We start from the raw sequence: 458,369 nt of genomic DNA on the forward strand, positions 1-458,369 counted from the left end.
CGATCCCAAGCGGCAGGCCGAGCAGCTTGCCGCAAAAGTGATCCTCCAGCCCGGCCCGGATGATTTCCTTGCCGTCGTAGAGATATTCCGGGCCGATGAAGCCAACCACGCTGTTGACCAGGAGGGGCGCAAAGGCGCGGGCCACCGCATAGGCGCGGGCCTCGCAGGTCTGCTGGTCGACGCCGTGATGGGCATTGGCCGATAGCGCCGAGCCCTGCCCGGTCTCGAAATACATCACGTTCTGCCCGACCGTGCCGCGCTTCTGCGACAGCCCGGCCTCTTGGGCCTCCTTGAGGAGCGCGAGGTCGACGCCAAAACTGCGGTTGGCGGCCTCGGTGCCGGCGACCGACTGGAACACGAGGTCGATCGGCGCCCCCTGCCCGATCAGCGACAATGTCGTGGTGACATGGGTCAGCACGCATCCTTGGGTCGGGATCTTGAGCCGCGCGATGACCTCGTCGAGCAGCCGCAGCAATTGGCCAATCACGGCCGGGTCGTCGCTCGCCGGGTTGATGCCGATGCAGGCATCGCCGGCGCCGAGCAGGATGCCGTCGAGGATGGAGGCGGTGATCCCTCTGGCGTCGTCGAAGGGATGGTTGGGCTGGAGCCGGGTGCTCATCCGGCCCTTCAGACCGATGGTGTTGCGGAAAGCGGTGGTGACCTCGCATTTCCGCGCCGCCAGGATCAAATCCTGGTTGCGCATCAGCTTCGACACCGCCGCCGCCATCTCCGGGGTGATGCCGCCGGCCAGCTTGCGTAGGATTTCGGGCGTCGCGGCGTCCGATAGCAGCCAGTCGCGAAAGGCGCCGACCGTCAGCGAAGCCACCGGCGCGAACGCCTTGGCGTCGTGGCTGTCGATAACGAGGCGGGTGACCTCGTCGGTCTCATAGGGGATGACGGCTTCCTGTAAGAACTGCCCGAGAGGGACGTCGGCCAGCACCATCCGCGCCGCGATCATCTGTTCGGCACTGGCGGCGGCGATCCCGGCCAGCCGGTCACCGGAGCGCGGCGGCGTCGCCTTGGCGAGCAGGTCGCGCAAATCCGGGAACGTGTACGTCGTGGCGTCGATGGTGTGGCGGTAGACCAAGGGTCTCTCCGGGGTTCGTCGGCCAAAGGCCGACTCCAGGGCAATCCCAAGACTATACCTTCAGATCAAGACGCTGAAATATCGACCTTTCTTTCGACCGAGGGCGAAGGAGGCCAAACCCGGCGTTAACGCCGCGTCCATCTTCATTCTGCATAGTTTTGCATTGATTTGTACGACTGCGCTCTCCGGCCGCTCCCGGCCATTCGGGCCCCTGAAACCATGAAAACCGACCAATCTGGGAATGCCGCCGGCCTCGCCGGCCGCTTCACGCTTGCCAACAAGCTCTACGCGATCTTCGCGCTGTTCGCGCTGCTCACGGCCGCGATCGCGATGCTGTCCGACTACAACAGCCGCCGCGGTGCCGAGCTGACCACCGCGATCGAGACCGCGAACGCCGCCGCGCTGAACGTTGAGCGGGTCAACTCGCTGGTCTATGCGGTCGTGATGGAATCACGCGGCGTCTACATGTCGACCGAACCGGCCGTGGTGAAGAAATACGGCGAGGGCCTGCTCAAGTTCAACGCCCAGATCCTCGACGTCGTGAAGCGCTGGGAGACCATCGTCAAGGCTGACGATGCCGAACAGTTCGCCACCTTCAAGAAGCGCATCGAGCAGTTCGTCGAGTTTCGCAAGGAGCTGGTGCGCCGCGGCGTCGAGATCAATGCGGCCGCGGGCCGCGAATGGGGCGACAACGACGCCAACCGCGCCGTGCGCTCGGCGCTGAACAAGGATCTCGAGGCGCTGTCCAAAGTCTATTCCGAGCGCGCGAGGCAAATCGCGCACGAGACCGAGACCAATCGCATCCTGTCCTTCGTCCTGACCTGCCTCGCCGGCGTGGCGCTCGCCCTCGTCGTGATCGGCATCGTCATCATCGCCCGCTCGATCGCACGCCCGCTCTCCGCCATCACCGCGACCATCAAGCAGGTCGCTGACGGCGCCGAGAACGTCGTGGTGCCCCACTCTGACCGCGCCGACGAGATCGGCGCACTGGCGCGCGCGATCCAGATCTTCCAGGACGCGATGGGGCGCAACCGCAACCTCGCCTCGCAGGTCTCGCAGGACTCCGCCGCGCGCGAGGAGCGCGCCCGCCACATCGAGCAATCCGTCGACGCGTTTCGCGAGGCGATCGGCGCGATCATGCGCGGCCTCGGCGACAACGCCTCCGTCATGCGCGAGACGGCGCAGACCATCACCCGCGTCACCGCGGACGCGAGCAGTCGCGCCGGCACGGCGGCGAACGCCACCGAACAGGCATCGCACAACGTCACGGCGGTGGCAGGCGCGGCCGAGGAGCTGTCTGCGTCGGTGGTGGAGATCGGCCGGCAGGTGCGGCAATCCGCCAGCGCGGTCGAGCAGACCGGGCAGCGCACCGAGAAATCGATTGCCGAGATCGAGAGCCTGGCGGCCGCCACGCAACGCATCGACGGCGTGCTCAGCCTGATCCAGGCGATCGCCGAGCAGACCAATCTGCTCGCGCTCAATGCCACCATCGAAGCGGCGCGCGCGGGCGATGCTGGCCGCGGCTTTGCCGTCGTCGCACACGAAGTGAAGGCGCTCGCGGGGCAGACCGCGAAAGCGACCGCCGACATCAGCGAAAACGTCTCGATGATCCAGTCCTCCACCCGCAACGCGGTCGACGCCGTCCGCGAGATCGGCGGCGCGGTGCGCGAGATCAACGACGTCACCTCGGCGATCGCCGGCGCCATCGGCCAGCAGGACGCCGCCACGCGCGAGATCTCGTCCAACGCGCAATCGGCTGCCCAAGGCAACGAGACCCTCGTCGCCAACATCAGCTCGCTCCGCGACGCCATCGGCGAGACCGATACTGCAGCCTCCTCGGTGCTGAGGGCTGCGAGCAGCGTGACCGAGACGGCGGAGACGCTGTCGCGCGAGGTGGAGAAGTTCTTCCAGAACCTGCGCGCAGGCGCGGCGGACGGCCGCATCGCCAAGGCCGGGTAGCCGCACGTCCATCGCCAACAGAGCCGGCGGTGGGGTCGCTCCATCAAAAACGCGAAAACAACCCCATGCACAGTAGCCGGGGACAGCGATTTCAATGGCTTGGCTACCGCCCCGTCTTCTGCGGATTTGACGAATCTACTTGCTCCGTCGGGCAAAACAGGAGCATGATGTCAATGTTGGAGCTTTCCGCGCTGGGCCGGCAGGATCTCGAAGCCGATCTTCACAGAGACCGCGCGATGCCTCTCTCCGCAATCCCATCTTCCAGGTCATGATCGCCAATCATGGCGAGTTCACCTGTCTTTCGGGCAGGGAATGCCTGCGAACAGAATGGCGGCAGCTGACGATATCTGTTCAGCCATGGAACCATTGGGTTCCCAGTCTATTGCCTCACTGACACATCACATTTGGGAGAAACACGATGAAATTTTTCACAGCCGCTCTGGCGGCCGCAGCAAGTACCCTTCTCGTGACCGCCGCTGCTGCAGCCCCGCTGTCTCCCACCCTGTCTGTCGCTCCGGACAGCAACATTCAGAACGTGCGCATGGTCTGCAACGAAGACGGTCGTTGCTGGCGTGAGCGCGGCGAACGCCGTGTCATCATCCGCGAAGGGCGCGATTCCTACGGATATGCGCCTCGCGAGCGCTACATCGAGCGGCGCGGCTATGAAGAGCGCAGCGGCATCGGCTTCCGCGCTCCCGGCGTGAGCGTCGGGATCGGCACCGACCGCTACTGAGATACGAATCCTGTGAATGCAAAAGCCGCGGAGCAATCCGCGGCTTTTTTGAACTCACTGGACGTCAACAAACTCGCCGCTTTTCCCGGCCTAGCGAGGAGCTGTGATCAGGCAGCCATTCAAAGCACGAACACCGGAAGAATTGATTTCGCTATTGAGCGCCGTGGCGATGGCCATTCTCGCCGCGATCATTGTCATGGTGCTGTATTATGGTCGCGAGATCATCATCCCCATAGCGCTGGCCGTCTTGCTCAGCTTCGTGCTGGCGCCCCTGGTTCGACTGGTTCAGCGTCTGCGCATTCCACGCAGTTTGGCTGTGGTGAGCGTGGTCGTGATCGCCTTCGCATTCATATTTGCGATGGGCAGTCTCCTTGCTACCCAACTCACGCAGCTGGCTGGCGATTTGCCGCGATATCAGTCCACAATAAGCGAGAAGATCCAATCCTTCCGTGAGACCACCGCTGGTCGAGGCACGCTCGAGCGGGCTTCGAGCATGTTGAAGGACCTCAGCAAAGAACTCGACAAGCCCAAGGAGGCCACGAATTCGTTGGGGACCATAGCAGCTCCGAAAGCGGCCGCGCCGAGGCCCGTTCCTGTGGAAGTGCTTCAGCCCGATCCCGGCGCGCTGGAGAGCTTGCAAACGCTGATTTCACCCTTGCTTCATCCGCTCGCAACGACCGGGATCATCGTCATATTCGTGATCTTCATTTTGCTTCAACGCGAGGATCTTCGTAATCGTCTGATCAGGCTGGCCGGTTCGGATGACCTGCAGCGCACCACGGCTGCCCTTGATGACGCGGCGAGCCGCCTCAGCCGGCTTTTCCTTATCCAGCTTCTCGTGAACGGCAGCTTCGGCATCGTCATCGGAATGGGTCTCTGGCTGATCGGCGTTCCAAGCGCGATCCTGTGGGGTATTCTGGCAGCAGTGCTGCGCTTCGTGCCCTACATCGGGGCGGTCATCGCCGCCGCCTTTCCTCTCGCTCTCGCGGTCGCGGTCGATCCAACCTGGACGATGCTGCTTTGGACGATCGCGCTGTTCGTGGTGGTGGAGCCCGTCGTCGGCCATGTGCTGGAGCCGATGGTCTATGGACACAGCACGGGACTGTCGCCGGTGGCCGTTGTGGCTTCTGCGACGTTCTGGACGGCGCTCTGGGGTCCGATCGGCCTCGTTCTGGCGACACCACTCACGGTGTGTCTCGTCGTACTGGGCCGCCATGTCGAGCGGCTGGAGTTCCTGGACGTCATGTTTGGAGACCGACCAGCACTCTCTCCGCCTGAGATATTCTATCAGCGGATGCTCGCCGGCGACCCGACAGAAGCATCTGCAAAAGCCGAGGAGTTCTTGAAGGAGCGATCTCTCAGCTCCTATTACGACGAAGTCGCCCTGCGAGGACTGCAACTGGCTCAAGCGGATGCCGAGCGCGGCGCTCTGGATCCCGACCGGCTGACCAAAATCAGGGATGCGGTCCAGGAATTTGCCAATAACATTTCGGAGCAGGATGAGCGTCCGCCGCCGAAGGTCGGCCCGACCACAGATGTCGAAGCTACATCTGCCATAGAGGGCGTGGCTGAGGACGCGCCTTATGAGAGTCTGCGGGTTCTGCGCAAGGAGGACTTGCCCACTGGATGGCAAGGCGAACATCCCGTCCTCTGTGTGGCCGGGCGAAATCCGATCGACGAAGCCGCTGCGATCATGCTGGCTCAACTGACCGGTGCGCATGGCTTGTCGGCACGAGTTGAAGCAGCGGAAGCGCTATCGACGGCGAATATCTTCCGGCTGGAGACCACCGGGGTCGCCATTGTCTGCCTCGTCTATATGGATGCAAGCAGCCCCGCCCACATGCGTTACTCGGTGCGACGCCTTCGCCGTAAATTGCCGAAGGCCACAATCATTCTGGGTTGCTGGATGAAGGACATCGACCCAGCGGCGCTGGAAAGCCTGCGGGAAGGTGCCAAGGCGGATCTGGCTGCTGCAACTCTGGGCGGGGCGCTTAAACTCTGCATAGAGGCGACGGGTGTGGACTCCCTTGGCACTGGAGCCGAAGGCCCGGCTTCGAAGATCACGGCCGCTTAGCAGTTTGTACGCTAGACATGGCTGATTTCAGCCAACGAGGCGCCAGGTCTCCACGCGTCAGGCGCGCTTCCCGCCGATCGAAACAAACGCCATGAGGCAGGGTTCGGGCAATGGGTTGCGCCAGCGATGGCGCGTTCCGTTTTGCACGATGCAATCACCCTGACGCAAATGGACCTTCTGGCCGTCGTCCAATTCCAGCGTCATCTCGCCGCGAACCACGACTCCGTAGTCTATTGTATCCGATGTGTGCATCCCTGGAGCGCCGCGCTCAAAATGATCTCCCATGCCGGGGATCTTGTCCGACATTTCTCTAAGCCCACTCTCGAACGTGACGCCAGGCGGCGGCTTCCAACCTTCAGGACGCTTCGGCGGATACGAGATCAATCGAAAGATGGTCCCCGCAGGCCCCGGAAACGCCTTCGTTCCTGCCGACATCGGATCCGGCTCCAGGCCAGTCAGTCCTGGCACTCCCTCAGTCATATACAGTTCATAGAAAGTCAGTCCTGGATTGGCATCGATTTCCACCAGCTTTGGAGTCACCTCAAAAGACTTCAACACCGACTTGCCGGCTTCATCGCGGCCGGTCAGTGCACGTCTTGGAGGTGGCAAATCACTGGAGTCTTTTGCTTCGGCGGGGTTTGACATCTCCCCCAACGCGCTGCCGGCGGCGAAGACGGACAGCGCCTGCAGCAGGTGTCGCCGACCCCCGCCTTCGAACTGTTCGGACGAAGGCTCCACCTTGTCCGAAGGAGGCTCCGCACGATCCAGCGATTTGTTCTTGTGCTTTTGCCACAAGGGCCAAGGGAAGCTGCTCATCTGCGTTCTCCGCGGTTGCGTGCAATCGCACACCGCTCCAGTGGCACTGCCTCGCAATGACATCGATACTGGCGAACATGCGTGGGCGTAGAACGCTGATAAAAACCGTCGGAAAAAAGCAAGTTGATGAGACCGCCGGAGCAACGGCTGCCCGCCCCACTTGCCTTTCCATTCTTTCAATCTAGACGCGCAGATTTCACTCCGCTATTCGGCTTTGGTCGAGCATGGAGATATGTCGGTTTTCCCAAACATCCGACCACCGTCGCGCCGGTGGGCAACGCCTCGCCGACCGCATGGAGAGCCATCGAAGCGTTTCGCCTATTGTGGAAGGGCCGTGCTGCGCGACCTCCTGGTGCGACGGTTCAGCCAACTGGTCCGGGGGTCCAATCGCCACCAGCAAGCGGCCGAACTTTGACATCGGGAATGACCCCGCGCTCCAGGCTCGGATCGAAATGGCGCATCGTCCGCTCATTGAAGTCGATGATGCGGCCGGGCCGTAGCGGTCCCACGTCATTTATCCTGACGATGACCTTCTTGCCGACGGCCTCGACGAGGGCGTATTTCGGCTTCGCGCCAAATTGGACCCCACCGAATTTCTTGCGCAAGCTCGTCTTGATGGCGGCCGACCAGACCGAGGGGTCATAGCGCTCGCCGGAAGCCGTCTTCGGGCCGCCCTCCTCTTTGCCTGGCTTGAACGGATTGTACATGGATGCCGCGCCAACGATCGTTTCCCCGGAAGCGGCGTTGTCGACAGCGCTTGAGTGAACCCCACCAGCTTCACATCGCGCAATAGAAACGGAAACGGCAAGTGCAATCACGGCGCCGCAGATTGCGGCGCTCGATCGGAACCCCATTATATCTCCTGTGATTTTCGATTGTTCGGTTCCGATGCCGCAAATCGTTTTGCGGATCGAGCCAACCCCTGGCTCCGGAACCGTTTGTAGGAACCTCAACAGTTCCAGCACGTGTTTTACTTGTCGCCGTCTAAGACAGACATTGCGTCAACAGCATGACGACGAGGGCGACAGTGAAATCGCGCGACGGCATGACTCTACGGCGCCACCAATCAGGCCAATCGATGCGCTCGCCTGCCTGACCGTGTTTTCATCCTTATCGGCGTTGGTTTTGGCAGAAGCGATCATTGCTGCGGCGGAGGCAGCCACCTAGCGTGAGAAGGCTTGCTTGCGCGATGTCGCAGAGAGAGAGTTTGCGATGTCCTTGCGCAGCGAGGCCCGCTGCTGAACGCGTTCCCGGACAACGAGCCGGCGCACAGAGTCCCGTCAGCTTGTTCACTCCGTCCGTGTCAGCGGACATGGGACAGAAATGCTGAGCTTGTCTTCCTTCACCCTGCCCGGCATCACGCAACTGCTCACAGCATCTAACAAGCCTTAACGAGCTATTGACCAGCTTCCGAGCCATGTTGCAGAGCCAGACGAAGGACTGCCCTGCTCCGCAGGCTCCGATCGCCTGAAGCCAGGAAGGTGTCCTATGCCGATGCCATACAATTCCGAGAACACCATCGACAGAAGCCGGCGCGCGCTTTTGAGCACGGCAGCGGTTGGAATTGCAGCGGTGATTTCCACGAGCGTGTTTCCGCTGCGTGGAGCGGCGGCCGCGGGCGAAAGCACAATTCGCCCCTTCCACATTGCCGTGCCGGAGGAGGACTTGGTGGAGCTTCGGCGGCGCGTGTTGGCGACGCGATGGCCCGATCGCGAGACTGTTTCCGATCACTCCCAAGGTATCCCGCTGGCGAAGCTCCAGTCCCTCCTCAACTATTGGGGGACGGCCTACGACTGGCGAAAGATCGAAGCGAAGATGAATCGACTTCCGCAGTTCATGACCAACATCGACGGCATCGACATCCACTTCATTCATGTCCGCTCCAAACATCCCAATGCCCTGCCTGTCGTCATAACCCATGGCTGGCCGGGATCGGTATTCGAGCAGCTCAAGCTGATCGATCCACTCACCGATCCAACGGCCCATGCGGGCCGGCCCGAGGACGCGTTCGACGTCGTGATCCCCTCGATGCCCGGCTATGGCTTCTCCGGCAAGCCGGTCGATACCGGTTGGGGTCCCGACCACACAGCGCGCATCTGGGCGGAACTGATGAAGCGCCTGGGCTACACCCACTATGTCGCGCAGGGCGGCGACTGGGGCTCGCCGGTCTCGAGTGCGATGGCACGGCTGGCGCCGGCAGGCTTGCTCGGCATCCATATCAACTTGCCGGCGATCGTCCCGCCCGATATCGCCGCGATCCTCGCGGCCGGCGGGCCTGCTCCGGCAGACCTCTCCGCCAAGGAACGCGCGGCGTTCGATGCATTCAGTGCGGCCGGCAAGATGGGCAACCGGTCCTACGCGCTGATGATGGGAACGAGGCCGCAAACGATCGGCTACGGCTTGACGGATTCTCCCGCGGGCCTGGCAGCCTGGATGCTCGGACATCCCGGCTTCTCGCATTGGAAGTTCGACGACACCGACTCCGAAAAATCCCGCGACGAGGTGCTGGACGACATCACGCTGTACTGGTTGACGAACAGCGCCACCTCCTCGGCGCGACTTTACTGGGAATATAGCGGGCGCAGTCCCGCCCTTGCAGGTCCGGAGAAGACTGCGGAGATCTCACTGCCGGTGGCCATCACGGTCTTCCCGGGCGAGAGCTATCAAGCCCCGGAGACGTGGGCCCGGCGCGCCTATCGCAACCTGACCTACTTCCACGAGGTCGACAAAGGCGGTCATTTTGCTGCCTGGGAGCAGCCGGCGCTTTTCTGCGCCGAGCTGCGCGCCGCATTCAGGCCCCTTCGGCCCGCACATCTGGTCCAGTGACGGTGGTCAAGGCGCCGCCGGCAAGGTGTTCATGCCGCCTTGCTTTGCGCGGGAAAGAAGAAATGGGGCCGTCAGTGATGGCGTTTGCTAGCCCATCACCCCGCCACGCTTGATCAGCTCCTTCCCCACCGCGGCCAGATGCACCTGATCCGGTCCGTCGCCGATGCGGATGAAGCGGGCGTAGACGTAAGCACGCGCCAGGAACGTGTCCTGCGAGACGCCGGCAGCGCCGTGGATCTGGATGGCGCGGTCGATAACGCGGGCGGCCATGCTGGGCACCACGATCTTGGCGGCCGCAATCAGGTCGCGCGCGATCTTGTTGCCCTCGCGGTCCATCCTGTCGGCGGCTTGCAGCGTCAAGAGCCGCGCCTGCGCGATCTCGCAGAATGAGTGCGCGATGTCCTCACGCACCGAGCCCTGTTCTGCGAGCGGCTTGCCGAAGGCCGTGCGGGAGACCGCGCGCTGACACATCAATTCGAGCGCGCGCTGGGCGCAGCCGATCAGCCGCATACAATGGTGGATACGGCCGGGGCCGAGCCTGCCTTGCGCGATCTCGAAGCCGCGGCCCTCGCCGAGCAGGATGTTCTCCGCGGGCACGCGAACGTTCTCGTAGACGATCTCGGGATGGCCGACCGGCGCGTCGTCATAGCCGTAGGTCAGCATGTCGCGGACGATGCGCACGCCAGGCGTCGCTCTCGGCACCAGGATCATGGATTGCTGGCGGTGGCGATCGGGATCGTCGGGCGCGGTCTTGCCCATCACGATCAGGATCTCGCAATCCTCGTTCATCGCGCCCGAGGTGAACCATTTGCGGCCGTTGATGACGTAGTCGCCGCCGTCGCGCCTGATCTCGCACTGGATGTTGGTGGCATCGCTGGAGGCAACCTGCGGCTCCGTCATCGAGAAGCCGGAGCGGATGCGCCCTTCCAGCAGTGGCTTCAGCCAGCGCTCCTGCTGCGCCGGCGTACCGTAATTGGCCAGCACCTCCATGTTGCCGACGTCGGGCGCCGAGCAATTGAACACCTCCGGCGCCCAGAGGATGCGGCCCATGATCTCCTTCACCGGCGCGTATTCGAGATTGGTCAAGCCAGTGTTGTTGGGATCCTGGCCGTGCTCGCCGGAGAGGAACAGGTTCCAAAGCCCCTGCTCGCGCGCCAGCCGCTTCAGGTCCTGAAGGATCTGCGGCGTCCTGTAGCGTGTCGCTTCCGGCTTCACCTGCTCGTAGTAGAGCTCCTCGACCGGCTCGACATGCGTCCGCATGAACCGGCGGACCCGCTCCTGCAGCTCCAGCGAACGTTCGGAGTGTTGAAAATCCATGGGGTCCTCCTGTTCCCTTCTCCCCTTGTGGCAGAAGGTGGCGCGAAGCGCCGGATGAGGGGTTGTATCCGCGAGTTCAAATGTAGAGACGACTCGCGGAGAGAGATACCCCTCACCCGGCTCGCCGCTTCGCGGCGATCCACCCTCTCCCGCAAGGGGAGAGGGTGCACTGTCTATGCTGCCGCTCGCGTGCCCCTCACGTGCCGCGCAGCAGCTCGCTGGCGACGATCCAGTCGTTGCCATTGAACTGGAGCATATAGCCGTCCTTGATCGGGCGGAAATCCTGCGGCGTGGTGTTGAGGGTGATGCCGGGCATCAGTAGCGATAGCGGCACGTTCTTCAAATTGGCCGCCTGCGCCATGATGTTCTCGCGCGTCAGATTGTCCTTGCACTGCTTCAGCAAGACCACCAATGCCTCGGCGACGGTGTAGCCGTAGAGACCCGCGACGTTGTTGACGTCGGCATTGGGCAGGCGCTTCTTCATGAAATCGATATAGGCCGTCATCGCCGGATCGTCCTTCGGCGCCTCGACGAACGGCTTGAGCGAGCCGAGCGAGAGCACGCCCTTGCCGGCATCGAGGCCGGCCGGGACCATCACGGTCGCCTTGTTGGCACAGCCCGAGGCGAGGAAGCGCGTCGCCTGCCAGCCGACCTCATGCGCTTTCCGAATCGCCTGGGCGCAGGCGCGCGGCGTCACCGAATAGATCATGAACACGTCGGCCTTGGTGTTGGCGAGCGTCAGCACCTGGGAATCGACGGTGGGGTCGGCGACCTCGAAGCTCGACGCCATCGCGATCGCCTTGTCGGCGTCGGCACCAAGCGCTTCCTTGACGCCGCGCAGGTATTCCTTGCCGGCGTCGTCGTTCTGATAGAGCACCGCGAAGCGCGCATTCGGGTTCTTGGCGCGGGCATAGGCGACGTCGATCGCGGCCTCGCTGGTGTAGTTCGGTGCCCATGGCAGCGCCATCGACCAGGGCATGTTGGCGGGATCGTTCCACTTCGAGGCCGAGCTGATCAGAAACAGCTGCGGCACCTTGTTGCTGTTGAGATATTTCGCGATCGCCGAGCTTGGCGCCGTGCCCATGGTCGCGAAGATGAAGGCGACGCCGTCACCCTCGACCAGCCGCCGCGCCGCTTCCATGGTCTTCGGCGGCGAGAAGGCGTCGTCGAGCGACAGGAGATTGAGCTTGCGGCCGTTGATCCCGCCCTTCTCATTGACCTCGTCGAAATAGGCCGAGATCACCCTGCCGGTGATACCGAGGGGCGAAGCGGGGCCGCTATAGGGCATGGTGTTGCCGATCTTGATCTCGGTGTCGCTGATGCCGGGACCGTAGGATTTCTGCGCGGAGACAGGCGTGGACAGGCAGGCAGCCAAGGCTGCAGCCAGGACCAAAGCGGCTTTCATGGTTTCTCCCCGGTGATGATCGCCGCGCGACTCGGAAGGCGCGCGGCGTGCTGCTTCTTGCCAGCACGTCAGATCAGCGGAGTTCCGCAAGGCGGTCTTGCGTCGAGTTGCTGATCAGCCGGTGCACAGCCGCCCTCGCGGGCAGCACCATTGACGCAAATCGAGACCGGATGCGCGCCTCAGCCGCGTGTCCGCTCCATCTCCAGCTCGGCCTTGAGATTGTCGAGATCCCTATAAATTGAAGCAACCGCAAGAACGCGGTCGCCCTTGCTATACTTCAGCAGGCAGTCCTTGCCGGAAATGCTACCGTCGATCGCGATGTCGTCGAAGCTCTCGGCGTGGCCGACATAGTTGATCGGCACGTCATAGTGCTGCGACCAGAAGAACGGCACGGCCTCGAAGCGCTCGCGCTTGCCGAGCATGTTGCGCGCCGCGGTCTGGCCCTGCCGCTCCGCCACCACCCAATGCTCGACGCGGATGGTTTGCCGCGAATGCGGATCGGGCCAGCGCGCGATGTCGCCGGCCGCGAAAATGCCGGATACGCTGGTCTCCAGATATTCGCTCACGCTGACGCCCCGATCGGCCGCAAGCCCCGCCTGCTCGGCAAGCGCAAGGCGCGGCTTGACGCCGATGCCGACCACGACCAGGTCGGCCTCGATCACGCCGCCGCTCTTCAACGTGGCGCGCGTGCCGTCCAGCTTTTCCACGGTGTCCTCGAGATGGAAGTTGACGCCGTTCTCCTCATGCAGCGCGCGCACGAAGTCGCCCATCTCGGGACCGAGCACCTTCTGCATCGGCCGTTCGTCCGGCGCGACCACGTGCACCTCGATCTTGCGTGCCCGCAAGGAGGCCGCGACTTCGAGGCCGATGAAGCTGGCGCCAATCACCAGCGCCCGCTTGGCGCTGCCCGCCGCCTTGATGATGGCGCGGCTGTCGGCGACCGAGCGCAGGGTGTAGACATGGGGCTGGTCGGCACCCGGAATCTGCAATCGGACCGGCTCGGCGCCGGTCGCGAGTAGCAGCCGGTCGAACGGCAGCCTGTCGCCGTTGCCCAGCGTCACGCTGCGCGTCTTCGCCTCGATCGCGGCAACATTCGTGTTGAGCCTGAGATCGATGCCGGCGTCCTGATAATAGTCCTCGCCTCGCAGCGGCAGCCAATCCTCCGGCGCGTTGCCCGCGAGGTAATCCTTGGAAAGATTGGGCCGGTCGACCGGCATCGCGCTGTCATTGCTGAGCATGGTGATGGCGCCGGCAAAGCCCTCGCGACGGAGCGTCTCCGCCGCCGCGAAACCCGCCGCGCCGCCACCGATGATGACGAATTTTTCCGGCGTTGGCGCCGTCCGGTGACACGCCGGAGGCTTCGGCATCTCGCGCTTGCGCTGGACGACGATCTTGTCCTGATCGCGCGAGACCTCCCACAACGCCAGCGCATTCAGCGCCGGCGGACGGGTCGCCTCGCCTGACCGCAAGGAGAAGCAGGCATGATGCCAGGGGCAGCGGATGGTGTCGCCCACTACCAGTCCTTCCGCGAGCGGACCGTGATAGTGGCTGCAGGTCGGCTCGATCGCGAAGATCTCGCTGCCGGCCTGCACCAGCAGGACGTCTTCCTCGCCGACATGGCCGAGCAATTTGCCGTCCTTGAACGCGGCGAGCGTCACGCCTCGGCTCAGGTCGGGCCCGCTTGGCTTCTTGTCTTCGGTCATGGCGTTGCCTCCTTGAGCCGTCGCGGATCAATCGTCCGAATTGGCCAGCCCCAGCAGTTCCTGGCGTGTCAACGCATTGTCGCGGAACACGCCGAGCATGCGGCTGGTGACGAGATCTGTCCCGGGCTTATGTGCGCCACGCGTGGTCATGCAGTGATGCGTCGCCTTGATGATGACCCCGACGCCTTCGGGCCTCAGCACGTCGTTGATCGTGTTGGCGATCTGCGCGGTCATCTTCTCCTGGATCTGAAGCCGCTTGGCGTAGATGTCGACGAGACGCGCGAGCTTGGAGATGCCGACGACGCGCCCTTGCGGGATATAAGCGACCCAGGCGCGGCCGACGATCGGTGCCATGTGGTGCTCGCAATGGCTTTCGAAGCGAACGCCGCGCAGGACGATCATCTCGTCATAGCCTTCGATCTCCTCAAAGGTCTTTTGCAGGATTTCGGTCGGATCCTGCGCATAGCCGGAGAAATACTCCTCGAAGGCGCGCGCGACCCGGTCCGGCGTATCGCGCAGACCGTCGCGCGCGGGATCGTCGCCGGCCCAGCGGATCATGGTCCGGATCGCCTGCTCGACCTCCGCCCTTTCAGGCCGCTCGCTCGGCGCCTGCGCGACCGCGACACGTTCCAGCCTGCGCGTTTGCGTCTTCATCGAAAACTCCCCTGCAACGAACCGCATACAGAAGGCGGCCCACAGCTTGGACGGCTGCGATCGGAAAAGGTTCCCGGAATCAGGAAAAATTGGAAGCTGTGAGAGCGGCAAGACAGCGGGACGAGAAATCCGGCGCTATGAGGCCGCTTTCCGCACGTCGAGCACGGCCTGGGCCCATTCGGCCGGCCGCTCCTGCGGCAAATTGTGGCCGGCCCCTGCAAAGACGCGCCGCTCGAAAAAGCCCTCGAATTTGCGTGCATGGTGCGCGGTGCCGGAATTGACGCCGTCGCTGTCGCCGTCGATCGCGATGGTCGACACCTGAACCGGCGGCTGGGCGGCGAGCTTCGCCTCGATCGCCGCATAGGCGGGGTCGCCCGCGACCAGCGCGTAACGATGACGGTAGGAGTGGATCACGACATCGACGAAATCAGGATTGTCGAACGAGATGGCGCTGGTCTCGAACGTCGCGTCGTCGAAGGCCCATCTCGGCGACCACATCAACCAGAGCTGGCGCGCAAAACCGCGCCGGTTGCGCTCCAGCGCACGGCGGCCGCGTTCGTTGTGGAAGAGATATTGATACCAGAGCGCCGCCTCCTCCGGTGGCGAAGCCGGCTCCATCGAGCGCGCGATGTTCTGGATGTTGTAGGAATTGCCCGAGACGAGCGCGATCACGCGCTCCGGATGCAGCACCGAGACCACGCAGGCTGCGCGCCCGCCCCAGTCGTAACCGCCGACGACCGCGCGCGCAATTCCAAGCGCATCCATGAAGGCCAGCAGATCGGCGCCCAGCGCCGCCTGCTCGCCGGAGCGCAACGTCGCAGCGGAGCGGAATCGCGTCGGCCCGTAGCCGCGCAGCCAGGGCACCAGCACCCGGGCGCCCGCTTGCGCCATGATCGGCGCGGTCTCGGCATAGGCGTTCACGTCGTAGGGAAAGCCGTGACCCATGATGCAGGGCCAGCCGTCCGGCGCGCCGTATTCGCGATAGGCGATGTCGAGGATCGGTGGTGACCGTTTTTTGTTGCATTAGAAAGCGGAGCTATTTTTGCGGCCCGGATAACGTGATGTCACGCTCGGCGCGGAACACGTTGCTGTAGAGGTTGGCGATCCACTGCCGACCGATCTCGGTCTTGTTGAGGTAACCGATCTCGGTCTGGATGTGCGGCGCGACGCTATTCCAATAGAACTGCGGATAGCGGTTCACGATGTCGGCCGGCGAATCGTAGCCGAGCTGGCGGTTGATGCCGACTTCCTCGAACTCGTAGTAGAGCGCATTGGCCTTGCGCAGATAATTGGGGTCGCCGAGCTGGCCGATGAAGTCGGCCGCGCGCAGGATCGAGGCCTCGTCGTCATAGTCCTGGCCTTCCCGGGCCGGAAACCGGGTGCCCTCGATGGCGCGGGCGATGCGCTCCGGATCGAGCCCCGGAATGTGTCGCAGCCGCCGCGAGACATAAAGCTTGGAACGGTCGACATGATACATCATCAGGCTTGCATCCGAGGCGCCGCGCGGCAGTGACACCTTGGTGCCGGCTGCATCGATGACGAAGCCATCGGTGTCATCCTCCTCGAACAGGCCGCGCACATAGCCGATGTCATGGGCCAGGCAGGCGATCAGGACATGGACATAGTCTTCCGCCGACAGATGGGCGTGAAGATATCGGCCGCTGAGGATGGAGTGACCCGCCAGCGTCACCAGCATCGTATGCTCGATATTGTGATAGAGCGCGTCGCTATTGCCGATGCATTCCATCGCCGTGCGGGTTGCGCTCTCGACGATGCGCGCAGAGGGCTCGTCGAACCGGCGACGCATGAACGAGCCCAGCAATTTTTCAAGGGAGTCCGCCGCCAGTTTCGGTAACGTCATCATGGATGCAGCCCCGTCTGTCGGTGGTTTTCCACGCCAATTCCCGACGTCTCATTCTCGTCCTCGAGCAGGCGCCAGCATAGCCCATCTTGGCCGACTGGCCAAACCCGGGGGCGCAAACTCGGAAATATGTTGCGGTTTGTGCCCCGCGATATCGCGGTTGCGGTGCAGACCCGCCACACCCGGGATGGGTGTCGCGGGCAGGACCCGCAATCATTCCACCAACAGCACGTCGACGGCGACGTCGAGCTTCTGCTTCGGCGAGCCGACGATGATGCCGTCGACCGGCGAAACGTCGGAGAAGTCGCGGCCGACTGCGAGCACGATATGGTCGCCAGCAACCATAAGATCGTTGGTCGGGTCGAAATCGACCCAGCCAAGCTCGTCCCCGCACCACAGCGACACCCAGGCATGGGTGGCGTCGGCGCCCTGCAGGGGCGGCTGGCCCGCCGGCGGAATGGTGCGCAAATATCCGCTGACATAGGCCGCGGGCAGGCCCAGCCCGCGCAAGCCCGCAATCATGACATGGGCAAAATCCTGACAGACGCCATGGCGCTTGACGAAGACCTCGTTGAGCGGCGTCGAGATCACCGTCGCCTTGGGGTCGTAGCGAAATTCGGTGCGGATGCGATGCATCAGATCGACCGCCCCGGCAAGGATGCCCGCGCCGGGCGCAAAGCTTTCCGCCGCATAGGCGCTGACCGGTCCCAGCACCGGCACTAGCGGGCTCGCAAAGACATAGCCGACCGGCGAGGACGGCCCGAGGCTCGTCGCCTCGAAGGCGATGTCGCGAATGTTCTCCCAGGCCGGGCTGACAGCGGCGCGCGCCGGCGGCTGGCGCGACACCTTCACGCGAGAGCGGGAATCGATGCGCAGGGTGCGATGCGCGGCGTCGATCACGACACTCTCGGTCAACGTGCCGAAGAAATCGCGCCGGACGCTACGCTCCGCAGGGCGCGGACGGATCTCGACCTTATGCGAAATCAGCTCCTGGCCATTGCCGCTCCTCGGCTCCAGCCGCAGCGTGCAGCGCGCGAAGCTAACCGGGCTCTCGTATTCGTAGGTGGTGACGTGACGGATATCGTAGATCACGCCAGCCCCGTCAGCTTTTCCGGCCGGCTCGCATTGGGACCGTGCGGGAAGTAGTGCTGCCCGACCGCCTCGGCGAGGCTGAGCAGATCCTGCTCCAGGGCGAACAGCGTCTTGACCTCGAGCTTTTCGGCCTGCGCGGTCGCGAGCATCGCCTGCAGCGCGACCGCAAGCCGCTGCGGCTTCTCGATCAGGCCGTGCTCCTTCAGGCTCGGCAGTGCGGCGATGTGTTCGTTCAGCGTCGTCACCTGGAACGCCACGGAACGCGGATTGTAATTGTCGAGCACGGCGAGGTCTCGCACCGGCGCCAGGATCGGCGCCAGCAGATAGCGCGAGCGGTAGGTGATTTGGCAATCCACCAGCGTCAGCAGGATATCGAGATCCTCGTCGCCGGCCTCGTCATAGGCAAACTGCCGGGCAAAGCGCGTGGTGTTGATGGCCCGCTCGGTGCGCCGACCGATATCGAGGAAGCGCCAGCCGGCGGCGCGGTTCATGTTCTCATGCGCAAGGCCGGCAAAGCTCGCGAGCTCCTGCAAGGTCAACTCGGCCGCGCTCAGCACGCTGTCGTCGTCCTCGACCTCGACGGCCAGCCGCTCGACCATCTCCGTGATGACTTGCCAGGCATCGGGCGACAGCCGCTCGCGCAAGGAGGTCGCCGTGCGCTGGGCCGCGCGGACCAGCGACAGTGCCGAGCCGAAACGCTCCGGGCTCTGCAGCGCTTCGGCAACGATGCGGCCGGGCGCCGCGCGCGAGGTCTGCGAGATCGCGCCCCAAGTCACCAGCAGGCGCTGGATACGTTCCGCCGATTGCAGCGAGGCCGCGGTGCCCTTGTTGGGCCCGCTCGGCGAGCCCAGCGCCCGCACCAGCCGCAGCGTCGCCTCGGCGCGTTCGAGATAGCGGCCGAGCCAGAACAGATTGTCGGCGGCGCGGCTCGGCAGCACGCCGGCGATACGGCGGATGCGCACCTTGTCGATCGCAGGCAGCAGCGTCGCGGTCGAGACCTGCTTGTCCGAGACCACCCAGACGTCGGCGGAGCGCGCGCCGTCGCCCATCGACACCGCGCGCGCATCCGGCTGCTCGGCGATCCGGCAGAAGCCGCCGGGCATGATGGCCCAGCCGTCCGGCGTCGCGGCTGCGAACACGCGCAGCACGAAGGGACGCGGCGTGATTTGCCCCTGTTCCCACACCGGCATGGTCGAGAGCCGCACCACCTCCTGGCCGACATAGTCCATGCCGCGCGCAGCGATGGCGTCGCTCAGGCGCCGGCGCCCGGCGGCGTCGAGTTCGCTCGCGAGCACCGGACCGTTGCTGTCGAAACCGGGAACGCCGCGCCGATACGCGCCTTCGATCGCGACCTCGTCGAGCCGCGACAACACTTCGTCGCGCGCCGAGCGCTGGCCGCACCACCAGGTCGCGATGTGCGGCATCTTCAGCTCTTCGCCGAGCAGCCGGCGGCTGAGCGCCGGCAGGAAGCCGAGCATCGCGCGCGCCTCGAGGACACCCGAGCCCGGCATGTTGGCGACGACGACGCCGTCCTTGCGCAGCACGTCGATCAGGCCGGGGACCCCCAGCCGTGACGAGGCATCGAGCTCGAGCGGATCGAGCGAATTGGAATCGACACGGCGCAGCAGCACGTCGAGGCGCTTGAGGCCTGCAACCGTGCGGATGTGGATATGATTGTCGCTGACGGCGAGATCGTCGCCCTCGACCAGCAGGAAGCCGAGATAGCGCGCCAACGTCGCGTGCTCGAAATAGGTCTCGCTGAAGCTGCCCGGCGTGAGCACGCCAATCCGCGGCTCGTCGCGGTCGGCGCGCGCCCGAAGACTGTCGCGAAACGCCTCGAAGAATGGTGCGACGCGCGGGACGTTCATCGACTTGTAGAGATCCGAGAAGGCGCGCGAAAGCACCAGGCGGTTCTCCAGCGCATAGCCCGCACCCGACGGCGCCTGCGTGCGATCGCCGAGCACCCACCAGCGTCCGTCGGGCCCGCGGCCGACATCGGCGGCATAGAGCGAGAGATAGCGCCCGCCCGGCGGCGGCACGCCGCAGGCGGGACGGAGATATTCGGGGCTCCCCGCGATCGCGGCCGCCGGCAGCGCGCCTTCGGCGACGAGGCGGCCCTCGCCATAGATGTCACGCAGCACGAGCTCGAGCAACTCGGCGCGCTGGGTGATGCCGTCGGACAGCTGCTTCCAGTCGGCCTCGTCAATCAGCAGCGGCAGATGGCTGATCGACCAGGGCCGGTCGGCGCTCTCGCCGGGCGCGCGATAGGTGACGCCGGCCTCGCGGAGATGACGGTCGGCCATGCCAAACCGCCGCTCAACCTCATCGGGCGCGAGCGCACCGAAGGCATCGAAGAAGCGGCTCCAGACCGCGCGGGGCTTGCCGTCCGGGCCGAGAAACTCGTCGGGGATGTCGGGCAGGCGCCTGTAGTCGCGGACCCATTGCGCGAAGCGGCGCTGGCCTTCGCGCTGGCCATCACGTTGACCTTGCGCCTGACCCGCCTTGTCGTCCTCTTCGGCTGCGCCCTCGGCCATGCGCCACTCCCTGCCCCGGCATCATACTCATTGCAGGAGCGGGGTCCGCAAGTCGAGGGTCAGCGGAAACTCATTTGTGCGTTCCTCGGGCGGCGGCTGCATCGGACCCGGCGTATGGCCATGGTCCTGGAAGCGCGCCAGCCGCCGCGCCTCGGCCTCGTAGGTGTTGACCGGCTTGGTGTCGTAGCTGCGGCCGCCGGGATGGGCGACATGATAGACGCAGCCACCGAGCGAGCGGCCGTTCCAGGTGTCGATGAGGTCGAAGGTCAGGGGCGCATGAACGGGAATGGTCGGGTGCAGGCCTGAGGCCGGCTGCCAGGCCTTGAAGCGGACGCCGGCCACGGCTTCACCAGAGCGGCCGGTGGCGGTCATCGGCAGGCGGCGGCCGTTGCAGGCGACGATATGGCGGCCCGCGACGAAGCCTTCCGCCTTGACCTGAAGCCGCTCGACCGACGAGTCGACATAGCGCACGGTGCCGCCGGCCGAGCCCTCCTCGCCGAGGACGTGCCAAGGCTCCAGCGCCTGCCGCAGCTCCAGCGTCACGCCGCCATGATGGATGCGGCCGAACGCGGGGAAGCGGAATTCGAGCTGGGCCAGATACCATTCAGGCTCGAACGGATAGCCGGACTGCTTCAACTCGGTGAGCACTTCGAGGAAATCCTCCCAGATGAAGTGCGGCAGCATGAAGCGGTCGTGCAGCGCGGTGCCCCATCGCACGAACTTGCCTTGTTGCGGCTCGCGCCAGAATTTTGCGATCAGCGCGCGGATCAGCAGCTGCTGCGCCAGCGACATGCGTGGATCCGGCGGCATTTCGAGCGCGCGGAATTCAACGAGACCGAGGCGGCCGGTCGTGCCGTCCGGTGAATAGAGCTTGTCGATGCAGATCTCGGCGCGATGGGTGTTGCCGGTGATGTCGACGAGGAGATGCCGGAACAAGCGATCTACCAGCCACAGCGGCGCCTGAGTGCCCGGCGGCGGCACGTGCGTGAGCGCGACCTCGAGCTCGTAAATGCTGTCGTGGCGGGCTTCGTCGATGCGCGGCGCCTGGCTGGTCGGGCCGATGAACAGGCCGGAGAAGAAATAGGACAGCGACGGATGCCGCTGCCAGTGCAGCACCAGGCTCTTCAACAGATCAGGCCGGCGCAGGAACGGCGAGTCCTGCGGGCTCGAGCCGCCGACCACGACGTGATTGCCGCCGCCGGTGCCGGTGTGGCGACCATCGACCAGGAAGCGATTGGCACCGAGGCGTGTCTTGCCGGCATCCTCATAGAGCCCGACGGTGATGTCGACCGCCTCGCGCCAGTTCTTTGCCGGCTGGACGTTGATCTCGATCACGCCGGGATCGGGCGTCACCTTGATCACGTCGACACGCGGATCGAATGGCGGCGGATAACCCTCGACATGGACCTGGAGCTGCATCTCCTCGGCAGTCGCTTCGAGCGCCGCGATCATCTCGAGATAATCCTCGATCTGCTCGACCGGCGGCATGAAGGCGCAGAGCACGCCGTCGCGGACCTCGACCGACATCGCGGTGCGGACGGGGACCGAGGTGTTGAGCTGTTCGGGCTCGAGCCGCTCCGGCGCGTCCGGACGCGCCGGAAGGCTGAACACCGGCAGCTTGCCGCGGGCCTCCATCGGATCCCGCTCGACGATGTAGGGATATTGATCGGGCGGGACATAGCCGAGCGAGTCCAGCGGCAAGCGCAGGCCGAGCGGCGAATCGCCCGGCATCAGGAACAGATGACTGCGCCGGAGCTGCCAGCGCTCGCTGCGCCAGCGTGGCGCCGCATTCCAGCGCTGCACCGGCAGCACGAAGCCGCGAGGGTTGTTGAGCCCCTGCTCGAACACCCGCGCCATCCGCGCGCGGGCCTCCGGATCGGATAATTTGGAATCGGAGGGATCGACGTTGACGGGAAGCTCAGATTCCTTCTGCAGCCAGTACGCGGTGTCCTCATAGGCTGGCATGATGTAGCCGGGATCGAGCCCGAGCCGCAGCGCCGTGCCCTCCACGAACGCCTGGACGTCCTTGGCCTGCGCCGACCGCGGATTTTCGATGCTGGCGATGAGGTCGGCATTCTTCCAGATCGGCACGCCGTCCTTGCGCCAGTACAGGCCAAACGCCCAACGCGGCAGGCTTTCGCCGGGATACCATTTGCCTTGCCCGAAGTGCAGCAGGCCGCCGGGTCCGAAACGCGCGCGCAGGCGGCGGATCAGATCGTCGGCGAGCCCGCGCTTGGTCGGGCCGACGGCGTCCGTGTTCCACTCGGCGCCTTCGAGATCATCGACGGAGACGAAGGTCGGCTCGCCGCCCATGGTCAGACGCACGTCCTGGGCCGCAAGATCGCCGTCGACCTGCTCGCCGAGATCGTTCAGCCGTATCCAGGATTCGTCGGAGAACGGCTTTGTGATGCGCGGCGCCTCGCGAATGCGCTTGACGCTCATGTCGAAGGCGAATTCGACCTCGGCGAAGCCTGCGCCGCCGGAGATCGGCGCCGCCGAGCGGTAGTGCGGCGTCGCGGCGACCGGGATGTGGCCCTCGCCCGCAAGCATGCCCGAGGTCGCGTCGAAGCCGATCCAGCCCGCGCCCGGCAGGTAGACCTCGGCCCAGGCGTGCAGATCGGTGAAATCGTTCTCGACCTCCGGCGGCCCCTCGATCGGATCGATGTCGGGACGGACCTGGATCAAATAGCCGGAGACGAAACGGGCGGCGAGACCGAGGCGACGGAAGGTCTGGATCAGAAGCCAGGCGGAGTCACGGCATGAGCCGGCCGCGGAGGAGAGCGTCTCCTCCGGCGTCTGCACGCCCGCCTCCATGCGGATGACGTAGCCGATCCTTTTCTGCAACTCCCTGTTGAGATCGACCAGGAAGTTGACGGTGTTCGGGGCTTCGTGCGGGATCGTATCGAGATATTTCGCGAACAGCCGATCGGGCTTGACGGTCTCGAGATAAGGCGCGAGTTCCGTCTTGAGATCTTGCGTATATTCGAACGGAAAGCTGTCGGCATAGGGCTCGACGAAGAAGTCGAACGGATTGACCGTGGTCATCTGCGCCGTGAAATCGACCTCGATCTTGAGCTCGGTCGTCTTCTCCGGAAAGACGTAACGGGCGATCCAATTGCCCAGCGGATCCTGCTGCCAGTTCACGAAATGATTGGCCGGAGTGACCTTGAGCGAATAACTCAGGATCGGCGTGCGGGTATGCGGCGCCGGCCGCAGACGGATGGTCTGCGGGCCGAGATCGATCGGACGGTCGTATTTGTAGTGCGTGACGTGGTGTAGTGCGACATAGATCGACACGGGGTGCGGTACTCCAGCAGCTTTTTTGAGCAGAACACCGCTGGTGACCTCGATCAAGCACTAACAACGGGCAGACCGTGCCTACGGCACGGGCTGCGCCTTTGCTACATCGTCGCGCCCAGTACCCAGGGCGCGAACTCGGCGCCGCCGAAATCAAAACTCTCGCTTTTGGTGGGCTGGCCCGACGCGGTCTTGAGGATGAGATCGAAAATGCGCTGGCCGCATTGCTGGACGCTCTCCTCGCCTTCGAGGATGGTGCCGCAATTGACGTCCATGTCCTCTTCCATGCGCTTGTACATGGGCGTGTTGGTGGCGAGCTTGATCGAGGGCGCCGGCTTGCAGCCGAACACGCTGCCACGGCCCGTGGTGAAGCAGACCAGATTGGCGCCGCCGGCGACCTGCCCGGTCGCGGCGACCGGATCGTAGCCGGGGGTGTCCATGAACACGAAACCCTTCTTGGTGATGGGTTCGGCGTAGCGCAGCACCTCGACGAGGTTGGTTGTGCCGGCCTTCGCCATCGCGCCGAGCGACTTCTCCAGAATGGTGGTGAGGCCGCCGGCCTTGTTGCCCGGGCTGGGATTGGCGTTCATCTCGGCGCCTTCGCGCGTCGTGTATTCGTCCCACCAGCGCATGAGATCGACCAGCTTCTCGCCGACCTCGCGGCTGACGGCGCGGCGCGTGAGCAAATGTTCGGCGCCATAGGTCTCCGGCGTCTCCGACAGGATCACGGTGCCGCCGTGACGTACGATGAGATCGCTGGCCGCACCCAGCGCCGGATTGGCGGAAACACCGGAATAGCCGTCCGAACCGCCGCATTGCAGCGCCACGGTCAATTCGCTCACCGGAACGGACTCGCGCTTGACCTTGTTGGACTCCGCGAGTGCCTCGCGTACGAAGGCAATTCCGGCTTCCACCGTCTTGCGGGTGCCGCCGACCTCCTGGATGTCCATCGCACGCAGACGTCCCGCGAGCTTCTGCTCCTCCATCAGGCCGCCGATCTGGTTCACCTCGCAGCCGAGGCCGAGCACGATCACATGAGAGAAGTTCACGTGCCGTGCATAACCGCCGAGCGTGCGGCGGAGCAGCGCTAAGGGCTCGTTCTGCGTCATGCCGCAGCCGGTCTTGTGGGTCAGCGCGACCACGCCGTCGACATTGGGGAAGTCGGCCAGCGGATTGTCGCCGGTGAACGGATTCTTCTTGAAGACGTCGGCGACGAGGCTTGCGACATGCGCGCTGCAATTCACCGAGGTGAGGATGCCGATGTAGTTGCGCGTGGCGACGCGGCCGTCCGGACGGCGGATGCCTTCGAAACTCGCCGGCAGATCGAAATTCGGCGTCGGCTTGACGTCGACGCAATAGGCATAGTCCTTGGCGAAATCGCCCATGCCGCAGTTCTGCACGTGCACGTGCTGGCCCGGCGCGATCGGCACCGTCGCAAAGCCGATGATCTGGCCGTAGCGTATCACCGGCTCGCCCAATGCGATCGGCTTGATCGCGACCTTGTGGCCGGAAGGAATGCGCTCGACCGTCGTCACGCCGTCGGCCACCAATGTTCCCGGCGGCAAGCTCGCGCGCGCGATCAGCACGCCATCATCGGGATGCAGGCGAATGACGGGGCTGATGGTCATGGGAGGTCTCCTTCAGACGAATAGTGAGTAGCGAGTGGCGAATGGAAAAGGGGAGCAGCTCATTCGCTACTCCCCATCGCCATTCGCGAGTTCTCAGGCCTTGCCGCCGGAATCCTTCCGGGTGGCGTTGACCTGCATCTTGGCGTAGGTCGTCATCAGGCCGACCTCGTTCGAGAGCGTCACCAGCTTGAAGCCCATGTTGATGGCGCGCGCGGCACCTTCGGCGCCGCTGCAATGGATGCCCGGATTGAGGCCGCGCTTGCCGCACTCCTTGATGATCTTCTCGTAGATCGCAAGGATCTCGGGCTCGGTGCGATCGAGCTTCGGTTCGAGGCCGTAGGAGAAGCCGAGGTCGGACGGGCCGATATAGACGCCGTCGATGCCTTCGACGTCGAAGATCGCTTCCATGTTCTCGACGGCGGTTTTGGTCTCCATCATCGGCAGCAGCACGATGTCGTCGTTGGCCGTCTTCTGGTAGGAGCCGGCGGTGCCGTACATGCCGGCGCGGATCGGGCCGTTGGAGCGGACGCCCTTCGGCGGGTACTTGGCATAGGAGACGAGGTTCCTGGCTTCCTGCGGCGTGTTGACCATCGGGCAGATCACGCCATAGGCGCCGCCATCGAGCACCTTGCCGATGATGCCGGGTTCGTTCCAGGGCACGCGGACCATCGGCGTGATCGGGTGCTTGTCCATCGCCTGGAAGCACTGCACCATCGACAGATAATCCTGCACGCCGTGCTGCATGTCGACGGTGACGCTGTCGAAGCCGCATTGCGCGATCATCTCGGCCGAGAAGCCGGAGGGAATCGCGAGCCACGCGTTGACCACGGCCTTGCCCGACTTCCAGATTTCCTTGACCTTGTTCGCCACGTTGCCTTCCTTCTTTGTTTTGGACCTTCGTCACCATGACGAGCGCCGCGACAGCACGATGCCGTTACTAGCGCGAACCCGACCGCCGCGCTACGCTCGCGATGACGCAAGGTTTCACTTGGCAAAGGCGGCGCAATCCGTCCCGGCGCGCCGATTTTTGCGCATCGGCTGCGGGGCACTTTGAGCGAAAAAATGCGGCGATGTCCATGATTGTTGCCGCGCGCTCGCGCATATCTGCTTTCACTCCTCGGCACTTGCCTCCTCGCCCGCGCCGAGCCCTGCGAGACTTTGTTCGAGCTCGCTGAGCATCTCCTGCAATTCGACGAGCTTGCGCGCGCCAAAGCGTCGCGTGATCTCGGCATAAATCGCTTCGGAGGACGGCGCGACGGAAGCCATCAGCTTCACGCCCTTTTCCGAGATCGAGACCATGCTGCGGCGCTGGTCCGCCTTGGCGGTCTTGCGCTCGATCAGATTGCGCGCCTCGAGATCACGCAGGATGCGCGACAGGCTCGGGCCGAGCAGGAACGCGGTGCGCGCGAGTTCCGTGACCTCGACCGTGTCAATCGCCGCGAGCGCGCGCAGGATGCGCCATTGCTGCTCGGTCAGGCCATGCGTGCGCAGCGAGGGACGGAATTGCCGCATCACCGCCTCGCGTGCCCGCAGCAACGACATCGGCAGCGAACGCGAGAAGTCGCGCATCGGCACCTGCCGCACGGCGGGCTCACTTCCGTTCGCAGGATCAGCCGGTCTCTTCGTCATGACGCCCTTTCAAGCCGCGAAACGTTTGCAGTGCAGCAAGCCAATTTGCGATTGACGCATTCACTTAACATGTTAAGTATCTTCCGGCACGACGATTTGTAAGATTACACATGGCGCTTTCAAACGACGATATCCGAGCTTGTGCGAACCGTCTGCACCACGCGGAAAAGACCCGTACGCAGATCCGGCAGCTCTCGCAGGACTTTCCCGACATCAGCATCGCTGACGCCTACGCGATTCAGAAGGCCTGGGTCGACGTCAAGGTCGCCGAGGGGCGCATCGTCCGGGGACACAAGATCGGCCTGACCTCGAAGGCGATGCAGAGCGCGCTTGGCATCAACGAGCCGGATTCCGGCGTATTGCTCGACGACATGTTCTTCGCCGATGGTGGCCTCGTCCCGACGGAGCGCTTCATCGCGACGCGCGTGGAAGCCGAGCTCGCCTTCGTCATGAGCAAGCGCCTCGCGGGCCCCGACTGCACGCTGTTCGACGTGCTCAACGCCACCGACTTCGTCGTGCCGGCGCTGGAGATTCTGGACACGCGGATCGAGCGCGTCGATCCCCAGACCAAGGCGACCCGAAAGATCTTCGACACCATTGCCGACAACGCTGCCAATGCCGGCATCGTGCTCGGCGGACGGCCGATCCGCCCGCTGGACGCGGACCTGCGCTGGATCGGCGCGCTCTGTTTCAAGAACGGCCAGCTGGAAGAGACCGGCCTTGCCGCCGGCGTGCTCAATCATCCCGCGACTGCAGTCGCCTGGCTCGCCAACAAGATCGCACCGCTCGGCCTTGCGCTTGAGCCCGGGCAAATCGTGCTCGCCGGCTCCTTCATCCGTCCGATCGAGACCCGCAAGGGCGACACAATTCAAGCCGATTATGGCGCCTACGGCTCGGTGAGCTGCTACTTCGCTTAGACGACCAAAAAGACAGGGAGTGAAACCGCGATGCCGCATTTCACGATCGAATATTCGGCCAATCTCGACGACCGCCTCGACATCGGCGCGGCGTGCGAGGTGGTGCGCAAGGCCGCGGTCGAGACCGGCATCTTCCCGCTCGGCGGCATCCGCGTCCGCGCCGTCAGATGCGAGCATTATGCGATTGCGGACGCGCGGCAGGATTACGGCTTTCTCGACATGGTGCTGCGCATCGGCGAAGGCCGCGATCTGCCAACCCGCAAGAAAGCCGGCGAACAAATCTTCCAGGCGCTCTCCCGCCATCTTGATCCCGTCTTCGCAAGCTCGAAATTCGCGCTCTCGTTCGACATGCAGATCAACGACAAGGATACGAGCTGGAAGCGCAACAACATCCACGACGCCCTGAAAGCGGAGGCCGCCTATGGATAAGCCCACGCCGAAAACCGACGTATTCCAGGCCAATCGCGACCGCATCGCACCGCTGCTGAAGACGCTGCGTGCCGACGGTATCGGCCACATGATCGACGGCAAGATCGTGCCGTCGATCTCCGGCGAGACGTTCGAGACGAAATCGCCGGTCGACGGCGCGACGCTGGCGAGCGTCGCCCGCGGCAATGCCGAGGATGTCGATCGCGCCGCCACCGCTGCCGCACTCGCCTTCAAATCCTGGCGCGACATGGGGCCGGCGATGCGGAAGAAGCTGCTGCATCGCGTGGCCGACGCCATCGAGGACAATGCCGAGGACATCGCGGTGCTCGAATGCATCGACACCGGCCAGGCCTATCGCTTCATGGCCAAGGCCGCGATCCGCGCCGCCGAGAATTTCCGCTTCTTCGCCGACAGATGCGGCGAGGCGCGCGACGGCCAGAACACACCGAGCGACGAGCATTGGAACGTCTCGACGCGCGTGCCGATCGGCCCGGTCGGCGTGATCACGCCGTGGAATACGCCGTTCATGCTCTCGACCTGGAAGATCGCCCCTGCCCTCGCGGCCGGCTGCACCGTCGTGCACAAGCCGGCGGAGTGGTCGCCGGTCACGGCGGCCATTCTTGCGAAGCTCGTCAAGGAAGCCGGCGTGCCCGACGGCGTGCTCAATACCGTACATGGCTTTGGCGAAGAGGCCGGCAAGGCATTGACCGAGCATCCCGCCATCAAGGCGATCGGCTTCGTCGGCGAAAGTTCGACGGGCTCGGCGATCATGGTTCAGGGCGCGCCGACCTTGAAGCGCGTGCATTTCGAACTCGGCGGCAAGAACCCGGTGATCGTGTTCGACGACGCCGATCTCGACCGCGCGCTCGATGCGGTCGTGTTCATGATCTACTCGCTCAACGGCGAGCGCTGCACGTCGTCGAGCCGCTTGCTGATCCAGGCCGGCATCGCCGAAAAATTCGTCGAAAAGCTGACCGCACGGGTGAAAGCGCTGAAGGTCGGCCATCCCCTCGATCCCGCCACCGAGATCGGGCCGCTGATCCACGAACGTCATCTCGCGAAGGTCTGCTCCTATTTCGACGTCGCACGCCAGGACGGCGCGACGATTGCCGTCGGCGGCAAGGCCTATGATGGCCCGGGCGGCGGATATTATGTCGAGCCGACCCTGGTGACCGGCGCACACGGCAAGATGCGCGTGGCGCAGGAAGAGGTGTTCGGCCCCTTCCTCACCGTGCTGCCCTTCAAGAACGAAGCAGACGCGATCGAGATCGCCAACGACATCCGCTACGGCCTGACCGGCTATGTCTGGACCAACGATGTCGGCCGCGCGTTGCGTGTCGCGGATGCGCTGGAAGCCGGCATGATCTGGCTGAACTCGGAAAACGTCCGCCATCTGCCGACGCCGTTCGGCGGCATGAAGGCCTCCGGCATCGGCCGCGACGGCGGCGATTACTCGTTCGATTTCTACATGGAAACCAAGCACGTCTCGCTGGCGCGGGGCACGCATAAGATTCAGAAGCTGGGAATCTAACGCCCGCGGTTCCTCGGCGCGCGGAGCGCCAACGAGGAATGGCTGGGTCTAGAGAGGGGAAACGCAATGCCCGTACCGCAACATATCTTCGAGCCGCCGTTCAACATCATCCGCTCCAGCCACGCCGTGCTGGACGTCACCGACCTGAAGCTCAGCCGCGAGTTCTATGAAAGCGTTGTCGGCCTGCATGTCGAGGACGCCGACGACAAGGTCGTCTACTTGCGCGCCGCCGAGGAGCATCAGCATCACTCGCTGGTGTTGCGCAAGGCGGCCGCGCCTGCCTGCAACCGCCTCGGCTTCAAGGTCGGCAACGACGGGGATCTCGACAAGGCTGCGAAGTTCCTGTCCGAGAACGGCCTTGGCTACGCCTTCGTCGATCAGCCGTTCCAGGGCCGCACGCTGCAGTTCACCGATCCGTTCGGCTTCCAGATCGAGCTATATGCGTCGATGGACCGGCGGCCGCATCTGCTGCGCCGCTACGACCTCTACAGGGGTTGCCATCCGCAGCGGCTCGACCATTTCAACGTGTTCGCCGCCGAGGTGCAGGACACCGTCGAATTCTATGCCCGGCTCGGCTTTCGCCTCACCGAATACGCCGAGGAGGACGGGCCGAACGGGCGCATAGCCGCGGCCTGGATGCATCGCAAGGGCAATGTCCACGATTTCGCCATCACCAACGGCAAGGGCCCGCGGCTGCACCACTTCGCCTACTGGACGCCGACGGCGATGAACATCATCCACCTCTGCGACGTCATGGCCTCGCAGGGCTTCGTGAAGAACATCGAGCGTGGCCCCGGGCGCCACGGCATCTCGAACGCATTCTTTCTCTACGTCCGCGACCCCGATGGACACCGTCTCGAGCTCTACACCAGCGACTATTTCACCGGCGATCACGACCACGAGCCGCTGCGCTGGTCGCTGCGCGATCCGCGCCGCCAGACATTGTGGGGCGCGCCGGCCCCGCGCTCGTGGTTCGAGCAGGGTTCGCCGTTCGCCGGGCAAGCCGTGCGCGAGCCGAAGTTCGTGGCCGACGTGCTGGTGGCGGATTAAGCAATGACACTCCCTCGCCTCGCCACCTATTCCGTCAAGGGTGCCGTCAGCTACGGCGCCGTCGTTGACGGCGGCATTGTCGATCTCTCCGCGCGCCACGCCAAGGACTATCCGACGCTGCGCGAGGTGATCGCGGCGGGAAAGCTCGCGAGCCTCGCCGAAGAGGCTGCCGGCCGCACGCCCGATCACACACTCGGCGACATCATCTGGCTGCCGCCGGTGCCCGCGCCGGAAAAGATCATCTGCATCGGCGTCAACTATCCCGACCGCAATGCCGAGTACAAGGACGGCCAGGACGCGCCGAAATATCCGAGCATGTTCATGCGCTCGCCGCGCTCCTTCGTCGGCCACGACACGCCGCTGGTGCGCCCGCGCGCCTCCGCGCAGCTCGACTATGAAGGCGAGATCGTGCTGGTGATCGGCAAGCAAGGCCGACACATTCCGGAAAGTTCGGCGCTCGATCACGTCGCCGCGCTGACGCTCTGCAATGAAGGCTCGGTGCGCGACTGGCTGCGCCATGCCAAGTTCAACGTCACGCAGGGCAAGAACTTCGATTCCAGCGGCAGCCTCGGCCCGTGGCTGGTGCCCTACACGCAGGAATCGCAGGTCGCCGACATCCGCCTCACCACGCACGTCAATGGCGAGCTGCGGCAGGACGACCGCACCAGCCGATTGATGTTTCCGTTCCGCTATCTCATCAGCTATATCTCGACCTTCGCGACGCTCGTTCCCGGCGATATCATCGTCACGGGCACGCCGACCGGCGCCGGGGCACGGTTCGATCCGCCGCGCTATTTGAAGCCTGGCGATGTCGTCGAGGTCGAAGCCGAGGGCATCGGAACCTTACGCAACGGCGTCGTCGACGAAGCCTGAACACCGATTGAAATGGAATAGTGCCATGACCACCCTCACCGGCGGCGAAGCAATCGTAAGCGGCCTCGTCGCCCACGGCGTCGACACCGTGTTCGGCCTGCCTGGCGCGCAGGTCTACGGCCTGTTCGACGCCTTCCACCAGGCGCAGCTCAAGGTGATCGGCGCGCGGCACGAGCAGGCCTGCGGCTACATGGCGTTCGGCTATGCGCGCTCCAGCGGCAGGCCCGGCGTGTTCAGCGTGGTGCCCGGCCCCGGCGTGCTCAACGCTAGCGCCGCGCTGCTCACCGCGTTCGGCTGCAACGAGCCGGTGCTATGCGTCACCGGCCAGGTGCCGATGCAGTTTCTGGGCAAGGGCCGCGGCCATCTGCATGAGATGCCGGACCAGCTCGCGACCTTGCGCACCTATGTGAAATGGGCGGATCGGATCGAATATCCCGGCAACGCGCCGACCACCGTCGCGCGCGCCTTCCAGGAGATGACGTCCGGACGGCGTGGCCCCGCTTCGGTCGAGATGCCCTGGGACGTCTTCACCCAGCGCGCCGACACCGCGGCTGCGCAAGTGCTGGAGCCGCTGCCCGCGCCGCAGCCCGACCCTGACATGATCAAGCAAGCGGCCGCGCTGATCAGGAACAGCAAGGCGCCGATGATCTTCGTCGGCAGCGGCGCGATCGAGGCGCGCGAGGAGATTCTCGAACTCGCCGAGATGATCGACGCCCCTGTCGTCGCCTTCCGCAGCGGCCGCGGCATCGTCTCCAACGCGCATGAGCTCGGCCTGACCATGGCGGCAGCTTACAAGCTGTGGCCGACAACCGATTTGATGATCGCAATCGGCACGCGCGCCGAGCTGCCGGCATCGGGTTTCCGCTGGCCGTATCAGCCGAAGGGGCTGAAATCCATTCGTGTCGACATCGATCCAGCCGAGATGCGCCGGCTTGCCTCCGATGTCGCTATCGTCGCCGACGCCAAAGCCGGCACGGCCGATCTCGTCACAGCCGTGACGAAGGCCGGCTATGCCAGGACCAGCGGCCGGCGGGGAGAGATCCGCGAGGCGACTGCGACGGCACAAGCCGAGATCCAGCGCATCCAGCCGCAGATGGCGTATCTCAACATCCTGCGCGAGGTGCTGCCGGCGAACGCGATCGTGACCGATGAATTGTCCCAGTTCGGCTTCGCCTCCTGGTACGGCTTCCCGATCTACGAGCCGCGCACTTTCATCACATCCGGCTATCAGGGCACGCTCGGCTCGGGCTTCCCGACCGCGCTCGGCGCCAAGGTCGCCAATCCCGAAAAGCCGGTGGTGGCGATCACCGGCGACGGCGGCTTCATGTTCGGCGTGCAGGAGCTCGCCACCGCCGTGCAGTTCAACATCGGCGTGGTGACGCTGGTGTTCAACAACAACGCCTATGGCAATGTCCGCCGCGACCAGCGCGAGCGCTTCGACGGCCGCGTGGTGGCCTCGGATCTGGTCAATCCGGATTTCGTCAAGCTTGCAGAGTCCTTTGGCGTCGCATCCGCGCGCGTCACCGCGCCTGACCAGTTCAAGGCGGCGATGGAGAAGGCGCTGGCCCATGGCGGGCCTTATCTGATCTCGGTGGAAGTGACGCGGGATTCGGAAGGCAGCCCGTGGGCGTTCATTCACCCGCCGAAGCCGTAAACGAAGCATCGTCGTTCCGGAACTCTTTCCTTCTCCCCTTGCGGAAGAAGGTGGATCGCTGACGCGCAGCGGCGGCGAGACGGATGAGGGGCTGTCTCCGCGGATGGAGACCCCTCATCCGCCTTCCCTTTCGGGAAGGCACCTTCTCCCACAAGGGGAGAAGGTGGACTCCATACAGCTCCACACAGCTCCACGCAACTCCGCTAACCGATTGTGATTGCTGATTTTATCTCTCCTGCGCTACAGTGGGCTCCATACTCCTGCACCCCCATTTTGGGGACATTTCGAGGGACACCATGGCCCGCCGCACCCGCTCTTCATTTCTGGAAAATCGTACTTCGCGCTTGAAGCTCGCGACGAGAAAGAAGCCTTACACGGCGCTGATCGCGCCCGGCATCTTTCTCGCTTATCGCCGCAACGCGAGCGTTGGCACATGGTCAGTGAAGTGCAACGGCTGGCTCAAGCGGTTCGGTCTCGCCGATGACCACGAGGAGGCCAACGGCGAGAGTATCATGACCTATTGGCAAGCGCTGGAGAGGGCCAAGACCTTGGCGCGTGCCGGCGAGACCAACACCGAGCAGCCCATCAGCGTTGCCGAAGCCGTGGACGCCTATGAAGCCGATCTCGAAACGCGCGGCGGGCGCAAGTACAACGCCACCCAGCTCCGCCTGCATCTGACCGACGCCTTGAAGAGCAAGGCGGTCGCACTGCTGACCGAGCGGGAGCTGCGCGACTGGCGCGCCGGCCTGGTGAAGGCCGGCCTGAAGCCCTCATCCGCCGATCGCATCGGGCGTTCGCTCAAGGCCGCGCTGGCGCTGGCTGCCAGGAACGATAAGCGCATCACCAATGCCGCCGCATGGAAGAATGGGCTCAGGAAGCTGCCCGACAGCGAGGTCGCTCGCAACGTGATCCTGCCCGATCAAACCGTGGCCGCGCTAGTTACCGGGTCGTATGATGAGGATCGTGGCTTCGGCTTGCTGATCGACGTTCTGGCCGAGACCGGCGCTCGTGAAAGTCAGGTGTTCAAGCTGGCGCCCGCCGATTTGCAAGACCATCTGGCCGAGCCGCGCTTGATGATCCCGACCAGCCGCAAGGGCAAGAACCGCAAGATCGAATATCGGCCGTTGCCGATCTCGACGCGGTTGGCGATGGCGCTGCGTAGGCAGGCTGCCGGCCGGGCGGCGCATGATCTTCTATTCGACAAGATGTGGAATTTGGCGACCCTCTTCAGCCCGGTGGTCGAACGTCTCGAACTCGGAACGGAGGTGACGCCCTATGCGCTGCGGCACAGCTCCATCGTCCGACAACTGCTGAAGGGCGTGCCGACCCGCGTGGTCGCCGCGCATCATGACACGTCGGTTGCAATGATCGAGAAGAACTACAGCCGCTACATCATCGGCGACCCGAGTGACGCTTTGACGCGCCCAACGTTGCTCGATTTTGAGAAACCGCTCAGCTTGGTACAAGCGGCCTAGGCTTCACTCGATCGTGAGCGCCATTAGCGCAACGGGCTGGCGCCGATCCTCGTTTAGCTCGCCGATGAGCTTTTCGACCCTGCGCCGGTCATTCCGACGCATTCCGAAGTGCTCGCTTCACGCATGGGCTCAGCCCGGCGGCTTACCCCGACCACAACCGGACGGAGGCATGCGCAGTGCTCAGAAGTACTAGCCGTAACGCCGAAACAGACATCTTTACTCAGCTCACGCAGGAGACATGGGAAGCCATCCAGGCAATTCGCCGCAAATGGCCCGGAGAGATCGACTGGTCAGAAGTTCGCAGGACAATAGAGGAAGCCGGCCGGGAGTTCTCAGAGATTGAGAACCTGAGAGAGCAAAGGAGGCGATCTGTAGAGTACAAAGCGGCTCTCGAAACTGCACAGCGAACCCTCGGCAGTCTGAAGGTAAAGCTGCTGCAACTGGAGAGCTTGTCGCCCTCGGGGAAGGACTTGGATGGATTACCTGATCCCGATCTCAAATTGCACGAGGCCCGGCTCGACCAACTAAGCGCTGAATATGAGAAATGGTCGACACCCTTCGGCGGCCGGAATAACCGAAATCGCGAGAGGCTGGAAAACAGGCTGCTGTCCATCTGGGAGGAGCAACTTCACGGGCGGCTCGGGTCCTCACTGAACAAGTTTGACGAACCGATCGGTCCATTGATCCGCTTCTTGAAGCTGACGCTCACCGCAATAACCGGAACGCGGCTCGGTCCACACGGCATCAGAAGCATTATCGACAAAGCAAAGAAACGGCGTCGGCGCGGCTCCTCCAAAGAACGGAAGCCAGTGGCGCGCCCATTGCGTCGCCAGGGTCAGAAGAACTGACGGTTCAAAACCCCACGTCACGTGCCCTCCATGACGCTCTACGGTCCTTCGTGCTGACACTGGAGGACAGTAGAAATGGCAGTCAAACTGAGCACCGCATCCGAGCGCGCGGCCTTCACCATCAAGGAGTTTTGCGAGGCCCATCGCATTTCAGAAGCGATGTATTTCAAGCTCTGCAAAGTCGGTCTCGGCCCGCGCGTGATGCGTGCCGGGCGCCGCGTGACGATCAGCATGGAGGCGGCCACCGATTGGCGTCGCGCGCGCGAGCATGCGTCCCAAGCGCCCGAAAACGCGGCGGCCTAGCCATAGAAAAGCGGCCCGCCACAGGCCGCTTCCCCATCATCGTCTCACGGATTTTTTGGGATATTTGTGATGAATACCATCGCGCTTGCGCACACGCAAGCATTGAAGCAGCAGCGTCAGGCAGCCGCCTACGTGGCCGTCGCGCTGAAGGTCATTCCGCTCGCCAAGAGTGCGGATGATCTCCGGACTTGGTGGAACGAGGAGCAGCAGCACAGGGGCGAATATGGTCTCACCGAGGCTCAAGCTGACATCCTGATCGGAGCCTGTAGGGAGCACGTCCGCAGACTCGGCGAAACGCGCGGCGTGCAGCCGTGAACGCGCACGCGCAAATCCTCAAGCCGAACATCGCGGCGATCACCGCGTTCTTGTACGCGCTGTTCGATCCGGCGTTCGTACATGCATTTCCTGATGCCTGGATCGAGATTGTCTGTATCTATCCGGACGGCCCGATCAAGTGGCGCTTCTTCTCGGCGCACAATGTGGAGCCGATCGTCGAGTACATCGTGAAGATGAACGAGCGCGGCCACAATTGCTACGTCGGCGCCGCCCTGCGTCACGGTGAGAAGCCGAAATCCGGGCGAGCGGGTAAGGCCCATTTTTGTGCTGCACGTTATTCCTGGGCCGACCTCGACCAGCCCGGCGACTACGAGCGTGCCGTCGAAATCTGCCGGCGTGAGGGACTCCTGCCCGGCGTCGTGGTGACAACCGGCACCATCCCGCACACTCGCGCTCAGGTGCATTTCCTGAACCGGGAGCCCCTCACCGAGCCCAAAGATGTCGAGGACGCCAACACCGCATTGTGTGAGCGCTTCGAGGGTGACGCAGTGCAGAACTGCGACCGCTTGGTGCGCGTCGGCGGTTCGATCAGCTTTCCTCCCGCGCACAAACAGGCGAAAGGCTATGTCCCCGAACTCACGACGGTGCAAATCAAGAGCGATATGCCTTCCTATTCGGTCGAGGCGTTGCGCGACTTGCAACCGGCGAAGCCGAAGTCGGCGGGCTCTGGCGCTCCCACCAACACCGGCGTGGCGAGACATGACTACTTCGATTCATTCGAACGCTATGCCAACGCGCAGATGCGGGAGGCTGGCCGCCTGACCGATGGCGACATGCAGGCCCTGCTTGAGAAGCACCAGAATGGCGGTGGGCAGGGCTGGCACAACGATTTGGTCGCCATCACTTGGGAACTCCTCGTGCGCGGATATGAGCCATTTGCCATTCAGATGGTCATCGGCAGCGCCTGCAAGAAGGGATTTGATGACCCCGATATCGGGAGGCTCGTCAATAAGAAGTGGGAGGAGTTCCAGGCGCAGAGGCGGGAGGCGGAGCGCAGCGAAGTCGAAGAACGCGTGGCAAAGGCGAAGGTGCCGAGCGCACTGGCGCTGGCCTACTACAACGAGCTGAGCGAGCTGCCGCCGAAGTCCTGGATCATGAAGTTCGTGCTGGCCCACGGCGAGACCTCGAATTGGTTCGGTCCGCCCGGCGTCGGCAAGTCGGTGCTGATGACCGATCTGGCATTCCATGTCGCATGGGGTTGCGATTGGCGCGGCTACCGCTCGAAGGAGCGCTGCGGCGTCGTCTACATTGCGCTGGAGCGCGGCGCGTTGGTCAAGCGTCGCCTGTCGGCCTATAAGCGCGAGTATGATGCACCCGATCTGCCGATTGCCGTCGCCTCCAACGTCATCGATCTGAAGAACAAGGGCTGCGTCAAGCTGATCGTCGACACGATCCGCGAGGCGGAAACCCGCTTCGGCTACAAGGTTGGTCTGATCGTGATCGATACGATCAGCAAGGGCATTGCTGCCGGCGGTGGCGACGAGGACAAGGCGAAGGAGGTGAACGTCGTGCTCGCCAACCTGCGCCGCGTCGAGGAGTTGACGACCGTCCACATCGCTTGCGTCGGTCACACCGGCAAGGACGAGGAGCGTGGGCATCGCGGCTCCAACGCGAATCTGGGCGACGTTGACTTGATGGTCCAGATCAGCGGCGGCGAAGGCGCGGTCAAGACTGCCACCGTCATCAAGATCAACGACGGCATGGAAGGCCCGCTCACGCACTACAAGATCGAAAGCGCGCTGCTCGGCACCGACGAGGACGGCGACGCCATCACGACCGCCATCATCTCCGACGATGCCGCCGAGGCCGCCCAAGAAGCCAAGGTCAAGAGGGGGCTGAGCGGTACCCAACGCCGCGCCATGGAGCTGCTGACCCGCTGCATCAATGACAGCGGGCGGCCGCCGCCGGCATCGCAGGAATTCCCCCGGAACGTCCGCGTCGTGGCGCTGGAGGAGTGGCACACCGCGTGTGAGCGCGGCGGGCTGTCATCGGCCGAGAAGAAGGAGGACCGCGATCGGGCTTTCCGGCGCGCCAAGGACGACCTGCAAACGTTCAATCGGACCGCCTGCCTCGACGGATTGGTCTGGCTGGTGCGCGATGATGGCTGAGCAGAGCGCGGACAGCGGACAAAAACGGACAATGTCCGGTCTTGTCTGCTTGTCCGTTTCCGGACGGACACGGACACACCCCTATAGGGGTGTCCGTCTGTCCGGAGGACCGTGGGGGTCGAGGGCAATTCGTTGGTCGCCGCGGCGCGGCCCGGCCGCATTGGCCGACCACATGGCAGCAAGCCGGGGAATTCTACGGTTACGCTGCTTTGAGCGTGGACCAACAGGAACAAGGAGGTTCGGACATGGAGCACTGACCTTATCTGCGGCGGACGTTAGGTCCGAGAAACAAGTCAACGCGTGAACATGAAACGGAGTCAAACAATGACTGAAATCCAAAGCGACCACTGCGCCACCGGCATCACCGAGCAGCCGGAGACGATCCTTGCGGGCCAGAAGCGCGCGCGCTCGTCTGCTGGGTCGATGCGTGCTGCCATCAAAGCTTGGCCGAAGCTCCGAGAGATCAAGAACGTGCTTCCGGAAATCTGTGGGATTGGGTTTCTTGCTTATGACACGGAGTTCGCCGAGGAAAGTGAACTGGACACGGTCTCGGCCTACTGGGAGTACCTGAAGCTCGCGGGTGAGGACTTCGGTGATCGGACGAACGAGCTGGAGCTTGCAATCAAAACGTTAACGGCGATCCTTGCAGCCAAGCCCAACGCCTAGCAGTCGAAGGCAGCACGTAGCGGCGCCCGCCGGTCCGACCGACCGGCGGGACAGAGACTAAAAGGTTCTTCCTACAAGGGGGCCATCGCCGATGAACTCGAAAAGACGCACAAGGAGCTGGACGCGAAACGCGAGCTGATCAAGGTGCAGCCCACGCTGGACGCCAAGCAACCGTATTCGCGGGCTGCGAATTTGAACGGCTGCGTGATCTGTACGGCCTCGCGCGGGGCGCAGCGGATCGAAAGCCGGTCGGGGGGGTATGTTCAAACATGGCCCAGCAAGGCCCCAGAACCGCACCGTCTGGTCCTTATGGGATGGGACGAAATTCCTAGGAGGGGGTTGCCATTTTGACGGCATTTAGTCCGGGAGGCCCACCGTGAAAACCAAGGCGAAGGCGCACCTTGCACCGACGGCCGCCGCCCAGCGCATGCGGGAACACCGCGCGCGGCAGGCGAGGGGCGCTACGCGAATTGCCATTGATCTCGACGGGGCCGACAAGGACTGGCTTCGCGGCCAAGGCACGCTGCTGGAATGGGACGAGGAAGATGCACGAGCACTCGGCAAGCTTTGAAGCTGGCACTGCGGAAACTGCACCGCAAGTTACAGCGTAACGAAGGTTGAGGTCGCGATCTGCTATTTGAAGGTCGACTTCGAAATAATGAGGAGACGACAATGGTCGTCAAGTTATCAGCGACGGACCTAGAAACTGGCCGCCGTTTGGTTGCCCGCAAGATGGGGCGTTCGGTGGTCCGCATTTTGCCGGAAGCCGATGATTTGGTTGCAATCAATCGGATAACCAAGCAAATCCGCGAACTGCTCTGGCGCCGCGATAATCCTGGCAACATGCGCGCGTGTCGCGCGCTGGTCCGCGAGCAAGCTCGGCTGTCGCTTGCGTATGAGCGACGCCATGGGAAGGCCCCCAACATCAAGCACGTGTAAATGACGAACGTCCCAACGCTCGAAGAGCGCCGTGCGATCGAAGCACAGGTTTCGCCCCAGCGGCGAGCCGAGATCGAAGGCCTCGTCAAATCGCTGGCCCCAGTGATCGGCGATTTCGTGCTGGCAGCAATCACGCCGTTGAAAGCGCGGCTCAACGAACTCGAGTCGCGCCCGACACTGCGGTACTTGGGCATTTGGGATGCATCGCGGACGTATCCGCCGGGATCCTTCGTCACGCATGCGGGTTCGCTTTGGCATACCGACGCGGAAAACACCGGCATTCGGCCGGGGGAAGGCGGCTTTTGGAAACTGGCAGTGAAGCGTGGCTCGAAATGAAAGTATTGGATCAAGCGAACGCCGAGTTGTGTCGCCATCGCGATCTTGCGCTCACCGCCTTGTCATTCGGCCTGCAATATTGACCCCCTAAGCCGGGGGATCGGCGTCCAAAATTGACCCCCTACAGGTTGGTCTGTTGCGCTGCCTGCTTCGTCATGAAGCAGGTGGTCGGGGATGCTGATCGTGGAGACAATCGCCCGGATACGGCGCGAGCACTTCATCAAGGGCAAGACGATCAAGGAGATCGCCCGTGACCTGAAGGTGTCGCGGAACACAGTCCGGAAGGTGCTGAGATCGGGAGAGACCTCATTCGAGTACGAGCGTGTTGTCCAGCCGCGGCCGAAGCTGGGACGATGGGCAGCAGAACTCGACGGGTTGTTGTCAGGGAACGCGGGCAAGTCCGCTCGCGAGCAACTGACATTGATCCGGATGTTCGAGGAGCTGCGTGAGCGCGGCTATGACGGCGGTTACGACGCCGTGCGGCGCTACGCCAGGCGATGGAGCAAGGAGCGCGGACAATCCACGGCCGCTGCCTACGTCCCGCTTAGCTTTGCGCCCGGAGAAGCTTACCAGTTTGACTGGAGCCACGAGGTCGTCCTGCTCAATGGCGTGACGGTGATGGTGAAGGCCGCCCATGTCCGGCTCTGCCACAGCCGGATGCTGTTCGTGCGTTGCTATCCGCGCGAGACACAGGAGATGGTGTTCGACGCCCACGACCGGGCGTTCGCCCTGTTCAAGGGCACCTGCGTGCGCGGCATCTACGACAACATGAAGACGGCGGTGGAGACGATCTTCGTCGGCAAAGGGCGTCTCTACAATCGCCGCTTCATGCAGATGTGCAGCCACTACCTGGTCGATCCGGTTGCCTGCACGCCAGCGTCGGGTTGGGAGAAGGGCCAGGTCGAGAACCAGGTTGGGCTTGTCCGGGAGCGCTTCTTCACGCCGCGGCTGCGGTTCAAAACCCTCGACGAGTTGAACGCGTGGCTGCTGGACAAGTGCATCGCCTACGCCAAGGCGCACCGGCATCCAGAACTGGCCGAACAGACGGTCTGGGAGGTGTTCGAAGCCGAGCGGCCGAAGCTCGTTCCCTATGCCGGCCGGTTCGACGGATTCCACGCGGTGCCGGCATCGGTCTCGACGACCTGTCTGGTGCGGTTCGACAACAATAAATACTCGGTCACGGCCAACGCTGTCGGGCGGCCTGTCGAGGTTCACGCCTACGCCGACCGCATTGTGATCCGTCAGGACGGACGCATCGTTGCCGAGCATGCTCGCTCGTTCGGCCGCGGCGAGACGACCTATGATCCCTGGCATTACGTGCCGGTACTGGCTCGCAAACCCGGTGCCTTGCGCAACGGCGCTCCCTTCAAGGACTGGGTGCTTCCGGCTGCGATCGAACGTGTGCGGCGTAAGCTTACCAGTGCCGACGATGGCAACCGGCAGATGGTCGATATCCTCAACGCGGTTCTGACCGACGGCTTGCCGGCCGTCGAAGCAGCCTGCGCCGAGGCGATCGCTCACGGCGTTCATTCCGCCGATGTCGTGCTCAACATCCTGGCCCGCCAGCGTGATCCTGCGCCGCCAGCCAACATTCTCACCCCGGCCGCACTGACATTGCGCCACGCCCCGATCGCCGACTGTGCCCGTTACGACAACCTCAGGAGAACCATCTGATGGAACGTACTCAACTCTTCGACCTCATGGGCGAGCTCAAACTCTACGGCATGAAGGCTGCCTTCGACGAGATCATGGCGACCGCTGTCAAACGCCAGCACGAACCCCAGCGCATTGTCGGCGACCTGCTCAACGCCGAGATCAACGAGAAGCAGGCCCGCTCGATTAAGTACCAGCTCACCATCGCCAAGCTGCCGCTGGCCAAGGATCTCGAGGACTTCCAGTTCGAAGGCACACCCATCAACCAGACGCTGGTCAATGATCTCGCCGGCGGCGGCTTCATCGCCCAGCAACGTAACGCCGTGCTGATCGGCGGTACCGGCACCGGCAAAACACATATGGCCATCGCAATCGCCAGAAGCTGCATCCGATCCGGTGCCCGCGGCCGCTTCTACAACGTGGTCGACCTCGTCAACCGTCTGGAGATCGAGACCCGCAATGGACGGCAAGGTCGGATTGCCGAGCATTTGACCCGGATGGACTTCATCGTCCTCGACGAACTCGGTTATCTACCGTTCGCCCAATCCGGCGGCCAGCTCCTGTTCCACCTCGTCAGCCGGCTCTACGAGCGCACGTCCATCGTCGTCACCACCAATCTCGCGTTCGGTGAATGGCCCAGCGTCTTCGGCGACGCCAAAATGACCACCGCGCTTCTAGATCGCCTGACCCACCATTGCGACATCGTCGAGACCGGCAACGACAGCTGGCGCTTCAAAAGCCGCGACGACGATCACGCAACCCGCGCTCGCACCGTCTCCGCAACCCCGACCAGCTCCGACGGTGCGAGCGCTACCGCCAAAACCCGCCGCTCGAAGGGGTCAAAATTGGACGCCGATACGGGGTCAAATTTGAACGCCGATTGACAGTGCCTCTATGGCCCGCGCGGAGTGTCACTCATACGACATTAAGGAAACATCACTCTGCGACTAGCAATTGGAAGCGACGTTCGTCCGCTTGTGGCCCGAAGGCGAAGGTAGCCGTCGTCTCGGGGCCTCGGCAGTCCGAGGCCAAACCGGCCATCGGTAAGGCGCGGGCAAATCGACGCGGACCGACGGATCGGCTTTGTTCCAACGCTCTCTTCCGACGAAAGTCGTAGAGGTGCTAGTTTAGGTTGTAACGTTAGGAAATTTGCAATCTATTCAACCTTAACTTGCGTCGGAATGCAATTCCTTCAAGGCGCGAAGAAACGTCCTTGAACGTGGCACTTCAACAATAACAACCCAATGCGGCGGCGCCGCGATTTGCCTGGAGGCTCGGTTGGCACTCCCAAATAAATACAATCCCGCACTAGATGGACTGCGGGCCTTGGCGATTGGCCTTGTCATTCTGGGGCACTGCCGCGTTCCCCTGTTCCGCCAAGGCTATTTTGGCGTCGATATATTCTTTATCCTTAGCGGCTTCCTGATTACCCGACTCCTTGTTGACGAATTAGACGCAACCGGACGAATCGCGCTGCGACGTTTTTATCTGCGCAGATTCCTTCGCCTCGCGCCGGCTCTCCTAGTATGCTTGAGCGCATATGTTCTGGTCGCCCCATGGCTTTGGCCGCAATATGAGGTCATCTCACACATCCGGGACGCGGGACTAGCAGCATTCTATCTGGCCGACTATTCGCAGGCCTTTTGGCATAGTCCGAACGTGCTCGTTCACATGTGGTCGCTTTCAGTTGAAGAGCACTTCTACCTTATCTGGCCGCTGGCAATCCTGGTGTTAGCTCGCATCGATCTCCGTTGGGGTCTGTACGGTCTCTTGGCGCTCTACCTGCTTGGCAGCGCGTGGCGCATCTTCGAGTATGAAAGTATGGGATGGGACGCTACCTATTATCGTTTTGATACGCGCTTCAGTGGGCTGGTGTGCGGCTCCATGCTGTCGATGTTCCTGCAAAACAAAGCGCCAATCTCGAAGAGCGCGGCCGATGCAGCGGGCGTCGGCGGGTGGACGGCGCTCGTTGTCTGTCTCACTATCGGCTACTGGGGCGCCCCCTGGTCCCTTGTCGTGATGACGCCTCTGGCTCATGTGGCCGGTCTCTGTTTGGTTATCTCAGCCTCAACACAAAGCTCCTGGGTCAACTCGATCTTGTCAGCGCCGCCCTTGGTCGGCATCGGTGTCATCTCTTACGGGATGTATCTCTGGCACTATCCCGCAGCTTTTTATCTTAGAGAGTTGATGCCCTGGTACCTGACCGCTCCAATCGTACTGGGCTTTTCAGTCATCGCGGCTGCGGGCAGTTACCTGAGCATTGAGCGACCGCTCAACCGATATCGCCGCAATCTCGGGGCTGATCACAACGCAAGCGCAGAAAGCGACGGTCGAGCGTCACAGCCGGCACTCGCTCCGGCGGCAACGTAGCTCTCCTATTCTCTTGTTCGGCTTACGCGCTATTGCGCAGGAACTCCTGACGTCGAGCACGCTGAGACCGTGGCGGCGAAGTCTGCCTGTGGCCCATCGCTGCCGTCCAAAGCGCGGCCGCTAACGTCCGCATTGGGGGTTACTGCCGTCATGCCTCTCGGAATTTGGGAAGGCAGCCGTGACCCAAAGCTGACCTCGCTCAAAAGCTGTAGGCCATTGACACAGCACGCTGCTTGGCTTAATGTTACTCACCGTAGCATTCGTGGTGAGGAGCAGTTGGCCCTCTCCAGCGATTTCGAGGTCGGATGGGCCAGGTTTGCGAACCGCGATTTTATCACTCTTGCAAGCGGCGCAGCGGTAGCTCCGATACCAGCGCCGGGAAAGTACTCTCGCGACGCTCTGTGCTGACCGGACTTGCGGCAACCTGCGTTGCGGCGTCGGCGAAATGGAGTTGGGCTGCTGAAATCGGTGGTGGTCCGTCCTTTTTCGCCGATGGCCCGGACGCCGAACTTTACGGCGCGGCCGAGAACTACCCGATCAAGGACCGATGGAGGATCTTCCAGCCCGGCAATCCGGCCTCGCCAAAATACCGCGTCGGCGCATTCAGTCATTACGATGAGATATTCCCGACACGCCACGTCGATCGCGCGGCCACATCCTGGCCATTCAAGCGAACGCCGGCGGATGTCAGCTACCACTACAAGGGAAACCGCGCTTCGCTTGCGGATTATCTGTCGCGCAATCCGGTGACGGGCCTGTTGATCGCTAAGGACGACCGGATTCTGGTTGAGTGCTATCAGTACGGCCGCACCGATCGAGACCGGCTGATATCGCAGTCGATGGCAAAATCTATCACTGGCATGCTGATAGGGATCGCGACCGCAGAAGGCGCGATCAAGTCGATCGACGATGCTGCGGAGACCTATGTTCCCGGCTTGAAAGGCACGGAATACGGTGCAACGCCGATCCGCGCGCTGCTGCACATGTCGTCTGGCGTGAAGTTCGGTGAAGAGAACGATGAAGCGAAAGGCAGCGGAGACGACCTCGATCGCCTGTGGGGCGACATGGTGCGCAAACACTGGTTTTCCCAAAAAGGCACCGTTGCCAGCATCGCGCAATTCAACCAACGGATCGCGCCGCCGGGGACGCGATTCCATTACGCCAGTATCGAGACGGACGTGCTTGGTCTCGTGCTGCATTACGCGACCGGTCAATCAATGTGCGGCTATCTCCAGGAAAAAGTTTGGCAGCCGATCGGCACGGAAGCGGATGCCAAATGGCTGATTGATGCGGAAGGCCGTGAGGTAGCGCACGGGTTCTTCAATGCGGTACTGCGCGATTACGCGCGGCTCGCCCGTCTGCTGGCCCACGACGGAGCGTGGGAAGGCAAACAGATAATACCTGCACAGTGGATGATTGATGCGACCACGGTGCTTGCCTCCGAGACGTATCTGGCAAAAGCCGAGGGAGGGTTCGGGTACGGCTATCAGGTCTACCTGTTTCCCGGCAGCAGACGGCAATTCGCGCTCTTGGGGCACCTCGGGCAGCGTATCCTCGTTGATCCGCCCTCGAAGCTGGTCATGGTGCAGACCGCCGTCGATGAAAAGTCCCCCGAAATCTGGCGTCTGTGGTCGGCCGTGGTCGCGCAGTTCGGGTGACGCCACCTTTTCTCCCAGGGGAAGAGAGGTCCTCCGCCCTCGACGTCGGAATAGAAAAGCCGAATGAGCTGCAAGGTCTGCTTCTGGCCCTTCGCTCCCGTTCAGGCGTGCCGCGACATGTCGGTTCTGAGCGGTAGACCGGAAGTTTGCAGCGGAGTGCTAGACTGACGCTTTTGACCCGCAGCAGTCGCTTGCGGTGCTCATTCACTTCGGATTTCAGCTCTTCGCCCATGCGGACACCCACGCCCAAATCATTGTTCGGTCGGCGGCAAACGCGAGCTGATCAAGGTGCAGCCCACGCTCGACGCCAAGCAACCGTATTCGCGGGCTGCGAATTTGAACGGCTGCGTGATCTGTACGGCCTCGCGCGGGGCGCAGCGGATCGAAAGCCAGTGACACCCCCGGGGGGGTGCACTCGAAACCGACCTGCAAAGCCCCGAGAACCGCACCGGCTGGTCCTTGTGCAATGGGATCAGATTCCTAGACGGGGGTTGCCCATTTTGACGGCATTTAGCCCGGAAGGTCCATCGTGAAAGACAAGGCCAAGGCGCACCTTGCACCGATGGCCGCCGCCCAGCGCATGCGGGATCACCGCGCGCGCCAAGCGATCGGCGCTACGCGAATTGCCATCGATCTCGACGGGGACGACGTGGATTGGCTTCGCAGCCAGGGCGTGCTGCTGGAATGGGATGAGGGAGATCGGAAAGAACTCTCAAAAGCTTTGAAGCTGGCGCTGCAGAAACTCCATCGGTTACGAAGCTCTCGCGACCTCCGATGGTCACGCCGCGTCGCAACGGAAACAGGCCAGTGCCGAACCCGTTCTTGTCAGCCATTGCGAGGTTCAATTGGCTTCTCAGCTTGGATGTGCAGGACGTAAAGCGTGTTCTGAAACTCGTCCGTCACTTCCATGCGCCAATCGCGCCTGGGTTTCAGCTTCCCGTCAGTGCCCTGAAGCATCTGCCCAGCCGTGACGGAGGCCTCCTTCCACCCGGCATGCTTGTCTGGACTGGCAGAATTGGACAACCGGATACCAGTTGATGAAGCCAGCGCACGCTCCGAGGTTGTCCCTAGACAGGGTTGGGGCTTCATGCCAAGCTGGAGGTTGTATTGAGAAGCTTTTTCCGAATTTCGGGGCTGCGGGAGGTATACGCAGATGTCCGCTCGATTTCTAAGTCAGTGGGCTTTCGCTATTTTCGCCACCGTTGGTGTGAGCACAGCTCTAGCTCAAGAGAGAGCCCCAGCAATTTCCGTGGGAGAAGAAGCGCGGGAAACTGTCCAGTTGAGGCCCGGCTTCCAACAGGAGTTAACGCTTCCGAACGGCGCAATAATTGGCAGCATACACGTCGGCGATCCGAACGTGGTTCACGCTACACCGGTCAGCGACCGGCGGTTCCTTATAACTGGCTTACCTCCTAAAGAAAACGGCAGTGCACCGGCTGCAGCCACAAGGGCAACGAACGTTCTGGTACTAGACAATGACAAGAAAGTGGTTGCAAAATTCGAGGTGGTCGTGGGCTACTTTCAGAACACGCATCTGGTCGAGATCCACAAGCGTATTGGAGGCAATAAAACTGCTGGAGGCGGCCAGACCGAGGTGCTGATGGGCGTTGAAAAATACCAATGCTCGCCCACCAAGTGCGATTTAGTTTTCCGAGATAAGGCTGAGTTACCCATTCAGTTTATTCAGCAAGATGTCCGACAACAGAACATCAATATCAATGGCGGGTCGCCCAACCAATGACGCTGGCGCGCACGACTTTGATGATATTCGCGGTATCTATTTCACACCCGGCGATGGCTGGTCAGTCCAAGGCGTATTTGGCAAAGCCGCCTTGTGAGGATGCTGAAAATGGTTTGCGCCCTGCGCGCGCGGATGAGTACTGCGATTATGTCAAAAGAATACCCCTCTGTGATGGAGACACAGCGGAGCGGTTGTTCCGTCAACCGCGTAATCCGGCTTACCTTATGCCAAAAGGGGGAAACCGTGGGGGAGATATGCCCACGAGACTGAGATGCTGGAAGGATGATTTTGGCGACGGCTAGAAACTTCCGAACTTGCGACTTCGTCGGGCGTGGCCCGACCAACTTCAATCAACAAGATGACTGCTATTCAACTGCTTCATTTGCAGCACATGCAGGCGGCTAATGGATTACCTTTGCGATGCTGCCACAGATTGTGAAGCTTCCCCGCCGTGAAAGCTTACAGTGTCTCCCGTGCCTGAGGGTCGACACGATCGTTCTGGGGTAAGCGCCTCGGGCGGCGAGAACTAATCCACACCCACGACCGGCAGTAGCTCGCCGCCGACTGATTGGGTCGATAATTTGCATCACGGGCAGAGCCGCATTTTTTGATGGCGGCATGCCTCGTCCTGCGCGCCATAGCACCACCCCTGCCGGTGGCCGCCCGGCGAGCTGCGCGAGATGGGGCCTAAGCGGTGTCGTGATCTGGTGCGCCGATTTCCGATGCGGCCATTGGATCGCGGTCAGCGCCGACACTTCGCCGGACGAGATGCGTCTATCCGACATCGAGGGACGCTTCGTCTGCTCGGCTTCCAGCTTGCGCGGCGCGGACGTTCGGCCGAATTTCAATGGGGCCGGCCTGGCGGTCGCCGTCATGGGATGTCGATAAAGACGGCCCCGGCCGTGGGGGCTTTTGAGGTGTGGAGGCCGGGGCCGCTGGAGGTGCTTAGACCTTGGAAGGCCAAGCGGCCTGAGCCTAGGAAAATTCGGCAAGCATCTCTGTTCGCTTCCGCACATTGGCTGTACGGTTCCACTCAGGGAACGGAGTAGCCGCAATCAAAGATATGCAGGCTCAGTCGGAAAAGCTCCGCGCGGATGCAGCCGAGTGCGCCCTCATCCGCGACCTGGCGACCGAATCCTAAAAAGCGAGAACTATTCACCCGGCTGGCGGATCATCTAAGCGTGCTCGCCGCTGAGGTCGAGCGTGCCGTGGCGGAAGGCATGAAAACCAAGAGATGAATGTCGGCTGGGGGCGGCCTTTCGACGAACCCATCGAGATTCCGGGCGGCGAGCTGGCGACCCTGCTGGACGCGGGCCGCTATATCGCCAAGCTGAGCCTGCGCGACGCCATCACCGAGGTCATGATAGACGCGCGCGTACATCCCAGGCCCAAGGGCGGATGCTCCGAAGGTTGACACATGAGGCGAGAGTCGAACCCGTGCCAAACAGATTGACGCCAAGTGAGAAGTGGGAGGCTGTTGGCCGCTACGCGGCCTTCTGCGCGCAAATCACGTCGCTGAATCTGCAGCTATGGGAATCAATTGTGGTCTACGCCGATACGTCCGAGGCCCATGCGCTGCTGCGCAGGTGGAAGGCCGCCGGTTTGTCGAAGTACGAACCTGATCCGCTGGTGGCGATTGCCGAAGCCGAGCAGCGACAGCGAGCGAGCCCATGATCTCTCGCTCTTCTTTGGCTGCCGGGCTAACTCAGTGAGAACTAGTCTTCTCAGCTATGTCCATGTAGGTGCGAAGGATGTGGTCTGCGAGTTGTTGCGGCGAGAACTCGCGACCGTTCGCATCGGTGCTGACCCATGCATGGTAGTCCTCCCGTATGAGTTGATACGAGAAACGCAGCGATTTCAGCTTCGCAGGCTTGTTCATAGAGCCATAGAATCCGGGCAAAGTCGGAAATCCCTTGAATACTTCGATGAGCAGATGAGCATCTTGAAGGGAATTTGAGTAATGAGGACGGAAACTGCAGATGGCATTGCACGGAGAAAGGCCGGTTAGAATCCGGTATTCCTGCGAACGCTTTGCAGTTATTGCGATGCCCGATTTCGTAATTTGCTCGGCGTGGTGTTCGATAGCGATTGACAAATCTTCGTAGGCCTGAACTGAACTCCGAACACCAATCTCGGTCGATTGAAAGCGCTCTTGCTTCTCCTTGAAGGCCCGTGCTCTGCGGAGACGGTCGGCGCGTTCTGCGACACTTTCTTCGTGGGGTTCGCTACCCCGCTCCGTAGCGCGTGCTTCCACAACTGCCGCTGCGGCCTCAACTCCCCAACGCGAGAGGCCAACATAGAGCCGGGTCTTCGGCAGCCACGGCGGCATTTTGGGACGATCTACCGTCGGGACGAAGATTACGAAGTCCCACCCATCATCCAGCGATCTATTCTTTATGGCGTCACGTTCGACGCGGGTCCAAGGCGTCTCGCCCCACTCTGGGCGATAGAGAACCACGACCAGCCGGGCGGTTTCGCCATAAACCTTGCTAAAGCTCTCTTGCCCATCCTTGCCGGCGATCTCTCTCTGACGTTCGCTGTAGATAAACGTCTTTAGCCGGGAGGCCAGCAGGTCGTTTAGTTGCGTAGCTACGCCTTCGTCGAGCGCGCAGAAACTGAAAGCAATGTCGTATTCGAACTGTTCGCTCATCAGCCCCATTCCAGCCAAAGAATCTTCAAACAAAGATGCTTCCGCTTTGCAATCCAAACAACCGAGATGTTCTCTTATGCCCGGAAAACTACTTCTGAACTGGCGGATGCGCGGTGGAGCGGTCGAGGGCGCGGAAGTGATTTTCGAAGAGTCGTCACCGCGCCCTCTTACCTTGCAACATCCCGATCACATCCGTGAGAAAATCTCGATAGACCAACTCCGGCAGTCGATTTTCACGAACAGCGTGTCCCAAGAACCAGAACGCAAATCCTAGCGCAAACGTCAGCGGCAGCACTCCGATGGGCTTTCCGCCTTCGTCAGCGGCCTGATCGCGAAACCAGCGCAAACGGTCATTTTCAAATCGGGTCAGCTCCGCGAGTGTTTCGTTACGACCATCTTCCGGCACGTGCGCCAACACCGCCTCAAGCACCACCACACTCAGATAAGCGGCAGCCTCAAGCTCGGTTTTCCCTGCTTTTCTACAATCGCCGGCTGCTCGCTTTAGGTTTGGAAAGGTTTTGAGCAGCGCTTTGAGTTCAGGAACAAACATCAGAATCGAATGGATGTTGACGATCACTTCGGTCCAATATTTGAAGCCGGTCCATCCAAACATCCTATGACCTCTTAAGGGTTGATCAGGCGCTCAACTCTCTTCGGCGTCATCATCATTATTTGCGATGAATGGGAACGCGGCTTGCCGACTTGCCGGAATAAATTCCAATACCTCCACAATTTTATATTCGTTTCGGTACTGGCTGGATGCCGTACGCTTTTCCGTCACCCGCAGTTTGACTCGCCACGTATCGCCTATTCTTACGTATCCGCGCGCACGCACCTGATCCGCTATGCTTGTCTCACTAATATCGGCAGAAACGGTCTTGCCGCCGTAGCGAAATCGCCAAACGTGCGACTCAGAATCAAAGTCGGGCCGCGTGACCTGCAGGTGGGCCACTACGGTCTGAGGCTCGAACGTCTCCTCATCCTTAGTTGCCAATTCCTCGCGGCCCTCCACGATTGCTATCGCATCCGCCTTGCTTATCGTTTCGCCCTTCATTGAACTTTCTGGATCGAACTGAAGCGTATCAATTCCGCTCCGCTTCAGGGGCGAGACAACTTTAGCTGCGTAATCGCGGATGATGGGGTCTTCCCCGAGTCTATAAACATTCCGGTTCACAATAACGGTGTTGCCATCGCCCTTGAACTTCACCGCAACCGTTCCTTGAGAATCTATTGTCGAGATCGTTGCTTCGTGATCGCGTACCTGCAGCACCGGAGAGACACTTTCGATCTCATTGCCTTTCCGTCGCGCGAGATATTTGAAAAGGCCGAAAACGGTTGGCGGCAGTCCTATTAGCCCTAGCCAACTGGCGATGCTCTGAGCATTCTTGAGGGTGTGCTCGTCGGTAAGAAGAGCCCCGATAGAACTGAGTATCGATTGAATCAGCTCCAGATTTATTTGGAAGCACTTATGCTCAAAGTCCGACTGTACGATGAGGTTGATCTTAGCGGCATCGCCGTTGAAGGTCGCGTTAGCCCGCTTTATTAGCTCTCCTAAGGCCAAGAGCGCGGGTGCAAGATCGGCGACGTCCATCCCGTGCTCGGATAGCGCAGGCCCGTCGTATCGTAGTTGAAATGTGACCTTTGACATGCACCACCCCCAGCTCAGCTCAATCTTTGATCATTGAACGGGCGTTTGTGCAACCGACTCCTTAGTCGTCAGCGGCTCGTGGTAACTCCGCCCGACGTTGCGACCCGCCCGCGCCATGGATCGCCGTTGTGTTGCCGCTGGTGGATTCGCCTATTCTTTGCGCGGCGCTACAGTCCGTTGCCCCGTACTAGTGGGAAGGCTTGCCCGACATCATGGCGGGTCTGGGTAGCAGTCACCTGTTGTGGGCCAGCCATTCTTCGTGGGCGTGGTGCTCTCGTGGCCGATCACCTTGCCTCGCGCGTCGTAGTTCGTCGCCGTGGCCTTGGCTGTCGGTCGCAGACCGGCCGAGCGTCGTAAGTCGTGCGCTGCTGCGCCGACGCTGCGCCGGTCGTCAGCGCCAACGTCAGGAGGGTGGGCAGGAGCTTGCGCAGAGGATTCGGCATACGCCAAAGATAGCAGAGCGCAGGTTTGTCGTTAGCCCGCACTCCGCCGACGTGCCGAGCTTACCTCCCCAATCGCAAGCGGATGTCCGCGAGCATGGCCCGCGCATAGGCCGCGTATGTGCGCGATTTCAGTTCGAGGTCGCTGCTGAGTCGATCCACAAGATCGCCCGACACCATGTCCGTGCAATCCAGACCAGCGTGCAGGCGCGCGAGATCGGTATCGAACAAGGTTCGTAGTTGACCTCGTGCTCGACCGTGGCCCGGCTTCCAGTTGAGGAATTCCTCAACAGCTTTGGTGAAGGTATCTCGGACATGACCGGGCGCGTGGCCATGTCGCAGGCGTGCATTGTGGACGTGCATGTTCAGTCTCCTCTGTGAAAAAAGGAGACCTTTGGTTAGGCCCCGATCACGCCCGCCTACCCGCAAGGTCTGAAGGTCTGCCTTGCCCTGCCTTACCGCGCCAAGGTGCAAGCACCAGCGAGTGGCCTAAGATCGGGTCGGCCCCTCAATCCTTTCAGTCTACGGCGCGCGCCAGCCTCGTCAATTTAGGTCAAAACGGACTACGACGACGGATGGTCTAGAAGCCCGGCGGGGACACAAGCGGCGGGGTGGGGCGTGATTTTTTTTCGCGGCGGCGCAGGCGAGGACTTCAGCGCCAGCCACACGGCTCCATAGAAATTCATATAATTTTCTCGGAGCTGGCCGTCACCGGATCGCGCGGCATGTCCATCGGCCGCATCAGGCGGGCCGAGGCTTCATCCCATGCCGAGCTGTGGGCGTGGAATTGCTGGCCGGCCGGCAGGCCGTGCAAGGCGGACGAAGCCGGAAGGCGGCGCCAGCCTGGACGACGCCAAGGCTCAGTTTCGGGAGGTGTGGCAAGGGATCAGGGCAAGGCTGACCGAGGCCGACATCGCAAGGGCGAAGGGATACGCCGAGCGCAGCGCCGAAGCGCAGGCGCGGTATCGGCGGAAGGGGAAATAGGCCCAAAGTGGCGATGTCTATTGAGAGGCCGCCAACTGAGGCGGCGTTAGTTCTTTGTGAGTGGCTTCGGCGGCCGCTCTGCCATCGCGTCCGCATCAACGGCCGGAAGCTCCTCAGTACAAGGAATTTGTTCCAGACATGAACTGCGGGGCTGACGCCGAGCTGAGGCCTTGGCTGGCAGCACGCTGTCAAGCGCGAGCCGCAAGCCATGAACTAAGAAGATGCCGTTTAGATCTTGGACGAATGAACAAGTTGTATCGGCAGGCAGTCCGGGCCGGGCTCACCGGAGGCGGATATCGCCACCGCAGGGGCGACGCCGCGCGCAGCGCCGAGGCGCAGGCCCGGTATCAGCGGAAGGGGGAAGTAGACCAAAGTGGCGATGTCTATTGAGAGGCCGCCCACTGAGGCGGCCTTACTCTTTGGTCTCGCGCCACATCTGTTCGCCACACTCGCATCTATAGATGCGCACGGTGCCGCCAGTTCGGGCGTTCAGGAACTTCTGTAGCAGGCTGGTGCTGGCCGCACAGCGTTCACACTTGATCTGATTGTCCACTGACGGGATGCATCTCGCGCCGACTGGAGGGACATGGCTCTCGCTCCGAACTTCAGGCGGGAGCGCGGTAACGTCTCTCTGTCACCGATGGGTACCAACGGAATCGCGCGGTGATAGAATAGCTATACGCCTACACTCCGGTTGCGGCTATAGGAACGCATCAAAGAAGGCCATTCTTTAAATCAAACTAGCCACTGAGGTCGGAACACAGGCCAACGCCCTACCGCCGCTACCGGCCGAAATAGGCCACCCGCCATTTCAAAACAGGCCGCTGAATCGAACAACGCCCCCAAGCTGAATGAATGCTTGGTGACGCTGCGCTAGTCCCGGAAAGTGCAATCCCCCGGTACTGAGTAAGTCGTGCGACGCACCAGCGAATACAATGGGCGGGTCGCAGAGGGATGATCCGCCGGGCGCGGCCAGCTCGGAACCCTGTGATGGGGACACCACACGGACACCGGCCGAGGTTTTCCTCATCGTTTCAACCGGTTAGGCTGTGCGCGAATCTCCCACAAGGGGAGAAGGAAGATCAGCGCGTCCTGCGGAACGTCAGATTGACCCGCTTGCGGCCGAGCAACGCATGCTCGCCGTCGGCGAGCGGCGCGACGCCGTGATAGGCCAGCCTGCTAGGGCCGCCCCAGGCCACGACGTCGCCATGCACCAAGCGGAAGCGGCGCGGCTTGTCGCTGCGTGCCAGGCCGCCGAACAGGAAGGTCGCAGGTAGCCCAAGTGAGACCGAGACGATCGGCGCCGAATAATCCAGCTCGTCCTTGTCCTGATGCAGCGACAGCCGCGTGCCAGGCTCATAGCGGTTGACGAGGCAGGCATCGGGCGCAAAGCCATTAAAGCCGCCCTGCTCCGCCGCGCGGCGGGCGAGATCGCGGAGCACGGGTGGCATCGCCGGCCACGGCGCCCCGGTCCGCGGGTCGATGGGATCATAGCGATAGCCGGTATGATCGGTGATCCAGCCGCGCTCGCCGCAATTGGTCATGGCGACCGACATCAGATGCCCGCCGGGCGTGGTCATGCGCCGGAACGGCGACTGCGCCACGATGGCGCGCACCGCATCGATCAACTCGCTTTCGATCGGCTTGACGAAGCCGCGCAGCAGCACGGCGCCGTCGGCGATCTTCTCGCGCGACGGCTGAGCTTCGGCGACATTATCGAACAAATCCCCCATCAGCGGCAGCGTTTATTTCGCATCGTGAAAGATCACACCCAGCGTGTAGCGCTGGCCAGAGCGAATCCGGCTGACGCCATGGCGGAGATTAACGCGGTAGGTGCCGCGTGTCCCCTGCACTGGACGATGATGCACAGCGAAGGCAACGGCGTCGCCCTGCGCGAGCGGAACCACTTCGGCGCGGGACTGCATGCGCGGGCGTTGCTCGGTCAGCACGAACTCGCCGCCGGTGAAATCGCGTCCCGGCTCGGACAAGAGGATCGCGACCTGGAGCGGGAACACGTGCTCGCCATAGAGATCCTGATGCAGGCAGTTGAAATCGCCGGCCTCATATTGCAACAGCAGCGGCGTCGGCCGCGTTTGGCCTGCCTCGTGGCATCGTTTCAGGAACGCGGCGTGAGTGGCGGGATAGCGAATGTCGATCCCCATCGCCTCGTTCCAGCGATTGGCGACGCCCTGGAGATGCGCGTAGAGCGCCGGGCGCAACTGCGCGATCAGATCGGGCAGCGGATAGGAGAAATATTTGTATTCGCCGCGGCCAAAGCCGTGGCGGCCCATGACGATACGGCTGCGGAAGTTGGTGTCGTCGGGATAGAGCGCGGCGACGGCGCGGCACTGCTCCGGCGTGAGCAGGCCCTTCAGGACGGCGGAGCCGTGGGTGTCGAGCTCGCCGGTGATTTGCGGCCAGTCGAGGGCATCGACATGGGCGGCAGTATCCGCTGACGGGGATTGAGGCGATTTGCGTGCTGTTGCTGTCATGGCTCTCTGACCTTCGCAGGACCGCCCCGTCCTCTACCACCCGATTTCCGTCTCTCTCCCCGTCATTGCGAGCGGAGCAAAGCAATCCAGAATTCCTCCGCGGAACCAGTCTGGATTGCTTTGTCGCAAGAGCTCCTCGCAATGACGAAGGAGAGACTTTAGCCCCGCACCGGCAGCGTCACCACGTCATAGCCGTGCTTGATCGTGCGCTTCAGCACGGGGTCCTCCAGCTCGAAATCGAAGCGATCGGCGGGACGGATGCCGCCCTTCGCCGCAAACGTACCGCCGAACATGGCGCAGCCGTCGGGGAATTTCCCACCGTCGAAGCCACGCGCGATGAGGTCGACGACCGGCAGCATCGCGTCGAGCGTGCCCTCCTGGTAGAGCACGCGCTCGCCCTTGATCGTGGCCCAGGAGCGCAGGATCATCCTGTCCCAATGGCCGATGACGTCCTCGAGCTCCCACACGGTGGATGCGATCGGCTTGTCGCACATCTGCTTGGACACCGTGACGTTGTAGGCTTCGACCTTGCGGTCGGTGTGGTCGGAACCGCAGCCGACGAAAATGCGACCCTGCCAGCCGATCAGCACGAACTCGACCTCGCCGGAGGAATCGCCGCCGGTGCATTCGATGCTGTCCTCCTGCGTCAGCCGCCGCGCCGAGGCACGGTAGTAGATCGGCGTCGAGGCCGGCGGCGCGATACCCATCTCCTGCAGCTCGGCAATGTGCTTGTCGCGCGCGACCGGATCGCGGCCGGTCCAGCCGGCGATGACCATCTGGTCGATCGCCAGCGTCAGCGGCGTGGTGGTGTCCTGGGCGTCAACGGTGAAGGTCAGGTCAAACACGAATTACGGCCTCCATGCCGGCAGCAAGCTCGAAGATACGGCGGTCCGATCCGCCCGCGCCCGCCAGCATCAGGCCGACGGGAATTTCGCCCTCGCGATGCGCCGGCAGCGAGATGGCGCAACCGTCGATCATGTTGATCAGGGTGCAATTGCGGAGCGCCCGCAGGTTTTCCCTGGTGAACTCCTTGTCGTCGGCGAGATCGGCGATTTTCGGCGGCGTGTTGGCGGTGGTCGGCAGCACCAGCGCGTCATAGGGCGCGATCCGCGCATTGACGCGGGCGATCAGCGAGCGGCGCTCGTGGAGAAGATCGATGTAGTCCGCCGCGCTCTGCGCCTCGCCGCGCATGATGCGCACGGAGACTCGGGGATCGTAGACGTCACCCTTGGATGTGAGGAGGTAGCGGTGCCAGGCGTAGCTTTCGGAAGCCGCAAAGCCGCCCTTGGCGTTCATCGGTCCGATGTCGTGGAATTCGGCCATCTCCATGCGCTCGATGATCGCGCCGTGATCGGCAAGGCTCTTGAGCGCACGCTCGAATGTCCCGGCCACAGCCGCGTCGAGGTCATCGAGCGCGATCGTGGTCGGCACCGCCAGCCGCATGCCCTTGACAGGTCGCGGCTTCAGCGGGCCGATCAGCTCGTTGGCGAGCACGGCATCGAGAATGGCACAGCAACTGACCGATCGTGCCAGCGGCCCGATGCTGTCGAGCGAGAACGACAGCGGCACAGCCCCGTCGAGCGGCACGCGCCGCTGCGTCGGCTTGTAGCCGACGATGCCGTTATAGGCCGCCGGAATCCGGCAGGAGCCGCCGGTGTCGGTGCCGAGCGCGCCATGCGCCATGCCGTCGAGCACGGAGACCGCGGCACCCGAGGACGAACCGCCGGGCACGTGGCCCTCGGCCCGGTTCCAGGCGCCCTTTGGCGTGCCGTAATGCGGATTGATGCCGATGCCGGAATAGGCGAACTCGGTCATGTTGGTGCGCCCGATCACGACGAAGCCGGCCTTGCGCAGCCGCGCTACCGTGGGGGCATCCTGCTCGGCCGGCGAGGAATCATCAAGCGCGCGGGAGCCGGCGCGCGTCACCTGGCCCTTGATGTCGAAGAGATCCTTGATCGAGACCGGGATACCGGCGTAGCGCGACGGCGCCGCCTTCACCTTGCGCAAACCGTCCATCGCATCCGCCGCCACAAGCGCGGCGTCCCTGTCCACATGGATGAAGGTACGCTGCCCCTCGCCGGCCGGATCGGCGATTTTGGCGATGCAAGCCTCGACCAGCTTGCGGGAGCTGGTGCGGCCGCTTTCGAGGTCTTCGGCGAGCTTCTTCAGTGTCGAAAAATCGGGCATGTCTGTCTCACGGAATATTTGCGCGCAATGTATAGCGCTGCCTCACTTCGACACAAGCATTGTGCGCATGATGGCATGCATGCGCATTGCTGGACCGTTGACGCGCCATGGTCGATTGTCGCATCAAGATCGCAACAGCCGGGCTTCGCTTGGCCTTGGGAGGACCTGCCGAGATGGCCGAACCGCATCGCGCGCGACCGAAACCGACGCCGGAGACCCAGCATTTCTGGGACGGCACCAAGGCGAGCGAGTTGCGCCTGCAGCGCTGCGACGCCTGTGCGCATGTCTATTTCCCGCCGCGCCCGTTCTGCCCGTCCTGCGCCTCGCGCAAGGTCAGCATCTTCAAGGCGAGCGGCAAGGGCTTTCTCTACAGCTACGTGATCAACCACCGTCCCGCCGCGCCCGGCTTCACGCCGCCTTACGCGATTGCGGTAGTCGAGCTCGAAGAGGGACCGCGGATGATGAGCAACATCATCGACTGCCCGCAGACGCCGGAGGCGCTCGAACTCGACATGAAGCTCGAGGTGGCCTTCGAGGCGCTCGACGACAAGATCACCCTTCCCGTATTCCGTCCGGCGAAGGGGTAAGCCCATGCGCAGCAATCAGGTTGCCGTCGTCGGCGCGGCCGAGACCACCGAGCTCGGTGTCATCCCCAACGCCTCGCAGCTCCAGCTTCACGCGGATGCGGCGCTCAATGCAATTGCCGATGCCGGGCTGAAGCTGTCCGACATCGATGGTTTCGCCACCGCCGTCGAAACGCCGCAGCAGGTCTGCCACTATCTCGGCATCAAGCCGACCTGGGTGGACGGCACCTCGGTCGGCGGCTGCTCCTTCATGCTGCACGTCCGCCATGCCGCCGCAGCGATCGAGGCCGGCCTGTGCAAGACGGTGCTGATCACCCATGCCGAGAGCGGCAAGTCGATGATCGGCAAGGCACCGCGCTCGATTCCTGCCGACAGCCTGCAAGGCCAGTTCGAGGCGCCGTTCGGTGTCTACGGCCCGCCCAGCATGTTCCCGATCCCCGTGCTTCGCTTCATGAAGACCTATGGCATCACGCACGAGCAGCTCGCCTCGGTCGCAGTGGTGCAGCGGGAGTGGGCGGCGAAGAATCCGCGCGCGATGATGAAGGATCCCATCACGGTCGCGGACGTCCTCAACTCGCGCATGATCGCCTATCCGTTCCGCCTGCTGCAATGCTGCCTCGTCACCGACGGCGGCGGCGCGCTGATCCTGACCTCGGCGGACCGTGCCAGGGATTTTCCGCGCAAGCCCGTCTACATCATGGGCACCGGCGAGAGCGTGGAGACGCCGATGGTCAGCCAGATGGAGACGTTCAACTCCTCGCGCGCGTTCAAGACCGCGGGGCCCCTCGCCTTCAAGGAGGCCGGCATCGCGCATAAGGACGTCGACCATCTCATGATCTACGACGCCTTTGCGCATCTGCCGCTGTTCGGCCTCGGCGACCTCGGCTTCATGCCGCACGAGGACACCGGAAAGTTCATCGCCGACGGCAACACGCGGCCCGGCGGCAAGCTGCCGCTCAACACCAATGGCGGCGGCCTGAGCTACATGCATTCGGGCATGTACGGCATGTACGCGCTCCAGGAGAGCGTGCGGCAGATGCGCGGTATCGCGCCGGCGCAGGTCGCCAACGCGAAGATTTCGGTGTGTCACGGCGTCGGCGGCATGTTCGCCGCGTCGGGCACGATCGTGTTTACGAACGAGAGGTAATCCACATGACGAAATCACTGCAAGACAAGGTCATCATCGTCACCGGCGCAGGCCGCGGCATCGGGCGCGAAATCGCGCTGCTCTGCGCCGGCGAGGGCGCCAAGGTCGTCGTCAACGATCCCGGCGTCGCCGCGGACGGCGCTGGCACCAGCGCCGCGCCCGCCGAGGAAGTGGTCGAGGAGATCAAGAAGCGCGGCGGCACCGCCGTCGCCAATTTCGAGTCGGTGGCCGAAGCCATCCCCGCCAGCAGGATCGTGAAGACCGCGACCGATCATTTCGGCCGGCTCGACGGCGTGGTCAACAATGCCGGCATCCTGCGCGACATGATCTTCCACAAGATGAGCGTGGAAGCGTTCGAGGCCGTCATCAAGGTGCATTTGATGGGCTCGTTCTACGTCAGCCACGCCGCGGCACGGATTTTCCGCGAGCAGGAGTCCGGCTCGTTCGTGCACTTCACCTCGACCTCCGGCCTGATCGGCAACTTTGGACAAGCCAATTACGCCGCCGCCAAGCTCGGCATCGTCGGCCTGTCGAAGTCTATTGCGCTCGACATGGGCCGCTTCAACGTTCGCTCCAACTGCGTCTCGCCGTTCGCCTGGACCCGCATGATCGGGACCATCCCGACCGAGACCGAAGCCGAGAAGGCGCGCGTCGAGAAGATCAAGCAGATGGGCCCGGAGAAGATCGCGCCGGTCTGCGCCTATCTGCTCTCCGATGCCGCCAAGGACGTGTCCGGGCAGATCTTCGGCGCGCGCATGAACGAGCTGTTCCTGTTCAGCCAGAACCGTCCGCTGCGCTCGGTGCACCGGAGCGAGGGCTGGACGCCGCAATCGATCGCGGAACACGGCATGCCGGCGCTGAAGGGATCATTCTACAAGCTCGACCGCTCCGCCGACATCTTCCCGTGGGATCCCGTGTAAGGATCCCGTCGAGCCGCACTTCCGGCATTCCTGCTCTGCGATCTCCGGCTGCCTTGTCCGGAGATCGCTCCGCTTTACGCCCGATTGCTGGCGGATCATTTCCTCCCAACTTTGGGAGGAAACCATGACAAGAATGCTGACCGACTCCGACGACACGACTGCAGGCAGCGGCCTCGCCCGCCGCACGCTCCTCAAGGGCGCCGCGACCGTTGCCGCATCCGCCCTGCTCGCCTCACGCGCGGACGCCCGCGACTTCGGCGCCAATGCCGAGCCGCAGCGCTATCCCGATCCTGACATCATTGCCATCGATCCCAAGCGCTTCAAGGCGAAGGTCGGCAACACCGCAATCAAGCGGCTCTATACCGGCTGCCTGTGGGCGGAAGGGCCAGCGTGGAATGCGCAAGGGCAATATCTGGTCTGGAGTGACATCCCCGCCAACCGGCAGCTGCGCTACCTCGATGACGACGGCCACATCTCCGAGCAGTTCCACAAGCCGTCGAACGAGGCCAACGGCAACTCGTTCGACACCGAGGGGCGCCAGCTCAGTGCCGAGCGCACCCGGCTCGTCCGCTACGAGCACGACGGTTCGGTGACGACCCTGGCCGAGCAGGCCGGCGGCAAGCCGCTCAACGGCCCCAACGACATGGTGGTGCATCCCAACGACAAGGCGATCTGGTTCACCGATCCCGGCTACGGCGCGATCAGTATCTACGAGGGCAAGCTTGCCAATACCGGCTCGCTGCAGCCCCATCAGAAGGAAGCGGTTTATCGCATTGATCCGCAGAGCGGCCAGGTCGCGAAGGTGGCCGACGAGCCGTTCAAGCCGAACGGCATCGCTTTTAGTCAGGACTACAAGAAGCTCTATGTCTGCGACACCGGCATCACGCATTATCCTGAAGCCAAGAACGTGGTGTGGTCGTACGACATCGATGGGGCGAAGCTTTCGAACCCGAAGAAGCTGATCGACATGACGCTCGACGGCAAATCAGGCTTCCCCGACGGCCTGCGCGTCGACACCGAAGGCAACATCTGGGTCGGCGCCGGCTGGGTCGGCCCCGGCTATGACGGCGTGCAGGTGTTCGCGCCAAACGACGGCGCGCGCATCGGGCAGATCCTGTTGCCCGAGACCTGCGCCAACGTCTGCTTCGGCGGCAAGAAGCGCAACCGCCTGTTCATGACCGCGAGCCAGTCGCTCTATGCGGTGTATGTGGAGACGCAGGGCGCGCATTTCTGTTGAGTGCAGCGAATGGTGAGTGGCGAATGGATTCCACTCGCCACTCACCATGTCTCTACCCCGTATTCCTCAATCCCGCCGAAATCCCGTTGATCGTCAGCTGAATCCCGCGCAGGACCTGCTCGTCCGGGTTCTGCGCGCGGTGCTCCTTCAGCAGCTCGACCTGCACGTGGTTCAGCGGGTCGAGATAGGGGAAGCGGTGGCGCACCGAGCGCTCCAGCAGCGGGTTGCCTTGCAGCAGGCGGTCCTGGCCCATGATGTCCAAGAGCGTCTCGATGCAGGAATGCCATTCGCGGCGGATGCGGCCGAATATCTTTTCCCGGAGCGCCTCGTCGGGCACGAGCTCGGCATAGCGCGACGCGATCGCGATCGAGCTTTTCGCCAGCACCATGTCCATGTTCGACAGCAGCATGCGGAAGAACGGCCATTCCTTGTAGAGCTCCTTGAGGAACGGCATGCCCTTGTCGGGATGCTCCGCGATCCATTGCTCGACGGCGCTGCCAAAGCCGTACCAACCGGGCAGCATCAGGCGGCATTGCGCCCAGGAGAACACCCAGGGGATCGCCCGCAAATCCTCGATCGCGCGGGTCTTCTTGCGCGAGGCCGGGCGGCTGCCGATGTTGAGCGTCGCGATCTCGTTGATGACGGTGGACGCCCAGAAATAATCGACGAAGCCGTCGGTCTCGTAGACGAGGCCGCGATAGGCCTTGAAGGCCAGGCTTGAAAGCTCGTCCATCGCGGTCAGATATTCGCGGCGCGGCGCGCTCTGGCGCGGATGCAACAGGCTCGCTTCCAGCGTCGCGGCTGCCAGGATCTCCAGATTGCTGCGGCCGACTTCGGCGTTGGAATATTTCGACGAGATGATCTCGCCCTGCTCGGTGATGCGGATCTGGCCGTTCACCGCGCCGCCGGGCTGGGCGATGATGGCATCGTAGCTCGGGCCGCCGCCGCGGCCGACCGAACCGCCGCGGCCATGGAACAGACGCAGGCGCACGCCGTGGCGCTCGAACACGTCGACGAGGCCGATCTCGGCCTTGTAGAGCTCCCAGCCCGAGGTGACGAAGCCGCCATCCTTGTTCGAGTCGGAATAGCCCAGCATGACCTCCTGCACGCTGCCGCGGCTGTCGACCAGCCGGCGGTAATCATGCAGCGAGAGCATGCGGTCCATGATGGTGGAAGACGCCTGCAGATCCTCGATGGTTTCGAACAGCGGCACGATGTTGATCGCGCTGCGCCCGGAGGGATGGACGAGACCGACCTCCTTCAGGAGCACCGCGACCTCGAGCATGTCGGACATGCCCTTGCACATCGAGATGATGCATTGGGGAATGGCGTCCGAGCCGAACTTCGCATGCGCTTCTGCTGCGGCATGGAAGACGTTGAGCTCGCCCATGGTCTCGTCGCTGTATTTGACGAATGGCGACACCAGCGAGCGCGTCGAGCGCAGCTCGTTGGTGAGCAGGGAGATGCGCGCGTCCTCGCCGAGCGCGAGATAGGACATGCCGGGGTTGGCGGCGTCCATCAGCTCGGCGATGGTGCGCTCGTGCACGGCCGAGTTCTGGCGGATGTCGAGCCGGGCCAGATGGAAGCCGAAGCAGTCCACCGCACGGCGCAGCAGCCGCAGCCGGCCGCGGGCGATGACGCCGGCGTTGTTGGAGATCAGAGAGCGGTGCAGCACGTCGAGATCGGCCTTGAGCTCCCCGACGCTGTCATACGGCGCGCCCTTGCCGACCGGCCGGCGCGTGATCTCGACCTGAAGCATTTCGGCCGTTGCAGTCAGGCGCGCATAGATGCCAGAGACCGCAAGACGATACGGCTCGCCGCTCCGGTGCGGCGAGGTATCGGGCGAGCGCTCCGCCAGCGTGCGCAGCTCCTCGGAGACGTCGGCGAGATGGGCCGCGATCGACAATTCCGAGCCGAGCACGTGCAGCTCATTCAGATAGAACTGCATCACCCGGCTCGACTGCAGCCGCAGCGTGCCGCGCATCACGTCGGCGGTGACGAAGGGATTGCCGTCGCGGTCGCCGCCGATCCAGCTGCCCATGCGCAGGAACGAGGCGAGCTCGCCGGCCGCCTGCTCGCCGCCCTCCTCCAGCCGGTCCTCCAGCGCGTTGACCAGCCGCGGCACCTCGCGGAGAAACGTGTAATCATAGAACGACAGGCCGTTGGCGACCTCGTCGAGCACGGTGAGCTTGGTCCGGCGCAGCAGATTGGTCTGCCACAGCGTCAGCACCTCGCGGCGGAGCTGCTCGTCGCTGGCGGCGGCCTCCTCCGCCGTCAGCGCGACGCGCTCGCGACGATCGAGCAGGCTAGCTACCTCCATCTCGCGGTCCATCGTGCTCTTGCGGCGGACCTCGGTCGGATGCGCCGTCAAAACCGGGCTGACCAGCGCGCTCTTGAAGAAGTTGCGCAGGGCATCGGCACCGATGCCCGCAGCCCTCGCATGGGCGAGCGTCTCGGCCAGCACGCCGGAGCCGCCGCCCTTGTTGGCGCGCATCTGGCGGATGTTGTTCTGGTCCTCGGCGATGTTGGCGAGGTGAGAGAAATAGCTGAAGGCGCGGACGATCCGCACCGTCTCGGAGGTCGACATGCTGTCGAGGATCTGCTCGAGCTCGTGGCGGGCGAGCCGGTCCTCGTCGCGGTGGAATCGGATCGAGGTCTGGCGGATGCGCTCGACCAGATCGAACAATTCCGGCCCCTCCTGGTCGCGCACCGTGTCGCCGAGAATGCGCCCGAGCAGGCGGATGTCGTCCCGCAGCCGCGCGTCCGCCTCCATCGCCTGGACGTCCTCGGGGCGGTTGGGGCGCTGATCGGCGGTGTCGGATGATATGGTCTGGAGGGACATTGGCTCGCTCCGCTGTTCGAGCTCGCTTGGCTGCCCGGCTCAGCCGAGTGTGCAAGTTTTTTGCCGCAGCGCAAGATGAAGTTGGGGGCGGCGCGGCAACATCACCGATCATGGGAGAAATGCGCCTTGCTGAACGGCGCGCGCACACGTCCGCGGTCTCGCGGCGCAGGGGCCCGAGTTTTGCTGTCCGTTTCGCCCTCATCGATAAGAAAGGGCGCAGGGAAGGCCGGGCGCCGGCTGGCACCCAGGGTCCGCACGCGAAAGACGCACGCGGGGGTGACCACAGGTGATGCCGGAACATCCCGGCCTTCCCTGCGCAATGGTTTACGGCTTATGGCGCGCTCTCCCCGGGGAGCGACGCACTATTGCCCCCGTCGCCTTGCAGATGATCGATGCGCGCACCCGGTCGGGCCGCACATCACCGCAAGCCTTGACGCACAGACCCCGGGCGTCAGGACCACACGCTTTTGCCGTCCGCGGACGTCCCTCCCCGGACATCCGGAAGCTCGCGCGTGCTCGCCCCCGAAGTCGAATAGAAAGGCTGTGACCGCGCCGGGTCGTTCGCGCGGATCGCGATGGCTCACAGGCGTAGCCCGCCCTGCCACCTCGTCACGCGCCGGCGCTGCCGCGTCCATCGCATTCCGGCTCACGTATCGTGACGATCGCGAAACGCCCTTTTTAGCGGGCCGGAATATCTTGCGGTTTACCCGAAGACGCAAATTCGGTCAATCAGAATATTGGAGAACCGATCGATTGACCTGCATGTGGCGGGTTTTGCCCGTCGGGCAACGCGAGGGATTGTGGGTCGGAAGCATTGAGCGGCCACCCGACTCCAATCTCGGGACAATAGTGACGCTTACCAGTGGTGATGGTGCCGCCAGCCATAGTGATGGCCTCGGCCTCTGCCCCAGCCGTAATGATGACCACGGCCGCCGCGATGACCCCACCCGTGGCCACCGCCATGTCCGTGGCCGCCCTTGACCTCGATGGTGTCAGTCTGAAACGCGCCCAGTGTGTCCGGCTTGGCAACGGGCATCGCCGAAGCAGAAGGTGTGGGTGTCAAAGCAACGGCCCCCGCCACAAAGCCCACCAAGCAAAGCCACTTCATGCAATCGCCTCCCGATAAGAATGAACCAAGGGCCAGCCGCGGCACATTGCGGCCGCGTTCGCTCCCGCTCGTCAACAATGAAGCCGGGAAAAAGTTGCAATGAAATGTGACGCATTGCGGAGGCGTAGGATATCCTACGAGTTTGCCTTAAGCCGGCACGATCACCTTGCCGATCGGCCAGAGCGCGATGCCGGCGAGCTTGAGGTGGGCCCAGGCGAAGGGAATGCCGATGATGGTGATCGCGAGGGCCACGGCGGTGAAGAGGTGGCCGAGCGCCAACCACCAGCCGGCGAGCACGAACCAGATGATGTTGCCGATCACCCCGAGCGGGCCGGTGCCGACATCCTCGACACCGGTGACCTCATAGCGGCTGACCGCCCGCGAGCCGAACGGCATCAGCGTGTAGACGGCGATATTGAACGCCGCCCGCGCCCAGGGCAGGCCGATGATGGTGACCGCCATGATGACCGCGGCGACCAGCCAGCCGAGCGCCATCCAGGCGCCGCCAATGAGAATCCAGAGCAGGTTGAGCAGGATGGAAACGGGAGCCATGGGATGATCCGAAGGTCGATGATCCCGTGAGTATAGCACGATGCGCGAGGTTGCGATCGATAAAGCCGCTCACGTATTCGCGTGCTCGTGTAGCCCGGATGAGCGAAGCGACATCCGTTTCTTACTGGTTGTTATCCCGGGTATCGCTTCGCTCACCCGGGCTACGCACCGCTAGATCTTCCGCCCCGCCTGCTCCCAATAGGGATCGCGCAGGCGCCGCTTGAAGATCTTGCCGGAGTCTTCGCGCGGCAGCCCGGTGCGGATCTCGATGTGCTTTGGGACCTTGTAGTCGGCAAGCGAGGCCTTCAGGCGGGTGCGGATTTCGGCGGCATCCAGCGTAACGCCGGCTTGCGGCTCGACCACCGCCATCAGCGCTTCGCCGAACTCGGCATCGGGGATGCCGAACACCGCGCAATCATGCACGCCGGGCACCGCGTGCAGCACGGACTCGATCTCGGCCGGATAGATGTTGACGCCGCCCGAGATCACCATGTCGCGCTTGCGGTCGCAGATGAAGACGTAGCCCTCTTCGTCGATATAGCCGACGTCGCCGGAGGTGATGAAGCCGGCGCGATCGATTTCGGCGCGCTTCTCCGGCTTGTTGTGGTAGGTGAAATCGGCCATCCCGGCCATGCGCGAGTAGAGCTCGCCGATCTCGCCTACACCCAGCACGCGTCCGTCCTCACCGATGAAGCGCAGCTCGGCGCCGGGCGAAATCCTGCCGACGGTGCCGGGCTTCCTCAGCGCGTCCTCGGAGGTCGCGAAGGTGACGGCGCTGGATTCGGTCGAGCCGTAGAATTCATAGATCACCGGCCCCCACCATTCGATCATGGCGCGCTTGACGTCCGCCGGACAGGGTGCTGCGGCGTGAATGATGTGGCGGAGCGAGGAGACGTCGTATTGCTTGCGCACCTCCTCCGGCAGCTTCATCAGGCGGATGAACATGGTCGGCACCATGAAGATGGTGTCGATCTTGTAGCGCTCGATCAGCTCGAGAAATTCCTCGGGCTCGAAGCGGGGCATCAGCACCAGTGCGCCGCCGAGTTTTCCCGCGCGAATGCCGAACGAGTTCGGCGCGGAGTGATAGAGCGGGCCCGGCAGGATCGTGCGGGCGCCGGGCTTGAGCCCGTAGATCATCGCGCGCATGCGCTCGCCGGCAGCCGCCTGCTCCGGCGTCGGCGCGTTGCGCCGTACGCCCTTGGGGTGGCCTGTCGTGCCCGAGGTGTAGATCATGTTCATGGGCTGCGGCACGACCGGGCCGTCATAGGGCTGGTGCTCTGCGAGCCAGGATTCGAAATCGATCGCGAAGGCCGGCGTCTTCAGATGATCGGGATCGATCTTGTAGCTGGACAGGATCTCCGGCGGCGGCGGAACGCTGAGCACGGTGACGCCTTGGGGTATCGCATCGCGCAAGGCATGCAGCATGTCGGCATGGCCGATCAGCACGGAGGTGCCGGTGTCGTTCAGGATGTAGTTGATCTCTTCGGGCTTGAAGTGCCAGTTGATCGGCACGCCGTAGGCGCCCAGCCGCATGGCGGCATAGGCGGCTTCGATGAAGGCGATGTCGTTGCGCATCAGCATGCAGACGCAATCGCCCTGCCTGACGCCGATCTGGCTGAGACCGCTCGCGATGCGGTCGGCACGATCAGCGACCTCGGCATGGGAGCGGCTGCGCCCGCCGGAGACGATGCCGAGGAAATTTGAGGTTTCGCTCATTGTTGTTTTTCTTTGTTGTTGAAGTTGCCCCTCATGGTGAGGAGGCGCAAGGCGCCGTCTCGAACCATGAGAGCCCGTGGCCCATCCCTCGAGACGCCGCTTCGCGGCTCCTCGGGATGAGGTCTGCGCTAATCCGCAAACTTCGGGGCGCGCTTCTCGAGATTGGCACGCACCGCCTCGGTCTGGTTCGCGCTGCCGATCAACTTCTGCTGCTCGACGGACTCGGCGAGTAGCGCGGGGCCCGGATCGACCGAGAGATTGTTGAGCATGCGTTTCGCGGCGCGGATCGCATCGGGGCTTTTTCCCGCGATCTCGCGCGCGACGTCGAGCGCGGCAGCGCGCGGGTCGTCGCAGATGCGCGTGGCGAGACCGTAAGCCATCGCCTCCTGCGCGGAGAAGATGCGGCCGGTGTAGGTGAGATCGCGCAAGATGTCGTCGCGCACGAGCGAAGCCAGGATCGGCGTGCCCGCCATGTCGGGCACCAGGCCCCATTTGATTTCCATCACCGACATTCGCGCATCGGGCGTGAGGAAGCGCATGTCGGCGCCGAGTGCGAGCTGGAAGCCGCCGCCGAAGGCGACGCCCTGGATCGCCGCGATCACGGGGACCGGAAGCTGGCGCCAGCCCCACACGGCCTGTTGCGCAAAATTCGCCTGGCCGTGCGTGCGTTTGGTGAGGTCGCGATTTTCGCCACCCGGAATTCCATTACCCCCCTTTTCCTTCATGGCGGCAAAACGCCCCATGTCGAGACCGGCACAGAAGGCGCGGCCCTCGCCGGACAGCACCACGACGCGCACGCCTTTTTCCTTCGAAAGCCGATCCGTTGCGGCCACAAGGGCCTCGAACATGGCCTGATCCAGCGCATTCATCTTGTCCGCGCGCACCAGCCGCACGTCGGCGACGCCTTCCGAGATCGAGATCGAGACGCGCTCTTCCATGGATGAATTCTCCCCTGGTTCCCGGCTGTTCTTGTTCGGTGCCGCTTTACAGGAAGCCGGCGGCCGGATTTAGTCAATCGATCAATTAACCGACAATCGCGACGGGGGAAACAGCCATGTTCAAGGAAAATCTTCTGGCGGGGCGGCGCATCCTCGTGACCGGCGGCGGCACCGGGCTCGGCAAGTCGATGGCGGCGTGCTTTCTCCAGCTCGGCGCGGAAGTGCACATCTGCGGCCGGCGCAAGATCGTCTGCGACGAGACCGCGACCGAGCTGATGGCCGAGCATGGCGGCCGCGTCACCAGCCACGGCGTCGACATCCGCAACGCGCTCGCGGTCGAGGAGATGATCGAGACCATCTTTCGCGACGGCCCCCTCACCGACCTCATCAACAACGCCGCCGGCAATTTCATCTCGCGCAGCGAGGAGCTGTCGCCGCGCGGCTTTGACGCCGTCGCCAACATCGTCATGCACGGCACGTTTTACGTGACGCAGGCGGTCGGCAAGCGCTGGATCGCGTTGAAGCAGCCCGGCAACGTCGTCTCGATCACCACGACCTGGGTGCGCAACGGATCGCCTTACGTGGTGCCGTCGGCGATGAGCAAGTCGGCGATCCATGCCATGACGATGTCGCTCGCGACCGAATGGGGCCGCTACGGCATCCGGCTGAACACCATCGCGCCGGGCGAGATCCCGACCGAGGGCATGAGCAAGCGCATCAAGCCCGGCGACGAAGCCGGCGCGCGCACCAAGGCGATGAACCCGATGGGCCGCGTCGGCACCATGGAGGAATTGCAGAACGTCGCCGTGTTCCTGATCTCCGGCGGCTGCGACTGGATCAGCGGCGAGACCATCGCCATGGACGGCGCCCAGGCGCTCGCGATGGGCGGCAATTTCTACCAGCTCCGCGACTGGAGCGACGACGACTGGAAAACCGCGCGCGAGAGCATCATGGCGCAGAATGAAAAGGACCGTGCGAAGCGGGGCTGAGGCTCTCTCCGTCGTCGTCCTGGCGAAAGCCAGGACCCATTATCACCGAATGTTCTTTGGCGAAGATTGGCCATGGCCAGTCTTCGCCAAATTGCGTCTTGTGGCTATGGGTCCTGGCTTTCGCCAAGACGACGACGCTGAAGCCATGGCGTACCCTCTCCCATCTTGTCTTCGCCCGCGGATGACGCCACACTCCGCGGCATAAGAACAAGACGTCACGGGAGAGACATGTCCACCACACAGCCATTGGCTGACCTCGCCGACATGGTGCGCGAGCGCGCCAAGAGCCGCGGCAATGCCATCGCCTTCGAGTTCGAAGGTCGTGTCACCAGCTTCGCCGAGTTCGACATCAAGACGAATCGCGTCGCCAATGCGCTGATCGCGATGGGTGTGAACAAGGGCGAGCGCATCGCCTATCTCGGCAAGAACAGTGACATCTATTTCGAGCTGCTGATGGGTGCCATGAAGGCCGGCGTGGTGATGGCGCCCGTGAACTGGCGGCTCGCGGGCCCCGAGGTCGCCTTCATCGTGAGCGACTGCAAAGCGCCGGTGTTGTTCGTGGGACCCGAGTTCATCACCCAGGTCCGCCAGATCAAGGACCAGTTGCCGGGCGTGCGCAGCGTCATCACCACCGAAGGCGGCGCGCCGGAATGGCAGGATTTTACAGCCTGGCGCGATGCACAGAGTGGCGATGATCCCAAGGTGCCGATCGACACTAAGGACATCGCGATCCAGCTCTATACCTCGGGTACGACAGGCAAGCCGAAGGGCGCGATGCTGTCGCATGCGAACTTCCTCAACCTGGTGCAAACAGGCAATGCCGAGGACAAGCCGGAGTGGAACCGATGGTCGACCGACGACGTGTCGCTGGTCGCGATGCCGATCTTCCATATCGGCGGCTCCGGCTGGGGCGTGATGGGGCTCTACCACGGCGCCCGCGGCGTGATCGCGCGCGAGTTCGATCCGACCAAGGTGCTGGATTTCTTCGAGCAGTCCGGCATCACAAAGCTGTTCATGGTGCCGGCGGCGATGCAGTTCGTGGTGCGGCAGCCGCGCGCGAGGACTGTCGATTTCTCCCGGTTGAAATACATGCTGTACGGCGCCTCGCCGATACCGGCGGCGCTGCTGAAGGAATGCATCGAGATCTTCAAATGCGGGTTCGTGCAAATGTACGGCATGACCGAGACCACCGGCACCATCGTCGCGCTGCCGCCGGAGGATCATATCGAGGGCTTGGAGCGGATGCGCTCGGCCGGCAAGGCGCTGCCGGGCGTCGAGATCGCGATCCTAGACGTTGACGGCAAGCCGCTGCCGCCGCGCGAGGTCGGCGAGATCGCGACGCGCTCGGGCTCCAACATGGCCGGCTACTGGAACCTGCCGGAAGCGACCGCCGCGACGCTGCGCGGCGACGGCTGGCTGCGCACGGGTGATGCCGGCTACATGGACGAAGACGGTTATCTCTACATCCACGACCGCATCAAGGACATGATCATCTCCGGGGGCGAAAACATCTACCCGGCCGAGGTCGAGAGCGCGCTGTGCGATCATCCCGACGTCGCGGAAGCTGCCGTGATCGGCATACCCGACGACAAATGGGGCGAGGCGGTGAAGGCCGTTGTGGTGATGAAGCCCGGGAAGCAGGCGACCGCCACCGACATCATCAACTTCACGCGCGAGCGCATCGCCGGCTTCAAGACGCCGAAGAGCGTGGAGTTTTTGCCGGCGCTGCCGCGCAATTCCTCAGGCAAGATTTTGCGACGGCAGTTGCGGGAGCCGTATTGGGCGGGGAAGGATAGAAGGGTGAATTAGCACCACTCCAGCCACATCGTCGTCCCGGCGAAGGCCGGGAGGTGGATTCACACTCGAAGTGCAACAGTTGAGAGGAGAAGGCCTCTGCCGGGGTTCTGAAGTCAAGGCATTTGCGCGGGGTGTTGTTGTAGGCGGCAATGGACTGACGGAAGCGCCTGGTTGGGAGCTTTTCGAGGTCGGTCTTTCGGGGGATGAAGCGGCGCAAGCGGCCGATGGCGTTCTCGATGCCGCCCTTTTGCCACGGCGCGTGCGGGTCGCAGAAGAAGGTCTTCATCAAGAGGCTCTGCAAGGAAAGGTGGGCGGCGAACTCGGTGCCGTTGTCGAAGGTGACGGTACGGCGCAGTGCCTCCGGTACGGCTTTGAACAGGCGTACGAGATGGCTAGCGATACCGGCGGCGAACTTGCGTTCGATGGGAACGGCGAGCAGCAGGCGCGAGGTTCGCTCGTGGACGGCCAGGATGGCCTGCCGGTATTTGGAGAACATCATCAGATCGGCTTCCCAGTGGCCCGGGACTTTGCGATCGGCGACCTCGGCAGGCCGTTCTGCCAGCGAAACACGGCCTTCGATGAAGCTTGCGGGGCTCCCGCCTCGTTTGCCGCGGTGGCCTCGCTTGCTCTTGCCTCGAGGCAGATAGCGCCGCCAGGTGAAGTCCGTCGTGCGTGTGATCTGGGCGTAGATGAAGCGGTAGATGCTCTCGCAGGAGATCACCCTACGGCCACGTTCCCGGGCCAGCCTGCCTGCGACCTGTTCGGGTGACCAACCGCGGCTCAAGCCTGCCAAGACCTCGCGGCGCAAGCTGGCGTCCCGCTCGAGGCGAGAGCCCTTCCAGCGCCGCGCCCGGGTCTGCTGCTGAGCATAGCTTGGCTTGTAGCCGACTTGCCTGCCACGGTTCCGCCTCAGCTCCCGAGAGATCGTTGATGGCGGCCGATCCAAAGCTGCCGCGATTTGCCCGACCGAGCCGCCATTGGCCGAAAGGCGGGCAATCTCGCATCGATCGTCAAGGGAGAGCTGTTTGTAAGTCCGCCCCATGGCAACACCTCCAGATGGAAGTGTTGCACTTCGTTTGTGAACTCAGGGGACCCATAGCCACAGGATTGGGTTTTGCGAAAACTCGGAGTTGCCGTCTCGCGCAACGACTTCTCCGTGGGGTAATGGGTCCCGGCCTTCGCCGGGACGACTCCGGGGAGAGACTGCGCGCAACAATCCCTCAATGCTTCCCCGGCCCCATATAGCCGAACAAAAATCCCGCTACCTTGCGGATCTGGATCTCCTCGCTGCCCTCGGTGATGCGATAGCGGCGGTGATGGCGGTAAATGTGCTCGAACGGCTTGTGGCGTGAATAGCCCATGCCGCCGTGAACCTGCATGGCGCGGTCGGCAGACTCGCAACACAGGCGGTTTGCCCAGTAGTTGCACATCGAGACGCGGTCGGAGAGCGTGCGCTCGATCTGCTCCTCGGTGAGCTTGTCCATTTCCCAGGCGGTCTTGCGGATCAACAGGCGCAGCATCTCGGCCTGCGTCGCAAGCTCGACCAGCGGGAATTGGATCGCCTGGTTCTCGGCCAGCGCCTTGCCGAACGGTTTTCGCTCGCGCGCATACTTCACGCTCTCGTTGATGCAGTAGACCGCTGCCCCCAACGAACTCGCTGCCTGCCGGATGCGGTTTTGATGGACAAAACATTGCGCCAGCGACAGGCCGCGACCGTCCTCGCCGAACAGCGCATCCTCCGGCACGAACACGTCCGTAAAGCTGACGCGGGGATGATCGGTCGGCATGTTGAAGGTCCACATATACTCTTCGATCTTCACGCCATGGCTCGTGGCCGGCACCAGGAAGCAGGTGATGCCGCGGGCATCGCCGTCATTGCCTGACGTGCGCGCGAACAGCGCGCAATGCGTGGCGACGTGCATGCCGGTCGTCCACATCTTCTCGCCGTTGATGATCCAGCCCTTGACGTTGTCACGGGTCGCGGGCACCGCGCGCGCTTCCATATGGGTGGCGTCGGAGCCGTGATTTGGCTCGGTCAGGCCGAAGGTGATGCGGTACTTGCCCTTGATCGAGCCGTCGATCATCGCCTTCTGGTCGTCGCGTCCGTAGCGATCGAGCATGGTGGCGACGGGGAAGTTGCCGACGATGGAATGCTCGTTCTGGAGGTCGTTGTGCAGGCCGAGCCCCTTGGCGGCAAAGTGCTCGCGGATGACCGCCATCCAGAGGTTGGAGCCATTCTTGCCGCCATATTGCTTCGGCACCGCAAAACGCAAATGACCGGCGGCGTCTGCGAGATCCTTGGCCTTGCGCAGCAGCGCCTCCCATTCGTGGCGCGGCAGGCCGCCATTCTCGAAATCGGTGCGCGTCCATTCGCGGCGGTGATCGAAGAAGCGGATGTTATCGTCGACCGCCTCCAGCGGCTTGATCTCGCGTTCGATGAAAAGGTCGAGCTCTGCGAGATAGGCGACGAGATCGGCAGGCAGCGAGAAATCCACGGCTCTCTCCCGGATGATTTTTTCGTTTGCGTTAAGGCGCTGGGCGCAGCTTTGCTTCGCACGATTAAGGTGAGAAGAGCGCCGCCAAGTCAAGCAATGGGAGGCGTGCCGGATGCGCAAGGCGCATTGCGCAATTCGATGGTGCTCCAGCGCGGAGGCGCGGTAGTATTCCGGCAATATTCCTTCACGAGAAACTGCGGGAGCGCGCGATGGAGCTGAAATTTTCCAAGGTGGAACGCAAGGGGCCGATCACGATCGTGACGCTGTCGCGGCCCGAGGTCTACAACGCGCTGCACACCGACGCGCATTTCGAGCTGCAAAAGGTATTTGACGATTTCTCCGCCGACCCCGAGCAATGGATCGCGGTCGTCACCGGTAGCGGCGATAAGGCGTTCTGCGCCGGCAACGATCTGAAGTGGCAGGCGGCCGGCGGCAAGCGCGGCTGGGACAAGGGCGGCTTTGCCGGCCTCACTGCGCGCTTCGACTGCGACAAGCCGATCATCGCCGCGGTCAACGGCGTCGCCATGGGCGGCGGTTTCGAGATCGCGCTCGCCTGCGACCTCATCATCGCCTCGGAGAACGCGACCTTCGCCCTGCCCGAGCCCCGCGTGGGGCTGGCCGCACTCGCCGGAGGGCTGCATCGGCTGCCGCGGCAGATCGGACTCAAGCGCGCCATGGGCATGATCCTCACCGCGCGCCATGTCAGCGCCAAGGAGGGTCTCGAACTCGGCTTCGTCAACGAGGTGGTGCCGCAGGGCGAGGCGCTCACGGCCGCGCTGCGCTGGGCCGAGATGATCACCAAGAATTCGCCGATGTCGATCCGCGCCTCGAAGCAGGCGATCCAGAAGGGCCTCGGCGTGTCGCTGGAGCAGGCGATCGAGGAGCAGCGGGACTATCCGGCGGTGAAGGCGATGGTGGCCTCGCAGGATTACATCGAGGGACCGAAGGCGTTTGCGGAGAAGCGGCCGCCGAAATGGGTGGGGAAGTAGGGCGGTCTCTCTCCGCCAGTCACGACTCCCAACACCACCGGTGTCATGCCCCGGCTTGACCGGGGCATCCAGTACGCCGCGGCTTCTCGGCTCAATCAATGCCGTCTCTGGAATACTGGATCGCCCGCCTTCGCGGGCGATGACAGCAGAGAGTGTAGTACCGCCTACCCGCCACGCGAGAGTTCGCGTTTGTACGACGCGTAATTCGGCTGATCCACCGCAAGCTTGTCCATGGTCGTCGCCCACAGATGCTCGGCAAGGCCCGGCGTTGCCAGATCGACCTCGCCCTTGGCGATGCGCTCGGCGAGTGCGCGGTTGAGATCGGTCACCGAGCCGTCGGTGCCGAGCAGAGCACGCAGCCGCTCCACCTCCGCGGCGTCGCTCCCCTCCTCCCGCGTCAACTGCCTTGTCACGAGATCGAGGATGTTGATGGCCACGCGCAGCTTGAAGGCCTGGTGGCCGGAGATCAGCGGCGCGATGTCGTTGCGGAGGAAATCGGCGACCGACTTCGTCAGCTCGATCGGGGTCGGCTCGTCCTGCATGGTCAACTCCCCCGCGGCGCCAGCAGCCGCAACAGATCGATCTCGGTCTCGGAAGCGCGACGGCCGATCATGGCGCGTTCCATCGAATGGTCCGGACTTTCGCGAAAGCGCTGCATCATGCCGCCGCACATGATGCCCCAGCGCAGCGTGCCCATCACTTCCCAGAATTTGACACGCGATGGATCGACCTTGCGCCCAGCCGCCTCATAGCCGGTAAACAGCTCCTGACGCGAGCCAAAGCCGCCGACCGGCTTGTCGATCTCGCCAAAGCGCCAGGAGTTGACGCAGACCCAGCCGAGATCCTCCATGGGATCGCCGAGATGGGCGAGCTCCCAGTCCAGCACCGCGCGCACGCCGTCGGCGCCAATGATGAGATTGCCGTTGCGGAAATCGCCATGCACCAGCGTCGTCTCGGCCGAAGGGCCCGGATCGTGGTCGCGGAGCCAGCGCAGCGCCAGCTCGAAGACGGGTTTGGGCCAGTCCAGGCTGCGATAATCGCGTTCGAACTCAGAGATCTCCTCCGTCGCGGACCGGCTGCGCAGCTCGGGCAATTTGTCCCGCGGCAGCCCGTGCAGCTTCGCGAGCACGCCGCCGATCTGCCGTGCGAGACGCGGCCGCGCCGCCGCAAACTCGTCGTCGCGCAGAATCTTGCGCGCGATGGTTTCGCCCTCGACCCGCTGCATGATGAAGCCGGTGCCGAGATCGTCGTCCGGCGTGAGCACATGCATCACGCGCGGCGACGGCACGCCGGCCTCATAGGCAAGCTGCATCAGCTGCGCTTCCGCGTCGAGACCTGCCGCGCGCGTCGGCGCCGCGCCATACCCCTTCGGCGAGCGGCGCAGGATCGCACCGATCGGCCCGTCGGGATGCACGATGTCGAAGCGCCAGGTCTCCTGGCTGGCGCCGCCGGACAGCTTGGCCGCGCCGGTCACGCCGGTCGCCCCCTCGCACCAGCGCGCAACGCTGCGGGAAAGCTCAGCCTCGATCATTTGCCCTTGAACTGCGCCGGACGCTTCTCCAGGAAGGCGCCAACACCTTCGCGGAAATCATCCGTGTCGCCGGCACGGAGCTGGCACTGAAATTCGAGATTGAGCTGATCCTCGAAGGAATTCTCCGGGCTGTCCCAGTACAGCTTGCGGATCAGCGACAGCGCGACCGTCGGGCCGCTGGCGAGGTCGCGCGCAAGCTTCATCGCCTCCTCCATCAGCACGCCGTCATCATAGACGCGATTCACAAGGCCCCATTCCAGCGCCTTATCGGGCGGGAGCCGCTCGCCCATCAACGACAATTCGATCGAGCGTGCCTTGCCGATCAGCCGCGGCAAGAGCCAGGTCGAGCCGCAATCCGGCACCAGACCGATGCGGCGGAACGCTTGCAGGAAATAGGACGAGCGCGCGCACAGGATCATGTCGCCGAGCAGCGCGAAGCTCATGCCGGCGCCGGCCGCCGGGCCGTTGACCGCGGTCACGATCGGGCAATGCAGATTGCGGATGCGGCGCAGGAAGGGATGGAAGCCGGTCTCGAGCGTCAGGCCGGCCTTGGTCTTCTTCGACTGGTTGTTGCGGCCCTGGAGATTCGCCCCGGTGCAGAACGCCCGCCCTGCGCCCGTCAGCACCACGCAGCGCACCTCGTCCTTCTTCTCCTCGATCGTGTCGAGCGCTTCTGAGAGACCGCCCAGCATGTCCACGGAGACCGCGTTCATCACCTCCTGATGGTCGAGCTTGAGGATCGCGACCGAACCATCGAGATCGAGCGTGACGTGTTTGAACTGCATGGTTTCCTCGTGAGTTGCGGCCTGCACCAGTTTCGCAGACCGGAATTGCTTTTGCCGGGGCGCATATTTGATTTTTGGCGCGGTCTTGTCCATGGTGATCGGAGCATAGCAAGCAATCTTGCGCGCAGCGGCTGATGCGCACGAAGCAAAAAACAGGAAACGCGCCATGAACCTTTTCGACCTTTCGGGACGCGTCGCCGTGATCACCGGCGGCAATGGCGGCATCGGGCTGGGCATCGCGCAGGCGCTCGCCGGCCAGGGCTGCAACGTCTCGATCTGGGGCCGGAATGCTGACAAGAACAAGGCCGCTGCCGCGAGCCTGGCCGGGCTATCAGGCAAGGTCGACACGCGGGTCTGCGACGTCACCGACCCGACCTCGGTCAACGCCGCGATGAAGGCCACGCTCGACACATTCGGCCGGGTCGACGGCTGCTTCGCCAATGCCGGCATCGGCGGCGGCGGCCGGCGCTCCTTTATCGAACGCACCGAGGAAGAATGGCGCACGATGTTTGCGACCAATCTCGACGGCGTGTTCCACGCGTTCCAGGCTGCCGCAAAACACATGACCGCGCGCGCCGAGGCCGGCGATCGCTTCGGCCGGCTGGTGGCGACTTCGAGCCTCGCCTCGATCTTCGGCACCGCGCGCAACGAGCACTATGCCGCGACCAAGGCCGCGATCAACGCGCTGGTGCGTGCGCTCGGCGTCGAGCTGGCGCGTCACGGCGTCACCGCGAACGCGATCCTGCCGGGCTGGATCAAGAGCGACATGACCTCGGGCCTGATGGCCAACGAGAAATTCGTCGCCAACGTGATGCCGCGAATTCCGGTGCGGCGCTTCGGCGAGGCCAGCGACTTCGGCGGCATCGCGGTGTATCTGATGAGCAAGGCCTCGTCGTACCACACGGCGGATACGTTCGTGATCGACGGCGGTTATACGGCGTTCTGATTCTCGTAGCCCGGATGGAGCGCAGCGCAATCCGGGACCGCCAAAAGCAAACAAGACCCGGATTACGCTTCGCTCCATCCGGGCTACAAATCATAATGAGGGGAACGGCAAATGTTTTCACACGTGATGATCGGCACCAACGACCTCGACAAGGCCAAGACGTTCTACGACAATTTGCTGTCCACGCTCGAGGTGCGGCCGGCGCGGGTCGACGGCCATCGCATCTTCTACATTACCAAGACCGGCGTGTTCTCGGTCACAAAGCCGATCAACGGCGAAGCGGCGACGCCTGCGAATGGCGGCACCATCGGCTTTGCCGCCAACTCGCCGGAACAGGTCAATGCATGGCATACGGCCGGCATCGCCGCCGGCGGCGTTCCTTGCGAAGATCCTCCTGGTATCCGTCAAGGCCCGGGCGTCAACCTCTATATTGCCTATTTGCGTGACCTCGACGGCAACAAGATCTGCGCGATGCACCGGATGGCAAGCTAGGCCGGCCGCAACCACCGCTGTCATGCCCCGGCTTGACCGGGGCATCCAGTACGCCGCAGCTTCTCGATAGATCACATACGCCTCGGAGTACTGGATCGCCCGATCAAGTCGGGCGATGACAGCGAGAATGCCGCCCATTCAAACAACATTTCAAACGTCCGCGATATTCCATCGCATGGCATGGCTCGCGTTGGAAAAAATGCGCGCTCGCACTTTGGCGACGCTGCGACTATTCTCCGGCGCAACGCGATCTCAGCGACCCCGGGAGGAACAATGACAAAACACACCTATATTCCCCGCACCACCAACTACACCCTCAATCCCGGCGACGAGCTCAACGACCTCAGGATGTCGGACCAGATCCGGCCGCTCTACGATCACGTCAGGAAGTTCATCCGCGACACCGTCGAGCCGATGTCGACCGAATTCGCCAAGGCCGGCGAAGGCAAAGAGGATCGCTGGAGCTTCACGCCGAAGCAGCTCGAGGTGCTGGAGAAGGCCAAGAACAAGGCCAAGCAGGAAGGCCTCTGGAACTTCTTCCTGCCCGACGACGAGACCGGCCAGGGCCTGAAGAATCTCGACTACGCCTATATCGCATCCGAGCTCGGCAAGAGCCCACTGGCATCGGAGAGCATGAACTGCTCGGCGCCTGATACCGGCAACATGGAGGTGCTGGAGCGCGTCGGCACCAAGGAGCAGAAGGAGAAGTGGCTGAAGCCGCTGATGAACGGCGAGATCCGCTCCGCCTATGTCATGACCGAGCCGAACGTCGCCTCCTCCGATGCCAAGAACATCTCGACCAGCGCCAAGCTCGTCGGCGACGAATGGGTCATCAACGGCGAGAAATATTACATCTCCGGCGTCGGCGATCCCCGCTGCAAGATCCTCATCGTAATGGTGAAGACCAATCCGGACGCGGCGCCGAGCAAGCAGCAGTCGCAGATTCTGGTGCCGCGCGACACGCCCGGCGTCGAGGTGCTCGGTCCCATGTACGTGTTCGGCCAGGACCACGCGCCGCGCGGCCACATGCACATGCGCTTCAACAACGTGCGCGTGCCCAAGGAGAACATTCTGCTCGGCGAAGGCCGCGGCTTCGAGATCTCGCAGCTTCGGCTAGGCCCGGGCCGCATCCATCACTGCATGCGCACTATCGGCAAGGCCGAGAAGGCGCTCGATTTGATGGTGCAGCGTGGCCTCACCCGCGAAGCCTTCGGCAAGAAGATCGCCCATCTCGGCGGCAATATGCAGATCATCGCGCAGGCGCGCTGCGAGATCGAGGCGATGCGGCTGATGGTGCTGAAGGCCGCCAAGGCCATGGACGTGCTCGGCAACAAGGAGGCCCGCGTCTGGGTCTCCATGGTTAAGGCCATGGTGCCAGAGCGCGCCTGCAAGATCATCGACCAGTCGATCCAGATGCACGGCGCCACCGGTATCTCGCACTGGACCCCGCTCGCCGAAATGTACCAGGACGTCCGCCATCTCCGTTTCGCGGACGGCCCGGACGAGGTGCATTGGATGGTGGTGGGACGCCACGAGCTGAGCATGGCGTGAGGTCCTTCTTCCCCCTCTCCCCACTTGCGGGGAGAAGGTTGGGATGAAGGACTACGACGCGGCCACCTCGCCGATCTTGTCCTGCGTCTTGGTCTCGAAATCGCTGGCGTCATGCCGCTCGTGAAGCTGGCTGGCGGGATCTCCGGAGACACGGTTGACCATGCGGCCGCGCTTGACGGCCGGGCGCTTGGCGATCTGGTCGGTCCAGCGCTGCACGTGCTTGTAGTCCTGCACGGACAGGAATTCGCCGGCGCCGTAGACCAGCCCCTTGGCGAGCGCGCCGTACCAGGGCCACACCGCCATGTCGGCGATGGTGTATTCGCTGCCGGCGAGATATTCGTTGTCGGCGAGCCGGCGGTCGAGCACGTCGAGCTGGCGCTTGGTTTCCATCGCGAAACGGTCGATGGCATATTCGATCTTGGTCGGCGCGTAAGCGTAGAAATGGCCGAAGCCGCCGCCGAGATAGGGCGCGCTGCCCATCTGCCAGAACAGCCACGACATCGCTTCAGTGCGGCTCTTGATGTCCTTCGGCAGGAAGGCGCCGAACTTTTCGGCGAGGTAGAACAGGATAGAGCCGGACTCGAACACCCGGATCGGCTCCGGGCCGGAGCGGTCCATCAGCGCCGGGATCTTGGAATTCGGATTGATGTCGACAAAGCCGCTGCCGAACTGGTCGCCGTTACCGATTCTGATCAGCCAAGCGTCGTATTCCGCGCCCTTGTGGCCGAGCGCCAGAAGCTCCTCCAGCATCACGGTGACCTTGACGCCGTTCGGCGTCGCCAGCGAATAGAGCTGGAAGGGATGCTTGCCGACCGGCAGCTCCTTGTCATGGGTGGGACCGGCGATCGGGCGGTTGATGCTGGCGAACTGTCCGCCGTTCTCCTTGTTCCAGGTCCAGACCTTGGGCGGCACGTAGGCGGGGGTGTCGGTCATGCGAGGGCTCCGGCAAAAAGATGCGTCTGCATTAATTAGCCCGCGGACGGCGGATGGCAAGCCCTGCCGGCCCTGCGTCCTGCGCGGGCTTCGCGACCGCGTCATGCGTCCGACGTTGCCGAGGACGGCCATCACGAGAAGCCGCATCTGTCGAGCCGGGCGTACGGCTTCGCGCAACACGGCGTGTGCACGCAAGATGCGCCGCCAAATCCGGATTGGCATAGCGCAAGACGATGGTCTAGCGTCGATGAGCCTTCGCTCAAGATTGCGACAACAGCAACGCGAGGCCGCCGGGAGAGAACGATGAAATCGCCGATCTGCGACATGCTGGGCATCGATTTCCCGCTGCTCGCCTTCAGCCATTGCCGCGATGTCGTCGCGGCTGTCAGCCGCGCCGGTGGGTTTGGCGTGTTAGGTGCGACCGTGCACACGCCGGATACGCTCGAACGCGAGCTGAGATGGATCGACAAGCACGTTGACGGCAAGCCTTACGGCGTCGACGTGCTGATCCCCGAAAACATCTCGACTGCGGGCGAGAAGGACGTCACCTGGAAGAGCCTTGAGGCGCGCGTGCCACAGGAGCACCGCAACTACACGCGCAATCTCCTGAAGAAATACGACATCGAACTCACGACCACCGAGGTCGCCGACAACCAGCCGCAGCCGTTCGATGGCAGGACCGCGCTGGAGCTGCTGGAGGTCTCGTTCAACCACCCGATCCGCCTGATCGCCAATGCGCTCGGCGTGCCGCCGAAGGCCATGATCGAGATGGGCAGGAAGCACGGCGTGCCGGTCGCGGCCCTGGTCGGCGCCAAGGAGCACGCGCTGCGCCAGGTCGCGGCCGGCGTCGATATCCTCGTGGTCCAGGGCACCGAAGCTGGCGGCCATTGCGGCGAGGTCTCGACCATGGTGCTGGTGCCCGAGGTGATCAAGGCGATCAAGAATATCCGCGACGTGCCGGTGCTGGCGGCCGGCGGCATCATGACGGGACGACAGATGGCGGCCTGCATGGCGATGGGTGCCGCGGGCGCCTGGACCGGCTCGGTGTGGCTTGCGACCGTCGAGTCCGAGACCACGGAGATCTTTCGCGAGAAGATGATCGCGGCATCGTCGCGCGATGCGGTGCGCTCTAAGGGCCGCACTGGAAAGCCGGCACGGCAACTTCGTTCGGTCTGGACCGACGCCTGGGACCGCGCAGCCGAGAGCCCCGGCGCATTGCCGATGCCGCTGCAAAGTATCGTCAGCCGCGACGCCTTCAACTCGATCGACCGCGCCGCGGCGGGCGGCAACGCCAAGGCGCGCGATCTCGTGAGTTACTTCGTCGGCCAGGGCGTCGGGCTGATCGACAGCGTGAAGTCGGCCGGTGCGGTGGTGCAGGAGTTCAAGGAAGAGTTTGCCGAAGCCGTCGAGCACATGAATGCGCTGGTGGCGGAGTGATTGCCACACACCGTCATTGCGAGCGCAGCGAAGCAATCCAGACTACCATCGCGGAAAGACCCTGATTGCTTCGCTACGCGCGCAATGACAAAAAACTGACATCGTGAATTGAAGCATGACAGATAAGAAGCATACCCCCGAAGACCGCATCCCCGTCATCGTCGGCGTCGGCGAGATCGTCGACCGTCCCAAGGAGGTCACCGATGGCCTCGAGCCGCTCGACCTGCTCGAACAGGCGCTGCGGCGCGCGGAAGCAGATGCCGGCGCAAAGCTGCTCGACGAGGTGCAATCGCTCGATATCGTCAACTTCCTGAGCTGGCGCTATCGCGATCCGGAGCAGCTGCTGGCGCAACGGCTCGGCATCACGCCTTCGCATTGCTATTACGGCCCGGTCGGCGGCGAGAGCCCGATCCGCTACATCCACGAGGCAGCAAAGCGCATTGCGCGCGGCGAATGCAGCGTCGCCGCGGTTTGCGGCGCGGAGGCACAGTCGACGGCGACCAAGGCGGAGCGCGCCGGGGCAAAGCTGCCATGGACCCCGTTCGCCCATGACGTCGAGGAGCCGAAGCGCGGCGCGGCGTTCCAGAAGCCGCTGGCCGTGAAGCTCGGCGTGTTCCGCCCCGTCACCGTCTATCCGTTCTACGAAGCGGCATCGTCCGCCCATTGGGGACAGACGCCGCGCGAGGCGATGGCAGAGTCGGGTACACTATGGTCACGCTATTCCGAGGCCGCCGCGCAGAATCCCAACGCCTGGCTGAAGCGGCGCTATACGCCTGACGAAATCACGACGCCCACCGCGGACAACCGTCTCATCGCGTGGCCTTACAACAAGCTCATGGTTGCCAACCCGAGCGTCAACATGGGCGGCGTGCTGCTGCTGACCAGCCTCGCCAAAGCGCGTGCGGCCGGCATCGCCGATGACAGACTGGTCTATCCGCTCGGCGGCGCCTCGGCCGAGGAGCCGCGCGACTATCTCTTGCGCGACCACTTTTACGAGAGCCATCCGCAGAACGCCGTTTTGAAGGCCGTGATGGATCTCGCCGGCGGTGACAGCAAGACGTTCGACGCGCTCGAGCTCTATAGCTGCTTTCCGTGCGTGCCCAAGATGGCGCGGCGGACGCTGGGTCTAGGTGCGGACGTGCAGCCGACCGTAACAGGCGGCCTCACCTTCTTCGGCGCGCCGCTCAACACTTACATGACCCATGCGGCCTGCGCGATGGTGCGGCGTGTGCGGGACGGCGCAAAGCTCGGCCTGCTCTACGGCCAGGGCGGCTTCGTCACCAAGCATCATGCGCTGGTGGTGTCGAAGGCGCCGCCGCGTGAAGCATTGGCACAGGAGACGAGCGTGCAGGCGGCGGCGGACAGCAACAAGCGCGCGGTGCCGGAGTTCGTCACGGATGTCTCAGGCAAGGGCAAGGTGGAGAGCTTTACGGTGCTCTACGGCCGCGGCGGCGAGGTCGAACATGGCGTGGTGATGCTGCGGACGGAAAACGATAGGCGCACGCTGGCGCGAATTCCCGCGAGCGATGCGGCAACGCTGGCGCATCTGCTCGACATGGATCGCACGCCGGTGGGTTCGCTCGGCGAGATCACGATGACGGTAGATGGCGTGCCGGAATGGAGGGTGGCGTAGCTCTCGTAGGGTGGGCAAAGGCGCTCTTGCGCCGTGCCCACCAATCTTTTTTAGGATCGCAGAGAGATGGTGGGCACGCTTCGCTTTGCCCACCCTACGAAACCGAGGCTACCCCTTCGGCGCCTGCTTCTCCGACGCCGTCGCGGGCTTGCCCTTGGCGCCGGCGCCGGTCACGCGGACCTGGTCGCCGTCGGAGAGGCCGTCCGGTGGTGCCGTGATGACGCGGTCATCCGCTGCAATTCCCGAGGCGAGCTCGATCTCCTTGCCAAGATCGCGGGCGATGGTCACGGGCTTGAACAGGACCTTGTCGTCCGGACCGACGGTTGCGACGCGCAGGCCGCTGCCGTTGAAGATCAGCGCACTGGCGGGAATGCTGAGCGGCGCGGCGTCGCGCTGCAGGCTGAGCTTCACGCTAGCATAGCCGCCGGGCATCAGCTCGCCTGAGGAATTGTCGAGACCGAGCTGCATGCGCGTCGTGCCGGAGGCGACGTCAACCGCCTGCGAGGAGGCCTCCACCGTCGCCTGGAAGGTCCGGTTCGGATACTCCGGCAGCACGATGGCGGCCTTGGCGCCGATCTTGATCGCGGGCACGTAGTTCTGGGGCACGTTGATGTAGACGCGCAGCTTGGTGATGTCGGAGACCACGAACATTGCCGGGCCCGAGCCGCCGCCTGAATTGATCAGCGCACCGACGTCGGTGTCGCGCGCCGTGACCACACCGTCAAACGGAGCGGTGATCTTCTTGTAACCGGCCAGCGCTTCGAGGCGCTCGACGTTGGCCTGGCCCGAGCGAACCGCCGCGTTCTTGTTGGAGAGATCGGCGGTACGCTCGTCGATCTCCTGCGCGGAGACGAAGTTGGAGGCGACCAGCGTCTTGCGGCGGTTGAGGGTGGCTTCCGACAGCCTGGCGCTGGACTGCTGGCTGGCGAGGTCGGCGCGGGCCTGAAGCAGTTGCTGGTCGAGGTCGGGCGCCTCGATCTCGGCGATCACCTGACCGGCCTTCACCCGCGCACCGATGTCAGCGCTCCAGCTTTTGAGATAGCCGGGAACACGGGCAAAGATCGGCGCGCGATAATAGGCTTCGAGACGGCCCGGCAAGTCGATGGTCGCATTGAGAGCCTTGGCATTAGGCAGCGTCACCGCGACGCTGGGAACAGCCTGATCATCGGTCCATGCCTTCAATTTGGAGCCCTGCTCCTCGCGGGCGCGGATGCCGGTGCCCACGACCAAGCCGGCCGCGATTAGCGCCACCACGCCGAAAATGCCCAGTTTCCGGTGCGACACCGGGGAGCGGGGTTCAGTGGGCGACATGCGGGGGCTCCAGGGAGGCGGCGCCTTTGGCGCCTTGCTTCTTGTGTACCATACTGAACACCACGGGAACGAACATCAGCGTGGCGAAGGTTGCAAAGATCAGGCCGCCGATCACGGCACGGCCGAGCGGCGCATTCTGCTCGCCGCCCTCGCCGAGCCCCAGCGCCATGGGCGCCATGCCGATGATCATGGCGAGCGCGGTCATCAGCACCGGGCGGAACCGGACGAAGCCGGCTTCGAGCGCCGCGGCGATGGGATCGCCGAGCTCTTCGTAGCGCTCGCGGGCGAACGAGATCACGAGCACGCTGTTGGCGGTGGCAACGCCCATGCACATGATCGCGCCGGTCAGCGCCGGCACCGACAGCGTCGTCTCGGTGGCGAACAGCATCCAGACGATGCCGGCGAGTGCTGCGGGCAACGCCGTGATGATCACGAAGGGATCGGACCAGGACTGGAAGTTCACGACGATCAGGAAATAGATCAGGACGACCGCGCCAAGCAGGCCGAACAACAAGCCGGTGAAGGCGCTGTTCATGGTCTGCACCTGGCCGAGCAGCACCACGGAAGAGCCTTTCGGCACCTCCTTGGCGGTGTCGGCGATCACCTGGCGGATGTCGGTCGCGACCGCACCGAGATCGCGGCCCGAGGTCGTGGCGAAGATCTGCACCATCGACTGGATGTCGTATTGCGAGACCACCGCGCTCGAAGTCGATCGCTTGATATCGGCGATGCCGCCGAGGATCGGCGACTGCGAATTGCCGGCCGCCGTGATCGGCAACGTCTGAAGCGCGCTGAGCGAATCCATCTGGTATTGCGGCGTCTGCATCACGATCGAATAGGATACGCCGTTGTCCGGATTGAGGTAGTAGGTCGGCGCCACCTGCGAGGAGCCGGCAAGGTTGACCACGAGACTGTTGGTGACGTCACGCTCGGTCAGCCCGACATACTGCGCGCGGGTGCGGTCGACATCGATATTGAAGGTCGGATTGTTCGGTGACTGCTGGATGCGCGCATCGGCGACGCCGGGAATCCTGCGAACCTTGGCCAGCAGATTGTTGGCATAAACGAAGTTGGCGCTGATATTGGCGCCGCGGATCTGCAGGTCGATCGGCGCCGGCGCGCCGAAGTTCAGGATCTGGCTGACGATGTCGGCCGGCAGGAAGGCAAAGCTGACGCCGGGGAACAGCCGCGGCAATTGCTCACGCAGCACGCGCACATGCTCTTCGGTCGGCTTGTGGCCTTCCTTCAGCTTGATCTGGATGTCGCCATCCTGCGGGCCGATCACGCCGGTGTTGTTGTAGGTCATGTTGATGCCGGAGATCGGCATGCCGATGTTGTCGGTCAGCGTTTCGATCTCACCCGGGATCAGCTTGCGGATCGCCTTCTGCACGTCGGCGAGCTGGTTCGCTGTCTCCTCGACGCGGGTGCCGACCTGGGTGCGGACGTGCATCAGGATGTTGCCGGCATCGACCGCGGGGAAGAAGTTGCGTCCGAGGAACGGGACCAGCGCGAAGGACGCGCTGACCACGCAGAGGAAGCCGATCACGAACACCGGACGGTGCGCGAGCGCGAGCCCGAGGAAATTGTGGTAGCCGCCGCGAATGCGCTCGAAGCGAGCCTCGAAACCGCGCTGGAACCAGACCAGTGGATTGCGCGACTTCGGCGGACCGTTCTCGTGATGGACATGCGCCTGCAATAAATAGTTCGCCATGGTCGGCACCAGCGTGCGCGACAGCAGGAACGACCAGATCATCGCGAACATCACCGCTTCCGCCATCGGCACGAACAGGAAGCGCGCCACGCCGGTGAGGAAGAACATCGGCACGAACACGATGCAGATGCAGAGCAGCGAGACGAAGGCCGGCGTCACGATCTGGTTGGCGCCGTCGAGGATCGACTGCTCGACCGACTTGCCCTGCTCCAGATGGTAGTTGATGTTCTCGATCGTGACCGTGGCATCGTCGACGAGGATGCCGACCGCGAGCGCCAGGCCGCCGAGCGTCATGATGTTCAGCGTCTCCCCGATCGCCGACAGCATGATGATGGCGCCGAGCACCGAGAGCGGGATCGAGACCGCAATGATCACAGTCGAGCGCCAGCTGCCGAGGAACAGCAGGATCATGACGCTGGTGAGCAGCGCCGCGATCACGCCCTCGAACGCGACGCCTTCGATGGCGCCGCGGACGAACACCGACTGATCGCCGATGAAGCCGATCTTGAGCGCGTCCGGCAGCTGGTCCTTGACGTCGATCACCTTCTGCTTGATGCCCGCGATGATGTCGAGCGTCGAGGTCGCGCCCGCCTTCAGCACCATCATCAGCACCGAGCGGTTGCCGTCGACATGGACGATGTTGGTCTGCGGCGGGTTGCCGTCCCTGACGGTCGCGACGTCGCGCACATAGACCATCGCGCCGTTGACGGTCTTGATCGGCAGATTGCCGAGCTCCTCGATCTTCAGCGGCGAGTTGTTGAGCTGGATGATATATTCGAACTGCCCGATCTTCTGGGTGCCGACCGGCGTGATCAGGTTCTGGGCCGCGAGCGCGTTGGCGACGTCCTGGCCGGACAGGCCGCGGGCCTGGAGCGCGGTCGGGTCGAGGTCGATCTGGACCTGGCGCTGCTTGCCGCCGAACGGGTACGGGATCGCGGCGCCGGGCACGGTGACCAACGGCGTACGGAGCTGGTTGATGCCGATATCGGCGAGGTTCTGCTCGGTGAGGCCATCGCCCGAGAGCGCCACCTGGACGATCGGCACGGTGGAGGCGGAGTAGTTCAGGATCAGAGGGGGCGTCGCGCCCGGCGGCATCTGCTTGATCAGCGTCTGCGAGATCGCGGTGACCTGCGCGTTGGCGGTGCGGATGTCGACGTTCGGCTGGAAGAAGATCTTGATGATGCCAAAGCCGTTATAGGAATTGGCGGTGATGTGCTCGATGTCGTTGACCGTTGTCGTCAGCGCGCGCTGGAACGGCGTGGTGATGCGGCCCGACATCTGATCGGGCGGCAGGCCGGTGTATTGCCAGACCACGCCGATCACAGGGATGCGGATGTCCGGGAAGATGTCGGTCGGCGTCCGCAGCGCCGCCAGCGGTCCGATGATCAGGAGCAGGAGCGCGAGCACGACAAACGTGTAGGGCCGGCTCAGGGCAATACGGACCAGAGCAATCATTCGTTGGGCAATTCCAGATCAGGGACAGGAAACACCGCCCCCGCGGGTTCCTCGGCTGATTTACCTGAAGACCGCCCGAATGGCCAACGGCACTGCGTCACGAGCGGTCAATTCCCTGCTATCGCACTGCGAAATAGCATTCCAGATATGCACCTCGCGCCGAAAGATGACGGGAGACAGCTTTCATGTGCGCAAAAAAAGCGGCGCCCAAAGGCGCCGCTTTCGAACAATGCCGTGATTTTCAGCTTACGCCGTGCGGACGCAGTTACGCCGCGCGAACGTTGGTCAGGAACTTGCTGACCTCGGTCTTGAGCCGGCCGGAGTCGTTGGAGAGTATCTGTGCCGCCGACAGCACCTGCGAGGAGGCCGTGCCGGTCTCGGTTGCGCCGCGCTGCACGTCGGTGATGTTGGAGGAGACCTGCTGGGTGCCCTGCGCCGCCTGCTGGACATTGCGGGCAATCTCCTGGGTTGCCGCGCCCTGCTCTTCCACGGCCGCGGCGATCGCCGACGAGATCTCCGACAGACGCTCGATGGTCGAGGAGATCTCCTTGATGGCGCCGACCGAGTCGTTGGTCGCCGCCTGGATGCCGGAGATCTGCTGGCCGATCTCACCGGTCGCCTTCGCGGTCTGCTCGGCGAGCGCCTTCACCTCGGAGGCGACGACCGCAAAGCCGCGGCCGGCTTCGCCGGCACGTGCGGCTTCGATGGTCGCGTTCAGCGCCAGAAGGTTGGTCTGGCCGGCGATGGTGTTGATGAGCTCGACGACGTCGCCGATGCGCGAGGCCGCCTTCGAGAGCTCGCTGACGCGTTCGGTGGTGGCGCGGGCCTGGCCGACGGCATCGCCCGCCATGCGCGCCGATTCCTGGACCTGGCGGCTGATCTCGCCGACGGACGAGGCCATCTCCTCGGTCGCCGAGGCCACCGACTGCACGTTGGTCGAGGCTTCCTCCGACGCTCCGGCAACGGTGGTCGCCAGCCGCTGGGAGCGGTCGGCGGTCGAGGTCAGCGTCGAGGCCGAGGCTTCCAGCTGGGTCGAGGCCGACGACACGGTCTGGACGATCTCGCCGATCATCGTTTCGAATTCGCGGGTAATGTTGTCGACGCGGCGGCCGCGCTCGATCTTGGCTTCGGCATCGGCGGCGGCAGCCTCGTCGGCGGCCTTTTTGGCGATCAGCGCTTCCTTGAAGATCTGGAGCACGTCGGCCATGGCGCCGATCTCCGTCTTCTCACCGCGATGAGGGACTTCGGCGGAAAGGTCGCCCTTGCCCAGCGCCTGCATCGGCTCGGTAATCGAGTTGATGCCGTTCGAGACGTCCTGGACCAGGTAGAAGCCAACGCCGGAGCCGACAAGGACGGCGGCGCCGAGAATGATCGCGACCAGCATGAAGGCATAATAGTAGCTGTTGGCGGCATCCTGCGCGGCCTGGTCGCCACCTTTGGTGTTGAGCTCGATGTCCTTGCGCAGGACCTCGTCGGCCTGAAGCCCGATCTTGTTGACCGTCTTGGTGTTCAGATCATGCGCCTCGTGCGGGACCTTGCCGGCCTCCTTGCGCGACAGCGCCATGACCTCCTGGGTCCCCTTCTTGTACTCCTCCCAGAGCTTCGACCATTCACCGTAGAGTGCCCGTTCTTCAGGCGAGGTGATCATGTCCTCGTAAGTTTTGCGGAATTTGGCATTGGCCTCGATCACGGTCGCGAGCGTCTTTTCCATCGCGAGCTTCTCGTCCAGCGTTTCCGACAGCATGTGCTCTCGAATGACGTTGCGGTAAGTGATCACGCCGGCACGCAGGTCGCCGAGCACGCGCACGCTGGGCATCCAGCTCGTGGTGATGTCGACGGTGTTGGCATTCATCGACCGCATCTTCATGACGGCGAGCAGGCCCATGCCGGCCATCGCGACCAGCAGGAACGCCACGACACTGATGATCTTGGCACGAATGGAAATGGTGGCGAGCATAGACGAGTCTCTTTGTGCTGGAGCGGTGGCGCGCCCGGAGTTTTACGAATCAACCAAAGGGAGCAGCACCGACATCCAACACCTAGAGCACTTGAGCAGATGTAAACACGACTCCGTACAACTACGAAAGCCCGAAACAAATGAACATGGCGCTAAAAATGCCCTGCGTTCAGCGCATGAGCCTAAGCGCGTCGGAGAAAAACTCCGCGCCGCCGAAATTTCCGGACTTCAAGGCGAGCAGCATGTCGCTTTTTTCAGCACCGACCGCGCGCAGCACCGGGACGCCCGCCGCAATCTCTACTCCGACGAGAAATCCCGGAATCTTCAATCGGTCGACCACGGCGCCGGATGTCTCCCCGCCGGCAACGACCAGTCGCTTGACGCCGGCCCGCACCAGACCTTCGGCAATGTCGGCCATCGCCTGCTCGATGGCGTGACCGGCCGCGTCGCGACCACGGCGCGCCTGGAGCGCGGCGACCTGATCCGGCGTCGAGCTCGATGCGATCAGGACCGGACCCTCCGCCAGTCGGGGCTTCGCCCAGGCCAGAGCGCGCTGGGCCTCGTCCTCGCCCGTAGTAATACGGTCCGGATCGAGATGCAGCACCGGCATGACGCGCTCGGCATTGGCGATCTGCTGGAGCGTCGCCTGCGAGCAGCTTCCGGCAAGGCACGCCGCCGGTCCTCCGACCGCTGCCCCCGCCTCGCTGGTCGCCGCGGTCGATGTGACCTTGCCTGTCGACACCAGCGCCCGCGCCAGCCCAAGACCCATGCCGGAAGCGCCGACCGACAGCCGATGCTGGGCAGCGACGAGGCCGATGGTTTCGAGGTCGCGATCGAAGACGGCATCGATGATCGCCGCGCCAATGCCCTTGCCGGCGAGTTCGGCCAGCCGCGTCCGCACGGCATCCGCGCCGCGCGTGACGGTGGCGAGATCGACCAGGCCGATTTGCGTCTTGCTCTGGCGCGTCAGCACACGCACCAGGTTGGAATCGTGCATCGGGTTGAGCGGATGGTCCTTCAGCGGGCTCTCGTTCAGCGGCACGGCGCCCACGAACAGATTGCCCTGGTAGACGGTGCGGCCGGTCTCCGGGAAAGCCGGCGTCACCAGCACGGCCGTCTCGCCGCAATCGGCGCGCAGCGCGTCCATCACCGGGCCGATATTGCCCGCATCGGTGGAATCGAAGGTCGAGCAGATCTTGAACAGCACGTGGCTTGCGCCGCGGCCGCGCAGCCATGTCTCGGCCGCGCGCGAGCGCGACACGGCAAGGTTGGCCTCGATCGAACGGCTCTTCAAGGACACCACGACGGCGTCGACCTCGGGCAGCGCGAGATCGTCCGCGGGCACGCCGATGGTCTGCACCGTGCGCAGGCCGGCGCGCGTCAGCGTGTTGGCGAGGTCGGAGGCGCCGGTGTAGTCGTCGGCAATGCAGCCAAGAGATATTTTCGCTGCAAATGTCACGGCTTCACTCCCGCATAAGGCCTGAACCAGGCGAGGCCGTCGGTGGTCTTGCCTCGCGGATTATATTCGCAGCCGACGAAGCCGGCATAACCGAGCCGGTCGAGTTCGTCGAACAGGAACGGATAGTTCAGCTCCTCGCCGTCAGGCTCGTTGCGCGAGGGAATGCTGGCGATCTGGATGTGACCGATCACCGGCATCATCTCGCGCAGCCGCATCGTAACGTCGCCATGGATGATCTGGCAGTGATAAATGTCGAACTGGAGTTTCAGGTTCGGAAGCCGCAGCTCCTGGATCAGGTCGCGCGCGAAGCCGAAATCATTGAGGAAATAGCCGGGCACGTTGCGCGCATTGATCGGCTCGAGCACGATGTCGATGCCGTGCGGCGCAAAGAACTCGGCGGCCCACGCCACTGATTTGTAGAACGCCTCGATCGCGACGCGCTCGCCACGGTTGGCGATGCCCGCCATCAAATGCAGCCGCTTGACGCCGGTCGCCTTGGCGTAGGGCAGCGCAGTTTCCAGGCTCGCCTTCAGCTCGGGGAATCGCGACGGGAGCGCCGCAAAGCCCTTCTCGCCGGCATTCCAGTCGCCCGGTGGCAGGTTGAACAGCGCCTGAGTCAAGCCGTTGCGCTTGAGCCGCTCGCCGACCGCCTCGGCCGAATGCTCATAGGGAAAGAGAAACTCGACTGCGGTGAAGCCGGCTGCGGCAGCGGCGTCGAAGCGATCGAGGAACGGCACCTCGGTGAACATCATCGAGAGATTGGCGGCAAAACGGGGCATCGGAATCCTCTTATCCTTTACTTGTCGCCGGGCAGTTTCACGCCGGTGACCCGCGCATACATCCGCGCCACCGACGCATCATCGTCGCGGCCCATGCCGGAGGCTGCCGTCATCAAGAACATCTGAAGTGCTGCGGCGGAGACCGGAACCGGGAATCTGGCACTGCGCGCCATATCCTGGATGATGCCGAGATCCTTGACGAAGATCTCGACCGCACTGCGCGGCGTGTAATCGCCGTCGAGCACGTGCGGCATGCGGTTCTCGAACATCCAGGAGTTTCCGGCGGACGCCGTGATCACCTCATAGACCTTGCGGATGTCGAGACCCTGCTTGGCCGCGAACGCGATCGCCTCGCTGGCAGCGGCGATATGCACGCCGGCGAGCAGCTGGTTGATCATCTTGAAGGCGGCGCCCTGGCCTGCGGCATCGCCAAGCTCGTAGAGCTTCGCGGCCATGGCATCGAGCGCGGGCCGCGCTTTCTCAAACGCAGCCGGACTGCCGGAGGCAAGGATCGTCAGCTCGCCCTGCGCTGCGCGCTGCGCCCCGCCGGAGATCGGTGCATCCAGATAGTGCTGGCCGGTCGCCTCCAGCTGCTTGGCGAGACGCCGAGCCACGTCGGGATCCATAGTCGCCGACGACAGGAAGACGCTGTCCTTCGCCATGGTTTCGGCGACGCCATCCTTGCCGAACAGGATCGTCTCGGTCTGCGCGGCATTGACGACGACGCTGACGACGATGTCGGCGCCCTTGGCAGCTTCGGCCGGCGTCTTGGCGCCGGCGCCGCCCTCCGTCACGAAGCGCGCGACCGCATCAGCCGAGACGTCGCAGCCGGTGACGACATGACCGGCGCGCTTCAGCGAGCTCGCCATGCCGAACCCCATCGAGCCGAGCCCGATGACGGCGATGCGCTGATTCTGTGACGTGGAGGCGGACATACAACTGATCCTTGCAACGTTTCCCGGACGGCCGCCTTTTGCGGCAGCTTGGCAACCGAATAACACGGCTTGGCCGCGCTGCCAAAGCGTGAGACAAACGGACATGACGGCCATGAGCAACGAGACATTGCTGCGCGAAGACATTTGCCGCTTCGGACGGTCCCTGTTCGAGCGTGGGCTGACGCCCGGCTCCTCCGGCAATATCAGCGCCAGGCTGGACGGCGGCGGCTGGCTGGTGACGCCGACCAATGCCTCGTTCGGCTTCCTCGATCCCGCAAAACTGTCGCGGCTGGACGATCAGGGCCGACTGGTTTCGGGCGATGCGCCGACCAAGGAAGTTCCGCTGCACAATGCACTCTACGCCACGCGCGGGAGCGCAAGGGCGATCGTGCATCTGCATTCCACCCATTCGGTCGCGCTGTCGATGCTGCCGGAGATTGACCCGCGCGCCGCGCTGCCGCCGATGACCGCTTATTATCTGATGAAATGCGGCGCCACCGCGCTCGTGCCTTATTACCGCCCTGGCGATCCCGCGGTCGCCGATGCGATCAGGGGTCTGGCGGGGGAATATTCGTCCGTGCTGCTCGCCAATCACGGTCCGGTCGTCGCGGGCGACACGCTGGAAGCAGCCGTGTTCGCAACCGAGGAGCTGGAAGAGACGGCGAAGCTGTACCTGCTGTTACGCGGGCTGAACCCACGGTATTTGTCGCCGGAGCAGGTGGCGGATCTGGTGAAGGTGTTCGGGGTGACACTTCCGGCGCACCGGCACGAGGAATGAGCCTCGTGCAGCCGCGGGCGAACTAACCCCCCCTACTCCGCTGTCATTCCCCGCGAAGGCGGGGAATCCAGTACGCCGCGGCTTCTCGGCTCAATCACAACGGCCTCTGGAATACTGGATCGCCCGCCTTTGCGGGCGATGACGCCGAGTGTGTTGCGCGAGTCGTGCCCAACGCTTCGCAACTACAGCCCCAAATACGCCTTGCGCACGTCCGGATTGCCCTTGATCTCGCTTGCGGCGCCCTGCATCAGCACGCGGCCGGTTTGCAGGATGTAGGCGCGGTCGGCGATCTCCAGGCACTCCGCCATGCGTTGCTCCACGATCAGCACGGTCATGCCGGCGTCGCGGATGCGCTTGACGGCCTGGAAGATCTCGTCGACCAGCTTCGGCATGATGCCCTGCGAGGGCTCGTCCAGCATCAACAGCCGCGGGCGCGTCATCAGCGCACGGCCGATCGCGAGCATCTGCTGCTCGCCGCCGCTTAGCGTCTCGGCGCGCTGCTCGAGGCGTTCGGAGAGGCGCGGAAATAGCTGGAACACGAGATCGAGCGGGCTCTCGCGGTCGGCCTCGCCGCGGTAGAGATAGCTGCCGAGGCGCAGATTGTCGCGCACGGAGAGGCGCGGAAACAAGCGGCGGTTCTCCGGCACATAGGCGATGCCGGTCGCCGTGATGTGGTGCTGCGCCATGCCGTCGAGGCGCTTGCCGTCGAACGTCACCGTGCCCGAGCGCGGGCGCTCGGCGCCGGCGATGGATTTCAGCAGCGTCGACTTGCCCGCGCCGTTGGCGCCGGCGACGCAGACGATCTCGCCCTTGGCGACTTCGATGCTGACCGCGAAGATCGCGACCAGGCCCTGATAGGCGGTCGTGACTTCACGCACCGACAGCATGACGATCTCCCAGATATGCGCTGATCACCTTGGGATCGCGGACGATTTCAGTGGGCTTGCCCTCGACCAGCACCTTGCCGAGGTCGAGCACGATGGCACGATCGACCAGCGGCATCACGATCTCCATGACGTGCTCGACCATCAGCACGGTGATGCCGGCGTCACGCACCTTGCGCACCAGCGCGACACCGGTCTGCGCCTCGGTCGGCGTAAGACCAGTGAGGACTTCGTCGAGCAGCAGCAGCTTTGGTTCAGTCGCAAGCGCGCGCGCGACTTCGAGGCGGCGCTTTTCGGCCGGCACGAGGTCGCTCGCGAGCACGTTGGCGCGCGCAGCAAGGCCGGTGAATTCGAGCACCTCATGCGCCTTGCGGCGTGCCTCGCGCATCACGGTGTTGCGCACCAGCGCACCGACGATGACGTTGTCGATCACCGTCATGGTCTCGAAGCTCTTGACGACCTGGAAGGTGCGCCCGATGCCGCGCTGGCAGCGCTCGGCGGCCGGCATGCTGGTGACATCCTCGCCGTCGAACCAGATCGAGCCTTGCGTCGGCGGCAGCACGCCGGCGATGAGATTGAACAGCGTCGACTTGCCGGCACCATTCGGGCCGATCAGGCCGACGATCTCGCCGCGACCCACAGAGATCGAGACGTCGCTGTTGGCGACGAGGCCGCCGAAACGCTGCCAGACGCCGCGGGTTTCAAGCAGCGGGGTCATCGCGTGGCTCCCTTCCGCTTCGCACGAGAGAACAGGCTCACCAGACCCTGCGGCAGGGCGAGCGAAATCAGCACGATCAGCGTGCCGTAGACAATGAGGTCGACGCCGCGGCCGGAGCCGCCGATATAGGAGCGCGTCAGCTCCGTCATCGGGATCAGGATGGCCGCCCCTAACACGGGTCCCCAGAGGGTGCCGATGCCGCCAAGCACGGCGGGCAACGCCATCAGCAGCGAGAACTGGAAGCCCATCACGCTTTCAGGATCGATATAGGCGAGAAACTGGGCATAGAAGGCGCCGCCGATGGCGACGAGGAAAGCGGAGACGGCGGCCGCGCCCATTTTGGAGTTGAACACGACGACACCGAGGCTCTCGGCCGCTTCCGCATTGTCCTTTACCGCGCGCCACCAGAAGCCCCATTTGGAGTCCTCCAGCCACCAGGTGACGAACCAGGCGAGGCTGCACAGCACCAGCGCGAAATAAAAGTAAGGCAGCTTGCTGCGCATGAACTGGAACTTCAGCCAGCTGTCGCCGCGCACCGGAATGGTGATTCCCATCGCAGCCCCCGCCCATTCCCAATTCTGGAACAACAGCAGCCCGATCTCGGCGATAACGATGGTCGCGATCACGAAGTAATGGCCGCGCAACCGAAAGAAGGGATAGCCGAGCCCCATCGCAATCGCGGCCGCGACCGCGCCGCCGGCGAGCATGCCGAACCATGGCAGCACGCCGAACTTGGTGAACAGGAGTTCGGTGGTGTAGGCGCCGATGCCGAAATAGAGCGCATGTCCCAGCGAGATCTGCCCGCAATAGCCAGAGAGAATGTTCCAGCTCTGCGACAGCGCCGCATACATCAAGGTCAGGATCAGGATGTTCTGGACGTAGACGTCCTTGATGAACAGCGGAGCGAGCGCCGCCAGGGCGGTCAGCACCGCGGCGATGATGAGGTCGCGGCGGCGCCGCGCGGCAAAATCCTTGTCCATCACATCGATCCGAACAGGCCACGCGGCCGGATGAAGACGACCAGCAGGTAGACGGCGTAGATGCCGACCGATTTCAGCGACGGCGGCAGCACCAGCGCGGTGGTGGCCTCGACGAGGCCCACGATGATCCCGCCGGCGAACGCGCCGAACACGCTGCCGAAGCCGCCGAGCGCGACCGTGACGTAGGCGATCAGCGCAAAGGACGCGCCGACGTCGGGATAGATATAGAAGAAGCTTGCCATGATCGCTCCGGCGAGGCCGACCAGCGCGGCACCAAGCCCCCAGCCGAGCGCGAACACGCGGTTCTTGTCGATGCCGACGAGGGCCACCGCGCCGGGATCTTCACGGGTGGCCTCCAGCGCGCGACCGAAATCGGTGCGATGGATGAAGAAGTAGAGGCCAGCAAAGGCCAGGATCGAAACCAGCGCACCCATGAGCTGCGGCTCCGGCAGGAAGACGCCGGCGATCGAGATCGTCTTGCCGCCGAGCCAGGACTGCGGAACGCTGCGATAGTCAGGCGTGAAGAAGAACTGCGCGAGGCCGCGCATCACGATGGCGAGGCCAAAGGTGGAGAAGATCTGCACCATGCCCGCGTTGGCCTTGGCCCGCATGGCGAAGCGCACGATCAACAGATAGACGACCGCTCCGAATACGAACAGCGCGGCGGCCACGAGCGGCGCCGACAGCAAGGGGTCGATGGCGAAGAACGTGAACAGGAAGAAGCTCACATACATCGCGATCATCAGGAACTCCCCGTGAGCGAAGTTCACGACGTCCATCAGGCCGAAGATCAGCGCGAGGCCGACGGCGATCAGTCCGTAGAGCAGGCCCATGAGGAGGCCGCTCGCGAGACTTTGGATAATGGTTTGGGCTGTCAAAAGTCTGTCCCCCGAACTACGTCCTCATCCTGAGGAGCGCGCACCGCGCGTCTCGAAGGATGGCCCAGCCCTCGTCCTTCGAGACGCGGGCTGCGCCCGCTCCTCAGGATGAGGGCGGGAGCTACGATCTGTGCTCCCGCTCGCCGTGTCTTACTTCATCGGCCAGATCGCCTCGGCGATCGCGGCCTGCGGCGGGAAGATGGTGACGAACTTGCCGCCGACATATTGCAGCAGCACCGGGTCGGCGTCGTTGTTCTGGCCCATCTCGTCGAACTTGACACGCTTCCAGGGCATGATGGTCTGCTCGCCCGGGATGTCGGTGGCGGCCAGCGCGTCGCGGATCTTCTCGCCGTCAGTCGACTTGGCGCGGCTGATGGCGTCGGCGAGGATGATCAGGCCCATGAACTGACGCGAGGTGAGGTCGTTGAAATCCTTGCCCGACCGCGTCTTGAACATCTCGTTGATCTTGCCAACCATCGGACGCTTCTGCGCGAGGTCGAGCGAGAAGGTGCCGCGCGAGATCACGCCTTCCAGCTTGTCGCCGACAGCGTCGTAGAGCGCCTTCTCGGAGAAACCGGCGTCCTGCGCCACGATCGCGTTCGGCTTGTAACCAAGCTCGCCCATGGTCTTCACCAGCAAGATGCCATCAGTGGTGTAGCTCGAGGGCATCAGCACGTCGGCGTTGGCGCTCTTGAGCTGCTGCACCTCGGCCGAGAGCGAGGGCGAGTTGGCGCGATACTTGATGTCGGAGACGATCTTGTAGCCGCGCTCGCCGGCGATCTTGGCCTGGGCGTTGCCGGAATCGGTGCCGAAGATGGTGTCCTCGTGGAACAGCGATAGCGTCTCGATCTTGGTGCCCTTCTTCTTCAAGGCATCGAAGAAGTCGAACATGGCGGCCGAGTACATCTCGTCATGCGGCGCGGCGCGGAAGTAATATTTCAGGCCACGGCGATGCAGGCTGGGCGAGGAGTTGTCGGCCGAGACGAACGGGATCTGGTAGCGCTCGCAGATCTGGCTGACGGTGACGGCGACCGCGCTCTGATAGGTGCCGATGATGGCGGAGACCTTCTCCTGCGTGATCAGGCGCTCGGCCTCGGCGCGGCCCTTCTGCGGATCGGCCTGGTGGTCGGCGAAAACGAGGCGGACCTTTGCGCCGCCGAGACCCGGCAGGCCCTCGCCCTTCGCCAGTGGCAGGTCGAAATCGGTGTCCTTGTTGATGACCTCGAGCGCGGTTTCATAGGCCTTCTGCGCGTCGACGCCCTGCTGTGCGCTGCCGCCGGAGAACGGATAGATCACGCCGATCACGACTTCCGAAGTCTGTGCGCGCGCTGCCAGCGGCACTAGCGCGGCCGTAGCGGTGGCTCCCAACAATACGTCGCGGCGAGTGATCGTCATGGCAAAGTCCCCTGTTACTGAATTTCAGCCGATCGAATGAAGCGATTGATGGATGCGGTAAAGCTCGAAGAAGCAGCAAACGCTGCCCACTAAATCACGGCCATGGTCCTGTTCTTGAGATCCGTCACCAGCATCAGGCCGGGCGAATGCGTGATCGCAAACGGCAGCTTGGCAGCGTTGATGACCGATTGCGGTGTCACGCCGCAGGCCCAGAACACCGGGATCTCGTCGTCGGCGACCGGCACCGGATCGCCGTAATCGGGCTTGGCGATGTCCTTGATGCCGATCAGGTGCGGATGGCCGAGATGCACGGGCGCGCCGTGCACGGCCGGATAGCGCGAGGTGATCTGCACCGCACGGATCGCATCCGCCGGCTTGAACGGACGCATCGACACCACCATGGGACCGGCAAAGGGACCGGACTCGCCGCAAGCGATGTTGGTGCGATACATCGGCACGCGCACATTGTGCTCGATGTGGCGGATCGGCATGCCCTCGTCGAGCAGCGCCTCTTCGAACGAGAACGAGCAGCCGAGCACGAAGGTCACGAGATCGTCGGGCCAGTATTTGGTGACATCGGTCGGCTCGTCCACGACTTCGCCGTCGCGCCAGACGCGATAGCGCGGCACGTCGGTGCGAATGTCGAGATCGGCGCCCAGCGCCGGGATGTGCGGACTGCCCACATCGGACATGCCGATGATCGGGCACGGCTTGGGATTGAGCTGGCAGAAGCGATGGAACGCCCCGGCATATTCCGCCGGCAAGATTGCCAGATTGCCCTGGACGAAGCCGGGGGCAACGCCGGCGGTGGAGGCGACCAGCCCCTCGCGGTAGGCAAGCCGCGCCTTGCGGCTCGGGAGCGTGTCGGGCGTTTCAGTTTGCTGCACTGCCACCAAAACAGTCATGGGATCGACCTGCCTATAAACTCGACAAAGACAAGCCAACACCACGCGTGCTATAAAGTCTAATCTTCCTTTCTAATCAATATCGATAAATTTCATTTATCGGACGGGAAAATCCTTCCAATGCTGGACTTCAGATCGATCGAGACGTTCCTTTGGGTTGTGAAGCTCGGCAGCTTTCGCGGCGCCGCAGCACGCCTCAACACGACTCAGCCGGCGATCTCCCAGCGCATCGCCCAGCTCGAGCGCGAGATGGGGGTGAAGCTCCTAAATCGCGACCACCGCGTGGCCTCGCCGACACCGAGCGGCCGACAGATGATGGTCTATGCGGAGAAGCTGATCGGCCTGCGCGCCGCGATGATCGCCGAGATCGGCGACCGCTCGGCGATGCGCGGCGTGATGCGACTCGGCGTCGCCGAAACCATCGTGCACACTTGGCTGCCGCGGCTGGTGAAGAGCATGAACGAGGTCTACCCAAACCTGTCGCTGGAGATCGAGGTCGACATCACGCCGAACCTGACCGCGCGCCTGCTTGCGCAGGAGATCGAGCTTGCCTTCGTCGTCGGTCCGCTCTCGGCCTCCGGGGTGCACAATCGCGTCCTCGCCGACTATCCGATCGGTTTTCTCGCCAGCCCCTCGCTCGGCCTCGGCGATGGACCGGTGACGCGGGCTGAGCTCGCGCGGTTTCCGATCATTACCTTCCCGCGGAAGACGCGTCCCTACGAGGTCGTGCGCGAAGTGTTCGACCGGCCGGAGCTGCCTCCGATCCGGCTGCACGCCTCCGCCTCGCTTGCGACCGTCATCCACATGGCGGTCGAGGGCCTCGGCATCGCCGTGATCCCCGACGCCATCGTCGAGAACGAGCTCGCAGACGGGCGGTTGCAACTGCTCGACACCGATCTCAAAATCGCGCCGCTGACATTCACCGCGAGCTGGCTCGCCTCGCCCGATGTCGTGGCGGTGGAGCGGGTCGCAGAGCTTGCATGTCAGATTGCGCAGAGCAGCCTCGCAGTTGACGCGCCCGCGCCGGCGCGTCATTGAAACAGGCGCCGGACAATTGAGAGACTGACCGCATGAGCCGAGCCGCCACCAATTTGCAAATCGATTCCGCCCGCCTCTGGGGCTCCATCCACGAGACCGCGCAGTTCGGCGCGACGGCCAAGGGCGGCGTGCGGCGGCTGACGCTGAGCGCGGAGGACAAGCTGGTACGCGACTGGTTCCGCAAGGCCTGCGAGGACGCCGGCTTGGAGGTGCACACCGATGCGCTCGGCTCGCAGTTCGGGCTGCGCAAGGGACGCGACATGTCGAAGCCGCCCGTCGGCATCGGCTCGCATCTCGACACGCAACCGACCGGCGGCAAGTATGACGGCATTCTGGGAACGCTCGGTGCGCTCGAAGTGATCCGCACGCTGAACGACGCCGGGATCGAAACCGAGGCGCCGATCTGCGTCGTCAACTGGACCAACGAAGAGGGTTCGCGCTTCGCTCCCGCGATGATGGCCTCCGCTGCCTATGTCGGCGACTTCACCACCGATGACATCTTGTCGCGCAAGGACGCTGATGGCACCACCGTCGGCCAGGCGCTCGATGGCATCGGTTATCGCGGCGACAAGCCGGTCGGGTTCCAGAAGCTCGGTTCCTTCGTCGAATTGCACATCGAGCAGGGCCCGATCCTGGAGGCCGAAGGCAAGACCATCGGCGTGGTCGATTCCGGCCAGGGCGTGCTTTGGTACGACGGCAAGATTTCCGGCTTCGAGAGCCATGCCGGATCGACGCCGATGCCGCTGCGGCGCGACGCGTTGGCGACGCTGTCCGAGATCGTGCTGGCGATGGAGGCCATTGCGAGGAAGTACGGGCCGAAGGCCGTCGGTACCATCGGCGAGGCCGTGATCGCAAACCCCTCGCGCAACGTCATTCCCGGCGAGATCGCCTTCACGATGGATTGCCGCAGTGCGGATGGCGCGATCATGGATGCGCTCGATCGCGATCTGCGCAGCGCGATTGCCGAGATCGCCGCACGCCGCAAGGTCGAGGTGAAGATCGACCTGGTCTGGCGCAAGCCGCCGACGCATTTCGATCCCAAATTGATTGCCGCAGTCGAGAACGCGGCGAAGACGCTCGGCTACTCCTCTCGCCGCATCACCTCCGGCGCCGGCCACGACGCCTGCAATCTCAACACAATCATGCCGGCCGCAATGGTGTTCGTGCCCTGCAAGGACGGCATCAGCCACAACGAGCTGGAAGACGCCACGCAGCCCGATTGCGCCGCGGGCACCAACGTCCTCATGCACACGGTGCTGGCGATCGCCGGCGTCGCATCCTGACCGGAGAGAACCATGCGCGGAGTTTTCGTCGACGCCAATGAAACTCTCGCCGTGATCATGGAGCGGCTGGAGCAGCCCGGCGATCCCAAGGTGCGGATCCACAGGGATCCCGACATCAAACCCGAACAATATCCTGAAATCCTCGACGGCGCCGAGATCGCGATCGTCGACCACACCGCGCTGCCTACCGACGTCGCAAAGAAGTGCACAGGGTTGAAGCATGTCGTGTTCCTCGGCACCGGCGCGCGCAGCTACATGAACCCGGAGGAGCTCGCTGAGCTCGGCATCTCCGTGCACCTGATCAAGGGCTATGGCGACACGGCGGTCGCGGAATGCGCGATCACGCTGATGTGGGCTTCGGCCCGCGTCATCGCGATGATGGACCGCGAGATGCGCGGCGGAAACTGGCTCCGCGAAGACGGCATGCAACTCACTGGCAAGACGCTCGGCCTGATCGGCTTCGGCGGTATTGCCGCGGAGGTCGCGCGCATTGCCTTGGGCAGCGGCATGAAGGTGATCGCCTGGAACCGCTCGCCGAAGAGCTATCCGGGCGTGGAATTCGCCGATCTCGACACGGTGTTGGCGAGAGCAGACGTCGTATCGCTGCATCTGCTGCTCAACGACGAGACGCGCGGCATGATCACCCGCGAGATGATCGCGAAGATGAAGCCGGGCGTCATCCTCATCAACACCGCCCGCGCCGCCGTCGTCGACGAGGCCGCCATGATCGATGCCCTGAAGTCGGGCCACATCCGCCATGCCGGCCTCGACGTGTTCAATATCGAGCCATTGCCCGGCGATCATCCGCTGACAAAACTGCCGAACGTGACGTTGTCGGCGCATTCGGCGTTCCGGACCCCGGAGGCGAGCGAGAACCTGATTGGCGCGGCATGGGAGCACTGCCGCCGGATCGTGAAGGAATAAGAGCAACAACAATGGCCGATTACCGCACCATCAAGGCACAGCCGCTCATCGAAGCTATCAGCGCCATCGTCAAGGCCGGCGGGTCTACGGACCGCGAGGCCGAGCTCGTGTCCACCAATCTGGTCGAGGCCAACCTCAAGGGACACGATTCGCACGGCGTCGGCATGATCCCGCGCTATGTCCAGAGCGTCACCACGGGCGGCCTCGCCGTGAACCAGCACGTCAAGGTCGTGCTCGACACCGGTCCGCTTCTCACCCTCGACGGGCTCACCGGCTACGGCCAAGTGATCGGCCATGAAGCGATGGAGCTGGCAGCCGAGCGCGCCAAGCGCAACGGCGTGTGTCTCGTCGGCCTCTCAAACTCGCACCATATCGGCCGCATCGGCCACTGGGCCGAGCAGTGCATCGACCATGGGCTGGTCTCGATCCACTTCGTCAACGTGATCTCGCGTCCCATCGTGGCGCCCTGGGGCGGCAGCGATGCGCGCCACGGCACCAACCCGTTCTGCGTCGGCATCCCGCGCGCGGGCAAGGACCCCATCGTGCTCGACTTCGCCACCAGCAGGATCGCGCAGGGCAAGACCCGCGTCGCCCACAACAAGGGCGTCGAGCTGGAGCCCGGCACGATCATCGACAATGAGGGCAAGCCGACCACCAACCCGCGCTACACCGTGATCCCGCCATACGGCGCCATCCTGCCGTTCGGCGAGCACAAGGGTTCAGGGCTCGCGCTGGTTTGCGAAATCCTCGGCGGCGCGCTCTCCGGCGGGCAGGTGGTCAAGGGTCCGTCCGATGGCAAGCACAACGTCCTCAACGGCATGCTCTCGATCATCATCGACCCCGGCAAGCTCGGCACCGCGGAGAATCTCGCGCGCGAAGTCGAGAGCTTCGTCGCCTGGCACACCGGCTCACCTCCGGCCCCAGGCGTCGACAAGGTGAAGATCGCGGGTGAGCCCGAGCGCGCGACGAAGAAGAAGCGGCTCGCGGAAGGCATCCCTGTCGATCCGACCACCTGGCAGGAGATTCTGGAGGCCGGAAAGAAGTTCGGGCTGGATCAGGCGGCGATCGAGAAGATCGCGGGGTAGTGAGGCGGAGCACGGTGCTCTTCCCTTCTCCCCTTGTGGGAGAAGGTGGCGCGAAGCGCCGGATGAGGGGTTCTGTCCGCGAAGGGAAATGCACAATTGAGAGGTCTGTCTCCGCGGAGACAACCCCTCACCCGTCTTCGATGCTTCGCATCGAAGCCACCCTCCCCCACAAGGGGGGAGGGAAAGCAGCGCTCTAATCCACCATATCCGCGACCGCCTTGCCGCAAGCCGTAGTGTCGGCATTGCCGCCGAGATCCTTGGTGCGGAGCGTGCGCTCTGCCAGCGTGCGCTCGATCGCATCGACGATCGACTTGCCGGCTTTCTTCTCGCCGAGATGCTCGAGCATCATCGCGCCGGACCAGATTGCGCCGATCGGATTGGCGATGCCCTGCCCCGCGATGTCGGGCGCCGAGCCGTGCACCGGCTCGAACACCGACGGGAAATTGCCGTCGGGGTTGATGTTGCCGGACGGCGCGATGCCGATGGTGCCGGTGCAGGCCGGGCCGAGATCCGACAGGATGTCACCGAACAAATTGGAGCCGACCACGACGTCGAACCAATCCGGATGCAGCACGAAGTTCGCGGTCAGGATGTCGATGTGATACTTGTCCCACTTCACGCTTGGATACTTCTTCGCCATCGCCTCCACGCGCTCGTCCCAATAGGGCATGGTGATGGAGATGCCGTTCGACTTGGTCGCCGAGGTCAGGTGCTTCTTCGGCCGCGACTGCGCGAGCTCGAATGCGAACTTCAGGATGCGATCGACGCCGATGCGGGTCATCACCGTCTGCTGCGTCACGAATTCACGGTCGGTGTCCGGGAACATGCGGCCGCCGACGGAGGAATATTCGCCTTCGGTGTTCTCGCGCACGACCCAGAAATCAATGTCGCCGGGCTTGCGGTTGGCCAGCGGCGACGGCACGCCCGGCATCAGCCGCACCGGGCGCAAATTCACATATTGGTCGAACTCGCGGCGGAATTTGATCAGTGAACCCCAGAGCGAGACGTGATCCGGAATCTTGGCCGGCCAGCCGACCGCGCCGAAATAGATCGCATCGTGCTTGCCGATCTGATCCTTCCAATCGTCCGGCATCATCTGGCCGTGCTTCTCGTAATAGTCCCACGACGAGAAGTCGAAATGATCGAAATGAAGGGACACGCCGTGCTTCTTCGCCGCGGTCTCCAGAACGCGCAGGCCCTCGGGCATCACTTCCTTGCCGATGCCGTCGCCGGGAATGACCGCGATCCGGTATTGTTTCTTGCTCATCGAGAACGTCCTTGATTGGTCCGGCAGCCGCCGTCTTTTTGACCGCACTGCAATGGACCAAACGCGACGGCAGTGCAACGCTGCACTGCAATGTTGACCATGGCGCGGCCGACCGCCTACTGATTGTATTCCCGTTCCTCTCCTGCGAGTAACTCCCATGGATCTGCACCTGCGTGGCAAGCGCGTCCTGATCACGGGCGCGTCCAAGGGTATCGGCGCAGCCGCCGCCGAGGCCTTTGCCGAGGAAGGCTGTCATCTCCTCCTCGCCGCCCGCAATGGCGATCAGCTCAAGGCTTTGGCCGAGCGCTTGCGCTCGGCGCACCAGATCGATGCCGCCACGAGCATTGTGGATTTGCGCAGGAGCGAGGATTTGACGCGGCTCGCCAAGGAAGCCGCCGACATCGACGTGCTCGTCAACAATGCCGGCGACATTCCCGCCGGCTCCATTGACAAGATCGACGAGGCCACCTGGCGGCACGCCTGGGAATTGAAAGTGTTCGGCTACATCAACCTCACGCGTATGATCTATGCGCAGATGAAGGCGAAGGGCGGCGGCGTGATCGTCAACGACATCGGCGCCGCCGGCGAGAAATTCGACGCCAACTACATCTGCGGCAGCGCCGGCAATGCCGCGCTGATGGCCTTCACCCGCGCGCTCGGGGGCAAGAGCCTCGCCGACAACATCCGTGTGGTCGGCATCAATCCCGGCCCGGTTGGCACTGACCGTCACGTCACCCTGCTGAAGATGCGGGCAAACCACCAGTTCGGCGACGAGAGCCGCTACAAGGAATTCCAGAAGAGCCTGCCGCTCGGCAGGCCTGCGCATGCGCGCGAGATCGGCGATCTCATGGCGTTCCTGGCGTCGGATCGCGCGGGCTATACGTCGGGGGTCATCTATACGGTGGATGGCGGAATCAGCGCAGGATGGGGTTAACTTTATCCTCGTCATTGCGAGCGCAGCGACTTGTCCGCCGAAGCTTTAGCGAAGGCGGAAGCGATCCAGGAATGTATCTGCGGCAAAAGTCTGGATTGTTTCGTCGCTTCGCTCCTCGGCAATGACGGAGCCTAAAACAAGCACAGGAGTAGAATAGTTGTCTCAGGACCTGATCCGCGAATCCGCTTGCGCCGTCGTCGACAAGCTGCGCTCCGGCGACGTCTCGCCGCTGGAGCTCTTGGATGTGCTGCAGAAGCGCATCACCGAAGTCGATGGCAAGGTCAACGCGCTGCCGACGCTGTGCTTCGATCGCGCGCGGGATAGCGCAAAGGCGCTGATGCGGAAGCCGGCCGGTGCGCGCGGATTGCTCGCAGGCCTGCCGGTGCCGATCAAGGATCTGACCGATGTTGCAGGTGTGCTGAACACTCAGGGCTCGCCGATCTTCAAGGACAACATCCCTGCGACGTCCGACATCCTGGTCGAAAATCTCGAGGCCAACGGCGCGGTCGTCTATGCCAAGTCGAACACGCCGGAATTCGGTGCGGGCGCCAACACCTTCAACGAGGTCTTCGGCGCAACCCTCAATCCCTGGGATACATCCAAATCGGCAGCCGGCTCGTCAGGCGGAGCGGCGGTGGCGCTCGCGACCGGCATGGCCTGGCTCGCGCAAGGCTCCGACATGGGCGGCAGTCTGCGCAGTCCGGCAGCTTTCTGCGGCGTCGTGGGCATGCGGCCGAGCATCGGCCGCGTCGCGCACACGCCGAAAGCGGCCATCGATCGCAACCTCGGCGTCGTCGGTCCGATGGCACGCAACGTCGAGGATCTCGCGCTGCTGCTCGACGCCATGAGCGGCGACTATGCCGCCGACCCGCTGTCGCTGCCGACGCCCTTGACGTCGTTTCTCTCGGCGGCGCAGTCAGGCAGCAAACCGAAGCGCATCGCCTATTCGGCGGATCTCGGCATCACACCGGTCGATCCCGAAGTCAAAGCGCTCACGCGGAAAGCGGCGGAACGCTTTGCCGAAGCCGGCGCCATCGTCGAGGAGGCGCATCCGGATTGGCGCGATGCGCATGAGTGCTTCCACGTGCTGCGCGCGTTCGACTTCGCGATCAGCAAGGCGCAGCTGCTGCGCACCAAGCGCGACCTGCTCAAGCCCGAGGTGATCTGGAACATCGAGGAAGGCCTCAAGCTCACGATCGAGCAGCTCGAACGCGCCGAGGCGCAGCGCGTCGGCATGACCGCGCGTGCGATCGAGTTCTTCAAGAGCTACGATCTGCTGCTGGTACCGACCACGATCGTGCCGCCCTTCCCGATCGAGCACCGTTATGTCGCCGAATGCGCCGGCAAGAAGTTCGACAATTACGTCGAGTGGCTCGGCATCGTCTATGCCATCACGCTCGCCTGCTGTCCCGCGCTGTCGTTGCCGTGCGGCTTCACCGCATCGGGACTTCCGGTCGGCCTGCAGGTCGTCGGGGCTCCGCGCGCGGATGCGCAGGTGATCGCCGGCGCGAAGACGCTGGAGGATATTTTGGGCGTGCGTGGCACGACGCCGATTGATCCGCGGGTGAAGAACTAGGTTCCCGCTCTCGTGCCCCGCACGCGGCGCAGCGCCTCTTCGGCGGTGCGCTGCAGAGCCGGGGCCCAAGTCTCCAGGACTTCCCGTGTATCCCTGGGTCCCGGCTCTGCGGTGCAGCGCTTTGCGCCGCACCTTGTCCGGAACACGCGCGGCCTTCACCTTCCGCTCGTCGCCTCCAGGCTCCGGCTATACCGCGACATCGCGAAGCAGAAGACAAAATAGATCACGGCGACGAAGATGTAGACTTCGACGGAGAATTGCTGCCACGCCGGATCGATGATCGCGGTCTTGGCCGTGGTGAGCAGGTCGAAGATACCGATGATCAGAACGAGGCTGGTGTCCTTGAAGAAGGCGATGAAGGTGTTGACCAGCGGCGGGATGACGTGACGGATCGCCTGCGGCAGGACGATCAGCCGGTTCTTGCGCCAGTAGGACAGGCCGAGCGCCTCGGCGGCCTCGTATTGCCCGCGGGGCACGGCCTGGAGGCCGCCGCGGATGACTTCGGCAAGATAGGCACCCGCGAACAGGATGATCGCGACCTGCGCGCGCAAGAGCTTGTCGATGTTGAATCCGTTCGGCATGAACAGCGGAAACATCACGCTCGCCATGAACAGCAGACTGACCAGCGGCACGCCGCGGATCAGCTCGACATAGAGCACGCTGAGCGAGCGGATCGCCGGCAGTTTTGAGCGCCGGCCTAGTGCGACGAGGATGCCGAGCGGGAAGCCGAAGGCCAGACCAAAGGTCGCCAGGATCAGCGTCACCGGCAAACCACCCCAACGGTCCTGCGAGACGAACGACAGACCGAGTATGCCACCCCACATCAGCATACTGATCAGCGCGAGCGCTCCGATCCAGAGATAGGCCAGTTCGCGCCGCCATAAGGCGCGGCGGCTGGAGAGATAGAACAGGGCGATGAACAGCAGCACCGCCAGTGCCGGCCGCCACTGCTCGTCGAACGGATAGGTGCCAAACAGGATGAAGCGGTATTTTTCGGGGATGATTGCCCAGCATGCACCGAGGCCGCGTACCGCGCGGCAGGCGCTGGAATCGTTCGCCGGGGTGACCCAGACCGCATTGGCGATACCCCATTGCACGAAGCTGAAGAGGCCCTTTGCAAGCACCGCCAGCAACACGACCGAGAGGATGCCGTTCGGGATCGACGAGAACAGATTGGTGCGCAGCCAGCGCAGCACCGGGTTACCAATCTGCGGGCGGCGGGCGGCGCGCGATGCTTCCGGAATGTCGGCGATCGCCGTCATGGTCAGCGCTCCACCAGCGCGATGCGCGAATTGTACCAGTTCATGAAAAAGCTGATGCCGAGGCTGATGGTGAGAAACACCGCCATGATCAAGGCAATGGCCTCGATCGCCTGCCCGGTCTGGTTCAATGTCGTGTTGGCGATCGAGACCACGTCCTGATAGCCGATCGCCACCGCGAGCGAAGAGTTCTTGGTCAGGTTGAGGTACTGGCTCGTCATTGGCGGCACGATGACGCGTAGCGCCTGTGGCAGGATGATCTGCCGCAGCATGAAGCTGCGGCGCAGTCCCAGCGCGTTGGCGGCATCCCACTGGCCGCGCGGCACCGACTGGATGCCGCTGCGCACAATCTCGGCGATGAAGGCCGAGGTGTAGGTGACGAGCGCGATCAGCAGCGCGAAATATTCCGGCGCAAGCGTCAGTCCGCCGACGAAGTTGAAGCCGCGCAACTCAGGCCATTCGATCGTCCAGGCCACGCCCAGCAGCACGGACACCGCCGCAGGCAGCACAACGAGCAAGCCGAGTGCAAAAGGCCAGGCCGGCCGCGGCTTGCCGTCGCGCATTTGCTGCGCGATGAGCCGCCGCCGGATCTCATAGAACACGACAAGTCCGAGCACTGCCGTGCCGAGCACCCAAAGCTGCGGCGTCCCGATGGGAATCGCCGGCAGGATCAACCCGCGATTGGACAGGAACACGCCCTCAATCGGCCGCCATGCCGCGCGCGCGGCCGGGAGCGCCTGCATCAGCACGTACCAGAACAGGAGCTGGAGCAGCAGCGGGATGTCGCGGAGCGTCTCGACATACACCGCGGCGAGCCGCGACAGCAGCCAATTGGCCGACAGCCGCGAGATGCCGATCACCGTGCCCAGGATCGTTGCAAGCACGATTCCGATCACGGCGACGCGCAGGGTATTGGCGATGCTGACGACAAAGGCCCAGAGATATGAGTCCCTCGGATTGTAGGCGAGCAGGCTGTCGGCGATGGGCATCCCGGCCTCACGGCCGAGGAAGGCAAAACCGGTCGTGATGCGGCGCACGGAGAGATTGGTGACCGTGTTGGACCAGAGGAACACGATGACCGCGACTACGATCCCCACCACCAGAACCTGCCAGAACAGGCCTTTCAGCTCGCGCTGCCCGAAGGCGCCGAAGAAGCGACGGCGCGGCGGCGGTCTCGGACCGTCTGACGTCACAGCACAAAAATCCTTCTCAAGACGGCGATTTCCGGCAGCGCACGTCAACTGTTGCACCAAACTCAGCTTCGTGCAACAAATGTTTCATGGCCGAGCCTGCGAAATCCTCGCCACTGAGCGAACTGCGCATTGCATTGCCATCGCTTCCGATGCGGTTGCAGGAGGTCGGGCGTTTCGTTGCAGCCAACGATTACGACGCCACCACGCGTTCGATGCGCGATCTCGCAGCGGTTGCCGGCGCCGATCCCGCCGCGTTCACGCGGCTTGCCAAGGCGATCGGCTATTCGGGTTGGGATGAATTGCGCGCGGCGTTGACGGAGGCGCGGCGGCCCTCGCAGCTAGCGCCTTTCTCCGGCCGCGCCAAGGGCCGCCGCCACGGCCCGAACGCCGATGTCGCGCTCATCACCGACAAGCTGGAGGCCGAGGCCGCCGGCCTTCCGCGCATCCCGGCCCGGCCGATCGCGGAGGCGGCGCGCGCACTCCACCACGCCAAGCGGATCTGGATCACCGGCTACCGAAGCTGCCGCAGCGTCGCGGAATTGCTGAACTACGAGCTCCGGCTGTTTCGTCCCGAACAGGTGCAGCTCGTCGGCGCGTCCGGCCCCGACGATCTCGATATGGGCGCGTTCCGGCCCGGCGAGGCCGTCATCGTCATCGGCTTCATGCCCTACACCCACGCGAGCGTCCGGGTCGCGCAGGCCGCCTATCGCGCCGGCGCGGCCCTGATCGCGATCGCCGATAGCCCATCGGCGCCGATGGCTGAAGGTGCCGACCACGTGCTGCTGTTCGAGGCGGCCTCCTCTCCCGGCTTTTTCCCGAGCCTCACCGGCGCCATCGCGATCGCGCAATCGCTCGCCGCCGTGACGTTTTCGCTCGGCGGCACGGCCGCGAAAAAGCGCCTGGAGAATACCGAGGCCCGGCTGGCCGCGGCTTCAACTTACGTATCAGAGAAAGGTTGACCCATGGCCGCCCGCACCAGCCGCGTGCTGCATCGCTCGCTGCGCGAAACGCCGCCCAAGGCAATCGGCGGCGAAGGCGTCTATCTCTTTGCCGAGGACGGACGCCGCGTGATCGACGCCTCCGGCGGCGCGGCGGTCTCTTGCCTCGGCCACCAGCATCCACGCGTGATCGCAGCGATCACGAAGCAGGCTTCGACCCTCGCTTATGCCCACACAGCCTTCTTCTCGTCGGAGCCGGCGGAGGCGCTTGCCGAGACGCTGGTCGGCCACGAGCCCGGTGGCCTCGCCTACGCCTATTTCGTCAGCGGCGGATCGGAAGCGATCGAGGCCAGCATCAAGCTCGCGCGGCAATTTTTCATCGAACGCGGCGAGCCGCAGCGGCAGCATTTCATCGCTCGGCGCCAGAGCTATCACGGCAACACGCTTGGCGCACTGGCCGCCGGCGGCAATGCCTGGCGGCGTGCGCCCTATGCGCCGCTGCTCTCCGACGCCTTCAGCCATGTGACCCCGGCCTTCGCCTATCACGAGAAGCACGATGGTGAATCGGACGCGCAGTTCGTGGCGCGGCTCGCCGCCGAACTCGAAGCCGAGTTTCAGCGGCTTGGCCCCGACACCGTCGCCGCGTTCCTCGCAGAGCCCGTCGTCGGCGCCACCGCAGGTGCCGTCACGGCGCCGGACGGCTACTTCAGGGCGGTGCGCGAGATCTGCGACCGACACGGCGCGCTGCTCATTCTCGACGAGGTCATGAGCGGCATGGGCCGCACCGGCACCACGCACGCCTGGGAGCAGGAAGGCGTGGCACCCGACATCCAGGCGATCGCCAAGGGTCTCGGCGGCGGCTACCAGCCGATCGGTGCAATGCTCGCGAGCGGCAGGATCATCGACACAATCCGCTCAGGTTCGGGCGCCTTCCTGCACGGCCACACGTATCTGGCGCACCCTCTCGCTTGCGCCGCCGCGCTCGCGGTGCAGGACGTGATCCGCGAGGACGGCCTGCTCGACCGGGTCAAGCAGCGCGGCAAGCAGCTCGAGCAGCGGCTCACCGAGCGCTTCGGCAATCACCGCCATATCGGCGACATCAGGGGCCGCGGCCTGTTCTGGGCGATCGAGCTCGTCGCCGATCGCGCCAGCCGAACCTCGTTTGATCCCGCGCTGAAGCTGAATCAGAAGATCAAGGCGGAGGCCTTCGCCAACGGCCTCGGCTGCTATCCCGGCGGCGGCACCGCAGACGGCATCCGTGGCGACCACGTGCTGCTGGCGCCGCCCTATATCACCTCCGCGGAGGAGATCGATCTGATCGTCGACAAGCTCGGCACGGCCGTCGACAGCGTATTGCGTCGTGTCAATCACTGAGGGGAGAAAAGCATGATGAGGAAAGTGGTTATCATAGCCGGCGTGCTCGCGGCGTCGACGGTGGTGGCGTCGGCGGCAACGCTCGACACGGTGAAGAGCCGCGGCACGCTGATATGCGGCGTCAGCGCCGGTTTCGCCGGCTTCTCCGCACCGGATTCGCAAGGCAACTACAAGGGTCTCGACGTCGATTATTGCCGCGCGCTCGCCGCCGGCGTGCTCGGCGATGCCATCAAGGTGCGTTACGTCTCGCTGACCGCGCAGAACCGCTTCACCGCGCTCCAGTCCGGCGAGATCGACGTGCTCTACCGCAACTCGACGCAGACCTATCTGCGCGGTGTCACGCTGGGCCTGCGGCAAGGTCCAATCAACTTCTACGACGGTCAGGGCTTTGTCGTGAAGAAAGACCTCGGCGTGAAGGAGATCAAGGACCTCAAGGGCGCCACCGTCTGCGTCGCGCAGGGTACCACGCATGAGGTCACGCTCGGCGATTACGGCCGCGCCAACGGCATCGATTGGAAGCCGTTGGTGTTCGACCGCGTCGACACCATGTACCAGACCTTCTTCGGCGGCCGCTGCGATGCCATGACCCAGGACGCTTCCGCGCTTGCTGGCGCCGTGACGACCGCGGCGCCGAACGCGGCCGACTACGTCGTGCTGCCGCAGACCATCAGCAAGGAGCCGCTCGGCCCCTTCACCCGCAATGGCGACGAGGTCTGGAGCGACATCATCACCTGGCTGCACTACGGCTTGATCGAGGCCGAAGAGCTCGGCGTCACACAGGGCAATGTCGATGAGATGGCGAAGTCGCAGACGCCCGCGATCCAACGCCTGCTCGGTGCCTCCGGCGATCTCGGCTCGCGGCTCGGGCTCGACAACAAATGGCTGGTCACGGCCATCAAGGCCACCGGCAATTACGGCGAGATCTACGAGCGCAATGTCGGCAAGGCGAGCCCGCTCAAGCTCGAGCGCGGCCTCAACGGTCTCTGGAGCAAAGGCGGCTTGATGTACGCGGTGCCGTTTAAGTAAACGTTTTGCGTGTCCCGGACGCGTTGCGTCCGGGGCTCGCGACCTTCCATCAGGTAACGTTCAATGACGAAGTCTCCTCGCATCGCGCTGATCCACGCCCTCAAGCATTCCATCGCCCCGATCGAAGCTGCGTTCGCGAAGGTGTGGCCGGAAGCGCGGCTGATGAACCTGCTCGACGACAGCCTGTCGTCGGATCTGGCGCGTGACGGCAAGCTCAACGATGCCATGACCGAACGCTTTCTTGCGCTCGGCCACTACGCCGCGGCGACAGGCGCGGACGCGATCCTGTTCACCTGCTCGGCCTTCGGTTCCTGCATCGAGGCGGTTGCGCGCGCACATGCGCCGATGCCGGTGCTCAAGCCGAACGAAGCCATGATCGAGCGCGCGATGACGATGGGCCGGCGGATCGGCCTGCTCTCGACCTTCCCGCCGACGCTGGCTTCGATGCCGCCGGAATTTCCGGCCTCCGTCCAGATCGTGCCGAAACTCGCCGAAGGCGCGCTGGCCGCGCTCGACCGTGGCGACCGCGCTACGCATGACCGGCTGATCGTGGAAGCCGCACGCGATTTGCGCGATTGCGACGTCGTCGCGCTCGCGCAGTTCAGCATCGCGGCAACCGCGCCTCTCGTGGCAGAAGCCACCGGCCGCCCTGTCGTGACCACGCCCGACAGCGCCGTCGAGAAGCTGATGAAGCTGTTGGCGGCGAGGGCTTAAGCGCCAGCCTGTTTCCGGCGCCGCGCGCCTTTGATCGCCGCCGCAAGCGCGGCCTTGGTTTCACTGACAAAATCCTCGACCAGGTCTTCGCGCGTGGCATGGGCCGCCTCGCCGGTGAACAGTCCCTGCTCAGCCAGCATCACCACGCCGTGCACCGCCGCCCAGATCTTGAGCGCCTGCCGCTCGCGCAGATAATCAACGGCCGGGGCTTCCAATGCGTCGACCACGAGCGCAAAGGTTTCGCGGGTCGCTTCGTGCAGCTCGCTGCCTTTCGCCGCACACGACACCGTGCGCGAGGCGAACATCAAGCGGTAGATGCCATTGCGGCGTAAGCCGAAATCCAGCGTCGCCTGCGCCAGCAGCGACAGCTTCGACCGCTTCGACGGCTTTGCCATCGCCGCCCGCAATATCCCGTTGAGCTGCCGGAACGCCTCCGCCGTCACCGCCGCAAGCAGCGCCTCGCGATCGGCGAAATGCCGGTAGGGCGCCGGCTGCGAAACACCCAGCTGCTTTGCCAGCGCCTTGATGCTGATCGCCTCCGTCCCGCCCTGCTCGGCTTCGCGCAGCGCGGCCTTGATCAAGGCGTCGCGGAGATCGCCGTGGTGGTAGGTATTCTCGGGCTTGCGGGCAAGTTGTGAACGCATGTTGCGCAGAGCCTATAAGTTTGCGCTTGACAGGGGAAGCCTGCCGCGAATGTAATAGCCTATAACTTGAACAAAAACTCAAATGGGAGCGCGCGCCGCCTTCGGGCCGGAGTGCACACCATCGAGGAAGCCGCCATGACAGAGCGACTGAGGGTTCACGTTGATCCCGACAAATGCCAGGGGCACGCGCGCTGCAAGGCGCTGGCGCCGGAGCTGTTCGAGCTGGACGAATACGGCAACGCCCACGAAGCCGGCGACGGCACGGTCCCGCCCGGCCTCGAAGACAAGGCCTGGCTCGCCAAGTCCAATTGCCCGGAAATCGCGATCGACGTGATCGAGGAGTAGCGCGCCCGCTTCTGCCCGCGTGCCTTCCGCGACCACGAGCCCCCAAGGGATTTCGAGGGATTTCGAGATGTCCGACATCAGCCAGCCCACCGCCCATCCGCCCGTGACCGACTGGGTCCATGATTTCGACCACACCGATCCGCAATGGACGGAAGATCCCTTCCCGATTTGGGACGAGCTGCGCGCCGCAAGCCCGGTCGTGCATACCGAACGCTTCCTCGGCTGCTACATGCCGACGACCTATGAGGCAGTGCGCGAGATCGCCAACGACAGCGAGCATTTCTCCTCACGTCGCATCATCGTCCGCGACGTTCGCCCGGAGATCACCAGCAGAAACTCCGCCCCGCCGATCACGTCCGATCCGCCGGTGCACAAGCCAGCCAAGCAATTGCTGCTGCCGCCGTTCACGCCGGACGCGATGAAGAAGCTGGAGCCGCGGGTGCGCGCGATCTGCAACGAGTTGATCGACGGTTTCATCACCGAAGGCCGACTGGACGCGGCAGAGCGCTACACCAAGCACATTCCGGTTCGCGCGATCGCACACATGCTCGGCATCCCCGAGACGGACAGCGATCTCTTCATCCGATGGATCCACATGATCCTGGAACTTGGCATCAAGGACGAAAACACGTTGCTCCAGGCGGTGCACGAGATGAGCGCCTATTTCAGCGCCCATATCGAAGCGCGCAAGAACAAGCCAACCGACGACCTCATCTCCTACCTGATGAATGCCAGGGACAAGGACGGCAATCCGCTCGAGGATTCGCATGTGCTGGGCTCGCTGCGCCTGCTCCTGATCGCCGGCATCGACACTACCTGGAGCGCGATCGGCTCCTCGCTCTGGCACCTTGCCCGGACGCCCGCCGACCGCGAGCGCCTGGTTGCCGAGCCCGAGCTGATCCCGACCGCGGTGGAGGAGCTGCTGCGCGCCTATTCGCCGGTGACGATGGCGCGCGAAGTGGTCAAGGAGACCACGATTTCGGGCTGCCCGGTTAAGGCAGGCAACATGGTGCTGCTGTCCTTCCCGGCCGCCAACCGGGATCCGAAAATGTTTCCGGATGCTGACAAGGTCGTAATTGACCGCCGCGAGAACCGCCACGCCGCCTTCGGCCTCGGCATCCACCGCTGCGTCGGCTCGAACCTTGCGCGCATGGAGATGCAGGTTGCGCTGGAGGAATGGCTGAAGCGCATTCCGGACTTCGCCCTCGATCCGGCAGGCACGGTGACCTGGTCCCAAGGAACCGTCAGAGGCCCCCGCCAGTTGCCATTTTTGCTTGGAAAGGCAATGTAGACCTCTCCAAACAGTGATACGGAGAGGCCGGACTTGCACCGCCACGAGTAGCCGATGGCCGAAGACAACGAGCCGCCCGACAGCAAGCTGACGCGCACCAAGGAAAAATGGGCGCGCGAGGGCCGCTTTTTGACAGGCAAGATCACGCGCCCGGAAGATCAGCGCCTGCCGCCCGGTCAGCATCTGACAAAGGACTGGCCGGTGCTCGATCTCGGAGTCGTACCGCCGATTTCGCGCGAGCACTGGCGGCTCGACGTCTACGGCGCGATCGAGAACCCCGTGTTCTGGACCTTTGCCGAGTTCGCCGCCCAGAAGCAGGCGCAGTTCATCTCCGACATCCACTGCGTCACCACCTGGTCGCGCTACGACAATGAGTGGGAGGGGCTCGCCACGCGCGAGCTGCTCGCGGCCTGCCAGCCGCACCCGGACGCGCGCTTCGTCGTGTTGCATTCCCATGATGGCTACACCACCAACCTCGCGCTGGACGACTTTGCCGCCGAGGACGCATTGCTCGCCCATAGCTGGTCCGGTGAGCCATTGTCGGCCGAACATGGCGGCCCGGTACGGCTGGTCGTGCCGCATCTGTATTTCTGGAAGAGCGCCAAATGGGTTCAGTCGATCGAATTCCTGACCGAGGACGCGCCGGGCTTCTGGGAAGTCCGTGGCTACCATAACCGCGGCGATCCCTGGGCAGAGCAACGCTATTCGGGCGACTAGGTTCAGCAAGGAACGGGGGAAACCCATGCCGACAGAGCGCTTTCAATTCACCGGCGAAGGCGGCCATCAGCTTTCGGCCGCGCTGGAGCTACCCGACGGCGAGCCCGGGGCCTTCGCGCTGTTCGCGCATTGCTTCACCTGCGGCAAGGACACGCTGGCCGCCAAACGCATCTCGGTCGCGCTGGCCGCCAAGGGCATCGCGGTGCTGCGCTTCGACTTCACCGGGCTCGGCTCCAGCGAGGGGGATTTTGCCAATTCGACGTTTTCCTCCAACGTTGCCGATCTCGTGCGCGCCGCCGATCATCTGCGTAGCGTCCGCAAGGCGCCGTCGATTCTGATCGGTCACAGCCTCGGCGGCGCCGCGATCCTTGCGGCAGCAGGACGAATCCCGGAAGCCAAGGCGGTTGTGACCATTGCGGCACCATCCGATCCCGCCCACGTCACCGGCCTTTTCAAAGAGCATCTCGGCGACATTCGCACGCAAGGTGAGGTCGAAGTCTCGCTTGCGGGACGCCCGTTCCGGATCAAGCGCGAATTCCTCGACGACGTCGCCGAGCACGAGCTGATGAAAGACGTCGCCGGCCTGCATAAGGCGCTGTTGGTGATGCATTCTCCGGTCGACGATACCGTCGGTATCGACAATGCGACGAAGCTCTTCGTCTCCGCCAGGCATCCCAAGAGCTTCGTCTCGCTCGACCATGCCGATCATCTCCTGACCAAGCCGGCCGACGCGCTCTATGCAGCCGACGTGATCGCGGCCTGGGCGAGCCGGTACATCGACGCGGCCAAACCTGCGAAGGCGATGGATCTCCCCGAGGCGCCGCGCCGGGTCGTGGTGCAGGAGACCCGCAAGAGCAAGTTCAACCAGACCATCTCCGTCGGTCCGCATCAGCTCGTCGCGGACGAGCCGGTCGCCGCCGGCGGCGAGGATGCCGGCCCTGGTCCTTACGATCTCCTGCTCGCTGGCCTCGGGGCCTGTACCTCGATGACCATGCGCCTCTATGCCAACCGCAAGTCGTTGCCGCTCGATCGTGTCACCGTCTCACTGAAGCATTCCAAGATCTATGCAAAAGACTGCGCGGAATGCGAGACGCGCGATGGCATGCTCGACCAGATCGAGCGCGACATCGCGATGGACGGCGCGCTCGATTCCGAGCAGCGCAAGAAATTGATGGAGATCGCCGACAAGTGCCCGGTGCACCGGACGCTGACGTCGGAAATCCGCATCGTGACCAAGGCCGAGGATTAGCGCGACTGCGCTAGAAGCACGACGCCATTGTTCGCACCGCCGCGGTGATCTCGCTCTCGCGCCAGGCCGCGAAGCCGAGCAGCAGGCCGTGGTCGCGCGGCCTGCCCAGTGCCAAGCCGGACAGGGCACGCGTTTCAACGCCCGCTTCGACCAGCCGCTTGACCGCCACCTGATCAGCGCGACCGCGCTTGAGACGCGCGACGAGCTGAATGCCACCGGGGGGCACTTCGGCAGAGAGCACATCGCCCAAATGGCGCTCCAATCCCTCCACGAGGTGATCGCGGCGGGCGTGATAGATCCGGCGCACCCGGCGCAGATGCGCCAGGAAATGCCCGTCGGCAATGAACTCGGCCAGCGCCTCCTGGATGTGGCTCGCGGCGATCAGTCCGATGTGCCGCTGTACGATCTCGAGAGTACCGACCATGGCCGGCGGTACGACGAGGTAGCCAAGCCGGATATCCGAGGTCATGACCTTGGAGAACGTGCCGACATAGAACACGCGGCCGTGGGCATCGAGTCCCTGCAAGGCCGGCACCGGCCGGCTATCATAGTGGAATTCGCCGTCGTAATCGTCCTCCACGATCCAGGTCTTGCCGGGCCTGCTCAGGCCAAGAAACTCCCTGCGGCGCGAGAGCGACATCAGGCGGCCGGTCGGGTGCTGATGCGACGGCGTCATGAAGATCAAGGTCGGGGCCGCCAAGCCACGAATCCGCTGCATGCCCTGCTCGTCCAAACTCATCCCGATCACGCGCGCACCGGATGCGCGGAAGGCGGCCGCGGCGCCGGGATAGCCGGGATCCTCGACCCAGACATCGTCGCCGGGGGTGATGACGGCGGCCGCGATCAAAGTCAGCGCAGCCTGCGCGCTCGGCAGAATCAGGATCTGATCCGCCGTCGCGCGCACGCCCCTGCTGGTCGCAAGATAATGCGCCAGTGCCTCGCGCAGGCGCGGCCGATTGACCGGTCCGAGCTCGCGCCTCGCCGCGCGCACAGCGCTGCGGCGCAGGCAGCGCGCCCAGACCTCGTTGGGAAACTCCCTGAAATCGCCATGTCCGGGACGCAAGGGTCTCGGTCGCGCCTGATAAGACATCGGCCAGTCGGTCTGCGTGAGGCTCGACGCCCAGGGCGAAAGCCGCGGCTTGCCAGGGCGTATGCGAGATGCGACGGCGCCAGCCTCTGTGACGCGCTCGCCGCCGTCGACCGCAACCATCGGACGGCGGCCGTGCGAGGCTTCGAGATATCCCTCGGCGGCGAGTTGCTCGAACGCATAGCTGACGGTGTTGCGCGAGACGCCGAGATCGCTCGCAAGCCCACGGCTCGACGGCAGCGTGCGGCCTTTGACGAGACGCCCGGTCGCGATCAAGCTTCGGAGCTGGCTCGTCAGTTGAGCCACCAGCCCCTCGTCGTCGGCCCGGTTCAGGTCGATCAGGGCGGAGATCATGCTGTCCGGAACTGGCACCCTATTCCTTTCCGATCTGGCACTGTTTCAGGTGCCAGACGAGATGCTATCCGCTGGACTGGACTGCTTCAAGGACCTCCGAAATGAACTCCCTATCCCCCCGCGCAGCCGTTGGCCTGTTTCTCATCGTCGTGCTGGCTTGGGGCATAAACTGGTCGGTGACGAAGCAACTCGTCCAATTCCTTCCACCACTGTGGGCTTCAGCGATCCGGAGTTGGATCGCGCTGGCTGGATTGTTCGTGATTCTCGGGCTCAGCAACAATCTGATGATTCCGGAGCGTCGCGACATCCCGGTGGTCCTGAGCGTTGCACTGCTGCACATGACCGTGTTCTCGGTCCTGGTTGCGGCCGGTGTGCGCTTCCTACCCGCGAGCAAGGCCGTTGTGCTCGGCTACACCACGCCACTCTGGGTCGCGATCGCCGCGCCGCTGCTCGGGAAGGACACTTTGACGGCGCCGAAGCTCGCCGGCGCGCTGCTGGGCCTGATCGGCCTGATCGTCATCCTGAACCCGGCCTCGATCGACTGGACCAACACCAATGTCGTGCTCGGCGCCGGCATGGTGATCCTGGCCGCGATCTCATGGGCCGCGAACATTATCTATATCCGCGCCCATCGCTGGATTGCCTCGCCGCTCCAGCTTCTGATCTGGCAAGTGCTCGTGGCAACCATCGTGCTATCGGTGAGCGCGACCATCGCGGATGGCCTGCCGCATGTGGAGTGGTCGTGGAGACTCGTTTTGCTGTTCCTGTATTCCGGGCTGATCGGGACGGTGCTCGCCTATTGGGCGATGTCGATGGTGAATAAGAGCATCTCGGCCCTGACGACCTCGCTCGGCACCACCGCAACGCCGCTCGTCGGCATCGCCAGCGCCGCGATCCTGCTGGGCGAGCCGATCGACATGAGTCTGGTGATAGCGGCCGCGCTGATCATCACCGGCATCGGGCTCGCAACGCTCGGCGATCGCCTGCTGCGTGGTCAGGCTACCGCGAAGGGCTGAACGCGCAGCATCCCGCGCAATCCCGCCGTCGTGCCGAGCAGGATGCCGGCGACGGCGACGAATGAGCCGAGCGCGAGCGTCGACACGCCGGTGAGCCCTTGGCCGATCGAACAGCCGAACGCCATCACGCCGCCGATGCCCATCAGTGCGGCGCCAGCCGCCGATCGCAGCATATGGCGTGGCGAGGAATAGCCTTCGAGATGGAAACGGCCCGTCGCAAGCGCGGTGACCAGACTGCCGGCGAAGACACCTGCAACCGTCGCGATGCCGAAATTCAGCGTCAGGCCCGTCGAGAGCATGGCATATTGCAGGCTGTCCGCGATCGGCGCGACGAAGGTAAGCGAGGTCACGGGGACGGGGTTGAAATCATCCGCGCCGAGATAGCCGGTGACGAACCAGCCGCCGGCGACGAGGAGACCGACGACGACACCGGCTGCAATCTGGCCGGGCGAACGTCGGAACGCTGGGTGCGCGAAAGCAAACAGGATCAGCGTGACGACAACGACAGCAGCAGCCATTGCGCGCGAAAGCGCTTCAGCCGGACCGAACATGGCGAACAATGACGGCAGCGAATTCACGTTGACCGTGGTTTGCGAGGCCTGGACCACGGCGATGCGCGCCGGCGCGATCAGGCCCTTGAGCGTCATCTGCGCGGCGATGGCGAGCACGACCACCACGACGAAGGAGCGGAGATTGCCACGACCGAGCAGCACCAGCGCGCGCGAACCGCAGCCGTTGGACAGTACCATGCCGTATCCGAACAGAAGTCCGCCGAGAAACAGCACCGGCGTCGAGAAGGACTGTTGCAGGTAAATCGACTTGCCGAGATTGACCATGCCGGTGCCGGCGAGGAACTGGCTCGCTGTGGTCGCAACCGCGATCGCCAGCGCATAGGTTCGGACCAACCGCCCATCCCCCTCCGACAACCAGCCGCGCATGCTGCTCATCAGGCAGAAGCCGCTGAGCAGGCCGACAGCGCCGTAGACCAGGCCGACGACGAGGCCGGCGAGGATGATGAGTTGGGGAGACGAATCCATGATCAAGGTTTCAGGATCACGCGATCCCGCGAGGAGCCTGCAACGGCGACATAGGCCTCCTTCGCGCGTTCGAGCGGATAGACGGCGTTCGCCTTGATCGGAAACGGTTTCAGGTGCCCGCTCGCGAAGCCCGGGCCGAGGTCACGCAGCACAGCGCCTGTCGCGATCGACGACAGGCCGAGCGTGTCGATGCCGACATAGGTGTGTTGCCCGCGGTAGAATTCGAGAATGTTGAACTGCACGATGCGGTCGATGGCGGCGATCAGGATCTGGCGGCCGCGAAGCGCGAGCGACTTGTGCGCCGCCTGGAAATAGGGATCGCCGACCGTGTTGAAGACGATGTCGGCGCCTTTGCCATCGGTCAACTCGCGCACGCGTGTGGCGACGTCGGTCGCGGAAGCGTCGATCACCTCGATGGATGCATTGGTGTGGCCCTCATAAGGTTCCGCCTTGCGCACCACGCCGATGATACGCGCGCCCTGCCAGGTCGCGATCTGCACCGCCGCCTGACCGACCTTGCCGTTGACGCCGAACACCAGCACCGTTTCCCCGGGCTTTGGAATACCGGCGCGGCGAAAACCCTCCATGGCGGTGACAAAGGGCACGCCGATGCCGGCGGCCTCCTCCCAGGACACGGTCTTCGGCTTCTCCACCACCGCGTCGGATTCAACGACGAGATGGCTGGCGTGAGTGCCGTCGCGGCGGATGCCGAGATCGCCGGAGGAGCCGAACACCTCGCGGCCCATCGTACCGGCCGGCCCGTCGATCACCACTCCGGCGTAATCGCGCCCCGGCGTGCGCGGGAAGATGGCATAGGCCATTAGCCCAGTCGCGGCCTTGACGTCGGACGGATTGACGGCGGCGGCCTTGACCTCGATCAGGAGATCGTTCGGACCGCGCGCGAGCGTATGAGGCTCGACGCGAGGTGCAATCCCAGCGGCGTTCTCGGCCTTGGCATTGAGGCGGACGCAGCGCGCCTCGACGGCTTTGGGATCGGCTGACGACATGGAAAAGATCCGCGATTTCTCGCGGGCCTTGTCGCCTTTGGGGGCGGTCAAGTCAATCCGTCAAGTCAATCCCGTCAACTCAATCCTTCGGCCGCTTGTCGTAGAGCCGCTTCGCCTTGCCGAGCGAGCGTTCCAGCGTCGCAGGCGCAACCACCCGCACGTTGGAACTGATCCCGATCGTGTTCTTGATATGGGTTGAGATCCGATCGGCATGGTCGAGGAGACCCCGGCCATCCCAACTCTCCGGCCGCGCCTCGGCAATGATGGTCAACTCGTCCATGCGTCCTTCCCGAGTCAATTCCAGAATGAAATGCCCGCCGCACCAGTCGGTGGCGAGCAGAACCTCCTCGATCTGGGTCGGGAACAGGTTGACGCCGCGCAGGATGATCATGTCGTCCGAGCGCCCCGTGACCTTCTCCATCCGCCGCATGCCCGGCCGCGCCGTGCCCGGCAGAAGCCGCGTCAGGTCGCGGGTGCGATAGCGGATCACCGGAAAGGCTTCCTTGGTGAGCGATGTAAACACCAGTTCGCCCTTCTCCCCGTCGGGCAGCACCGCACCGGTGTCGGGATCGATCACTTCGGGATAGAAATGATCCTCCCAGATATGCAGGCCGTCCTTGGTCTCGATGCATTCCTGCGCGACGCCGGGGCCGATCACCTCGGAGAGACCGTAGATGTCGGTCGCATCCATGTCGAAGGCATCTTCGATCTCGCCGCGCATCGCATTGGTCCACGGCTCCGCGCCGAAGATGCCGACCTTGAGCGAGCATTGGCGCGGATCGAGCTTCTGACGCTTGAACTCGTCGAGGATCGCCAGCATATAGCTCGGCGTCACCGTAATGATGTCGGGCCGAAAATCGTTGATGAGCTGCACCTGCCGCTCGGTCATGCCCCCGGAGATCGGCACCACAGTGCAGCCGAGTTTTTCGGCGCCGTAGTGCACGCCAAGCCCGCCTGTGAAAAGACCGTAGCCATAAGCATTGTGGATGATCATGCCGGTGCGGCCGCCCGCGGCGCGGATCGAGCGTGCCATCACGTCCGACCAGGTGTCGATGTCGCGTTGCGTATAGCCCACCACGATCGGCTTGCCCGTCGTGCCGGAGGACGCATGCACGCGCACCAGTTTCTCACGGGGCACGGCAAACATGTTGAAGGGATAATTGTCGCGCAGGTCCGTTTTTACGGTGAACGGAAATTTCGCAAGCTCCGAGAGCTCGCGAAAGTCGGACGGGTGCACGCCGGCCGCGTCGAAGGCCTTGCGATAGTGCGCGACGTTGTCGTAAGCGTGCTTCAGCGACCAGGCCAGCCGCTGCACCTGGAGTGCCATGATCTCGTCGCGCGATGCACGCTCGTGCGCATCCAGCTCGGCCTTATAGGTGTTGCCACCTTCCTTGAGCCTCGTCAGAGCCATCCTCGTTTCCCCGTATCATTGCTTTTCTTTATTGATCCTGCGCCGGCAGCCAGTTTCCGGGCATGACCCGCGAATGCCCGCGGAATTCGGCGATGACTGTATCGCCGGCGGTGACGCGCACGTCATAGATGCCGGAGCGGCCGCCACGCGTGACCTCGCGGGCCTTTGCGACGAGGCGATCGCCGAGCTTGCCTGGCTTGATGAAGGTGATCTGGCCCTGCGCCGCCACGACGCGGTCGTTGTGCGAGTTGCACGCGAAAGCGAAGGCGGAATCGGCCAGCGTGAAGATGAAGCCGCCATGGACGATGCGCTGACCGTTGACCATATCCGGCCGCACATTCATCGCCAGCGTCGCGAACCCCGGGCCGATCTCGACGATCTCCATGCCGAGTCCTTTGGAGGCATCGTCCTCCGCCCACATCGCATCGGCGCAGGCGCGGGCAATATCCTCGGGCGACAAGGCGGCTTTGACGTTCACGCGCTTCTCCCGTCCGATTGTTTGGACACGATGTTCTGCTGCCTGGCTAAAACTGTCAAACGTGGTCGTAGTCGACCACGACCCGCTCCGACGATGGCTTGGCCTGACAGGTCAGGACAAAGCCGGCCTTCAGCTCCCAGGGTTCCAGCGAGTAGTTGATGTCCATCGGCGCCTCGCCCTCCACCAGTTTGGCACGGCAGGTCGAGCACATGCCGCCCTTACAGGCGAAGGGCAGATCGACACCGGCGCGTAGCGCGGCATCGAGGATCGCCTCGTCCTCTGCCACCGGCACGTCGCGGCGCTTGCCGTCGATGATCAGCGACGCGATCGCTTTCGGCGGCGCGTCCGGCGCAACGATCTTCTTCGGCCGCGGCTTGCCACCGAACTCCGAGACAAACCGCTCGACATGGATACGCTCCTCCGCGATGCCGAGATCGCGACAGGTCGCCTCGATGTCCTCGCTCATGCCGGACGGACCGCAGATGAAGACGTGATCGACGCTTTCCGCCGGTACCAGCGAGCGCAGCAGCACCCTCACCTTGTCGCCGTCGAGCCGGCCGTGCAGGATCGGAATGTCCTGTTCCTCGCCCGAGATGACGTGGAAGATCGAGAGGCGGTCGATGAAGCGATCCTTGAGCTCTTCGAGCGCCTCGAGGAACATGATGTTGTCGGTCGTGCGATTGCCGTAGAACAGGAAGAAGCGGCTGTCGGCTTCGCGCGCGAGGACGCCCTTGACGATCGACAGGATCGGCGTGATGCCGGACCCAGCGGCAAAGCCGACATGGATGCGGCCGCCGCCGGCCGGCGGGATCACGCCGAAGCGTCCCGTGGGCGTCATCACGTCCAGCGCGTCGCCACACTTCAAATCGTCCGCTGCCCAGCTCGAAAACGCGCCTCCATCAACCTTCTTGACGGCGATCCGTATCTCGCCGTCGTCGGGGCCGGAGCAGATCGAATAGGAGCGGCGCACTTCCTCGCCATCCAGCATGGTGCGGAGTGTGAGGTATTGACCGGGCGTGAAAGCGTAGTCGGTCGCAAGCTCCGTCGGGATGGCGAATGTCAGCGATATGGCGTCCGACGCCTCGCGGCGGAGGTCGTTGACGGCCAGGCGATGAAAGCGTGGTGCGACTGCTGACATGGTCAATGACACTTGAAATAATCGAAGGGTTCGCGGCACGCCCTGCAGCGCCAGAGTGCCTTGCAGGAGGTGGAGCCGAATTCGGACAGCAGCTCGGTATTCGCCGAGCCGCATTGCGGGCACACAACGGCTTGCTCGCCGAACAGCGCGCGGCGTGAATTCGAGGCCTGCGGCGGTGCGATGCCGTAGGCATGAAGCTTCCGGCGGCCCTCTTCGCTCATCCAGTCGGTGGTCCAGGCCGGCGACAGCACGGTGCGGACCTTTGGACTGCGGAAACCGGCGCGCTCCAGCGCGACCTCGATTTCCAGCGCGATCATGTTCATGGCCGGACAGCCCGAATAGGTCGGGGTGATCGCGACCTCGACCTGATCGCCGTCGAGGACGACATCACGAAGCACGCCGAGATCGGCGATGGTCAAAACCGGGATTTCGGGATCGACCACGCTCGCCGCGGCATCCCAGGCCCGTCGGCGCAGGTCGCTATGGGGCTCCAGCACCGTCACCATGTCTGCCCCGGGAAGGTACGCTGTATCGATTGCAGCTCTGAGAGGAGATGGCCGAGATGCTCGCTGTGCCGGCCCACGCGGCCGCCCTGCTGCATCCAGTCGTTCTGCGGCAGCTTGAGCGTTGCTTCGCCGATCACATCCGAAAGTGTCGTCAGCCAACGACCCCGCAAGGTGCCTGGGTCTACGGCGATACCGGCATGGATCAAGGCGTGCTCGCCGTCGTCGACGGCAAACATCTCGCCGGTGAAAGCCCAGAGATGATCGATCGCAGCCTGCGCGCGGGCATGGCTCTCGTCGGTGCCGTCGCCGAGCCGGATCATCCACTCCGAGGAATGCCGCAAATGATAGGCACTCTCCTTCTCCGACTTCGCGGCAATCGCAGCGAGCGTCGTATCGCGCGAGGTCATCATGGCGCGCCAGTAGAGATCGGCGAAGGCGGAATAGAAGAACTGCCGCACCAGCGTCTGGGCAAAGTCGCCGTTCGGCTGCTCGAGGAGCAGCAGATTGCGATACTGCCTGACATCGCGAAGGTAGGCGAGCTTGTCTTCGTCGTTGTCCTTGCCTTCGGCTTTGGCTGCGTAGGTGTAGAGCTCGCGGGCCTGGCCGATGAGGTCGAGCGCGATGTTGGAGAGCGCCATGTCCTCTTCCATCATCGGCGCATGCCCGCACCATTCCGACAGGCGGTGGCCGAGGATCAGCGCGTCGTCGGCGCGGCGTAATGCGTAGAGCACCAGCGGTGTTTCGGAGACCTCGATGTTCGCCATCACATGTGTCCTACTTCCTCAGGCACCTCGTAAAACGTCGGGTGGCGGTAGATCTTTGATTCCGCCGGCTCGAACATCATGCCCTTCTCGGCGGGATCGCTTGCGGTGATCGCCGTCGACGGCACCACCCAGATCGAAAGGCCCTCACCGCGACGCGTGTAGATATCGCGGGCGGCTTGCAAGGCCATCGTGGCGTCGCTCGCATGCAGCGAGCCGACATGCTTGTGCGCGAGCCCGTTGCGGCTGCGAATGAAGACTTCCCACAGCGGCGTGTTCGGCGTGGCCATCGCGATCTCCCTACTCTGCCGCTTGTGCAGTTCGACGCTGCGCGCGCTTTGCGGCATTGCTAGCTGCCGCCTCGCGCACCCAGGCGCCCTCATCGTGCGCCTTGCGGCGTGCCGCGATGCGATCCCGGTTGCATGGGCCGTTGCCGGCGAGCACCTGCTTGAACTCGGTCCAGTCGATCTCGCTGTAGCGCCAGTGCCCGTCGGCGTCCTGAATCATGCCGGGATCGGGAATGGTCAGGCCGAGATATTGCGCCTGCGGCACGGTGGCGTCGACGAACTTCTGCCGCAGCTCGTCATTGGAGAAGCGCTTGATCTTCCACTTCGTCGAGGTGTCGCTGTGCTGGCTGGTGGCATCGGGCGGGCCGAACATCATCAGCACCGGCCACCACCACCTATTCAAGGCATCCTGCGCCATCGCCTTCTGCTCGTCCGAGCCACGGCACAGCGTCAGCATGATCTCGTAGCCCTGGCGCTGGTGGAACGACTCCTCCTTGCAGACGCGGATCATCGCGCGGGCATAGGGACCGTAGGAGCAGCGGCACAGCGGTATCTGGTTCATGATCGCGGCGCCATCGACCAGCCAGCCGATGGTGCCGATGTCGGCCCAGGTCAGCGTCGGATAATTGAAGATCGAGGAATATTTTGCCTTGCCCGCGAGCATGGCGTCGACCAGCTCTTCGCGCGAAGTGCCGAGCGTCTCGGCCGCGGCATAGAGGTAAAGCCCGTGGCCGCACTCGTCCTGCACCTTGGCGAGCAGCGCGGCCTTGCGGCGCAAGGACGGCGCGCGCGTGATCCAGTTGCCTTCGGGCAGCATGCCGACGATTTCGGAATGAGCGTGCTGGGAGATCTGGCGGGTCAGCGTCTTGCGATAAGCCGCAGGCATCCAGTCGTTCGGCTCGATGCGCTCCTCGGCATCGATGCGCGTCTGGAACTGCGCAGCCTTGGCCGCATCCTCGAGGCCGCGATCATCGGTCTCGGCCGTGTTCAGCGCCTGGGTATACATGCGCATCCTCCCATTTTATTGAGAGGCAATATATAACAAGAATAAGATCACGCAAGATATTTCTGTAACGTAACAATCAAGTCTCGAATCTCCTCTCCAGGAGTTTCCGCGCCAGCGGCAATGGCCCCTTTTCATTGGTCCCATGACCATCAAGCCATTGTTCCGATGGGACAAGCAGCGCGCGATAGATGTCGCCGCACAACGCACGGGCGGCCTTGCCTGGCCAGTTCGCCGGAAGCAGGCTTTCGGGCAGCAGCGGATCGCGCAGCACGACTCGGCGATAATGGTGGATCAGGAGGATGCGCGCCGTGAAGGCGTCGGCCTCGGACAAGTCGCTGCCGCGCGCGATCGCGGCGCGCAGCGGCTCGAACGTCTTCATGAACTTGAGATAGGCGTCCGCGGTGCGATCCAGCGGCCAGCTCGCACTGAGCAGCCGGCGACCACTGTCATCCTCGGCCGAGACCTCCAGACGGATGGCGCCCGCGGCCTCGCCGGGCACTGGCACGCCTGACGGGGCGACCCACACGCCCGGCAGCGGGCTGCCGAAGCCGGCATTGCGGAGCGCCTCGCGCGAGGCATCGCGATCCTCGCCATTGCCGATCAGAAGCAGCTCGAAGCGCCCGGTCCAGTCGGATGGCGGCGGATCGTAGATATGCCGCGTCGCGGCCTCGAATATCTGGCGGCCCTTGTCGGCCAAGCGGTAAAAACTATTGCGGCCGACCTTTTCGCGCGTCAGCCAGCCATCGGCAGCAAGCCGCGACATCGCGGTACGCACCACGCCGCTGTCGATGTCCAGGGTCTCGAAGAATTCCAGCAGCGTGCCGAGCCATACCGAACCGCCACGCGGCACGATGGCATCACCGAATACCGTGATGACGATAGAGCCGGTGCGCGACGGCTCGCGCTTGAGCTGATCGATGATGCGGGACAACGGATGCGCCATGCGCGAGGCATAGCGCGTTTGGTGCGGGCACGACAATGGACGGGTGCGACGCTCTTCTCCCTTGCCCCGTTCTTACGGAGAGAGGCAAAGAATTACCGATGCGGATCGGGATAGACCACGCTGCGCCAGCCGCTGCGGTCGAAGGGCCGCCAGCTGCCTTCCTTCTGCGCAAGGCGATCAGCCACCGCGAAGACGGCGGCGGGATGATGGCCCATGCCGCAATGGCTGCTCTCGATCTCGATGCTCTCGGTCTGCGCGCCCGTCTTCTCCATGCAGCCCTGCCAGGCGCAGACGCCGTCGGTGCGGCTGAAGATCGCCGTGGTCGGCACCGGCGGCGGAACGGCGAGATCGCCGCCGAACTGCGGGTCGACCTCGTTGGACTTCCGGCCGCTCGCCCATTCATAGACTCGCCAGGCATTGGTCGAATGCGGATCGCCGGCAAAGGGGCTGCCGAGCGTGATCACCTGGCGTACGCGGTCGGGCATCATCTTGGCGAGTTGGCGCGCATAGAGACCGCCGAGGCTCCAGCCGACCAGGCTGATCTTGCGGCCGTGCCTGTCGCTGAGCTCCTGAACCAGATCCACCATCGCGTGCTGCACGCCCTCGCGCAGGCCATAGTTGCGGCCCTGGCGCCAGCCGCTCACCGCATAGCCCTTGCCGGACAGAAAGGTGCGCAGTGCACGCGTGGACCCGTCGGAGGCCACGAGGCCCGGCAGAACCAGCACCGGATGCCCATCGCCGCGCGGCGCGAGGCTGAGCAGCGGCAGCGCGCCGAGGAAGGCGCCGAACTCGTGGATCGCTCGCCCTTCCAGGAACATCAGGGTGCGAGACGGCGGGCTCAGCGTCTGGGCAGTAGCGGTCATCCATGGTCCCCTTGGGAAAATTGCTGAAAAGGCCACCGGTTGTTTGCCGGCAAATGGGTATGGGATTCCAACACGCCGGCTTCTTGATCGTTCCGCAACGCAACATGAATCAGCTAGGCAGCGGGTTCCCGACATTCAAGCGGGAGACACCCCGGGCCACAATAGGCCCGCGCGTTAATGCTGACGTCCGTGACGCAAAAGTCACAACAATCGAAGCAGGAATTCTACGGAGTAAAGCGCAAGACCCGCCAGCCCGCCGATCAGCGAGCCGTTGAAGCGGATGTATTGCAGGTCGCGGCCAATGTTGATTTCGATCAGCGAAATCAGCTGCGCCATATCCCACGATTTGACCTGGTCGGAGATGAAGGTCGAGACGCCGCTCTTCTGGTCCGCGACGAAACTGCGCAGCACCGCGACCAGCCCCTTGTTGATCTCGCCGCGCAGCTCGGCATCGCCCGCAAGCGCTTCGCCCGCCGCGACACACATGCCCGCGAGATGATGCTGCAGCACCTGCGTCTCGCCGCTTGCACTACGTTCGATGAAGGACCGCGTATTGGCCCAGACGGTGCGGGCGAGATCGGCAAGCTCGGGACGCGCGAGCAGATCGCGCTTCAAGCCGTCGATGCGGTCGATATAGGCCTGGTCGGTGCCGAGCCGGTCGACGAAGCTCAGCACCATGCGATCGAACTCGCCGCGAAAAGGATGTTTGGGATCGCTGCGCACTTCATTGAAGAACGCGGTGGCGGAGGCCACGATCTTGTTCACCAGAAACTTGTCGGCGCGATAGAGCCTGAGCAAGGTTGGCAATTCCGCGCGCACCTTCTCGCGGATGATCGCCATCGTCTCGGTCTGGTTCAGCGTCTCGTGCATCACGCGCAGAAGATCGTCGAACAGGATCTGGTGCCGCCCTTCCGCGACGAAGCCGCGCAACGTGCCGGCCGCGAGCGGCGCCAGATCGACGGCCTGGAGCTGCGAGGACATGCGGCGGATGATGAAGGTCATCAGACCGGAGCTCTCGGTCGCGGAGACAGCCTCCGGCAGCAGGCGCAGCGCAAAGCGCGCGAGGTCATCGCTGCGCTTGCGATCGCGCAGCCAGTCGGCGACGAAGGAGCCGAAATCGATCTCCTTCAGCTTGGCCTCGACGGGAGCGGCCTCGAGGAAATGCACCTGGATGAACTCGCCGAGCTTGTCGGCGATACGGGCCTGGTTGCTCTGGATGATCGCGGTGTGTGGGATCGGCAGGCCGAGTGGACGCTTGAACAGCGCGACCACCGCATACCAGTCGGCGAGCCCGCCGATGGTCGCGGCTTCGGCGAAGGCCGCGATGAATCCGAACACGGGATGTACGGGCAGCAGCCATTTCGCAACGACGAACAGGACAAGCGTCGAGCCCAGCACCAGCGTCGCCAGCGCTTTCACGCGGCGCAATTCGGCTGCGCGTTCGGCGTCGCCGGGAGTGTCGAAAGAGAAGGCGCCTGATGGAGTCATCACAGCATCACCCTATCCGTCATTGCGAACGAAGCGAAGCAATCCAGAGTCTTTCCAAGGAGGCAGACTGGATTGCTTCGCTTCGCTCGCAATGACGGCTACGGCGGAATAACAAAAGGCCCGCCGAAGCGGGCCTCAAATTCAGTTTTTACTCAGGGGGCCGTATCAGGCGGTCTTGTTGTAGATCTTGGCAAAATTGTCCTGAGCGGACTTCGCACCGTTAGCGGCGAGCTTGCCGAAATAGTCGGTGGTCGCCTTGGCGCGCGAGACGAACGCTTCGCCGCGGGCGCGGAGCAGGCCGGACTGGATCTCGACAGCTTCGCTGAACGACTTGGCGGACGCGAGCTTGTCGATGCCCGCGAAGAATGCCTCGGCGTCCTCGTAGATCGCCTGCTGGATGTTGCGGCTGATCTTGCCGGCTTCGGTGACGGTCTCGGTCACCGCGTTTTCGACGGCGGCGGTCACGCGCTCAGAGCCAGCGAACACCTCGGCAGCACGGTCCTTGGCAGTGTTGGCGGACTTCTTGACGAACTCGCGGGCGGCCTCGGGAACTTCCAGGTTCTGGATGTTCTTGAACGCGTCCTTGAAGCCTTCGAAAGCGGTGTTGGTTTCGGTGGTCATTGGGGGTCTCTCCATCCTCATTGGTTGAGCTATGGGCTCACCCCGTCCGGTTTTGGCCCGGGGCACGGCTTATATGCCATAGTTAATGGTGCGATGCAATATCCATATTGCAGTGCGATATCACGAAACCGTGAATAGCCATGTTGAGAGGCATCTGGCGCCTCCCTGACCATCCGGGTTCCCGAACACCGTCCAGCGGTTCTCAATGCTGGACGGCGCCAAGCAGCCCATAGGCCTCCATCTGGGCCTGGACCTGCGCGATGTTGTGCCCGAGCACCACGATATCGTGGGTCTTGCCGTCGACGTCGCGAACATGGTCGCGCAGCAGTGCCTCGGCCTTGAAGCCAAGGCTCTCGAACAGCGTGATCGCCGCCTGCTGATCGACCGTCATTTGGACCGAGAGCTTCTCGAGGCCGGCCCCGAGCGCGAGGGCGAAGGTCTCCTGCGACAGCGTCCTTCCCACCCCCTTCCCGCGCACGTCGAGCGAAACCACCATTCGGATCTCGCCGACATGAGGCGACCAGGAGTGCGGATCGCGCACCAGCGTGCCGCAGCCGACGACCGTGCCGTCCCTGACCGCGAGCAGGCTCGTGATCGCGCCGCGCGCGATCTCCTTGACCCAGGCGGAGAGCACCTTCGGCTCACTGATGTTGCGCGGCAGGAACAACAGGTCGTGGGTCGGCAGGCCCTTGCCGAAGGCGAGCACCGCGGCTTCGTCCGCCGGGGACATCAGGCGGATCTCGATATCGCCCGCGTCCGTCTTCACATGGCGCGGATAGGAACGCTGCTCACTCATGTCGATCTCTTCCCCAGCCAGGAATCCAGTTTCGGCCACAGCCGCTTCACCGCATTGGCGCCGGCGACCAGCGAGACGTGACCGCCCTTCAGCATCACCTCCTCCTTGTCCTCCGATCCGATCTTGGCGATCAGGTGCTTTGCCGCCTCATACGGCACGATGTGGTCATGCTCGGCGACCGCATGCAGGAACGGCACCTTGATGTCCTCGAGCTTCGCCGCACGGCCGCCGACCGACATGGTGTCGTTGAACAGCTTGTTGTCCCACATCAGGTCCTTGGTGATGGTGCGGAAATATTCGCCGGCCAGCGGCAGCGTGTCGGTCGCCCAGCGGTCGAACATCCGGTAGGATTTGACGAACTCGTCGTTCCAGATGTTTTCCCAGAGCTGGATCTGGCTGACGGTGCGGGAGGCCGGGCGCAGCATCTCGAACGACGACAGGATCATCTCGGGCGGCACGTTGCCGACGCTGTCGACGAGGCGATCGACGTCGAAATAGCGACGGTCGGAGAAGTTCGAGAACAGCTTCATCTCGCGAAAGTCGATCGGCGTGGTGAAGCAGATCAAATTCTTCATCGGCCCATCCTTGTGGATCGAGCCGTAGAGCAGCGACAGCACGCCGCCGAAGCAATAGCCGATGACGGAGACGTCCTGTTCGCCGGAATCCTGCTGCACGCGGCGGATGCAGTCCGGGATGAAGTCGAGGACATAATCCTCCATGCGGAGGCTCTTCTCCTCCGGCCGTGGCGCGCTCCAGTCGAGCATGTAGACGTCGTAGCCGCGCTTCAACAGGAACTCGATGAAACTCTGGCCGGGCACGAGGTCGAGAATGTAACCGCGATTGGTGGTCGCCATCACGATCAAAATCGGAATTCGATAGATCTCGTCGGACATCGGTCGATAGTGGTAGAGGCTCATCGTGCCGCGTGAATGCAGCACGTCCTTCGGCGTCGACCCGAGCGTGGGGCCGGACGTCGAGAAATATTCGACGCCCTTGATGCTTCTCTGGATGGCGCGTTGCACCTCGGACTGGATGCGCTCCGGGATCCCTGCGAAGTCTAATCCGGCGGGTGCATTCATGTCTTCTCTCCGCCTTCAGACGGCGGGCGCTTGGTGCGCGGCGGGCGCAATGCAGTATCGGAGCCCTGAGAAATTCCGGAACTTGCCGCCATCTGGCTCAGCATCGACTTGATCTCACCGATCTGTCCTTCGATGGACTGTAGCCGTTCCGCAAGGCCGGTGACCTGGTCCCGGCTCGGCAGATTCATGGAGACCAGATATTTCTCCATGAGGTCGCCGAGCTGCTTCTGAGCACCTGCAGCAACGCCGCCGGCCCGGTTCACGGCTTGCGAAAACTCGGGCGACGACATGGCCTGATTGGCGAAGGAGTTGAACCCCTTCTCCATCTCGCCAACCATCTTCTGCCACATGGCAATGGGGTCGTTGCTTTTGTCGGTCATCGGCGTCCTCCTGAAAGCGAGAGCTTCGATGCCCTTCCTTTTTCGCCATACCACACCGTTGCGCGGTGCCGGTCAACCGGCAAGCAGCGGGTCCGGTGTCGCGGACGCGGCTTCATTGCGAGGGGAAACCGTGCGATACAGCATTAATCAAAAGCCGAGGGAACGCACCCGTGAACGCCTATCATCCGCCGCAAACCGTCCACGCCAACGGCATCGACATCTGTTACGAGACTTTCGGCAACGACAGTGCCGAGCCGCTGCTTCTGATCATGGGGTTAGGCGCCCAGATGATCCACTGGGACGATGCGTTCTGTGAGCAGCTCGCCGCGCACGGCTTTCGCGTCATCCGGTTCGACAATCGGGACATCGGCAAGTCGAGCCATCTCACAGGCGGCAAGCGTCTGACGCCGCTCGAGCTGTTGAAGCTCCGGTTTCTCAGGATTCCTGTGGCCGCAACCTACAAGCTGATCGACATGGCAAAAGACACTGTCGGGCTGATGGATGCGCTCGGCGTCAAGTCGGCGCACCTGGTCGGGGCGTCCATGGGCGGCATGATTGCGCAGGAAGTGACGTTGTCGTTTCCCGAGCGGGTGGCGCTCGCTCACCTCGATCATGTCGACGACCGGCAATCCGCGCCTGCCGCCCCCGACACGCGAGGCCGCCGCGATGCTGATGGCGCCGCCGCCGCGCAGCAAGGAGGAGTTCATCGTCCGCTACGGCCAGACCTGGAACGTGTTGCGGGCCGGGTCCTTCCCGGAGGAAGAGGCGCTCGATCCCGGTCGTGCCGAGCGCGTGTTCGCGCGCGGGCTCAATCCGGCCGGTGTCGGCCGGCAGCTCCGCGCGGTGCTCGCCTCGGGTAGCCGCAAGGAGCGGCTGCATGGCGTCAAGACGCCGACACTCGTCATCCACGGCACCGTCGATCCGCTGGTCCGCCCCGAGGGCGGCAGGGACACGGCAGAGTCAATTCCGGGGGCCAAGCTGCTGATGATCGACGGCATGGGCCACGCGCTGCCGATGCGGTTCTGGCCGGACATCATCGACGCCATCGCCAAGCACGCCCATGGCGCGGAGGTGCAGGCGGCGTAGATTGACCGACGCAGACAGTCTCCTCACGGTGACCATGTGAGCTGCCGGTTACTCTCTTAACGCGTGCCGGTGCGAAAGCTATACAGGCCTCCTTCAATCGCTGAGAACCTCAATCGCCAACAAAGAGGCCGCGGCCTCTCGGAGTTCACATGCATCTCATCGTCCGGTCGGCCGCAATCGTCGCTGCTTCAGTCCTCACGCTGTCCCTCGCCAGCGGCGCCGCGATGGCGGGTGGCGCGCAAGAAGAAGCCAATCGCAAAACTGTCCTTGCGTTCTACGAGAAGGGGCTCAACCAAAAGGACGCCGATGCAGCCCTCGCCTATGTCGGCGACCGCTACGTCCAGCACAATCCAAACGCGGCCGATGGTCCGGACGGATTCCGAAAGTTCATTGGCTTCCTGCGCGAGAAATTCCCGAACTCGCACAGCGAGATCAAGCGCAGCTTCGTGGATGGCGACTACGTCATCCTGCACGTTCACGCGGTTCGCGAGCCCGGCAGCAGGGGCAATGCGATCGTCGACATCTTCAAGCTGGAGAACGGCAAGGTTGTCGAACACTGGGACGTCGTGCAACCGATCCCGGAAAATCCGGCGAACAACAACACGATGTTCTGACGGATCGAACCGGTTGCTGGGCAGGCGGCCTAGCTCTTCCTCGCCAGCCAGATCACGTGACGTGCGCCACCGCCTCTTCCGGTGGCGCGGATATTGACTTCGTTGACTTCGAATCCGGCGCTCCCGAGCCGCTTTGTGAAGGCCGGGTTGGGCCCCGAGGACCAGACCGCGAGCACGCCGCCCGTCCGCAGCGCCGTCTTCGCCGCCTTCAACCCACTCGCATTGTAGAGCGCATCATTGCCCTTCCGGGTCAGCCCTTCCGGCCCGTTATCGACGTCGAGGAGGATGGCATCGAATGCCGACCGCTGCGCCCGGATGATTTCGCCAACGTCGGTTTCCCGGATGCTCACCCTGACGTCATCGAGACTGTCACCGAACACCTGCGCCATCGGACCCCGCGCCCAGGCGACCACCGCCGGCACGAGCTCGGAGACAACGATCTTCGCCTTGCTTCCGAGCACGGTCAGCGCCGCACGCAGCGTAAAACCCATGCCCAGGCCCCCGATGAGGACGACAGGTTTTGCGACCGTCTCGATCTGCTTCGCCGCGAGCGTGGCGAGCGCGGCCTCCGAGCCCGACAGGCGGTTGTTCATCAGCTCGTTGGTGCCGAGCTTGATTGAGAACTCCTTGCCTCGCCGCATCAGGCGAAGCTCTTCATCGGAGCCGGGGATTTTGGCGGTATCGATCTTTTCCCAGGGAATCATGCGAGAGCTTTAGCACGTCCGGCTGCCGGGTTATCCACCCGCCCATACGTCCAGAACATACCGGTTCTTTGCACCCATCTCCTCGATCCAGCGGGCAGCCGTGGCGGCATCGCTGCCGCTCTTCTCGCGATGGATCGCGACCAGCGCCGCCTTCACGTCGGGCTCCATCTTGCTGCCGTCGCCACAGACATAGACGATCGCGCCCTGCTCGATCAGCGGCCAGATCTTGTCCTTCTGCGCAGCGAGGACGTGCTGCACATAGGTCTTTGGCCCCTCCGCGCGCGAGAACGCCGTGAACAGCTCGGTGATGCCGCTCGCCGCCAGCGCCTTCAGCTCGTCCGCGTAGAGAAAATCCTGATCGGGATGACGGCAGCCGAAAAACAGCATGGCCGGACCGAGCGCGGCGCCCTTGACCTTGCGCGCGGCGCGCTCCTGGAGGAAGCCGCGGAACGGCGCCAGTCCCGTGCCCGGGCCGATCATGACGATCGGCACGGATGGATCGTCCGGGAGCCGGAAGCCGGCCTTGGTCTCACGCACGGTTGCATGGATCACGTCGCCCGCGCGTCGATTGGCGAGATAGTTCGAGCAGATACCCTTGTAGGTGCCGCGGCCGGAGGCGGCCGGTCCTTCAACCACGCCGACCGTGACGCTGCAACGAACCGGGTCGACCGACGGCGAAGACGAGATCGAGTAATAGCGCGGCGCCAGCAGCGAGAGCATTTCCAGATAGACGTGGAACGGCAATTCGCAGGCCGGATATTCGAGCAGCAGATCGAACACCGATTTTCGCCTGGCCAGAATCTCGCTGCGATAGCGCTCGAGTGTTTCGGCCTCCTCGCCAACGAAGGCCAGCAGTTTTGGTTTCGTGACCGGACAACGCGTATGCTCGGCCATGATCTGAATCTGCTTCCGTGTCGCCACTTGCTGGAGCTCGACGAACTCGCTGAGCAGGCGGCCCACTGACACGGCATCGCCGACCGGCAATTGCGCGCGGCGGCCTTCGGCGACCTGAAGCCTGATTTGGTCGGCCGGCAGGAAGCCGAAGCGACGGGCAACCGAATCCACCAGCGTCGGATCGTTGCGCGGGACCACACTCAGATGATCGCCGACGCGGTACGTGATGTTGGACGGCAGCTGCACCTCGATGTGGCGCGTCGAGCGCTCCGACGGATTGGAACCGGCCTTGTTCTGAAGCTCGTCATTGACCACCACCTTCATGGCCACCGCGCCGCCCTGGGCGACGATGGTGTTGACGGCGGTCACCGCGACCGGCTCGATCGCGTAGAGCGGATCATCCTCCGCGGTACGGGTGAAATTCCAGTCGATGCCGAATTCCTTGGTCGCGACCTGGGCGGCCGCCGGGAACCATTTCTGAAACTGGCCGTCGAGATCGCTGCGCGCATCGCCTTCGCCACGCGGATAGACCGCGCGCGCACCATGCGCCGATAATTGTTCATCGATGAAGCGCGGTACCGATTGATAGGTCGCGGCCCAGTCGCTGTTGCCGCAGCCGAACACGGCGTAGCGCACATCGGCAAACGCATCCTTCGGCAGCTCGTCGCCGAGCCATTTGACAAATTGTGTCGCATTGTCCGGCGGCGCGCCGTTATAGGAGGCGCAGATGATCAGGACGCCGCCCTCCCGCGGCAGCTTGCCGACGTAATCGTCGAGCGGCCCCAAATGCACGGCAAAGCCGTTGATCTCGGCAAGGTCGGCCATCCGCGTCGCCAGCTCTTCGGCGGTGCCGAGATTGGAGCCGTAAAGTACGAGCATCGGCGTGTTGTGGCCGGGACGCGCGGTGGGCTGGCGCGGTGCCTTCGGCGCCGACGACACCGCTACAGGTCCACCATAAGCGCCGCGCTCGCGATCGGCGCGCGGACGGACCTTGATCTTGAAGCCTTCCGGCTTCATCGTGAGCGTTTCCTTCAGATGCATCTGGTAGCGCTGGTGGTCGACCAGCTTGAAGCGCTGGAGGATCATGCCGAGCGCGAGCGCGGCCTCGTGCATGGCGAAGCCGCGGCCGATGCAGGCGCGCTGGCCGTTGCCGAACGGCTTCCAGGCATTGATCGGCCGTTTGGCTTCCGCCTCCCGGCTGAAATTCTCCGGATCGAACGCATCCGGGTTGGGACCCCAGACAGAGGGATCGCGATGCAGCGCGGTCACCAGGATGGTGGTGAACGTGCCCTTCCTGAGCTTGTACTTGCCGCCGCCGATAGCCTCGTCGTTCAGTGGGGAGATGCCATAGGCCGGCGCCGGCGGCCATAGCCGCAGCGCCTCCTTGAGGATCTGCGTGATGTAAGTGAGCTGCGTGACCTGTTGATAGGTCGGACGCACGTCGACATTGGGACCGAGGACGCGGTCGACCTCGTCATAGGCTTTTTTGAGAATGTCGGGGTGCTTGAGCAACGCATAGAGCGCGCAGGACAACAGGCCGCTGGTGGTCTCGTGGCCTGCGATCAGGAACGTGTTGATCTGGTAGCGGATGTTGACGTCGTCGAGCTGCTCGCCGGTCGAGCGATCGACGCCCGTCATCATCGCCGCAAGCATATCCTTCTTGTCGTCGGTCGCCTCGCCTCCCTTGCGGCGCTCCGCAATGATCTCGTCGACCATCCTGTTCATGAAGTCGACATCTTCAGCCATGGTCTTGCGCCGCTTCTGCATCCAGAGCTGCTCGAACGGCAGGCCGCGCGTCATCATGATGGTTTCGAGCGAGCGCACCAGCGACTCGACGAAGGGGTGGTAATCGCGCCGGTAGAACGAATTGAAGCGGTAGTCGAAGCCGCACAGGCCGATCGTATCCAGCGTCAGCGCCGTCATGTCGTGGACGACGTCGATCTCGTCGTCGGCGTTGAGCCGTTCCCATTTGCCCACGAGCTGCTCCGCGATGTCGACCATGCTCGGGTGATAGGACTGCATGGCGCGGTTGCCGAAAGGCTGGAGCAGGATGTTGTGCGCCTTGCTCCAGTTCGGCTCCCTGGTGTCGGCCGTGAACAAGCCGTCGCCGCCGACCGCGCGCACCCGCCGCAGGGCACCGCGCACCGTCTTGTCGAAACGCTTCTCGTCGGAGAGCTCGTCGACGAGATCGTGGCCGGAGACGACCACGATCGGCGAGCCCATCATGTCGAGCCAGAAGATCGGCCCCAGCTCCTTGGCAAGCCGGGTCAGATGCTGCACCGGTGCGGCCGAATCCAGCGACAGCATGTTGCCGACCACCGGCTTGGTCGGCGGCTGCGGGATCGGGTCCAGACGGTTCTTCGATGACATTAAAAGTGCTTCCCCTGCCTCGGTATTCAACGCCCTCGTTGCGAGCTAGCCAAACCGCCTTCTACGCCATTCGATCAGCTTGGCGCTGACTTCCTCCGGCTTCTCCTGCTGCGTCCAATGGCCGCTGTCGCGGACCAGATATTTTTCCAGATCGGGGATCAGCTTGTCCATGCCATCGGCGGAAGACGGCGGCAACACCGCGTCGTTCTCGGCCATGATCATCAGCGACGGCACGCGCACCGTATGATCGAGCCCTTCGGCGCGCATCCAGTTGCGGGACATATTGCGGTACCAGTTGATGCCGCCGGTGAAGCCCGTCCTGGTGAAATTGTCCACGAACACCTTTTTCTCTTCCGGCGACAGGATCGGCGTGCGAGGATCGTGCTTCGCATCGTAGCCCGCGATCATCTGCGGAAATGCCAGGTTCAGTCGCGGGGAGGCACCGACACCCGCGACGACTTCCTCCGCCGGAGCATCTGCCGGGCGCGCTACGGGCTTGCGCATGAAGGCATCGAAGGTCTGCTCGACGCGACTGCCAAAGATCTTGTCGGGCTCACGCGCGGGATCCTGGAACTGCACGATATACATCTTTTCGCCGAAGCGCGCGCGCAGGAGCTCGATCGGATCGGCCCAGGCGCGGTTGGTATGAGGCGTATTGATGCCGACCACGCCGGCGACCCGGTCGATGTGCCGGAGTGGCATCTGCCAGACGATAAAACCGCCCCAGTCATGGCCGACGAAGATCGCCTTGTCGATCTGAAGATGGTCGAGCAGGCCGATCAGATCGCCGGTCAGGTGCTCGATGTCGTAGTCCTCGACCGGCTCTGGCCGGTCGGTCGCGCCGTAGCCGCGCTGGTCCGGCGCGATCACGCGGATGCCGGCCTCGCTCAGCGCCTTGATCTGGTGGCGCCAGGAAAATGCGAGTTCGGGCCAGCCATGGCACAGCACCATCGGCGGCTTGTCTGTAACCGGGCCCGCCTCGTAATAGCCCATGCGGATTCCGTTCGTCTGTACGAACTTGAGCGGTGGCATTTCAATCATCGGAACATTCCTACTCAGCGGCGCCCTTGATGTCCGCCGCGGGCGAAGCATAGGCAGCCTCGAGCGCGGCGAATTCTTCCGGCAGCATGTCGCACATCACCTGCACGTGCGGAATGATGTTGGCGCCGACGATGAAGCCGAAATCGAGCTGGTCGCGATAGCTCTGCACGGTGATGTTGAGCGCCTGTCCGTGCGTCGAGATCGATACCGGGAAGATGTGCAACAGCTCCGCGCCCGCGGCGTAGAGCGTCTGCCGCGGCCCCGGCACGTTGGACACCGTAATGTTCGCAGCCGGCGGCAACACATTCGACAAGTCGGAGCGGCTGTAGAGCAGCGCCATGATCTGCACGACAATCGGCGCGCCCAGCATCGAGATATTGGAGATCTGCGGCATCAGAGCCCGCAGCGGATGCGACATCTCCTTGGACTTGGTCGATTGCGCGATAATGGCTTCCAGGCGTGCCTTGGGATCGTCGATGTTGGTTGCGATCGAGCAGATCATGCCGAACACCTGGTTGTTGGCGTCGGTGTTGCCCTCCTCGCGCAGCGAGATCGGTACGGCAGCGGTCAAGGACTTCGCCGGCAACGTTCCATGTTGCTGCAGGTAGCGCCGGACCACCCCGGAAGCGAGCGCCAGCACGACGTCGTTGAGTTTGCCGCCGGCCTGCTTGGCCAGCGCCTTGGATCGCGACAGCGAAATCGAGACACCGGCGAAGCTGCGCTCGGACGAGATCGATTTGTTGAGCATGGTCGGCGGCGAGACCATGCTGGCGAGGCTCTCGCGCGATTTTGGATCGGATATCTTGCCGAGCACGTCCGAGACGCTCTTGACCATGGTTGGGATGTTGCCGGCAAAGCGCACCGCACTCTCGATCTGGTACATCGCATTGTCGAACAGGATCGAACCGATATCGCTCTTGCCGGTGCGTGGCAGCTGCAGATTCTTCGCGGCCGCCGATGCATCGAGCGGCTGGGTGAAAAGCTGCTGGTAGGAATCGACCAGGTTCGCTGCGATGTCGCGCGGCTCCTGCCCGGGCTTCGCTCCCGCGGTCGGCGGATCGACCTTCCGCGGGATCGGCGAGATGTCGTAGATCATGTTGGTCAGCGCCGCACCGGCGCCGCCGTCGATGGCGGCATGATGCATCTTGGAATAGAGCCCGACCTCGTTGTCCTTCATGCCCTCGAACACGTAGAACTCCCAGAGCGGGCGGGCACGGTTCAAGAGCTTGGCGTGCATCCAGCCCACGATGCGTTCGAGCGTAGCGCGGTCGCGCGGCTGCGGCAGGCTGGCGCGGAAGATGTGACGGTCAATGTCGAACTGATCGTCCTCGATCCAGGAGGGATGATCGATATCGAGCGGCGCCTTCTCCAGCCGCGCTTTGAGGATCGGCGCGATGTGCAGGCGCGAGACGATCATCGCCTTGAAATCTTCGAAGAAGTCGCCCTTGTAGTCGTCCGGCAGACGAAAGATCGCCATGCTCCCGACATGCATCGGCATTTCCGGCGTTTCCAGATAGAGAAACGACGCGTCCAGCGACGACAGCTTCTTACCGTCAGCCATAGTTCCCTCCCGAGTATTTGACGGGCGCCTTAGGCGGCGCTTCTCGTCAGGCCGATACTGCCTGTTCCGGCGGGGCATATGCAATGGCAAACGGCCCTGCCCTGTCAAATGGCCAGAACTCTCCCTCCGGTTGCGCAAGGCGGTCCGCCACGGCCCACAGCGCCGCGGGATTCACCCCAAGCCCGATATGGCTCGCCAGGTGCACCTCGATGTTCTCGGCACGGTCGGAGGGACGCAGCAGGCAGGTCCGCCAGTTCACAATCCCGTCGGCGCGCGAATAGATCGACGTCGCCGGCACCGGAAGATCGCCGGCGATCGCCACGCGCAGCTCGGCGAAATCCTCGACACGCTCGCCGGACATCATCTCGTAGAGCCGCGTCGCATTGGTCGCCCGTATGTCATTGGCAAAAGGGCTGCCGAGCGTGATGGCATTGCGGACCATGTCGGGCGCCTGGAGCGCGAGATCGCGCGCATAGACGCCGCCGAGACTCCATCCGACCAGGCTGACCTTGCGGCCGCTCGCAGCATGGATTTCGGCTAGACGGGCGCGCAACGAATCCCGCATCCGTCCGAACCCGCCGAAATTTCGGCCCATCCGCCAGGCATGTGCCTCATAGCCAAGCTCGCTGAGATAGCGCCGCATCGGCGCCATCGAGAGATCGCTGGCGAGGAAGCCAGGCAGCGCCAGCACCGGATGGCCGTCGCCTTTTGGCGCCCGCATCAGGACCGGCGACAGCAGCAGGCTGGCGTTGAGTTCGAGCAACCCACGGGCTTCGGCGAGCAGCAAAGCAAGGCCCGGCGGACGAAGCCGGCCTGAGGTCTGCGGCCCGTCCGGACCGGGCGGCATTATTTCTTCTTATCGCCGCTGCGCGTGCCGCCGAGGCCGGCCATGGTGACGAACATGTCCTGAAATCGCTCGGCAAGCTTTGGATCGAAGGTGAACCAGCTCTGGATGAGCGATTCCGGCGAGACCTTGTCGATGTTGCTCAGAACCTGCTGCTGCAGCTTGTCCATGACCGCCGTCTGCATTGGTGCCAGGTCGGGCAATCCGATGAACTGACGGGCTTCGAGGGGGGTACAGTCGATTTCGATGTTAACTTTCATGTCCCCTCCAGATGAGATTCGAGCGGCCTACTGCAGTATCGCCGCGAGGCGGTGTACAACGCAAGCGACCTGAAGCCGGTGGCGGCGCTCCGGCTTCCCCGATCGGCGGATATGGTCAATCAAAATCGGCCGCGGCCGCGCCCGTCCTCCCGTCATGCCGGTCAGCATTGCCGCACAGCGGTGCAACTTGGCGCGTTCCTTGCTGGAATGGCGCTTGCACGGGTCGAGAACTCTGGGCAACATGGTTCGATCAGCCCCGCCGAACAATCAAAAATGACGGTGCGGGCGAGTGGAGAGGTCAAGAATGTCAGTCGGACGAAGTCTGTTTGCGGCGACGCTCGCCAGTATGCTTGCGTTGGCGGTCTCGCCGGCGTCGAGCCAGACGCTGCGCTACGCCAACCAGGGCGATCTCAAGTCGCTTGATCCGTATTCGCTGAACGAGTCCACCACGCACGCTCATCTCGGTCACGTCTATCAAGGCCTCACCGCGCGCGACAAGGACCTGAAGATCATCCCGGCGCTGGCTGAGAGCTGGGAGACACCGGAGCCGACCCGCTGGCGCTTCCATTTGCGCAAGGGCGTCAAATTTCATAACGGCGACCCCTTCACCGCCGACGACGTGCTGTTCTCCGCCGATCGCGTCCGCAACAAGAACTCGAACATGCAGACCCGGCTGGCGCCCAACGTCAAGGTCGTCAAGGTCGACGACTACACAGTCGATTTCGTCCTGCCCTCGCCCAATCCCATCCTAAATTCGTCGTGGGATGTCTGGTACATCATGGACAAGAAATGGGCTGAGGAGAACAAAGCGGTCGAGCCGACGCCGGTGTCCGCGACCTCTCCGAGCTATGCCTCGCTTCACGAGAACGGCACCGGTCCCTTCATCATCGAAAGCCATCAGCCCGGTGTGAAGACCGTGTTCAAGGCCAATCCCAACTACTGGGGCAAGATGGAAGGTAACCTGAAGGAGATTATCTTCACCCCGATCTCGTCCGATGCCACCCGCGTCGCCGCGCTGCTCTCGGGTGAAGTGGACGTGATCGAGCCGGTGCCGATCCAGGACATCTCCCGCGTCGATGCGAGCCCGAATGCCCAGGTGCTGAAGGCCCCTGAGTTGCGCACCATCTTCATCGGATTCGATCAGACGCGTGACGAGCTGCTCTACTCCAACATCAAGGGCAAGAACCCGTTCAAGGATGTCAAGGTCCGCGAAGCCTTCTACAAAGCCATCGACATCGAGCTGATCAAGACGCGGGTGATGCGCGGGCTGTCCACGCCCTCGGCGCTGATGATCGCTCCGGAATTGTTCGTGCTGTCCAAGGAGTTCACCCGGCCGAAGTTCGATCCAGATGGTGCCAAGAAGCTCCTGGCCGAGGCCGGGTACCCCGAAGGCTTCGAGGTCACCATGGATTGCCCGAACGATCGGTACGTCAACGACGCGGCGATCTGCCAGGCCGTCGTGGGCATGCTTGCCCGCATCGGCGTCAAGATCAATCTGCTGGCGCAGCCCAAGGCGCAATACTTCGCCAAGGTGTTGAAGCAGGGCGGCTATCAGACCTCGTTCTACATGCTGGGCTGGACGCCGAGCACGATGGACTCCCATAACGTGCTCTACGACATCATGGGCTGTCGCGACGATGCGAAATCATCGCGCGGCGAGGCCAATCTCGGCGGCTATTGCAACAAGGAATTCGACGCCATCACCGACAAGGTGCTGGTCGAAACCGAGACCACAAAGCGCAACCAGCTGATCAAGCAAGCGTATGAGATCAGCATCAAGGACTGGGCTTATATTCCGCTGCACCAGCAGGCGCTGGCCTGGGGCGTATCGAAAAAGGTCAACCTGCCGCAGCGCGCCGACAATCTGGTCATGTTCCACTGGGCGACCAAGAAGGAATAGCGTCAGTTGAACACAAGGTCCCGGCAGCGTCAGGCTACCGGGACCTTTCCTTTTTCGGCTGACAAAGACGTCGGCCAGACGCACACTCAAGGAAAGTGGAAGGCATGCTCGCTTTCACTCTTCGCCGGGCCGTTCAGGCCATCGGCGTCATGTTCGCCGTCGGCATCATCGCGTTCTCGATGTTCCGCTTCGCCGGCGACCCCATCAACCAGATCGTCTCGCTTGATACGCCGGCGGCCGAACGCGCCGCCGTGCGCAAGTCGCTGGGCCTCGATGATCCCGTGCCGGTGCAGTTCGTGCGCTATTTCGCCGATGCGGCGCAATTCAAGTTCGGCGTCTCCTATCAGTTCCGCCAGCCGGTCTCGACGCTGTTGATGGAGCGTATGCCGGCAACGCTGGAACTTGCGATCTGCGCGACCGTATTTGCAATGATCTCCGGCATCCTGATGGGCGTCTATTCGGCGCTCAGGCGCGACACCCTGCTCGCCAAATTATTCCAGGCGGTTTCGCTGATTGGCATCTCGCTGCCGACTTTCCTGATCGGCATCCTTCTGATCTACCTGTTCGCAGTGACGTTGGGCTGGTTGCCCTCGTTCGGCCGGGGCGAAGTCGTCAAGCTGGGTTGGTGGACCACGGGCCTGCTCACATTGTCGGGCCTGAAGGCGCTGATCATGCCCTCGATCACGCTCGGCCTGTTCCAGATGACCCTGATCATGCGGCTGGTGCGCGCGGAGATGCTGGAAGTGCTTCGGACAGATTATATCCGCTTTGCCCGCGCCCGCGGGCTGACAACCCGTGCCATTCATTTCGGCCACGCGCTGAAGAACACGCTGATTCCGGTGATCACGGTAGCCGGCCTGCAGTTTGGCTCGGTTATTGCATTTTCGATCATCACCGAAACCGTGTTCCAATGGCCCGGCATGGGACTTCTGTTCGTACAGGCCGTGCAAAACGTCGATATCCCGATTATGGCCGCCTACTTGCTGATGGTCTCACTGATTTTCGTCACCATCAATCTGGTGGTCGACATCCTCTACACCGTCGTCGATCCGCGCCTGCGCGCGACCGTCGGCCGCGCCACATAAGGCAGCCTGCATGTCCGAAGTGGTCGCCTCTCATCCCGACAAGCCGAGCACGCTGCCGACGCATGCCGCCCGCAGCTGGTTCAGTCGCGCACTCAACAGCGACATCTTCTATTCGTTTCGCCGATCCAAGCTGACCATGGTGGCGGCAGTCATTACCGTGCTGTTCTTCCTGCTCGCGATCTTTGCCTCCGCGCTCGCGGTGCAGGACCCGTTCGATCCGGCACAGCTCCAATTGATGAATTCCCGGATCTCACCGCTCTGGACCGCCGAGGGGCAGAGCCCGTTCCTGCTCGGCACCGACGAGCAGGGCCGCGACGTGTTCTCCGCCATTCTCTACGGGCTGCGCATCTCGCTCGCCGTCGGCGTGGCCGGCGTGATCTTCGCCGGCGCGCTCGGCATCGCGCTTGGCCTGGTCGCCGGCTATTTCGGGGGCGCGGTGGACGGCGTGATCATGCGGATCGCCGACGTGCAACTCACTTTTCCCGCCATCCTGATCGCGCTGCTGGTCAACGGCATCGCCAAATTGATCCTCGGCAACCGGCTGGATGCAACCAGCATGCTGGTGGTGCTGGTGATCTCGATTGGCCTGAGTTTCTGGGTCGGGTATGCCCGCACGGTGCGCGGTTCCGTGATGGTCGAGAAGAACAAGGATTACGTGGCGGCCGCGCAATTGATCGGCCTTCCCGCACCAAAGATCATGTTCCGCCATGTGCTGCCAAACACGATGGGTCCGATCCTGGTCATCGCCACGATCAACCTTGCGCTCGCCATCATCACCGAGGCAACGCTGTCCTTCCTTGGCGTCGGCCTGCCCGACACAATGCCCTCGCTCGGCACGTTGATCCGCATCGGCAACAACTACCTGTTCGCGGGCGAATGGTGGATCGTGGCCTTTCCTGGTATCGCGCTCGCTGCCTTGATCCTGTCGATCAACCTGCTCGGCGACTGGCTGCGCGACGCGCTCAACCCGAAGCTCCGATGAGCAACATTTCGATGGGCAAGACTCGGATGAGCAAGACTTGGATGAGCAAGACCTGGACAAGCATGATTCGGATGAGCAAAACCTGGATGAGAGCGTCTCGCTCATGACCGACCCCATCCTCTCCGTGCGTAATCTTCAGGTCGAGTTCGCCTCCCGCCGCGGCACGCTACGCGCCATCGATGGCGTCTCCTTCGACATCGCCAAGGGCGAGGTACTCGGCGTGGTCGGCGAATCCGGCGCCGGCAAGTCCGTGACGGGCTTGGCTGTGATCGGCCTGATCGATCCGCCGGGCCGCATCGCCGGCGGCGAGATTCGCCTTGCGGGCCTGCGCATCGACAATTTGCCGGCGGAGGAGCTGCGCCGTATCCGGGGAAAACGGATCGGCATGATCTTCCAGGACCCCCTCACCTCGCTCAATCCGCTCTACCGCGTCGGCGACCAGCTCATCGAGACGATCAGAACGCATCTGAACCTGTCCGAGACCGCCGCCCGCCGCCGAGCCATCGACCTGCTCGCCGAAGTTGGAATCCCGGCTCCGGAAAAGCGCATCGACGGCTATCCGCACGAATTCTCCGGCGGCATGCGCCAGCGCGTTGTGATTGCGCTCGCGATCTGCGCCGAACCGGAGCTGATCATCGCCGACGAGCCGACCACCGCGCTCGACGTTTCCGTGCAGGCGCAGATCATCTCGCTGATCAAGCGTCTCGGCCGCGATCATGGCACTGCGGTGATGCTGGTGACCCACGACATGGGCGTGATCGCCGAGACCTCCGACCGGGTCGCGGTGATGTATGCCGGCCGCGTCGCCGAGATCGGTCCGGTGCAGGACGTGGTCAGAAACCCGCTGCACCCCTACGCCAAGGGCCTGATGGGCGCGATCCCGACCCTTGCCGGCGACGACAAGCGTCTGGTGCAGATCCCCGGCTCCATGCCGCGCCTGTCGGCGATCCCGCGCGGCTGTTCGTTCAATCCGCGCTGCGCATTCGCATTCGACCGATGCCGCGTGGAGAGGCCGGAGCCGCTGCCGCGCGGCACGCAATCCGTCGCCTGCCATCTCTATGACGGCGTGCCGGCCGAGAGCGCGGCATGAGCACTCCCTTCGTCCAGGCCACGAATCTGCGCCGCGTCTTCGACGTCTCGAAACCCTGGCTCAACCGCATGCTCGAAGGCGGGCAGCTCGAATATCTCAAGGCCGTCGATGGCGTCACCTTCGATATCAGGAAGGGCGAGACCTTTGCACTGGTCGGCGAATCCGGCTCGGGCAAGACCACGGTGGCGCGGATGGTCGTCGGCTTGCTGCCGCCAAGCTCCGGCAACGTCTTGATCGACGGCATCTCAATGACCGATCCGCGGCAGGCCCAGGCGCGGCGGAAACTGCGCCGCCGCATCCAGATGATCTTTCAGGATCCCTATGCGAGCCTGAACCCACGCTTCCGAGTCGACGCCATCATCTCCGAGCCAATCCGCGCGTTCGACCTGATCGAGGGCGAGCGCGACATCCAGGCGCGGGTCGGAGAGCTTCTCACCCTCGTCGGGCTGCATCCCGACGACAGGTTGAAATTTCCGCACGAATTCTCGGGCGGCCAGCGCCAGCGCATCGCGATCGCGCGCGCGCTCGCCTCCGACGCCGAATTCATCGTCTGCGACGAGCCGACCTCCGCGCTTGACGTCTCCGTGCAGGCGCAGATCCTGAACCTGATGCGCGACCTCCAGGACAAGTTCGGCTTGACCTACATGTTCATCAGCCACAACCTCGCCGTCGTCCGCCACATGGCGAGCCGCGTCGGTGTGATGTATCTCGGCCGCATCGTCGAGATCGCGGAAGGGCGCGAGCTGTTTGCCCATCCGCGCATGCCCTATACCAAGATGCTGCTTGGCGCCGTGCCTGATCTTGCCATGAGCGGCCGCCAGCGCATCCCCGTGAAGGGCGAGATCCCGAACCCGATCAACCCGCCGTCCGGGTGCGCCTTTAATCCGCGCTGCCCGCTGGCGTTCGATCTCTGCCGCAGGGAAGCACCTGAATTGATCGACGGCGTCGCCTGCCACGCGGTCAACACCGCGCCGGTACCGGCGTGACGCGCGCGTGCCATGCAGCCTGCGCATTTGGCGGCGGCCTGGCCCTGTGATCAATTGCGCGCGCCGCAAATGAGGTAGTCCATGGCCAGCATCGTCAATCCCGATCCCTTCACGACACGCCCCGAGATCGAAGGCACCTTCGGGGTCGTTGCGACCACGCACTGGATCGCGACCGCTATCGGGATGGCCATTCTGGAAAAGGGCGGCAATGCCTTTGACGCCGGCGTCGCCACCGCTTTCACGCTCCAGGTGGTCGAGCCGCATCTGAACGGCCCCGGCGGCGACGTTCCGATCATCGTGCACGACGTGAAGCGCGGCCGCACCGAGGTGATCTGCGGCCAGGGCCCGGCACCGGCCCGCGCCACCATCGCGCATTACAAGAGCGAAGGCCTCGACATGGTGCCCGGCACCGGCCTGCTCGCGGCCTGCGTCCCCGGCACCTTCGAATCCTGGATGATGCTGCTCCGTGACTACGGCACGATGCGCGTGCGCGATGTGCTGGAGCCCGCGATCTCCTATGCGCGCGACGGCTATCCGCTGGTCGAGCGCGCCTGCGCCACGATCCAGACCGTCGAGCAATTATTCCGCACGCACTGGCCGACATCGGCCGCCGTCTATCTCCCGAACGGCGAAGTGCCAAAGCCCGGCACGCTCTTCACCAACAAGACACTTGCGGCGACCTATGCGCGAATCCTGAGCGAGGCCGAAAGCGGCGGCGGCGGCCGCGATGCCGAGATCGAGCGCGCACGCAAGGCTTGGTCGCAGGGCTTCGTCGCGGAAGCCATCGACAAATTCTGCCGGACGCAGGACGTGATGGACGTCAGCGGCTCGCCGCATCGCGGTGTGCTGTCGGCCGACGACATGGCGCGCTGGCAGCCGACGGTCGAGGCTCCGCTCACCTACGATTATGGCCGCTACACGGTCTGCAAGGCCGGGGTCTGGAGCCAGGGTCCCGTGACGCTGCAGCAACTCGCGCTGCTGAAGGGCTTTGCCCTCGATGGGCTCGATCCGACCGGACCGGAGTTCATCCATCTCCAGATCGAATGCGCAAAACTCGCCTTTGCCGATCGCGAAAAATTCTACGGCGACCCCAAGTTCAGCGAAATCCCGATCGCAACGCTGCTGTCAGATGCCTATAACGACGAACGTCGTAAGTTGGTTACCGAGAAAGCTTCGCTCGATCTCCGGCCCGGCACGGTCGAGGGCCTTGGCGGCGTGGTCAAGCTGCGCCGAGCTGAGGGCCAGCGCGAGGCCGTCGGCGCGCTCGGCGCCGGCGAGCCAACCGTGGGGCGCTTCGGCGAGGTGCGCGGCGACACCGTGCATTTCGACATCATTGACAAGGTCGGCAACATGGTGTCCTCGACGCCGTCGGGAGGCTGGCTGCAATCCTCGCCTGTCATTCCCGAGCTGGGTTTCTGCCTCGGCAGCCGCGCACAAATGTTCGATTTGGAGGAGAACCAACCGAGCTCGCTCGCGCCGGGCAAACGGCCCCGCACCACGCTGTCGCCGACCATGGCACTGCGCGACGGCGAGCCTTATCTCGCCTGGGGCTCGCCCGGCGGCGACCAGCAGGACCAGTGGATCACGCAGTTTTTCCTCCGACACGTCCACTGCAATCTCAATCTCCAGGAGTCGATCGACGCGCCGGCCTGGCATTCCGAGCATTTCCCGATCTCGTTCTGGCCCCGCACCGCGCGCCCCGGCGTGCTCGTGATCGAGAACCGCGTGCCGAAGGCGACGATCGAGAACCTGCGTGAGCGCGGACATATCGTCGAGGTCGGTCCGGACTGGTCCGAAGGCCGCCTCACCGCGGCCTCGCGCGTCGGTCCGCGCCGCCGCGCCGCCGCCAATCCGCGCGGCATGCAGGGCTACGCCGCAGGACGCTAAAGGCAGCACATGACCTGGTCGATCATCGCGCGCGATTCTGCTACCAGCCAGTTTGGCATCGCCGTTGCCACGCGCTTCTTCGCCGTCGGCGCGCGTGTCCCCTACATCGCGGCGGGCCTTGGCGCCATCGCGACGCAGGCTTTCGTCAATCCTTATTACGGTATCGACGGCGTCAAGCTGCTGCGTGAGGGCCTCAACGCGCACGACGTGCTGGCCGCCCTGCTCGCGACCGACGACGGCCGCGAGAGCCGCCAGATTCACATCATGGACGCCAGCGGCGCGATTGCCGCGCATACCGGGCGCGACTGCGTGGATTGGTGCGGGCACATTGCGGGCAGCGGTTTCTCGATCGCCGGCAACATGCTCGCGGGCGCCGACGTGCTCGACGAGACCGCAAAAACCTATATCGCCAATGACAGCCTGCCCTTCCCGCGCCGCCTGCTTGCCGCGCTGCGCGCGGGCGAGGCCGCTGGCGGCGACAAGCGCGGCAAGCAGTCCGCCGCGCTCCTGATCCACGGCGAGGAGGAATGGCCGGCGCTGGACCTGCGCGCCGACGATCATCCCGATCCGCTCGGCGAGCTCGAGCGGCTCGAGCGCGTCAGCCACGAACTCTGGGTCCACTTCCGCGTTTCCATGCCAACCCGGCAGAACCCTGCCGGCAACACCGATCGCAGCGTCATCGACGCCAGCATCGCCGCAGCGCGCGCAATACGCTCATGAACCCGAGCCCCCTCATCGAGATCAGCGATCTGCGCATTCATTTTCACGGCGACGACGGCCGCGTCACCCATGCGGTCGACAGCGTCGATCTCAGCGTCGCCAATGGCGCGACGCTCGGCCTCGTCGGCGAATCCGGCTGCGGCAAGAGCGTGACGTCGCTGGCGATCATGGGCCTGCTGCCGAAGCAGAGCGCGGAGATCTCCGGCGCGATCCGCTTCGACGGTTTCGACCTGCTTAAGACGTCGGACCAGACGTTGCGGGACCTCCGCGGCAACCGGCTCGCGATGATCTTTCAGGAGCCGATGACCTCGCTCAATCCGAGCTTCACCATCGGCGACCAGATCATCGAGACGATTTTGCGCCACCGCGGCGGTTCGCGCAGGAGTGCGCGCGAGCGGGCGATCGATCTGCTGCGTCGCGTCCACATCCCCTCGCCCGAGCGGCGGATCGACGAATATCCGCACAAGCTCTCCGGCGGCATGCGCCAGCGCGTCATGATCGCGATGGCGCTCGCCTGCGACCCGCGGCTGCTGATCGCGGACGAGCCGACCACCGCGCTCGATGTCACGCTGCAGGCGCAGATCCTGGAGCTGATGCGCGAATTGAAGGCGGCGAGCGGCGCTGCCATCATCCTGATCACCCACGATCTCGGCGTCGTCGCCGAAGTCTGCGACGAGGTCGCGGTGATGTATGCCGGCGAGATCGTCGAGCGCGCGCCGGTGGACGAGCTGTTCTCAGCGCCGCAGCATCCCTACACCGTCGGCCTGCTCGGCTCGATCCCGCGGCTTGACCATCGCGCCGACCAGCTCGCCACGATCGAGGGCATGGTCCCGAACATGATGCAGCCGCCCGCGGGATGCCGCTTCGCCGCACGCTGCCCCTTCGTGCTGGACGCCTGCACCAAGGCGCCGCCCCCGCTGCTCGAAGTCAGCCCCGGCCACCTCTCGCGCTGCCTGCGCGCCCCGCTCGAACGTCTGGTGTCGTGATGGCTCTGCTCGAGGTTCAGGGTCTGCTCAAGCATTTCGTCGCCGAGCGTTCGCTGTTCGGCCGGGCGCTGGCGCATGTCAAAGCCGTCGATGGCGTTTCCTTCTCGCTCGATGCCGGCAAGACGCTAGCGCTGGTCGGTGAATCCGGCTGCGGCAAATCCACCGTTAGCCGCCTGGTGCTGCGGCTGATCGAGCCGGATGCAGGCACGATCCGTTTCGAAGGCCGCGATCTGCTCTCGCTCGACGCCGGCGCACTGCGCGCCTTTCGCCGCGAGGCGCAGATCATCTTCCAGGACCCCTACGCCTCGCTCAATCCGCGCATGACCGTCGGCCAGATCCTGACCGAGCCGCTGGCGCTGCACAATCTGGTGCCGCCCGCCCGGCGGCGCGAACGCGTCGAGGAGATCCTGCGGCTGGTCGGGCTGGAGCCGCGGCTGGCGCGTCGTTACCCGCACGAGTTTTCCGGCGGCCAGCGCCAGCGTATCGCCATCGCCCGCGCGCTCGCGGTCGAGCCGAAACTGATCATCTGCGATGAGCCGGTCTCGGCGCTCGACGTCTCGATCCGCTCGCAGATCCTCAATCTGCTGCGCGAGCTGCAGGACCGGCTCGGGCTGGCCTACATTTTCGTCTCGCACGACCTCGCGGTGGTCAAGCACATCGCCGACCACGTGGCGGTGATGAATCTCGGCCAGATCGTCGAGACGGCGGCGGCGGACGCGCTGTTTGCCGCACCGCGTCATCCCTACAGCCGGGCTCTATTGTCCGCGATTCCCGTGCCTAAACCGCGGGCAAAGCGCAGCCGCATTGTGCTGCAGGGCGAAATCCCCAGCGCGCTCAATCCGCCGCCGGGATGCCGCTTCCACACCCGCTGCCCCTACGTGGTCGACCGTTGCCGCAACGAAATGCCTCAGCTCGTGCAGGATGGCATCGGACATGCAACGGCATGCCACCGAACGTCGGAACTGCCGTCGTCCGAGGCGATCGTCCCAACGGACGGCGGCTTCTCCCCGGTTCTCGAAAAATTGGTCGCCGCCTTCAGCGGCGGCCCGGAAGCAGTCCGCGGCAGCGGGGTTAGTTCATTGGGGACGAACCCGGCATAGCCGTAAAACAGAGGTTGAGAGCGATGAGTCCTATGCGTTTGGCACTCCTGGCGTCGGCATTGCTGACGTCGCTCGTAGGCGCGGCCCAAGCCCAGACCACACTTCGCATCGGCATCGCCGAGGATCCTGACATCCTCGATCCCAGCATCGGCCGCACCTATGTCGGCCGCATCGTGTTCTCCGCCTTCTGCGACAAGCTGTTCGACATCGACGAGAAGCTCAACATCGTGCCGCAGCTCGCGCTGTCGCATGAGACCTCGCCCGACGGCAAGGAGATGACTATCAAGCTCCGGCCCAACGTGAAATTCCACGACGGCGAGCCGCTCGACGCGGAAGCCGCAAAGTTCTCGATCGAGCGTCACATGACGCTGCCGACCTCGTTCCGCAAGTCCGAGCTCGCCAGCGTCGACCATGTCGAAATCGTAGACCCTCTGACCATCAAGCTGGTGCTTAAGACACCTTACTCCCCGCTGATCGCCCAGCTGACCGACCGCTCCGGCATGATGGTGTCGCCGAAGGCTGCCAAGGAGGCCGGCGACAAGTTCGGCCTGCATCCGGTCTGCGCCGGTCCCTACAAGTTCGTCGAGCGCGTGCAGCAGGACCGCATGGTCTTCGAAAAATTCGCCGACTATTGGAACAAGGACAACATCCATATCGACCGGGTGGTCTTCCTGCCTATCGTTGACGCCACGGTGCGCCTTGCCAACCTGAAGTCCGGCGGACTCGATCTGATCGAGCGCGTGCTCGCCACCGACATCAAGGACGTGCGTGCGGATTCGCGGCTCGTGCTGTCGACGGCACCGGAGCTCGGCTATTACGGCCTGACCGTCAATATCGGCAACGACAAAGCAAAGGGGCCGCTCAGCCAGTCGGCGAAAGTACGCCAAGCGCTCGATCTGTCGATCGATCGCGAAGCTCTCAACCAAGTTGTCTTTAACGGCGAGTTCACCCCAGGCAATCAATGGGTCAGCCCGACACATCCCTATTACCAGAAGGCGTTCCCGGTCCACGGCCGCGACGTCGCGAAGGCCAAGGCGCTGCTGAAGGAAGCGGGCATCACCTCGCCGGTGACCGTCGACTACATGATCCCCAAGGGCGCGGAGAACGAAGCGGTTGCCCAGGTGATCCAGTCGATGGCGGCGGAAGCGGGCTTCGACATCAAGATCCGCGCGGTCGAATTCGCGACCACCTTCAAGCAGGCCCAGGCCGGCGAGTTCCAGATCTTCCAGATCAACTGGAGCGGCCGCATCGATCCCGACGGCAACTCCTACATCTTCATGCGCAGCAAGGCACCGCAGAACGATGGCGTCTATTCGAACCCGGAAGCCGACAAGCTGATGGAAGACGGCCGGCTGACCGCCAAATTCGATGAGCGCAAGGCGATCTACGAAAAGCTGACCGGGATCGTGCTCAACGATTTGCCGATCATCTACATCTACCACCGCACGCTTCTGATTGCGCATACGACTAAACTCCAGGGCTATAAGCAGATGCCAGATGGCCTCGTGCGCGTGGTCGGGCTGAAGTTCAAGTGAGCGTGGCCTCGCCTGACACGCGGCCGGCGCCATGCTGAACTTCCTCGCCCGCCGCATCGCGCAGATCGTGCCGACACTGTTCTTCGTGTCGGTGCTGATCTTCTCGCTCCAGCAATTGTTGCCAGGTGATCCAGCGCTGGTGATGGCCGGTGAGGAGCGCGATCCCGCCGTGATCGAGCAGATCCGCCAGCAATACCGGCTCGATCAGCCGATCCCCGTGCAGTACGTTTATTGGCTCAAGGGCGTTCTATCAGGCAATTTCGGTGAATCGCTGCGCAACAAGATGCCGGTGCGCGAGCTGATCGCGCAGAAGCTGCCGGTGACGCTCCAGCTCGGCTCGATGGCAATGTTGATCGCGCTCTTGATCGGCATTCCCGCCGGCATCGTCTCCGCCGTGAAAAGGGGCACCGTCTGGGATTATGGTGCCAATTTGTTCGCGCTGTGGGGCATCTCGACGCCGAATTTCTGGCTCGGCATCATGCTGATCTTCCTGTTCTCGATCGAACTCGGCTGGCTGCCGGCGTCCGGCTACGTGCCGTTGACTGAGAACTGGCGCGCGAGCCTCGCCGCCACCATCATGCCGGCCTTCGTGCTCGGCAACGCAATTTCCGCGGTCCTAATGCGGCACACCCGGAGCGCCATGCTGCAGGTGCTGGAAAGCGACTATGTCCGCACCGCGCGCGCCAAGGGATTGTCCGAACGCTCGGTCATCCTCAAGCACGCCATGCGCAACGCACTCACGCCAATCATTACGCTCGGCGCGCTCGAGCTCGGCACGCTCTTGTCGGGCGCGGTTCTGACTGAGCAGATCTTCTCCATTCCGGGCTTCGGCAAACTGATCGTGGACGCCGTGTTCAACCGCGACTACGCGGTGGTACAGGGCGTCGTGCTGGTGACGGCGACGGTCTACATCACACTGAACCTGGTTGCCGATGTCGCCTACATCCTCGTCAATCCGCGGCTACGGGGCTAGACTCATGACTGATGCCGCCCTGCCCGCTGCTCCCATCGCGCAAGCTGACGAGCTGGACAGCCCGGCGCGTCGCGCCCGGCGGCGCCTGTTCAAACGCAAGGCCGCAGTGTTCGGACTTGTCATGATCAGTTTGTTCGTCGGCTTCGCGGCTCTCGCGCCGCTCGTCGTTCCCTACGATCCCATCGCGACGAGCTGGAGCCTGGTTCGCAAGCCGCCCACGGCGGCGCACTGGTTCGGCACCGACGAGCTCGGTCGCGACATCCTGAGCCGCGTCGTCTACGGCGCCCGCGCCTCGCTGCTCGCCGGCCTCACCTCGGTGGCGATCGCTCTGGGCGTCGGCGTTCCGCTCGGCCTGCTTGCCGGCTATCGCGGCGGCTTCGTCGATGCACTGATCAGCCGGATGACTGACGCGATGCTGGCCTGCCCATTCCTGATCCTGGCGATCGCACTCGCCGCATTCCTCGGTCCGAGCCTTGGCAACGCCATGATCGCGATCGGCATCTCGGCAACCCCGATTTTCATCCGCCTGACCCGCGGCCAGGTGCTGGTTGTCAAGGCTGAGGACTTTGTCGAGGCGGCGCGCGCGCTCGGCAATCCGCCGTGGCGGATCGCGTTCTCGCACATCCTGCCGAACATCCTGCCGGCACTGCTAGTGCAGGCGACGCTGTCGATTGCGGCCGCCATTATCGCCGAAGCCGCGCTGTCCTTCCTTGGCCTCGGCCAGCAGCCGCCGGCGCCATCCTGGGGCAGCATGCTCAACGCAGCGCAGCGCTTCCTGACCCAGGCGCCGTGGATGGCGATCTGGCCGGGGCTTGCGATCTTCCTCGTGGTGCTGTCGCTGAACCTGCTCGGCGACGGCCTGCGCGACGCGCTCGATCCACGCCAGCGCTAGATCACGACCTCGCGCATCACGCGGCGGCAATCCATCTCGTATTCGAGATCGACCACCGGCGGCCGGGCATAGTGCCAGGTCAGGCCGGACCGCAACGCCCCGCGGCGGACGAGTTCGTCGACCAGCGCGTGGTGGAAGTTGTGCACGGAATAGGCCTGCACGCCGGTCGTGTCCTTCCAGCCGAAGCCGAAGGCCGTCATCCTGTTCTCCATCTGGGACGTCGTCGTGAAGCGCACCTTCTCGCGAAGGCCTTCCGGGCTGAGGTCGCGGTAGCGCACGGTGCGCTCGACATAGGTCCCGCCGCCCTCGCGCGCCTCGGCGCCGCCGGAAATCACGAAGCTCGGCGTCTTCGAGCTTGTCGGCCGCGTGAAGGAGAACGCGTAGAACGACGGCTCGGCCGGTGGATCGATCTCTGGACAGACATTGCTGCGCGCCACCGGATTTGTGGTGCCGTCGAAGATGCCCCATTCGGACAACGTCTTCACATAGTGCAGGTTGAACGCGCGAAAACCTTCTTCGCTGAAGGCCGCGGGCGAGCGCAGTTCGCAAGCGCAGAAGGCCGTCAGCGGCCGCCCCGCCTCCTGGATATGCTTCGCGGCAAGCGCAAAGCCTTCTGCGAGCGGCACCAGCCGGTCGAAGCGGACGCGCTCGATCTCATAGCCATCGTCTGCGGCCGCACCGGCCGAATACTGGAATACGGACGGAATGAAACGGTAGTTGCCGGCGGAGAATTCACCAACCATGTCGGACTCCTATTCCAGTTGCATGCGAATGCCCTTGTCGCCGTTAAGCAGGCGCTTCAGGTGAAAGCCGGCCAGGGAATCGCCGGCATGCATGCCGACCAGCGCCGCGAAGGCAGGCATGGCGGCGGCATCACCGGCTTCCATCTTGGCAAAAGCTTCGGAATACAGCGCCGTTTCCGGCGCAGCGAATTGGGCCGGCGTCAGCGGCTCGAACGCGCGCAACGCTTCGCTGCGTCCGCGCAGCATCAGCTCCCCGACGGGACGACCTCGAAAATTCTCAGCCGCCTCGGCGATGCCGGCACTGACGCAAATCCGCGTGCCCAGATGCTTGTTCGCGGCTTCCAGTCGCGCCGCGATGTTGATGGAGTCGCCATACGCGGTGTAGTCGAAAAACCGGTTGCCGCCGAAATTTCCGACCAGTGCCGGCCCGGCGTGAATGCCGATGCGGGTGGTGCCGAAATTCACCCCTCTCGGCTTCCAGCGCGCGGAAAAATCCTCCGCCCAGGCGTCGAGCTCGTGCGCGCAGGCAACCGCACGCGTCGCATAATCGGGCTGATCTCCGGGCGCATTGAAGAGCACCTGGATTGCATCGCCGATGATCTTGGCAACCGTCCCCTCATGCGTGAAGACGATTTCGGTCATGCCGCCGACATATTCGTTGAGAAGCGCGCCCAGCGTCTCCGGCGGCGCACTCTCGACCAGCGAGGTGAAGCCCGTTATATCCGTGAAGATGGTCGCGATATCGCGCCACTGCACTTCGATTCCCTCGCTCTCACCGCCGGCCGCCAGACGCTTGGCGAGCTCGGGCGAGAAATGACGCGAGAGCGCGGCGTGAGCGCGCTCGGCTTCCGTCTGGCGGCGCCGCACCTCCCGCAGCATCTCGATATGGCGGATGGTCTTCTCGATCGTCATCTCCAGGTCGGCGAAATCGATCGGTTTGGTCAGAAAGTCGAACGCGCCGCGGTTCATCGCAGTGCGAATGTTGCTCATATCGCCATAGGCCGACAAGATGATGGTGGACTTCTTGTCGTCCGCTTCCTGGAGCTTCGCCAGCAGCGACAACCCATCCATCCTTGGCATGTTGATGTCGGAGACCACCATGTCGACATGCGGATTCTGCTCGAGCGATTGCAACGCCTCGACGCCGTCTCGCGCGAACATGATGGTCACCGACCCATCGCGAATCTGCTTGCGGAATTTTTGCAGGACCAACGCCTCGAGATCCGGCTCGTCGTCGACGAAGAGGATGGTCGCGGTCATGCGGCTTTCTCGAGCCTTGTGTCGATTTCCTGCCGCAGCAGCGCGAAATCGATCGGCTTGGTGAGGAGTGCGACCGCGCCGCGCTCGATCGCCTTCCGGCGCGTCTCGGCGTCGCCATAGGCGGTGATCATGATGACGGGAACGTCCGGATGCGCAAGACGCACCTTCGGCAGCATGTCGAGCCCGCTCATGCCGGGCATGTTGATGTCGGACAAAATCAGGATCAACGAGGGATCGCGCACCTCGGCGGCGAGCTTCAGCGCATCGGGTGCCGACGACGCGAATTCCATCTGGAAGCGGCCGGCGCGCAAATCGCGCCGAAACTGCTGCCGGAACAGCGCCTCGACGTCGGGCTCGTCATCGACGACCAGGATGTAAACGTTCAAGTCTTGCCTCCGGAAGTGCCGTCCGCCGCCATTACGCGCGGCAGGGTGATGATGAATTCGGTGAATACGCCTGGTGCGGTGTTCACGTCGATCGTGCCGCCGTGCTGTTTCACCACGATGTCATGGCTCATGGAAAGGCCGAGCCCGGTGCCCTCGCCAGCCGGCTTGGTGGTGAAGAAGGGATTGAACATCTTCTCCTTCACCTCGGACGGGATCCCGGTGCCGTTGTCGCGAATGCGGATTTCGACCCTGTCGCCGAGCGTTCTGGTTGCTGCGCGCAGGGTGGGCTCGAAGGCGTCTGCGGCGCTCTCCTTGCGCTGGGCAGTGGCGTAGAAGCCATTCGAGATCAGATTGAGGACGACTCGCGTAATTTCCTGCGGATAGATATCGACCATGCCTGCGGCGGGGTCGAAGCCGCGCTCTATCGTGACGTTGAAGCCAGGCTTCTCGGCTCGCGCGCCGTGATAGGCGAGGTTGAGGCTTTCCTCGACGATGGCATTGATGTCCGCCGGACGGCGCTCTCCGGAGCCCTCGCGCGAATGCAGGAGCATGTTCCTGACGATGGAATCGGCGCGCTTGCCGTGCTGCACCACCTTTTCGAGGTTGCTCCTGAGCATGCCAGTCAGCTCGTCGACCTCCGCCTTCGTCTTGCCGTCGAGCGAGGCCGCCTGCAGCGCCTCGTTGAGCTCGTCGATCAACTCGGTCGACACCGCCGAGAAATTGTTGACGAAATTGAGTGGGTTCTTGATCTCGTGCGCGATTCCCGCCGTGAGCTGGCCGAGCGACGCGAGCTTCTCGGTCTGGACCAGGCGGTCCTGCGCGGTGCGAAGATCGTCGAGGGATTGCGACAGCTCCGTCGTGCGCTTGCGCAATTCGTTCAGCAGTCGCGTATTCTCGATGGCGATGACGGCTTGCTTCGTGAAGTTCTCAACCAACGCGATTTGCTTGTCGGTGAACGGCCGGACCTCCTTGCGATAAACCGCGACGGTTCCGATCAGCTCGCTTTCCCTCATCATGGGCACGATTACGATCGTACGGGCGCCGGCGACGTCTGAGATTCCACGAATGGTCGGACCTCCGGCAAGATAGGCCGGAGTTTGTTGCACATCGTGAACGTGGACGACTTGACGTGTTCTGACGACCACGGCAAGCGCGCTCTCCGGATGGGGACGGATCGCCATATCTTTCCGCGAAGCCGCGAACGCAGGCGGCACATTGTAGTCCGCAGCAATTGTGAAATTCTCTCCATCCCACAAATTCATGACGCCGAAACTCGCGCCACAGACTCGTGTGGCATTCTCGAGCATCTTGTGGAACACCGGTGCGAGTTCGCCCGGAGACGAACTGATGACCTGCAACACTTCCGACGTCGCCGTCTGCTGCTCGAGCGACTCGGTCAACTCGGCGGTTCTCACCTCGACCTTCTTCTCCAGGTCCGCATAGGATTCCTGCAGGCGCTCGCCCATGTCATTGAACTGGTCCGCGAGCCCCTCCAGTTCGTCTCCGGTTCGGATCGAGATGCGCTGGGAGAAATCGCCACTGCCGATGCGCTCGGCACCGCTGCGCAGCGCCTGGATCGGCCCGACCATGCGGCGCGCGAGGAATATCCCGGCAAGCACCGCGAAGATCGACGCCGCGAGCAGCACGAATGCAAGCCGTTCCAACGCGGCATAGAGCGTCGCATAGGCCTCCTCGACCGGGAGCTCGACGAACATGGTCCAGTGCAGCGGCGCGATCGGGGCCGACGCGGTCAGCACCGTCTGTCCCTGGAGATTGCGCGCTTCGGAAAGCGGGTCGAACGCGGCGCTGCCTCCGGCAAGCGCGGCGCGCACCTGGGTGAGACCAGACATGTCGGTGTTGCGCAGGACCAGGCTGATATCGGGGTGCGCGATCAGGCGTCCCTCCGGACCCACCACGTAGGCGTGTCCGTGCTCGCCGACCTTGATCTGGGACACGACGTCCCAGATCAGCTTGAGATTGACCTCCGCGATACTGACGCCGGCATCCTTGCGCGACCCAGCCTGCGCCAGGGTCATATACGGCTCGGACTCCCTGCGGAAATAGACCGGACCGTAATAGACCTTGTGCGCGACCGCCTCGGTAAACTTCGGATCCTCCGACAGGTCGATCCCGCTGTCGGTCGCGTCCATGGCAAGCCGCGAGACCCGCAGCCGCTCCTTGCCGGTCGCATCGACCTGCGCGAGCTCGGTGACCGCAGGGACCTGGCGCAGCAGCCGCAGCGCATCGAAGCGGCGCTGCTCGAGCGAGCCCGCCGACCAGGGCAGCTGCGTGGTCCAGCCGAGCTGGCTCTCGATCTCCTTGACGAACTGACCGATCTTGGCAGCGGCCGCCTCGGCCTGTTCATGCTGAACCCGGATCAGCGCGGCCTTGTGCTCGCGATAATAAAAGACGACCTCGAACAGGCCGTTGGCCAGCAGCGCGATCGCGACGACGGCCACGAACAACGCGACATATTTGGTGAACAGCCGCGTCCTGATCCCCTGCCCCGGCATCGTACCGGACGCGACGCCATCCCCCGCGGCGCTCGGCAGCGTCCGTGCTTGCGGGGTGTCGGGATGGAGGGGAAGGCTCATCCCGCTGAACCTAGCAAGAAGACCGGACCTTGTCTCTCGCGAGCGCGGGAAAGCCTGATGGCAGCCGGGCCCCCGAGGCAAATAGAAAAGGGCGGCAGCGGATTGGCCGCTGCCGCCCTCGGGTTCGCTTTATCGGCGGCCTCAGGTCGGCCGCAGCGCCTTGGCGTTGAGGTCGAGGTCGTTGACCTGCTTGTTCCGCTCGGAATCGGCCGCCGCGCGATGGTCGGTCGCCAGCACCACGTAGACCGCCGGCAACACGAACAGCGTGAACAACGTGCCGATCGACATGCCGGCCACGACCACCAGACCGATCGAGAAGCGGCTGGCGGCCCCTGCGCCGGTCGCGGTCAGGAGCGGGATCAGGCCCGTCACCATCGCGGCCGTGGTCATGAGGATCGGCCGCAGACGAATACGGGCCGACATTTCGATGGCGGAGCGGCGATCGAGCCGCTCGTTGATCTGGAGCTCGTTGGCGAACTCCACCATCAGGATGCCGTGCTTGGTGATCAGGCCCACCAAGGTCAGCAGGCCGACCTGGGTGTAGATGTTCATGGTCGCCACGCCGAAGAACAGCGGGATCAGTGCGCCAACGATCGCCATTGGCACCGAGATCATGATGACCAGCGGATCGCGCAAGCTCTCGAACTGCGCCGCCAGTACCAGGAAGATGATGATCAGCGCGAAGCCGAAGGTGATCGCGAGCTGGTTGCCTTCCTGCACATACTGTCTGCTGTCAGCCAGATAAGCATGGCTGAAGCCTTGCGGCAGGTTTTTGGCCTCGCTCTCGAGGAAGTCGACCGCCGCACCGACGGTCACGCCGGGCATCGGCACGGCCGAGAAGGTCGCTGAATTGAGCTGATTGTAATGTGTCAGCGAATTCGGCTCGGTCTTGGTCTCGATCGACACAACCGTCGAGAGCGGAAGCTGCTGGCCGGTATTGGTGGTCACGTAGTAGCCGGCGAGCGATTCCGGCGAGAGCCGCTGGCCGCGCGGCACCTGCGGGATAACTTGATAGGAACGGCCCTCGAGGTTGAAGCGGTTGATGTAGTTGCCGCCGAGCAGCACCGCGAGCGTGCTGCCGAGGTTCTGCATGTTGACGCCGAGATCCTGCGCCTTGGTGCGGTTGATCGTCACCTTCACGTTCGGCTGGTTGTAGGCAAGATCACTGTCGGAGACGATGAACATTCCGCTCTTGCGGGCGGCGGCCTTCAGCTTCTCCATCTGTTCGTAGACAGTCTGGAAGCTGGCGGTGGAGTTGATCACCATCTGCACCGGGAGGCCGCCCGGACCGCCCGGCAGCGGCGGCAGGTTGAAAGCGAACGCCTGCACGCCCTCGATCTTGGAAAGCTCGGCTTGCACCAGCGACTTCAGCTGGATCGACGAGCGCTTGCGCTCCTCCCAGGGCTTGAGCAGCATGCCGGCGATACCGCCCTGCGGGCCGTTGATGCCGTTCAGCACGAAGCGCAGATCGGTCTCGGGGAATTTCTGGAATTCCTTGTCGAGCTTCTCGCCGTAAAAATCGACATAGTCGATATTGGCGTATTTCGGCGCCTTGGTCACCGCGAACACGATACCCTGGTCTTCCTCAGGCGCCAGCTCCTTCGACGTGTGCATGTAAAGGAAGCCGACGAGCCCGAGGATGGTCACCGCAAACAGGCCGGTGATGGCCTTGTAGTCGAGCGAGCGGTCGAGCCTGCGCCCGTACCACCGCGTCAGCGCGCCAAACACCTTGTTGACGAACTTGGCGAAGCGCCCCTCTTCCGTGTTCTTCAGCAGCACCGAGCACATCATCGGTGAGAGCGTCAGCGCGATCACGCCGGACACGATCACCGAGCCCGCAAGTGTGAAGGCGAATTCGCGGAACAGCGAGCCGGTCAGACCGCCGAGGAAACCGATCGGAGCGTACACGGCTGCGAGCGTGATGGTCATCGAGACGACGGGACCCACGATTTCGCGCGCGCCTTCCAGCGACGCCTGGACCGGCGTTTTCCCTTCCTCCAGATGACGATGGATGTTTTCCACCACGACGATGGCGTCGTCGACCACGAGGCCGATCGCCAGCACCATCGCGAGCAGGGTCAACAGGTTGAAGCTGAAGCCCAGCGCCAGCATCAGCGTGCAGACGCCGATCATCGACAACGGGATGGTGACAACGGGAATGATGACCGAACGGAACGACGCCAGGAACAGGAAGATCACCACGATCACGATGATCACGGCTTCACCCAGTGTCTTCTCGACCTCGTCGATCGAGGATTGGATGAACTTGGTCGAATCGTAGGCGACCTTCATCTTCATCGACGGTGGCAGATTGCGCTCCAGCTCGGGGAATAGCGCCCGCACGCCCTTGACCAGCGTCAGCGGGTTGCCCTGCGGCGTTGCCTGCACACCGATGAAGATGGCGTGCTCGCCGTTGAAGGCGACGCTCGCGTCCGTGCTTTGGGCCGCAAGTTCGACGGTGGCGATGTCCTCCATCCGCACGAAGCCGCCGTCCTTGGCCTTGACGATCATCTTCTTGAACTGGTTGACGTCGGTCAGGCCCGTATTGGTCGATACGTTCGAGACGATGAGATAACCCTTGGTCTGCCCCGCCGCTGACTGGAAGTTGTTGGCGGTGATCGCGGTCGCGACATCCGCAGGCGACACGTTGCGGCCGGCCATCTTGAGAGGATCAAGCCACAGCCGCATCGCAAAGGTCTGGCCGCCGAGAATGTCGGCGGAGGCGACGCCGTCGACGGTCGACAGCACCGGTTGCACAACGCGCGTCAGGTAGTCGGAGATCGCCGAGCCCGACAGCTCTTCGGACGAGAATCCGAGATACATCACGGCCGTGGTCTGGCCCGTGGTCTTGGTGACGATGGGATCGTTGGATTCCTTCGGAATCAGGTATTTGACCGAGTTCGTCTTGGCCAGAACTTCGGTCAGCGCCTGGTTCGGATCGAAGTTCAGCTTGATGTAGACCTGGATCGTCGAGGTGCCGAGCACCGAGGACGAGGTGATGTAATCAACACCTTCGGCGGAGGCGACCGCCTGCTCGATCGGCGTGGTGATGAAGCCCTGGATCAGGTCCGCGGACGCGCCCGGATAGACGGTCGTGATGTTGATGACCGTGTTCGACAGCTTCGGATATTGCCGGATCGGCAGCGTCGTCGCCGCGCGCAGGCCGATCAGCAGGATCAGCAGGCTGACGACGACCGACAGGACCGGGCGTTTGATGAAAATATCAGTAAAGCGCATCGCGGCGATCTCGATTTCTTTGACTTGCAAAGCGCATGACCCGGCCGTGCCGGATCATGCTGCAACGTGTACGATGTCAGTAGCGCGGCGGCTGCGCCGGGATCTGCGGAGCCGGGTCGGTCGAAATCGACACCGCCGCGCCCGATTGCAGCTTGAGCTGGCCGACGGCGACGACCTTGTCGCCCGGCTTCACGCCCTTGACGATTTCGACGCGGCCTTCGACCCGGTTGCCGGTCTGCACGAAAGTGCGCACCGCGCTCAGGCTGGTCTTGCCGTCGGCTTCCTTCTTCTCGGTGATCACGAACACCGAGTCGCCGTACAGCGTGTAGTCGACCGCCGTCTCCGGCACGGTGACTACGGCCGGCTTGTCCGGCAGCACCACCGTGGTGGTCACGAACATGCCGGGCTTCAGGATCTTCTCCGGATTAGCGATGGTCGCCTGCACGCGGATGTTACGGGTGTCGGTCGAGATCTGCGGCTCGATCGTGGTGATCTTGGCGTCGAAGGTGCGGCCGGGATAGGCGTCGACCTTCAGCCGGACCGGTTGACCGACCTTGAGGCTGCCCGAGTCCTTTTCCGTCACCGTGAAATTGGCCCACAGCTCCGACAGATCCGTCAGCGAAACGATGGCCGTGCCGGCGGTCAGATACTGGCCGACCTCGACCTTGCGGACGCCGAGATCGCCGGAGAACGGCGCGCGGACCAGCTTCTGCGAGATCAACGCTTCGGTCTTGGCGATACCCGCCTGCGCCTGATCGTACGCGGCCTGCGCGGTGTCGACGGTTGCCTGCGGCCCGAACTGGCGCGACGCCAGTTGCTTGGCGCGATCGAGCGACAGCTGTGCGACGGTGGCCTGCGCCTTGTAATTGGCGAGGTCGCCCTGCTCCGGCGCGTCGAACATCTGCACGAGCGGTGTGCCGGCCTCGACATGCGTGCCCGGCTCGAACTTGATCTCGGTGACACGGCCGTTGACGTCGGCGCTGACGTCGACCTGGTGCACGGCGGCGAGACCACCGACGGCGGTCAACAGGTTCGGCACCACCTCGGACTTCGCCTCGGCGGCGCTGACCGCGACCGGCGGCGGCTTGTTGTTGGCGAAGAACTGCTTGATCATCTGGCCGCGGAAATAATTGAACCAGACGAGGCCACCGACGAGCACGGCCAGAAGCGTGCCGACGACGATGAACCAGAGCACCGGCCGGACCGGACGCTTGGGAGCCTTGTTGTCGATCGGTTCGCCCGAAATCTTGTGTTCGGTCACGATGTTCATGTCATGCACTTTCTGCAATCGCCGTCTTGCCCGCACAACCGGCCTGATCGCGGCCCAAATGCGAAACAATTGCGGCGTCGTTAAGTCCGATACCCCTCAGGAGAAACTCACAGAGCTGCCGCTCGAGGTCGTTCGCCTTGCCGTAAGCGAGACACGGCGTGGCCGGCAGCCTGGTCAGCGCAGCCGTCATCACGGTGTGATGCGCAAACCAGAACAGGTTGAGCGGTTCGCCGTTGTATGGCCGCGCGTCCCCCGCGGCAACCGCACGCTCGAGCGAGGCGACGAAGGCCGCCCCGATCAGCGCCTCGATCTTGGCATATAGCAACCGGGCAAATTCGCCATCCTCCAAATGACTCGTGGTCATCAGTCGCAGGCGCTGGGCCTCTTCCTGGTCAGGGCCATCGGCGATGTGCATGAAATGCCCGACCATGCCGCGGATCACTTCGACCAACGTAGCGGTCGACGGCTCACGTTCGAGCAGCTCCATGAGCGCCGGGTCCGCCTCGCATTCATCGCTGAGAATTTCGGCGTAAAGCGCGGCCTTGGACGGGAAATGCTTGAACAGTAGCGCTTCGGAAATGGCAGCGGCGGCCGCCACGCTCTTGGTCGTGGTGCCGGTATAGCCGTGTCGGGCAAAGCAACGCTTTGCGGCGCCGAGGATCAATTGACGCCTCAGGTCGCTCGTCATACGCAATGAGCTCATGCTAGTGAGTAAGCACTCACCCACGCAAAAGTCAAGCCGAATGGTGCGATGCAACCTACAAGAATCGTCTCTTAGAGGTATCCCAAGTTCTAAATCGGGCGGAAGCCGAGGTCGCCGCGGATCCGGTTGAGAATGTAAGTCCCATCCCGGCTGGGCAAAATCCGCTCCAGATTGGCGCTGTCGATCTTCACATTGGCAAAGCGCGGCCCGACCGTGACGTCGTGGACGGCTTTGGCGAAGGCCTCCACCTCGGCCATGGTCGTCACAGACCGGCTATCCCCGATGCCGCAGGCCCGGGCGACGCCGACCAGGTCGGCGGCCGCGGCCGTGTGGCTGGTCTGACCGCCGGTCTCACCATAGGCCTCGTTGTCGAGCACCGCGATCGAGAGATTGGACGGCTTTTGCAGACCGATAGTGGCAAGGCTGCCCATGCCCATCAGCATCTCGCCGTCGCCGGTGATGACCAGCACCGGCAATTTTGGCTGCGCCAGAGCGAGGCCCAACCCGATCATCGCCGCCCCGCCCATGCCGCCCCAGAGGTAGAAATTGCGCGCATGATCGCCGGCCGCGCACATGTCGTTGGTGGAGGCGCCGAGGCCGCCGATCGCAACCACGTCCTTGCGGTCCGCGAGAAGCGTGGACACCACCTGACGGCGGTCGAGGAGATTGGCCTTGCTCATTTGGTGAAAACCTTGGCGCCGATCAGGCGCTGCGACAGCAGGACGGCGGTGGGTGTGAGCGCGTTATAGGCCTGCGCGGCCGCCGCCTCTAACACGGCCGGCACCTCGGCTGCGTTAGACGCCCGCAGCACCTTGACACCCGAGAGCTCGAACACGCCCTGCGTGGTCGATCCCATCGGCACCTGCCATGGATTGAACTCGCCCCACTCGCCACGCATCGTCACCAGCGTGAGGAAGGGAAAGCGCAGGATCGGGATCAGCGAGAGCATGTTAATGCAATTGCCGACCCCGCTCGACTGCATCAACAGCACGCCGCGCTGGCCCCCCGTCCAGGCGCCGGCGAGAAGCGCCACGCCCTCCTCCTCCGTCGTGAGCGGAATGCCGCGCATCGTGGACGATGCCAGCACGCGCTGGATCAGCTTTGAATGGCCGGCGTCGGGCACGTAGGGCACCTGCCGAACGTCGAAGCGTTGCAAGGTCGCGAAAATATCGTCGGGCCAATGAGTGCTGGACTCGGCGGCCGTGTCGGCAGCGTCAGCGCGGGCGTGCATTTTCCTGTCCGGTCGGCTTGCAAATCGCGGCTCGACTGTAGACGGTGAACCGAGCCGCTCAAAAGAGCGAATACAGCATATCGGACTCAACCGGCGAGTATGGCGGCATGAACGCAAGTGCGAATGAACTGGCGGCCAGTTTCGATCTGGAACAGCTGACGGCGGAATTCTACCACAATCCCTACCCGACCTATCGTGCACTGCGGGAGAACGAGCCGGTCAAGCGCCTGCGCAACGGCACCGTGTTCCTGACCCGCTATGACGACCTCGTTACGACCTACAAGAACACAAAATCGTTCAGCTCGGACAAGAAGCGCGAGTTCGCGCCGAAATACGGCGACACCCCGCTCTACGAGCACCACACCACGAGCCTCGTCTTCAACGATCCGCCGGCGCATACCCGCGTGCGGCGTCTGATCATGGGCGCGCTGTCGCCGCGCGCGATCGCGGGGATGGAGCCTGACATCATCAAGCTGGTCGACGGCTTGCTTGACGCCATTGCCGCCAAAGGTGATTGCGAGCTGATCGAGGACTTCGCCGCCTCGATCCCGATCGAGGTGATCGGCAATCTGCTTGACGTGCCCCATGACGAGCGCGCGCCGCTGCGCGACTGGTCGCTGGCGATCCTGGGCGCCCTCGAACCGGTGGTGTCGCCTGAAGTGGCTGCCCGCGGCAACAAGGCGGTGACGGACTTCCTCGCCTACCTCCGAACGCTGGTCGCGCGCCGGCGCGAAAGGCCCGGCACCCCCGAGCGCGACGTGCTGACGCGCCTGATACAGGGTGAAGACAACGGCGAGCGGCTGACCGAGAAGGAGCTGCTGCACAACTGCATCTTCCTGCTCAATGCCGGCCACGAGACCACCACCAACCTGATCGGCAACGGCCTCGTGGCGCTCGACCGGAACCCGGATCAGAAGCGGCGGCTGATCGACAATCCTGAGCTGATCAAGACTGCGGTCGAAGAGATGCTGCGCTACGAGAGCTCGAACCAGCTCGGCAACCGCATGACCACGGAGCGGGTCGAACTCGGCGGCGTCATGCTCGAAGCCGGCACATCCATCACGCTCTGTATCGGCGCTGCCAACCGTGACCCCGCACAGTTTCCGGACCCGGAGAGATTCGACATCGCGCGCACGCCGAACCGGCATCTCGCCTTCGCCACCGGCGCGCATCAATGCGCCGGCATGGCGCTGGCACGATTGGAAGGCGCCATCGCGGTCTCGCGCTTCTTGGCGCGCTTCCCGAACTATGCCGTGAGCGGACAGCCGGTCAGGGGCGGACGGGTGCGGTTCCGCGGCTTTTTGAGCGTGCCCTGCGCGATCGGCTGAGGCATCAAAACAAAAAATCGCGAAAACAACCCCATGCACAGTAGAAGGTTACCGGCGCGGGATGGGCCAGCGATTCCGCGCAACCATTTGACATCCCAGGCCATCGGCGCCGCCGCGCGCAACAATTGCCGGAAGGCCTAAACCACCGTCTTGTGCCGCGCGATGCAGGTTTGCAGCACCTCGTCCAACGGTTTACCCCACCAGTCGTTGGAGAAGATTTCGATCTCCGAATAGCCGGCAAAGCCCTGCGCTTCGACCGCTGCGCGCACCGATTTGATGTCGATCACGCCGTCGCCCATCATCCCGCGGTCGTTGAGAATGTCCCTGGTCGGCACCAGCCAGTCGCAGACATGGAAGGCGAGCAGGCGATCTCGGCCGGCGCGCGCGATCTGCCCCATCAGCTCCGGATCCCACCAGATGTGATAGACGTCCAGCGCGACGCCGAGCATGCCGCTGCGATCAGGGTCGAGCCGGTCGCAGATGTCGAGCGCCTGCTTCGTCGTGTTGACGCAGGCGCGGTCGGCCGCATAGGCCGGATGCAGCGGCTCGATCGCCAGCGGCAGCTTGGCCTGTTTGGCGTAGTCGAGCATTTCGGCGAGCGCTTCCTCGACCTGCGTCCGCGCGCCGGCGATGTCCTTCGACGCCTCGCTGCCCGGCCGCGAATATTGCGGCAGGCCGCCGACGACGAGCACGACGCAGGGGGCGCCCAGTGCCTTGGCTTCATCGACGCAGCGCCGGTTGTCGTCTCGCACCTCGCCGCGGCGCGCTGCGTCGGAGGTGAACATGCCGCCACGGCAATAGCCCGATAGGTCGAGACCGGCATCGCGCACCGCACGCGCGGCACGATCGAGGCCGACGGTTGCGACCTGGTCGCGCCAGGGGTCGATGGCGCGGATACCGTGCCTGGCACAGGCGTCGATGATCTCGACGAGATCACCCTGTTTCCGGATTGTCGCCGTGTTGAGCGACAGCCAACGATGGTCGGACGAGAAATCACGCATCAGGATTCGATTCCGTGCGTTGAGAGCACCGCCTGCATCCGCCGCGTCGCCAGCTCCGGATCGGCGAGCAGTCCGGCCTTGTCGGCCAGCCGGAACAGTTCGGCCAGATGCAGCGTCGAGCGCGTGCTCTCCTGCCCGCCGACCATGGTGAAGTGGTCCTGGTGGCCGTTGAGATAGGCCATGAAAACCACGCCGGTCTTGTAGAACCGCGTCGGCGCCTTGAAGATGTGCCGCGACAGCGGCACCGTCGGCCCCAGCACGTCGTGGAAGCCGGCTTCGTCACCCGCTGCCAGGCGCGACAAGGCGTAGGACGCCGCCGGCGCGATCGCGTCAAAAATGCCGAGCAGCGCGTGCGAAAAGCCTTCGACGTCGCCGGCGATCAGCTCCGCATAATTGAAATCGTCGCCCGTATACATCTTGATGCGCTTGTCGAGACGACGGCGCATGTCGATCTCGCGCTGCTTGTCGAGCAGCGATACCTTGACACCGTCGACCTTGGCGGCGTTGCCGTTGATGATGGCGACCGCAATATCCATCGCCTTGTCGAGATCGTTGGTGCCCCAATATCCCGTCAGCGCCGGATCGAACATGTCGCCGAGCCAGTGGATGATCACGGGCTCGCGAACCTGCGACAGCACGCGATCATAGACCTTTGCGTAATCGTCGGCATTACGGCCAAGCTTCGCCAGCGCGCGCGACGCCATCAAGATGATGCGGCCGCCGACCTTCTCGACCGCCGATGTCTGCTCCTCATAGGCGCGGATCACGTCGTCCATATTTCTGGCGTCCTCCACCGCGAGATGGTCGGTGCCCGCTCCGGAAAACACCAGCGCGTTGCGACGCTTGGCGGCAGACACCGAGCGCGTGATCAGCTCCAGCGAGGTCGGCCAGTCCAGCCCCATGCCGCGTTGCGCGGTGTCCATGGCTTCCGCAACGCCAAGCCCGAGGTCCCAGACGTGCTCGCGGAAGGCGATAGTCTTGTCCCAGTCGACAGCGGCGGAGAGCCACGGGTCGTTGTCGGCAAAGGGATCGGTCACGGTATGGACGGCCGAGAACGCGATGCGGCTCAGCGGCCCCTCGAGCTTTGCCGGAAACGTTCGCGAGGCCGCGAGCCGGTAGGTCTCGATCGAGCGATCGGCTTTCGGCAGCTTGAGCGACAGGGACGACGTTGACGGAACGGGCTTGGGCTGGACGGGCTTGTTCATTATTCCCTCCTCAGACCTTAATCGGCGCGACGTCGATCCAGCGCCGCTCCTTCCAGCTCTTCAGCGCGCATTCGGCGAGCTGCACGCCCTTGACGCCTTCGAGCAGCGTGAACTTGTAGGGCGCATCCTCGTAGACGTGGCGGATGAACATCTCCCACTGCTCCTTGAAGCCGTTGTCGTAGGTGACGTTGTCAGGCAGCTTCTGCCAGTCGCCGTAGAAATCGTGCAGCCGCTTCTCGTCGGGATTCCATACCGGCCGGGGCGTCGCCTGCCGCGCCTGGATCATGCAGTCGGAAAGGCCGGCGACGGCCGAGCCCAGCGTGCCGTCGACCTGGAAGGTGACGAGATCGTCGCGATAGACGCGCGTCACCCAGGACATGTTGATGTGGGCGATGGCGCCGCCCTTGAGCTGGAACGTGGCATAGGCGGAGTCGTCGGCGGTCGCCTTGTACTTCTTGCCCTGCTCGTCGAAACGCTCGGGGATGTCGGTGTTGCCGATGCAGCTCACGCTCTCGACCTCGCCAAAGAGATTGTCGAGCACGTAGCGCCAGTGGCAAACCATGTCGAGGATGATGCCGCCGCCGTCCTCGTCGCGGTAATTCCATGACGGCCGCTGCGCCTCCTGCCAGCCGCCTTCGAACACCCAATAGCCGAACTCGCCGCGCACCGAGAGGATGCGACCGAAGAAGCCGGAGTCGCGCAGGAAGGCGATCTTCTTCAGGCCGGGCAGGAACAGCTTGTCCTGCACCGTGCCGTGCTTGATGCCCTTGGAATTGGCGAGCTTGACGACCTCGAGCGCCGCCTCGAAGTTCGTCGCGATCGGCTTCTCGCAATAGACGTGCTTGCCGGCATTGATGGCCTGGGTCAGCAGCCCGGGGCGCGCCTGCGTGGTCGCGGCGTCGAAGAACATGGTGTCGTTCTTGTCGGCAAGGGCCGCATCGAGATCGGTGGTCCAGCGCGTGATGTTGTAGCGCTTGGCGAGCCCCTCGACCTTCTCGGCGCTGCGGCCGACCAGGATCGGGTCCGGCATCACGCGGTCGCCGTTCTTCAAGCGGACGCCGCCCTGCTCGCGGATCGCAACGATCGAGCGGATCAGATGCTGGTTGAGGCCCATGCGGCCGGTGACGCCGTTCATGATGAGGCCAAGGCGTTGGGTGGTCATACCGATTGCTCCTGCAGTGATTTGGGCTGTTCGAGCGGGCGTAGCGCCGACCAGTCCGGATGGACCGACGTCGCAAATCCCGTTGTGCGAAGCGATCCCGTCAGGAGATCGCCGTCGTGAATGGAGAGACGGACGCCCTGCCCCGCATCGGCGTAGAGATCGGGGTGCGCGGCGGCGAACGCCTGAGCCTCCGCGGCGGGCGTGTCACCGAAGCCGTCGACGTAGTGATGGCCGTTGCGTTCGGCATGGGTGATGCCGATGAAGGCGCCCAGCGCAAGGTCCTGCTGCACGGCGAGGCCGGCTTGGCAGGTGAGGTCCTCACCGGTCACGAAAAATCTTTCGCCGGCCGGGCTCCATTTCGCCGCGCGCGTCGCGTTGACGATGGACTTGTAAAGCCCTTTGCAGGATTTGGAGGAGATGCCGCAATAGCCGAGCGCCCGTGCCGCGGGAAACGCGTCGTAGGAATCGTCGGCTTCGTCGATGATGAAGCCGCGCGCAGCTAGCGAGCCGAGCGGCGACTGCCTCGTGACATCGCGCGGCATCGGCTGCTCGACATAGAGCAGCCTGGATGAAATCGATCGCAGCGCGGGATCATGGTCGAGCCGGTCGATCAGTGCCTGCAACGCCGCGAGATCGGCATATTGCTCGTTGGCATCGAGCGTCACCTTGTAGTCACGCTCCAGCGCATCGAGCTCCTTGCCAATGCGCGCCAGCCGCGCTGTATCGGCGATGGGGTCCCCCGACAGCTTCAGCTTGAAGTACCTTGCACCGGCATTTTTGCGGGTATCCGCAACCCCGCCATCGCCTTCAACAGTGTCATCGAGACCGACGGTATGCCTGATGGCAACGCGCGACAGCGGTTTCCGGCCAGATAGGAACGTCGTGAGATCCGTTGCTTTCAGGTCGGGCGAAAGCCGCGCATCGATGCCGGCGATGTTGCCGACCATGCCGTCGAAAAAATTGGTCTCGGCGGCGCGGAGCAGCGCATCGAGGATCGCTTTGTCGATTTCCGCGGGGCCGTAAGCCGCAGCAAGTGCCGGAATGTTCTTTTTCGCACAGGTCGCGACCTGGGCACCGATGCACGAGGCATGCAGATCGAATGCCGTGAGAAATCCGGTTCGCGCGAGATAAAGCCCCCGCGCGATCTCCAGCGAGCGGCGCAAATCATCCACGGTCTGCGCCGGCGACAGCTCCGGCCGCTTGTCGAACCATTTCGGCACCAGCAGCTCGGCGCTGGCTCCGATGGCACTTCCCCTGCCTTCAACCTCGATCTCGACCCGCACGAACAGCTGCGGTGTCGCATGGATGGTGATCGCGCCGAAGCGGAACGGCCGCGCGAAATGCACGGGGCGTTCGAAGAAGGTGATGTCTCGCAGCTTCAGGCGCGGCGCCATGGTTTAGTCCAGCGTCCCTTGCGAGAAAAAATGCTTGCGGATCCGCTGCACCAGCTCCGTGAAAACAGGATCGGCCATCACGTCGAGCGAACGGGGCCGCGGCAGCGGCACGTCGTAGATCGCGGCGACCGCGCCGGGCCGCTCGGTCATGACCAGTACGCGATCAGCGAGGAACACGGCTTCGGGGATCGAATGCGTGATCAGCAGCACCGTCTTCCTGGTTTCGCGCTGGATCCGCATCAGCTCGACATTCATGCGCTCGCGCGTCAGCGCATCAAGAGCGCCGAACGGCTCGTCCATCAGCATGATCCGGGGATCATGCACCAGGGCGCGGCAGATCGAGGCGCGCTGCTGCATGCCGCCGGAGAGCTGCCACGGCAGCTTCTTCTCGAAACCTTCGAGCCCAACCAGCTTCAACAGCGCCTTGGCGCGGTCGAGATATGTCTGCCGCGGCAGCCGCTTCATGTCGATCGGCAGCATCACGTTGGACAGGATGTTGCGCCATGGCAGCAGCAGCGCGTTCTGAAATACGATGCCGACATTGCCATGCGGCGCTGTCACTTTCTCGCCCTCGACCAGGATCTCGCCCGTCGTCGGCGGCAGCAATCCCGAGATCAGCTTGAGCAGCGTGGACTTGCCGCAGCCGGATGGGCCGACCACGACGAAGAACTCGCCGTCATTGATGTGGAAGTCGAGCGGCCGCAACGACGGCACATCGCCGTCGCGCGTCCGGTAGGTCTTCGACACGCCGGACAGCTTGATTCCCGACGCATCGCCGGCAGCCCGGTCGCTCACCAGTCTCAGATGCGCGGCCGGTTGCAGGGTTTCACTCATGGTTGTCGCAGGTTTCACGAGCCACTCTTCGGCAGATAGTCATTGGTATAGAACGCCTTCGGGTTCTCCTTGGCCTTGGCATCGAGCCCGCCATATTCGACCATCAGATTGACCGAGTCCGTCATGTTCTGGTCGGTGACCTGGAACGGCCGCTTGCTCTTGGTCTCGGGCGTCCGGTAGAGCGGAATGGTCAGCTCAAATCCTTGCGTCAGCGTGTCGATCTTGCCGCCCTTTGGGTTGGCATCGAGGATCGACTGCGCCGCGGCCTTCGGCTCCTTCTCGGCGGCCTCGACCGCCTTGGTCGTCGCCGACATGAAGCGGCGGACGAGGTCGGCATTGGCTTTCACATAATCAGTGTTGGCGATGATACCCGAGGAGACCATGTTGATGCCGTAGTCGGCGAACTTGATCGGATAGACGTCCTTGCCGGTGGCGTCCTTGATCTTCATGGACTGGTCCATGACATAGCCGAGCAAGAGATCAGCCTGGCCGTTGATGACCGCGTTGAGCTTGGTCTGGCCGTCGCCCGCCACCGTCTGGAAGTCGCTTTCCTTGAGGCCGGTCTTCTTCAGGAACAACGGCCAGATCTGGGTCATGGAATCGGCTGGCGTGATCGCCACCGTCTTGCCCTTGATATCCTCGGGCTTCCTGATGTTCTTGTCGACGAAACCCATCGCGGACATCGGGCTGGTCTGGAGCAGCACGCCGGTCGCGACCACCGGGGCGCCCTTGATCGCGGCGCGCATCATGGTGGGCACGTCGACATAGCCGAAATCGGCGGTCTTGGCGGCCACCGCCTGCGTGGTCGCAGCCGAGCCGCGGCCTTCCTGGATCTCGAGGTCGATGCCTTCGGCGGCGTAGATGCCCTTGGCCTTGCCGTAATAAAACGGCGCGTGCTCGCCATAGACGTACCAGTTGAGCATCAGCACGACCTTGTCGGCTGCTTGCGCCGGCATGGCTGCGAACACCATCAGCGCCGCCGAGACAGCTCCTATCCACCGCTTCATCGTCACTCTCCCTTATCGTTGTTGCGCCGGCCTTTGGCGGCCGTTCGTTGCTTTGGTTGCTGTTAAGAGGCGAAAATCACGTCCTCGCGCTGGCTGACATGCCAGGGAATGACCAGCTTCTCGATCCGGTCCACGATCCAGAACAGGATGACGCCGAGCAGCGCCAGGATCACGAGCGCTGCGAACATCGTGGGCAGGTCGAAGGTGCCGATCGAGCGCTGCATCACATAGCCGATGCCGGAATTGGAGCCGACGAACTCGCCGACGACGGCGCCGACCACGGCGAGCGTCACTGACACTTTGAGGCCGGAGAAGATCGCGGGCAGCGCATGCGGCAGGTTCACCGCGCAAAACACCTGGAAGCGGCTGCCCTGCATGGCGCGGGCGAGATCGACCATATCTGGATCGACCGATTTGAAGCCCTGCACGGCGGAGACCACCACCGGAAAGAAGCCGAGCAGGAACGCCGAAATCACTTTCGGAATGATGCCGAAGCCAAACCAGACTACGAACAGCGGCGCGATCGCGATCTTCGGCACGGATTGCGAGAACACCAGCAGCGGATAGACGTAGCTCTCCACCGTCTTGGAGCCCGCGATCAGCATCGCGATGGGGATGCCAAACAACGCCGAGAGCGCGAAACCGCAGACGGTGGCATAAGTCGTCGGCCAGGACTGGCGCAACAGTTCCGGCCAATCGGTGCGCAGCACCGCAATGACATCGCCCGGCGACGGGATCTGGTAGGCGGGAATCTTGAACAGCCGGATGGCGAGATCCCAGGCCACGACGATGAACACCAGGAACAAAAACGGCCGAATCCAGGCCGCATTCAGCATCTTGGACACCGCACTCTGCGGCTTCAGCTCAGCCACGTCTCACTCCCGCGCAGTCTTGTTCGTTGGGCGAGAAATTAACCCGTTGGGTAAATACTGTCCAGCGGTTTTCCTGCGACGTTTTGGGCGGGTTCCGGGTGGCTTGAGGGACGCGTCGGCAGCGCCACGTCTTCGGTGTCATTCCCCGCGAAGGCGGGGAATCCAGTACGCCGCGACCCGTCGGCTCAACCAAAACCGTCTCGGAGTACTGGATCGTCCGGTCAAGCCGGACGATGACGGCTGAGTTCGGAGAAGCGCCGATAATCCATCGAGCTGTAGCGAGTTACACCGCTAAACCGTCTGCGCCACCGCAGCGCGCGACTTCGGCGCCTTCGTCATAGCTAACAGTGCGGCCGACTGCCCCGTCAGCGCTGCCAGCACGAGGCCGACCATGTGGTCCAGCCGCTCGTCCTTGGCGTCCTTGGCCAGCAAATCGCGACCGAAGATCACGCTAAGCGTCGCCGAGTTCGACAGATAGAAGAAGCAGAGTCCCGCGATCGAGATGTAGAGCTGGACAGGATCGACCGCGACCTTGAAGTCGCCGCCGGACACACCGCGCCGCACCACGGTGCCGATCATCTCGACGAAGGGCGAGTGCATCGACTTCACCTTGGTCGATTTCTTGAGATGCTTTGCGCGCGCGAGATTCTCGGTCTGGAGCAGCGACAGGAATTCGGGATTGCGCAGGAAATAATTCCAGGTGAACTCAATCAGGCGGCGGATGGCCTCGGGCGGATCGAGATGTTCGAGATCGAGCCCGCGCTCCTCGCTGCGGATCTTGTCATAGGCGCCTTCGAGCACCGCGAGATAGAGCTCGTCCTTGTTGCCGACGTGATAATACAGCATCCGCTTGTTGGCGCCGGCGTTGGCCGCGATGCGGTCGACGCGCGCACCGGCAAGCCCGTGCGCCGAGAATTCCTGCTTGGCGGCTTCGAGAATGCGCAGCCGCATCCCCTCGGGATCGCGCTGCCATTTCAGAGTTCGCTTTGCCGCTGCTTTCGCCAAACCGGTTGCTCGCTGGGTGCTATCAGGATGCCGTGTAACACGCGCTCGGCCCGCCGCATAGTTTCGTCATTGCGAGCGTAGCGACCCAATCCAGACTGCCACCACGGAGGCAGTCTGGGTTGCTTCGTCGCAAGAGCTCCTCGCAATGACGAGGGGAGGACTGAACCTCAATCCACCGGCTTCGACGAGCGCTCCAGCAGGACCGTCTGGGTGCCGCAGGTGCCGGTCCGCACCGTCATCACCCGCGTGCCCGGCTTGCGGCCGTTGCGCACGTCGCTGACGTCGAGGCCGGCGGCAATCAGGCGGGCGCGCGTGGCGTCGATATCGGCCACCCGCCAGCTCAGGCCCCAGAGGCGGTCATGCAGGGAATCGCCGCCCGCAACGGGGCGGCGCACCACCTCGACGACGAGATCGCCGCAGCGGAAGAACATCAGCTGGCCCCAATCCTGGTGCGAGCGGTCAAGCGCCAGATCGAGCCCGAGCCGCGCGCCATAGAGCGCGGCGGCGCGATCGGAGTCTTCGGTCGTGATCACGACGTGGTCGAGCGCATCGATCGGCGCGATATCGGTCGCCGGCGAAAGCGGACGCTCATCAGCCAGTTCGAGGAAGAACATGCGCACGCCGCGCGTGAGCTCCGTGGCGGCGCGCGTCCGCTTCCAGTGCAGGACCGCACCGCTCTCCGCATCGCTGCTTTCGACCTCGGCGACCGGATCCGGCTTGAGCGCCACCCGCTCCAGCCGCCGGTGCATTTTTCTCATGTCCGCGACACGAAAGCACAGGCTGGCGAGCACGCCTTCCTGGTCATCGAGCAGCGCGCGCATGCGGTCGGCGGCCACGCTGAAGCCGTTCGGCGCCATCAATTCGATCGTCATGTTCGCAAGAGTGAACAACACCCGGTCGGCGCCCTCGCCCGAGTTCTGCCAGGCCGGCGCGCGCCCGAGCAGCGTCTGATAGGCCGCCTTGGCCGCACCGATATCCCTGACCAGTGCGACGACGTGATCGAGGCCGGTGATCATGCTTCCCCCTGTTGAGCGGCCCGGAACCGTGGACCGAGAGACGGCGTTTGTCCGGGCTTGGCATTACCCGGTGATGGTCGTATTCCGGCCGCATGCCGACCTCAAGCACTCCCAGCGGCGGTTTTGCGAATAATTTCAGCGGTCCCGCGACGGAACCGGTGTTACAGTAAGCACGCCGGCCGGGACCACAAAGCGCATCACGGACAAGCAATGCAGGCTCTCTTCATCGGACAGACCTATATCGACGTCGTCTTCATCACCGACCACATGCCGACCGGCGACGAGAAGCACGTGGCCTCCGACTACGCGGTTTCCTTCGGCGGCAATGCGGTGACCGCGGCGTTCTGCTGCGCCAAGCTCGGCATCGTGCCCGATCTGATCGCCACCGCGGCCAATGACTGGCTCGGCCGCATGTTCATGGACATGTGCGCGAAATATGCGATTTCGCTCCATGGGCGGAAGGTCAATCAGTCCTCGCTGTCCTTCATCATGCCCAAGGACGGCAAGCGCGCCATCGTCCGCTGCCGCGACGACGACCACATCCATCCCTTCCCGATGCTCAATCTCGGCGGCTGCCGCGCGCTGCATGTCGACGGCCATCAGCCCGATGCCGCGATCCACTACGCAAAAGTCTGCCGCGAGGCCGGCATCTTGACCTCGCTCGACGGTGGCGGCCTGCGCACCAACACGCATGAGCTATTGGAATTCATCGACGTCGCGATCGTCGCCGAGCGCCTGTGCGAGCAGATGGATCTCACGCCGGAAAAGATGCTGGACTATCTCAAGAGCCGCGGCTGCAAGATCGGCGGCATCACCATGGGCGAGAAGGGCCTGCTCTGGTACGACGAGACCGGAACGGTGCAGGTGATGCCGGCGATGCCGATTCCGCGCGAGCGCGTGATCGACACCAACGGCGCCGGCGACGTCTTCCATGGCGCCTATGTCTATTCCTATCTCGCCCATCCCGGCAAAAGCTGGCGCGAGCATTTCGATTTTGCCCGGGCAGCCTCGACCTTCAAGATCCAGCGTCTTGGCAACGAAGCTGGCCTGCCGACTCTTGTCGACATCGCCAAGGTCAGGCACGAGTTCGAGGTTAGGGTCTAGCGCTCGCAGGGGTCTCTCATGGGGCGCGTCTTCGTCGCCGGCAGCATCAACATGGATGTGGTGGCGACAGCCGATCGCCATCCCAGGGTCGGCGAGACCGTCGCCGGCAAGCAGGTGCTGTATTTTCCGGGCGGCAAGGGCGCCAACCAGGCGGTGGCGGCGTCGCGGCTTGGCGCGCGGACCACGCTGATCGGCCGGCTGGGCAAGGATTCGTTCGGCGGTGAGCTGAGGACGTTCCTCGGCGCGCAAGGCATCGATCTCGGCGCGATCCGAGAGACGGCCGAGGCGCACACAGGCACGGCCATCATCACGGTGGCGGAGGCCGACAACACCATCGTCGTCATTCCCGGCAGCAATGCGCTTGTCGGCGTCGATGACGTCGCGGCCGTCCCGCTAGCCAAGGGCGACGTCGCGGTCAGCCAATTCGAGATCCCGCTGCCGACGATCGCCGCGTTCTTCCGGCGGGCTCGCGACATTGGCGCCACGACGCTGCTCAATCCGGCTCCGGCACAAACCATGTCGAGCGAATTGCTCGCGCTGATCGACATCCTCGTGCTGAACGAGACCGAGCTCGGCCTCCTCGCCGGCGTGGAGTTGTCCGACAGTGACGAGGCCGCGCGCATCCTCGACGTCGCACGAAAACTTCAGGCGCGCGAGGACCAGACCATCTGCGTGACCCTCGGCAAGCGTGGCGTGCTGGCGCTCGCGGGACGCGAGGAGATTTCGGTGCAAGGCCGCGTGGTGAAGGCGGTCGACACCACGGGCGCAGGCGATTGTTTTGTGGGAGCACTCGCGGCGCAACTCGCCGACGGCGTCGACTTGCGCGCAGCACTCGCCTTCGCCAATGCCGCCGCCTCGATCTCCGTGCAGCGCATGGGCGCGGGGCCGTCGATGCCGACGGCCGCGGAAGTCGCCGCCGTCCTCAATGCGAACTGATCACGCCAGCGCGCCCTTCAGGTCGAAACTTTCGTCGGCGGCATGCTCCGGCGTGATCGAGCGATCCAGGCCGAACAGGCGGCGGCCGAACATGTGGTCGCCGGCACGGTTGATCGATTCGATGCCGAGCAGATTGTCGCCCTTGTAGCAGAACGCCGAGAATGCCTTCCTGGTGGGATCGCCGCGCAGGACGACGCGGTCGTAGCCGGTGGTGAGGCCCGCGATCTGGAGCTTGTCCTCGCCCTGGTCGCTCCAGAACCAGGGATGGCTGTCATAGGCCTTGCGGTCGCCGGTCAGCCGCGCCGCGAGGCAGCGCGCGTGATCGGTGGCATTCTGCACCGATTCCAGCCGCTGCGATCCGCCGAAGCGCGGGCTGTTGAACAGCGCGCAATCGCCGATCGCCGAGATATCAGGATCGGCCGTCGAGAGATATTCGTCGACGATGATCCCGGCCGCGACCGGCAGCCCCGCCTCCGCCGCAAGCTCGATGTTCGGCAGCACGCCGACGCCGACCACGACAAGATCCGCCGGCAAATGCCTTCCGTCGCTCAAGGAGACGCCGGTGACCTTGCCGTCCTCCGCCTCGATCGCGGTTGCTTGCACGCCGAGGTGGATGCGGATGCCGGCCTCGCGATGCCGCGCCTGAAAATACTCCGACACCTCAGCCGTCACCGCGCGCGCCATCACGCGCGGGGCGAGTTCGAGCACGTCGACCTCTAGCCCCTTGATGCGCGCGGTGGCCGCGAATTCGAGGCCGATGAAGCCGGCGCCGATCACCACGACCCGCGTCTTTGACGGCATGATCTGCCGCAGCGCCTCGCTGTCGTCGAGGATGCGCAGATATTTCACGTCGGGAAGGTTCGCATTGGGCAGATCGAGCAGCCGGTTGCGGGCGCCGGTCGCCAGCACGAGGTGGCCGTAGGGCAGCGTCCTGCCCGAGGCGAGCAGCACCTTGCGCCCCGCACGGTCGATCGACACGGCGCGGCCCGCGACCAGCTCGATGCTCTGGTCCTGGTAGAATTTCTCCGGCCGGAACATCAGGCTCTCCGGCCCGGCGGTCCCCTTGATGTAAGCCTTGGACAAAGGCGGCCGCTGATAGGGCAGATGCGCCTCGTCGTTGATCAGGCAGATAGCAGCGGAAAATCCCGCCTGACGCAGCGATGCCGCCACCTGGTAGCCGCCATGGCCGGCACCGATAATGACCACCGGACCGTCCGTCATTGGACAGCCCATTTCCGCAAGACACGAGCGTCACCCATGTCGTCTCCTCTCGCGCTGATTTTGGCTTGCTTGCCCAGGAGGAGCCGGCGCTCGTGTCCGTCCCTGACGAAGGCAGGTCCATTTGAACCTATCGTTCCGGCTTGCGCAAGGGCGCCTGCCGGGGATTGTCACCCCTCGCCTTCTGCGATTTAGTCGCACGAACGACCTCATGCCGGGGATTTCAAGATGCCAGCTCCCGTCTCCCAGCCCGACGATCCCGCCTTGCTGCGGATCGACGGGCCGATCGCGACCATCACGCTCAACCGGCCCGCCGCGTTCAACTCGATCAATCTGGCGATTGCACAACAGCTCGAACAGCTCGCGGCTTACATTGAGGGCGCCGACGACATCAGGGTCGTGGTCCTCGAAGGCGAAGGCCGCGCCTTCTCGGCTGGCGGCGATCTGCAGACGATCGGCGCCGCCGCCGAAGCGGGCACGGTGACGCCGGTCGTCGGCGAGCTGTTGAAGCACTATCACGCCTTCATCGAGATCCTCCGGCGCATGCCGAAGGTCTCGCTGTCCAGCGTGCACGGCTCGGCGGCCGGCGCCGGCATGGGCCTCGCCTTCGTCACCGATCTCTGCATCGCCGCCGAGGATGCCAAATTCACGCCGGCCTATGCCAAGATCGGCGTCTCGCCGGATGGCGGATCTACGGTCGGCATCGTCAACACGGTCGGCTCCCGCCGCGCGCTGCAGATTTTCCTGGCCGAGGATAATTTTACCGCGCAGCAGGCCCATGAATGGGGTCTGGTTGCGAAGCTCGTTCCCGCCGCCGAGTTGAAGGCGGCAACGCGAACCCTCGCCGAGCGGCTGGCGCAGAACCCGCTCGCCGCGATTGCCGGCACCAAGTCGCTGGTCTACCAGGCCGCCACGACCCCGGTGAAGCAGCAGCTCGACGCCGAGGAGCACAAGATCATCATGGCGATGAACACTGCGGAGTTTCGAACCGCCGTGAAGAAATTCACCAGCAAGAGCAAGTAGCGTTCACTCGAGCAGGCTTACTTGGGACAGATATAGCCCGTGCCCGCCGGCGACTTGAAGCATCCGACCGATTCCGGCAGCACTTTCTGCGGCAGCCACAGCACCACACTCGGGAAATAGATCGCAAACGCGATCGTCCCGAGGAACACCAGATAGATCGGCAAAGCGGCGCGTAGCGCCTTTGCGAAACTGACGCCGACGAATTTCGAGGCCATCAGCAGCACCAAGCCGTAAGGCGGCGTGATCAGGCCGAAGGCGAGCGTGGCGATCAGCACCACGCCCATATGCACGGCGTTGATGTCGCCGGCTTCCGTCAGTGTGTTGACCAGCGGCATGAAAATGATGATGGTCGGCACCGGTTCGATGAAATCGCCGACCACCGTGAACAGCAGTACCATCAGCAGCATGATCAGATGCGGATCGTTGCCGGCGAGCGAGGTGATGACTTCGGCGATGTAGCTTGCACCGCGCAAATAGGCAAGCATCCAGCCGAACGCATTGGCGGCGCCGATCGTGATCAGCGGCAGCGAGAAGATCAGGCCGGCGAGACAGAAATCGTACGGAATCTTCCTGATATGCCCGCGGTTGAGCGCTGGGATCACGACGACGACAATCCAGACCACGGCGACGACACCGGCTTCCGTCGGCGTGAACCAGCCGGTCAGGATGCCCCCCAACAGGATCACCGGAATCATCAGCGGCAGCGCCGCATCGCCGGCCGCGAACACCACCTGCCGCAGCGGCGCGCGCGGCTTGCGCAGGCCGGACGGGCCGAAGAAATAGCAATAGATCATCAACCCGAAGCCGATCATCAGGCCCGGCACGACGCCTGCCATGAACAGGCCGGCGATCGAGACATTGCCGACGGCGCCATAGACCACCGCGGTGATGCTCGGCGGCACCAGCGCCGCGATGGTCGATGCGGATGCGATGATCGCGGCGATGAAGGCGGGCTCGTAACCCTCGCGCTTCATCGGGCCGCCCAGAGCGCGGCTCATCACGGCGACGTCGGCGGTGGTCGAACCCGACATTTCCGAGAAGAACATGCTGAAGACCACCACGACCTGCGACAGGCCACCTCTGATGTGCCCCACCAGCGACACCGAGAGGTTGGCTATCCGGACCACCACATTGGCCGAGCTCATGAGCTCGCCGACTAGCAGGAAAAAGGGGATCGCCAGCAGCGCCTCGGAATCGACGCCGTCGAAGATTTTCTGGATGATTGCGGCGAGCGAGACGTCCGACAGCAGCGCGCCGATGAAGACACCGGCCATCAGCGAGAACGGCACGGGCACGCCGAGATAGCCGAACGACAGGAAGCAGACCGTCATCAACGCCAGAACAAGGGGTGCGCTCACGGCTGCGCCCTCATCTGCGCGTCGGTGATAACAGGCGCCCCGTCATCCTCTTCGGGCGGCTCGGGGTGGTCAAAGCCGTTGCGCAGACCGTTGACGAGCTGCTCGATGGTGAACAGGCCGATCAGCACGCCCGACAGAGGGATGATCGCGTAGAGCGAGGCGATCGGCGTGCCCGACGGCAGGCGGAAACTGCCGAAGCCGCGAAGATAGTTCTGATAGCCGTACACGATCAGGCCGAAGGCGACGCCGAGCACCACGATCCGGATGATGACTTCGACGATCAGACGCGGCGTGCCGTGCATCGCCTCGGAGATCGCGGTGAGATAGAGGTGGTCGTTGCGCCGGGTCGCAGCCGCGGTCCCGACGAAGATCGCATAGATGAACAGCGTCGAGGTCACTTCCTGGAGCCACAGCCAGGGATGGCCGATGGTGCGGGTGACGATGTCGGCGGTCACCGATAGCGAGAAGCCGAAGCAGAGCACGCCGCAGAGGATCATCAGCGCAAGCTCGAGCCAATCGAGCCCGCGCCATTTGAGGTGACGATGGCGTTCCACCAGCAGTTTGTCGGCGATGGTCATCACTATCCCCGTCGTCCCGGCGAAAGCCGCGACCCATACCCCCAGCTGCGTGTGGCCAAAGCAAGCTGGCGGCTATCCTGCCCCAAGCTCCGCCGCGGCGTATGGGTCCCGGCTTTCGCCGGGACGACGCGGAGGCAACGGTACGCGGCCTAGTTGATCGAGCGGATCAAATCCTTGATCTTCTCGGCGTGCGGGCCGAGCTCCTTGGCGAGCTTGTCGAGATAGGGATCGGCGGTCGCCGTGAAGGTCTTCTTGTCGACGTTGTCGACGATCTTCACGCCCATCTTCTTCAGCTTCTCTGCCGCGGTGCGTTCGAGGTCGAAGGCCTTCTGCGGCTCCTTGGAGCTGACCTCGTTCCCCGCCGCCTGGACCCATCCCTTCTGCTCGGCCGACAGGCTCTGCCAGAGCTTGTCCGAGATGAACACCAGCGCGTTGTTGGCCTCGTGCTCGGTGATGTTCAGGACCGGCGCGACCTCGTAGTGCTTGTTGACGAGGTAGACGTTGATGCTGTTCTCGGCGACGTCGACGACGCCGGTCTGCAGGCTCGTGTAGACGCTGCCGAACGGCATGTGCACCGTCTGGGCGCCGTAGGCCGGGAACATGGTGTCCTCGGTCGCAGTCGCTTGCACCCGGATCTTCAGGCTCTTGATGTCAGCGACATTGTGGATCTCCTTCTTGGAGTACATGTGGCGCACGCCCTGCGATCCGGTCGCGATCACATGCAGGCCTTGCGTGGTCTCGTCGATCATGGTCTTGAGCGCCTCGAACACTTTTGGATCGGCCAGACCCTTGACCACGTGGTTCTCGTCGCGGAACAGGAAGTGCAACGACATCACGCCCGCTTGCGGTGCGATCGTCGCGGTGTTGGCCGAGGAGATGATCGAGAACTCGACGTCGCCCGCCTTCACGAGCTGGAGCACCTGCGGCTCCTGCCCGAGCTGCGCGCCCGGATATTGATCGATGATCATGGTGCCTTTGCTCAATTCCTTGAGCTTCTCGGCAAAAAGGTCGCCCGCGATGGAATAGCCGGTGTTGCGCGGCTGGTCGTAGGCGAAGCGATAATGCTTCACCTCCTGCGCCGATGCGCCCGTGACGAACAAGATCGCGGCCGTCGCCGCCAGCCGATGTAAGAATCTTGGCATGGATCGTGCAATCATCGTTGCCCCCTGTTTTAACGCCCGCCGCTTTAGCGGTCTGGGCTACGCTTCCGGGTGGTTGGTCACCCACTCTTAGTTTTCTGCTCAGCCTTCTTCCCAGTCCTCTGCATGAAATCGAAGTCGCAGCCCTCGTCGGCCTGCATGATGGTCTCGTTGAACAGCCACGCATAGCCGCGCCGCGCCTCATCCGGCGCAGCCGCGGGCTTCAATGCCGTACGCCGCCGTTCCAGCTCGGTAGCATCCACCAGAAGCTCGATGCTGCGCTTGGCGACGTCGAGCCGGATCATGTCGCCGTTCTTCACCAGCGCCAGCGGGCCGCCGACGGCGGATTCCGGCGTGATGTGCAGCACGATGGTGCCGAATGCGGTGCCGCTCATGCGCGCATCCGAAATGCGCACCATATCCTTGGTCCCAGCGCGCGCGAGCTTCTTCGGGATCGGCAGATAGCCCGCCTCCGGCATGCCTGGCGCGCCCTTGGGACCGGCGTTGCGCAACACCAGCACGTCATCGGCCGTGACGTCGAGATCGGGATCGTCAACCCGCAGCGTCATATCCTCGACGGATTCGAACACCACCGCACGGCCCGTGTGTTGCAGCAGCTTTGGGCTCGCGGCGGATTGCTTGATGACCGCGCCGCGCGGCGCGAGATTACCGTGCAGCACGGCGAGGCCACCTTCCTTCTTGATCGGATTGTCGCGCGGACGGATCGCGTCCTGGCCGGGCACGTTTTCCGCGTTCGCCGCGATATCGCGCAGCGTCTGGCCGGTGATCGTCTTGGCATCGAGATCGATGAGATCGCCCAGCTGCGCCAGCAGTTTCGGCACGCCGCCGGCGTGATGGAAATGCTCCATATAGTGCTCGCCCGACGGCTTCAGATCGATCAGCACCGGCACCTCGCGGCCGATCTGGTCGAACACCCCGAGGTCGAGCCGGTGTGGCGAACGATGTGCCATCGCGGTCAAATGAATCAGGCCGTTGGTCGAGCCGCCGATCGCCTGCAGCACAACCTGCGCATTCTTGAAAGATGCCGGCGTCAGCAATTCGCTCGGCTTCGGCCCCTTGGTCTTGGCCATCTCGGCGGCCACCCTGCCGCTCGCCTCGGCAAGGCGAAAGCGCTCCGCATGCGGGGCGGGAATCGTCGCGCTCATCGGCAGCGACAGACCCATGGCCTCGATCATGCAGGCCATGGTGGAGGCCGTGCCCATCACCATGCAGGTGCCGACCGACGGCGCGAGGCGGCCATTGACCGCCTCGATCTCGACATCGTCCATTTCGCCGGCGCGATACTTGCCCCAGAGGCGACGGCAATCGGTGCAGGCACCCAGCACCTCGCCCTTGTGATGACCAACCACCATGGGGCCAACGGGGATGACCACCGTCGGCAGGTCGGCGCTGATTGCCGCCATCACCTGCGCAGGAAGAGTCTTGTCGCAGCCGCCGATGACGATCACCGAATCCATCGGCTGCGCGCGGATCATCTCCTCGGTGTCCATCGCCATCAGATTGCGCAGATACATCGAGGTCGGATGCGCAAAACTCTCCGCGATCGAGATCGTCGGGAACACGAACGGCATCGCGCCCGACAGCATCACGCCGCGCTTGGCGGCCTCGATGATCTGCGGGACGTTGCCGTGGCAGGGATTGTAGTCGCTATAGGTGTTGGTGATGCCGACAATCGGGCGCTCGAGCGCGTCGTCGGAATAGCCCATGGCCTTGATGAACGCCTTGCGCAGGAACAGCGAGAAGCCGGCATCGCCATAGCTCGTCAGCCCTTTGCGCAACCCACTCGTCATCATACCACTCCCGTCACAGGGTCATTGTCGTACAGCCTGCCCCTTGATTGTCAATAAGACAGACGTCAATCCTGCCATTTTCCGGATTGCGATACTGATAAACGACCGGATTATTGACAATCCGAGCCTTCCCTGCTCCACAGGGCGACCGGCCAAGCGCCGGGAGGCCGAGGGCATGTCCGACACTCACACAGCAGACGCCACGATGATCCGGCGCGACGATCCGGACGATATCGTCGCGCGGCTCGAGGAGGACATCATCTTCGGCCGACTCGCGCCAGGCGCGCGCCTCACGGAAGACGCGCTGATGTCGGCTTACGGCACCTCGCGCCACTTCGTTCGCCAGGCGCTTGTCGATGCGGAGCGCCGCGGCATCGTCCGCCGCGAGAAGAATGTCGGCGCCACCGTACGGTTCTATTCGGCCGAAGAGGTCCGGCAGATCTACGAGGTCCGGGAGATGCTGACCCGGCAGGCGGCGCTGATGATCCCCCTGCCCGCACAGCAAGGCCTGGTCGACGAGCTCTCTGCATTGCAGCGGCAATATTGCGCGAGAGCGGATTTGCAGGACCTGCGCGGTATCCACGAGGCCAACGACGCCTTCCACCTCGCGCTGTTCTCGGCCTGCGGCAATCCCTATCTGGTGCGCTCGCTGCAGGACTACATGAACCTGACCCTGCCGATGCGCGCCAAGAATCTCGCCGACAGCGACGGACTGGCACAATCGCGCCGCCAGCACGAGCTCATGATCGAGCTGTTGAAGGGCCGTGACAGCTGGGCGCTGGCGCAGCTCTGCGTCGATCATATGCAGTTCAGCAAGAAGGATTACCTGGCGCGGATTGGGGATGAGCGAGCCGAACAGGAGAGCCCGCGTTCATAGATGGGAGACGTTCGCTTCTCGCGGTGGTGCAGTTCACGCGGTAAGGGCGCGCTGGATTGCCCGCAATTGCAGGCCGCACGAGCCCATTCGGGCAATAACGCCCGCAATCCACAACTTCCGGGGAACCTATGGTCGGCTTGGTACTTGGTCTTGCACCAATCCCCCACCATAGGAGCTGCCATGATTTGCCGTTTAGTCGGAGCCGCCGCTGTTGCCGTCGCCGTCCTGCTTCCCGTAACGACCCAGGCCCAGGGCGTTCCCGGAGGCGTCGAACGCGGTGCGCGGGATGGTGAGCGAGCGGCAGGGCCTGTCGGTGCAGTTGTGGGTGGCGTCGTCGGCGGCGTCGTTGGCGGCGTGGCGGGAGTCCTTGGTGTCGATCAACGTCCTCGCTTTCACTCCTACGTCGTCGAACAGCGGCGGCCCTCATATCAGTACCGCGAGGATGTGAGAGTCGGAGCGGTTCTTCCGGAAGAGGGCGTGACCTATTACGAGGTGCCGCCCGAGTACGGCGCCCGTGAGTATCGTTACACGGTGGTGAACGGTCGCACGGTTCTGGTCGAACCGCGAACCCACCGGATCGTTGAGATCGTCGAATAACAACCAAGGGCCGTCTTTCGAGACGGCCCTTTCGTTTGCGCAGATCTGAATCCCTCAAGTCCCGGTTCAGTACCGCCTCAGCAGACCGCGATCCACGCTGGCATCGCCATAGTCGGCGCAGGCTCTCTTCGGGTTTCTGATCAGATCGGTCCGGACGCGCCTGAACGTTTTGCCGGCAGCGTCGGACACTTCGGGGCGGAATTTACCCGGATCGGAGCTCTCGCCATCGCGGGCCTTGATGGCTGCAGCATAGGCGTCGATCATCGCCATCGCGGCATCCGTGCTGCCGAGAAGTCGGGCGCCGAGCTGTACACTGCCGGCACCATTGACCTCGTAGCCGACACATCGTTGTTCGAGCACCGCGGATGCGGTGACGAGCTGGTCGAGAAACGTCGCCTCGGCGTCGCCGAGCATCGCGGCTCGCGCCGGTCCCGACATGAACAGCGTGAGCAGTACGGCGGCTGGCAATTCGATTTTCATTGTCCTGACTCGCGCTGCCGCCGTTGAGCCGTGATCGAGGCACCGATTGCCGAATTGCGGTCTCGCAAAATCGAGAGCCAGACGGCCAGAGCAACGTTGATCTGGATCAATGGCCGGAACGGCCAAAGCGAGGCTCAGGCCTTTGCGTCGCTCGCCCCGTGTGAATCGAGGCACCGCGCTGGGACGGACACTAAAACTGTTTGTCAAGCCATCGAAATTTCGCAGAGCCGGAAATAAATATGGGCCGGGCTCCGGCGCCACGTCGCGCGTCCTCCTCCACTCCCTCCCAAATGAAATGCCATGACCGAACAAACCCTGACGGAGCCGATCGCCGAGCGGCAAGCGCCATCCCGAGGCTTTTCGCGCTACCAGGCGATCCTCGTTGCGCTGCTGGCGCTGGTCCAGTTCACGATCATCATCGATTTCATGATCATGTCGCCGCTCGGCGCCATCATGATGCCGGCGCTCGATATTTCGGCCGCTCAGTTCGGCGTGGCGGTCTCGGCCTATGCGTTCAGCGCGGGGATTTCCGGTATCCTGGCGGCCGGCTTTGCCGACCGGTTTGATCGCAAGCGGCTGCTGTTGTTCTTCTACGCCGGCTTCACCCTTGGCACGATGCTGTGCGCGATCGCGCCCAACTATCATCTGTTGCTGCTGGGGCGGATCGTGACCGGCCTGTTCGGCGGCGTGATCGGCTCGGTCGTGCTCGCCATCGTCACCGATTTGTTCACGCTGCAATTGCGCGGCCGCGTCATGGGTTTCGTGCAAACCGCCTTCGCTGCAAGCCAGGTGCTGGGCATCCCGGCCGGTCTTTTCCTCGCCAACCAGTGGAACTGGCACGTCGCGTTCGGCGCGCTGGTCGGACTGTCGGTGATCGGGATGACCGCAGTGATGCTCCTGATGAAGCCGGTGAACGGCCATCTCGGGCTGAAGCAGGATCGAAATCCGTTCCGGCATCTGATCGCCACGGTCTCGCAGCCGCGTTATTGGATGGCGTTTTCGGTAACGACCCTGCTGGCGACCGGCGGCTACATGCTGATGCCGTTCGGCAGCGCCTACACCGTGCACAATCTCGGCATCGACATCGTGCATCTGCCGACGATCTATCTCGTCTCCGGCCTGTTCAGCATTGTCATCGGCCCGCTGGTGGGACGCGCGAGCGATGCCTTCGGCAAATACCCCACCTTCGTCTTCGGCAGCGCCATGTCCATCGTGATGGTGCTGATCTACACCCATCTCGGCGAGGTGAGCCTGACGGTCGCGATCCTGGTCAACGTCCTGATGTTCGTCGGCATCTTCTCCCGCATGATTCCTTCGCAGGCGTTGATTTCGGCAATCCCCGAGCCGGCGCAACGCGGCTCCTTCAGCGCGGTCGGCGCGTCGCTGCAACAGCTCTCCGGCGGGCTCGGCTCCGTGCTCGCCGCCGCACTCATCGCGCAGGACGCCGACGGTACGCTCCGGCATTTCGACCGGCTGGGATACGTCGTCGTGACGACGGCGGTGATTTCCCTGATCCTGATGTACTTTGTACAGAGGCCCATCGCGGTCCAGGCCGGCAAACGCGTTGTTTAGCGCGTCGATTCCGACGCCCTGGATTTGCGAATGCGCTCCTACCGCTTGGTCCAATCGATGATGCGACTTGTGTCGCCGTCGAACTCGTTGCTGCAGAACGCGCCGCCCTGATAGTGATCGCCGACCGGATCGGGCTTCAGCTTGGCCTGCTCGGCCATCGCATGTGCCACATGATCCTCGGAGCGCCCCGTCGGACGGTAACCGAACTCGTAGGCGCGGTGGTTGTCCCACCAGGCACGCTCGTTCAGGGACACGCCGTAGAAGATCTCGAAATGAATGTCGGGATGCTCGAGCCCGATCCGGCAGAGCTGCACCAGATCTTCCGGCTTCAGCCAGATCGAGATCCGGCGATGGTCCAGCGGCACGTCGCCGAAATTGCCAATGCGAAGGCAAGTCACCTTCAGGCCATGCTTGTCAGCATAGAGCGCGCCGACCGCTTCGCCGAATACCTTGCTGACGCCATAGCGGCCGTCGGGGCGCGGGGTCACGTCGGTGCCGATCTTGTGGTGGCGCGGATAGAATCCGATGGCATGGTTCGAGGAGGCGAACACCACGCGCTTGACGCCCTTGCGGTACGCGGCCTCGAACAAATTGTAGCCGCCGATGATGTTGGCCTGGAGGATGTCGTTCCAGGGACCTTCGACCGAATAGCCGCCGAAATGGATGATGCCGTCGACGCCCTCGCAGATCGCCTCGCACTGCGCCAGGTCAGAGAGGTCCGCAGCCTTGAATTGCTCGTTGGGGCCGAGATCGGCCGGCGCGCGGATGTCGCTGAGCAGCAGGTCCGGATAGATCGGCGGCAACAGTTTTCGCAGGCGCGTTCCGATCCCGCCCGAAGCTCCCGTCATCAAGATACGCGGCATGTCTTTCCTCGCCTTTGGCAACCAATTTGCGGTCACATGTCTCTAATGATAGCAGGATTGTCCAGAGGGAACGAAACGAGAGAACCGACATGAATGAGGCATCGTCCCATCCCCAGGAGCGGCCAGGCTGGCGGCCGGCGAGCTACTACCCCGATCCGGCGATAAAGGCACTCGATCCCCGCTTCGAAAAATACTGGCTGAAACTCTCGGCGGTGGAGCGGCTGACGACCGGCCTGCGCTGGGCCGAGGGTCCGGTGTGGTTCGGCGACGGGCGCTATCTCCTGTGCAGCGACATTCCGAACCAGCGCATCGTCAAATGGGAAGAGGAGACCGGTGCGGTCAGCGTGTTCCGCAAGCCCTCCAATTTCGCCAACGGCAACACCCGGGATCGCCAGGGTCGGCTCGTCACATGCGAGCATGGCGGGCGACGCGTCACCCGAACCGAATATGACGGCAGCATCACCGTGCTGATGGACTCGTTCGGCGGCAAGAAGCTCAACTCGCCGAACGACGTCGTGGTGAAGTCCGACGGCGCGGTTTGGTTCACCGATCCCACCTTCGGCCTGCTCGGCAATTACGAGGGCTACAAGGCCGAGCCCGAGATCGAGCCGAACGTCTACAGGTTCGATCCCACGACCGGCAAGGCGACCATCGTTGCCGAAGGCGTGCTCGGGCCCAACGGCCTGTGCTTCTCGCCGGACGAGAAAATCCTCTACGTCGTGGAATCACGCGGCGTGCCGAACCGGAAAATCCTCGCCTATGACGTCTCGCCTGACGGCACCACCATCTCCAACAAGCGCGTCCACATCGACGCCGGCCCGGGCACGCCGGACGGCATGCGCTGCGACATCGACGGCAATCTCTGGTGCGGCTGGGGCATGGGCGATCCCGAGCTCGACGGCGTCGTGGTGTTCGCGCCCGACGGCGTCATGATCGGCCGCATCGCGCTGCCCGAACGCTGCGCCAATCTCTGCTTCGGCGGCGTCAAGCGCAACCGCCTGTTCATGGCCGCGAGCCAGTCGATCTACGCGTTGTATGTGAACACGCAGGGCGCGGTCGGGGGATAGTCTTCCCAACTCTCTCCTCGTCATTGCGAGGAGCTCTTGCGACGAAGCAATCCAGACTGTCTCCGCAGAAAGATTTCTGGATTGCTTCGCTTCGCTCGCAATGACGAACAAACAAAAACGCCGGAGCAGTTGGCCGCTCCGGCGTCATGTTTACCCAGGCGCTAACGCCTACGCCGCGTTGAAGCCGGCGACGGCCTTCACTTCGAGGAAGTCCTCGAGGCCGTACTTGCCCCACTCGCGGCCGTTGCCGGACTGCTTGTAGCCGCCGAACGGCGCGGAGCGATCGTTGGGCACGCCCTGCAGATTGACGTTGCCGGCGCGGATCTGACGGCCGACGCGCTTGGCGTCCTCGACGGACGCGCCCGTGACGTAGCCCGCAAGCCCATAGGGCGTGTCGTTGGCGATGTGCACCGCCTCGGCTTCGTCCTTGGCGCCGATGATGGTCAACACCGGTCCGAAGATCTCTTCACGCGCAATCGTCATGTCGGGGGTGACGTCGGCGAAGATGGTCGGACGGACATAGAAGCCTTTGTTGACGCCCTCGGGCAGGCCCGGGCCGCCCGAGACGAGCGTTGCGCCCTCGTCGATGCCCTTCTTGATCAGGCCCTGGATCTTGTCCCACTGGCCGCGGTTGACCACGGGACCGATGGTGGTGCCTTCGGCGCGCGGATCGCCCGCCTTGGTCTTGTCGGCGACGGCCTTCGCGATCGCGGCGACTTCCTTCATCTTCGAGGCCGGCACGATCATGCGCGAGGGCGCGTTGCAGGACTGGCCGGAGTTGTTGAACATGTGCATCACGCCGCCGGTCACCGCCTTCGTGAGGTCGGCGCCTTCGAGGATGACGTTCGGCGACTTGCCGCCGAGCTCCTGGCTGACGCGCTTCACGGTCGGTGCCGCACGCTTGGCCACGTCGATGCCGGCGCGGGTCGAGCCGGTGAAGGAGATCATGTCGATATCGGGGTGCTCGCTCATGGCGGCGCCGACCTCGGGACCGAGACCGTTGACGAGGTTGAACACGCCCTTCGGCACGCCGGCTTCATGGAGGATTTCCGCGAAGATCAGCGCCGAGGTCGGGGTGAACTCCGATGGCTTCAGGATCATGGTGCAGCCGGCGGCGAGTGCGGGCGCGACCTTGCAGGCGATCTGGTTGAGCGGCCAGTTCCAGGGCGTGATCATGCCGACCACGCCGACCGGCTCGCGCAGCACCATGGCGGTGCCGACCGGTTCCTCGAAATGATAGTTCTTGAGCACGTCGAGCGTGGTCATGAGGTGGCCGAGGCCGGCGCCGGCCTGCAGCTTCTCCGCCATCGGCAGCGGCGCACCCATTTCGTCGGAGACGGCGGCGCCGATCTCCTTGAGACGGCCCTTGTAGATCTCGATGACCTTGGTGAGCAGCGCGACGCGCTCGTCACGGCTGGTCTGGGAGAACGTCACGAACGCGCGCTTGGCGGCGGCGACGGCTTTGTCAACGTCGGCCTTGGAGCCCAGCGCAACCTCGTACATCGCCTCTTCCGTCGCCGGATTGACCACGGCGGTGGACTTCTTGACGGCGGGATCGACCCAGGCGCCGTCGATGTAGAACTGCATGCGATTGACCATAGTGAACCTCTTCTTGGGGGCTTGGGGGGCGTTTCGGCAGGCATCCTTGCACGAAAGCGCCGGCAATTGAACCCGCCATGTGCGGGGCCAGCATTGCGGCGGACGGAGGTTATATGAGCCGATGGCGGAGGGGTGGCAAGGTCTCGATTGCCCTCGTCCTGGCCTAGTGCGCAATTGCGCACGGGGGCTAGGACGACGACGGAGAACTACACCGCCATCTTCCGATGCAACACCGGCGCGCCGGTGGTGAGGCTTTCGGCCGCATCGATGATGGCGTTGGCGTCGATGCCGTGGTGGCGGTAGAGGTCGGCGATGGTGCCGGTCTGGCCGAATTGCTCGACGCCGAGCGCCTCGACGCGATGGCCGCGGACGCTGCCGAGCCAGCCGAGCGCCGCCGGATGGCCGTCGATCACGGTCACGATGCCGCAGTCGCGCGGCAGCGGTGCTAGCAGTTTTTCGATGTGGCTGAGATGCTGCACGCCGCGCCGATCACGGCGCAATTTCCGTGCGGCGGTCCATCCCGCATGCAGACGATCTGCGGACGTGATCGCGAGCAGGCCGATGTCGCGCCGGCTCTCGCCGATGAAGCCGGTCGCTTCGATCGCTTCTGGCGCAACGGCGCCGGTATAGGCGATGACGGCTTCGGCATTGGGGCCCGGCTTGCGCAACCAATACGCGCCGTCGGTGATGCCCTGTGCGAGCTCGGGCGTCATGATCCGCTGCGCCTGCTCGATCGAGCGCGTCGAGAGCCGCAGATAGACCGAGCCGCCCTCACCCGGATCGCGCTGCATGTGATTGAAGCCCCACCCCATGATCACGGCGAGCTCGTCGACAAAGGCCGGCTCGAACGAGGCAAGGCCATCCTGCGCCATGCCGATCAAAGGGGTTGCGATCGACTGATGCGCGCCGCCTTCGGGCGCGAGCGTGATACCTGAGGGGGTCGCCGCCACCATGAAGCGCGCATCCTGGTAACAGGCATAGTTCAGCGCATCGAGACCGCGCTCGATGAAGGGATCGTAGAGCGTGCCGACCGGCAGCAGCCGCTCGCCGTTGATCTGGTGCGACAGGCCGAGCGCCGAGAGCATGATGAACAGGTTCATCTCGGCGATGCCGAGTTCGAGATGCTGGCCCTTGGGCGAGAAGTCCCAGTTGAAGGTGGATGGAATTTTCTCGCTGCGGAATAAGTCCGCCTTCTCGCCGAGCGCAAACAGGCCGCGCCGGTTCACCCACGGACCGAGATTGGTCGAGACGGTGACGTCAGGCGATGTCGTCACGATGCGCTTGGCGAGCTCGCTGTCGCCGCGCGCGATCTCGTTCAGCACCAGCCCAAAACCCTGCTGGGTCGACATCTGCGGCGCCGGCTTGAAGGCAAGCTGCGACGGCACCTCGATAACAGGCGCGGTGAGCCGGCGGCCGTCCTGGTTGAACGGCACGCCCGCGAGGAAGGCGTCGAGCTCGGCGGCACTTTGCGCGAGACCCTCGTATCTGTCCCATTCGTGTCCGGGCCGGATGTTCTGGCTGTCGCGATATTTCTCCATCTGCGCGACCGTCATCAGGCCGGCATGATTGTCCTTGTGGCCCTGGAACGGCAGGCCGACGCCCTTGATGGTGTAGGCGATGAAGCAGACCGGGCGATCGTGATCGATGGATTCAAAGGCGTCCAGCATGCTCGCCATGTCATGGCCGCCGAGGTTCGACATCAGCGCCAGTAGCTCGTCGTCGCTGCGCCTGTCGATCAGCTTGGTGATGGGGCCCTGATCGCCGATCTCGTCGTGCAAATGCTTGCGGAACGCCGCGCCGCCCTGAAAACACAATGCGGCGTAGAGTGCGTTCGGACAATTGTCGATCCAGCGCTTCAGCGCCTCGCCGCCAGCTTCCGCAAAGGCCTCGCGCATCAGCCGGCCGTATTTCACGATCACCACGTCCCAGCCGAAATTGCGGAACACGGTCTCGAACTTTTCCCAGAGACCTTCGCGGACGACGGCATCGAGCGACTGCCTGTTGTAGTCGACCACCCACCAGGTGTTGCGCAGGCCGTGCTTCCAGCCTTCCGCCAGCGCCTCGAAGATGTTGCCCTCGTCCATCTCGGCGTCGCCGACCAGCGCAATCATCCGCCCCTCGCGGCGATGCTTCATCCAGCCATGCGCCTTGACGTAGTCCTGCACCAGCGAGGCGAACAGCGTCTGCGCAACGCCGAGGCCGACCGAGCCGGTGGAGAAATCGACGTCGTCGACGTCCTTGGTGCGCGAGGGATAGGACTGCGCGCCCTTGAAGCCGCGAAAGTTCTCCAGCTTCTCGCGGCTCTGCCGGCCGAACAGATACTGGATGGCGTGGAACACCGGGCTCGCATGCGGCTTCACCGCGACGCGATCTTCGGGTTTCAGCACGTGGAAATACAGCGCCGACATGATGGTGGCGAGCGAGGCCGACGAGGCCTGATGTCCCCCGACTTTCAGGCCGTCCGCATTCGGGCGGATGTGGTTGGCGTGATGGATGGTCCATGACGACAGCCACAGCGCCTTGCGGGCCAGCGCGGTCAAGGTGTCGAGGCGGGCGGTATCAACGGGCATGGCAATGCTCCCGGAAAACAGGTGCCCGATGATACCCCTGCAGGAAGCGCCAAACTTCTCAATGTTTCGCGCAATACCAGCCAATATTGGGATAGCTTACCAATCAGCCGGCAAAAACGACAGGTTCATCCCAATGCCCGATCTCGACGCCATCGACCGCAAAATCCTCAGCTACCTCCAGAACGACAGCCGCCTGACCATGCAGGAACTGGCCGACAAGGTCGGGCTTTCGGTGTCGCCATGCCATCGCCGGGTCAAGCTGCTCGAGGAACGCGGCGTCATCTCGCGCTACATCGCGACCGTGGACCAGAAGGCGCTGGGGCTGCATGTCAGCGTCTTCATCTCGATCAAGCTGGCCCGGCAGAAGGAGGAGGACCTCAACCGCTTCGCGCGCGCGATCTCGAAATGGGACGAGGTGCTGGAATGCTATCTGATGACCGGCAATCGCGACTATCTCTTGCGCGTGGTCGCCGCCGACCTGGCCTCCTACGAGACTTTCCTGAAGACCAAGCTGACCCGGCTTGACGGCATCGCCTCGATCGAGTCCAGCTTTGCGCTCAGCCAGGTGAAATATTCGATCGCGCTGCCGGTGTAAGGCATCACCGCCACGGCTGCACGATGATCTTGGTGTGAGCCTCAGGATTGGCGAGATCGGCGAAAGCCTTTGCAACGCCGTCGATGCCGACTTCCGCCGTCACCATTGCCGCCGCATCCACCTGCCCCTCCGCGATCAGGCGCAGTGACGCCGCGAATTCGTCCGGCGTGTAGCCGAGCACATACTGGACGTTGAGCTCTTTCATGATGCCGAGCATGGGCTCGCTCCTGTCGGTCTCCATGCACACACCGACCACGACGATCCTCGCATCGCGCGGAGCGCCCTCGAACACCTGCTGCAAGAGACCGGGCACGCCAACGCATTCGAAGATGATCGCGGGTTTGAGCGCGGGCAGCAACGGCGGCCGCGCGGCCTTCTCCGCCTCCGACATCTGCGCATGCTCGGCCCAGGTCAGATAGGGCTGCGACACCCGTGGATCCACGACGACATCGGCGCCGAGCTTTGCCGCAAGCGCGCGCCGCGCCGGCGAATAGTCGGCGGCGACGATCGGATGCAGGCCCTTGAGCTTCAGCGCCGCAATCACCGCTAGCCCGACCGGGCCGCAGCCGATCACGAGCGGCACTTCGCCGCCTCGGATGTTGGCCTTGGCGACGGCGTGAACGCCGACCGCGAGCGGTTCGGTGAGCGCGGCATGCTCCGGCGCGAGACCGTTGGGCACCTCGAGCAGCAGCGCTTCGCTCAGCAGCATCGCCTCGGCATAGCCGCCAATATTGTCGTTGGAGTAACCGATGCCTTCGATGCCCTGCGGCGTTACGAGGGCTGGCAGCGAGCAGACGCGCGTGCACGACTTGAGCTTGCGCACGGTCCCCGGGCCGAAGTCGACGATCTCGCAGCAGAACTCGTGGCCGAACACGACGTCGCGGGCGAGATCCATCGGCTTGCGGCCGGTCTTTCGCGCCATCTCCACCATGCGGTGGGCGTGCTGGCGCGCGTGCAGATCGGAGCCGCAGATGCCGCAGGCGAGCGTCTTGACCAGCACCTGGCCGGGGCCGGGCTTCGGCTCGGCCATTCTGTCGACGACAATCTCACCGTTCCTGAAAATCGCAGCGCGCATCCGGCTCCTCCCGTCTTGTTGGAGCCGTCGATAGCACGAAGCGGACGCGCGATCTTGCGTCAGGGGTTCGGGGAACGCTCTTCCAGGATCAGGAGCTGGGCGCGGCGGATGCGCTCGCGATGGGCGATGTAGAGGCCGCTGGCGACGATGAAGGCCGCACCGGTGACGGTCCAGACATCAGGCACTTCGCCGAACAGGAAGAAGCCGAGGATGCTCACCCACAGCAACTGCGTGTAGGAGAACGGCGCCAGTACCGAGGCATCGCCGTAGCGATAGGCCAGCACGATGATCCACTGGCCGACGGTGGAGGCGACGCCGATCACGATACCAAGCCCGATCGCCGTCCAGGTCGGCGTGACCCAGACGAACGGTACCATCAGGGAGAGGATCGCAACGCCCGTCAGCGCCGAATAGGCCATCGTGGTGAGGACGGCTTCACGCCCGCTCATCATGCGCGTCAGGATCAGCGCCGCGGCCCAGCAGAACGCCGAGACGATCGGGAAGAAGGCGGCGGCGTGAAACGCGCTGGAGCCCGGGCGCAGGATGATCAGCACGCCGGTCAGGCCGATCGCGGTCGCGATCCAACGGCGCATGCCGACCTTCTCGCTCAGGAAGACGATCGAGAGCGCGGTGACGAACAGCGGCGAGACGAAGCCGGTCGCGGACGCTTCTGCGATCGGCAGGAAGCTCAGGCCGGTGATGAAGAACAGCGAAGAGCCGAGCAATGCCGCGCCGCGCATCAACTGCAGGCCGAGGCGCTCGGTGCGCATCGCATGGAGCGGCGAGCCCGGCAGCATCACCGGCGTGAACATCAGCGCAAACGTCACGAAGCGGATCCAGGTGATCTCGATCGACGGCAGGCTCGACGACAGATATTTCGCGGTAACATCGGAGCAGCCGAGAAAGATCGTCGACAGCAGCACCAGCGCGATGCCTTTGAACGGGTGATCGACGCGCGCCGGCGCCCGTCGCGCCTGCGGCTTCTTTTCCGGCATGGGCATGGGAATACTGTCGAGCCTTGCGGCTGCGGCGGGCGGCGGGGTCACGGCTGGAACCTAGGAATGCGAATCGGGAATGATCGTAAAAAACGATAATTGCGCCGCTTTCACAACTTCCGAAAACAGGATGCCGATATGCGCTCACGTCCGCGCACGTCAAGACTCCATTAATAACGGGCGTTTGTGCACTACAGCATGGGCAGGCCGCGCGGCTTCGGACCGCGCGGAAACGCCGCATCGAGCGCCGCGATCTCGTCTTTCGTCAGCACCAGATCGCCGGCCGCAGCATTGTCGCCGGCATGTTCCGCGGACGACGCCTTCGGGATCGCGAACACCGTAGTTGCACGGGTGAGGAAGCTCAGTGCGACCTGGCGCGGCGTCGCGCGACGCGCCTCCGCGATGCGCGCCAGCACCGCGCCGCCCTTGCTGTTGCTCGCAGGGAAATCATCGTGGCCGAATGGCGAATAGGCGACCACAGCGACACCATGCCGTTCGCACCACGGGATCACCGCGTGCTCGATCGCGCGTTCCTTCAGATGATAGAGCACCTGATTGCAGGCGATGCGGTGTTCGCCGGCGGCGTCGAGGATCTCGTCGAGATCATCGGCATCGAAATTGGAGACGCCCCAGGATTTGATCTTGCCGGCCTTCACCAGTTCCTCGAATGCGGCGACGGTGTCCTCCAGCGGATACGAGCCGCGCCAATGCAGCAGATAGCAGTCGAGCCGATCGGTTTTCAGCCGCTTCAGCGAGCGCTCACAGGCGGTGATGGTTCCGCGGCGCGAGGCGTTGCTCGGCAGCACCTTTGACACCAAGAAAACCTCGTCGCGTCGGCCCGCGATCGCATCCGCAATGACGAGTTCGGCATCGCCATACATCTCGGCGGTATCGATGTGGGTCATGCCGAGGTCGAGCCCGCGCTGAAGCGCCGCGATCGCGCGCTTGCGATCGCCATGGTCGAGATACCATGTGCCCTGCCCGATGACGGAGACGCTGGCACCCGTTTTGCCGAAGGGTTTCGTGTTCATCTTTGCTCCGATACCACTCGTTCGCTGAGGCAACCGCCGTCGCGCTCAAGAGTTCAATACGCCGATGTCAGCGACCAATACGCTACCGGTTGCGGACTCCGTGATGTAGAGCCGATCCTTCTTCGCGCCACCAATGGCGACATTGGTGCAATTCGGACCTGCACACGACTTGACCCGCGCAATCAATTCGCCGTTGGGCGCGAACACGAAGACATGGCCGAGTGAGGCGTGACCGACGAACAGGTGGCCCTTGGCATCCATTGTCATGCCATCAGGGCCGCTCGTGCCGAACAGCGAGCAGAAGCGGCCAACCTTCGACACGCTGCCGTCCTTCATGAACGGCAGCCGCCACACCGCGTTGTCGCGCGTCATTGCGACGAACAGCACGGTCTCGGTTGGATCGATCACCAGGCCATTCGGGCTGATACCAGTGTCGATCAGGCAATCGAGCCGGCCGCTTTGCGTCAGGCGATAGACGCGGCCGCTGGGGTCATGCAGGCCGGTCTGTCCCTGGTCGGTGAAATAGATGTCGCCGTTGGACGCGAGATGCAGATCGTTGCAGCCCCGGAAAGACTCCGAGTTGCGCGAGGTCAGCACCGGCGCAATGCGCCCTGCCCTGGCGTCGAACTCCACGATGCCGTGCCTGTAGTCGGCGACCAGGATGCGGCCGTCCGCCGCAATCTTCAGTCCGTTCGGCCAGCCCTCATATTCAATCGCCAGCGACCACTCACCGTCGGGCGCAATGCGGAAGATGCGGCCGAAGGGAATGTCGACGATGTAGAGATTGCCATCCTTGTCGAACGACGGCCCTTCGATGAAGGAATCCGTCGGCACACCGGGCCGGTTGGCATCGGCCCAATCGGTGCGCTCGCCCTTGCGGCGGAATTTGTCGGGCATGGCGGAAAAGAGTCTGGTCTCGATCAGGCGCGGCGGCGTTTCCAGGTACATCATTGTTGTTTTTGCGTGTTGAGGGCGAGAGCGCGGCACCATAGGGCACAATGAGGCGTGCGTCGATTGGGCCGAAGCATAGCGCCCCGCCCTCGCTGTCATTCCCCGCGAAAGCAGGGAATCCAGTACGCAGTGGCCTTAGCGCTTGATCACAGGCGTCTCGGCGTACTGGATCGCCCGGTCAAGCCGGGCGATGACGGCGGAGTATGCGCGACGACCGAGAAAGTCGCCCCTACCCCGCCGCGCCCGCGTGCTTGGCATGCTTCGCCGGCGCAATTTCGGTCGTCGCGATCAGGCGCTTCAGCTCGGGGATGCAGGAGCCGCAATTGGTGCCGGCCTTGAGCTTTGCGCCGATCTCGGCGGCTGTGCGCGCGCCTGCGGCGATGGTGTCGCAGATGGTGCCGCGGCCGACGCCGAAGCAGGCACAGACGACAGGACCGGTCGAAACCGCGCCCTCGCTCGACTTGCCGGACAGCAGCATGCGCCGCTGCTCATCGGTGACGTGGTCGGCCACGAACAGGCTCTTCACCACCTCCCAGTCCCCGGCATCATGCGCGGGGCCGACGAACAGGCAGGTTTCGATGCGGTCGCCGGCAAACGAGGCCGCGCGATAAACGCCGCCGCCGAGGTCGCGATAGTCGGCGACGTCCTCGCCGGCAACGCCACCGAGCCAGGCCGGCCAGCGCGACAGGTCCGCATTGTCGGCGAAGAGGTAGCCGAAGCCGCCGGTAACAGTGACGCGGGTCCACATCAGGTTCGGTGGCAGCTCCAGCTGCTTGCGCGACAACGCAAAGCCGCGGAAGACGTATTCATAAGGCACGATCGCGGCTGGTGTCGCCTTGGACTCCGGCTGCCCCGAAAACGGATCGGTGAACGGTGCGACCAGCGCCCCGACGCGACCGTGCGAGGCGTTCATCGCACTCCAGTGGATCGGCGCGAACAGCGTGCCGCGCTGCTGGTGGTCGCTGACGACGACCTTGAGGGTGCACTGGCCGTAGTCGGTGGTGATGCGGGCATAGCCGTCATGAACGACGTTGTATCTGCCGGCGTCATCGGGATGAATCTCGACGAACGGCTCGGGCAGATGCGCGCCGAGCCGCTGGCTGAGGCCCGTGCGCGTCATGGTGTGCCACTGGTCGCGGATGCGCCCGGTGTTGAGCCGCAGCGGCCGCGACGGCCCGGTCTCGCCGCGCAGCGCCGGCACCTCCGGCGCGACGAAGCGGCCCTTGCCGTCATTGGTGAAGAACCCGCCGGCCGCGAAGAAGCGCTCGCCGGGCGCCTGGCCTTCGCGCGCGGGCCACTGCACGGGCTTCAACGCGTCGAAGCCCTCGTCGGACAGCGAGGTCAGCGCGCCGATATCGAAGTCGCGGCTGCCATCGTTCTCGAACGCCGAGAGCGCGGCGTGCTCGCGAAAGATGTCGGCTGCGGATTTGTAATTAAAACTGTCGCCGAAGCCGAGGCGTTTTGCGGTTTCGCTCAGGATCCACCAGTCCGGCCGCGCCTCGCCGGGCGCCGGCAGGAACGAACGCTGGCGCGAGATCCGGCGCTCGGAATTGGTCACGGTGCCCGACTTCTCGCCCCAGGCGAGCGCGGGCAGCAGCACGTGCGGGCCAGCATCGACCGTGTCGTTGGAGAGCACGTTCTCGGAGACCACGAACAGCTCGAGCTTCTTCAGCGCCTCGCGCACGAAGTCCGCGTCGGGCAGCGACACTGCGGGGTTGGTGCCCATCACCCACAGCGCCTTAACCTCGCCGCGGTTGATGGCTTCGAACAGCTGCACCGCCTTCAACCCTTCATGGGTCGCGATACGCGGCGCCTTCCAGAACCGCCGCACGCGATCGATGTCCGGCGGCGTGAAGTTCATGTGTGCGGCGAGCTGGTTGGCGAGGCCGCCGACCTCGCGGCCGCCCATCGCGTTGGGCTGGCCGGTGAGCGAGAACGGCGAGGCACCGGGCTTGCCGATGCGCCCCGTGGCGAGATGGCAGTTCAGGATCGCGTTGACCTTGTCGGTGCCCTGCGCCGACTGATTGACACCCTGCGAGTACAGCGTGACGACGCGGGGCGTGTCACGGAACATCTTGAAGAAGGTGGCAACGTCCTGCTCGGAGAGGCCGGTCGCCAGTGCGGTCGCGGTGATGCTGCCGGCGATGCTGCGTGCGCGCGCCAGCGCGTCGTCAAAGCCCGACGTGTTTTGCCCGATGTAGTCCTGATCCAGGGCACCATTGTCGGCGAGGTGAACGAACAGGCCGGAGAACAACGCCGTGTCGGTGCCGGGCTTGAGGCCGAGGAACAGATCGACGTCGGTCGCGGTGTCGGTGCGGCGCGGATCGATCACGATCATGCGCGCGCCGCGCTCCTGCCGGTTCTTCAGCATGCGCTGGAACAGCACGGGATGGCACCAGGCGGCATTCGAGCCGACGAACACCAGAAGATCGGCCTGGTCGAGATCCTCGTAGCAGCCGGGCACGGTGTCGGCGCCGAAGGCGCGGCGGTGACCGGCGACCGATGACGACATGCAGAGCCGCGAATTGGTGTCGACGTTCGCAGTGCCGACAAAGCCCTTCATCAGCTTGTTGGCGACGTAATAGTCCTCGGTCAGCAGCTGGCCCGAGAGATAGAATGCGACCGCGTCGGCGCCGTCGCGCGCGACGATGTGCTGCATGCGGTGGGCGACGTGATCGAGCGCATCGCTCCAGGCGACGCGTTCGAGCACGCCCTTGCAGCGGATCATCGGATAGAGCAGCCGGCTTTCGAGCCCGACCGTCTCGCCGAGCGCCGAGCCCTTGGAGCACAGCCGGCCGAAATTGGCAGGATGATCGGGATCGCCCGCGATCGCCGCGCCGCCCTTGCCGTCTGGCGTCGCCAGCACGCCGCAGCCGACGCCGCAATACGGACAGGTCGTTTTGGTAGCGCGGAGCGTGGGATCGATCGCCGTCATATCGAGCCGCCTCAATCAAGCCGCTTTGGAGGGACGCGCGAGCGCGCGGCCGAACATCATGTCGGTGCGGATCGCCGCCACCTTGTCACGATTGCGGATCAGCTCGAGATACCAGAGCGCATCGACGGTATCGCCGATCAGCACCGCGCCGGTGAGCCGGCCGTCGGAGATGACGAGCTTCTTGTAGGTGCCGCGCCTGCGGTCTGACAGCACGAGGCTCTCGCTGCCCTCCCCGCCCATGAAGTCGCCCGCGGAGAATACGCTGACGCCCGACACCTTCAGATTGGTCGAGACCACGCTGCCCTGATAGGCCGCGGGACGGCCCGCGAGATGCCGCGCCAGCACGCGCGCCTGCTCGTAGGCGGGCTCGACGAGGCCGTAGCAGGTGCCGCGATGCTCGGCGCATTCGCCAAGCGCGTAGATATCGGGTGACACCGTCTGCATCTCGTCGTTGACGACGATGCCGCGGTTGACTGCGATGCCGGCGTCCTTTGCGAGCGCAATGTTGGGCCTGATGCCGGCGGCGAAGATCACCGCATCGGCCTCGATGCGGCTGCCGTCGGCAAGCTCGACCGCTTGGACATGACCTTCGCCGTGGATGCGCGCTGTGGATGCATTGAGCAGGATACGAATGCCCTTGCGCTCGACCAGTGTCTTGAGCAGGTCCGCGGCGGAGGCATCGAGCTGGCGCTCCATCAGCCGGTCCATCAGGTGCAGCAGCGTCACCGGCGCTCCGGCCTTGGCGAGGCCGTAGGCCGCTTCGAGTCCGAGCAGACCACCGCCGACCACGACGACGCGCTTCCTGGCGGCCGCGAGCGTCAGCAGCAGGTCGACGTCGCGGGTATCGCGAAAGGTGTGCACGCCGGCGAGATCGGCGCCGGGCACGTTGAGCCGTAGCGGCGTCGAGCCGACGGCGAGCACGAGCTTGGAATATTCCATGCTCTCTTCGCCTTCGATCTTGAGCTCGCGTCGGCCGGTGTCGACCTCGGTGACCCGATAGCCGTAGCGCACCGTGACACCGCGATGGCGCCACCAGTCGGCGGGTCGGAGCTCGATCTCGTGCGAGCCGGTCTCGCCGGCCAGCACGGAGGAGAGCAGAACACGGTTGTAAGCGAGCCGCGGCTCTTCGCCGATGACGGCGACCGCGTAGCGGCCGAGTGCGGTCTTGGCGAGCTCGTCGACCAGACGCGCGGCCGCCATACCGTTTCCGACAATGACCAGCGGTTCACTCACAACGCATCTCCTATTCAGCGGCCTGCGACTGTGCGCCGTAGGCCTCGGACATCATGTAGCCGGACAACACGCCGTAGGCGTCGGTCCAGGCGGTAGCGAGTTCGGGCGTCCAGGCCTCGCCAAGGCCCTTCTCCAGGGTCCACAGCAAGGTCGCGCCGACCACGGGGTAGTGCTCGGCCTTGGCGCCGTAGCCGACGTGACGCTTCGCAAGCGCGGAGGCCGCCGGAAGAATCGAGTCCAGATTCGACAGACCGCCGACGACGGCGGCGAGCATGCCCATCAGCTTCTTGCGCTGCTCGGTCATGTCCTCGGGGAACATCGCGCGCACGGATGGCGCCACCTCGAACAGGCGATCGTAGAACAGCACCGCGGCCTGCGCGGAAACCGGCGCGACCTTGGCAAAGCTCTGCTGCACGAGGGTGATCTGTTCCGGCGTCATGATGTTCTCCTGCCTGTTGGGTTTGCCTTGGTGCGCGCCATTGCGAACCAGGTTCATTGTCAAACTGTCGGGCAATGCTTCTCCCCGCGTATGGGGAGAAGCGAGATTCGTACCAAGTATTAGACACGCGCGCCGGCGAGGCTTGACGCGCCTTCGCCCTGCGGGCTGCGACGCAGATAGAACCACCAGGTCAGCGCGAGGCAGGAGGCGTAGAAGCCGAGATAGATCGCGAGCGCGAGCTGCGGCCCGCCGGTCAGCGCGATCGACTTGCCGAACCCGGTCGGGATCAGATAGCCGCCAACGGCGCCGACCGCGCCGATGAAGCCGACCGCAGCACCGCTCTCGATGCTCGCCGTCTTCAAGGCGACCGCGCGCTCCGCATCGCCCTTGCCGCGCACCCTGAACAAATTCTGCTCGCGGAAGATCGAGGGGATCATGCGGTAGGTCGAGCCGTTGCCGATGCCCGTCGTCACGAACAGGACCAGGAACATCGACAGAAAGCCGATGAAATCCTTGTGCCCGACGAAGTAGAGCACGCCGATCGTCGCGCCTGCCATCACGATGAAATTCCAGAACGTGATCACCGAGCCGCCGATCCTGTCGGCAAGCCAGCCGCCGAGCGGCCGCGACAGCGAGCCGACCAGCGGCCCCAGGAACGCGATCGCAATGGTGACTTGCGGGAACTGGGTCTTGATCAACAGCGGAAATGCAGCCGAGTAGCCGATGAAGGAGCCGAACGTGCCGATATAGAGATACGCCATGATCCAGGTGTGCTTGCGCCTGACCACGGCGAGCTGGTTCTTGATCGACGACTTGGCCGTGGTCAGGTTGTTCATGAAGAACACTGCGCCGAACACCGCGATCGCGATCGGCAGCACCCACATCAGGCCGGCGTTCTGGAGGAAGACGCCGTCGACGGGCGATGCCTGGAACAGGTTGATGACGGCGAGCGTCATCAGGATCGGGGTCAGGAGCTGCACGCTGGAGACGCCGATATTGCCGCCGGCCGCATTCAGTCCGAGCGCCCACCCCTTCATCCGGTCGGGGAAGAAGAACGAGATGTTCGTCATGCTGGAGGCAAAATTGCCGCCGCCGAGACCGGCGGTCGAGGCAATCAGCAGCATCAGCCAGAACGGCGTGTCGGGCTGGCCGACGAAATAGGCCAGCGAAAGCGTCGGAATGAGCAGGATCGCCGCGCTGAAGATGGTCCAGTTGCGCCCGCCGAAGGTCGTCACCGCGAAGGTGTAGGGAAAGCGCATCAACGCGCCGATCAGCCCGGGCACCGCGACGAGCTGGAACAGCTGGTCGGTGGTGTAGTGGAAGCCCGCCTGCGGCAGCTTGGTGGTGACGATGCTCCAGATCAGCCAGACCGAGAAGCCGATATGTTCGGCCACGATCGACCAGATCAGGTTGCGTCGCGCGATAGTCTTGCCAGTCGCATTCCAGAACGCCTCATCTTCGGGGCGCCAGTCTGAAATCCAGGTTGGATTCTTCGTCATTGAGTATCCCTTCTTGCCTCACCGCTGCGTCGTTGCAGGCTCAGCCTCCGGCCACGGAGGCGCGCGCCGAGGCCAAGCCCCGGTGGCGAGTTCACGATGCTGATTGATGATGTTGAGGGACGTCGTCGTTGGCGTCGCGGCCGGTGTTTCAATTTCCGTGCCAACTGCGCGCATTCCGGAAACGCAGGAAATTCAGGAGCTTGTTCGTCGTGCCCCAAATTCTTGCAGCACTATTTCGCACGCAAATTTTGCGATTCGCTCAATCCCTGTGCGCCGCACAAGGATTGAGCTTGATGATTCAAAATTAGGCGTTGCGTGAGCATCTGTTGGTGACGCGCCTACGCGGCTTCGACGAAGCGATGACGCTCATAGAGGAATTCGAGCACGCGCTGCCGGCACTTCAGGTAAGTGACGTTGGTCGCGAGTTCGAGCCGCTTGCGCGGCCGCGCCAGCGGCACCTCCAGCACCTCGCCGATGCGCGCGCTCGGCCCATTTGTCATCATGACGATGCGATCGGACAGCAGCACCGCCTCGTCGACGTCGTGGGTGATCATCAGAATGGTGTTGCCGAGCTTCTGATGCAGCGCCATCACCGAATCCTGCAAATGCGCGCGGGTCAGTGCGTCGAGCGCGCCGAAAGGCTCGTCGAGCAGCAATACTTTCGGCTCCATGGCAAGCGCGCGGGCAATGCCGACGCGTTGCTTCATGCCGCCGGAGATTTCCGAGGGCCGCTTGTCCTTGGCATGGGCCATCTGCACGAGGTTGAGATTGTGCATGACCCAGGCGTCGCGTTCGGAGCGCTTCTTGGTCTTGGCGAAGACCTTGTCGACGCCGAGCCGGACGTTCTCGTACACGGTCAGCCATGGCAACAGGCTGTGGTTCTGGAACACCACCGCGCGATCCGGTCCCGGCGAGTTCACCTCGCGGTTCTCGAGCAGCACGCCGCCCATGGTGGCGTTGGTCAGGCCTGCGATGATGTTGAGCAGGGTCGACTTGCCGCAACCGGAATGGCCGATGATCGAGACGTATTCGCCCTTGTCGATGGTGAGATTGATATCCTTCAGCACCTCCGTGGAGGCTGCGCCGCGGGTGAAAATCTTGTCGATATGGTCGAGCTTCAGATAAGCGGTCATGTGCTTCCCCTTTAATTCAGCGCGGTGCCGCGGGTGACGATCTTGCCGGCGCCCGCGATCAGGCGGTCGAGCACGAAGCCGATGATGCCGACATAGAACAGCGCCAGGATGATTTCGCTGATATGCGAGGAGTTCCAGGCGTCCCAGATGAAGAAGCCGATGCCGACGCCGCCGATCAGCATTTCCGCGGCGACGATCGCGAGCCATGACAGGCCGATGCCGATGCGAAGTCCCGTGAAGATGTAGGGCGCGGCGGCAGGGATCATGATCTTGGCAAAGAACTCGAGCGGGTTGAGCTGCACCACTGCGGCGACGTTGCGATAGTCCTGCGGAATGTTGCGGATGCCGACCGCGGTGTTGATGATGATCGGCCAGACCGAGGTAATGAAGATGACGAAGATCGCCGACGGCTGGCCGTCACGGAAGGCCGCGAGCGAAAGCGGCAGCCAGGCCAGCGGTGGGATCGTGCGCAAGACCTGGAACAGCGGATCGAGCCCGCGCATGGCCCAGACCGACTGGCCGACCAGGACGCCGAGCGCGATGCCGGCGATGGCGGAGAGCGAATAGCCGAGCGCGACGCGCTGGAGACTGGCGGAGAGATGCCAGAACAGACCCTTGTCGATGCCGCCATGGTCGAAGAACGGATCGAGGATCAGCTCCTTGGTGTCCTTGAAGACTTTTGACGGCGGCGGCAGCGCCGAGCCGGCGCGACGGCAGACCAGCTCCCATATCAGCATGAGCAACGCGACCACGACGAGCGGCGGGATGACGCGCACGGCGGTCTCCCGCGCCATCCGCGCGTAAGTCTCCGATCGCGGCGGCCGCTTCGGTGTCATCGCGACGACCGGCGCGGCAGCGCTCGCAGGCTTCGCGGTCTCAACCTCGATCTTCGTGGCGGGCATCTTCATCGCAATATCTCTCCGGCTGCAAAAGACGATGCGGCCGCCCGGAGGCGGCCGCTGGCTCCATCAGACTTCGACGCGCTTGATCGCGAGCGACTTCAGATAGGCAGCGGGATTTTCCGGATCGAACACCTTGCCGTCGAAGAAGGTCTCCTTGCCGCGCGACGTAGAGGCCGGGATCTCCGCACTTGCGACGCCGAGCGTCTTGGCCGCATCGCGCCACATGTCCTCGCGGTTGACCTTGGCGATCAGCGCCTTGGTGTCGAAATTCGCCTCGTACTTGCCCCAGCGGATGTCCTCCGTGAGGAACCAGAGGTCGTGGCTCTGGAACGGATAGGAGGCGAAGTCGCGCCAATACTTCATGATGTGCGGGGAGTTCTCGACCACCTTGCCCGGGATGCCGTAGTCGAACTTGCCAGCGGTGCGGTCGAGCACGTCTTCGACGGGGCAGTTCATCCACTGCCGCTTGCCCATGATGGCGGCAAGCTCGGCCTTGTTCTCGGCCTTGTCCGACCATTGCTGCGCTTCCATCACCGCCATCAGCAGCGCCTTCGAGGCCTTTGGATATTTATCGACGAAGGCGGCGCGCATGCCGAAGGATTTTTCCGGATGCTTGTTCCAGAGTTCGCCGGTGTTGATGGCGGTGTAGCCGATGTTCTGATGGATCAATTGCAGATTCCAGGGCTCGCCGACGCAGAAGCAATCCATGGTGCCGACCTTCATGTTGGCCACCATCTGCGGCGGCGGCACCACGATGGTCTCGATGTCCTTGTCGGGATCGATCCCGCCGGCGGCGAGCCAGTAACGGATCCAGAGGTCATGCGTGCCGCCGGGGAAGGTCATCGCGGCCTTCACGGCCTTGCCTGAGGCCTTCTTCTTCTCCAGCGCCGCCTTGAAGGGCGTGGCGTCGACGCCGAGCTTCAGGTCGGCATATTCGTTGGCGACGGAGATGCACTGGCTGTCGAGATTGAGCCGCGCCAGGATGTACATCGGCGTCGGCTGATTGTTCTGCGTCACCTTGCCGGCCGAGATCAGATACGGCATCGGGGTGAGGATGTGCGCACCGTCGATGCCGTTGCCTTCTGAGCCGAGCACGAGATTGTCCCGCGTGGTGCCCCAGGAGGCCTGCTTCTGCACGTCGGTGTCAGGCATGCCGTATTTGGCGAACAGGCCCTTGTCCTTGGCGACGAACAAGGGGCCGGCATCGCTCAGCGCGATGAAGCCGAGCTTGGCACCCTTGACCTCGGGGCCGGCGTCCTGCGCGAAGGCGCCAGCGGGGAAATTGAGTTTTACGGCGGCCAGGAGTGCGGCGGTCGAGCCGGCGGCCTTCAACAATTGACGGCGGCTGAGGCCAGTGTCCGACGGCCGGCGGGTGCGCTTGGTCATGGGCGATATCGTCCTTTGCGTCGTTGCAGAATGATTGCGTCAGTGCACACGAGCAGCCCATCCGGTCCGGCGACGCCTGAAGCTGCGCATGCGAACGCGAGGCGGGGAGACCCCCGTCTGGTGGCGTCGGCAATTCGGATGAGAAGTCTCGCGGGACGGCTTCAATGGCGTCGGGCTGGAACTATTCAAGCTTCGTGCCAAGCGCCACAACGTAGAAAATCTCGAAAGATCAATATGCTACAGGCAGCGCGCCAGTCTGTCGCAGGCCCGTTCCGCTCGCGAAATTTGCGGCTGCCCAATAATTGTGCGGCGCACAACAGTTGTGCAGCAGCCCAAGCAAAAGGCCGCATCAAGCGCAAAAGCCGGGGCAGCCAAAGCTCTACCAGATTGATGTTGCTTGCTTTTTATGAGCCCAGCACACGGCACGCAACTTGCTTCTCCATTTACGTCAATGAAGACTGCGGCTTTGCCGCATTGATGCAGGCGCTGGCGGCTGCATCCCGGAAGCTCAACTGCTTCGCGGCCCTCCTCGGCTCGGTCGTCGTGACGCAATCCCAAAGGCTTCCAACTCTCCATCGCCTCGTGCGCGGCAGGTCAGCCCGCACGGGCAGTGACGTTCAATCGCTCTCGCAGGAGGGCGAGATCTCTTTCTTAGGAAGCAAAAGGAACCATCGATGTCGTATCTCGCGCCTTCGGAATTCGTCACCAAGATGGTGGATGCGGGCGAGTCCAAAGTCTTCATGTCCACCCGGGATACCATCATCCGCGCCTACATGGCCGGCGCCATCCTGGCGCTCGCGGCATGGTTCGCCGTCACGATCAACGTGAACACGGGGCAGCCGCTGATCGGCGCGCTGCTGTTCCCGGTCGGCTTCGTCATGCTGTATCTGCTGGGCTTCGACCTCCTGACCGGCGTGTTCGTGCTCTCCCCGCTCGCGCTGATCGACAAGCGCCCCGGCGTCACCATCGGTGGCGTCTTGCGCAACTGGGGCCTCGTCTTCGTCGGCAACTTCGCCGGCGCCTTCACCGTGGCCTTCATGATGGCTTTCGTCACGACCTTCGGCTTCACGCAGGACCCCGATAAGATCGGCACCGCGATCGGCAATATCGGCGAAGGCCGAACGCTGGGCTACGCTGCGCATGGCGCGGCCGGCATGGCGACGCTGTTCCTGCGCGGCATGCTTTGCAACTGGATGGTCTCGACCGGCGTGGTCGGCGCCATGATCTCGACCTCGGTCCCCGGCAAGGTCATCGCGATGTGGATGCCGATCCTGGTGTTCTTCTACATGGTGTTCGAGCATTCCGTCGTGAACATGTTCCTGTTCCCGTCGGGCCTGATGCTGCACGCAAAATTCTCGATCATGGATTACCTGATCTGGAACGAGATCCCGACGGTGCTCGGCAACCTCGTCGGCGGCCTCGCCTTCACCGGCATGACCCTCTACGCCACGCACGTCATGACCAAGCCGAAGCGCCAGGCCGGCAAGGCCACGTCGCCCCGCGTCGCGGCCTGATACGTCTCGACAGGAGAGCCTCGCCCGATCAGGGTGAGGCTCCCCTTTGCCGGTGATGACGATGACTCGCGGACTTCAGATCTCGGTCGGCCAGCATTCCGACAAGGGTCGCAAGCCCATCAACCAGGATTTTCACGGCGTCCTCGTTCCGGACGAGCCGATGCTCAGCCTGAAGGGCATTGCAGCCGTCCTCGCCGACGGCATCTCCAGCAGCACGGTGAGCCAGATCGCCAGCGAGTCGGCGGTCAAGAGCTTCCTGATGGACTATTATTGCACGTCGGAATCCTGGACGGTGAAGACCTCCGCCCGCCGCGTGCTGGACGCGACCAATTCCTGGCTCCACGCGCAGACGCGCAAGAGCCAATATGCCTATGACCGTGACAAGGGTTATGTCTGCACGCTGAGCGCCATGGTCATCAAGGCGACCACCGCGCACATCTTCCACGTCGGCGACTGTCGCGTCTACCGCGTGGCCGGCAAGGCGCTCGAACAGCTGACCGACGATCACCGGATCATCGTGTCCTCGGAGCAGACCTATCTCGGCCGTGCGCTCGGGATCAATCCGCAGCTCGAGATCGACTACCAGAGTTTCGAGATCGAGACTGGCGACACGTTCCTGCTGGCGACCGACGGCGCCTATGAATTCGTCGACGCGCGTTTTGTCACGAGTGCGCTCAGCGACCATGCAGCCGAGCTCGACGGAGCGGCGAAGGCGATCGTCGAGGAAGCCTACCGGCGCGGCAGCGACGACAACATCACAGTCCAGATCCTCCGCATCGATGCGGTGCCGCAGCGCGAGCCGGCCGGCATCTTCAACCAGACCTCCCAGCTGCCGCTTCCCCCGCTGCCGGAGCCGCGGGCCGTCTTCGACGGCTACAAGATCGTCCGCGAAATCCACGCCAGCAGCCGCAGCCATATTTACCTTGCCGTCGACGCGGTGACCGAGGAGCCGGTCGCGCTCAAGCTGCCGTCGATCGATTTGCGCGACAATGCCGCCTACCTGAAGCGCTTCCTGATGGAGGAGTGGATCGCGCGCCGGATCGACAGCCCGCACGTGCTGAAGCCGCTGTCACAGTCGAAACGGCGCGGTTACCTCTACGTCGCGACCGAATTCGTCGAAGGTCAGACCTTGCGGCAATGGATGACGGACAATCCGCGCCCCGATCTCGAAACCGTGCGCGGACTGGTCGAGCAAATCGCCGCGGGCCTGCGCGCCTTCCACCGCATGGAAATGCTGCATCAGGACCTCAGGCCCGACAACATCCTGATCGACAAGACCGGCACCGCGAAGATCATCGACTTCGGATCGGTCAAGGTGGCAGGCGTCGCGGAAGCCGCCCCGCAGGACGAGACCGACGAAATTCTGGGAACGGTCCAGTACACGGCGCCGGAATATTTTCTTGGGCAAGGCGGCTCGCCGCGCTCCGACATGTTTTCGCTCGCCGTGATCTGTTACCAGATGCTGACGGGAAAGCTTCCCTATGGCACCCAAATCGCCAGGATCCGGCGCAAGGCGGACGTGCGGAGGCTCAAATACCGCCCGGCCGATGACGACAGCAACGTGCCCGCCTGGGTCGACGGCGCGCTCAGACGTGCGCTGCATCCGGATCCCTACAAGCGGCACGAGGATCTGTCCGAATTCGTCTTCGAGCTTCGCACACCCAATCCGGCCTATCTCGACACGCGGATCACGCCGCTCTTGGAGCGCAGCCCGCTGATGTTCTGGAAATTGACCACGGCGGCGCTCGCCTGCGTCGTCGTGGTCCTGCTTGCGATGTTGCACGCGCGCTGATCCGGGTGTCGCCACGCAAAGCATCACCACGTGATCAGCGGAGACCGATGCAGCCAGGTATCGGCGCGCACTTGATCCAGCACGAATGTCGCAACGTCTTCGCGCGCGATGCTACCGCCATGGAAGCCCGAAAGATCCGTCAGGGCCCGGACCGAGCCGCGGCCGGGCTTGTTGTTCAGGATCGAGGGGCGAACCAGGACCCAGTCCAGCCCGCTGTCTTTGACGATTGCTTCCTGCCGGTCCTTGTCGGTGTACACCTTCTTCAGGAGAAGCGGAAAGATCACATTGTCGGCGACAAAGCCGCCGTGCCCGGCACTGTCGCCGGCGCCCATTCCGGTGATGCAAACCAGCCGCGAGACCTGCTCGGCCTTCATCGCGCTCACGAGTGCGCGCGTCGCGGTCGAGAGAAGCGTCACCTCGCGGAACGGGCTTACCGGTGTACCCAGCGCACTGACCACGGCCTCACGGCCTTTGAGGGCTGCGCGCAGGGCTGTTTCATCGCGGGCGTCTCCGACGATGAGCTTCGCCCCCGTGATGTCACGTGCCTTCTCGGCGGAACGCACCAGCACGGTGACGTCGTAGCCTCGCGCCACCGCCTGGTTGACGATCAGGCGACCGGTGGCACCGGTCGCTCCAAGCACCAATATCTTCGTCGCACCTTGCGGATCCGCCGGAACAGTGGCGATTGAAGAGGTCATGATGGGAGTCCTCGTTGTCGTGATGGGGACGTGCCCATGCCGTCAGGCAGAGGCCGCGATTTCGGAGACGAAGTCGCGATAGGAGCGCAGGGGGCGGCCCAACAACGCGGTCAGACGCTCGACGTCGCCGGCTTCGGGGACCATTCCCTCGGTGAGGAAACGCTCGCTCATCAGCCGCATGTCGTAGGCCATCCAGCTCGGCATGAACTGCCGGAGATTCTTCTCGAAGCCGGCGGTATCGTCACCGGGATAGGCGACCGTGCGGCCCAGCACCTCCGACCAGACCGCGGCGGCTTTCGCGCCGGTCAGCGTATCAGGACCGACGAGATTGATGCGCGTGAGCGGAAGCGGTGATGCGGCGCGCTCACGACGGATGAGCTCGAGGGCCGCGATCTCGCCGATGTCGCGCGCATCGATCATCGCGAGCCCCTTGCTCCCGATCGGCATCGGATAGATGCCGTATCCGGTCACCACGTCCTTGATCGTGACGTCGTTGTTCATGAAGTACGCCGGGCGCAGGATGGTGGCGTTGAAGCCCATCTGCTCGATCATCCGCTCGACGCCGAACTTGCCGGCAAAGTGCGGGACGTTCACGTAACGATCGCTGTGGATCACCGAGAGGTACACGACCCGCTCGACGCCAGCCTCGCGGGCGACGTTGAGCGCGATCAGCGCTTGCGTGAATTCATCCGGCACCACTGCGTTGAGCAGGAACAGGGTCGAGACGCCCTTGAATGCGCTGGGGAGCGAGTCGACGTCGAGCAGGTCGCCCTGCACGACGGTGACGCCTGCCGGGAGGTTTGCCTTGGCTGGATCGCGGGCGAGAGCACGGACATCGGCGCCGCGCTTGACGAGCTGTTCGACGACGTGGCGGCCGATGGTGCCGGTTGCACCGGTAACGAGGATGGTCATGGGGATCACTCCGGGTTGGGTCAGAAGACACCCGGAAATTAGCGATCCACAAACGAACCGATAGCCGCTATATCTGGACAGACCGTCTCACTGGTGGAACGATGGACCTGCTCGCACTCGCCGATTTCAATCTTGTCGCCCGGCACGGCGGGTTCGGACGGGCCGCGCGGGCCGCCGGACGCCCGAAAGCCACCCTGTCCCGGCGGGTCGCCGAGCTGGAAGCCGCGCTTGACCTCCGCCTGTTCGAGCGTGGCGCGCGGGCCCTGAAACTCACGCAGGAAGGACGTGCCCTTTACGAGCGGACGGGAGCCTTGCTCACAGAGCTCGACGAGACGGCGACAGCGATCGCGTCGGGTGGGGACAGGCCGCGGGGGCGCTTGCGGATCAGCGCGCCTATGCTGTTCTCGCAGACTGCAATGGGAAACCTCGCGGCCGGGTTCGCGCTCAGATACCCGGAGGTCCGTCTTGAGGTCACGACGGAAGATCGCTCCGTCGACATGGTGGAGGAAGGGTATGACCTCGTCATCCGGGTCAATCCCGATCCAGATGACAGCCTTGTCGGACGAATTTTTCTGCGCGATCGGCTGGTGGTCGTGGCAAGCCCGGACCTGAAACGACCGAGGGAGGGTATCGCTGTGCCGGCTGTCATGCGCGGACCAAGCGACCAGCTGACAAGCTGGGCAGTGACGATGCCAGGCGGAAGATCGCGGATCGCGATTGATCCGGTCCTGCGCCTGTCATCGCTCGTCATGGTCCGCGACGCGGTCCGGGCCGGCGTCGGCGCCGCGCGCCTTCCGGTGTCACTGGTCAGTCACGACCTGACTGTCGGCACGCTGGTACATTGGGGCGACATCGACGGACCAGAGATCGCGTTGTGGACGCTCTATCCATCACGCCGGCTCCTGAGCGCGCGGGTATCCGCCTTCCTCGACTTCATGAAAGAAGCCTTTCCGATGGGGACGCCTGACGAGCTGGCAGCCTTTATCGGGAGATGAGGCGCGGCGCTCGCCGCTCGCGCCTCACGGTCAGGCCGGCTCCTCCGCCTTCATCCCTAGCGGCTTCGGCGCCATGCCGCCGCCGGGCTTGAGGTGGAATTCGTAGCTCATCAGGTGCCACTGCCCGTTGGCCTTGGTGCCGTCGGGCATCGCCGCATCGTTGCGCGGCTCGACCTTGGCGACGAGGTCGTCCTTCACGCCGAACACAACGTCGGAATCCAGATATTTGTCGCCGTCCATGAAGACGTGGGTGATCAGCGGCTCGTAGCCCTTGGCATTGACCAGGAAGTGCACATGCGCCGGGCGCATCGGGTGGCGGTTGGTCTGCACGATCATCTCGCCGACCGGCCCGTCGGTCGGGATCGGGTAGCTGCACGGCAAGATGGTGCGGAAGAAGAAGCGGCCGTCGCTGTCGGTGATGAAGCGCGCCCGCGCCGAGGCGCCGACCTCGTCATAGTTCGGCTTCTGCGAGTCGTAGAAGCCGTCATCGTCGGCATGCCAGACGTCGACGGGGACATTCGCGAGCGGCTTGCCCTTGAGATCGGTGACACGGCTCTGCACGAACATCCGTTCGCCGGTTTGATTGTTCGGAGAGATGTCGGTGCCGTGCGCCGTCACCTTGTGCTCGCCGACATAGAACGGCCCGAGCACGGTAGTCTGGGTGGCGCCCTCGCGCTCGCGGTGGTTGACCGCATCGACCAGCATGGAGACGCCGAGGACGTCGGACAGGAGGATGAATTCCTGCCGGGTGTCCGTGCATTTCTGGCCGGTGCGGGTCAGGAAATCGATGGCGTATTCCCACTCCTCGAAGGTGAGGCCGGTCTTGGTCACGTAATCGTGCAGCGACTTCACCAATTCCTGGAGCAGGAATTTCGCGCGGGGGTCGGGTGTCCGGTCAAAGCTCCGGACGACGGCTTCGGTGAGTTCGGTCTCGTTGAACTGGGTCATGGTGCGTTTGCCTGCGTTTTCTCATTGGCCCGTCGGGGATCTTTTGGGCTGCTTGGAGGCGTTCCAACGTGAAGCCTACACCAAACAGCCGGCCGGCGTTAAGCGCGACCGGGTTGGAATGAGACCGCCATATCGGCTATCAACGTCGGACAAAACTGCCCGGAGGAACTGATGCTCGCCCCCACCCCCGCCTCGCCCGAATCCGTGGGCATGTCCAAGGCCGCGCTCGACCGCGTCGATGCGCATCTGAAGAGCCGGTACATCGATGCCGGTCGCTTCCCGGGCACGCATCTCCTGGTCTATCGCCGTGGCAAGATCGCCCACAGTACGGTGCAGGGTTTTGCCGACGTCGAGCGCAAGCTGCCCGTCAAGGACGACACGATCTATCGCATCTATTCCATGACCAAGCCGCTCACCAGCGTCGCCTTCATGATGCTGGTCGAGCAAGGCCTCGTCGCGATCGATGAGCCGGTCGCCAAGTACATTCCGGAATGGAAGGATCTCGGTGTGTTCGTCGCCGGCACTGCGCCTTCCTTCCTGACCCGGCCGCCGTCGCGGCCGATGCTGATCGTCGACCTCCTGCGCCACACCTCCGGCCTCACCTACGGCTTCCAGCAGCGCTCGAACGTCGATGCCGCCTACCGCGCCGAAAAGATCGGCGAGGTCGAGAAATCCGGCACGCTCCAGACCATGATCGAGAGCCTTGCAAAAATCCCGCTGGAGTTCTCGCCGGGCGAGGCCTGGAATTACTCGGTTTCGACCGACGTGCTCGGCTACCTCATTGGCAAGATCTCCGGCATACCCTTCGAGCAGTTCCTGAAACAGCGCATTCTCGATCCACTCGGCATGACCGACACTGATTTCCACGTGCCGGCTTCCAAGGCCCACCGGTTCGCTGCCTGTTACTCGGCCGACCCGGGTGGCGGCATGACCTTCCATGCCGGCCAGCGCCGCGAGGGCCTGACGTTGCAGGATGATCCAACCAAGAGTTCGTTCCTCTCACCGCCGTCCCTGATTTCGGGCGGCGGCGGGCTGTGCTCGACGACGGCCGACTATCTCACCTTCTGCCGTGCGCTGCTCAATGGCGGCGAACTCGGCGGCGTCAGGTTGATCGGGCCGAAGACGCTGGCGCTTATGACGACCAACCACATTCCGGGTGGACGCTCGCTGCCGGAAGTGTCGCGCTCGCTGTTCGCGGAAGCCGCCTACAACGGCATCGGCTTCGGCCTCGGCTTCGCCGTGACGATGCGCCCGGCCGAGACGCTGGTCGCCGGCAGCCCCGGTGAATACAATTGGGGCGGCGCGGCCACGACTTCGTTCTGGATCGACCCGGCCGAAGAATTGATCACCATCTTCATGACGCAGGTGCTGCCGTCGAGCGCCTACCCGCTCCGGCGCGAGCTGCGCAGCATGGTCTACGCTGCGATCACCGAGAGCAATCTCTGAGAAAAATGCACCGATTCCGCGGCATCAGAGCCGCGGGATCAAGCCCCGCTCATTTCAACATCTCCGGCACGATCAGGCGCGGCAGGAACAGGGAAACGCTGGGCCAGATAATGAGCGCCGCCAGCACGAGCAGCATGGGGATCAGCATGATCACCGTGTCCTTAAGCGCATAGCGCAGCCGTACCCCGGCGATCGAGCAGGCGATCATCAAGCAGAGGCCATAAGGCGGCGTCACCAATCCGAAGGCGAGCGAGACGATCGAGATGATCGCAAACTGCACCGGATGAAGGTCGACCGATTTCGCCAGCGGTTCGAGAACGGTGCCGACGATGATGATCGCCGGAATGGCGTCGAGGAAGCAGCCCACCACCAGAAAGCAGAACGCGATGAAGAAGCCGGCCCCGATCGCGCCCATGCCCCAGGTCGAGACGTTAGCCAGCAGTTCCTGCGGAATCCTGTAATAGGCCAGCAGCCAGCCGAACGCGCTCGCGGTACCGACGCAGAACAGCGCCACGCCGGCAAGGCGCCCGGTATCGAGCAGCGCCTTGTAGAGTTCGCGCGCGCCGGTTTCACGGTAGAAGAACGTCGACAGCGCCACGGAATAGAGCACTGCGACGCAGGCGGATTCGGTCGCGGTGAACCACCCCAGCAGGATGCCGCCGACAATGATGAACGGCGTCATAAGCGCCGGTATCGAGCGCCAGATGGCGCAGCACATCTCCCTCCAGGTGTCCTTCGGATAGGTCGGATAGCCCCGGCGCACGGCATAGATATGCACTGTTGCCATCTGCGCGCCCGCGATTAGCAATCCCGGCACGATGCCTGCGAGGTACATCGCGGCGATCGAGGTCGAGATCAGTCCGCCCCACACGATCATCAGGATCGAGGGTGGGATGATGACGGCGAGCACGGCCGAGACCGCGGTGATGGCGATCGAGAACGAGAGGTCGTAGCCCTCCTTGGTCTGGGCATCGATGAATATCTTGGACTGGCTCGCCGCGTCCGCGGTGGAGGATCCGGAGATGCCGGCAAAGAACACCGACAGCACCACGTTGATCTGCGCCAGCGACCCCGGCCAGTGCCCGACCATCGAGCGGGACAGCGCGACCAGCCGGTCGGTGATGCCGCCGATGCTCATCAGATTGGCGGTGAGCAGGAAGAACGGGACCGCTAGCAGGATGAATGAATTGTAGGCGTTGAAGGTTTCCTGCGCGAGCGTCATCAGCGACAGATGCGGCTCGATCAGCAGGATCGGCACGCAGGCAAGGCCAAGCGCGAAGGCGACCGGGACGCGGATGATGAGCAGGCCAACGAAAGTACCGAACAGGACCATTGCGGCCTGCCCGGCAGAAAGAACATTGCCGCTCATTGATTTGCCCCAAACAAAATCCGCATCTCGTCGACGATCTGTTCACCGGCGAACACGATCCAGGTCACGCCGGAAATCGGCCAGGCGACGTGGATCAGCCAAAGCGGCAGATCGGCCAGCTCCGAAGTTCTGTTCCAGGCAAAGCGGGTGAACTCGATTCCGGCGGTTACGAACACCAGTGCCAGCGCCAGCACGCCGAGCCGCGCGAGAATCCGGACCATGGCTTCGCTTCGGCGTGACAGGTCAGGCCAGACGTCGACTTCAAAATGCTGCGACTCTCTGATGCCGACCATGGCGCCAATCATGATCGTCCAGATGAACATGAACCGCGCCATCTCCTCGGTCCAGATGTAGGACGGAATCAAAGGCGTGTAGCGCGAGATGATCTGCAACGTGACCGGAATGACCAGCATACCGACGGAGGCGGCGAGCAGGATTTCCAGCAGTTTTGCATAGGCCGCCGTTGCTCGGCGCCATGGCGACGGGTTCGGTGGCATCGATATTTCAGTCATCACGACTCCGGGGGATCACAATCACGCAATGGGGCAAGCCGTCTGGCTTGCCCCGACGTCCTGTCGCGTGGGCGGCGACAGTTTTCAGACGACGTTGATCTTCTCGAAAATGCCTTCCGCGCCAATTTCCTTGGCGTAGGTGGCCATCACGGGATCGGCGAGCTTCTTCATGGCGTCCCGTTCTTCGAAGGGAACGCGCTTGAGCTTCCCGGCCTTCTCCAGCGTGTCGAGCTTGACGACTTCTTCACTCGACTCCAGTTGTCGGCCGTAGTCGCCGGCCTCCTTGCCGGCCTTCATGATCGCGTCCTGCAACTCCTTCGGCAAGGTCTTTAGCGTCTTCACCGAGAAGCAGATCGGCCGGATCGACACGGCGTGTTGGGTCAGGTTGAGATGCGGAGCCACTTCGTAGAACTTCATCGCCTCGACGCCGGCCGCCTCGTTCTCGCCGGCCGCAATCACGCCGTTCTGGATCGCGTTGTAGATTTCGTTGTAGGCGATCACCGTCGGGCTCATGCCCACGGCCGCAAAGGTCTTCGACCAGATCGGCGCGCCCTGTACGCGCACCTTGAGTCCCCTAAGGTCGGCGAGAGTCTTGAGCGGCTTGTTGGCGAAGATATTGCGGATGCCACCGCCGGAATAGCCGATCAGAACGACCTCGGCCTTGGACGCGACTTCGTCGGCGATCGGCGCCAGGATATTGGCTTCGACGACCTTGTTCATGTGGTCGATGCCCTTGAACACGAAGGGCGCGTCGATGAACGGGGCCGCCTTGGCGAAGGTCGACATGTGAGCCGGCGAGACGATGCCGTAATCGACGGCTTTGCCCTGCGACATGTACTCGAAATATTGCTTTTCGAGGCCAAGCGAGGAATTCCTGTGCAGTGTGAAGTTGACGGGCTTGCCGTAGTACTTCTTGACCAGCTCTTCGAACCGGAGCAGGGCCCGGTTGAAGGCGTGGTCGTCGTTGAACTGGACCGCGCCGTTCAATGTGATCGGCGACTGTGCCCTGACGATTGACGGCATGCCCATCGCAGCCGCCGCAGTGGTCGCGCCGAGCCCAGCGAGAAATGATCTTCGCTTCATCGTCTCCCCTCCTTTTGATGCTCCGGCCCTGTCGCCGGGCCGTGAGCGCAGCCGGTATGCGGCTTGCGAGTGGGAAGCGTATGGAAAACCTCGGCGGGACGGAAGTCATTTCACGCGCGCGGGAGGCCCTCTTCGTCGCAGGGCCACCCCTTTCGCGAACTGCTGCACTGCAACTTGCGCTCCTGCCGGTGCGTGGCAGGCCGAGGGGAGCAGCCTCTCTTAGCAGACAGACGGCGTGCGGGCCCGTGCGCTGCACGCACAGACCCGCCTTCCACTGCCGCTTAGTGCATGTGGCCGATCAGATAGATGCCGCCGCCGATCACCAGCACGGCCGGCACGGCCCAGAGAATCAGAACTGGCATTTGTCATCCTCCTCAGTTGGACGTGCAGACCTTGACGGTCTTCATGCCGGCTTCAGCTTCGGTGCGCGATTTGTAGATCGCGCCCGATGGGCTGACGACGGTCATGGACGTGTCCGTCGGCTTCTTGTCGACGATTGTGCACTTCTTCGTCTTGACGTCCTGCACGACATAGAACTCGTCGGCCGCGAACGCCGGCAGGGATATTGCGGAAAGCATCAATGCTGCAGTTACTATCTTCAACTTCATTTGTAGTCCTCCTCCAGAGCCCGAGCCGTCAGCCCGGTCATCTACAAACGGGAAAAAGCGGCAATTAGTTCCCTGAGCCGGGAACGCTGTCCGCAATGAGGGGTTGTTGCGGCGCATGTTCAAACGAGGAGAACGAGATGAAGAAGTTGTTCCTGCTTTCCGCCGCGGCGGTCCTGATGTCGACCGGTGCTTTCGCGCAATCGACCGTCGTGACGACGACCGGGACGGGCCACGCGGCGGCCGTCCAGATCGAGCCGCAGTACCGAACCAAGATCAAATCCTACGTCACCGAGCATCGCATTCGCCCGGTGACCACGAAGGAAAAGATCGTTGTCGGTGCGGCGGTGCCGAGCGACGTCGAGCTTGAGGCCGTTCCCGCAGACTGGGGTCCGTCGCTGACGAAGTATCGCTACGTCTACTCCGGCGATCGCGTGATGCTCGTCGATCCCGGTACGCGCACGGTCGTTCAGGAAATTGATTGATCCAGGTGTAAGGGGGCCGCCTTGAGGCGGCCTCCCTCTCTGGGAGTTGACATTATGAAATCGCATCGAGAGGCCCGGATCGCCGGGCTCAGCCTGGCGGCCGTGTACGCCATGTGTCTCCTACTGACCGCAATCAGCATGAGCTGAGGCGCAGCCGCGGACCGCGCTGCAAAATCTTCTTCCTGGGCGGCGCGTCCGAACGCAAAAATTATTGGCGTAGCGCAAATCCCGCCCCTATGGTCTCCCAAAATCATAAATCCGGCGCTCCCCTGCGCTGGAACCGGGACGCCCGCGTTTGTCAAAGCTCACTTTGCCGGTCCGGCTCGCTCTTCTGGTGACGGGAACGATGTTGCCGCTGATCGTCTTCGCGGTCGGCATTGCCGTCTACAATTACAAACAGGACCGCAACGACGCGACCCGCCGCGTGCTGGAGAATGTGCGCAGCATGCGCCTCGTGCTGGACTCCGAGGTGCAGCGGATGACCGGCGGCCTGCAGGTGCTTGCACTGACGAATTCGCTGCGCAACGACGACTTCCAGAGCTTCCGCCGCATCGCGCTCGGCTTCGTCGACCAGTACGGCAAAGGCGGCCTCGTGCTGATCTCCGATCGCAAGGGCCGGCTGTTGTTTTCCTCCGCGACCGAGGACACCGCAAGCCTGCCGCCACGCGGTCATCTTGAGATCATCGAGAGGGTGTTTGCGACCAGGTCGCCGCAATATTCCGACCTGTTCACCGGCGCGATCAACGGCCGGCAGGTGCTTACGGTCGAGGTTCCGGTGCTCCGCGACGGCGAAGTGATCTACGACCTCTGCTTCAGCCCGCCGGTCAGCACCTTTCAGGACCTGGTGGAAAAGCAACGGCCCGACCGGGATTGGACGGTCTCCCTGCTCGACACCAAGGCTATCGTGTTCGCGCGCACGCCGAACCCTACGGAGATCTTTGGCAAACGGGCTACCGGCGCACTGTACGAGAGTATGTTGCGCACGCCGGAAGCCGCACTCTCGACGGTTTCGCTCGACGGCGTCGCGTTGTCCACCGTCTATACGAGGTCGCGGCTGACCGGCTGGACCATCGTGGCCGGCGTCGCCGAGAGCTCGCTAATCGCTCCGCTCTGGCGCAACATCGCGATCACCAGTTTTATCGGCGGCGTCCTGCTGCTGACCGGCCTGACCTTCGCGGTCCGGATGGCGACCACGATCGCGCGCGGCGAGATGCTGCACGATCTCCTGATCGACGAGCTCAACCATCGCGTCAAGAACACGCTCGCGTTGATGCAGGCGATCGCGGTGCAGACCTTCCGCAGCGCCAGCCGGGACGAGCGGGTAAAATTCGAGGGCCGGCTCGGCGCGCTGGCCGAGGCGCATAATTTGCTGAGCCAGGAGAAATGGGCGGGCTCCGAGCTGCGGGACGTGATCGCCCGCGCGCTCCAGCCGTTCCTGCTGAATAATCCGGAGCGCATCCGCATGGCCGGACCCGCGGTGCCGCTGTCGCCGCGGCTCGCCGTGGTGCTGTCGATGATCGTGCACGAGATCGCCACCAACGCGGCGAAATACGGCGCGCTATCCAACGAGACCGGCCGGGTGACGCTGGAGTGGCAGGTCGTCGCCGATGCGCCGAAGCCGCGGCTGCGCCTGATCTGGACCGAGATCGGCGGACCGCCGGTGACGGCGCCGGTGCAACGCGGCTTCGGCTCGCGCCTGATCGAGCGCAGCGCGCGCGACCAGCTCGGCGGCGAGGCAACGGTCGACTTCCTGCCCCGCGGCGTGGTCTGCACGGTGATTTGCGCGCTGGACGAGGCGCGATGAACGGAGGCCGGCAATGAAGATCACTAGGGTTCGCACGCACATTCTCGAAGCAAAGCTGTCGCAGCCCTTTGCCTATTCGCGCGCCTGGTACGACACGCGCACCGCAATGCTGGTCGAGATCGAGACTGACAATGGTCTTGTCGGATGGGGTGAATGCTACGGCCCGGCGCGCATCACGGCGGCAGTGGTGCAGAGTATCGCTCCGTGGCTGATCGGCGAGGATCCGTTGCGCACCGACGTGCTGTGGCAGATGGTCTATGCGCGCCTGCGGGATCACGGCCAGAAGGGCGTCGTGATCCAGGGGATGAGCGGCATCGACATCGCGCTATGGGACATCAAGGGCAAGCATTTCGGCCTACCCGTGCATCAGCTTCTCGGCGGCGGCGCGCGCAAGCAGGTTGCGGCCTATGCGACCGGTCTCTACCGGCGCAAGTCAGGCGATCCGCTGAACTATCTGGCGGAGGAAGCGGCGGGTTATGCCGCCGAAGGATTCCGCGCCGTGAAGCTGAAGGTCGGTTTCGGAATCGCGGAGGATGCCGCGGTCACCCGCGCGGTGCGCGAGGCGATCGGCCCCGATGTCGCGCTGATGGTCGATGCGAACCACGCCTATGACGCGGTCGCGGCGATCCGGCTCGGCCGCCTGATCGAGCGCCATGACATCGGATGGTTCGAGGAGCCGGTGCCGCCGGAGGACATCGCGGGCTATCGCGCGGTGAAATCCGCGCTTACGATTCCGGTCGCCGGCGGCGAGTGCGAATTCACGCGCTTCGGCTTCCGCGAGTTGTTCGTCTCGCACGCACTTGACATCGCCCAGCCCGACACCTGCGCGGCAGGTGGTCTCTCCGAATGCAAGAAGATCGCCGACATGAGCGAGGCGTTCGGCATCCGCTACAATCCGCATGTCTGGGGCACCGGGATCGCGATCGCCGCGTCGCTCCAGCTCCTCGCGGTGCTGCCCTCGCAAACGCCGACTTCGCTGTCACCGCTCGAGCCGATGCTGGAATTCGACCGCACTGAACATCCGATCCGGCAGGCGATTTTGCAGGAGCCGATCGAGCATGCGAGCGGCGTCGTGCGGGTGCCCGAGGGGCCGGGCCTCGGTATCGAGATCGACCGCGCCGCGCTAGCGCGCTTTGATGCGGAGGCCTAACCGATCGTCTGCAACGTCGGAAACGTCTCCAGCAGCCAGATGCTCACGTTCGAGACCGCGCCGGTGAGGAATCCAATACCGGTGATCACCATCAGGACGCCCATAGCGCGCTCGACATTGACGAGATGGCCCTTCATGCGCGCAAACAGGGTGGAAAACTGCTCGATCATCAGGGCAGCGATCAGGAAGGGAATGCCGAGCCCGGCCGAATAGACCGCGAGCAGGACGGCGCCCTTTGTCACCGTGGCTTCGGCCGCGGCGACCGAGAGGATCGCGGCAAGGATCGGGCCGATGCAGGGCGTCCAGCCAAAGGCAAAGGCCAGCCCCATCACATAAGCGCCCCAAAGGCCGACGGGCTTGGGCGCGGTCAAGCGTCCCTCGCGCATCAACAGGCCGATGCGCGTCAGGCCGAGGAAGTGCAGGCCCATGACGATGATGACGATGCCGGCGAGGATCGAGAGTTCGGCCGACCAGGCCCGGATCAGCGCCCCGATCAGCGAGGCGCTGGCGCCGAGCGCCACGAACACCGTGGAGAAGCCGAGCACGAACAGGAGTGCCGACATCATGATGGCGCGTTTGGAGGCGGATGCGGGCTCTTCGCTTTCGACATGCTCGATCGTCGCGCCCGTCAGATAGATCAGGTAGGGCGGGACCAGCGGCAGGACGCACGGGGAGAGGAAGCTGACGAGGCCGGCAATCAGCGCCGCCGGGATCGAAACATTTTGCATGATGCAGTCGGAACCATCTCTGGCGCCGATGCGGCGCGCGGGGAATGCGCGCGGCCCGGAGCCGAACCGGCTCTGGTGTAGCCGATGCCAGCGAATGCGCAACAGAGGCGCACAAAACCAGGGCTCCTCCCGATGCCGTCTGTGATCACAGATGCGGCACCGGGACACGCACAAATCTCGCCAAAAAGCGAAACTCGGCGGCGCGGCTACTTCACCACGCGGAGCAGCGGACGCCGGGGCTGGTCCTGCGTCTGCTTGGAAGGGGGCTGCGGTTCGCTCGTGGCCGTCCGCAGCATTTCGTCGCACAGTGCCTTGAGATCGGCACTGTCAATTCCTTTGAGCTTCATCCGCACGTCCAGGATGACAATGGACAGCAGCTCGGCCGACTCACGGCTATTGCTCTCGTTGAGCACCCTGCGGCACTCTTCGAGCGTTTCCAGCACCGACTGCAACTGTTCGTCTGAATGCGACACGGCGTTCTTTCCGCTAATTCGGCCTGTGAGACGTGGTTGTGACGACCCCTTTGGCCCCCATGGAGCGTCGAGGATAACACGAGGCCGCTACGCCCCCGAACATGATTTCAGTGTGTTTCTGCCTTGAAACCGCGGTTCCGGCGCGTATCGCGTCGCGCCGCCGGCCGTCGAAACGCTCAGTCGTAAAGCGCTCGATCGTAAAACGCTCGCTCGTAAAACGCCTGGCGTGCTGCAATTGATCCATCGTGGAAGGCACCTGCTCTCGCGCAAGGACGTTCATTGCGGACAATGCCGACAATCCCGCAGGCAAGTCACGGCTCACAACGGAACTCACGCCACACCCCCTCATACGGGCGATGGTTTGCCCGATTCCTAGCCCTTGTTCCTAGGCTTGGCAGCACCCGAATACCACCTGCGGCGTAGTAAGGATGACGTTCAAAACTCGTCGTTCCCCAACCCGCCGTGGTTGTGGTTTGCCCGAGATTCTGCCAGTTTAGCGACCCGAAGGGACTTGTATGCACTCCTTGGCGGAAAGGGGCGTTCCTCTGGAGGAACGCCCAAAGACAAACGTCAGCGGCCTCTCGGACTGGGATGCGGCGCGCATTTTCCTGGAAGTTGTCCGATGCGGAAGTTTCCGCTCGGCGGCCGAGCGCCTGTCGCTGTCGATCAACGCCGTTCGCCGCCGGATCGATGATTTCGAACGCCAGACCGGCACCACGTTGTTCACCCGCGACGTCCACGGCACCCGTCTGACCGACGAAGGCGCGCTGGTGGTCTCCGCCGTCGAGCAAATGGAGGCGGCTGCCTTCGACGTGCTGCGCACCAGCGATTCGACAGCGAACGCCCTGTCCGGCGAGGTCCGCGTCGCCGTCACCGAGGGACTTGGCACATTCTGGCTCGCCCCGCGACTGGTCGAATTCCAGCAGACCTATCCGAAGATCCTGGTCGATCTGCATTGCGCGATGCGTTCGGCCGACGTCTCCCGCCACGAGGCCGACGTCGCCATTCACCTGTCGCGGCCTTCGGCACTCGACGTCAAGCTGGTGCGGCTCGGCCGCATGCATCTGATGTTCTGGGCCTCCGAGAAATACATTTCAAAACATGGCGCGCCGCGCTCGGCGGCGGAGTTGATCAAGCACCGCCTGGTGCTGCAATTCGCGGACCAACTCGCCGCCAAGCAAACTTTCGAGAGCTTCTTCCCCGGCGTTCCGGAACGTGACCTTCTGGTCATGAAGACCAACGTCTCGAGCGCCAACTACTGGGCGGTCGCGAATGGCGCCGGAATCGGCGTGTTCCCGAGCTACGCCATTGCGCTTGGCGGGAAGTTGATTCCACTGGAGGTCGAGCTGAACAGACCGCTGGATATCTGGTTGTCCTACCATCCTGGTAGCGGCCGGATTCCGCGCGTACGGCACATGATTGACTGGCTGATCGAAGCCTTCAATCCGGCGCGTTTCCCGTGGTTTAAGGAAGAGTTCGTGCACCCGCATGAATTCAAGGACGAGTATATGGGCGAACCCCTGACCCAGCTCTTCGGGGGGTTTTCAACCGAAGACCGATGAGAAAAAAGATGAAGACAGCGGCGAAGAGAATGAAGCAGCGCAGTGCCGGCAAGCCGGACATTGAGCTGGGCAAGCGAATCCGTCTACGGCGCGTCGAGATGAAGGTCTCGCAGGCCGAGCTCGGCGAGAAGCTCGGCGTCAGTTTCCAGCAGGTCCAGAAGTACGAGAAGGGCGTCAATCGCGTCGGCGCGGCCCGGCTTCAGCAGATCGCCACCGCCCTCGATGTGCCCGTGACCTTCTTCTATGACGGCGACAACAAGGCGCGCGAAGTCGAGAGCCTGCTCTTCCTGGACTCGGCCTTCAGCCTCCGCCTGCTGCGCGCCTACAGCAAGATCAAGGACCAGACGGTGCAGCGTCAGCTCGTCTCGCTGATGGAATCGATCGCAGCGAACGAAGCCTGAGCCGATCGGCGTTCGTGCCTTTCCGCCCGATGTTCAATCCGCCGCGTCACGGGGCGCGGCTGGATTGAACGAGACCCGGACGAGATATATCCGGCCCGCGCTTGCGCGGACTTCTCGGGGCGGCATGACCGCCCCTTTTTGTTGACCATTTTTCCCGCCGTCGCCCGCGGTTTGCGCGAACCCATTCCTGCCCTGTCGCGACCCGATCCAGAGACCGCGTGCCTTGCGCATGGGGCTCGCGATGCGCCGTGCTTGAGGGAGCCGCAACCGGGAGACGCTAGCCTCCCGCCGATTTCTCGAATCAGCCCGACGAACCGGGAATTGCCGATGCGAGCGCCCGTCCGGGCCTCGCTCTCATAGGGAAGATGGGACACATGTCGAAGCGCCATGCGATAATCATTGCCGTCGGCATGCTTGCGAGCGCCTCTGCGCTTGCTCAGACCGAGACCATTGGACAGGCCGGGCCCAAGCCGGCGACTGCGGCTGGCACGGTGCCGGCCACCGCCAATCCGGCCCACGCAGCCGCACCGAAAACCGCCGCGCCGGCGGCCGCATCTACGGCGGAGAGCCGTTCGGCCGCAGCGCTCGCGCTGACGCATGAGCCGACCTATGACGAAGGCTCCGCCCAGCGCATCAAGGATGCGGCGCTGAGCTATTCCGATCTGGCCGTGCGCGGCGGCTGGCCGACGATCCCGGCAGACGCCAAATTCGCGCCCGGCGCCCAGGGCGCCAATGACGATCTCCTGCGCAAGCGGCTGATCGTCTCCGGCGATCTTTCCGCCGACAAGGCGAGCGGCGCCTTCGACCAGGATCTCGCCGACGCCGTGAAACGCTTCCAGGCCCGCCACGGCCTCGCGCCGACCGGAACGATGACGCCGCGCACGATCGCGGCGATGAACGTGCCGGTGCAGAACCGCATCCGGCAGCTCGAGGCTTCGCTGCAGCGGCTCGAGAACATGAATTTCGGCTTCGGCCAGCGCTATGTCGTGGTCAACATCCCCGCCGCCTTTGCCGAAGCGGTCGAGAACGACGTCGTGGTAAGGCGCTATCGCGTGATCGTCGGCAAGACCGAAAAGCCCTCGCCAACGCTCACCGCCCAGATCAGCAGCGTCGTCCTCAATCCCACTTGGACGGTGCCCTCCTCGATCGCCAAGACCGAGATCTCCGCGCATATGCGCAAGGATCCCACCTATCTGTCGCGCATGCACATGGAGGTGCTCGACGCTCACGACAATCCGATCGACCCGAATTCGGTTGACTGGTCGGGCACGCATACGCCGAATTTCACCGTGCGCCAGCACAACGGCACGTTCAACGCGCTCGGCGCGGTCAAGATCGACATGCCGAATTCCTATTCGGTCTACATGCACGACACCAACCAGCGCAATCTGTTCAGCGATGATTACCGCTTCGATTCCCACGGCTGCTCGCGCGTCGACAATGTGCGCGATCTCGCCGCCTGGCTGCTGAAGGACCAGCCGAAATGGAGCCGCGCCGCGATCGACGCGGAGATCGCCAGCGGCCAGCATCTCGACGTCGCCATGGCGAAGAAGGTGCCGGTGGCCTGGATCTACCTCACGGCGTGGATGACCAAGGACCAGACCGTCCAGTTCCGCAACGACGTCTATCACCAGGACGAGCAGTTGCTGGAGGCGACCGCCGAAGAGGCGGCCTTCTTCAGCAATGCCGGCAGCCACCCGCTGACCGCGCACATGACCAGATAGATCGCGCCATGCAATCGCGGCACAGGCGGCTGCAAAGCCAGGTCCGTTGTCGCGGTTGACCCTGGCCTCGCCCCGGCCGAACATTGCGCCTCGCCAACGAAAGCGCCCGCGATGTCCGACATGTCCAGCACGACCGAAATTCCCTACGCCGACGGCAAGATCCTCAAGCACACAGCCAGTGGCGTCGGCGTGATCACGTTCAACAATCCCGACAAGCGCAACGCGATGTCGCTGGAGATGTGGGAGGGATTTGGCGAGGCGCTGACCGCCTTACGCGATGACGCTGCCGTGCGCGTCGTGATCCTGCGCGGCGGCGGTGGCAAGGCATTCGTGTCGGGCGCCGACATCAGCCAGTTCGAGAAGACGCGCCATAACGCCGCCGCTTCCGAGGAATACGCAAAACGCAGCGCCGCCCAGCGCGCGCTGCTCGCCGATTATCCCAAGCCAACGATTGCCTGCATCCAGGGTTTTTGTCTCGGCGGCGGCATGCAGGTGGCGATGCTCGCCGACATCCGCATCGCCTCCCATGGCAGCCAGTTCGGCATTCCCGCGGCGAAGCTCGGCATCGCTTATGGCTATGACGGCTTGCGGCACTTGGTGTCGCTGGTTGGCCCGTCCTGGGCACGGCTCCTGATGTATACGGGCATGCGCATCGATGCGTCGGAAGCGCTGCGCATCGGGTTGGTCGAGCGCGTGCTTCCGGAGGATCAGCTCTGGGGCGAGACCATGGCCATCGCCGAGACGATCTCGCAAAATGCGCCGCTCGCGATCAAGGCCGCCAAGCTCACCATCGCGCAAGTGTTGAAGGACGAAAGCGCGCGCGACATGGACGCGATCAGGGCGGTCGGCACGGCCTGTATGGACAGCGTGGATTTTCGCGAGGGCCGGCAGGCCTTCATGGAGAAGCGCAAGAGTTCCAGGGACAGTGATTCCGTCGCCAGCGAGCAAAATGAAACAATCCAGAGTGCCTCTGCCTGCTTGGCTCTTCGCGATGACGGCGGGCAAACTGAACATGCATTCAGGAAGATTAAATTCCCACGGCCCCGCAACACCATAGCAACCAGCTGATTTGCTGGAAGTTCTCTCGCCATCAAACGAGGGAGATTGCGATGAAACTGAAATTTGCTGTTGTTGGTCTGGCTGCCCTGGGCGGCGCCGCTCTCGCATCAGGACAGGCACTCGCAGCGATGCCGAACGGCATTCCGCAGGCCGACCGTATCGCGAGCGGCCCGGCAGCCGACGTCGATCAGGTGCGCTGGGTCTGCAACCCCTGGGGTCGCTGCTTCTGGCGTCCGAATTATTACGGCGCCTACGGTTTTTACGGCGGCCCGCGACGCTTCTACGGCGGCCGTCCGTGGGGCTGGGGCGGCCACCGCCACTGGCGTCGCTGGTGAATTGCGAGGGGCCGCGAGGCCTCTCTTCCTTGACTACAGCGCCGCAAGCACCGCCTTCGTGATGTCGGCGGTTCCGTTGCGGCCACCAAATTCCATCGGCTTGAGACCGTCGGCATAGACCTTGTCCACCGCACGCTCGATGGTCTCGCCGGCCTCGGCCGCTCCTTCGACGCCGTGCTTGTCGGCGAGCCAGTCCAGCATCATTGCAGCCGACAGGATCATCCCGGTGGGATTGGCTTTGCCCTGCCCCATGATGTCGGGCGCGGTGCCGTGGCACGGCTGGAACACGGCGTATTTGTCGCCGATGTCGGCCGACGGCGCCATGCCGAGGCCGCCGATCAGGCTCGCGGTGATGTCGGAGACGATGTCGCCGAACATGTTCTCCATCACCATCACGTCGAAATCCCAGGGACGCTTCACCAGCATCGCCGAGCAGGCGTCGACATAGAGCCGGTCGGTCTTCACCTCCGGATGACGCTTGGCGATCTCGTCGAAGATGCCGCGGAAGAACGCAAAGGCCTTGAACACGTTCGCCTTGTCGACGCAGGCCAGCGCGCCGGGCTTGCCGCGCGCCTTGCGCCGCTCGGCGAGACGAAACGAGAACTCGAACAGGCGCTCGGACGTCTTGCGCGTGATCAGCATGGTCTCGCGCGCCTCCTCATGGGTGACGACGCCCTTGCCCATCGAGGCGAACAGGCCTTCGGTGGACTCCCTGATCACGACGAGATCGATGCCGCGCTGGTCGGCGCCGACGATCGGGCTCGGCACGCCCGGAATGAGCCGCGCCGGGCGCACACCGGCATAGAGATCGAAGATGAAGCGCAGCTCGATCTGCGGCGCGATCTCGGTGTTGTCAGGATAGCGCACCGACGGCAGGCCGCAGGCGCCGAGCAGGATCGCGTCCGCCTCCTCGCACAGCTTGATGGTGGTGTCCGGCATCGACTTGCCGGCGGCGAGATAATGATTGGCGCCCGCCGGCGCCTCGGTGAAGCGAAAGCTCAGGCCGGATTTCGTCTCGATCTTGCGCAGGACTTCGATGGCCGGCGCCATGACTTCGGGACCGATGCCGTCACCGGCAAGCACGGCAATGTGGAAGGCGTTATTTGCGGACATCGGTTTCCTACTCTCTCCAACGTCATGCCCGGGATCGTCCCGGGCATCCACGCCTCGATACCAACTCCATGGCAAGACGTGGATGGTCGGGTCAAGCCCGACCATGACGACAAACTAGCAGCGTTGGTTACGGCGTCAGCACCGTGCGGCCAACCACCGCGCCCTGCTGCAGTTGCACCAGCGCGTCGTTGGCCTTGGCGAGCGGCTGCCGCGTCACGGGGATCGGCGCTATGTTCTTCGCTCGCACGAGGTCGAGCAGCTCCTGCGTCTCGCGCAAATTGCCGACATAGCTGCCCTGGATCGTCACCGCCTTGATCGGAATCAGCGGCAGCGCCCAGGTCGCACCGCCGCCGAACAGGCCGACGAGGACGAGCTTGCCGCCCTTGGTCAGGCAGTCGAAGCCGAGTTGCGTGGTGGCGGCGTTTCCGACGAGATCGAGCACGGCGCGGATGGGACCACCGGCTTTCTTGGCAAGCTGCTCCAGCGCGTCGGGCGCCTTGGGATCGACGGTCGCGAGCGCGCCGGCTTGCTCCGCCGCTTCGCGTTTCTTCGCGTCGATGTCGACCATGATCGCGCCCTTGCCGCCCATCGCCTTCAGCAGCGACAGTGCCATCAGGCCAAGTCCGCCGGCGCCGAACATCACGATCGGCGTGTCGAAGTGCTGCTCGAGCTTCTTCAGCGCGCTGTAGGTCGTGACGCCCGAGCAGGCGTAGGGTGCAGCCGACGCGGGATCGAGGCCTTTGAGGTTGAGCAAATAGCGCGGATGCGGCACCAGCATGTGGTCGGAATAGCCGCCGTCGCAATAGACGCCGAGCGAGCGCGGCGTCAGGCACATGTTCTCGTCACCGGCGAGACAGGTCGCGCATTTGCCGCAACCGATCCAGGGATAGACCAACCCGACATCGCCGATCTTCACGTCGCCCTGGTCCGACGACTTCACGTCCGGGCCGAAGGCGAGCACCTCGCCGACCGTCTCGTGCCCCATGGTCAGCGGCAGGTTGATGCCGCGGTCCTTCAGCGAGAGCGGCTTGCGGCCGTGGCCGAGATCGTAGCCGCCTTCCCAAATGTGAAGGTCGCTATGGCAGACGCCGGCGGCCTTCACCTTGATCAGCACCTGCGTGCCGGACGGTTGCGGCGTGGCCTCGTCGAACTCCTGCAGCGGCGCCTTGAAATCGGCGACCTTGAAACTTTTCATTGGCGTCCTCTCGGATATTTTTGTTGTCGTCGCCACCATGGCATGGGCGGCAGGACGAGACAAACTCGGACCTGTCTAATTTAGGCTGACGGATGATGGCAAGCCGGCCACGCGCAACGCCGCATTGCTTGCCACAGCGTGGTATCCGTCAGACTTCCCGTGAGACTTGCCGTCAGCCTTGCCCTCAGCCTTGCACGGCTGTTTTGCCTGACGGAATTGGCGCATTGTCGGTGAGCCCGATCTCCGCGCGCAGTCCGTCCGTGTGCTCGCCAAGAACGGCTATCGTCTTGCCCGGTGTTGTATCAGCACCGGTCATCCGGAACGGCAGATTGAGGACCTGGAACGAGCCGCCTTCATCCTCGACAGACGAGAGCGCCTCTCGGTGCGCGAGCTGCGGATCGGCCAGTGCTTCGGACACAGTGCGGTAGGCCGAGGCCGGCACGCCGGCCGCACCTAACGCGACAAGACAGACATCGGTCGAGAGCTGCCGCGACCAGGCCTCTACACCGTCCATCAAGTCGGCCCAATGATCGCGACGCGCGGCGTAGGTGGAGAAGCGCGGATCGGAGATCCATTCGGGGCGGCCGATCACTCCCATCAGTCCCTGAAACGTCTTCTCGCTGGCAACCGTGATCATGACATAACCGCTCGCCGTCTCGGTCGGCCCGAACATCGGGCGCGGCGGCGGCTTCACGGTGAACTGCGAGTTCTGCAACTCGATCAATGTCAGCGTCAGCATCGATTCCAGCATGGAAACGTCGATATGCTGGCCGAGCCCAGTCAGGGTGCGCTGGTAGAGCGCCGACGCGATCGCGCCGAACCCGTAGGTGCCGGTGACGACGTCGGCATGGTAGATGCCGCAATAATCCGGGCGGCTGCGGCCGGGCTGATAGGCGAGATGCGCCATGTCGTAGCCCGAGGCTGCATGGATCACCGGCGCATAGGCCGGCAGCTCGGCCGACGGGCCGCTCTGGCCGTAGCCGGAGATCGAGCAGTAGATCAGCTTCGGGTTGACCGTGCGTATTCTGTCATAGTCGAGCCGCAGCCGATGCATCACGCCCGGGCGGAAGTTCTCGACCAGGATGTCGGCAGTCGCGGCCAGCCGGCGGACCGCCTCCTTGCCGTCCTCGGACTTGAGGTCGAGCACGACGCTCTTCTTGCCGACGTTGAGCTGGCCGAACACGGTGCTGCAGCCCTTGCGCAGCGGCGGCCGGGTCCGCATCGTCTCACCGCCGTCGGTCTCGATCTTGATGACCTCGGCGCCCATGTCGGCGAGCATCCGCGCACAATGGGGACCGGCGATGGTGGTCGAAAAATCCAGGACCCTGAGGCCGGCGAAGGCCTTTGTCGTGGTCCCCTCATGCTTATCTGATAGCTGCATGCCTGCTTGCGTCCTTGAGTCACTTAGGAACTTATCGAAGTTCTCTGTTGTTGGTGCGCCGACCCTAGAGGGCGGCGGCTGAGTAGGAAAGTCTTTACCGAACAGACACGTCTCGCGGGCGGGCTTGGGAATTCCAGGGCAACTGGACCCGTTCTTGCATAGCAGCAATCGGGCTCCGGCAGAGGGCAGCAGTTCTTGAGGGTCTTGTTCGTTACGACAGAAATGGACGACTTTGTCCGCGTCGGCGGACTTGGAGCCGTTTCCGCTGCACTCCCCCGAGCCCTTCGTCCTTTCGCCGACATCCGGGTCATGTTGCCCGGCTATCGCGACATCATCGAACAACTCACGCATATCCAGGTCGTTGGCCGCTGTCCGGCGTTCGCGGAGATGCCGGCCTGCTCGCTCGGCCGCGCCGCGACCAAGGACGGCCTGCCGGTCTATGTGCTGTTGTGCTCGCAACTCTACGACCGGCCCGGCAACCCCTATGGTGACGAGTCCGGGCGCGACTGGCCCGACAACGACATCCGTTTCGCGCGCTTTGCCTCGGCCGCCGCTGAGCTGGCGATGGGCACGTTGGACAAGGATTGGGCAGCAGACCTGATCCACGCCAATGACTGGCAGGCTTCGCTCGTGCCGGCCTACCTCGCCTGGCGCGGCTCCAAGCTGCCGTCGATCCTGACCATTCACAACCTCGCCTATCAGGGCCTCTTCCCGAAGGACTCGGTGCGGCGGATCGGCGCGCCGGAGAGCTCCTTCCACATCGACGGCGTCGAGTTCTACGACCAGCTCTCCTTCCTCAAGGCCGGGCTGGTCTACGCCTCGCATCTCACCACAGTCAGCGGCACCTATGCGCGGGAGATCACCACGGATGAATTCGGCTGCGGTCTCGAGGGCCTGCTTCGAGTCCGCTCCGACGCGGCCGAACTCACCGGCATCCTCAACGGCATCGACGAGAGCTGGGACCCGCGTTCCTGCGCCCAGCTTGCCCAGCAGTTCGGCGCCGGCGACTGGGTCGGCAAGAAGGCCAATGCGGATTACGTGCGCAAGCAGTTCGGGCTTGCGGTGTCGCGCGGCCCGATGTTCGGCATCGTCGCCCGGCTGGTGCACCAGAAGGGCATCGACCTCGTGCTGGCGGCGGCCGACGAGATCGTCGATGCCGGCGGGCAGATCGTGGTCACCGGCTCCGGCGAGCCGGCGCTCGAGCAGGCGCTAATCGACGCGCATCGCCGGCGGCCTGACGCGATCGGGGTCGTGATCGGCTTCAACGAGGCCCAGGCGCGCCGCATCTTCGCCGGTAGCGACTTCACATTGATGCCGTCACGCTTCGAGCCCTGCGGGCTCAGCCAGATGTACGCCCAGCGCTTCGGCTCGCTGCCGATCGGCCACCAGACCGGCGGCCTCGCCGAGACCATTACCGACGGCGAAACCGGCTTCCTGTTCTCAAAACCTTCGCATGAATCCTTCCTCGGCGGCGTCCGCCGTGCGTTCTCCGCCTTCATGGCGCAGGACCAGCTCGACACCATGCGTCGCAGTGCGATGGGACGGTCGTTCTCCTGGAGCATCCCGGCCGGCAGCTACAACGCGCTGTACCGGAAGCTGGCGGCGGTGTGAGGCCTGCGTGTCCTCGTCATTGCGAGCGTAGCGAAGCAATCCAGACTGTTTTCCGTGGCAGCAGCCTGGATTGCTTCGTCGCAAGAGCTCCTCGCAATGACGGTGGTTTGTGGCAACGGCGGAGGACTTCACCCCCTCCCGCGCACATCCATCTGCGACCGTCCGATCCAGGCACGGTTGAGGCACCGCGTCATCCAGTCGGGCTGCGGCTCTCCGCGCAGCCGCGCTTGCGCTTCCTGGTAGGGACCGACATAGCGCAGCCGGTCTGGCAACCTTGGATAGACCCGCCGTATCCATCGCAGCGCCTTCTCGGCGGATCTGGTGTCACGCTCGTCAAGCTCGAACCCGAATCCCACACGCAAGCTTTCCGGCAGCAGGCTCGCGGTGAGCGCGCGATACCAGCGCGGCGGACGCAACCACGGGCGCGCTCCACCAAAGATCTGCGCGGCGATATCGCGCGCGGCCGGGCTGACGGTCAGCGTATCCGACTGCGTCATTGCCGCGGTGTAGGCCGCAAAGCCGGACCAGTCCGCCGGCAGATCGTGCGCCGTCAACCCGAACAACGCACCGAACAACCGACTCTCGGCCCAGTAGCGTTCGCGTTCGTCCGCCGAGAGAGGCGGCAAGACCAGATCATGCGCCATCAGCGCGGTCTCGACCAGCGTGGCATGAACCCAGCGCAGCGACGGGATGTCGTTGGCACAGTAGCGCGAGCCTGCCGCGAACGGACCGACGGTCTCGGGCATCTCGCCGACGATCATGCTGTGGCGCCGGTGCAATTGCCGCGACGACAACAGCGCGCGGTCAAGCGAACCGAACACCATGGCAAAGACGATGTCGAAGGTGCGGTGAAATCGTCCGATCGGATCAGCGAGGGTTTTCGAATGCTCGGCGATGGCGGCGGCGACCCAGGGATGCGCGAGTTGAAGGAGCAGCGCCCGGCCGGCGCCGAGAAAGATCACGGCCTCGCGGTCGATTTGCCAGGTCACCGTGTCAGGGCCGAACACGCCGGCGACCGGTCCCGCCGCGTTGGCGCGGACGGTATCAAGGGCAGATTCAAGTTCGCTCCCGGACACCACCTGCAGGGACTTTCGATTGCGGACCAGGACCGACAATCCGCAAGGCATGTGGCAATTCGATGAAGGGGACGATCGCTTGCGGCCCTACTCCGCCGCCATCGGCATCTCGTCCATATGTTCGTGCAGCACCACGCTCGCGAGCGGATCGAACTCGCCAACCCACGGCCTTCGCTCAAGCACTGACTTTGTGTGCGAATAGCCGGCATCCCAGCGCCGCATGATGCCGGACGGACTGAAGTCGATATCCTTGGTGTGGCTCTCGCGGTCGAGCTGCGGCGCAAGCAGGCGCACGACATGCATCCTGGTCGGGCAGCCGTAGTCGATCAATTCCCTCACAGCCGGATTGCTGCGCTCGCTTTCAGGCAGTCGCGCGGCGAGCTGGCTAATGACGTGGCGCAGGCGATGGGTTTGCTGCTGGCGCGTGATCTGGCTCGCGATCCGGCTGGAATATTGCACATCCTTGTGCCGGTTCAGCACCTCCGCCATCGTGGTCGGCTCTGCGCCGGCGGGATTCCACAAATGCACGGCGAGGATCAGCGAATTTTTGCGTGGATTGTCGTCGAAGACGGCCTCGGTCGGCGTGTTCGACAGAATGCCGCCGTCCCAATAGAGCTCGCCGTCGATGCGTACCGCCGGAAACGCCGGCGGCAGCGCGCCCGAAGCCATGACATGCTTCACCGTCAGCTCGCCGTCGCGGCTGTCGAAATAGCGCATCTGGCTGCTGCGGACGTGAGCGGCGCCGACCGTCAACCGTGGCGCGCAGCGGTTGATCCGGCCGAAATCGACAAGCTCGAGCAGCGTCCGCTCCAGCGGCGCCGTCGAATAGAAGCCGGCGTGATCGGCTCCGAGCGGATAGGAATCGCCCGCATGCGCCAATGGATTGGGACGGAAGAAGCCGGGAATGCCGTGGGTCAAGGTCGACCAATAGGCGAGCTTTTCATTGAAGCCGGCAAACGGGGTGCGCAGATTCCAGACCGGATTCTGCTCCATCCGTTTCCAGAACTGCTTCAGGCGCAGCAGCCGCTGGTCAGGCGCGTTGCCCGCAATGAGCCACGCATTGATGGCGCCGATCGAGGTGCCGATGATCCAGTCCGGCTCGATGCCGGCCTCGTGCAGCGCCTGGTACACCCCGGCCTGATAGGATCCGAGTGCACCGCCGCCCTGAAGCACCAGCACCACCTGGCCGGGCAGATCCTTCGACACGCTGGTATCGCGCTTCACATCGTTCATATTCTGCTCCCTGAGAGCCCGTACCCTTGCCATGTTCGCTCCTAGCGATCCTATGTTACGCGCTCGCCTCAATGCGCGGTCCAGCCTCCGTCCACGGGCAACGCAATCCCGGTGATCGTGGCCGCTGCGTTGGTGGACAGAAATACGCTGAGCGCACCGAGCTCCTCGACGGTCGAGAAGCGCTTGTTCGGCTGTTGCGCCAGCAGCACGTCACGGATCGCCTGGTCACGCGAGATTCCATGCGCCTTGGCCTGCCCATCGATCTGCGCCTCGACCAGTGGCGTATAGACATAGCCGGGACAGATCGCGTTGCAGGTAATGCCCTCTTCTGCCGTCTCCAGCGCGGTCACCTTGGTGAGCCCGACGATGCCGTGCTTGGCGGCGACGTAGGCCGCCTTGAACGGCGAGGCGACCAGGCCGTGCGCGGAGGCGATGTTGATGATCCGCCCGAACCCGTTCTGTCGCATTGCGGGCAGCGCGAGCCGCGTGGTGTGGAAGGCCGACGACAGATTGATCGCGAGGATCTGGTCCCATTTCTCGACCGGAAACTGCTCCAGCGGCGCAACGTGCTGGATGCCGGCATTGTTGATCAGGATATCCAGGCGGCCGGCCTGCGCAACCGTCGCCGCGATCATTTCGGCGATCGAATTCGGTCTGGTCATGTCGGCCGGCGAAAACCTTGCCTTGACGCCGAACTCCGCCGCGATCTGCTCGCGCGTCCGGTCGAGCTCGGCCGCCACACCAAGGCCGTTCAGCACGATGTCGGCGCCGGCCGCGGCAAGTGCCCGCGCGATACCGAGGCCGATGCCACTGGTTGAGCCCGTGACCAGCGCAACCTTGCCCGCGAGCGCCCGGGAGGCGGACGTCTGCGGCTTGACGGACATATTCACGGGCAAACTCCTTTGACATGACGACTTGTGCTGAGCCGACTGTGAAGCATCGCCGGGTTTGACGGAAATGCCCGTTGGCTTCCGAAACCATGCCTGTGCGCTATTGCGGTCGGGATGTCATTCTCCGCGCCGATCGGCTAGCTTTCGGCTGATCTTGCCGGGAGCCGATCCATGGAAATGCACCAGGTCCGCTATTTCCTCGCGGTGGCGCAACTCTTGAACTTCACGCGTGCCGCCGAGGAATGCAACGTGACGCAGCCTTCGCTGACGCGCGCGATCAAGCAGCTCGAGGCCGAGCTCGGCGGCGATCTGTTTCGCCGCGAACGGCCCGCGGCGCAATTGACCGAGCTCGGCCAGCGCATGCATCCGCTGCTGAAGCAGTGTTTCGAAGCGGCCACCGGCGCCCGATCGCTGGCCTCCTCGTTCCGGAGCGGCGAGATCGGCGCGCTCCGCGTCGCGCTGACGCATGCGATCGACCTGTCGCTCCTCATTCCGCATCTCAACCAGATCAAGCGGCAGTTCAACCGGCTCGAATTCCGCTTCCTGCGCGGCTCGAGTCGTGAAGTGGCCGAGTTCCTGAAGAAGGGCGAGGCCGAGCTAGGGATTGCCGCGGACATCGACGAGGCCTGGGAGCGGCTCGATGTCTGGCCGCTGTTCACCGAGAGCTTCGAGCTCGTGGTCAGCGACGGACATCGCCTGGCCGGCCGCAGCAGCATCGCACTGGACGATCTGCGCGCGGAGCAGCTGCTGAGCCGGACGTTTTGCGAGCATTCCGCCCGTATCTCGGCGAGCCTGCGCGAGCACGGCATCGCGATCGAGCAGGGTCACGAAATCTCGAACGAGCGCGATTTGATCGAACTGGTCGAGGCCGACATCGGCGTCGCCATGCTGCCGCACACCTCGCCCGTTCCGGAGACGTTGACGCGCGCTGCGGTCGCCGGGCTGGACGCCCGTCGCACCGTCAGCCTCTACGGGGTGGCCGGCCGGCAGCGCACGGCGGTGGCCAATGCCGTTATGCGCATGTTGCGCGGTGCGGATTGGCGGGAGATTGCGGGGTAGCAGCCACGCTCGCTCCTCACTCTTTCAGGCCTCCCTGCTCGCGCCTTCCAACGCTTCAAGCAGATCATCGATCTCGATTCGCTTGCGGAAATCCGGATCGACGAAGCGGGCTTTCACGAGACCGTCGCGACCAACGACGAACGCGGCCGGGATCGGCAGCATCCAGCCATCATTGCCGTGGAATTTCGCCATGTCCTGATAGGACAACAGGTGCTGGATCTCGGCACCGAGCCAGATCGCGAGATTGAGCGACAACGCATAGCCGTTGTCGAGGTCGGTCAGGATCGGAAATGGGGCACCAGCTTCCGCCTTGAGCTGCTGGGTGTATTCCTGCGTCTCCGGCATGATCGCGACTATGCGCGCACCCATGGACTCGACGCGGTCCAGCGCCTGGACCACCGCGCGGACATTGAGCCGGCAATAGGGACACCAATGGCCGCGGAAAAACATCACGGCGACCGGGCCGCTCTCCAGCAGTGAGGACAGCGCGACGAGACGCCCGCTCTCGTCCGGCAACATGAACGGCGGCATCGACTCGCCCGGACGCGGCGCGGTCTCGCCGCCGCCGTTTCCATTCAATCTGGTCACCAGATTGTCGACTGCCTCGCCATAGGCCGGGAACACGTCGCGGCTGGCGTCGGCATAGGCGCGGAGTTGCTCGTTCAGCGTGCCATCCATGTCACGGCAGCGCTGGAAGGCGTGTTTAAGCCGCTCGGCATCGGCCGGCGAGAGAGAGGTCATCTTGCGCTCCAGCGTTCAGGGGACGAATATTAGGTGCCCGATCCGGCCGCCCGCAAGGGGCGGCCGTCATGCGCACGCGATCAGTTCACGTAGAAATTGCCGGTCGGGTCCAGCCGCCCCGAGGTGGAATACAGCGATCCGTTGTCCATGAAGAAGACGGTGTTGTCGGGGACTTTCTTGGCGTTCTTCATCATGGCCTCGTGGTTCTTCTCCGCCGGGGCCATGGCCATCGCCGACATCTTGCCGGGTCCGCCATACAGGTAGGCCATGCCGGCCTTGAAGTCCCATGTGGCTTCCGAGAAGGCCGATGTGGCGATGACCACGAACGCAGCCGTGGCAATCAAGGTCTTGGACAATTTCGTCATGAGATGTTCCTCCGGAGTGACGTGAACGCCCGCCAACCGGGCGCCCCACCATCGAACGCCAGTCGCTCGGGAAGCGGAAATGCCAATCCCCAATCGGTTCGATAGCGAGCGCCTATCGGGCCCGATAGCGCCGGTCTATCGCAGCGAGAGCGAAAGAGCATTTCAGAACGAGCGCCCTCTCGACGAAAGTCCCAACAGAGCCAGCGACCATTGCGGTTGCGGCCAACACAGGAGACGTCCCGATGTTCAAGCATCACACATTGTCGCGTGCGGTCTGGCCCGGCCTGGCCATCCTCGGCGTATTGACACTCTCGGCGCAGCCAGTCTCCGCCGGCGAATGCCCGGCCGACAAGATCAAGCCGAACGCGCAGCAGATGGTCGACTACAAGCCGGTCGGCGTCACCGACGTCACGCTCGGCGCCATCGACCTCGGCAAACAGCCGGCGCATATCGAAGGCCACGAGCTGCGCTTCCGCAAGCTGACCATCGAGCCCGGCGGCATCGTGCCCTGGCACAGCCATGACGACCGCCCTGCCCTGATCTTCGTGCAGCAAGGCGAGATCGTCGAACACGTTTCCAACTGCGTCGATCCGATCGTGCACAAGGCCGGCGACATCCGCCCGGAGGTGTCCGGCACCTCGCACTGGTGGAAGAACCTCGGCAAGGAAACGGTCATTCTCTATGTCGGCGACGTCCGCAAGGACCCGCACGACCACAACATGTAACGGGTGCGCGACCCCAGCGCACGCGTGACGGAATGTGGCGCCCGCGATCCCCATGCTGCCCCGCATGCGGGCGCCACATTCATCACAAGGGAGGCCTGCCATGACCGATCTTTCCGCGCCGATCAAACCAACCGCGATGACGATGGACGCGCATTCACCAGGTCTTGCGCTTCGCTCTCTCGTGATCGGCCTCACTGCCTTCCTGACGGTCGTCGATCTCTTCGCGACGCAGGCGATCCTGCCCTCGCTGACGCGCCGCTACGGCGTCACGCCGGCCGCGATGAGCCTGGCCGTCAACGCCAGCACGTTCGGCATGGCTGTCGCAGGCCTCGTCGTCGGCCTTCTCAGCCCGCACATCGACAGGCGGACCGGCATCCTGCTCAGCCTGACCCTGCTCGCGATTCCGACGAGCCTGCTGGCGACTGCGCCCAATCTTGCCGTCTTCACCGGCCTGCGGGTCGCGCAGGGCCTCTGCATGGCATCCGCCTTCGCGTTGACATTGGCTCATCTCGGCGAGCAATGCAGCGCAATGGATTCCGGCGGCGCCTTTGCCGCCTACATCACAGGAAACGTCGCCAGCAATCTCGTCGGCCGGCTGGTGTCGGCCGCGATCGCCGATAGCCTTGGCCTGGCATGGAATTTCTACTTCTTCGCGGCCCTCAATCTGGCCGGTGCCGCCCTGGTCTATTTCACCATTGCGCGCGTACAGCCGACGCGTGCAACGACGTCGACGGCATCGGCGTTTGCCGCGACGATCGCGCAGTGGCAGGATGCACGGCTGCGTGCCGCCTACGGCATCGGCTTCTGCATCCTGTTCGCATTCATCGGCACCTTCACATTCGTCAATTTCGTTCTGGTTCGACCACCGCTGTCGCTGGGCATGATGGACCTCGGCTTCGTTTACTTCGTCTTCCTGCCGTCGGTGGTCACCACGTTGCTGGCTGGCAAAGTGGCGTCGCGCCTCGGAACGCGTCCGACGATCTGGGGCTCGCTCGCCATCGCCGGGGTCGGCTTGCCGCTGATGTTGGTCCCGCACCTGGGCGCGGTCCTCGCCGGGATGGTTCTGGTCGGAAGCGGCACCTTTTCCGCGCAAGCGGCTGCGACAGGATTCGTCGGACAGGCTGCGGCTGTAAACCGCGGCATCGCCAGCGGCACCTATCTCGCCTGCTATTTCTGCGGTGGGCTCGTCGGCACCGCCGTCCTCGGCCGGCTGTTCGACGCGTATGGCTGGCATGCCTGCGTGGCCGGGGTGGGCCTGGCGCTCGCTGTCGCGGCCCTGCTGACGCTCGCCTTGAAGCGCTAGCGCTTGGCCGGCGCCTCCTGCGGCGGCTCGTCGTCGGCGATGGCGCGCCAGGCGGCGCCGTCGAGATCGTCGTACTGGCCGCTTCGAAGCGACCAAAGGAATGCGGCCAGACCGGCGAGACCGAGCATCAGCGCCAGCGGCACCAGGATGACCAGGATTTCCATCACACGATCTCCCGCGGGGCGCCGCGCGCACGCAGCGAATTCAGCATCACCAGGATCGACGATCCGCTCATGGCGGCAGCCGCGATCAGCGGCGTGACGACGCCGCTGATCGCGACCGGCACCGCGAGGAAATTGTAGCCGATCGCCAGCCAGAGATTCTGCCGCATCAGGTGCAGCGCCTTGCGCGAAGCATCGATGGCGGCGACAACCGGGGCCAGCGGCCGGCCGAGGAAGACGAGATCGGCGGTCGCTTGGCTCAAATGCGCGGCCGAGATCGGCGATATCGAGACATGGGCCGCCGCCAGCGAGGGCGCATCGTTCATGCCGTCGCCGACCATCAGGACCTTCATGCCCCGCTGCTTCAGGACCTCGATCCGCGCGATCTTGTCGGCCGGGGTCACGCCGGCTCGCCATTCGGAGATGCCCAGCGCATGGGCCGCCGCGATCACCGCCGGTTCACGGTCGCCGGAGAGAATCTCGATGCCGATATTGCGCGCCTTCAGCGCCGCGATCACAGCTTGCGCATCGGGGCGGAGGCCCTGGCGCACGGAGAGGATGAATTTTTCGCTGCCCTTGCTGAAACCGACGACCGAGGCTTCGGGATCCAGATTTGTCACGTCCGAGACCAGCGTCTCGGCGCCGCAGAAAGAAGGACGACCGAGGCGAACCTCGATGCCATCGACCACAGCACGCACGCCCTGGCCGGCCTCCTCGACCGCGCCGACGATCGGCGATCTGGCGTCAGAGGCCTGCGCGACCGCGGCGGCGACCGGATGATGGCTCGACAGCGCAAGCCGTCCGGCAAGCTCGAAGATATCAGCGGGAATATCGGCCGCATTCATCACTTCGAGATCGGGCAGCGTCAGCGTGCCGGTCTTGTCGAAGACGACGTGATCGGCTTCCGCGAGACGCTCGATGGCATCGCCGGAATTCAGCAGGACACCAGCCTTGAACATCGCGCCAGAGGCCACGGTCTGTACCGTCGGAATGGCGAGCCCGAGCGCGCAGGGACAGGTGATGATCAGCACCGCGACGCCGGTCACGATGGCATCATGCCAGCCGGCGCCCGCGATGACCCAGCCGAGGATGGTGACGAGCGCGGTGGCATGCACCACCGGCGCGTAGAGTCGCGAAGCGCGGTCTGCGAGCCGCATGTAGCGCGAGCGCGCCTGCAGCGCATTGTCGAGCAGCCGCGTGATCTCGGCGAGCAGCGTCGCCTCGGAGGCCGCCGAGACCCGCACCCGCAAGGTCCCCGAGATGTTCATCGATCCCGCATAGACCGGCGTGCCCTGCTCGGCCGTGACATAGAGCGTCTCGCCGGTGATCAGGCTCTGGTCGATCTCGGAACGGCCCTCGATCACAGTGCCGTCGACCGCGCAGCGCTCGCCGGGCCGCAGCAGCACGATGTCGCCGGGATAGATCGCGGCCACCGGCACTTGGGATATCTCGTCGGGCCCGACGAACTTGGCCGCGGTCTCCGCCTTAAGCGCGGCGAGATTGCCCGCGACCGCGCGGGTCCGCCGCCGCATGTTCTGGTCGAGGAAGCGACCGACCAGGAGGAAAGTGAGCAGCATGATCGCCGCGTCGAAATAGGCGTGCTCGGCGTGGTTGATGGTCTCGACCACGGACATGCCGAGCGCCAGCGTCACGCCGATCGAGATCGGCACGTCCATGTTGGTGGTCCTGGCCGACAGCGCGCGCCAGGCCGAGCGGAAGAACGGCTGGCCGGCATAGGCCGCCGCCGGCAGCGCGATCAGCGCCGACAGCCAGTGGAAGAAATCGCGCTGCTCCGGCAGCATGTCAGAGACGTTGCCGGACCACACCGGGATCGACAGCATCATCACGTTCATGGTGGCGAACGCGGCGACGCCGAGGCAACGCAGCAGGAAGCGCGATTCGGCGACCTCGGTCGCCTCCGCGCTCTCGGTCTCGTAAGGATAGGCCTTGTAGCCGAGCTCTTCGAGGCGATCGATGAAGCTGATAGGATCGAGCTTGCCCGCCTTCCATTCCAGCGCAACGCGCCGGTCGGTGAGGTTCACGCGCGCCAGCGTGACGTCGGGAATCGCGGACAGCCCGCGCTCGATCTTGGCCATACAGCCGGCGCAGTGCACGCCCTCGACCGCGAGATCGATGTGCTGGACGCCCTCGCCCGCAGTCCGGACGTAATGCGAAAAGTCCCGCGAGACGTGCATGGCAAAATCCTTCAGTTCAGGATCACGCGGTTGCGGGACATGAACACGCGCGTTCCCCGCGCCTCGCCCTCGATCACCAGGTCCCATTGGCCCGGCGCGACCGATGCGACATTGCCGCGATAGAGGCCGATGCCGGCCTCCGAGAGCTCGATGGCGAGATCGGCGCGCTTGTCGGTCGGCCGCTCCAGGCGGCCGCCGAATTTCAGTCCGGCGATCGGCTGGCCGCTCGCGTCGCGCACCTCGACCTGAAGCACGGCGCCGCCATCGGCGCGGCGCTCGACATGGGCGTTGACCTTCCATTTGCGCGCAGCCTGGTCCTGCGCCGCCGAGATCTCGCGGTCATAGGCGAGCCCAGCGGCATAGGGGCTGTCGACGTCCGTCCCTGGCAGCGTCGCGATCGCGAGCTTCATCATGGTCGCGTTGACGCCGATCACGACGCCGAAGAAGGCGACCAGCATCAGAAACACCTTGGTTCCGGTCAGCGGCTTGGTTGCCATGGCGAACTCCTGATCCTAGGGCGCGACGAAATTGTCGGTGGCGCTGGCGACTTCGCCGAGGCCGATATCGGTGACGTGAAAGTGAACCGGGATGGACTTTTCCGGATTGCCCTCCACCGGAGCGGTCACGAGCAGCCGCAGTTCGCTGGTGGAGTCGCGCGGAACCACGATCATCGGCCGGTCCGGCGTCACAGAATCGATTCCGATGACATGGATTGTCGCATTGACCGGGCCGCTCGCGTCGATCGCGATGACCCGGTCGTAACCGCTCTTGTTGAGCAGCCGCACCGTGTAGGCATTGCGGATCGAGCCGTCGCTGAGCCTGACCGCGACCGGGTTGCGGTCGTGCAGCACGTTGACGTCGAGCAGGCTGCGAGTCGCCAGCGTATAGATCATGATGCCGCCGACCGCCGCGATGATCGCGCTGTAGGCGACGGTGCGGGCCCGGACGATGCGGTAGATCGGCGCCTTGCCTTCCTGGCGGCGCTGGATGTTGACGTCGTTGTCATAGCCGATCAGCCGCTTCGGCCGGCCGATTTTCGTCATCACATTGTCGCAGGCATCAATGCAGAGCCCGCACTGGATGCATTCCATCTGCGGTCCGTTGCGGATGTCGATGCCGGTCGGGCAGACCGCCACGCACTGGTAGCAATCGACGCAATCACCAACCTGCTGCCCGAGCGCGCGCAGCTCGGCCGCCTTCTTCACCGACGTACGCTTCTCGCCGCGGTCGTAGCGGTAGGTGACGTTGAGCGCCCATTCATCGGTCAGCGCCGCCTGGATGCGCGGCCACGGGCACATATAGGTGCAGACCTGCTCGCGCATGTAGCCGGCGAGCAGATAGGTCGTCGCGGTGAGAATGCCGATCCAGACATAGGCGAGCATCGGCGCCTGGAACGTGACGAGTTCCTTGACCAGCGTCGGTGCGTCGTTGAAATAGAGCACCCAGGCGCCGCCGGTCCACCAGCCGATCAAGAGCCAGATCGAATGCTTGAGCACGATCTCGGAGATCCGCTCCAGCTTCATCGGGTCGGACGATTTGTCCTTCTTCATCCGCTCGCGCCGGTCACCCTCGATCAGACGCTCGACCGCATAGAACAGGTCGGTCCACACCGTCTGCGGACAGAGATAGCCGCACCAGATACGGCCGCCGACCGAGTTCATCAGGAATAGCGCCACCGCGGCGACGATCAGCAGGCCGGTGAAGTAGTAGACCTCCTGCGGCCACAGCTCGATGAAGAAGAAATAGAAGCGACTGTTGGGAAGATCGATCAGCACCGCTTGGCTGGGAGCGCCGAGTCCGCGGTTCCAGCGCACGAACGGCAGGAAGTAGTAGACGCCGAGGCAGAAGGCCATCAGGCCCCATTTGATCCGGCGGAAGGTGCCAGAGGTGCTCTGGGGATAGACTTTCTTCTGGGCCACATAGAGCGGCCCGTTGTCATCGTCTAATGGGAGCTCTTTTGGGTTCGCGGTCCTGTTCATCGCCTGCAGCTTTTCGAGAGGTGCGATAAAACCTACACCCGACGCCGCCGCGTCAGTTGATCCAGCGCAAGCGGGGGCTTTTTTTGTTCGCCTCCGCGTGTCCCGGATTGGCTATTTTCCGCCGCCCAGCGAGTGGACGTAAACTGCCATCGCCTTGATGGTGGCGGGATCGAGCCGCCCTTCCCAGGCCGGCATCACGCCCGCGCGGCCCTGGCTGATGGTCTCGATCAGCGTCGCCTCGTCCGAACCATAGAGCCAGATCTTATCGGTCAGGTTAGGGGCACCCATCTCCGGGTTGCCCTTGCCGCCGTCGCCATGGCAGGCGACGCAATTCTCCGCGAAGATCTTCTCGCCCTTGGCCGCGTCATAGCCCTTGCGGGTCGGAAGGCCCGACAGTGCCCGGACATAGTTGGCGGCCGTGACGATCTCATCCGGCTTCAGCACGCCGTCCTTGCCGAATGCGAGCATCTGGCCTTCATGCGTCTTGGCGTGGCCGGAACGTGCGCCGAACTGGATGGTCTGCATGATCTGGTCGAGCGAACCGCCCCACAGCCAGTCGTCGTCGTTCAGATTCGGATAGCCCTTGGCACCCGCGCCGCCTGAGCCGTGACATGGCGCGCAATTGTCGCCGAACACGGTCTTGCCCTTGGCGCGCGCGAGCGCCAGCAGCGCCGGGTCCTTCTCGATGTCGGCGAGCGAGGCCGCGCCCAGCGCAACCATCTTGGCTCCGCGGATCTTCTCGAGATTGGCGAGCTCGACCGCGACATCGGCGCGTGTCGAGTAGCCGAACAGGCCCGTGGTATTGCTGGAGATCAGCGGCCAGGCCGGATACACGATCCAGTAGCCGATCGACCAGACGATGGTGAGGTAGAAGCTGATCACCCACCAGCGCGGCAGCGGCGTGTTGAGCTCCTTGATGCCGTCCCATTCATGTCCGGTCGTGGACTTGCCGGTGACGGAATCGATGTCGCTATGATGATCGGTCATGGTCTCTCACTCCTCCCGCAACGGCAGGTGTGCTGCTTCGTCGAACGCAGCCTTGTTACGGGGCCATAATGCGTAGGCGATGATCGCGAGAAAGATCGCGACGAACACCGGCGTCCAGATCGTGGTCACGAGACCGGACGCGAGATTGTCGAGTGTCAGGATGGCTTTCATCGTGGGTGCCTTCTCAGCGAAGATTGGCTTTCTCGTTGTAGATCTTGAAATCGACCAGCGTGCCTAGCATCTGGAGATAGGCGATCAGCGCGTCCATCTCGGTCGGCGTGCCGGCCTTGCCGTCGAAGTTGCGCACCACGGCCTTGGCGTAGCGCTTGGTGAAAGCGTCGGAGTCGGCATTGTCAGGATCGGCCTGGGCCTTCATGTCGGCGCCCGCATTGGCGATCTGGTCGTCGGTGTAGGGCGTGCCGACGGTCCGCAGCGTGCGCATGTGGTCGGCGATCGTGTCCGGATCGACCTCGGTCTGGCTGAGGAACGGATAGCCTGGCATCACCGACTGCGGCACGATCGCGCGCGGATTGGCCAGATGGGTCACATGCCAGTCGTCGGAATATTTGGCGCCGACGCGGGCAAGGTCGGGACCGGTGCGCTTCGAGCCCCACTGGAACGGATGGTCGTACATGCTCTCGGCGGCCAACGAGAAATGTCCGTAGCGCTCGACCTCGTCGCGCAAGGGCCGGATCATCTGCGAATGGCAGAGATAGCAGCCCTCGCGGATGTAGACGTTGCGCCCGGCGAGCTCCAGCGGCGTATACGGCCTGATCCCGTCGACCGCCTCGATCGTGCTCTTGAGGTAGAACAGCGGGGTGATCTCGACGAGACCGCCGATCGCGATCACCAGCAGGATGCCGACGATGAGGATGATCGAGTTCTTTTCGAAGATTTGGTGGCGTGTCCAGAACGACATGGAAGACTCCTCATTCCGCCGGCTGAAGAGCGACGGGCATCTGGACTTCCTGTTCGCCGACGCGAACCGTCATCCAGAGATTATAGGCCATGATCAGCGCGCCGATCAGGAACAGCCCGCCGCCGGCGGCGCGGATGATGTAGAAGGGATGCATCGCCTCGACGGTCTCGATGAAGGAATATTCGAGGAAGCCGAGCGAGGTGTAGGCGCGCCACATCAGGCCCTGGAGGATGCCGGACACCCACATCGCCGAGATGTAGAGGACGATGCCAAGCGTCGCGATCCAGAAGTGCCAGTTAACGAGCTTGAGGCTGTAGAGGCCCTTCCGATTCCAGATCCAGGGCACGAGGCAGTAGAGCGCGCCGAAGGAGACGAAACCAACCCAGCCGAGCGCGCCGGAGTGCACGTGGCCGATGGTCCAGTCGGTGTAGTGGCTGAGCGAGTTGACCACCTTGATCGACATCATCGGGCCTTCGAAGGTCGACATGCCGTAGAAGGCGACGGAGACCACGAGCATGCGCAGCACGGGATCGGTGCGCAGCTTGTCCCAGGCGCCCGACAGCGTCATCAGGCCGTTGATCATGCCGCCCCAGGACGGCATCCACAGCATGATGGAGAAGGTCATGCCGAGCGTCTGGGTCCAGTCCGGCAGCGCCGTGTAGTGCAGATGGTGTGGGCCGGCCCAGATGTACAGGAAGATCAGCGCCCAGAAGTGGATGATCGAGAGACGGTAGGAATAGATCGGCCGCTCGGCCCGCTTCGGGATGAAGTAATACATGATGGCGAGGAAGCCGGCGGTCAGGAAGAAGCCGACCGCGTTGTGGCCGTACCACCACTGGAACATGGCATCCTGGATGCCGCCCCAGGCGATGTAGGATTTCGAGCCGAACACCGAGACCGGCAGCGCCGGGTTGTTGCCGAGATGCAAGACCGCGATCGTCACGATGAAGGCGAGATAGAACCAGTTCGCGACAAAGATGTGCGGCTCCTTGCGCTTGATGATCGTGGCAAGGAAGACCAGCAGATAGGTGACCCAGACGATGGTCAGCCACAGATCGGCGTACCATTCCGGCTCGGCATATTCCTTCGACTGGGTGACGCCGAGCAGATAGCCGGTGCCGGCGATCAGGATGAAGAAATTGTAGCCTACGACGACGAACCAGGGCGCGAGATCGCCTGCAAGGCGCACGCGGCAGCTCTTCTGGACGACGTAGAACGACGTCGCGATCAGGACGTTGCCGCCGAAGGCGAAGATCACTGCGGACGTGTGCAGCGGACGCAGGCGGCCGAAGCTGGTCCAGGGCAGATCGAAGTTCAGCGCCGGCCACGCCAGTTGCGAGGCGATGATGAGGCCGACGAGAAAGCCGGCAATGCCCCAGAACATCGCCATGACGGAGGAGAACTTGATCGGCCCCATGTTGTAGTTGGGCCGGCCGTTGATCTCCGCAGGCGGCAGCGCCGCCGGTCGGTCGAGGTAACGGTTGATGATGCAGAAGACCGCGGCCAGGCTCGCCGCCGCGCTCAGCGCGGCATGGAAGGCGAAGGGCGCATCGAGCGCCTTGGCCGAGGCAATCACGCAGAGGAAGGCGGTGACCGCGAACACGACAGCCAGGCCGCTTTCACCTGACGTCATGGACTTGGAGATGGAGGGCTGGCTCATGCGGACTCTCTCTGAAAGAACACAGGGCCAGAAACCACATTCGCCCTCGCGGGGAATTGATTGAAATCAAGCTATGTGGATTTCTGTTAATGTGAGACCGATGTAGATCGCAGAGCGATATCAGTCGCTTGGGCACCGCAGAGCATAAACGGGCAGCCCACCGCCTGCGTGACATGGCGGAGTCGAGAATTGCGAATCTGCAGCCGCCTCCTCAGTCGCGTGCCGTCGCCTTGAGCGCCGCGATGACGTCCTCGCGCGCGACGATTCCGATCAGCTTCTGCGCGCCGTCGAGCACCATGATGCTCCTGATGCGGTGCTCGACCATGATCTGGAGCACGCGCGTCAGCCGCGTGTCGGGGCTGACATAGATAAAGTCGGGCGTCATGACGTCGCCGATTTTGCGGGTCATCAGGTCGTGGTAGCGCGGCAGCATCTGGCTCGGCGTGAAGGCGAAGCACTTCAGGATGTCGAACTTGGTGACGATGCCGACGACCTGTCCGTCGTCCTCGACCGGATAGGAATTGAAATCATCGCGCTCGAACATCTCGCTCAGCGCGAGCAGGTCGAGGTCGCGCCTCACTGTCCTGACGTCCTGCGTCATGTAGCTTTCGACGGTCTGTTCAAGGAATCTGTACACGGCGCGTCCTCTTTGATTGGTCTTGTATCGCTCCAGCGTCAGTGCGACAGCAGCACGCAGCGGGCAGATTGAGTGACCAGATATTGGGTGACGCCGCCGAGGATCAGTTCGCGGAAGCGCGAATGACCGTAGGCACCGGCGACGATCATGCTGGCGCCGACGTCGCCGGCAATTTTCTCCAGTTGCCCGGCGACGGTTTCGTTCCGGGCCGCTTCGGAAACGCGCGTGATCGCGGTCACGCCGTGGCGGGCAAGCCACGCCGTCACGTCGGTCGCGCCAGCGACCGCGGCAGTGCGGTCGTCGTCACCTTCGGGAATTGCGAGGACGGTGACATCCCTGGCCTTGCGCAGTAATGGTAGCGCATCGGCGAGCGCCCGCCGCGCTTCCGGCGTATCCTTCCACGCCACCAGGACGCTGCGCAGATCGAGCCAGTTGACCCCGTCAGGCACGACCAGGATCGGTCGGCCGGCCTGCATCACCAGATCCTTTGGGCTCGCGAGCGCGAAGGCGTCGGAGAAGGCCGGGCTCTGCCCGCCAGCGACGACGATGTCGGCGCAACGTGCCTGAGCGAACGTAAAGCGCGCCGGGAAATCCATGGCGCTGCGCCATTCCACATGCCCGCCGCGATTCCTGATCGCGGCGCGGAATTGCGCCTCGAGCCTGCCCAGGCGTCGCTTGACCGAGGCTTCTCCCTCATCGATCAGTCCCTGCGCTGCGGCGCCATCGCTGAAGTAGAGCGGCGGGGCGAACTGCGCCGCAGCAACGCCGATGATCGACGCCTCAAATCGTTCGGCAAGCTCGCCCGCGACCTGAAGCCGCGCCTCGTTGGGCTGATCGAGCGCCAGGCTGACCATCACGGTCGCGTATGTCATCGGAGTCTCCGGGGCAATGAGCTTTGATCCGATCGTAAGCCCACCGCCGCCGGGGCAGGATGAGATAGATCAAAACCTTGGATCACCGCGACGGCCGGAAATCTGCCGATGGTATAAGACATCGGAACTTGCCTCTGGCCCCTCCTGGGGTACATTGCCAACGGTAACGCTGTGCGGTTCCCCGCATCAGAATGGGAGTGATCGTTTGGCGCCGACCCGCGTGATTCATCCGCAAGATGACGGCCGGGGCGAACATTTCCGCGTTCGAATCGAAGGATTTGGCGTCGGGACCTGGGACCTCGATCTCAAGACACTGGAGTTGGAGTGGTCGGAGACGGCCAGGATCCTGTTCGGAATCGAATCTGGCCAATCGGTGAGTTACGCGCTGTTCCTGTCCCAGCTGGAGCCGAACGACCGCGAGCGGATCGAGAGTGCGATCCGACACGTCTCCGAACGGGGCGGCAGCTTCGACGTGTCGTTCAGGGTCGCGGGGGCGTTGGGCAGAGCGCAGTGGATCCGTGCGCGCGCGGGGCTGATTCGGGACGACGCCGGCGCCGCCCGACATCTCAGCGGCATCTTTCTTGACGTCGATGAAGAGAAGCAGGTCGAGGAAACCCTGCGCACGCGCGAGAGTCACCTCCGCTCGATCCTCCAGACGATTCCAGACGCCATGATCGTCATCGACGGCCACGGCGTCATCCAGCTCTTCAGCGCGGCGGCCGAGCGCCTGTTCGGCTGGGCCGAGTCGGAGGCGATCGGCCAGAACGTCCGCATCCTGATGCCGGAGCCCGACAGCTCACGTCACGACGGCTACATCGCGCGCTACCGGACCACCAGCGACCCACACATCATCGGCATCGGCCGCATCGTGACCGGCAAGCGCCGCGACGGCACGACCTTTCCGATGCACCTGTCGATCGGCGAGATGCAGTCGGGCGGCGAGCCCTATTTCACCGGTTTCGTCCGCGATCTGACCGAGCATCAGAAAACCCAGGCGCGGCTCCAGGAACTGCAGTCCGAACTTGTCCACGTCTCGCGGCTGAGCGCGATGGGCGAAATGGCGTCCGCGCTCGCTCACGAGCTCAACCAGCCGCTGGCAGCGATCAGCAACTACATGAAGGGGTCGCGGCGGCTCCTCGCCGGAAGCCAGGATCCGAATACGCCGAAGATCGAGAGCGCGCTGGACCGCGCCGCCGAGCAGGCGCTGCGCGCCGGCCAGATCATCCGCCGCTTGCGCGACTTCGTCTCCCGCGGCGAATCGGAGAAAAGGGTCGAGAGCCTGTCCAAGCTGATCGAGGAGGCCGGCGCGCTCGGGCTCGCCGGCGCGCGCGAGCAGGACGTGCAGCTTCGGTTCAGCCTCAATCCAAATGCCGATCTCGTGCTCGCCGACCGGGTGCAAATCCAGCAGGTGCTGGTCAACCTCTTCCGCAACGCGCTGGAAGCGATGGCGAAGTCGCCACGGCGCGAGCTCGTCGTCACCAACACCCGCGCCGCCGACGACATGATCGAGATCGAGGTCTCCGACTCCGGCTCCGGCTTCCAGGACGACGTCATGCCAAACCTGTTTCAGACTTTCTTCACCACCAAAGACACCGGCATGGGCGTGGGACTGTCCATCAGCCGCTCGATCATCGAGGCTCACGGCGGCCGGATGTGGGCCGAGAGCAATGCATCGGGTGGGGCGACATTCCGCTTCACCTTGCCGGCAGCTGACGAGAACTGATCCATGACGACCAAGGGAACCATCTACGTCATTGACGACGACGAGGCGATGCGGGATTCGCTGAACTTCCTGCTGGATTCAGCCGGCTTCGGCGTCACACTGTTCGACAACGCGCAGAGTTTTCTCGATGCCCTGCCCGGCCTCGCCTTCGGCTGCGTCGTCTCCGACGTGCGGATGCCCGGCATCGATGGGATCGAGCTTCTGAAGCGCCTGAAGGCGCAGCGCAGCCGGTTTCCGATCCTGATCATGACCGGTCATGGCGACGTGCCGCTCGCGGTCGAGGCGATGAAGCTCGGTGCGATGGATTTCCTGGAAAAGCCGTTCGAGGATGACCGCCTCGTCGCCATGATCGAATCCGCGATCCGCGAGGGCGAGCCGGCCGCCAGGAACGAGGCCATGGGCCAGGACGTCGCCGCTCGCGTCGCGTCCCTGAGCCCCAGAGAACGACAGGTCATGGAGGGGCTGATCGCGGGCCTCTCCAACAAGCTGATCGCTCGCGAGTACGACATCAGCCCGCGCACCATCGAGGTCTACCGGGCCAACGTAATGACCAAGATGCAGGCCAACAGCCTGTCGGAGCTGGTCCGGCTAGCGATGCGCGCCGGAATGCTCAATGATTGAAGTCAACAGGAGTTGAGGCAAGTCAAAACCCTCCGCTCGCCCTGTGCTACCAGATCGGAATGATTGCGATCAGCTCCCATCCCGAGCGGCTCCAGATGTCGTCACCCGCAAAGCCAACTGTCTATGTGGTCGACGACGATGCCGCTGTGCTTGGCTCGCTGAGGTTTTTGCTGGAAACCGACGGTTTTGCCGTACGGACCTTCAGGAACGCCACGGCGCTGCTCAATGCGGCGCGCCCGTCCGGTGCAGACTGTTACGTGATCGACTACAAAATGCCTGACATTAACGGCATCGAGCTGGCCGGGCGACTGCGCCAGTCCGAGGGCGATACCCCCGTGATCCTGATCACCGGCTATCCCGACTCGAATATCTCGGCCCGGGCGGCGGCCGCGGGCGTGAATGAAGTGATTCTGAAGCCGCTTCTGGACGAAAACCTGGTCAAACGCATTCGCCACGCCATCCAGAACCGGGTCCATAGCTGACCTACGGGATTCTACGTAAGGCAATCTCCTTAAGATATCTCGCGAAATTTTCGAGGCACCCGATACCGCGTACCTAAGCGTCATCACAACGGAGATGGCGCAGATGCTGACCCAGACCTTCAACGCCCCGGCGATCAAGACCCAGATCGGCGGCAAGATCGCACCCGCCCATCCCGTCTCCGACCAGTTCGGTGCGATCGCCGGCCATGTCGGCCTCGTTGCCACCGAGTTCTCCTACCGCAAGGAAGAGGAAATCTATGGCGAGGACGAGTCGGCCGAGTATGTCTATCAGGTCGTCACCGGCGCCGTGCGCAGCTACAAGCTTCTCTCCGACGGCCGCCGCCAGATCGGCTCCTTCCACCTTCCCGGCGACGTGTTCGGGCTCGAATCCGGCACCACCCACCGCCTTGCTGCTGAAGCTATCATCGACACCACTGTGCGCCTCGTGAAGCGCGCGAGCCTCGAGAAGGCCGCAGCCACCGACGTCCAGGTCGCCCGCAAGCTTTGGGCGATGACCGCCGGTGAGCTTCGCCACGCCGAGGACCACATGCTGCTGCTGGGCCGCAAGACCGCGATGGAGCGCGTCGCAACCTTCCTGCTCGAAATGGACCGCCGCCTCGCGGTTGCAGGCATGATGGCGCTGCCGATGTGCCGCCGCGACATCGGCGACTATCTCGGTCTCACGCTCGAGACCGTCTCGCGCGCGCTGTCGCAGCTTCACGCCCAGGGCATTCTCGGCTTCTCCGGCGCCCGCCATATCGTGCTGCGCAACCGCGCACGCCTGCACAATCTCGACGCCTGATCTCCCCTCTCCCACCCCTCATGGCCGGCTGATTGATTCAGCCGGCCATTTCTTTTGCTGCGATCATGCCCTTGCGCCGCGTCTCCGGCATGACAAGCAGAATAAGCAGAAGTCCCGTCGCCGCGACGCCGGACAGTCCGGTGAACGCCATGGCATTGCCGAATTTATCGCTGACATAGCCGCCAAGCGCGGTGCTCAGCGACGCGCCGATGCCCATTGCCGTGCCGACAATGCCCTGCGCGAGGTTGAAATGGCCGCTGCCGAAGGCGACGTCGGCCACGATCAGCGGGATCATCACCGCGAACACCGCCGCTGTGAGGCCGTCGAACACCTGCACCAGCACCAGCAGATACGGATCGCGCACTGTCGCGAACAGCAGACCGCGAATCGTCAGCGCCGCGAATCCGATCAGCAGCAGCGGCCTGCGGCCCCATACTTGCGCCTTGCGCCCGACGCTCGGCGACAGCAGCGCCACGATCGCCTGCGGCACGACAATGCAAAAAGCGACGAGCACCGTCGCCCACTCGCTCGATCGCGCTGTCACCGCGCTTGCCATCAGCGGCATCATCGAGGCGTTCGCGAGCTGCAACAAGAGCACGCTGAGCGCAAAGACAATGAGCGGCCGCTGCCGGATCAGATGCCAGATATTGGTGTCGCCGCGATCCTCCGCCTCGCGCGGCATCTCGCCGTGACAGCGCGCGATGTCGACCTCATGCTCGCGGATGCGAGAGAGTGCGATCAAGGTGGGGATTGCGAGCAGAAAGGTGACCAGGAATACCGAGCGGCTCGACAGCAGATAGCCGGCCGTTCCCATCACCGCGGCCGCAACGCCGTTGCCAAGCGAAGCAAAGCGCGCGTTGCGGCCGAGACGCTCGCCGATCGCGAGCGGGCCGACCAGACCGAGGCTGATCGCCGCGATCGCCGGTCCGAGCACGCAGCTCGCAGCCGCGTGCAGGGTGGCCGCAGCCACCACCACGGGGAAGACTGGCATCGCCGCATAGGCGAGCGCGCAGCAGCCGATGGTGGCGATGGCGAGGCCTGCGACCAGCCGTTCGGATTTGGCGGCATCGATGATGGCGCCGCCTGGCATCTGGCCGATCAGGGCAACGATGCCGCCGATCGACAGCACGAGGCCGATCTCGACCTGGGTCCATTTCTGGGTCGTCAGATAAACTGCGATGAACGGCCCGAATCCGGTCTGCACGTCGGCGAGGAAGAAGATGAACCAGTCGAGGCCACGCAGGCTCTGGCGCGACGGCGCCGGAATGCCGGCAGGCGACGGCGCCGAGAATTTATCCTGCTCAACGCGGCCCTCGCGGTCTGCATCATTCGGCTTCCTCGACAACAGCACCGGCGGCCATCCCTCCCCGCGCCTCACTGAACGGCTTGCAGCGGCTGCAGGCTGCCGGACGCGCCGAGTACCACCATCGGCGTGTCCTCCTTGTATTCCGGCGCGGCTGCGACCTGTGCCTTGGTCAATTCCAGCGTGATGCTGTCCTTCTTGTTGGTGATCTTGCCGAATCGGAGCGCGTTCCAGTCCACCACGATCTTGCGGCTGCCGACGCCGAGGAAGCCGCCGAAATCGATCACGGCGGCGCGCACGTGCCCGCTCCGATCGACGATGACGTCGACGATGCGGCCCATGTCTTCGTTCGCCGCGCTGAGCACGTCACGGCCAAGCACACCGTGCGCATCGCTCGCGCCGATGATCGTGACCGACGGCGGTGGCGCGGCATTCTTTGGCGTGACGGGGACCGATGACGCCGGCGGCTGCGCCGTCGGCGGTGCATTCGCTTCCGTCGAGGGTGCGGGCGACTCCTCCGCGGCGCGTGACACGGCGAGAGTCGTTCCGCAGACGATCACGACGCCCAGAGCCAACCATCCGGCGGTACGCATGCACCCTCCTTCCGGCGCGCCGCTAGCGCGCCAGCACGATCGAGACCTGAATCTGGCCACGCGTGCGCAACACCTCCAGCGCCACGTCGTCGCCATGGCGGCTGACGCGCAGGTCCACGCTGGACTCGCCCAGACGCAGATCGCGCAAGATCACCTCGTGCAGGAACGCCGGCAGATGCGGATTGCGCAGCCGGATCTCGCCGCGCGCCACGTCGAACTCGATGCCCAGCGCCGCCTCCAATAGCGTGAACGCCGTTGCGCTGGCCCAGGCCTGCGGCGCGCAGGCGACCGGATAGAGCGTCGGGCCGCGCCGCTTTTCGCGCCGGAAACCGCAGAACAATTCGGGCAACCGGCGCAGGTCCATGTAGGTCGCGGCGTCGAACAATCCCTTGAAGACATGCGCGACCGAATGCTTGAGCCCATAACGCGCGAGCCCGAGCGCGATCAGCGCATTGTCGTGCGGCCAGATCGACCCGTCATGATAGGACATCGGATTGTAACGCACCTCGCCTTGCGCGACGGTGCGGATGCCCCAGCCCGAGAAGAAATGCGGCCGCATCAAATCGGCGGCGACGAGGCGCGCGCGGTCCTCGCGGATCATGCCGCTGAACAGGACCTGGCCGGCGTTGGAGGTCCGCACCTTGCAGGGCCGCTTCTTGCCGTCGAGCGCAAGCGCATAGGTACCGAGCTCCTCGCACCAGAACGCGGCCTCGAAACGCTCGGCCAGCGTCTTGGCCTCGGCCTCGAGCTTCTTGGCGAGATCAGGCTTGCCCAGGCGGAGCGCGCAGCGCGCGGCGAGCCGCTTGGCCGCAAAGACGTAACCTTGCACTTCGGCCAGCGCGAGATTGCCTTCCGCGAGCTGGCCATCAGCATGGAAGATCGCGTCGTAGGAATCCTTCCAGCCCTGGTTGGCGAGGCCCTTTTCCGTGGCGCGCTGATATTCGACGAAGCCGTCCTTGTCGGGATCACCGGGGCCGTCGATCCAGGCCAGCCCCGCCTCGATCGCCGGCCACAGCTCGGTCAATGTCGCCTCGTCGCCGGTGCGTTCGAAATAGCTTCCTGCCAGCAGGACGAACAAGGCCGTGGAATCGACGCTGCCGTAATATTGCGCGAACGGTACCTCCCGCAGCGCCGCCATCTCGCCGCCGCGCATCTCATGCAGGATCTTGCCCGGCGCGGCATCGGCGAGCGGGTCGACCGCCTTGGCTTGGAAATGGGCGAGCCGCCGCAGCACGCCCTTGGCGATTCGCGGATCGACCCACAGCATCTGCAACGCGGTGATCAGCCCGTCACGGCCGAACGTCGTCGAGTACCAGGGAATTCCTGCATAGGGATAGCGGCCCTGCGGCGTCTCCGTCATCAGCATGTTGAGGTCGGCCATGGCCTGGCACAGCACCTCGTTGAAGATGTTGTTGGAGGTCTCGATGCTGGCCGCCCCCATCGTCGATTGCCGCATCTCGCGGCGATGGGCGAGCAGGCTCCTGAAAAAGCGCGCCGGCTTCTCCGCGACCGGCCGGTTGCAGGACACGGCCACGAACAAGGATTTCGACTCATGCGGGTCGAGTTCGAGCTGCCAGGTCGCGGCATTCACCGACAACTTGGTTGGGCGCGGGTCGAAATGCAGGCCCGTGGTGCGCTCGGCGTCATCGAGACCGCGGTAATCGAACAGCACGTCGGTCGGTCCCAACAGCCGGCTCGAGCCGATGCCGCGGCGCGGGCGCCGTTCGCCGCGGACCTCGAACAGATCGGCGAAATCGTTGTCGAACAGCAGCGTCAGCGCAAAGCCGGCTGGGCGGTCGCCGTGGTTCTGCACGCCGATGCGCTGATACGCGGTGCCGCGCCACAGGAAGATCGTGCGCACGATGTGCAGCAGGTCCTTTTGCAGCACGAGGCTGCCCTGCCGGTAGATGTCCGGATTGGTGAGATCGACGGTCAGGGCTGAGTTGTCGTCGCGCAGGTTCGAGCCCAGCAGTAACGGCTGGAGATCGTCGAGCACGAGCTCGAGCCTCGCAAGGTAGCGCGTGTCGTGATGAAACAGGCCATCGGGCCCGCCGGCCGAAGCGCCGATGTCACCATGGCTGTCGAGCACGATAAAGGTGTCGTCGTGCTTGAGCGAACGCCGCGGCCGCGCTGACGGTCCCGTCATCGGAATATAGAAAGGCTGCTCCGCGACCTGGTCCACGGTCCGCGTCACAGAGACGAATTGGGTAACGGCTTCAGCCGACATCAGCAGCTCCCCTGCGCTTGTTTCGACACGCAACCGACTCGAACGCGACTATTGGTTTACGCGGCGGCTTGGGCGAGCCGGCTCATTTCCTGCGTGACCAGCTCACGATAGGGCCCGTGGCCCTGCATCAGACGCTCGGGCGACCCGTCCTCGATGATCTTACCACCCCTCAACACGACCACGCGATCGAAATTGCGCAGGGTCGCGAGGCGATGCGCGATCGCGATGACCGTCCGGCCGCGCATCAGCCGCGACAACGCCTCGCGGATCGCCTCCTCGGATTCGCTGTCGAGCGCGGCGGTCGCCTCGTCCAGCAGCAGGATCGGCGCGTCCTTCAGGAAGGCGCGCGCGATTGCGATGCGCTGGCGCTGGCCGCCGGACATCTTGACGCCGCGGTCGCCGACCATGGTGTCGAGACCACCAGGCAGACTCTCGACGAAATCGCAGCGCGCCGCAATGGCTGCGCGCAGCACCTCGTCGTCGGTCGCGTTCGGGCGACCATAGCGGATATTCTCGCGAATCGAGCGGTGGAACAAGGAAATGTCCTGCGGCACGACCGAGATGGCCTCGCGCAGGCTCAGCTGCGTCACCTTGGAAATGTCCTGGCCGTCGATGGTGATACTTCCCTCGTCGGTATCGTAGAAGCGCTGGAGCAGCGTGAACAGCGTCGACTTGCCGCCGCCGGACTGGCCGACCAGGCCGACCCGCTGGCCGGGTTGCAGCCGCAGGCTGAAGCGCTCGAAGATCTTTTCGCCGCCGGGATAGCCGAAGGTGACATTGTTGAACGCGATCGCGGCGCCGCTCTTCACCAGCGGCTCGGCCTCGGGGTGGTCGCGCAATTCATGCGGCACCAGCAATGTGGCGATCGCCTCGGTCAGCCGCGCAACGTGCTGGGTGACGTCGACCAGCGCCACCGCGAGATCGCGCGTCGCGTTCAGTATGGAGAGACCGAGGGTGCAGACCAGCACGACGTCGCCGGTCGTTGCCCTGCCATCCTGCCAGAGCATGATCGCCCATGCCATCAGGGCGATCGTGAGCACGACTGTGACGCCGGCATGGATAAGCCGCAGCTTCTCCAGATAGCGCAGGCTGCGGCCGCGCGCGGTGAGCTCCCGGTTCACGGTCGCGTCGAACCGCTCATGCTCGTGCCCGATGCCGCAGAAGGCGCGCACCAGCGGCATGTTGCTGATGACGTCGATCATCTCGCCGTCGACGACGGCGGCTTTGTCGGCGAAGTCGTCATGCAGCGGTTTCCCTGCGGCCGCAAGGCGGAACATCGCAAGCACCATGCCGCCGGCAATCACCATCAGGCCGAGTGCCATGTAAGGGCTGACGGTTCCAATCAGCGCGATGGCCGCAACTGTTGCGATGCACGGCGGCAACACATTCCAGACGAACATGTTTTCGACCGTGAACACCGCATTGGACGTCGCCGTGATGCGGCTCGTCAGCATGCCGGGCATCCGGTCGGAGAAGTAGCTCGGCGCGTGGCCGGTCAGATGACGAAATATGTCACGGCGTAAATCACCCGTGACACGGACGAAGGTGAAGCTGGCGGTCCAGCTCGCGATCCGCCAAAGGAAATTATCGGCGGCGATCAACGTCATGAGGAAAATGAATGCCAGCCATACGCTCCCACCATGCGAAGCGCCGGCCGACAAGCTGTCGACCAGGGATTTGACGCCATACTGAGTGCCTACTGAGCAGGCAACGGCCGCCACCACAGCGGTCAGGATCACGAGATGCGACGCGAGCCGACGCCGAAGATAGCGCAAAACAAAGGCAAACGGCCGGTGCGCATACCCAGAAAGATGATCCATGTGACTATTGACCCCGTCGTGATGATTCAAACTTTTGTTGTTAGCCGACTGAACATCGACCACTTCGCCTCGGTTCCCGGGCAACGCCATCACGACATGCGGATGCGGGCGTTCTGCGAAGATGTGATGGCAGCATCGCGACAGGCGTCCGACGTGTCGAATAAGTAACGTTCGGAAGGAGGAACTTCGCAAGTGCGGGAACGTTCCCTTGTCTGGCGTGCCGGTGCAGAACAGGCGGGGGCTTTCTACAATCATGATCGCACAGAGGAGATGGTGAGATGCGCATCGCGCAGGTAGCTCCGTTGACGGAGGCTGTTCCACCCAAGCTGTATGGCGGCACCGAGCGGGTGGTGCATTGGTTGACGGAAGAGCTGGTGGCCCTTGGGCACGACGTAACGCTGTTCGCCAGCGGCGATTCGCAGACCTCGGCGAAGCTGGACGCGTTATGGCCCCGGGCGCTCCGCCTCGACGGTTCCGTGCGCGATCCCAATGCGCTGCACATGGTGATGCTGGAGCGGGTGCGGCAGAAATGTGACGACGAGGAGTTCGACTTCCTCCACTTCCATCTCGATTATTATCCGTGGTCGCTGTTCTACCGGCAGCCGACACCGTTCCTGACCACGCTGCACGGCCGGCTCGACCTGCCGGAGCATCAACCGGTCTTCAACACCTTCTCGAAGGTCCCCGTCATCTCGATCTCGAACGCGCAGCGCCGGCCGGTGCCGCAGGCGAACTGGGTGAGGACGATCCACCACGGCCTGCCGGAGAACCTGCTGACGCCGAAGCCGGCGAAACAGGAATACCTCGCCGTGCTTGGCCGCATCGCACCGGAAAAGGGCGTCGACCGCGCCATCAAGATCGCGACGCATTGTGGCATTCCGCTCAAGATCGCCGCCAAGGTTGATCGTGCCGACCAGGATTACTATGACGAGCTGATCCGGCCGATGATCGAGAACAATCCGCTGGTGGAATTCATCGGCGAGATCAGCGATCACGAGAAGTCGGACTTTTTGAGCGGCGCGCTGGGCTTATTGCTCCCGATCGACTGGCCGGAGCCGTTTGGCCTGGTGATGATCGAGGCCATGGCTTGCGGAACGCCGGTCATCGCCTTCAACCGCGGCTCAGTGCCGGAGATCATCGACGAGGGCCTCACCGGCTTCGTCGTCGAGGACGTCCTCAGCGCGGCCGGCGTCGTCGGCCGCCTGCAGCAACTCGACCGCTCCGTCATTCGCAAGCAGTTCGAGACGCGTTTCACGGCGCGTCGCATGGCGCTGGATTATCTCGCGGCCTATCGCAGCCTCGGCGAGGAACAGGCGCCGCGGATCAAGCTGGTGAGCAGCGCGGAGTAGCCACTGTCATGCCCCGCGTAGGCGGGGCATCCAGTACGCCGCGGCAGCAGTTTGCTCACGCAACTCCCGCCGCGGAGTACTGGATCGTCCGGTCAAGCCGGATGATGACAGTAGGAACGCGGTGACGGCTGCCCTACCTCACCACGGCCCGCTTCGGCTCGACGATCTCGAACATGCGCGGGAATTCGTCCATCAGGCCCATCAGCTCGGCGAGGCGCATCGGGTTGCCGGCGAATTTGACCTTGCCGGCGGCCACGGCCTCCGGGAAGCTGGTCAGTTTTGCGATCACCTCGTCGAGCGTCGACCGCGCCAGCGTGAAGCTGGCATCGGCATTGTGCGCCTGCATGCCCTCTGTGTAAGTCAGCGCGCAGTTCTCCAGATTGAGCACGAAGGTTTCGCCGGTGTCGGAGAAGCTCCAGTTCAGCACGATGTGCTTTCCTTCCGCCTTTGGTCCGTTCAGGCGGATGCCGAGCACGTCCCAGAGCTGTGAGGTGCGCAGCGCCGCCAGCGTCTCGCGCGGCATCGGCGGGCGCGCCGGCACCTTCGGCATGCCCTGGCGCAATTCCTGCGCGCCGAACAGATAGGCATTGCGCCAGGTCGCGCTTTCAGCAGCGTAGCCGAGCTGCTCCAGCGTATCCGCAAGCAATGCACGCGCCGCCGCGTTGTCCGGCTGGGCAAAGACGAGATGGCCGAGCGCCTGCGCCACGAAGCGGAATTCGCCCTTGTCGAAATCGACACGCGCCCGCGCGAGGATGGCGTCGGCGCCGCCCATGTACTCGACGTATTTCTTGCCCGACTCAACCGGGGGCAAAGGATCGAGATTGACCGGATTGGCGTCGTACCAGCCCAGATATTTTTGATAGATCGCCTTCACATTGTGCCGGATGTGGCCGTAATAGCCGCGGCCGTGCCAGGCGCCCTCCAGGCTCTTGGGCAGCTGGATCGTTTCAGCGATCTCGGCCGCGGTGAGGCCGTGGTTCATCAGGCGGATGGTCTGGTCATGCGCGAATTTGTAGAGGTCGCGCTGCTGCCGGATCATCGTGCCGATGCGTTCGTGTCCCCACACCGGCCAGTGATGCTGGCCGCACATCGCCTCCGCCTTGCCATCCCAGAGCTGCAAGGCCTCGCCCAGATATTTCGACCAGGCCAGCGCGTCGCGCACGTCGGCGCCGCGGAACGGCAGCAGATTGTGGAAATTGTGGGTGCAGTTCTCGGCGAGGTTCAACAGCTTGTAGCGCGGGATGAAGAAATGCATCTCCGCCGGCGCTTCGCTGTTCGGCGCCATCTGGAATTCGAATTCAACGCCGTCGATCACGCGCCGGTCGCCGGTCGCCATGATCAGGTCGGTCGGCCGCAGCAGCGCCACCGAACCTGCCGCCATCGACTTGCCGAGGCCGCAATCGACCTGCCCGCGCGCGCCCTTGGCGAGGAGAGGCCCGAACTGGTACTGCGCCCGGCGCAGCATCGCAGGTCCCGCGATGATGTTCTCGGAGACGGCATGCTCCATGAACAAGTTCGGCGCGATGATCGGCACGCGGCCGGTCGCGAGTGCATCCTCCTCCAGCACGCCGCGCGCACCGCCCCAATGGTCGGTGTGGGTATGGGTGAAGATCACGGCCGCGACCGGTCGCTGGCCACGATGCTTGTAGTAGAGATCGAGCGCGGCGCGCGCCCCCTCGATCGAGGTCAGGGTGTCGATGACGATGACGCCGCTGTCGCCTTCGATCAGCGTCATGTTGGCGATGTCGAGCCCACGCACCTGGTAGATTCCGGGCACCACCTCGAATAGGCCGTGCTGCATGTTGAGCCGCGACTGCCGCCACAGGCTCGGATTGACCGTGGCCGGCGCCTGCTCGGCGGCGAGAAAGGCGTACGGCTCGAGGCTCCAAACCGTCCGCCCTTGCGGATTGGTGATCTCCGCGTTCTCGATCGTGCCGAGGAAGCCGCGCGCGGCGTCGTCGAAATCGCGCGTGTCGGAAAACGGCAGTGCACTCAGCTTCGCCGTTTGCTGCGCGATGACGCACGGCGTTGCGCCCTTCGGCTCGTTGCTGGACGTGTCCGTCATCTCGATCTCCTCCCCGCCTGTTGCGCGGCATCTAACCGCATCCCGCGGCCGATTGCCATGACGGGAGGACGCAGCAATGCGTAACCCCGCGCCCACAGGTGGAGAGAAGCAGCGTGTTCGCGGGCTACATGCCCAACAGTCTCGGCAGCCACAGCGACAGGCCGGGCCAATAGGTCACGACCACCAGGAATCCCAACATCGTCAGCAGCCATGGCCACACCGCGACCGTGAGCTCGGTGATACCCATCTTGGCGATGCCTGAGGCCACGTAGAGATTGAGGCCGACCGGCGGATGGCACAGCCCGACCTCCATGTTGACCGTCATCAGGATGCCGAAATGGATCGGATCGATGCCGAGCTTGATCGCAACCGGAAACAGGATCGGCGCCATGATCAGGATGATCGAGGATGGCTCCATCACGTTGCCGGCTAATAGCAGCAGGAGATTGACGACGAGGAGGAAGCCGATCCAGCCGAGGCCCTGGTCGATCATCCATTGCGCGAGCGCTTGCGGCACGTTCTCGTAAGTCATCAGGAACGAGAACAAGACGGCGTTGGTGATGATGTAGAGCAGCATCGCTGAAAGATTTGCCGACGACAGCAGCACCCGCGGCACGTCTCGCAGCTTCAGATCCTTGTAGATGAACACTGCGACGATGAAGGCGTACACCGCGCTGACGGCGGCAGCTTCGGTCGGTGTGAACAGGCCGCTGTAGATGCCACCGATCACGATCACGATCAGCAGGATACCCCAGATCGACTTGCGGAACGCATCGAAGCGTTCGTAGAGGGTTGCTTTCGGCATCCTCGGATAGTCGTTACGCCAGGCCCGGTAGAACGTCGTGGCGCCAAGCAGCATGGCGAGCACCATTCCCGGCACGATGCCGGCGATGAACAGCTTGCCGACGGAGGTGTTGGTGGAGACGGCAAACAGCACCATTGGAATCGACGGTGGAATGAGAATTCCCAGCGAGCCGGAGGTCGTGATCACGCCCGCCCCGAACTTCTTGGGAAATCCCTGCGCGACCATCGCGGGCAGGATCACCGATCCGATCGCCACCACGGTGGCCGGCGACGAGCCGGAAATCGCGGCGAACAGCGCGCAGGCGACCACGCCCGAGAGCGCAAGGCCTCCGTACCAATGGCCGACCAGCGAAGTCGCGAACGTGATCATCCGGCGCGCCACGCCGCCATGGGTCAGGAAGTTGCCGGCAAGGATGAAGAACGGGATCGCCATGATCTCGAAGCTCTCGATGCCGGTAAACAGCTTCAGCGCCACCGATTCCGTCCGTACGTCGGTCAACGTGAACATGAAGCTGAGCACGGTCAGGCCGAGCGCGATGGAGATCGGCATGCCCGTGAGCATCAACGACAGCAGAAGGCCGAAAACCACGGCGACACGCAGGCCCTGCGGCATCGTGATCACGTGCGCCGAATGGGCGAAGCACACGGCGACGATCAGGACCGGCAACAACATCAGGACCCAGCCGAGCGGGCTGCGTTCGTCGCGGACGACCTGACTGCGCGTGACCGGGGCCGGATGGACCGGGTCTATTTCGACGCCCTCGACGCCTGCCATGTCGTGATGCGGCAGTTCGCCGGTGCGATAGAACGACCAGGCGACCTGCAGGAAGCGGAAGCACATCAGCCCGGAGCCGAGCGGGATGGTGAGATACACCAGCCACATCGGTGCTTCCAAGTCGTTGGATTGCTGGCCGGTCTGCCACATCTGGCCGACGAACGCGGCCCCGAAATAGCACACGATGGCAGTGAAAAGGGCGCCGCACATCAGGCCGAACGTGATGACGCGGCGGCGCGATCCGCCGGGAAGGACATTGACCAGGACGTCGACGCCTACATGGATGCCGGTGCGCACCCCGTAGGCCGCACCGAACTTCGCCATCCAGATGAACATGTAAATGCAGAGTTCCTGCGCCCAGGACAAGTCGAGAGCGGCAAGCCAGACGAACGCCGCTCGCGCGGGCGCGGCCAGCAAGGACAGATTGCGCGCCTCCGCCCATTTGGCGATGTCGATCGACAGCCCGGCGCCATATCGGTGCAGCACGGCAACGAAGATGAGCAATGTCGCGGCCGCGATCATCGTCGCGATCAGCCATTCCTCGAGATGATCGAGCACACGATTCAATGCACGCAGCAACTTGGTCCCCTCAGCTTGGCTCATCATTCAAGAGCAACGGCCGGGAGTGCGATCACCCCCGACCGTTCATGGTTGTTCTTCCAGCGCGCCGGCGTCAGTTCATCTTGACGTCGAGTTCCTTGGCGAGGAGATCGAGCACCTCCTGCCCGACCCGCCCCTTTGCCCATTTGTAGGTCGGCTGCATCGCCTCCTGCCACGCCTTGCGATCGGCGTCAGTCAGATAATGCAGCGTGGTCTTGCCCGTCTTCTTGATCTCGGCCAGCGCATCCTCGTTTTCCTGACGCGCGATCGAATTGGTGTAGTCGGTCGCCTCGTTCATCGCCTTCTCGAGCTGGGCGCGGATATCGGGCGGCAGGCCGGACCAGAATTTCGAATTGACGATGACGGCATATTGCAGGTGCGCGTGATAGGACACCGTGATGTCCTTCTGCACCTCGTAGAACTTCTGAGTCAGGTAATTGGACGCGGTATTCTCGCAGCCGTCGACCACGCCCGTCTGCAAAGCCTGGTAGACTTCGGAAAACGCCATTATCTGAGGGATCGAACCCATGATACGGAGATATTGGTCGGCGACCTTCGATCCGGAGATGCGGAATTTGAGACCCTGGAAATCGGTCGGCTTTATCAGGGCACGGTTGGCGGAGAGCATGTGGAAGCCGTTGTCCCAATAAGCGAGCCCGGTGATGCCCTTGGTCTCGAGCTTATCGAACAGCCACTTGCCGATCGTGCCCTTCATCGCGTTGGAATAGGTTTGATCGTCCTTGAACAACCAAGGCAGGTCGAGCGCCTCGAACTCCTTGATACCGAGCGGTGCGAACTTCGCGGTCGAGGGGGCGAGCATGTGCACCGAGCCAAGCTGCAGCGCCTCGATCTCCTCCTTGTCCTTGTACAGCGTGGAGTTCGGGTAGATTTCGACCTTGACCTTGCCGTCGGTGTACTTCTCCGCAAGTTCCTTGAACTTCAGGGCGCCCTTGCCCTTGGGAGTATCGTTGGCGACGACGTGGCTGAATTTGATGACGATCGGGCTCTGGGCCTCGGCAACGGCGGGCCCCACGAGAACAGCTGCGGCGGCGACCGCAAGAAGCAGCTTGCGCATGAACGAACCTCCCAACAACCTCTAAAACCGGGTCTTTTTTGTTTTCCGATTTCAGTACTGACAGCAATCCGCCACCCGAACAACTAGACCTAAGCCCAATTTGCCGCAGCCAAGCAACCTTCAAGCTATCTTGGCCGCTGCTGAATGCGCAACCGGCACCTGCTGCCGCTCCCGGAAACGAGCGCTTATGTCGCATTGCGGCAGTGCGATCAGCCGTTGCGCTGGGCGACCATGAACAGACGCCGGAACGGAAACAGCGTCTGTCCCGCGGCGTTCTTCGGATAGGCTTTCGCGACCCGCATCCCATAGGCGGCTTCGAACGCGGCCTTCTCGTCGCCCTGCAAGATGTCGAGATAGCGCGTCAGCCAGGTCCCCTTGGTCCACTCCTTCACGGGATTCTCGCCTTCCAGCACCTGCAGATATTCGGTCTCCCAGATGTCGATATTGGCCGACATCGGAGCAAGAAGACCGTGATAATAGGCCGGCGCTTCGACCGGCGGCGGCGTGACGAGATGCTCGACCTTGGACCGCCAGGGACCGTTCAGCGCGGTCTCGCCGATCAGCACATGCGAGGGCGCCAGAAAGTTGCGCGGCATCTGCACAGCGAGCATTCCGCCGGGCGTCACCTTCTCCATGATCGACGGAAACAGGGCCGCATGATTGGGCAGCCAGTGCAGCGCGGCATTGGAGTAGACGACGTCATATTGCTTCGTCGGACGCCAGTGGCCGAGATCCTCGTGTGACCATTCCACGTCCGGCGCCGCCTTGCGGCCGGCGGCGACCATCTCGGCCGAACCCTCGACACCGGTCACCGTCGCGTCCGGCCAACGCTCCTTGATCAGCTTGGTGACGTTGCCGGCGCCGGCGCCGAGATCGGCAATCGCACGCGGACCAGAATCCGGGATCCGCATCAAGAGGTCGACGGCGGGCCGGAGCCGGTGGCCGGAGAATTTCAGATATTGCTGCGGATCCCAGACCATCGCTCGGCGCCTTTTCTTTTTCGTGTTCCCTTCAACGCGGCTCTTGGTTACCACTGCTCCTCCCGGTCGGGCAAATCAGGCTGACGGGGACAGGGCAGGAAAACGAACAGAAGAACGAACAGCCCAGCGACAAGCAGAAAAGCGAACAAGAGGGCGTGTCACCATGGATCTCGGGCTCAAATCGAAAACCGCCGTCGTCACCGGAGCGAGCGTCGGCATCGGCCGTGCCATCGCCAAGGGCTTGGCTGCCGAAGGCGTGCGCGTCGTCGGCGTGGCACGGCGCACCGACCTGCTCGCCGAGCTGGTAACGGAAGTCGGCTCCGGTCTGATCACGCCATTCGAGCAGGACGTGATGGCCAAGGACGCGGCCGAGAAGATTTCGGCGTTCGCGCTCAAAGAGCTCGGCCATGTCGACATCCTGATCAACAATGCCGGCGGAAGCCGCCCCCTCCCCGTCGATGCGCCTGACAGCCAATGGGACGAGGCGATCGCGCTGAATTTCACCAGCTACCGCCGCATCGCGCATGCGCTGCTGCCGCAGATGATCGAGCGCAAATGGGGCCGCATCGTCAACATCACCGGCAAGTCCGAGCCGGAAGGCCTCAACGCCGCGTTTGCCGCCAAAGCCGCCGTGCACGCCTGGGCCAAAGGCCTGTCGCGCGAGATCGGCGAGCACGGCATCACCATCAACTGCATCCCGCCCGGCCGCATCATGAGCGAACAGATCCGCCGCAACTACGCGCCTGATTATCGCGAGCGCTTCGCGGAAGAAGAGATCCCGGTCGGCTATTGGGGCGAGCCGGAAGACCTCGCCGCGCTCGCGGTGTTCCTGGCATCACCCGTGGCGCGCTACATCACGGGCACGGTGATCCCGGTGGATGGGGGGTTGCGGAGGTATCAGTTCTAGAACCGATTGGACTTCGTAGGATGGGTAGAGCGCAGCGAAACCCATCGACAGCATACGACGTGAACCTGATGGGTTTCGCAAGTGCTCTACCCATCCTACGGCCTACCGCCTTACTCATGCAGCAGCGTTTGCCAGTCCGGAGGCACCGCGCCGTCCGGTCCGGGCACCGGCTGATCCAACGGATGCGCGTGAGGACCTTGAAGCTTCGGGCCGGCGAAAGCCTCTCCCGTGCGATAGTCGTAAAACCATCGTTCGCCCGGCTCGAAGCTCGTGATGATCGGATGACCTGTCGCCGCGCTGTGTTTCGTTGCGTGCTGATTTGGTGACGCATCACAGCAGCCGATGTGACCGCATTCGACACATCTGCGAAGGTGAAACCACCACCCGCCCGCAGCCGAGCATTCCACGCACCCCGTTCCGCTTGGTTTGGCCGCGAGATTGATGCCACCCCTCTCAGACTTCATAGGTCAGCTCACTGAAATTGCCCGCAGCCACCACCGATGCATTCACGCCGCGATCTCCGCCACGATCGCATTTTGCCAGTGTTTTGCCCGACGGGTCAACGTCATGGCAGCGGCGAATGCCGCCGCTGCGCGGTTCGGAAATCCCTTATTAATCAAGGGGCCTTCTACTGTGCATGGGGTTGTTTTCGCGCTTTTTTGTTTTGAGCCCTTAAAAAAAACAAGGCCCCGCATAACCACTCACCCGGCCTGCAGGATTTCCGCAATCGCCGCCCCCCGCGGCGATCGTGCCGAGCTTTCCGCCGACATCGCGCGTTGCCCTGCCCTCGCCGATCGCTTTTGCCACCGCCGCCTCGATCGCACGTGCGGCTTCCTCGTAGCGCACCGCGCCGCTATTCTCGCCGTGCCATCCGAGCAGCAGGGCCGTGGATAGGATCAGCGAGACTGGATTGGCAACATCCTGTCCGGCTATGTCAGGCGCCGAGCCATGCGCGGCCTGCGCCATGGCGAAGCTGTCGCCGACATTGAGCGAGCCGCCGAGACCGAGGCTGCCGGAGAGTTCGGCGGTGAGATCGGACAGGATGTCGCCAAACATGTTGGTGGCGACGATGACGTCGAAGCGGTCGGGGTTGCGCACCACATGCGCCATCATGGCGTCGACGAGGATGTCGTCGACCTCAAGGCCGGGATAGGCCTTCGCCGCCTCGCGGCAGATCTCGAGGAACATGCCGTCACCGAGCTTGAGCACATTGGCCTTGTGCACGATGGTGAGATGCTTGCGCCGCTTCATCGCCAGCCGGCACGCCGCATGCGCGATGCGCTCGCAGCACAGGCGCGTGATCCGGCGCAGCGAGATCACGACGTCCGATGTGACCAGCATCTCGCCGTTGCCCTGCTCCATGTTGCGGTCGGCGTAAAGCCCTTCCGTATTTTCGCGCACCACGACGAGGTCGAAATCGCCCACCCGGCCGGACCGCCCCGCATAGGTGCGTGCGGGCCTGACATTGGCGTAGAGGTCGAGGTTCTTGCGAAAATATCGCGACGGGTTGATCTCGCCATGGGCCTCGTCCTTGAAGTCGAAGGTCGCGGTCGGCCCGAGGATCAGGCCGTCGGCGGCGCGGACGATGTCGAGCAGCTCGGGGCGCACCGTCGTGCCAAATTGTTTGAGGCTCGCATGCCCGACCGCGTGCTCCTCCAGCTGCAGATTGAGCTGGAAGCGTTCGGAGGCCGCGCGCAACACGCCTGATGTCGCGGCCGTGATCTCGGGCCCGATGCCGTCACCGGGCAAAACGACGATGTGCATGGCGGTCCCCTGACATTGCAGCAGTTCGCGCGATCATACGCCGGCGCGCAGGTTCATCGCCCAGCCTTCGCGCATACACAGCATGCAAGCATATGCCTGTGGAAGGCGGCCGCGCCGTAGTACATGCCGAGTCCCCTGGAGCCGGCCGCCGGAGCAACGCGCTAACGCAATGACAATCACGTTACCCGCCGGCGCGCGCGAGCCCGACCACACCATTTCCGACGGCCTTCCAGCCGCACAGCGGCGCTGGGCCATTGCCGCGATCTTCACCGCGCTGGCGATGGCGTCGCTCGACACCGCGATCGCCAACATCGCGCTGCCCGCCATTGCCGGCGACCTGCATGTGAGCCCGGAGCAATCGGTCTGGGTGGTCAACGTCTACCAGATCGCGCTGGTGGCGACGTTGCTGCCGTTGGGAGCACTCGGCGAGATCGTCGGGCACCAGCGCATCTATCTCGGCGGCCTGATCCTGTTCACCATCGCCTCGCTGTTCTGCGCGGTGGCCTGGTCGCTGGAGAGCCTGCTGGTTGCGCGCACGCTGCAAGGGTTAGGTGCGAGCGGCATCATGAGCGTCAACACGGCGCTGGTGCGCTTCGTCTATCCCGGCCGGATGCTCGGCCGCGGCTTCGGCCACAACGCGCTGGTGGTCGCGACCGCCTTCACCTTTGGTCCCTCGATCGCTTCCGCTATCCTCGCGCTCGGCCCGTGGCCATGGCTGTTCGCCGTCAACATCCCGTTCGGCCTGGTCGCGATCGGCATCGGCTTTGCGATGCTGCCGAAGACGCCGCGCGCCGATCACGGCTTCGATTTTCTCGGCGCGGCCCTGGCGTCGGCCTGTCTCGGGCTGTTCATCACGGGCATCGGCAGTGCCGCGCACAATCTCTCACCGATGGTCGTGGGCATCGAGCTGGTCACTGCCCTCGCGCTCGGCTTCATCCTGACGCGCCGCCACGCCGACCATCCGGCGCCGATGCTGCCGATCGACCTGTTCAGCCGGCCGATGTTCGCGCTGTCGGCGGCGACCGCGGTGTGCTCGTTCGCAGTGCAGGGCCTCGCCTTCGTCTCGCTGCCGTTCTATTTCGAGGACGTGCTGGGGCGTTCGCAGGTCGAGACCGGCTTCTTCATGACCCCATGGCCGCTGGTGGTCGGCATAATGGCGCCGATCGCCGGGCGCCTCTCCGACCGGCACGCGGTCGGACTGCTCGGCGGCATCGGGCTCGTGCTGCTCGGCCTCGGCACGGCGCTGCTGGCGATGCTGCCTGCCAATCCTGCGATTCCCGACATCATCTGGCGGATGGTGATCTGTGGCATGGGATTCGGCTTCTTCCAGGCGCCGAACATGAAAGCGGTGATGTCGAGCGCGCCGCCACATCGCAGCGGCAGCGCCTCCGGCATCGTCGCCACCGCGCGCCTGACGGGGCAGACGACAGGGGCGGCGCTGGCCGCGCTCTGCTTCTCGCTGGCCGGTCACGACGGCGCAGTCGTGGCATTGGCACTCGGCGCCGGCTTCGCCGTACTCGGCAGCGTGATGAGCTTTTTGCGGCTGGCGGTGGAGTAGACGGTCAAGCCAGATGTCGGGCCGCCGTCACCTCGACTGTCGCGGCCGGAATGACAGTCTCCTCGTCGAGCGCAGCGAGGCGCTCATCGATGGCAGCGATGACCTTGCGCGAGAACGGCCCGAGATGCGCATAGGCAGCGATCATCTGCACGGCGATCCGCGCCGATGTTGTGTCGCGCTTGGCGCAGTTCATGAAGGTCTGCCACAGCGGCCCGCGCGCCTCGGGAAGGGCTGTGACCACCTTGTGCACCGTTTCCATCGCGCCGATCCGGGCACGGATATCGCCTTCCGCGAGCTCCTGGCGCTGGCGAGAGCGGTCGAGCAGCGTCATCAGTCGGTCGATACGCCTTGCATAGGCGGCCGGGCTGTAGATGTGCTCCAGCACGCGCTTGTAGTCCGTCAGAATGTCGCGCAATGGACGCACCGGATCGAAGTTGATCCCGGCGGTGCACTGATCCGCGCCGATGGTCGGCGCCAGGTCGTGGCCCGGATGCAACCGGCCTTCGCGCTCCAGGCGGCGCGTCAGCTGCGTGTTCGGCAAGGCATAGAGCAGGCCGACCATGCTGACCGGGATCGCCGCCTCTTCGATGAAGTCGATCATGGCATCCGCCATCGAGAGCTTCTCATTGTCGAAGCCGACGATGAAACCCGCGGTGACGAGCATGCCCGCGGCGTAGATCTTGTGGATGCTCTCGGCGATGTTGCGCCGCGTGTTCTGCTTCTTCCGCATGGCGACCAGCGTCGCCGGATCCGGACTTTCGATACCGACGAAGATGGCGAAGAAATTCGCCTGGCCCATCAGGTTCAGGAGCTCGGGATCGTCGGCCAGATTGACCGAGGCCTCAGTCGACAATTCAAAGGGATAGCCGTGAGCACGTTGCCATTCGGCCAGCTGGGGCAGGAACAGCCGCAACGACTTCTTGTTGCCGATGAAATTGTCGTCGACGAAGTCGAGATGGCCGCGGTAGCCCATGGCATAGAGCCTGTCGAGCTCGACCAGCATTTGCTCGTTCGTCTTGGTTCGCGGCACCCGGCCATAGAGCTCGATGATATCGCAGAACTCGCAGGTGAACGGGCAGCCGCGGGAATACTGCACACCGAGATAAAGGTAGTCCTCGAACTTCAGCAGATCGAAGCGCGGAACCGGCGTCTTGGTGACGTCGGCCTGGAATTTCGGCGCAATGAAGACGCCGGAGCGTGCGCCACTGTCCCAGGCCGCGACGAATTCGTGGAGAACGCTTTCGGCCTCTCCGAGCACCTGGAAGTCGGCCCTCTCATAGATATGGGGGCTCGAGGTGGGATCGGGACCGCCCACGACCACCGGCTTGCCCGCGGCACGGCAAATTTCGATCAGGCGCAGCGTGTCGGCCTGCTGCGGCATCATTCCGCCGGTGAAGACGACGTCGGCCCAGGAAAGATCCTCGTCGCTGAAGGATTCCGTGTTGCAATCGATCAGCCGGACCGTCCAGCTCTCGGGCAGCATCGCGGCAACGGTGATCAGCCCCAAAGGGGCCGCGGGCCGCTTCACACCCAACACTTTGCAGGATTCGCCAAAGCTCCAGAAGGACTCTGCCGAGAACAGCGGATAGAGCATCAGGACTTTGCAAGGCTGCGGTACGTTCATGGAACCCCTTTTTGGCTGATTCCACTGTAGCAGAGCATTCTCGACTTGCACCCTGCCAAAAGGGACAAACTGTCGCTCTCGGTTCCGGGGGCGTCGGCGCGGAAGCCAGTAGACGTCGCTCCAAGCCGTGCCGCGGGCGCCCGGGGAAGGAATCCCCGCCGGTTACCCCTCGGACTATTGATTTGAACGTTTCCAATTTGCCGGACACATTGCGCCGCTGAGTCCAGTCGGTGGATTGGGCCAATCAGGGGACTGCGATGGCAAACCTAACAATCAACGGAAAAACCTTCACGCTCGACGTCGAGCCGGATACGCCCCTGCTCTGGGCGATCCGCGAGAATGCCGGCCTCACCGGCACCAAATATGGCTGCGGCATTGCACAATGCGGCGCCTGCACCGTTCACATCGACGGCGTCGCCACCCGCTCCTGCGGGGTTTCGGTCGGCGAAGCCGCAGGCAAGAAGATCACGACCATCGAAGGGCTCGCCTCCGGCAACGCGCTGCACAAGGTGCAGGAAGCCTGGATTGCCCAGGACGTTCCGCAATGCGGCTATTGCCAGAGCGGCATGATCATGGCGGTGGCGGCGCTGCTGAGCGAGAAGCCGAAGCCGACCGACGCCGACATCGACGAGGCCATCACCAATATCTGCCGCTGCGGCACCTTCCAGCAGGTGCGCGAAGCGATCCACACGATCGCAAGCGCGTAAGGAGCCGCCACATGAACAAGCATGTCTCTCCCAGGATGAACCGCCGTGCCTTCGTCATCGGCACCGCCGCGGTCGGCGCAGGTCTCGCAATCGGCCTCGATATCCCCTTCGGCGGTCCCGCCGTGGTCCGCGCGGCCGACGGCTCCCCGGAGATCGGCGCCTGGGTCGTGGTCAGGCCCGACGACACCGTCGTCATCCGCATCGCCCGCTCCGAAATGGGCCAAGGCTCCCTCACCGGCCTTGCCCAGCTCGTCGCCGAGGAACTCGAATGCGACTGGTCGAAGGTCTCGACCGAATATCCGACACCGGGCCAGAGCGTCGCCCGCAAGCGCGTCTGGGGCGATTTCTCGACCGGCGGCAGCCGCGGCATCCGCTCTTCGCAAGACTATGTCCGCAAGGGCGGTGCCACCGCACGCGTGATGCTGATCCAGGCCGCCGCCGAGGCGTGGAAAGTGCCGGCGTCCGAATGCACGGCCGCCAACAGCGTCATTACCCACACGCCGTCCGGCAAGACCACGACCTACGGCAAGGTCGCCGAGGCCGCGGCCAAGCTGACGCCGCCGGCCGAGGTCAAGCTGAAGGACCCCAAGGACTGGAAGCTGATCGGCAAGGGCGTGAAGCGGCTGGACACCGCCGAGAAGACCACCGGCACCATGGTCTACGGCATCGATGTCAAGCTGCCGGGCATGCTGAACGCCGCGATCAAGGATTGCCCGGTGTTCGGCGGCAAGCTGAAAAGCTATGACGAAGCCAAGATCACCGGCATGAAAGGCGTCAAGAAGGTCGTCAAGGTCGGCGACACCGCGGTCGCCGTCGTTGCCGACACCTGGTGGCACGCCAAGACCGCACTGGAGGCGCTGCCGATCGTCTGGGACGAGGGCGACAACGCCAAGGTCTCGAGCGAGTCGATCGCGAAATGGCTGACCGAGGGCCTCGATAACGGGCAGCCGGCCTATGTCGGCAACAAGAACGGCGACGCGAAGGCGGCGATTGCCGGTGCCGCCAAAAAAATCGAGGCCGTCTACAGCTATCCCTACCAGAACCACGCCACCATGGAGCCAATGAACGCCACGGCGCTCTACACGGCGGACAAATGCGAGGTCTGGTGCGGCACGCAGAATGGCGAGGCAGCCTTCGCGGCCACGTTGGAAGCGTCGGGCCTGCCGGCGGAGAAGTGCGACGTGCACAAGGTGATGCCGGGCGGCGGCTTCGGCCGGCGCGGCCAGACCGACTATGTCCGCCAGGCCGTCTTGATCGCCAAGGAGATGCCGGGCACGCCGATCAAGCTGTTGTGGTCGCGCGAAGAGGACATGGCGCACGGCAGATATCACCCGATCACCCAGTGCAAGATGACCGGCGCGTTCGATGCCGACAACAATCTGGTCGCGCTGCACTACCGCCTGTCCGGGCAATCGATCCTGTTCTCGCTCCGCCCCGAAGCGCTGCAGAACGGCATGGATCCGGCCGCATTCCAGGGCGTCGCCCAGTCCGGCGAAGCCGCGTTCGGTTACTCCGTGCCGAACCTCCTGGTCGAGCATGCGATGCGCAACCCGCACGTTCCGCCGGGCTTCTGGCGCGGCGTCAACGTCAATCACAACGCGATCTACATGGAATGCTTCATGGACGAGCTGGCCCAGGCCGCAGGCCAGGACCCGCTCGAATTCCGCCGCAAGCTGATGGGCAATCACCCCAAGCATCTGGCGGTGCTCAATGCCGTGGCCGAGAAGATCGGCTGGAGCACTCCGGCGCCACAGGGCATCTATCGCGGCATCGCGCAGGTGATGGGCTATGGCAGCTATGTCGCCGGCGCTGCCGAAATCTCGGTGACCGACGGCAACAAGATCAAGGTGCATCGCATCGTCGCCTCCACCGATCCCGGCTACGTCGTCAATCCGGCCCAGGTGGAGCGGCAGATCGCGGGGTCCTTCGTCTATGGCCTCTCCGCGCTGTTCTACGGCGGCTGCACCGTCAAGGACGGCAAGATCGAGCAGACCAACTTCGACACCTACAATTCGATGCGCATCAACGAGATGCCGAAGGTGGAGTCGGTGATGGTGCCGAGCGGCGGGTTCTGGGGCGGTGTCGGCGAGCCGACCATCGGCGTCGCGGCGCCGGCGGTGCTCAATGCGTACTTCGCGGCGACGGGCAAACGCATCCGTTCGGTGCCGCTGCGCGACCAGAACATCACCTTCGCCTGAGAAACGCCGCGGCGGCCGCAATCGCCGCCGCGGCACACTTTCCGGACAAGACTCATGAATGCGCCGGTGACACGGCGGGATGCCGTCCTCGGCATCGCCGCTGCGGCCACATCATTCGCCGCCCCTACGATCCTGCGCGCGCAATCGGCGGGCCGCGTCGTCGTGGTCGGCGGCGGCTTCGGTGGTGCGGCGTGCGCCCGCGCGCTGAAGCGCGCGCAGGCAAACTTGCAAGTCATCCTGATCGAACCCAGTACCGTCTTCACTTCCTGCCCGTTCAGCAACGAGGTGATCGCGGGTCTGCGCGAGATCGACGTGCAGCAGTTTGGCTATGACAAGGTCGCCGCCGAAGGCGTCACGGTGATCAGCCAAGCCGTAACCACAATCGAGCCGCAGCTGCGCAGCGTCGTGACGGCCGATGGCGTTGCGCTGCCCTATGATCGTCTCGTCCTCTCTCCCGGCATCGACTTCCATTTCGAGGCTCTGCCCGGCTACGACGACGCCACATCAGAAAAGATGCCGCATGCCTGGAAGGCCGGTGCGCAGACGCTATTGCTGCGTGGGCAGCTGGAGGCCATGCCGGACGGCGGCACTGTCGCCATTGCCATCCCCGCCAATCCCTCGCGCTGTCCGCCGGCGCCTTACGAGCGAGCCAGCCTGATCGCGCATTACCTGAAAACGACGAAGCCGCGCTCAAAGGTCTTGATTCTCGATGCCAAGGACACTTTCTCCCAGCAGCGGCTGTTCGAGAAGGCGTGGAAGGAGCTTTACGGGGACATGATCGAACGCATCGCTCTGTCGCAAGGCGGCCGCGTGACCTCGGTCGATCCTGCGACCAGGACCATCGTCACCGAATTCGGCAATTACACCCCCGACGTCGCCAACGTCATCCCGCCGCAGCGTGCCGGACGCATCGCTGAGGTCGCGGGCGCGGCGGATGCCACCGGCTGGTGCCCGATCGATCCCGTTACCTTCGAATCGAAACTTGTCCCGAACATCCACGTCATCGGCGATGCCTGCCTCGGCGGGGGCATTCCCAAATCGGCATCCGCGGCAAGCGCACAGGGCAAGGCCTGCGCTTCCGCGATCGTGAACCTCCTTGCCGGCCGCGCACCAGAAACGCCGCGACTGACAGGCGTGTGCTACAACATTGTCGCACCCGGCTACGGCTTTTCACTCGCGGGCAATTACCAGCCCAGGGGCGACATCTTCGCCGAGGTCGAGGGCGGAGCGACCAGCCCGGCCGATGCGCCGCGCGAATTGCGCGCCCGCGAGGCGACTGAAGCCGAGCGCTGGTTTCGAGCCATCACGGCGGACACCTTTGGCTAGAACATCGGTCCATATCGCAGCGCTGATCGCCGCCAGTTGCGCCTTCGCCTGCCATGCAGGGGCCGAGGAGCTCCGGCACTACAACGTCGCCGGCGACGGCATCGCGGAATCGCTCACCGGCGCGCCCGGCGATGCCGCGCGCGGGCGCGCGCTGGTGCTCGCGCGCACGACGACCTGCATCCTGTGCCATTCCGGCCCCTTCCCGGAGACCCGGTTCCAGGGCGACCTCGCGCCTGACCTCTCGGGTGCGGGGAACCGCTGGACGGTGAGCCAGTTGCGGCTTCGACTGGTCGATGCGGCGCGCTTCAACCCGAAGACCATCATGCCGTCCTATTATCGCACCGATCACCTCGTGCGGGTCGGGCGAAACTTCGTCGGCAAACCGATCTTGTCCGCCGCCGAGATCGAGGACATCGTGGCTTTCCTTGCAACGCTTCGGGACTAGGACTGTTCATGCCGACCACGCGACGACAATTCCTGAACCTTGCTGGAAGCGTGACGGTCGCCGGGACGCTCCCGATCGTCACGCTGCGGCCGCTCGAGGCGACACCGGCGATGCTCACCGCCGCGATCCGCAACGTCGTCGGCGAAGCACCTGTACGCTCCGGCAAGGTGAAGCTCGACATTCCGCCGCTGGTCGAGAACGGCAACACGGTGCCGCTGACCGTGAGCGTCGCGAGCCCGATGACGGCGGACGACTACGTCAAGAGCATCCACGTCTTCAACGAGAAGAACCCGCAGCCGAACATCGGCAACTTCCATCTCGGCCCCTCCTCCGGCCGCGCCCAGATCTCGACCCGGATTCGGCTCGCGGATACCCAGAAGGTGGTGGCGATCGCGCGTCTTTCCGACGACACGTTCTGGCAGGTCACGACGGAAATCGTCGTGACGCTGGCCGCCTGCACCGAGGAGATGAACTGATGGCCGCGCTCATCAACGTTCCCGCGAAAGCCAGACGCGGCGAAATCGTCGAGATCCGCACGTTGACCTCGCACATCATGGAAACCGGCTTCCGCCATACGGCGGACGGCGCGCTGGTGCCGCGCGACATCATCACGAGCTTCACGTGCCGCTACAACGGTACCGAGATTTTTCGCGCCGATCTCTTCCCCGCGATCGCGGCCAATCCCTATCTGTCGTTCTTCACGGTCGCGAAGGAGAGCGGCAAGTTCGAGTTCGAATGGATCGGCGACAACGGCTATTTGTCCAGCGCATCGGCGTCGATCACGGTCGAATGAGTTTTTGGCGCGCGATATCGGCCGCGGCGTTCCTCGCCACGGCCCCTGCCCTGCTCGCCGGCGAGATTCCGCCGGACGCGCGCCGCTCCGGCTATTCGTTCATGGGGCCCGACACCCGCGCGATGCAGGATGACGACACCTCAAATCCCGGCATGCTGTTCGTGCTCGACGGCGAGGCGTTGTGGACGAAGAAGACCGGCAGCGCCGACAAGGCCTGTGCGGATTGCCATGGCGATGCACGCGGCAGCATGAAAGGCGTCGCGGCGCGCTATCCGGCCTTCGACAAGGCGCTGGCGCGGCCCGTCACGCTCGACCAGCGCATCAATCTGTGCCGCAGCAATCATCAACAAGCACCGGCGCTCCCCTACGAAAGCCGCGACCTGCTGGCCCTGTCCGCCTTCGTCGCGCATCAATCGCGCGGCATCACGATCACGGCCGGCGACGATCCGCAATTGAAGCCATTCGTCGAGCAGGGCCGCGACCTCTTCATGCAGCGCGAAGGGCAGCTCAACCTTGCCTGCACCAATTGCCACGACGACAATTTCAACAACCGGCTTGCCGGCGCGCCGATCACGCAGGGACAGCCGACCGGCTATCCGCTTTATCGGCTGGAATGGCAGACGCTGGGATCGCTGGAGCGCCGGCTACGCAGTTGCATGACGGGTGTCCGCGCCCAGGCCTATGATTTCGGCGCGCCCGAGCTGGTCGCGCTCGAACTCTATCTGATGTCGCGAGCGCATGGCTTGCCGATGGAAACGCCGGCCGTGCGGCCCTGAATTCCACAGATTAGGACTAGGCAGACGCGCAACGGCCGCTAGTATCCGCCCAAATTGAGTCACAGGGAGGGACCTCAAGTGGTCAACCACAAAATCTCGCGTCGTACGCTATTGACCGGCACTGCCGCAGCTGGCGCGCTCAGCCTGACGGGATTGCCGGCGCGCGCCGAGGTGAACTGGAAGAAATACGCAGGGACCAAGCTCGAGGTGATCCTTGCCAAGGGCCCCCGCGGCGACAACCTGCAAAAATACGTCAAGGAGTTCACCGAACTCACCGGCATACAGGTCGAAGCGGAGCAGATTCCCGAGCAGCAGCAGCGCCAGAAGGTGGTGATCGAGTTCACCTCGGGCCGTCCGAGCTTCGACGTCGTCCATCTCAGCTACCACGTGCAGAAGCGGCAGTTCGAGAAGGCCGGCTGGCTCGCCGACTTGACGCCCTTCATGAAGGACCCGGCGCTGACCGCGCCCGATCTCGTCGAGAGCGACTTCTCGGCCGCGGGCCTGCAATATGCCAGGAACGACAAGGGCCAGATGCTGTCGCTGCCCTGGTCGGTCGATTATTTCATCCTCTATTACAACAAGGAGCTGTTCGAGAAGAAGGGCGTCGCCGTTCCCAAGACCCTCGACGAGATGGCTGCGGCCGCCGAGAAGCTCACCGATACCAAGGAAGGGATTTACGGCTTTGTCGGGCGCGGCTTGCGCAATGCCAACATGGCGATGTGGAGCAACTTCTTCCTCAATTATGGCGGGGAATTCCTCGACGCCAAGGGCAACATCCTGACCGATGGTCCGGAAGCGATTGCCGCGACCAAGCTGTATCAGACGCTCCTGACGAAATCGGCACCGCCCGGCGTCGCCGGCTTCAACTGGATGGAGTCGATGGCCTCGTTCACGCAAGGCCGATCCGCGATGTGGATCGACGGCGTCGGCTGGGCGCCACCGCTGGAGGATCCGGCCGCCTCGCGCGTTGTCGGCAAGGTCGGCTACACCGTCGTGCCCGCTGGCCCCAAGGGCCAATATTCCTCGACCTATGGCGACGGCATCGGCGTTGCCGCTGCGAGCAAGAACAAGGAAGCCGCCTATCTGCTCTGCCAATGGGTGGTCTCGAAAACCCAGGGCGCGCGGCTGCTGCAGGCCGGCGGCGGCGTGCCGTTCCGCAATTCGATCCTCGGCGATCCCGAGGTCCAGAAGGGCGTCAAGACCAAGGAATGGCTGCAATCGGTGATCGATTCCGGCAAGATCAGCAAGCTGGGCCTGCCCGTCGTGATTCCGGTCGCCGAATTCCGCGACATCGTCGGCGCCGCGGTCACTGCGACCTTGTCCGGCGCCGATCCTGCCGCCGAGCTGAAGAAGGCCAACGATCAGTACCGGCCGATCCTGGAGCGTAGCGAGAAGGCGTGAGTGCGTTGACACAATCGACTCCGGGCGCGGCACAGTCTGATGCCGCGCCGGAGAAGGAGTTGCGGCCGCCGTCCTACTGGCCGTTCGTGGTCCCGGCGCTGGTCGTCGTGATCGCGATCATCATCTTTCCGTGGGTCTTCACGATCTGGATGAGCCTGAACGAATGGAAGGTCGGCTCGTCGACCACCTTCGTTGGCTTGTCCAATTATCTGCGGTTGACGAGCGATCCCCGCTTCATTGAGGCCATCGGACATACACTGGTCTACACCGCACTCTCCGTGCTGCTGCCGCTCGTGCTCGGCACGTTTGCGGCCGTAGTGTTTCACCAGAAATTCCCTGGCCGCGGCTTTCTGCGCGGCGTCTTCATCATGCCGATGATGGCGACGCCGGTGGCGATCGCGCTGGTCTGGACCATGATGTTCCACCCGCAGCTCGGCGTACTGAACTATCTGCTGTCACTGGTCGGAATCCCCGCGCAGCTCTGGGTATTCCATCCCGCGACCGTCATTCCCTCGCTGGTGTTGGTCGAGACCTGGCAATGGACGCCGCTGGTCATGCTGATCGTGCTCGGCGGCCTGGCAGCGATCCCGACCGAGCCTTACGAAAGTGCACAGATCGACGGCGCCAGCATCTGGCAGGTGTTCCGCTTCATCACCCTGCCGCTGATCATGCCGTTCCTGTTCATCGCCGGCATGATCCGCATGATCGATGCCGTGAAGAGCTTCGACATCATTTTCGCGATCACGCAGGGCGGTCCGGGATCGGCGTCGGAGACGATCAACATCTATCTCTACAGCGTCGCCTTCTCCTATTACGACCTCGGCTACGGCTCGGCGATCGCGGTCGTGTTCTTCCTGCTGATCGTTCTGCTCGCGGCGGTGATGCTTTATGCGCGCCAGCGCATGCTGTGGACCGAGATCGCGAGCGGCACATGACGCCAAGGCAAATCATCGGCAAGATCGGCCTGTGGTTCTCGGTGTTCGTCATCGTATCGCCGGCGATCCTGTTCTTTCTCTGGATGCTGTCGCTGTCGCTCAAATTCGAGATCGACAACGCCGCCTACCCGCCGGTGTTCTTTCCCGAGCATGTCGCCTGGAAAAACTATGCCGACGTGCTCGCCTCCAACCGCTTTCTGACCTATTTCATCAACAGCCTGATCGTCACCGGCAGTGCGACGCTGCTTGCCCTGCTCGTCGGCGTTCCCGCCGGCTACGGCATCGCACGCATGGCCGCGCATAAATCCGCGATCGTGATCCTGATCGCCCGCATCACGCCGGGCCTGTCCTATCTGATCCCGCTGTTTCTCATGTTCCAGTGGCTGGGACTGCTCGGCACGCTGGTGCCGCAGATCATCATCCACCTCGTGGTCACGGTGCCGATCGTGATCTGGATTATGATCGGCTATTTCGAGACGACGCCAATGGAGCTGGAAGAAGCAGCCCTCATCGACGGCGCCACGCGCTGGCAGGTCTTCCGCCATGTCGCGCTGCCGATCGCCAAGCCTGGCATCGCGGTCGCTTTCATTCTCGCCGTGATCTTCTCCTGGAACAACTTTGTCTTTGGCATCGTGCTGGCCGGACGCGAGACCCGCACCCTTCCGGTCGCCGTCTACAACATGATCTCGTTCGACCAGTTGAGCTGGGGACCGCTCGCGGCCGCCGCGCTGATCGTCACGCTCCCGGTGCTGCTGCTCACGGTGTTCGCCCAGCGACAGATCGTCGCCGGGCTCACCGCTGGTGCCGTCAAGGGCGGGTAGCTACTCCGCCGGTGCCGCGTGCATGTCCGCGTGCGGCATGTAAGGCTCGCTCGCGCCGAGCCTGCTGGCCGCGAACAGACCGGCGGCCATCACGGCATAGGCGAACGCGACCGCGGGCGTGACGCCAAATCCGCCGCCGATGCCGACGGCTTCGCCGTGCATGAAGCCGAAGTAGGTCAGGACTGCACCAACCAGCGCGAATGCCGAGGCTTTCTCGAAGTCGCGCTCGATGATGAAGACGCCGATCGCACCCAGGATCAGGCCGCCGAGGATGGAGCCGCCGCCCATCACTTCGAGTCCGTGATAGAACACGCCCTGCTGAGGCAGTGCTGCGATCGCCGCAGCCTTGACCGCGTCGGCCTTGTCGGCGGCCATTCCGCCGACGGTCGCAGCCGCGTTCATGGTCGAGCCCAGCATGGTGTCGATCTGGAGCTTGGCCCAGGCGGCCAGATGCGGCGTCAGCGCCAGCACGATCGCGGGCGCGTGCTTGACCGGCGTGGTCTGGAACGCCTGCGCGCCGATCAGCATGCCGATATAGAGCAAGATTGGCGAGATCGCGACGACCGGGACCAGCGCCAGCAGCACCGAGATGATGCCGAACCAGGCCAGCACCACCACCATGATGCCGGTCGCAGCCGAGTAACCGATGCGGCCGCCCATCGCCTTCCAGCCGGGATGGCCGATATAGACGGCGTTGATGAAGGGATTGCCCATCAGGCAGCCAATCAGGCTGACGATTCCGTCGGCGGTGAGCACGCGCGTGGTCGGATATTCGTCGCCGGCGGCCTCCGCGCTCTCGACATTGTCCATGGCCTCGACGAGATCATAGATGCCGAACGGAATGGCGGTAACCAGAATGATTCCGAGGAATTCGAAACCGGAGAAGACGTAGCCTACCGCCGGGATCGGCACCGAGAAGCCGAAATTGGCAAAGGCATCACTGACGCCTTTGACGCTCAGTCCACCGAGACCGAGGCCGAACAGGTTCGAACCCCATGCGATGACCATGCCCACCGCGATCGCGACGAGACCGGCGGGAATGCCGCGCCAATATTTCACGCCACCGAACCAGCTCACCAGAATGATGGCGAAGCAGACCAGGCCGATCTGCGGCGTCATGTACATTTCGAGCGCCGGCCGCATCGAGATGAAGGTGACGGATACGCCGGCGAGCGTACCGAGCAGCGCCGCGCGCGGTGTGATTTTTCGAATGAACGGCGCGATGAAGCCGCCGATCATCAGGATGAAGCTCTGGAAGAACACCCAGACCAGGCCCGCCGACCAGCCCTTGAGCGGATCGCCGGTCTTGATCGTGATCGGCAGCATGATCACGAAGGTGACGATGAACATGTGCGGTACGCTGACGCCTGACGGTAACGCACAGACGTCGTTGCGGCCGGTCGTCTGTGCCAGACGATAAGCGAGGAACGCGTAGTAGAAGGTGGAAAGGCACATCATCAGCCCGAGTGCGGGAAGGATGCGGCCGAACACCAGTGAGTCGGGCATCTTCAACACGAAGCGCAACAGGCCTGTGAGCACCAGCATGTTGACGAGGATGTTGGTGCCGAAGCCGAAAAACGCGTTCCAGTCGCCCGGTGTCCATAGTGCTGGCTTGAACTCGGAGGTGCCGGCCGTCCCTGTCGTGCCTGTGCTCATCGTGATGCCCCTACGCTGATGTGGAAATCTTCATCGCCTCCAGAACCGCGGCTGAGCTTGCAACCCAGCCGAAGATGCCGCCCTGGGCCTTGATCATCTTCAAGCCCATCTCGTGAAATTCGGGGAAGTAGGATGCGCAGCCGTCCGAGATAACGATGCAGCGATAGCCGCGGTCATTGGCCTCGCGCACGGTGGTGTTGACGCACACCTCGGTGGTGACGCCGCACACCAGCAGATTCTCGATGCCGTATTTCTCCAGCACGTCGGTGAGCTCGGTGGCGTAGAACGCGCCCTTGCCGGGCTTGTCGATCACGATCTCGCTGTCGAGCGGATAGAGCTCCGGGATGATGTCGTGGCCCGCCTCGCCGCGAATGAGAATGCGGCCCATAGGACCGGGGTCCCCGATGCGAAGCGATGGCGCGCCGCGCTCGACTTTCGCCGGCGGCGCGTCGGAGAGATCGGGCAGATGGCCCTCGCGCGTGTGGATCACCAGCATGCCGGTCTCCCGCGCCGCCTTCAGCACCGCACCGATCGGCTTCACCGCGCGCGCGAGCTGGCTGACGTCGTTGCCGAGCGTCTCGCCGAAGCCGCCGGGCTCCATGAAGTCGCGCTGCATGTCGATGATGAGGAGCGCGGTAGCCGACCAGTCGAGCTTGACCGGCTCCGGTTCGGCGATGATGACACCCAATGTCGGCTTGGTTGAGTTCAACATGACTCAAGGCCCCCGCGAGAACTCTCGTTGCCCGGAGTTCTGCAAGCGCCGTGCCATTGTGTACAATGGCAATCGGGCGGACAGCGCGGGAAAATTTCCTGCGCCGTCAGAATGTTATGAGGAAAGCCGGGGTCTGCTTATTCGCTGTGCGGCGGCTTTTGCGACGTGCATTTGCCCAAAGGATGAGCGACAACGAAGCTCGCTTCTACCGGGCAGTATCTCCGTACAGCCGTCGATATTCTTCCTCATACGGCGCGTAAGAATCCTTCAGCGTCGCCATGTTCAGCAGCATGGTCGCCACCACCGAATTCGTCTTGTCGAACACGCGCGTCTTCACCCAGGCGCTCTCGGTGCGTCGGCTGCCGGAGAGCGCGACGACCTCGCGCTCGACTTCGTAGTCCTCGTCCACAAACAGCGGGCCCTTCACCAGCCTGATCTCCTGGTCGGCGAACAGGCCGACGGCCGGGCCCTTGGCCGGGAGAGGATCGTCCTTGGAGCGGTACTGGAACAGCACGCTCAGCATCTCCATCGGGATGATCGCCCTGCCCCACGGATTCGCAGAAGGATTGCCGGCGCCTGAATAATACGGCGAGGTCTCGGTGATGACGGCGAGCTTCTGCCGCAGCGAGAACGGATAAAGCTCGCCCATGATCTGGTCGAACGCCATCCGCACCGCCTGGCGCCGGCTCGTCTGCGCCACCTTCACGTCGCGCAGGATCACGGGATCAGTGAGCGGGTTGAGTTCGCCAAGACGCGCCTCCAGCGCGGTTGCGGCCTGCGGTTCTCCGACCGAGGCCGTGCCACGCAGCACCTCGGTGCCGTCACGTTTGACCATCTGGATCTGGCACTGGCTGGTGCCGGGCAGCGGCTTCGACAGGATCGCCTGCACCTCCTCGCCTTCGTAACAGACGCTGCGGTAATGCGCGGAGAGACAGCCGCTCTCGAACCAGACCTGTCCCCACAAACGCGCGCCGAGCGGAGCAAACTGGCTGAAATGGGTCGGGCCCTCGATGGTGCCGCCCTTGAAGCCGAGCTTCTGCGCGGTGGCGTCGTCGTGGATCGAGGCGTGCGCGTCGTAGGTTTGGGATTGCAGCATCTGACGCGGCTGACGCCACGGCCCGATCAGAGCGCCGTCGGTCTCCGTGATCTCGGTATCGAACACTTGTGCCGTCATGGTGTCCTCCGCAAGCAAGCCATGACTAGCAGGAGCGCCACGGATGCGGCCAGCGATATTGACTTCGCCTGTGCATGCCCTTGACTGTCACAATTCGCGTCGCGCAGCCGCTCCTCCCTCCCGCAGCGCAAACCCCAAGTCGAATAAGAGCCGACCAAGAGACGAGGACTTCCGAAATGACGCTGATGCAGGTCGAGCTGGACGACAAATACCGGCTCGAATCGAAGCGGATCTTCCTGTCCGGCACGCAGGCGCTGGTCCGGTTGCCCATGTTGCAGCGCGAACGCGATCGACTTCAGGGCCTCAACACCGGCGGCTTCATCTCGGGCTATCGGGGCTCCCCGCTCGGCATGTACGACCACGCGCTGTGGCGCGCGAAGTCATACCTCCAGCAGCACGACATTGCCTTCGTCCCCGGCCTTAATGAGGACCTAGCGGCGACCGCCGTCTGGGGCAGCCAGCAGGTCGGCCTGTTTCCCGGCGCCAAGGTCGATGGCGTGTTCGGCATCTGGTACGGCAAGGGGCCCGGCGTCGATCGCTCGGTTGACGCGCTCAAGCATGCGAATGCCGCCGGCACCTCGCTGAATGGCGGCGTACTCGCGCTTGCCGGCGACGACCATGGCTGCCAATCCTCGACACTGGCACACCAGAGCGAGCAGGTCTTCGCAGCGGCGCTGATCCCCGTGATCAACCCGGCGACGCTGCAGGATTATCTCGACCTCGGCCTTTACGGTTTTGCGCTGTCGCGCTTCTCCGGCTGCTGGGTCGGCTTCAAGGCGATCAGCGAAACCGTGGAGAGTTCGGCGTCGATCTACAGTGATCCCGAACGCATCCAGATTAAGCTCCCCGACGATTTCGAGATGCCGCCCGGCGGCCTCAACATCCGCTGGCCCGATCCGCCGCTGGACGCAGAGAGGCGCCTGTTCGGCCCGAAGATGGCGGCGGTGCAGGCCTTTGCGCGCGCCAACCAGCTCGACCGCATCGTGCTCGACTCCAGGCCGGCACGGCTCGGCATCGTCGCGACCGGTAAGGCTTATCTTGATCTGCGGCAGGCGCTGGCCGATCTGGGCATTTCCGACAAGGACGCGGAGGACCTTGGCCTGCGCATCTACAAGGTCGCGATGACCTGGCCGCTGGAAGAAAGCGGGGCCAAGCGCTTCGCCGAAGGGCTTCAGGACGTGCTGGTGGTCGAGGAGAAGCGCGGTTTCATCGAAGACCAGCTGATGCGCATCCTCTACAATATCGATGCGTCCAGGCGCCCAACCGTTACCGGGAAGCGCGACGAACGCGGCGCGCCGCTATTGCCGAGCGAGGGCGAGCTGACGCCGACCATCGTTGCATCCGCACTGGTGGCGCGGCTGCGCAAGCTCGGCCACCACAGCCCAGTGCTGGAGCAGCGCCTCGCCCGGCTCGAGGCCTTCGACACTCCTGTTCCGGCCTCCGGGCAAATCAAGCTCGCGCGCACGCCGTTCTTCTGCTCGGGTTGCCCGCACAACACCTCCACGCGCGTGCCCGAGGGAAGCCGAGCCATGGCCGGCATCGGTTGCCACGGCATGGCTCTGAGCATGCCGACGCGCCGCACCGATCTGATCTCGCATATGGGCGCCGAGGGCGTGAACTGGATAGGACAAGCGCCCTTCACGACCGAGCAGCACATTTTCCAGAATCTCGGCGACGGCACCTACACCCATTCCGGGCTGCTCGCCCTTCGCGCGGCATCGGCCGCCGGCATCAGCATCACCTACAAGATCCTCTACAACGACGCCGTCGCGATGACCGGCGGCCAGCCGGCCGAGGGCGGCTTCAACGTCGCCCAGATCGCGCATCAGGTCTGGGCCGAGGGCGTCAAGCGGCTCGCGATCGTCTCGGACGATCCGACCAAATACCCTGACACCAACTACTTCCCGCAAGGCGCGACCGTCCATCATCGCCGCGAGCTCGACGCCGTGCAGCGCGAGCTGCGCGACATCCAGGGTCTTACGGTCGTGATCTACGACCAGACCTGCGCCGCGGAAAAGCGCCGCCGCCGCAAGCGCGGGCTCTATCCGGATCCCGCCAAGCGCGCTTTCATCAACGAGCTCGTCTGCGAAGGTTGCGGCGATTGCTCGCAAGCGTCGAACTGCGTCTCGGTGCAGCCGCTGGAGACCGAGTTCGGCCGCAAGCGCCAGATCGACCAGTCGAACTGCAACAAGGACTTCTCCTGCGTCGAGGGTTTTTGCCCGAGCTTCGTCACCGTGCACGGCGGCACGCTCAAGCGGATCAAGACCTCGGCGGTGGATTCAGGCCAGTTGTTTGCCGACCTGCCGCTGCCACCCGCGCGTGAGCTGGACGCATCCTACAACATCCTCGTCACCGGCATCGGCGGCACCGGCGTCATCACCATCGGCGCGCTGCTCGGCATGGCCGCCCATGTCGACGGCCGCGGCTGCTCGGCGCTGGACTTCACCGGCCTGTCGCAGAAGAACGGCGCGGTGATGAGCCATGTGCGCATCGCCGCGAAGCCGGAAGACATCTCCGCGGTCCGGATCACGACGGGCGGCGCCGACGTCATCCTCGGCTGCGACATGATCGTCTCGGCCGGTCCCTCCGCGCTCAGTCGCGCCGAGCGCGGAACGACGAAAGCGTATATCAACGCCGACCTGCAGCCGACCGCGAGCTTCGTGCAAAACCCCGACCTCGATTTCGAGATGGGGACGATGCAGACCGTGCTGCGCGACGCCGTCGGCGACAAGAACCTCGACATCATCGATGCCACCGGCATTGCCTCGGCACTGATGGGCGATTCGATCGCGACAAATCCCTTCATGCTCGGCTTCGCCTTCCAGAAGGGCGCAATCCCGCTGTCGCTGGAAGCGCTGCTTCGCGCCATCGAGATCAACGGCGCCGCGATCGAAATGAACAAGCTCGCCTTCACCTGGGGACGCCTCGCCGCCCACGACATGTCGCGGGTGCGGAGCGTGCTGCAATTCAGGAGCCGAACCTCCGCGCCGACAAAGTCGCTCGACGACATCATCGCAACGCGCGCGGAGTTTTTGACCGGCTATCAGGACAGGGCCTACGCCGATCGCTACCTCGCCGCCGTCGCCAAGGTGCGCAAGGCGGAAGCAGCAACCTCGCCTGCTAGCACGGAGCTGACCGAGGCTGTCGCGAAAAACCTGTTCAAGCTGATGTCCTATAAGGACGAATACGAAGTCGCGCGGCTTTACACCGATGGCAGCTTCTCCAAGAAAGTCTCGGAGAAATTCGACGGCGACTTCAAGCTGAAGTTCTATCTGGCCCCGCCGATCTTCGCGCAGCGCGACAAGACGACGGGACACCTCCAGAAGAAGGAATTCGGCGGCTGGATGATTCACGCCTTCCGCCTCCTCGCCGGGCTGAAGTTCCTGCGTGGCGGCGCGTTCGACCCGTTCGGCCGCACCGAGGAGCGCCGCACCGAGCGGAAGCTGGTCGCGGATTATTTCGACATGATCGATCAGCGCATCGCCGGGCTGAAAGCGGAGCAGATCCCGCTGCTGACGAGGCTCGCGCGGCTGCCGGAGACGATCCGCGGCTTCGGGCATGTCAAGGAAGCCAACATCAAACTGGCGGCGGCGGAGAAGGCGCGGCTGGAAGCAGAACTGGAGAACAGCCGCTTTGCTGCGGCTGCGGAGTAGCGGAAGACTGGCGCTACATTCTCGGTGTCATCGCCCGCAAAGGCGGGCGATCCAGTACTCCGAGGCGGTTGTGATTAGTCCGATGGGCTGCGGCGTACTGGATGCCCCGCCTGCCGCCTACGCTAAAGCTTCGGCGCGCCCAGACTTCGACCTCGGCGAAGCCTTGGCGTAGCCGGGTCGCGGGGCATGACAGCGGTGGAAATGGCTAGACCAACGCTGTGGCCGCACTCGCCCCGGCCACACTCCCCTCCGCCAGATGCCTTCCTGCGATGTACCCGAACGTCAGTGCCGGTCCCAACGCGATCCCCGGCCCGGGACAATTGCCGTTCATGATCGAGCCCATGTCGTTGCCGCAGGCGTAGAGGCCCGCAACCGGCGTGCCGTCCTCGCGCAATACGCGCGCCTGGGCATCCACCTTCATGCCGATCGCCGTGCCGAGATCGGCCGGATAAATCCGCATCGCAAAGAACGGCGCGTAGAGGATGGGCGCGACGCAAGGGTTCGGCTTGTGGCTGATATCACCAAGGTGTCGCTGAGAGATGGTGCTGCCGCGACCGAACTCGGGATCGCGGCCGTCCTTCGCATCGGAATTGTAGTTTGCGATCGTCGCCGCGAGTATCGACGGCTTGATGCCGATCTTCGCTGCGACCTGCGCGATATCAGCGGCCTCGACCAACTCGCCGCTCGCCACATAGCGTCTGATATTGCGGGTGAACGGCTTGATGCGGCCTAGGCCGTAACTCCACAGGAACGGACCGTCGCAGATCAGATAGAACGGCCGGTCCGATTCGCCGTCACCGTCACGCAGCATCGCGAGCACGAACTCGTGGTAGGACAGCGCCTCGTTGGCGAAGCGCCGGCCGGCCGCATTGACCGCGATCACGCCGGGCTTGGCGCGGTCGGTCGCTGTATGCGGGAAAACACCACGGCTTCCATCGGCACGCCGGAACAGCGAGGCCGGCACCCAATAGGCCGGGCTCGTCGCATCCGTGTTGAGCGCTGCGCCGGTTACAGTCGCGAGGCGGAGCCCGTCACCCGTGGCGGACGGGTGGGTCGCCGAGATGAATCCGGCAGCGGGTGGGAAGAAGCGCTTGCGCAAGGTTGCGTCGTGCGAAAAGCCGCCGGTCGCCAGCACCACACCGCGCCGCGCGGCGATCAGGCGATCGCGCGAGCCATGACGGATAATTACCCCGCCGACCCGCTCGCCCTGCGTGGACAGGCCTTCGACGTCCGCACTGAAGAGGATCTCGACCTGCCGGGCCAGCAGCGAGGCATACAGCCGTGCGGCGAGTGCGTTGCCAAGCTGCAGCGTCGTGCCGCGCGGGCCGCGCAGCCGCTGCCACGCATGCTCCGAAACCAGCCGCGCCGCGCGAAGAGTCGAGCGCAGCGATCTTCCGGCCCGGTGCAAATGCGGGATGTCGAGGCGGTTGACCATCATCCCGCCGAACAGCGTGAACTCCGGCACCGGCGCGCGCAGCCGCGCGAATGCGGCCCCCAGCCGCGTGCCGTCGAAGACGACCGGCTCGAGCACGCGCCCGCCCGGCGTCGCGCCCAATCGCTCCGGATAATAGTCCGGACACGCTTCCACCGGCTGGAGCCGCACTTGCGTGTTGGCTTCGAGATAGGTGACCGCCTCCGGTCCGCGCGCGAGGAAAGCGGCGCGGAGGCCCGCATTGGCGGGCTCCGGCACTGTGCTCGACAAATATTGCACGGCGTCCGTTACGCTATCGGAGAGCCCCGCCTCTTCCATCTTGGCATTGGCGGGAATCCAGACCGTGCCATCGGACCACGCGGTGGCGCCGCCGACGAAAGCGGTCTTCTCGATCACCAACACGCGCAGGCCTTCGGCGGCGGCGACGGCCGCGGCCGTCATGCCACCGGCACCGGCGCCGACGACGATGACATCGTAGGTCTCATGCGCCGGCATCATGCGGCGGGGTTCCCGAAGCGAGGCATGACACCGTCATACCCCGCTTAGGCGCCCACACGCTAGCGGGCCGGCTTGCGCTCGACCGGGTCGATATCGATCGCCCGCAGACGGCCGAGCCGCAGGACGTCCATGGCGAGCCGCCGGCCGATCCGGTCGCGGTCGAGCACACGGATCAGATCGTCGACGCCGTTGATCTCGACGCCGTCGAGGCCGATGACGACATCGCCGGACAACAGGCCCGCCTTCGCCGCCGGCCCGTCCGGCTCGATCTGCGCCAGCAGCGCGCCCATCTTGTTCTCGACACCCGCCAGCAACGCGTGCCGCCGCGGGATCGGCGCGGTCTGGCCGGCCACGCCGATATAGGCGCGACGGACATAGCCGTGGCGGATGATCTCCGACAGCACGAATTGCGCGGTGTTGCTGGCGACCGCGAAGCAGATGCCTTGCGCGCCGTTAATGATGGCGGTGTTGATGCCGATCACCTCGGCATTCGACGATACCAGCGGGCCACCGGAATTGCCGGGGTTGAGCGCAGCGTCGGTCTGGATCACGTCCTCGATGGTGCGGCCACTGACCGAGCGGATCGAACGCCCGAGCGCCGAGACCACGCCGGCGGTGACGGTCGATTCAAAGCCGAGCGGATTGCCGATCGCGATCACGAGCTGGCCCCGCCGCAAGGTCTTGGAGTTGCCGAGCGCCGCATAGGGCAAGTCCCGCACGCCATTGGCGCGAAGCAGCGCAAGGTCAGTGTCGGGATCGACGCCGAGCACCCGGGCGTCGCCGACATGGCCCTCGACGTCGCGCAGCCGGATCTCCTTCGACGAGCCGACCACGTGGCTATTGGTGAGAACGAGCCCGTCCGGCGAGATCACGATGCCCGAGCCGAGCCCGCCGCGCTCGCGGCCGTTCGGCACCTTTGGCCCGGTCTCGACGCGCACGACGGCGGGACCAACGCGGTCGGTCACGTCGATCACGGCATTGGAATAGGCGTCCAGCAGGGCCCGGTCGTTGCCCGGGACAGCCGCTGTCGCTCGCGATGACGATCCGTCATCGGCAATGTCTGAAGTAAAATCCAGCATGGCAACAGTCCTTGAGGCTCACACAGATGGTGGCCTGCTCCGTGAGGCGCAAGGGATCCGTCCGGCGCGCAAGGCTGGACTGCCCAGGTGGCTAGGGCGCCCGTCGCAGCGTGCCGGCCCTTGCCTTGACCGGGTCGAGCAGCGACCAGTCGCCATCCGGCAGCACATGGCCCTTGGGAAAAGGTGCGCGCGGCTCGATCCCGAGCGAGCCCAGCACACGGTCGTCGCGGTAGTAGCATTGCAGCACCACACGGACGAGCGTCGCGGCAGCCGGGCCGCCATGCCTGCGAAACTCCTGCGCCACCGCATCGCGCCTGGCAGCATCGAGCTCGGCCAACGGTTGGCCAGCAAGCCGCGCCAGATGGTCGAGCGCCGCCACCACCAGTTTGCTGTCCCGTCCCAACGTCGCCAGCATGTCAGCCTGGATCGCGGGATCGTCGGCGCCGGGCACCTTGTACTCTTCGCTGGCGGGAACGATCATCGCGGCGATGGCTCGGAGGTCGTCGCGCTGGGCGCGTGTCAGTTGGTTGTCTGCGGACATGATGGCCTCAGTCGAAGAGATTGGCGAGGCGCTGCTTCATCTGGTCGGCGATGTAGAGCGCGAGGGCCTGGATGGTGGACGTTGGATTGACCCCGCCCGAGGTAACGAAGATGCTGCCGTCGACGATGAAGAGGTTTTTGACGTCGTGCGCGCGGCCCCATTCGTTGACTACGGAGCGGTCGGGGTCGGTGCCCATGCGTGCCGTGCCGAGCAGGTGCCAGCCGCCCCAGGAGATCGGCGAGTTGACGCAGATGTCGCTCGCCCCAGCGGTTTCGAGAATCTCCCGGCCCCGCGCCAGCGCATGCTCCATCATCTTCCGGCTGTTCTCGCTGATCGTGTAATTGATCTTCGGCGCGGGAATGCCGTGACCGTCCTTCAAGACCGGATCGAGCGTGACCTGGTTATGCTCCTCCGGCAGGTCCTCGCAGATCGCGGAAAACCCGATCCGGTGGCCGTTGAGCTTGCGGAAGACGCGGTGATGATCGGCGCCCCACGGCAGAATGCCCTTCTGCTCGCTGACGACAGCCTCGAACACCGGCCCCGCGCCGCGCACGAACTGAACGCCATAGCCGCGCACGAAGCCGCGCGACAGGTCCGTGTCATACCATTCCTTGCTCCACAGGCAGGTCGGCGGCGCGCGGTTGCTATCGGTCGGCTCCTTCACATAGCCGTAGATCTGCGCATAGGGATGGAACATCAGGTTCTTGCCGACGAGTCCGGACGAATTGGCAAGCCCGTTCGGAAAGCGGTTCGATGCCGAATTCAGCAGCAGCCGCGGCGTGCCGACTCCGTTGCAGGCGACGATAACGACATGCGCCGGCTGAAACTGCTCGACGCCGTCCTTGTCGTAATAGACCACGCCGGTGGCCATGCCGCTCTCGTCGGTGGTAATCTCGCGCACACGGCAGTGCGTACGCAGCTCGACACCGGCGCGGACCGCATGCGGCCAATAGGTGATGTCGGTCGAGGATTTGGCGCCTTGCGCGCAGGCCGGCGTGCAATGGCCGAGATTGATGCAGCGCGCGCGGCCCTCGTAGTCCATGGTCGCGACCGTCGTATCCGACGGCCACCAGTGCCAGCCAAGCTTGTTCATGGTCTTGCCGATGATCGCACCCGACAATCCCATCGGCTGTGGCGGCATCGGCGGATGCGTCAGCGGCGAGAGCGGGTCGCCCGACAGGCCAGACGTGCCCATCATCCGGTCGTTCTCTTCGAAGAACGGGGTCAGCGCGTCGTAATCGATCGGCCAGTCGTCGGCGACGCCGTCGAGCGTCCTCACCTTGAAATCGGAGGGATGCAGCCGCGGCCAGTGCGCGGTGTACATCACCGTCGAGCCACCGACCGCATTGTAGTTGACGACCTTGATCGGCGAATTGTCGTCGTTGATCGGATAGTCCTCGGGCCGGCCGCGGACGTTGGGGCTTGACGACCACTCGCCGTAGAATTTGGCCTCCCAGTCCCGGCCCGTGCTGGGATATTCCGCCGGGTTCATCCAGCCGCCCTGCTCCAGGCAGAGAATATGCATCTTGGTCTCGGCCAGCGACCATGCCACCGCCGCGCCTGAAGCGCCGGCGCCGATGATCAGGACGTCCACAGGGTCATTCATCACAAATTTTTCCTCCCTTCGCCGCTTCCCGGGCGATTCGGCCTCCGCTCCGCGAGGCCGGCGAACGATAGGATCAGAGCTGCGGCCGAGTAAAGCCACGAGGCCGGAATGTCGCACTTCGCGGGGCGCAGACCATTGGTATCGCCACATCCGGATGCTAGGAACAAGGCGCACGAGCCATCGATAGCGAGACCTTATGTCCTTCCGAAAATCCTTTGCCAACGCCCGCGCTTTTGCGTTCGTTTGCTTTCTCGCCCTGTCCGGATTTCTGGGCACCACCGGCCCCGGCTCCGCGTTGACGGCCACCGCGACGGTCCGCGACGGCAACGCCGTTCAGCTCGGCGACGTCACCTACCGCCTCGAGGGCATCGACGCACCCGAGCTGGATCAGGTCTGCATCGACGATCACGCCGATCCCTGGACCTGCGGGATCGAGGCCCGCGACCAGCTCGCCAAGCTGATTGGCAAGCGATCGGTGCGTTGCGACGATGTCGGACCGGAAAAGAGTTTTGGCAAGCGGCACCGCGCGATCTGCACGGCCGAAGGCGACAAGACCAGCTTGAACGAGCAGCTCGTCAAGCTGGGCTATGCCATCGCCCGCGAGCCGGTCAAGGCGAACGTCAAGTCGGCCGCGGCCGATGCGAAATCAACCTCGGCCGGAATTTGGAAGGGCTGCTTTGTTGCACCGCAAGAATTCCGCACCGGCAAGAAGGACGGCGCGCTCCTGGGCGCCGCCTGCCGCGCCGACCGCGACAAGGAGATTCGCGCGGTGTTGTTTCCCGAGGATCTGACGATGCCGCCGAGCTGTGGCATCAAGGGCAAGCTTGCGGTGCGCGCGCGCGTGACCGGCAATATCGGCATCTACCATTTACGGGGCTGCCCGAGCTACCCCGCGACCACCAAGCCGGACCGCTGGTTCTGCTCGGAGGACGACGCCCAGGCTGCGGGCTTCCGCAAGGCCTACAATTGCCGGCGGCCAAAATAGCGAAGCTCATCACGCAGCCGTGAGCGGCAGCCGAAGACAGTATTCATCCGGAATTGAACTCTATCGGGAGTTGCTGCATTTGTAAGCGTACGCGAGCGCTTTGCGCGAGCGTTTCTTTAGCGGCAATCCGGCTCCGGCCCGATTGCTTTGCTCGGGCGTTTCCTCCCTAGACTTGGGCCGCTTGTCACAACAAGCGGCTCTTCTTTTTTGCACAATGCGCTAGCGGCGCATCGGCATGATCTGATCCATGGCCGGCATGTTCGCGTTCAGATGCGCCATGATCCAGACGGTGCCACCGACCACCAGGAACACCACCAGCAGCCCGAAGGCGAGCGCCAGCACGTTGTTGGTATTATCGGGGCCGGTGGTGATGTGCAGGAAGAACACGAGATGCACGCCCATTTGCGCGATCGCCAGCACGATCAGCGCGACGGGAATCGAAGGCTGCCAGACCAGATCCGTGCCCGCGATGAAGAACGACGTCGCCGTCAGCAGCAACGCGAGAACAAGACCGACCACGTAGCCGAGGATGCGCGTCCCGACACTGTGTTGCTCCTCATCGCCCGGCGCAAGATCATGGCCGGCCGGCATATGCGTCTGATCGCTCATACGCCACTCCCAAGCAAATAGACGACGGAGAAAACTCCGACCCAGACAATGTCGAGCGCGTGCCAGAACAGCGCAAAGCACATCATCCGGCGCAGCACGTCGGCACGAAAACCCTTTGCGAAGACCTGGGCCATCATGGTGAGCAGCCACAATATGCCGGCGGAGACGTGGAGGCCATGGCAGCCGACGAGGGAGAAGAACGAGGTCAGGAAAGCGCTGCGCGATGGGCCATAGCCGCGGGCAACGAGATCAGCGAATTCGCGAAACTCAATGACCAGAAAGATGAGGCCGAGCAAACACGTCACGGCCATCCCGAGATAGAACCACAGCCGGTTGCGCACATCGGCCGCGATGCTCGCCATGCCACACGTGAAGCTTGACAGCAGCAGGCAGACCGTCTCGATCGCGACGTTTCGCGGCTCGAATATCTCCGAACCCTTCGGGCCGCCGGCGGTCTGGTCGGCCAGCACCGCGTAGGCCGCAAAGAAGCAGGAGAACATCACGATGTCGGAGAGCAGGAAGATCCAGAAGCCATAGGCGGTCACGATGCGCTTCGGCGCCGGCCCGGGATGCTCGATAACGAGGCCGATGTGATGGGGATCGGCGTGCGCTCGGCCGGCGGTCGCGGTCATTGACATCAGACTGTCCCCGCCATGCTGACGAGGCTGCGCCGCTCCTCGAGGTTGACGCGGTCTATCGCCGCGACCTCCTCGGCCGGAATGACGTATTCGTCATGGTCGCGCCAGGCGAACACGACGAATGTCGCGAACGCTCCGATACCGCCCAAAATCACCATCCACCAGATGTGCCAGATCAGCGCAAAGCCCATGACGGTGGCGAAGAACGCGCAGACGAACCCGGTCGGCGAGTTCCTGGGCATCTCGATGTCATGATACTCGGGCGCATCATGATCGAGCGATTGCTGCTTGGCATGAGCCTTCATGTCCCAATAGGCATCCTCGCCGCGCACATCGGGATTGAAAGCGAAGTTGAAAACGGGTGGCGGCGACGACGTCGCCCATTCCAGCGAGCGGCCGTCCCAGGGATCGCCAGTGCGGTCGCGCAGGGCCTCGCGGTTGCGGATGCTGACCACGAGCTGCACGATCTGGCAGATCACGCCGATCGTCAGCACGGCCATGCCGACCGCTGCAACCAGCATCCATGGCCGCCACGCCGCGACGTCATAGTGCTGCATGCGCCGCGTCATGCCCAGCATGCCGGCGACGTAGAGCGGGATGAAGGTGACGTAGAAGCCGAGGAAAGTGAACCAGAATGCGAGCTTGCCCCAGCGGTCGTTGAGGCGAAAGCCGAACGCCTTCGGGAACCAGTACTCGAAGCCGGCGAAGGCGCCGAACAGCACGCCGCCGATGATGACGTTGTGGAAGTGCGCGACCAGAAACATGCTGTTGTGGAGAATGAAATCGGCCGGCGGCACCGCGACCAGCACGCCCGTCAATCCGCCGATGATGAAGGTGACCATGAAGCCTATCGACCACAGCATCGGCGTCTCGAAGCGGATGCGTCCGCCATACATCGTGAACAGCCAGTTGTAGATCTTCACTCCCGTCGGTATCGCGATGATCATGCTGGCAATGCCGAAGATAGCGTTGACGTCGGGACCCGCTCCCATCGTGAAGAAGTGATGCAGCCAGACCATGAAGGAGATGACGCAGATCGCCATGGTCGCCAGCACCATCGAGCGATAGCCAAACAGCGCCTTGCCGGAGAAGGTCGAGACCACCTCGGAGAAGATGCCGAAGGCCGGCAGAACTAGGATGTAGACCTCGGGATGCCCCCAGGCCCAGATCAGGTTCATGAACATCATGACATTGCCGCCGGCCTCATTGGTAAAGAAGTGGAAGCCGAGATAGCGGTCGAGCAGCAGCATCGCGAGGGTGGCGGTCAAGATCGGGAAAGCCGCGACGATCAGGAGGTTCGAGGCCAGTGTGGTCCAGCAGAACATCGGCATGCGCAGATAGTTCATGCCTTTGGTGCGCAGCTTTAGCACCGTCGTCACGAGATTGATGCCGGCCACCAACGTGCCGACGCCGGAGATCTGCAGCGACCATGCGTAATAATCGACGCCGACGCCCGGCGAGTAGGACAGTTCCGACAGCGGCGGAAAGGCGAGCCAGCCGGTGCGGGCGAACTCGCCGATCACAAGCGAGAGATTGACCAGCAGCGCACCGGTCGCGGTCAGCCAGAAGCCGACCGAATTGAGCGTCGGGAAAGCGACATCTCGTACGCCAAGCTGGAGCGGCACGATGAGATTCATCAGTCCGATCACGAACGGCATCGCCACGAAAAAGATCATGATGGTGCCGTGCGCGGAGAATATCTGGTTGTAGTGCTCCGGCGGCAGATAGCCTTGCGACTGGTAGGCGACCGCCTGCTGAATCCGCATCATGATGGCGTCGCTGCCGCCGCGCAGCAGCATCACCGAGGCCAGCAGGATGTACATCACGCCGATCCGCTTGTGGTCGACGCTGGTGATCCACTCGTGCCAGAGATAGGGCAGATGCCCCTTCACCACGACCCAGGCCAGCACGCCGAGAATCCCGACCAACACCACGGCGCCTGCGATCAGCGGTATCGGCTGATCGAACGGAATGGCCGACCAATCGAGCTTACCGAGCATCATGGCCTCCACTGTGCGACCGGCCTGCTTCGGATGCGAGCTCCGGCCCCGGTCCCGGCGGAATGTGCTGGGTCGCGATCAGGTCGAACAGTCGGGGATCGTCGAGCCTGTAGCTTGGCCTGCCCTTTTCGACGCCCTGCTGCATCAGCTTCTTGTAGCTGTCCTCATTGAGGACAGCATCGCTCTTCGCCGTGGTCGCGACCCAGTCCGGAAAGGCGAGCGGCGAGACCACGTTGACGTCGATCATCATGTCCGGAAATCCGTCGCCGGAAAAATGCGCCGACAGTCCCTGCAGCTTGCCTTCGTTGTCGGCGCGTAGGTTCAGCTTCGTCACCATGCCGTTCATGGTGTAGATCATGCTGCCGAGCTGCGGGATGAAGAAGGTGTTCATCACGCTCGAGGACGTCAGCTGGAAATTCAGCTCGGCGCCTGCCGGCACCGTCAGCGTATTGACGGTGGCGATGCGCTGGTCCGGATAGATGAAGAGCCATTTCCAATCGAGCGAGACGGCCTGGATGCGAACCGGGCTGCCGGTGCCGGGCACGGGTGCCGCGGGATCGAGCTGGTGCGAGCCGATCCAGGCGACGCCGCCGAGCAGGATCACGGTGAGCGCGGGGATCGCCCACACCACCATCTCGACGCGCCCGGAATAGACGAAGTCGGGCTGAAACTTTGCTTTGGGATTCGAGGCGCGAAACCAGAACGCAAAGGCCAAAATCGCGAAAATGGTCGGCACCACGATCGCGAGCATGATGAAGACGGAATCGACCAGGATGGTGCTGTTGGCCGCAGCCACAGGCCCTTGTGGATCGAGCAGATTCATCGGCAGGCCAATGACGGTTGGAAAGCCCCGGGGCAGAGCCTAGCGCGGGAAAGGCTCCGCAACAAACGCGATTGCGTGAGATCGGTTCCTAACGGCGCGGTCGATCGTTCGCCCTTCTCGCGCGGCGGCATGCAATTCCATGCGATGTCAATGACATGAAAGCGGGAGCCGGCCCTTCTCGCCGCTCCGCGCGATTGCTAGACTGCACGAAAATATTTGGGATGAAACGACATGCAGGGGCCCGAGGACGATCCCGGTCTCGCCGGCAAGGTGGCGCTGGTCAGCGGCGGGGGTGCTGCGGGCGACGGCATAGGCAACGGCCGCGCCGCCGCACTTCTACTGGCTCGCGCCAGCGCCAAAGTGCTGGTGGCCGATCGCGACCTCAAGCTCGCCGAACGCACCGTGGAGATGATCGCAGCCGAAGGTGGCACGGCCGCGGCGCATGGCGGTGACGTCACCAGCGAGAGCGATTGCAAGACACTGGTCGAAGCCGCGCTCGACCGCTGGGGCCGGCTCGATTTCCTCGACAACAATGTCGGCATCGGGAGCCGCGGCAGCGTGGTCGACGAAGCGCCCGAGCAATATCGCCGCGTCATGCAGGTCAATGTCGAAAGCATGTTCCTGCTCTCCAAGCACGCGATCCCTGCGATGATCCGGACCGCGCAGGGCGGTGCGATCGTCAACATCTCCTCGATCTCGGCGCTGCGGCCACGCGGGCTCACGAGCTATACGACCTCGAAGGCCGCCATCATCGGTCTCACCCGCGCGATGGCGGTCGATCACGGCCGCGACAACATCCGCGTCAACTGCATCTGTCCCGGGCCGATGTACACGCCGATGGTCTATGCCCGCGGCATGAGTGAGCAGGCCCGCGCCCAGCGGGAAAAGGCATCCTTGCTGAAAACGGAAGGCACCGGCTGGGACGTCGGCCATGCCGTCAAATTCCTGCTCAGCAATTTTGCGCGCTACATCACCGGCCAGGTGCTGGTGGTCGACGGCGGCGTGACGCTACAAGCCGCCGAACGTGAATCACAAGAACACTGAAAGGAACATCAGGGATGGCTCGCCTGCCCTATCTCGAGGCCGACCAGGTCGCGCCCGAATATCGCGACATGCTCAAGCGCAACACCAATCTGCACAAGCTGCTGATCAATTCGCCGGATATGGCGCGCGCCTTCAACGGCATCGGCGGCTACATCCGCTTCAAGAGCAAGCTCGACCCGCGCCTGCGGGAGCTTGCAATCCTCCAGGTCGGCTGGATGGAGAAGTCGGAATACGAGTTCACTCATCACGTGAAGATCGGCAGAGAGTTCGGCGTCACCGATGATGACATCGCCGGCCTGATGGCTGAGACCGAGGGCAAGCCCTCGACGCTCGAGCCACAGGCCAAGGCGATCCTGAAAGGTGCCCGCGAGATGGTACGCGAACTCGCGATCTCGGATGTGACCTTTGCCGAGATCAAGCAGCATCTCTCGGACGAACATATGGTCGACCTCGTGCTGACCATCGCCTTCTATTGCGGCGTGGTGCGCGTGCTCGCCACCATGAAGATCGACAACGAGCCATATTACAAAGAGGTACTCCAGCAGTACCCGATTCCGGGAGTGAACTAACATGCGCTTGAAGGACAAGGTTGCGGTCGTTGTGGGCGCCGGGCAGAGCCCGGGCGAAGGCATGGGCAACGGCCGCGCCACGGCGCTGACCTTCGCGCGCGAGGGCGCCAAGGTGTTGTGCGTCGATCATCATCTGGAATCAGCCGAGGAAACCGCCGCCATGATCGCCGCGCAGCATGGCACGGCAGCGGCGTTCAGGGCCGACGTCACAAAGTCTGCCGACATCAAGGCAATGGTCGCGGAGGCACAGGCGCGCTGGGGCCGGATCGACGTGCTGCACAACAATGTGGGCGTCAGCCTGTCCGGCGGCGACGCCGAGCTGCTGCAAATCACCGAGGAGGCGTTCGACCGCGTCGTCGCGATCAATCTGAAGAGCTGCATTCTGGCGGCGAAAGAGGTGATCCCGATCATGCGCGCGCAAGGAAGCGGCGTGATCATCAACATCTCCTCGATGGCGGCGATCACCACCTACCCTTACGTCGCCTACAAGGCGACGAAATCGGCGATGATCGCCTTCACCGAACAGCTCGCCTACCAGAATGCGGAATACGGCATCCGCGCCAACGTCATCCTGCCGGGCCTGATGAACACGCCGATGGCCGTCGACACCCGGGCCCGCGAATGGCACAAGACCCGCGCCGAAGTCGAAGCCGAGCGCGACAGCAAGGTGCCGCTGCGCAAGAAGATGGGCACGGGGTGGGACGTCGCGAATGCCGCGCTGTTCCTGGCCTCGGACGAGGCGAATTTCATCACCGGTGTGACGTTGCCGGTGGATGGCGGAGCGAGTGTGAGACGGGGGTAGACATCCTAAGCACGCTGCTCTTCCTTCTCCCCTTGCGGGAGAAGGTGGCGCGAGGCGCCGGATGAGGGGTTTCTCTCCGCACACGCAGAGGAGTTCGCCGATAGAACCTCACTCGTCCCGCCGCTGCGCGGCGAGCCACCCTCTCCCGCAAGGGGCGAGGGTACACCTTCATCGCGGCACGCTTGTCACCCGCCAGATCGTCCCGTTGCCGTCCTCCGACACCAGCAGCGATCCGTCCTTCGCCACGGCAACACCGACGGGCCGCCCCCACACCTCGGTGTCGCTCACCACGAATCCCGTGACGAAATCCTCATACTCGCCGGTCGGCTTGCCGTCCTTCATCCGGATGCGGATCACCTTGTAGCCGGTGCGCTTCGACCGGTTCCACGAGCCGTGCTCGGCCGCGAAAGCATCGCCCTGATACTCTGACGGAAACTGCGTGCCCTGATAGAAGGTCATGCCCAGCGAGGCCGAGTGCGGCTGCACCAGCACATCGGGCACCGTCACCTTGCCCTTGAGGTCCGGCCGCGCTCCGGCGTGACGCGGGTCTTCGTTGCCGCCGATATAGAACCACGGCCAGCCGTAGAACGCGCCTTCCTTCACGCTGGTGACGTAGTCAGGCACGAGATCGTCGCCGAGCCCGTCGCGTTCGTTGGTCGAGCACCAGGGCAGCCCGGTCTGCGGCTGGATCGCAAGTCCGACGCAGTTGCGGATGCCGCTGGCGTAGATCTTCCGCTCCTTGCCCTCGGGGGTGAAGGCGAGCACGGTGGCGCGTTCGGTCTCGCTGGCCCAGGCCGCACCGAGCGGTTGCGCTTTCGACCAGGCTTCCACGCCACCCGGCGGCGTGCCCATGCCCTCGGCGACGTTGCTGACCGAGCCGACCGACACCAGCATGCGCTTGCTGTCGGGCGTGAAGACGACGTCGCGGGTGGAATGACCGCCGTCATGCGGCAGGCTCGCGACAATCGTCTCCGCCTTGCCACCCGCCTTGAGATCGCCGGCCTGATAGGGAAAGCGGACGACGCTGTCGGTGTTGGCGACGTAGACCCATTGCGGATTGTCGCCGTTCGGGAAGAAGGCGATGCCGAACGGCTGCCTCATTCCGGCAGCGAACACCTCGTTGGTCGCGGCCTTGCCGCCATCGCCGGCGCGCAACACGCGGATGTTGCCCGCGCGCGTCTCGGCGACGAAGACATCGCCGTTCGGCGCCACGCGCACGATGCGCGGGGCGCGCAGGCCCTCTGCGAACAGCTCGATCTTGAAGCCGGCCGGGACCTGAAGCGCCCCCTCCGGCGGGCGCGGCACCACGCGCGACGAACTCGCAACCGACCGCGTGGCGCCGGGCCTGACCAGATCCTGCGGCCGGATCAACCTGACCGTGCCGGGCTTGTCGGCCTGCCAATCGCCGTAGGCGTCCTTGCCTTGCAGCACCGCCTCAGCCTGTGCGCAGGTCGCGACCGCGGCCAGCCATCCCGCGGACATCGCCGCGAATGAAATCCTGTTCTTCAAATCGTTTCCTCCCGGCCTTCACGTATTGCGCTTCAACGCCGATCGACGCGCAAACGTTCTGCGACAGGTCAAATGCCTGCCGAATCCCACGTCAGCTCATGCCCGCACGATGTGCAACAGCCGCAGCCCATCGTACTGGAAAATACGGCTGATCGGTGCGACACATTGTAAGGGCGGGACCGCCGGTTGCGGTCATCAAGGCTGCGGCATTGGGGTCGCACCTGTTGGGGTGATCATGTGGGGATCCATCATATCGGAATGGGCGAGCCTGCTGCTCCGCTGGCTACACGTGGTCGCCGCGATCGCCTGGATCGGCAGTTCCTTCTATTTCATCGCCCTCGACCTCAGCCTTAGGCCCAGGCGCGATCTGCCGGACGGCGTGCAAGGCGAGGCCTGGCAGGTCCATGGCGGCGGCTTCTACCGGATCATGAAATATCTGGTCGCGCCCGCCCAGATGCCGGACGAGCTGACGTGGTTCAAATGGGAGGCCTACACCACTTGGCTGTCCGGCTTCGCGCTGATGGTGGTGGTGTATTATCTCGAGGCCGATTTGTTCCTGGTCGACAAGTCGATCCTCGATCTCACGCCATTCCAGGCCGGCCTGTTCAGCCTCTGCAGCCTCGCGCTGGCGTGGCTGCTCTATGAAGGCGCCTGCCGTACCGGGCTGGCGCAGCGCGAGCTGCCCTTCGCGATCGGCGGCTATCTGTTCCTGGTCGCGTTGACCTATGCTTTCACCCACGTGCTGAGCGGGCGCGGTGCCTTCAACCAGATCGGGGCGATCATCGGCACCATCATGGTTGCCAACGTCTTCGCGCTGATCATCCCGAACCAGAAGAAGATCGTAGCCGCCCTTCTCGCAGGGCAGGCGCCCGATCCGAAGCTCGGCAAGACCAGCAAGGAGCGCTCGGTCCACAACAACTATCTGACGCTGCCTGTCGTCGTGCTGATGATCAGCAACCACTATCCCCTGCTCTATGCCACCCGCTTCAACTGGATCATCGTCGCAATCATCCTGGCGCTCGGCCCCGTGATCCGCCATTTCTTCAACGAGCGGCACGCCGGGCGCAAATCGCCGTGGTGGGTGTGGGGCGTCGCAGCGGTCGGCGTGATCGCGATCCTGTTCCTCTCGGCGGCCGGCCCGCGCGAGGTCAAGACAAGCGCGCTGTCAGCGCAGCCGACGCTTGCCAATGTCGAGGAGATCGTGATGTCCCGCTGCAGCATGTGCCATGCCGCCGAACCGGTCTGGGCCGGCATCGTCACCGCGCCGAAGGGCATATTGCTGGACGCGCCCGAGCACATCCATCGCAACATCCGCCTGATCGGCCGCGTCGCCGCCTGGTCCAATGCAATGCCGCCGGGCAACATCACCGAAATGACCAGCGAGGAGCGCGCCATCCTCGCCGCCTATATCGAGCAGGCGCGCTGACGCCATCAAGTGTCAGATATCGCGCTTCACGGAATGAAATTTCCGCATGTCCCACCGATTTGAAAATGACTTGACCGCCTATCCGGCGTAGACAGGATTTGCGGCCGCCGACGGCGGTCCAGTCAGTTTGCACTCGGGGAAAGAACAGTGGCCCTCAAGAACGTCATCGGTATCGACCACGCCGTGGTCATGGTGCAGGACCTCGACAAAGCCGCCGAAAACTACCGGCAGCTCGGCTTCACCATCTCGCCGCGCGGCACCCACAGCGCACATATGGGCACCGGCAACTACACGATCATGTTCGACCCGGATTATATGGAGCTGCTCGGCGTGCTCGCGGCGACCGAGCACAACGCGCCGGCGCGTGCCTTCCTCGACCAGCGCGGCGAAGGCATCGAGCGCATCGCCTTCACAGCGGTCGATTCCACCGCCGGCGCGGAGGAAATCCGCGCGCGTGGCCTGGAGCCGATCGGCCCGACCGATTTCGAACGGCCCGTGACGCTGCCTGATGGCACGATCTCGGCGGCGAAATTCCGCACCTTCATGTGGCCGACCGCAGAAGCGCCCGGCGGCGTGCGCATTTTTGCCTGCCAGCACAAGACGCCAGAGACGGTGTGGATTCCCGAGCTGATGAAGCACGCCAATGCGGCCAAGCGGATCAAGCAGACATTGATCGCGACGCCCGAGCCCGCGAAGGAAGCCGCGGATCTGGGACAGCTGATCGACCGCGAGCCGAAGGCTGAAGCCGACGGCGCAGTGACCGTGCCCTCCGGTGGCGATCGTGCCGATTTCGTTTACTTGACGCTGGAGCAGCTCGGCAAACGTTATCCCGGCGTGCCGCTCGCGGGTCTTTCCGAACGCGGTGGCGCTGCCCTGGTGCTTGTCAGCGGCGATCTCGCTGCCACCGACAAGGCGCTTGGTTCGGCAGCCGTGCGCAGCGGACCTGCGATCTGCGTGCCGCCGGCCAAGGCGAACGGCACCCTGCTCGCCTTTGTTGCCGGCTGATTTGAACTAATTCTTCAACGAGCGTCTACAGGGCGGCCCCAGGCTTCGGGGCTACCCGCGCCTTCAGGGCCAAGCGCATGTTCAAAGAGAAATCGCCGATCGCCTATGACGCGCCGGCCGAACTGAAGAAGTGACCGTCGCTGAAGGGCCAGAGGCAAAAGGATCGAGGTCCGCCCTATCCCGTCTACAACGGCACGCTCGCCGACTGCGTCCGCGAGCTCATGGGCAAGCCATCAAGGGCATCTCGCTCTACGATATCATGACGAGGGCAAGCAGCGTTCGACCAGACCGTGCTGTCGCCCGGTGATGCCGCCGAAATCGCGATGCGCAAGGACTTTCCCAAAGACTAGTTCGAGGCGCGCCTACCGCCGGACTTCCGCCGCTGCTCGGACGAGGAGTCCGTCGGCGCATCCAGAAAGACCACCGGTGTGCCGCGCTTGACGTGCTCGCCCAGCGCGCGCACGTCCCAATTGGTCAACCTGACGCAGCCATGCGACGCGGACTTGCTGACCCTGTCGGGCTCCGCCGTTCCGTGGATGCCGTACCCCTGTGCGGACAAGCCGATCCAGTATGCTCCCACCGGATTGTTCGGGCCCGGCTGAACATCGAACGGCTGTTTCGATTTGACGCTTCTGAACTTGTAGTCAGGGTTGTAGTGATAAACCGGATTCTCGTGGGTGCTGGTGACCTTGAGCGTACCGCTCGGCGTCGGACGATCCGGACTTCCGATTGACGCGGGATAGAACGCGATCAGGGTGGCGCCCTGGTCGAATGCTTTCAGCGTCCCGTTCCTTTTGTCGACGTCGAGCCGCGCGATGTTCGGAAGCTCTCGCCGCGCCGGAACGTTTGCAACGACGATGGTCGCTCCCACCTTGTCGAAGGCCTTGTCCGGGTTGAGCGCCTTGAGCAGATCGGCGCTCATGTGGAATTTCTCGGCAAGCCCTTCGAGCGGGCTGGTGTAGCTCAGCGCCTTCAGCGGCTTCATGTCATCAAGCTTGCCGGGCAGCTCCTTCAGAAACGGGCCCTTCACATCCGCGTCCGTGATCTTGTATTCGACGAGGACGGCGCCTTCGCTCGCGGCGTTCAACTTGTCCCAAAGCTCGGGCGCGATCGTTTTATCCGATGCAACGCCGTTCTGCTCGGCGAATGCTTTCAGTGCCTTCTGCGCGTTCTCTCCGAGCTTGCCGTCGATCTCCCCGGGCGAGAACCGCGCACGGTCGAGCAGAATCTGAAGCTTCACGATCGCGGCGTTGAGCTTGTCGCTAGCAGGTTGCTTTGCGGGACGCGCAGCATCGTTTACCGCTGCCGCATCGAGATTGCCCGCAAGCGCCGAAGAGATCGCCGCCAGCGAAATCACCGCGCCAAGCATCCACCGCATCATCTCGCTCGTCCCCATTCGCCAACGCCCCCGCAAATTCGCGGAGCAAAGAGTTTCCGGCGGGAACACCGTAGTAACACCGTGGGAACCGACGAGACCGCAGCTTTGCCGCAATCGCTCGGTTAATAACTCCTTATCGCCGGCGCATCGCTGGCCGTTCACCCACAGTTCGAGGTTGCTCCAGCAATGCGATTTGTCGTCGCGGCGTGCGCCGCGTTCATGATTCTGATGTGCGACTTCGATCCGTCGGCGTCCCGCCAACCATCAGCTTTCGATCACGCCGTTCTTCAAAACACTCAGGCCTCGTCACTTGTTCCGGTGGTCGAGCTGTTCCTTGCAAGCGTGCAGGCCCTCGAGCTCGCCAATGCGCGTGCGGCCTATGAGGAGACCCCCGAGCCGCCGGATACGGTCGAACCCGTCGCGCAGGCGCCGGTTTCGCCGACGGAACGCTTCTGCCACGCGCTTCGCGGAGCTGCCGAAGCCAGCGGCATTCCCGTGCCGTTCTTCGCGCGTTTGATCTGGCAGGAGAGCCGCTTCAAGTCCAACGAGGTCAGCCAGGCCGGCGCGCAGGGCGTCGCGCAGTTCATGCCGGAAACGGCAGCGGAGGTCGGGCTAGATGATCCGTTCGATGCGATGAAGGCGCTGCCGGCATCGGCCAAGTTCCTGCGCAAGCTGCGCGACGATTTCGGCAATCTCGGCCTTGCCGCAGCCGCCTACAACGCAGGTCCCGGCCGAATCCAGAAATGGCTCGCCAAAGAGAGCGAGCTGCCGCGTGAGACACGCGACTATGTCCGCATCATCACCGGCACCAGGGCCGAGGACTGGACCGAACGCGCGGAAGCCCTCGCGATCCGGATCGACCTGCCGCGCGAAGCACCCTGCGAGGGCATCGGCAGCCTGTCCAAGACGAAGGACGTCGCCTGGGTTCCGGTGAACCTGACGCCCTCGGTCGCCACCATCATTCGCAAGGCCGAGCAACTGGCGGCGCGATTGACCGCCAGCCACGCACGCAAGCGGCTCGCGTCTCTGATCCGGAAGAACACCCACGGCAAGGCACGCAGCATGATCGCCGCGCGTGCGGCGGGAAAGAGCGCGAAGGCCCGCGCCATCCGTTTTGCAGCGCGCGAACGATCTTCGGGCTGATGCGCAAATCCGGAAGCCGCTCTATGGAGCGGCTTCCAGTGGCCGCGAACTAGTCGATCTCCTCGATGATGCGGCGTTCGCGGGGCTCGACGACATAGGTCCGCGTATCGCGGTGGATGTAGCGGTACTCGCGGAGGTCGGGCGCGTCCCGATAGACGGTGCTCGGGAATTCCTCGACCTCGACACTCTCGGGAACGCGGTCACCAACATGGATTTCGGACCGCGCGGTGCTGCCGGTGGTCTGTCGTTCGCTCCGTCCCTCGGTGCGGGTCTTCGCATGCTTGCGGATCACTTCGCGATCGCGATCCGAAAACTTGCTGGCGCTGCGCTCACGCGTGGTCGTCGTTGTCGCGGTGGATTGTCCCGAGTACGGCAGCACGGTTACGATCTTGTATGTCGCCGGATCGACCACGACGATTTCATCCTTCACCAGCGCAAAGCTGTAGCCGCGATATTGCGGCACGATCTCGACCACATCGGGTGGCAGCGTCGATAGCTGGACATCGCGCGGCACCACCGTGCCGACGTTGAGCGAGAAATTGACGCTGGTCAGCGGCCGCACGTTGAGATGCGAGATGGACGCGCTGATCTTGGTCTCCTGCTGCTTGTTGAGGTTGACGTCAGTGCGGGCGGCGGCCTGTGAATTGGCACCGGTCCGCTGGTCTTGCGCCTGATTGCTGCTCGGCGTGTTTGGCGATTGCTGGGCCTGGTTGGTACCAGATGAACCAGGCGCCTGCTGCGCCTGATTGGTATTGTTCGACGGAGGGTTGGAGCGATCCTGCGTCTGGTTCGAGTTCGCCGCCGGCGGATTGGCGCTCTGCTGCGAGGCGGGCTGGTTACCGGCCGCGTTGGAGTTTGCCGTACCACTGGGCGGCCGCGAGGACGTGTCCGCGCTGTTGGTGGCGTTGGTCCCGGAGCCGGAATTGGCCGATCCGGAAGACGGAGTGGTCGCCTGGGTATTCTGTGTCGACGCTCCGGGCGTTGATGATTGCTGCGGCTGCGATCGCGACTGCTGTGTTTGTGCCGCGCCAGACGGCGACGTGTTGGACGGAGCTGCGGAATTGGACTGGGATTGCGGCGTTTGCTCAGACTTGGTGTTGCTGCTTGGCGATTGCGCAAAGGCGGCGTTCGCCAGCACCAGCCCTAAGGCGGTCGTTGCCAACAGGCGGATCATGGTTCACTCCCTTGTTCGGTCAAAGCGTTAGCTATTAACCTGCGCTAAAAGCGTCTGTTCCACTTTTTCCCGGCCGAATGCGCCGCCTGAACGGAACCTGCGATGCCATCGAAAAGCGCCGGGATCATTGCCTATCGCAAACGTGGGGAGCTCGAGGTTCTGCTCGTTCATCCCGGAGGACCGTTCTGGCGCAACAAGGACCTCGGGGCATGGTCGATTCCGAAGGGCGAGTACGCAGACGAAGACGCAGAAACCGCCGCGCGACGGGAGTTTGCCGAGGAGCTTGGGCTTGAGCTGTCCACGCCGCTGACTTCGATTGGCCAGGTCAGGCAGCGCGGCGGCAAGATCGTCACCGCGTTCGCGGCCGAGTTCGACGTCGATTTGCGCAGCATTCGCAGCAACACATTCGAGATGGAATGGCCGCCACGCAGCGGCAAACGTCAGACCTTCCCGGAGGTCGATCGTGCCGAATGGTTCACGCTCGCAGCAGCGCACGAGAAGATCAACGCAGGACAGCGCCCGCTGCTCGAGCGGCTGGCTCAGGTGGCCGGCAGCACGCCAAGCAGACGCCCTACTCCGCCTTGATGTTCGCCGCCGCCACCACTTCGGCGAGTTCCTTGATCTCCTTCGCGATCTTGGCGGCGTAGTCGGCCGAACTCAGCACGCTGACGACGCCCTGCGTCTCCAGCCGCTCCCGTAACAGCGGATCGTTGGCTGCGGCGACGATCTCCCGGTGCAGCATCTCGAGCGTCGGCGCGGGGGTTGCCTTCGGCATGAAGAAGCCGACCCAGAACGAGATGTCGAAGCCGGGATAGCCGGCTTCCGCGACGGTCGGCACATCAGGCAACGCCGGCAGCCGCTCGGCGGAGGACACCGCGAGCGCGCGCAGCTTGCCGGCCTTCACCAGCGGCACGGCGGATAAGGGATCGAACACTGCCAGGACCTCCTGCGCGAGGATACCGACCTCGGACGCAGCACCACCGCGATAGGGCACGTGGATCATCTTGACGCCGGCCCTCTCGCTGAGCAGCTCCATGGCGAGATGGGCAAGGTTGCCGTTGCCGCCCGAGCCGTAGGCAAGCGCGCCGGGCGCAGCCTTTGCCGCGGCGACGAGATCGGCGACGGTGTTGATGTTGGCCGTCTTGGAATTCTCCGGATTGACCACCAGCACGAGCGGCGCCGACACGACGGTGGTGAGCGGCGCGAAGTCCTTTTCCGGGTCGTAGCGGATATCCTTGAACAGCGTCTTGTTGAGCGTGATGGTGGAGGAGTTGCAGGCCAGCATCGTGTAGCCGTCGCCTTCCGCACGCGCGACGCCTTCGGCCGCGATCATGCCGTTGGCGCCGGCGCGGTTCTCGACCACGAAAGCTTGTCCGAGCTTGTTGCTCAGCCGATCGGCGACGATGCGCGCGACGACGTCGACCGGGCCGCCCGCGCTGAAGCCGACCATGATCTTGACCGGCCGCACCGGATATTTTTGCGCGAAGGCCTCCGTCGTCACGCACAATCCGGCGACGATCGCCAGCAGGCGAAGCGTTCGTTGCATTCGTTCTCTCCCCAGAAGTTCTCGCCGCTTTTGCAGGTCGCGGCGCATTCGCGGATCATGATGAGCGGCCGCGCCGGATTTCGCAATCGCGTTTGCAGGCCGGCATTCCGTCGCGCGGCAGGTCGGAGCCGGTTCGAAACAAAAAACGCAAAAACAACCGCATGCACAGTAGCCGACGCTTGCGAGATCAAGGACTTGCACGAACGAGGATTTGCACGAACGAGGATTGCGCGCTTCGCAATCTTCGTTTGACACGTCGGGCAAAACACCGGCAGAATGCCATCATCGCAACAATCGTCAGCGTCCACGCCGCCCGACCACGGGGCGTCGCGCGGCGATTGCGCGTAAGCCCTTCATCAACATCCCGAAAACCCCACAGGCGCGCAAGCCGAGCGATCGATGTCGCGCGCAATGAGCCCGCGCGGGCAAAGGACACAGCACATGACGACATCTGCCAAACGCCACGGCACGCTGCCGGTTGCGGCAAACGATCGCAGCGGCCCCGACGCGAGCCCGCGGATCAAGCTCTACAAGCGGGGAATTGCGATCCTCCACGCGGACCCGCAAGCCGGCGAACGGCTGCTGGCCGAGGCGCTCGGCGCCGCTGACCGCGACGCGCTGCATGGTCTCCTCAAGCAATTGGTGAAGGCCAGCGTGACCGGACGCAAGCCCGATGAAGCCAATCTCGCCTTCATGATCTCGCTGGTGAAGAGCATCGCGCCGAAGGACTCGATCGAGGCGATGCTCGCAGTGCAAATGGCGTCCGTTCACGCGGCCACGATGCGCTCTGCCTGCCGCCTCGCCCTCACCGACGACGTTCCGCAGCAAGAGAGCCTCACCCGCGTGCTGACCCGGCTGGCCCGCACCTTCGCGAGCCAGATCGAGGCACTCAGCCGCCACCGCAACAACGGCGAGCGTGCGATCACGGTCCGGAACTTGTCGGTGCAGGATGGCGGCAGGGCGATCGTGGGCAACGTGACCCAGCACGCGAGCATGATCGTCGCGGAGCCGCACGCTGCGACAGTCGCAGGACTGGTCCCGCCGCGTGAGGCCGGCGCATGCGAACAGGCCGAATCCAGGCAAGGCAGCAATGCATGAGCGGCGACCAAATTCGCAAGACGCGTGCGATGTGGACGAGCCCGCGCTGTGGCGCCGAAACGCGAAACGGCACCACCTGCCGCGCGCCTGCAGTGCACGGCAAGTCTCGCTGCCGCATGCACGGCGGCGCACGGAGATCAGGCGCGCCGAAGGGAAATCAGAATGCGCGGACGCATGGCGAATTCACGGGTGATGCGGCCGCTGAACGAGCGCAGGATCGGGCCGTGCTGAATGATGCGTTGAAGCTCCTTGCGGAGCTGTCGCGAGTTGCCGAATAGGCCATAAAGGCGATGCACCGTAGATCGCAATCGTCGTTGACGAACGCGGTTGTGGAGACCCGCAACAGATGCCCTGCAGACTCATGCACCGTGGGTCATTTCCTTAAGTCTGTGAGGGCTTTGGTCGGCTACGCCGTCATGAGCGGACAAGCTCGGCGCCAGCTGAGAGGTCGGCTAAGGGCAGGCTAGGCCAAAGAAGCAGCTGCACTGACCTTTAGTTGAAGCGTTGTCGTATTTGAACCTTCGCTCGAATTTCCGGACTCACCTCAGTGGGGATGGGAATGAACTGTCCCATCACAGCATCGAGCGATCGTCAGCGGCAGTTGCAACGGATTTAGTTTCCGGGTTGCCAGCCTAAGCCGCACCAAGCCAGCGGATCGGCCGGCGAATATCGCGGAGGCAAACAGATGTTTCCAGCGAAACTTGCGGCATCGTTGCTGGGTTCAGCGTTGCTACTGACGCCGGTCCTTGCACGCGACGATGGCCGATACGACCACTCTCCGCTGAAGTCTTGGTTTGAAAGCTTGCAGAGCGAATTTGGAAAGTGCTGTACTGATGCCGACGGATACATAGTGTCCGATGCCGATTGGGAGTCCAGTCGGGGCCGTTACCGCGTCCTCATCGACGGCGAATGGGTGCTCGTACCTGACGGTGCGGTTGTCACAGAACCAAACCGCTTCGGCCGTACAATGGTCTGGAGGCATTACATAGACGGCCATCCGCGCGTCCGATGCTTCATGCCCGGATTCATGACTTGACCTCACTTTCAAGGTGCTCCGCTTCGGGTCATTCGCACCGATTTGCCCGCGTATTCTCGATGTCCGCTATGGCCCTAGCTGCCGGCGTGCCGGATATTTCGCCTTCAGGCCCACAAGCAGACCAACGACGATAGCGGCGGCGGGGTTAAAGCTCGAAACAGGCCCTAAGGCCGTCAAAAAGCCAGGAGCCGCATGAAAGGCCGTGCACGCTCATCCGGGTTTCCGACGACGCTTTCTTTGCTAGGCCACTAAGCCGCACGACGTCGGGAACTTGCGGTTGGTCGCTTTGATCCAAATCAACGGATTCCTGCCTCCGAGACCTAGCGTCAGACCCAGACCAGATCGTCGGAGAAAGAAGATGCTGAAGCACTTGCTGGCCATTCTTCTTTTGCTGGCTTTCCCCTCGGCAGTCCATTTCCCAGCCGCGGCAGATGACCGAACTGCGGGACAAGTAATCCAAGAGGAAATTTGGGCGCTGCCGTTTCCACTGCCGGTGCTTGCCTTCCTGGTACGGCCGGTCGGAGATGGTCCGTTTCCGCTAGTGGTTATGAACCATGGAATTTCGCTGGAAGCCAACCAGCGGACGATGTTTCCGGCGATCGAGTATCGTGACGCGGCACGTTGGTTTGCACGTCGCGGTTATGTGGTCATCTCGCCCGTCAGGTACGGGGCCAGCAGTCTCGATGATAAAGATCAGGGTCTCTACGGAGCCGTCTTTGCCCACGTCGGTAGCTGCGACAACCCAAACTTCCGTGGTCCCGGGCTCGCCATCGCCACTCTGAACGAGTGGGTCATCGACTACATGAGCAAGAAGAAGATGATCCAGCCGGGTAAGGTCATCGTCGTTGGCCAGTCGGGCGGCGGATGGGGCTCGATTGCTCTTGGGAGCCTAAACCCGTCATCAGTTCAGGCCATCATTACCTTTGCAGCGGGACGCGGAGGCCGAGTTGACGGCAAACCCAACAACAATTGTGCTCCCGACAAGCTCGTTGCCGCCACCAGCGAATTCGGCCGCACCGCACGCGTACCGATGCTTTGGATCTACGCGGAAAACGACAGCTACTTCGGTCCGGAATTGACGATGAGGATGCATCAGGCCTTTGTCGAAGCGGGCGGAAATGCCGATTATCGTATGCTCCCGTCCTTTGGGACCGACGGGCACTTCATGATCGATTTCGCCGACGCGGTGCCGATCTGGTCGCCCTTGGTATCGCAATTTCTGGAGAAGCATTCAGCGACCGCTCCGCCGCTTGGGCAGCCAGTCAACGGCCCTTCTGCCCAGCGGGAGCCTCCGTCGAAGCCGCCACGATTGCGGCTGCCTGAGAACATCCATTTCTCAACCTGGAAAAAGCTTTGTTTCGCCTCATCCGATCGAACCAACATATGCCGATCGACGTCAACCGCCACGGACGATCTCGATCAGATCGTGGCCCGTGTCGATCTGATCGAACGAGCTGACGGTCCCGCTCGCCTGCAGCTGTTCGTTCCGCAAGGGGCAAATCTGCAGCAGGGAGTCAAGGTGACGGTAGATCAAGGCAGTCCTGTCCAGGTTCCTTTCACCTGGTGTCTCACCAACATCTGCATCGCAGCACGTGGAATTGAACCAACGGTGGCGGCTCAAATGGAAGCCGGCCAACAGCTCAAACTCGAACTCACAGACCTTTACTCCTCTTCGGTGACGATAAAGTTGCCGCTGAGCCAGTTCGGGGCTGTTCACCAAGACCCGCCTGCCGAAACTTTCGATTTCAGCCTGACTGAAGAATGAATGGAGTTGGACCGCCTGACGGGGCTGACCGAAAGGAAGCTCGACTGTGAGTACGTCGGATATGCCTCTACGGAGCACGAGACAACGGATCCTCGCTCTTAACGGACTGAAAAAATTCTCCGGATCGACGATCAAGCAGTCAATCCGGCAGCGAATTGGAGCAATCGCTGTCGGACTGATCATCCTCATGCTCGTGACGTCGGTCCTATCGATCGCGATGGTCAGGCGAGTCGGCTACCTGCTTGATGAGCTCTCTGCACGTTACGCACCTATCAACGCCCCGTCTGACACGGATCAATACTCTATCGCTCGAACGAGGCCTCGGGCTCCGCCGCATGGTGATCGCGAAGATGCAGGAGCCGCCCGATGTGCTCGGATATAGAGCCCGCTTGGAGCTCTACAACGAGAAGGGAGCCGAGGTCGAAAGCGAAGCGCAAGCCGCGCGGACACTGATCAATTCGATCATTGAAAACACAAGTACACCATCGGACAACGCAGCCCTGGCGCGCATCGACAACCGGATTGAAAATCTGGACGATACTCGCCGCCAGCTGAAGCAGGAGACCAGAGAGCTACTTTCACACCTTGAGGCGAGAGACTTTCCAGCGGCGAGACGCAGCCTTGCGCGAGCAGACGCTGTTCGCGACGACTGGATGAGAAGGTCAGTGCTATTCGATTGAGTATGCTGACCGTCAGCGAGGGGGCTATCGCAAAAGTGAGGTCGGAACAGACCCGGGTGGCGCTGACCTCGGCCATCGTGACGCTGCTTGCCGCGATCGTCGATTGATCTTCGCCAATCTGGTCAGCGGCGGCATCATTCGCTCTGTCCGACTATTGCTTGAAGGTGCCCGCGCGGTGGAAGCGGGTCAGCTCGATCAATCAATCGATGTAAGGGCGACTGACGAAATCGGACAACTGGCTGCCGCCTTCAATCGAATGATTGTGCAATTGCGCAACAACCAACGCATCAAGGAAACATTCGGAAAATACATCGATCCGCGCGTCGTTGAAGGCTGATCGATCACCCAAATTTGACGGCCCCCGAAGGCCAGCGCCGGGTGATGACTGTGTTGTTCTGCGACTTGAAGGGCTTCACCAGCCTTAGCGAAGGCATGACCCCGCAAGGTCTCGTCAAGGTCATGAACCACTACCTTTCGGTCATGTCCGAACCAATCCGGAACAACCGAGGGATCATCGACAAGTATATCGGCGACAGCATCATGGCTTATTGAGCCCCACCTTTCGTCGATGAGGCCGATCATGCCCGACTTGCATGCCTCGCCTCCCTGGAAATGATCGAACGTATCGGAAAATTGCGCGAGGAGATTCCTGAGCTACTTGGCGTTCGCGCAACTCCAATGAAGCAATGCGATCTAAGGATCGGGATCGCGACCGGCGAGGCGCTGGTCGGCAGCATCGGCCGACGTGATGATGAGCTACACCGTCATGGGCGATGTGGTGAACCTCGCCTCGCGGCTGGAAGGCGCGAACAAGGTGTACGGCACCCGCAATCTCGTTTCCGAAAGAACTATTGCTGCCGTGGGCACTTCACTTGAGGCGCGGGAGATCGATCGCATTGTGGTGGCGGGTCAAACTCGTTTCGAGGCCGTTTCTGAAATCCTCGGAAGCCGAGCTGATGTCACGCCACAACAACTGGTCTTGCGGGACAAGTATCTGGAAGGGCTCTCGAACTATCGCAACCGGCGATGGGATGATGCGCTTGCTGCGTTCAATGCGTCGCTTGAAGCGATGCCCGACGACGGGCCTGCAAGGGCCCTAATCGAGCGCATCGGAAGCTTCAAAGCAGAACCGCCTCCGAACGACTGGGACGGGTCGTGGCACATCGAAAAATGAGCGCCGGGCTGATACGGCGGACGTCTCCAATGGGTCACAAGCGGTCCTCCACCGGCTGCGCGCGGCAGGTCAGCTACGGGACAGGACCCGACATGCGGGCCCGTGAGGGGCTCCTCGTCCTCGCGGCAGTCAACATGGGTCGGGTAAAAGCTCCCACTATTGTGGTGACATTTCCAGATTTTCGAGCGGAGCCGTGAGGCGGCAAGTGAGTCCGGTCGATTCATAGGACACCGCAACCGACCCTCTGAAGTCGTATTCCAGCGCCCCCGAAATGAGTTGCGAACCGAAGCCTTTATCGGTGGGCTCCGACACAGATGGACCGCCGAATTCTTGCCAGACGAAGACGAATTTTTGATCACCCGCCTGATCTTCGGTTGACCACACGATGGACACCCGGCCGCCTGTCACGCTCAGAGCGCCATACTTTACTGCATTGGTGGCGAGCTCGTGAACCGCTAAGGAAAGGGCGAGAGCCTGTTGCGATCTGAGAACAAGCGGAGGACCGGACGTCGTAATCCGGCCTTCGCCTGTTCTGTAAGGGCTCAGGGCCGTGTTGACGACATCTCGAAGTGGGGCAGCAGCCCAATTCGCCGCAGTCAGCAAGGCGTGTGCTCGTCCGAACGCGGCAAGTCGTGCCTTATACTTTTCAAGATCGGCGCGGCTCGATACGTCACGAAATGTTTGGCTGGCAACAGCACCAAGCACAGCAAAGGTGTTCTTGAACCGGTGCTTTAGCTCTTCGTTGATAAGCCTCAGGGCTTCCCTTGCCATGTGCTCGGAGGTGACGTCTTTACAGACAACGAGTACGCCGCCGACTTTATCTTCAAGGTCAATTGGACCGAAGCTGTACGTCCACCAGACATCCTCGCGCCGACCGTGGCGGGTTACAGGCACCAATTGATCCTCATGCCACGTCGCCCCCTTACCTGCCATGACGTATTCAATCTGGGGACCAATGATGTCCCATATTTCATCCCAGCATTCACGGCCGCCCGCGCCCAAGGCGCTCGGATGCCGCTCGGGACCCATCGTTTCGCGATACGCATCGTTATAGAACTGGATGAGGTCCGGTCCCCACCAAATGAACATCGGGTGGCGTGAGGTAAGAACGAGCCGCACCGTGACCCGAAGACTTTGCGGCCACGCTTCCGGCGAGCCGAGCGATGTTTTTGACCAGTCAAACGCTCTTGTGAGAGCGCCCATCTCGCCGCCCCCCGACAAGAAAAGGCTACCTGTGTCCCCGCCCATGCGCGCAACTCCTGACACGTTGCCCAAGCGTAAAGCCAAAATTCTCGGCAATGCAATGTCGATGGTTGGTCAAAGCGGTCCACGCCGGGCGCTGCGATAGATCAGTTTCGGGCCAGATGGGGGTGCCACTACACCGGGCGCGCCGGCGACATCGACCAGACCCTGGCGATGTCCGTTCCGGGTCAGTTTGCCCGCGTGTTCTCGATGTCGGCTGGCCCCCGCTCCGGTGTACCGCAGGCGATGGCGACCTTCGCCTTCGGGCCACAAGCGAACTTCAATCTGTTTGTCGTTTGATGACCTCTGCCAAGACAAATCGCTCTGTCGCTTGCAGAGCGTGGATGACTATCCGGCCGCGTGCGATGGCGAGGTGTTCCATCGCGCAAACAAAACGCCCCAGCGAAGCTGTCGAAGGCAAGCGAGGCAGAGAACGATGCCCGCACCGGCGATGATATCGATGAAATAGTGGCCGCCTACAGTAGGTGTTGCAGCAAGCATCAGCAAGTTCAAGACAAGGTATAGTGGGAAAAGCATCTTCACGCCTCGGCTGGCGTATATAAGTATTGTGGCCAGCGCAGCGTGGAACGAAGGAAATGTGATCAGACCATTCACGTGCGTCAACGAAATGCGTGTCATCTCGCCGCTTCGGAGTGCGTTGAAATCGATCAAATGATACGCGTCGACGCGTTCGACGACGCCAAAGTAGACCCATGCGCTCGCTGCCGGCAGTCTCCATGAGATCGGAAGAATCACGAGGAGCGATGTTACGAACAGCCAAACAAACTCTCGCATCCTTTCAAATCGCCCGCACGCACTCAGCCACACCAACAAGATGGCGACCTGCAGCATACAGCTGTGATACGCGACTGCGAGGACCGCTTTGATAATTGGTCTGACCTCAACCCACTCAAAGAAAGCCAGCCAATTCAGTCTCAGCAGGGTGTCGACGCCGGCCAGCTGGGAATCGACCAACGGAAACTTTGCCGTGATGGTTAGATAACTCAGGATCGCGCCCACGACCGTAAAGGCAATGATCTGAGCCAAAGCCGTGGCAAGCTCAGCGATACGCCGATCCGGCCTCAACCTCGTGTAAACAAAGGAGAGAAGAGCAGCAGCACAGAACGCAATCGCTTGCGTCGGATCGATAGCCATCGTCATCCCAGCGGCGCGAAGCCATATGAGGTCAACGGCTGCAACAATCGCAATTGCGATCCACAAGCGCAGAATTTCGCTGAACCGATAAGCATTGAGGACGGCAAAGACAAAGCCTTCATTTCGCATCACTCTGTCCATCTATCGCATCGTTTGGGATCCCTGACCCCTTCTGGAGCATCAATATCTGGTGCTCATCTAATGATTGTTTAATTTGGCTTATACAAATTCAGCGTGTTGGACTCGATGGGTTCCGCGCTGCTCATCAAATCTGACTACGCGTGTTCGCATTCATCGGCTGACCGTAGGCTCCGAGGGAGCTCACGTCCGCTTCGGGTCAAACTGCGACTCCGCTTTGCATGAGCGACGGTCCGGTCTAGCTCGCGAACGGACGTCACGATCGCTCGCGCGAAGGTCAGCCGCCGAGCCAACATATGACGCGCGTTGGCGCTCACGTGAGGATGCGATTTCGCCCTTGGCGGGCTCTGCCTGCTGTTTCAGCCTTTGCTTCCCCGGGCCAATATCAAGCAAAATGGATATGTGGGGCTACTTCGAAACGCGCAGCTTGGAAATGGATGTGCCGATCTGGGTGAAGGCGGCGTCGATTTCGCTGGGGTTGCTCAGCATGAAGAAGTTTGCCGAGCCGCTCGCACATTTGGGAAGCACGGGCGACACCCCGGTGCCGTCGTCGAGCTGGACCGTGTAGATGGTCGTGTTCTTGGCCTTGACGGCGGTGCACAGAGCCTCCATTCGCGTGTCGATCTTGCCGCGTTCAGTCGAGGACGAGGTCATGGACCCGTCGCCGTTCCACCGATTGACCGTGTTCTGGCCGTCGGTGAACAGGATGATCACGTGCTGGTACACGTTGTTGACGTCCTCGGCCGGCGCGTTCAGCGGCGCTTGCTGCAGCAGCGACAGCCAGCCCCAGTGCAGCCCGATGGTCTGATTGGTGCCGCCGTTCGCCGACATCGCGTCGATGGTGCTCTTGACGGTGCTGGCTGTGCTGGTCAGCGCCAGCAATTTGGCCGGGCAGTACGGGTCTTGGTCGGCGACAAATTGCGTTGTCAGCGCCGATGGCAATGCGTCGGAGACGTCGTAGCTCTGATCGCGGTCGGTCACACAGCCGTTCCAGTTCGAAGTTGAAGGCGAGCCTACGGAATGGCTCCAGGTGTAGCCATGCCCCTTGCACATCGCCATCGTGTACCAGGAGCTCCGTCCGCTGCTGCAATAGGAGTTGCTGGAGGAATCCTCCGACCTGGGGTCCCATAGATCCCAGCGCAGCCACGTGGCCGAGACCTTGTCGATGCCGACGTTGACGGCGCTCGCGAACGGAATCACGGAGAACATGACATCGCCCGGGGTCTTCGCCAGCGCCCCGAGCTTGTCGACAAGGTTCTTGGATGCGGTCTTCAGGTTGCTGATCTTGGTGCCCCCCATGGAACCGGTGTTGTCGAGCACCAGCGCGATGCGCAGCAGGTTGTTCCCCCAGGTCGAGGTCGAGCCGACGCTGAAGTCGAGGGTTGGAAAGCCGGCAATCTGCATGAACTGGCTCTTGATTTCGCCCGACGCCGCCATCGTCACCGTCGATCCCTTGCCGCTATTGTTGGCGGTGTAGGTGGCGGACGCCTTGACGTTCTGGCTGCCGGTGTGGGTATAGAGTGCGGCGAAGTAAGCGGCGCCAGCGGTCGGAACCTGGTCAGCCGTGATCTTCCCATCGGACAGGTTCTTGGCGACCATCAGCGCGGCCGAATCGAGCGCACCCTGCATCGCGGTGCGGGCGTGGGCGGCGCGGCTGTAGTCGATCGCAGCGCCGACGAATGACAAGACCGGCAACAAGGCGATGGCGAAGATGACGGCGATATTGCCGCGCTCGTCCCCGGGCTAGGCGACCCAACGTGGTGGCGGCGGAAGAAGGGCTCAAGGTCATCGGGAATCCTCTGCAACCTCCAATAGGCAGTGGACTCTAAAGTATACGTTAAGTTACGCGCGAAAATGCTGGCAAACCGCCTTCCGCATGCGCGGCGCCGCCAAGGAGACCCGGACCTCCTGCGGGTTCCGCAGGCCGCTTTGGTGATATGCGAACGGGGCCATCCTGCAGGGATCGCTGCCACATCTTCCGCTGGTGCCACGCGAGCCGACCAGCGCCGCATCCGGCGCCGGCCGCCTCTCGCCCGCTACTGCGACCGATCCGAGGTCCAGCCTTTGTACTCGCCGACATTGTCGCGCGTCACGAGTTTCGACGGCAGCAGCTCAACCGTGGACGCCGGCTTCTGGCCGTTGAGAATGCTGACGCCGACCTGCACGGCGCGGCGGGCCATGAAGAACGGGTCCTGCGAGGCGGAGGCCTGAATCTGCGTCGCCTGCGGGTCCTTGAGGGCCGCTTCGATGTCGGGGGCGCCGTCGACCGCGGTGATGACGATGCCGGTGCGCTGCTGCTGGCGCGCGGCGAGGTCGGTGCCGATCGCCTGCGGGTCGTTGATGGCGAAGATGGCGTCGATCTTGGCGAAGCGGGTCAGATAGCCCTGCGCCACCGTGAGGCCGCCTTCGCGCGAGCCCTTGCCGTCCTGGTCGCTGGACAGGACCTTGATGCCGGGATTCTTGCCGAGCACGTTCTTGCAGCCGACCACGCGATCGATCACCGCGGAGACCTGCGGGCCGTTCTCGATGATCACGTCGCCCTTGCCTCCCAGCTTGTCGACGATGTACTGGCAGGAGATCTCGCCGGCCTGGACGTTGTTGGTGGTCACCGTGGCGTCGGCGCCTTCGGCCGCGGTGTCGACGGCAACGACGACGATGCCGGCGGCCTGCGCCTTCTTGATCGCTGGTCCGATCGCCTTGGGATCGCCAGGGTTGAGCAGGATCAGGTCGACGCCGGCGGCGATGAAATTGTCGATCTGGGTGACCTGCTTGCCGAGATCATATTCGAAGCCCACCGTCGTGATCTTCACGTTGGGGTTGGTCTTCTTGGCCTCGAACTCGGCGCCCTTCGACAACGCGACGAAGAACGGATTGCCGAGCGAGCCCAGCGAAATGCCGATCGACTTAAGCTCCTTGGCGTAGGACGGCGCGGAGCTCAGGACGAGCGCCATCGCGGCGCCGGCAAGCGAGATCGACTTCAACATTGGCTTCCTCCCTGGTCTGTTTGAAGCTCCGGCGCGGCGACCAGTTGCCGTGACGGAATGAACATGACGGCGCGGTGCCGGCTGCATTTTCATGCTCCTTGTTTGAGCATGATCCTTTCGAAAAACCGCTTCGCACTTTTTTGGATCATGCTCTCAAGTCCGAGCCGAGCCCTGCAGCCGATAGCGGTCCAGCGCCACCGCGCCGATGATGACCAGACCCTTGATCACATATTGCCAGACGTCGGACACGCCGATCAGGATCAGGCCGTTCGACAGCACGGCAATGATCAGCGCGCCGACCAGCGTTCCCCAGATCGAGCCGATGCCGCCGACAAAGGAGGTGCCGCCCAGGATCACGGCGGTGATGGCGTCGAGTTCGTAGGACTGGCCGAGCTGCAGGCCATTGGCGGCGTAGAGGCGCGCTGCCTGCATCGCGCCGCCGAGGCCCGCGAGCAGGCCGGACACGCCATAGACGAAAATCAACACGGCCCAGACCTTGATGCCGGCGAGCCGCGCCGCGCTCTCATTGCCGCCGACCGCGTAGATGTGCACCCCGAGCACGGTGCGCTTGAGCACCAGCCACGACACCAGGATGACCAGCAACGCGATCACCCAGAGCCAGGGAATCGACAATACGCCGGGAATGAGGGTCAGAGCACCGTTGCCGATGAAGGCATAGGGGATCGACGGATTGAACACCGTGGTGTCGGCGCCGAGCAGGCGCGCCGCGCCGCGCACGGCGGTCAACGATCCCAGCGTGACGATGAAGGGCGGCAGGCGCAACAGCGCGATCAAGCCGCCGTTGAGAATGCCGAAGACGGTGCCGGTGAGCACCGCGGCCGGCAACCACAGCGCCCCGAGATCTGGAAATTTGGAGATGATCAGCCCGGCCATCGCCGCCGCCGCCAAGATGGAGCCGACCGACAGGTCGATGCCGCCGGTGAGGATGACGAAGGTCATGCCTGCGGCCAGCACGGTATTGACCGCGGACTGCTGCACCACGATGCCGATGTTCTGGCCGGTGAAGAAGCGGCCGTCCGACAGCACGTGAAAGCCGATGCACAAGAGCAGCAGCACCGGCAGCATGCCGACCGCGCGAATGATCATCCGCGTCCGCTGCCGCTTCGTCTCCTGCGCGGCGGCAAGACCGGGCGCGACGGGGACGGCTTTGGCGGGGGCGGTGTTGGCGGAAGCGCCGTTCTCAGGCATCGAGCTGCTCCGTTCCGGTGGCGAGGGCCATGATCTCCTCCTGATTGAGCGGCGATGTCGCGTCGCGCCGGATCTGCCCGGCGATATGTCCTGCACGCATCACGATGACGCGGTCGCAGATGCCGATGATCTCGGGCAGGTCGGACGAGATGACGAGAACCGCGGTGCCCGACTTCGCGAGATTGTCGATGATCGAATAGATCTCGGACTTGGCGCCGACGTCGACGCCGCGCGTCGGCTCGTCGAGGATCAGGATTTTCGGGCCGATCGCGAGCAGCCGCGACAGCAGCACTTTCTGCTGGTTGCCGCCCGAGAGCCCGCCAGCGGGAACACCGACATTCGCAGCGCGGATGCCGAGCCCCGCGAACGCGCGCTTGGCGCGGTCGCGGGCCTTGTCGCGATCGAGGATGCCGCCGAATTTCGCGTCGCGGCCGAGCACCGCGAGATTGATGTTGTCGAGACAGGACATGTCGAGGAACAGGCCGAGCGCCTTCCTGTCCTCGGTGAGATAGGCGATGCCGGCGTCCAGCGCCTCGCCGGGCGTGCGGATGGAGACCTCGCGCCCGTCGATCTCGACATGGCCGGAGATCATGGGCGCGGCGCCGATGATGAGGTGCGCAAGCTCGGTGCGGCCGGCGCCGACCAGGCCCGCGAGGCCGACCACCTCGCCCGCATGCACCGCCAGCGAACATCCCTTGACGCGCCTGCCGTCGGCGATGTCGACGGCCGCAAGCACGGGAGCTCCCGACCGCGCGTTGGGATCGTTCCTGGGATCATGCTCCTTCTTGTAGAAGGACGAGACGTCGCGTCCCACCATCATCCGGACGATGGTGTCGGCACGGATGTCTGCCTTGTCGAGCGAGCCGACCAGCGTGCCGTCGCGCAGCACCGTGACGCGGTCGCCGAGCGCATAGACCTCGTCCATGCGATGCGAGATGTAGATGATGGCGAGACCTTCGGCGCGCAGCTGGCGGATCAGCGCGAACAGCCTTTCGCTCTCACCGGCCGACAACGCGGTGGTCGGCTCGTCCATGATCAGGATCCTGGAGCGGGCGTGCAGCGCGCGCGCGATCTCGACCAGTTGGCGCTGGCCCATCGAAAGATTGGCGACCTGCGTCTGCGGCGTGAAATCCGCGCCGAGCCGCGCCAGGATCGGACCGACGCCGGCCTGCATCGCCTCGCGCGCCAGCAAGCCGCCGCGGGAGACCTCGCGACCGAGATAGATATTCTCCGCAACGCTCAGGTTGGGGGCGAGCGAGAGTTCCTGATAGATGATCGCGATGCCGGCTGCGCGGCCGCCGAGCGGACCGCTGATCTGCACGGGCTGGCCGTCGATGCGGATTTCGCTGCCCGGGTCCGGCCGGTAGGCGCCCGACAGGATCTTCATCAGGGTGGATTTGCCGGCGCCGTTCTCGCCCATCAAAGCGTGGATTTCGCCCGCGTAGACGGTGAGGTCGACGTCGCGCAGCGCCTTGATGCTGAAGAACGATTTAGAGACCCGGCGCATCTCGAGGATGGGCTCGCTCATCACACCTCCCCGATGCGCCGACGGCGGCATCGCAATCTCACCCGCGTCTCGTTGGTCCCTGGCGCGCGCGCAAGCATTAAACAAAAGGTTGTGGCGCAGGGCAATACCTCCGGCATACCGACCAACGGTCCGGCGCTGCTTTTATCTTTTGCAGACGGAACCGATCCCGCGCGTGATGCCTTTTCTTCGCCACATCATCGCGTATCGCGATCAGCGCCGCGGCCGGTACAGGCGGCGCCATTGCGGCAGCCGCTCGGCATAGGCCTGCGCAAGCGCGCCGTCGGGCTCGAAGGTCTCGACGCGCTGTGGCGCGGTGCAGACGGCGTCGATCGCCTCACCGGTGACGGCGAGGCGGCCAAGCCGCGCCGCACCGAACGCCGCGCCCGTCTCGCCGTCGGCAAAGCGATGCACCGGCACGTTCAGGACATTGGCCAGCACCGAAAGCCAGAACCGCGACCGTGAGCCGCCGCCGATGACATCCGCCTCCGCGATCACCAATCCGGTCTCGGCCAGCACGTCCCGGCAATCCGCAAGCGCGAAGGCGACGCCTTCGAGCACGGCTTGCACGATCGCGTCACGATCGGTGGCGTGACTGATCCCATCGAGCATGCCGCGCACGTCGGGGTCATCGTGCGGGGTGCGTTCGCCGGAGAGGTACGGCAGGAAGCTGACCGGCGACGGCGCCCGCGGGCGCAACCCGAGCGGCGCCAGCAGCTCAGTCTCAGGGATCCCCAACAGCCGCGCGATCCAGGCCAGGCACGATGCCGCCGAGAGGATCGCGCCGGCTTGAATCCACCTGTCGGGGACGGCGTGACAGAACGTGTGCACGACCCGCTCCGGATTGGCCGCGATCGTCTCGGTCGGCACCAGCAATGCGCCGGAGGTTCCGAGCGAAATGAAGGCTGCCCCGGGATTGATGGCGCCGATGCCGATGGCTCCCGCCGGATTGTCGCCGGCCCCGCCCGCGATCATCGGCCAGCGCTGCGCCAACTCGCTCCGCAGCCGTGCAGCCGGCGCGCAGCCCTCGACCAGACGGGGCATCTGCCGGCGCGATAGCGCGGTCGCGGCGAGTCCTTCATCCGACCAATCGCGGCTGCTAACATCGAGCCACAGCGAACCCGAGGCGTCCGAGACATCCTCGATCGCCTCGCCGGTCAGCACCAGGCGCAGATAGGCCTTTGGTTGCAGCACGAGTTTTGTCGCCGCGAAGATCTCCGGTTCGTGCCTGGCGACCCACAGCAATTTTGGCGCGGTGAATCCCGGCATCGCCTTGTTGCCTGTCGTGGTCCGCAAGGCGGGCCAGCGCCGCTCCAGCTCGGCGCATTCCGCAAAGGACCGTCCGTCATTCCAGAGAATGCAGGGCCGCAACGGCCTGTGGCTGGCGTCGAGCAGCGTCGCGCCGTGCATCTGGCCGGACAGGCCGATGCCCTCGACCTCGGCCAGCTCGCGCGCGTGATCCGCCTTCAGCGCGTCCAGCGTCGCGAACGTCGCCTCGATCCACTGTGCCGGGTCCTGCTCGCAATGGCCGGGACGCGGCGAGGAGACCGTCAGTGACCGGCTGCGGCTCGCCACCACGCGCTGCGCGTCGTCGACCAGAACGATTTTGACGGCGGAGGTGCCGAGGTCGATGCCGAGATACATGATGTCACTAGCCTTGCACGTTTAGGATCTTGCGCGTCCGTTGCCTTGTGCATCCACGACATTGCGGCCATGGCGGTCCCGATGTTGGCATGCACCCGTCAATCATGTAACCCCACCCGAAACCTTGCCGGGACGCAACGCCCATGACCACCGCCGCCACCCACGACGCGGGAGCCACCCGCGCGCTGATCTTTGCGCTGCTTGCGCTGGCCTGCGGGCACATGCTCTCGACCTTGCTGCGCACCATTCCGGCGGTCAGCCTCGACCTGATGGCGGCGGATTTCGGCATCGAACCGCAGGCGCTGGCGAGCCTCACCTCGGTCTACCCGTTCGCGTTTGCGGCCGCGCAGATCCCGGTCGGTGCGGCGATGGACCGCTTTGGCGTGCGGCCGGTGTCGCTGAGCCTGCTCGCGGGAACCGTGGTCGGCGCCATCGCGTCGGGGTTCGCAACGGGACCCGAAAGCTTCGCCATCGGGCAGGTGCTGCTGGGCATTGCCACCTCCGGCATGCTGATGTGCCCGATGACGTTGGCGGCCAAGCAATTGTCGGCCGCGCGCTTTGGGCTGTGGTCGGGCGCGATCCTCTCGATCGGCAATATCGGCATGCTGTTGTCGTCGAGTCCGCTCGCCTTCGTGGTCGACACTTACGGCTGGCGCGCCGGGTTCTGGATCTCGGCGCTCGGCGGCGTCGCCGTGGCGCTCGCGGTGTTCCTGCTGGTGCCGAGCCAGCCGGCCGAGCACAAGGACGAGTCCTCGCCGCTGTCGCAGATGATCGAGGTGCTCAGGCTCGGACTGTCGCGGCCCTTGCGCGGCCTGATCGCGCTGGCCCTGGTGTCGCTTGCGACCTCGCTGGTGCTGCGCGGCCTGTGGGGCGGACCGTGGCTGATGCAGGTCAAGGGATTGTCGCGGGTCGAGGCCGGCAACCAGCTCGGCGCGTTCACGCTGGCCATGATCGCAGGTCCGCTTGTCATCGGCATGATCGACCGCAGGCTGGGACGCCGCCGCGCGCTGGTGGCGGGAACGCACCTCGTCGGGGCATTGCTGCTGGCGCTGATGGCGTTAGGGGCCCCGCGCTATGCCATTTCCGTGTTGTCTGGTGTTGCGGTGATGCCGCCGCAATACGACCTCGTGCTGTTCGTGCTCATCGGGCTTGCCACTTCCGCACAGCCGCTGCTGTTCGGCATGTCGCGGCAGCTGGTCGACGCCCAAGTTGCGGGCAAGGCGCTCGCGGCGATCAACCTCGCCTTCTTCCTCGGCGCGGCGCTGATGCAATCGATCACCGGTGCGGTGGCGGCGTTTGCAGGGTTGCCGGCGGTGCTGCTTTTCATGGCAGCCATGCTTGGCATCGGCGCGCTGATCTTTTTGGTCTATACCTCGCCAAGACCGACGATAGAGTAGAGCCCTGCATCAAGGGGACATCTCATGCCTGTCGACACCAAAGCCGCCACCGACCGCCTCTTGCGCTTTCTCGCCGTCGAGGGCGTCACCGGACAGGAGGCCGCGATCGGGCGTGAGCTCACGGCTGCGCTGAAGGAGAGCGGCGTGCCGGCGAAAGCGATCCGGCTCGACGACGCCAATACCCGCATTCCGGTGCCGACCGAGACCGGCAACCTCATCGTCGACCTGCCCGGCCGCGGCGCGCTGCACAACCAGCCGCGCATCATGTTCATGACCCACATGGATACCGTGCCGCTATGCGCCGGCGCCAAGCCGAAAAAGTCGGGTCGCAAGATCGTCAATGATGCGAAGACCGCGCTCGGCGGCGACAATCGCTGCGGCTGCGGCGTGCTGGTGACGCTGGCGGCCGAGCTCGAAAAGCAGCAACTCGATCATCCGCCGATCACGCTGCTGTTCTGCGTGCGCGAGGAGAGCGGGCTCTATGGCGCGCGCCACGTCAAGCTGGACGAGTTCGGCTCGCCGGTGATGGCCTTCAACTATGACGGCGGCTCGGCCTCCAACGTCGTCATCGGCGCCGTGGGTGCCGACCGCTGGACCGTGGAAATCTTCGGCCGCGCCTCGCATGCCGGCGTCGCGCCGGAGCGCGGCATCTCCTCGACCATGATCCTCGCGCTTGCGCTCGCCGACGTGAAGGCCGGCGGCTGGTTCGGCAAGGTGGTCAAGCGCAAGCAGCAAGGCACCAGCAATGTCGGCCCCGTCACCGGCGGCGAGGGAAGGCCCGCGGGCGACGCCACCAACGTCGTCACCGACTACGTGCATGTGCGCGGCGAAAGCCGCAGCCACGACGGAAAGTTCTTCAAGGAGATCACGAAAGCCTACAAGGCCGCGTTCGAGAAGGCGGCCAAGAAAGTCACCAACGCGCAAGGCAAGTCCGGCAAGGTCAAGTTCAAGGCCGAGACCGACTATTTCCCGTTCCGCATGAAGGACAACCTTCCCGTCGTCAGACGCGCGGTGGAGGCCGTGTCCGCCGTCGGCGGCACCCCGAACGTGCGCACCGCCAATGGCGGCCTCGATGCCAACTGGATGGTCCGCCACGGCGTTCCGACCGTGACCTTCGGCGCCGGCCAGAACGAGGTGCACACGATCGACGAGTGGATCAATCTCGACGAATACGACCGCGCCTGCGCGCTGGCCGTGCAGCTCGCGACGATGCGGTGAGCTGCCTTGCATGGCGCGCGCTTGCCGGGCGGTGCGCGTCGGCCTAGCCTGCAAAGAAAACGCAGGGAGGCCGCATGCCGCGCATTTCGACCATCGAGACCGGATTCTACCGGATCCCCCTTCCCGTCACGCTGTCGGACTCGATGCATGGCGACATGGCGGCGTTCGAGCTGATCACCTGCCGCATCCGGGATGCCGATGGCGCCGAGGGCGTCGGCTACACTTACACGGTCGGACGCAATGGCGGCGCCGTCGCCGACATCCTCAAGCGCGAGATCCCGCCGCTCGTCGAAGGCCGCGAGGCCGATGATACCGAGGCGATCTGGCACCAGGTCTGGTGGGCACTGCATTATGGCGGGCGCGGCGGGCCGGCGGTGCTGGCGCTCTCGGCACTCGACATCGCGCTGTGGGATTTGAAGGCGCGGCGCGCGCAATTGCCGCTGTATCGATTGCTCGGCGGGTTCGACGCGCGCGTGCCGTGTTATGCGGGCGGCATCGATCTCGATCTCTCCGTCGAGGCACTGCTCGCGCAGACTGACGGCAATCTCAGCAAGGGCTTTCGCGCCATCAAGATGAAGGCCGGCCGCCCCGATCTCAAATCGGATGTGGCGCGGGTCGCGGCGATGCGACAGCATCTCGGTGACGGCTTTCCGTTGATGGTGGATGCCAACATGAAATGGACGGTCGAGGAAGCGATCCGCGCCGCCCGCGCGTTCCAACCGTATGACCTCACCTGGCTCGAGGAGCCGATCATTCCCGACGACGTCGCGGGCCACACTCGCATCATGCAGGCCGGCGGCGTGCCGATCGCGGCGGGCGAGAATTTGCGTTCGCTTTGGGAGTTCAAGAACTACATCGTCGCGGGCGCGGTGTCCTATCCCGAGCCTGACGTCACCAATTGCGGCGGCGTCTCCGCCTTCATGAAGATCGCGCGGCTGTCGGAGGCGTTCAACCTGCCCGTCACCAGCCATGGCGCGCATGACGTCACCGTGCACCTGCTCGCGGCCTGCCCGAACCGGTCGTATCTGGAGGCGCACGGTTTTGGGCTCGACAAATTTATCGAGCATCCACTGGTGCTGCAGGACGGGCTTGCGCTCGCGCCGGACCGTATCGGCCACGGCATCAGCTTCGATTGGGACGGGCTGGCGAAGCTGTCGGCGTAGACGGGAGCGCGTTGCTGCACGCGAGGCATTCGCTGAGGCTTGATGCAAGCTGCGGTTATTCGGCTATGGTGTCGACGCCGACACACAAGCCGAGAGATTCCCGCCTTGACCCCCGAGCTGCACCAGAAACTGACCGCGTGGCGCCGGCATTTGCATGCGCATCCCGAACTGTCCCTCCAGGAGAAAGTCACCGCGGCCTTCGTGCAGGACAAGCTCACCGAGCTCGGCATTTCCTTCGAGGCCAACATCGGCGGTCACGGCATCGTCGCGACCCTGACGCGCGGCCACGCCCAGGGCCGCGTCGGCCTGCGGGCCGACATGGATGCGCTGCCGATCACCGAAGATACGGGGCTAGCTTACGCTTCGCAAAACCCCGGTGTGATGCATGCCTGCGGCCATGACGGGCATACCGCTTCGCTGCTCGGCGCGGCCGCGCTGCTCGCCGCCGACACCAGCTGGAGCGGGACGGTCGATTTCATCTTCCAGCCGGCCGAGGAAGGTTATGGCGGCTCGCGCGCGATGGTCGCGGCCGGGCTGTTCGACCGCTTTCCGATGCAACGGGTGTTCGGCTTTCACAACTGGCCGGGGCTCGCCGCCGGCACCATCGCGGTCCATGACGGCGTCGTCATGGCCTCCGGCGGGCGCATCACCATCACCATCGATGGCCATGCCGGTCACGCCGGCATGCCGCATCTGACGCGCGATCCGGTGATGGCGGCCGGCCATTTGATCGTGGCGCTGCAATCGATCGTCTCGCGCAGCGTCGATCCGCTCGACACCGCCGTGCTCTCGCTCTGCACGCTCGAAGGCGGCACGGCACGCAACCAAATCGCCGGACGCGTCTCGATCGGCGGCACGCTGCGCTACCATCGCGATGCGGTGAAGGACACCGTTTTGGCGCGGATCGAACAGATCTGCGCCGGGATTGCCACGAGCTTCGGCGTCAAGGTCACGCCCGAGATCGTCATTGGCGTCGGCCTGGTCATCAACACGCCGGCAGAAGCGGATCTCGCGCGCCTCGCGGCGGACACGGTACGGGCCGAGTTGCGGCGCGACCTCGCGCCCAGCATGGCCGGCGAGGATTTTGCCCACTATCTCTCGCGGCGTCCGGGCGCCTTCGTCTGGATCGGCAATGGCGAATTGCGGGATGGCGCCGAGCTGCACGGCCCGCGCTATGATTTCAACGACGCGATCCTACCGGTGGCATCGAGCTGGATGGCGGAACTCGCCAAGGCGGCGCTGGCCTCGAACTAGGCCCGCTCACGAGATCTCGCGCGGCAACTTCCAGCCGGGCTTCGGCTCGAACGTCTCCTCGACCTGCGCGACGTGATAGCCGGCGGGCAGAAGGCGGCCGCCCTCCTCGTCCGCGACCGGTACGTCGGTTACCAGCCCCTCGATCAAGGCGGCTTCCCACACCTCCTTCTCCGTCGGAAAGGGATCGCCGATCTGCTTGTTGCCTTCGAACAGCGCGTACATCGGTTCCGGTCCTGCGTTGATCAAGCTCACGAGCAACGTATCGGCCGCACGGACGTTCCCATCCGGCAAATCGCAATGGATGGACACGTCGAACATGGCGCGCGTTCTGATCGGAACTTCCGGCTGGCATTACGCCTCCTGGCGAGGCCCGTTCTTTCCCAAGGGCGTGACGCTGAAGCAGCAGCTGAGCTACTACGCCGGACAGTTCGACACCACCGAGCTGAACGGGGTGTTCTACCGCACCCCGACGCCGGAGGCCGTCGAGGGTTGGCGGGAGCAGACCGGCCGCGATTTCGTCTTTGCCTGGAAGGCCTCGAAATTCATCACGCACTGGAAGCGCCTGTCGGATCGCTCGGTGAACAGCCTCGAACTGCTGGAGGATCGCATCTCACGGCTCGGCGGCAAGGCCGGCCCGATCCTGTTCCAGCTCCCGCCGCAATTCGAGGCCGACGCGGACCGCCTCGCCGGCTTCTTCAAGCTGTTGTCGCGGAAGCGGCGTTACAGTTTCGAATTCCGTCATCCGAGCTGGTATCAGCCGCGCATCTTGCGGATGCTGGCCGACGAGAACATCTCGCTGTGCCTGTCCGATCATCACGACGCGCCCGCGCCATGGAAGCGCACGGCGGATTTCGTCTATGTGCGCGGGCACGGGCCCAGCGGGCGCTATCACGGGCACTATACGAAACCCACGCTGGCGCAATGGGCGCGGCGCATCAAATCCTGGAAGCGGCAGGGCTGCGACGTCTACGTCTATTTCGACAACGACCAGAAGAGCGCGGCGCCGGCCGATGCACAGGCGTTGAAGCAATTGCTCAACGTGCGGCAAAGCGCGGCGATCACGACGGCAAGCCGCCGTGCAGGTGCCGTTGTTCACCGCTAGACGATGCCGCCTTGCCGGAGCGCCGCGATCGCGGCCTTGTCGTAGCCGAGCTCGGTCAGGATAAGATCGGTATGCTCGCCGAGCGTGGGCGGGCGCATCGCGATTTCGCCGGGCGTTTCCGACAGGCGGACGGCGGCGCGTGCCACCGGTGCGGGCTTCGGCAGACCTGGATAGTCGACGTCCTGCATGAATCCGGCGGCGCGGACGTGCGGATGATCCAGCGCCTGCTGCGGGCTCAGCACGGGGCCGGTCGGAATCATGGCCTTGCCCAGGGTGTCGACGGCTTCCTGCGTGGTGCGCTCGGCGCACCAGCGCGCCATGCGCTCGCTGATGACAGGGCCATTGTTGCCGCGGCTGATGTCGTCGGCAAAGCGCGGATCGTTCAGCCAGACCTCCTCCTCGCCCATCAGTTTCGCCCAGCGCTTGAACAGCGGATGCCCCGTGACCTGGCACAGCACCCAGCCGTCCCTGGTGCGGTAGATGTCGGCAGGCGCCGCGGTCTGGCCGAGATTGCCTGTCGGCACGCGATTGACGTTGATGACGGCCTGCTCGATCAGCGTCGCGTTGGTGAAGGACAAGGCGGTTGCGAGCAACGCGCCCTCGACGATCTGCCCGCGCCCGGATTTGCCGCGCTCGATCAGTGCGGCGAGCGTGCCGAACGCGCAATGTAGCGCGGTCCCGAAATCGACCCAGTTGACCGCGGCCCGGTAGGGTGGATCGCCGGCGCCCGTCATGTACACCGAGCCCGACATGACCTGGCCGACACCATCGAAGCCGACACGGTCGGACCATGGCCCCGGCCCGCCAAACGCGGTGGCCGTCGTCAGGATGATGTCCGGCTTGATCGCCTTGAGCGAATCGTAGTCGAGCTTCATCGCGCCCAAGGTCTGCGGCGGCAAATTGGCGACGACCACGTCCGCGGTCGCAATCAGGCGGCGCATCACCTCCTGTCCTTCCGGCTTCATCGGATCGAGCGTGAGGCACTTCTTGTTGCGGTTGACTTGAAGAAACAGCGCGCCTTCGCCAGTTTCGCCGACCGGCGCCACGAAACGATCCTCGCTGCCGTCGCGCTTCTCCACGCGAATGACCTCGGCGCCGAATTCGGCCAGCAAGGTCGCGCAATAGGGCCCCGCGATATAGCGCCCGAAATCAAGAACGCGGACGCCCGCCAGAACCCCTCCCATCGATCTCTTTCCTTTGTGCTTTTTGTCAGCTTACAGGGATTGGCATTTGCGGCAAGGTGGCAATGGACGCCATGCCCCACCCTCGAGATGTGATCGGCGAATCATTTCGACTGGCGGAAATTGTGCTCTAGTATGGACCTGTCCCTCCCCCATCAGAGCCCCGTCCATGCCGCAACAATTCGATCGATCCAAAGAAGATCTCGGCAACGCGATCCATTTCGAGCACGTCAACATCCAGGTCCCGGACCAGCGCCTCGCCACGCTGTTCTATGTCGCAGGTCTCGGGCTCACCCGGGATCCGTATCTGATGGTGTCCGACACCAACATGTGGATCAACGCCGGACGGAGCCAGTTTCATTTGCCGAGCGGCCGGCCGCAGGTGCTGCGCGGTCATGTCGGACTCGTCATCGCGGGCCGCGAGGCGCTGCTGGCGCGATTGGCGTCGGTCGCCAAAAAGCTCGAGGGCACCGCGTTCGCCTTCGCCGAGCATAACGACCATGTCGAGGCGATTTGTCCGTGGGGCAACCGCCTGCGCTGCTACGAGCCCGACGCCGCGCGCTTCGGCCGTGTCGCGCTCGGCGTTCCCTATGTCGAGTTCGACGTGCCGGTGGGATCGGCCGCTCGCATCTGCGCCTTCTACCCCGAGATCATGGGCATGCCATCCGAGTTACGGAACGGCGACGGTACGGTTGCCGCCGTGAAGACCGGCCGCGACCAGCATCTGTTGTTTCGCGAGACCGATCGGCCGCAAGGCGACTATGACGGCCACCATGTGCAGATGTACATCACCGATTTTTCCGGCCCTTACCGCAAGCTGCTGGCGCGCGATTTGATCTCGCGCGAGGACAATCAGTACCAGTACCGCTTCTGCGACATCGTCGATCTCGACAGCGGCAAGCCGCTGTTCACGGTCGAGCACGAGGTGCGCAGCGCCACCCACCCGATGTTCATGCGGCCGATGGTCAATCGCAATCCGGCGATCAACAACCGCAATTACGCGTTCGGTCACGATCAGGCGTCTTGGGCGATGGGACCGGATCAATACGAGGGATAGGTGATAACCAAGTCCCGGGCGGCTCCGCTGAGTGGAGCCGCCACACGTTGCGTGCGCTCCGGTGGGACGGGCATGCCCCACCTTTCGCATCAGACGGGTGAGCGTCCCGTCAGAAGTGGACCTCGGTGCGCATGCCAAGAACCACGGCGTTGTCGGTCTTCACGCCCGCCGCGTTATAGCCGCGCCCACCGGGATTGATGACATACTGAGCGTCGAACTTGAGGTTCAGCCAGCCGGTCGCCTGCCATCCGTACCAGACTTCAAGCGGCACTTCGTTGCCGCCGGCGTTCGGACTGAGGGCAGCCGTGTTCACGTGCGTCGTGCCGACCGCGAAGCCGACTTCGTCCTGGGGACGCCAGGAGAACGTTCCGGTATGCCTGAAGCCCAGGGCGATCTGGTAATCCTGGTACGAGGTCCGGTGATCGGCAACGGTCGTATTGAGGAAGGTGTACCAACCTACCGCACCGGGACCGTCAACGGTCAATCGTTGCAGGATCGATTCGTAGACACCGTAGCGGCCGCGTTGATCGCTGATATTTTGATCGGGCACACCACCGACGCCCGGGATGGTGCCGATAACACCCGGAAGGCCGCCATCAATGGACGAGGCGCTGTCGTACCAGCCGCCGAGTCTCCAGGTCCCGGTCAAGGGGCCCTTCGGCGTCCAGACCAACTCCACCGGCACCATCACGCCACTGGCGGGGTTCGAGGCGGGAATGCCGGGCAAGAAGTAGACGCCCGGGTCTGACGTCGTCAGGTAACCCGGATTGGCATCGTAGACACCGACCGACACCGTGAATTCCGGCGCGATCTTGTAGTGGACGACACCGGCCCACTGGCTCACCGGCCAATTGTAGATGTAGCCGCCCTGGATGTTGCCGGGCTGACCGCCGCAGAAGGTCAGGTTGATGAACTCGCACAGGCCGAAGAAGAAGTCGGAGCCGACCGGAAGACGGCCGCCCTTGAGTTCAAGGCTGTCATCGAAAAGCTTCTGCGAGTAATAGAGCTGCGTCAGGCGCAGAATATTGCCGCGGCCGAACACTTCGTTGGTCAGCTGCAGGGCGGGAATGTCCGCTTCGGTATTCAGATTCTTGCCGAAGCGGTCGACCAGCGTGAGACCGACGGTGCCGCCGGGAATGCCGGCGAGTTTTCCCATGTCCAGCTTCGCGCCGAACCACAACTGGCCGGCGTTGGCCGCGGTATTCCTGCTTCCGCCGGAGACATTGCCGACCGATTCGTTACCGAGCGTCAGGCCGACATCGATGCCCTGCTCCTTCAGCCTGGTCCTGCCGAGATCGCCGAACAGATACGGTCTCGTCCAGAAATCGTCAGCCGCATAAGGAACAGGCGCAGCTTTCGTCGAAAAGTCGGCCGCATACACTCCACCGCAAAACAGCGATGAGAAAGCAATCCCCACACCGCACACCCCTGCGGTGTTCATAAACCTGCGCAACATTTTACTCGTCCTCCCGCCGTCTCAGGCTTTACTTGTTTCGCCTCACGCCCCTGCCCAAAGCCCTCGAGCCTGGAACGCGCTCCCTCCCCCAGCGGCCGCCGACCAGGCAGCCTTGTGTCAACTGGAGCGTGGATCTGTCATGCCCGATCAACCGTTCTCGCCGGCAATGCATCCGCGGCGCGCGGTGACGTGCCCTGGACTTGCTCCGCCAATGTCGATTTCGGCGCAGTGCGGGCGACGCCGGCCAGTGCCAGCTTGCGCCGCCGTCGCGCCTGCAATTGCTGATCCGCCAACACGCCGATCAGAATGACCGTCCCCATCACCGCGAAGTTCAGCGAATTCGGGATGCCCAGGATATTCACCAGGTTCTGCAGCACCTGCAGCAGCGCCGTGCCCAGCACGATACCGAGAATGGACCCCTCGCCGCCGCGCAGGCTGCACCCGCCCAGCACGGCGGCAGCAATCGCGTAGAGCTCGTAGAAATTTCCGAAGGAGCTCGGCGACACCGAGTTCGTGTAGAACACGAACAAGACCGTCGAAACTCCGGCGAGTCCGCCGCTGATGATATAGGCGGTTGCGATCACGATATTGGTGTTGATGCCCGAGAAGCGTGCCGCCTCCTCGTTCTTGCCGACGGCATAAAGCCAGCGCCCGTAGACCGAGCGGTGCAGCAGCACGCCAAGGATCAGCGCAAGGATGATCAGGAGGATGAAGGTGTTCGGGATTCCCGCCAAATGGCCCGAGGCGATGTTGCTCAGTGTCGCCGCCTCGTCGCCGTAACCGAAGCCGCGGGTCGAATCGCTCGTGTAATAGCGGGCGGCGCCGCGATAGATCAGCAACCCACACAGCGTCACGATGAAGGGCTGCATCTTCAGGCGGGTGATCAGGAACCCCTGGATGCCGCCGAGCACCAGCCCGCCCAGCAGCACGGCCAGCAGTGCCAGGGGCCACGGCACCTGGTAGGTCGTCAGAAGATCCACGAACACGACGCCGAGCAGCGCAAACATCGAGCCGAGCGACAGGTCGATGCCGCCGGTGATGATCACGAGTCCCTCGCCGAGCGCGAACACACCGAAGAGGCCGATCAGATTGGCCATGTTCAAGAGGTTCACCAGCGACAGGAAGGCGGGATTGATCGCGCCGGTGATGGCGGCGATCACCACCAGCAGCAATGCCAGACCGAGCTCTTTCCTGATCATGGCGCGGCCGCTTCCGCGGTTTCCAGCGCCTGGCCCATGGCTAGCCGCAACACGTTGTATTCGCTGAACTGCTCCCGCTCGAGCACGCCGCTGACGCCGCCTTCATGCATGACCGCCACGCGGTCGGAGACGCCGATGACCTCCTCCATGTCCGAGGAGATCATCACGATCGCGACGCCCTGGTCGGCAAGCTCGCGCATCAACGCGTAGATCTCGCCCTTGGCGCCGACGTCGATGCCGCGGGTCGGCTCGTCGAAGAACATCACGCGCGGCTGCATGGACAGCCATTTGCCGAGCACGACCTTCTGCTGGTTGCCGCCGGAGAGCGTCACGGCCTCCATATCGATGCTTGGCGCCTTGATGGAGAGGCGCCTGACCTGCTCTTTAGCGACCTTGCGCTCGGCCGCGCCGCTGACCAGCCACATCCGCGCGTGATCCAATAGGCTCGCCAGCGTCATGTTCTCGCGGATCGGCAGCTCCAGCACGAGCCCGGATTTCTTGCGGTCCTCCGGCACCAGATAGATGCCTTGGCTGATCGCGTCGCGCGGCGATGCGACAGCGACCGGTGCGTTGTCGATCCTGATCTCGCCGCCCAGCAGCGGGTCAATGCCGAAGGCGGCGCGGGCAAGAGAAGTGCGGCCAGCGCCCACGAGCCCCGCCAGTCCCAGGATCTCGCCATGCCGCACGGAAAGATCAACCTGCCGGTCGGGAAAGGCCGATGTCACGGCGCCGACGATATCGCAGCCGCCCGGCCGCGGCGCCTGTTTCGGCGGGGTATGCAGCGCTTTGAGGTCGCGACCGATCATCAACCGGATCAGCGCGGCATGGCTTAGCTCGTTCCGCGCCAGCTCTCCCACGGTGCGACCGTCACGCAGCACCACGACGCGGTCAGCGCAGGTCATGATCTCTCCGAGCCGGTGAGAGATATAGATCACCGAAATGCCGTGCGCCTTCAGATCGGCAATCACCTCCAGCAGCCGTTCGGTCTCCGAGATCGTCAGGCTGGAGGTCGGCTCGTCCATGATGATCACGCGGGCGTCGATCGAGAGCGCCTTGGCGATCTCCACCATTTGCCGCTCGGCGATGGAGAGGTCTTCGACCAGCGTATCCGGCGCAAAATCGGCACCCAGCCGCTCCAGCAGCGGGGTCACCCGAGCACGCATCTCGGCATTGTCCACCAGCTTCAGCGGCCCGCCCATCAGCTTCTCGCGCCCGATGAACACGTTGGCTGCGACGTCGAGATTCTCGAACAAGTTCAGCTCCTGGTGCACGAAGGCGATGCCGGCCCGCGTCGCCTCGGTCACCGTGGTTCGGGCATACTCGCTGGTGCCGATGCGGATCACGCCTTCGCTCGGCGCGATCACGCCACCCAGCACGCGCATCAGCGTCGATTTGCCGGCGCCGTTCTCGCCGATCAAACCCAACACTTCGCCGCGATAGACGCGCAGATTGACGTCGTCGAGCGCCCTGACCCCGGGATAGGTCTTGCTGATCCCGCTGAGCTCCAGCAGTGTCTCTGCCATGTCTCCGCTTTCCTCCCGCCCAAAGCCCGGCCACCGCGGCGGCCGGGCCGTGAAGCACGCTGAAGTCACTTCTTCAGCAGCTCCTTCAGATGAGCGGTAAACTCCGCAACGTTGGACTTGCTGACCACCTGGGTCGGCACGATCAGCTTGCTGTCGGCCGGAATCCAGGACTTGTCGCCGTTCAGCGTCTTGATGATGTTGATGGCGGAGAGATACCCGAACTCGTACGGCTGCTGCACGACAGTGGACTCGATCGTCCCGTCGGATATTCCCCGCAGCGTGCGCTGATCTTCGTCGAAGCCGACTATTTTCACCTTGCCGGCCTTGCCAGCCGCCTTGACTGCGTCATAGATCAGCGGAGTCTCGTAGCTCCAGAGGCCGGACAAAAGCGCGATGTCGGGATATTTGACCAGCACGTTCTCCATGTTCGCCTTGGCCTTGGCGAAGTCCACCTGGTCGGTGAACACGTCGACCAGCTCGACCTTGGTGCCGGCGATCGCGTCCTTGATACCCTGCACCCGCTCGCGGGCGTTGTCCGCGTCCATCGTGCCGACGAACAGCGCGATCTTGCCGCCGTTCGGCAACGCCTTCTTGATCTCCTCGCCTGCCTGGCGCCCGGCCGCGACGTTGTCGGTGCCGATATAGGCGAGACGCTTGCTCTGCGGCGCGTCGCTATCCGTCGTGATCAACACGGTCTTGGCCGCAACCTTGTTGAGCTCTTCGGTTGCGTGCGGCGCATCGTCGACCGAGATGGAGATGCCGGCGACGCCGCGCACCAGCAGGTCATCCAGCTCGCGCCGCTGGCCCGCCGCCGTCGCTTCGTTCGTGACGATCAACTGGATGTCGTATTCCGGGTGCTCCTTCTGAGCCTTTTCGAGCCCCCGGCCGGCGATCGTCCAGAAATCGGCCGCGGCATTGGTGACCAGCGCGATGGTCTTTTTCTGCTGGGCCTGCGCCGCCCCCGTGGCGATGGCCAGCGCAGCTGCGGTCGCAAACAGCGACACCATTAGTTTTTTCAGCGATTCGTTCATGTACACCTCGCTTGGGTCACCCCGTTCAGGGGTTTCACAGCGCTTATGCGCTATCTTTTATTTACGTCGCGAACAAATGTCGCAGGGCAAACCAGCCGGATCAGGATGTACTTGCCCCTTCTTCAACTCTAAATAGTACAGACGGTACGATAATAGTAAATATGGCTGCTGAAAACCGAATCCGATTGTGCTTTTCCGGTCACACACGCATCCCATCCCTCAATTAAATTTACCTGATGAATTAAAGAGGCAGCATGGTTGACCAAATTGAGCCGTCCAGACGCGTGTCAAACACCGCCCGTGAATCCAACCGCGGCCGTCTCGTCGATGTCTTGCGACGCCAAGGGCCGCTGCCGCGCGTGGCGCTCGCCCGGAGTACAGGGCTGAGCTTCCCGGCCGTTTCCGGCCTGACGTCGCGGCTGATCGCAGAAGAGTTGCTCTGTGAGAGCGAGACGGCGGCAACGCCGTGGTCCGAGGACGGCGAGGAAGAAGATGCGGACGGGCTGAATGGCCGCCGCCGCGGCCGGCCGGCCGTGCTGCTGACCCTGAATCCGGAGTTCGGGCGCATCGCCGCGGTCTCCGTGCGCATGAACCTGATCGAGACGCTGATCGCGGATTTCCGGGGCTCCGGCGTCGCGCAGTCGCGACTTGCACTGTCGACGCGCGCGCTCGATGCAGGCGCGCTGCGCGATCTCGTGATTGCGCAGATCAATGCGCTGCTCGATGCGACGGCGACGCCGCGCCATCGGCTGTTGGGAATCGGGATTGCGCTGCAAGGCATCGTGAACGTCGACACCGGCACGACACTGTGGAGTCCCGCGCTGTCGATCACCGAAGTCGATCTGGCGACGCCGATACGTCAGGCGTTCGGCGTCGATGTCGTCATGGCGAACGACGCTGTCGCGGTCGCGCTCGCCCTCACGGCCGCCGAACCGGCATTGGCGCAAGGCCTCTCGGCCACGATCATGGTCGGTCACGGCATCGGGATGGGCGTCGTTGCCGATGGTGAAGCACGTTGGGGCGCCGGCAGCGAGATCGGCCATGTCAAGCTGGCGCCGGACGGGCCGCAATGCCGCTGCGGCCAGCGCGGCTGTATCGAGGCTTATCTTGCCGATTACGCGCTCTACCGCGACGCCCGCACCTTTCTCGATCTGCCGCCGGCGGACTCGCAGCAGCCATCGGAGGGACAGATGGCCCTGTTGCGCGAGCGCGCGCTGGGCGGCGATCCACGTCTCGAGCACCTATTCCTGCAGGCGGGTCGCGCGCTCGCCGAGGCGGTCGCAGCAACGATATCCGTGCTGCGGCCGCACCATGTCATCCTGGCGGGTCCAGGCCTGATGGCATTCGACATGATGCGCCACGCCTATGAGGAGCGGCTTGAGCAGGCGGTGTTGCCATGGCTGCTCAGGTCCACGGCGATCCATCTGCGTCCAAGCGAATCGGCGGTCATTGTCGAGGGCATGGTGCGACGGACGCTGCGGGTCGTGGACCAAAACCATATGGAAGCGACCGAGTAAGCGCCGAGAGCTAAGCGCTGGCTGGGGCGGGAGGGATCGAACCTCCGAATGGCGGAATCAAAACCTGCCCGATTATATAGTGATTTCAAGGCGCATTTGGAAAAAATGGTCGAAACACGCTCCAGTAATTTCAGTAGGTTGGCTAGTGTTTCCAAATGAAAAGGGGGCAGCTAGCGATCGATCGAGCAACGCAGCTGCCCTTCAGATTCGCTTAGTCATGGCGCGCGCTATCACGCATGCAAGCGCCTTGGCGTAAGCGTCTGAAGAACCCGATAAAGCGGCTCATTGAGAGACAGCCACAGCGGTAGAACAACCAATAACGTACCGGTCGCACCCTGGGCTTAACCAGCTGAAATTGGGCATTCGTCGCACGACATGGTGCCTCATTGCACTGTCTATGGTCCGCGTGGTCGGAACGTGCATTCGCGGGGCGAACCTTGGCATCTGTTGGTGCCCTATCTCCTGAAGCTATCCTCAGAACGGTTCACGGCGCGGCCTGGCGCCTTTTTCGTTCCGATTGATCCAATCTTCGGGTACCCTATTCTATCCGCGTCGGCGGAACTGCTGAAGTTGATAGATGGCTCCACGGAGAATGGAGATGGGCCGGCTCGATAAGCAGATGGATCCCTTCCACCCTGCCGCTCATCTGACTACGGAGGATCGCGTCCCCGAGGATCTAGAGCTTGAGCAAGTCGACACGGCGTCGTTAGTTGATCCGGCCCGAGAGGAAGCCGCCTCGTCGCCCGCGCATTTTGGGTCAGGCCGGTCGGCGGCAAGCGTAACGGGCTCTACCGACTGGATGCACCGAGCACGCCGCATCTGGCGGAGCCATCTCCAGCGCGAACAACTCCCCCGGACGGCCGGACGGTCGATGGGAAACTTTGAGCGGTGGTTGATCGCATTGCTGAGCGTCGGCTTTGTCGTGGGCTGCGTTTGCGCGATCATTGTCTTCATGCAGGCCAACGCGCGCAAATTGGAGATCGCAGCACTGCAACGTGACATCATCGCGCTCAAGCTACGCGTAGCCAGGCTCGATCAGATCGCAAGCACCAATGAGATACGTGAAAAAGCAAGCAGTGAAACATCCAAGCCGCCGTCGGAGACCCGTCCTGACCAGGCTCCGCTCATCCTATCACGTGAAGAGATTCAGCTTATCCGAGACTATATCAAGCCTGCACCAGTTGCAGGCTCCGCGACTGCGACGATCAAGGTCGGCGAACCCGTCGTGGGAGACACCGTTCCGTTTCCCTCTCCGATCACGGAGAAGGTGCGGAAACTGCTCGGCGCACGATTTACCGTTCGCAATGGCGTTGTTGTCATCGTCCGCAGCGGCAGCCGTCACGCTGATGCTGTGATTGGGCCAAATTGACGAGAACTGGCCGTGATCGCAGTATCCGGTCGATTGCTTATGGCTGGTTGTTTGGTGGTCTTTCAATGAACCGCCGGCTGCCATTGAGAAGCTCGAGGTTGTTGGCGATGACCGGATTACCTGGGTCGAGTGAATAGGCCTTCTCGAATTTCCGTCGCGCTGCATTCAGATTGCCGCGCAGCATGTACGAATATCCCTGGTCATTCAGAATCTGAACGGTTTCGCCTCCCAGCCGGATCGCTTGCGCATAGGCCTGATCGGCCAGATCGAAACGACGCAGCTTGTCGTAGCTCGCTGCGAGACCAATCCAGGCGGTGACGTCCTTGGGTGATTTCTCGACGGCGTCCTTGAAATAGCGCTGTGAGAGCCCGTAACTGCCGCGATTGTAATGCTCCAGCCCCAGCCGCACAGGCTCGTCCGACGGGTAGTACTTGACGTCGGTCGGCTCCTGCACCGGGTCCCCACCCGGTGGGTCTACGGGAGCCACGACGGCAGCCACCCTCGTGGTCTGGTCACATGCCGCAAGGCCTGGCGCCAGCCAGCAACAGGTCAGCAGTAGAATGGCACGTCGCATAATTTTTTGTCCCCCGCCCGGCCCAGCGGACTCACTGCACCGCACTCAATGTCCCGTCGCTGAACTCAACTACCAAAAGCCGCTACCTGCCCCCTGCCCCGCCGACTGGCACCGATATGCCCGACGATGCTCCCGCTCCCAATCCAGTTACGTTGACATTCTGCGTGACGGGCGGGCGCTGGCCCATTAGTTTCGTCGGATCACCGTTATCGGGAAGCTGATCCACCGGCTGTTGCTGGTTGCCGTAGCGCGTCACGGCCGAGCCCACACGTCGCGCGTCATACGCGATCCGGCGATCGCCCACGTATCGCGGCCATGGGTGGATGGTATGGGTCACGGCGTTGACCTGCTTGGCATCGCCGGCGGTCATCGTGATGCTGTTGGAACGCTGAAAGTAGCGGTCCACCTCGTCATGACCGGCGACGCCGTAACATCCCCCGAGCAGGATGGGCGCAAACAGAACCAGATGCCTGATCGTCATCTCGCGCGTCCTTTAGTTTAGAGTTTTGACGACCGTCTGATCGGCACTAGCGGCCGGGACGACGATGGGGGCCCGGACTTCAGGCGCGATGATGTGGCCATACGGTCCCTTCACTTCGCCTCCGGAATTGACGTAGTCATTGTAACGCTTGCGGACTTCCATCTGACCATTGAGGAAGAAATCGACGTCGTTGGCCGGCAGGCGGGAGTCGAGCGGCGAGGCCAATTGCTGACCGGGCGCCGCCGGCGCGACCAGGCGCGGCGTCACGATGATCACCAGATCGGTTTCTTCCTGCTGATAAGATTTGCTGCTGAACAGGCTTCCAATCACCGGCACCGAACCGATCCAAGGTAACTGCGAAACGTCCTGGCGATTGCGGGTCTGCAACAGGCCGGCGATGGCAAAGCTCTGGCCATCGCGCAACTCCACCGTGGTTCGCGCGTCGCGACGGGTCAGCGCAGGAACGGTCGTCCCCTGGATCGTCACCGCGTTGGCGAAATCAAGTTCGCTGACCGACGGCTCGACCCGAAGATTGATCACACCGCGCGAGAGCACAGTGGGGACGAAGGCGAGCTCAACACCGAACTTCTTGTAGTCGATCGTGATGGTGGGAAAGCCGTTTGTTGTCTGGGTCGGTATCGGTACCGGAAACTCACCGCCGGCAAGAAAGCGCGCGGCATCGCCGGACAGCGTGGTCAGATTTGGCTCCGCCAGCCGGCGTGCCAACCCCTTGGTTTCCAGCGCCGAGATCAATAGGTCCACCGAGCCGCCGCTGCTGGTTCTGACAATGCTGGTCAACAAGCTTCCGAACGGGGCCGGCGCGATGCCCCCCGCTGTACCGGCGAGCGTTCCCAGAGTTCCTAGTACCGGAAGGCTACCCGTCGGGGGAGCGCCGACATCCCCTCCCCCGGCACCGAGAGGACCGTTGGCGGTATTGATCCCACCAATCGGTGATCGACCGGCGGCGGTCACACGACCCAGCCCGGTGTTACCAACGTTCGTGCCGTTGGCATTGGCCGCATAAAGATTGACACCGAGGTTGCGGCCGGCTTCTCGGTTGACCTCGAGGAAGCGCACCTCGAGCATCACCTGTTGCGGGGCCGCGACGCTCATCGCGTTGACGACGACCCCCCCTTTCGCGACCGTGCTGGTGGCGATCGCCATGGCCCGCTCGGCCGTAACTGCGTCGGCCGCGACCCCGCTGAGCACCACCTGGCCCTCGGAAGCCGACACGCGGATACCTTGCCCGCCGGTGCTGGTCCGGATGTTCTGCTGCAGATTGCCGGTATCGATCACGACCTCGACGTCGAGAATCCCGATCTGCTTCATCGAGCTGTCGAACAGGATGACGTTGGTAGTGCCGGTCTGCTTGCCCTGCACGTAGATGAGGTGATCGCTCAGCGACTTCACGTCGACGATGTCAGACGAGCCCGCCACGATCGTCGCAAAGGCCGTGTCGACTTTGAAGGTACGTGACTTGTTGAGGACGAGCTTGACCCGCTGGACGTCGTTCATCTCGCTGACGATGACGCCGCCGGATGAGCCCCGCCGGTCTGCAGCCGCCGCGCGGTCAGCGAACCCAGACGAGGCGAGCGCCGCGCCCAGACCCATCACGCCGAAGGCGAGAAGCCTCCCGACCTTGTTACCCGAAACGCCATCGCCACTCATCCGAGTCCCCCACTGCGATCCACGAAGATTCCCGCAAATCTACGTGCTCGACGTCCTCAACATTTCCCCTCTGCGCACCACGTCGCAGAGCTTACAATCTGTCCCACTACAATTCGTTACTTCGTGTTTCCAAGATCATCCTCCCTGATGCAGGCAGCTTGCAAGACGAGATACTTACCGCACCGCCGCAAGCGGAAAGAAAACTCTTCAATGTTGCCAGCGCGCATCATTCCCACTGGCTGTGGGGAACTATCCCGCCGCACGAGTGCAATTGGCGCGCGCTTGCGTCGCGGCATTTGCTATCGAAGGACATTCGGTCGCACGCTCGGAGATTCGCTTGGCCGAGTGCAAATCCCTCTGGTGAAATTCCGCACCCGCGCGTTTGACCAAACTCGACCAACTTCTTAATCCCCGATCGAAAAGCGGACGCCCGAACGGCGTGGCCACGTAGCGCTGTCGGGCGAAACATGTCAGGCGTGCTGCCATATTCGCCCCTAGAAGGGAATCTGGTTGGAGGCGCTCGGCGCATTGAGCGCTGTGCCCCATATGGGCATCAGCATCGTAAACTTTGCTTGGGAAGCTGTAACACTCAAGCTGTTGCTGTTGGCCCCCACGGTCAGCGTTGGCGTCAGACCTCCGAAAAACAGGAAGGGAGCCGCGTTCTTCTTGGCGGCGGTGGACAGGGGATCCCCGGTGCAGCCGGCCGGCGACTGCGGCGGGCTTTGAAGCAAGGCAGGCGTATAGCAGCTGATCATGACCGCACGGGCGCCAGCACTCGCAAGCGTCCGCAAGGATTGCATCGTGATGGCATAGCGCCCAAGATCGAAGATGACGAACATCAATGTGAAAAGCGCCACGAACACCACGATGAATTCAAAGGGCGCGATACCGCGATTGTCGAGCTTTCTCATCATTGCACCAAAGCGACAACTTGGGTGTAAATGATGGTGGCCGGCGCACAGCCTTGCGTGCTGAGGTAGCCGCCACCGCTCATGTCGATCGTTTTGGCGATCACTTGCGAACAGGTCGTATTCGCACTTGAAGTCGTACCGGCCCAGCTAACGTCGACCTTGGGAAAGTAGGTAGCCCCGCCCAGGCTAACCTGGCCGCCGCCGTTTATAGTGACCTTGTTGCTGGTCTTGCTCGGGGCCTGATCATCAATCAGGACGCCATTTAGATCAGAGGAGAAGGTGTTAGTGGCAGGTGCGGATAGATCAGCCGTCCCCCCGTTGATGGTGAGCTGCGAGTCTCCGAGCAAGACGAGGGTTACGCCTGCGCCTTTCAGTTGTCCGCCGGTCATCTTTATATTTGCTTTGTAGAAGAAATATGTTCCCGGATCCAAAACGTACTTGTCGCCATTCTGCACCGTGAAATTGCCGTAAGCTCCAGTCCCGGCGCTATTGGGCGCGCAATGCTTCCACCCATCCGCCTGAAGGGTGCAGGGCATACTTGTATTGCCCGTCCTGCTGTTAAACGATGCGGTGTCCAGTTTGCTGAGCGGATTGCTAGCGTACGTCATGAAATAGTTGTGCGGCACGCTGACATTGCTGCAGCTGCCCGTGGGGGTGCAGCCACTTACACCATAAACTGCCCATCCCGAGCCGGTGAACGTTGGAGTGCTGGCAAGTTGAACACTGCTATCCGACATCAGCGCGCAGCCGGTTCCGTTGTTGCTGAGGTTGCCAGCAAGCTTGAGCGCGCCTGAGTCAGGTCCAAGCGCCAGGACGCAGGCCTTTGTCGGCTGCTGAACCATGGCAATCGCTTGGGCGGGGATGTTGACGGTTGTCAAACCCAGCACTGCCGCCAAGTACGCCGGTTGTTGCTGGCTGACCCTGGCGCGAACGGCATTGCCGGTGCCTGCAGGTGGCGTTGTGAACGCGCCCGCATTGTAATCGCCGATATCGATCTGCACGGCCCGCGAGGTTCTGGTCGGTAGGCTCGTCGGACAGTTTCTCCCCGGATAGCCGGTAGCGTCGTTGGGACTGTAGTTGCAAAACCCGTTCTGTGCCGCGAATTCCTTGCCGCGATAATCCACTGTCTGGGTTTCGCAGGCCGCGCCCGCCATCGTACATGAAAGCCGCAATGCGCCCGAATAGGCCGCCGAGTCCGCGGCGTTCTGCGCGTGCTGGCGGGTGACGTACCACGATCCGGCCTCGGCCCCGATCGCGACTACTCCGATGAGCGGCACGAGAGCGATGACTGTTGCTAATGCGGCGGAACCTCGTTGGGAACGGAGCAGATCACGCATGGAAACACCCTACTGGAAGCGTTCTGAGTGACGCAGCGTGTACGTGCAGGTGGTCGGACACAGCAGCGAACCCACAAAAGGCGGGCGTGCCCCAAGCGGGGCCAAAGTGACGGTTGTCGAAAATGTAATGTACTTTGGAGAAGCAAGATTGCTCGGCGAACAGGTGGCCCCTGCGTCGCCGCACAAAACCTGAAGGTTGCTGATCGCATGACCTGCGACTGTGGTCTGTAGCCCTGTCTTCCAGCTCACCGTGCCGTCAGGGGCGAGCGGATTAGCGTACTGCACATACTGCCCGAAGGAGCGCAATGCGCTCCATGCGGAGATAAACTGGAAGCCCGCAGCAGCCAGGTCGGCGAGCGGCACAAGCAGGAACGACGCCAAGAAAATGTAGACGATCATGGCCTCAAGCCCGACGGCGCCGCGTTGATCCACGATCAACGACTTCTTGTGGCTCATGAGTTGACCTCCACCGATACTCACCCTTCCGGTCTCCGACCGGAACAGCACTCACCAAACGTAAGGGACCACTCTCCAGCGCGATGCTTCGTAACCGGAATATTCCGGGCAGTTGCGACGAAGCAGGTCCTCTTCGTAATAAATGCGGCAAACCTGAACGCCGATATGCAAGACGAGCAAGGCCGCTGTCAGCGGCGTCGGGCTTCTCAGCACCACGCCCAACACGGCGATTTCCTCCGCAAGGTAGAGCGGGTGCTTGATCCACCGATACGGGCCCGTTTGCACCACGTTGCGCGCCTGTGGCACCAGACTGAACGACCTGCCAAGATGTCGGATGGTGACCAGCATCATGATCATGCCGATCAACACGCACGCGGTGGACGCCAGGTTTGGTAACGCCTTGTCGGTTTCGCCGAAGAAGGCGATCGTCCACGGCATGTAGGTACCGACGAACGCCGCTATCCTTGGCAGACGGCCGTTCGCTTGCGCCTTCGCCGGAGGCCGCGTGATGATCAACAGCGCCAGGAGCACGTAGAAGACAGCGAGGCAAACACTCGACAGGAGCGACGGCCAGGGATCATGAGCCGACGATCCGATCTTGATGGCGACGCCAAGCGCCAGCAACATGAACCACATGCCGCCGAACAGTTGCATCGTCCGATCGTAAGAGGAGGTTTTCGACAGGGCAATCGTGCTCATGGCTACTTACCGAAGCTGGCGAACGAACGCACGAGGTGCAGAATGGGACTTCCTCCCAAAATGACGAACATGGCTGGAAGCAGGAACAACACCATCGGAATAGTCAGCTTGGCGCCCAACTTGTGTGCTCTTTCTTCAAGCTTGGTAATACGTTCGCGCCGGAGGTCGACAGCGACACTCCGCAGAGCCTGGCCCACCGGCGTTCCGTATTGCAGGCTTTGGGCGACCATGAGTCCGAACCGGCGGAGCCCATCCGACGTAGATCCCAGTTTATCGAATGCGTCGCTGCGCCTTGGCAGGATTCGGAGATCATCAAGAAGGCCGCTCATGACCCGGGCTATAGCAGGATTGGTCTCATGCATTTCTTGCGCTACGCGTGCCAGCCCGCTTTCCAGGCCCATTCCCGATTCGCTGCACACAACCAGCAAATCGATCATATCCGGCGTGCCCAGTCGAATGGCGGCATCAAACCGCCGCTTCAGCACCGCCAGTATCAATCGCGGCGCTAAAATGCCGATCGCCACGCCAATAAGTGTGAAGACCAGCACATCCAGCAGTGCCTTCCCGAAAAGCTGAGCGACACACCCGGCGATGATCGGGCAGAGGGCCATGCTGACGGCTTTGACACCGATCCAGGTCGGCAAGGCTCGATGATGATTGAAACCTGATGATTGAAGGATGGTTCGTAGCTGATCCAGATTTTCCTCAGCATAGAAGCGACGATACCGCATGCCGAGTGACGAAAACCAACCGGTCACATCCTGGAAGGGGGCAGACTGGCCAGCAACGCCCATCACAGCGTTCGACACCCGGGCGTCCAATGTACGAACGTGTATTTCGCGGATAATCAACATGCAGGACGCAGTCCCAGCCACGACTGCGAGGGCCACCAGACTGAGACCAGAGGTCATAGTGCTGTTTCCCTTCTGACCATCCAACTTATCACCAGGGCTCCAACAAGCACCGAAACGACTGCGTAGACCAGCAGCTTGTTTCCGACCGGATCGGTGAACAACAGATCGACGGTTTGCGGATTGGCTGCGTATAGGACCCCACCTGCAATCAATGGCGAGACCGTCAGCGCTCGTGAGGAAAAGATCACCTCTCCCGCCAGTGCCTTGGCGCGAGCAGCCAGCGCAACACGTTGCCTGACAGTGTCTCCCAGGTTCTGCAAGGTCTCGGCCAGGCTGCCACCGGACTTCATCTGAACGGCAAGTGTCACCGCAAAGATCGCATACTCCGCCACCTGAGTTCGCCGATAGACAGCCTGGACAGCTTCCTCTGGAGGTCTACCCAGATTCACTTCGCTGCATACGATGGCAAACTGCCCAGCCGTTGGCTGCGGCATATCGCGCGCGAGGGCACGAAATGCCTCGTGCACAGGCAGGCCTGATCGCACGGTACTTGTCACCAGCTGGATCGCGTCAGGCAGCTGTCGAAAAAGCTGAAGAGCGAACCGACGTTTCTGCCATCCAAACAGGCCTCGTATCACAATAATGGCCGTGATTGCGGCGACGATGGACACGTAGACCAGGGAATATCCCAGCTGGCTGTTCGCATAAAGGATCGCTGCTGCTCCGAATGCACCGGCGAGCAGCACATAGGCCGGATGCAACACGTAGGGTATATCGGGATTGTAATTGGACAGCCGATTGAGAAACTGAGCCTGGGACCCGGTCTCCAAGCGGCGAATGGATGGTAGGTTAGCCGGATGCGACGTTGGCAGAGCAATCGCCAACTGGCGATTGATGCGTCTTTCCCGAGCGTCGAGCCACAACGAGATGGCTGCTGCACACATCGCGAGGGCCAGAACAGTGACGATCACGGACTCCAGCATCATACTTGCCTCATGGCCTCGGCCCAAGCACCATCTAGCCCGAAATAGACAAGACGGCTTTTGAACTTCGGAGTTGCAAGGTTGGACTTATAGCTGCCCGATATCCGCCCGTTCACATCCTCCTCTTGATACTCGAAGGCTGCGATGTCATTGGTGGTGATCACCTCCCCTTCAAGGCCGATCACCTCGCTGATCTGAATGATGCGGCGCTGTCCGTCCCGCATGCGTTCGACCTGCACAATGAGATCCAGCGCAGCGACGATCTGACTTCGAATGGCGCGCGACGGTAGATTGACCTGTCCCATCTGCACCATGTTTTCGATGCGGGTCAGGGCATCCCGGGTACTGTTCGCGTGTACCGTGGAGATCGAACCATCATGGCCGGTGTTCATCGCCTGCAGCATGTCGAATGCTTCGGCACTGCGCACCTCGCCAACGACGATCCGGTCGGGACGCATGCGCAGGGCATTCACCAGCAAATCGCGCTGTGTCACCTGCCCTGTGCCCTCGAGGCTGGGGGGCCGGGTCTCCAGGCTGATCACGTGCGGCTGCTGAAGCTGCAACTCCGCCGCGTCCTCGATCGTGACAATGCGTTCGGTGTGATCGATGAACTGGCTCATAGCGTTCAGGAGCGTCGTCTTGCCGGATCCGGTACCGCCGGAGACCAGAACATTGAGCCGCGAGCGGGCGGCGATCTCCAGCAAACGTCCGATGGCCGCGGTCATTGAGCCGTTTTCAATCAATCCGGCTATGTCCAAACGGCGGCTTGGAAATTTTCGGATGGAAATGCACGGACTATGGATCGCCAGCGGCGGGAGGATGATGTTGACCCGGCTGCCATCCAGCAGGCGACAATCGACCATCGGACTGGACTCGTCGACGCGCCGGCCAACCTGCGCGGCAATCTTCTGAGCGACGGAAGCAATGTGACCATTGTCCCGGAATCGCACCGCAACTCGTTCCAGCTTGCCGTTTCGCTCCACGTAGACATTACTCGGACCGTTCACCATGATATCGTTGATCGATTGGTCCAGTAGTAGCGGACGGAGCGGCCCGTAGCCCGTCATGTCGTCGGCAATTTCGTCTGCGAGCTGCAGCTGCTCACGGCCCGACAGCTCGAGCCGTTCCTGGTTGGCAATTTGATGGATGATCTCCTCAATCTGCCGCCGGAGAACTTCCCGCGAGACAGTTGCGGCCACCGATGGCTCGATCTGCTCAATTACCCGTTCGCGCAGCGAAGGCGGGATTATGGGTTGGTCGATCGGCGGTTCGTCGCGCCTTGGCGCGGGCGACGGCACGCTCGGTGCGGATACAGCCGTGCTGAGCGGCGGCAAAGGCAAGGCCATCGCAGATGCAGGGAGGCTTGTCGCCAATGAAGATATGTGAGCTGGTGTGTCGTCTTCACGCCTACCAAATTTTTTCATCGCAGATGTGCTGTGAGCACCCTCCTCCACCAGCCACTCCGCTCAGCAGCGACACCGCTGATCTCCCGTACGATCGGTGCCAGGTGGCGCCGCAATTTTCTGACGTGCTTCAGAGCTGGAATGCCCAGATTGAGCGCCTCGGTCATGCCCTTGCCGAGATCGGGAATGACGATGTCGGGCTCTGCACCCAACGCCTTGACGACCGCCGCCCTCGGCAGGCCCCCGGGACGACCGGCCCGGTTGAGCAAGGTAAAGACCCGGTCCTTGCCCGCGATGTTGATCACGGCGGCGCGTAGCGCATGGGCATTGCGAAGTCCGGTCACCTCGGATTCGAGCAGCACCATCACATGACGGGAAAGTTTAATCACGGGATAGATCGACGGCGGAAACGGGACGGGTACATCCACGACGATGTAGTTGAACCGTTGACGCAGCAGACCCAGCACGTGTCGTATGCCAGCTTCCGTAATTTCGAGCTGCGCATCGAGGTCCTCGTCGGCCGAGACCAAGCAAACCCTTTCGTTGACTTCGATTGCCGCGCGCTCGAGGAAGAGTGTGTCCGCCCGCATCGGATTTTCCAGAGCGATGCGCAGCCCCGGCCCGGGACGAACACCCAGCATCACGGCGGCCTCGCCGCCCTGCAAATGAAGATCAAGCAGCGCCACTTTGGCCTTGGTTGTCTCGGCGAGTTGCAGCGCCAGATTGATCGCGATGCTCGTGGCGCCGGCGCCGCCCTGCGCCCCGCAGATCGAGACCACGTGCCCGCCACGATCGATGTGGTTGGCTGCCACGTCGCCGAGCAGCTTGGGGCGCAGCTTGTCCAGCACCATATCGCGCGTGAGCGGCCGCGGCAGATACTCCGTCAAGCCGAGCTCCAGGAGCTCACGGTAGAAAGTAATCTCCCTGTTATCGCCGATCACGGCTACTCGGACATCGGGTGGACAGACGCCGGACAGCCTTTCCAGTTCAGTAAAAGGATCATCGATGCCACTGATGTCTGCCACCAGCGCAAACAGGTCGGTGTCGGTTTCAAGCATCCGTATGGCATTGCGGATCGTGCCGCGCCTGATCGAGAGGTTGGCGCCTTCGAGCCCCTTGCGCAACGCCGCAGCGCTGAGCTCATCATTTACGAAACCGACGATGCGGTTACGCGTGACGATTGAGGTCGATTCTTCAGGCGGAGTGGCTATGGCAATGTTCATCAGCGTTTCTCCGACAACCTGTTATCGTAACCCACCGCCGTTGCAGTCGGGCCTACGGCATCCGATGCACCGTCGCAGCTGACGAGAGCGTCTTCCACTTGCTTTCTGACCGTGTATTGCTTGACCTCACCGCCTGAATGAACGACTACTGCCGTTCTCTGTGCAGAAATTGCATACTGGCGGGCAAGTTCAGGCGACACATCACAGCTCGACATCGCGCCGGTGTCTGCCTTGTCCCACTGATCGACTGCTGCGCGTACGGCCAAGGAGAGCGTCCCGAGCTGCTTTGCGACGGTGACTTTCTTGACCTGGACCTGCGTAAGCTCCAGTGAAACAGTCTGCGTTTGCTTACCTGCCATCCCGCTAATGGGTCGCGCGCCCTGCACGATCTCCTGATCAATCGCGATGACTCGAACATTGCGCAGAACGGTTTCGCTCAGGGCGCGACGCGCGGTATCGACTTTCTCGAAAACCTGGGTCAACACGACGTCCACGTGATCGCCCGGCCTGATGAGGCCCGAGACACCGGCCTCCTCGTCAACCTTGATGCTGATGGCACGGCTGTCTGGCGCCAGGATACTGGCGAGGAAACCGCGGTCCCGCGGACGCAGGATATCCTGCAATGTAATGAGACTGCCCGCTTCGACGAAGTTGCGGATGAGTGAACCCGGAAGTCCGGACTTGGACTCGGGGGTTTCAAGGATAGCTCCCTGGGGAACGCGCTCCGGCGGCACCGCGCGCACGGCGAAATCCTCTTCGCGGGCCAACGTCCCCCTCGGCAACGGCCGTACCGCGATAAAGTATCCGGCCGTCGCCGGCGCCGCCGGCGCGAGGGTCGTCGCTGTCACCTGTACCGGGACCGGAGGCGTGGCCTTCGGCAGGTTCATGCTATAGGCAATCAGTCCGAACGCTGTGGTTGCAAGCAAAAGCACCACGATGATCGACAGACGCAGCGCGGATGACATTTCACGATCCTTTGCTCAGAATGGTCCAGATACCGCCACATGCGATAGCAACTCCGTAAGGCAGCGGGGCGTGTCGCAAATGGCGCCAACGCTCGATCGCGTAGATCCGCCGTACGAGCGACGATCCGGCGGGTGCCAACCTGGGATATGGCAGGTGGCGCATCATCAGATGCCCCAAGGCAAGAACGCCGCCGGCCAGCACGGTGACCGTTAGCAACTGCATCACGCCGCTCGGGGGGAGACCAACCGCCAGGGCAACCAACAGCTTGACATCGCCGCCACCAATTCCTCCGCGCGCGTATAGGACAAAAAGCAGCAGAAAGAGGATCGCGGCTGCGATCAGCGACACAGCGACTTGAATCGGGCTAGGCAATTGACCGGCGATCCCGAGGAGCGCCAGCGCGAGACAAATTTCGTTTCGGATCAGGCGCGTCGCAACGTCCATCGTTGCGACATAGAGCAACAACAGGATTTCCAGGATCGAGGCTGTGGGAGCAATCCAACTCATGAAATGCACGGTTCAAAAAAGGTGGAAGGCAAACTAGCGGGAGCACTCCTGCGGGAGGGGGGCAGCTTGCATTGCCCCCCTCTGGCGCCAAGATGGCCGTATCAACCAGCGATCGCGGTGGTGAAAGCGGTGGTGATTGCGGTGATCCCGGTCGTTAACGCCGCCCCGATCTGTCCACCGGCTCCGCCACCGAACACAGCACCCACTGCGCCAACGATGCAAACCGCGACGATGATGTACTCGAATGACACCACGCCATCCTGGTCCGTCCGCAGACGCTTCAACGCTTCCTTGGTCTCGATGTAATATTGCAACATTGGAAGAATCCCTTCTTTCAAGATGAATTTGCAGACACCTCGGCAACTTCCAGCGGCTGCGGATTATATCCGGCCGCCAGCGATAAACTATCCATTAAATGTTTATTAGCGTCAATATTTAATATATAATACCATCCTGAATTAACCGCCGCAAAACGCGCCGTCGTGACAATCCAAAAATCGATAAAACGTCGTAATACAAAGCCGATAGCCGGCCAACAATCGGAATCCTGGGCAGAGCGCTGGCTGAGAGTCATTAAAGAATCACCGGATTATTACGGGTGGCCGCCGGTATAATTTGATTATTCGGAAATTCGATATTTGTGCAAAGCCGATGAGCTGTCGGAGTGCATCCAACCCTTTCAATCCACTCGCATATGTCCGGCGGATGCAGCGACGACACCAGCGTGCATGGATCAAATTTCGCGAGGTCGGCCGGATGACCTAGCGCGCCGTCTGCAAGCCGTTGATATCACCCGTGCGGTAAGCGCTATGAATGCCTTGATGGCCTCGTGCCTCTCACACCGCACCTCCTCGGCCTCTGGCTTTTGCAGCGATTTGCGTCGTCCAGCGAAGTTGGCCTCCGGGACGAGGCCATTTGATCCTTCGTCGTCCGGCTCGGCGTCGCTACTGGATTGCCTCGTCCATCGGTTGCTTGACCGGTTACTTCTGCCGGAACGACTGATTGAATGACATCGCGAGCGGCCCGACGATGTAATCAAACGCGGTTCGCTGGACGGTCGGGATCATAACGGTCGCCGGCATGCCAGGGTACAGGCGAATGTTCGGCATGTCCGCCAACTCACTCTGATCAATCCGGACAAAGGCCGTGTAGTACGGCGCATTTGTCTTAGGATCAGTGAGGCGGTCAGCCGAAACCTGAATGACGTCGCCGTGAATGATCGGGACGATGCGCTGCTTGTAGGCAGTGAGATGGACTTCGGCGCGCATATTGGGATGTACGTCGCTGATGTCCTCCACCGCAACCTGGGCTTCGATGGTGAGTGCGTCCTCGGCCGGTACGATGTCGAGGATCTTGTCGCCGCGCTGGATGACGCTGCCGACGGCGAACACGGTCAATCCCACGACCCGGCCGGTATAGGGCGCCCGAATTTCCATGCGACCCAGGACCGACTTTGCACTCAACGCCTTCGGAATGACCTCGAGCAATCTGGCCTGCGTGTCACGCAAGTCCTTGGTGACATCTGTCATCCGATCATTGTCGAGTTGGGCGATCTGCTGCTCTTGCTCGGCGATGGCCTGTCGGGCCTTCGCGATACCGGCTTTTGTATCGGCGATCTGGCCTTCCAAACCGTACGCCGTCCGCTCCAGCTGGAGAATTCGCGGACGCGCAATCAGGCCCCGTTCGACCAACGGCGCAAGATCCTTTGCCTCGTTGCGGACCGAGTTGATCTGATCGGTGAAGGCCTTGACCTGTGCCTCGGCGCCCACAATCTGTGACCCAAGCTGGTTGATCTTCTCGCGAATGACGCTTCGTTGCCCGTCAAGCGATGCTCGCCGACTGTCGAACTGATTGAGCTGACCGGTCCATACGCTCTTAAAGTAGCGGTCATCAGAGCGCGCCCTCAAATCGGCCGGCATGGCCAGCTCGGATCCATGATCGAGCTCCGTCAGGAGCCGTACTTCCGTTGCACGAAGCACGGCATATTGTTGTGTGAGCACCTCATACTCGGCACGGACCTGCGTATCGTCCAGAACGATCAGGAGATCGCCTGCCAGCACCCGCTCCCCTTCTCGGACATGCAATTCCCTGACAATGCCGCCATCGAGGTGCTGAACGCTCTTGCGGTTGCCGTCGACCTTTACGATAGCATTTGCAACCACGGCGCCGTTGAGTGGTGCCGTCAGCGCCCAGGTGCCGAATCCGCCGAAAAAGATGGCGATGATCAGCCATCCCGCGAGTGCTACGCGACGAATCGAGTCGCTCGGTGCACCGCTCCTGAGTTGATCACTCGTCGAGCTCGGCGCTAATGCGCGTGGTTTCGACCAGCTTGTAAACTCCATCAGCGCCATGACCATGTCCTAACCCGTCGTCTCGCGGACCGTGTGGATCGGTACGGGCCTCGTCAGACGGGCCAGGATCTCGGCGCGCGGTCCGAACATCTCGACGACGCCTTCACGCAGCACCAGGATCTTGTCAGCCACGCCGATGGTGGCCGGCCGATGGGAGATAATCACCACCGTCGTGCCGCGCTTCTTGAGTTGAAGAATGCAATCGGCGAGCGCGGCGTCTCCTTCGGCGTCGAGATTGGAGCTCGGCTCGTCGAGCACGAGAAGGCTCGGATTGGCGAAGATGGCGCGGGCAAGACCAATACGCTGACGATAACCGCCCGAGAGTATGGCGCCGCCTTCTCCCACCTGCGTATCATAGCCATCCGGCAGGCGCAGGATCATCTCGTGCACGTCCGCCATCCGCGCCGCCAGAATCACCTCCCTGTCTTCGCCCTCCTGGAATCGGCTGATGTTGACGGCAACAGTGTCAGCAAACAGCTCAATATCCTGGGGGAGATAACCGATATGCTGGCCGAGTGACGTCTTGATCCAGCTCGAGACGTCCGCCCCGTCCAGTCGCACCGCGCCAGCAGATGGCGCAAGCACACCGACCAGATGACGCGAAAGCGTGGATTTCCCGGCGCCCGAAGGACCAATGATGCCTAGTACTTCGCCCGGCTCGATTGCGAACGATACCCCGCGCAGGATGGGCTTCGAACCAAACGGCGGCACATAGGAGAGCCCCTCGACCGAGAGTCGGCCCTGCGGGCGCGGCAGCGTCAAACCGACCTCCCGTTGGGGATCGGCTTTCAAGAGCTCGCGGATGCGCAGGAATGCTCCACGAGCAGATACAAGATTGCGCCAGGATCCAACGATCTGCTCTACCGGCTGCAGGGCTCTTCCGAGCAGAATGCTCGCGGCGAACATGGCGCCGACAGTTGCAAGTCGCTCGATCACGAGATAGGCGCCGAGACCAAGTATCATCGACTGCATGGCAAGCCGCAGAAAACGGATGATGCTCTGCATGGTGGCGGCGCGATCGCTCGCAGAGACCTGCCGTTCAAGCATGCGGGTGCGATCACGGGCCCAACGCCTCAGCAGCCCTTCGGTCATGCCCATTGCCCGCACCACTTCGGTATTGCGCAGGCTCATCTCTGTAAAGCTGTAGCTCCGGGAAGCCGCCTCGCCGGCCTCCGTCAACGGCAGCTTGACCCGCCACTCGTTAAACAGGGCCATAAGAATCAGCAGGATGGAGCAGCCCAATGCGAACGCCCCCAGGAACGGGTGCAGCACAAAAATCACGGCAATGTAGATCGGCGCCCAGGGCAGATCGAAGATCGCATGGATCCCCATGCCGGTGACGAACTGGCGGAAGGTGTCGAAATCGCGCAGCAGCTGGCTGCGCGCGCCGCCGGCGCCAGCGGAGCGATGAATGATCGCCGTCATCACGCGCGCCGCGATCGTCTGGTCGAGGCGAATGCTGGCGCGGGTCAGCACGCGGGCGCGTACGGCATCCAGCCCTGCCAGCGCCAGAAACGCCATCAACAGCGCGGTCGTGAGCATCAGCAGCGTGATCTCGCTGGCGCTTGAGATCACCCGGTCATAGACCTGCAGCATGTAGAGCGGCCCGGCCAGGTAAAGCAGATTGATCGCCAAGCTGAAGATCGCGGCAGTGACGAAATAGCCCCGGCAGCTTTGCAGCAAACGCCGGAGTTCGTCGGGTCTTTTGAACGGAGTACTCACACAGATCAGCGGAAAATCCGCCCCTCTTCAAAATCACACCGTAATCCAAAGTCGGGGCCGCAACATTGGCCCCGACCCATTTCCCCGCAGCGCATCAGGCCAGATGGTCGTGGTAGCTGATGAGCGTTCCCGTGTTCTTGTCTGCCTCGGTTTGGAAGCCCGCGGGGTCGTACTGGCCCAACAGGGTAATATTGGCGGTATGGACTCCGTCGGTCACCGACAGGGTTCCTCCAGCACCAGCCTGATTTGCGACATAGCTCGCGGTCGTGCCGGCCCCGAATGCCACATCGAGGAGATCCAGGTGGTCATCCCCGTTAAATCCGGACACGACCCCGCTAAAGTCGAAGGAGTCATGGAGCACGATTGTCCCGGTCGCTTGGGCATCAAGCGTGACATGCGCAGATGAGGCCGCTCCGAATTCGAGTGTGGCCGAACCGCTAATCTGAGCCGTTCCGTTACCGCTGACATTGCCATCGATTGTGACGTTGCCGCCATTGGCCCACAACACGCCGGTGTTGACGAGGTCGCTGTGGACCTCCAGTCCACCGGTTCCTGTTGCCTCGATCGTGCCGGTGTTGGTGACGGCGTTAGCTCCGGTATCGATGTCGAGCGCATTGGTGCCGGTGGCGATGATCGTGCCTTCGTTGACCAGCACCATCATCCCATCCCCGAGGTGGCCGGCACCGGAGATCGTGTTGTCCACGTTCGTCAGCGTAACGTCGGAAACCGTTCCGGTGATCACGTTCTCACTGCTGTCGGACAGGATGACCTGCCCGTGGCCCTGCAGCGTGATGCCGTGCTCGATCAGTTCGAGATCGGTCTCGCTTCCGCTCGAGTTCAACTCGATCGTGCCGGTATTGTCGATGATGCCGGAGAGCGGCAGGATTGCACCATCGGCGATCACCATGTGGCCGGCGTTTTCAGTGACCGGCGTTTGATCGAAGATGAAGTCGCTTGCCGTGAGCGACGAGGCATCGACCCCATGCAGCGTGATCGACTGCCCCTCTCCCGCTGAGATCACCGCGTTGCCGTTACTGTCATTGGCCGTGTGCGCCTGAATGTCGCCAAAGCCGGTGAACTCGGCATAACCGACCAGATCGATCTGGTCGTGCGCGGTGTCAAAATTGTAGATCGTATCCCGGCCAATCGGTTGAGCGAAAACGAGCAAGTCGTTGCCGCTCGAAGCGGTCAGGTTGTCGTCGCCCGAAATGGCGAAGATTGGTGAACCGGCCGCGTAAGCTTCAATATTGTCGAAAACAACCCTGGTTCCCGTGCTGCCGTCTGCCTCCGTCCACGTTTCGGCAACGTTCAGGACAACCGCACCCGCGAAGTCGGTGAGCGTGGTAACTGCTAGCGACCGGACATCATTTGTTTGCACCGTCCAGGTGCCGTTGCCTTCGTTCGTCCCCGCGTTCAAACTCCACCCCAACGGAACACCGCTGACTGTGACCGTTATCAGGTCGTTCAGGTCCGACGAGGGATCGGTCAGACCAAGGTTGATCTGCTCGCCGGCGATGCCGGCCGGAGCTACTCCCGTCGCAAAATCGGTGGCAGTCAATGACGTCACCCCTGCGAGGTGTATTTCCAGCAGGCTGGCGGTGCCGCCGTTGAGGGCGCCATTCGTGGCGTTACCGTAGACGATCGTCTGGTTGTTGGCAGTATCGACAAACCAGGCAAATGTATGGGCCGCAACTGAGCTCGTCGCCGTGGCCAACGACGTGCCGATCGATGTGATTGCAAGGCCCGAGGTGGCCGCGATTTTGTCAGACCCCGACGCAAAATCGGTGACAATATCGAAGCCGGCATGGTTTGAGTCGGTAACGGCCGTATACCTGAACGTATTGTTTCCGGTGCCGCCTGACAGAATATCAATGCCGGCCCCGCCGGTGAGCGTATCGTTTCCAGAACCGCCGAGAAGCAGATCGGAGCCGTTTCCGCCATTCAGGGTATCGTCGCCGCCGAGACCCACCACGATATCGTTGCCGTCGTTACCCGAGATTGTCTCACCGTTGGCAGTTCCAACCAGGGTATTATCCGAAGGATTGCCGGTTAACCCCGCAAGGAGATTGGGCAAGTCATCGGCGATCGCGGAATAGGTCGCAGCGCCACCTCCATTGAGTGCGAGCGCGAGATTTCCGTTTTCGAAAGCGGTGGCGCTCGCTTGCCAGCTCGAAGCTAAAAGGTCGAGAGTTCCTGTCGGAGAACCGTTAAAGTAGTTTTGTAACGCTCCTTCGAACGTTGCATTCGAGAGAACTTGCTCAAGCTGAGTGGAGGAGAACACCAGGGTGATGTCGTCTGCACCATTTCCACCGTTATAGGTGGTTGTCCCGTTGATGTGATTCCATGCTGTCACCAGAGTATCGCCGCCATTGCCCATCAAGACAGACCAATTGCCTGAAGGGGCCGGCGTATTTCCATCAAAAGTATTGTTGGCGAAATTGGCAATGTCAGTACCGTTTCCAAAATTGATCACGTGTCCACTGACGCTACCGGCCAACGTTATTGTGACGGTCACAGGATTGGAAGAGAGAGAGCCATCTGAAGTATGATAGGTGAACGAATCCGTGCCTAAGAAAGAGTCTGTCCGCGTGTAAGTAAATGAGCCATTGGGGTTAAGCGTCACCGTTCCGTGGGTCGGGTTGGTGTCTTTGACCGCAGTTATTGCACTGTCTGGATCAGAGTCGTTGGTGAGAACTCCTGGCGTTGTAACCGTCAAGATATTTCCGCCTGAAGTGTCGAGGATATATGCGTCATTCTGCGCCACCGGCGCGTCGTTGACCGGCGTCACCGCCACCGTCGAGGTCGCGATGTTGCTGGCGTGATTGGCGCCGGCCCCATCGTCCACCTGATAGCTGATGGTGCGGGTCGCACCCGAGGGGTTATCGCTTGAGCTCGAATACGTCACCGAACGTAGCGCCGCCTGGTAGTTCGCCACAGTCGCAGAACCGGTCAGCGTCAGCACGCCGGTCCCCGCATTGTAGCTGCCCGTGATGCCGTTCTGGTTGGTGAAGCCGAGCACATCCTGGCCTGAGGCGAAGTTGGTTGTGATCGATACTGTCGCCCCGGTCAGATTCGTGCTGTCGACATCCGACGCCGTCAGCACGGTGTCGATGGCCGTCGCCGCCTGGTTCTCGGTATAGGACAGCGTGCCACCATTAGCGTTCAACACCGGCGCGTCGTTGACCGGCGTCACGTTGATCGTGTCGGTCACGGCCACGCTGTTGGCGGCCCCGTCATTGGTGATGATGGTGACGGTGCGGGCCAGGCCCGACGGGTTGTCGCTGGTGTTGAAGTAGGTCACCGAGTCCAGCGCGGTCTGGTAGTTCGCGACGCTGGATGACCCGGTCAAAGTGAGCGTTCCGGTCGCTGCATTGAACGATCCGGTGATGCCGTTCTGGTTGGTAAAGCCCAGCACATCCTGGCCGTTGACGTAATTGCCGGTGATCTGCACCGTCGCCGAGACGAGATTGGCGTTGTCGACGTCTGACACCGTCAGCGCCGGGTCGATCGCGGTGGCGGCGTGGTTTTCCGTGTAGTTCAGCGTATGACCGGCAACCGCAACCGGCGTGTCGTTGGTGCCGGTCAGCGTGATCGTCAGCGTCGAGGGGGCGCTGGCGCCATGCTCGTCGGTGACCGTGTAATTCGCAACCACGACCTGCGTCGCGCCCTCGGCCAGGTGCTGGTAGGCCGCATTCGACGCCTCGAAGCTGTAGCTGCCGTCCGCGTTGATCGTCAGGCCGGCGACCGCGCTGGTCTGCGCATAGGTCAGCGTCGCGCCGTCATCCACGTCGCTGTCGTTGGTCGCCACAGAGCCCGTGATGGTGCTGTCTTCCAGACCGCTGTTGGTGTCGGCAACCGCAACCGGCGTGTCGTTGGTGCCGGTCAGCGTGATCGTCAGCGTCGAGGGGGCGCTGGCGCCATGCTCGTCGGTGACCGTGTAATTCGCAACCACGACCTGCGTCGCGCCCTCGGCCAGGTGCTGGTAGGCCGCATTCGACGCCTCGAAGCTGTAGCTGCCGTCCGCGTTGATCGTCAGGCCGGCGACCGCGCTGGTCTGCGCATAGGTCAGCGTCGCGCCGTCATCCACGTCGCTGTCGTTGGTCGCCACAGAGCCCGTGATGGTGCTGTCTTCCAGACCGCTGTTGGTGTCGGCAACCGCAACCGGCGTGTCGTTGGTGCCGGTCAGCGTGATCGTCAGCGTCGAGGGGGCGCTGGCGCCATGCTCGTCGGTGACCGTGTAATTCGCAACCACGACCTGCGTCGCGCCCTCGGCCAGGTGCTGGTAGGCCGCATTCGACGCCTCGAAGCTGTAGCTGCCGTCCGCGTTGATCGTCAGGCCGGCGACCGCGCTGGTCTGCGCATAGGTCAGCGTCGCGCCGTCATCCACGTCGCTGTCGTTGGTCGCCACAGAGCCCGTGATGGTGCTGTCTTCCAGACCGCTGTTGGTGTCGGCAACCGCAACCGGCGTGTCGTTGGTGCCGGTCAGCGTGATCGTCAGCGTCGAGGGGGCGCTGGCGCCATGCTCGTCGGTGACCGTGTAATTCGCAACCACGACCTGCGTCGCGCCCTCGGCCAGGTGCTGGTAGGCCGCATTCGACGCCTCGAAGCTGTAGCTGCCGTCCGCGTTGATCGTCAGGCCGGCGACCGCGCTGGTCTGCGCATAGGTCAGCGTCGCGCCGTCATCCACGTCGCTGTCGTTGGTCGCCACAGAGCCCGTGATGGTGCTGTCTTCCAGACCGCTGTTGGTGTCGGCAACCGCAACCGGCGTGTCGTTGGTGCCGGTCAGCGTGATCGTCACGGTCTGGGTGGCCGTTGAGCCATGACCATCATTGACAGTAACGACAAAGCTCTCGGTCACGCTCTGGCCCGCAGCGAGGTGCTGCGCGGCCACGTTGTCAAGGTTGTAGTGCCACTGCACCGACCCGTTGGCGGCATTTGCCGCCTCGCTCACCGGACCAAGCGAGAAGGTGCCGAGCGCAGTCGTGTTGGCTGGCGCAACGACGAATGTGGCGGTATGCCCGTCGCTTAGATCCACGTCAGTGAAGCTGACCGTGCCGGCTGCGGTCAGAGAATCCGACGGGTCCGGCGTCGCCGGGGCATCCTCGACCACTGTGCCGGCCTGAACACCAGAGGTGACGCTAACGACGTCATTCGCACCAGCTATGGTGATGGCGACGTCCTGAGTGACCGTCGAGCCTTGGCCGTCGCTCACTGTCACGGCGTAGTGCTCGACCACGCTCTGGCCCGCAGCGAGGTATTGCGCGGCCGCGTTGTTCAAGTTGTAGTGCCACTGCACCGAGCCGCTAGCAGTGTTGGCGCCCTCGCTCACCGTATCAAGCGAGAAGGTGCCGAGCGCGGAGGTGTTGGCTGGCGCGGCGACAAACGTCGCGGTATGCCCGTCGCTCAGATCCACGTCGGTAAAGCTGATGGTGCCGGCCGTCGTCAGGGAATCCGACGGATCCGGAGTCGCCGGGGCGTCCTCCACCACCGAGCCGCTCTGGACACCCGAGGTGATCGACACGATGTCGTTGGTGCCGGTGGTCGTGACCGTCACCGTCTGGGTGGCTGTCGAGCCGTGGCCATCATTGATCGTCACCACGAAGCTCTCGGTCACGCTCTGGCCCTCGGCGAGGTACTGCGCAGCCGCGCTGTTCAAGGCGTAGTGCCACTGCACCGACCCGTTGGCAGCATTGGCCGCCTCGCTCACCGGATCGAGCGAGAACGTGCCGAGCGCGGTAGTGTTGCCGGCCCCGGCGACAAACGTCGCGGTATGCCCATCGCTCAGATCTACGTCGTTAAAGCTGATGCTCCCGGCCGTAGCCAGGGAATCCGACAGACTTGGCGTCGACGGGGCGTCCTCCACCACCGCGCCGCTCTGGACACCCGAGGTGATCGACACGATGTCGTTGGTGCCGGTGATCGTGACCGTCACCGTCTGGGTGGCTGTCGAGCCGTGACCATCATTGATCGTCACCACGAAACTCTCGGCGACGGTTTGGCCTGCAGCGAGGTACTGCGCAGCCGCGTTGTTCAAATTGTAGTGCCACTGCACCGCGCCGTTGGCGGCATTGGGCGCCTCGTTGACAGGGTCGAGCGAGAAAGTGCCGAGTGAAGTGGTGTTAGAAGAAGCTGCTGCGAACGAGGCCGAATGCGTGTCGTTGAGATCGGCGTCGTTGAAACTGATAGTGCCGGCCGCGCTCTGCGAATCCGAGAAATCGGGTGTGGCATTCGCGTCTTCGACCACCGAGCCGCTCTGCGGACTCGATGTGATGAAGACCGAGTCGTTTGCCCCATTGAACTGGAGTGTCACGGTCGCCCAACTGAGCGTGCCATTGCCCAGCTGGATCGCGTAGGTGAACGTGTCAGTCAGCGTTTGCCCGGTCGCCAACGCCTGAAGCTGAACGTTGATGTCGCCCTTGTCGTAATGAACGGTGCCGTCCGCTTCGATCCAGATGCGTGCACCGAGGGCGCTGCGGTCACCGGTTGCGGCCATTCCGGCGGCATCGCTGCTGTACGCTACATCTTTGACCAGTAAGTCCGCTGGTGCGTAGTTTTTGGTGGACGCGGAGGAGCTCATTCCATCGTCCAGGGAGAACAGCGTCTTGGCCGCGCCCCCAAGATCATTTGCCAGCACGTTCAAGATGAGAATGTTGCTGGCGTCTTCCGCAAACGAGAAAATGTCCGTGTTGGCTTGCGGAGTATTGCCGAACGAAACTGTGCTGCCGCCGCCCGTTGCCTGCGTCGCCATAGCTTAAATCCTCTGGATGATGCGCCGTCCGCATTCGCGGACCGGCACAAATTGCACAATGGCGCGGGGATGATCGGCGAGCGAATGTCGTGTGCACGGTCGAGCGCCCGACAGCTGCCATGTTTGCAAACCGCAAACTTGGCTGGATCGAAAAATCGAAAATTGACGGAGAAGAATTCGAAATTTCCCGCGCCCGAGTGAACATTGCTACAAAATGCGTGCACGTCATTCGCAACCTCGCCTGCCAATGCAGAGCAGAGAGCGTCGCCGCAAAATCAATTCACGCAAATTGGTAGCGCTCGCTCGAACGGCGATAGGTCCGCCGACCGCAGCTCCATCAACTGCTGCCAAGTTACGCGAAAGATCTAGCGGTATCCCCCTTGCCCATCGTGGCCAGTGCTTGGCCGCCACGTTTGGCAATTATTGATTTTGCAATATTCGCCACTTCAGAAGCGACCACCGTGGCCAAGAAGCGTCACGATCATCCACTCCCCGATTAAATCGAGCCTATTTTAAATTAAAGCGCCAGTCTATTTATTTATTTATACGCCGCATTTAATGATTAATGCATGAAAATCAAGAAGAAGGAGGCTCTTGCGCCACTCCTTGCGAGGCGACCCCGGAATTTTACGGCTTTTACCCTGATGCACTCCGTCCGCGAGATGGTCATTGCTTCGCGTAGATCGACAGTCGCAGGGAGCCAACTGGAGCCAAACTCAGCCCTATCTGCGAAGACGAGGCATGAAAGCAACAGCCTCGCAATGCGTCGCGCGTGATTATTAACTTACGCACCCGACGCGCTCCAGGTCCGCCCGCCGTGACGCGGCGAATTTGGCTTTCGGCGAATTTGGCTTTCAATGTGATGCTGGTCATCCTCATGGAGGGCGGCAGCCGTCATTGTCGCCGGGGGCCCACGTTCCAGAGTGTGAGACCATCGCGGGACTCAAGGGTGGCGCGCTCCTAGAGCGAGGCGCGTAGCCAGACCGCTGACGCAACCCAACTGCTGGGTTATCGCTCGGTAGCCGACGCACGTGCCCTGGAGGGCGGCGAGGAGTCCTCGGCTGGGATTTCTGACATTGCGATGCTCGCGCATGAAGCTTCGCATCTCGTGCTGCCGTCCCGTGCAGTCTCGTTCGCTTTACCGCGCAGCGGGGGTCGGCGAGCAAGCATTCGAAATCCATGTGAAGCTTAAACCGAAAGCAGTTCCCGGTCGGCTTACAAATGGAACCAAATTGACTACCATTAAATGAGAAATTTGATTATGTCATATAATCATGATGACTCCATCGCAAAAACGAAAAATATGTTGGGGGAAAACATGGGAGGTTGAAATGGAAGCTGCCCGCCGCCTGCGTGCAATGGCGCTGCGTTGCCGACAGACTGCCGCACTCCAACCTGAGAGAAGCTGGAAACTGCTTGCAGAGGCAGAGTACTGGGAGCATCTGGCGGCTGCGGCCTTAGCTCATTGAGCTTCGGTGGAGTATTCTTTATCTTTCGCTTTTCGTCGACTTCTTACTTCAAATCATTTTCTGAGGCATGTGATGTCGAGTACGCGTCAGATTTTTTCTAGTGCTGTTCTGAATGAACGGCACCAGGCGCTTCTGGAGGAGCTTAGAGAGGTGGAGAAGCTTCGAAGTAAGCTCCGACATGTAGAAGCAAGAACAAGAAGAAAGCGTACCAAAGCGAGCGGCAGAGCAAGAGCCGTTTAGAGACGGCCGGGACCGCAGTAGCGAGCCCCGGTGACGACGTCGCTGCGACATGTCGGCAACCAGCCAGGCCGGGGTGCCTCACAATGCTCGAACTAACTCGGCGGCGAGACCGGCCGTCGATTCAGGATCGCGCGTTAGCTCCGACCTTCATTCGACGTTGCACTTCGGAACACAGCAACGAGTCGATCGCCTTGCCAAAGCTCAACGTCGTGCTCGTCATGCATTTGCTCGGCTCGGCGTCTCGCCGCCTGCTCGTCAATGCAGTCGAGCTTTGCAGCGCAGATCAGTTGCCGGCTGCCGTCCACCACGAACACCTTGTACCGCATAATGCAGTCCGATCCCAAAGGCGACCGTCATCGTACTCGAATGTCCGTCTAAGCCGGTGCCAAACTAGGCGTGGCGCACGGAATCTTTGTACGTGTGGCAGTTCGGCTATACCGGCTCGTGGAATCCATTGATTGCGCGGCGGATGTACCTCGCATCTAAGCTAACGTAATCTCCACGCATGCCGAAGCGTGCGGCTCGAGCTCAAGAGCGAGAGGCCACCAAGCGTCATCAGCAGTACACCGAACCAGGCCGTCCAGCTGCGCGCTTCGCCGTGCGCCTCTGCAGTGCGCGCGCCCAGCGGCATATCTTGAGGTGCGTCGGCGAGAAGCTGCCCAACGTCGACTTGGCCCGGCACGGAGTGTTCGGAGGTGATCTGGTTGGGAAGATCGACAATGGGGGCCGCCGACCCCGTGCCGAGATTGGAAGCGGCATCAGCTACCTTCATTTCGGGTACAGGCGGCTGAGATTGCTCGGGCGGTGCGGAGCGCAGCACCTCCGCGCGCGCATCAACGACCGCGCTCCACCTCGTCCCGTTCTCGTCCAAACTGGCGCTGCGGTCTTTGGCCATGCGAGCCCGAATGGGCTTCTTCACCGTCGCGATGCCCTCGGCCAGGAACCAGCATTTGCGGCGACCGTCCATTCGGTAGACCCAATGCTGTCCACCAGTGGTCGAGGTACCGGGACGCGGCACGCATTCGGCTTGCGGCGGAGAGGTTACCGTGGGTTGGGGCGTAGCAGTATTGAAGAAGTCGGCAAGAGGGTTGGCAGACGCAGGCGCCGCCGATAAACCTCCGACAAGCACCAAACTGGCGAAGTATAATCGCAAATGACCGGACATCGAAAACTCCCGGGTGCGCCCCACCCCCGCTCGAACCTTAGCGGCGACAACGGCTCCCATGCGGCTTAAATCGGGCGGCGCGATGAATTAATTAATTGTACTCTTGGCTACCTGATTAATATGCCGGTCACGAGGCAGCGCGATTCATCGAGCCGTCCGCGCCGCCGTCCGGTCGATCGCCATCTTTGCGCTCGTCCCCGAGCACGAAAGCGCAACTGGCCTAGGGTGAGTTTGTGGAGGTCACGAGACGTGGCTACCCCGCGCGGCGATTTAAATACTCCGCCACGATATTACCACTGTCGCGCCTTTCTCCCTGCTACCTCTCGTATTAAATGTGGATTGCATGATCAATATTTAACTGAGGGCTTGTCTGCTCCCGGATTCCCGACTTGTCTGCCTGGGCCTTCTGCCCAAGATTAGGGATGGAGCCATGAACACCGCGCATTTCAATTCGCTCTCCGTTGACGAGCTCTGGATATTTCACCAAGAGGTCGCCGCCAAACTCACTCAGAAAATGTTGGTGCAAAAAGCACATTTGGAGGAACGGCTCCACAGGATTGGACTGGCCAACGAGGCCACGCGGTTCAATCGCGAGCGCCGTCCATACCCGCCCGTTCGTCCCAAATATCGCAATCCGAAGAACCCGGCGGAGACATGGTCGGGTCGCGGCAGGCTGCCTCGATGGCTGCGGCCGCAGCTTCGAGGCGGCCGAAAATTGGACGATTTCCTAATCGATCGGGCTTCAGCCGAAAAGCGGCAGACAAGTTGAGCGCGCGTTGCGGCATTTTGGGATGGAAATGCTGGCGCCGGCTGTTCCCCCTTGGGCTCTGAGCTCCTCACATCATCGTTGAAGCGCGGGTCATAACCATGCTTCGAGGCATGGCCATAGCGAGAGCGCTGGGCTGATGGTCTCGCTGAATCGCTCGGGGGGCCCGCGGCGCAGTGAGGACATCGACGAGAATCTCAAGCACGCGATGGCCATGTCTAGTTGTCGTGCCCGCTGAAGTGCCGCCTAACCGCATTCCACGCTCGAAGGACTGGAAGGATGAGCACGATGAAAAGAACCCTGATTGCAACCGGCCTCATTGCGCGCTGCAGGAGTGGTGGGTCGTGATCGTCCAAGCGACCGGCCGTCGTGTTAATCGTCACCGGAGATGGAATTCCTGCTCGCCGAGTAGGTGCCGGTCTGCGCGAGGGCAGGACAACTACAACAAACAGAACGTTCACCAGTAGCCATATTCCCACAATGAGAAGAAAAGTACGCACGAGAACGACCATCGTTGATCTAAATCTGCCGAGCTTACTCCTGCCTCATACCCGGCACGCAACCGGCAACACTGCGTTCGCGGACGGAGCCGCTTCAGCGCAGCCGGCACATTTTCGCATCTCCCCGAGGCCGTTGGGCCCCGAGCGCTTTGCGAGCGTCCGGGATCGCTCGCAGCCTAGTCCGGCGCAACACTCGCGTCTGTGCGCTTTCGAACATTCATGCCCCTTCAGGTATGCTAGTTCTATGCATCATCCGGCGAGAGCCGGACAGGGATGGCTCATCGGCCAAGACGGCCGTCCTCAGCCCGCAATCCCTGAACAGCGGCTGGGTCATGCAGCGGGGCCAAATATCGCAGAACGATGAGCGGCGAATTTGGCGGTCCGCATAGAACCAGTATCGAGTTTCGGCAGTTGACTCCGGGTGGATCCGAACCAGCAAACTGATTTGTTCGGGCCAAGGATAAGTTTAAGCTAAGCCGGCACACATGAAGGACCTCCGACGACGTTTGGAAAAGGTCCGCGCTGACGCCAGAGAGTTTATGCTGATGAGCCAGCAAGCGACGGACATAGAAAAGCGCGAGCTGTTTAAGCGCTTGGCGGATGAACTCGCCTTCGAGGCTCTCGAGCTTGAGCTAATCGTCAAGAAAAATGAGCGAGCTAATCCGTGCGACCAGCACGAGGTCGTGGAGTTTAAGCCGCCCTCTCAGCGAGCGCGTGGCTGATGCGGAAGAGGTCAAGCCGGCTAGATCGGCGTGACAACGGAACTTTGCGCATGGCTCCGCCAGCGAACGCTGCTCCGCCTTCGCCGCATCGCATTGCGGTTGGGAGGGGCCCAATCCGGAAGCGGTGATGTCATTGTACGCCGCCAGCAGTTCATCCATATGGTCCTTCCGTCGATTTCGAAGAACAGCGGGGTTTCAGGCAAGGCGCCGAGGCTACGGAAGTGGTCGACTATTTCTCGGTGAACCTCGATCGCAGCCCACGGACCCACCCGTAAATTTCCCAAGTGTTCGAAACGAGGCGCGCTGGTTAACTGGTACGGGTGAGCACCGCACCATGAAAACGCCGAAGCCAAAGCAATGGACCGACCGCGAGGTCCAGCAATTGTCGAAGCTGGCACGGACGGGCGCTGGCGTATCGAAGATTGCAGCCGAGCTGGGCCGTCACGCAGGATCAGTGATGCGAATGGCGCGAACGATAGGGGTATTGTTGAAGAAGTAGCCGTCGAGGAAGCTCGCGCATGCCCCGCCCGAAGGAGCGCAGCACGGCTGACCTACAGGCCGGAACCACGACTAATGTCCCGCACAAGCCTGAGCGCGGCGCCAGTATTTCTACCGTAGAAGAGCGTCTGATCGAGCTGCGAAAGAATGGTCAGCCCAAATAGCGTGATGGCAATGCCTCTAAACATTGTCGTGGACCACGGTGCAGTGCAAGTTCAAACGGCCCCGGCCGCAGGTTGGGAGGAACAGCCGGGGCCGGTATTCCCATTCCATGTGCCGCAATCGGCGGTAATCGGCACGCACCTAGCAAGCCAGATAAAAGCTAACGAATTGTTTCGTAAGTCCCGAATTCGGAGCGAAGCGCTGCTTTGGTGTTGCAACGGCAACGTGCTTCGCAACCAACATAGCGCGAGCGCCGCCCGTACTTGTACGGAGGTTGAACCAAACCTCTTGCCGTTGCGTGTCGTCCATATTCAACGTCTACTTCAGATTGATTTTGTGACGATCCGATTTTTCAGACGAGGCCGGTCCATGAGCGTCAAAGCCATGATGGCGACTATCCTCAAGAACCACCTGACATCGCGCGGAGTGCATTCGCTGACGCATTCGGACTGCGCGGAGATCGTGGAGCACTTGATCGAAAAGCTCACTGAGCTTGAGCTTAGTTTAGCGCGAGAAGTAGCCAACAACCAGAAACTGCAGTAGCACGAAGCATGATGAGCAATCGAGACTGACAGCGGCGTGATTGCTGATCCGTTCCGCTGCCCGATGGCCGCAGTCTGAACACGCTGCACGTCGCCACGACCGACGACGCTCTCGGCGCGCGAGAATGATGCGCCGGAATGGTGCCCCTAACGACATTGATGCTGTTTGTGGCACTATCGGCGCAGGTCGCGCCCATGGGCGAGAGACCGTCTCGATTAACCCGACCGAGATGTGTAGAGCGCCGACAGCGACCCAACTCACGACTAGGTGAGTAGGCCATGTGCTTACAAGGCAGAGGCCCCAGGAGTGCCTGAGGCGGACCTCTTCCCTCATCAACTAATCGTCGTCCCGGTCGTGAGGATGGTGTTCGAGGTGGTGCTCATGGTGATGGTGCTCTGCCCCACCTCCGTTCACACCTTTTGCCCCAGACGCAGCGATGGCGTTTGACGTGAGTGAGGTCGATAGAAGCAAGGTCATGGCGGGCGGCGTTACGGCCGCAAATCTACCGCAGGTCCTCAAAAATTCACGTCGATCGTCATCTTCTGTCGAGGCATGACATCCACGTCACGAACGTCTTCGGACCGACAGAGGCACCACATTATTTTCAGTTATCCGAATTTAATTCGTTAAATGTATTTAATCGATCATGCAATGCAACGAAGGCAGCTTAATATTCGGGGTTGGGTGAATCCGAACGTGTACCTCCTCAGCGGCGGTGGCGCTCTTGAGTATGTCCAGAGCAGTGATCCGTCGGGAACGGATGGGAGTATCGTCCTAATTAAATGGACAGCTTCTTGATGTTGTTGTAATTTTCTCGGGTTTCAGCTTCGGAACTGATGTTTTGGAGCAACTCATGCCGGAGTATCGAGCCTACATTCTTGGATCGGACGGCCACATACAGCTTCGCCTTGAACTTGATTGCGTCGACGAACCAACGGCGAGCGAACGAGCCAAGCAGCTCGTTAACGGCCAAGTCGTCGAGCTTTGGGAAGGCGCGCGCAAAATCGCGACATATAGGCCAGAAGAGTAAGGTCGCCGACTCTGGCGCGCTGGACCAACCCACATTTCGATTGCCGCGACGAGGATCTTGCTCATAGGGGCATAAGCGCACACTGCGCGTCATTCGTGGTCGCCGTTGCTTCGGGGGCAATCGTCTCCCGGCGCGAGTAATCATTCGCCTCTGTGCGTGCTTGAGGCTCTGTTCTTTCATTTGCACAAGCGACGTTGCATTCTTGGAAATGGGACGACAGCTCAAGCTCAGCCAAGTGCTCCCAGTATTCTGCTTCCGCGAGGAGCTTCCATTTATTCACGCCATTGTACGCTGCTTGTTGACGACACAGCGAACCCATCGCGCGTAAGCGTCGCACCTTCTCCACTGCGGACCCCCTTCGGCTTGTTTTTGACAAACCTGTTATTTCTGAGTGTCAGAGTTAAAGTCTCGCAGATTGAAATGACAAGCCCGGTGTTTGACTGGTTTTATGACAGCGCAATAGTCTGACTTTTGCCGCTAGCGTGCATCCGGTTGAAACATTGACTAGATCGATAAACCCCGCTCTTCCGACTGCCCGCAATCCCCCTCGCGGAGGCGCTTAGGAAGGTGGCGGCTCCAGTCCGATGACTGGAGCCTTTTGTCCGCCATCCATCAAAGCAGGTGAGCAGTCCCAGCGCTGAGTGCAATGTCGAGTGTCAGCGCCAGAGCGTCGTCCGCCTGTGCTCTGCGCAGGCATGCAATAAGGTTCGCACCAGCAGCAGTGAACTTTTGAGCGATCCTTCTTCGATTATGGTTAGCTTTTCATCACTCCGACGTTTGATCCTTACTTTGTCTCGCCGCATTGGACCACGAACCTGCTCGACGACCGATGCCAATTGATCAACACAACCCCCGCTATTGCGCGAGCCTCGGAGGGCTATCAGTTACTGCAACTTGGACACTAAGAGCCCGACACACGCAACGAGCGTTGCCGTACTCAGGGTCAAGAGCTGCTCGGTGTGGGCTTGCAGATAGCGGTTAGCAACCAGCTGATTCAGTTGGTTTCGAAGCCCCTCAGATCGAATTTGCTGGAATGCCAGTTCGCAGAGCGCTCACACCATCTAATGGGACGTAAGCTCTGACAGATTACGACAGGCGCAAGCAGGAGCCTTTAAACGTTTATGGACGTGGATCGATCTGGAAGATGATCGACATGGACCGGACCGAGCGCTTCTTTGCCGGAATGACTGTCGTGGTCACGATCTGCCTCTGCGCCGCGTTTACGATGTGGATGCTCGTTTGAGCCGCCACTCATGCTGCCAACGGAGGCGCCCTATTTCGGTGGCTGCCATCTTGGCAAGGTCAGCCACTCGGTTACTGAGACGTGATTTCGTTCTGCCGGACCTTCCTAAGCAGACTGTCTCGTTTGTGTCCTGGCGGAAATGACCGGACTTCATCACGTAGCTGTTGAGCTTCTAGGTCAAGCCGAGCCCCACACTTCCGAGATCGCCGCGGCGTTTGCCGCGTCCCGGGAACCGGACCCTATGGTATTACCCATGCGCATTTCGCAATTGTGCAGCGGCGCGCTGGGACCTAACTCCTCAATCACCCTGAGAGACAACAATTCGCCTCCGAGCGCGTGTGGTTGGAGTTTTTGAGATTGAGAGCTTCCGCAGCTGAATTGGACTTCGGGGCGCGAGGCGTAGGCGGATTCAAACAAAGTTCGAGTTGGCCGCCCCATGACGCTCGAAATGCGATGCGGCGATCGTTAGAGGAGGCCGCAGTGACGCTTCCCGCCGAAATTGGTAACCGACTCTGGCAGCACTACCGGCGGCGGACCTCGATCTGCTGGCGCCCGAGCTAGAGATGGTAGCGCTCGATCGGGATGCGGTCGTCTCGCAGGCGGGTGACCAGACCGAGCACGTCCTCTTTCCTCATAGTGGCGCCATTTCTGTGATGATCGACATGGCCAACGGACAGACGGTCGCCAGCGCCGCAATAGGGCGCGAGGGAGCAGTAGGCACTGTTTCCGTGCTGGGGCTGTCCCCTTCGGCCGTTACCGCCGCCGTTCGTGCCGCGGGCATCGCCTCGCGAATCCCCGCATCGGACAAGGCGCACGTTTTGTCATTAGACGTTGGCAGTCGGTTGGGCCTATTTAGAGGTCCAAGGTCAGCTTTTTCGACTTTGCACCCGAATAGCAAATCATGATCGTCTTGTTTGTCTCTTGTTCCTGCTTGCTCAGAAACTGCTCGCGGTGATCCGGCATGCCTTCGATCACGCGTGTCTCGCAGGTTCCGCAGCCACCTTCCACAAGCGAAATTCCTGAATCGATCAGTGCATCCAGGAATCGACTTCCCGGGCTCAACGGCAACCGTACGATATCGAAACATAACGGCCGTGCCCATCTTCCAACCCAAGATCGCGCGAACCATCGGTTTGCTTCAGCGACGCGGAGCCATCTATCCACGGCCGCACGGGTTTCTCGCGACAGATTGATTTCGAAATGGCCTGGAGAAATATGAGATACCGCTCCACATGTCGGGCGAACTGAACTCACGGGCCAACTCAGCCAGCCGTCAAAGCCCCGACCTTGAGCCAGAAGGTGTTCTGCGGATTCCGACGCGTGTGCCATCACGGCCGGAAACACTTTTGCATTGGCGGACGCTGGTCGTGACGAGCGCCAAGACCCGATGCGACGAGAGCAACTTCATGAGTAGAATCCGAGAACGGCCTTTGTCTCGAGATATTCTTCCAAACCCCTCTAGGCCGTACTCCCGGCCGTTGCCGGAACGCTTGTATCCACCGAAAGGTGCGTTCGGGTCCCAGTCAGGATAGTTCACATGGACCTGACCAGACCGGATCTCTCCGGCTACGGCCCGCACCGTTTCCATATCCGTGCCCTGCACGTGGGCGCCGAGGCCGTAGACAGTGTCGTTGGCGATCTCGATCGCCTCCTCCACTGTGTTGTAGGAAATGATGGACAGCACGGCGAATTCCGCACCAATGCATTATTTCGACTGCTTGTCCGATTGTTCGCTGTAGTACCCTATCCTACGATGAGGGCGTAACAGACCACCCCAAGTAGCCTCGGCGGTATATACTGAGATGAAAGCCACGGAGATAGGCCACTATGGTCGATGTAATGCACGACGCCGTTTAGTTTGATTCGGGAACGAGCATCAGAAGCTCCATTTCCAAACGCGTTCAAAAAATTCGGCGGCATCAGAGCTGCTTACATAACGAACTCAGCAGCTTAAGCGCTGGCTGGGGCGGGAGGGATCGAACCTCCGAATGGCGGAATCAAAATCCGCTGCCTTACCACTTGGCTACGCCCCATCAGGCCCTCGGGAAACGGCGGCGACAGGAGCGTCCGCGGATTCCCTCGAGTGGTGCCGGTCTATAGGGAGAGGCGCGGCATTTCAACCGCCCGGAGGGGCAAAATACCACAGGCGCCGGTGGCGCCGCGCCATGCCTTACAGGAGCGCTACGCCAGCCCGTTGCCGACGGGCGTTCCGCCACCCTCCTGACAGTTGAGACCTCCCCCGTTTCATGGGAATACGGCGCCAAGAACTGTCCACGGGAGTGAGCCATGACCTACCGCGCGCCGATCTCTGACATGCTGCTGTCGCTCAACCACGGCGCCGGCCTGAAAGCTGCCATGGAGGCCGGCCATTACGGCGATTTCGACGGCGATATCGTGAGCGCCGTGCTGGAGGAAGCCGGCAAGTTCGCAACCGACGTGCTGGCGCCGCTCAACAAAGTCGGCGACGAGCACGGCATCAAGCTCAGCGACGGCAAGGTCACGACCGCGCCGGGCTGGCCGGATGCCTACAAGCGCTGGACCGAGGGCGGCTGGAACGCGGTCTCCGGCCCCGAGGATTTCGGCGGCCAGGGCCTGCCGCTCGCGATCAACGCCGCCTGCAGCGAGATCTGGAGCGCCGCCAACGTCGCCTTCGGCCTCTGCCCGCTGCTGACGGCGTCGGCGATGGAGGCGCTGGACGCGCATGGCAGCGACGAGCTGAAGAAAATCTATCTCGAGAAGCTCGTCTCCGGCGAATGGACCGGCACGATGCAGCTGACCGAGCCGCAGGCCGGCTCCGATGTCGGCGCGTTGCGCACCCGCGCCGAGAAGCAGGCCGACGGCACCTATCGCATCAAGGGGACGAAGATCTTCATCACCTACGGCGAGCACGACATGACCGACAACATCGTGCATTTCGTGCTGGCGCGCCTGCCGGACGCGCCCGCAGGGACCAAGGGGATATCGCTGTTCCTCGTGCCGAAATTCATGGTCAACGAAGACGGCTCGCTGGGTGCGCGCAACGACATCTTTGCCTCCGGCGTCGAGCACAAGCTCGGCATGCATGCCTCCCCCACCTGCACCATGACCATGGGCGATCATGGCGGCGCGATCGGCTTCCTGGTCGGCGAAGAGAACCAGGGCATGCGCTGCATGTTCACGATGATGAACCAGGCCCGCCTCGGCGTCGGCCTCGAAGGCGTCGGTGTTGCCGACCGTGCCTATCAGCAGGCATTGTCGTACGCACAAGAGCGCAAGCAGGGCCGCGCCCTCGGCAACAAGGGTGACGGTTCCGATGCGATCTTCGTGCATCCCGACGTCAAGCGCATGCTGATGCGGATGCGGGCGCAGACCGCTGCGGCGCGCACCATCTGCTATGCGACCGCGGTGGCGATCGACGTCTCGACGCGTGCCAGGGATCCGAAGGTCCGCGCCGACGCTGCCGCGCGTGCGGCATTGCTGACGCCGATGGCCAAGGGCTATTCGACCGACATCGGCAACGAGGTCGCCTATCTCGGCGTGCAGGTGCATGGCGGCATGGGCTTCATCGAGGAGACCGGCGCGGCGCAGCACTATCGCGATGCCCGCATCACCGCGATCTACGAGGGCACCAACGGCATCCAGGCCATCGACCTCGTCACGCGAAAGCTCGCGGCCAACGGCGGCGCGTCGGTGTGGGCGCTGCTCGACGAACTCTCCGCAATCGTGAAGCAGGTCGAAGCCTCCAACGATCCCGCCTTCGGCACCACGGGCGTGAAATTGCGTGAGGCACTGGAGTCGCTGACGCGCACCAGCAAATGGCTGCTGGAGCGGCTTCCTTCCGCGCCGAACGAGGCGCTGGCCGGCGCGACGCCGTATCTGCAACAGTTCGGCGCCACGCTCGGCGGCTGCATGCTGGCGTCTGAAGCGCTCGCCGCGAAATCCGACGGCATCGCGGACGCCGGGCGCTACGTCTCGCTGGCGCGCTTCTTCGCCGAGAACATCGCCGTGCAGGCCGGCGCGCTCGAGCGCACCGTGACGGAGAGTGCGGAGTCGGTCGCGGCAGCGGATGCGGTGCTGTTGGGGTAGCTGGGACGCGTAGCCCGGATGGAGCGCAGCGCAATCCGGGGCCATCATTGCTGGTGACACGAATTCCGGATTGCGCTGCGCTCCATCCGGGCTACGAAGCCGCAAGCTTCGTACGTCGCCCCGGCCGCCATAGTACGACGCTCGCCGCCACCACGTCGAGCACCACGCACATCGCAAACGCGCTCGTGCAGTCGCCGGTTACGCTGCGCACGAGACCGACGATGCCGGGGCCGAAGGCGCTGACGATGCCGCTGATCGAGGTGCCCAGCCCCATCGCAGCGGCGAAGGCGCTCGCGCCGATCTCCCGCTGGATGATCAAGGGCGGAAACGTGATCATGTTGCCGATCGAGAAACCGTAGACGGCGCAGCACACGAGCAGCACGGTCGGATTCGTGCTTTGCAGAAGCACGAACAGCGCCGCCGCCTGGCTCGTCATCGATGCCGCGCAGGCGAGCCGCGGATCGAGCCGGTCCACGAACAGGCCGAGCGAGAGGCGCCCGACCACCGCCATCGCCGCCATGACGGTGACGGCAAGGCCCGCACTGGCGCGGCCGATCAGCGGTTCGAGGAACGTCACCTGATGGATGATGAATCCCATCTGCGCCAGCAGCGCGACCGCGATCGGCAGCACCATGGTCCAGAACGCCGCGTTGGCGAGCAGCGTCTTGCGTGAGTGAACCGAAGGCAAGGCAGTGCCGCCAGTGGATGAATTCCCACCCGACGTCGGCGGCATTTCGGTTCGCCACCCGGTGAAGATGACCACCACCGGCAGCACCAGCACCACCATCGCCAGCGTGGCCGCCAGCATCGCGGAACGAAAGCCGATGCTGCCGCTCAGCGACAGCAGCAGCGGCACGAGCACGATGCCCCCGCAGGTCGCGCCGTTGTAGGCGAGGCTGAGCGCGAGCCCGCGGCGCCGTTCGAACCAGGAGTTCAGCACGGTCGCGATCACCACCGTGCCCATGCCGGTCCAGCCGACCGACATCAGCGCATAAGCGAGATAGAGCTGCCACGGCGTCTGCAGCAGCGCCAGCAGCACCGTCGAAGCGCCGAGCGCCGACAGGCCGCACAGGATCAGCGACCGCAGCCCGATGCGGGCGAGCAGATCGTCGGTGAAGATGACGAGGACGGCAGTCAGGAGAAAGGAGAAGGTGCTGGCCGCGGAGACCAGCGTGCCCGGCCAGCCATGGGCGCGCTGCAGTTCCGCGAGATAGACGCCCTGACCGTACAGGCCGAAGCCGAACATGAAGAAAGCCATCAGGAAGCAGGCCAGCACGACGCGCCAGCCGCGATAGTGCAGCGAGGATTCGTCAACACGAGTGGCGGCAATCATCAATCGGGCAATCGGCCAAATGGAACGGCGCGAGGCGATCGTGCACCACAACCAATGGTTTTTCAATCGAAAATGGCGGTTGATCATTGCAACGCGGAACACGGCGGCGAGCGTGATGCGCCCGTCTCGGGCGAATTCGGTCTCCAAAAGGTCGCGCTAGCGCATTGGCACGCCTGCAAGATGATGTAGGCTGACGTTTCGCGAGTCTAGCAATGTCAGTATCGCGGCGACCGCAGGGGCCCCTCATGCCGAATGGCAATATCGTCGTCAGCGAAGAGCGCGGAACGCGCGTGATCACCCTGCGCCGCCCGAGCAAGAAGAACGCGATCACGCAGGACATGTATCGGGAGATGAGCCGCGCGATCGACACCGCGCAGAACAATCCCGACATCCGCTGCATGATCATCACCGGGGGCTCCGGCGTGTTCACCGCCGGCGACGACATCGACGATTTCATGCACGCCGACACGTCGCGCCCCGAGACGCTGTCCGACGGCGCCAAGTTTCTCTATTCGCTAGCTCTCAACGCCAAGCCGGTGATCGCGGCCGTGGACGGCGCGTCGATCGGCATGGGCACCGTGATGCTGTTCCATTGCGACTATGTGCTGGCCTCGAACGCGGCGACCTTCTCCGCGCCCTACATCCATCTCGGGCTCGTGCCGGTCGGCGCGTCCAGCCTCTTGATGCCGAACACGATGGGCTACCAGCGCGCCTTCGCCATGCTGGTGATGGGACGGACTTTTACGGCCGCGGAAGCGCATGCCGCCGGCTTCGTCAACACCGTGGTCTCGCCGGGTCATACCGAGGTCGAGGCACGCAAGGTGGCGCGCGACATCTGCCGGCTTCCCGCCGAAGCGGTCGCGATCTCGCGCAAACTGCTCCGCGTCGCATCCGAGGAGCTCACCCGCCGCATCGATCAGGAGGCCCATCTGTTCGGCGAGCGGCTGAAGTCGGAAGAAGCCACCGCCGCGTTCAACGCGTTTATGAACAGGAAGAAGCGGTAGGCTGTCTTCCCTCTCCCATGGCGGGAGAGCCTGGCTCGCCGCAAAGCGGCGAGACGGGTGACGGGTTCTATCCGCGAGTCGAACTCACATTTGAATTTGCGGAGACCCCCCCTCATCCGGCGCTTCGCGACACCTTCTCGAGACGGGGAGAAGGAAGAAAGCTTCGTGAAATCTTCGTGCGGAACGACTAGTCTGGTTTCATGCAACATGTTCTCCGGCTGACCGTCTTCTCGCTCGCGCTCGCCGCCCTGCCCGCGTCCGCCCAAACCGCCGCACCCGTCGAGCTGCGCATCCTGGCGATCAACGATTTCCACGGCAATCTGCGCCCGCCGCCGGGCGGCATCCGGATCAGCGATCCCGAGGACAAGGCCAGGAAGGTGATGGTGGCGGCCGGCGGTGCCGAATACATGGCGACGCTGGTGAAGCAGCTGCGCGAGGGCCACAAGAACACGATCTTCGTCGCCGCCGGCGACCTGATCGGCGCGAGCCCGTTCCTGTCGGCGATGTTCCACGACGAACCTTCGATCGAGTCGCTCTCGATGATGGGGCTCGCGATCAGCTCGGTCGGCAATCACGAATTCGACGAAGGCAAGACCGAGCTCCTGCGGATGCAGAACGGGGGCTGTCATCCCGTCGACGGCTGTCAGGGGCCGCATTCCTTTACGGGCGCCAGATTCCGCTATCTAGCGGCGTCCACCATCGAGACGGCGACGGGCAAGAGCGTGCTGCCGCCTTACGAGATCAGGGAATTCGAAGGCATCCCCATCGCCTTCATCGGGCTGACCTTGAAGGACACCGCGGGCATCGTCTCGCCATCGGGCATCACCGGCCTCGAATTCCGCGACGAAGCCGAAACGGTGAACGCGCTGGTGCCGCAGCTGAAAGCGGGTGGGGTCGAGGCGATCGTAGTGCTGATCCACCAGGGCGGCGAGCCGGCCGGCGACTACAATGAATGCCCTGCTATCACGGGGCCGATCGTCGACATCGTGAAAAAAATCGATCGCGCCGTCGACCTCGTCGTCAGTGGCCACACCCATCGTGCTTATGTCTGCGATATTGACGGGCGGCTCGTCACCAGCGGCGACAAATACGGTACTCTGGTCACCGCGATCGACCTCAAGCTCGATCCGGCAACGCGCGACATCGTCAGCGCTAGGGCCGAGAACGTCCTCGTCGCCAATGCCTCGCTGCCTAGGGATCCCGAGCAGACCGCATTGATCGACGCTTACGACAGGCTTTCGGCGCCGATCGCCAATCGCCCGGCTGGATCGGTGACGCAGACGCTGTCACGCGTGCCGAACGAGGCCGGCGAAAGCCCGCTCGGTGACGTCATTGCGGACGCGCAGCTGGCCGCGACCAGGGACGCCAAGGACGGCAGCGCCGTCATCGCGCTCACCAATCCCGGCGGCATCCGCACCGACATCGTGCCAAAGGAGAACGGCGCGATCACCTTCGGCGACGTTTTCGCCAGCCAGCCGTTCCGCAACCGGCTCGTCACCATGACGCTCACGGGCAGCCAGCTCAAGGACATGCTGGAGCAGCAATGGCTCGATCCGAAGCGGCCGCGGATTCTCCAGGTCTCGAACGGGTTCAGTTACGCCTGGGATGCGGCGAAGCCATACGGCGAGCGCGTGATCAACGAGAAGATGACGCTCAATGGCAGGCTGATCGAAGCCGGAAGCGGCTACCGCGTCACCCTCAACGATTACCTCGCAGTCGGGGGCGACGGGTTTACGGTCGCCAAACAAGGCACGGGGCCGCAATATGGCGGCTACGACGCTGACGCGCTGTTCGCGTTCTTCCGGGCGCACGGACCGATCGGACCGCTGCCGCTGAGCCGCATCCTGCGCGTGAATTGATCCGGATCAAACAGGCCGCTCCGGGACACCCTTTGCCATTCCCGGGGGAACGCATAGATTGGGTTTTGCATTTGCGTTTTGGCGCCGGATGCGCCAAGCGACGTCGAGAGCCCGCATCCCATGAGGCCGACTGATGAGTACGCTTCTCCTCTCCCACAAGGCCTGCCTCGACCACGTCACGCCGCCGGGACACCCTGAAAGGCCGGACCGCCTGCGCGCGGTGGAGGAAGCGCTGTCGCATGAGCGCTTCCAGTTCCTGGTGCGCGACCAGGCGCCGGAGGGCGATCTCGACCTCGTCACGCTCTGCCACAACGAGCACTACGTCACGGAGCTGCGCCACATCGCGCCGACCAGCGGACAGGTCTATATCGATGGCGACACCTCGATGTCGCCTGGCACGTGGGAAGCGGTGATGCGCGGCGTCGGCGGCGCGGTCGCGGCGACCGAAGCGGTGATGGCGGGCGAGCATCGCAACGCCTTCGTCGCGGTGCGCCCGCCCGGCCACCACGCCGAGATCGGCAAGCCGATGGGTTTCTGCTTCTTCGACAACGTCGCCATCGCCGCGCGCCACGCGCAGCGTAAATACGGCATCAAGCGCGCGGCCATCGTCGATTTCGACGTGCATCACGGCAACGGCACGCAGGATATTTTCTGGTCGGACCCGACCGTGATGTACTGCTCGACGCACCAGATGCCGCTGTTTCCGGGCACCGGTGCCAAGAGCGAGCGCGGCGACCACGACACCATCGTCAACGCACCGCTCGCCTCCGAGGACGGCGGGCCGGAATTCCGCATCGCGTTCGAGAATCTGATCCTGCCGCAGCTCGAAAAATTCAGCCCGGAGCTGCTCGTCATCTCTGCCGGCTTCGACGCGCATTATCGCGATCCGCTGGCGTCGCTGAATTTGCGCGCGGAGGATTATGCCTGGGTGACGCGTAAGTTGATGGACCTCGCTGACAAGACCGCCGGAGGGCGCGTTGTTTCTGTGCTCGAGGGCGGCTACGACCTGCAAGGACTGAAAGAATCTGTTACGGCGCATGTCGGCGCCCTGATGGGCGCCTGACACACCCGCCACATTGCGCCCGCAAAACTTTGCTTTCTCCGACGTGAAGCGAATCGGGCAATCGGAAACTTATATGGCCGAAAATACCCAAATCGACATCTCCAGGCTGACCTTCGAACGCGCCATCGAGGAGCTCGAAACGATCGTGAAACGGCTCGAGGACGGCAAGGTGCCGCTCGAGGAATCCGTGACGATCTACGAGCGCGGCGAGGCCCTGAAGCGCCGCTGCGAGGAGTTGCTGCGCCAGGCCGAGGCGCGCGTCGACAAGATCACCACCGATGCCAGCGGCCAGGCGACCGGCACCGCGCCGCTCGACGTCCAGTAAGGGCCGCCTTCAAAGCCGCCTATCTCACGCAGCGCGCACCGGCAATTTTTCATGATCGCACGCCGCCGTCGGCGTTGCTGCTGCTTGATTCCAGGGAACCGGCGCTCCGGAGATTATGGAACCTCCCTCAGAGCGCCCCTCGTCCTCCTGAATCCGGCCTAAAAATAGCTTCCCCACGCGAAAAACCTTGCCGAGGAACCGGGCTAGCTTGGAACCCTTCCGATGGCGCCAGGATTAACCACTCTGGCCCGCGGGTTGCAGGTGCATGCCCGTAATCGGGCCCAGCGGGTTGGCTTTGGCCCAAGCTTTGGTGTAAAGCTGCGCGGAGTGTGGCTTTTTGTAAGCCTTGCGTGGGCACTGATTACCGACGACAAGCGCTTCAAACTGCTGATGAATTGGCTGGGATGGACGAAGCCGATCTAAGTGACAGGGATCACAGAGACTGAACCGGAGAGCACTTAAGCTCACCTAAGCTTGAAGACGGGGCTTTGCCCCATGCAGGTGGCTCCGACGGTTTAAGGACTCGCGCTGCGCCGATATTGAGCAAACCCATCGCGCGCCGGAACGATCTTCCGGCGCTGACAAATTGGAAATCGCCGTGAACGCATATAGTAAAACGCCGCTTCTCGACACCATCCGGACGCCGGACGACCTGCGCAAACTCAAGGTCGAGCAGGTTCGCCAGGTCGCCGACGAGCTGCGTCAGGAGACCATCGATGCCGTCTCGGTGACCGGCGGTCACTTCGGCGCAGGCCTTGGTGTGGTCGAGCTCACCACTGCAATCCATTACGTCTTCGACACCCCGCGCGACCGGCTGATCTGGGACGTCGGCCACCAGGCCTATCCGCACAAGATCCTCACCGGCCGGCGCGATCGCATCCGCACGCTGCGCACCGGCGGCGGCCTGTCCGGCTTCACCAAGCGCAGCGAGAGCGATTACGATCCGTTCGGCGCCGCGCATTCCTCGACCTCGATCTCCGCCGGCCTCGGCATGGCGGTCGCGCGCGACCTCTCCGGCGGCAAGAACAACGTTATCGCCGTCATCGGTGACGGCGCGATGTCGGCGGGCATGGCCTATGAGGCCATGAACAATGCGGGGGCGATGAACTCGCGCCTGATCGTCATCCTCAACGACAACGACATGTCGATCGCGCCGCCGGTCGGCGCGATGAGCGCCTATCTGTCGCGGCTTTACTCGGGCAAGACCTATCGCACGCTGCGCGATGTGGCCAAGCAGATCAACCAGCGCCTGCCCAAGATCCTCGCCAACCGAGCCAACCGCGTCGAGGAATATTCCCGCGGCTTCATGATGGATGGCGGCACGCTGTTCGAGGAGCTCGGCTTCTATTACGTGGGCCCGATCGACGGCCACAACCTCGACCATCTCCTGCCGGTGCTGAAGAACGTGCGCGACATGGAGACCGGCCCGATCCTGCTCCACGTCGTGACGCAGAAGGGCAAGGGCTACGGCCCGGCGGAAGCCTCCGCCGACAAGTACCACGCGGTCGTCAAGTTCGACGTCGCGACCGGCACCCAGGCCAAGTCCAAGCCGAACGCGCCGGCCTATCAGAACGTATTCGGCCAGAGCCTCGTCAAGGAAGCGGAGAAGGACGACAAGATCGTCGCCATCACCGCGGCCATGCCTTCCGGCACCGGCGTCGACATCTTCAACAAGGCGTTCCCGGACCGCACCTTCGACGTCGGCATCGCCGAGCAGCACGCAGTGACGTTCGCCGCCGGTCTCGCCACCGAGGGCTACAAGCCGTTCTGCGCGATCTACTCGACGTTCCTGCAGCGCGGCTACGACCAGATCGTGCATGACGTCGCGATCCAGAGCCTGCCGGTTCGCTTCGCCATCGACCGCGCCGGCCTCGTCGGCGCCGACGGCGCCACCCATGCCGGTTCGTTCGACAACGCCTATCTCGGTTGTCTGCCGAACATGGTGATCATGGCCGCGTCCGATGAAGCCGAGCTGGTGCACATGGTTGCAACCCAGGTCGCGATCAATGATCGTCCGAGCTCGCTGCGCTATCCGCGCGGCGAAGGCCGAGGCATCGAGATGCCCGAAGTCGGCATTCCGCTCGAGATCGGCAAGGGCCGCATCGTCCGCCAGGGCAGCAAGATCGCCCTGCTCTCCTTCGGCACGCGCCTCGCCGAATGCGAGAAGGCCGCCGACGAGCTTGCAGCCCACGGCCTTTCGACCACGATCGCTGATGCGCGCTTCATGAAACCGCTGGACACCGAGCTCGTGCTCAAGCTCGCGCGCGACCACGAGATCCTGATCACGATCGAGGAAGGCTCGGTCGGCGGTTTCGGCTCGCATGTCGCGCAATATCTGACCGATCAGGGCGCGCTCGACAGCGGCCTGGTGCGGTTCCGCACCATGGTGCTGCCCGACGTGTTCCAGGACCACGACACCCCGGCGGCGATGTACGGTCGTGCCGGTCTCGACGCCAAGGGCATCGTCGCCAAGGTGTTCGAGGCGCTCGGCAAGGACGTCAAGGCCGAGACGGTCAAGCTCGCCTGATAGCGAGCTTCGACCTTCCGCGAAGCAGCTGTGATGAAAATCTATCTGGCAGGCCCCGACGTGTTCCTGCCAGATGCGGTCGAGATCGGCCGGCACAAAGTCGCGGTCTGTGCCGCGCACGGCGTCACCGGCCTCTATCCCCTCGACAACGAAATCGACCTCGCCGCGCCCGACGCCTCGCGGCAGATCTTTTGCGGCAACGAGGCGATGATGGACGCGGCCGATGCGATCATCGCCAACCTCACGCCGTTCCGCGGCGCCGGCGCCGATCCCGGCACCGTCTACGAGCTCGGCTACATGGCCGGCCGCCGCAAGTTCTGCCTCGCCTATTCCAATGACGGTGCCGCCTATGCCGACCGTGTCAGTCGCTTCATGGACGTGACGTCCGAAGACGGACGGCTGGTCGACGCGCAGGGGCTGACGGTCGAGGATTTTGGCCTCGTCGACAATCTCATGATGATCCACGCGCTGGAGCTGCATGGCTGCCCGCTGGTGACGCCGGCGCAGATGCCGATCGACGTCTGGCACGATCTGGCCGCGTTCGAGGCTTGCGTCCGGATGGCGGCCGCGCGATTGATCGCTACATAAGCGCCTCAGGCGTCTTCGGAGAGATGATGTCCCCTGCCCGCAAGCGCGCGGATGTTCTGCTGGTCGAGCGCGGCCTGTTCGAGAGCCGGGCGCGGGCGCGCGCGGCGATCGAGGCCGGGCTCGTCACCGCCGACGACAAGCAGGTCGCAAAGCCGTCGGAGACCATCGCCGAGGACGCCGTGATCCAGGCCGAGCCCGCGCACCCCTACGTCTCCCGCGGCGGCGTCAAGCTCGCCGGCGCGCTGGAGCGCTACCCGATCGAGATCGAGGACCATGTCTGCCTCGACGTCGGCGCCTCCACCGGCGGATTCACCGAGGTACTGCTGGCGAATGGCGCGAGCCTCGTCTTTGCCCTCGATGTCGGCACCAGCCAGTTGCATCCCTCGCTGCGCGGTCACGCCAAGATCGTGTCGATGGAAGAGACCGACATCCGCGCCTATGACGGCAAGCGCCTGCCGGCGCGGCCCGATGTCGTCGTGATCGACGTCAGCTTCATCTCGCTCAAGACGGTGCTGCCCATCGCGCTGTCGCTGGCCGCCGCGCCGATGAGCCTGCTGGCGCTGATCAAGCCGCAATTCGAGGCGGACCGGAAGCACAACAAGAAGGGCATCGTCCGCGACGCCGCCGTGCACCGCGAGATCTGCGACGACATCGCCGCCTTTGCTGCCTCGCTCGGCTGCACCGATATCGAGGTGTTCCCGTCGACGATCACCGGCGGCGACGGCAACATCGAATTCTTCCTGGGCGCGCGCCGTGGTTGAGCGCGTGACGATCGATCACGTCGGCCATCGCGGCGACGGCGTCTCGCTCGACGCTGGCGATGCCATCTATGTGCCCTACACGCTCGGCGGCGAGACCGTCGAAGTCGATCATGTCGTCGGTAATCATCCCGACCGCCGCAAGCTGCTGGTAGTGGACGTCGCCAGTCCCGAGCGCGTCGCGCCGTTCTGTCCGCATTTCGGCGTCTGCGGCGGCTGCGCGATCCAGCACTGGGCGACTGAACCGTATCACGCCTGGAAGCGCGGCATCGTGGTCGAGACCCTGGCCCAGGCCGGCATCGACTGCGAGGTGACGCCGCTGGTCGACGCTCACGGCGCGGGGCGCAGGCGCATCACGCTGCACGGCCGGTTCGGCACCCATGACATCCTCAAGGTCGGCTTTTCGGCTGCCAGCGCGCACGACGTCATCCCGATTGATCGCTGCCCGATCCTCGATCCCGGGCTCGAGGGTGCACTCGATGCCGGTTGGGCGCTCGCCGAGCTGCTGACGTCCAAAATGCCGGTGACGAAACCGCTGGACATCCAGGTCACCGCGACCGCCAACGGTCTCGATGTCGACGTGCGCGGCTCCGGCCCGCTGCCCACGTCGCTCGTGACGGCGCTGTCGCGCGTCGCCGAGCAGCACCGCCTGGCGCGGCTGACACGGCACGGCGAACTGGTGCTGCAACGCCTGCCACCGACCCTGCAGATGGGCCGCGCCGAGGTGACGCTGCCGCCGGGCTCATTCCTGCAGGCGACCGTCGCCGGCGAAGAGACGCTCGCGTCGCTGGTCGCCGAGCGCATCGGCAAGGCGAAGAACGTTCTCGATCTCTTCTGCGGCGTTGGTCCGTTCGCGTTGCGACTCGCCGAGAAGGCCCGCGTCACTGCCCATGACAACGACGCCGGCGCCATTACGGCGCTCGCAAAGGCCGCGCGCACGCCGGGTCTCAAGCCGATCAAGGCCGAGCCGCGCGATCTGTTTCGCCGTCCCCTGGTGGCACCGGAGCTGCGCGATTTCGACGCCATCGTGTTCGACCCGCCGCGCCAGGGCGCGCAGGCGCAGGCCTTGAAGCTCGCCGCGAGCAAGGTGCCTGTGGTGGTCGCGGTCTCCTGCAACGTCGCGACCTTTGCCCGCGACGCGCGGCTGCTGATCGATGGCGGGTACAAGATCGACGTAGTCGTGCCGGTGGATCAGTTCCGCCACACGCCGCATGTCGAGCTCGTTGCGAAGTTCACGCGCTAGTTAGCGTCGAAGGCCACTCAACGCCGGCGACTCGCCGGGCAGCATGTTCGATCTGAGATCGCTGTCCATGCGGCCCGAGTCCTGCTGGGTGAACCCGGCCCCAAACGACAGGCTGAGGTTGGAGGTCGGCTTGAACTCGACACCCGCAAATGCGCCGTAGCCGGGCGAGGCGCTGGAGGTGAGCGGCGCAAGCGAGCTGCCAATGCCGCCGCCGTATTTCAGGGTGTCGAACCCGGCAAAGAACGTGACGGGCATGCCGCCCGCGGTCTTGGTGTTGTAGCCGAACTGCGTGCTGTCGTAGGAGAGCGCGCTGAAATTGCCGCTCAGTCCGGCCGGGCTGAGGCCGCTCCAATTGAGATTGCCATGCTGGCTGCCGACAAAGAAGCCGTTCGAATTGCTGCGGCCGCTTGCGTCGCCGCCATTGAAGCTCGGGAAAATGCCGTAGCTATCGGCGCTCTGGCCGGCAACACCGCCGAATCCAAAAGGTCCGCCGGGGATCCAATATTGCAGGGGTGCGGCTTGCGCATGAGCCGGCGCTTCGCCGAGGCAGAGCAGGGCAAGAAAAACCGCGAGACCGCAAGAGGGTGTAAGCCTGAACATTCAAATAACCGTCGAAAAGCTTGCGAATTATACCCACCAGACATCATGAATGCCAGCATAGCGACACCATTCTTCCCTGAGTTCCGGGATCACGTTTTTCTGCCAATTTGAACTTCCCCCATGCCAGATTGACCCACCTAAGGGGGCGCGTCAGCACGGAGGCTGTCATGGAGGTCAATTCCGACAAGTTGAATGCCTTTATGGGCAAGATGGTGACCGAATTCGGGGCGGCGATGAATGCGTCGCTGGTCCTGCTCGGGGACAAGCTCGGTCTCTACCGTACCCTTGCCGCCAAGGGACCGATGAACTCGTCCGAGCTCGCAAGCGCCACCGGGACGGCGGAGCGCTACGTCCGCGAATGGCTCGCGAGTCAGGCGGCGTCCGGCTACATCGAATACGATTCCGCTTCGGCAAAATTCTCGATGCTACCGGAGCAGGCGATGGCGCTTGCCGATGAGGACAGTCCGGTGTTCCTCGGCGCGTTCGGCAATGTCATTGCCTCGGCGTTTCTCGACGAGCCGAAGATCTCGGACGCATTCAAATCCGGCAAGGGCGTCGGCTGGAACCGGCGCAGCGAGTGCCTGTTCTGCGGCACCGCCCGCTTCTTCCGGACCGGGTACATGCATCATCTGGTGCAGGAATGGTTGCCCGCGCTCGACGGCGTCGTGGACAAGCTGAAGCGCGGCGCCAAGGTCGCCGATGTCGGCTGCGGGCACGGCGTCTCGACACGGCTGATGGCGGAAGCCTTCCCGAACTCCCGCTTCTACGGCTTCGACTATCACGAGGGTTCGATCGAGGCCGCGCGAAAGGCGGCCACCGAAGCCGGATTGGGCGACCGGGTCAGCTTCGCTGTTCATTCCGCCAAGACCTATCCGGCCGAGGGCTATGATCTCGTCTGCTTCTTCGATTGCCTGCATGACATGGGCGATCCCGTCGGCGCCATCGGCCACGTGCGCGAGACCATGGCAAAGGACGGCACCTGCATGCTGGTCGAGCCGTTCGCAGGCGACCGCCTCGAGGACAATCTCAACCCGGTCGGGCGGGTCTATTATGCGGCGTCGACCATGATCTGCACGCCGGCCTCGCTCGACCAGGAGGTGGGCCTCGCACTGGGCGCGCAAGCGGGCGAGGCAAGGCTGCGCAAGGTCGCGCGAGAGGGCGGACTGACGCGCTTCCGCCGCGCCGCTGAAACGCCCTTCAATCTGATTCTGGAGGCGCGGATCTGATCTTCCGATTCCGGCGCGTGGCCGCGGCATATGCCATGCCGATGCTGCAGCCACGCCCGGCGCCGACACCCTCCCTCGCTCGCGCTGCAACGTAAGCTGGCGATCGGACAAGGCGACGCGAGTCCGTCATGACGGGAGGACGACGAAGCCGCTCTCCATGAATTTGCGATGGCGCTGAATGGGGGCCGTGGATCATCGGAGGTGCCTGGCTGTCCGTTGGCGGACAAAGGGTCGATCTGCTCTATCGCAACGCCGACGCTGTGTCGTCATGGAATCCTGTCGGGCCGGCATCATCACCATGGACTACCAGCCCGGCCATCCACACGGCTTCTGCTCGGCGATCTGGATGGGCGAGATCGCCTATTGCCAACCACTGCGCGATCAGCAAGACCTGATCAACCGGTTGAAATCGATCGCGCTGCCCTACCTGCAACCGTTGCGGGATGCCCTGATCCGGCGCTTCCAGTGGGAAATCCTCTTCGGCATCGAGAATGCGGAGCTTGCGGCCGCACGTAACGAGCAGACCCATATCGCCGGATGCGTCTACCGGTCGCTGGCCTGCGTTGCGCAGATCGTGTTCGCACTGAACGAGCGCTATCTCATCAACGAGAAGGGTGCGCTATGGAAGCAGCGCGGTTACCGCTGACAATTCCGCATCTGGACGAGCAGGCGACGGAGATCTGGCGACTGATCGGCAATGGCGCTTTGGCGACCGCCTGCGACGTCTTGCGTCAGATCGACCGGCAATTGAAGGCGCTGACGCGGTCCAGCGAGCAGCAGCCGTGATCTGCTACGCCGTCCTGTCCACCGAGGACGATGTATCCGACGGCGGATATTTGGTCACGGGCACCACGAAGGACTTGTTGCGGACCTGGTAGATGATCTTGCCATTCTGCCCGTCGTCGGTCGCAATCTGCGCCTGGCCGAACATGATGACGTTCTTGTAGACGGTGCCGGTGCCCTGACGGGTGACGCCATCTGTGGTGACGCTGACCTGCGCTTCGTTGCCGTTGACAGCGAGCACCCTGAAGCTCGCGCTCTTGCCATTGTCACTGGAATAGCCGCCCCAGCTTCCCATCAGGCGGCTGTCGGAGGCCGGCGGCGCCTGCTTCTCGAGAGTCGCGGTCTGCTTGCCCGCGCCTGCAGATGACAACAGCACCAGACTCTTGCCGTCCTTGGTGCCGACCGTGACCGTGCCGAAGGTGAGAAGCGAACCGGCGACCTCGCCAAAGCCGCGCTCGGTGCGCCCGTTATGGGTGTACTCGACTTGCGCCCGGGCCCCGCGGATGTTCACGACCTTGAAGCTGACGGGCTGGTTGTTGCCAGCCCAATTGCCCTTCCACTCACCGAGCAGGGAGCTCTGGTGATACACTCGCTCGAGAGCGGGAGAAATCTGGCTGGTGCTCGAGGTGACGATGGCCATTGGGTTGCTCGGCGGATGTGTCTGACAGGCCCGCTTCTTTCGCGCCCCGACAGCAACGTCAGAACCTTATCCGGAAACAAATGAAAGCAGCCGATTAGGGCCACGCAACGGTAAACGCATGGTTAAAATTCCATCGCCGGCAAATAGGGCAAAAGGTCTCGTCCGGTGGCCGCGCTCAGCGACCCCAGCGGTCCGACCAGATCTTCTCGCCGATCATGCAGTTCACACGCGGCTCCTTGTCCTTCTCCGCAACCCGCATCACGGGACGCTCCGGCATACGGCCCGCAACCTCCATCAAGAGCTTGGTGCGGATGGCTTCCTTGAACTTATCGCGGTCCTTGATCGTGATGACGAAGGAACCGGGGCCGCCGATGACGCAATCCTCATAGTAGAAATCGAGATTGTCGATATCCATAGTCGAGTAGGAGGGTTCCTTGACCATGATCGGCAGGCCGTTGATGACGATACCCTTCTCGATCGCTGCGTCGCGCGCAATCGTGACCGGAGTGCCATTGTTGTTGGGACCGTCGCCGGAAATGTCGATCACGCGGCGCAAGCCCCGATAGGGATCCTCGTCGAACAGCGGCATCGCGAAACTGATCGCGCCGGAGATCGAGGTGCGCGAGGCACGCCGGATCGGCGTCTTCAGGATTTCGGCGGCGACGGCATCGGCGGTCTCCGGTCCGTCGACCAGCCGCCACGGAATGATGATCTTCTGGTCGGTCGAAGCGGCCCACTCGAAATAGGTCACCGCGATCCGGCCGTTCGGGCCCAGCTTCAGCGCCTGCAGGAATTCCTTCGACTGGATCGCCTGCGCATAGCCTTCACGCTGGACCGCGAGCTCGTCCATGTCCATGGAGTAGGAGACGTCGACGGCGAGGATCAGTTCGACATCGACCGTCTGCGCGTCTCTGTCGGCTGCTTGCCGCTGCGGCTGATTTTTGAGTAGCGCCAGTCTGGGCGACTCAAACTTGGGTCCTGGTGCCGCGATGCCCGCGACGTCCCCTCCGGCGAACATGCCGGTCACCAGCACAGCCCCGATCGAGAACAGCAAGCGCATCGCAGCCTCCCGTCGTATGACCTGATGGTGACATGCAATCGCCTTGCCGCAAAGTCCGAAGATCGCTCGCGCTTCACATTCCGGTTAGGCATTTGCCAGTTAGGCATTTGCAGGCGGAATTGCGAAGCAGTACGCAAAGCGGCCGCGATGTTGCCGCGCTCGCGCCGCTGGACTGCGCGATCGCTGGCGCCGGCATGCCGTCATGTGCGGTCCGCTCCCGGACTGACGGGCCACTGGACAGCGCACCTCGCCCACTTGTCCGGCGCGATTTCCATGTTAGGCTGGCCGGACAGATGGGGATGGAGTCCCCCGACAACCGCCCGGCGGCCTGTGACCGTAGTGGGCTGATGACTCCTGCTTGAGGAGAGGCAATTTCTAGGCCTCTGCCTTCGGCGGGAGCATGGACAAACCCGCCGCCGGCGGGTTTTTTGTTGCCTGGATGAAGGCCGAGGAGAGGTCAAGCAGAGGCCGAGGAGAAGTCCTGGACGTGATGACGACAACACCGAATGCTGCGCGTGCGGGGCTGCCCAGGGGGATCTGGGTGCTCGGTTTCGTCTCGATGCTGATGGACGTCTCTTCCGAGATGATCCACGCGCTGCTGCCGGTCTATCTCGTCACCGTGCTCGGCGCCTCCACGCTCACCGTCGGCTTCATCGAGGGCATTGCCGAGGCGACCGCCTCGATCACGAAGATCTTCTCCGGCGCGTTGTCCGACTGGCTCGGTCGGCGCAAATTGCTCGCTGCGCTCGGCTACGGGCTGGCCGCGCTGACAAAACCGCTGTTCCCGCTTGCCCCCAGCGTCGAATGGCTGGTTGCCGCGCGCTTCATCGATCGCGTCGGCAAGGGCATTCGCGGCGCGCCGCGCGATGCGCTGATCGCCGATATAGCACCTATCGGTCTGCGCGGCGCGAGCTTCGGCCTGCGGCAGTCGCTCGACACCATCGGTGCGTTCGTCGGGCCGCTGATGGCGATCGGCCTGATGTGGTGGACGGCGGACAATTTTACGATGGTGTTCTGGGTGGCCGTGCTGCCGGGCTTCCTGTCGTTCGGACTGATCGCGTTCGCGGTGAGCGAGCCGGAGCCGGACCCCGGCCGGGAGCCGTCAAGGAATCCGCTGAATACCGCTGCGATGCGCCAGCTCGGGTCCGTGTACTGGCGCGTGGTCGCGGTTGGCGTCGTGTTCACGCTGGCACGTTTCAGCGAGGCCTTCCTGATCCTGCGTGCGCAGAATATCGGGCTCAATGCGATGTGGGTGCCGGCCGTGCTGGTGCTGATGAACATCGTCTATGCGTTGTCGGCCTATCCGGCCGGCGCGCTCTCGGACCGGATCAACCGCACCGGCCTGCTCGCGCTCGGCCTCGTCTTCCTCGCCGGCGCCGATCTCGCGCTCGCGCTGCTGCCAAACCTTGGCGGCCTCGCCCTCGGCGTCGTGCTGTGGGGACTGCATATGGGATTGACGCAAGGCCTGCTCTCGGCCCTCGTCGCCGACGCAGCGCCACCGAGCTTGCGCGGCACCGCGTTCGGCTATTTCAACCTGTTCACCGGCCTTGCCTTGCTGGCCGCAAGCGTGATCGCCGGCGCCTTGTGGGATGCCTATGGTCCGGCCGGCACGTTCCTGGCGGGGCTCGGCTTCGCGCTGGTCGCGCTCATGGGACTATTTGCCGTCGGCAACGGGCTGGCAACGGAGGAGAAACGATGACGGGGGGCTGTTCGCCGTGCTGAGCGGAGTGCTTGCGATTATGATCGGCAGCGTGCTGGGCGGCTGTGCGCGCTATTTCATCTCCGGCGCGATCGCGCGGCGGCTGGGCGAGACGTTTCCGTGGGGCACCGTGACCGTCAACGTCACCGGCGCCTTCCTGATCGGCATTTTTGGCGCATTGGCGACCCATCCCGGCTCGGTCTTCGCCGCGCCCGATCCATGGCTGTTCGCGGTCACCGGCTTTCTTGGCTGCTACACCACGGTGTCCTCGTTCAGCCTGCAAACGCTGACGCTGGCGCGCAACGGCGAGGCGATGCACGCGCTCGGGAATCTCGCGGTCTCGGTCGTGCTCTGCCTCGCGGCCGTCAGTTGCGGCTTCCTCCTCGCGGACACTCTGGGAGGCTAGAGGCAGATGAAGTCCCCCTCCTCTGCCGATCGCTGGCGCACCGCGACGCTCTATGCCTGGATTGCCGCCGGCAGCATGGTCGGCGGGCTAACGCGCTATCTGGTCGGGCTCGCGCTCGACACCGGCTCCGGCTTCCCGGTCGCGACGCTGTTCATCAACGCCACCGGCTCACTAATCATCGGCTTCTACGCGACGCTGACCGGGCCCGACGGCCGCCTGCTGGCGCGGCCCGAGCACCGGCAGTTCGTCATGACCGGGTTCTGCGGCGGCTACACGACCTTTTCAACCTTCAGCCTGGAGACCTTCCGCCTGTTCCACGGCGGCATGAAATATACGGCGCTCGCCTATATCGCGGCATCCGTCATCTGCTGGCTGGTGTCGGTATGGGCAGGCCATATGATAGCCAGCGGCACCAACCGCTTGCGAAGGAGCTGACCATGCAAATCCTTAATCAGGCAGTTTCGCTCCGGATCTTCCTTGGCGAGAACGACCAATTCGACGGCAAGCCGCTCTATGAAGCGATCGTGATGACGGCGCGCGAGCGGCATCTGGCCGGCGCCACCGTGCTGCGCGGCCCGATGGGCTTCGGCAAGTCCAGCCGGCTCCACACTTCCAAGATTCTGCGGCTCTCGGAAGACTTGCCGTTGCTGATCGAGATCGTCGACAGCGAGGACAACATCAATGCATTCCTGCCCATCCTGGATGGCATGATGTCGAGCGGCCTGATCACCTTGGAGAAGGTGCAGGTCCTGCAATATGGTGAGAAGGCCGCGCGCTGAGCGCGCCGGCAGGAACCCGAGCCCGCCATATCCGGGAGGCGGAATGAACGATACCGTTGCCAAACCGAAAACCAGGACGAAGACCAAGGTCGAGCGGCCGAAGCTGCATAAGGTCATCCTGATCAACGACGACTTTACGCCCCGCGAATTCGTCACGATGATCCTCAAGGCCGAGTTCCGCATGACCGAGGATCAGGCCTACAAGGTGATGATCACCGCCCACAAGCTCGGCGCCTGCGTGGTCGCGGTCTTCACCAAGGACGTCGCCGAGACCAAGGCTACCCGCGCAACGGATGCCGGCCGCACCAAGGGCTATCCCCTGCTGTTCACCACGGAGCCGGAGGAATAGTGCACCGGTCCGGCTTTGGTGCTTTTGCGCCCGCTTTCGATTTCGGCGCCGAATCTGCTCTGCCGAATAGTGTATCTATTGGCTGTCAACAGGCGCATGCTGAGCCATCACCGGCTCATCACGGCATCCATCGGTGACTGAGAGAGTCTTTGCGCTCCCGCCCAATGCGGAGCGTCCTATGCAAGACACCACCAAGCGCACCATCCCTCTGAGCAATCGCATTGCCCAATTGGCAGCCGAGGCTCGCCGTCGCGCAGAGATTGCCCCGCCCGGCGTTCAGCGGGAATCGCTGCTCAAGGCGGCGCGATTGAGTGAAACGGCCTCGCACATTCATGATTGGATAAGCCTGCCTGGCCCCAAAACCCCGAGGTAATGGCAAGCAAACCTTGTCGACCGCCTGTTCACGTCGAGCGACGATCCGGGCCAAGGGCGGCATCCGCCTTCAAATCGCACTTCAAATATAAGTTGTATGAAATGAACTATATTTCATCTTGGTTGTTATAACAGCGTCCCCAAACGAAACGGGGCGGTCAACAGCCAAAGCAGCCCAAATGATGAAATCTCTTGTCGCGTTCGCGATGTTCGCGCTCCTCGGAGTGTCCGTAATGGTGCTGCCCGGTTTTGCTCCGCAAGTAAAAGCGCGCGAAACCGTTGCTTTGGCGAAGGCGGACCGGCTGGCGAGCCTTCCGGTGGCGCGGAATTGCCTGGGCCAGGTCTGGCCGGACTTCGAAGCATCGTGTCTGCGCCGGGGTGAATCCGATGTCAGGGTTCATGAAGCTCGTTTGGTGACGGCTCGCCGCTAGACCAACCATCGCAAAGCGCCGGCCGAGCTTGTCGGATGATCCAGGAAAGTGTCGTGCACAGATGTCAACGCCCCCAACCTCCTTGCCGAACGTTCTCGTCGTCGAAGACGAGATGATCCTGCGCATGCGCGCGGTCGATATCGTAGAGGATGCAGGCTTCTGCCCTGTGGAGGCCGTCAACGCCGACGAAGCCATCTCGATCCTCGAGTCGCGGTCGGACATCTCGCTTCTGTTCAGCGACATCCAGATGCCCGGGACCATGGACGGCCTGAAGCTGGCCCACGCGGTGCACGATCGCTGGCCTGCCATCAAGATCGTACTGGTCTCCGGTCAGGTAAAGCCGTCTGAAACCGAAACGCCGGCGGACAGCCGCTTCTTTCGCAAGCCGCTCGCCGTCGACGAAATGATCTCGCAGTTGCAGACGATGATCGGAGCGGGCGCGCTAAAAATCCTTCCGACCACAACGACGGATCCCGGGGAAAACCTTGGGGTTGCTCGATCGCCACAGGAATCGGTTCTGGTGGCGGAGAACGACAATCTGCGCCTGTTGCTGGAACAGGCCGACACCGACGCCAAGGTCCTGCTCGCTCAAGCCGGCATCGAAGCCCACGAACGCGAGGCGGCCGACAAGTTGCAAAAGCTCATCCTCGGAGAGCTGCATCATCGCATCAAGAATACGCTTGCGACGGTGAGCGCAATCGCAGCCCAGAGCTTCCGGGCCGCAATCAATCTCGAGCAAGGCCAAAAAGCCATGGATGGCCGCTTGCTGGCGTTGGGGCGCGCCCACGACCTGTTGATACAGGTCAGCTGGTCCAATGCGAGCCTCACTCATACCCTGAGCGGCGCCACCGATCCCTATGACGGTCAGGGAGGTCGACGATTCCATTTCAATGGGCCGGATCTCCGGATCACATCCGGTGCCGTGATAGCGCTCGCGATGACGTTCAACGAGCTCTGCACCAACACGACGAAGTTCGGCGCACTGTCCAGTTCCTCCGGACATGTCGAGATCGCATGGACGGTGGACGAGATCGAGCAAAGGCTGCGCCTGAAGTGGAGCGAAAGCGGCGGCCCCGTGGTGGCGCCGCCGACACGACGGAGCTACGGCACCCGGATGATCGAGTCGCTCGGCCAGCAACTGAACGGACAGGTGCGGCTGGCCTACGAACCGTCCGGATTTGTCTATCAGCTGGATGTACCGCTGAAGTCGGTGATGGCGTCGAACGCCTGAATTCTGCTCACCAGGCTGACGGCGGCGGACATCCGAGGATGACCTCAGGCCATCACCACCGGCGTCTCCTCCGTCAGCCCGTACACGCGCTGCGCCTTGGAAAAGCCCGCGATCGGGAATTCGCCGAGCTCGTGCCAGTCGTGGCGGCAGACATTGGCGAAGCCTTCTGAGGCCACGACGGTCCGCCCCAGGCGACCCGTGATCTTCTCCAGCCGCGCAGCAAGATTGACCGCGGGGCCAATGCAGGTGAAGTCGAGGCGGTTGCCGCCGCCAATATTGCCGTAGAGGATGTTGCCGACGTGGAGCGCCACGCCGAAGCGGAAGCGCTCGACGACGTCGCCGACAGGATACGCGAGCGCCTCGACACTGGCGCGAGATTCGCGCGCTGCCTCCAGCACCCGCGTGCAGACATGCGCGGCATCGCCGACATATTCGTCGATCGGGAATACCGCGAGCAGGCCGTCGCCCATGAATTTCAGCACCTCGCCGCCATGGCCGCGGATCGCGGCAACCTGGCAGTCGAAATAATGGTTGAGGATCTCGACCACGGTCTCGGCCGGCAGCCGGTCCGACAGTGCCGTGAAGCCGCGCAGATCGGAGAGCCAGATCGCAGCCTGCATGGTGTCGTTGTGGCCGCGGCGGATCTGACCGCCAAGGATGCGCGCGCCGGCACGATTGCCGACATAGGTGTCGAGCAGCATCTCGGCGGTGCGGCGCAGGCTGATGATCTCGGTGATGCGCGCGAGCGGCTTGACGATGGTGTGAATCGCCGCGATGTGTTCATCGGTGAAGCCGCCTGGATGGCGCGTTGTCCAGCTCGTCGCGTGGACCGAGCCGTCGAGAAACTGCATTGGCGTCGCGACGTAGTCGGTTACGCCTTCGGCACGCATATCGTCGAAAAAAGGGAAATGCTTGCTGCCGGGATCGTCCATGCGTCCCCGCACCTCAAGTCCCTGCTCGAACACGACCCGCAGCGGACTTCTGGCGAATTCCGGCGTCTCCAGGATCTCGAAATCGACCGTGCCGATCTCGACCTCCTCGCCTTCCCGCCAGATGAAGTTGCGACCGAAAATTTCGGGATGCAGCGTGCGGATGAAGATGCCGAACCGCCATAGCGGCAGACCGGCTGCAACCATCCGTTCGCAGGCTTCGGCCGTCATCTCGGCCGGGGCCTTCGACGACCAGGCGCCGTCGATCAGCCAGTTGGTGATACGTTGGAGCTCGGAGCTTTCCATGCGCGCATTTGCGGACGAAGTTGTGGGATCGTCAAGCTGCGCGGTGGACTAGTGGCGCGATACAAGCGCCCTGCGGAACGCTAGCGCCCGACCTGGCCGCGGTCGCGCAGGAAATGATCCGCCAACACGCAGGCCATCATGGCTTCGCCGACGGGGACGGCGCGGATGCCGACGCAGGGATCGTGGCGGCCCTTGGTCATGATCTCGGTGTCGGCGCCGTTGCGATCGACGGTGAGACGCGGCTGCAGGATCGACGAGGTCGGCTTGACGGCGAAACGCACCACCACCGGCTGCCCCGTGGAGATGCCGCCCAGCACGCCACCAGCGTGGTTGGACAGAAAACGCGTGCCGTCATTGCCCGTGCGCATCTCGTCGGCATTCTCTTCCCCGGTGAGTTCGGCCGCGCCGAAGCCGGCGCCGATCTCGACGCCCTTCACCGCATTGATGCTCATCATTGCGGCGGCGAGCTCGGCATCGAGCTTGGCGTAGATCGGGGCGCCAAGGCCAGCCGGCACACCTTCGGCGACGACCTCGATCACCGCGCCGATCGAGGAGCCGCTCTTGCGGATGCCGTCGAGATAGGTCTCGAAGAACGCGGCCTTGTCCTTGTCCGGACAGAAGAACGGGTTTTTCGCGATCTCGTCCCAGTCCCATTTCGCGCGGTCGATCTTGTGTGGCCCCATCTGCACCAGCGCGCCGCGCACCTTCACATCGGGCAGCACCTTTCGAGCGATCGCGCCGGCGGCGACGCGCGTCGCGGTCTCGCGCGCCGAGGAGCGGCCGCCGCCGCGATAGTCGCGCAGGCCGTACTTCGCTTCATAGGTAAAGTCAGCGTGGCCAGGCCGAAACTTGTCCTTGATCTCGGAATAGTCTTTTGAGCGCTGGTCGGTGTTCTCGATCAGGAGCCCGATCGGCGTGCCCGTCGTCACCTGCACGCCGGTCTCCGGATGCGCCATCACGCCGGAGAGGATCTTGACCTGGTCCGGCTCCTGACGCTGGGTCGTGAAGCGCGACTGGCCGGGTCGGCGGCGATCAAGATCACCCTGGATGTCGGCCTCGACGAGCGGGATCATGGGCGGGCAGCCGTCGACCACGCAGCCGATCGCCACCCCATGGCTCTCGCCGAAGGTCGTGACGCGGAACATGTGGCCGAAGGTGTTGAAGGACATCCGTATCTAGCTCGTAAGTCAGTGCTGACTTAACTCGCCCTGAAATTGGGGTCAAATGCCTACACGGTCGTCATGGCCGGGCTTGTCCCGCCATCCACGTTCTTGGCCCACAAGCGCAAAAGGGCGCCCCGGGCATGACGGCGCAGGACGCGCAAGCGAACCGGCTTAACTAAACTTCTCCAACCGCCCGTCGCGGAACACGTAGACGGCGCCCTGCTCGATATAAAGTTCGGCGGCGCTCGCCGGCGTCTCCAGGCCGAGTGAAACCATCAGGGCCCGGCAGGTCCCACCATGGGCGACCGCGACGGTGTCGGTCCGGAGTTGGTCGTACCAAGCGCGCACGCGGACCTGCACATCGGCGTAGGTCTCTCCGCCCGCGGGGCCCACCGTCCATTTGTCGGCGAGGCGCCGGGCGTAGATGTCGGGATCGGAGGCCTCGCTCTCGGCCAGCGTCAGTCCCTCCCAGGTGCCGTAGCCGATCTCACGCAGGCGATCGTCGAGCGTATAGCCCGCAGTCGGCAGTTCGAGCTTGCTCCGCGCCAGTTCCATGGTCTCTCGTGCGCGGCCAAGCGGACTCGACACGTAGGGTAATGCGGCCTTGTCGCGGCCCTCGCGCTTGAAGAGATCGGCGAGAATGCCGCCGGCCTGCACCGCCTGACCGCGACCGCGTGCGTTCAGCGGAATGTCCTTGATGCCCTGAAGCCTCCCGAGCGCATTCCACTCGGTCTCGCCGTGGCGAAGGTAATAAATCGTGGGCACAGGCATTGCTGGGTGAAAAGTTAGTCCTTCCCGCCGAACGAAATGTCCGGCGCTTCCGGGCGCTTCATGCCGAGCACGTGATAGCCGGAATCGACGTGGTGCACCTCGCCGGTGACGCCGCGCGAGAGGTCGGAGAGGAAATACAGAGCGCTGCCGCCGACGTCTTCCGTGGAGACGTTGCGCCGCAGCGGTGCGTTGGCCTCGTTCCACTTCAGGATATATCTGAAATCGCCGATACCGGACGCCGCGAGGGTCTTGATCGGCCCCGCGGAGATCGCGTTGACGCGGATATTCTTCTCACCGAGATCGACGGCGAGATAACGCACGCTCGCTTCGAGCGCCGCTTTCGCGACGCCCATGACGTTGTAATGCGGCATCCACTTCTCGGCGCCGTAATAGCTGAGCGTGATGAGCGAGCCACCGTCGGTCATCAGCTTCTCGGCGCGCTGCGCCACCGCCGTGAACGAATAGCAGGAGATCAGCAGGGATTTCGAAAAATTCTCCTGCGTGGTGTCGACGTAGCGGCCGTCGAGTTGCTCGCCATAGGCGATCGCATGCACCAGAAAGTCGATCTTGCCCCACTTCTCCTTCAGCACCGCGAAGGCCGCATCGATGGTCGCAGCATCGGTGACGTCGCAATGGCCGAGCACGAGCCCGCCGATCTCGGCGGCGAGCGGCTCGACGCGCTTCTTCAGCGCATCGCCCTGATAGGTGAAGGCAAGCTCCGCGCCGGCCGCGTGGCATGCCTTGGCAATGCCCCAGGCGATCGAGCGGTTGTTGGCAACGCCGAGGACCACGCCCCGCTTGCCCTGCATCAGACCTGAATTCTGCGCCATTTTGCTAACGTCCCGTCGAGCTCCCGGTGAGGTTTGGAGGTACACCAGCCCTCCGTTGCGGTACAGTCCTAATACGCGGCGTTAACGCTGTTTCAAGCGCCGGAATAGCCGTTCCGCTCGGGTGTTATGATCGTTGTGGCGCTCGCGCCGACATCAGGACGTCAAGACCGCAATGAGTGCGTTTCGCCAGAGTGTTGAAGCCATGATCCCGGCGTTGCGCCGCTACGCCCGCGCGCTCACGCGCGAGGCGGATGCGGCCGACGATCTGGTGCAGGATACGCTGGTGCGGGCGCTGCGTTCGGAGCGTCTGTTCCTCGGAGGCGACGTCAGGAGCTGGCTCTATACGATCCTGACCAACCTCAACAAGAACCGGCGGCGTTCGCTGGCACGACGGCCGCAATTCATGCAGCTGACGGAGAACAACCCGGATGCCAGCGGGACCGAAGCCGAAGGGCGCGATATCGAGAGGGCGCTGGCGACGCTCGTCGAGGAGCAACGCTCGGTGCTGCTCCTGGTGATGCTGGAGGGCATGAGCTACCGCGAGGTCGCCGACATCCAGGGCGTGCCGATCGGCACCGTGATGTCGCGCCTGGCACGCGCCCGCGCCCACGTCAAAGCCTCGCTGGAGGGCGAGCGCCCGGCGCTCAGGCGGGTGAAATGATGGCAGGATTGATGCATCGCGCCGGTCGTTTCTCCTGCATGGCGCGGGAAGCGGCGCAGTTGAACCACGAAGAACATTTTGGGCCGCAGAGCCAGAGACGATCGATATGAACGACCGCAAGATCCCAGTGACCGAGGACGAACTGCACGCCTATGTTGACGGCGAGCTGCCGGCCGAGCGCCGCGCCGATGTCGAGGCCTGGCTTGCCGCGCAGCCCGAGGATGGCGAGCGCGTGCAGTCCTGGCGCGCCATGGCCGAGATGCTGCACGCCCGCTACGATTCCGTCGCCCAGGAGCCGGTGCCGGCGCGGCTCGAGCTCGAACGGCTGGAGCGCCGCCCGCGGCACTGGCTCTATGGCGCCGCCGCGGCTGTGCTGGTGGCCTTCATGGCCGGCGGCACCGCCGGCTGGCTGGCGCACGGTGCCGCCAACGCGCCCTCGACTTTCCAGAGCTTTACGACCGACGCACTCGACGCCCACCGCCTCTATGTCGTCGAGGTTCGCCATCCCGTCGAGGTCGGCGGCAACGAGCGCGACCACCTCCAGGCCTGGCTGACCAGACGCTGCGGCTGGACCGTGTTTGCTCCGAACCTGGAGGCGAGTGGACTAAAGCTCGTCGGCGGCCGGCTCTTGCCGGGGCCGAACGGCCCGGCGTCGTTCCTGATGTATGAGGGCGCCTCGGGCGAGCGGTACACGATCTACACCGCCAAGACCGAGAATGGCGCGACGCAGATGCGGTATGCCAGAACGGACAAGGACGGGGCGCTGTTCTGGTCGGAGCGCGGCGTCGGCTACGTCGTCAGCGGTGGCGGCGACCGGGACCGGCTGACCAAAGTGGCGCAGGCGGTCTACGACCAAGCAGAGAAAAGCGGCACCTAGACAACCACGCAAACGCGGTGCCTCGATTCCGACATTGAAAATTTGGAATGAAGACATCGGCGCGTCTCATTATCGCACCGGATGATCACGCGAAAATGAGCAGCGTTCGATCCGCCGATCGACGCGGGCGGCCTCGATTGGGGTTTTTGGTACCGCGCTGGTCCCCCTCTCGAGGCCGCACCTTTTTATCGGCTGCCCCGCCGGACAGCCGACACGTCGAGCACGTGAGCCAAGAAGGGCTACCACGCCTCGGGCATATGATGAGCATCATCTCGATGCACGACGCTCTCAGTCTTTAGGAGAACCCCTCACACTTTCCGGATCACACTTAGCCAAGCCCGCTACGTGGATTGTAGGGGCGCTGCTCCCGCCACTTTTCCATCAATGCTTCAAGCTCGGCGTCGTTCCCGTCCGGTAGCATAATCCTGACGGTGACGAAGAGATCCCCGGTTCCACCAGTTTTTGGCAATCCTTTGCCCTTGAGGCGGAAGGTCCGGCCGCTGGAGGTGTTTTGCGGAACCGAAAGCTCCACGGCATTGCCGAGGGTGGGCACGCGGACCTTGCCGCCAAGCACCGCCTCGTAGAGCGTGACCGGCAGGTCGATCCTGAGATCGGCGCCCTCGATCTTGAAGAACGGATGCTGCGCGATGCCGATCGTGATCAGGAGATCGCCCGGCGGATGGCCCTGAGCGCTCTCGCCCTGCCCCCGCAACCGGATCTGCTGGCCTTCGGTCACGCCGGCCGGAATCTTGACGTTGAGCTCCTTGCCGTTCGGCAGCCGGACGCGCTTCTCGCCGCCCTTCACCGCCTCCTCCAGCGAGACGGTCATGGCGACATTGACGTCGAGATCGAGCCCGATCCCGCCGGTGTCGAATTCGAACTGGGCACCGCCGCCGGCCCCTGGGCGCGGACGCGGCCCTCCTCCGAACATGCTGTTGAGGATGTCCTCGAACGCGCCGCCGCCCGGACCAGGGCCCGCGCCGCCACCGCGGAACGTATAGCTCTCGAACCCGCCGGGACCCGCGCGCCCGCGCGGCCCACCGCCGCCGCCCGGAAAACCCTGGAAGCGCGGCTTGCCGTCGGCGTCGATCTCGCCGCGGTCGAATTGCTTGCGCTTGTCCTCGTCGCCGAGGATCTCATTGGCCGTATTGAGCTCAGCGAAGCGCTCGGCCGCCTTCGGGTCGTTCTTGTTGCTGTCGGGATGGTGCTTCTTGGCAAGCTTGCGATAGGCGCTCTTGATCGCGGCAGCGTTGGCGCTCCGCGGCACCCCCAAGACCTCATAGGGGTCGCGCATCCGTCACGTCTCCTTCAAGAAATCGAATTGTTCAAAGGGCTCCCCGCCCCAACTGAGCCTCATGTGGGGGGCGAGTGGTATTTTTGCAACTAGCCTGGTGAAGCGATTCCTAGCTCCGCCACGGCTTTAGCGTATGAATCTCCCAACTGCCACGGCTGCTTTGGCAGCCCGCGCCCTGGAGCCAGCTTTCGGTGCTGCCATTGACGTAGCTCGCCAGGAAGTCGCGGCACTTGCGGCCGTCCTCGGCGGCATAGGATTGCGCGATCGGCGTGACCGAACCGCGCGCCCCGGTTTCCGGATTCTCCCAATGCTGGCTGGAATCCTTATCGTTCTTGCTGAGCACGTCGGAGGCGGCGTTGCGGGCGAAGGCGAGATCGGTCTCTGTCGGTGCCGCCACCCTGGCCGGCATTGCGATCGAGCCGGTAAGGTCGCTGTCATCGGCCTTGGCGTAGGCACTCTTGTCGTTGCGGGAAAAGCTGCAACCGCCGGTGCCGAGTCCGATCAGAATGATCGTCATGACGAAGCCGAACGGCCGGATCGCCGATAGGCCAACGCGTCCCCATACCCTATATAGGGCGGTAGCAGACAACAACGCGTTTTGGACCGCAGGACGCAACTCGGACCCCAGACATGACCGACACGACCTCGATGAAACACCAGACACCCTTAACATCCGGTGATTTCACCGCCGCCGACGAGCCGTTTGCGCTGTTCGAGGCCTGGCTGAACGAAGCCATCAAGAGCGAGCCGAACGATCCGAACGCCATGGCGCTCGCGACCGTCGATCCCGACGGCCTGCCGGACGTGCGCATGGTGCTGATGAAGGGCTTCGATACCGATGGTTTCGTCTTCTACAGCCACATCGCCAGCCAGAAGGGCCGCGAACTCGCCGCAAATCCTAAGGCGGCGTTACTTTTTCACTGGAAGTCGCTGCGCCGTCAGGTCCGCATCCGCGGCAACGTGACGCCGGTGACCGAGGCCGAAGCCGACGCCTATTTCGCCACCCGTCCCAAGCAGGCGCAGATCGGCGCCTGGGCGAGCAAGCAGTCGCAGGAGCTCGAGAGCCGCTTCGCTTTCGAGCAGGCGATCGCCAAGGTCGCCGCCAAGCACATGATCGGCAAGGTGCCGCGTCCGCCGGGCTGGAGCGGCTGGCGTATAACACCGTCGCGTATCGAGTTCTGGCACGACCGCCCGTTCCGCCTGCACGACCGCATTGAATTTCGCCGTGACGCGGCCGGCCAGAAATGGTCCAAGACGCGAATGTATCCCTAGAATTTTGTTCGAGAATGATCCCTTCGGAAAACCGCTGCACAGTTTGCGCTAACGCGGCCCTCCGGGTCCGGATCATGCTCCAGCCTGAAAGATGTCCATGCCGCAGTCGTCCAATGCGCCGCGCCGTACGCTGCTCCTGACCGGGGCGAGCCGCGGCATCGGCCATGCCACCGTGATCCGTTTCTCCTCGGCCGGCTGGCGCGTGATCACCTGCTCGCGGCATCCGTTCCCGGAGGATTGTCCCTGGGACGCGGGCCCTGAGGACCATATCCAGGTCGACCTCGCCACCCCCGCAGATACCACGCGCGCGATCTCCGACATCCGCGACCGTCTCGAAGGCGGCATGCTGCATGCGCTGGTCAACAACGCCGCGATCTCGCCGAAGGGGGCCGGCGGCTCCAGGCTCGGCTCGATCGACACCGACCTCGACACCTGGACGCACGTGTTCAATGTCAACTTCTTCGCGCCGATCATGATGGCGCGCGGGCTGATCGAGGAATTGAAGGCGGCCAAGGGCTCTGTCGTGAACGTCACCTCGATCGCGGGCTCGCGCGTGCATCCCTTCGCGGGCGCGGCCTACGCCACCTCGAAGGCCGCGCTGGCGTCCCTGACGCGCGAAATGGCCTCCGACTTCGGCCGCGTCGGCGTGCGCGTCAACGCGATCGCGCCGGGCGAGATCGACACCTCGATCCTGTCGCCGGGCACCGAGAAGATCGTCGACCAGCAGATCCCGATGCACCGGCTCGGCACACCGGACGAGGTCGCCAAGATCATCTACGTGCTGTGCACGGACACCAGTTCTTACGTCAACGGCGCCGAGATCCACATCAACGGCGGCCAGCACGTGTAGGCTACCGCGTCATTGCAAGCGCAAGCGAAGCAATCCAGACTGCCTCGGTGAGGACAGTCTGGATTGCCTCGTCGCTTCAGTGCAAAATTGCTTCGCAATTTTGTCGCGAGCTCCTCGCAATGATGATGTTGGAAATTACGCCGGAGAAGCAAGGCGATCCAGACAACGCCGCCGCAAGACCTGGATCGCCCTTAGCTTTCCGTTCCTCAATCGAGTCGAATCCGACGTGACCTCTCGCGTGGCTGCGGAGCGGCCGTGCTGATTGCAGTCGAGCAATCGTCGTCGTTCTCGCCGTCGAGCAGCGGAGCACCACAGTGCCGGCACATGCGCGCCGACATCGACGACGCCTTGCCGCTCGTCGCGACGTGGCGATAGCTCGCCAGATCGATGACGTTGGGGGGCGTCGTTATGTGTTTTTCAACCATGGCTGTTCCTCGCGGCTTACCTGCTCCTTATCGCAGACAAGTTTCGCGCAAACGTTCAGCCCACCGCTCAAATTTTACCGGAGGAATTGGGGCGGCGAGCACACATCGCCGTGCGGCCGCAATCCCGCTCTATTCTGCGACACCAGACACTGTGTCTCTGCGTCCGGCGTAAGGTCTCGGTCACTATTACAGCCACTTCTTCCACTTGAAGATCCAGTACGGAACGATCGCCGCAATCAGCATCAGCACCAGCGCGAACGGATAACCGTGCACCCATTCGAGTTCCGGCATCGACTTGAAGTTCATGCCGTAGATCGAGGCGATCAGCGTCGGCGGCATCAGGACAACCGCCATGACCGAAAACAGCTTGATGATGTTGTTCTGCTCGAGATTGACGACGCCGAGCATGGCGTCGAGCACAAAGGTGATCTTGCTGGAGAGATAGGAGGCATGATCGGTCAGCGAGACGACGTCACGCTGCATGGTCTTGAGCTGCTCGCGCATGTCCTTCGACCATTTCACGCCCTCCACCACCGCGGAAAGGAAGGCGACGACGCGGCCGATCGAGACCAGGCTCTCGCGAACCTTGGAGGTCAGATCGCCCTTGCGGCCGATCGAGATCAGGATTTGCGAATATTGCTTGGCGTGACCGTGGCGCTCGCTCTCCGGCTCGAAAATGTCATGGGAGACCTGATCGATCTCGGCGCCGCAGCGCTCCAGGATGTCGGCGCAGCGGTCGATCACGGCATCGAGCAGCTCCATCAGCACCATCTCGCCGGTGATGGCCGGTGTGCAGGAACGGGCCAGCTTGGCCTCGACCAGCGCAAAGGGCTTGGGCTGGTCATAGCGCACCGTTACCAGGCGGTGGTCGCCCAGAATGAACGTGACCGCCGTGGTCCTCGGCATATCGGTATCGGATTGGCACATCAGCGTCGCGGTCATGTAGCGCGCGCCGTTCTCCATATAGAGGCGGCTCGAGATCTCGATCTCCTGCATGTCCTCCCGGGTCGGGATTGCGATCCCCGAGAGCTTCTCGACGGCTTTGTCCTCGGCCGCGGTGGGGTTGACCAGGTCGATCCAGACCGCATGCTCCGGGACTGCTGCGAGATCCTCGATGACGGCCTTCTTGAGGGAGGACTCGAAGGGAACGAACACAGAAAACATGCACAACTCCAGCAGGGGCCTGCGACAGACTGACAGCGCTTAGCGCGATTCTGACAAGTTGATGATGACAAGCACATTAACGAGCGTTTGCATTTGTGGCGACGGCATGGCCCAACTGTGGCACGGAATCGACACATACGACCGTTTTGCCCAAAAACCGGCTCTGGCCCGCAAAACTTGCGGCAGAAAAGCCACAGGTAAGGTCTTGCAGCGCGGGAGAAGCGTCGTGAGGCTGGAATTGTGGCAGATTTCAACGATAATGGGGCCAACGGAATCGTGGAATTGGGCTTACTCAAGCTCCACGAAGCTTGTTGTTGTCGATTGGAACCAAATCATGTCGTCGCTGAAAGTTACGCTGGGTATTTTGGCCGCTGGCCTGATGCTGTCGGGCTGCATGCAGGCCACGCATTTTGAAGCGACCGACACCAAGGCCTTCAAGCCGAAGGACAAGGAACTCCTTGCCAAGGTTCGGTACGAGAACACCCCGGTCGCAGAGCCGTTCCGCCGCGCCATCGTTGAGTACCACCGCAAGGAATCGCCGGGCTCGATCGTGGTCGATTCCGACAACCATTACCTCTACTACGTTCTGGATGGCGGCAAGGCGATCCGCTACGGCATCACCGTCGGTGAAGAAGCCATGGCTTGGTCGGGCATCGCCAAGGTGGGCAGCAAGACCGAGTGGCCGGCCTGGCACCCCACCCCCGGCGAAATTTCGCGCCTGGGCGTGCCCACCTTCGTCGCCCCCGGTCCGGACAATCCAATGGGCTCCCGCGCGATGTATCTCTACTCGGGCGGCAAGGACACATTGTTCCGCATTCACGGCACCAACCAGCCGGAATATATCGGCGCGTCGATCTCGTCGGGCTGCATCCGCCTGACCAACGAGGACGCGATCGACCTCTATGATCGCGTCAAGGTCGGCACCCTCGTTGTGGTGCTCGAGCCCAAGCATGGCGACTCGCCCTACAATTCACGGCTTGCGCTCGGCGGCAGCCAAACTGGCCAGGCGGGCAGCTACTGATCAGGTACCTGATCTCTGACATTCAAAAGCGCCGGTCTCACCGGCGCTTTTTTGTTGCCGGCTTGTGCGGCCGGGCTTTGTGGCCGTCGGCCGCCGGCTTGTCCGCAGAGGCAGCCGATGTCTCCGCCGCCTCGTCGTCAATTCCTTGCTTCGTCTCGGGCTTGGCCTCGGGCTTCGCTTCGGGTTTGGCCGCGACCTCACGCGGCGGCGCCTCCTCGGGCCGTTCCGCCGGCAGCAGCGGGGCAACCTGCGGCAGCGGATCCCAGACGTTCCACTGGCAGATCCGGTAGTCGTTGCGCCGCTGCGCGAGATCGAGATGGATATGGTCCTCGTGGTACCAATCCGAGCCGGGGCCGAGCACGGTCGAAAAGCGCGAGCAGACCGAATGCAGCACGCGCTCGCGCACCTCGCGCGGCATGGTGCGGTCGGTCAGGCCGATCGACTGCCCGTTAGCGAGCTTGATGGCGCGCACATCGATCGCATTGGCCTTGCCGTGCTCGGACAGCATGGCGCCGACGACGCGGTTGCGGCCGCGACACTCGAAGCTGTCGAAATTGTCGAGATCGCTGATGGTCGAGCCGAGGCTCGCGGCCAGCGGCACCACGTCCTTGCGCACCCAATCGGCGATTGCGGATGCCATGGTGCAGCGGAGGATCGCCGCCGGCTTGACCGCCACCTTGCGCTTGTCCGGCAGCACGATGGCCTCGAGCCGCACCAGATCCTCGCCGCCACAGGCGCCGGGGCCGCGGATATCCGGGATCGAAGGCGCGATCGCGATCTCCTCGGTCAGCGCGAGGCGGCACGCCGAGGCCTGCTTCTCGGGCGGCGGCGCCGCCTCGGCGGGCTTGGTGGCGCCTGGTTTGTCCGCGGAAGGCTTTTCCGCGGAAGGCTTGCCGCCGGTCTCCGCAGGAGCCTCGTCCGATGCCTTAGCCGACCCCTTGGGGGCCTCCTCGGGGCGAGGTTTTGGGAGCGGGATCCTGCCAGAGATATTGGCAGAATGAACCGTGGCGCGCGGCCGTGGTGCAGCAATACCAAAGATGTCCAGCGGGGACCCATATTTGCGCGCCTCTGCCCGATCCGCGAGCCCGAGCGCGACGGTAACCATTGCCGCGCCGACGGACATATAGCCGCGACAAGACCATTTGCGGCGAAAGGCGGGCAGGCTAAAACTCATGACAATTCTTTGGCCCAACGCTGAGAGCGACAATCCGCCCAGCGGCTTCTCGGAGGAACGACGGAATGCTTGGTTTGATGCAAGACTGGCCCCTGCTCTGCCACAGGATCATCGAACACGCCGCCAAGATTCATGGCAAGCAGGAGGTCGTGACGCGCTCGGTCGAGGGACCGATCCATCGCACCACCTATGCCGATATCCACAAGCGCGCGCTCAAGGTCTCGCAGATGCTGGAGCGCGACGGCATCAAGCTCGGCGACCGTGTCGCAACGATCGCCTGGAACACCTGGCGCCATCTTGAGGTCTGGTACGGCATCATGGGGATCGGCGCCATCTGCCATACCGTCAATCCCCGCCTTTTCCCCGAGCAGATCGCCTGGATCATCAACCATGCGCAGGACCGCATCGTGATGACCGACATCACGTTCGTTCCGGTCCTGGAGAAGATCGCCGACAAGCTGACAAGCGTGGAACGCTACGTCGTGCTCACCGACAAGGCGCACATGCCGCAGACGACGCTGAAGAACGTGGTCGCCTACGAGGACTGGATCGCGGAGGCCGACGGCAAGTTTAAATGGAAGGACTTTGACGAGAACACGGCGGCCGCGATGTGCTACACATCGGGCACCACCGGCGATCCCAAAGGCGTGCTGTATTCGCATCGCTCCAACGTGCTGCACGCGATGATGGCCAACAATGTCGACGCGCTCGGTACCAGCGCCTCCGAGACCATGCTCCCCGTGGTGCCGCTCTTCCACGCCAACAGCTGGGGCATCGCCTTCTCCGCACCCTCGCAGGGCACCAAGCTCGTGATGCCGGGCGCCAAGCTCGACGGCGCCTCGGTCTATGAGCTGCTCTCGACCGAGAGGGTGACGCATACCGCCGGCGTGCCCACGGTTTGGCTGATGCTGCTCCAGCACATGACCGCCAACAATCTGAAGCTGCCGGACCTGAAGATGGTGATCTGCGGCGGCTCGGCGATGCCGCGCTCGATGATCAAGGCCTTCCTCGACATGGGCTCGAACGTCCGCCACGCCTGGGGCATGACCGAGATGAGCCCGATCGGCAGCGTCGCGGCGCTGAAGCCGCCGTTCCAGAATGCGATCGGCGAGGCGCGGCTCGACGTGCTCCAGATGCAGGGCTACGCGCCCTTCGCCGTCGAGATGAAGATCACCGACGATGCGGGCAAGGAGCTGCCGTGGGATGGCACGACCTTCGGCCGCCTCAAGGTCGCCGGCCCGGCCGTCGCCAAGGCCTATTACCGGGTCGACACTGATATTCTCGACGAGGACGGCTTCTTCGACACCGGAGACGTCGCGACCATCGACGAAGCCGGCTACATGCGGATCACCGACCGCTCCAAGGACGTGATCAAGTCCGGCGGCGAGTGGATCTCCTCGATCGAGCTGGAAAACCTCGCCGTCGGCCATCCCGCCGTGGCGGAAGCCGCCGTGATCGGCGTGTTCCATCCCAAATGGGACGAGCGTCCGCTGCTGATCGTGCAGCTCAAGCAGGGCCAGCAGGCCAGCCGCGAGGACATCCTGAAGTTCATGGATGGCAAGATCGCCAAATGGTGGATGCCCGACGACGTTGCCTTTGTCGACGGCATACCCCACACGGCGACGGGCAAGATCCTGAAGACCGCGCTGCGCGATCAGTTTAGGGAATACCGCTTCCCGAACGCGGCGGCGTAGGCCATCTCGGACGTCGTGCCCGGGCTTCGTCCCGCCTGCGGGGTCAAAGCCCCTTCGGCGCGGCGACGGCCCGGACATCCGCGTCCTCATGGCAAAAAGACGTGAATGGCCGGTCAAGCCCGGCCATGACGATGCAGCCTTCTGCGGAACTCTTGAATTTGCCCGCCGGCCGTGGTCTCAACGGCCCATCGTCGTGCCAGATCGGCCGGCACCGTCCCCAAGATCCCGGCAGAGCTGACCCGATGGCCCGCAGGTTTTCCGCTCCCTACCAGTCGGAGCCCGTGTCCAGCCTCGCGAGCTGGGCGCGCAATCTGGCCGTGTTCGCCCTGGTAGCGGTGGTGGTCTCGATCATCATCGTCCGGTTCGGCTTCCTGGAGATGAAGCCGGCGCTCGCGACCTTCTTCGGCGGGCTCGGGATTGCCGCGCTCTCGATCCTGTTCGGGCTCGCCGGCTTCGCCGCGATCTGGCAGAACGGCTCGCGCGGCATGGCGCGCATCCTGCTTGCGTTCCTGATCGACGGCGCGATCCTCGCCTATCCCGCTTATCTCGGCCTGCAATACCGCAAGCTGCCGGCGATCCACGACATCACCACCGACCCGATCGACCCGCCGCGCTTCGACGCGCTGGCCCGCCTGCGCACCGGCGATGGTGCCAATACCGCTGTGTATGCCGGCCTCTATTCGGCCGAGCAGCAGCGTCAATTCTATCCCGATATCGAGCCGATCGAGCTCGAGATTTCAGTCGACCGCGCCTATGCGATCGCGCTTCAGCTGGTCAACAAGCGCAAATGGTTGATCATCGACGAGCGCGCGCCGCAGCCCCCGCGCCGCATCGGCCGCATCGAGGCGGTGGCGCGCTCACCGATCATGGGTTTCCGCGAGGACATCGCCATCCGGGTCGTGCCCGACGGCGAGGATTCCCGCGTCGATATCCGCTCCGCCTCGCGCTATTTCGAGAGCGACCTCGGCAGCAACGCCGCACGCGTGAAGAAATTCATCGACGATCTCAACACCGCCGCCGATGCCGACGCACTCAAACCGGTGAAGAAGACGCCGGTGGCGCCGCCGAAGGCGCCGGCAAAGACGGTGAAGAAGTGACGGAAGGCTAAGCGTTCGCCATCCGATAGGTCCCGCCGATCACGGGATCGCCGTCCGTCGCCACCACGCCGCGGGCGACCAGGTCTTCCAGATGCGCCAGCACGGAATAGCCCGCCGCGGTGGTGAGCCTCGGATCGATGCCGATATAGATCGCCCGGACCATGGTCGGGATGTCGGTCTCGCCCTTCGCAAGGCGGTGCAGGATGGAGGCCTCGCGCGCCTTGCGGTGACGGATCAGGAAGCGCACGAAGCGCGGGCCTTCTGGAATTTCGGGGCCGTGACCGGAGAAATACACATCCTCCTCGCGCGCGGCGAGACGATCCAGCGATTCCATGTAGTCGATCATCGAGCCGTCGGGCGGGGCCACAATCGAGGTCGACCATCCCATCACGTGATCGCCGACGAAGTTGAATTTTCGCTCGGGCCAGGCAAAAGCGAGGTGGTTGGCGGTATGGCCGGGTGTCGCCACGGCCTCGAGCCGCCAGCCATCTCCTTCGACCACGTCGCCATGGCCGATCCTGATATCGGGCGCGAAGTCGCGGTCGGCGCCGGATTCCGGGTTGTGCTTCTCGCTCTCGAAGCGCGGGCGCGAGGCGCGGTGCGGGCCTTCGGCGTAAACTGGCGCGCCGGTCGACCGCTTGATCCGCGCGGTGTTCGGCGAATGGTCGCGGTGGGTGTGGGTGACGAAGATATGGCTCACCGTCTCGCCGCTGACGGCATCGAGCAGCGCCGCCGCATGCGCCTCGTCGTCCGGACCGGGATCGATGATCGCGACGTTGCCCCGGCCCACGATGTAGCTGACCGTGCCGGTGAAAGTGAACGGACTCGGATTGTTACAGAGCACGCGCCGCACGCCGGGGCGGACTTCCTCGACGATGCCGGGCTTCAGCGGAAAGTCGCGGTTGAACGGGACGTCGTCGTTGTCGGACATGGCTTGCTCGTACCTTGCTGACTTCGTCATGCCCGGCCTCGTGCCGGGCATCCACGTTCTTCGCGTGGTCTAAGACGTGGATGGCCGGGACAAGCCCGGCCATGACGCGATTGGAGAGTTCAGTCGCATTCCACACTGGGGCGGTTTGCTCAGAAAAACGCCTGAATGCCCGTGATCGCGCGGCCCAGGATCAGGGCGTGGACGTCGTGGGTGCCCTCGTAGGTGTTGACGGTCTCGAGGTTATGGACGTGGCGCATCACGTGATACTCGATCGAGATGCCGTTGCCGCCGTGCATGTCGCGCGCGACGCGGGCGATGTCGAGCGCCTTGCCGCAATTGTTGCGCTTCATGATCGAGATCATCTCGGGAGCGAACTTGCCCTCGTCCATCAGGCGACCGACGCGCAGCGAGCCCTGAAGGCCCAGCGCGATCTCGGTCTGCATGTCCGCGAGCTTCTTCTGCACGAGCTGGGTCGCGGCGAGCGGCTTGCCGAACTGCTTGCGGTCGAGCGTATACTGGCGGGCGCGGTGCATGCAGTCCTCGGCCGCGCCGAGCACACCCCAGGAAATGCCGTAGCGGGCGCGGTTGAGGCAGCCGAACGGGCCTTTCAGGCCGGAGACGTTGGGCAGCAGCGCGTCTTCCGGAACCACGACACCGTCCATCACGACCTCGCCGGTGATGGAGGCGCGAAGCGACAGCTTGCCGCCGATCTTCGGTGCCGACAGGCCCTTCATGCCCTTCTCCAGCACGAAGCCGCGGATCTGGTTGTCGTGCGCGGCCGACTTGGCCCAGACCACGAACACGTCGGCGATCGGCGCGTTCGAGATCCACATCTTGCTGCCGGTCAGGCGATAGCCGTCCGACACCTTCTCGGCGCGCGTTTTCATGCCGGCCGGATCGGAGCCGGCATCAGGCTCGGTCAGCCCGAAGCAGCCGACCCACTCGCCGCTGGCGAGCTTCGGCAGGTACTTCTTGCGCTGGTTCTCGTCGCCATAGGCGTAGATCGGATACATCACCAGCGAGGACTGCACCGAGTTCATCGAGCGGTAGCCGGAATCGACCCGCTCGATCTCGCGCGCGACCAGACCATAGGCGACATAGCCTGCATTGGCACAGCCATATTCCTCCGGCAACGTGATGCCGATCAGGCCGAGTTCGCCCATCTCGTTGAAGATCTCGCGATCCGTCTTCTCTTCGAGATAGGCCTTGGCGACGCGCGGCAGCAGCTTGTCCTGGGCGTAGGCGCGCGCGGTGTCGCGCACCATGCGCTCGTCTTCGGTGAGCTGCTCGTCGAGCAGGAACGGATCGTCCCACTGGAAAGAAGCCGAAGCCGGCTTGTCCTTGGCCTGAGGGCGCGCGGTCATGAAACGTCCTTTCGTCTGGTTCCGTCAAAATTTGCCCGACAAAGTAAAGCGCCGCGGCAACAAGTGCAATTGCGTTGCAGATGTACGGGTCTGCGTGATTCCCGGGGACCCGCGAGGCGCGCCTCGGGGGATGCGCTTCGCGCACCCCTGGATAACAGCGCTAGCTTTCGAGTAGCTCGTTGGCGACGATCTCGATGCCGAAGCCCGAAAGGCCCTTGTAGTCGTGCACCGAGGAGGTGAGATGCCGGATCGAGGTGACGCCGAGATCGCGCAGGATCTGTGCACCGACGCCGACTTCGCGCCACTGGCGGTTGCGGTCGGCCTCGGTCGCGCTCTCATCGGGCAGCGGCGCCACAGGGACACCGGCCGCACCGTCGCGCAGATAGACCAGAACGCCACGGCCCGATTTCTTGAAGTGCTCGAGCACCGCCGCCATGCGCTTGTGGCCGGTGAAGATGTCCTTGACGATGTTCGGCTTGTGAAAGCGTGTCAGGACGTTCTTGCCGTCGCCGACGCCGTTGTAGACGAAGGCGACATGGGCGATGGAATCGAACGGCGAGCGGTAGGCATAGCCCTGCAGCGGCCCGATCGGGCTCTCGGTGACGAAGGTCGAGACCCGCTCGATCAGTTTCTCGCGCACCTGGCGGTAGGCGATCATGTCGGCGATGGTGACGTGCTTGAGCTTGTGCTGGGCGGCGAAGCGGGCGACCTGCTCGCCCTTCATCACGCTGCCGTCGTCGTTCATCAACTCGCTGATGACGCCGACCGGCGGCAGGCCGGAGAGCTTGCACAGGTCGACCGCGGCCTCGGTATGGCCGGAGCGCAGCAGCACGCCGCCGTCCTTGGCGATCAGCGGGAAGATGTGACCGGGACGGGCGAAGTCGTTGGCGCCGGCATTGGGATTGGACAGCGCGCGGCAGCACGAGGCGCGCTCCTCGGCCGAGATGCCGGTGCCGCCGTCGGGCTTGTAGTCGATCGAGACCGTGAATGCGGTGGTGTGCGCTGAGTCGTTGTGGGCCACCATCGGATCGAGCCGCAGGCGGCGCGCATCTTCGCTGGTGATCGGGGCGCAAACGATGCCGGAGGTGTGGCGGATGATGAACGCCATCTTCTCGGCGGTGCAGAACGAGGCGGCGACGATCAGATCGCCCTCGCCCTCGCGGTCTTCGTCGTCGGTGACGACCACGAGCTCACCCCGGGCAAAGGCCTGCAAGACTTCCTGGACGTTATCCGGCATTTCCCAATCTCTATCGGTTATGGCCCGGAGGCTTAGCCGGACTTGAGCCGGGGCGCTAGTGTCCCCGGCGCAACCGCATATGCCGGACCGCAGCCCTGCCCGACGGGCGGCTCGCGTCGGGCCTAAGCCCGGTGAGAAGCCGGCCGGGAGCGGTCAGGGCAGCACTTCGCGCCGCTCGCCGAGCCGCTGATCGAGCTCGGCCCGCTTGTCGGCCAACAGGCCGGCCTGGGCGGCCTCGATCACCGTGAACAGCTCATGGGCGTCGCTGAGCCGGGTCACGGTGACATAGCTGGCGCCAGCCGCGTAGAGTTCGTCTACATCCGACAACAGATCGGCCGTGGCAATGATCATGGCGGTCGGGTTGAGGGTGCGGACGTGGCGGACCAGCTTCTCGTTGCTGGCACCCTTCAGAAGCGCATCCGGGACGCTGAGGATGATCATCTCGGATTTGCCGACGCCGGCATGGAGCAGCGTGTCGGCGCTGCTGATATCGCCGTAGATCACGTGCAGGCCGCGCGACAGCAGCGTCTGGTACACATTGGGATTGAAGTCGATCACGGTGATCTGCTCGAGCAGCACCGGTGCCTGCCGCTCGATCTCGGCCAGCAGCGCGCTCGCCGCACGGAAAAAGCCGAGGATGACGATGCGGCGCGCCTCGCCATGGCCCTCGTGTCCTTCCTCGCCGTGGCCATTGCCGTGGTCGAGATCGCGCAGGCCGATCCGCTTCAGGGGACCGATCGCCCAGCGGGTGATCTCGTCGCTGCGGGTCATCACGAATGTCGAGAGCACCGCCAGCACCACGAAGGCGAAGGAGGCCGCGTTCGCCGTCTGGGCTGCGATGTGGTGGTCGGCGACGCCGGTCTGGATCACCACCAGCGAGAACTCGGAGATCTGCGCGAGATTCAGGGCCGGCAACAGGCTGGCTCGCAGGCCCTGCCTCATCAGATAGAGCGGGACGAAGGTGGTCACGAGGCGGCTCACCACCGTGAACGCCGCGATCATCAGGGCAAGTCCGATCACGGAGAGGCCGGGCACGGGAATGGTCATGCCGAGCGCGACGAAGAACAGCGTGATGAAGAAATCGCGAAGCGTGGTGACCTTGGCCGTGACATCGAGCGCATAGGGAAAGGTCGAGAGCGAGACGCCGGCGATCAGGGCGCCCATCTCGCGCGACAGCGACAGCCGCTCGGCGGTCTCGGCGACCAGGAAGCACCAGGCGAGCGCGCCGAGCAGGATCAACTCGGGGCGGCGGGCGATCTGGTGAAACAGGCGCGGCAGCACGTAGCGGCTCACCAGCAGTGCCGCGGCGACCAGCACTGCGACCCGCCCGATCGAGAGCAGGATCACGCTGATTTCCAGATTGGCAAGGCTCGGCTGCACCGCCAGAAACAGGATGGCGAAGATGTCCTGGAGCACCAGCACGCCGAGGGTGATGCGGCCGGGCAGCGTGTCGAGCTCGCGCTTCTCGTAGAGCACCTTGACGATGATGACGGTGCTCGACAGCGCGCAGGCGACACAGAGGTAAACCGCATCGAACTGTCCGCCCCCGAGCGACAGGCCGATGCCGACGAAGAACAGCACCCCGAGCAGGCAGCCGCCGAGGAGCTGGCCGCCCGCCGCGAACAGGATGACCTTTCCCGCCCGCACGATCTTCTTCAGGTCGATCTCCAGGCCGATCATGAACAGCATGAAGATCAGGCCAAGCTCGGAGATGACGCTGATCGATTCCTGCGACTTGACCCAGCCGGCGCCAAATGGACCAATGCAGAAGCCGGCGATAAGATAGGCCAGGATCAGCGGTTGCCTGGAGAAGTGGGCAAGCAGGCCCAGCATCCAGGCAAACAGGATACAGAGAGTGATGTCGCGAATGAGCTCGTGCATGCCAGATTGGTCCGTTTTGCCGCACCCTAGTGATCGAGTGCGTTGCGGCAAGCGAGCAATTCGTCACATGCGGATGGGGCTCGCCATTGCACTGCTGCTATGCCCCCTCGCCTGCTCCGTGCCCGCAGCCGCTCAATCCAAGGTGAATATCGAACAAAACTTTGCAGATTCCCTCACCGCACTGCCGAAAGAAGAACTCGCCGTCGCCGGCGGGTTCTACGTGCCCGCCTATTCCAGTGTCGCGATGAGCCAGGGCAAGCTGCGCGTCGACTTCTCGGTGACCCTGAGCGTGCACAACGCCTCCGAGACGCAAGCACTGGTTGTCAAACGCATCGCCTATTTCGACACCGCAGGCAAGCAGGTCGAGAGCTATCTGAAGGCGCCCGTCGCGTTGAAGCCCCTCGCCACCGTCTCAATCTTCATTCCGACCGACGACGTACGCGGCGGGACCGGAGCCAATTTCCTGGTCGATTGGGCCGCAGCAAGCGAGATCGCCGAGCCTGCTGTCGAGGCCTTGATGGTTGGCGGCGTCGCCAATGCGCATTACGCTTTCATCAGCCAGGGCCGTCCGACCCGGACGGCCGGCAAGAACTAAGGCCGTCTGTCCGCCGGATGCGGGCAAAAGAAATAGGCATGGCCGACGCAACGCCGGCCGGCTCAAAAAGAAAACAACGAGGAACGCTCCCATGACGTCCAGCTTCGATTTTGCGCCCCTGTTTCCCGCAGGGCTGCCGGCCCCCTCTGCGCGCTGGACGGGCCTCGCCAAATACAGTTTTGTCGGCGGCAACAACGACTCCGAGCAGGTGCCGCTCGATGATCTGATCGAGGCGGCCAATCTGGCTCTGCAACGCGAAGGCCGCTCGCTCGCCACTTACGGGCTGGCACATGGTCCCCAGGGCTATCTGCCCTTGCGCGAATTCCTGGTGGCAAAACTCAAGCGCGATGCCGGCATCAACTGCACGGTCGACGATCTCCTGATCGTGTCCGGCTCGCTGCAGGCGCTCGACCTCGTCAACGCCACGCTGCTGACGCGCGGCGACACCGTGATCTTCGAGCAGGATAGCTATCAGGGCTCGCTGACCCGCCTGGCACGGCTCGGAGTCAACGTGATTGGCATTCCCCTCGACAACGACGGCATGCGCATGGACGTGCTGGCCACGACGCTGGCCGACCTCAAGGGCCGCGGCATCCGTCCGAAATACATCTACACCATTCCGACCGTGCAGAACCCGACCGGCAGCATCATGCCGGAGGGCCGCCGCACCGAGCTGTTGCGGCTGTCGGCAGACTACGGCGTGCCTGTTTTCGAGGACGATTGCTATGCCGATCTGGTCTGGTCGGGACAGCGGCCGCCGGCGATCCATGCGATGAGCCCGAACGGCGGCGTGATCCATATCGGCTCGTTCTCCAAGTCGATCGCGCCGGCGCTGCGCGTGGGCTTCATCGTCGCGCCCTGGGATGTGATGTCGCGGATGCTGGCGCTGAAGACGGACGCCGGCTCAGGCGCGCTGGAGCAGATGGTGCTCGCTGCCTATTGCAAGCCGCATTTTTCGACCCACGTGCCGGCACTGACGAAGGCGCTACGGACCAAGCTTGATACGCTGATGGAGGCCGTCAACGAGCAGTTCGGGACGGCCGCCGAGTTCGAGGAGCCCAAGGGCGGGATCTTCCTGTGGGTGAAGCTGCCCGATCAGGTGGATACGCTGAAGCTGTATCAGGCCGCGCTTGCCGCCGGCGTATCGATCAATCCGGGGCCGGAATGGTCGACTGACAAAAACCACTCCAGATCGCGACTGCGGCTGTGCTTTGCGAGCCCCTCGCATCAGCAGATCCGCGAGGGCGTGGCCGTGCTGGCCGAGGTCTGCCGCAAGGAGTTCGGCGTGCCGGCCCGCAGTGCCAATGTGGAGAATCGAGCTTGAGCCTTCAGACGATCTGGGGCTGGCTGCCGTGGATCGCGGAGGCCAGCCGCAGCAGCAGCACAATCGAGACGTTGCCCTTTCCGGCCTCGATCTGGGCGATGTAGCGCTCGGATATCCCGGAGCGGCGGGCGAGCTCCCGCCGCGACAGGACGCAGCGCATGCGCGAGGACTTCAAGCGGTCGCCCAGCTCGGCCAGAAACGCGCTCTCGGAATAAGGCGGCACGGCGCAGCTCCCCGGCAGCACCTCGCCTGCGAAATCCCTGACTTGATTCAGCATCGGTTTATCCAATTTCCCTTCGGGAGCGCCATCCTACCGGGGAAACGGGCTGCCTCATTGACGCGGATCAAATTCGCGCGCGAATGGCGGTCAGCGTGGACGATGGCGCGCGGGATGCTACACTTCGGAATTCTTTGCAGGTGGGGCCTTTCAGGACATGAGACGTTGTTTGTGCCGCTCTATCGCGGCAGCAGTGCTGTGGGTTGCGTTCACGCCCGCGGCCGGTGCCGATTCGCTTGCGGCGACCGTCGAGCAATGGGGCCTGCTCGGCTCATGGGCGGTCGATTGCGCCGGCCGGCCCGACCGCGAGAAGGGCGCGCTCTTGACTTACGAGATCCGGAAGGACGGAAGGGTGATGTACCGGCGCAATTTCGGCGAGGCCAAGGACGAAAACGAAGTGGTATCGGCGATGGTCAACGCCGACGGCCTGCTCAATGTGATGGTGTACTTCCCCTTGCTGCAGCAGACGCGCGAGTTCGGTCTGCTACTCTCGAAGCAAGGCAGCTTGCGCGCAATCTACAATCGCAGTGAGCGCGGCGAGTACACGATCAGGGACGGCAAATACGTCGCGACCGGCGCGCCAACACCTTCACAACAGCGCTGCGATTAACCCACCTGAACAGGCGTTCAGAAATCTCCTGCGATTCCTCCGGAACGTTCCCGCGAATGCGCCGTTTAGATTTGCATTCCATTGGAGGAGGACATCATGAAGAAGATTGGTTATGTGCTTGCCGCTGTCGGCGCGCTCGCGGTTGCAATGCCGACGCTCGCCAGCGCGGAGACGGTAGTGATCAAGCGCGGTGGTCATCATCACGGCATGTATGGCGCCCGCGCCGAATACGGCATGCATCGCGATCACGGCTGGCATCGCGGCTGGCGCCATCGCGACCGCGTCGTCGTGATCAAGCGTGGTCACCGTCATCATTGGGACTAATGCGCAACGCAATATGGAAATGGCCCTTCACGGGGCCATTTTCTTTGCGTGCCTTCTTCCTTCTCCCCTTGTGGGAGAAGGTGGCGCGAAGCGCCGGATGAGGGGTATCCCTCGGCGAATTCAAACTGACAAATGTGCGCGCGGAGAGAGACCCCGCACCCGTCTCGCCGCTGCGCGGCGAGCCACCCTCTCCCACAAGGGGAGAGGGTCCGGCGGTGCGGCCCAGCGTCGACTCTCAGTCCCATGCCGGTGCGAAGCCGGGATTGACGCAGCGCCTGTCCTTCGGCAGCGCGGCGATCTTGTTGCGGTCGGCATCGTCGAGCGTGATCTTCAGCGCGTCGAGATTGGCCTGCTGGCTCTCTCGGCGCGAGGCTTTCGGGATCGCGGCCACACCGTCCTGGTCCAGCAGCCATTTCAGCGCGACCTGCGCCGCATGCATTATGCTTGGCGCCGATCTCGGCCAGCACCTCATCTGACGCGATGCGTCCCTGCGCCAGCGGGCAATAGGCGACCAGCGGGATCGACTTGGCGTTGAGATAGGCCAGCACCTTCGATTGATCGAGCAGGGCGTGGTATTCGATCTGATTGCATGCGATCGGCGCCTTGATGTCCTCGACCGCGATCTTCAGCAGCGCCGTGGTGAAGTTGGCGACCCCGATCGCCCGCGTCCGCCCCTCCTGCTTCAGCGTCATCAAGGTCTCGAACACAGCACCCCAGTTCGCCGCCTTGGACGGCCAGTGCACGAGATAGAGGTCGACATGGTCAAGCCTGAGCTTGGTCAGGCTGGCGTCGAAAGAGCGGCGGATGGCGTCGGGGCTGAGGTTCTCGTGCCAGACTTTCGTCGTGACGTGCAGCTCGCCCCGCGGCAGCCGGGCCGCGGCGAGCGCCGCGCCGATCGGTTCTTCGTTGCCGTACATCTCGGCGGTATCGATATGGCGATAGCCGATCGACAGTGCGCTCTCGACCGCCGCGCGGCAGGTATCGCCCTGCATGCGGAAGGTCCCGAGGCCGAGCTTGGGCATGCTGATGCCCTGTGTCTTGAGATTATCCATGAACAAGTTCCTGACATCGTTCGGCCCGCCGGAGGCCAGCAGCGATGCTGCGTGAGCAGACTCTTCGGGGATGGAAAAGAGGTGGCGGGAGCGGACAGCATAGTGCGGCAGACGCACGGCGGCCAATCAAGATCGGGTTAGGTGCTTCCTCACCGTCCCCCGGCTTACGGTTTCTTGACCGCGGGCCTACGGTTTTGCAACGTGCCGGATGACGGCTCGGAGCTGACCTAGTGCTTCCAGTTGCAGATGCCGCCGCTGCGGCACGGCCAGGTCTGGATCCGGGTGTCCATCGCCTGCGCGTCGAGCGGATTGCCGTGGCGATGCGCGAGCTTGGTGCGTGCCGCGCCGCGTGGCTGCGCGGGCTTGACGTGCGCGACCTTCGGCTCCGACACGCGCACGCGTTCGGCGGCGACCTTCTTCGGCACGTCGACCGGCTCGGCGCGCGCCTGCGCCTCGTTGCCACCGCGCGCCTCCAGCGCGACAGGCGCGAACCGGGTTTCGGGCCCGAGCCGCTTGGGCGACAATACCGCCTTCGAAAGATCGAGGCCGAGATAGTCGTCGGGCTTGTAGTCGTCAGCGCGCGCGACGCCGCCCCATGCGAGCACGAGGGCAACGGCCATTGCAAAAGGAGCGCTCTTCAGAATCACGGACGCCTCCTGAAATTGATTGTTAAGAGGTAATTTACCTCTATTTAGGAGGCGTCGCGCGCAATTCCAGCGGTCAGCTGCCGCCGTGGTTAAGAAGTTTGGCGGTGTCAGGCGACCTTTCGCGGTGCACCCGTCTCTTCAAGAAACCCCATTAGACGGGTACGGATGATGGTTTCCGCCTCAGCCATGATCCTGTCGACGAGTTCCTTGCAGGTGGGGATGTCGTGGATGAGGCCTGCGACCATTCCGCAGCTCCAGGCGCCGGCGTCCATCTGCCCGTCCAGCATGATCCTGGGATAGACGCCCGCGACCTGGTCGTGGATGTCGTCGATCTTCAGCTTGTCGCCCTTCTCGCGTTCAATCTCGAGCAGGCGGTCGACATTGGCGTTCTTCAGCACGCGCTCGGTGTTGCGCAGGCTCCGCATGATGAGGCGGGTGTCGCGTTCGGTCGCCGCGACCAGCGCGTTCTTGACGTTCTGATGCACCGGGGCTTCCTTGGTCGCGATGAAGCGCGTGCCCATGTTCATGCCGGCCGCCCCCAGCGACAGCGCCGCGACGAGGCTGCGGCCGTCCGCCATGCCGCCGGATGCGACGAACGGAATCTTCAATTCCTCCGCCGCGCGCGGCAGCAGAATCATGTTGGGAATGTCGTCCTCGCCGGGATGGCCGCCGCACTCAAAGCCGTCGACGCTGACCGCGTCGCATCCGATGCGCTCGGCTTTCAAGGAGTGGCGCACCGAGGTGCATTTGTGGATGACCGTGATCCCGGCGGCCTTCAGCGCCGGCATGTAGGCTTCCGGGCTGCGGCCGGCGGTCTCCACGGACTTGATGCCGCCTTCGACGATGGCGGCGATGTATTCCGGATAAGGCGGCGCGGCGAAGGTCGGCAGGAAAGTGAGGTTCACGCCGAACGGCTTGTCGGTCATATCGCGGCAGCGTGCGATCTCTTTTGCCAGCAGCTCCGGCGTCTTCTGCGTGAGACCGGTGATGATGCCGAGTCCGCCGGCATTGGAGACGGCAGCCGCCAGCTCGGCAAAGCCGACGAAATGCATGCCGCCCTGGATGATGGGGTGCTCGATGCCGAACAGTTCGGTGATCGCGGTCTTCACTTAAATTACCTCCCGGGCTTTTGCTTGACGTTCGCGCCAGTCTAGCCGGACTTTTGCGCCGCGGTCATCCTTTCTCTCTCGCCATTTCTCTCAGAACGGCCGTAGGCTCAATGCCCCCGCGCGGGAGCGCCCAGCTTGATCGGGCGCAGCGCCGCGGCGGTCGGGATCATCAGCACCGCGATGATCGCGAGCGTCCAGAACACGTCGATATAAGCGAGCAAATCGACCTGCTGCTGCAAGGTGCGCCCAACCCAGGCGACCGCCTGCGAGGCTGCATCACTCGCGTTCGAGCCCTGAGCCTGGAAGAAGCGGGTCATCATCTCGATGGTCTGCTGATAGCCGAGGTCCGATGGCGCGGCGTGCTCGATCAGGCGGCTCTGGTGGAATTGCTGGCGCTGCGCCAGAATTGTCTGCGCCAGCGCGACGCCCATGGAGCCGCCGATATTGCGGGCGACGTTGATCAGCGCCGACGCCTGGTTGGTCTTGTCGGGCGGCACACCGTCATAGGACGCGGTCGTGACCGGCAGGAACAGGAAAGGAAGACCGAGCGCGAGGAAGATCCGCGACATCGCGGCATAGCCGTAGGTGATATCGCCGGTAAGGCCCGTGAGATGCCACATCGAGAAGGCGACGATGGCGGCACCGAACATGATGAGATATTTCGGCTGCACGCTGCTGACGAGGCGGCCGACCACTGGCATCAGCACCAGGGTCGCGACGCCGCCGGGCGACAAAGCGAGACCGGCCAGCATGGCGGTGTAGTTCAAATCGCTCTGGAGCAGTTGCGGCAAAAGCTGTGTCGTCGAGATCAGCACCGCGCCGGTCGCAAGCATGACCAGGAAGCAGGCGGCGAACTGGCGACGGCCCAGCAGGCGGAGATCGACGATGGGATCCTCCCGCGTCAGCTCCCACGGGATCAGCGCAAGCAGTGACATGGCCGAAAGTACCGCGAAGAACACGATCATGTTCGAGCCGAACCAGTCGTTGCGCTGGCCCTCGTCCAGCACGTATTCGAGCGAGCCGAGCCCGATCGCGACCAGCAGGAAGCCGACATAGTCGACGCGCAGGCCCTTGCTCAGCAGCTTCTCCCTCTCCTCCTCCGCGCCCGAGGGCTCCTTGACCAGCGTGCCGACCAGGAACAGCGACAGCAATCCCATGGGGACGTTGATCAGAAACACCCAGTGCCAGGTGTAGGTGTCGGTGATCCAGCCGCCGAGCGTCGGACCGACCACGGGCGCGACCACGACCGCGACGCCATAGATCGCGAACGCCTGGCCGCGCTTGTGCGGCGGGAAGGAGTCGGCGAGGATCGCCTGCTCGCTGGTCGCCATGCCGCCGCCACCAAGGCCCTGAAGGATTCGGAACAGCACCAGCGCCTGCAGATTCCAGGCGAAGCCGCACAAAAGCGAGGAGACCGTGAAGATCGCAACGCACATCATGTAGAAGCGCTTGCGGCCGATCACGGTCGACAGCCAGCCCGAGATCGACAGCACGATGGCGTTGGCGACGAGATAGCTGGTGATGACGTAGGTGCTCTCGTCGATGCCGACGGCAAGCCCACCGGCGATGTGGCGCAAGGCAACGTTGGCAATGGTGGTGTCGAGCACCTCCATGAAGGTCGCGATCGAGACGACGAACGCGATGAGATAGGGATTATGACCGCCCGCCGCCGAGCGCTCCGGCGACCAGCCGCCCGCGGATGCACTGCCCTGCGCCGTGTCGGTCATCGCACCCTGGTCCAGGGCACGACCGACATGCCGGGACCAACGGGCAGATCGGCCGGCCAGCTGTCGACCACGATCTTCACCGGCACGCGCTGCACCACCTTGACGTAATTTCCGGTGGCGTTCTCCGCCGGCAACAGGCTGAACGCGGTGCCGGAGCCCGGCTGCACGGAGTCGACATGGCCGGTGAGCTTGCGCGCGGGATAGGCATCGATGCGGATCTCGACCGGCTGACCCGGCCGCATGTCGTTGAGCTGCGTCTCCTTGTAGTTGGCGACGATCCAGACCTCGTCAGGCACGAACATCATCAGGCTCTGTCCGGCTGTCACGAAAGTGCCCTTGGCGCCGCTGAGCTTGACGACGCGGCCGGACTGCGCCGCAACCACGCTGGTATATTGCAGGTTCAGCTTGGCCTGATCGAGCTGCGCCTGCGACTGCTGGAGCTGCGCCCGGGCGCCCTCGAGCTGCGCCTGCAGCGTCTTGATGCCGACCTGCGCGGCCGTCACAGCGGTCTTCGCGCGTTCCGTGTTGGCCTGCTGCGCCTGAAGATCGGAGCGGGTCTGCTGCTGGCGCTGCACGGTGCCGGCGCCCTTCTCGACCAGATCCTGGGCGCGCGCGAATTCTTCCTGCGAGAACTGAAGCTGGGCCTGGGCCTGTTCGAGCTGCGCCTCCGCCTGCTTGATCTGCTCCTGCTGGGAGACGATCTGCGCCTCGACATTGGCGATGTTCGCCCTGGCGACCGCGACCTGCGCATTGGCCTGATCGATGGCGATGCGATAGTCGCGCTCGTCGATCTTGGCGAGAAGGTCCCCGGCTTTGACATGCTGGTTGTCCGTCACGGGTATGTCGGTCACGTAGCCGCCAACCTTGGAGGCCACGGAAAAGCTGCGCGCGGCGACGAAGGCATCGTCGGTGGATTCATAGTGGCGCACCTGGAGCCAATAGAGCACTCCGCCGATAAGGGCCGCGAGCAAGACGATGGTGCCAACGCTTGCCAGCAACCAATGCTCGCGAATCCGCTCTCGCAGCGACGGCGCCTTGGCCGGCTTCGAGTCCGTGGCGTCACGGGCCTGATCAGGAGATATCTTCGGAGCTTCCTTCGCCCTCTGCGGCTGCTCCGCGGACGGTCCACGCTCCCGTGTTTGAGCATCCACGGTGAACACCTTTCTCGGGGATCAAACTGGCGGCAGAGCCGCCAAGGCCGGCACACGCGCCGCGAGCCCAACTGCAACTCCTGATCATGGTTCCGCTTGTTGCGAGCACCATCGCGTTCGTGAACGCCTGCCCAAAAAGCGAGCGCGGCACAGTGCATGCCGCGCTCGCCTCGATATCTCATGGGAAGCGCACCCGGTCTCAGTGCGTCTTCGTCGCGTGCCATTTCTCGAGATCGGGTTTCACCTCGTCCGATTCCTGCTCCTTTTCCGGAGTGCCCTTCCAGGGCTTGTCCGTCTGCTTGTGCGAACCCCAGTCGCTCTGCTGCCGGGGATCGTCGTTAGGCCATTCCTTGCTCATCGAGCTTCCTTTCGTTGGAAACGCTTACGCGAAGGGGACACCGTAATAGGAGTTGATCCCGCGAACCGCGGCGTCATCACCCCAGTTCCAATCACTCCGTTCGCCGTATTTGGGCGCGCCTTCCAGTTCCTTGGTGGTGATGCCGGTGACGTAACCGCCGAGCTCCGTGTCGTATTTCAGCGACTGCCACGGCAGCGGATAGTGGTCGTTGCCGAGGCCCAGAAATCCGCCGAAGCCGAGCACGGCGTAGGACACCTTGCCGCTGATCTTGTCGATCATCACGCGTTCGATCGAGCCGATTTTGTTGCGATCGGCACCGTAGACCGATGTTCCCTCGACCTTGTCGCTGCCGATCAACCGACCCATCTCGTTTTGGTCCAGTTCACCCTGATTCAACATCTCAATTCTCCACTCAGCCAGTTGTGGAGACAACCCGAAGAGGTGCGCGATCGTTCCGGCATGTTCCGTCAGACTTGAGGAACATCGCCGGAAACGGGTGGTTCTCTCAACTTCAAATCCCGGAAACCAAATACCGGAAAACGAAGGGCCGCCCTTGATGTCCCAGACCGTCTCCGACTTCATCGTTCAACGTCTGCATCAATGGGGCGTGCGCCACCTCTTTGGCTATCCTGGCGATGGCATCAACGGCGTGTTCGGAGCCCTTCAGCGTGCTGAGGGCAAGATCGGCTTTGTTCAGACCCGGCATGAGGAGATGGCCGCTTTCATGGCGAGCGCCTATGCGAAGTTCTCTGGCCAACTCGGGGTCTGTATCGCAACTTCGGGCCCCGGCGCCTCGCATCTGATCACCGGGCTCTACGATGCCCTGCTGGATCACCAGCCCGTGCTCGCGATCGTCGGCCAGCAGGCACGCAATGCGCTGGGCGGGCAATATCAGCAGGAACTCGATCTCGTCTCGATGTTCAAGGATGTGGCTGGCGCCTACGTCATGCAGGCCTCCTCGCCGGCGCAGATCCGGCATCTGATCGATCGATCGATCCGGATCGCGCTGGCCCGGCGGACGCCAACGGTGATCATCCTGCCCAACGATATCCAGGAGGAGCCCTACGAGGACCCGCCGCGCGCTCACGGCACTCTGCACTCCGGCATTGGCTATAGCGCTCCAAGCATCAAGCCTCGTGACGCTGACCTCGACCGTGCCGCCGAGGTGCTCAATGCCGGCAAGAAGGTCGCGATGCTCATCGGCGCCGGCGCGCTCCACGCCACCGAGGAGGTGATCGCGGTCGCCGACCGCTTGTCCGCCGGCTGCGCCAAGGCGCTGCTCGGCAAGGCGGCGCTCCCCGACGATCTGCCGTGGGTCACCGGCTCGATCGGCCTGCTCGGCACCGAACCCAGCTACAACATGATGATGGAATGCGACACACTGCTGATGGTCGGCTCCGCCTTTCCCTATGCCGAATTCCTGCCGAAGGAAGGCGCGGCGCGCGGCGTGCAGATCGACATCGACGCCAGCATGATGTCGATCCGCTTTCCCATGGAGGTCGGCCTCGTCGGCGATGCCGCCGAGACGCTGCGCGCCCTGCTGCCGCGACTGAAACCCAAGAGCGATGGCGCCTGGCGCCAGGGTATCCAGGACGACGTCGCGAAATGGTGGAAGACGCTCGATGATCGGGCACATCAGCCCGCAGCACCGGTCAATCCGCAGCTCGTCGCCTGGGAGCTGTCTCCGCGCCTGCCCGACCGCGCCATCGTCACCAGCGATTCCGGCTCCTGCGCCAACTGGTTCGCGCGCGACCTGAAGATGCGCCGCGGCATGACGGCCTCGCTCTCAGGCGGGCTCGCCTCGATGGGTGCCGCGGTGCCCTATGCGCTCGCCGCGAAATACGCCCATTCCGACCGCCCGGTGATCGCACTCGTCGGCGACGGCGCGATGCAGATGAACAACATGGCCGAGCTGATCACCGCCGCCAAGTATTGGCGCGACTGGAAGGATCCGCGCTTCATCGTCTGCGTCTTCAACAATGAAGACCTCAACCAGGTGACCTGGGAGCAGCGCGTCATCAACGGCGATCCGAAATTCGAGGCATCGCAGCGCATACCAAACGTGTCCTATTCGCGCTTTGCCGAACTGATCGGCCTCTCCGGCATCTATGTCGACAGCCCGCGGCTGCTGGGCTCGGCCTGGGAGCAGGCGCTGGCGAGCGAGATGCCGGTGGTGCTGGAGGTGAAGACCGATCCCGAAGTGCCGCCGCTGCCGCCGCACATCACCTTGCAGCAGGCCAAGAACTTCTCGCTTGCGCTGCTGAAGGGCGATCCCAACGAGAGCGGAGTGATCAAGGGGGCGGCGCGGCAGGTGCTGGAAAAGATCCTACCTGGAAACGAATGAGGTGAAGCATGAGCGATTTCCGCGATATCCAGCACGGCGTCAACGATCCCGTGGATGGCCTCGACGTGAAGCGGCAGATCAACGACAACCGGACGCCGCATGAACGGGCACAACGCCATGCAGACGTGCGTGCCGAGGCCACTGCCACGCCGAGCGAGCCATTTCTGCCCGAACGGCTTCGGCGCAAGCCTACCGATCCAATCAACCCGCGGAGCGGGCGGAGACCGACGGATTAGCCGTTAGGAACTCCGGCCGCTGCAGTGTGTTGGTGGGCGCAACGTCGCGCGGCGAGAGGCTGCGCGCCCATTCGGAGGGATCGGACCATGAAACGAATGATTATCGCAGCTGCTTGCGTGCTGCTCGCAGGCCCCGCACTCGCCCAGTCGCTCGGCGAGAAAACCGGCGTCAACTCGGCGCTCGGCGTCGCGCCCGCCACCGCCGACTTCGTCAAGGAAGTCGCCATCAGCGATATGTTCGAGCTCGAGTCGAGCAAGCTTGCCGAGCAGAAAGGCAACGCGCAGGAGAAGACCTTTGCGCAACAGATGGTGACCGACCACACCAAGACCAGCAGCGAACTTAAGGGCCTTGTCAGCGGCGGCAAGGTGCAGGCGACGCTGCCGACAGCACTCGACAGCTCGCATCAGAGCAAACTCGACAAGCTCAAGAGCGCGAATGGCAAGGACTTCAGTTCGGATTACAATTCGTACCAGGTCAGCGCCCATGAGGACGCGGTCTCGCTGTTCGAGCGTTACGCCAAGGGCGGCGACAATTCCGACCTGAAGGATTGGGCCGGCAAGACGCTGCCGGCGCTCAAGCACCATCTCGACATGGCCAAGGAGCTCGGCAAGGCGCCGAGCGTCGGTCAGACCAAGTAAACATCTTACGAGGACGCCGGCCCTACCGGCGTCCTCTCGTTTTGCAACGATGCCTGTCTCCGCGCAGTGAGATCGAAGATCGCGGAGATCGTCATGACACATCACGACAAGACTTCAGTATCCCGCCGGCACGTCGTCCAAGCGGCGAGCGCAACGCTCGCTGCTGCTTCGCTGGCCTCTTCGACAGCGGAGGCATGACGCCGCTCGGCCGTTCCGGCCAGCCCGCCGAACTGGCCTCGATTTATGTGCAGCGTGCCGCGGCCGACGCGAGCAATGCGACCGGCTAGGTGTATGGGTCCGCTGGTGGATCGGGACAGCCGTAGTCGGCGCGGCAGACTTATGCCACGAGGCAGAGCCCAGGAACCTTCTTTGTCTCCGGGCTTTACAAAACTGTCATGAAGGACATCACGCTTGCAGACCGATGGCATTAGTAGAGGTTAAACCTAGCCGGATCGACACCGCGATCGCGGATACGATCGCTGATCACACCAATTCAGGCATCGAGCACACGGCGCAGACATTGACCTGGGCTGCCGACGAGCACGTGCTGCTCGCGCTGGCCGCGGCAGGGTGGCTCTACACTCATATTTGGCAGCCCCAACAGCGCCCCGTTGCAAATCACGTTCTGGCCGTGTCGCTGGCGACTGCCGTCCTCCCGCATGTCCTGAAATCCATATTCGATCAGACCAGGCCAGACCGGCTGACCATACGCGGACACCGACATGGAGTACCCATCTCAGGACAGGCGCGCGACGCCTTCCCGTCCGGTCACGCGGTCCATATGGGCGCACTTGCCTCGGCGGCGGGCCTGCTGCCAAAAACGCCGCGTCGGTTGGTGCGTGCGATTGCGGTCGCACTTTCGCTGACACGGATTGCGGTACTCGCGCATTGGGCAAGCGACGTCGTCGCAGGCTTTGCGCTGGGCGCGGCCGTAGAGAGACTCTTGCGGCCATGGACACTGACGCAATCGTTGCGCAAGCAGCTCACTTGGCGGAAACGGCCATGACCGAATATGTCGTGCGCTTCATCGCCGGTGGCATCATCGTCTCCGCTTTTGCGATCTTGGGCGATATGCTCAAACCCAAAAGCTTTGCGGGGTTGCTCGGCGCAGCACCGTCAGTTGCACTGGCGACGCTCGGCATCGCCGTCGTCCAGCACGGCCCGCAATACGCCGCGGCAGAAAGCTGGACGATGATCTATGGCGCGGTCGCGCTCGGCTGCTACAGCGTCGTCGTCTGCCATCTGCTGATCAGATACTGTGTGTCCGCGCTGCCGGCGACCGTCCTTGCTGGTATCGTGTGGCTTGCGGTCGCCTTCGGCCTGCTCGCCGGCTTTGGAGGTGCGGCCTGATGCCGGTCAAGCTGTCGCTCTCCGCGCTGAAGCAGACGCGCTGGTACGAATACGGCATTCGTTTCCTGCTCGGTGGCCTGGCGACCGTGCTCACGGGGGTTCTGGGAGCGCGCTTCGGTGTTTCCGTCGGCGGACTTTTCCTTGCGCTTCCCGCCATCTTCTGCGCGAGCGCAACGCTGGTCGAAAGCCATGAACGCCGCACCAAGGAGAAGGCCGGCCTCAGCGGCACGCGCCGCGGACAAGAGGCCGCCGGGCTCGACGCGGCTGGTGCCGCCTGGGGAAGCATCGGTCTCCTGGCATTCGCCGCCGTCTTTCATGTTACCGTGGCCGCAAGCGTTCCGGGCGCTTTCGCCGCCGCGTTGATAGCTTGGGCCGTGGTTTCGGTATTGGCCTGGGGGCTCAGGCGCAAGCTGCGCATCGTCTCCCGCAAACCGCACCGGTCAGCCCATTCGCCATCAGCAAAGGGTTCTCCCCTTACGAAGCGTTAGCCCGCCTTGGCATGCATTGACGGCTGCAATCTCGGCGGTTGAAGGCCCGGGCTGTTGGCCCAGCGCTCGACCTGCTCGATGACCTTCTGGTGGCTGGGGCGCACCGGCCTGGGTGCTTCGCTCTCTTCGACATGTGTGCGGGGCAATCTGACTTCGTTCGTCATGACGTCTCTCCCATTTGCCGGGAGTATACACCTGTCAAAGGATCCTTGCATCACATAAATTATTGATTTCATTATATTTTCTGGCTAACTTGGCGTCATAGCCGCATCTTGTGGAACCGCGGCCGAATGAGTTCGTTGAGTAAACTACTCAACTTGCTCATTTTGGGTGATTGATCATGAACGACCTTCGCGCCGAGCGGCTCCAGGTCATGCTGTCACCGGAAGAACTGGCCGCGGTGGACGACTTCCGGTTCAAACATCGCATGCCGACGCGAGCCGCGGCCGTGCGCGAGCTCCTGAAGCTCGGACTGGCCACCGCCGCAGTCGATGCAGGGGCGAATGTCAAATCGAGCAGGTTCGGAGTTTTCGGGCGCGGCCCGGACGGCCATACGCAACCGCATCCCGAGCGCGGCTCCGAGGATTAGTCCAGCCTGATGCTCAAGCAAACGGCCCCGGCACGGGGTGCCAGGGCCGTCCTTGGAGATTACTTCCGGATCACCGGGGGCATGACAACCGGAAGCAATCCCTCGACTCTTCGCGTGCGAATTCGTTCCTGAAGGAATTAGCCGCTCGGCGCGTCGCCGGAATCATCGGGCGCCATGCCGGAACCGGGCGTCTTGCTGTTGTCGTTCAGCTTGGGATCGCGCGTGGCCTCACGAGAGGGCGAGCCCTTTGGCTCCGACTTGTGCACGGTCTGCGCACGCTGCTTGTCCCGCGGCTGCTGTTCACCGCGCTGATCTCTGATGATGCCTTGGTCGGAATGGGCCATGATAGCTCTCGCCTCTTTGCTGTCTCGAAGCGCTTACGCGCCGGAGCGTCGAAGGTTCCGACCCGCGAGATCAGACTGCTAACTGTGCGCTGAGTGCACCGGGGTCGATGCATTTTCGTGATGCACCTGCCGCACTGTCGTCACGGTGGCGAACGCGACCGACACGCCAAAGGCGAGGATGAGCGAAAGAAGAGCCAGACGTGGAGCCATTGCAAAAACCTCCTGAAATAGGAAATCAACGCGATCGACTGTTACGAATGATCCTGCTTGTTGTCCGTGCGCAGTCTCACACGCAGATCCACGAACACGACAGAATTACGCATCCTGCTTTTGAGGCCTGCGCGTTGGAACGGGCGGCACCTCGCCGTCGAGCCAATCCTGCTCGTCGGCAAGTGCCGTCCACGCATTCGCCATGCGCAGAAAACGATTGTGTGCCGGCTGTGCTTCGGCCCTCTCGGCGAGCTGGAGGCAGTTGTCGGCGTTATCCCTGAAGATCTCGGACTGTTTCATCAACATGAATTGGGGACGGAACCGACGCGTCGCAACCGCCCTTACCGGATCGTAACATCTGCGGAACTTTCGACCGCCGTCCGCCATTGGACGTCCATGCGGATTCTTCTCGCGATGGTTTTGGCGTTCATCAGCACTGCACCGCTTGCCGACAGCACCGGAGAGCGACGGCCGACCGGCAGCACGCCGACCGCAACCGAGACCATCAGCGACCTCTACACTTTCAGCCGCTTTCAGCAGGGCTTGCTGGAGAGCACCGACCTGAAGGGCAATGCCGAGGTCAAGAACCTCGCCGCCCTGCGCGCCGAAGAAGCAGCCCGGCGCGACAAGGCCCTGAAACAGATTCAGGAGACGATCGGCACCGAACCGCGCGTCGCCAAGACGACCTCGGCGAGCGCGAGCCTGGTCGAGCCCGAAACTTCGGACGGACCGACTTTCGTCAGAAGCTTCTATGCCGCGCAGATTCCCGAGTATGAATCGGTGATCGACCTGCTCGAGCGCTATCTGAAGGCGCCCGACAATGCCGCGCTTGCAACATTCGCGCGCGAGCAGCTCCCACTGTTGCGCTCACAGGTCAAAGAAGCCGAGCGCACCATGGCAGACAAGTAGCCGTTTATTTATTGTTCGGACGACTTTGCTGGCTCTCCGGCCGCACGGTGCGGTCGCTCTCCGGCATCCGGTCCCGGCCGGCATCCCCATTGTCATCCTTGCCGCCCGAAGTCGAGGTGCCGCTACCGCTGGGATTGGACCGGGTCGACGCACCCGTAGTTGGTGTGTCCGCGCGTGGGGTGGCGGAGCTTGCGGCGGGGTCGCCGGTCACCGCACCACGGCCGCTGGGCGCGCCGCCTTGTGCGAACGCCGATCCAGCCAACAACATCACGGTGCCGATCACGGCAAATCCTGCTTTCATGTGCGCTCTCCCTGTATTCGAGGCTAACAGCAGGACCAGCGGTCAGTTCCGGAAGCGATGACCGAGGCCCGAACGGGCCCCCAAGGTGTCTTCCCTCGGCAGAAATCAGGAACCCAATGGAACCATTCCGAGGTATCGCTATTATGTTAATCGGGCTGAGCAAAGCAGGTTCCACGTCCTGGCGCCGTAACGTTGGCGCTTGATTTCGAATTTGGCTGACGCTCTATTTTGATAATCCGCGTCTTGCCTGGGAATCGGCTGACGCCTGCGGGGGACAAATTATGAGCGACCTCGATCCCGGATCTGCATCACGTTCCGGTCGTCGCGTTCCAAAGCCAAAAACCAACGGCATGTCGGAGCCCGATTCCCGGGCAGAATTGCTGCTCGCCCTGCAGGCCATGCGCAACGGCGATTTCTCCGTGCGCATGAGCGGCGACTATCTCGGCATCGACGGCAAGCTCGCCGACACTTTCAACGACATCATCGCCGCCAATCAGCGCATGGCGCAGCAGCTCGAACTGGTCGGCCAGGTGGTGGGCCGCGAGGGCAAGACCCGCCAGCGCGTGAAGTTTGGGCTGGCCTCCGGCTCCTGGGCCGACATGGAAGGCTCGGTCAATACGCTGATCGACGATTTGCTGTGGCCGACGCGCGAGGTGACGCGCGCGGTCGCAGCCGTGGCGCAGGGCGACCTGCTCCAGACCGTCAAGCTCGACGTCGATGGACGCCCCCTGCGCGGCGAATTCCTGCAGTCGGCGACCATCGTCAACACCATGATCAAGCAGCTCGGCGTGTTCACCTCCGAGGTGACGCGCGTGGCGCGCGAGGTCGGCACCGAAGGCAAGCTCGGCGGCCAGGCCCAGGTGCCTGAGGTGACCGGCGTCTGGAAGGATCTGACCGAGAGCGTCAACTCGATGGCGAACAACCTGACCAACCAGGTTCGCAACATCGCCGAGGTGACGATCGCAGTTGCGAACGGCGACCTCTCGAAGAAGATCACGGTCGACGTCCGCGGCGAGATCCTTCAGCTCAAGGAAGCCATCAACACGATGGTGGACCAGCTCCGCTCCTTTGCGTCGGAAGTGACGCGCGTGGCGCGCGAGGTCGGCACCGACGGCAAGCTTGGCGGCCAAGCCATCGTGCCAGGCGTCGCCGGCACCTGGAAGGATCTCACCGACAGCGTCAACGCGATGTGCGGCAATCTCACCGCACAGGTGCGCAACATCGCCAACGTCACCACCGCCGTGGCCCGCGGCGACCTGTCGCGCAAGATCACGGTGGACGTGCGCGGCGAAATCCTGGAGCTGAAGGACACCATCAACACCATGGTGGACCAGCTCAACTCGTTCGCCTCGGAAGTGACGCGCGTCGCGCGCGAGGTCGGCACCGAAGGCAAGCTCGGCGGCCAGGCCCAGGTGCCGGGCGTCGCCGGTACCTGGAAGGACCTCACCGACAACGTCAACTTCATGGCGTCGAACCTCACCGCGCAGGTCCGCAACATCGCCGACGTTGCCACCGCCATCGCGAGCGGCGACCTCTCCAAGAAGATCACGGTGAACGTCTCGGGCGAAATCCTTCAGTTGAAGGAAACGCTCAACACGATGGTCGACCAGCTCAACGCCTTCGCCGGCGAAGTCACGCGCGTCGCGCGCGAGGTCGGCACCGAGGGCCGGCTCGGCGGCCAGGCCAACGTGCTCGGCGTCGCCGGCACCTGGAAGGACTTGACCGAGAGCGTCAACTCGATGGCCTCGAACCTCACCGCGCAGGTCCGTAACATCGCCGAGGTGACGACCGCGGTCGCGGGCGGCGATTTGTCGAAAAAGATCACCGTCGATGTCCGCGGCGAGATCCTCGAGCTGAAAGACACCATCAACACCATGGTGGACCAGCTCAACGCCTTTGCCGGCGAAGTCACGCGCGTTGCCCGCGAGGTCGGCACCGAAGGCAAACTCGGCGGCCAGGCCCAGGTGCGCGGCGTCGCCGGCACCTGGAAGGATCTCACCGACAGCGTCAACTCGATGGCCTCGAACCTGACCGGCCAGGTCCGCAACATCGCCGAAGTCGCGACCGCGGTGGCCAAGGGCGATTTGTCGAAGAAGATTACCGTCAACGTGTCAGGCGAAATCCTTCAGCTGAAGGAAACGCTCAACACCATGGTGGACCAGCTCAACGCCTTCGCCGGCGAAGTCACGCGCGTCGCGCGCGAAGTCGGCACCGAAGGCAAGCTCGGCGGCCAGGCCGAAGTCCCCGGCGTCGCCGGCACCTGGAAGGACCTCACCGACAGCGTCAACTCGATGGCGGGCAACCTCACCGCCCAGGTCCGCAACATCGCCGAAGTTGCGACCGCGATCGCCGGCGGCGACTTGTCGCGCAAGATCACCGTGGACGTGCGCGGCGAGATCCTTCAGCTCAAGGACACGCTGAACACGATGGTCGACCAGCTCAACCGCTTCGCGGGCGAGGTGACGCGCGTGGCGCGCGAGGTCGGCACTGAAGGTCGGCTCGGCGGCCAGGCCAACGTGCCCGGCGTCGCCGGCACCTGGAAAGACCTCACCGACAGCGTCAACTCGATGGCGGGCAACCTCACCGCCCAGGTCCGCAATATCGCCGAAGTCACCACTGCCGTGGCGCGCGGCGACCTCTCGCGCAAGATCACCGTCGACGTCCGTGGCGAGATTTTGGAGCTGAAGAATACCATCAACACCATGGTGGACCAGCTCAACGGCTTTGCCGGTGAAGTGACGCGCGTCGCGCGCGAAGTCGGCACCGAAGGCAAGCTCGGCGGCCAGGCCGAGGTGCCCGGCGTTGCCGGCACCTGGAAGGATCTCACCGACAACGTCAACTTCATGGCCTCGAACCTCACGGCGCAGGTCCGCAACATCGCCGAGGTCGCGACCGCGATCGCCGGCGGCGACCTGTCGAAGAAGATCACGGTGGACGTGCGCGGCGAAATTCTGCTGCTCAAGGACACCTTGAACACCATGGTCGAGCAGCTCCGCTCCTTCGCCGCCGAAGTGACGCGCGTCGCGCGCGAGGTCGGCACCGAGGGCCGGCTCGGCGGCCAGGCCGTCGTGCCCGGCGTCGGCGGCACCTGGAAGGACCTCACCGACAACGTCAACCTGCTGGCCGCGAACCTCACCACCCAGGTCCGCAACATCGCCGAAGTCACCACCGCCGTCGCGCGCGGCGATCTGTCGCGCAAGATCACCGTCGACGTGAAGGGCGAAATTCTCGAGCTCAAGAACACCATCAACACCATGGTGGACCAGCTCAATGCCTTCGCCGGCGAAGTGACGCGCGTTGCCCGCGAGGTCGGCACCGAAGGCGAACTCGGCGGCCAGGCCCAGGTGCCCGGCGTCGCCGGCACCTGGAAGGATCTCACCGACACGGTCAACTTCATGGCGGCGAACCTGACCGAGCAGGTCCGCGGCATCGTCAAGGTGGTGACCGCGGTCGCCAACGGCGATCTCAAGCAGAACCTCACCGTGAAATCGAAAGGCGAGGTCGCGGCGCTCGCCGACACCATCAACAACATGACCGAGACGCTCGCGACTTTCGCCGACCAGGTGACGTCGGTGGCGCGCGAGGTCGGCGTCGAGGGCAGGCTCGGTGGTCAGGCCGACGTGCCTGGCGCCGCGGGCACCTGGAAGGACCTCACCGGCAACGTCAATTTGCTGGCAGCCAACCTCACCTCGCAGGTGCGCGCGATTGCGGAAGTGGCGACCGCCGTGACCAAGGGCGACCTGACGCGGTCGATCCAGGTCGACGCCCGCGGCGAGGTCGCAGAGCTGAAAGACAACATCAACACGATGATCACGAACCTCCGTCTCACGACGGACGTGAACACCGAGCAGGATTGGCTGAAGACCAATCTGGCGAAATTCACCAACATGCTTCAGGGCCAGCGCGACCTCACCACCGTCGGTCGCCTGCTGCTGACCGAATTGTCGCCGCTGGTGAATGCGCATACCGGCGTGATCTACCAGGTCGAGAATGAAGAGAATCCGCGGCTCCTGCTGCTTGCCTCCTATGCCGGCGACGGCGTCTATCCGTATCCGCGCGTGCTGCCATTCGGCGACGGCCTGATCGGCCAATGCGCGCTCGACCGGCGCCCGCGCGTGATTGCGGACATTCCGGCCGACGTGGTGCCGATCAATTCGGCGCTGCTTCGCGTCGCGCCGAAGAACCTCGTGGTGCTGCCGGTGCTGTTCGAAGGCCAGGTCAAGGCGGTCATCGAGCTCGCCTCGCTCACCTCCTTCACCACCTCGCAGATGACCTTCCTGGAGCAGCTTACGGACTCGATCGGCATTGTGCTCAACTCGATCGAGGCGACGATGCAGACCGAGGGCCTGCTCAAGCAGTCGCAGCAGCTCGCCGGCGAGCTCCAGACCCAGCAGCGCGAATTGCAGCAGACCAACGACCAGCTCGAACAGAAGGCGCAGCAGCTCGCCGAGCGCAACGTCGAAGTCGAGCGCAAGAACCAGGAGATCGAGCAGGCCCGGCGCGCACTGGAGGAAAAGGCGACCGAGCTCGCACTGACCTCGAAGTACAAGTCCGAATTCCTGGCCAATATGAGCCACGAGCTGCGCACGCCGCTGAACTCGATCCTGATCCTCGGCCAGCAGCTCACCGACAATCCGGACGGCAATCTTACCGGCAAGCAGGTCGAATTCGCCCGCACCATCCATGGCGCCGGCACCGACCTGCTCAATCTCATCAGCGACATTCTCGATCTTTCCAAGATCGAGTCCGGTACGGTGACGGTCGACGCCGAGGAAATCCTGACCGCGAATCTGCTCGAGACGGTCGGGCGGCCGTTCCGTCACGAGGCGGAGAACCGCAATTTGTCGTTCAAGATCGACGTCGATCCGAATCTTGCGCGCAGCCTCGTCACCGATTCCAAGCGCCTGCAGCAGGTTTTGAAGAACCTGCTCTCCAACGCCTTCAAGTTCACCGCCGAGGGCGAAGTGCGCCTGAAGGTCGCCGCCGCGGTCGGCGGCTGGGGCACGGATCATCCCGTGCTGAACTCGGCGCCGGCCGTGATCGCATTCGAAGTGTCCGATACCGGCATCGGCATTCCGCTGGAGAAGCAGAAGCTGATCTTCGAGGCGTTCCAGCAAGCGGATGCCGGCACCAGTCGCAAATATGGCGGTACCGGCCTCGGCCTTGCGATCAGCCGCGAACTCGCAAGCCTGCTCGGCGGCGAGATCCACCTGCGCAGCTTGCCGGGCAAGGGCTCGTGCTTCACGCTTTACCTGCCGCTGAAATATTCCGGCCCGACGCTCGCGCCCCGCGCAACGCCCCAACAGAGCCAGCCGCCGGCGCTGCAGCCCGCGACAGCCGAACCGCAGCGCGTGATCGAGCAGCTTCCCGACGACCGGCTCAACCTCGAACCCGGCGATAGCATCCTCCTGATCGTCGAGGACGACCCGCACTACGCGCGCGTGTTGGTCGACCTCGCCCGCGACAAGGGATTCAAGGTGCTGGTCGCGGCCCGCGGCGCGGAGGCGCTGGAGCTTGCAAAGCAGTACCAGCCGAGGGCTGTCTCGCTCGACGTATTCCTGCCGGATATGCTCGGCTGGACCGTGTTGAGCCAGCTCAAGCACAATCCGCTGACCCGCCACATCCCCGTGCAGATCATCACGCTCGACGAGGACCGCCAGCATGCGCTGGCGCGCGGCGCCTTCTCCTTCGTCAACAAGCCGACGACGACCGAGGGTGTCTCGGCCGCGCTGACCCAGATCAAGGAATATGCGCGACCGCGGCGCAAGCGGCTGCTCATTGTCGAGGACAACGAGGCCGAGCAGCTCTCGATCCGCGAGCTCCTGCATCACGACGACATCGAGATCGTGACGACCGGCACCGGTGCCGACGCGCTCTCGATGCTGCGTGAGAACCCCTGTGATTGCGTCGTGCTCGACCTGCGCCTGCCCGACATGACCGGCTTCGAGGTGCTGGACCAGATCCGCAATGACGAGGCGCTCTCGAACGTTCCGGTGGTCGTCTTCACCGGCCGCGAGCTGTCGGCCGAGGAAGATGCGGAGCTCCACACCATGGCGCGGAGCATCGTGGTCAAGGGCGTGGAATCGCCGGAGCGCCTGCTCGACGAGACCGCGCTGTTCCTGCACCGCGTGATCACGGAGTTGCCGATCGAGAAGCAGCGCATGCTCGAGAAGCTGAACAGTTCCGACGAAGACCTGATCGGCAAGACCGCCCTGCTCGTCGACGACGACGCCCGCAACATCTTTGCGCTGTCGAGCGTGCTGGAGCGGCGCGGCATGAAGGTGCTGACGGCCACGACTGGCAACGAGGCGGTGGCCCTGGTCGAATCCAACCCGGAGATCGCCATCGTGCTGATGGACATCATGATGCCGCAGATGGATGGCTATCAGACCATCGGCGTCATTCGTGAAAACCCCACCTTCGCCCGTCTTCCGATCATCGCGTTGACGGCCAAGGCCATGAAGGGCGACCGCGAGAAATGCCTCGAGGCCGGCGCGTCCGACTATCTCGCCAAACCCGTCAACACCGATCAATTGCTGCTTGCAATCCGCATGTGGCTGCACCGCTGAGTTGGATGCCCGTATGGACCACGAAAAGGTCAACATCCTCCTCGTCGACGACCAGCCGGCCAAGCTGCTCGCCTATGAGGTGATCCTGAAGGATCTCGGCCAGAACCTCGTGATCGCCTCGTCCGGTCGCGAGGCTCTGGAGGTGCTGCTCAAGACCGAGATCGCGGTGATCCTGGTCGACGTCTGCATGCCCGAGCTCGACGGCTTCGAGCTCGCCGCGATGATCCGCGAGCACCCGCGCTTCCAGAAGACCGCGATGATCTTCATCTCGGCCATTCAAGTCAGCGACATCGACCGCCTGCGCGGCTACGAGATGGGCGCCGTCGACTACGTCCCGGTGCCGGTCGTGCCGGAGGTGCTGCGCGCCAAGGTCAAGGTGTTTGCAGAGCTCTATCGCAAGACGCGCGAGCTCGAACGGCTGAATCAGGACCTCGAGGACCGCGTGCGTGCACGCACCGCCGAGCTTGAGAATTCCACAGCAAAGCTGCGCGAGAGCGAAGAGCGGCGCAGCATGGCGATCGCCGCCGGCAAGATGGGCTCCTGGGACTGGGACTGGATCACCGGCGACTGGATGTGGGACGAGGGACAATACCGCATCTTTGGTGTTGGCCCGGAGAGCTTCGAGGTGAATCCGGCCAACGTTCAGGCGCTGTTGCATCCGGATGACGTCGATCAGTTGCGCAAGGCGATCGCCGAATTCAACAAGGGCACGCGCTCCTATGAAACGGAGTTCCGCATCGTGCGGCCCGACGGCGATGTGCGCTGGTGTGTCGGCACGGCCGCCGCCACGGTTGACGATAGCGGTCGGGTCATGCGCGTCAGCGGCGTGACGGTGGACATCACCGAACGCAAGCGCGCCGAGGAACGGCAGACTCTCCTGGCGCGGGAAGTCGATCATCGCGCCAAGAATGCGCTGGCGCTGGCGCAATCGATCGTGCGCCTCACCCGCGCCGACGAGGTCAAAGCCTATGTCAGCGCCGTCGAGGGACGCATCAATGCACTGGCGCGCGTGCACACGATCCTGTCGCTATCGAGCTGGCAGGGCGCCGAACTCTCGAAGCTGATCGACGAGGAGCTTGCGCCCTATTCCCTCGGCGGCCAGATCAAATTGGCGGGGTCGGAAGTTCAGTTGCTGCCGGCAACCGCCCAGACGCTGGCGCTGGCGCTGCATGAGCTTTTCACCAACTCGGCGAAATATGGCGCGCTCTCGACGCGGAAGGGACGGCTCGCAATCGGCTGGCAGGTCGAGGACGAGCTGCTCACGCTGACCTGGGAGGAATCCGGCGGCCCGCTCGTCATGACGCCGAAATCCCGCGGCTTTGGTACGCGGAGCCTGCTTGCGAGCGTCGAGTCCCAGCTCGGCGGGCAGGCGCGATTCGATTGGCGCGCCGAGGGTCTGCTGTGCCGGCTCGAGGTGCCGTTGGTCCGCAAGACTGCCGCGACGACCGCGCCCGGCAACTTCGAAGCCGCCAGCTCCGCCGAATTGCAGCGCGCTTCCGGCTAACCGGAGGCCGCACTCTTCCTGCGCTGCGTCGTTTGCGGCTCGCGCGCGACCCGTCCTTCGAGCCAGGCTTCTGTTTGGGCGAGATCGCGCAGAGCCTTGGCATAGCGGCACGCCGCGCTTCGCTCCGCGCCGCGGGGCAGCTTGCGCGCTTTGCGGAGGATGTCCGCAGCGGCATTACGATAAGCCAGAGAGCGATAGAGAAAGACCACCTTACCCATATCGAATGTTCCCGTGTTGCGCGGTCATTCTCGCCCACCCGGCATGAACGTCGGATGAAGCGGACGATGACAATTCCTTCATGCGGGTGGAACCGGCGCGTGTCGCAGGCGTTGCATGCGAGATTGGGATAGAGTTCCATGCGCGCGAAGAAGTCGTCTGACCTGATCTCTCCCAGCGGGCTCGTCAAGCTGATGACGCACGCGATGATGGGCGCAGCCTTGGGACTCGCTTTCAGCCTCTTGCTCGTGCTGTCCAATCCCGGCGTCGCCAATTTGCTGAGTCACGGCGGAAGGCAGGCCGTTGTCGTTTTCGCCCTCACCTTGGTGACGACGTTCGCGATCGGCGCGACACTGACCGGCGTCGTTTTCATCCTGGCCGAGGACAAGCAATCTTGAACTATGCGTGCTTTACCGGAATTCTTTGTTCGGAACTCCTGCGACGAATGGCAGTTGGCTGCCTGCGTCAATTCAACTCAGGGAGTTCCCGCAGATGAAGACCACCAAGCTCGCTCTTGCCGTGATGTTGGCAACCGGCCTCGCCGCTGCACCGTTCGCCGTGCAGGCCAAGTCGCACAAGGCAAAACACGGATCATCGATGTCATCGTCGCAGACCACCACGGGCGCCAACACCAAGTCCTCCAAGGGTGCTGATCCCTCCGGTCAGGGCGGCTCCGGCCCCGGCTCCGACCAGGGCGGCACCATGACGAACAACAAAGCCGGCATGAGCAACACCAAGTAGGCGTTCGTCGAAAACACGAAGGCCCCGCGATCGCGGGGCCTCTTGCTTTGGTATTCGAACAGACTTCTCTCGGGCCGCTTCGTCAACATGCGGTATCGACGAGCCCCGCACCTCGCGTTGCGCGTAGGCTTCAGCTACGATGGCTGCCCAGGATGTCAGGATGAACGCCTGCAGGATCTGACTTCACCAGATGGTCGAGTCGTGCGCGCTTGCGCGCGATCAAGAGCTGGGCCGCGGCGTCGTCGAGCCCCTCGCGTTGCAGCTGCCGGATGGCAGAGCCCAGTTCGAGAATCTCGGCGCGCAGCTTTAGAATCCGGTATGCATCCGGATCTTCCTCCACCATGCGCTCCCAAGGCTCTCAGCGGCGCGCGATCACGCGCAGAGGACTACCTGATGTCTTCGCGGAACGAAGGCGCATCCTATCGCGGACATTCGGCAGGACATCGCCGCCACCTGCAGCCTTCCATTCGCCGATCAGCAGATTGATTTTCCGGCGCAGATCCATCTGCGCCAGGGCCTTCTCCGTGCAGTCCCGATCGCGCTCGACAAGCTCGCGTACGGCCGCCTCGACATCGGCCATTTCCAGCCTCAAGGCGCTGATTTTACGTCGAATTTCATTAATTTTGTTGTCCATGACTTGTTAGAACAAAATAAGAACATATAGTCAAGTCACGATTTCAGAAGGGAGAAGCGACATGCAGGTTCAAGGTAAATACGATGCCAAGTCTTTCCTCACCGAGCAGATGACGCGGGCGCAGGGCCTCCGGCTGAAACGGCTGAGCGAAGAGGCGTATCAGCCCGCGCAATACGCGCGGGATCTGTCCTCCAGCGAGGCAGCACGGCGCATTCAGGTGCTGGAAGCGGAGATCGAGCTGGCGGATTCGTTCTAGGCTAGGTCGCCCATCCGGAACGTTGCTTGCGCTTTCGGAACCATGCCTGTCCCGGATTGTTTTCCCAGGCCAAGGGAGAACATGCATGGCACGCAAGGCAAAGAAGCGCCGCTACTCGCGCAGCTCCGGCAGCGATGTCGAAGGCGAGATGAAGCGCTACAAGAAGGGGACCGCGAAAAGCGGACCGGGCGGTCGAGGCGGACGCGTGAAGAGCCGCAAGCAGGCAATCGCGATCGGCCTGTCGAAAGCGCGCAAGAAGGGCAAGAAGGTCCCGAAGAAGGCCGCGAAACGAAAGACGTCCAAGAAGACGTCAAAGAAGACATCTCGGAAAACATCCAAGAAGACTTCGAGAAAGAGTTCGAAGAAGACGTCGAAGCGCAAATCCTCCAAACGGTCGCGCTGACCTCAGTCAGATCATGCTGCCCGGCATGAAGCAGCGGATCGAAACGCCGAACGCGGTCTTCACCGGCCACACCATGGTGCGGCCGGCCCGGTTCGGCTCGGTGATCACGGCTTCGTCCGGTACCTCGACCCACTCGCCGTCGAGCCGCACGCGGTAATGTCCATTGTGCGAGTCCCAATCGGGATCGGCGACCGCAAACCCATCCGCATCCGAGCAGCACGGACCGAGATGGCTGCGCAGGCCGTCGAACCACGGCTTGAGAGGTGAGTCCGCGTAGCGGCCGTCGTCGCGCCCGAGAGCGTTTCCACCCCATAGCACGAGTGGCGCTACCAACGGCGCCACAAGCAGCGCACTTCTCAGCGAGAGCTTCAATCGATCCATGTCGGCACCGATCAAATACGAATTGCCGGCCGGCTCAGCGGCGGCAAGTTCGAAGTTCCACGCTTGCAATCGTCGGCGGCTTCATTGCCGCCGAGTCCGTACGAGATCCGCAATTGTGATGAGCGAACACGGCTTTTTCGGACGAAACCGGGTCATCCTCCCTGCCGTTAACGAGAATGTTATCGGCGATGTGCGGAAATCCTGAAGGCGAACGGGAAAGGCGGCCCGAAGGCCGCCTTTTTGGAGTTGCGCCGATCGACGTTCGCCTTATGCGAGCGGCACCGCCACGAACCGGGTCGTCTGCGCGCTTCTGACCTGCAGCAGCACGCTGCGCTTGCCGGACGATTTCGCTTGCGCCAGCTCCGAACGGACATCGCCGATATTGGCGACGGCCTTGCCGCCCACGTTGAGGATGACGTCGCCGGTCTGGATGCCGCGTTGCGCGGCCGGGCCTTGCGGATCGACTTCAGTGACGACGACGCCCTTCTGGCCGGCGCCCTGCACGTCGCCGGCCGGAGCCAGGCTGAGCCCGAGACGCGGCGGCATGCCGGCATCTGGCTGAGACTTGCCCTCGTCGGCTCTAGCCTGCCGCTCGTTCGGCAACTCGCCAAGCGCCAGTGTCACCGTCTTGCTGTCGCCTTTGTGGACGACATCGAGCTTCACGGACGTGCCCGGCGCCAGGGTGGCGATGGTGCGGGCGAGATCGCGGGAATCCTTGATCGCGGTGCCATTGACGGCGGTGATGACGTCGCCCGCCTCGATGCCCGCCTTCGCCGCCGGGCTGCCGTCCTGCGGATTGTCAACGATCGCACCGCGCGCCTCCTTGAGGCCGAGACTGTCGGCGATATCCGACGTCACCGGCTGCACCTGCACGCCGAGCCAGCCGCGTGTGACCGCGCCCTTGTCCTTCAACTGTGCGACGACGAGCTTTGCGGTCGAAGCCGGAATGTCGAAGCCGATGCCGACCGAGCCGCCGGAGGGCGAGAAGATCGCGGTGTTCACGCCGATCACGTTGCCGTTCATGTCGAAGGCCGGCCCGCCGGAATTGCCCTTGTTGATCGGCGCGTCGATCTGGATGAAGTCGTCATAGGGACCATTACCGATGTCGCGGCCGCTGGCCGAGACGATGCCGGCGGTCACGGTGCCGCCGAGGCCGAAGGGATTGCCGACCGCGACCACCCAGTCGCCGATACGCGGCTTCTGGTCGGAGAATTTGACGAACGGAAAATCCTTCTTGCCCTCGACCTTGATCAGCGCGAGATCCGTCTTCGGATCGGTGCCGACCACTTTCGCGCTGTAGATGGTGCCGTCGTCCATCGTCACTTGCACCGATTCGGCGTGATCGACGACGTGGTTGTTGGTCACGGCATAGCCGTCGGCGGAGATGAAGAAGCCGGAGCCCTCACCCGTGATCATCTGGCGGCGCTGGCGCGGCATGCCCTCCATGCCACCCGGGCCGCGGAAGCCGAATTGCCGCGAGAACTGGTCGAACGGCGTCGCCTCGTCCGAATCCATCCGGTTCTGTTGCAGCATCGCGCTCTTATCATTGTCCTGGTCGATCCTGACCCGCACCGAAATGACGGCGGGTTTGACCTTGCTGACGAGGTCGCCGAAGCCCGGCGGTGTCGCGGCGGTCTCCGCGGCCTGGGCGGGCGCAATGAAGGAGGTCGCGCTGAACGGCGAAGAGCCGGGAGCAGTCGCCAGCACGGCCACGCCAAGCGCGGCCACGGTGCCGAGCAGCGCGAGCCGGCGCGGCCTCAGGACCTTGCGGGACGTTGTGGTGTCGGAATTGACGTGATCGCTCATGTCGATATGTCCATGTTGGGTAAGTCGCCTTGCACCCAACATGGTGGTCGCCACCTTACAGCGTCCCGTCCACGCGATTAAATCTTGGCAAAGTAGCCGGGCCGGCGATACGGCCAAAGGTCAAGGCTGCACGTTTGATGCAGCTCAACGCGGGCCATGCGCACCGTGGAAGACTGCGGCCACCGGATGATGTCCATCGGAGGCACGTCATGTACAAAGACATTCTCGTCCACATCCCCACCGAGCGGCCGATCCGCCCGGTGATCGACGGCTCGATCTCGCTCGCAGCGGGCCTCAACGCCCATCTCGATGCAGTCGCGGTTGGCTATGTGGCAACCAGTGCGGCCTATATCATGGAGGGCGGCGCTGCGGTGGCGGCGGTGTTCGAGATGGAGCGCGAGAGTGCAGTGGAGCGGGCCGAGGCGGCGCTCGCGGTATTCAAGAGCAAAGCGATGAACGCCGGCATTTCCTACACATGCCACCCACTCGGGGCGATGCCGGGGGATGCGGTCGGCTTGCTCGGCGAGATGGCGCGGCTGCACGATCTCAGCATCGTGCTCCAGCCGGATCCGGCGCAAGGCTCACTCGACAACGATGTGCCCGGCGAGATCCTGTTCCAGGCGGGTGGCCCGGTGCTTTTCCTGCCCTACACCTTCCATGGAGCGTTCAAGGCGAAACGGATCGGCATCTGCTGGGATGGCAGCCGCCTCGCCGCGCGCGCTATGCGCGACGCCGCACCATTCCTGGCCCGCGCCGAGGAGATCGTGATCATTGCGATCAACGAAACAGATATGGTTCCCGAGGAAGTCTCGACGCGCAATCTGGCAAGGCATCTCGGCCGGCGCGGACTGTCGACCCGCACGGTCAACCTGTCGGCCCCGCGCTCTGACATTCAGCCGACCATGCTGTCGCTGGCAGCCGATGAGAACCTGGATGTTCTGATCATGGGCGGCTACGGCCATTCGCGTTTGCA

General features: G+C 63.5%; 413 protein-coding genes, 1 tRNA gene, 8 pseudogenes and 1 riboswitch (2 of these 423 cut by a window edge). Of the genes and pseudogenes, 187 read left to right on the top strand and 235 right to left on the bottom strand.

Annotated elements, in window-relative coordinates; genetic code table 11:
• Positions 1 to 1,087 carry the 5' portion of an ethanolamine ammonia-lyase subunit EutB gene (locus IVB54_RS26670; RefSeq protein WP_247363438.1) on the bottom strand. 296 nt of this gene lie to the left of the window's left edge, so 1,087 of the gene's 1,383 nt are visible here — the first part of the coding sequence; the start codon lies at positions 1,085 to 1,087; the stop codon falls past the left edge of the window.
• A gap of 219 nt (positions 1,088 to 1,306) precedes the next feature.
• Here IVB54_RS26670 and IVB54_RS26675 point away from each other — a divergent pair, with 219 nt between their 5' ends.
• The 3 genes from IVB54_RS26675 (at position 1,307) to IVB54_RS26685 (ending at position 5,853) form a co-directional block, all read left to right on the top strand.
• A complete protein-coding gene (locus tag IVB54_RS26675; protein WP_018456930.1) occupies positions 1,307 to 3,046 on the top strand; it encodes a HAMP domain-containing methyl-accepting chemotaxis protein in 1,740 nt (579 codons plus the stop codon).
• Positions 3,047 to 3,464: 418 nt separating this feature from the next.
• Positions 3,465 to 3,779 carry a hypothetical protein gene (locus IVB54_RS26680; protein WP_018456931.1) on the top strand — a complete coding sequence of 105 codons (315 nt, stop codon included), beginning with the start codon at positions 3,465 to 3,467 and terminating at the stop codon, positions 3,777 to 3,779.
• Between the two features lie 103 nt (positions 3,780 to 3,882).
• Positions 3,883 to 5,853 carry an AI-2E family transporter gene (locus tag IVB54_RS26685; RefSeq protein WP_026233267.1) on the top strand — a complete coding sequence of 657 codons (1,971 nt, stop codon included), beginning with the start codon at positions 3,883 to 3,885 and terminating at the stop codon, positions 5,851 to 5,853.
• Positions 5,854 to 5,910: 57 nt separating this feature from the next.
• Here IVB54_RS26685 and IVB54_RS26690 read toward each other — a convergent pair whose 3' ends face one another.
• Together IVB54_RS26690 and IVB54_RS26695 are read right to left on the bottom strand one after the other, a co-directional pair.
• Positions 5,911 to 6,669 (bottom strand): cupin domain-containing protein, encoded by a 759-nt coding sequence (locus IVB54_RS26690; protein ID WP_018456933.1) that lies wholly within the window; start codon positions 6,667 to 6,669, stop codon positions 5,911 to 5,913.
• A 362-nt stretch (positions 6,670 to 7,031) separates the two neighbouring features.
• Positions 7,032 to 7,523, bottom strand: coding sequence for a septal ring lytic transglycosylase RlpA family protein (locus IVB54_RS26695; RefSeq protein WP_085352210.1), 492 nt, complete (start codon positions 7,521 to 7,523; stop codon positions 7,032 to 7,034).
• A gap of 634 nt (positions 7,524 to 8,157) precedes the next feature.
• On the opposite strand from IVB54_RS26695, the gene IVB54_RS26700 reads away from it, so the two are divergent.
• Positions 8,158 to 9,495: an epoxide hydrolase family protein gene (locus tag IVB54_RS26700; RefSeq protein WP_247776508.1), complete on the top strand. Its 1,338-nt coding sequence runs from the start codon at positions 8,158 to 8,160 to the stop codon at positions 9,493 to 9,495.
• Between the two features lie 87 nt (positions 9,496 to 9,582).
• On the opposite strand, the gene IVB54_RS26705 is transcribed toward IVB54_RS26700, so the two are convergent.
• From IVB54_RS26705 to hpaR, 12 genes and pseudogenes are all read right to left on the bottom strand, one after another.
• Entirely contained in the window at positions 9,583 to 10,812 is a 1,230-nt protein-coding gene (locus IVB54_RS26705; protein WP_018456937.1) for an acyl-CoA dehydrogenase family protein, read from the bottom strand.
• Between the two features lie 196 nt (positions 10,813 to 11,008).
• Positions 11,009 to 12,217, bottom strand: a complete 1,209-nt coding sequence (locus IVB54_RS26710) for an ABC transporter substrate-binding protein (RefSeq protein ID WP_018456938.1) — start codon at positions 12,215 to 12,217, stop codon at positions 11,009 to 11,011.
• Positions 12,218 to 12,396: 179 nt separating this feature from the next.
• Positions 12,397 to 13,920, bottom strand: a complete 1,524-nt coding sequence (locus IVB54_RS26715) for an FAD-dependent oxidoreductase (protein ID WP_204510659.1) — start codon at positions 13,918 to 13,920, stop codon at positions 12,397 to 12,399.
• Positions 13,921 to 13,947: 27 nt separating this feature from the next.
• On the bottom strand, positions 13,948 to 14,574 hold the full coding sequence (gene folE / locus IVB54_RS26720; RefSeq protein WP_018456940.1) for a GTP cyclohydrolase I FolE: 627 nt from the start codon (positions 14,572 to 14,574) through the stop codon (positions 13,948 to 13,950).
• A gap of 135 nt (positions 14,575 to 14,709) precedes the next feature.
• A pseudogene (locus tag IVB54_RS26725) lies at positions 14,710 to 15,598 on the bottom strand (alpha/beta hydrolase).
• A 12-nt stretch (positions 15,599 to 15,610) separates the two neighbouring features.
• The gene (locus IVB54_RS26730) at positions 15,611 to 16,438 is read right to left on the bottom strand and encodes a metal-dependent phosphohydrolase (protein WP_026233269.1); all 828 of its coding nucleotides are present in this window, start codon (positions 16,436 to 16,438) and stop codon (positions 15,611 to 15,613) included.
• A gap of 210 nt (positions 16,439 to 16,648) precedes the next feature.
• Positions 16,649 to 17,527: a transglutaminase family protein gene (locus IVB54_RS26735; RefSeq protein WP_247363444.1), complete on the bottom strand. Its 879-nt coding sequence runs from the start codon at positions 17,525 to 17,527 to the stop codon at positions 16,649 to 16,651.
• Positions 17,524 to 20,061 (bottom strand): circularly permuted type 2 ATP-grasp protein, encoded by a 2,538-nt coding sequence (locus IVB54_RS26740; protein WP_085352205.1) that lies wholly within the window; start codon positions 20,059 to 20,061, stop codon positions 17,524 to 17,526. Before IVB54_RS26740 ends, IVB54_RS26735 begins: the two co-directional genes overlap by 4 nt.
• A gap of 27 nt (positions 20,062 to 20,088) precedes the next feature.
• Positions 20,089 to 23,358, bottom strand: a complete 3,270-nt coding sequence (locus tag IVB54_RS26745) for a transglutaminase family protein (protein ID WP_247363445.1) — start codon at positions 23,356 to 23,358, stop codon at positions 20,089 to 20,091.
• 104 nt (positions 23,359 to 23,462) lie between these two features.
• Positions 23,463 to 24,986, bottom strand: a complete 1,524-nt coding sequence (locus IVB54_RS26750; RefSeq protein ID WP_018456946.1) for an altronate dehydratase family protein — start codon at positions 24,984 to 24,986, stop codon at positions 23,463 to 23,465.
• Between the two features lie 93 nt (positions 24,987 to 25,079).
• Positions 25,080 to 25,856 carry an aldolase/citrate lyase family protein gene (locus tag IVB54_RS26755; RefSeq protein ID WP_018456947.1) on the bottom strand — a complete coding sequence of 259 codons (777 nt, stop codon included), beginning with the start codon at positions 25,854 to 25,856 and terminating at the stop codon, positions 25,080 to 25,082.
• Between the two features lie 240 nt (positions 25,857 to 26,096).
• Entirely contained in the window at positions 26,097 to 26,615 is a 519-nt protein-coding gene (hpaR, locus tag IVB54_RS26760; protein ID WP_018456948.1) for a homoprotocatechuate degradation operon regulator HpaR, read from the bottom strand.
• Positions 26,616 to 26,725: 110 nt separating this feature from the next.
• On the opposite strand from hpaR, the gene hpaH reads away from it, so the two are divergent.
• From hpaH to IVB54_RS26875, 23 genes and pseudogenes are all read left to right on the top strand, one after another.
• Positions 26,726 to 27,532, top strand: a complete 807-nt coding sequence (gene hpaH / locus IVB54_RS26765; RefSeq protein WP_018456949.1) for a 2-oxo-hept-4-ene-1,7-dioate hydratase — start codon at positions 26,726 to 26,728, stop codon at positions 27,530 to 27,532.
• A gap of 30 nt (positions 27,533 to 27,562) precedes the next feature.
• Entirely contained in the window at positions 27,563 to 27,961 is a 399-nt protein-coding gene (locus IVB54_RS26770) for a 5-carboxymethyl-2-hydroxymuconate Delta-isomerase (protein WP_247363446.1), read from the top strand.
• Positions 27,954 to 29,492, top strand: a complete 1,539-nt coding sequence (hpaE, locus tag IVB54_RS26775; RefSeq protein ID WP_247363447.1) for a 5-carboxymethyl-2-hydroxymuconate semialdehyde dehydrogenase — start codon at positions 27,954 to 27,956, stop codon at positions 29,490 to 29,492. Before IVB54_RS26770 ends, hpaE begins: the two co-directional genes overlap by 8 nt.
• 66 nt (positions 29,493 to 29,558) lie before the next feature.
• Positions 29,559 to 30,542, top strand: coding sequence for a 3,4-dihydroxyphenylacetate 2,3-dioxygenase (hpaD, locus tag IVB54_RS26780; RefSeq protein WP_018456952.1), 984 nt, complete (start codon positions 29,559 to 29,561; stop codon positions 30,540 to 30,542).
• Positions 30,543 to 30,545: 3 nt separating this feature from the next.
• Positions 30,546 to 31,415 carry a fumarylacetoacetate hydrolase family protein gene (locus tag IVB54_RS26785; protein ID WP_247363448.1) on the top strand — a complete coding sequence of 290 codons (870 nt, stop codon included), beginning with the start codon at positions 30,546 to 30,548 and terminating at the stop codon, positions 31,413 to 31,415.
• A 25-nt stretch (positions 31,416 to 31,440) separates the two neighbouring features.
• A complete protein-coding gene (locus IVB54_RS26790) occupies positions 31,441 to 33,069 on the top strand; it encodes a thiamine pyrophosphate-dependent enzyme (RefSeq protein ID WP_247363449.1) in 1,629 nt (542 codons plus the stop codon).
• Between the two features lie 296 nt (positions 33,070 to 33,365).
• Entirely contained in the window at positions 33,366 to 34,544 is a 1,179-nt protein-coding gene (locus IVB54_RS26795; protein ID WP_247776509.1) for a tyrosine-type recombinase/integrase, read from the top strand.
• Positions 34,545 to 34,720: 176 nt separating this feature from the next.
• Positions 34,721 to 35,392, top strand: coding sequence for a hypothetical protein (locus tag IVB54_RS26800; protein ID WP_247776510.1), 672 nt, complete (start codon positions 34,721 to 34,723; stop codon positions 35,390 to 35,392).
• Between the two features lie 75 nt (positions 35,393 to 35,467).
• A complete protein-coding gene (locus IVB54_RS26805) occupies positions 35,468 to 35,695 on the top strand; it encodes a hypothetical protein (RefSeq protein WP_247776511.1) in 228 nt (75 codons plus the stop codon).
• A gap of 69 nt (positions 35,696 to 35,764) precedes the next feature.
• Positions 35,765 to 36,010 (top strand): hypothetical protein, encoded by a 246-nt coding sequence (locus IVB54_RS26810; protein ID WP_247776512.1) that lies wholly within the window; start codon positions 35,765 to 35,767, stop codon positions 36,008 to 36,010.
• Positions 36,007 to 38,139 carry an AAA family ATPase gene (locus tag IVB54_RS26815; protein WP_247776513.1) on the top strand — a complete coding sequence of 711 codons (2,133 nt, stop codon included), beginning with the start codon at positions 36,007 to 36,009 and terminating at the stop codon, positions 38,137 to 38,139. The genes IVB54_RS26810 and IVB54_RS26815 overlap by 4 nt, the downstream gene beginning before the upstream one ends.
• Before the next feature lie 324 nt (positions 38,140 to 38,463).
• Positions 38,464 to 38,805, top strand: coding sequence for a hypothetical protein (locus IVB54_RS26820; protein ID WP_247298164.1), 342 nt, complete (start codon positions 38,464 to 38,466; stop codon positions 38,803 to 38,805).
• A 376-nt stretch (positions 38,806 to 39,181) separates the two neighbouring features.
• Positions 39,182 to 39,376 carry a hypothetical protein gene (locus tag IVB54_RS26825; protein WP_247776514.1) on the top strand — a complete coding sequence of 65 codons (195 nt, stop codon included), beginning with the start codon at positions 39,182 to 39,184 and terminating at the stop codon, positions 39,374 to 39,376.
• A 101-nt stretch (positions 39,377 to 39,477) separates the two neighbouring features.
• Positions 39,478 to 39,744, top strand: a complete 267-nt coding sequence (locus tag IVB54_RS26830) for a hypothetical protein (protein WP_247336604.1) — start codon at positions 39,478 to 39,480, stop codon at positions 39,742 to 39,744.
• On the top strand, positions 39,745 to 40,080 hold the full coding sequence (locus IVB54_RS26835; protein ID WP_247776515.1) for a hypothetical protein: 336 nt from the start codon (positions 39,745 to 39,747) through the stop codon (positions 40,078 to 40,080).
• A 174-nt stretch (positions 40,081 to 40,254) separates the two neighbouring features.
• Positions 40,255 to 41,745: pseudogene (istA, locus tag IVB54_RS26840) on the top strand (IS21 family transposase); the annotation flags it as partial.
• Positions 41,746 to 41,753: 8 nt separating this feature from the next.
• Positions 41,754 to 42,617 carry an IS21-like element helper ATPase IstB gene (gene istB, locus IVB54_RS26845; RefSeq protein WP_346658833.1) on the top strand — a complete coding sequence of 288 codons (864 nt, stop codon included), beginning with the start codon at positions 41,754 to 41,756 and terminating at the stop codon, positions 42,615 to 42,617.
• 394 nt (positions 42,618 to 43,011) lie between these two features.
• On the top strand, positions 43,012 to 44,103 hold the full coding sequence (locus IVB54_RS26850; RefSeq protein ID WP_256465291.1) for an acyltransferase: 1,092 nt from the start codon (positions 43,012 to 43,014) through the stop codon (positions 44,101 to 44,103).
• A 401-nt stretch (positions 44,104 to 44,504) separates the two neighbouring features.
• Positions 44,505 to 45,761: a serine hydrolase gene (locus tag IVB54_RS26855; RefSeq protein WP_247336617.1), complete on the top strand. Its 1,257-nt coding sequence runs from the start codon at positions 44,505 to 44,507 to the stop codon at positions 45,759 to 45,761.
• 529 nt (positions 45,762 to 46,290) lie between these two features.
• Positions 46,291 to 46,638, top strand: a complete 348-nt coding sequence (locus IVB54_RS26860) for a hypothetical protein (RefSeq protein WP_247776517.1) — start codon at positions 46,291 to 46,293, stop codon at positions 46,636 to 46,638.
• A gap of 276 nt (positions 46,639 to 46,914) precedes the next feature.
• Positions 46,915 to 47,502: a pilus assembly protein N-terminal domain-containing protein gene (locus IVB54_RS26865; protein WP_247776518.1), complete on the top strand. Its 588-nt coding sequence runs from the start codon at positions 46,915 to 46,917 to the stop codon at positions 47,500 to 47,502.
• A 1,234-nt stretch (positions 47,503 to 48,736) separates the two neighbouring features.
• Positions 48,737 to 48,916: a hypothetical protein gene (locus IVB54_RS26870; RefSeq protein ID WP_247776519.1), complete on the top strand. Its 180-nt coding sequence runs from the start codon at positions 48,737 to 48,739 to the stop codon at positions 48,914 to 48,916.
• A 23-nt stretch (positions 48,917 to 48,939) separates the two neighbouring features.
• Positions 48,940 to 49,176 carry a hypothetical protein gene (locus IVB54_RS26875; RefSeq protein WP_247776520.1) on the top strand — a complete coding sequence of 79 codons (237 nt, stop codon included), beginning with the start codon at positions 48,940 to 48,942 and terminating at the stop codon, positions 49,174 to 49,176.
• A gap of 31 nt (positions 49,177 to 49,207) precedes the next feature.
• Here the strand turns inward: IVB54_RS26875 and IVB54_RS26880 are convergent, their stop codons facing one another.
• The 8 genes from IVB54_RS26880 to IVB54_RS26915 form a co-directional block, all read right to left on the bottom strand.
• On the bottom strand, positions 49,208 to 50,185 hold the full coding sequence (locus tag IVB54_RS26880; RefSeq protein ID WP_247776521.1) for a hypothetical protein: 978 nt from the start codon (positions 50,183 to 50,185) through the stop codon (positions 49,208 to 49,210).
• A 121-nt stretch (positions 50,186 to 50,306) separates the two neighbouring features.
• On the bottom strand, positions 50,307 to 50,765 hold the full coding sequence (locus IVB54_RS26885) for a hypothetical protein (RefSeq protein WP_247776522.1): 459 nt from the start codon (positions 50,763 to 50,765) through the stop codon (positions 50,307 to 50,309).
• Positions 50,766 to 50,795: 30 nt separating this feature from the next.
• On the bottom strand, positions 50,796 to 51,743 hold the full coding sequence (locus IVB54_RS26890; protein ID WP_247776523.1) for a hypothetical protein: 948 nt from the start codon (positions 51,741 to 51,743) through the stop codon (positions 50,796 to 50,798).
• A 560-nt stretch (positions 51,744 to 52,303) separates the two neighbouring features.
• Complete coding sequence (locus tag IVB54_RS26895) at positions 52,304 to 52,603, bottom strand: hypothetical protein (RefSeq protein WP_247776524.1); 300 nt, start codon at positions 52,601 to 52,603, stop codon at positions 52,304 to 52,306.
• Positions 52,604 to 54,306: 1,703 nt separating this feature from the next.
• Positions 54,307 to 54,960 (bottom strand): DNA oxidative demethylase AlkB, encoded by a 654-nt coding sequence (gene alkB / locus IVB54_RS26900; RefSeq protein WP_198959272.1) that lies wholly within the window; start codon positions 54,958 to 54,960, stop codon positions 54,307 to 54,309.
• Between the two features lie 9 nt (positions 54,961 to 54,969).
• Positions 54,970 to 55,716: a 2OG-Fe(II) oxygenase gene (locus IVB54_RS26905; protein ID WP_085352195.1), complete on the bottom strand. Its 747-nt coding sequence runs from the start codon at positions 55,714 to 55,716 to the stop codon at positions 54,970 to 54,972.
• 158 nt (positions 55,717 to 55,874) lie between these two features.
• On the bottom strand, positions 55,875 to 56,561 hold the full coding sequence (locus IVB54_RS26910; protein ID WP_085352194.1) for a DUF2848 domain-containing protein: 687 nt from the start codon (positions 56,559 to 56,561) through the stop codon (positions 55,875 to 55,877).
• A complete protein-coding gene (locus tag IVB54_RS26915) occupies positions 56,554 to 57,903 on the bottom strand; it encodes an amidase (protein ID WP_085352193.1) in 1,350 nt (449 codons plus the stop codon). Before IVB54_RS26915 ends, IVB54_RS26910 begins: the two co-directional genes overlap by 8 nt.
• Positions 57,904 to 58,076: 173 nt before the next feature.
• Here IVB54_RS26915 and IVB54_RS26920 point away from each other — a divergent pair, with 173 nt between their 5' ends.
• From IVB54_RS26920 to IVB54_RS26935, 4 genes are all read left to right on the top strand, one after another.
• Entirely contained in the window at positions 58,077 to 58,490 is a 414-nt protein-coding gene (locus IVB54_RS26920) for an OB-fold domain-containing protein (protein ID WP_085352230.1), read from the top strand.
• A gap of 4 nt (positions 58,491 to 58,494) precedes the next feature.
• Complete coding sequence (locus tag IVB54_RS26925; protein ID WP_085352192.1) at positions 58,495 to 59,634, top strand: thiolase; 1,140 nt, start codon at positions 58,495 to 58,497, stop codon at positions 59,632 to 59,634.
• A 5-nt stretch (positions 59,635 to 59,639) separates the two neighbouring features.
• Complete coding sequence (locus IVB54_RS26930; RefSeq protein ID WP_085352191.1) at positions 59,640 to 60,554, top strand: SDR family oxidoreductase; 915 nt, start codon at positions 59,640 to 59,642, stop codon at positions 60,552 to 60,554.
• Between the two features lie 124 nt (positions 60,555 to 60,678).
• Positions 60,679 to 61,791: an SMP-30/gluconolactonase/LRE family protein gene (locus tag IVB54_RS26935; protein WP_026233273.1), complete on the top strand. Its 1,113-nt coding sequence runs from the start codon at positions 60,679 to 60,681 to the stop codon at positions 61,789 to 61,791.
• 52 nt (positions 61,792 to 61,843) lie between these two features.
• Here the strand turns inward: IVB54_RS26935 and ppc are convergent, their stop codons facing one another.
• The 4 genes from ppc to IVB54_RS26955 form a co-directional block, all read right to left on the bottom strand.
• Positions 61,844 to 64,633, bottom strand: a complete 2,790-nt coding sequence (gene ppc, locus IVB54_RS26940) for a phosphoenolpyruvate carboxylase (protein ID WP_247363450.1) — start codon at positions 64,631 to 64,633, stop codon at positions 61,844 to 61,846.
• 1,255 nt (positions 64,634 to 65,888) lie between these two features.
• The gene (locus IVB54_RS26945; protein ID WP_018456965.1) at positions 65,889 to 66,293 is read right to left on the bottom strand and encodes a YccF domain-containing protein; all 405 of its coding nucleotides are present in this window, start codon (positions 66,291 to 66,293) and stop codon (positions 65,889 to 65,891) included.
• Positions 66,294 to 66,464: 171 nt separating this feature from the next.
• Positions 66,465 to 68,009, bottom strand: a complete 1,545-nt coding sequence (locus IVB54_RS26950; protein ID WP_247363451.1) for an acyl-CoA synthetase — start codon at positions 68,007 to 68,009, stop codon at positions 66,465 to 66,467.
• A gap of 128 nt (positions 68,010 to 68,137) precedes the next feature.
• Positions 68,138 to 68,947: a crotonase/enoyl-CoA hydratase family protein gene (locus IVB54_RS26955; protein ID WP_018456967.1), complete on the bottom strand. Its 810-nt coding sequence runs from the start codon at positions 68,945 to 68,947 to the stop codon at positions 68,138 to 68,140.
• A 116-nt stretch (positions 68,948 to 69,063) separates the two neighbouring features.
• Between IVB54_RS26955 and IVB54_RS26960 the strand changes: the two genes are divergently transcribed.
• Positions 69,064 to 69,936: an SDR family oxidoreductase gene (locus IVB54_RS26960; RefSeq protein WP_247363452.1), complete on the top strand. Its 873-nt coding sequence runs from the start codon at positions 69,064 to 69,066 to the stop codon at positions 69,934 to 69,936.
• Between the two features lie 228 nt (positions 69,937 to 70,164).
• On the top strand, positions 70,165 to 71,745 hold the full coding sequence (locus IVB54_RS26965) for a fatty acid--CoA ligase (protein WP_247371169.1): 1,581 nt from the start codon (positions 70,165 to 70,167) through the stop codon (positions 71,743 to 71,745).
• Here IVB54_RS26965 and IVB54_RS26970 read toward each other — a convergent pair.
• Positions 71,627 to 72,775 (bottom strand): IS30 family transposase, encoded by a 1,149-nt coding sequence (locus tag IVB54_RS26970; RefSeq protein ID WP_247363454.1) that lies wholly within the window; start codon positions 72,773 to 72,775, stop codon positions 71,627 to 71,629. The genes IVB54_RS26965 and IVB54_RS26970 overlap by 119 nt on opposite strands.
• 178 nt (positions 72,776 to 72,953) lie before the next feature.
• Positions 72,954 to 74,228 carry an acyl-CoA dehydrogenase family protein gene (locus IVB54_RS26975; protein ID WP_247363455.1) on the bottom strand — a complete coding sequence of 425 codons (1,275 nt, stop codon included), beginning with the start codon at positions 74,226 to 74,228 and terminating at the stop codon, positions 72,954 to 72,956.
• A gap of 209 nt (positions 74,229 to 74,437) precedes the next feature.
• Between IVB54_RS26975 and IVB54_RS26980 the strand changes: the two genes are divergently transcribed.
• Positions 74,438 to 75,217, top strand: a complete 780-nt coding sequence (locus tag IVB54_RS26980) for an enoyl-CoA hydratase-related protein (RefSeq protein ID WP_247363456.1) — start codon at positions 74,438 to 74,440, stop codon at positions 75,215 to 75,217.
• A gap of 164 nt (positions 75,218 to 75,381) precedes the next feature.
• Here the strand turns inward: IVB54_RS26980 and IVB54_RS26985 are convergent, their stop codons facing one another.
• Genes IVB54_RS26985 through IVB54_RS26995 form a run of 3 tightly spaced genes read right to left on the bottom strand, consistent with a single transcriptional unit; the run spans position 75,382 to position 77,533 of the window.
• Positions 75,382 to 75,759, bottom strand: a complete 378-nt coding sequence (locus IVB54_RS26985) for a DUF6285 domain-containing protein (RefSeq protein ID WP_247363457.1) — start codon at positions 75,757 to 75,759, stop codon at positions 75,382 to 75,384.
• A gap of 2 nt (positions 75,760 to 75,761) precedes the next feature.
• The gene (locus IVB54_RS26990) at positions 75,762 to 76,748 is read right to left on the bottom strand and encodes a phosphotransferase family protein (RefSeq protein WP_247363458.1); all 987 of its coding nucleotides are present in this window, start codon (positions 76,746 to 76,748) and stop codon (positions 75,762 to 75,764) included.
• Positions 76,745 to 77,533, bottom strand: coding sequence for an enoyl-CoA hydratase/isomerase (locus IVB54_RS26995; protein WP_247363459.1), 789 nt, complete (start codon positions 77,531 to 77,533; stop codon positions 76,745 to 76,747). Before IVB54_RS26995 ends, IVB54_RS26990 begins: the two co-directional genes overlap by 4 nt.
• Before the next feature lie 166 nt (positions 77,534 to 77,699).
• On the opposite strand from IVB54_RS26995, the gene IVB54_RS27000 reads away from it, so the two are divergent.
• The 3 genes from IVB54_RS27000 (at position 77,700) to IVB54_RS27010 (ending at position 80,522) form a co-directional block, all read left to right on the top strand.
• Positions 77,700 to 78,479, top strand: a complete 780-nt coding sequence (locus IVB54_RS27000) for an SDR family oxidoreductase (protein ID WP_204510639.1) — start codon at positions 77,700 to 77,702, stop codon at positions 78,477 to 78,479.
• Between the two features lie 111 nt (positions 78,480 to 78,590).
• Complete coding sequence (locus IVB54_RS27005; RefSeq protein ID WP_247363460.1) at positions 78,591 to 78,971, top strand: VOC family protein; 381 nt, start codon at positions 78,591 to 78,593, stop codon at positions 78,969 to 78,971.
• A 273-nt stretch (positions 78,972 to 79,244) separates the two neighbouring features.
• Positions 79,245 to 80,522, top strand: a complete 1,278-nt coding sequence (locus tag IVB54_RS27010) for an acyl-CoA dehydrogenase family protein (protein ID WP_247363461.1) — start codon at positions 79,245 to 79,247, stop codon at positions 80,520 to 80,522.
• A 51-nt stretch (positions 80,523 to 80,573) separates the two neighbouring features.
• Here the strand turns inward: IVB54_RS27010 and yghU are convergent, their stop codons facing one another.
• A complete protein-coding gene (gene yghU, locus IVB54_RS27015; protein ID WP_085362319.1) occupies positions 80,574 to 81,455 on the bottom strand; it encodes a glutathione-dependent disulfide-bond oxidoreductase in 882 nt (293 codons plus the stop codon).
• 303 nt (positions 81,456 to 81,758) lie between these two features.
• Between yghU and IVB54_RS27020 the strand changes: the two genes are divergently transcribed.
• Together IVB54_RS27020 and IVB54_RS27025 are read left to right on the top strand one after the other, a co-directional pair.
• Positions 81,759 to 82,892: a nitronate monooxygenase gene (locus tag IVB54_RS27020; protein ID WP_018456978.1), complete on the top strand. Its 1,134-nt coding sequence runs from the start codon at positions 81,759 to 81,761 to the stop codon at positions 82,890 to 82,892.
• Positions 82,893 to 83,007: 115 nt separating this feature from the next.
• Complete coding sequence (locus IVB54_RS27025) at positions 83,008 to 84,525, top strand: acetyl-CoA acetyltransferase (RefSeq protein WP_247776525.1); 1,518 nt, start codon at positions 83,008 to 83,010, stop codon at positions 84,523 to 84,525.
• A gap of 108 nt (positions 84,526 to 84,633) precedes the next feature.
• On the opposite strand, the gene IVB54_RS27030 is transcribed toward IVB54_RS27025, so the two are convergent.
• The 6 genes from IVB54_RS27030 to ltnD all read right to left on the bottom strand — a co-directional run bounded on the left by IVB54_RS27030 (position 84,634) and on the right by ltnD (position 94,132).
• Positions 84,634 to 85,836 (bottom strand): efflux RND transporter periplasmic adaptor subunit, encoded by a 1,203-nt coding sequence (locus tag IVB54_RS27030; protein WP_247363463.1) that lies wholly within the window; start codon positions 85,834 to 85,836, stop codon positions 84,634 to 84,636.
• The gene (locus IVB54_RS27035) at positions 85,823 to 89,002 is read right to left on the bottom strand and encodes an efflux RND transporter permease subunit (RefSeq protein ID WP_247375564.1); all 3,180 of its coding nucleotides are present in this window, start codon (positions 89,000 to 89,002) and stop codon (positions 85,823 to 85,825) included. Before IVB54_RS27035 ends, IVB54_RS27030 begins: the two co-directional genes overlap by 14 nt.
• 265 nt (positions 89,003 to 89,267) lie before the next feature.
• Entirely contained in the window at positions 89,268 to 90,959 is a 1,692-nt protein-coding gene (locus tag IVB54_RS27040) for a methyl-accepting chemotaxis protein (RefSeq protein WP_247363465.1), read from the bottom strand.
• A gap of 169 nt (positions 90,960 to 91,128) precedes the next feature.
• Positions 91,129 to 92,418 (bottom strand): 3-oxo-tetronate kinase, encoded by a 1,290-nt coding sequence (otnK, locus tag IVB54_RS27045; protein WP_247363466.1) that lies wholly within the window; start codon positions 92,416 to 92,418, stop codon positions 91,129 to 91,131.
• On the bottom strand, positions 92,415 to 93,197 hold the full coding sequence (gene otnI / locus IVB54_RS27050) for a 2-oxo-tetronate isomerase (protein ID WP_085352176.1): 783 nt from the start codon (positions 93,195 to 93,197) through the stop codon (positions 92,415 to 92,417). The genes otnK and otnI overlap by 4 nt, the downstream gene beginning before the upstream one ends.
• Positions 93,198 to 93,214: 17 nt before the next feature.
• Entirely contained in the window at positions 93,215 to 94,132 is a 918-nt protein-coding gene (gene ltnD, locus IVB54_RS27055) for an L-threonate dehydrogenase (protein WP_247363467.1), read from the bottom strand.
• A 103-nt stretch (positions 94,133 to 94,235) separates the two neighbouring features.
• Between ltnD and IVB54_RS27060 the strand changes: the two genes are divergently transcribed.
• Positions 94,236 to 94,910, top strand: a complete 675-nt coding sequence (locus IVB54_RS27060; RefSeq protein ID WP_247363468.1) for an aldolase — start codon at positions 94,236 to 94,238, stop codon at positions 94,908 to 94,910.
• 182 nt (positions 94,911 to 95,092) lie between these two features.
• On the opposite strand, the gene IVB54_RS27065 is transcribed toward IVB54_RS27060, so the two are convergent.
• The 6 genes from IVB54_RS27065 to IVB54_RS27090 all read right to left on the bottom strand — a co-directional run bounded on the left by IVB54_RS27065 (position 95,093) and on the right by IVB54_RS27090 (position 100,670).
• On the bottom strand, positions 95,093 to 95,797 hold the full coding sequence (locus tag IVB54_RS27065; RefSeq protein ID WP_018456987.1) for an ABC transporter ATP-binding protein: 705 nt from the start codon (positions 95,795 to 95,797) through the stop codon (positions 95,093 to 95,095).
• Positions 95,781 to 96,512: an ABC transporter ATP-binding protein gene (locus IVB54_RS27070; protein WP_018456988.1), complete on the bottom strand. Its 732-nt coding sequence runs from the start codon at positions 96,510 to 96,512 to the stop codon at positions 95,781 to 95,783. Before IVB54_RS27070 ends, IVB54_RS27065 begins: the two co-directional genes overlap by 17 nt.
• A complete protein-coding gene (locus IVB54_RS27075) occupies positions 96,509 to 97,492 on the bottom strand; it encodes a branched-chain amino acid ABC transporter permease (RefSeq protein WP_018456989.1) in 984 nt (327 codons plus the stop codon). Before IVB54_RS27075 ends, IVB54_RS27070 begins: the two co-directional genes overlap by 4 nt.
• Positions 97,492 to 98,370: a branched-chain amino acid ABC transporter permease gene (locus tag IVB54_RS27080; RefSeq protein ID WP_026233279.1), complete on the bottom strand. Its 879-nt coding sequence runs from the start codon at positions 98,368 to 98,370 to the stop codon at positions 97,492 to 97,494. The genes IVB54_RS27075 and IVB54_RS27080 overlap by 1 nt, the downstream gene beginning before the upstream one ends.
• A gap of 150 nt (positions 98,371 to 98,520) precedes the next feature.
• A complete protein-coding gene (locus tag IVB54_RS27085) occupies positions 98,521 to 99,765 on the bottom strand; it encodes an ABC transporter substrate-binding protein (RefSeq protein ID WP_018456991.1) in 1,245 nt (414 codons plus the stop codon).
• Positions 99,766 to 99,854: 89 nt separating this feature from the next.
• On the bottom strand, positions 99,855 to 100,670 hold the full coding sequence (locus IVB54_RS27090) for a putative hydro-lyase (protein ID WP_247363469.1): 816 nt from the start codon (positions 100,668 to 100,670) through the stop codon (positions 99,855 to 99,857).
• Between the two features lie 120 nt (positions 100,671 to 100,790).
• Between IVB54_RS27090 and IVB54_RS27095 the strand changes: the two genes are divergently transcribed.
• From IVB54_RS27095 to IVB54_RS27110, 4 genes are read left to right on the top strand one after another with little or no spacing between them, the layout of a single operon-like run.
• Entirely contained in the window at positions 100,791 to 101,708 is a 918-nt protein-coding gene (locus IVB54_RS27095) for a LysR family transcriptional regulator (protein ID WP_018456993.1), read from the top strand.
• A gap of 32 nt (positions 101,709 to 101,740) precedes the next feature.
• Complete coding sequence (locus tag IVB54_RS27100) at positions 101,741 to 102,991, top strand: Zn-dependent hydrolase (RefSeq protein ID WP_018456994.1); 1,251 nt, start codon at positions 101,741 to 101,743, stop codon at positions 102,989 to 102,991.
• Positions 102,992 to 103,003: 12 nt separating this feature from the next.
• Positions 103,004 to 103,915 carry an NAD(P)-dependent oxidoreductase gene (locus IVB54_RS27105; RefSeq protein WP_018456995.1) on the top strand — a complete coding sequence of 304 codons (912 nt, stop codon included), beginning with the start codon at positions 103,004 to 103,006 and terminating at the stop codon, positions 103,913 to 103,915.
• Between the two features lie 11 nt (positions 103,916 to 103,926).
• Positions 103,927 to 105,000, top strand: a complete 1,074-nt coding sequence (locus tag IVB54_RS27110; RefSeq protein WP_018456996.1) for a malate/lactate/ureidoglycolate dehydrogenase — start codon at positions 103,927 to 103,929, stop codon at positions 104,998 to 105,000.
• 193 nt (positions 105,001 to 105,193) lie between these two features.
• On the opposite strand, the gene IVB54_RS27115 is transcribed toward IVB54_RS27110, so the two are convergent.
• Positions 105,194 to 106,267, bottom strand: coding sequence for a tartrate dehydrogenase (locus tag IVB54_RS27115; protein ID WP_085362309.1), 1,074 nt, complete (start codon positions 106,265 to 106,267; stop codon positions 105,194 to 105,196).
• 157 nt (positions 106,268 to 106,424) lie between these two features.
• Between IVB54_RS27115 and IVB54_RS27120 the strand changes: the two genes are divergently transcribed.
• Both IVB54_RS27120 and IVB54_RS27125 read left to right on the top strand, forming a co-directional pair.
• Positions 106,425 to 107,201, top strand: coding sequence for an SDR family oxidoreductase (locus IVB54_RS27120; RefSeq protein WP_018456998.1), 777 nt, complete (start codon positions 106,425 to 106,427; stop codon positions 107,199 to 107,201).
• 157 nt (positions 107,202 to 107,358) lie between these two features.
• Entirely contained in the window at positions 107,359 to 108,777 is a 1,419-nt protein-coding gene (locus IVB54_RS27125; protein WP_085385873.1) for an amidase family protein, read from the top strand.
• A gap of 155 nt (positions 108,778 to 108,932) precedes the next feature.
• Here the strand turns inward: IVB54_RS27125 and IVB54_RS27130 are convergent, their stop codons facing one another.
• Complete coding sequence (locus IVB54_RS27130; RefSeq protein ID WP_247363470.1) at positions 108,933 to 110,039, bottom strand: amino acid ABC transporter permease; 1,107 nt, start codon at positions 110,037 to 110,039, stop codon at positions 108,933 to 108,935.
• Between the two features lie 2 nt (positions 110,040 to 110,041).
• Positions 110,042 to 111,229: an ABC transporter permease subunit gene (locus IVB54_RS27135; RefSeq protein ID WP_247776526.1), complete on the bottom strand. Its 1,188-nt coding sequence runs from the start codon at positions 111,227 to 111,229 to the stop codon at positions 110,042 to 110,044.
• An 86-nt stretch (positions 111,230 to 111,315) separates the two neighbouring features.
• On the opposite strand from IVB54_RS27135, the gene IVB54_RS27140 reads away from it, so the two are divergent.
• The 4 genes from IVB54_RS27140 (at position 111,316) to IVB54_RS27155 (ending at position 115,281) form a co-directional block, all read left to right on the top strand.
• Complete coding sequence (locus tag IVB54_RS27140) at positions 111,316 to 112,188, top strand: SIS domain-containing protein (protein ID WP_204510624.1); 873 nt, start codon at positions 111,316 to 111,318, stop codon at positions 112,186 to 112,188.
• A gap of 3 nt (positions 112,189 to 112,191) precedes the next feature.
• On the top strand, positions 112,192 to 113,541 hold the full coding sequence (locus tag IVB54_RS27145) for an aspartate aminotransferase family protein (protein WP_247363472.1): 1,350 nt from the start codon (positions 112,192 to 112,194) through the stop codon (positions 113,539 to 113,541).
• A gap of 12 nt (positions 113,542 to 113,553) precedes the next feature.
• On the top strand, positions 113,554 to 114,567 hold the full coding sequence (locus IVB54_RS27150; RefSeq protein ID WP_247368203.1) for an amino acid ABC transporter substrate-binding protein: 1,014 nt from the start codon (positions 113,554 to 113,556) through the stop codon (positions 114,565 to 114,567).
• Positions 114,568 to 114,630: 63 nt separating this feature from the next.
• Positions 114,631 to 115,281: an aspartate/glutamate racemase family protein gene (locus tag IVB54_RS27155; protein ID WP_018457005.1), complete on the top strand. Its 651-nt coding sequence runs from the start codon at positions 114,631 to 114,633 to the stop codon at positions 115,279 to 115,281.
• On the opposite strand, the gene IVB54_RS27160 is transcribed toward IVB54_RS27155, so the two are convergent.
• Positions 115,278 to 115,925, bottom strand: coding sequence for a TetR/AcrR family transcriptional regulator (locus IVB54_RS27160; protein WP_018457006.1), 648 nt, complete (start codon positions 115,923 to 115,925; stop codon positions 115,278 to 115,280). The two genes, IVB54_RS27155 and IVB54_RS27160, sit on opposite strands and share 4 nt — an antisense overlap.
• A 135-nt stretch (positions 115,926 to 116,060) precedes the next feature.
• On the opposite strand from IVB54_RS27160, the gene IVB54_RS27165 reads away from it, so the two are divergent.
• The 4 genes from IVB54_RS27165 (at position 116,061) to IVB54_RS27180 (ending at position 119,527) form a co-directional block, all read left to right on the top strand.
• Positions 116,061 to 116,270 (top strand): ferredoxin, encoded by a 210-nt coding sequence (locus IVB54_RS27165; protein ID WP_007607931.1) that lies wholly within the window; start codon positions 116,061 to 116,063, stop codon positions 116,268 to 116,270.
• A 67-nt stretch (positions 116,271 to 116,337) separates the two neighbouring features.
• The gene (locus IVB54_RS27170) at positions 116,338 to 117,561 is read left to right on the top strand and encodes a cytochrome P450 (protein ID WP_018457008.1); all 1,224 of its coding nucleotides are present in this window, start codon (positions 116,338 to 116,340) and stop codon (positions 117,559 to 117,561) included.
• Between the two features lie 54 nt (positions 117,562 to 117,615).
• The gene (locus IVB54_RS27175; protein WP_247363474.1) at positions 117,616 to 118,278 is read left to right on the top strand and encodes a sulfite oxidase-like oxidoreductase; all 663 of its coding nucleotides are present in this window, start codon (positions 117,616 to 117,618) and stop codon (positions 118,276 to 118,278) included.
• Positions 118,279 to 118,303: 25 nt separating this feature from the next.
• Positions 118,304 to 119,527: a bifunctional alpha/beta hydrolase/OsmC family protein gene (locus IVB54_RS27180; protein WP_247368208.1), complete on the top strand. Its 1,224-nt coding sequence runs from the start codon at positions 118,304 to 118,306 to the stop codon at positions 119,525 to 119,527.
• A gap of 10 nt (positions 119,528 to 119,537) precedes the next feature.
• On the opposite strand, the gene IVB54_RS27185 is transcribed toward IVB54_RS27180, so the two are convergent.
• The gene (locus IVB54_RS27185; protein ID WP_247777522.1) at positions 119,538 to 120,968 is read right to left on the bottom strand and encodes a PLP-dependent aminotransferase family protein; all 1,431 of its coding nucleotides are present in this window, start codon (positions 120,966 to 120,968) and stop codon (positions 119,538 to 119,540) included.
• A gap of 101 nt (positions 120,969 to 121,069) precedes the next feature.
• On the opposite strand from IVB54_RS27185, the gene IVB54_RS27190 reads away from it, so the two are divergent.
• Positions 121,070 to 121,984, top strand: coding sequence for a DMT family transporter (locus IVB54_RS27190; protein ID WP_247363476.1), 915 nt, complete (start codon positions 121,070 to 121,072; stop codon positions 121,982 to 121,984).
• Here IVB54_RS27190 and IVB54_RS27195 read toward each other — a convergent pair.
• From IVB54_RS27195 to IVB54_RS27270, 16 genes are all read right to left on the bottom strand, one after another.
• Complete coding sequence (locus IVB54_RS27195; RefSeq protein ID WP_247363477.1) at positions 121,963 to 123,021, bottom strand: YeeE/YedE family protein; 1,059 nt, start codon at positions 123,019 to 123,021, stop codon at positions 121,963 to 121,965. The genes IVB54_RS27190 and IVB54_RS27195 overlap by 22 nt on opposite strands.
• Before the next feature lie 2 nt (positions 123,022 to 123,023).
• Complete coding sequence (locus IVB54_RS27200) at positions 123,024 to 124,028, bottom strand: zinc-binding alcohol dehydrogenase family protein (protein ID WP_247363478.1); 1,005 nt, start codon at positions 124,026 to 124,028, stop codon at positions 123,024 to 123,026.
• A gap of 79 nt (positions 124,029 to 124,107) precedes the next feature.
• Positions 124,108 to 125,439: a phenylacetate--CoA ligase PaaK gene (gene paaK, locus IVB54_RS27205; RefSeq protein ID WP_247363479.1), complete on the bottom strand. Its 1,332-nt coding sequence runs from the start codon at positions 125,437 to 125,439 to the stop codon at positions 124,108 to 124,110.
• A gap of 28 nt (positions 125,440 to 125,467) precedes the next feature.
• Positions 125,468 to 125,917, bottom strand: a complete 450-nt coding sequence (paaI, locus tag IVB54_RS27210) for a hydroxyphenylacetyl-CoA thioesterase PaaI (RefSeq protein WP_247363480.1) — start codon at positions 125,915 to 125,917, stop codon at positions 125,468 to 125,470.
• Positions 125,918 to 125,972: 55 nt separating this feature from the next.
• Positions 125,973 to 127,055, bottom strand: a complete 1,083-nt coding sequence (gene paaE / locus IVB54_RS27215; protein WP_085352162.1) for a 1,2-phenylacetyl-CoA epoxidase subunit PaaE — start codon at positions 127,053 to 127,055, stop codon at positions 125,973 to 125,975.
• Positions 127,056 to 127,057: 2 nt separating this feature from the next.
• Positions 127,058 to 127,561: a 1,2-phenylacetyl-CoA epoxidase subunit PaaD gene (gene paaD, locus IVB54_RS27220; RefSeq protein WP_018457018.1), complete on the bottom strand. Its 504-nt coding sequence runs from the start codon at positions 127,559 to 127,561 to the stop codon at positions 127,058 to 127,060.
• Positions 127,555 to 128,325 carry a 1,2-phenylacetyl-CoA epoxidase subunit PaaC gene (gene paaC / locus IVB54_RS27225; protein ID WP_085352161.1) on the bottom strand — a complete coding sequence of 257 codons (771 nt, stop codon included), beginning with the start codon at positions 128,323 to 128,325 and terminating at the stop codon, positions 127,555 to 127,557. The genes paaD and paaC overlap by 7 nt, the downstream gene beginning before the upstream one ends.
• Positions 128,325 to 128,612 carry a 1,2-phenylacetyl-CoA epoxidase subunit PaaB gene (gene paaB, locus IVB54_RS27230; protein WP_008136594.1) on the bottom strand — a complete coding sequence of 96 codons (288 nt, stop codon included), beginning with the start codon at positions 128,610 to 128,612 and terminating at the stop codon, positions 128,325 to 128,327. Before paaB ends, paaC begins: the two co-directional genes overlap by 1 nt.
• A 10-nt stretch (positions 128,613 to 128,622) precedes the next feature.
• Entirely contained in the window at positions 128,623 to 129,615 is a 993-nt protein-coding gene (gene paaA / locus IVB54_RS27235) for a 1,2-phenylacetyl-CoA epoxidase subunit PaaA (RefSeq protein ID WP_166520826.1), read from the bottom strand.
• A gap of 76 nt (positions 129,616 to 129,691) precedes the next feature.
• Entirely contained in the window at positions 129,692 to 130,558 is an 867-nt protein-coding gene (gene paaX, locus IVB54_RS27240) for a phenylacetic acid degradation operon negative regulatory protein PaaX (protein WP_247363481.1), read from the bottom strand.
• A gap of 92 nt (positions 130,559 to 130,650) precedes the next feature.
• Entirely contained in the window at positions 130,651 to 131,421 is a 771-nt protein-coding gene (locus IVB54_RS27245; protein WP_018457022.1) for an alpha/beta hydrolase, read from the bottom strand.
• Between the two features lie 201 nt (positions 131,422 to 131,622).
• Positions 131,623 to 132,909 (bottom strand): DUF445 domain-containing protein, encoded by a 1,287-nt coding sequence (locus IVB54_RS27250; RefSeq protein ID WP_018457023.1) that lies wholly within the window; start codon positions 132,907 to 132,909, stop codon positions 131,623 to 131,625.
• Between the two features lie 165 nt (positions 132,910 to 133,074).
• On the bottom strand, positions 133,075 to 133,530 hold the full coding sequence (locus tag IVB54_RS27255) for a phasin (RefSeq protein ID WP_247776527.1): 456 nt from the start codon (positions 133,528 to 133,530) through the stop codon (positions 133,075 to 133,077).
• 202 nt (positions 133,531 to 133,732) lie between these two features.
• Positions 133,733 to 134,326 (bottom strand): GNAT family N-acetyltransferase, encoded by a 594-nt coding sequence (locus IVB54_RS27260; RefSeq protein ID WP_166517674.1) that lies wholly within the window; start codon positions 134,324 to 134,326, stop codon positions 133,733 to 133,735.
• The gene (locus IVB54_RS27265) at positions 134,323 to 135,405 is read right to left on the bottom strand and encodes an alpha/beta fold hydrolase (protein WP_026233284.1); all 1,083 of its coding nucleotides are present in this window, start codon (positions 135,403 to 135,405) and stop codon (positions 134,323 to 134,325) included. Before IVB54_RS27265 ends, IVB54_RS27260 begins: the two co-directional genes overlap by 4 nt.
• Positions 135,402 to 135,785, bottom strand: coding sequence for a hypothetical protein (locus IVB54_RS27270; RefSeq protein WP_018457027.1), 384 nt, complete (start codon positions 135,783 to 135,785; stop codon positions 135,402 to 135,404). The genes IVB54_RS27265 and IVB54_RS27270 overlap by 4 nt, the downstream gene beginning before the upstream one ends.
• Before the next feature lie 170 nt (positions 135,786 to 135,955).
• Between IVB54_RS27270 and IVB54_RS27275 the strand changes: the two are divergent.
• Positions 135,956 to 136,871 (top strand): annotated as a pseudogene (locus IVB54_RS27275) (alpha/beta hydrolase).
• A gap of 149 nt (positions 136,872 to 137,020) precedes the next feature.
• Complete coding sequence (locus IVB54_RS27280) at positions 137,021 to 137,485, top strand: nuclear transport factor 2 family protein (RefSeq protein ID WP_204510611.1); 465 nt, start codon at positions 137,021 to 137,023, stop codon at positions 137,483 to 137,485.
• A 29-nt stretch (positions 137,486 to 137,514) separates the two neighbouring features.
• Here IVB54_RS27280 and IVB54_RS27285 read toward each other — a convergent pair whose 3' ends face one another.
• The 6 genes from IVB54_RS27285 to IVB54_RS27310 are packed head-to-tail and all read right to left on the bottom strand — an operon-like array spanning position 137,515 to position 145,159.
• Positions 137,515 to 138,189 (bottom strand): spermidine synthase, encoded by a 675-nt coding sequence (locus IVB54_RS27285; RefSeq protein ID WP_204510610.1) that lies wholly within the window; start codon positions 138,187 to 138,189, stop codon positions 137,515 to 137,517.
• Positions 138,190 to 138,219: 30 nt separating this feature from the next.
• Positions 138,220 to 141,453, bottom strand: a complete 3,234-nt coding sequence (locus tag IVB54_RS27290; protein WP_247363482.1) for a cytochrome P450 — start codon at positions 141,451 to 141,453, stop codon at positions 138,220 to 138,222.
• Positions 141,454 to 141,498: 45 nt separating this feature from the next.
• Positions 141,499 to 142,494 (bottom strand): alpha/beta hydrolase, encoded by a 996-nt coding sequence (locus IVB54_RS27295; RefSeq protein ID WP_085385882.1) that lies wholly within the window; start codon positions 142,492 to 142,494, stop codon positions 141,499 to 141,501.
• Between the two features lie 10 nt (positions 142,495 to 142,504).
• Positions 142,505 to 144,055 (bottom strand): wax ester/triacylglycerol synthase family O-acyltransferase, encoded by a 1,551-nt coding sequence (locus IVB54_RS27300; protein ID WP_085352151.1) that lies wholly within the window; start codon positions 144,053 to 144,055, stop codon positions 142,505 to 142,507.
• A 46-nt stretch (positions 144,056 to 144,101) separates the two neighbouring features.
• Positions 144,102 to 144,902 (bottom strand): alpha/beta hydrolase, encoded by an 801-nt coding sequence (locus IVB54_RS27305; protein WP_018457034.1) that lies wholly within the window; start codon positions 144,900 to 144,902, stop codon positions 144,102 to 144,104.
• Entirely contained in the window at positions 144,902 to 145,159 is a 258-nt protein-coding gene (locus IVB54_RS27310; protein ID WP_007593837.1) for a DUF6489 family protein, read from the bottom strand. The genes IVB54_RS27305 and IVB54_RS27310 overlap by 1 nt, the downstream gene beginning before the upstream one ends.
• A 304-nt stretch (positions 145,160 to 145,463) precedes the next feature.
• On the opposite strand from IVB54_RS27310, the gene IVB54_RS27315 reads away from it, so the two are divergent.
• The 12 genes from IVB54_RS27315 to IVB54_RS27370 all read left to right on the top strand — a co-directional run bounded on the left by IVB54_RS27315 (position 145,464) and on the right by IVB54_RS27370 (position 159,295).
• Positions 145,464 to 147,059, top strand: a complete 1,596-nt coding sequence (locus IVB54_RS27315; protein ID WP_085362291.1) for an ABC transporter substrate-binding protein — start codon at positions 145,464 to 145,466, stop codon at positions 147,057 to 147,059.
• A gap of 104 nt (positions 147,060 to 147,163) precedes the next feature.
• Complete coding sequence (locus IVB54_RS27320) at positions 147,164 to 148,144, top strand: ABC transporter permease (protein ID WP_085362290.1); 981 nt, start codon at positions 147,164 to 147,166, stop codon at positions 148,142 to 148,144.
• A 10-nt stretch (positions 148,145 to 148,154) separates the two neighbouring features.
• Positions 148,155 to 149,126: an ABC transporter permease gene (locus tag IVB54_RS27325; RefSeq protein ID WP_247363483.1), complete on the top strand. Its 972-nt coding sequence runs from the start codon at positions 148,155 to 148,157 to the stop codon at positions 149,124 to 149,126.
• 103 nt (positions 149,127 to 149,229) lie between these two features.
• Positions 149,230 to 150,216 (top strand): ABC transporter ATP-binding protein, encoded by a 987-nt coding sequence (locus IVB54_RS27330; protein WP_247363484.1) that lies wholly within the window; start codon positions 149,230 to 149,232, stop codon positions 150,214 to 150,216.
• Positions 150,213 to 151,202 carry an oligopeptide/dipeptide ABC transporter ATP-binding protein gene (locus tag IVB54_RS27335; RefSeq protein ID WP_247363485.1) on the top strand — a complete coding sequence of 330 codons (990 nt, stop codon included), beginning with the start codon at positions 150,213 to 150,215 and terminating at the stop codon, positions 151,200 to 151,202. Before IVB54_RS27330 ends, IVB54_RS27335 begins: the two co-directional genes overlap by 4 nt.
• Before the next feature lie 81 nt (positions 151,203 to 151,283).
• Entirely contained in the window at positions 151,284 to 153,089 is a 1,806-nt protein-coding gene (locus IVB54_RS27340; RefSeq protein WP_085352149.1) for a gamma-glutamyltransferase family protein, read from the top strand.
• Positions 153,090 to 153,098: 9 nt separating this feature from the next.
• Positions 153,099 to 153,809, top strand: coding sequence for a DUF1028 domain-containing protein (locus IVB54_RS27345; protein WP_018457040.1), 711 nt, complete (start codon positions 153,099 to 153,101; stop codon positions 153,807 to 153,809).
• On the top strand, positions 153,806 to 154,795 hold the full coding sequence (locus IVB54_RS27350) for an ABC transporter ATP-binding protein (protein WP_018457041.1): 990 nt from the start codon (positions 153,806 to 153,808) through the stop codon (positions 154,793 to 154,795). The genes IVB54_RS27345 and IVB54_RS27350 overlap by 4 nt, the downstream gene beginning before the upstream one ends.
• Positions 154,795 to 155,895, top strand: coding sequence for a dipeptide ABC transporter ATP-binding protein (locus IVB54_RS27355; RefSeq protein ID WP_018457042.1), 1,101 nt, complete (start codon positions 154,795 to 154,797; stop codon positions 155,893 to 155,895). The genes IVB54_RS27350 and IVB54_RS27355 overlap by 1 nt, the downstream gene beginning before the upstream one ends.
• 23 nt (positions 155,896 to 155,918) lie before the next feature.
• Positions 155,919 to 157,430 carry an ABC transporter substrate-binding protein gene (locus IVB54_RS27360; protein WP_026233287.1) on the top strand — a complete coding sequence of 504 codons (1,512 nt, stop codon included), beginning with the start codon at positions 155,919 to 155,921 and terminating at the stop codon, positions 157,428 to 157,430.
• A gap of 31 nt (positions 157,431 to 157,461) precedes the next feature.
• On the top strand, positions 157,462 to 158,403 hold the full coding sequence (locus IVB54_RS27365) for an ABC transporter permease (RefSeq protein ID WP_018457044.1): 942 nt from the start codon (positions 157,462 to 157,464) through the stop codon (positions 158,401 to 158,403).
• Between the two features lie 4 nt (positions 158,404 to 158,407).
• Positions 158,408 to 159,295, top strand: coding sequence for an ABC transporter permease (locus tag IVB54_RS27370; protein ID WP_247363486.1), 888 nt, complete (start codon positions 158,408 to 158,410; stop codon positions 159,293 to 159,295).
• Here the strand turns inward: IVB54_RS27370 and IVB54_RS27375 are convergent.
• The 9 genes from IVB54_RS27375 to IVB54_RS27415 form a co-directional block, all read right to left on the bottom strand.
• Positions 159,292 to 160,038, bottom strand: coding sequence for a hypothetical protein (locus IVB54_RS27375; RefSeq protein ID WP_247363487.1), 747 nt, complete (start codon positions 160,036 to 160,038; stop codon positions 159,292 to 159,294). The genes IVB54_RS27370 and IVB54_RS27375 overlap by 4 nt on opposite strands.
• A 9-nt stretch (positions 160,039 to 160,047) precedes the next feature.
• Positions 160,048 to 161,298, bottom strand: coding sequence for an adenylate/guanylate cyclase domain-containing protein (locus IVB54_RS27380; protein WP_018457047.1), 1,251 nt, complete (start codon positions 161,296 to 161,298; stop codon positions 160,048 to 160,050).
• On the bottom strand, positions 161,295 to 161,684 hold the full coding sequence (locus IVB54_RS27385; protein WP_018457048.1) for a response regulator: 390 nt from the start codon (positions 161,682 to 161,684) through the stop codon (positions 161,295 to 161,297). The genes IVB54_RS27380 and IVB54_RS27385 overlap by 4 nt, the downstream gene beginning before the upstream one ends.
• Positions 161,681 to 164,278 carry an ATP-binding protein gene (locus IVB54_RS27390; RefSeq protein ID WP_026233288.1) on the bottom strand — a complete coding sequence of 866 codons (2,598 nt, stop codon included), beginning with the start codon at positions 164,276 to 164,278 and terminating at the stop codon, positions 161,681 to 161,683. The genes IVB54_RS27385 and IVB54_RS27390 overlap by 4 nt, the downstream gene beginning before the upstream one ends.
• Positions 164,279 to 164,419: 141 nt before the next feature.
• Positions 164,420 to 167,515 carry a MexW/MexI family multidrug efflux RND transporter permease subunit gene (locus IVB54_RS27395; protein ID WP_026233289.1) on the bottom strand — a complete coding sequence of 1,032 codons (3,096 nt, stop codon included), beginning with the start codon at positions 167,513 to 167,515 and terminating at the stop codon, positions 164,420 to 164,422.
• 76 nt (positions 167,516 to 167,591) lie between these two features.
• The gene (locus tag IVB54_RS27400; RefSeq protein ID WP_018457051.1) at positions 167,592 to 168,785 is read right to left on the bottom strand and encodes an efflux RND transporter periplasmic adaptor subunit; all 1,194 of its coding nucleotides are present in this window, start codon (positions 168,783 to 168,785) and stop codon (positions 167,592 to 167,594) included.
• Between the two features lies 1 nt (position 168,786).
• The gene (locus IVB54_RS27405; protein WP_083926457.1) at positions 168,787 to 169,488 is read right to left on the bottom strand and encodes a TetR/AcrR family transcriptional regulator; all 702 of its coding nucleotides are present in this window, start codon (positions 169,486 to 169,488) and stop codon (positions 168,787 to 168,789) included.
• An 89-nt stretch (positions 169,489 to 169,577) separates the two neighbouring features.
• Complete coding sequence (locus IVB54_RS27410) at positions 169,578 to 170,168, bottom strand: thiamine pyrophosphate-dependent enzyme (RefSeq protein ID WP_018457053.1); 591 nt, start codon at positions 170,166 to 170,168, stop codon at positions 169,578 to 169,580.
• Positions 170,165 to 170,719, bottom strand: coding sequence for a sulfopyruvate decarboxylase (locus tag IVB54_RS27415; protein WP_018457054.1), 555 nt, complete (start codon positions 170,717 to 170,719; stop codon positions 170,165 to 170,167). Before IVB54_RS27415 ends, IVB54_RS27410 begins: the two co-directional genes overlap by 4 nt.
• 107 nt (positions 170,720 to 170,826) lie before the next feature.
• On the opposite strand from IVB54_RS27415, the gene IVB54_RS27420 reads away from it, so the two are divergent.
• Complete coding sequence (locus IVB54_RS27420; RefSeq protein WP_018457055.1) at positions 170,827 to 172,047, top strand: cytochrome P450; 1,221 nt, start codon at positions 170,827 to 170,829, stop codon at positions 172,045 to 172,047.
• 137 nt (positions 172,048 to 172,184) lie between these two features.
• Here the strand turns inward: IVB54_RS27420 and IVB54_RS27425 are convergent, their stop codons facing one another.
• The 9 genes from IVB54_RS27425 to IVB54_RS27465 form a co-directional block, all read right to left on the bottom strand.
• Positions 172,185 to 173,048, bottom strand: a complete 864-nt coding sequence (locus IVB54_RS27425; RefSeq protein WP_018457056.1) for a sugar phosphate isomerase/epimerase family protein — start codon at positions 173,046 to 173,048, stop codon at positions 172,185 to 172,187.
• Positions 173,048 to 174,253, bottom strand: a complete 1,206-nt coding sequence (locus IVB54_RS27430; RefSeq protein ID WP_018457057.1) for a dihydrodipicolinate synthase family protein — start codon at positions 174,251 to 174,253, stop codon at positions 173,048 to 173,050. The genes IVB54_RS27425 and IVB54_RS27430 overlap by 1 nt, the downstream gene beginning before the upstream one ends.
• A gap of 10 nt (positions 174,254 to 174,263) precedes the next feature.
• Positions 174,264 to 175,415 (bottom strand): Gfo/Idh/MocA family oxidoreductase, encoded by a 1,152-nt coding sequence (locus IVB54_RS27435; RefSeq protein ID WP_018457058.1) that lies wholly within the window; start codon positions 175,413 to 175,415, stop codon positions 174,264 to 174,266.
• Positions 175,412 to 176,809 (bottom strand): hypothetical protein, encoded by a 1,398-nt coding sequence (locus tag IVB54_RS27440; RefSeq protein ID WP_085352141.1) that lies wholly within the window; start codon positions 176,807 to 176,809, stop codon positions 175,412 to 175,414. The genes IVB54_RS27435 and IVB54_RS27440 overlap by 4 nt, the downstream gene beginning before the upstream one ends.
• 3 nt (positions 176,810 to 176,812) lie before the next feature.
• Positions 176,813 to 177,661 (bottom strand): ABC transporter ATP-binding protein, encoded by an 849-nt coding sequence (locus IVB54_RS27445; RefSeq protein WP_026233290.1) that lies wholly within the window; start codon positions 177,659 to 177,661, stop codon positions 176,813 to 176,815.
• Positions 177,658 to 178,650: an ABC transporter substrate-binding protein gene (locus IVB54_RS27450; protein WP_026233291.1), complete on the bottom strand. Its 993-nt coding sequence runs from the start codon at positions 178,648 to 178,650 to the stop codon at positions 177,658 to 177,660. The genes IVB54_RS27445 and IVB54_RS27450 overlap by 4 nt, the downstream gene beginning before the upstream one ends.
• A 62-nt stretch (positions 178,651 to 178,712) precedes the next feature.
• Positions 178,713 to 179,522, bottom strand: a complete 810-nt coding sequence (locus tag IVB54_RS27455; protein WP_007593901.1) for an ABC transporter permease — start codon at positions 179,520 to 179,522, stop codon at positions 178,713 to 178,715.
• Positions 179,523 to 179,813: 291 nt separating this feature from the next.
• Positions 179,814 to 180,473: a TetR/AcrR family transcriptional regulator gene (locus IVB54_RS27460; protein WP_018457063.1), complete on the bottom strand. Its 660-nt coding sequence runs from the start codon at positions 180,471 to 180,473 to the stop codon at positions 179,814 to 179,816.
• Between the two features lie 221 nt (positions 180,474 to 180,694).
• Entirely contained in the window at positions 180,695 to 181,543 is an 849-nt protein-coding gene (locus tag IVB54_RS27465) for a VOC family protein (protein WP_018457064.1), read from the bottom strand.
• Between the two features lie 210 nt (positions 181,544 to 181,753).
• Between IVB54_RS27465 and IVB54_RS27470 the strand changes: the two genes are divergently transcribed.
• The gene (locus IVB54_RS27470) at positions 181,754 to 182,647 is read left to right on the top strand and encodes a sugar kinase (protein WP_007593904.1); all 894 of its coding nucleotides are present in this window, start codon (positions 181,754 to 181,756) and stop codon (positions 182,645 to 182,647) included.
• A gap of 18 nt (positions 182,648 to 182,665) precedes the next feature.
• On the top strand, positions 182,666 to 183,583 hold the full coding sequence (locus IVB54_RS27475) for a ribokinase (protein WP_018457065.1): 918 nt from the start codon (positions 182,666 to 182,668) through the stop codon (positions 183,581 to 183,583).
• On the opposite strand, the gene IVB54_RS27480 is transcribed toward IVB54_RS27475, so the two are convergent.
• Positions 183,584 to 184,804 (bottom strand): FAD-dependent oxidoreductase, encoded by a 1,221-nt coding sequence (locus tag IVB54_RS27480; protein ID WP_247375567.1) that lies wholly within the window; start codon positions 184,802 to 184,804, stop codon positions 183,584 to 183,586.
• A gap of 225 nt (positions 184,805 to 185,029) precedes the next feature.
• Here IVB54_RS27480 and IVB54_RS27485 point away from each other — a divergent pair, with 225 nt between their 5' ends.
• Complete coding sequence (locus tag IVB54_RS27485; protein WP_018457067.1) at positions 185,030 to 185,824, top strand: enoyl-CoA hydratase/isomerase family protein; 795 nt, start codon at positions 185,030 to 185,032, stop codon at positions 185,822 to 185,824.
• Between the two features lie 17 nt (positions 185,825 to 185,841).
• Here IVB54_RS27485 and IVB54_RS27490 read toward each other — a convergent pair whose 3' ends face one another.
• The 4 genes from IVB54_RS27490 to IVB54_RS27505 all read right to left on the bottom strand — a co-directional run bounded on the left by IVB54_RS27490 (position 185,842) and on the right by IVB54_RS27505 (position 190,710).
• On the bottom strand, positions 185,842 to 187,182 hold the full coding sequence (locus IVB54_RS27490) for a TRAP transporter large permease (RefSeq protein WP_026233292.1): 1,341 nt from the start codon (positions 187,180 to 187,182) through the stop codon (positions 185,842 to 185,844).
• Positions 187,179 to 187,760, bottom strand: coding sequence for a TRAP transporter small permease (locus IVB54_RS27495; RefSeq protein WP_018457069.1), 582 nt, complete (start codon positions 187,758 to 187,760; stop codon positions 187,179 to 187,181). The genes IVB54_RS27490 and IVB54_RS27495 overlap by 4 nt, the downstream gene beginning before the upstream one ends.
• 149 nt (positions 187,761 to 187,909) lie before the next feature.
• Entirely contained in the window at positions 187,910 to 188,917 is a 1,008-nt protein-coding gene (locus tag IVB54_RS27500; protein ID WP_026233293.1) for a TRAP transporter substrate-binding protein, read from the bottom strand.
• 62 nt (positions 188,918 to 188,979) lie between these two features.
• Positions 188,980 to 190,710: an IlvD/Edd family dehydratase gene (locus IVB54_RS27505; protein ID WP_247363489.1), complete on the bottom strand. Its 1,731-nt coding sequence runs from the start codon at positions 190,708 to 190,710 to the stop codon at positions 188,980 to 188,982.
• Positions 190,711 to 190,885: 175 nt separating this feature from the next.
• On the opposite strand from IVB54_RS27505, the gene IVB54_RS27510 reads away from it, so the two are divergent.
• Together IVB54_RS27510 and IVB54_RS27515 are read left to right on the top strand one after the other, a co-directional pair.
• A complete protein-coding gene (locus IVB54_RS27510; RefSeq protein ID WP_247363490.1) occupies positions 190,886 to 191,587 on the top strand; it encodes a GntR family transcriptional regulator in 702 nt (233 codons plus the stop codon).
• A 180-nt stretch (positions 191,588 to 191,767) separates the two neighbouring features.
• Complete coding sequence (locus IVB54_RS27515) at positions 191,768 to 192,184, top strand: DUF1236 domain-containing protein (protein ID WP_026233295.1); 417 nt, start codon at positions 191,768 to 191,770, stop codon at positions 192,182 to 192,184.
• A 66-nt stretch (positions 192,185 to 192,250) separates the two neighbouring features.
• Here the strand turns inward: IVB54_RS27515 and IVB54_RS27520 are convergent, their stop codons facing one another.
• The gene (locus IVB54_RS27520; RefSeq protein ID WP_018457074.1) at positions 192,251 to 192,664 is read right to left on the bottom strand and encodes a hypothetical protein; all 414 of its coding nucleotides are present in this window, start codon (positions 192,662 to 192,664) and stop codon (positions 192,251 to 192,253) included.
• Positions 192,665 to 192,964: 300 nt separating this feature from the next.
• Here IVB54_RS27520 and IVB54_RS27525 point away from each other — a divergent pair, with 300 nt between their 5' ends.
• On the top strand, positions 192,965 to 194,236 hold the full coding sequence (locus IVB54_RS27525; RefSeq protein WP_018457075.1) for an MFS transporter: 1,272 nt from the start codon (positions 192,965 to 192,967) through the stop codon (positions 194,234 to 194,236).
• A gap of 38 nt (positions 194,237 to 194,274) precedes the next feature.
• Here the strand turns inward: IVB54_RS27525 and IVB54_RS27530 are convergent, their stop codons facing one another.
• A complete protein-coding gene (locus tag IVB54_RS27530) occupies positions 194,275 to 195,099 on the bottom strand; it encodes an NAD(P)-dependent oxidoreductase (RefSeq protein WP_247776528.1) in 825 nt (274 codons plus the stop codon).
• Positions 195,100 to 195,188: 89 nt separating this feature from the next.
• Here IVB54_RS27530 and IVB54_RS27535 point away from each other — a divergent pair, with 89 nt between their 5' ends.
• A complete protein-coding gene (locus IVB54_RS27535) occupies positions 195,189 to 196,166 on the top strand; it encodes an SMP-30/gluconolactonase/LRE family protein (RefSeq protein WP_018457077.1) in 978 nt (325 codons plus the stop codon).
• A 168-nt stretch (positions 196,167 to 196,334) separates the two neighbouring features.
• Here IVB54_RS27535 and IVB54_RS27540 read toward each other — a convergent pair whose 3' ends face one another.
• Both IVB54_RS27540 and IVB54_RS27545 read right to left on the bottom strand, forming a co-directional pair.
• Positions 196,335 to 197,765 (bottom strand): aldehyde dehydrogenase family protein, encoded by a 1,431-nt coding sequence (locus IVB54_RS27540; protein ID WP_018457078.1) that lies wholly within the window; start codon positions 197,763 to 197,765, stop codon positions 196,335 to 196,337.
• 206 nt (positions 197,766 to 197,971) lie between these two features.
• Entirely contained in the window at positions 197,972 to 200,335 is a 2,364-nt protein-coding gene (locus IVB54_RS27545; RefSeq protein ID WP_247363491.1) for a transketolase, read from the bottom strand.
• Between the two features lie 133 nt (positions 200,336 to 200,468).
• Between IVB54_RS27545 and IVB54_RS27550 the strand changes: the two genes are divergently transcribed.
• The gene (locus IVB54_RS27550; RefSeq protein WP_018457080.1) at positions 200,469 to 200,930 is read left to right on the top strand and encodes an Lrp/AsnC family transcriptional regulator; all 462 of its coding nucleotides are present in this window, start codon (positions 200,469 to 200,471) and stop codon (positions 200,928 to 200,930) included.
• 4 nt (positions 200,931 to 200,934) lie between these two features.
• Here IVB54_RS27550 and IVB54_RS27555 read toward each other — a convergent pair whose 3' ends face one another.
• The 11 genes from IVB54_RS27555 to IVB54_RS27605 form a co-directional block, all read right to left on the bottom strand.
• Complete coding sequence (locus tag IVB54_RS27555; protein WP_026233296.1) at positions 200,935 to 202,005, bottom strand: zinc-binding dehydrogenase; 1,071 nt, start codon at positions 202,003 to 202,005, stop codon at positions 200,935 to 200,937.
• Positions 202,006 to 202,064: 59 nt separating this feature from the next.
• Positions 202,065 to 203,006 carry a DMT family transporter gene (locus IVB54_RS27560; RefSeq protein WP_018457082.1) on the bottom strand — a complete coding sequence of 314 codons (942 nt, stop codon included), beginning with the start codon at positions 203,004 to 203,006 and terminating at the stop codon, positions 202,065 to 202,067.
• A gap of 185 nt (positions 203,007 to 203,191) precedes the next feature.
• Positions 203,192 to 204,031: an aldo/keto reductase gene (locus tag IVB54_RS27565; RefSeq protein WP_018457083.1), complete on the bottom strand. Its 840-nt coding sequence runs from the start codon at positions 204,029 to 204,031 to the stop codon at positions 203,192 to 203,194.
• A 45-nt stretch (positions 204,032 to 204,076) separates the two neighbouring features.
• Positions 204,077 to 204,979 (bottom strand): SMP-30/gluconolactonase/LRE family protein, encoded by a 903-nt coding sequence (locus IVB54_RS27570; RefSeq protein ID WP_247777523.1) that lies wholly within the window; start codon positions 204,977 to 204,979, stop codon positions 204,077 to 204,079.
• A gap of 232 nt (positions 204,980 to 205,211) precedes the next feature.
• Positions 205,212 to 207,917 (bottom strand): nitrate reductase, encoded by a 2,706-nt coding sequence (locus tag IVB54_RS27575; RefSeq protein ID WP_018457086.1) that lies wholly within the window; start codon positions 207,915 to 207,917, stop codon positions 205,212 to 205,214.
• A 15-nt stretch (positions 207,918 to 207,932) separates the two neighbouring features.
• Complete coding sequence (locus tag IVB54_RS27580; RefSeq protein WP_256465301.1) at positions 207,933 to 209,150, bottom strand: FAD-dependent oxidoreductase; 1,218 nt, start codon at positions 209,148 to 209,150, stop codon at positions 207,933 to 207,935.
• A gap of 10 nt (positions 209,151 to 209,160) precedes the next feature.
• On the bottom strand, positions 209,161 to 209,589 hold the full coding sequence (locus IVB54_RS27585; protein WP_247776529.1) for a globin family protein: 429 nt from the start codon (positions 209,587 to 209,589) through the stop codon (positions 209,161 to 209,163).
• 119 nt (positions 209,590 to 209,708) lie between these two features.
• Complete coding sequence (locus IVB54_RS27590) at positions 209,709 to 211,088, bottom strand: MFS transporter (protein WP_018457089.1); 1,380 nt, start codon at positions 211,086 to 211,088, stop codon at positions 209,709 to 209,711.
• A 338-nt stretch (positions 211,089 to 211,426) separates the two neighbouring features.
• The gene (locus tag IVB54_RS27595; RefSeq protein ID WP_247363492.1) at positions 211,427 to 212,221 is read right to left on the bottom strand and encodes an ABC transporter ATP-binding protein; all 795 of its coding nucleotides are present in this window, start codon (positions 212,219 to 212,221) and stop codon (positions 211,427 to 211,429) included.
• Between the two features lie 11 nt (positions 212,222 to 212,232).
• Complete coding sequence (ntrB, locus tag IVB54_RS27600; protein ID WP_018457091.1) at positions 212,233 to 213,129, bottom strand: nitrate ABC transporter permease; 897 nt, start codon at positions 213,127 to 213,129, stop codon at positions 212,233 to 212,235.
• A gap of 60 nt (positions 213,130 to 213,189) precedes the next feature.
• The gene (locus tag IVB54_RS27605) at positions 213,190 to 214,509 is read right to left on the bottom strand and encodes a CmpA/NrtA family ABC transporter substrate-binding protein (protein WP_085352121.1); all 1,320 of its coding nucleotides are present in this window, start codon (positions 214,507 to 214,509) and stop codon (positions 213,190 to 213,192) included.
• Between the two features lie 674 nt (positions 214,510 to 215,183).
• On the opposite strand from IVB54_RS27605, the gene IVB54_RS27610 reads away from it, so the two are divergent.
• Both IVB54_RS27610 and IVB54_RS27615 read left to right on the top strand, forming a co-directional pair.
• The gene (locus tag IVB54_RS27610; protein ID WP_018457093.1) at positions 215,184 to 216,023 is read left to right on the top strand and encodes a formate/nitrite transporter family protein; all 840 of its coding nucleotides are present in this window, start codon (positions 215,184 to 215,186) and stop codon (positions 216,021 to 216,023) included.
• Positions 216,024 to 216,078: 55 nt separating this feature from the next.
• A complete protein-coding gene (locus tag IVB54_RS27615) occupies positions 216,079 to 217,815 on the top strand; it encodes a bifunctional protein-serine/threonine kinase/phosphatase (RefSeq protein WP_247363493.1) in 1,737 nt (578 codons plus the stop codon).
• Positions 217,816 to 217,838: 23 nt separating this feature from the next.
• Here IVB54_RS27615 and IVB54_RS27620 read toward each other — a convergent pair whose 3' ends face one another.
• The gene (locus IVB54_RS27620; protein WP_247300278.1) at positions 217,839 to 218,513 is read right to left on the bottom strand and encodes an SDR family oxidoreductase; all 675 of its coding nucleotides are present in this window, start codon (positions 218,511 to 218,513) and stop codon (positions 217,839 to 217,841) included.
• 42 nt (positions 218,514 to 218,555) lie between these two features.
• Entirely contained in the window at positions 218,556 to 219,425 is an 870-nt protein-coding gene (locus IVB54_RS27625; protein ID WP_247300280.1) for an NmrA/HSCARG family protein, read from the bottom strand.
• Positions 219,426 to 219,526: 101 nt separating this feature from the next.
• Here IVB54_RS27625 and IVB54_RS27630 point away from each other — a divergent pair, with 101 nt between their 5' ends.
• Positions 219,527 to 220,420 carry a LysR family transcriptional regulator gene (locus tag IVB54_RS27630; protein WP_247300283.1) on the top strand — a complete coding sequence of 298 codons (894 nt, stop codon included), beginning with the start codon at positions 219,527 to 219,529 and terminating at the stop codon, positions 220,418 to 220,420.
• Positions 220,421 to 220,450: 30 nt separating this feature from the next.
• Here the strand turns inward: IVB54_RS27630 and IVB54_RS27635 are convergent, their stop codons facing one another.
• Positions 220,451 to 221,368 (bottom strand): intradiol ring-cleavage dioxygenase, encoded by a 918-nt coding sequence (locus IVB54_RS27635; RefSeq protein WP_247300285.1) that lies wholly within the window; start codon positions 221,366 to 221,368, stop codon positions 220,451 to 220,453.
• A 171-nt stretch (positions 221,369 to 221,539) separates the two neighbouring features.
• Here IVB54_RS27635 and IVB54_RS27640 point away from each other — a divergent pair, with 171 nt between their 5' ends.
• Complete coding sequence (locus tag IVB54_RS27640) at positions 221,540 to 222,814, top strand: serine hydrolase domain-containing protein (RefSeq protein WP_085352118.1); 1,275 nt, start codon at positions 221,540 to 221,542, stop codon at positions 222,812 to 222,814.
• A gap of 49 nt (positions 222,815 to 222,863) precedes the next feature.
• On the opposite strand, the gene IVB54_RS27645 is transcribed toward IVB54_RS27640, so the two are convergent.
• From IVB54_RS27645 to IVB54_RS27660, 4 genes are all read right to left on the bottom strand, one after another.
• Positions 222,864 to 224,183: a TRAP transporter large permease gene (locus tag IVB54_RS27645; protein ID WP_018457100.1), complete on the bottom strand. Its 1,320-nt coding sequence runs from the start codon at positions 224,181 to 224,183 to the stop codon at positions 222,864 to 222,866.
• Complete coding sequence (locus IVB54_RS27650) at positions 224,180 to 224,695, bottom strand: TRAP transporter small permease (RefSeq protein WP_026233300.1); 516 nt, start codon at positions 224,693 to 224,695, stop codon at positions 224,180 to 224,182. The genes IVB54_RS27645 and IVB54_RS27650 overlap by 4 nt, the downstream gene beginning before the upstream one ends.
• Before the next feature lie 84 nt (positions 224,696 to 224,779).
• Positions 224,780 to 225,778, bottom strand: a complete 999-nt coding sequence (locus tag IVB54_RS27655; RefSeq protein WP_018457102.1) for a TRAP transporter substrate-binding protein — start codon at positions 225,776 to 225,778, stop codon at positions 224,780 to 224,782.
• A gap of 374 nt (positions 225,779 to 226,152) precedes the next feature.
• A complete protein-coding gene (locus IVB54_RS27660; protein WP_026233301.1) occupies positions 226,153 to 226,386 on the bottom strand; it encodes a hypothetical protein in 234 nt (77 codons plus the stop codon).
• A 137-nt stretch (positions 226,387 to 226,523) separates the two neighbouring features.
• Between IVB54_RS27660 and IVB54_RS27665 the strand changes: the two genes are divergently transcribed.
• The 3 genes from IVB54_RS27665 to IVB54_RS27675 all read left to right on the top strand — a co-directional run bounded on the left by IVB54_RS27665 (position 226,524) and on the right by IVB54_RS27675 (position 229,822).
• Positions 226,524 to 226,868, top strand: coding sequence for a DUF1236 domain-containing protein (locus IVB54_RS27665; RefSeq protein ID WP_018457104.1), 345 nt, complete (start codon positions 226,524 to 226,526; stop codon positions 226,866 to 226,868).
• A gap of 346 nt (positions 226,869 to 227,214) precedes the next feature.
• The gene (locus IVB54_RS27670; RefSeq protein WP_039799959.1) at positions 227,215 to 228,672 is read left to right on the top strand and encodes a sensor histidine kinase; all 1,458 of its coding nucleotides are present in this window, start codon (positions 227,215 to 227,217) and stop codon (positions 228,670 to 228,672) included.
• Positions 228,673 to 228,685: 13 nt separating this feature from the next.
• Complete coding sequence (locus IVB54_RS27675) at positions 228,686 to 229,822, top strand: mandelate racemase/muconate lactonizing enzyme family protein (RefSeq protein ID WP_247375570.1); 1,137 nt, start codon at positions 228,686 to 228,688, stop codon at positions 229,820 to 229,822.
• On the opposite strand, the gene IVB54_RS27680 is transcribed toward IVB54_RS27675, so the two are convergent.
• Together IVB54_RS27680 and IVB54_RS27685 are read right to left on the bottom strand one after the other, a co-directional pair.
• Positions 229,819 to 230,550, bottom strand: a complete 732-nt coding sequence (locus IVB54_RS27680) for a cytochrome c biogenesis protein CcdA (RefSeq protein ID WP_083926459.1) — start codon at positions 230,548 to 230,550, stop codon at positions 229,819 to 229,821. The genes IVB54_RS27675 and IVB54_RS27680 overlap by 4 nt on opposite strands.
• Before the next feature lie 206 nt (positions 230,551 to 230,756).
• Positions 230,757 to 231,023, bottom strand: a complete 267-nt coding sequence (locus tag IVB54_RS27685) for a hypothetical protein (RefSeq protein ID WP_018457109.1) — start codon at positions 231,021 to 231,023, stop codon at positions 230,757 to 230,759.
• Positions 231,024 to 231,538: 515 nt separating this feature from the next.
• Between IVB54_RS27685 and IVB54_RS27690 the strand changes: the two genes are divergently transcribed.
• The 5 genes from IVB54_RS27690 to IVB54_RS27710 all read left to right on the top strand — a co-directional run bounded on the left by IVB54_RS27690 (position 231,539) and on the right by IVB54_RS27710 (position 236,104).
• Entirely contained in the window at positions 231,539 to 232,585 is a 1,047-nt protein-coding gene (locus tag IVB54_RS27690; RefSeq protein WP_018457111.1) for a LysR family transcriptional regulator, read from the top strand.
• Positions 232,586 to 232,614: 29 nt separating this feature from the next.
• On the top strand, positions 232,615 to 232,986 hold the full coding sequence (locus tag IVB54_RS27695) for a helix-turn-helix transcriptional regulator (protein WP_026233304.1): 372 nt from the start codon (positions 232,615 to 232,617) through the stop codon (positions 232,984 to 232,986).
• 374 nt (positions 232,987 to 233,360) lie between these two features.
• A complete protein-coding gene (locus IVB54_RS27700) occupies positions 233,361 to 234,710 on the top strand; it encodes a L,D-transpeptidase family protein (protein ID WP_018457113.1) in 1,350 nt (449 codons plus the stop codon).
• A 111-nt stretch (positions 234,711 to 234,821) separates the two neighbouring features.
• Positions 234,822 to 235,778 carry an enoyl-CoA hydratase gene (locus IVB54_RS27705; RefSeq protein WP_247776530.1) on the top strand — a complete coding sequence of 319 codons (957 nt, stop codon included), beginning with the start codon at positions 234,822 to 234,824 and terminating at the stop codon, positions 235,776 to 235,778.
• 41 nt (positions 235,779 to 235,819) lie between these two features.
• Positions 235,820 to 236,104 carry a hypothetical protein gene (locus IVB54_RS27710; protein WP_085352111.1) on the top strand — a complete coding sequence of 95 codons (285 nt, stop codon included), beginning with the start codon at positions 235,820 to 235,822 and terminating at the stop codon, positions 236,102 to 236,104.
• 33 nt (positions 236,105 to 236,137) lie between these two features.
• On the opposite strand, the gene IVB54_RS27715 is transcribed toward IVB54_RS27710, so the two are convergent.
• The 3 genes from IVB54_RS27715 to IVB54_RS27725 all read right to left on the bottom strand — a co-directional run bounded on the left by IVB54_RS27715 (position 236,138) and on the right by IVB54_RS27725 (position 239,793).
• Positions 236,138 to 237,217 carry an isocitrate/isopropylmalate dehydrogenase family protein gene (locus IVB54_RS27715; protein ID WP_085362255.1) on the bottom strand — a complete coding sequence of 360 codons (1,080 nt, stop codon included), beginning with the start codon at positions 237,215 to 237,217 and terminating at the stop codon, positions 236,138 to 236,140.
• Positions 237,218 to 237,344: 127 nt separating this feature from the next.
• Complete coding sequence (locus IVB54_RS27720) at positions 237,345 to 238,412, bottom strand: alcohol dehydrogenase (protein ID WP_018457117.1); 1,068 nt, start codon at positions 238,410 to 238,412, stop codon at positions 237,345 to 237,347.
• Between the two features lie 184 nt (positions 238,413 to 238,596).
• On the bottom strand, positions 238,597 to 239,793 hold the full coding sequence (locus IVB54_RS27725; RefSeq protein WP_018457118.1) for a CoA transferase: 1,197 nt from the start codon (positions 239,791 to 239,793) through the stop codon (positions 238,597 to 238,599).
• A 195-nt stretch (positions 239,794 to 239,988) separates the two neighbouring features.
• Between IVB54_RS27725 and glgA the strand changes: the two genes are divergently transcribed.
• Positions 239,989 to 241,404: a glycogen synthase GlgA gene (glgA, locus tag IVB54_RS27730; protein ID WP_256465302.1), complete on the top strand. Its 1,416-nt coding sequence runs from the start codon at positions 239,989 to 239,991 to the stop codon at positions 241,402 to 241,404.
• A gap of 128 nt (positions 241,405 to 241,532) precedes the next feature.
• On the opposite strand, the gene IVB54_RS27735 is transcribed toward glgA, so the two are convergent.
• From IVB54_RS27735 to IVB54_RS27745, 3 genes are all read right to left on the bottom strand, one after another.
• A complete protein-coding gene (locus IVB54_RS27735) occupies positions 241,533 to 242,483 on the bottom strand; it encodes an oxygenase MpaB family protein (protein WP_026233306.1) in 951 nt (316 codons plus the stop codon).
• 84 nt (positions 242,484 to 242,567) lie between these two features.
• Positions 242,568 to 243,713: a patatin-like phospholipase family protein gene (locus IVB54_RS27740; protein ID WP_018457121.1), complete on the bottom strand. Its 1,146-nt coding sequence runs from the start codon at positions 243,711 to 243,713 to the stop codon at positions 242,568 to 242,570.
• 68 nt (positions 243,714 to 243,781) lie between these two features.
• Positions 243,782 to 244,597, bottom strand: a complete 816-nt coding sequence (locus IVB54_RS27745; RefSeq protein WP_018457122.1) for a 3-hydroxybutyrate dehydrogenase — start codon at positions 244,595 to 244,597, stop codon at positions 243,782 to 243,784.
• Positions 244,598 to 244,774: 177 nt separating this feature from the next.
• Here IVB54_RS27745 and IVB54_RS27750 point away from each other — a divergent pair, with 177 nt between their 5' ends.
• Entirely contained in the window at positions 244,775 to 245,662 is an 888-nt protein-coding gene (locus IVB54_RS27750; RefSeq protein ID WP_018457123.1) for a LysR family transcriptional regulator, read from the top strand.
• A 24-nt stretch (positions 245,663 to 245,686) separates the two neighbouring features.
• Here IVB54_RS27750 and IVB54_RS27755 read toward each other — a convergent pair whose 3' ends face one another.
• Together IVB54_RS27755 and IVB54_RS27760 are read right to left on the bottom strand one after the other, a co-directional pair.
• Positions 245,687 to 246,403 carry a peroxiredoxin-like family protein gene (locus tag IVB54_RS27755; RefSeq protein WP_018457124.1) on the bottom strand — a complete coding sequence of 239 codons (717 nt, stop codon included), beginning with the start codon at positions 246,401 to 246,403 and terminating at the stop codon, positions 245,687 to 245,689.
• Positions 246,404 to 246,483: 80 nt separating this feature from the next.
• Entirely contained in the window at positions 246,484 to 246,768 is a 285-nt protein-coding gene (locus IVB54_RS27760) for a hypothetical protein (protein WP_018457125.1), read from the bottom strand.
• Between the two features lie 242 nt (positions 246,769 to 247,010).
• Here IVB54_RS27760 and IVB54_RS27765 point away from each other — a divergent pair, with 242 nt between their 5' ends.
• Both IVB54_RS27765 and IVB54_RS27770 read left to right on the top strand, forming a co-directional pair.
• Positions 247,011 to 247,493 (top strand): cupin domain-containing protein, encoded by a 483-nt coding sequence (locus tag IVB54_RS27765; RefSeq protein ID WP_018457126.1) that lies wholly within the window; start codon positions 247,011 to 247,013, stop codon positions 247,491 to 247,493.
• Between the two features lie 100 nt (positions 247,494 to 247,593).
• The gene (locus tag IVB54_RS27770; protein WP_085352100.1) at positions 247,594 to 248,796 is read left to right on the top strand and encodes an MFS transporter; all 1,203 of its coding nucleotides are present in this window, start codon (positions 247,594 to 247,596) and stop codon (positions 248,794 to 248,796) included.
• On the opposite strand, the gene ccoS is transcribed toward IVB54_RS27770, so the two are convergent.
• From ccoS to IVB54_RS27820, 10 genes are all read right to left on the bottom strand, one after another.
• Positions 248,793 to 248,960: a cbb3-type cytochrome oxidase assembly protein CcoS gene (ccoS, locus tag IVB54_RS27775; RefSeq protein WP_007594007.1), complete on the bottom strand. Its 168-nt coding sequence runs from the start codon at positions 248,958 to 248,960 to the stop codon at positions 248,793 to 248,795. The genes IVB54_RS27770 and ccoS overlap by 4 nt on opposite strands.
• On the bottom strand, positions 248,960 to 251,152 hold the full coding sequence (locus tag IVB54_RS27780) for a cation-translocating P-type ATPase (protein ID WP_247363496.1): 2,193 nt from the start codon (positions 251,150 to 251,152) through the stop codon (positions 248,960 to 248,962). Before IVB54_RS27780 ends, ccoS begins: the two co-directional genes overlap by 1 nt.
• Before the next feature lie 11 nt (positions 251,153 to 251,163).
• Entirely contained in the window at positions 251,164 to 251,649 is a 486-nt protein-coding gene (locus IVB54_RS27785; protein WP_018457129.1) for a FixH family protein, read from the bottom strand.
• 15 nt (positions 251,650 to 251,664) lie between these two features.
• Complete coding sequence (ccoG, locus tag IVB54_RS27790; protein WP_018457130.1) at positions 251,665 to 253,131, bottom strand: cytochrome c oxidase accessory protein CcoG; 1,467 nt, start codon at positions 253,129 to 253,131, stop codon at positions 251,665 to 251,667.
• Between the two features lie 111 nt (positions 253,132 to 253,242).
• Positions 253,243 to 254,118 carry a cytochrome-c oxidase, cbb3-type subunit III gene (gene ccoP / locus IVB54_RS27795; RefSeq protein WP_018457131.1) on the bottom strand — a complete coding sequence of 292 codons (876 nt, stop codon included), beginning with the start codon at positions 254,116 to 254,118 and terminating at the stop codon, positions 253,243 to 253,245.
• 6 nt (positions 254,119 to 254,124) lie between these two features.
• Positions 254,125 to 254,289, bottom strand: coding sequence for a CcoQ/FixQ family Cbb3-type cytochrome c oxidase assembly chaperone (locus IVB54_RS27800; RefSeq protein WP_018457132.1), 165 nt, complete (start codon positions 254,287 to 254,289; stop codon positions 254,125 to 254,127).
• A 13-nt stretch (positions 254,290 to 254,302) separates the two neighbouring features.
• Positions 254,303 to 255,037 (bottom strand): cytochrome-c oxidase, cbb3-type subunit II, encoded by a 735-nt coding sequence (gene ccoO, locus IVB54_RS27805; RefSeq protein WP_018457133.1) that lies wholly within the window; start codon positions 255,035 to 255,037, stop codon positions 254,303 to 254,305.
• A gap of 10 nt (positions 255,038 to 255,047) precedes the next feature.
• A complete protein-coding gene (gene ccoN, locus IVB54_RS27810; protein ID WP_007607681.1) occupies positions 255,048 to 256,697 on the bottom strand; it encodes a cytochrome-c oxidase, cbb3-type subunit I in 1,650 nt (549 codons plus the stop codon).
• A gap of 211 nt (positions 256,698 to 256,908) precedes the next feature.
• Entirely contained in the window at positions 256,909 to 257,334 is a 426-nt protein-coding gene (locus IVB54_RS27815) for a CBS domain-containing protein (protein WP_018457134.1), read from the bottom strand.
• Between the two features lie 38 nt (positions 257,335 to 257,372).
• Positions 257,373 to 258,206 carry a universal stress protein gene (locus IVB54_RS27820; RefSeq protein ID WP_018457135.1) on the bottom strand — a complete coding sequence of 278 codons (834 nt, stop codon included), beginning with the start codon at positions 258,204 to 258,206 and terminating at the stop codon, positions 257,373 to 257,375.
• 205 nt (positions 258,207 to 258,411) lie between these two features.
• On the opposite strand from IVB54_RS27820, the gene fixL reads away from it, so the two are divergent.
• From fixL to IVB54_RS27840, 4 genes are all read left to right on the top strand, one after another.
• Complete coding sequence (gene fixL / locus IVB54_RS27825; protein WP_247363498.1) at positions 258,412 to 259,929, top strand: sensor protein FixL; 1,518 nt, start codon at positions 258,412 to 258,414, stop codon at positions 259,927 to 259,929.
• 3 nt (positions 259,930 to 259,932) lie between these two features.
• Positions 259,933 to 260,550 (top strand): response regulator FixJ, encoded by a 618-nt coding sequence (gene fixJ, locus IVB54_RS27830; RefSeq protein ID WP_018457137.1) that lies wholly within the window; start codon positions 259,933 to 259,935, stop codon positions 260,548 to 260,550.
• Between the two features lie 59 nt (positions 260,551 to 260,609).
• Entirely contained in the window at positions 260,610 to 261,032 is a 423-nt protein-coding gene (locus IVB54_RS27835; RefSeq protein ID WP_018457138.1) for a response regulator, read from the top strand.
• Positions 261,033 to 261,135: 103 nt separating this feature from the next.
• Positions 261,136 to 261,834, top strand: coding sequence for a helix-turn-helix domain-containing protein (locus IVB54_RS27840; RefSeq protein ID WP_026233309.1), 699 nt, complete (start codon positions 261,136 to 261,138; stop codon positions 261,832 to 261,834).
• 37 nt (positions 261,835 to 261,871) lie between these two features.
• Here IVB54_RS27840 and IVB54_RS27845 read toward each other — a convergent pair whose 3' ends face one another.
• From IVB54_RS27845 to IVB54_RS27860, 4 genes are read right to left on the bottom strand one after another with little or no spacing between them, the layout of a single operon-like run.
• A complete protein-coding gene (locus IVB54_RS27845; RefSeq protein WP_166517750.1) occupies positions 261,872 to 263,185 on the bottom strand; it encodes an MFS transporter in 1,314 nt (437 codons plus the stop codon).
• 23 nt (positions 263,186 to 263,208) lie between these two features.
• A complete protein-coding gene (locus IVB54_RS27850; protein ID WP_026233310.1) occupies positions 263,209 to 263,730 on the bottom strand; it encodes a PRC-barrel domain-containing protein in 522 nt (173 codons plus the stop codon).
• 22 nt (positions 263,731 to 263,752) lie between these two features.
• Entirely contained in the window at positions 263,753 to 265,957 is a 2,205-nt protein-coding gene (locus IVB54_RS27855) for an amylo-alpha-1,6-glucosidase (protein WP_026233311.1), read from the bottom strand.
• 56 nt (positions 265,958 to 266,013) lie between these two features.
• A complete protein-coding gene (locus tag IVB54_RS27860) occupies positions 266,014 to 267,777 on the bottom strand; it encodes an ABC transporter ATP-binding protein (RefSeq protein ID WP_026233312.1) in 1,764 nt (587 codons plus the stop codon).
• Here IVB54_RS27860 and IVB54_RS27865 point away from each other — a divergent pair.
• Positions 267,700 to 267,945, top strand: a complete 246-nt coding sequence (locus IVB54_RS27865; protein ID WP_018457144.1) for a hypothetical protein — start codon at positions 267,700 to 267,702, stop codon at positions 267,943 to 267,945. The two genes, IVB54_RS27860 and IVB54_RS27865, sit on opposite strands and share 78 nt — an antisense overlap.
• Before the next feature lie 110 nt (positions 267,946 to 268,055).
• Entirely contained in the window at positions 268,056 to 269,126 is a 1,071-nt protein-coding gene (locus tag IVB54_RS27870) for a glycosyltransferase family 4 protein (protein ID WP_018457145.1), read from the top strand.
• A gap of 133 nt (positions 269,127 to 269,259) precedes the next feature.
• Here IVB54_RS27870 and IVB54_RS27875 read toward each other — a convergent pair whose 3' ends face one another.
• From IVB54_RS27875 to IVB54_RS27895, 5 genes and pseudogenes are all read right to left on the bottom strand, one after another.
• Positions 269,260 to 271,191 (bottom strand): alkyl sulfatase dimerization domain-containing protein, encoded by a 1,932-nt coding sequence (locus IVB54_RS27875; protein ID WP_018457146.1) that lies wholly within the window; start codon positions 271,189 to 271,191, stop codon positions 269,260 to 269,262.
• Between the two features lie 124 nt (positions 271,192 to 271,315).
• Positions 271,316 to 272,596 carry a TRAP transporter large permease subunit gene (locus IVB54_RS41715; RefSeq protein WP_240543406.1) on the bottom strand — a complete coding sequence of 427 codons (1,281 nt, stop codon included), beginning with the start codon at positions 272,594 to 272,596 and terminating at the stop codon, positions 271,316 to 271,318.
• A gap of 219 nt (positions 272,597 to 272,815) precedes the next feature.
• A pseudogene (locus IVB54_RS41720) lies at positions 272,816 to 273,376 on the bottom strand (TRAP transporter small permease); the annotation flags it as partial.
• Positions 273,377 to 273,443: 67 nt separating this feature from the next.
• Positions 273,444 to 274,445, bottom strand: a complete 1,002-nt coding sequence (locus tag IVB54_RS27890; protein ID WP_018457148.1) for a DctP family TRAP transporter solute-binding subunit — start codon at positions 274,443 to 274,445, stop codon at positions 273,444 to 273,446.
• Between the two features lie 209 nt (positions 274,446 to 274,654).
• The gene (locus IVB54_RS27895) at positions 274,655 to 275,425 is read right to left on the bottom strand and encodes a methyltransferase domain-containing protein (protein ID WP_018457149.1); all 771 of its coding nucleotides are present in this window, start codon (positions 275,423 to 275,425) and stop codon (positions 274,655 to 274,657) included.
• Positions 275,426 to 275,588: 163 nt separating this feature from the next.
• On the opposite strand from IVB54_RS27895, the gene IVB54_RS27900 reads away from it, so the two are divergent.
• Positions 275,589 to 276,332: an SDR family oxidoreductase gene (locus tag IVB54_RS27900; RefSeq protein ID WP_085352088.1), complete on the top strand. Its 744-nt coding sequence runs from the start codon at positions 275,589 to 275,591 to the stop codon at positions 276,330 to 276,332.
• 110 nt (positions 276,333 to 276,442) lie between these two features.
• Here the strand turns inward: IVB54_RS27900 and IVB54_RS27905 are convergent, their stop codons facing one another.
• The gene (locus IVB54_RS27905; protein WP_081747934.1) at positions 276,443 to 276,796 is read right to left on the bottom strand and encodes a UBP-type zinc finger domain-containing protein; all 354 of its coding nucleotides are present in this window, start codon (positions 276,794 to 276,796) and stop codon (positions 276,443 to 276,445) included.
• A gap of 237 nt (positions 276,797 to 277,033) precedes the next feature.
• A pseudogene (locus tag IVB54_RS27910) lies at positions 277,034 to 278,096 on the bottom strand (isocitrate/isopropylmalate family dehydrogenase).
• Between the two features lie 169 nt (positions 278,097 to 278,265).
• Between IVB54_RS27910 and IVB54_RS27915 the strand changes: the two are divergent.
• Positions 278,266 to 279,654 carry an MFS transporter gene (locus IVB54_RS27915; RefSeq protein ID WP_018457152.1) on the top strand — a complete coding sequence of 463 codons (1,389 nt, stop codon included), beginning with the start codon at positions 278,266 to 278,268 and terminating at the stop codon, positions 279,652 to 279,654.
• 4 nt (positions 279,655 to 279,658) lie between these two features.
• Here IVB54_RS27915 and IVB54_RS27920 read toward each other — a convergent pair whose 3' ends face one another.
• A complete protein-coding gene (locus tag IVB54_RS27920; RefSeq protein WP_018457153.1) occupies positions 279,659 to 281,278 on the bottom strand; it encodes a B12-binding domain-containing radical SAM protein in 1,620 nt (539 codons plus the stop codon).
• Between the two features lie 257 nt (positions 281,279 to 281,535).
• Here IVB54_RS27920 and IVB54_RS27925 point away from each other — a divergent pair, with 257 nt between their 5' ends.
• The 10 genes from IVB54_RS27925 to IVB54_RS27970 all read left to right on the top strand — a co-directional run bounded on the left by IVB54_RS27925 (position 281,536) and on the right by IVB54_RS27970 (position 290,680).
• Complete coding sequence (locus IVB54_RS27925; RefSeq protein WP_007594050.1) at positions 281,536 to 281,985, top strand: (2Fe-2S)-binding protein; 450 nt, start codon at positions 281,536 to 281,538, stop codon at positions 281,983 to 281,985.
• 11 nt (positions 281,986 to 281,996) lie between these two features.
• Positions 281,997 to 284,183 carry a molybdopterin cofactor-binding domain-containing protein gene (locus tag IVB54_RS27930; protein ID WP_085352085.1) on the top strand — a complete coding sequence of 729 codons (2,187 nt, stop codon included), beginning with the start codon at positions 281,997 to 281,999 and terminating at the stop codon, positions 284,181 to 284,183.
• Positions 284,184 to 284,237: 54 nt separating this feature from the next.
• Complete coding sequence (locus tag IVB54_RS27935; RefSeq protein ID WP_018457155.1) at positions 284,238 to 285,509, top strand: NAD(P)/FAD-dependent oxidoreductase; 1,272 nt, start codon at positions 284,238 to 284,240, stop codon at positions 285,507 to 285,509.
• A complete protein-coding gene (soxX, locus tag IVB54_RS27940; RefSeq protein WP_085362234.1) occupies positions 285,502 to 285,954 on the top strand; it encodes a sulfur oxidation c-type cytochrome SoxX in 453 nt (150 codons plus the stop codon). Before IVB54_RS27935 ends, soxX begins: the two co-directional genes overlap by 8 nt.
• A gap of 8 nt (positions 285,955 to 285,962) precedes the next feature.
• Complete coding sequence (locus IVB54_RS27945; RefSeq protein ID WP_026233314.1) at positions 285,963 to 286,430, top strand: SoxY-related AACIE arm protein; 468 nt, start codon at positions 285,963 to 285,965, stop codon at positions 286,428 to 286,430.
• Entirely contained in the window at positions 286,430 to 286,747 is a 318-nt protein-coding gene (gene soxZ / locus IVB54_RS27950; RefSeq protein WP_018457158.1) for a thiosulfate oxidation carrier complex protein SoxZ, read from the top strand. The genes IVB54_RS27945 and soxZ overlap by 1 nt, the downstream gene beginning before the upstream one ends.
• Entirely contained in the window at positions 286,744 to 287,523 is a 780-nt protein-coding gene (gene soxA / locus IVB54_RS27955) for a sulfur oxidation c-type cytochrome SoxA (protein WP_018457159.1), read from the top strand. The genes soxZ and soxA overlap by 4 nt, the downstream gene beginning before the upstream one ends.
• 78 nt (positions 287,524 to 287,601) lie before the next feature.
• On the top strand, positions 287,602 to 288,924 hold the full coding sequence (locus tag IVB54_RS27960) for an extracellular solute-binding protein (protein ID WP_026233315.1): 1,323 nt from the start codon (positions 287,602 to 287,604) through the stop codon (positions 288,922 to 288,924).
• Positions 288,921 to 289,859, top strand: coding sequence for a sugar ABC transporter permease (locus tag IVB54_RS27965; RefSeq protein ID WP_018457161.1), 939 nt, complete (start codon positions 288,921 to 288,923; stop codon positions 289,857 to 289,859). Before IVB54_RS27960 ends, IVB54_RS27965 begins: the two co-directional genes overlap by 4 nt.
• Complete coding sequence (locus IVB54_RS27970) at positions 289,856 to 290,680, top strand: carbohydrate ABC transporter permease (RefSeq protein WP_018457162.1); 825 nt, start codon at positions 289,856 to 289,858, stop codon at positions 290,678 to 290,680. Before IVB54_RS27965 ends, IVB54_RS27970 begins: the two co-directional genes overlap by 4 nt.
• Here IVB54_RS27970 and IVB54_RS27975 read toward each other — a convergent pair whose 3' ends face one another.
• The 3 genes from IVB54_RS27975 to IVB54_RS27985 form a co-directional block, all read right to left on the bottom strand.
• The gene (locus tag IVB54_RS27975; protein WP_247776532.1) at positions 290,681 to 292,336 is read right to left on the bottom strand and encodes a regulator; all 1,656 of its coding nucleotides are present in this window, start codon (positions 292,334 to 292,336) and stop codon (positions 290,681 to 290,683) included.
• Positions 292,337 to 292,346: 10 nt separating this feature from the next.
• Positions 292,347 to 293,048 carry an isochorismatase family cysteine hydrolase gene (locus tag IVB54_RS27980; RefSeq protein WP_018457164.1) on the bottom strand — a complete coding sequence of 234 codons (702 nt, stop codon included), beginning with the start codon at positions 293,046 to 293,048 and terminating at the stop codon, positions 292,347 to 292,349.
• A 205-nt stretch (positions 293,049 to 293,253) separates the two neighbouring features.
• A complete protein-coding gene (locus IVB54_RS27985; protein WP_026233316.1) occupies positions 293,254 to 294,222 on the bottom strand; it encodes a hypothetical protein in 969 nt (322 codons plus the stop codon).
• Positions 294,223 to 294,398: 176 nt separating this feature from the next.
• On the opposite strand from IVB54_RS27985, the gene IVB54_RS27990 reads away from it, so the two are divergent.
• The gene (locus IVB54_RS27990) at positions 294,399 to 297,875 is read left to right on the top strand and encodes an indolepyruvate ferredoxin oxidoreductase family protein (protein WP_247363501.1); all 3,477 of its coding nucleotides are present in this window, start codon (positions 294,399 to 294,401) and stop codon (positions 297,873 to 297,875) included.
• A 205-nt stretch (positions 297,876 to 298,080) separates the two neighbouring features.
• On the opposite strand, the gene IVB54_RS27995 is transcribed toward IVB54_RS27990, so the two are convergent.
• From IVB54_RS27995 to IVB54_RS28010, 4 genes are all read right to left on the bottom strand, one after another.
• Positions 298,081 to 299,805: an FAD-dependent oxidoreductase gene (locus tag IVB54_RS27995; RefSeq protein ID WP_247776533.1), complete on the bottom strand. Its 1,725-nt coding sequence runs from the start codon at positions 299,803 to 299,805 to the stop codon at positions 298,081 to 298,083.
• A 59-nt stretch (positions 299,806 to 299,864) separates the two neighbouring features.
• Entirely contained in the window at positions 299,865 to 300,884 is a 1,020-nt protein-coding gene (locus IVB54_RS28000) for a trypsin-like peptidase domain-containing protein (protein ID WP_018457168.1), read from the bottom strand.
• Positions 300,885 to 300,975: 91 nt separating this feature from the next.
• On the bottom strand, positions 300,976 to 301,425 hold the full coding sequence (locus IVB54_RS28005; RefSeq protein ID WP_018457169.1) for a hypothetical protein: 450 nt from the start codon (positions 301,423 to 301,425) through the stop codon (positions 300,976 to 300,978).
• 7 nt (positions 301,426 to 301,432) lie between these two features.
• Positions 301,433 to 303,031, bottom strand: coding sequence for a GMC family oxidoreductase (locus tag IVB54_RS28010; protein WP_247363502.1), 1,599 nt, complete (start codon positions 303,029 to 303,031; stop codon positions 301,433 to 301,435).
• 196 nt (positions 303,032 to 303,227) lie between these two features.
• Between IVB54_RS28010 and IVB54_RS28015 the strand changes: the two genes are divergently transcribed.
• On the top strand, positions 303,228 to 304,016 hold the full coding sequence (locus IVB54_RS28015; protein ID WP_018457171.1) for a thermonuclease family protein: 789 nt from the start codon (positions 303,228 to 303,230) through the stop codon (positions 304,014 to 304,016).
• A gap of 219 nt (positions 304,017 to 304,235) precedes the next feature.
• Here IVB54_RS28015 and cyoD read toward each other — a convergent pair whose 3' ends face one another.
• From cyoD to IVB54_RS28035, 4 genes are read right to left on the bottom strand one after another with little or no spacing between them, the layout of a single operon-like run.
• Positions 304,236 to 304,625 carry a cytochrome o ubiquinol oxidase subunit IV gene (gene cyoD, locus IVB54_RS28020; protein ID WP_018457172.1) on the bottom strand — a complete coding sequence of 130 codons (390 nt, stop codon included), beginning with the start codon at positions 304,623 to 304,625 and terminating at the stop codon, positions 304,236 to 304,238.
• Positions 304,622 to 305,263: a cytochrome (ubi)quinol oxidase subunit III gene (locus IVB54_RS28025; RefSeq protein WP_018457173.1), complete on the bottom strand. Its 642-nt coding sequence runs from the start codon at positions 305,261 to 305,263 to the stop codon at positions 304,622 to 304,624. The genes cyoD and IVB54_RS28025 overlap by 4 nt, the downstream gene beginning before the upstream one ends.
• Positions 305,263 to 307,263 carry a cytochrome o ubiquinol oxidase subunit I gene (cyoB, locus tag IVB54_RS28030; protein ID WP_085362444.1) on the bottom strand — a complete coding sequence of 667 codons (2,001 nt, stop codon included), beginning with the start codon at positions 307,261 to 307,263 and terminating at the stop codon, positions 305,263 to 305,265. Before cyoB ends, IVB54_RS28025 begins: the two co-directional genes overlap by 1 nt.
• The gene (locus IVB54_RS28035) at positions 307,253 to 308,086 is read right to left on the bottom strand and encodes a cytochrome ubiquinol oxidase subunit II (RefSeq protein ID WP_247776534.1); all 834 of its coding nucleotides are present in this window, start codon (positions 308,084 to 308,086) and stop codon (positions 307,253 to 307,255) included. The genes cyoB and IVB54_RS28035 overlap by 11 nt, the downstream gene beginning before the upstream one ends.
• A 231-nt stretch (positions 308,087 to 308,317) precedes the next feature.
• Here IVB54_RS28035 and IVB54_RS28040 point away from each other — a divergent pair, with 231 nt between their 5' ends.
• The 3 genes from IVB54_RS28040 to IVB54_RS28050 are packed head-to-tail and all read left to right on the top strand — an operon-like array spanning position 308,318 to position 310,501.
• Complete coding sequence (locus IVB54_RS28040; protein WP_018457176.1) at positions 308,318 to 309,130, top strand: SDR family oxidoreductase; 813 nt, start codon at positions 308,318 to 308,320, stop codon at positions 309,128 to 309,130.
• Between the two features lie 14 nt (positions 309,131 to 309,144).
• A complete protein-coding gene (locus IVB54_RS28045; protein WP_018457177.1) occupies positions 309,145 to 309,699 on the top strand; it encodes a carboxymuconolactone decarboxylase family protein in 555 nt (184 codons plus the stop codon).
• A 1-nt stretch (position 309,700) separates the two neighbouring features.
• Positions 309,701 to 310,501, top strand: a complete 801-nt coding sequence (locus IVB54_RS28050; protein ID WP_018457178.1) for an SDR family NAD(P)-dependent oxidoreductase — start codon at positions 309,701 to 309,703, stop codon at positions 310,499 to 310,501.
• A 168-nt stretch (positions 310,502 to 310,669) separates the two neighbouring features.
• Here IVB54_RS28050 and IVB54_RS28055 read toward each other — a convergent pair whose 3' ends face one another.
• On the bottom strand, positions 310,670 to 312,010 hold the full coding sequence (locus IVB54_RS28055) for a sorbosone dehydrogenase family protein (protein ID WP_247776535.1): 1,341 nt from the start codon (positions 312,008 to 312,010) through the stop codon (positions 310,670 to 310,672).
• A 235-nt stretch (positions 312,011 to 312,245) separates the two neighbouring features.
• Between IVB54_RS28055 and IVB54_RS28060 the strand changes: the two genes are divergently transcribed.
• Together IVB54_RS28060 and IVB54_RS28065 are read left to right on the top strand one after the other, a co-directional pair.
• Entirely contained in the window at positions 312,246 to 313,436 is a 1,191-nt protein-coding gene (locus IVB54_RS28060) for a urate hydroxylase PuuD (protein ID WP_026233319.1), read from the top strand.
• Between the two features lie 147 nt (positions 313,437 to 313,583).
• The gene (locus IVB54_RS28065; RefSeq protein ID WP_018457181.1) at positions 313,584 to 314,441 is read left to right on the top strand and encodes a VOC family protein; all 858 of its coding nucleotides are present in this window, start codon (positions 313,584 to 313,586) and stop codon (positions 314,439 to 314,441) included.
• A gap of 346 nt (positions 314,442 to 314,787) precedes the next feature.
• On the opposite strand, the gene IVB54_RS28070 is transcribed toward IVB54_RS28065, so the two are convergent.
• Positions 314,788 to 315,822: a L,D-transpeptidase gene (locus tag IVB54_RS28070; protein WP_026233320.1), complete on the bottom strand. Its 1,035-nt coding sequence runs from the start codon at positions 315,820 to 315,822 to the stop codon at positions 314,788 to 314,790.
• A 183-nt stretch (positions 315,823 to 316,005) separates the two neighbouring features.
• Between IVB54_RS28070 and IVB54_RS28075 the strand changes: the two genes are divergently transcribed.
• Positions 316,006 to 316,962, top strand: a complete 957-nt coding sequence (locus IVB54_RS28075) for a lytic transglycosylase domain-containing protein (protein WP_018457183.1) — start codon at positions 316,006 to 316,008, stop codon at positions 316,960 to 316,962.
• Positions 316,963 to 317,011: 49 nt separating this feature from the next.
• On the opposite strand, the gene IVB54_RS28080 is transcribed toward IVB54_RS28075, so the two are convergent.
• Positions 317,012 to 318,136, bottom strand: a complete 1,125-nt coding sequence (locus IVB54_RS28080) for a DUF1236 domain-containing protein (RefSeq protein WP_018457184.1) — start codon at positions 318,134 to 318,136, stop codon at positions 317,012 to 317,014.
• A gap of 102 nt (positions 318,137 to 318,238) precedes the next feature.
• Here IVB54_RS28080 and IVB54_RS28085 point away from each other — a divergent pair, with 102 nt between their 5' ends.
• Entirely contained in the window at positions 318,239 to 318,721 is a 483-nt protein-coding gene (locus IVB54_RS28085) for an NUDIX domain-containing protein (protein ID WP_018457185.1), read from the top strand.
• Here the strand turns inward: IVB54_RS28085 and IVB54_RS28090 are convergent.
• Positions 318,708 to 319,682, bottom strand: coding sequence for a tripartite tricarboxylate transporter substrate binding protein (locus IVB54_RS28090; protein ID WP_026233321.1), 975 nt, complete (start codon positions 319,680 to 319,682; stop codon positions 318,708 to 318,710). The genes IVB54_RS28085 and IVB54_RS28090 overlap by 14 nt on opposite strands.
• 441 nt (positions 319,683 to 320,123) lie before the next feature.
• Here IVB54_RS28090 and IVB54_RS28095 point away from each other — a divergent pair, with 441 nt between their 5' ends.
• The 8 genes from IVB54_RS28095 (at position 320,124) to IVB54_RS41745 (ending at position 325,435) form a co-directional block, all read left to right on the top strand.
• A complete protein-coding gene (locus IVB54_RS28095) occupies positions 320,124 to 320,780 on the top strand; it encodes a hypothetical protein (protein WP_018457188.1) in 657 nt (218 codons plus the stop codon).
• 29 nt (positions 320,781 to 320,809) lie between these two features.
• A complete protein-coding gene (locus tag IVB54_RS41575; RefSeq protein WP_274535510.1) occupies positions 320,810 to 321,058 on the top strand; it encodes an HGGxSTG domain-containing protein in 249 nt (82 codons plus the stop codon).
• A 407-nt stretch (positions 321,059 to 321,465) separates the two neighbouring features.
• Positions 321,466 to 321,816 (top strand): hypothetical protein, encoded by a 351-nt coding sequence (locus IVB54_RS28100; RefSeq protein ID WP_039799972.1) that lies wholly within the window; start codon positions 321,466 to 321,468, stop codon positions 321,814 to 321,816.
• 358 nt (positions 321,817 to 322,174) lie between these two features.
• The gene (locus IVB54_RS41725; RefSeq protein ID WP_345956515.1) at positions 322,175 to 323,581 is read left to right on the top strand and encodes an invasion associated locus B family protein; all 1,407 of its coding nucleotides are present in this window, start codon (positions 322,175 to 322,177) and stop codon (positions 323,579 to 323,581) included.
• 335 nt (positions 323,582 to 323,916) lie between these two features.
• Entirely contained in the window at positions 323,917 to 324,261 is a 345-nt protein-coding gene (locus tag IVB54_RS41730) for a hypothetical protein (RefSeq protein ID WP_346658834.1), read from the top strand.
• A 103-nt stretch (positions 324,262 to 324,364) separates the two neighbouring features.
• On the top strand, positions 324,365 to 324,598 hold the full coding sequence (locus tag IVB54_RS41735; RefSeq protein WP_026233323.1) for a HAMP domain-containing protein: 234 nt from the start codon (positions 324,365 to 324,367) through the stop codon (positions 324,596 to 324,598).
• 14 nt (positions 324,599 to 324,612) lie between these two features.
• Positions 324,613 to 324,813 (top strand): adenylate/guanylate cyclase domain-containing protein, encoded by a 201-nt coding sequence (locus IVB54_RS41740; protein WP_345946757.1) that lies wholly within the window; start codon positions 324,613 to 324,615, stop codon positions 324,811 to 324,813.
• A 196-nt stretch (positions 324,814 to 325,009) separates the two neighbouring features.
• The gene (locus IVB54_RS41745; protein ID WP_026233324.1) at positions 325,010 to 325,435 is read left to right on the top strand and encodes a hypothetical protein; all 426 of its coding nucleotides are present in this window, start codon (positions 325,010 to 325,012) and stop codon (positions 325,433 to 325,435) included.
• Positions 325,436 to 325,591: 156 nt separating this feature from the next.
• Here IVB54_RS41745 and IVB54_RS28120 read toward each other — a convergent pair whose 3' ends face one another.
• From IVB54_RS28120 to xylB, 7 genes are all read right to left on the bottom strand, one after another.
• Entirely contained in the window at positions 325,592 to 326,638 is a 1,047-nt protein-coding gene (locus IVB54_RS28120) for a PAS domain-containing sensor histidine kinase (RefSeq protein WP_247363506.1), read from the bottom strand.
• Positions 326,639 to 327,025: 387 nt separating this feature from the next.
• Positions 327,026 to 327,973, bottom strand: coding sequence for a phosphatase PAP2 family protein (locus IVB54_RS28125; protein WP_247368254.1), 948 nt, complete (start codon positions 327,971 to 327,973; stop codon positions 327,026 to 327,028).
• Positions 327,974 to 328,378: 405 nt separating this feature from the next.
• Positions 328,379 to 329,692, bottom strand: a complete 1,314-nt coding sequence (locus tag IVB54_RS28130) for a TadE/TadG family type IV pilus assembly protein (RefSeq protein ID WP_256465329.1) — start codon at positions 329,690 to 329,692, stop codon at positions 328,379 to 328,381.
• Positions 329,693 to 330,006: 314 nt separating this feature from the next.
• Positions 330,007 to 330,954 carry an ABC transporter substrate-binding protein gene (locus tag IVB54_RS28135; RefSeq protein ID WP_018458273.1) on the bottom strand — a complete coding sequence of 316 codons (948 nt, stop codon included), beginning with the start codon at positions 330,952 to 330,954 and terminating at the stop codon, positions 330,007 to 330,009.
• A 153-nt stretch (positions 330,955 to 331,107) separates the two neighbouring features.
• Complete coding sequence (locus tag IVB54_RS28140; protein ID WP_018458272.1) at positions 331,108 to 332,163, bottom strand: ribose ABC transporter permease; 1,056 nt, start codon at positions 332,161 to 332,163, stop codon at positions 331,108 to 331,110.
• Positions 332,156 to 333,691, bottom strand: coding sequence for a sugar ABC transporter ATP-binding protein (locus IVB54_RS28145; protein ID WP_018458271.1), 1,536 nt, complete (start codon positions 333,689 to 333,691; stop codon positions 332,156 to 332,158). Before IVB54_RS28145 ends, IVB54_RS28140 begins: the two co-directional genes overlap by 8 nt.
• 210 nt (positions 333,692 to 333,901) lie before the next feature.
• The gene (gene xylB / locus IVB54_RS28150) at positions 333,902 to 335,332 is read right to left on the bottom strand and encodes a xylulokinase (protein ID WP_247363508.1); all 1,431 of its coding nucleotides are present in this window, start codon (positions 335,330 to 335,332) and stop codon (positions 333,902 to 333,904) included.
• A 143-nt stretch (positions 335,333 to 335,475) separates the two neighbouring features.
• Here xylB and IVB54_RS28155 point away from each other — a divergent pair, with 143 nt between their 5' ends.
• From IVB54_RS28155 to IVB54_RS28170, 4 genes are all read left to right on the top strand, one after another.
• Complete coding sequence (locus IVB54_RS28155) at positions 335,476 to 336,729, top strand: MFS transporter (protein ID WP_018458269.1); 1,254 nt, start codon at positions 335,476 to 335,478, stop codon at positions 336,727 to 336,729.
• Between the two features lie 24 nt (positions 336,730 to 336,753).
• Positions 336,754 to 337,947: a M20/M25/M40 family metallo-hydrolase gene (locus IVB54_RS28160; protein ID WP_018458268.1), complete on the top strand. Its 1,194-nt coding sequence runs from the start codon at positions 336,754 to 336,756 to the stop codon at positions 337,945 to 337,947.
• A gap of 74 nt (positions 337,948 to 338,021) precedes the next feature.
• Positions 338,022 to 339,110: a mandelate racemase/muconate lactonizing enzyme family protein gene (locus IVB54_RS28165; protein ID WP_018458267.1), complete on the top strand. Its 1,089-nt coding sequence runs from the start codon at positions 338,022 to 338,024 to the stop codon at positions 339,108 to 339,110.
• Positions 339,111 to 339,215: 105 nt separating this feature from the next.
• Positions 339,216 to 340,364 (top strand): amidohydrolase, encoded by a 1,149-nt coding sequence (locus tag IVB54_RS28170; RefSeq protein ID WP_247776537.1) that lies wholly within the window; start codon positions 339,216 to 339,218, stop codon positions 340,362 to 340,364.
• A 6-nt stretch (positions 340,365 to 340,370) separates the two neighbouring features.
• Here the strand turns inward: IVB54_RS28170 and IVB54_RS28175 are convergent, their stop codons facing one another.
• Entirely contained in the window at positions 340,371 to 340,682 is a 312-nt protein-coding gene (locus tag IVB54_RS28175; RefSeq protein ID WP_018458265.1) for a hypothetical protein, read from the bottom strand.
• On the opposite strand from IVB54_RS28175, the gene IVB54_RS28180 reads away from it, so the two are divergent.
• On the top strand, positions 340,681 to 341,466 hold the full coding sequence (locus IVB54_RS28180; RefSeq protein ID WP_018458264.1) for a DUF72 domain-containing protein: 786 nt from the start codon (positions 340,681 to 340,683) through the stop codon (positions 341,464 to 341,466). The genes IVB54_RS28175 and IVB54_RS28180 overlap by 2 nt on opposite strands.
• Here the strand turns inward: IVB54_RS28180 and IVB54_RS28185 are convergent.
• On the bottom strand, positions 341,463 to 342,650 hold the full coding sequence (locus IVB54_RS28185) for a CoA transferase (protein WP_018458263.1): 1,188 nt from the start codon (positions 342,648 to 342,650) through the stop codon (positions 341,463 to 341,465). The two genes, IVB54_RS28180 and IVB54_RS28185, sit on opposite strands and share 4 nt — an antisense overlap.
• Positions 342,651 to 342,816: 166 nt before the next feature.
• Here IVB54_RS28185 and IVB54_RS28190 point away from each other — a divergent pair, with 166 nt between their 5' ends.
• Positions 342,817 to 343,704 carry a hypothetical protein gene (locus tag IVB54_RS28190; RefSeq protein WP_018458262.1) on the top strand — a complete coding sequence of 296 codons (888 nt, stop codon included), beginning with the start codon at positions 342,817 to 342,819 and terminating at the stop codon, positions 343,702 to 343,704.
• A 109-nt stretch (positions 343,705 to 343,813) separates the two neighbouring features.
• Here IVB54_RS28190 and IVB54_RS28195 read toward each other — a convergent pair whose 3' ends face one another.
• From IVB54_RS28195 to IVB54_RS28210, 4 genes are all read right to left on the bottom strand, one after another.
• Positions 343,814 to 345,160, bottom strand: a complete 1,347-nt coding sequence (locus IVB54_RS28195) for a carbohydrate porin (protein ID WP_026233545.1) — start codon at positions 345,158 to 345,160, stop codon at positions 343,814 to 343,816.
• A gap of 137 nt (positions 345,161 to 345,297) precedes the next feature.
• A complete protein-coding gene (locus IVB54_RS28200; protein ID WP_018458260.1) occupies positions 345,298 to 346,359 on the bottom strand; it encodes an ABC transporter permease in 1,062 nt (353 codons plus the stop codon).
• Positions 346,356 to 347,882, bottom strand: a complete 1,527-nt coding sequence (locus IVB54_RS28205) for a sugar ABC transporter ATP-binding protein (RefSeq protein WP_085352050.1) — start codon at positions 347,880 to 347,882, stop codon at positions 346,356 to 346,358. Before IVB54_RS28205 ends, IVB54_RS28200 begins: the two co-directional genes overlap by 4 nt.
• Before the next feature lie 65 nt (positions 347,883 to 347,947).
• Positions 347,948 to 348,913, bottom strand: a complete 966-nt coding sequence (locus tag IVB54_RS28210; protein ID WP_085352214.1) for a sugar-binding protein — start codon at positions 348,911 to 348,913, stop codon at positions 347,948 to 347,950.
• 254 nt (positions 348,914 to 349,167) lie between these two features.
• Here IVB54_RS28210 and IVB54_RS28215 point away from each other — a divergent pair, with 254 nt between their 5' ends.
• Both IVB54_RS28215 and IVB54_RS28220 read left to right on the top strand, forming a co-directional pair.
• The gene (locus IVB54_RS28215) at positions 349,168 to 350,430 is read left to right on the top strand and encodes an ROK family protein (RefSeq protein ID WP_026233544.1); all 1,263 of its coding nucleotides are present in this window, start codon (positions 349,168 to 349,170) and stop codon (positions 350,428 to 350,430) included.
• Between the two features lie 598 nt (positions 350,431 to 351,028).
• Complete coding sequence (locus tag IVB54_RS28220) at positions 351,029 to 351,799, top strand: hypothetical protein (RefSeq protein WP_026233543.1); 771 nt, start codon at positions 351,029 to 351,031, stop codon at positions 351,797 to 351,799.
• Positions 351,800 to 351,836: 37 nt separating this feature from the next.
• On the opposite strand, the gene IVB54_RS28225 is transcribed toward IVB54_RS28220, so the two are convergent.
• From IVB54_RS28225 to IVB54_RS28315, 19 genes are all read right to left on the bottom strand, one after another.
• Positions 351,837 to 352,253 (bottom strand): tetratricopeptide repeat protein, encoded by a 417-nt coding sequence (locus tag IVB54_RS28225; protein WP_018458254.1) that lies wholly within the window; start codon positions 352,251 to 352,253, stop codon positions 351,837 to 351,839.
• Positions 352,254 to 352,455: 202 nt separating this feature from the next.
• Complete coding sequence (locus IVB54_RS28230; RefSeq protein WP_018458253.1) at positions 352,456 to 352,854, bottom strand: hypothetical protein; 399 nt, start codon at positions 352,852 to 352,854, stop codon at positions 352,456 to 352,458.
• 12 nt (positions 352,855 to 352,866) lie between these two features.
• Positions 352,867 to 354,522, bottom strand: a complete 1,656-nt coding sequence (locus IVB54_RS28235) for a type II and III secretion system protein family protein (protein ID WP_018458252.1) — start codon at positions 354,520 to 354,522, stop codon at positions 352,867 to 352,869.
• Between the two features lie 494 nt (positions 354,523 to 355,016).
• Positions 355,017 to 355,436: a TadE family protein gene (locus tag IVB54_RS28240; RefSeq protein ID WP_018458251.1), complete on the bottom strand. Its 420-nt coding sequence runs from the start codon at positions 355,434 to 355,436 to the stop codon at positions 355,017 to 355,019.
• On the bottom strand, positions 355,433 to 356,770 hold the full coding sequence (locus IVB54_RS28245) for a TadE/TadG family type IV pilus assembly protein (RefSeq protein WP_247776538.1): 1,338 nt from the start codon (positions 356,768 to 356,770) through the stop codon (positions 355,433 to 355,435). The genes IVB54_RS28240 and IVB54_RS28245 overlap by 4 nt, the downstream gene beginning before the upstream one ends.
• 9 nt (positions 356,771 to 356,779) lie before the next feature.
• Positions 356,780 to 357,226 (bottom strand): hypothetical protein, encoded by a 447-nt coding sequence (locus IVB54_RS28250; RefSeq protein WP_051113041.1) that lies wholly within the window; start codon positions 357,224 to 357,226, stop codon positions 356,780 to 356,782.
• A 51-nt stretch (positions 357,227 to 357,277) separates the two neighbouring features.
• Positions 357,278 to 357,925 carry a methyltransferase gene (locus IVB54_RS28255; protein ID WP_018458248.1) on the bottom strand — a complete coding sequence of 216 codons (648 nt, stop codon included), beginning with the start codon at positions 357,923 to 357,925 and terminating at the stop codon, positions 357,278 to 357,280.
• Between the two features lie 2 nt (positions 357,926 to 357,927).
• Positions 357,928 to 358,836, bottom strand: coding sequence for a type II secretion system F family protein (locus IVB54_RS28260; protein WP_018458247.1), 909 nt, complete (start codon positions 358,834 to 358,836; stop codon positions 357,928 to 357,930).
• Positions 358,833 to 359,765, bottom strand: coding sequence for a type II secretion system F family protein (locus IVB54_RS28265; RefSeq protein WP_018458246.1), 933 nt, complete (start codon positions 359,763 to 359,765; stop codon positions 358,833 to 358,835). Before IVB54_RS28265 ends, IVB54_RS28260 begins: the two co-directional genes overlap by 4 nt.
• Positions 359,762 to 361,186 (bottom strand): CpaF family protein, encoded by a 1,425-nt coding sequence (locus IVB54_RS28270; RefSeq protein WP_026233540.1) that lies wholly within the window; start codon positions 361,184 to 361,186, stop codon positions 359,762 to 359,764. The genes IVB54_RS28265 and IVB54_RS28270 overlap by 4 nt, the downstream gene beginning before the upstream one ends.
• Positions 361,183 to 362,388: a Flp pilus assembly protein, ATPase CpaE gene (locus IVB54_RS28275; protein WP_018458243.1), complete on the bottom strand. Its 1,206-nt coding sequence runs from the start codon at positions 362,386 to 362,388 to the stop codon at positions 361,183 to 361,185. Before IVB54_RS28275 ends, IVB54_RS28270 begins: the two co-directional genes overlap by 4 nt.
• Positions 362,388 to 363,353: a Flp pilus assembly protein CpaB gene (cpaB, locus tag IVB54_RS28280; RefSeq protein WP_018458242.1), complete on the bottom strand. Its 966-nt coding sequence runs from the start codon at positions 363,351 to 363,353 to the stop codon at positions 362,388 to 362,390. Before cpaB ends, IVB54_RS28275 begins: the two co-directional genes overlap by 1 nt.
• Position 363,354: 1 nt before the next feature.
• Positions 363,355 to 363,861: an A24 family peptidase gene (locus IVB54_RS28285; protein WP_018458241.1), complete on the bottom strand. Its 507-nt coding sequence runs from the start codon at positions 363,859 to 363,861 to the stop codon at positions 363,355 to 363,357.
• Between the two features lie 101 nt (positions 363,862 to 363,962).
• The gene (locus tag IVB54_RS28290; protein WP_018458240.1) at positions 363,963 to 364,178 is read right to left on the bottom strand and encodes a hypothetical protein; all 216 of its coding nucleotides are present in this window, start codon (positions 364,176 to 364,178) and stop codon (positions 363,963 to 363,965) included.
• A 17-nt stretch (positions 364,179 to 364,195) separates the two neighbouring features.
• A complete protein-coding gene (locus IVB54_RS28295; protein ID WP_247368265.1) occupies positions 364,196 to 364,435 on the bottom strand; it encodes a hypothetical protein in 240 nt (79 codons plus the stop codon).
• A gap of 406 nt (positions 364,436 to 364,841) precedes the next feature.
• Positions 364,842 to 366,212, bottom strand: a complete 1,371-nt coding sequence (locus IVB54_RS28300; RefSeq protein WP_026233538.1) for an HlyD family type I secretion periplasmic adaptor subunit — start codon at positions 366,210 to 366,212, stop codon at positions 364,842 to 364,844.
• A gap of 9 nt (positions 366,213 to 366,221) precedes the next feature.
• Positions 366,222 to 367,934, bottom strand: a complete 1,713-nt coding sequence (locus IVB54_RS28305; protein WP_247375582.1) for a type I secretion system permease/ATPase — start codon at positions 367,932 to 367,934, stop codon at positions 366,222 to 366,224.
• A 94-nt stretch (positions 367,935 to 368,028) separates the two neighbouring features.
• Complete coding sequence (locus IVB54_RS28310; RefSeq protein WP_247776539.1) at positions 368,029 to 374,682, bottom strand: VCBS domain-containing protein; 6,654 nt, start codon at positions 374,680 to 374,682, stop codon at positions 368,029 to 368,031.
• A 2,196-nt stretch (positions 374,683 to 376,878) separates the two neighbouring features.
• Positions 376,879 to 377,358, bottom strand: a complete 480-nt coding sequence (locus IVB54_RS28315) for a hypothetical protein (protein ID WP_240543874.1) — start codon at positions 377,356 to 377,358, stop codon at positions 376,879 to 376,881.
• A 628-nt stretch (positions 377,359 to 377,986) separates the two neighbouring features.
• Here IVB54_RS28315 and IVB54_RS28320 point away from each other — a divergent pair.
• Positions 377,987 to 378,325 (top strand): H-NS histone family protein, encoded by a 339-nt coding sequence (locus tag IVB54_RS28320; protein WP_085357172.1) that lies wholly within the window; start codon positions 377,987 to 377,989, stop codon positions 378,323 to 378,325.
• A gap of 1,129 nt (positions 378,326 to 379,454) precedes the next feature.
• Here IVB54_RS28320 and IVB54_RS28325 read toward each other — a convergent pair.
• On the bottom strand, positions 379,455 to 379,703 hold the full coding sequence (locus IVB54_RS28325; RefSeq protein WP_158091481.1) for a hypothetical protein: 249 nt from the start codon (positions 379,701 to 379,703) through the stop codon (positions 379,455 to 379,457).
• 486 nt (positions 379,704 to 380,189) lie between these two features.
• On the opposite strand from IVB54_RS28325, the gene IVB54_RS28330 reads away from it, so the two are divergent.
• Positions 380,190 to 380,747: a hypothetical protein gene (locus IVB54_RS28330; protein WP_247367259.1), complete on the top strand. Its 558-nt coding sequence runs from the start codon at positions 380,190 to 380,192 to the stop codon at positions 380,745 to 380,747.
• Positions 380,748 to 381,083: 336 nt separating this feature from the next.
• Here the strand turns inward: IVB54_RS28330 and IVB54_RS41750 are convergent, their stop codons facing one another.
• Both IVB54_RS41750 and IVB54_RS28335 read right to left on the bottom strand, forming a co-directional pair.
• The gene (locus tag IVB54_RS41750) at positions 381,084 to 381,266 is read right to left on the bottom strand and encodes a hypothetical protein (protein ID WP_083926420.1); all 183 of its coding nucleotides are present in this window, start codon (positions 381,264 to 381,266) and stop codon (positions 381,084 to 381,086) included.
• A gap of 259 nt (positions 381,267 to 381,525) precedes the next feature.
• Complete coding sequence (locus tag IVB54_RS28335) at positions 381,526 to 381,870, bottom strand: hypothetical protein (protein ID WP_157642962.1); 345 nt, start codon at positions 381,868 to 381,870, stop codon at positions 381,526 to 381,528.
• Positions 381,871 to 383,583: 1,713 nt separating this feature from the next.
• On the opposite strand from IVB54_RS28335, the gene IVB54_RS41755 reads away from it, so the two are divergent.
• On the top strand, positions 383,584 to 383,925 hold the full coding sequence (locus tag IVB54_RS41755) for a cyclic nucleotide-binding domain-containing protein (protein ID WP_338014020.1): 342 nt from the start codon (positions 383,584 to 383,586) through the stop codon (positions 383,923 to 383,925).
• On the opposite strand, the gene IVB54_RS28345 is transcribed toward IVB54_RS41755, so the two are convergent.
• From IVB54_RS28345 to IVB54_RS28355, 3 genes and pseudogenes are all read right to left on the bottom strand, one after another.
• Positions 383,873 to 384,349 (bottom strand): 2Fe-2S iron-sulfur cluster binding domain-containing protein, encoded by a 477-nt coding sequence (locus IVB54_RS28345; protein ID WP_083926417.1) that lies wholly within the window; start codon positions 384,347 to 384,349, stop codon positions 383,873 to 383,875. The genes IVB54_RS41755 and IVB54_RS28345 overlap by 53 nt on opposite strands.
• Positions 384,350 to 384,424: 75 nt before the next feature.
• Positions 384,425 to 384,704, bottom strand: a pseudogene (locus IVB54_RS28350) (aldehyde dehydrogenase family protein); the annotation flags it as partial.
• Between the two features lie 274 nt (positions 384,705 to 384,978).
• Positions 384,979 to 385,053 (bottom strand) — tRNA-Gln (locus IVB54_RS28355).
• 253 nt (positions 385,054 to 385,306) lie between these two features.
• Between IVB54_RS28355 and IVB54_RS28360 the strand changes: the two genes are divergently transcribed.
• On the top strand, positions 385,307 to 387,085 hold the full coding sequence (locus IVB54_RS28360) for an acyl-CoA dehydrogenase (RefSeq protein ID WP_018456266.1): 1,779 nt from the start codon (positions 385,307 to 385,309) through the stop codon (positions 387,083 to 387,085).
• 91 nt (positions 387,086 to 387,176) lie between these two features.
• Here the strand turns inward: IVB54_RS28360 and IVB54_RS28365 are convergent, their stop codons facing one another.
• Complete coding sequence (locus tag IVB54_RS28365; protein WP_247776540.1) at positions 387,177 to 388,418, bottom strand: MFS transporter; 1,242 nt, start codon at positions 388,416 to 388,418, stop codon at positions 387,177 to 387,179.
• 245 nt (positions 388,419 to 388,663) lie between these two features.
• On the opposite strand from IVB54_RS28365, the gene IVB54_RS28370 reads away from it, so the two are divergent.
• From IVB54_RS28370 to IVB54_RS28410, 9 genes are all read left to right on the top strand, one after another.
• Entirely contained in the window at positions 388,664 to 389,422 is a 759-nt protein-coding gene (locus IVB54_RS28370; protein WP_018456264.1) for an enoyl-CoA hydratase-related protein, read from the top strand.
• 200 nt (positions 389,423 to 389,622) lie between these two features.
• Entirely contained in the window at positions 389,623 to 391,281 is a 1,659-nt protein-coding gene (locus IVB54_RS28375; protein ID WP_018456263.1) for a bifunctional metallophosphatase/5'-nucleotidase, read from the top strand.
• 133 nt (positions 391,282 to 391,414) lie between these two features.
• On the top strand, positions 391,415 to 392,344 hold the full coding sequence (locus tag IVB54_RS28380) for a histone deacetylase family protein (protein ID WP_018456262.1): 930 nt from the start codon (positions 391,415 to 391,417) through the stop codon (positions 392,342 to 392,344).
• Between the two features lie 73 nt (positions 392,345 to 392,417).
• Positions 392,418 to 392,669, top strand: coding sequence for an exodeoxyribonuclease VII small subunit (locus IVB54_RS28385; protein ID WP_007594646.1), 252 nt, complete (start codon positions 392,418 to 392,420; stop codon positions 392,667 to 392,669).
• 222 nt (positions 392,670 to 392,891) lie between these two features.
• Positions 392,892 to 393,092: a hypothetical protein gene (locus IVB54_RS28390; RefSeq protein ID WP_085361378.1), complete on the top strand. Its 201-nt coding sequence runs from the start codon at positions 392,892 to 392,894 to the stop codon at positions 393,090 to 393,092.
• 175 nt (positions 393,093 to 393,267) lie between these two features.
• Positions 393,268 to 395,196 (top strand): 1-deoxy-D-xylulose-5-phosphate synthase, encoded by a 1,929-nt coding sequence (gene dxs, locus IVB54_RS28395; protein WP_026233122.1) that lies wholly within the window; start codon positions 393,268 to 393,270, stop codon positions 395,194 to 395,196.
• Between the two features lie 33 nt (positions 395,197 to 395,229).
• Positions 395,230 to 395,784, top strand: a complete 555-nt coding sequence (locus IVB54_RS28400) for a nucleoside 2-deoxyribosyltransferase (protein WP_018456259.1) — start codon at positions 395,230 to 395,232, stop codon at positions 395,782 to 395,784.
• A 26-nt stretch (positions 395,785 to 395,810) separates the two neighbouring features.
• Positions 395,811 to 396,545 carry a TlyA family RNA methyltransferase gene (locus IVB54_RS28405; RefSeq protein WP_026233121.1) on the top strand — a complete coding sequence of 245 codons (735 nt, stop codon included), beginning with the start codon at positions 395,811 to 395,813 and terminating at the stop codon, positions 396,543 to 396,545.
• Positions 396,538 to 397,785, top strand: a complete 1,248-nt coding sequence (locus tag IVB54_RS28410; RefSeq protein ID WP_018456257.1) for a methyltransferase — start codon at positions 396,538 to 396,540, stop codon at positions 397,783 to 397,785. Before IVB54_RS28405 ends, IVB54_RS28410 begins: the two co-directional genes overlap by 8 nt.
• Here the strand turns inward: IVB54_RS28410 and IVB54_RS28415 are convergent, their stop codons facing one another.
• Positions 397,786 to 398,385, bottom strand: a complete 600-nt coding sequence (locus IVB54_RS28415) for a hypothetical protein (protein ID WP_018456256.1) — start codon at positions 398,383 to 398,385, stop codon at positions 397,786 to 397,788. It abuts the gene before it with no gap.
• A gap of 167 nt (positions 398,386 to 398,552) precedes the next feature.
• On the opposite strand from IVB54_RS28415, the gene IVB54_RS28420 reads away from it, so the two are divergent.
• From IVB54_RS28420 to IVB54_RS28430, 3 genes are all read left to right on the top strand, one after another.
• Positions 398,553 to 399,611: a class I SAM-dependent methyltransferase gene (locus IVB54_RS28420; RefSeq protein ID WP_018456255.1), complete on the top strand. Its 1,059-nt coding sequence runs from the start codon at positions 398,553 to 398,555 to the stop codon at positions 399,609 to 399,611.
• Between the two features lie 268 nt (positions 399,612 to 399,879).
• Positions 399,880 to 400,257 (top strand): hypothetical protein, encoded by a 378-nt coding sequence (locus IVB54_RS28425; protein ID WP_247776541.1) that lies wholly within the window; start codon positions 399,880 to 399,882, stop codon positions 400,255 to 400,257.
• Positions 400,233 to 400,397 carry a hypothetical protein gene (locus tag IVB54_RS28430; RefSeq protein WP_018456253.1) on the top strand — a complete coding sequence of 55 codons (165 nt, stop codon included), beginning with the start codon at positions 400,233 to 400,235 and terminating at the stop codon, positions 400,395 to 400,397. The genes IVB54_RS28425 and IVB54_RS28430 overlap by 25 nt, the downstream gene beginning before the upstream one ends.
• A 4-nt stretch (positions 400,398 to 400,401) precedes the next feature.
• Here the strand turns inward: IVB54_RS28430 and IVB54_RS28435 are convergent, their stop codons facing one another.
• Entirely contained in the window at positions 400,402 to 401,034 is a 633-nt protein-coding gene (locus IVB54_RS28435) for a hypothetical protein (RefSeq protein WP_018456252.1), read from the bottom strand.
• Positions 401,035 to 401,209: 175 nt separating this feature from the next.
• Positions 401,210 to 402,094, bottom strand: a complete 885-nt coding sequence (locus IVB54_RS28440; protein ID WP_018456251.1) for a DUF1194 domain-containing protein — start codon at positions 402,092 to 402,094, stop codon at positions 401,210 to 401,212.
• 286 nt (positions 402,095 to 402,380) lie between these two features.
• A riboswitch (Fluoride riboswitch) is annotated at positions 402,381 to 402,458 on the top strand.
• A gap of 126 nt (positions 402,459 to 402,584) precedes the next feature.
• Between IVB54_RS28440 and IVB54_RS28445 the strand changes: the two genes are divergently transcribed.
• The 7 genes from IVB54_RS28445 (at position 402,585) to IVB54_RS28475 (ending at position 407,361) form a co-directional block, all read left to right on the top strand.
• Positions 402,585 to 403,793 carry an MFS transporter gene (locus IVB54_RS28445; RefSeq protein WP_051112995.1) on the top strand — a complete coding sequence of 403 codons (1,209 nt, stop codon included), beginning with the start codon at positions 402,585 to 402,587 and terminating at the stop codon, positions 403,791 to 403,793.
• A gap of 7 nt (positions 403,794 to 403,800) precedes the next feature.
• Positions 403,801 to 404,199, top strand: a complete 399-nt coding sequence (crcB, locus tag IVB54_RS28450; protein ID WP_162847276.1) for a fluoride efflux transporter CrcB — start codon at positions 403,801 to 403,803, stop codon at positions 404,197 to 404,199.
• Between the two features lie 6 nt (positions 404,200 to 404,205).
• Positions 404,206 to 404,634, top strand: a complete 429-nt coding sequence (gene crcB, locus IVB54_RS28455; RefSeq protein WP_018456248.1) for a fluoride efflux transporter CrcB — start codon at positions 404,206 to 404,208, stop codon at positions 404,632 to 404,634.
• A 2-nt stretch (positions 404,635 to 404,636) separates the two neighbouring features.
• On the top strand, positions 404,637 to 404,978 hold the full coding sequence (locus IVB54_RS28460; RefSeq protein ID WP_085384121.1) for a DUF190 domain-containing protein: 342 nt from the start codon (positions 404,637 to 404,639) through the stop codon (positions 404,976 to 404,978).
• A gap of 43 nt (positions 404,979 to 405,021) precedes the next feature.
• Positions 405,022 to 405,327: an ATP-dependent Clp protease adapter ClpS gene (gene clpS / locus IVB54_RS28465; RefSeq protein WP_007594672.1), complete on the top strand. Its 306-nt coding sequence runs from the start codon at positions 405,022 to 405,024 to the stop codon at positions 405,325 to 405,327.
• 551 nt (positions 405,328 to 405,878) lie between these two features.
• Complete coding sequence (locus IVB54_RS28470; RefSeq protein WP_026233118.1) at positions 405,879 to 406,130, top strand: hypothetical protein; 252 nt, start codon at positions 405,879 to 405,881, stop codon at positions 406,128 to 406,130.
• 61 nt (positions 406,131 to 406,191) lie between these two features.
• Positions 406,192 to 407,361 (top strand): HWE histidine kinase domain-containing protein, encoded by a 1,170-nt coding sequence (locus IVB54_RS28475; RefSeq protein WP_026233117.1) that lies wholly within the window; start codon positions 406,192 to 406,194, stop codon positions 407,359 to 407,361.
• 44 nt (positions 407,362 to 407,405) lie between these two features.
• Here the strand turns inward: IVB54_RS28475 and IVB54_RS28480 are convergent, their stop codons facing one another.
• The 4 genes from IVB54_RS28480 to fabI all read right to left on the bottom strand — a co-directional run bounded on the left by IVB54_RS28480 (position 407,406) and on the right by fabI (position 411,360).
• Entirely contained in the window at positions 407,406 to 408,596 is a 1,191-nt protein-coding gene (locus tag IVB54_RS28480; RefSeq protein ID WP_018456244.1) for an adenylate/guanylate cyclase domain-containing protein, read from the bottom strand.
• 80 nt (positions 408,597 to 408,676) lie between these two features.
• A complete protein-coding gene (gene aroC, locus IVB54_RS28485; protein WP_018456243.1) occupies positions 408,677 to 409,765 on the bottom strand; it encodes a chorismate synthase in 1,089 nt (362 codons plus the stop codon).
• 165 nt (positions 409,766 to 409,930) lie between these two features.
• Positions 409,931 to 410,530, bottom strand: coding sequence for a histidine phosphatase family protein (locus IVB54_RS28490; RefSeq protein WP_018456242.1), 600 nt, complete (start codon positions 410,528 to 410,530; stop codon positions 409,931 to 409,933).
• A gap of 14 nt (positions 410,531 to 410,544) precedes the next feature.
• Complete coding sequence (gene fabI, locus IVB54_RS28495; protein ID WP_026233116.1) at positions 410,545 to 411,360, bottom strand: enoyl-ACP reductase FabI; 816 nt, start codon at positions 411,358 to 411,360, stop codon at positions 410,545 to 410,547.
• Positions 411,361 to 411,532: 172 nt separating this feature from the next.
• On the opposite strand from fabI, the gene IVB54_RS28500 reads away from it, so the two are divergent.
• The gene (locus IVB54_RS28500; protein ID WP_007594679.1) at positions 411,533 to 412,021 is read left to right on the top strand and encodes a sigma-70 family RNA polymerase sigma factor; all 489 of its coding nucleotides are present in this window, start codon (positions 411,533 to 411,535) and stop codon (positions 412,019 to 412,021) included.
• Positions 412,022 to 412,127: 106 nt separating this feature from the next.
• A complete protein-coding gene (locus IVB54_RS28505; RefSeq protein ID WP_085352549.1) occupies positions 412,128 to 412,898 on the top strand; it encodes an anti-sigma factor in 771 nt (256 codons plus the stop codon).
• A 328-nt stretch (positions 412,899 to 413,226) separates the two neighbouring features.
• Here IVB54_RS28505 and IVB54_RS28510 read toward each other — a convergent pair whose 3' ends face one another.
• Both IVB54_RS28510 and IVB54_RS28515 read right to left on the bottom strand, forming a co-directional pair.
• Entirely contained in the window at positions 413,227 to 414,192 is a 966-nt protein-coding gene (locus IVB54_RS28510; RefSeq protein WP_018456238.1) for a J domain-containing protein, read from the bottom strand.
• A gap of 109 nt (positions 414,193 to 414,301) precedes the next feature.
• Entirely contained in the window at positions 414,302 to 414,709 is a 408-nt protein-coding gene (locus tag IVB54_RS28515) for an RT0821/Lpp0805 family surface protein (RefSeq protein WP_018456237.1), read from the bottom strand.
• Between the two features lie 113 nt (positions 414,710 to 414,822).
• On the opposite strand from IVB54_RS28515, the gene pdxH reads away from it, so the two are divergent.
• Together pdxH and IVB54_RS28525 are read left to right on the top strand one after the other, a co-directional pair.
• The gene (gene pdxH, locus IVB54_RS28520; protein ID WP_018456236.1) at positions 414,823 to 415,464 is read left to right on the top strand and encodes a pyridoxamine 5'-phosphate oxidase; all 642 of its coding nucleotides are present in this window, start codon (positions 414,823 to 414,825) and stop codon (positions 415,462 to 415,464) included.
• A 97-nt stretch (positions 415,465 to 415,561) separates the two neighbouring features.
• Complete coding sequence (locus tag IVB54_RS28525) at positions 415,562 to 416,314, top strand: SDR family oxidoreductase (RefSeq protein WP_026233115.1); 753 nt, start codon at positions 415,562 to 415,564, stop codon at positions 416,312 to 416,314.
• Between the two features lie 611 nt (positions 416,315 to 416,925).
• Here IVB54_RS28525 and IVB54_RS28530 read toward each other — a convergent pair.
• Complete coding sequence (locus tag IVB54_RS28530) at positions 416,926 to 417,903, bottom strand: magnesium transporter CorA family protein (RefSeq protein ID WP_018456234.1); 978 nt, start codon at positions 417,901 to 417,903, stop codon at positions 416,926 to 416,928.
• A gap of 334 nt (positions 417,904 to 418,237) precedes the next feature.
• On the opposite strand from IVB54_RS28530, the gene IVB54_RS28535 reads away from it, so the two are divergent.
• Positions 418,238 to 418,924, top strand: a complete 687-nt coding sequence (locus IVB54_RS28535; protein WP_018456233.1) for a L,D-transpeptidase — start codon at positions 418,238 to 418,240, stop codon at positions 418,922 to 418,924.
• A gap of 37 nt (positions 418,925 to 418,961) precedes the next feature.
• Here the strand turns inward: IVB54_RS28535 and IVB54_RS28540 are convergent, their stop codons facing one another.
• Positions 418,962 to 420,098 carry an extensin family protein gene (locus IVB54_RS28540; protein ID WP_247363551.1) on the bottom strand — a complete coding sequence of 379 codons (1,137 nt, stop codon included), beginning with the start codon at positions 420,096 to 420,098 and terminating at the stop codon, positions 418,962 to 418,964.
• Positions 420,099 to 420,163: 65 nt separating this feature from the next.
• Between IVB54_RS28540 and IVB54_RS28545 the strand changes: the two genes are divergently transcribed.
• A complete protein-coding gene (locus IVB54_RS28545; RefSeq protein WP_018456231.1) occupies positions 420,164 to 421,792 on the top strand; it encodes a fatty-acid--CoA ligase in 1,629 nt (542 codons plus the stop codon).
• 242 nt (positions 421,793 to 422,034) lie between these two features.
• Positions 422,035 to 422,889 (top strand): DUF1499 domain-containing protein, encoded by an 855-nt coding sequence (locus IVB54_RS28550; RefSeq protein WP_018456230.1) that lies wholly within the window; start codon positions 422,035 to 422,037, stop codon positions 422,887 to 422,889.
• Positions 422,890 to 422,896: 7 nt separating this feature from the next.
• On the opposite strand, the gene IVB54_RS28555 is transcribed toward IVB54_RS28550, so the two are convergent.
• From IVB54_RS28555 to IVB54_RS28570, 4 genes are all read right to left on the bottom strand, one after another.
• The gene (locus IVB54_RS28555) at positions 422,897 to 423,820 is read right to left on the bottom strand and encodes an MBL fold metallo-hydrolase (protein ID WP_085352554.1); all 924 of its coding nucleotides are present in this window, start codon (positions 423,818 to 423,820) and stop codon (positions 422,897 to 422,899) included.
• Between the two features lie 149 nt (positions 423,821 to 423,969).
• Positions 423,970 to 425,184 (bottom strand): acyl-CoA dehydrogenase, encoded by a 1,215-nt coding sequence (locus IVB54_RS28560; protein WP_007594720.1) that lies wholly within the window; start codon positions 425,182 to 425,184, stop codon positions 423,970 to 423,972.
• A gap of 160 nt (positions 425,185 to 425,344) precedes the next feature.
• On the bottom strand, positions 425,345 to 426,421 hold the full coding sequence (gene ribB / locus IVB54_RS28565; protein WP_018456228.1) for a 3,4-dihydroxy-2-butanone-4-phosphate synthase: 1,077 nt from the start codon (positions 426,419 to 426,421) through the stop codon (positions 425,345 to 425,347).
• Positions 426,422 to 426,574: 153 nt separating this feature from the next.
• The gene (locus IVB54_RS28570; protein ID WP_018456227.1) at positions 426,575 to 428,302 is read right to left on the bottom strand and encodes a cation:proton antiporter; all 1,728 of its coding nucleotides are present in this window, start codon (positions 428,300 to 428,302) and stop codon (positions 426,575 to 426,577) included.
• Positions 428,303 to 428,369: 67 nt separating this feature from the next.
• Here IVB54_RS28570 and IVB54_RS28575 point away from each other — a divergent pair, with 67 nt between their 5' ends.
• Together IVB54_RS28575 and IVB54_RS28580 are read left to right on the top strand one after the other, a co-directional pair.
• Positions 428,370 to 428,897, top strand: a complete 528-nt coding sequence (locus tag IVB54_RS28575; protein ID WP_026233112.1) for a DUF3124 domain-containing protein — start codon at positions 428,370 to 428,372, stop codon at positions 428,895 to 428,897.
• Between the two features lie 91 nt (positions 428,898 to 428,988).
• Entirely contained in the window at positions 428,989 to 430,221 is a 1,233-nt protein-coding gene (locus IVB54_RS28580) for a PLP-dependent aminotransferase family protein (protein ID WP_018456225.1), read from the top strand.
• A 4-nt stretch (positions 430,222 to 430,225) separates the two neighbouring features.
• On the opposite strand, the gene IVB54_RS28585 is transcribed toward IVB54_RS28580, so the two are convergent.
• Positions 430,226 to 430,498, bottom strand: a complete 273-nt coding sequence (locus IVB54_RS28585; RefSeq protein ID WP_018456224.1) for a helix-turn-helix domain-containing protein — start codon at positions 430,496 to 430,498, stop codon at positions 430,226 to 430,228.
• Between the two features lie 157 nt (positions 430,499 to 430,655).
• On the opposite strand from IVB54_RS28585, the gene IVB54_RS28590 reads away from it, so the two are divergent.
• Positions 430,656 to 431,108 (top strand): hypothetical protein, encoded by a 453-nt coding sequence (locus tag IVB54_RS28590; protein ID WP_247776542.1) that lies wholly within the window; start codon positions 430,656 to 430,658, stop codon positions 431,106 to 431,108.
• A gap of 96 nt (positions 431,109 to 431,204) precedes the next feature.
• Positions 431,205 to 431,432, top strand: coding sequence for a hypothetical protein (locus IVB54_RS28595; RefSeq protein ID WP_026233110.1), 228 nt, complete (start codon positions 431,205 to 431,207; stop codon positions 431,430 to 431,432).
• 235 nt (positions 431,433 to 431,667) lie between these two features.
• Here IVB54_RS28595 and IVB54_RS28600 read toward each other — a convergent pair.
• From IVB54_RS28600 to IVB54_RS28630, 7 genes and pseudogenes are all read right to left on the bottom strand, one after another.
• Positions 431,668 to 432,484, bottom strand: a pseudogene (locus tag IVB54_RS28600) (aldo/keto reductase).
• Between the two features lie 227 nt (positions 432,485 to 432,711).
• Positions 432,712 to 433,131 (bottom strand): hypothetical protein, encoded by a 420-nt coding sequence (locus IVB54_RS28605; RefSeq protein ID WP_026233109.1) that lies wholly within the window; start codon positions 433,129 to 433,131, stop codon positions 432,712 to 432,714.
• Between the two features lie 107 nt (positions 433,132 to 433,238).
• Entirely contained in the window at positions 433,239 to 434,240 is a 1,002-nt protein-coding gene (locus tag IVB54_RS28610; RefSeq protein WP_018456217.1) for a nitronate monooxygenase family protein, read from the bottom strand.
• 107 nt (positions 434,241 to 434,347) lie between these two features.
• Positions 434,348 to 435,967, bottom strand: a complete 1,620-nt coding sequence (locus tag IVB54_RS28615) for a DHA2 family efflux MFS transporter permease subunit (RefSeq protein ID WP_018456216.1) — start codon at positions 435,965 to 435,967, stop codon at positions 434,348 to 434,350.
• Entirely contained in the window at positions 435,964 to 437,118 is a 1,155-nt protein-coding gene (locus tag IVB54_RS28620; protein ID WP_026233108.1) for an HlyD family secretion protein, read from the bottom strand. Before IVB54_RS28620 ends, IVB54_RS28615 begins: the two co-directional genes overlap by 4 nt.
• Before the next feature lie 199 nt (positions 437,119 to 437,317).
• Positions 437,318 to 437,476 (bottom strand): hypothetical protein, encoded by a 159-nt coding sequence (locus IVB54_RS28625; protein ID WP_247363555.1) that lies wholly within the window; start codon positions 437,474 to 437,476, stop codon positions 437,318 to 437,320.
• Between the two features lie 24 nt (positions 437,477 to 437,500).
• On the bottom strand, positions 437,501 to 437,875 hold the full coding sequence (locus IVB54_RS28630; RefSeq protein ID WP_007594753.1) for a PRC-barrel domain-containing protein: 375 nt from the start codon (positions 437,873 to 437,875) through the stop codon (positions 437,501 to 437,503).
• 157 nt (positions 437,876 to 438,032) lie between these two features.
• Here IVB54_RS28630 and IVB54_RS28635 point away from each other — a divergent pair, with 157 nt between their 5' ends.
• The 7 genes and pseudogenes from IVB54_RS28635 (at position 438,033) to IVB54_RS28665 (ending at position 442,533) form a co-directional block, all read left to right on the top strand.
• Positions 438,033 to 439,820, top strand: a complete 1,788-nt coding sequence (locus IVB54_RS28635; RefSeq protein ID WP_018456213.1) for a thiamine pyrophosphate-requiring protein — start codon at positions 438,033 to 438,035, stop codon at positions 439,818 to 439,820.
• 8 nt (positions 439,821 to 439,828) lie between these two features.
• The gene (locus IVB54_RS28640; protein WP_018456212.1) at positions 439,829 to 440,056 is read left to right on the top strand and encodes a hypothetical protein; all 228 of its coding nucleotides are present in this window, start codon (positions 439,829 to 439,831) and stop codon (positions 440,054 to 440,056) included.
• 87 nt (positions 440,057 to 440,143) lie between these two features.
• Complete coding sequence (locus IVB54_RS28645; RefSeq protein ID WP_026233107.1) at positions 440,144 to 440,695, top strand: DUF4142 domain-containing protein; 552 nt, start codon at positions 440,144 to 440,146, stop codon at positions 440,693 to 440,695.
• A gap of 188 nt (positions 440,696 to 440,883) precedes the next feature.
• Positions 440,884 to 440,982, top strand: a pseudogene (locus IVB54_RS28650) (NAD(P)-dependent oxidoreductase); the annotation flags it as partial.
• Positions 440,983 to 441,116: 134 nt separating this feature from the next.
• Positions 441,117 to 441,701 (top strand): phosphatase PAP2 family protein, encoded by a 585-nt coding sequence (locus IVB54_RS28655; RefSeq protein ID WP_018456209.1) that lies wholly within the window; start codon positions 441,117 to 441,119, stop codon positions 441,699 to 441,701.
• Positions 441,698 to 442,045, top strand: a complete 348-nt coding sequence (locus IVB54_RS28660) for a DUF3147 family protein (RefSeq protein WP_018456208.1) — start codon at positions 441,698 to 441,700, stop codon at positions 442,043 to 442,045. Before IVB54_RS28655 ends, IVB54_RS28660 begins: the two co-directional genes overlap by 4 nt.
• Entirely contained in the window at positions 442,045 to 442,533 is a 489-nt protein-coding gene (locus IVB54_RS28665) for a DUF3147 family protein (protein WP_018456207.1), read from the top strand. The genes IVB54_RS28660 and IVB54_RS28665 overlap by 1 nt, the downstream gene beginning before the upstream one ends.
• Here the strand turns inward: IVB54_RS28665 and IVB54_RS28670 are convergent.
• Positions 442,530 to 442,697 carry a hypothetical protein gene (locus IVB54_RS28670; RefSeq protein ID WP_162847273.1) on the bottom strand — a complete coding sequence of 56 codons (168 nt, stop codon included), beginning with the start codon at positions 442,695 to 442,697 and terminating at the stop codon, positions 442,530 to 442,532. The genes IVB54_RS28665 and IVB54_RS28670 overlap by 4 nt on opposite strands.
• Positions 442,698 to 442,873: 176 nt before the next feature.
• Between IVB54_RS28670 and IVB54_RS28675 the strand changes: the two genes are divergently transcribed.
• Entirely contained in the window at positions 442,874 to 443,122 is a 249-nt protein-coding gene (locus IVB54_RS28675; protein ID WP_018456205.1) for a hypothetical protein, read from the top strand.
• Positions 443,123 to 443,259: 137 nt separating this feature from the next.
• Here IVB54_RS28675 and IVB54_RS28680 read toward each other — a convergent pair whose 3' ends face one another.
• Both IVB54_RS28680 and IVB54_RS28685 read right to left on the bottom strand, forming a co-directional pair.
• Positions 443,260 to 443,466 (bottom strand): hypothetical protein, encoded by a 207-nt coding sequence (locus IVB54_RS28680; protein ID WP_007594775.1) that lies wholly within the window; start codon positions 443,464 to 443,466, stop codon positions 443,260 to 443,262.
• A gap of 315 nt (positions 443,467 to 443,781) precedes the next feature.
• Positions 443,782 to 443,976 (bottom strand): hypothetical protein, encoded by a 195-nt coding sequence (locus IVB54_RS28685; RefSeq protein WP_026233106.1) that lies wholly within the window; start codon positions 443,974 to 443,976, stop codon positions 443,782 to 443,784.
• Positions 443,977 to 444,072: 96 nt separating this feature from the next.
• Here IVB54_RS28685 and IVB54_RS28690 point away from each other — a divergent pair, with 96 nt between their 5' ends.
• On the top strand, positions 444,073 to 444,585 hold the full coding sequence (locus IVB54_RS28690; protein ID WP_018456203.1) for a DUF4142 domain-containing protein: 513 nt from the start codon (positions 444,073 to 444,075) through the stop codon (positions 444,583 to 444,585).
• 4 nt (positions 444,586 to 444,589) lie between these two features.
• Here IVB54_RS28690 and IVB54_RS28695 read toward each other — a convergent pair whose 3' ends face one another.
• Complete coding sequence (locus IVB54_RS28695; protein ID WP_026233105.1) at positions 444,590 to 444,886, bottom strand: hypothetical protein; 297 nt, start codon at positions 444,884 to 444,886, stop codon at positions 444,590 to 444,592.
• Positions 444,887 to 445,167: 281 nt separating this feature from the next.
• Here IVB54_RS28695 and IVB54_RS28700 point away from each other — a divergent pair, with 281 nt between their 5' ends.
• Positions 445,168 to 451,455, top strand: coding sequence for a HAMP domain-containing protein (locus IVB54_RS28700; RefSeq protein WP_247363566.1), 6,288 nt, complete (start codon positions 445,168 to 445,170; stop codon positions 451,453 to 451,455).
• A 13-nt stretch (positions 451,456 to 451,468) separates the two neighbouring features.
• Positions 451,469 to 452,959, top strand: coding sequence for an HWE histidine kinase domain-containing protein (locus IVB54_RS28705; RefSeq protein WP_018456201.1), 1,491 nt, complete (start codon positions 451,469 to 451,471; stop codon positions 452,957 to 452,959).
• Here IVB54_RS28705 and IVB54_RS28710 read toward each other — a convergent pair.
• Positions 452,956 to 453,177 carry a hypothetical protein gene (locus IVB54_RS28710; RefSeq protein WP_018456200.1) on the bottom strand — a complete coding sequence of 74 codons (222 nt, stop codon included), beginning with the start codon at positions 453,175 to 453,177 and terminating at the stop codon, positions 452,956 to 452,958. The two genes, IVB54_RS28705 and IVB54_RS28710, sit on opposite strands and share 4 nt — an antisense overlap.
• Positions 453,178 to 453,315: 138 nt before the next feature.
• Here IVB54_RS28710 and IVB54_RS28715 point away from each other — a divergent pair, with 138 nt between their 5' ends.
• Together IVB54_RS28715 and IVB54_RS28720 are read left to right on the top strand one after the other, a co-directional pair.
• Positions 453,316 to 453,573: a hypothetical protein gene (locus IVB54_RS28715; RefSeq protein ID WP_018456199.1), complete on the top strand. Its 258-nt coding sequence runs from the start codon at positions 453,316 to 453,318 to the stop codon at positions 453,571 to 453,573.
• Positions 453,574 to 453,667: 94 nt separating this feature from the next.
• A complete protein-coding gene (locus tag IVB54_RS28720; protein ID WP_018456198.1) occupies positions 453,668 to 453,916 on the top strand; it encodes a hypothetical protein in 249 nt (82 codons plus the stop codon).
• A 130-nt stretch (positions 453,917 to 454,046) separates the two neighbouring features.
• Here IVB54_RS28720 and IVB54_RS28725 read toward each other — a convergent pair whose 3' ends face one another.
• Both IVB54_RS28725 and IVB54_RS28730 read right to left on the bottom strand, forming a co-directional pair.
• Positions 454,047 to 454,259, bottom strand: coding sequence for a hypothetical protein (locus tag IVB54_RS28725; protein WP_018456197.1), 213 nt, complete (start codon positions 454,257 to 454,259; stop codon positions 454,047 to 454,049).
• A gap of 15 nt (positions 454,260 to 454,274) precedes the next feature.
• Positions 454,275 to 454,496, bottom strand: coding sequence for a hypothetical protein (locus tag IVB54_RS28730; RefSeq protein WP_018456196.1), 222 nt, complete (start codon positions 454,494 to 454,496; stop codon positions 454,275 to 454,277).
• 115 nt (positions 454,497 to 454,611) lie between these two features.
• Here IVB54_RS28730 and IVB54_RS28735 point away from each other — a divergent pair, with 115 nt between their 5' ends.
• Both IVB54_RS28735 and IVB54_RS28740 read left to right on the top strand, forming a co-directional pair.
• A complete protein-coding gene (locus tag IVB54_RS28735) occupies positions 454,612 to 454,806 on the top strand; it encodes a DUF3072 domain-containing protein (protein WP_018456195.1) in 195 nt (64 codons plus the stop codon).
• 85 nt (positions 454,807 to 454,891) lie between these two features.
• The gene (locus IVB54_RS28740) at positions 454,892 to 455,209 is read left to right on the top strand and encodes a DUF6496 domain-containing protein (RefSeq protein WP_018456194.1); all 318 of its coding nucleotides are present in this window, start codon (positions 454,892 to 454,894) and stop codon (positions 455,207 to 455,209) included.
• Between the two features lie 6 nt (positions 455,210 to 455,215).
• Here IVB54_RS28740 and IVB54_RS28745 read toward each other — a convergent pair whose 3' ends face one another.
• Together IVB54_RS28745 and IVB54_RS28750 are read right to left on the bottom strand one after the other, a co-directional pair.
• On the bottom strand, positions 455,216 to 455,590 hold the full coding sequence (locus IVB54_RS28745; RefSeq protein ID WP_026233103.1) for a hypothetical protein: 375 nt from the start codon (positions 455,588 to 455,590) through the stop codon (positions 455,216 to 455,218).
• 267 nt (positions 455,591 to 455,857) lie between these two features.
• Positions 455,858 to 457,396, bottom strand: a complete 1,539-nt coding sequence (locus IVB54_RS28750) for a Do family serine endopeptidase (protein ID WP_018456192.1) — start codon at positions 457,394 to 457,396, stop codon at positions 455,858 to 455,860.
• 209 nt (positions 457,397 to 457,605) lie between these two features.
• Between IVB54_RS28750 and IVB54_RS28755 the strand changes: the two genes are divergently transcribed.
• On the top strand, positions 457,606 to 458,369 hold the 5' portion of the coding sequence (locus tag IVB54_RS28755; protein WP_018456191.1) for a universal stress protein. 73 nt of this gene lie beyond the right edge of the window; the window shows 764 of its 837 coding nt (coding positions 1-764); it begins with the start codon at positions 457,606 to 457,608; its stop codon lies off the right edge, out of view.

Origin of the sequence: Bradyrhizobium sp. CW1, from assembly GCF_023100665.1 — a bacterium.
GTDB classification, from domain to species: Bacteria; Pseudomonadota; Alphaproteobacteria; order Rhizobiales; family Xanthobacteraceae; genus Bradyrhizobium; species Bradyrhizobium canariense_D.

Bases quoted from the DNA above. Each gene is read 5' to 3' on its own strand.
- IVB54_RS27380 (WP_018457047.1), bottom strand. From the start codon at position 161,298: ATGACCGCGACCATCCTCTTCGTCGACGACGAGCCGGATCTCGAGGCG.
- IVB54_RS28730 (WP_018456196.1), bottom strand. From the start codon at position 454,496: ATGGCCGATGTCGAGGCGGCCGTACGCGAGCTTGTCGAGCGCGATCGG.
- IVB54_RS27550 (WP_018457080.1), top strand. From the start codon at position 200,469: ATGCCCGATCTCGACGCCATCGACCGCAAAATCCTCAGCTACCTCCAG.
- IVB54_RS26795 (WP_247776509.1), top strand. From the start codon at position 33,366: ATGGCCCGCCGCACCCGCTCTTCATTTCTGGAAAATCGTACTTCGCGC.
- IVB54_RS28145 (WP_018458271.1), bottom strand. From the start codon at position 333,691: ATGAGCGAGCCCATCCTCGAGATGCGCCGGGTCTCTAAATCGTTCTTC.
- IVB54_RS27150 (WP_247368203.1), top strand. From the start codon at position 113,554: ATGATGAGGAAAGTGGTTATCATAGCCGGCGTGCTCGCGGCGTCGACG.
- IVB54_RS27705 (WP_247776530.1), top strand. From the start codon at position 234,822: ATGTCCGACATGTCCAGCACGACCGAAATTCCCTACGCCGACGGCAAG.
- IVB54_RS27710 (WP_085352111.1), top strand. From the start codon at position 235,820: ATGAAACTGAAATTTGCTGTTGTTGGTCTGGCTGCCCTGGGCGGCGCC.
- IVB54_RS28590 (WP_247776542.1), top strand. From the start codon at position 430,656: ATGAGACGTTGTTTGTGCCGCTCTATCGCGGCAGCAGTGCTGTGGGTT.
- IVB54_RS27200 (WP_247363478.1), bottom strand. From the start codon at position 124,028: ATGTCGTCAGCCGATCCCAAAGCCGTCGAGGCGCGCTGCGTCCGCCTC.
- IVB54_RS28215 (WP_026233544.1), top strand. From the start codon at position 349,168: ATGGTTGACCAAATTGAGCCGTCCAGACGCGTGTCAAACACCGCCCGT.
- IVB54_RS28270 (WP_026233540.1), bottom strand. From the start codon at position 361,186: ATGAAAAAATTTGGTAGGCGTGAAGACGACACACCAGCTCACATATCT.
- IVB54_RS27625 (WP_247300280.1), bottom strand. From the start codon at position 219,425: ATGACCATCCTCGTTACCGGTGCAACCGGCACCATCGGCCGCCACGTC.
- IVB54_RS28505 (WP_085352549.1), top strand. From the start codon at position 412,128: ATGAACGACCGCAAGATCCCAGTGACCGAGGACGAACTGCACGCCTAT.
- fabI (WP_026233116.1), bottom strand. From the start codon at position 411,360: ATGGCGCAGAATTCAGGTCTGATGCAGGGCAAGCGGGGCGTGGTCCTC.
- fixJ (WP_018457137.1), top strand. From the start codon at position 259,933: ATGACGACCAAGGGAACCATCTACGTCATTGACGACGACGAGGCGATG.
- IVB54_RS27510 (WP_247363490.1), top strand. From the start codon at position 190,886: ATGTCCGACACTCACACAGCAGACGCCACGATGATCCGGCGCGACGAT.
- IVB54_RS28490 (WP_018456242.1), bottom strand. From the start codon at position 410,530: ATGCCTGTGCCCACGATTTATTACCTTCGCCACGGCGAGACCGAGTGG.
- IVB54_RS27310 (WP_007593837.1), bottom strand. From the start codon at position 145,159: ATGAAAGTTAACATCGAAATCGACTGTACCCCCCTCGAAGCCCGTCAG.
- IVB54_RS27540 (WP_018457078.1), bottom strand. From the start codon at position 197,765: ATGGTCAATCGCATGCAGTTCTACATCGACGGCGCCTGGGTCGATCCC.
- IVB54_RS27635 (WP_247300285.1), bottom strand. From the start codon at position 221,368: ATGACCCAGTTCAACGAGACCGAACTCACCGAAGCCGTCGTCCGGAGC.
- IVB54_RS27105 (WP_018456995.1), top strand. From the start codon at position 103,004: ATGCGCGGAGTTTTCGTCGACGCCAATGAAACTCTCGCCGTGATCATG.
- IVB54_RS28700 (WP_247363566.1), top strand. From the start codon at position 445,168: ATGAGCGACCTCGATCCCGGATCTGCATCACGTTCCGGTCGTCGCGTT.
- IVB54_RS28045 (WP_018457177.1), top strand. From the start codon at position 309,145: ATGGCTCGCCTGCCCTATCTCGAGGCCGACCAGGTCGCGCCCGAATAT.
- IVB54_RS28630 (WP_007594753.1), bottom strand. From the start codon at position 437,875: ATGTTGAATCAGGGTGAACTGGACCAAAACGAGATGGGTCGGTTGATC.
- IVB54_RS28575 (WP_026233112.1), top strand. From the start codon at position 428,370: ATGCGGATGGGGCTCGCCATTGCACTGCTGCTATGCCCCCTCGCCTGC.
- IVB54_RS27030 (WP_247363463.1), bottom strand. From the start codon at position 85,836: ATGTCGCCCACTGAACCCCGCTCCCCGGTGTCGCACCGGAAACTGGGC.
- IVB54_RS26705 (WP_018456937.1), bottom strand. From the start codon at position 10,812: ATGGATTTTCAACACTCCGAACGTTCGCTGGAGCTGCAGGAGCGGGTC.
- IVB54_RS27280 (WP_204510611.1), top strand. From the start codon at position 137,021: ATGCATCTCATCGTCCGGTCGGCCGCAATCGTCGCTGCTTCAGTCCTC.
- IVB54_RS28390 (WP_085361378.1), top strand. From the start codon at position 392,892: ATGGCGCCAGGATTAACCACTCTGGCCCGCGGGTTGCAGGTGCATGCC.
- IVB54_RS28470 (WP_026233118.1), top strand. From the start codon at position 405,879: ATGATGAAATCTCTTGTCGCGTTCGCGATGTTCGCGCTCCTCGGAGTG.
- IVB54_RS26870 (WP_247776519.1), top strand. From the start codon at position 48,737: ATGAATGTCGGCTGGGGGCGGCCTTTCGACGAACCCATCGAGATTCCG.
- IVB54_RS26810 (WP_247776512.1), top strand. From the start codon at position 35,765: ATGAATACCATCGCGCTTGCGCACACGCAAGCATTGAAGCAGCAGCGT.
- IVB54_RS27375 (WP_247363487.1), bottom strand. From the start codon at position 160,038: ATGGTTGGTGAATTCTCCGCCGGCAACTACCGTTTCATTCCGTCCGTA.
- IVB54_RS28720 (WP_018456198.1), top strand. From the start codon at position 453,668: ATGAAGACCACCAAGCTCGCTCTTGCCGTGATGTTGGCAACCGGCCTC.
- IVB54_RS27360 (WP_026233287.1), top strand. From the start codon at position 155,919: ATGAGTCCTATGCGTTTGGCACTCCTGGCGTCGGCATTGCTGACGTCG.
- IVB54_RS28645 (WP_026233107.1), top strand. From the start codon at position 440,144: ATGAAACGAATGATTATCGCAGCTGCTTGCGTGCTGCTCGCAGGCCCC.
- IVB54_RS28195 (WP_026233545.1), bottom strand. From the start codon at position 345,160: ATGTTGCGCAGGTTTATGAACACCGCAGGGGTGTGCGGTGTGGGGATT.
- IVB54_RS28425 (WP_247776541.1), top strand. From the start codon at position 399,880: ATGGAATCCTGTCGGGCCGGCATCATCACCATGGACTACCAGCCCGGC.
- IVB54_RS27450 (WP_026233291.1), bottom strand. From the start codon at position 178,650: ATGAAGCGGTGGATAGGAGCTGTCTCGGCGGCGCTGATGGTGTTCGCA.
- IVB54_RS27740 (WP_018457121.1), bottom strand. From the start codon at position 243,713: ATGAACGATGTGAAGCGCGATACCAGCGTGTCGAAGGATCTGCCCGGC.
- IVB54_RS28585 (WP_018456224.1), bottom strand. From the start codon at position 430,498: ATGCTGAATCAAGTCAGGGATTTCGCAGGCGAGGTGCTGCCGGGGAGC.
- IVB54_RS28190 (WP_018458262.1), top strand. From the start codon at position 342,817: ATGCCGCAACAATTCGATCGATCCAAAGAAGATCTCGGCAACGCGATC.
- soxA (WP_018457159.1), top strand. From the start codon at position 286,744: ATGAGTTTTTGGCGCGCGATATCGGCCGCGGCGTTCCTCGCCACGGCC.
- IVB54_RS28325 (WP_158091481.1), bottom strand. From the start codon at position 379,703: ATGGATGAACTGCTGGCGGCGTACAATGACATCACCGCTTCCGGATTG.
- IVB54_RS27850 (WP_026233310.1), bottom strand. From the start codon at position 263,730: ATGCGTACCGCCGGATGGTTGGCTCTGGGCGTCGTGATCGTCTGCGGA.
- IVB54_RS26700 (WP_247776508.1), top strand. From the start codon at position 8,158: ATGCCGATGCCATACAATTCCGAGAACACCATCGACAGAAGCCGGCGC.
- IVB54_RS27840 (WP_026233309.1), top strand. From the start codon at position 261,136: ATGCTGACCCAGACCTTCAACGCCCCGGCGATCAAGACCCAGATCGGC.
- IVB54_RS27875 (WP_018457146.1), bottom strand. From the start codon at position 271,191: ATGACGGACACGTCCAGCAACGAGCCGAAGGGCGCAACGCCGTGCGTC.
- IVB54_RS28135 (WP_018458273.1), bottom strand. From the start codon at position 330,954: ATGTTGAAGTCGATCTCGCTTGCCGGCGCCGCGATGGCGCTCGTCCTG.
- IVB54_RS28370 (WP_018456264.1), top strand. From the start codon at position 388,664: ATGCCGAATGGCAATATCGTCGTCAGCGAAGAGCGCGGAACGCGCGTG.
- IVB54_RS26945 (WP_018456965.1), bottom strand. From the start codon at position 66,293: ATGGCTCCCGTTTCCATCCTGCTCAACCTGCTCTGGATTCTCATTGGC.
- IVB54_RS27065 (WP_018456987.1), bottom strand. From the start codon at position 95,797: ATGCTGTCGGTGCGTGAAGTCACGACCGCCTATCAGGGCCTGGTCGCG.
- IVB54_RS28635 (WP_018456213.1), top strand. From the start codon at position 438,033: ATGTCCCAGACCGTCTCCGACTTCATCGTTCAACGTCTGCATCAATGG.
- IVB54_RS27535 (WP_018457077.1), top strand. From the start codon at position 195,189: ATGAATGAGGCATCGTCCCATCCCCAGGAGCGGCCAGGCTGGCGGCCG.
- IVB54_RS28345 (WP_083926417.1), bottom strand. From the start codon at position 384,349: ATGGCACACGCGTCGGAATCCGCAGAACACCTTCTGGCTCAAGGTCGG.
- IVB54_RS28295 (WP_247368265.1), bottom strand. From the start codon at position 364,435: ATGACTCTCAGCCAGCGCTCTGCCCAGGATTCCGATTGTTGGCCGGCT.
- ppc (WP_247363450.1), bottom strand. From the start codon at position 64,633: ATGTCCCTCCAGACCATATCATCCGACACCGCCGATCAGCGCCCCAAC.
- IVB54_RS28530 (WP_018456234.1), bottom strand. From the start codon at position 417,903: ATGTTTTCTGTGTTCGTTCCCTTCGAGTCCTCCCTCAAGAAGGCCGTC.
- IVB54_RS26680 (WP_018456931.1), top strand. From the start codon at position 3,465: ATGAAATTTTTCACAGCCGCTCTGGCGGCCGCAGCAAGTACCCTTCTC.
- IVB54_RS28560 (WP_007594720.1), bottom strand. From the start codon at position 425,184: ATGACCGCGCGCCCTCAGGCCAAGGACAAGCCGGCTTCGGCTTCTTTC.
- IVB54_RS28415 (WP_018456256.1), bottom strand. From the start codon at position 398,385: ATGTTCAGGCTTACACCCTCTTGCGGTCTCGCGGTTTTTCTTGCCCTG.
- IVB54_RS27755 (WP_018457124.1), bottom strand. From the start codon at position 246,403: ATGACCTCTCTCTCGCCGGCCGATGCCGAGCGGCTTAAACACGCCTTC.
- ccoS (WP_007594007.1), bottom strand. From the start codon at position 248,960: ATGGAAATCCTGGTCATCCTGGTGCCGCTGGCGCTGATGCTCGGTCTC.
- IVB54_RS27170 (WP_018457008.1), top strand. From the start codon at position 116,338: ATGTCCGACATCAGCCAGCCCACCGCCCATCCGCCCGTGACCGACTGG.
- IVB54_RS27085 (WP_018456991.1), bottom strand. From the start codon at position 99,765: ATGACGATCACTCGCCGCGACGTATTGTTGGGAGCCACCGCTACGGCC.
- IVB54_RS27590 (WP_018457089.1), bottom strand. From the start codon at position 211,088: ATGACGAAGAATCCAACCTGGATTTCAGACTGGCGCCCCGAAGATGAG.
- yghU (WP_085362319.1), bottom strand. From the start codon at position 81,455: ATGACCGACACCCCCGCCTACGTGCCGCCCAAGGTCTGGACCTGGAAC.
- IVB54_RS27530 (WP_247776528.1), bottom strand. From the start codon at position 195,099: ATGCCGCGTATCTTGATGACGGGAGCTTCGGGCGGGATCGGAACGCGC.
- IVB54_RS27610 (WP_018457093.1), top strand. From the start codon at position 215,184: ATGTCGTATCTCGCGCCTTCGGAATTCGTCACCAAGATGGTGGATGCG.
- IVB54_RS27780 (WP_247363496.1), bottom strand. From the start codon at position 251,152: ATGCACGTCTCGCGGGACTTTTCGCATTACGTCCGGACTGCGGGCGAG.
- IVB54_RS26675 (WP_018456930.1), top strand. From the start codon at position 1,307: ATGAAAACCGACCAATCTGGGAATGCCGCCGGCCTCGCCGGCCGCTTC.
- IVB54_RS27410 (WP_018457053.1), bottom strand. From the start codon at position 170,168: ATGAGCAAGGCCAATCTCCTCGACCGCCGTCAGGTGGTGTCCACGCTT.
- IVB54_RS27990 (WP_247363501.1), top strand. From the start codon at position 294,399: ATGACGCTGATGCAGGTCGAGCTGGACGACAAATACCGGCTCGAATCG.
- IVB54_RS27975 (WP_247776532.1), bottom strand. From the start codon at position 292,336: ATGAGCACAGGCACGACAGGGACGGCCGGCACCTCCGAGTTCAAGCCA.
- IVB54_RS26890 (WP_247776523.1), bottom strand. From the start codon at position 51,743: ATGGACGTCGCCGATCTTGCACCCGCGCTCTTGGCCTTAGGAGAGCTA.
- IVB54_RS27935 (WP_018457155.1), top strand. From the start codon at position 284,238: ATGAATGCGCCGGTGACACGGCGGGATGCCGTCCTCGGCATCGCCGCT.
- IVB54_RS28365 (WP_247776540.1), bottom strand. From the start codon at position 388,418: ATGATTGCCGCCACTCGTGTTGACGAATCCTCGCTGCACTATCGCGGC.
- IVB54_RS27175 (WP_247363474.1), top strand. From the start codon at position 117,616: ATGGCCGAAGACAACGAGCCGCCCGACAGCAAGCTGACGCGCACCAAG.
- IVB54_RS27555 (WP_026233296.1), bottom strand. From the start codon at position 202,005: ATGCGCGCTGCGATTTTCAGGAACGGTGAGATTGTCGTCGACAGAATG.
- IVB54_RS28435 (WP_018456252.1), bottom strand. From the start codon at position 401,034: ATGGCCATCGTCACCTCGAGCACCAGCCAGATTTCTCCCGCTCTCGAG.
- IVB54_RS27090 (WP_247363469.1), bottom strand. From the start codon at position 100,670: ATGACTGTTTTGGTGGCAGTGCAGCAAACTGAAACGCCCGACACGCTC.
- IVB54_RS28375 (WP_018456263.1), top strand. From the start codon at position 389,623: ATGCAACATGTTCTCCGGCTGACCGTCTTCTCGCTCGCGCTCGCCGCC.
- IVB54_RS28625 (WP_247363555.1), bottom strand. From the start codon at position 437,476: ATGAGCAAGGAATGGCCTAACGACGATCCCCGGCAGCAGAGCGACTGG.
- IVB54_RS28690 (WP_018456203.1), top strand. From the start codon at position 444,073: ATGCGGATTCTTCTCGCGATGGTTTTGGCGTTCATCAGCACTGCACCG.
- IVB54_RS28525 (WP_026233115.1), top strand. From the start codon at position 415,562: ATGCCGCAGTCGTCCAATGCGCCGCGCCGTACGCTGCTCCTGACCGGG.
- IVB54_RS27745 (WP_018457122.1), bottom strand. From the start codon at position 244,597: ATGTCCGTCAAGCCGCAGACGTCCGCCTCCCGGGCGCTCGCGGGCAAG.
- IVB54_RS27720 (WP_018457117.1), bottom strand. From the start codon at position 238,412: ATGAAAAGTTTCAAGGTCGCCGATTTCAAGGCGCCGCTGCAGGAGTTC.
- IVB54_RS26935 (WP_026233273.1), top strand. From the start codon at position 60,679: ATGACAAGAATGCTGACCGACTCCGACGACACGACTGCAGGCAGCGGC.
- IVB54_RS27520 (WP_018457074.1), bottom strand. From the start codon at position 192,664: ATGAAAATCGAATTGCCAGCCGCCGTACTGCTCACGCTGTTCATGTCG.
- IVB54_RS28695 (WP_026233105.1), bottom strand. From the start codon at position 444,886: ATGAAAGCAGGATTTGCCGTGATCGGCACCGTGATGTTGTTGGCTGGA.
- IVB54_RS28550 (WP_018456230.1), top strand. From the start codon at position 422,035: ATGGCCCGCAGGTTTTCCGCTCCCTACCAGTCGGAGCCCGTGTCCAGC.
- IVB54_RS26710 (WP_018456938.1), bottom strand. From the start codon at position 12,217: ATGAAAGCCGCTTTGGTCCTGGCTGCAGCCTTGGCTGCCTGCCTGTCC.
- crcB (WP_018456248.1), top strand. From the start codon at position 404,206: ATGAAGTCCCCCTCCTCTGCCGATCGCTGGCGCACCGCGACGCTCTAT.
- paaE (WP_085352162.1), bottom strand. From the start codon at position 127,055: ATGTCAGCAGTCGCACCACGCTTTCATCGCCTGGCCGTCAACGACCTC.
- IVB54_RS26915 (WP_085352193.1), bottom strand. From the start codon at position 57,903: ATGCCCGATTTTTCGACACTGAAGAAGCTCGCCGAAGACCTCGAAAGC.
- IVB54_RS26730 (WP_026233269.1), bottom strand. From the start codon at position 16,438: ATGATGACGTTACCGAAACTGGCGGCGGACTCCCTTGAAAAATTGCTG.
- IVB54_RS27295 (WP_085385882.1), bottom strand. From the start codon at position 142,494: ATGATTGAAATGCCACCGCTCAAGTTCGTACAGACGAACGGAATCCGC.
- IVB54_RS27615 (WP_247363493.1), top strand. From the start codon at position 216,079: ATGACGATGACTCGCGGACTTCAGATCTCGGTCGGCCAGCATTCCGAC.
- IVB54_RS28205 (WP_085352050.1), bottom strand. From the start codon at position 347,882: ATGGCAGAGACACTGCTGGAGCTCAGCGGGATCAGCAAGACCTATCCC.
- IVB54_RS26885 (WP_247776522.1), bottom strand. From the start codon at position 50,765: ATGTTTGGATGGACCGGCTTCAAATATTGGACCGAAGTGATCGTCAAC.
- IVB54_RS28405 (WP_026233121.1), top strand. From the start codon at position 395,811: ATGTCCCCTGCCCGCAAGCGCGCGGATGTTCTGCTGGTCGAGCGCGGC.
- IVB54_RS27595 (WP_247363492.1), bottom strand. From the start codon at position 212,221: ATGACCGCTTATCTGAAGCTCGACCATATCGACAAGATTTTCACCCGC.
- IVB54_RS27395 (WP_026233289.1), bottom strand. From the start codon at position 167,515: ATGCGCTTTACTGATATTTTCATCAAACGCCCGGTCCTGTCGGTCGTC.
- IVB54_RS26895 (WP_247776524.1), bottom strand. From the start codon at position 52,603: ATGCACGTCCACAATGCACGCCTGCGACATGGCCACGCGCCCGGTCAT.
- IVB54_RS27670 (WP_039799959.1), top strand. From the start codon at position 227,215: ATGTTGCCGCTGATCGTCTTCGCGGTCGGCATTGCCGTCTACAATTAC.
- IVB54_RS27470 (WP_007593904.1), top strand. From the start codon at position 181,754: ATGCAGGCTCTCTTCATCGGACAGACCTATATCGACGTCGTCTTCATC.
- IVB54_RS28460 (WP_085384121.1), top strand. From the start codon at position 404,637: ATGCAAATCCTTAATCAGGCAGTTTCGCTCCGGATCTTCCTTGGCGAG.
- IVB54_RS41725 (WP_345956515.1), top strand. From the start codon at position 322,175: ATGCTGAAGCACTTGCTGGCCATTCTTCTTTTGCTGGCTTTCCCCTCG.
- IVB54_RS27390 (WP_026233288.1), bottom strand. From the start codon at position 164,278: ATGAGCCTTCCCCTCCATCCCGACACCCCGCAAGCACGGACGCTGCCG.
- IVB54_RS27300 (WP_085352151.1), bottom strand. From the start codon at position 144,055: ATGGCTGACGGTAAGAAGCTGTCGTCGCTGGACGCGTCGTTTCTCTAT.
- IVB54_RS27245 (WP_018457022.1), bottom strand. From the start codon at position 131,421: ATGACCGCTACTGCCCAGACGCTGAGCCCGCCGTCTCGCACCCTGATG.
- hpaH (WP_018456949.1), top strand. From the start codon at position 26,726: ATGGCGCTTTCAAACGACGATATCCGAGCTTGTGCGAACCGTCTGCAC.
- ccoP (WP_018457131.1), bottom strand. From the start codon at position 254,118: ATGACCGATCATCATAGCGACATCGATTCCGTCACCGGCAAGTCCACG.
- IVB54_RS27985 (WP_026233316.1), bottom strand. From the start codon at position 294,222: ATGACGGCACAAGTGTTCGATACCGAGATCACGGAGACCGACGGCGCT.
- cpaB (WP_018458242.1), bottom strand. From the start codon at position 363,353: ATGTCATCCGCGCTGCGTCTGTCGATCATCGTGGTGCTTTTGCTTGCA.
- IVB54_RS28710 (WP_018456200.1), bottom strand. From the start codon at position 453,177: ATGGGTAAGGTGGTCTTTCTCTATCGCTCTCTGGCTTATCGTAATGCC.
- IVB54_RS27035 (WP_247375564.1), bottom strand. From the start codon at position 89,002: ATGATTGCTCTGGTCCGTATTGCCCTGAGCCGGCCCTACACGTTTGTC.
- IVB54_RS28515 (WP_018456237.1), bottom strand. From the start codon at position 414,709: ATGACGATCATTCTGATCGGACTCGGCACCGGCGGTTGCAGCTTTTCC.
- IVB54_RS27250 (WP_018457023.1), bottom strand. From the start codon at position 132,909: ATGACTCCATCAGGCGCCTTCTCTTTCGACACTCCCGGCGACGCCGAA.
- IVB54_RS27585 (WP_247776529.1), bottom strand. From the start codon at position 209,589: ATGACGCCGGAACAGATCACCCTCGTGCAGCAGAGCTTTGCCAAGGTC.
- pdxH (WP_018456236.1), top strand. From the start codon at position 414,823: ATGACCGACACGACCTCGATGAAACACCAGACACCCTTAACATCCGGT.
- IVB54_RS26835 (WP_247776515.1), top strand. From the start codon at position 39,745: ATGACGAACGTCCCAACGCTCGAAGAGCGCCGTGCGATCGAAGCACAG.
- IVB54_RS26805 (WP_247776511.1), top strand. From the start codon at position 35,468: ATGGCAGTCAAACTGAGCACCGCATCCGAGCGCGCGGCCTTCACCATC.
- IVB54_RS28300 (WP_026233538.1), bottom strand. From the start codon at position 366,212: ATGGCGCTGATGGAGTTTACAAGCTGGTCGAAACCACGCGCATTAGCG.
- cyoD (WP_018457172.1), bottom strand. From the start codon at position 304,625: ATGAGCGATCAGACGCATATGCCGGCCGGCCATGATCTTGCGCCGGGC.
- IVB54_RS27525 (WP_018457075.1), top strand. From the start codon at position 192,965: ATGACCGAACAAACCCTGACGGAGCCGATCGCCGAGCGGCAAGCGCCA.
- IVB54_RS27285 (WP_204510610.1), bottom strand. From the start codon at position 138,189: ATGATTCCCTGGGAAAAGATCGATACCGCCAAAATCCCCGGCTCCGAT.
- IVB54_RS27435 (WP_018457058.1), bottom strand. From the start codon at position 175,415: ATGACCACCCAACGCCTTGGCCTCATCATGAACGGCGTCACCGGCCGC.
- IVB54_RS27900 (WP_085352088.1), top strand. From the start codon at position 275,589: ATGGATCTCGGGCTCAAATCGAAAACCGCCGTCGTCACCGGAGCGAGC.
- IVB54_RS27860 (WP_026233312.1), bottom strand. From the start codon at position 267,777: ATGGATCATCTTTCTGGGTATGCGCACCGGCCGTTTGCCTTTGTTTTG.
- IVB54_RS27495 (WP_018457069.1), bottom strand. From the start codon at position 187,760: ATGACCATCGCCGACAAACTGCTGGTGGAACGCCATCGTCACCTCAAA.
- IVB54_RS27925 (WP_007594050.1), top strand. From the start codon at position 281,536: ATGGCAAACCTAACAATCAACGGAAAAACCTTCACGCTCGACGTCGAG.
- IVB54_RS27650 (WP_026233300.1), bottom strand. From the start codon at position 224,695: ATGACTGAAATATCGATGCCACCGAACCCGTCGCCATGGCGCCGAGCA.
- IVB54_RS28400 (WP_018456259.1), top strand. From the start codon at position 395,230: ATGAAAATCTATCTGGCAGGCCCCGACGTGTTCCTGCCAGATGCGGTC.
- IVB54_RS27690 (WP_018457111.1), top strand. From the start codon at position 231,539: ATGCACTCCTTGGCGGAAAGGGGCGTTCCTCTGGAGGAACGCCCAAAG.
- IVB54_RS28380 (WP_018456262.1), top strand. From the start codon at position 391,415: ATGAGTACGCTTCTCCTCTCCCACAAGGCCTGCCTCGACCACGTCACG.
- IVB54_RS27695 (WP_026233304.1), top strand. From the start codon at position 232,615: ATGAAGCAGCGCAGTGCCGGCAAGCCGGACATTGAGCTGGGCAAGCGA.
- IVB54_RS27750 (WP_018457123.1), top strand. From the start codon at position 244,775: ATGGAAATGCACCAGGTCCGCTATTTCCTCGCGGTGGCGCAACTCTTG.
- IVB54_RS27400 (WP_018457051.1), bottom strand. From the start codon at position 168,785: ATGAACATCGTGACCGAACACAAGATTTCGGGCGAACCGATCGACAAC.
- IVB54_RS28235 (WP_018458252.1), bottom strand. From the start codon at position 354,522: ATGAGTGGCGATGGCGTTTCGGGTAACAAGGTCGGGAGGCTTCTCGCC.
- IVB54_RS27130 (WP_247363470.1), bottom strand. From the start codon at position 110,039: ATGACGGCGATCGCCGACATTCCGGAAGCATCGCGCGCCGCCCGCCGC.
- soxZ (WP_018457158.1), top strand. From the start codon at position 286,430: ATGGCCGCGCTCATCAACGTTCCCGCGAAAGCCAGACGCGGCGAAATC.
- IVB54_RS27115 (WP_085362309.1), bottom strand. From the start codon at position 106,267: ATGAGCAAGAAACAATACCGGATCGCGGTCATTCCCGGCGACGGCATC.
- IVB54_RS28615 (WP_018456216.1), bottom strand. From the start codon at position 435,967: ATGACCGACACGGCGCAGGGCAGTGCATCCGCGGGCGGCTGGTCGCCG.
- hpaR (WP_018456948.1), bottom strand. From the start codon at position 26,615: ATGACGAAGAGACCGGCTGATCCTGCGAACGGAAGTGAGCCCGCCGTG.
- IVB54_RS27915 (WP_018457152.1), top strand. From the start codon at position 278,266: ATGACAATCACGTTACCCGCCGGCGCGCGCGAGCCCGACCACACCATT.
- IVB54_RS27715 (WP_085362255.1), bottom strand. From the start codon at position 237,217: ATGTCCGCAAATAACGCCTTCCACATTGCCGTGCTTGCCGGTGACGGC.
- IVB54_RS26925 (WP_085352192.1), top strand. From the start codon at position 58,495: ATGCGCAGCAATCAGGTTGCCGTCGTCGGCGCGGCCGAGACCACCGAG.
- IVB54_RS28595 (WP_026233110.1), top strand. From the start codon at position 431,205: ATGAAGAAGATTGGTTATGTGCTTGCCGCTGTCGGCGCGCTCGCGGTT.
- IVB54_RS27255 (WP_247776527.1), bottom strand. From the start codon at position 133,530: ATGACCACCGAAACCAACACCGCTTTCGAAGGCTTCAAGGACGCGTTC.
- paaK (WP_247363479.1), bottom strand. From the start codon at position 125,439: ATGGCTCTGACGAGGCTCAAGGAAGGTGGCAACACCTATAAGGCCGAG.
- IVB54_RS27920 (WP_018457153.1), bottom strand. From the start codon at position 281,278: ATGAACGTACCGCAGCCTTGCAAAGTCCTGATGCTCTATCCGCTGTTC.
- IVB54_RS26790 (WP_247363449.1), top strand. From the start codon at position 31,441: ATGACCACCCTCACCGGCGGCGAAGCAATCGTAAGCGGCCTCGTCGCC.
- IVB54_RS28025 (WP_018457173.1), bottom strand. From the start codon at position 305,263: ATGTCAATGACCGCGACCGCCGGCCGAGCGCACGCCGATCCCCATCAC.
- IVB54_RS28275 (WP_018458243.1), bottom strand. From the start codon at position 362,388: ATGAACATTGCCATAGCCACTCCGCCTGAAGAATCGACCTCAATCGTC.
- IVB54_RS41730 (WP_346658834.1), top strand. From the start codon at position 323,917: ATGGTGATCGCGAAGATGCAGGAGCCGCCCGATGTGCTCGGATATAGA.
- IVB54_RS26820 (WP_247298164.1), top strand. From the start codon at position 38,464: ATGACTGAAATCCAAAGCGACCACTGCGCCACCGGCATCACCGAGCAG.
- IVB54_RS27930 (WP_085352085.1), top strand. From the start codon at position 281,997: ATGAACAAGCATGTCTCTCCCAGGATGAACCGCCGTGCCTTCGTCATC.
- IVB54_RS27320 (WP_085362290.1), top strand. From the start codon at position 147,164: ATGCTCGCTTTCACTCTTCGCCGGGCCGTTCAGGCCATCGGCGTCATG.
- IVB54_RS28335 (WP_157642962.1), bottom strand. From the start codon at position 381,870: ATGACGCGCAGTGTGCGCTTATGCCCCTATGAGCAAGATCCTCGTCGC.
- IVB54_RS28640 (WP_018456212.1), top strand. From the start codon at position 439,829: ATGAGCGATTTCCGCGATATCCAGCACGGCGTCAACGATCCCGTGGAT.
- IVB54_RS28705 (WP_018456201.1), top strand. From the start codon at position 451,469: ATGGACCACGAAAAGGTCAACATCCTCCTCGTCGACGACCAGCCGGCC.
- IVB54_RS27515 (WP_026233295.1), top strand. From the start codon at position 191,768: ATGATTTGCCGTTTAGTCGGAGCCGCCGCTGTTGCCGTCGCCGTCCTG.
- IVB54_RS26905 (WP_085352195.1), bottom strand. From the start codon at position 55,716: ATGACAGCAACAGCACGCAAATCGCCTCAATCCCCGTCAGCGGATACT.
- IVB54_RS27770 (WP_085352100.1), top strand. From the start codon at position 247,594: ATGACCGATCTTTCCGCGCCGATCAAACCAACCGCGATGACGATGGAC.
- IVB54_RS27290 (WP_247363482.1), bottom strand. From the start codon at position 141,453: ATGTCATCGAAGAACCGTCTGGACCCGATCCCGCAGCCGCCGACCAAG.
- IVB54_RS27895 (WP_018457149.1), bottom strand. From the start codon at position 275,425: ATGGTCTGGGATCCGCAGCAATATCTGAAATTCTCCGGCCACCGGCTC.
- IVB54_RS27970 (WP_018457162.1), top strand. From the start codon at position 289,856: ATGACGCCAAGGCAAATCATCGGCAAGATCGGCCTGTGGTTCTCGGTG.
- IVB54_RS27760 (WP_018457125.1), bottom strand. From the start codon at position 246,768: ATGACGAAATTGTCCAAGACCTTGATTGCCACGGCTGCGTTCGTGGTC.
- IVB54_RS28180 (WP_018458264.1), top strand. From the start codon at position 340,681: ATGGCGCGCGTTCTGATCGGAACTTCCGGCTGGCATTACGCCTCCTGG.
- IVB54_RS27890 (WP_018457148.1), bottom strand. From the start codon at position 274,445: ATGCGCAAGCTGCTTCTTGCGGTCGCCGCCGCAGCTGTTCTCGTGGGG.
- IVB54_RS28555 (WP_085352554.1), bottom strand. From the start codon at position 423,820: ATGTCCGACAACGACGACGTCCCGTTCAACCGCGACTTTCCGCTGAAG.
- IVB54_RS27100 (WP_018456994.1), top strand. From the start codon at position 101,741: ATGAGCCGAGCCGCCACCAATTTGCAAATCGATTCCGCCCGCCTCTGG.
- ntrB (WP_018457091.1), bottom strand. From the start codon at position 213,129: ATGAAGATGCCCGCCACGAAGATCGAGGTTGAGACCGCGAAGCCTGCG.
- IVB54_RS27355 (WP_018457042.1), top strand. From the start codon at position 154,795: ATGGCTCTGCTCGAGGTTCAGGGTCTGCTCAAGCATTTCGTCGCCGAG.
- IVB54_RS27195 (WP_247363477.1), bottom strand. From the start codon at position 123,021: ATGGATTCGTCTCCCCAACTCATCATCCTCGCCGGCCTCGTCGTCGGC.
- IVB54_RS28500 (WP_007594679.1), top strand. From the start codon at position 411,533: ATGAGTGCGTTTCGCCAGAGTGTTGAAGCCATGATCCCGGCGTTGCGC.
- IVB54_RS26920 (WP_085352230.1), top strand. From the start codon at position 58,077: ATGGCCGAACCGCATCGCGCGCGACCGAAACCGACGCCGGAGACCCAG.
- IVB54_RS28740 (WP_018456194.1), top strand. From the start codon at position 454,892: ATGGCACGCAAGGCAAAGAAGCGCCGCTACTCGCGCAGCTCCGGCAGC.
- IVB54_RS28540 (WP_247363551.1), bottom strand. From the start codon at position 420,098: ATGAGTTTTAGCCTGCCCGCCTTTCGCCGCAAATGGTCTTGTCGCGGC.
- paaA (WP_166520826.1), bottom strand. From the start codon at position 129,615: ATGTATACCCAGGCGCTGAACACGGCCGAGACCGATGATCGCGGCCTC.
- IVB54_RS28060 (WP_026233319.1), top strand. From the start codon at position 312,246: ATGTGGGGATCCATCATATCGGAATGGGCGAGCCTGCTGCTCCGCTGG.
- IVB54_RS27070 (WP_018456988.1), bottom strand. From the start codon at position 96,512: ATGACCCCGCTGCTTGAAACCCGCGGCGTCTGGCAGCGTTTCGGCGGC.
- IVB54_RS27335 (WP_247363485.1), top strand. From the start codon at position 150,213: ATGAGCACTCCCTTCGTCCAGGCCACGAATCTGCGCCGCGTCTTCGAC.
- IVB54_RS28285 (WP_018458241.1), bottom strand. From the start codon at position 363,861: ATGAGTTGGATTGCTCCCACAGCCTCGATCCTGGAAATCCTGTTGTTG.
- IVB54_RS26995 (WP_247363459.1), bottom strand. From the start codon at position 77,533: ATGCAGTTCAAACACGTCACGCTCGATCTCGATGGTTCGGTCGCGATC.
- IVB54_RS28220 (WP_026233543.1), top strand. From the start codon at position 351,029: ATGGGCCGGCTCGATAAGCAGATGGATCCCTTCCACCCTGCCGCTCAT.
- IVB54_RS28200 (WP_018458260.1), bottom strand. From the start codon at position 346,359: ATGATCAGGAAAGAGCTCGGTCTGGCATTGCTGCTGGTGGTGATCGCC.
- IVB54_RS28005 (WP_018457169.1), bottom strand. From the start codon at position 301,425: ATGTCCGCAGACAACCAACTGACACGCGCCCAGCGCGACGACCTCCGA.
- IVB54_RS26960 (WP_247363452.1), top strand. From the start codon at position 69,064: ATGTTCAAGGAAAATCTTCTGGCGGGGCGGCGCATCCTCGTGACCGGC.
- IVB54_RS28685 (WP_026233106.1), bottom strand. From the start codon at position 443,976: ATGAAACAGTCCGAGATCTTCAGGGATAACGCCGACAACTGCCTCCAG.
- IVB54_RS27485 (WP_018457067.1), top strand. From the start codon at position 185,030: ATGCCAGCTCCCGTCTCCCAGCCCGACGATCCCGCCTTGCTGCGGATC.
- IVB54_RS27570 (WP_247777523.1), bottom strand. From the start codon at position 204,979: ATGTACCTGGAAACGCCGCCGCGCCTGATCGAGACCAGACTCTTTTCC.
- IVB54_RS27365 (WP_018457044.1), top strand. From the start codon at position 157,462: ATGCTGAACTTCCTCGCCCGCCGCATCGCGCAGATCGTGCCGACACTG.
- IVB54_RS28535 (WP_018456233.1), top strand. From the start codon at position 418,238: ATGTCGTCGCTGAAAGTTACGCTGGGTATTTTGGCCGCTGGCCTGATG.
- IVB54_RS27630 (WP_247300283.1), top strand. From the start codon at position 219,527: ATGGACCTGCTCGCACTCGCCGATTTCAATCTTGTCGCCCGGCACGGC.
- IVB54_RS28245 (WP_247776538.1), bottom strand. From the start codon at position 356,770: ATGCGTGATCTGCTCCGTTCCCAACGAGGTTCCGCCGCATTAGCAACA.
- IVB54_RS41575 (WP_274535510.1), top strand. From the start codon at position 320,810: ATGTGGACGAGCCCGCGCTGTGGCGCCGAAACGCGAAACGGCACCACC.
- IVB54_RS28440 (WP_018456251.1), bottom strand. From the start codon at position 402,094: ATGCGCTTGCTGTTCTCGATCGGGGCTGTGCTGGTGACCGGCATGTTC.
- IVB54_RS27145 (WP_247363472.1), top strand. From the start codon at position 112,192: ATGGCCGCCCGCACCAGCCGCGTGCTGCATCGCTCGCTGCGCGAAACG.
- IVB54_RS27675 (WP_247375570.1), top strand. From the start codon at position 228,686: ATGAAGATCACTAGGGTTCGCACGCACATTCTCGAAGCAAAGCTGTCG.
- istB (WP_346658833.1), top strand. From the start codon at position 41,754: ATGGAACGTACTCAACTCTTCGACCTCATGGGCGAGCTCAAACTCTAC.
- IVB54_RS27060 (WP_247363468.1), top strand. From the start codon at position 94,236: ATGACGGCCATGAGCAACGAGACATTGCTGCGCGAAGACATTTGCCGC.
- IVB54_RS27680 (WP_083926459.1), bottom strand. From the start codon at position 230,550: ATGCAAAATGTTTCGATCCCGGCGGCGCTGATTGCCGGCCTCGTCAGC.
- IVB54_RS28290 (WP_018458240.1), bottom strand. From the start codon at position 364,178: ATGTTGCAATATTACATCGAGACCAAGGAAGCGTTGAAGCGTCTGCGG.
- IVB54_RS26715 (WP_204510659.1), bottom strand. From the start codon at position 13,920: ATGACCGAAGACAAGAAGCCAAGCGGGCCCGACCTGAGCCGAGGCGTG.
- cyoB (WP_085362444.1), bottom strand. From the start codon at position 307,263: ATGCTCGGTAAGCTCGATTGGTCGGCCATTCCGTTCGATCAGCCGATA.
- IVB54_RS28165 (WP_018458267.1), top strand. From the start codon at position 338,022: ATGCCGCGCATTTCGACCATCGAGACCGGATTCTACCGGATCCCCCTT.
- IVB54_RS27995 (WP_247776533.1), bottom strand. From the start codon at position 299,805: ATGATGCCGGCGCATGAGACCTACGATGTCATCGTCGTCGGCGCCGGT.
- IVB54_RS28120 (WP_247363506.1), bottom strand. From the start codon at position 326,638: ATGGGCGCTCTCACAAGAGCGTTTGACTGGTCAAAAACATCGCTCGGC.
- IVB54_RS28675 (WP_018456205.1), top strand. From the start codon at position 442,874: ATGAACGACCTTCGCGCCGAGCGGCTCCAGGTCATGCTGTCACCGGAA.
- IVB54_RS26965 (WP_247371169.1), top strand. From the start codon at position 70,165: ATGTCCACCACACAGCCATTGGCTGACCTCGCCGACATGGTGCGCGAG.
- IVB54_RS28655 (WP_018456209.1), top strand. From the start codon at position 441,117: ATGGCATTAGTAGAGGTTAAACCTAGCCGGATCGACACCGCGATCGCG.
- IVB54_RS26985 (WP_247363457.1), bottom strand. From the start codon at position 75,759: ATGCAGGACGAGCCGACCCCGATCGAGCTGACGAAGTCGGTCGCCGAT.
- IVB54_RS27665 (WP_018457104.1), top strand. From the start codon at position 226,524: ATGAAGAAGTTGTTCCTGCTTTCCGCCGCGGCGGTCCTGATGTCGACC.
- IVB54_RS27165 (WP_007607931.1), top strand. From the start codon at position 116,061: ATGACAGAGCGACTGAGGGTTCACGTTGATCCCGACAAATGCCAGGGG.
- aroC (WP_018456243.1), bottom strand. From the start codon at position 409,765: ATGTCCTTCAACACCTTCGGCCACATGTTCCGCGTCACGACCTTCGGC.
- IVB54_RS27945 (WP_026233314.1), top strand. From the start codon at position 285,963: ATGCCGACCACGCGACGACAATTCCTGAACCTTGCTGGAAGCGTGACG.
- IVB54_RS27180 (WP_247368208.1), top strand. From the start codon at position 118,304: ATGCCGACAGAGCGCTTTCAATTCACCGGCGAAGGCGGCCATCAGCTT.
- IVB54_RS27155 (WP_018457005.1), top strand. From the start codon at position 114,631: ATGACGAAGTCTCCTCGCATCGCGCTGATCCACGCCCTCAAGCATTCC.
- IVB54_RS27800 (WP_018457132.1), bottom strand. From the start codon at position 254,289: ATGAAAGCCATCCTGACACTCGACAATCTCGCGTCCGGTCTCGTGACC.
- IVB54_RS28315 (WP_240543874.1), bottom strand. From the start codon at position 377,358: ATGGACGGTCGCCGCAAATGCTGGTTCCTGGCCGAGGGCATCGCGACG.
- IVB54_RS27270 (WP_018457027.1), bottom strand. From the start codon at position 135,785: ATGACCGACAAAAGCAACGACCCCATTGCCATGTGGCAGAAGATGGTT.
- IVB54_RS26750 (WP_018456946.1), bottom strand. From the start codon at position 24,986: ATGACCATCAGCCCCGTCATTCGCCTGCATCCCGATGATGGCGTGCTG.
- IVB54_RS41755 (WP_338014020.1), top strand. From the start codon at position 383,584: ATGGTAGCGCTCGATCGGGATGCGGTCGTCTCGCAGGCGGGTGACCAG.
- IVB54_RS27305 (WP_018457034.1), bottom strand. From the start codon at position 144,902: ATGCCGCCCGGTCCGGACGGGCCGCAGACCTCAGGCCGGCTTCGTCCG.
- IVB54_RS28420 (WP_018456255.1), top strand. From the start codon at position 398,553: ATGGAGGTCAATTCCGACAAGTTGAATGCCTTTATGGGCAAGATGGTG.
- IVB54_RS28240 (WP_018458251.1), bottom strand. From the start codon at position 355,436: ATGATGAGAAAGCTCGACAATCGCGGTATCGCGCCCTTTGAATTCATC.
- IVB54_RS26690 (WP_018456933.1), bottom strand. From the start codon at position 6,669: ATGAGCAGCTTCCCTTGGCCCTTGTGGCAAAAGCACAAGAACAAATCG.
- IVB54_RS28015 (WP_018457171.1), top strand. From the start codon at position 303,228: ATGTCCTTCCGAAAATCCTTTGCCAACGCCCGCGCTTTTGCGTTCGTT.
- IVB54_RS27575 (WP_018457086.1), bottom strand. From the start codon at position 207,917: ATGACGGCGATCGATCCCACGCTCCGCGCTACCAAAACGACCTGTCCG.
- IVB54_RS28545 (WP_018456231.1), top strand. From the start codon at position 420,164: ATGCTTGGTTTGATGCAAGACTGGCCCCTGCTCTGCCACAGGATCATC.
- IVB54_RS27120 (WP_018456998.1), top strand. From the start codon at position 106,425: ATGGATCTGCACCTGCGTGGCAAGCGCGTCCTGATCACGGGCGCGTCC.
- IVB54_RS28260 (WP_018458247.1), bottom strand. From the start codon at position 358,836: ATGACCTCTGGTCTCAGTCTGGTGGCCCTCGCAGTCGTGGCTGGGACT.
- IVB54_RS28715 (WP_018456199.1), top strand. From the start codon at position 453,316: ATGCGCGCGAAGAAGTCGTCTGACCTGATCTCTCCCAGCGGGCTCGTC.
- IVB54_RS27505 (WP_247363489.1), bottom strand. From the start codon at position 190,710: ATGACGAGTGGGTTGCGCAAAGGGCTGACGAGCTATGGCGATGCCGGC.
- IVB54_RS26830 (WP_247336604.1), top strand. From the start codon at position 39,478: ATGGTCGTCAAGTTATCAGCGACGGACCTAGAAACTGGCCGCCGTTTG.
- IVB54_RS27460 (WP_018457063.1), bottom strand. From the start codon at position 180,473: ATGCGGCTGCGCATTCTCGAAGCCGCCAAGCAGGAATTCTCGGCGCAC.
- IVB54_RS27835 (WP_018457138.1), top strand. From the start codon at position 260,610: ATGATTGCGATCAGCTCCCATCCCGAGCGGCTCCAGATGTCGTCACCC.
- IVB54_RS27350 (WP_018457041.1), top strand. From the start codon at position 153,806: ATGAACCCGAGCCCCCTCATCGAGATCAGCGATCTGCGCATTCATTTT.
- IVB54_RS27480 (WP_247375567.1), bottom strand. From the start codon at position 184,804: ATGACGGACGGTCCGGTGGTCATTATCGGTGCCGGCCATGGCGGCTAC.
- IVB54_RS27140 (WP_204510624.1), top strand. From the start codon at position 111,316: ATGGCCGAGCCTGCGAAATCCTCGCCACTGAGCGAACTGCGCATTGCA.
- IVB54_RS28320 (WP_085357172.1), top strand. From the start codon at position 377,987: ATGAACACCGCGCATTTCAATTCGCTCTCCGTTGACGAGCTCTGGATA.
- IVB54_RS26770 (WP_247363446.1), top strand. From the start codon at position 27,563: ATGCCGCATTTCACGATCGAATATTCGGCCAATCTCGACGACCGCCTC.
- IVB54_RS27620 (WP_247300278.1), bottom strand. From the start codon at position 218,513: ATGACCTCTTCAATCGCCACTGTTCCGGCGGATCCGCAAGGTGCGACG.
- IVB54_RS27075 (WP_018456989.1), bottom strand. From the start codon at position 97,492: ATGGACAAGGATTTTGCCGCGCGGCGCCGCCGCGACCTCATCATCGCC.
- IVB54_RS27260 (WP_166517674.1), bottom strand. From the start codon at position 134,326: ATGAGTGAGCAGCGTTCCTATCCGCGCCATGTGAAGACGGACGCGGGC.
- IVB54_RS28175 (WP_018458265.1), bottom strand. From the start codon at position 340,682: ATGTTCGACGTGTCCATCCATTGCGATTTGCCGGATGGGAACGTCCGT.
- IVB54_RS27330 (WP_247363484.1), top strand. From the start codon at position 149,230: ATGACCGACCCCATCCTCTCCGTGCGTAATCTTCAGGTCGAGTTCGCC.
- IVB54_RS26740 (WP_085352205.1), bottom strand. From the start codon at position 20,061: ATGGCCGAGGGCGCAGCCGAAGAGGACGACAAGGCGGGTCAGGCGCAA.
- IVB54_RS27005 (WP_247363460.1), top strand. From the start codon at position 78,591: ATGTTTTCACACGTGATGATCGGCACCAACGACCTCGACAAGGCCAAG.
- hpaD (WP_018456952.1), top strand. From the start codon at position 29,559: ATGCCCGTACCGCAACATATCTTCGAGCCGCCGTTCAACATCATCCGC.
- IVB54_RS28050 (WP_018457178.1), top strand. From the start codon at position 309,701: ATGCGCTTGAAGGACAAGGTTGCGGTCGTTGTGGGCGCCGGGCAGAGC.
- IVB54_RS28310 (WP_247776539.1), bottom strand. From the start codon at position 374,682: ATGGCGACGCAGGCAACGGGCGGCGGCAGCACAGTTTCGTTCGGCAAT.
- IVB54_RS28665 (WP_018456207.1), top strand. From the start codon at position 442,045: ATGCCGGTCAAGCTGTCGCTCTCCGCGCTGAAGCAGACGCGCTGGTAC.
- ccoN (WP_007607681.1), bottom strand. From the start codon at position 256,697: ATGAGCCAGCCCTCCATCTCCAAGTCCATGACGTCAGGTGAAAGCGGC.
- ccoG (WP_018457130.1), bottom strand. From the start codon at position 253,131: ATGAACAGGACCGCGAACCCAAAAGAGCTCCCATTAGACGATGACAAC.
- IVB54_RS27110 (WP_018456996.1), top strand. From the start codon at position 103,927: ATGGCCGATTACCGCACCATCAAGGCACAGCCGCTCATCGAAGCTATC.
- IVB54_RS26990 (WP_247363458.1), bottom strand. From the start codon at position 76,748: ATGATCGAGGCTGAGCTTTCCCGCAGCGTTGCGCGCTGGTGCGAGGGG.
- clpS (WP_007594672.1), top strand. From the start codon at position 405,022: ATGAACGATACCGTTGCCAAACCGAAAACCAGGACGAAGACCAAGGTC.
- IVB54_RS27660 (WP_026233301.1), bottom strand. From the start codon at position 226,386: ATGAAGTTGAAGATAGTAACTGCAGCATTGATGCTTTCCGCAATATCC.
- IVB54_RS28750 (WP_018456192.1), bottom strand. From the start codon at position 457,396: ATGAGCGATCACGTCAATTCCGACACCACAACGTCCCGCAAGGTCCTG.
- IVB54_RS27405 (WP_083926457.1), bottom strand. From the start codon at position 169,488: ATGAGCTCATTGCGTATGACGAGCGACCTGAGGCGTCAATTGATCCTC.
- ribB (WP_018456228.1), bottom strand. From the start codon at position 426,421: ATGCCGGATAACGTCCAGGAAGTCTTGCAGGCCTTTGCCCGGGGTGAG.
- IVB54_RS27370 (WP_247363486.1), top strand. From the start codon at position 158,408: ATGACTGATGCCGCCCTGCCCGCTGCTCCCATCGCGCAAGCTGACGAG.
- IVB54_RS28330 (WP_247367259.1), top strand. From the start codon at position 380,190: ATGGTCAGCCCAAATAGCGTGATGGCAATGCCTCTAAACATTGTCGTG.
- IVB54_RS27420 (WP_018457055.1), top strand. From the start codon at position 170,827: ATGAACGCAAGTGCGAATGAACTGGCGGCCAGTTTCGATCTGGAACAG.
- IVB54_RS27545 (WP_247363491.1), bottom strand. From the start codon at position 200,335: ATGCCCGTTGATACCGCCCGCCTCGACACCTTGACCGCGCTGGCCCGC.
- IVB54_RS28680 (WP_007594775.1), bottom strand. From the start codon at position 443,466: ATGGCCCATTCCGACCAAGGCATCATCAGAGATCAGCGCGGTGAACAG.
- IVB54_RS27440 (WP_085352141.1), bottom strand. From the start codon at position 176,809: ATGGCGCCGCGCCTGAAGCTGCGAGACATCACCTTCTTCGAACGCCCC.
- IVB54_RS26785 (WP_247363448.1), top strand. From the start codon at position 30,546: ATGACACTCCCTCGCCTCGCCACCTATTCCGTCAAGGGTGCCGTCAGC.
- IVB54_RS27000 (WP_204510639.1), top strand. From the start codon at position 77,700: ATGAACCTTTTCGACCTTTCGGGACGCGTCGCCGTGATCACCGGCGGC.
- IVB54_RS28080 (WP_018457184.1), bottom strand. From the start codon at position 318,136: ATGATCCGCCTGTTGGCAACGACCGCCTTAGGGCTGGTGCTGGCGAAC.
- paaX (WP_247363481.1), bottom strand. From the start codon at position 130,558: ATGGCGCATCCGTTGTCCCGCATCATCGATCAGCTCAAGCGCGAGCCG.
- folE (WP_018456940.1), bottom strand. From the start codon at position 14,574: ATGAAGACGCAAACGCGCAGGCTGGAACGTGTCGCGGTCGCGCAGGCG.
- IVB54_RS28040 (WP_018457176.1), top strand. From the start codon at position 308,318: ATGCAGGGGCCCGAGGACGATCCCGGTCTCGCCGGCAAGGTGGCGCTG.
- IVB54_RS28745 (WP_026233103.1), bottom strand. From the start codon at position 455,590: ATGGATCGATTGAAGCTCTCGCTGAGAAGTGCGCTGCTTGTGGCGCCG.
- IVB54_RS27465 (WP_018457064.1), bottom strand. From the start codon at position 181,543: ATGATCACCGGCCTCGATCACGTCGTCGCACTGGTCAGGGATATCGGT.
- IVB54_RS27010 (WP_247363461.1), top strand. From the start codon at position 79,245: ATGACAAAACACACCTATATTCCCCGCACCACCAACTACACCCTCAAT.
- IVB54_RS27095 (WP_018456993.1), top strand. From the start codon at position 100,791: ATGCTGGACTTCAGATCGATCGAGACGTTCCTTTGGGTTGTGAAGCTC.
- IVB54_RS41745 (WP_026233324.1), top strand. From the start codon at position 325,010: ATGATGAGCTACACCGTCATGGGCGATGTGGTGAACCTCGCCTCGCGG.
- IVB54_RS27325 (WP_247363483.1), top strand. From the start codon at position 148,155: ATGTCCGAAGTGGTCGCCTCTCATCCCGACAAGCCGAGCACGCTGCCG.
- IVB54_RS27725 (WP_018457118.1), bottom strand. From the start codon at position 239,793: ATGCAGCTATCAGATAAGCATGAGGGGACCACGACAAAGGCCTTCGCC.
- IVB54_RS27040 (WP_247363465.1), bottom strand. From the start codon at position 90,959: ATGCTCGCCACCATTTCCATTCGTGCCAAGATCATCAGTGTCGTGGCG.
- IVB54_RS28100 (WP_039799972.1), top strand. From the start codon at position 321,466: ATGTTTCCAGCGAAACTTGCGGCATCGTTGCTGGGTTCAGCGTTGCTA.
- hpaE (WP_247363447.1), top strand. From the start codon at position 27,954: ATGGATAAGCCCACGCCGAAAACCGACGTATTCCAGGCCAATCGCGAC.
- IVB54_RS26930 (WP_085352191.1), top strand. From the start codon at position 59,640: ATGACGAAATCACTGCAAGACAAGGTCATCATCGTCACCGGCGCAGGC.
- IVB54_RS27185 (WP_247777522.1), bottom strand. From the start codon at position 120,968: ATGATCTCCGCCCTGATCGACCTGAACCGGGCCGACGACGAGGGGCTG.
- paaB (WP_008136594.1), bottom strand. From the start codon at position 128,612: ATGGCCACGCCGAACACGCCGCTGTGGGAAGTCTTCATTCGCAGCCGC.
- ccoO (WP_018457133.1), bottom strand. From the start codon at position 255,037: ATGTCGTTCTGGACACGCCACCAAATCTTCGAAAAGAACTCGATCATC.
- IVB54_RS27855 (WP_026233311.1), bottom strand. From the start codon at position 265,957: ATGTCGGCTGAAGCCGTTACCCAATTCGTCTCTGTGACGCGGACCGTG.
- IVB54_RS28430 (WP_018456253.1), top strand. From the start codon at position 400,233: ATGGAAGCAGCGCGGTTACCGCTGACAATTCCGCATCTGGACGAGCAG.
- xylB (WP_247363508.1), bottom strand. From the start codon at position 335,332: ATGTATCTCGGCATCGACCTCGGCACCTCCGCCGTCAAAATCGTTCTG.
- IVB54_RS28075 (WP_018457183.1), top strand. From the start codon at position 316,006: ATGCGATTTGTCGTCGCGGCGTGCGCCGCGTTCATGATTCTGATGTGC.
- IVB54_RS26695 (WP_085352210.1), bottom strand. From the start codon at position 7,523: ATGGGGTTCCGATCGAGCGCCGCAATCTGCGGCGCCGTGATTGCACTT.
- IVB54_RS26955 (WP_018456967.1), bottom strand. From the start codon at position 68,947: ATGGAAGAGCGCGTCTCGATCTCGATCTCGGAAGGCGTCGCCGACGTG.
- IVB54_RS26950 (WP_247363451.1), bottom strand. From the start codon at position 68,009: ATGAGCGAAACCTCAAATTTCCTCGGCATCGTCTCCGGCGGGCGCAGC.
- IVB54_RS27315 (WP_085362291.1), top strand. From the start codon at position 145,464: ATGTCAGTCGGACGAAGTCTGTTTGCGGCGACGCTCGCCAGTATGCTT.
- IVB54_RS28085 (WP_018457185.1), top strand. From the start codon at position 318,239: ATGCCATCGAAAAGCGCCGGGATCATTGCCTATCGCAAACGTGGGGAG.
- IVB54_RS27340 (WP_085352149.1), top strand. From the start codon at position 151,284: ATGGCCAGCATCGTCAATCCCGATCCCTTCACGACACGCCCCGAGATC.
- IVB54_RS28070 (WP_026233320.1), bottom strand. From the start codon at position 315,822: ATGATGCGGTGGATGCTTGGCGCGGTGATTTCGCTGGCGGCGATCTCT.
- IVB54_RS27605 (WP_085352121.1), bottom strand. From the start codon at position 214,509: ATGACCAAGCGCACCCGCCGGCCGTCGGACACTGGCCTCAGCCGCCGT.
- IVB54_RS27785 (WP_018457129.1), bottom strand. From the start codon at position 251,649: ATGGCAACCAAGCCGCTGACCGGAACCAAGGTGTTTCTGATGCTGGTC.
- IVB54_RS28660 (WP_018456208.1), top strand. From the start codon at position 441,698: ATGACCGAATATGTCGTGCGCTTCATCGCCGGTGGCATCATCGTCTCC.
- IVB54_RS26970 (WP_247363454.1), bottom strand. From the start codon at position 72,775: ATGGGGCGGACTTACAAACAGCTCTCCCTTGACGATCGATGCGAGATT.
- IVB54_RS28210 (WP_085352214.1), bottom strand. From the start codon at position 348,913: ATGAACGAATCGCTGAAAAAACTAATGGTGTCGCTGTTTGCGACCGCA.
- IVB54_RS27865 (WP_018457144.1), top strand. From the start codon at position 267,700: ATGCGACGCGAGCCGACGCCGAAGATAGCGCAAAACAAAGGCAAACGG.
- otnI (WP_085352176.1), bottom strand. From the start codon at position 93,197: ATGCCCCGTTTTGCCGCCAATCTCTCGATGATGTTCACCGAGGTGCCG.
- IVB54_RS28255 (WP_018458248.1), bottom strand. From the start codon at position 357,925: ATGAGCACGATTGCCCTGTCGAAAACCTCCTCTTACGATCGGACGATG.
- IVB54_RS28510 (WP_018456238.1), bottom strand. From the start codon at position 414,192: ATGCGCGACCCCTATGAGGTCTTGGGGGTGCCGCGGAGCGCCAACGCT.
- IVB54_RS27645 (WP_018457100.1), bottom strand. From the start codon at position 224,183: ATGAGCGGCAATGTTCTTTCTGCCGGGCAGGCCGCAATGGTCCTGTTC.
- IVB54_RS26865 (WP_247776518.1), top strand. From the start codon at position 46,915: ATGTCCGCTCGATTTCTAAGTCAGTGGGCTTTCGCTATTTTCGCCACC.
- IVB54_RS27700 (WP_018457113.1), top strand. From the start codon at position 233,361: ATGTCGAAGCGCCATGCGATAATCATTGCCGTCGGCATGCTTGCGAGC.
- IVB54_RS28185 (WP_018458263.1), bottom strand. From the start codon at position 342,650: ATGGGAGGGGTTCTGGCGGGCGTCCGCGTTCTTGATTTCGGGCGCTAT.
- IVB54_RS27025 (WP_247776525.1), top strand. From the start codon at position 83,008: ATGACAGATAAGAAGCATACCCCCGAAGACCGCATCCCCGTCATCGTC.
- IVB54_RS28125 (WP_247368254.1), bottom strand. From the start codon at position 327,973: ATGGACAGAGTGATGCGAAATGAAGGCTTTGTCTTTGCCGTCCTCAAT.
- IVB54_RS28360 (WP_018456266.1), top strand. From the start codon at position 385,307: ATGACCTACCGCGCGCCGATCTCTGACATGCTGCTGTCGCTCAACCAC.
- IVB54_RS28670 (WP_162847273.1), bottom strand. From the start codon at position 442,697: ATGACGAACGAAGTCAGATTGCCCCGCACACATGTCGAAGAGAGCGAA.
- IVB54_RS27160 (WP_018457006.1), bottom strand. From the start codon at position 115,925: ATGCGTTCACAACTTGCCCGCAAGCCCGAGAATACCTACCACCACGGC.
- IVB54_RS28475 (WP_026233117.1), top strand. From the start codon at position 406,192: ATGTCAACGCCCCCAACCTCCTTGCCGAACGTTCTCGTCGTCGAAGAC.
- IVB54_RS27425 (WP_018457056.1), bottom strand. From the start codon at position 173,048: ATGCGTGATTTCTCGTCCGACCATCGTTGGCTGTCGCTCAACACGGCG.
- IVB54_RS27190 (WP_247363476.1), top strand. From the start codon at position 121,070: ATGAACTCCCTATCCCCCCGCGCAGCCGTTGGCCTGTTTCTCATCGTC.
- IVB54_RS28580 (WP_018456225.1), top strand. From the start codon at position 428,989: ATGACGTCCAGCTTCGATTTTGCGCCCCTGTTTCCCGCAGGGCTGCCG.
- IVB54_RS28140 (WP_018458272.1), bottom strand. From the start codon at position 332,163: ATGCCTGAGAACGGCGCTTCCGCCAACACCGCCCCCGCCAAAGCCGTC.
- IVB54_RS28570 (WP_018456227.1), bottom strand. From the start codon at position 428,302: ATGCACGAGCTCATTCGCGACATCACTCTCTGTATCCTGTTTGCCTGG.
- IVB54_RS28035 (WP_247776534.1), bottom strand. From the start codon at position 308,086: ATGAATCTGCTCGATCCACAAGGGCCTGTGGCTGCGGCCAACAGCACC.
- IVB54_RS28000 (WP_018457168.1), bottom strand. From the start codon at position 300,884: ATGCTGGATTTTACTTCAGACATTGCCGATGACGGATCGTCATCGCGA.
- IVB54_RS28445 (WP_051112995.1), top strand. From the start codon at position 402,585: ATGACGACAACACCGAATGCTGCGCGTGCGGGGCTGCCCAGGGGGATC.
- IVB54_RS28265 (WP_018458246.1), bottom strand. From the start codon at position 359,765: ATGATGCTGGAGTCCGTGATCGTCACTGTTCTGGCCCTCGCGATGTGT.
- IVB54_RS27820 (WP_018457135.1), bottom strand. From the start codon at position 258,206: ATGACATACGCGACCGTGATGGTCAGCCTGGCGCTCGATCAGCCCAAC.
- IVB54_RS28090 (WP_026233321.1), bottom strand. From the start codon at position 319,682: ATGCAACGAACGCTTCGCCTGCTGGCGATCGTCGCCGGATTGTGCGTG.
- IVB54_RS27655 (WP_018457102.1), bottom strand. From the start codon at position 225,778: ATGAAGCGAAGATCATTTCTCGCTGGGCTCGGCGCGACCACTGCGGCG.
- IVB54_RS27500 (WP_026233293.1), bottom strand. From the start codon at position 188,917: ATGATTGCACGATCCATGCCAAGATTCTTACATCGGCTGGCGGCGACG.
- ltnD (WP_247363467.1), bottom strand. From the start codon at position 94,132: ATGTCCGCCTCCACGTCACAGAATCAGCGCATCGCCGTCATCGGGCTC.
- IVB54_RS27640 (WP_085352118.1), top strand. From the start codon at position 221,540: ATGCTCGCCCCCACCCCCGCCTCGCCCGAATCCGTGGGCATGTCCAAG.
- IVB54_RS27020 (WP_018456978.1), top strand. From the start codon at position 81,759: ATGAAATCGCCGATCTGCGACATGCTGGGCATCGATTTCCCGCTGCTC.
- paaC (WP_085352161.1), bottom strand. From the start codon at position 128,325: ATGGCGAACATCGAGGTCTCCGAAACACCGCTGGTGCTCTACGCATTA.
- IVB54_RS27415 (WP_018457054.1), bottom strand. From the start codon at position 170,719: ATGCACGCCCGCGCTGACGCTGCCGACACGGCCGCCGAGTCCAGCACT.
- paaD (WP_018457018.1), bottom strand. From the start codon at position 127,561: ATGGTGACGGTGCTGGAGCCCCATAGCGACCTGCGCCGACGGGCCTGG.
- IVB54_RS28250 (WP_051113041.1), bottom strand. From the start codon at position 357,226: ATGAGCCACAAGAAGTCGTTGATCGTGGATCAACGCGGCGCCGTCGGG.
- IVB54_RS28480 (WP_018456244.1), bottom strand. From the start codon at position 408,596: ATGGAAAGCTCCGAGCTCCAACGTATCACCAACTGGCTGATCGACGGC.
- IVB54_RS27870 (WP_018457145.1), top strand. From the start codon at position 268,056: ATGCGCATCGCGCAGGTAGCTCCGTTGACGGAGGCTGTTCCACCCAAG.
- IVB54_RS28385 (WP_007594646.1), top strand. From the start codon at position 392,418: ATGGCCGAAAATACCCAAATCGACATCTCCAGGCTGACCTTCGAACGC.
- IVB54_RS27430 (WP_018457057.1), bottom strand. From the start codon at position 174,253: ATGAACAAGCCCGTCCAGCCCAAGCCCGTTCCGTCAACGTCGTCCCTG.
- IVB54_RS27565 (WP_018457083.1), bottom strand. From the start codon at position 204,031: ATGAACACGAAACCCTTCGGCAAAACGGGTGCCAGCGTCTCCGTCATC.
- IVB54_RS27265 (WP_026233284.1), bottom strand. From the start codon at position 135,405: ATGAATGCACCCGCCGGATTAGACTTCGCAGGGATCCCGGAGCGCATC.
- IVB54_RS27905 (WP_081747934.1), bottom strand. From the start codon at position 276,796: ATGAAGTCTGAGAGGGGTGGCATCAATCTCGCGGCCAAACCAAGCGGA.
- IVB54_RS27560 (WP_018457082.1), bottom strand. From the start codon at position 203,006: ATGCCCATGCCGGAAAAGAAGCCGCAGGCGCGACGGGCGCCGGCGCGC.
- IVB54_RS28010 (WP_247363502.1), bottom strand. From the start codon at position 303,031: ATGAATGACCCTGTGGACGTCCTGATCATCGGCGCCGGCGCTTCAGGC.
- IVB54_RS28735 (WP_018456195.1), top strand. From the start codon at position 454,612: ATGCAGGTTCAAGGTAAATACGATGCCAAGTCTTTCCTCACCGAGCAG.
- IVB54_RS26980 (WP_247363456.1), top strand. From the start codon at position 74,438: ATGGAGCTGAAATTTTCCAAGGTGGAACGCAAGGGGCCGATCACGATC.
- IVB54_RS27345 (WP_018457040.1), top strand. From the start codon at position 153,099: ATGACCTGGTCGATCATCGCGCGCGATTCTGCTACCAGCCAGTTTGGC.
- IVB54_RS27980 (WP_018457164.1), bottom strand. From the start codon at position 293,048: ATGTTGAACTCAACCAAGCCGACATTGGGTGTCATCATCGCCGAACCG.
- IVB54_RS27475 (WP_018457065.1), top strand. From the start codon at position 182,666: ATGGGGCGCGTCTTCGTCGCCGGCAGCATCAACATGGATGTGGTGGCG.
- IVB54_RS28155 (WP_018458269.1), top strand. From the start codon at position 335,476: ATGACCACCGCCGCCACCCACGACGCGGGAGCCACCCGCGCGCTGATC.
- IVB54_RS28095 (WP_018457188.1), top strand. From the start codon at position 320,124: ATGACGACATCTGCCAAACGCCACGGCACGCTGCCGGTTGCGGCAAAC.
- IVB54_RS28230 (WP_018458253.1), bottom strand. From the start codon at position 352,854: ATGACGATCAGGCATCTGGTTCTGTTTGCGCCCATCCTGCTCGGGGGA.
- IVB54_RS28725 (WP_018456197.1), bottom strand. From the start codon at position 454,259: ATGGTGGAGGAAGATCCGGATGCATACCGGATTCTAAAGCTGCGCGCC.
- IVB54_RS28160 (WP_018458268.1), top strand. From the start codon at position 336,754: ATGCCTGTCGACACCAAAGCCGCCACCGACCGCCTCTTGCGCTTTCTC.
- IVB54_RS27765 (WP_018457126.1), top strand. From the start codon at position 247,011: ATGTTCAAGCATCACACATTGTCGCGTGCGGTCTGGCCCGGCCTGGCC.